We start from the raw sequence: 461,373 nt of genomic DNA, 5'->3' as shown, positions 1-461,373 counted from the left end.
CTCACCGGGGACAAGATCCCGGCCGACGAGGCATACCGGATAGGGCTTGCCAGTGAGGTCTGCTCACCAGGCGACCTCATGCCCAAAGCCCTCACATTGGCCGGCCGATTGGCCAAACAGCCAGTGCGGGCGTTGCAAGACACCAAGCGTGCCATCAACACTCATCTTGAACGCCAACTTGTCGGCGCGCTCGATGTCGCGGCATTCGCTGAGCAGGCAACTCTCGCATCACCTGAATATGCCGAGATTGTCCGGAAATTGGCTGCTCGTGCCGAGGGCACCGGGCAGACTGACCAGAGCACGTCGGTGGCGCGGTAGTGCGGCCGAGCGGGACCGCGCATGCCAGCGAAGAAACAGTCGAATAGTTCTCGTAGCTGCCAAGCATTGGCTTCACAACATCCCGACGACCCAGGCAGGAGCAATTGAGTACAGAAGATCTCTTCGAACCCGAAATCGAGGCGATGCCTCGCCCGGAGCTGGAGAGGCTCCAGGAAGAACGCATCCTCGAGCTGGTTCCCTACGCATACGAGCGGTCCGCTTTCTATCGTGAAGTATGGGATGAAGCGGGCGTCAAGCCTTCTGACATCAAGTCGATCGCTGACTTCAAGGAACGAATCCCGTTCATCAACAAGGACATGGTGCGCGACTTCCGCGAGCGCCACGGCGACTCGTACGGCGGTCTGCTCTGCGTGGACCCAGGAGAGCTGACGGCAATCGGGTCAAGTTCGGGAACCACCGGTGATCCGACATTCTTCAGCGAGAAGTTCGATCAATGGATGCCGTTGATGGTCGGCTGGTTGCGTGCGATGTGGGAGCACGGCCTTCGCCCGGGAGACCATGCCATCACCGGTAGCGCGACGTTCCGAGGTGCATCCGGCCATGAGCATCGACTGCTGGGCGTGATTCCGATCGCGCTGGACAGCTGGTTCGGTGAGTGGAACGCAGTACTCGATGCGATCACGCAGTACGACGTGCGCCAAGTCCACGTACTGGGCCCGCTGCTCTCTGAGCTCGAACGCATCAGCCACCAGCGTGACATGCGGGAAGCGTTGGCGCCGTTGAAGTTCATGACCTTTGCCGGTGAACCGATGGGGTCGCGCATGCAACGCACCATCCGTGAGGATTGGGACACCGAGCTGGTGTTGTGGACGAGCGCCGGTGACACCGGTACTGCGTGGGAGTGTAAGCAGCACGACGGCTATCACTTGTACGAGGACACCGTCTTCGTCGAGGATCTGAACCCGCTGGGCCCAGAACCGGTCGCCGAGGGTGACGTCGGCGAACTGGTGACGACCGACCTGGACAACAACATCGCACCGCTGATCCGTTTCCGGGCGGAAGACCTGGTGCGGGTGAGTCGTCAGGCGTGTGGCTGCGGTCGTACCCATGCCCGGATGTGGCCGCTGGGACGTGCCGGCGACGAGACCATCGTGCAAGGCCGCTCAGTCATGCCGTTGGAAGTATGGGCCGTCATCGAGCAGTTCGACGAGACCCGGTCCGCACTATTCCAGATCGTCCGGCCGCACCGTGAGGTTGACGTCCTTCATCTACGTGTGGGATACGCTTCGGAGCAGACGGCAAGCGCCGACGAACTGCGGGAGCGCTTGTCTGCCGCAGTGTTTGAGGCGATCGAAGTAACACCGACTCTGGAGTTGGTCGAGGAGCGTGAGCTCGCCGCCCGAACGTCATCAGCCGCCAAGATTCCGAGGATCGCAAAGTCATGACCCAGCAGTCCAGCATTGCCCGTGCAGCCAAACTCGAGCGTCCCGGTATCGCCTGGATCGGTCGGTTCCACGTCGACGGCGAAGCCGTGGACTTCACCGTCGGTGAGGCCGACCTGGAGCGAGATTCACAATGGGCCGCCAGTCTGATGCGTCAGTATGGCGTCTGCGCCGGTGAACACATCCTCATCACGTCGAGGCCTTCAGAGTCACCGTGGTTGGACGCATTTCGGGATGGCGCCCGCCTCATCGGTGCGGTGCATTCCAATGGTGAGTCATGGGGTTGGGACGCTCGTCGCAGCGAGATGTACATCCGGCGGCTGAATACCGTCCTCATCATCGGGTTGTCGGCGGAGACCATCGACGGAATCTCGCAGATGACAGATGCCGCGGAACGCCTGAGCTCGGTCAGGAAAATCCTAGCGCGTCAGGAAGCTGTCGGGCCGCTGCAAGAGCTCGGCGTCGAGGCCGACTCCTATCGTCAGATTGGGCCGGTGCTCGCAGTGTCGGCGCCGGGTGGCGGGCTCCGATACAACGAGAGTGAATGGATCGTCGAGTCGATCGATGGTCAGCTCGTGGTGTCCACAGTCGGCCCTCGTGCCACCAAATTCGTCCGCCAGCCCACCGGGATCACCGGAAGCGTCGTGATGTCGGCCGAAGGCGCGCGGATCCTGTTGACCGGCAACGGATAACGGATAGAAACAGCAAAGAGCCCGCCTGGCCGATGGCCAGGCGGGCTCTTTGCTGTACAGGCGCGCCCCTCCTAGTCAGGAACTCTTCTGCCGCGACGTCTGCCGGACGTGCTCGCGAGCCAGTTCCAATCCGTCCTCGATGCTGGACGCTGACGCATACCAGTTTTGACAACAGCACCCGCATGCGTAGCTGCCGTCGCCCAGCGGTACCACCGACTGGGCATCACATCTGCCACCGGATGCCGCGTCGGACAGGAACTCCCGGGGAGAGTCGTGCAGGATGTCACTCATCGGGGTCTACTGGCCGGCGGGCTGGAGAGTCGGCTCCTGCGGGATCGGCGGAACCTGCGGGAAGAGCTCGTAGAACGCGCCGTGCATGACCCGTTCGGCGACCTTCGGATCAGCATCGTCGAACAGCTCGTGCAGCGTCTCCTGGGTATGTCCGAAGGTGCCCTCCATGTGCGGATAGTCGCTGCCCCACAAGACATTGTTGTAGCCGAGGTAGGTAGCGGCAGCAACCGCGCTCTTGTCGTGCTGGAACGAGGCGTATACCTGCGAGTAGACGGTCTCACGGATAGACCGCTTCAGCTTCGGCCGAACCGCCATCGCGTGCTGCCGATAGGCCTCTTCCATCCGGTCCACGACGAATGGCACCCAGGTGGCGCCGCCCTCTGAAACCAGTACCTTCAGGTTCGGGTGACGATCCAACGCACCCGACGACACCATCTTGGTGACGGCCCGCTGGCCCTCGTAGGAGGTCTCGGTGTAGTTCAGAATCGCACCGCCGGGCCCACGGAATTTCATACCCGGGGTACGGGTCTTGTCCGAGAGATCGACCGGTTCGCTGCCGATGTGAAAGGCGACGACGATGTTGGCGGCCTCGCATGCCGCCCAGAAGGGCTCCCAGTCGTCGTAGTTGTAGTCCTTCTGCTGGGGATGGGGAAGCGTGGGCAGGAACACCGCGCGGTACCCCATCTCGGCGATGCGCTCCAATTCGGTGACCGCGTCGTTGATATCGAGCGTGGAGACCTGGCCCGTTGTGACCAGCCGGGGATTTGCCTTCTCCAGCGTCTCGTAGGCCCAGTCATTACTCACCCGCACGGCTTCGCGCAGGACCTCTGGAGTGCGGAACGATGCACACCACATCCCGAGCGACGGATAGACGACCTCCCCCCAGACGCCCTCGTTGTCGAGGTCCTTCAGGCGAGCCTCGACGTTGAATGAACCGGCATGGTCCACGGTCTTGCGCATGAACTCCTGCGCCGCGCCCGTGGGTAGCTTGCGCCGGAACGCCATTCCATCGACGTGGACGGTTTCCCATTCACCGTCAGGGTCTTTGACCGAGCGAGGTACGCGCTCCGCCAAGGCCGGTGGCAGGCTGTCGCGCCAGAGATTCTCCGGTTCGATGAAGTGCGAATCACCTGAATTGGCCCATAGTTTCTGCATTCTGTCCTCCAGTCGTCTCTCATCGGACAAAGACGTGCTTGTCCGCCCACACGCGTCGGTGACCACTACCCGCTAATGGTCGGTATCGGTCAGTGTGCACCCCCCAACTGTACAGTGTCAAGTAAACCGCTCGCGTGGAATTCGTACTCAATGTGTGAGGTCCTAGCTGCGCGCCGTTGCGACCATCTCGGCAATGGAGACGAACTTGAGTCGAGGTCTGGCCGCCTCGGCCCCACGCTCACGTTCGGCCGCATCGATGGTGCCCCAGTCGTGCCATTCAAGGGGTGTCACACCGCGTTCGCCAAGCAGGCGATCGACTTCTCCACGCGCCGGTAAGGGTCCGCTGAGATCGCCGTTGTCGAAGTCTTCCCACATTCGGGCAACTGTCTGCTCGGCGCAGGCACGGTTGGTGCCGATGACTCCGCTGGGTCCGCGCTTGATCCAACCGGTGGTGTAGAGCCCCGCTTGTGGCCGCCCGTCCGCATCGACGACTCGGCCACGATCGTTCGGGATGGTGCCCGATACCTGATCGAAGGACAGGCCGTCCACCGGACTCCCGCGGTAACCGGTCGACCGCAGCACCAATGATGTCGCGATAACGTCATCATCTGGTCCAACGCGAAGGCCTTCGACGCATGACTCGCCGATGATCTCGGCAGGCGGTGCCAGGAACCTGAACACGATCCGCTTGTGCCCCGGAGTCTGAGGCTGTTGCGCGTACTCTCGGGCGATCTCGAGTTTCACGGCGGTCTCCACGTCGTCCCCGGCGTGGGGCTCGAGGTTGCCGTTCTCGATGACCACATCGACACCGGGGAGCGAACCTAGCGCCAGGAACTCGCCAACCGAGAATGCCGCGTTGCGGGCATCGCGGCGCGCGACGATGACCACTTCACGAATAGCGCTCTGCGCCAGGGCGTTCAGGGCGTTCTCGGTGATATCGGTCGTCCGTAGGTTCTCCACGGGGGTGAGCAGAACTCGGGCGATATCCAGGGCGACGTTGCCGTTGCCGATGATCACAGCCCGTTCGCCGGACAGGGTGAACTCTCGCGCGGCATGGTCGGGATGCCCGTTGTACCAGCCGACGAATTCGGCGGCGCTGTGGCACCCGTTGAGCTGCTCGCCGGGGATGCCCAACAGGCGTCCCTGCGATGCACCGATGGCGTATATGACGGCGTGATGATGCGCCGCCAGCTCCTCGTGGCTGAGGTCGCGGCCGATCTCCACGTTGAAGTGACATGTCAGTCTCTTGTTGCGGAATGCCTGGTCGAAGAGTTTGGTGATCGCCTTGGTGTGCTGGTGGTCGGGGGCGACGCCGGCGCGCACCAGACCATACGGAGTTGGCAGGCGTTCATAGACGTCGATGTCCACGCCGGCCACCGCCAACAACTCGGCCGCGGCATAGCAGCCTGCCGGCCCGGCGCCGACGACGGCAACTCGTAGCGTGCTCGGGCTTAGGTCGGTGTGCCTGGGCTGCTCGGGTATCGCGGCGGGTTCCGTTGGCTGCTGCGCGAAGTAGCGGGCGTTGAGGTCGCGGAACGGCTCGAGGTCCGCCGGCAACTCATCCTCGTAGTAGATGGCATCGACCGGACACTCCTCCTGGCAGGCGCCGCAATCAATGCACGCTTCAGGATCGATATAGAGCATCTCGGTGGTGGTGAAACCATCCGGTGGTGTCACCGGACGGATGCAATCCACGGGACAGACCGGTACGCAACTGGCGTCCTTGCAGCAATTCTGGGTGATGACATAGGCCACGGTCAGCTCTCCTCAGCCGATCCTGTCCGCCCGCCCGCGGGGGGAGGCGGAACCTTAGATGGGGTCGATTCGCCGAGGCGTGAACTCGGCTCGGAGGTGCTTGACCCCGTGAACGAAGTTGGTACGCAACAGGTCCGGCTCGCCGACGGAGTGAAGGTCGGGTAGCAGCTGGAACAGCGTCTCGAAGAAGACCGAGATCTCCAGGCGCGCAAGGTTGGCGCCGAGGCAGAAGTGCGCACCCGCACTACCGAAGCCGAGGTGACTGTTCGGCCGTCGGGAGATGTCGAGCTTGGTGCCGTCGGCGTAGTAGTCCTCGTCCTGATTGCCGGAGCGATACCAGAGGACCAGCTTGTCACCCTCGTTGAATTCCTGATCACCGAGTCGGACGCCGTCGCGTGTCACGGTGCGGCGCATGTAGAGCACCGGAGAGGCCCAGCGCACGATCTCTTCCACGGCGCCCTTGGTGTGGACCTCCGGATCTGATCGCCACTTTTCGTGCTGGTCAGGAAAGAGCGTCAGGCCATGGAGACCGTGCGCGATCGCATTGCGGGTGGTCTCGTTGCCCGCGGTGACGAGCAGGATGAAGAACGCTCCGAGTTCCTGGGCGGTGAGATTGTCTTCGTTGTGGGCCGCGACAAGTGCCGAAATGACGTCGTCGCGCGGCGACTTGATCCGGTCGGTGGCGAGATCGGCGAGCAGCTCGACGAGCTCGTTACTTGCCGCGAAGATCGCCGCGCCCACCGCTTTCGGTCGCTGATCGGGCACGTACTCGGGATCGCTCACACCCATGATGACGTTGGTGAGTTCGAAGATGCGGTTCTCGTGGCCTTCCGGCACGCCCAGCATGTGGTTGACGATGCGGATCGGCAGGCGAGCGGCGACCTCGCTGACGAAGTCGCACTCGCCCTTCTCAGCGATCTCGGCGAGGATGTTGTGGCATTGCCGTTCGACATCGCTGCGAACCCGCTCGAGTGCACGAGGAGTGAACCCCCGCGAGATGATCTTCCGCAGCCGGGTGTGTTCAGGGGCATCCGCGGTCATCACCGAACCCCGGTACTCCAGCATCGCCGGCGTCTGATCGAAGATCAGTGCGCCCTTGGCAGAACAGAAGTCCTCTGACCGACGGCTCACTTCCCTGATGTCGTCGTAGCGGGTCAGCGCCCAGAATCCGCCACCTCGTGGTTGCCCGAGGGTGTCCCGCTCGGCCACGAACGGGCGCGGCTCGTTGGCGCGTAGCCATGCGAACGTCGCGTCGCGAGGGCCAACCGGTCCGGTCCACCAGTCCAGGTTGTCGAGCTCGGCCACGTCGTGATCTGTCGTCTTCGCCATTTCGCCTCAGACTCCCGGTGTGATGATGGATTGATAGGACAGGAACTCCGTGATGCCTTCGTGGCCGCCCTCACGGCCATATCCGGAGGAGCGAAAGCCGCCGAACGGAGCTGAAATATCCAGCGGGTTGGCGGAATTCACCGCTACCGAGCCGGCAATGATTTGGCTGGCCAACTGCTCTGCGCGGGACTGATCGGCGGACCACACGGTTCCTGCCAGGCCGTACTCGGTGTCGTTGGCAATGCGGACGGCGTCGGTGTCGGTGTCGTAGGGGATGAGCAGTGCGACCGGCCCGAAAATCTCTTGGCGGGCAATCAGCAGAGCCGGATCGACATCGGCGAACAGGGTGGGTGCCAGATAATGGCCGGTGCTCAGTCCTGCCGGTCGGTGGCCGCCGACCACGAGTTCGGCCTTGCCGCGTGTCTCGTCGATGAGTCCCTCAATCCGGGACAGCGACTGTGCCGAGATGACCGGCCCGATCTCGGTGGCCGGGTCGCGAGGGTCGCCGACGACGAGCCGGGAGAATGCATTACCGATGCGGTCGGCGAACTCGCGCAGGCGCCGTCGAGGGACGAGGATGCGGGAGGTAGCCATGCAGACCTGGCCGCTGCCCGCGATCGCACCGTCGACGAGGTTCTTGACGAGCTTGTCGTCAAGTTCCACATCACCGGTGACGATCGCGGCCGACTTGCCACCGAGTTCGAGGGTGCAGCGTCGCAGATCGCGTCCGCAGACCTCGGCGATCTTGCGTCCGACGGCTGTCGAGCCGGTGAAGCTGACTTTGTCGACCAAGGGGTGTGCCACCAGGTGTGCACTCGCCTCACTGTCAGCGGGTAGGACGTTGAGGACTCCACGGGGAACTCCTGCCTCGGTGGCGGCCTCACCGAGCAGCTGAAGCGTAAGTGGTGCCTCCAGAGAGGATTTCAGGACGACCGAGCAGCCGGCAAGCAGAGCCGGTGCCAGCTTGAGGGCTGCGGTGAACAGCGGAGCATTCCACGGAACGATGGCTGCGACCACGCCGACCGGCATCCGGCGGACCTGTACCGATCCCCCCATGACCGAGGGCCGGACCTCCGTCCACGGATACGTCGCCGCGAGCCTGGCGTTGACTTTCAAAACGGCTATCGCCGAGCCGATCTGAGCGCTAGCGGCCCACGTTGTCGGTGCTCCGGTCTCCTCCGATACCACCGCGGTCAACTCGGCCGCGCGAGATGCGAGGCTGTTGGCCAGGGACTTGACGATGGAGCCACGCTGCTCGGGCGTGGTCGATGCCCAGTCGCCACGGTCCAGAGCAGCTCGAGCGGCACCGACAGCTGCATCGACGTCAGCGGCGGAAGCATCGGGAACGCGGCCGACCACGGTTTCGGTGGCCGGCGAGTACACGTCGATCATCCGATCGCCGCGGGCCTGCTGTTGGGCCCCGTCTATGAAGAACGTCTCGTAATTGCGCACTGCGCTGCCGCTCCGATCCTAGGCCGGAATTGATCACCCGCGATGTGCCCGGGGTCATCATATTCTGACACTCTAGTACACATCCGCGCAACACCGTCTGCGCTGGCTTGATGCAAGAACATCCGGCATATCATGCTGATATGCCGGATGTTCCGTGTTAGGTGCGCAGCGGCGCAGCGCGGGCTGTGCAGCGGATTGCGCTCTGCGTCTGACATTATTGTTTAGTACCGGGAAGGGCGGCGCAGTTCCGGGAAGCCCGGTGGCGGATGCGTCACCGCAACATCGTGCGACCGCCGTCGACCATCAGTGTCGCGCCGGTGACGTAACGGAGATCGGTCGCCAAGGACACGACGACGGGAGCGATATCGACGGCCGAATCGCCGAGGCGGCCCAGTGGAACCTTCTTGACGATGGCCTCATACCACCGAGGATGCTGCTCGACGTACTCGGAAATGTTCTCCGTCAACGCGGCAGGACAAAGGACGTTGACGGTGATGTCGTACTTGCCCCATTCCCGCGCCGCATGTTTGGTCAGGCCGCGGATGGCTTCTTTGTTGGAACCATATGCGGAGAAGCCCGGATCACCGTCGACACCAGTCGACGAAGCCATGTTGACGATGGTGCCGCCGGTCTCCTTCATATAGGGCAGGCACAACTTCATCGCATTGAAGGTGGGGATCAGACCGCCATCGAGGACGCTGTGCAGCATTTCGACGGTGGTGTCCTCCAACGAGACGGGAACGCCACCGCTAGCACCTCCCTGGGCGTTGTTGACCAAAATAGTTGGTGCGCCAAGCTCCTCGGCCGTTCGATCGATCGCGGACTTCAGTTGGTCGAAGTCGGACACATCGCAGGCAATGGGCAAAGCTGTTCCGCCCGCGGAGGTGATCTCTTCGGCCACGCTCTCCACCCGGCTGTAGGTACGGCTCGGCAACGAGACGGCAGCCCCTTCTCTTGCAAGTACCAGCGCGATACCCCGCCCGATGCCTTGTCCAGCTCCGGTGACGATAGCCACCTGGCCCTTCAATCTGTCCATTGCGGAAACCTCTCCAGTCGTCGTGTTCATCGTGTCGTTCTGCTGTCCACTCAGCCGCCCAGACGCAAACCTGTGTTGCGTGAGCCGAACAGCTCGGTGGCAAAGATTCCACCCAACCGTTCTGCTTCCCAACGCTTCTGGTGATTCGACACCGACGCGGCGGCATGCCAGCCCTTGAGCAGCTGGAGATCTTCACCGAGTGCACGGATGATCTGTCCGCTGATGTAGCCGGACTCCTCGCTTGCCAGCCAGGCCACCACCGGTGAACCCAGGGAGGGATCCTTCGGATCGAATTCATCGTCGCCGCGTTCATCCGGCTCGATCGGTGCGGCCGCGCCCGGCATGGATGCCGACATCCGCGTTCGTCCACCCGGGCTGATGGCGTTCACCGTTGCCCCGATGGACGCGAGTTCGAGGCTGAGGGTGAGAGTCAGCCCAACGATGGCAGCCTTGGCGGCGCTGTAGTTCGTCTGGCCGAAATGACCGTGCAATCCGGCACCGGAAGTCGTGTTGATGATCCTGCCGAAAACCTTGGCGTCGGCCGCTTTGGATTCCGCTCTCCATTTTCGGGCGACCGCGCGTGAGGTCAGCCAGCTGCCTCGCACGTGCACGCGCATCACTAGGTCGAAATCATCGGCTGACATATTCCAGATGGCCCGGTCGCGGACGATGCCCGCGTTGTTCACGACGATGTCCAAGCGCCCCAGCTCCGAGTAGGCCCGCTCGACCGCCTGCTCGACCTGAGCCTCGTCACCGACGTCGGTGAAGTCTGAGACTGCCCTTCCGCCACGGCTTTCGATGATCTGCACTACCTCGTCGGCCACCTTGCCCGAACCCTCACCGGACAGGCTGGTGCCCAGGTCGTTGACGATCACCGTGGCCCCGTGCTTGGCCAGTTCGAGCGCGTGGCCTCGGCCGATGCCGTGGCCGGCACCCGTGACCATGGCGACCTTGCCGGTGAGTAGTCCAGTCATGAAATCTCCTTGAGTGGGGTGAATACAGTCAGGTAGGGGCTGTGCGAGTCCGTCTCGTCGACCGGGCGGAAGACAGCATGGACTGGCATGCCGACGTACAGCTCGGCTGCCGGGGTGCCTTCGATCAATGTCATCAGTCGTGGACCCTCGGCGAGTTCGACGATGCCCACCGAATAGGGCAACCGCTCGGCGAATGGCGCGAGATCGTTGGCGTACACCGTCGAGTAGGTGTAGAGGGTGCCGGTTCCGCTGGCGGCGACCGGGCGGATCGCTTCACCCGAGCAGTGCGGACAGAAGGGGCGAGGGTAGTGATGGACAGCGTCGCAGTCACCGCATTGGGCGATCAACAGCTGGCCGTTGCGGGCGCCCTCCCAGTACGGGGCGCTGTCGGCATCGATGACCGGGATGTCAGTACGTTTCATGTTTCAGTGACCCGCAAAATTCGTCGGTCGCTTCTCGACGAAAGCGCGAACACCCTCGCCGGAGTCGTGTGAATAGGACTGGATCTCTTGCGCCATCGCTTCGGTGACGAACGCGCCGTTTCGGTCGGTGTCCAGGGAATCGTTGAGTAGGCGCTTGATGAGCGAGATCGCGCTCGTTGGTGCGCAGGCTAGCTCATCGGCGAAGGTGTGGACGGCTTCGTCGAGTTCGTCGGCGCTCACGACCCTGTTGGCCAAGCCGAGCGTGAGGGCTTCCTGAGCGGACAGCTTCGCGCCGAAGAACATCATCTCCTTGGCCTTTTGCACGCCGATACGTCGCGGCAACAAGTAGCAGCCCCCGCCGTCGACGACCAGCCCGCGTTTGATGAAAGACTCGGCAAAATAAGCGTTGTCGGTAGCGATCACCAGATCGGCGGCATAGGCGAGGTGTGCTCCGATGCCGGTGGCGGCACCCTGGACAACGACGATCACCGGCTTGGAGCAGTCCAGGACACTGGCAACCAGTTGCTGTGCGCCACTCATGATCCTGCGCATCGGGTCGAGAACTCTTTTCTCGACCCGCTGCCGTCGATCTGCCAACGAGGCTACATCGGCGCCCGCACAGAAGTGCTTGCCGTTGGCCCGCAAGACGACGACACGTACTTCATCGTCGTTGTGCGCGGCGGTGAACAATGCGATCAATTCGTCCCGGTCCGCAGGCCGCAGCGCGTTGGCCGCATCGGGACGGTCGAGGGTGATGGTCATGACCCCGCCGCTGACACCGTGCACGACAGCGTTCATCGCACGCCTGCCGTGGAGTCGGCGGCCGGCGGGTAGAGCAGCACTCCGCGAATGTTGGCTCCAGCCCGTAGATCAGCGAAGCCGTCATTGACCTTCTCGAGCGGGTAGGTGCGGGTCACCATGGCGTCGAGGTCGACCTGGCCGGAGCTGGACAGCTCCAGGACCTTGGGAATGTCGGCCCGCGGGTTGCCTGAACCGTACAGCGAACCGACAATCTGCTTCTCGGTGAGGGTCAGATCCATGAGATTCGCCCGGATCTCACGCTCGAGCATCGGATGGATGTTGGTGACGACGAGCCTGCCGCGCTTGGCTGTCATCGCGAGTGCGTCCGCGATGAGCCTGCCCTCTCCAACGCCCATGGCGCAGATGAAGCGATCCGCGCCACGGTCCCAGGTAGCCTCCGCGACAACGGTTTTGGCCTCACTCCAGTCTGCCGCCGTATGGGTGGCGCCCAGCTTGACGGCTGCCGCGCGCTTCTCCTCGGACGGTTCGATGACCGTGATCGTGCGAGCGCCGGCGAGCCGGGCGCCCTGCACGGCAGCCCCCCCGATCCCGCCGAATCCGGCGACGACCACGGTGTGGCCCGGCCGGATGTCGGCGGCGTAAACCGCTGAGCCCCAACCGGTGATGAAACCGCATCCCAGCAGGCAGGCCCGATCCAGCGGATAGGTCTTGTCGATCTTCACGCAGCTGGCTTCGTGTACCACGGTGTGGTGTGCAAACGACCCCACTGAGCAGGCCAGCGATAGGTCGTGGTCGCCGATGTGATGCCGTGACGTGCCGTCAGTGATCTGCATGCCGGCGTAGATCTTCGCTCCGAGGTCGCACAGGCTCTGGTGACCGGTGGAACACGACGGGCAGCGTCCGCATGACGGAACGAAGCTGAACACCACGTGGTCTCCCGGCTGCAGCCACGAGACGTGGTCCCCGACGGCCTTCACCACTCCTGCGCCCTCATGTCCGCCGATGCAGGGCAATCGCATCGGCATGTCGCCGGTGACAACGTGGTCATCGGAGTGGCAGATGCCGGAGGCGTACAACTCGACGAGAACCTCGGGTGGTTTTGGTGCGTCGAGTTCCACTGTCTCGATTGACCAGGGGCTGTTGCGTTCCCACAACACGGCGGCCTGTGTTTGCATTTTGTGCTTCCTCGGTGATGATTCCGACCAGGTGGTGCGGAAGATGTCGACATCGGTCATGGACCGGTTCGCTCACGTGCGTCGTCTGTCGATTCTGGCAGCAGTGTCGACAGAAAACAATGCCTCCTACCTGCGTACTAAGAGGGTGGGTACTTGAATGCCGTCCGATATCTGACATTATTGGTTACATGATGGCAGAAGCTGAGCCGGCGCCTGTCGGCGCCATGGGAGAACCGTGGGAACTGGTGGTCGAGCGGGGCAAGATCGCGGAGTTCGCCGCCGCGGCGCAGTCCGACAACGCGGCGTACGGCGGGCAACAACCCGTCGCACCAGCCACCTTTCTCACCACCGCTGCGCGCTGGGCGCCGCCGGGCGCACGGGTCAACGTCGGGTTCGATCGGAAACGGCTGCTGCATGGCGGCCAGGAGTACATCTTTCACGGCTCGATACCGTCGGCCGGAGATGTGCTCATCGCGCGGGAGCGAATCGCTGAGCGGTATGAGAAGCCGGGTCGTCGGGGCGGGGTGATGCGGTTCGCCGTCGTGGTGACCGAGTATCGCCGGCCAGACGGGGACTTGGCGGCCGAGGCGCGGGCAACCTTCATCGAAACGGCCAAGCCCGCATGACCGGCATGGTGAACCATGTGAAGGTCGGTGACGAGGCCGCCGGGAGGGCATTCGGCCCGATGACGCGGCAGATGTTCGTCCGCTACGCAGGGGCGTCAGGCGATCTCAATCCGATGCACTACGACGACGAACTCGCCAGGTCCGCTGGATATCCGTCGGTCTTCGGGCAGGGCATGCTCAGCGCCGCGCTGTTGTCGACGTTCGCCACTGATTGGCTCGGCGCGGAAAGGCTCCGCCGGTTCAGTGTGCGATTCCGCGAGCAGGTCTGGCCCGACGACGTGCTGAACTGCACAGGGCACGTCGTCTCTGTTCAACAACAAGACGATGGGCAACTGGTGACGGTCGAACTGGTCGGAACACGCCAAACCGGCGGGGTTGCTGTTACCGCGGAGGCAGATTTCCACATCGTCGGCATCGACGCGTCATCGGGGCGGCAGAGCACGACGACGACCGTCTAGCGCTAGGTTGATCTGGTCATGACAGATCCACCCATTACCCGCCGGGCGAGCTACGGGCCGTCCAGTCCGGACGTCGGTGCCCGTGGTGTGCACACACGCCAGCGGATCACCGACGTCTCGCTGAGGCTTTTCGGCGAACTGGGGTACTTCGACACCTCGGTCGATGCGATCGCCAAGGCCGCCGACATCTCGCGGGCGACGCTCTACCAGTATTTCTCTGGCAAGGACGAGATATTCCTCGAGCTGCTCGATGACTGCGGAAACGCGATGATGCGGGTGGTGCGCAGAATCGGTCCTCTCGGTTCTGATGCAGTCGGGGTGGACAATCTCAATTGGTGGCTGGGCGAGTGGCGGTGGGTGTTCGAGAAGTACGAGACGCTCTTCTTCCAGTGGACCGCGATCGCCGCCGCTGACGTCCGAGCCCGGCACCGGTTCCAGGAGCGGTTGCGTAGCTACCACGACCGGATCGCGGAGCGGCTGGTGAGTTCGGGGATCGAGGGCGTGACCCCCCTGGTCGCCGCAGTGGTGATGACCGTGCTGGTGCACCGCCTCAACCTGCTGATGCACAGCCAATTCGCCTACGGACGCGAAGCGACGCCTGCCATCGATGCTCTGACTGTCTTCCTGCAGCTGTTCCTATTTCCGGAGACACCGCACGAGGCGCTGGCGAGTATCGGCATTACTCCGAGTGTTGAGGCGAGCGCCGATTCCCACCGCGCTCCCAAACGCTCGTCGCCCAGTCAGCAGCTGGCCTCGTTCGACGACCGTGTCGAAGGCTTGAGCAAGCGAGCCGTCAAGACCGTCGAAACACTCATCGCCTCGGGCCTCAACCAATTCCGTGCCAGAGGTTACCGGCGTACCAGCGTCGACGACATCATCGAAGCGGCCGGAGTCGCCCGCGGTACCTTCTACAAGTACTTCAGTGACAAGGCGGACTTGTTGGCCGCCGCTACCGCCCAAACGCACCTTGCGGCAAGTCATCTGGCCGAGCAGATTACCGATGTCGACCCCTGCGACTCAAACGCCGAATTGCAGGAATGCCTCTTGCGCTACATCGAGTTCACAGATCTGTACTCGGGATGTATCGACGCCTGGGAGGATGCGACCACTGATAACGAGCCCGTGCTGGCCTATGGCGCGGATTCGCTGGCGCTGATCGACGGTGCCATTTCCGCCATGCTGAGTCGACGGCCACTCCGCTATCCGATCGACCCGACGATTTGTGCGCTGATCGTGCGTGCGCTCGTGACGTATCTGCCCCATGTGGGTCCTGGTTGGGGTGCGCCCGTTCACCGAAAGTGGTTCGCCGAGCTGATCACGGTGTGCATCGAGCGCGGCTTCTACGGGTCCACGATGGCGATGTCCGAACAGAGCGGGCCCGCAGTCGAGTCTACCGATTCGCCATCGGGCAAACTCGACGGCTGATCGGCCCATCGTCGATCTCAGTGTGAGACGGCCACCGCCATGCCGGTGATCCATTCTGGAACAGGTTGGTAGACAACCGGATGCAGTGGATGGCTACCTCCAGCGGCTGCTGCTGCCAGCCAGGTTCGCACTTCATTGGCCCCAGCGCCGGCGGCTGCATGCGCATTGTCTACCAGCTTCAGTAATGCCGGCTGATCGGCATCGGCGAACGCCGCAAGCACCTGCCGATCCCAGTCGGGCCGGATCTTCGTGCGGGCCTCGGCCATTCCCTCCGAAATGAGCCGCGCGCGCACGTCGTCGCTGATCTCGTAGGCGTCCACCTCCAAACTCGGGGGCGAGTGGGACAGCCCCCCCGTTCCGATGACCAGGACTCTCTCATCGAGGGTGTCGAGATACCCGCCGACAGCTGAACCGAATTGGGCGACTCGTGCCGCCGTGGGCAGGGGAGCTGTCGCGCAGTTGACCGCAATGGGGATCACCGGCTTGATGTCGATGCCACCCAGCAGGTCGTACAGCGGCTGGGCGAATGCATGATCCAGTCCGATATCCCGGCAGACCGCAATGTCGAAATCCCGGGCGAGGAGATACTCGGCCAGGGAACGGGACTGGCCACCGGGGACGGTCACGTCGCCGGTGGGGCGAGAGCCGTGTTCGGTGATCGATGCGGACAGAGCCACCCCGAATGTGGGCACGACATGGCGGAATGCGCGACGGTGATCGCCACCGAAAAGAACCACCAGTTCGGGGTCGAACTCCTCGACGATGGCAGCCGCGCTGCGCAATCCTGATCGGAATTCGGTACCGAACTGCTCAGTCACATCTCGTTCCTTGCCCGGGCTGTGACTGGCGCACACCACGAGACGGTTGGGGATTGACGTCATTTCGACTCCGTTGCTAATCGGTTGCGAGTTCTGCGGACAGTCGCCGGCGCAGTTCCTTGCGGTCCGGCTTGAGTAGGGCCGTTCGGGGAATCTCGTCGACAACGACCAGTCGGTCGGGAGCTTTGTAGTCGCTCAGCCGTGCCGATACCCAGGCGCGCAGTTCCGCCAGCGACGGCGGTGTCGCGCCCGCGGCCACGAACGCAACACCGATCTCGCCGATCACCGGAGTTCGGTGGCCGACCACAACGGCGTCGGTGACGCCGGGATGCGCCAACAACACCTGTTCCACCTCGGCGGGTTGGACATTGAACCCACCACGGATGTAGGTGTCGTCGCTGCGGCCGGTGATGACCACGTTGCCGTCGTCGCGGATCCCGCCTATGTCGCCGGTGCGCAGCCACCCGTTCTGCAGGACGGAAGCGGTGAGTTCGGGACGTTGCCAATACCCGCGCATGACGCAGGGCCCACTCACCTCGACGATGCCGTCGCGGACGCGCACCTGCATGCCCGGCGCAGGCCTGCCGACGGTGTGGAATTGCACTTCTGGCGGGTCACCCGGTTCAGTGCCACTGATCGTCGGGCACTCGGTCATGGCATAACGCACCACCAGCGGGACGCCGATCCGGTCGGCCACATTCGCGACGAGTTCCGGTGCAGCCGGCGCACTGGCGACCACTCCGAGGCGCAGATCTTTCAACGCGTTGCGGTCTATCCCGTCGACCTCGAGCAGCTTGGCCCACTGAGTCGGCACCGCGCCGGCGACGGTGATGCGCTCCTCGACGAGGACTTTCGCCATGCCTTCTGCTGACCAGGGGGCAGGCGGGACCACCAGCGTGGTACCCCAGAGCAGTTGGTCCCAAAGCTTGAACATGTAGCCGGCGTGCGCGAACGGTGTGGATGTCAGTCGACGGTCGTAGGGAGCGCTCATCACACCGGCGGCATGTGCGCCGGCGGCCAGATTGTCGGCATCGAAGACCGCACCCTTGGGGACTCCCGTTGTCCCGCTGCTGAACAACACCGCGACCGGGTCAGTGCGGCCGACGTCAACCATGGGCGCCTGGCGCTTGGTCCGATAGAGTTCGTGCAGCGATGACCGGGATACCACTGCGGTATCCCCGGCCGTGATCGCAGCCAGCTGCTCGTCAGCGACTATCAGTGCGGGGTTCGCTTGATCGATGACGGCTTTGATCTCGGTAGGGCCGAGTCGGGGATTGAGACCTGCCGTCACTGCGCCGATCATCGCGGCTCCGGCATAACAGACCGCGTAGTCGATGCCCGACGGAAGCCACAGCAGGACGATGTCACCCTTTTGGACGCCGAGTCGGGCGAACTCGGCTGCAGCTGACTCCGCTCGACTCACCCACTGCACGAACGTCATTCGTGCGTCCGGCTCTACGTAGGCTTCGCGATCACCGTGGTGGTGTGCGGCCGCCTGCAACGCCATCCGGGTGTTGGCGAAGGTATCCGGCAGCACGGTCATTCAGGGCTCCTCTGCTCCGAGGATGACGGTGCCGCTGGAGCAGAACCAGCCGCCGGTTCCGCTCACGCAGGCGATCTTGGCGCCAGGAACCTGGCGAGGGCCGGCTTCACCGCGCAGCTGTCGGCAAGCCTCCACCAACAGGAACAGGCCTCGCTGGCCGGGATGGCATGCCGACAGCCCACCTCCGTCGGTGTTGGTCGGGAGGCGCCCACCGAGGCGCAAGGAGCCCTCCGCCACAAAGGGACCCCCTTCACCCTTCGCGCAGAAGCCCAGATCCTCGAGCGTCACCAGCAGCATGTAGGTGAACGCGTCGTAGATCTCGGCGACGTCGACATCGGCGGGCTGAATCCCGGCTCGCTGGAACGCCAATGGGCCGCTGACCGCGGCGGGGCCCACTGTCATGTCCTCCCACTGTGAAGTCAACATGTGCGAAGTGGCCTCGGCCGAGCCGAGAACCCACACCGGATCGGAGGGAAGATCCTTGGCTCGGTCACCTCGCACCAGTACGACCGCGGCCCCACCGTCGCTGCGAATACAGCAGTGCAGCTTGGTGAACGGGTCGGCGATCATCGGTCCCGAAAGGACGTCGCCGATGGTGATCGGATCCCGGTAGTAGGCCTCCGGGTTGTCGGCAGCATTGAATCGTGCCGACACGGCAACTTCGGCGAGTTGTTCGATCGTCGTGCCGTACTCGTGCATGTGTCGTCGGGCGGCCATCGCGTACTTCGAGATCAGCGTGTGCCCGTAGGGCGCCTCCCATTGCAGTGGACCACGTGCACCCCAGTTGATACCCGCGGACCGGAGGCCCTTGCGAAGGTCCGCCCTTGCGGTCGAGCCGTAGGTGAGCAGGACCACCTCGGCGTGGCCGGCGGCGATCGCGTCGACTGCGTGGGACGCCATCACCTCCCAGGTGGCGCCGCCGACGGCGGTCGAGTCGACCCACTTGGGTCGAATGCCCAGGTATTCCCCGACATCGACCGGCGGCAGGGTGCCTTGGCCGGTTGAGGCTAGCCCGTCGACATCGGCGAAGGTGAGGCCCGCCTGGGCCAGTGCACGCCGGCTCGCCTGCGCGATCAACTGATAGGGGCTCTTGTCGTCGACCTTGCCGACGTCGGAGAGCGCCGCGCCGGCGATTGCGATGGAGGTCATTGGGCTCCCTTGTATTGCGAGACAACTGCTTCGGCGCCGCGAGCCACCAGGGCGACATCCGCACCTACCAGCACGAAGGTCGCACCTGCGGCGAGGTACCGTTCGGCGATTTGCCGGTTGAACGCGTTCACACCTGCCGGCTTGCCCTGCGCGACGATCTCTGCGAGTGCCCCTTCGATGCGGTTCACCACGTCGGCGTGCTCGGGCTGGCCGAGTCGCCCCAACGAGGCGGCGAGGTCGGCGGGGCCGATGAACACTGCGTCCACTCCGTCGACCGACGCGATCTGGCTGAGATTCGCCAGGCCCTCAACGGATTCCACCTGCACTGTTACCGAAAGACCGTCGTCCGCCGTCGCCAGATAGTCGGGAACGCGATTCCAGCGGGATGCCCGCGCCAGCGCGCTACCGACGCCGCGGATACCGCGAGGCGGATAGCGTGTTGCCGCGACCACGTGTGCGGCTTGCTCCGGGGTGTCGACCATCGGGATGATCAGATTCTGCACACCGATGTCGAGCAACTGCTTGATGTACACCGCGTCGCCGGCCGGCGGCCGGACGACCACTTCCACGTCGGGGTAGGCGGCCAGCGTCTGGAGCTGGCTCAAGACACTGCGCACGTCGTTGGGTACGTGTTCCTGGTCCACCAGTAACCAGTCGGCCCCTGAGCCGGCGCAGATTTCGGTGATGTAGCTGCTGCCGGAGGCCGCCCACAGCCCGTACTGCGGCAGTCCGGAGGTGATTCGGCTGACCCAGGTGTTGATCACCGCTCGGGCTCCCGATCGAAGGTCACCGACACGGTTCCCAATGAGCCGTAGTCGGCAACGAAGGTATCGCCCGGCTCGGCGAAAACCGGCTTGGTGAACGACCCGGACAGGATGACCTCACCCTGACTCAGCGTATCGCCATGCGGCGCAAGCCGATTGGCCAGCCATGCCACCCCGTTGGCGGGGTGGTTGAGCACCGCGGCGGCAACACCGGACTCTTCGACCGTCCCGTTTCGCATCAGCAGCGCTGCCACCCAGCGCAGGTCGACGTCCATCGGACGGACCACCCGTCCGCCCAGTACGAGTCCGGCATTCGCGGCGTTGTCAGCAATCGTGTCGACGATCGTGCGCAGGTGCCCCGTCTCGGGATCCGACATCTGCACCCGTGCGTCAAGGATCTCCAGGGCCGGGACGACGTACTCCGTTGCCCGCAACACGTCGAACACGGTCGTATCGGGACCGGTGATCGGCTCGCCCAGGATGAAGGCGAGCTCGACTTCGATCCTCGGGCGGATGAACCGGTCGACGGGAACGTGTCCGCCGGCATCGAAGAACATGTCGTCGAACAGCACGCCGTAATCCGGCTCGTCGATCGATACGGCGCGCTGCATGACTTTTGACGTGAGGCCGATCTTGTGGCCCTTTGCCACCCGGCCGTCGGCGATCTTGAGGGCAACCAGTTCTCGCTGCACCGCATAGGCGTCGTCAACCGTCATCTCAGGGTAGTCCAGCGAGAGTTGCCGGATCGGCGTACGACTCCGCTCCGCGGAATGGAGACGCTGAGCAAGCAGCGCTATGTCGCGACCACGTGGCCGGCTCATCGGTTGAGGAACTCCACGGCAGCGACATTGAATGCCGCCGGATCCTCGAAGTGCGGCCAGTGGCGGACATCGGGCATTTCGAAGGTCTCCGCGTTCGGGATGAGCCCGGCGATGGTGGTGGCTGTGTCTTGGTAGACGCCATGGTCGCGGCCGGAGGTCACCACCATCACCGGGGCTTTGATGCTCGTCCACTGAGACTCGGGAATGAGGTTGCGGTCCCGCGCGTCGGGGTCCTGCAGGATGAGCAGGTGGTCGATGGTTTCCCGGGTGTCGGCGCGCTCGTAGATCGAGCGCCGCAAGCCGATGAGGTCGGGCAGTCGATTGGCTTCGTCGGCGATGAGATGGGCGAAGACCGCATGCAGTGACTCCCAGGTGGGGTCGTTGACAGCCTTGGTGCGCTCTGCGCGGATCCGGGCCATGTTCGCTGCGGCAGCTTCCTTGCCCGCGGGGGACATCAGAATCACCCGGTCAACGCGTTCCGGGTGGTCGGCGGCGATGCGTGCGGTAACCCAGGCGCCGAGGGACATCCCGACGAAGTGGGCCTTCGCCACACCGAAGTGCTCCATCAGGTTCAGGACATGCTCGACGTAGATGGGAATCTCGTAGTCGAAGTCCGGCTTGTCGGAGAATCCGTTGCCGACCATGTCGACCGCCAGACAGCGGAAGGACTTCGAGAGCACCCCGAGGTTGGCGGCGAACGTCTCCCAGTGGCCGCCGGTTCCGTGCAACAGGATGACGGGGGGAGCATCCGGATCTCCGGCGTCGGCGTACCGGGTGCGCACCGACGCGCCGTTGACCGGGAGGTCGACGAATCCCTGCCGGAATGCGACCTCCTTCAGGTACATCCAGATGCTCCGATAGTTCTCGGTATCAATCATCGAGTCGCCTTCCGCTCCGCATCATGCGTGTCGTTTCTAACGAACCTGTCTACTGTAGAAGCCGGTCCAATCCTGCCGGTAAGCGCCCCTTTCAATCAAGGATCACGCGCAAAAGTCGCCTGTCGAGTGAAGTGCAGGGCCGACTGAATGATAGTTGATTCTGACAGTCGTATGCGATAGTAGTGAGTGGAGCCGCTTCATCGGCGAAGCTCGAATACATCGGCGCGACAGAAAGCCACGGTCTCCATGGCAATCCAGGATCACGGGACAGCAGACACCCCGTCGGCCCGGCACGGGCACGGTGGTCAGCGGCGCCTCGCAGACCTGCTGAACGAGTTCGCCTCGGTACGGTTGATCCTCGACCTGGAGGGCAACGGGCCCCGGCTGTTGATCCAGGATCTCGAAAGCGATTCGCACATCTACTTGTGCCCCTTGGAGTTGGTGAGCCTGACCGAGGCGACCCAGGAGGATCGTGACGGCTGGCTCCGGGTGGGCCCCTACCGCTCCGATCATGGGCCGGCCCACTGATGAGAAGCACCGATCTGGTCGGTCTCGGGATGACCGAGATGTCGCTGCGGGGTGGCGACTCCGCGGTGGTTCTCGCCTGCCGTGCCATTGGTGCCGCATTGGCCGATGCGGGCTGCACGCGGTCGGACATCGACGGCCTGCTGGTGGGGTCGTCGCAGGGGGTTCGGCCGGAGCGGCTGGGGGTCGCGCTTGCCGGGCAGGGCGGGTTCGGTGACCTTCGTCTGCTGGAGCACGTCGAGATCAAGGGCACAACCGCAATCGCGATGATTCAGCGCGCGCGGCATGCCATCTCCACCGGTGAGGCCTCGACGGTGATGTGCGTCTTCGCTGACGCACCCCTGGTGGATGGCAAGGGCGCAGGTTCGTTGTATGCCCACAGTGGCGGAAAGTCAGGTCTACGCGGGTTCGAACGGGCTTCTGGTCTGCTGGGGTCGGTACCGACCTATGCCTTGATGGCACAGCGGTGGTTGCACGTGTCGGGTACTGATCCTGAGGCCATCGCAACGGTGGCGATGACCGCACGCCGATGGGCGTCGGGTAATCCGCACGCGGTCGATCGTGAGCCGATGGACCGCGAGAAGTACCTTGCCAGTCCGATGATCGCCGAACCGCTGCGGCGCGTCGACTGTGCGCGACCGGTCAACGGGGCAGTTGCCATTGTCCTGACTGGTGATCCCGGATTGGGCCTGACTCGGCTACGGGTACGCGGCGCGGGTCGCTATCACCCGGTGCGTCGCAGGCGCGCCGGCGCCGAGTCGTGGTTCGGCGGCGGGCGGCGCGCGCTCGACGATGCCCTGCACGAGGCCGGAATCCAGCGGGCCGACCTCGACGTCGTCGAACTCTACGACCCGTTCTCGGTTGTGACGCTGATGCTTCTTGACGAATACCGGCTCACCGACTCGGTGCCAGTTGGTGAGTTCGTCGCCGCCGGCGAGATCGGTCCGGGTGGAGCGCTACCGACCAACACCGGCGGTGGCCAGCTGGCGGGCTTTTATCTGCAGGGCATGACCCCGCTGGCCGAAGCCGTCATTCAGCTCCGTGGGTCCGGTGGCGCACGACAGGTCGAAGATGCGGTAACCGCTCTGGTCGGCGGGGTTGGCGGCCGCCTCGATCACCATGCAGCGCTGATTCTGGAACGTGCAGCGTGACCGATATTCGCAGTATGACCGAGGACTGGTTGCTGAACAGCCAGCTTGCCCCCGGCGGCGATCTCGATCCGCTGCAACCGCTGTATGAGGCGGCCCGGCGTGGTGAGCTGGTGTTGCCATTCTGCAGCCGATGCCGGCTGCCACTTGAACTCGAGCAGACCGTCTGCGACGGCTGTGGCGCCTTCGGGCGCGAATGGACCAGCGTCGAACTCCGGGGTGTTGTGCACTCGTGGACCACCGTCCACCGGCGGGAGCCGGGGCTGGTTCGTGCCGAAATGCCCTACCCCGTCATCGACGTCGAGCTGGACAGCGGACACCGCCTGGTGATGACGACAACGTCATCCTCAGCGTCCGTACCCCCGATCGGCACCAGCGTGCACATCGCCTTCCGCACGCTTGGTGACGCCCACATTCCTGCAGTTCAAAGTTCGGAGGATTAGCGTGACAACTGCTGAGAAGGAAAGCGCCACAGACGGTTTCGATGTATCTGAGCTGGTTCGACCGGACCGGGTGCACGGCTCCGTCTACACCTCGCCGGAGGTCTACCGGCGGGAGATGGACACCATCTTCAAGACCGGCTGGGTATATGTCGGCCACGAGAGTGAGATCAAGCAGCCGGGCGATTACCTGACCCGGATGATCGGTTCGGACCCCGTGGTGGTGGTGCGCAGCAAGGACAACCAGGTTCGGGTGCTGCTCAATCGTTGCACCCACCGTGCTGCCAAGCTGTGCACGGCCGAGATGGGCAACGCGACGTCCTTTCGGTGCCCGTACCACGGTTGGACCTTCTCCAACACCGGTGAGCTTCGTGGCGTGCCGATGCGTGAGGCCTACGGTGAAGCCTTCGACGAGGTCCGCAGTGACCTTGGCATGGCGGCTGCACCACGGGTCGACAGCTACGGCGGATTCATTTTCGCTTCACTTGCCCCCGAGGGCGTTTCGCTGATCCAACACCTTGGCAAGGCCACCGGGGCCATCGACCGTCTGCTGAACCTCTCGCCGACAGGTGAGATCGAATTCGCGTCGACCTGGATGAAGCATCTACACCATGCCAACTGGAAGATGGTGGTCGAGAACAACGTCGACGGCTACCACGCGCTGTTCACCCACATCTCGGTGTACGAATCGATCCGCCCGGCCAAGGTGTCCCACGTGCCCGAGAAGACCAGCGTGCTGGTTCGCGACCTGGGGGATGGCCACTCGGAGATCGACTACAGCGAGGAGTACCGCCGACTCGACGAGGAATTCGTTTGGTACGGCCGCATCCCGAGGGAGAAGCTCGGAGGTTATGCCGAAGCGTTGGAGAATGCCTACGGTCCGGAGAAGACACACGAATCCCTGGTGATCGGACCGCCGCACACCTTGATCTGGCCGAACCTGTTCCTTGCCGAGATGAACGTGATGTTCGTCGAGCCGCAGGCCCCCGACCGGACGGTGGCTTACACCACCGCTGTTCAAATCCCCGGGCAGCCCGAGCTCAACGAGCGCACGCTGCGCCGGTGTGAAGGTGCCATGGGGCCGGCGGGCTTTCTGATTGCCGATGACGGCGAGATCGGGATGCGCAACCAAGCGGGCTTGGCTGCGGAATCTCCGGAGTGGCTGGTCCTGGCCAGAGGAGCCGGCAGCGATATCACCAATGAATCAGGCGTGATCAACAACGACAAGAGCGCTGAGACGCCCCAACGCGGCTTCTACCAGCGTTGGGCGGCGGTTGTGGGAGGACAGGCATGAGTGTGATCAGTGAGGGACAGCAGTTGGCGATCCGTCCGCTACCCGACTCGGACATCTTGGCGTTCCTCTATCTCGAGTCCCGGTTGGCCGACGAGGCCCGCTATTCGGACTGGGAAGCACTGTGGGACGACGACGCCGAGTATCGAGTGCCGATGCACCCCAATGACGACCCACGTTCCACCGTGGCGTACATCAACGACAATCGTCGGCGGATCAAGAGCCGGATCGCGCAGCTCAACAGCGGCAGCCGGCATTCCCAGACGCCTCCGTCGGTGATGCGTCGACTACTGTCCAATAGCGAGGTCGTCGACCAGGGGCTGGACACCGTCACTGTCGAGTCGAATTTCGCACTGTTCGAATATCGTGTCCGCCAGCGCTTCTGGGCTGGCCGGGTAATTCATACCGTCCGCAGGAGCGACGGTGGGTTGCGGTTGGTGCGTAAGGTGGTCCATCTCATCGATGCTGCCGGGCCGGTCGACACATTGGCGTTCCTGATTTGAGCGTCAGGCGATCACACATGCTTCTCGGCGACATTTCGGCCAATAACGCACGGCGGTACCCGAACAAGCGGGCGCTCGTCGACGGTGACCGGGTTCTCTCCTGGGCGCAGGTCGACGAGCGGGCGCGCCGTCTAGCCAATCACCTTGTCGGCAGCGGACTTTCGGTAGGAGATCGGGTACTGGTCATTGCCCGCAACTGCATCGAATGGCCGGAGATCTCCTTCGGTCTGGCGAAGGCAGGTCTGGTCACCGCTCCGGTCAACGTTCGGCTGGCGGCCGACGAAGTCGCTCACCTGCGGGACGACTCGGGTGCCCGCGGTGCCATCATCCACGCCGATCATGTCGAGAAGTTCGGGGACCTGCTGACCGGCCTGGGCCCGGTCCTGGTGATCGGCGGGGCAGCCGGCGCGCTGCAGGGCGCGACAGGCTACGACACAGCGCTGGCCGCAGCTTCGGCGGAGCGTCCGAAATCCGACATTGCGCCGGACGATCTCGCGGTGATCATCTACACGAGCGGGACCACCGGCCGGGCCAAGGGCGTCATGCATTCGCACCGTGCACTATTGCACCAAGCGGTCGACACCAACCTTGTCACCGAGGCGAACCGGTCGGACGTCATGCTCGCGACCACGCCGTTCTTCACCGCTGGTGGCATGGTGCGCACCGCATCCTGGCTGTACCTCGGCCAGACGATGGTGATTCACCAGCGCTTTGATCCTGAAGCGGTGATCGACGAAATCGAACGCAGCGGAATTACCTTCACCACGTTCATCCCCACCATGCTGCACCGGACATTGGCCATTCTCGAGGAGGGACCCCAAAGGGATCTCTCGAGCTTGCGGCGGATCTCCTATGGTTCGGCTCCGGTGCCTCCCGGGCTGGCCCAGCGCGCCATGGACTTGCTGGGTTGCGATCTTCAACAGAGGTACGGCTCGACCGAATGTGGGGGACAGGCCACCATCCTGACCCCGCAGGATCACCGCGACATCGTCGCGGGCCGGACGTCGATCGCAACGTCGTGTGGGCAGGAGACGCCGATGTGTGCCATCCGGATTGTGGACGATTCCGGAAAGGAATTGGGGCACGGGGAGATCGGGGAGATCGTGGTGCAGAGTCCGGCCAACGCCATTGGCTACTGGAACCTGCCCGAACAGAGCACTGAGACATTCCGCCCCGACGGTTTGCGAACCGGAGACCTCGGATTCCTGGACGAAGAGAACTACCTCCACGTCACTGGACGCAAGCGGGACATGATCATCTCCGGTGGCTTCAATGTCTACCCGGCCGAGATCGAGCGGGTGATCGCTCACCACCGTGACGTCGAGCACGTCGCAGTCGTGGGAGTTCCCAACGTGGAGTGGGGTGAGACCCCGGTGGCGGTGGTGATCGCTCGGACATCGGTGTCCGATTTCGATCAACTGACCGCCGAACTTGCGCTGTTGTGCCGCACGGAACTCGCCGGATACAAGCAACCCCATCGGTTCGAGTATCGCGCCGAGTTCCCGCTGGGCCCATCGGGAAAGATTCTCAAGAACAAGATTGCTGACGAATTGATCAACGGGGTATCCGGAGGGTTGAGATGACGACCAGTACGGCCGAGTCGCTCATCGAGTATTCCCTTGTCATCGACGGCCAACGGGTGCCGGCAGAGTCGGGGGCCACCTACGACAGCGTCGATCCATTCACCGGAAAGGCTTGGGCCCGTGTTCCCGACGGAACTGGTGCCGACATCGACCGCGCCGTGGCCGCCGCCCGGGCTGCCCTGCAAGGGGAGTGGGGCCGGTTGACCGCCACAGCACGCGGGAAGCTACTGCACCGGGTCGGCGAATTGATCGAGCGGGATGCTGAGTACCTCGCCGAACTCGAGGTTCGGGACGGCGGAAAGCTGCTGCGCGAGATGGTGGGGCAGATGCGCGCGCTGCCCGAGTACTTCTACTACTTCGCAGGCCTGGCCGACAAACAACAGGGCGAAGTCATCCCCACCGACAAGACGAATTACCTTGTCTACACCCGCAATGAACCGGTAGGCGTGGTCGGGGCGATCACTCCCTGGAATTCGCCGTTGTTGCTGCTCACCTGGAAGCTCGCCGCCGGTTTGGCAGCCGGATGTACCTTCGTCATCAAGCCGAGTGATCACACGCCGACGTCGACGTTGGCGTTCGCCGAATTGTTCGGCGAGGCCGGCTTCCCACCCGGGACGGTCAACGTGGTCACCGGATGGGGACCGGCGACGGGTGCCGCGTTGGCGGCCCACCCGGGTGTCGACCGGATTGCTTTCACCGGATCCACTGCAACCGGCATCACCGTAGGCCGGTCGGCCATGGAGCACCTGACGCGGGTGAGCTTGGAGCTAGGTGGGAAATCAGCTCAGGTCGTCTTCGGCGATGCGGATCTCGAAGCAGCTGCCAACGGCGTCATTGCCGGTGTCTTCGCCGCGACCGGTCAGACCTGCCTTGCGGGATCGCGACTGCTGGTCCACGAGTCGGTGGCGGACGAACTCGTCGAGAAGATCGTCAGCAGGGCCAAGACCATCAAGCTCGGCGATCCCAAGGATGCGGCTACCGAGATGGGACCGGTGTCCAATGAGCCGCAGTATCGAAAGGTCCTCTCTCACTTCGACTCGGCGCGCGCGGAGGGGGCGACCATTGCTTGTGGCGGTGAGCCTGCTGCGGACCTGGGAGGCTTCTTCGTCAAGCCGACAGTGCTGACCGGGGTCAGCCCCCAGATGCGGGCTGTTGCGGAAGAGATCTTCGGACCGGTCCTGGTGGTGCTGACTTTCGGCGATGAAGACGAAGCGATAGCGGCGGCGAACTCCACGGAGTTCGGCCTCGCGGCGTCCGTCTGGACCAAAGACGTTCATCGCGCCCATCGGGTGGCCGCCCAGTTGCGAGCCGGAACGGTCTGGATCAACTGCTACCGGGTGGTGGCACCTCAGGTCCCGTTCGGCGGGACAGGACACAGCGGAATCGGTCGAGAGAACGGCATTCACGCCATCCGCGACTTCACCGAGACCAAGGCCGTGTGGGTGGAACTTTCGGGAGCCACCCGGGATCCATTCACCCTCGGCTAGTTGCGCGGAACCTGATCGAAGAACGAGCGGATGTCGGGCGCGTACCAGATGTGTTCGATGAAGTGCCCCAGCTCTTCACGGTGGTCGGTGTAGAAGTATCGCACCATGCCCTCGCCGCTCGTGCCGTGCATGGCAATCGGTACCCCGGCGGCCTCTGCCGCCGAACGGGCCGCGGCGAGTTGACTTTCGGTTTCCATCAACTGGGCAATGTGATGGAAGCGCACCGCGAAGCCGCTGTCGGGCAGCGGACTTCGGTACACCGTGTCACTTCCACCGCACGGCTGGATGAGTTCGAGTTGCAGGTCACCGACATAGGCGAGTGCGATCCGTAGCCGGGCGCTCTCTTCGTCGCTGATCGCGAAGTCGCCTTCCGGCATATGCAGCCACTCCGACACGTCGTAGCGCTCGGCAAACATTGCCAACGCCCTGTCGTAATCGGTTGTCACATAGGCGACCTGGGACACGTTACGAAAGGGGGCGAACTCTCTCGGGTTGACCACGGGCTTACCACCTTCTCCTCAGTTGTGCGCCAAGCGCGCGCTGTCGTAGCACTTCCGTGCGTTGCTCTGTGGTGATCAACGGCGTGTCGGCGGGCAGGTGGGCACGCACGTCCGCCACCTTGACCCGGCTGACCGTCGGAGTCGGGTGAGAACTGCATCGATACCATCGCCCGATCAGCATCCCCTTGAGCTCACCGCCGGTGTCCAACCAGTTGGGCACGCCGGGATCGGTGGTCGACAACACGGCGCGAAACTTGCCGTCGCTGTCGATATGAGCCTGGAATCCGTTGAGGCTGCTCTGATGGTGGATCAACTCCACCTGATTCCACAGCGCATCGATGACCTGAATATTCCAGTAGACATGGTGCTCGGGCAGGTCGGTCTCCACGATCAACGCTTCATCGGGGGTCAGCTCGAAACGGCACTCGTAATATGCCTGTGGCCAGTCGGCTCCGTTGCCGAGTCCGCTGAAGTCGGTGAGCACCACTTGGTCGCTGCCCTCGCGTTCACGCAGGTTCTTCATGTACCCGGTGGTCACCTTGGAAAGACCAGCCGTGTACTGACCGAACAGCCCGCGAAGCCGGGCGTCGACATCGGTGGCTGTCACCCTGGGACTCGGTGGCGCTTCGTCGAGCCGAACGATACCCAGCGTCGCGTCGAGCTCGTTTCCCCAGTCATAGGAGAACTGACGCACGATGACAAACTGGGTGTCGGGGTTCAGATAGAGCCAATCCCCCTGATAACCGGCCGGACGCTCGGCGGACAGCACCACATCGAAGAATCCGGCCTCGTCGAGGGTGAGTTGATCGGCGTCGTAGTTGTCGAATCCGGGGCCCGGAGAGTCGCTCATCCCAAAAAGATTGCGCCCAGTGGCGAATCCAACGACAGGTACTGTGCCCCGGCGTCCGCGAATGCGATAGACGCCCGTGCCATCGACGGCGGCGTAGTGGTACACCGCGTCGGGGTTCGGCTGGGCAAGAAACGCGGAGTTCTCGAACGGTACCCAGTCGGGCTGTCGAGGATCGGCCGCCGCGAAGTACAGGAAGTAACCCTGTGACAGCGACATCGCAAACTGGCGGTAGAGCGCAGCACGCAGATCCACGTCGTCGGGATCCCATAGGGTCGTCTCGAGGTCCGCAGCGTCCTTGAGAAGGTCGACATACTCCGCCCAGGATGCCAGGCCTTGGTCGTCGTCTATTGCCACGGGTTCACCAGCACCTTGCAATTCGACGATCCCGACCGCATGCTCTCCAGACCGGCAGGCAGGTCCTCCAACGCCCAGGTATCGGTGATCATCGCTCGAGGTTCGACGTGACCGGCATCGAATGAGTCGGCGACGAACTGGAATTCGCCGACGGAGTACACCATCGAGCATTGCAGCTTGATCTGCTTGAACATCGCCTCGGCAGGCACGATGGTGTCCGGCTGCATGCAGTTGCCCAGCACGACCACCGTTCCACGGGGAGCAGCGAGGTGGATGGCCTGTGCAATGGCGCCCGGCACGCCGGCGGCCTCGAAGACCACATCGGGCAAACCGCCGAACTGTTCGGTGACCCGCTCGTCGAGGTCGTCCCCGCCGGGCAGGAAGGCGTCGGCACCGAGCTCGCGGGCGAACTTCTCACCGCGGTGCGAGGGTGCGGTGACCACTACCCGGCCGGCGCCCAGCCGTTTGGCCCAGTAGGCGGCACTGATACCGATCGAGCCGGCGCCGATCACCAAGACCTTGGCACCCGGCCGCAGCGCTGCCAGGGTGACACCGTGCAGGCTGACAGCGAGGGGCTCGACGAGTGCCCCGTCCTCCAGGGACATCGAGGACGGTAGCTTCACCGCCGCCATCGCCGAAGCGAGGGCGTACTGGCCGAAGCCGCCGCCCACCGGCGTGAAGCCGCTCGCACACCAAACAGGCTCACCGGCAAGGCAGCTCGCGCACGCGCCGCACCCGTGCATGGGTAGCGCCGACACGATGTCGCCGACCGAGAATCCGGATGTGTTCGGACCTACCGCCACCACCTCGCCCGCGAACTCGTGCCCGAGGACCGTTCCCGGTTCGAATGTGGCACCCTCGCCGCTGGTCATGTGCAAGTCGGTTCCGCAGATGCCGCACCGGCCGACCTTCAGCACCAGTTGACCGGCTCCCGGTGTGGGGTCGGGCAGGTTCTCGATCGAGAGCGGTTTGCCGACTCCTTCGAAGACAGCTGCATGCATGGGTACGGTCCTTTCTAGAGCTCGTACTTGGCGATGTAGTCGCCGAACTGATCCTGAATGCCCTTGACTGTCAAGCCGTATCGTTCAGGGGGAGCATCTGGTGCCTGGCGTTGCTGCTCGGGTTGTTCGTCGAGCCACCGCCGCATATCGCGTTCAACCTCGTCGGCCAGCTCCAGACCCAGCTGACGGTAGAGACCGCGGACGGTGCCGATCGGGTCCTGTCTCAGGTCACTTTGCTTGACGTCGAAGAATTTGTCCGGATGTCGCCGGCGCGCGATTTCTGTCCGATCGATCGCGCGCCGCCAAAGATCAGCTTCACTCGGTCCGATCTGAGCGGGATCAACGTTGTCTCCGTGGTACATCGAGCGGGGCATCTCGAGCACTCGCGCGACGGAAGGAAGTGTCTTGACCGGATTTCGGTGAGTCTGCACCACCATGGCGTCGGGGAAGACCTCGAAGAGGTGGTCGATGCCCCATACATGACCGGGATTCTTCAGCAGCCAGCGTTTGTCCTGATCGTTGAGTCCGATCAACCGCAGGATGTCCGCGTATCGCCGATAGGACGGCAATTCATCTGCAGTGAGCCACCACTCACGGTAGGCGGGGATGCCGAGCATCGACGCGAAGTAGTTGCTGACGAAGTCCTGCTTGAGCAGTTCGAGACACTCATCGACGCCTTGCGGATCCAATTCGTGGACATCGGTGAATCCCGGCATCGCTGCCAGAAACGCCTGGACCTGTGCCTCACACGCTTTGAATTCCGGCGCTTGTGCCCACGTCTCGCGGGCGGGTCGTGGCATCGGATTCGATGAGAGCCACCGTTCGACGCCCTGGAACTGCGGGTCGCAGGCCAGCAACCGGTGTAATGCCGTCGTGCCCGTGCGGGGAATACCGGTGATAACGACCGGAGCGGTGATCACGACGTCTGCATAGCCCGGGTTTTCCCGCCAGGCGTGTTGGGTGCGCAGCCGCTCGGCGAGTGCAGCAGTCAGGAGGTTCAGCGCCGCGGGGGCGCCTTCGTCGGTGAGTGTGCTCGCGGCGTTCAGGGCATCGAGAATCCGGTTCAATCCCTCCAGGTAGTCCGCGGTACCGAAGTCGTCAAGACCGGTCGCCTGTGTGGCATCGGTATGGATTTTTTCTAGGGCGGCACTGAACTGCATCAAGTCCCCTCGGGGGTGTGACAGTGATCTCTGCGAATGGCACATGTGACGGCCATTACGGACGATAGACGTGGACGCTTTACGTCGTCAAGTGCTGCCCCGATGCGGTCGAGCGACAAGAGGGGAGTCGGCTCGGCCCGGGATTCAGGGTTATGTATTGGCGTGACGCCGCCGGATGTGGGGGTTGCGCGCGCAACGTGACCTAGACTGAGTATCCTTAATTATCAACTTTCGGTTGGTCGCCCCTGTGCGTCGGTCTGGGTTGCACATCGACGGTGCGGGCGGCTAGGTCACAAAGAAGGGCTAAGTGCGATGACCCGAGCGGGATGCCGCTGATGGACCTGTTGTTCTCCGACGAGGAGGTCCAATTCCGTGAACAAGTTCGGACGTGGCTCGCCGAGAACGCCCCGACAGAAGGCCGCCCAGACGCCCCAGAAGCGATTCGGGAGTATGACTTGTGGTGGCAGCGTCGCCAGTGGGACGGTGGCTGGGCTGGCATTGCGTGGCCGGTTGAGTACGGGGGACGTGGATTATCCCTTGTCCAGCAGCTGATTTGGTACGAGGAGTACGCCCGCGCCGGACTGCCCGCCATCGACGCGTGCTTTGTCGGACTGAACCATGCCGGCCCCACTCTGATGGCCTGCGGCACAGCCGAGCAGCAAGCGGCCCATCTCCCCAAAATCCTTCGGGGCGATGTGATTTGGTGCCAGGGGTTCTCCGAACCCTCGGCCGGCTCGGACTTGGCGGCCCTGCGTACCAAGGCCGTCATCGACGGTGACGACTTGGTCGTCACTGGCCAGAAGATCTGGACCAGCTTCGCTTCTATCGCCGATCACCAGGAGCTGCTGGTGAGAACCACCAGCGGCGAGCGAAAGCACCATGGGATCACCTGGGTCATCTGCGACATGAATACACCAGGAATCGAGATCCGGCCGATCGAGACCATCGACCGGGGTGCGGAGTTTTGCGAAGTCTTCTACGACGACGTGCGGATACCGCTCAAGAACGTTGTCGGTGAGGTCGACAACGGCTGGCCGGTGGCATTGTCAACGTTGTCGTTCGAACGAGGGACAGCGTTCACGGGCAGTCAGATGCGGCTCTCGAAGACGGTGGAGAGTCTCGTCGAGCTCGCCCGGGAGCACGTGGGACCCGACGGGCGGCGACCGGCGATCGCGGATGACCACATCGCCACGGCACTGGCCACACTGCGCACCGAGGTGGCCGCGCTGCGGGCGATGACCTATGCCAGCATCAGCCGTAACGCCCGCAGCGATACTCCCGGTCCCGAGGGGTCGATCTCCAAGTTGTACTATTCCGAAATTGCCAAGCGGGCAGCGCATTTGGCCATGGAGATCCTCGGTCAGGATGGTTTGGCATTTGTCTCGAGGTGGCACCGTCCGTTCGGCTGGACCGGACACTACGTCTATTCCTATTCGGTGTCGATATCAGGCGGAACATCGGAAGTCCAACGCAACATCATCGGCGAGCGTGTGCTCGGCCTGCCCCGCTGAGGAAACCAGGAGTTTGTCATGGATATGCTGCCTTCGGCATTTCAACTCGAGCTGGCGGAGGCCACCGCGGATTTCTGTCAGCAACAGGATCCAGTGGCCATCATCCGCACTCGCCGCGGGGACGATTCGCCAATCGAAGCCAAAACGTGGCGTGCGGGTGCTGAACTCGGCTTCATCGGACTGTCGGCATCCGAGAGCCTCGGCGGTCAGGGGCAGGGGATCAGCGATCACGCCTTGGTGTGTCGTGAGCTGGGACGAGCACTGCTACCGGGGCCATGGGTCGCCACGATGATAGCGACACAGGTGGCTGCTGCGGCGGGCCATAACGACCTCGCCCGCGCTTTCATCGCGGGCGACGACCGCGCAGGTTTCGTGCTATCGCGGGGCAACGAGGTGGTCGATGAGAGAGTTCGCGGTGAGCTGACGCTGGTGGACGCCGCTGACGCCGGCTGGATGTTGTTGTGCGACGAGTCCGGAGTGGGTCTGATCCGGACATCGGAACTTGCTTGCTTGAAACCGGTTTCCTGTATCGACCCCGGGTCTAGGTTGCATTCGGCGGTTGCCGATAACATTGAGGTTCATTGCTGGAGTTCGCAGGCAGCCCAGACACTGCATGCTGCGAACTGTCTCGCCGCCGCCCAGCTGGTGGGTATCGCTGAGGCCGCCATGGCCCGCGCAGTCGAATATGCCAGTACGCGAATTCAGTTCGGCAAGCCGATCGGGGTGAATCAGGCGATCAAGCATCGGTGCGCCGATATGGCGGTGGCAACCGAAGCGGCGTTACAGCAGACGCTCTTCGCCTCGGTGTGCGTCGACGAACGGCGGAACGACGTCGAATTCCATTGCCGGGCAGCAAAATTTCTGGCGGGCCGAGCGGCGATCGACAACGCTGGGGCGGGAATCCAGATCCACGGCGGTATGGGTTTCACCTATGAGCATGACATGCATCTGTTCCTCAGCAAGGCGCATGTGCTCGACCTCGTGATGGGTAGAGGCCGCGAGCAGCTTCCGCGGATCTTGGCGCTCCCTGCGGTCGACTAGGACTGCTCGGCCGCTGCGAGATGTTGGGCAACCGGGCCCAGAAGCTCGGTGGTCGAGCCGTGCAGAATCAGCTCGTCGGCACCCTCGGCGAGATACTCCCGCAGTCGGGAGCTGCAGTGCGAGGCCGTGCCGATCGCAGCTCCCGTCAGCGTCCACTCCGTTGGTACACAACGTCGCGCGGTGTCCAGTAACTCGTGCCGGGTGAACCGGTGGTCGGCAGCGCCGGGGAGCCCGGCCAGGACTGGATCTGCTCTCAACTGTGCCAACGGTTCCCGTGACCAACCGTTGATGTCGACCAGATTCTCACCGTAGCCGGGGATCTGGAAGTATGTGACGGCTCGCGCCGCCGCGACGGCCGTCTCCTCCTGGTCCGTCAGATCCGCAGCGACCACCACCGTCGCGTACACCCGAACGGATTGAGGATCTCGCCCGGCCGCCGCTGCGGCCGTTCTGACACGGAGCGCGCAGCGGCCAACGGCAGCTGCCGTGAGAAAGGGGTGCAGCACGACGCCGTCGTAGTGTTGACCTGCAATGTCAAGGCTTTTCGGGCCGATGGCCGCCAGCACCAACGGTGGCGCTGGGAGCTCCGGGAGGTCGGTGAGGCGCATCTTGGGAAAGTTCCCCGCCGGGCCGTCATAGGACACGGTCTCACCCTGACACAACCGGCGAACGATGCTGGCGGTGTCGCGGACGACCTGATTGTTAGGCGTCTGCAGACCGTATGCGCGCGCGGCCGATGGATGCAGGCGCCCGAGACCCAGAATGAATCGACCTTGGGTCATCGCTTGTAGAGACATCGCGGCTGACGCCAGGAGTAGGGGGTGCCGCAGACCGATGTTGGTCACCGCGCTGCCCAGCCGGATCGACGAGGTGGCCTGGGCGACGGCGCCGAGGAGCGGACCGAAGTCTTTCGTGCCGAGGCGCTCACCGATCCAGGCGCTGCCGAGGCCGAGGTGCTCCGCGGTGCGCGCCTCAGCGATGGCGCGCAGAGGGTCCGTGGTCCGCCCCGGCAGTAGGTAGGCGCCCACGCGGCTGAGCGTTGGACCGGACGGCGACCGCGCAACCTGCACCATTATTTCCTTATACTCTATTTCGCAAACCTATGCCATGATGCAATTCATGTGCCGCATGGGAGTTTTCGGACCTCGGAATGATGCGCGATGACCGTAGCCAGCCGCCGAGACGTCGGCGAGGTCCGCGACACCCTGGCTCGTTGGTTCATCGAGCGCGCCGCTGCGGCCGCGGTCGACGTGGTGGACGTACGGGCCTCCAGGAGCGGATTCTCCAACGAGTCCTTCCTGTGCGATGTTCGCTGGACCGACGCGGTGGGGGTCTCGACGAGCCAGTGGCTGGTGCTGCGCATCGAGCCGACCACCCATCAGTTGTTCTCCCAGGCCGACGTCCTGCGGCAGGCCCGCGTAATGACCGCGATCGGTGCTGCGGCTGCCCTTCCTGTGCCGTCCGTCCGCTTCGTCGAGCGTGATCGGGCATGGTTCGGGGCACCGTTCTATCTCATGGATCGAGTTGAGGGGAAGGTTCCCTCCGATGTGCCCAGCTACCATGCCAAAGGCTGGGTTGCCGACTTGGCCGTCTCCGATCGCACCCGGCTCTATGACAATGCACTGACGGCTTTGGTACAGCTACACGAGGTGCCATGGCAACAGAACTTCACGTTCCTCCAGCCTGTTGGTAGCGACCCACTTGCGGCCTACCTGACCGGCGTCGAGGAATGGACCGCGTCAATCGGCAAAGAAGTGCGTGTCGGACGCGAGGTGATCCTGGCCGCCTCCGAGTACCTGCGCCGACACCAGCCCACCGACACCCGAGCGGGATTGGTGTGGGGCGACGCCAGACCGGGCAACATCATCTTTGGTTCCGACCTTTCGGTAGCCGCTGTACTCGACTGGGAGGCCGCGACCATAGGCCCTCCCGAGATCGACCTCGGATGGTGGTTGATGTTCGAGGAGTACATCTGTGAGTCCGACGGCCTGCGACGCCTTGATGGCGTCCCCGGCCGAGAGGAGACCATTGCCCGATACGAGGCGTTGAGTCACCGTGGGGTCGTCGACATTGGCTATTTCGAAGTCCTTGCCGGGCAGGTGTTCTCGCTGATCAACAGCCGCCTCGCAACGCTACTGCGTGGCCTGGGTTACGAGCCCCGAGCCGCGGACTCCTTCGTGGCCCGGTCGACGGAGATGCTCCAGCGCAGCCTGCGGGCGGCCGGCGGCTGGTGATTCAGGGCCGCCAGACATCCGTCAGGGCCTCGAGGTGGCGGCGCATTCGATGCTTGGCCAGAGCGGAGTCGCCGGCCAGGATCGCATCGACGATCGCGCCGTGGATGGCTTCGATCTGGGGTGCGAACGGGCCGCTCTGCGCACCCGGGTCGGCGGGCAACGCGGCACTGTGCCGCACCCACACCTCCATCAACACTCTCAAGAACACGCTCAGGACCGGGTTGGCACTGAGGTCGGCGAGCTCGGTGTGAAAAGTCCGGCTGCGTTCCAGGACCTCGCCCTCCGGGGTCGACGTGTCCACCTCTAGGGAAGCCCGTAGGCGCTCGTAGACCACCTCGTCGTCGATGAGTTTGGCGACATGGTCAACACAGCCGAGTTCAAGCGTCTCGCGCAGTATTCGAAGGTCCTCGACACGGATCCCCTTGTAGTCGAGATAAAGGCCCATCGTCTCGATTGCCGCTTGGGGATCCGGTTCGGCAACCACGAGCCCCCCGCCCGGGCCACGTCGCATCACCGCTATCGAGTGATACTCCAGCAGCCGGACGGCTTCTCGAAAGACCGACCTACTCACGTCGTAGTCGACCTGTAGGTCGCGCTCAGAACCCAGCAGGTCACCGGCGTTGAGGCCTTGCTTGGCGATGTCGCGGCGCACTTGTTCGGCTACCACCTCGGCCAACTTTGCGGTGGGCGCGACACTGCTGTGCTCTGGCTCGTCGGCAGCCGAAAGCTGCTGCGACTGGCCGGTCAACCAGTCGGCGATGGCCTCGATGTGCTTCCGGATGCGATGTTGGGCCACCGAGACATCGCCGGCGATCATGGCCTCGCTGATTGCGACGTGGGCATGCCTCGCCATATCTGCGGAACGTCGATGAGCGGCCGGCGTATGGGTGGATGCCGCCCTGGAGTACCGCTCGGTGAGTGCCGTCAGCATGTTGATGAACAACTCCAACGCCGGATTGTTGGAGAGGCCGCCGATGGCCTGATGTAGGTAGGGCGCCGACATCCCGGACGAGGCTCGGAATTGAGCTTCCTGGTCGAGCGCCTCCCGCAGTTGCCGGATACCTTCCTCGTCGAGTCGGGCGACGGCCAGTTCCACCGCGAGCGACTCCAGCAATAGCCTGGCCGAGACCAGATCGGGCAACGTCGTGCCGACTCGTTCGAGGTAGATGATCAGCGCACGCGTCGCACTGTCGGGATCCGGCGAGCGGACGAACAGACCACCGGACGGCCCGCGCCGCATGGTGGCCACCTGATGGTGTTCGAGTAGACGGACGGCCTCCCGCAGGACGGCTCTGCTCACCCCGAAGCGTTCCCTGAGATCTGCCTCGGAGCCCAGGCACCGGCCAAGGGGCCAGCGTTGTCGAACGATGTCGGTCTCGATCTTGCGGGCAGTTTGCTGTGCGAGCTTTTCCGAGCTGTGGGTACCCCTGGCGACGCCCGCCCGCCGTGCGGTAGACGCCATGAATCTCTCCCCAAAGTCCTCGATACGCAGCCAGCGAAGGCACAAATCATACGATGCGCGGGACACCGAATGCTGGAGTACGCCGCCGCTGAGCTGGTTCGGGCGCTCACCCGGGGGGCCTTAAAAAGGAATAGAGGACACTGTATAGTCGCGTCCAGCAAGTGCTACTTCTCACTCATAGCGGAGCATTCATGCATCACTTGACATTGAGCGATGTCCTCGATGAACACCGGCGTACCTACCCGGACAAGACGGCTGTCGTCTGTGGCGAACACCGCTACACCTACAGTCAGCTCGAGGACAGGGTCTCCCGGTTGAGTCAGGTCCTGCGCGGAGCCGGTATAGAACAGGGGGACCGGGTCCTGTGGATGGGACAGAATTGCCATCGACTGTTCGAACTGATCCTCGCCTGCGCCCGCATCGGGTCGATGGTGTGCCCGATCAACTGGCGTCAGTCGGCCGACGAGTTTGCCTTCGTGGTGGGGGATCTGACGCCCAAGATGATCGTGTGGCAGCAAGAGGCCATCGGTGAGACCGTTCGTGCTGCCCGGACGATGCTGACCTTCGATGCCCTGTGGGTTCAGCACGACGGTGAGGGTGCAGGGGATTATGAAGGCCTCCTGGCTGCTGCCGGTTCGGCCCAGCGCGCAGCGGATGGAGACGTTGATGTCCGCCAACCGTTGGTGCTGCTGTATACCGCCGCGTTCGACGGGCATCCGAATGCCTCGATGCTGACCCAATTGGGCCTGATGACACAGGACGCCAATCTCTTCCTGCTCGGCGGCATCGAACCGGACCATATCTACCTGAACTGCGGACCGCTCTTCCATATCGGTTCGTTGATGTTCACGATCGCGACTTTCCATATCGGGGGCACGAATGTCTTCGCCCGCCAGGCGGATCCGCAAGAGATCATGGAGTTGATCGACCGCGAACGGTGCGTGGATGGATTCGTCTTGCCGCCAACAATTCTGAAGATTCTCGAACTCAATTCCGGCGGCCGCTTCGACCTATCCTGCTTCCGCTCACCGATTCCGATCCCGGGATGGACCGACATGGTGCAGTTTGCGCCATCGAAGTTCTTCACCGGAGGGTACGGCCAGACGGAGGTCACCGGCTTCAACTGTTTTGCCGGCTATGGCGGCCGTGAAGGCGTGTCGACGGCAGGCAGGCCTTCTCCTTGGACCCGGGTGCGGATTCTCGATGAGGCCGGCAATGAGGTTCCGGTAGGCGAGACCGGCGAGATCGAGTTCTCCGGTCCGCTTGTCCACGCGGGCTACTGGAATCGAGAGGCGATCAATGCCGAGCGCACGCGTAGCGGTGGTTGGCGGACGAATGATTTGGGCCGCAGGGAACCCGATGGTGTCATCAGCTTCATCGGACCCAAGACACAACTGATCAAGTCCGGCGTCGAGAACATCTATCCGGCCGAGGTGGAGAAGTGCATCGAGAGCTGTGCGGGAGTCAAAGAGGCTGCCATCATCGGCGTCCCCGACCAGAAGTTCGTCCAGTCGGTCAAAGCCATCGTCGTCCGTGAGGCTGGGACCGAAGTCACGGTGGAGGGGGTCATCGAGCACTGCCGCGCACACATCGCTTCCTACAAGAAGCCGAAGTTCGTCGAGTTCGTCGACGAACTACCGCGAACCTCTGCGGGTGCGAAGGATTACGCACTGCTGGACGCGACCTTTGGTGGCGGCGGCTACCCAGGCGGAACCACCCGTAGCAACTGAGGTGTGTGCCCCGGTCTTGCCCGAGGGGAACGGGCCATGACATCACAATGTGCCGTGCCGGCATCTCGAACTACCCGCTTCTTTACCCTGATTGCGAGGCTTCAGATCATATGAGCGATTTCGACTACGTCATCGTCGGGGCCGGATCGGCCGGCTGTGTGCTGGCGAACCGGCTGTCCGTGGACCCGCGGATCCGCGTTCTGCTCATCGAGGCAGGACCCAGGGACGTCAGTCCGATGATCCGTATTCCCAAGGGTTTTGGAAAGCTTGTGGGACACCCCAAGCTGGCCTGGCACTTCCCGGTGCGCCCGATTGGGCCTTCCGGCAACGTTGAGCATTGGGTGCGTGGACGCACTCTTGGTGGTTCAAGTGCCGTCAACGGAATGATCTACAACCGCGGCAGCGCTGCTGATTTCGACGCGCTGGTCGAGCTGGGAAATCCCGAGTGGGGCTGGGCGGACATCCTTCCCATCTACAAGCAGATCGAAAACCATGCCCTCGGGGCGTCGGTAACTCGCGGGGTTGGGGGACCGCTTGGTGTATCCGTCGATCCCTACTTCCCCGAGTTGTGTCGTCAGTTCGTCGAGTCGGCCGCACGGTTGGGCATGTCAACACCCGCTGACCTCAACAGCAGTGACGAAGAGCGGGTTGGTCCCGCAGTCCGCAACATCTGGAACGGCCGACGTGTCAGCGCCGCCCACGCCTTCCTGCGGCCCATCAGACAACGTCCGAATCTGACCGTGGCAGTCAATACCACGGCCCGTCAGATCTTGTTCGAGGGTGACAAGGCCGTTGGTGTCGAGGCGTCGACCAAATCAGGCCGGACCGAGTTTCGGGCCAACCGCGAGATCATTCTCGCACTAGGTGGGATCTCCACGCCAAAGCTTCTGCAGCTGTCGGGTATTGGTGATTCCGCCACGCTGCGTAAGCTAGGTATCGACGTCCGTGCCGACAGCCCGAATGTCGGGCGGCGGATGCGCGAGCACCGCTGTGTCGCGATCCAGTATCGACTCAAGCGCGAAGGTGGATACAACAAGGCGCTGGCTACACCGATGTCCCAGGCTGTCAGCGGACTCAAGTATTTCGCTACCCACCGAGGGCCGATGTCCACCTCTGCCTACGATTCGGTGGGCTTCTTCAAGACTGACCCCGGATTGGCGCGGCCCGACGCACAGATATTGATGGCACCATTCTCGGCCAAGCCCCTCATGCCAGGTGAAGATGTCGGCGTCGAGCGGTTGCCAGGCATTCAGGCCATCGGCTTCATCCTGCGCCCTGACAGCGAAGGGTCACTGACCATCACCTCGCGAGATCCCAACGCCGATCTTGATATCGATCCCAATTTCTTTGATACCCAGCATGATCGCGACATCATCACGAAGATGTTCCGCAAGATGCGCACCATCTTCGAGCAGTCACCGATCGCAGACGAGATTGTCTGTGAAACACGGCCCGGTGGCGAGGTCGATTCGGACCAGGGCATCATTGATGCTGCATTGGACTACGGCTACTGCGGCTACCACGCGGTGGGCACCTGTGCGATGGGCCCGGCGGACGATGACGTTGTCGACTCTGCGCTGCGTGTTCGTGGAGTGCAGAATCTGCGAGTGATGGACTGCTCCGTCATGCCCACCATGGTGTCCGGCAACCTCAACGCGCCGGCGATGGCAATGGCCTGGCGCGCTGCTGACCTCATCTCGGCGGAGCGCTGATCCCGTTCGGATGTCGACGAGGGTCAGTTATCCGGCCAGAACCGTTGCCAAACAACTGATCTGGCTGATATTTAGGGGACGGATCGCGTTGCGCGACACCGGCCTGATCAAGCTGCGCGAGGTCGTGGCGCACCCAACGACGGTGAGGGTGTGTCGGTCGGCGGGATGACTTGACGGCGCCGCTGCGCTCGTTCGGCATTACGGACGAAATCAGCCGCGGGCCTTTGGCCCGCGGCTGATTTTCCTACAACTCAACGTCTGGTCGATGCCGGTCCGTCAGCTGTCTTCCAGAATCAGTGCCTTCTCCGGGCAAGCGCCGACACCGGCCTCCACTGTCGCAAGATCTTCAGCTTTCACTTCATACGGTTCGACGGTCGAGTATCCCGAATCGTCCAATGGAAACAGTTCCGGATCAACAGCGTTGCACATGGCGTGGCCCACGCACTTTGACCGGTCAAGGCTTAATTTCATCGTCGAGAGACCTTTCGTTATGACCTGGATGGCTGACTACCAGTCCATTGCAACTTACAATGTATAGGAGTATCAGTCAGTTGATTCGACGTTGATTGCAGCCGAATTCGCGTAGCTAGCCGCGGGGGGTCTGCGGCGTAGAGCCACGAGATGGCTTCTTGCGTGCGGAAGCCTTCGCAGGTTCGGCCGACACCGGGCGGTCGGCCAGTCGGGCCTTGAGCCCGGCGATGATGGTGTCGACACCGAACGAAAAGAAGTCGCGGCCGCGCAGCCCGTTCAGAGACGGCAACAGATCTTCGAGGGTGTCTCCCAGATCTGCGGTCTCGGCAGGCGTGAAGTCTTCCTGGATGCTGACCACTTGGTAGCGGCCGAAGAGATAGGTGTGGATCATCGCGTAGCACAGGAACACCTGTGCGCCTTCGAATCCGGCGCTTCTGAGGATATCCATGATCCCGGTCATCAGCCGTTGGTCGGTCCTGGTCATGCGCTCCAGTAGCACGACAGCGACGCTGGGATGGTCGTGCAGGCATGCGTCGATGCCGTTCAGAACCTCGCGAAGACGCTCATCCCAAGGGCCGGAGTCTGGCAGGGGTATCCGAACCTCGGACAGGAGCTTCTTGGCGACCAGTTCGAGTAGTTCCCGCTTGTCGTTCACGTACCAGTACGGCGCCATGGCAGAGCGGTCGAGCTCGCGGGACAGCCGACGCATCGACAGCGACTCCAGTCCCTCCGCGCGAATGATCGACAACGCCGCGGAGACGATCTGGTCCTCGGTAAGCGTCGGCGGCTTGCCGCGCCGACTTCGAGCCGGCTGGCCACCGCGAACGGCATCATCTGCAGTAATCGGTCACCCCGTCGTTGGAAACTGAGGACTCAATGGTATTCGATGACCACTGGTCGGTCGGATCATCCCTGGGATGCGGGTGGTTGGCGCCACTCTGGGCAGGTGGGCGGGATTCCGGGTCCGGATGGGATTCCGGCATTTACAGCCCCTTGTACGCCGTATAGTGTGGTTGGTCGGTGCTGACGTCGTGCAACGCGTCTGTGGCCCCGGGCATCCACTCTGGGGGTCAATGCGCTCGGTTCACCAAGCAGCTGACAGGTCACCGCTGCTCGCCGGCGCGGTATCGGGTTCTATCGACGGTTTCGCAACAGGGAGAGTTCTATGGTCGCCGACACTGATGCATCACCACAGCGGGAAGGGATCAAGGTCGGTGTCTACTTCGATGTGCGTAACCCGCAGCAGTGGCGGCAGGATCCGGCCAGACTTTACGGCTTCGTTCTAGAGGCGTGCGAGGAAGCGGAGCATCTCGGCGCGGACTCGCTGTGGTTTTCCGAGCACCACCTTTTCGAAGACGACTATCTGTCGAATCCGTTGACGCTTGCGGCGGCGGCCGCTGCGCGAACGGTTCGGCCGAGGATCGGAACCGCGATCGTCATCGCACCCATCCATCACCCGGTCGAAATTGCGGAACAGAGCGCTGCCGTCGACCTGATCTCCAATGGTCGACTCGATCTCGGGTTGGGCACCGGCTATCGAATTCCAGAGTTCGAGCTCTACGGGACCACGTTGGAGCGCAAGTACGGCAGAACCGACGACACCACCCGCGAACTGCGAAAGCTGTGGGGCCCGGGCGGTATTCGGCCTGTGCCGGTCCAAGATCCGCTGCCGATCTGGATGGGCTACCAGGGCCCCCAGGGGGCTCGGCGGGCAGGCCTGCTCGGTGAAGGGCTGCTGTCGGCCGATGGTGCCCTGTGGGCGCCGTACGCCGAGGGGCTTTCCGAGGGCGGCCACTCGTTGTCGTCGGCGAGGATGAGTGGGGGGTGTCAAGCGTGGGCCACCGAAGACCCCGAGCGGGACTGGCCGATGGTGTCTGAACACTTGGCTCATCAACTCAACTCGTATCGCAGGCACATGGTGGAGGGCACCGGTCAGCCGGCGCCGCGGCCCGTCGACGTGGACAGGCTCGTGAACGAGCAGCGCAGTGGCCCGCTTGGGGGCTTCACCTACGGAACTCCCGAGACTGTTGCAAAAGCCTTGCTGGACAAGGTTGGTGACGCACCGGTCGGCACCATCTTCTTCTGGGCCTCCATTGGAGGTATGCCGGAAGACGTGGTCATGGCCAACATCAACACCATTTGCACCAAAGTTGCACCGCTGCTCTCGCGAGGCGATTGAGTGCGATCGCGCGGGTCGGCGGTTATCACGCGGCGTAGCGTCAAATCTCCAAGGACGTACTAGGATTCGTTACCTTCACTCCAGTGATCGGGTCGCGCCCAAGCTCGTCCAGTATCTGCGCAGTGTGTTGCCCCAGCGCTGGAACATCGCCCATCCGCGCTTCGGCGCCGAGGTTCATCGGCGGCAGCAGCGCGCGAATCGGTCCGGCCTCCGTGCTGACTTCCCGCCATCTGTCGCGACCCGACAACACGGGGTGCTCCAACAACTCCGCGACGGTGTTCACCCCGGCGTAAGCGACTCGAGCGATGTTCAGACGTGATACCAGCTCAGACGATCGATTCTGACCGAAGATGCTGGTGATGATGGGGTTGAGCAGATCACGGTTGGCAACGCGCAGAGAGTTTGATGCGAAGCGAACATCCCGAGCCAACTCCGGGCGGCCCAGGACGACATCACAGAACCGCTCCCACTCCGGTTCGTTTTGGATGGCGATGAACAGGGTGTGGTCGTCGTCGGCGACGTACGGGCCGTACGGCGCAATCGTGGCGTGCTGAGCTCCGAATCTCCCCGGCTGACGGCCGGCGCCAGCGGTGAAGTGGGCGGGCTGGCCCACCCACTCGGCCAGGGCTTCGAACAGTGAGATTTCAATCGAGGCGCCTTCGCCGGTCACCTCCCGCTGAAACAGAGCAGCCAAGGTCGCACTGAATGCGTACATGCCTGCTGCGATGTCGGCGATGGACACGCCCACCTTAACGACGTCGTCGGGCGTGCCGGTCAATGACAGCAGTCCGGTCTCGCACTGCACCAACAGGTCGTAGGCCTTCCGGTCCTGCCAAGGCCCATCCGATCCCCAGCCGGTGATGTTCACGACGATCTTGCGTGGGTCGCGGGCTCGCAATCGGTCCGCGCCTAGCCCCAACCGATCGGCCGCCCCTGGGCCGAGATTCTGGATCACGACATCGGCGCGATCGGCGAGTTCGTGCAATACCTCGCGGCCCGAGTCGGTTTTGACGTCGAGTTCCACCGACTCCTTGGACCGGTTCAGCCAGACGAAATAGCTTGACAGGCCGTTCACCGCTTCGTCGTAATGCCTGGCGAAGTCGCCGCCACCGGGACGCTCGATCTTGATGACCCGTGCGCCCAGGTCGGCCAGTTGCCGAGAGGCAAAGGGTGCGGCCACGGCATGCTCAAGCGATAGGACGGTGATTCCGTCTAGTGGCAGCATTGATGTTTCCTCGATCGGTCGATGGGTGGCGCTCGGATGTGCAGCGGGCGACCGACCGTGGCGGTGAAGAGTCGCCGGGCGCCGCATCAGAGTCGGACCCTGGACAACGGGATGCGCTGTGCTCGCCAGCCGGCCCGGACTGTCGTGCCACCATCATGCTTGCTGATATATGGAAATGAGAATTAACATTTCTTGATGGGCCCATTGCGACGTCGAATACCTCAGGGTCCGCCGTGGATCTGAAGCAACTCGCGGCAGTCGTGACGGTCGCCGATGCGGGCAGCGTGACAAAGGCAGCCCGGCTACTCCATCTGGTCCAGCCCGCGGTTACCCGCCAGATCCGCACTCTCGAGGACGAACTCGGAGTGACGCTCTTCGAACGTACGCGGCACGGCATGGTGCTCACAGCGGCAGGCGACAAACTGGTCGCCCGCGCCCGTCGCGCCATCAACGAAGTCGAGCGGGCCCGCGCTGAACTCCACCCAGACCCGGGAGGTGTTACGGGGACGGTCACGGTGGGCATCTTGGAGAGCGTCGTCGACATCGTTCTCCAACCTCTCGCCGCTGCGGTGGCGGACCGGTATCCCGGCATCGGATTGAGGGTCTTGTGTGGTTACTCCGGTCATCTGCAGCAGTGGTTGGACGACGGCGACATCGACGTCTCGCTGCTATACGGATTGGCGAGCACCCAGTCCCTCGCGGTCACCCCTATTCTGCGAGAACGACTATGGGCGGTTGGACCGCCGCATGCAGAACTCGACGCCAGCCAACCTGTTTCGTGGGACGAGATGCTGCGTCATCCGCTGGTCTTGCCCATTGCCGGACATGGGCTACGGGAGTTGATAGATCAGGCCGATGTCCTGCCGATGCACCAGAGCGCAGTGGTCGCTGAAACGAATTCGATGGTTGTGCAGAAGCAACTCGTGCAGGCAGGTCGAGGATGGACGGTTCTGCCGGCGGCCGGCGTGGCCGCCGACGTAGCCGCCGGGCGGCTCAGCGGAGCCCCGCTGGGCGCGCCGGAGATCGTCCGAACCGTGGTACTGGGTCTGCAGCGCGGGAGCTGGATGCCGCCACCCGTTCAAGCAGTTGCCGTGCAGCTGACCGGCGTCGTCCGGGCGGCGGTAGTTGCGGGCCGCTGGCCGTCTGCGACATTGCTGACCGACAGCGAATCCGCCTCTCGCTGAGCCGCTGTATGTGCTTGCCGGGTCTTAACTCGGCGCACGAACACCCGTCGTGTGGCTGGGACGTTGTGACACATGGGTTGGGCATACGAGCGGTACCACGAACTCCTCGAGCATGGCGCGCTCGTCGTCCGGATCGCGGCCTGGAAAGATCAGCAGTGAGGTGAGTACCCGTACCAGCCAGCGGGCGCGGCGCTGCACCACATCGGGTTCGTCGGGCCGCAGCGACAGCAGGAACGCCGAACTCAGCGCCTGGATCACCTCGGACTGGTCGGCCATCTCCGCACCGATGGGCGAGCCGGTCGTGGTGAACCACGCTGACAGCGGCGGGCTTTCGCGCACCAGCCGCAGCGAGGCGGTAAGCCCGGCGACCAGACGCTCGCGCGGGTCCTCGATGCCGTCGATGAGTTCACCCATCTGCTGGTACAGCCGGTAGGCCTCGCGATGCACGTAAGCGGCATGCAGCGCTTCGCGGTTCTCGAAGTAGCGGTACAGGGTGGCCCTGGAACAGCCTGCCGCGCGGGCGATCTCGTGCATGCCGACACTGGATACGTCGGTGTCGGTGAACAGCTTGCCTGCGGCGTCGAGTATCCGGTCGGACGCCACCTCGGCACGTCGGGCGCTCAGCCAGTCCTTGCCGGCCATCAGTGCGCCACCCGGAATGGCACCGCCAGCGGTCGGCGAACGTAGCTGCCGCCCGCCCACACCACGCCGGCCGTGTCGATCTCGTAATCCGGGCAGCGCGACAGCAATTCGGTCAGCGCCACCCGCGCTTGCATCCGCGCGGCAGCAGCACCCAGGCAGTGGTGCGCGCCGTGGCTGAAGGTCAGGATGTTGCGCGGACGTCGTAGCACGTCGAGCTCGCCGGCATCGACGCCGTACTGACGTTCGTCGCGGTTGGCCGAGCCGTAGAGCAGCAGCACCTTTCGCCCCGCGGGGATGGTCTTGCCGTGCAACTCGACGTCGCGGGTGACGGTGCGGGCCAAGCCCTGCACCGGTGAGGTGAGCCGCAGGAACTCATCGACGGCGTCGGGGATCAGGTCGGGCCGCTCGACGAGCAGGCGGCGCTGATCGGGGCGCGCATCGAGCAGTTGCACTGCGCCGCCGAGCATTCCGGTGGTGGTGTCGTTGCCGCCGGTGACCATGGTGAAGGTGAAGGCCAGCATCGAGAGTGTCCCGGCGATATCACCGTCGGCGCCGACCCCGGCGGCCACCAGGTGCGAGACGGTGTCGTCGCCCGGTTCGCGGCGGCGCCGCTCGATGAGCTGGGCGAAGTACGCCATCATCGAACCGATGGCGTCTCCGACCGAGCCCAGTGCTCCAAATCCGCTGGCGTTGGCCGCCACGATGGCATCGGTCCAGCCGTCGAACTGGTCGCGGTCTTCGTCGGGCACGCCGAGGTAGTGCGCGACGACCATCGACGGCAACGGCTTGAACAATTCGGTGACGATGTCCCCGCCGCCGGCGTCCCGCAGCCGCTCGATGCGCTCGATCACGAACTCGCGCACCTTCGGTTCGACGGCCTCGACCTGGCGCGGGGTGAAGCCGCGGGCGACCAGCTTGCGGAACTCGGTGTGGACCGGCGGGTCCTGCATGACCATCGGTGGATTGTCTTGCAGCCCAATCAGTTCCAGTTCGCCATAATTGACGGTGAGGCCCGCCGCTGAGGAGAACGTCTGGTGATCGCGCGCTGCGGCCCAGACGTCCTCGTGCCGGGAGAGCACCCAGTAGTCCTGTTCGGGGTGGTGCGGGACGACGTGGTGGACCGGGTCGTAATCGCGCAGGGCACGGTACATCGGCCAGGGGTCGGCCCAGGTATCGGCGCTGGCCAGCTCGAAGTGAGCCTCGGCCTCGTGAGACACAATTGGTGTCATGTTTCATGATTACGACAGTGTGTTGATTTTGTCAATCCACTGATGAATTTGCCCATTAGGAACAACGACCACGACGGAGATCCGAGCCGTCCACATTCTCTCTAAAGTGAGACAGTCCGATGTGTGACGCGGATCCTTCCCGGACGCCGATGTCAGGAAATTCGGTCGATTTCGAGACGGCTGTGCGCCGATGCTGTGGTGGTGGGCATCGTCGAGAAGTGGCCGTCGCTGTGCGACCAGGTTCTGATAGCGGAGCGATTATTCGGGTTGTCTGGGTCGGGCAAGGTCACTAGGTGGCTCGCCGAACAAGCCGGGTTCGTCGGTGACCGCGACTTCGCAAGAACGTTTTCTGATCACGTCGATCTGCCCGGAATTAGCTCTCTGGACTACGCCCATCGACACATTCGCACCGCACGCGGTGATCTGCTCGGGGGAATCAGGTTTTACTCGCGCGACGTGAGACGCCCGTTCGTCGATGTCGTGGCCCACAGCTTCGACGACCTCGACGACCTGGCCGCGTGCGTGTACGCCGAATGGTCACCGTTTAGCGCACGCTACCTGCGCCTGCGGACCCGACCCGGGCGGCTCGCTGATCGACGCGGCGTCGTGCTCGACAAGTCCATCCATGCGGCCCGCTGTTCCGACATGGCCATCAGCGACGGCCGTATCGGGCTGGCACGCTTTGACACCGCCCAACAGGCCATCGACATGGTCAGCGACCGCTACACCCAACTCGCGATGACGGACCCCGTGCTGTCGCGCAACTTGGCTCCGGCGGCACCGGAGGATCTGCGGGACTGGCATGCCCGGCATCAGCTGTGGGCCATCACCCGCGACCCGGACACCGTTGGTGTCCTGGCAGTGGCCCCCGGCGCGATCGGCTGGATCACTGGCCAGGAGATCAACGAAGAAGTCATCAGCGTGGCACACTCCGGGCACCGGTACGCCACCTCGGCGCAGTGCGCCTGGGCGCACGGCGGTTTCACCGAGGCCACCGACCTGCTCATCGGGACCATCGACCGACACAACAACCGCTCCCGCGCCACCGCGGTGCGCGTCGGACGGCCCTGCGTCCTCGACGACGTCTTCATCGCCCTTGATCACGACGCACGTGGGAACCATGGTCCGGCGGCTTAGGTCGAAACGTGATCACACCGGCACGGACGGCTGGGTGCACGTGCGACCGTGGCGGAATGGCGATGGATCGGGCATTGATCGTCTGCTCGATGCCGCCATAGATCCGTTGTGGGAGAAACAATTTCACGCTTTGCACGGTGCTGATGGGGAGGGTCCTTCGTGGCGGAGGTGTCGTGTCGCCACCGACCGCACTGGCGCAGTGATCGGTGCTGCGACCGTCGTCGTCAACCCGCTCCACGCCGGGCGCATGCCGTGCGCGATCGAGGTGGCCCCACCGTGGCGCCGGCAGGGCGTCGGGTCGCTGCTGCTCGAGCAGGGTGCGGCGATGGGCTGCCACCCAGCCGCGGGCAAACTGCACTGACCTGACCGACGTGGACGTTGACACGGTGGTGGCGGCATTTGCCGCGCTCTATATGTGGAGCCACCACGGCTGGTCGCCGGTCACCGACGCCGACGAGTTGATGCGGGTAACGGGTCAAGAAGTCGCAGAGGCCGATCGCGCGCTAAGTGTCGGCGCCTGGGTTGATGGCCAACTAGCCGCCTTGGCACTGGCCTTCCCGGCTCACGACGGCATTGAGGTCGTCGCCGAGACGATCCACCCCACCCCATTCCGAGGCCAGAAGCTCCTCGCCTCCGCGCTTGCGACTTTGTTGGAGACGTTCGCTCAGCGCGGGGGCGGCCGCGTCCATATCGACGGACACATCACCGACCCACACCTGCAGCCAGTGCTCGACGTCATTCCGCGAGCAGACGCCGAGCCCATCGATCTCATCGAAACTAGTTGATTAACTGAGACAAATCGGGGCCGAGCCGCCTCACGTCAGCTCGGGGCGGCGGCACGACCGCTCTGCCAGACGATCCGGCAGCACTGTTCGATAGATTTTGACAGGACGCGGTCCGAGCGGGGTTGCCCGAGTCGCACGCCATGACGTTGTCGACCCGTCAGACCACGACAAGCACCGGCGCCCTGGCTTGCCCCGTCTGAGCAGCCCGGGAGCTATGCCGTCGGAGTCCGTTGTGTGCGAAGATGGGACCGTTATGAGCAATGCAGACCTGAGCCCGGCCTCGCTGCGCCAGGCGTTCGGCCATTTCCCTTCGGGTGTCATCGCTATCGCCGCGGAAGTCGATGGTGTCCGAGTCGGCTTGGCGGCCAGCACGTTCGTGCCGGTCTCCCTGGATCCGCCGCTCGTCTGTTTCTGTGTGCAGAACAATTCAGAGACGTGGCCGAAGCTGAAGGACCTTCCATCCCTGGGGATCAGCCTGCTCGGCGAGTCGCACGATGGCGCCGCCCGCACCTTGGCGGCCAAGACCGGTGACCGGTTCGCCGGACTGGAGACGCACTCCCACGAGAGCGGTGCGGTGTTCGTGCACGGCACCAGCGTGTGGTTGCGGAGCTCAATCGATCAGCTGGTGCCGGCCGGCGACCACACGATTGTTGTGTTGCGGGTCCTGGATATCACCATTCATGACGACGTCGCGCCGATCGTCTTCCATCGCAGCACTTTTCGCCGACTGGGCGCCTGACTCAGTCTGACTCCAGCGCTGTGTTGGTGCCGATGAGCAAAGCCTGTGCCGCCGAGACGAACTCGGCGACAAGCGGGTTCGTCTCGCCGATTCGGGTGGCGACGACGACGCTGCTGGGCGGAAAACCCTCCAGCGGCACGGACGCCAGATCCGGGCGCACCGAGCTGCGGCGGTCGCCGACCGGAACGACCGCAACAGCCTGACCACTTGCGACGAGTTCCAGCCTGTCCTCGAAGCTTTCGACGATGGGTCCCGCCGACATCGGCCCCGGATCGCTCGACTGATAGGAGTCGGCCGGGAAGATCACGCGCGTTCCGCCGTGCGAGCATATGATCGACTCGCCTTTGGCGAAGTCCTCCAGCGAGACTGACGGCCGGTCGGCCAGCCGATGATCGGCCGGCAATACGAGCATGCGTGGCTCGTCGTAGAGCTCGGTCACGCGGACGCCGTCGGTCGGGATGAACAGCGGCGCCCTGGCTACCAGCGCGTCAGCCCGTCCGTCGATCAAGACGTCCTGTTGGTGGCATTCCAGATGGCGGGTCGTGATATCGGCGTCCGGGTGTCGGCGACGCAATTGCCGGACAGCGGGCGTGACGATGAGGTCTTCGACGTAGCCGATGACGATCTTGCCGGCGGGGGCGTAGGCGCGGGCGGTGAGCGCCGCCTGGCGGGCGGCACGCAGCAGCGTCTGCGCCTCGGGAAGAAACGCCTTGCCGGCTTCGGTGAGCAGGGCGCCCTGTGGCGTGCGGTCAAGCAGACGGACCCCGAGGCGGTGCTCCAACCGCTGGATCTGCCTGCTCAGGGAGGGCTGTGCCACTTGGAGCTCGGTGGCAGCGCGGCTGAAGTTCAGATGTTGGGCGACCACGGTGAAGTACCGGACCAGCCGCAGCTCGAGGTCGACTCCGAGATCGTTCACCCCACGTCCAACCCGGCTGGAATCGGGGCTATTCCGTTTCGGGATGACGGGGTACCGGACAGGTCTTGGACAGCCGCCGGCGGCGGCCGAAGACTCGACAGCATGAGCAGATACGACGGCAAGCGCGTGGTGATCACCGGCGGAAGCAGCGGCCTGGGGCTGGCCGCTGCCCGCTATCTGATCCGGCACGGCGCACAGGTCATGGTCACCGGGCGCAATCAGGACACGCTCGACGACGCCGCCCGCCAGCTGGGCGACCGCGGCGTTGCGGTCCGCAGCGACGCGCGTTCACTCGCGGCGATCGACGCACTCGCCGACCGCGTCCGCAGCGACTTCGGTACCGTCGATGCCTTGGTCGTCAACGCAGGTATCGGGAGCTTCGATTCCTTCTTCGCCGTCACCGAGCAGACTTTTGACGACGTCTTCGCGATCAACACCAAAGGCCCCTTCTTCACGGTGCAGAAGTTGGCGCCACTGCTGACCGAGGGCAGCAGCGTGGTGCTGACGACGTCGATCGCGAACCAGACCGGTTGGGATGCGCTCAGCGTGTACTCGGCGAGCAAGGCGGCGCTGCGGTCGATGGCCCGGACGCTCAGTAAAGAGCTGCTGCCCAGGGGAATTCGGGTCAACGCGATCAGCCCGGGCTCGATCGACACCGGCAAGCTGGAGAAGGAGGCACCCGAGAAGGCCGCTGCGCTGAAGGCCGAATTCGAGGCGAGCAGCCCGATGCGGCGGTGGGGACACCCTGATGAGTTCGCGCCTGCCGTGGCATTCCTGGCCTTCGATGCGACCTATGTCGCGGGAATCGAACTCGTGGTCGACGGCGGCGAGTCACAACTGTGAGAGGAGATCTGAAAGTGACAGCAGGCGAGGGGAAATACCGGGGCAAAAGGGTGGTCATCACCGGAGGGACGAGCGGCATCGGTCTAGCCACCGCCACACTTCTGGTCGACGGTGGCGCGCGCGTGGTGGTGACCGGTCGCACGCCGTCGTCGCTGGAGTCGGCGCGAGCGAAGTTGGGTGACGGTGCCATGGTGGTCGACAGCGATGCCGTCTCGGGCATCGACTCGCTCGTCGACCGGGTGGCGGCCGAACTCGGCGGTGTCGACCTGCTGGTGCTCAACGCCGGCGCAACGGATACCGCGACAGTCGCGGACACCGAGGAGGCCAGCTATGACCGGCTTTTCGCCCTCAACGCCAAGGCCCCGTTCTTCACCGTGCAGAAGTTCCTGCCGCTGCTACCCGTGGGCAGCGCCGTCGTGCTCACAACATCGGTGAGCAACACGAAGGGGATTGCGACGACGAGCGTCTATTCGGCGACCAAAGCGGCATTGCGATCCATGACACGGACCTTCGCCCGTGAACTTCTCGAGCGGGGAATCCGGGTGAACGCGGTATCCCCGGGGCCGATCGATACCGGCATCCTCGAACGCACCATGCCGGTCGAGGCCGCCCGCGCATTTCTCGAGCAGATCAAGGCCGACAACCCCATGGGTAGATTCGGCGAGCCCGAGGAAGTGGCGAAAGCGATCCTCTTCCTGGGGTTTGACGCCACCTACACGACCGGCACCGAACTCCTGGTCGACGGTGGTGCGTCAGATCTGTGAGCGCGCAGGTGAGCAAGCCGGCGAGAGGCTAGACCACCGCGCCCGGGTTGAGGATCCCGTCCGGGTCCAGGGCGGCCTTGATCCGGCGGTTCAGCTCCATCGCCTCCGGCCCGAGTTGTCCTGCCAGCCAAGGCTTCTTGAGGCGGCCAACGCCATGCTCGCCGGTGATGGTGCCGCCCAGTGACACAGCGAGGTCCATGATCTCGCCGAAGGCGAGGTGGGCCCGCTCGGCCATCGCGGCATCGTTGGGGTTGTAGACGATCAGCGGATGAGTGTTGCCGTCGCCGGCGTGAGCGATCACCGAGATCATCACATCCCGGTCAGCGGCGATCTTGGCCACCCCGCCGACCAGCTCGGCCAGCGCGGGCAGCGGCACCCCGACATCCTCGAGTAGCAGCGCGCCCTTGGCTTCCACCGCAGGAATCGCGAAGCGGCGGGCCGCGACGAAGGCCTCACCCTCCTCCGGGTCTGACGTCGAAAAGCATTCGGTGGCACCGGCTTCGGTGAACACCCGGGCCATGAAATCGACATCCTCGGCACCGGCGGCGCCGCGGTCGTCGGAGGCTGCCACCAAGATCGCCCCCGCCGAACGGTCCAGGCCCATCTTGAGCTTGTCCTCGACGGCGTTGATGGCCACCGAGTCCATGAACTCCAGCATCGAGGGCCGGATCCGGGCCGTTACCGCGACCACCCCGTTCATGGCGGCCTCCACTGAGTCGAATGTTGCGACCACGGTGCACGGCGAATGCTGCGGCGGTAGCAGCCGCAAGGTCACCTCGGTGACCACTCCCAACGTGCCCTCGCTACCGACGAACAGTTTCGTCAGCGACAGCCCTGCAACGTCTTTCAGTCGAGGGCCGCCCAATCGCACGGCGGTGCCGTCGGCCAGCACCACCTGCAAGCCCAGCACGTAATCGGTTGTCACACCGTACTTCACGCAGCACAGGCCGCCGGCGTTGGTGGCGATGTTGCCGCCGATGCTGCAGATCTCGTAGGACGACGGATCCGGTGGGTACCACAGGCCGTGCTCGGCGACGGCTTTCTTCACCTCGGCGTTGAGTAGTCCCGGCTGGACCACCGCGGTGCGGGTCGTCGGGTCGACGGTGATGTCGCGCATCTTCTCCGTCGAGAGCACGATCCCGCCGTCGACCGCCGTCGCCCCACCGGACAGGCCGGTGCCCGCCCCGCGCGGGATCACCGCGATGCGATGCGCGCTGGCCCAACGTAGGACGGTCTGCACCTCCTCGGTGCGGGTGGGCCGGACGACGGCCAGCGCAGTACCCGCCGACGGGTCGGCGGCCCGGTCGTGGCGGTAGGAGCCCACGATGTCGGGATCGGTGACGACCATGCCGTCGGGGAGTTGCGCGGCCAGATCGGTCAGGGGGCTTGCCATTACGCCATCTTAGGTTCGCCGGACTCGTCGTCGAGGTCCTTCAGGGCCGGTACCCAGGGACACGTCAGGCCGATCATGAGGATCGGCACAGCCAGCACCAGGAAGGTCACCTTCAGGCCGAATGCGTCGACCAGTGGTCCGGCGAGCATGAAGCCGACCGGGCCGGCCGCATAGGCCATCGACGTCATCACCCCGACCACCCGGCCGCGCAGGTACTCCGGTGTCCTGGTCTGCATCACCGAGTTGTAGATCGGCCCGATCGGCCCGTAGACCAGACCCACCAGCGCGGCCGACGACAGGATCACCGGCAGCGGCGGCAGGAACGCGATCACCAGCACGGCCAGGCCGAACGTCAGCACCGCGGTCAGCACCGTGGTGCGCTTGCTGGCGATCCGGGACAGCACCGTCCAACTCAGTGCCCCCACCAGACCACCGATCGACAGCGCCATCAGCACCCAGCCCAGCTGGGCCGGCTCGTTGCGGTCGGTGAAGTACTTGGGGAACAGCACGCTCTCCATCGGCAGGTACATGCCGGTGACCGCCAGGTCGATCAGGCCCAGCGTGCGCAGCACCCGGGTGTGCCAGACGAACTTCAGGCCTTCGACCATCCCCGACACCACGCCGTCGGGACGGGTCTCGCGGGCCGGCCGACCGGCACCCTCGAGCCGCAGCACTGCCATCGCCAGGATCGACAATCCGAAGAACGCCGCGGTGACCCACATCGTGTTCACGCCGCCGAGCGTGGCGATGAACAGACCGCCGACGCCCGGGCCGGTGATATAGGCGAGGTTGAACACCGCTTCGTAGACGCTGTTGGTGTGGTCCAGGGTCCACTGGGCGCGGGCCGCCGCCTCCGGCAGCATCGACTGGCGTGCCGTCATCCCGGCCGGGTCGAACAGCGAGCCCAGCGCGGCCAGCCCGGCCAGCACCACCGTCGTCAGCGACCCGGTACCGGCCGTGATCGCCAGCACCGGGATCGCGGCCACCGATGCCGCGGACAAGGCATCGGAGAGGATGGCGACGCGGCGCCGGCCCAGGAAGTCGACGGCCGTCCCGGCGATCAGGGTGGCCACCAGCAACGGCAGGGTGGCGGCTCCGGCGACGATCGAGGCGTCCACCGCGCTACCGGTGCGTTGCAGCACCAGCCAGGGGAAGGCCACCATCGAGATGCCGTTGGCGCCGGCGGCCAGGAAGGCCGACGCCAGGATCAGCAGCGCGGGAATGCGCCTGGTTCTCACCGGCGAAGCTTAAGCGTGCACAGTGGACTGGTGACTGCACACGCTCATCCGCGCACCGGTGTGCCGTTCGAGTCGCCGGTGCCGCCCGGCACTGGCTGGCCGGGGGACCCGGCGGTGCCCGAGACGCCGGTGGCCACGACACCGCGCCGCGTCGCGACGCTGGCGGCCAAGGTTGGTGACGTCGACGAGCTGGACGCACTGGTCAGTGTGTGCCGGGCTTGCCCGCGGCTGGTGACCTGGCGCGAGGAGGTCGCGGTCACCAAGCGCCGGGCGTTCGCGGTCGAGCCCTACTGGGGACGACCGATCACCGGATGGGGTTCGGCCAGGCCACTGATCCTGGTGCTGGGGCTGGCGCCGGCCGCCCACGGCGGCAACCGCACCGGCCGGGTGTTCACCGGGGACCGGTCCGGTGACCAGCTGTTCGCCGCGCTGTACCGCGCCGGACTGGTGAACTCACCGGTCAGCGTGGATGCAGCAGACGGGTTGAGCACCAACGGGATTCGGATAGCGGCGGCGGTCCGGTGCGCGCCACCGGCCAATGCGCCCACGCCCGGGGAACGTTCGGCGTGTGAGCCGTGGCTGGCTGCCGAGTGGCGGCTGGTCGGCCCGCATGTGCGGGTGGTGGTGGCTCTCGGCGGGTTCGCGTGGCAGGCCGCGCTGGGCCTGCTCGGACCGTTCGCCGGGCCGGCCAAGCCGAAGTTCGGCCACGGCGCGGTGGCCGAATTGCCGTCGGGTGTGGCGCTGATCGGGTGCTATCACCCCAGCCAGCAGAACATGTTCACCGGCCGGCTCACCCCGGCGATGCTCGACGAGGTGTTCACCGACGCCCGCCAGCGCGCAGGTCTGGGCGGCGGGGAAGCTCTGCGCGACGGGAGGCGTTGAGAAGGTCATGCGCCTTTCCGTCCTCGATCTCGTCCCGGTTCGTACCGATCAGAGCACCGGCGATGCGCTGGCGGCAACGGTGCGGCTGGCGCAGACCGCTGACCGGCTCGGTTTCACCCGGTACTGGCTGGCCGAGCACCACAACATGCCCGCCGTCGCGGCCACCAGCCCGCCGGTGCTGATCGCCTATCTGGCCGCCCAGACCACCCAGGTACGCCTGGGTTCGGGTGGGGTGATGCTGCCCAACCACGCGCCGCTGGCCGTTGCCGAGCAGTTCGCGCTGCTGGAGGCCGCCGCCCCGGGCCGCATCGACCTGGGACTGGGCCGGGCGCCGGGCAGCGATCCGGTGACCTCGATCCTGCTGCGGGGTACCCGCGATGACTCCGACGTCGAGAACTTTCCCCAGTACCTCGACGAGGTCGCGGCGATGATGAGCGCCCGCGGGGTGCGGGTGCCGATCCGCGGCCAGGACTACGTCCTCAAGGCCACCCCCGGGGCGGTCAGCGAGCCGCGGCTGTGGCTGCTCGGCTCGTCGATGTACTCGGCGCACCTGGCGGCGGCCAAGGGCTTGCCGTACGTGTTCGCCCACCACTTCGCCGGACAGGGCACCGCCGAGGCGCTGGCGATCTACCGCAGCGAATTCCAGCCCTCGGCGCTGACCGCCGAGCCGGTGACATTCATGACGGTCAATGCCGTGGTGGCGCCCACCGACGAGCAGGCCCACGCGCTGCTGCTGCCGAATCTGCAGATGATGGCGCGGTTGCGCACCGGCCAGCCGCTGAGCCCGCTGGACCTGGTCGAGGACGCGGCGGCACTGTCGATGCATTCCCAGGCCGGCGCCGTCATCGCGGCCGGGCGGGCCATGGCAATCGTTGGCGCGCCGGCCGAGGCCGCTGATCAGGTGCGCGCGCTGGCCGCCGAGTTCGGGGTCGACGAGGTGATGGTCAACCCGGTGGCTTCGGCGTACCGCGGCACCGACCCGGCGACCGCGCCCGCCCGGGAGGCCACCCTGGAACTGCTGGCCAAAGAGCTGTTCTAAGGCAAGTCTGCGCCGAGATTGACGTCACGCAGACGTCCACTCGAACCTTTCCTGCGCAGGTTCAATCTCGCCGAGGCGGGCCGCACTCGAAACATCGCGGACCCCGACCCCACAAGTCGCTCGAAGGTGGGAACCCATGGTGCCCCACCTTCTCCGGTGGCGGATGCGGCTGGTGTGACTAGGGCGTCAGCCGCACCACGGGGATCGGCCGCGTCGTCAGCTTCTGGTAGGCGCTGTAGCGTCCACCGTTCTCGTCGTCGCAGATCTTCCACAGCCGCGCGTAGTCCGGATCGTCGGGCAACACCACGTGTGCGGTGACGGGCACCCGGCGCGGCCCGATGTTGATCTCGACGTGCGGGTCGGCCCGCAGGTTGTGGTACCAGCCCGGGCTGCGTGGGCCACCGCCGTTGGAGGCGACGATCAGATAGTCCACCCCGTCGCGATAGTAGGCCAGTGAATTCGACCGCGCTGCACCGGTTTTCGCCCCGGTGGTATGCAATAGCAGCATGCGCGGGGCGAAGGGCAGCCGGTGGCCGATCCACCCGCCGCTGCGTTTGTAGAGCGTGTCGTGCACGGTCAGGAACCGCATCATGAATTTGTCGAGCGCCGATGTCATCCGATCAACTCCAATGCCTCGCGCAGGATCCGGCCGGTGGCCTCCCGGTCCGGGTCGCGCCGGACCAGCATGCCCTTGGCGAAGGACAGCTTGTCGCCATCGCGACGCGGAATCACGTGCAGGTGAATGTGGAACACCGTCTGCATCGCGGACTTGCCGTCGTTGATGGCGATGTTGTTACCCGTCGCGCCGAGCCCCGAAACCCGGGTGGCCTGGGCAATCCGCTGGCCCACCGCCAGCATCCCGGCCAGCGTCTGCGCCGGGGTGTCGGTCAGGTTCACGCTGTGCCGCTTGGGCACCACCAGGGTATGGCCGCGGGTGAACGGGCGGATGTCGAGGAAGCCCAGATGGTCGTCATCCTCGTAGACCCGGATGGCCGGGGCGGTGCCGGCGACGATCTCGCAGAACACACATGACATGCCGCCACCGTAGCCGGTGCGCGATCACTGCCCGTCAAGGAAGGCCGCGACCAGCCGATCCCGCAACGCCGGGTCCAGATGCTCGCCCCGCAGCCGAGCCACGATCGCCACCGTCGTGCGCAACTGGGCCAGGTAACCGCGGCAGCCCGTGCAGATCAGCAGATGCAGCCGTACCCGCGCCGCGGTCGGCACGTCGAGCGCACCCGTGTCGTAGTCACTCAGCAGCTCCACGAGCGCTGAGCAGCTCATCCGCGGCGGTTTCGGCATTGGTAGGGCAGTGTCGGGCGGGGCCTGTTCCGTTACGGCGATACGCTGCCGGACGTGGACCTCACCGACATCGCGTTCGCCGGCGCTGCGGAGCAGGCCCGCATGCTCGCCGCCGGCACCATCACCGCGCCCGCGCTGCTCGACCTCTACCTGGACCGGATCGCCCGGGTGGACCGGGAGGTCCGCGCCTACCGGGTGGTGCTCACCGAGCGCGCCCGCAAGGAAGCCGCGGCCGCCCAGCAGCGGCTGGAGGCCGGGGAGCGGTTGCCGCTGCTCGGTGTGCCGATCGCCATCAAGGACGACGTCGACGTCGCCGATGAGTTCACCTGCTACGGCAGCAGCGCTCACGGCCTGCCGCCGACGCAGGACGCCGAGGTGGTGCGACGGCTGCGCGAAGCCGGTGCGGTGATCCTGGGCAAGACCGCGGTGCCGGAGATGATGCTGTGGCCATTCACCGAGACGGTCGCTTTCGGCTCCACCCACAATCCGTGGGACCTGGCCCGCGCCCCGGGCGGCAGCAGCGGCGGCAGCGGTGCGGCGGTGGCCGCCGGCCTGGCCCCGATGGCGCTCGGATCCGACGGCGCCGGGTCCATCCGGATACCGTCGACCTGGTGCGGGCTGTTCGGGATCAAGCCGCAGCGCGACCGGGTGCCAATGGACCCGCACACCGACGCCTGGCAGGGGTTGAGCGTCAACGGACCGATCACCCGCACGGTCGAGGACGCCGCCCTGTTCCTCGACGTCACCAACACCGCGCGGGCGCCTCGGGGCGGCTTCGTGGCGGCCGCGGCCCGTAAGCCCAAGAAGTTGCGAATCGCGTTGAGCGCCAAGATTCCTCCCACCGTGGTGGGCCATGTCGGCGGGGCCCAGCAGAAGGCTCTCGACGGAGTCGAGGCGCTGTTGCGCGACCTCGGGCACGAGGTCATCTGGCGCGACCCGGACTATCCGGCCTGGGCCGTCTACGGTCACGTGCTGCCCAGGATGTGGCGTGGCATCTACGACGACGTGCAGCAGCTTCCGCACCGCGAGCGCCTGGAGCCGCGCACCAAGGCGCTGGCGCGACTCGGTGGTCTGATCTCTGATCAGCAGATCGCCAGGATCCGAGCCGCCGAGGCCACCTTGGCTGCCCGCGTGGGGTCGATCTTCGACGACGTCGATGTCCTCATCACGCCGGGCACCGCCACCGGCCCGTCCCGGGTCGGGCAGTACCAGCACCGCGGCGGCCTCGCCACCCTGGCGATGGTCGCGTCCCGGGTTCCGTTCCATGCGATCTTCAACGCGACGGGCCAGCCCGCCGCGGTCGTGCCGTGGGGCCTTGACGGTGAGGGGATTCCGGTGTCGGTGCAACTCGTCGGCCGGCCCTCCGACGAGGCCACCCTGCTGTCGCTGAGCCACCAGATCGAGAAGGCCCGACCGTGGGCCAACCGGCGACCGCCGGTGTCATGAGCCGGCGATCACCCGCCACGCGCTGAGCTTGTCGGCGTAGCGCATGGTCTGCGCCGGGCTCGTCGACGGTAGCCGGAAGTAGTCGACATCGGTTTGGGTGTGTACCAATCTGGCATAGTTGCCCTCGGCGGCTGCACCGTTGAAGAACACCCGACGGATGCCACGGTGAGCGGCGAAGAAGCTGGCGAAATCGTTGGCCACCATGCTGCCCGGTTCGACCGCGGAGTCCAGACTGCCGATCCGGCGGCAGTGTTTGAGGACGTCCCACACCGCGATCCCGTGCCGCCGCAGTTCCTCGGTGCGCTGCGCGTACGGTGCGTCGGCAGTGACGTCGAAAAGCTCGGAAATGATGCGCCAGAACGCATTTCGCGGATTCCCGTAGTACTGGCCCGCCGCTAGCGACATTACGCTGGGCATATTGCCGAGAATGAGCAGCCGGGCCTGCCGGTCGGCGATCGGCGGCAGTCCCTCCAGCAGTGGCGATGAAGACATCACCGGTGACCGTATACGTTGAACCGGTGAGCGACGACGCCGATATCGAAACGTCCGGGCTGCTCGACGGTCTGAGCGGCGAATCCCGTGCAGAGCGGGCCGAACTGATCCCGTGGCTGCTCGCGCAGGGCATCACCATCGAGGAGATCCGGGCGTCCTTCGCTCCGATGCTGCTTCCGGCACGCCGCACGATCGGTGACGACGGAACCTACGTCTCGGCCCGTCAGATCAGCGAGTGGGCCGGCCTCGACCTGGACATGCTCACCCGGTTCCAGCGGGCCAGCGGCCTGCCCTCCGTCGAGGACCCCGACGCCGCGGTGTTCATGCGTCCGGACGGCGACACCGCGGTGCACATCAAGCGGTTCATCGACCGCGGCATTGATCCGGACCTGATGCTCAGCGTGGTTCGGGTTCTGGCCGAAGGACTTTCGAATGCGGCCGAGGTCATGCGCACCACAGCGCTCGCCGCCGTCATGCACCCCGGCGCCAGTGAGCTCGACATCGCCAAGGGCGCGCAGGCACTGGTCTCCGAGATTGCACCGCTGCTGGGCCCGATGATCCAGGACATGCTGATGCTGCAATTGCGCCACTCGATGGAAACCGAGGCGGTCAATGCCAACGAACGCGCGGCTGGTGCGCCATTGCCCGGTGCGCGTCTGGTGGCGGTGGCGTTCGGCGACCTGGTCGGCTTCACCCGGCTCGGCGAGACGGTGCCCCCCGAGGAACTCGAACAGCTGGCCAACAGGCTGGCCGACGCGGCGCGCGAGGTCGCGACGCCGCCGGTGCGGTTCATCAAGACCATCGGCGATGCGGTGATGCTGGTGTCGAGGGACACCACCGCACTGCTTGACGCCATGCTGCGCCTCAGTGCCGCCATCGAGGCCGACGCGGACCTGCCCCAGTTGCGGGTCGGGATGGCCTACGGTCCCGCGGTCACCCGCGCCGGCGACTGGTTCGGCAGCCCGGTGAACCTGGCCAGCCGGGTGACGTCGGCGGCGAGGCCCGGTTCGGTGCTGCTGGCCGAGTCGGCCCGCGAGCAGGTCGCCGACGACACCGCGTTCGCCTGGTCATTCGCCAAGGCCCGCCACCTCAAGGGCATCAAAGACGAGGTCAAGCTGTTTCGCGCTCGCCGGGCCGGCGCATAACTGCGGCATTCTGCGCCGCCGACGTTCGCCCGCAGAGAAACACTGGCCGGCCGGGTGCAACGATGTAATTATGTAATTTATGAAGCATCAACACGCACATCCCCGTTCTGGCCGTCCCGGCCGACCCGGTGGCTGGCAGCAGGCCGACCAGCCCGACGCCGGCGACGCAGGTGAATGGTTCGCCGGCCGGCTGCCCGACACCTGGTTCGACGGAGACCCCTCCGTCATCGTCGACCGTGAAGAGATCACCGTCATCGGCCGGCTGCCCGACCCCGCTGACGGTCCTGAATCCGAGGCCCGCGCTTCGGGCCGGGCGTCCCGATTCCGCGAGGACACCCGTTCCGAGCGGATGCGGATCGCCGACGAGGCGCAGGACAAGTACGGCCGCAAGGTGTCCTGGGGCGTCGAGGTCGGCGGCGAGCGAATCGTGTTCACCCATATCGCGGTACCGGTGATGACCCGGCTCAAGCAGCCCGAACGCCAGGTCCTCGACACCCTCGTCGACGCGGGCGTGGCCCGCTCGCGCTCCGATGCCCTGGCGTGGAGTGTCCGCCTGGTCGGTGAGCACGCCGAGGAGTGGCTGGCCAAGCTGCGCGCCGCGATGGCAGAGGTGGACGAACTGCGCGCCGAAGGCCCCGGTCTCTGAATCGGCTTTAGACCGGGGACGCCCCGGCGTTCTGCAGCGCCCGGATCGCCAACCAGGCCGTCGTGCGGTCATCCGGGTTCGCCATGGACAGTTCGGTGAGTTCCTCGACCCGGCGGATGCGGCTGGCAAGGGTTTGCCGGTGCACCCCCAACCGGGTGGCCGTCGCCCCCCAGACGCCGTGCTCGGCCAGGTAGATCTCGAGCGTGCGCAACAGCTCGCCGTGCCGGCCCTCCTCGTCGCGAAGGGGGTCGAGCACGGCGGCGATGCGCGCCGTGGAGCCGTCGTCCAGGTGGTCGAGCACATAACTCACCGTCGCCAGCGACCGGTACCAGACGACCGGGCGGGCGTCGACGACCGCGACGTCCAGGGCTTTCCTGGCCTCGGCGGCCGAGCGGGCCAGCAGCTGCGTCTTGGCCGACGACCCCAGGCCGAGGCGAAGCGGCATCCTGCCCTCGGAGCTCAGCTGCTCGACGATGTTCGCCAGATCCTGAGCCCGATCGTCGCGGATGAACCCGAGCACCCGGCCGTCCAGCGGAGCCAGCACATGAGCCGCGCCGAGGTCGTCGAGCCAGCGGATGGCCAGCGATTCGGGATCGATCGTCCGGGATCGCGATGCCACCGCGAACGCGGTCAGCGATGTCTCGTGGACGCCCCAGCGCCGCAGCAGCGCCGCGGCCTCCTGTCCGCCGCGCAGCAAGGTCGTCAGCATCACTTCCCGCCCGAGGCGCTCGGTTGCTGGGATGTCGGCGGTTCGCAGCAGCAGATCCAACAGTGCCGCCGCCTGCGACGCCAGGTCACGGCTGCGGCTGGTCGGCCCCCGTGCGCCGATCACCAGGTAGGCGCTGATGTCCTCGCCCTGTCCGACGGGATGGACCTGCAAGCCGGTATGCCGGACCCGGACCGGACGGCGGAGCGCCACCGCGACCGCATCACGCACATGCAGACTTCCGGCGCCCGCGGTGGTGATGAGTTCTCCGCGCGCATCGAGAAGTACTGCCCAGCCGTCGATTCGGTGGGCCATCTCGGCGACGACGGCCACCACACCGCCGCGGCGGGCGACCTGGGTCAGCACCTTGGTCCCGGTCGTCACCCGCCGGTCCTCGGCGGCCTGGTCCGTGGCGATCCGGGCGGCGAGGGTCAGGTGCGCGACCTCGACCGCGTGCGCGCCCGCATGGATGGTGGTGATGCGTTCGGTCGCCAGCCGCGCCGTCAGCCCCGGACTGGCGGGCGCCTCGGCGACCACCGCCACGCAGGTAGCCAGGTGCGCTGACAACGCCTCGTCGGCCAGTGCGTTGGCAAAGGCATCGGGGGAGCCGACGACGGCGCTGGCGAAACCGGGTGCACTGCCCACCACCAACTGCTCGAGCAGGATCGCCTCGTTGACCGGCACACCGGCGTCGACGCCGCCGAGGAACAGCTCGGCGTCCAGTGACGCCGCAACGGCGCGTACGTCATAGGCCATCGGCTGAGTGTACAAAGCGGTGAATCCTGCTCGGGAAACCACATATTTTCACAGTGACGGGACGGGGCCGGGCTCCCTAGCATTCGGTGCGTTCGAGCTACGCCGTCTGCGATGAGGAACCTGCTGTGAAAGCCATCGTCTTCCGAGACCAGAACACCCCCGTCGAGCACACCGACGTCGAACTCGCCGGGCCCAAGGCCGGGGAAGTTCGGGTGCGGATTGCCGCTGCCGGTGTCTGCCACTCCGATCTGCACGTCAAGCGCGGGGAGTGGGACGCACCGGCACCGCTGGTAATGGGCCACGAAGGATCGGGCGTCGTCGTCGAACTCGGGGAGGGCGTCACCTCGCTGGCCGTCGGCGACCACGTGGTGCTGTCCTGGGTGCCGCCGTGCGGCGAGTGCCGCTATTGCCGCTCCGGGCATGAGGCGCGCTGCCAGAAGGCCGCCACCGTTGTCGGGCCCAAAGGTGTTCTCTTCGACGGCACCTCGCGACTGTCCCGCGCCGGCGAGCCCGTCCATCACTACCTCGGCGTCTCGTCGTTCGCCGAAGAAGTCGTCGTTCCGGCCTCCGGTGCGGTCAAAGTTCGCGATGACGCACCGCTGGACGTCATCGCGGTCGTGGGGTGCGCGGTGGCGACCGGGGTCGGTGCGGTGCTGAACACCGCCGCGGTGGAGCCGGGGGCCACCGTGGCGGTGATCGGTTGTGGCGGTGTGGGACTCAACGTGGTCCAAGGTGCCAAGCTCGCCGGCGCCGAACGGATCGTCGCCATCGACGTCATGCCCGACAAGACCCAGCTCGCCATGCAGTTCGGCGCGACCGACCGCATCGACGCCTCCCGCGGGGACGCCGTCGAACAACTGCTCGCCTTGATTCCCGACGGTGTCGATTACGCCTTCGACGCTTTCGGTAACACCTCGACCACCGAGCAAGCCATCCGGATGCTCGGACTGGGCGGCGCCGCGGTGATCGTCGGCCTGCCCCCGACCGGCGCTCGCGCCTCGTTCGAGCCGCTGGTGCTGGCCGAAGCCGACCAACGCATCCTCGGGTCCAACTACGGTTCGGTGCGGCCGTCGATCGACATCCCCGCACTCGTCGACCGCTACATGGACGGTCAGCTCAAACTCGACCCGCTCATCTGGGCCCGGCGTCCGCTGGCCGAGGCGGCCGAGGCCTTCGACGACTTGGAGTCCGGTGAAGCGCTGAGAACCCTGCTGATTCCCTGAAAGCCCTGAACCAGAACATCTTTGGAGAGTCATGTCCAACACCACCGTGACACCGACCGATGCCGGGCTGCGCCGGGGGGGTGATGTCGGGTCCTGAGCTGGCCGCCCAGGCGATCGCGAACATCGCGCCGAGCGCGGTCATCGCCTTCACCGCCGCCGCGATCTACCTCAGCGCCGGCAACGGCACCGTGCTGTCCTTTGCGCTGGCCACGGTGGTGATCTTGGCCGTCGGCTATTGCGTGGTGGTCTTCGCCCGGCGCAACGCCTCGGCAGGATCCTTGTACACCTATGTCGTCAAGGGGCTGGGACCATTCGGCGCCTACCTGGCCGGGGTGTCGCTGTTGATCGGATGCTGGGGGATCGCCGCCGGCTCACTGGGCGGTGCGGTGTCCTATGCCAGTGACTTCCTGACGTTGATCGGGCTGCCGGCTCAGGGTCTCGGTTGGCACATCGCACTGGCGATCGTATTGGGCGGCTTGGCAACGTTGTTCACCATTCGGGGAATCAGGTTGTCCGCGCGCGTCTCCCTGGTGCTGGAGCTGATCTCGGTCACGATCATCACCATCCTGCTGGTGCTCGCCCTGGTGTGGGCCGGTCCGGCGGCGTGGGATCCCGCGCAGTTCTCGCTCACCGGGGTTCCCGTGCAGGGCGTGGCGGTCGGGATGGTGCTGGGCATCCTCGGCTTCGTCGGGTTCTCCTCGGCTGACGCCCTGGGCCGCGAAGCCCGCAACCCGTATACCGCCATTCCCCGCGCCATCATCTGGAGTGCGATCGTCGTCGGCGTGCTCTACGTCTTCGCCGCCTACACCCAGATCGCGCTGCTGCACGACGGGCTGGCTGCCAGCGCAAGTCCGTTGCAGGACATCGCCGTCAAGATCGGCATGCCGGGGTGGTTCACGCCCATCCTGACGTTCGGCGTTGGTGCGTCGTTCTTCGCGGTTGTGGTGGCGCCGTTGAACGTGGTCGGCCGGATCGTCTACGTGATGGGTAAGGAGGGCGTGGTCGCCGAGCGGTTCGGCCGCACCCACGAGAACCACCTGACCCCGCACCGGGTACTGCTCATCGCCGGGCCGCTGGCCATCGCGCTGGACATCGTCCTGCTCGTCGCGGGCGTCGCGCCGATGAACATCGTGGTCTGGGTGGACACCTACGGAACCTACGGCTACATGGTCGCCTACGCCCTGGTCGCCATCGCCTGCGTGGCCTACACCAAGCGTGCGGGCATCCCCAACCGGCTGGTGTGGACGGCAGCGGTCGTGGCGGTGGTGGCGATGGCCTACACCTTCTTCGCCAACGTCTACCCGGTTCCGGCCTTCCCTCTCAACGTGATTCCGTACCTGTTCCTGGCGACGGTGGCTCTCGCTCTGGTGTGGTTCGGTCACGTCAAGCGCACCCGGCCCGAGGTCGTCGGCCGCATCGGCCGAACCGAGACCGACATCCTCGACGGCGTCGGCTAGCGGGGCCGGCTAGACCTGCGTCATCGCGAAGTAGGCGCCCCGCCGGGCCAACAGCTCGGCGTGGGTGCCTTTTTCGACGATCCGGCCGGCCTGCATCACCAGGATGACGTCGGCATCGCGGATCGTCGAGAGGCGATGAGCGATGATGAAACTGGTTCGCTCCCTGCGCAGTTCGGTCATCGCATGCTGCACCAGCAGCTCGGTCCTGGTATCCACCGAACTGGTCGCCTCGTCGAGGATCAGCAGTTGCGGGCGGGCCAGGAATGCCCGAGCTATCGTGATCAACTGCTTCTCGCCCGCGCTGATGTTGGAGCCGTCGTCGCTGACCCGGGTCTGATACCCGTCGGGCAGCGTCCGCACGAAGCGGTCAACATAGGCCGCGCGGGCCGCTGCCAGCACGTCGTCTTCGGAGGCCCCCGGCCTGCCGTAGGCGATGTTCTCGGCGATGGTGCCGGCGAACAACCAGGTGTCCTGCAGCACCATTCCGATCCGCGAGCGCAGCGACTCGCGGCTGATGTTCCGGACATCGACGCCGTCGAGCAGGATCCGCCCGGAGTCCACGTCGTAGAACCGCATCAGCAGGTTCACCAGAGTGGTCTTGCCCGCTCCGGTGGGCCCGACGATCGCCACGGTGCTGCCGGGCTCGGCCACCAGCGAGAGATCCTCGATCACGGGAGTGTCCGCCCGGTAGCCGAACCACACGCTCTCGAACTGGACCCGGCCACCGCCGCTGCGCGGCAACGTCTGCGGCGCGTCCGGTGATTCCTCCGGTTCGTCGAGGAAGTCGAACACCCGCTCGGCGCTGGCCACCCCGGACTGCAGCGTGTTGTACATTCCGGCGACCTGGGTCAGCGGCTGGTTGAACTGGCGCACGTACTGGATGAACGCCTGGATGCTGCCCAGCGTGATCTGCCCGGTGGCCACCTGGTAGCCGCCGACGACGGCGACGGCCACATAGCTGAGGTTGCCGACGAAGGTGGTGGCCGGGGCGACCAGACCGGAGAAGAACTGGGCGCCGAAGCTGGCGTCGTAGACGTCGTCGTTGCAGTCCCGGAACCGCTCCTGCGCCGCGGCCCGATGCCCGAAGGTCTTGACCACCGTGAAACCGCTGTAGGTCTCCTCGATATGGGCGTTGAGCCGGCCGGTGTTGGTCCATTGGGAGATGAACATCTTCTGCGAACGCCGGGCGATCGCCCGGGTCACCCACAGCGACAACGGAACCGTGATGACCGTGATCAGCGTCAGCAGCGGGGAGATCGTCAGCATCATGGCCAGCACGGCGACGACCGTCAGCACCGAGGTGAGCAGCTGACTGATGGTCATCGATACCGAAGACGCGATGTTGTCCACGTCGTTGGTCACCCGACTGAGCAACTCGCCGCGCTGCCGAGAGTCGAAGTAGGACAACGGTAACCGGTGCACCTTGGCTTCGACGTCGGCGCGCAGCGCCCGCACCGTGCGTTGCACGATCACGTTGAGCAGCCGAGCCTGGACCCAGACGAACAGTGCGGCAAGTAGGTACAGCGCGAGGGCCAGCAGCAGGGTGCGGCCGACCGCGTCGAAGTCGACGCCCCGGCCCGGCACCACGTTCATCCCGGATAGCAGGTCGGCGAAGGTGTTGTCACCGCGCGCCCGAGCCGCGGCGATGGCCTGGTTCTTGCTGATGCCGGCGGGCAGTTGGTGGCCGATAACGCCGTTGAACAACAGGTCGGTGGCATGTCCGAGGATGCGGGGGCCGGCGACGCCGAGCCCGATCCCGGCCATCGTCAGCACCAGTACCGCCACCGCGAGCCAGCGCTGCGGGGTCAGCCGCGCCAGCAGGCGCAGCGCCGAACCCCGGAAATCACGGGAGCGGGCCTGGCGGGGATCCTGGTTGAGCATGCGCATACCGCCGCCGCGCATTCCGGCCCCGGTCACCCGATGCCTCCGACTCCGGCACCCAGCGATTGGGAGTCGACGAACTCGGCATACGTCGGGCAGTCCGCCAGCAGGGTGTCGTGGCTGCCCGCCCCGACCACCCGTCCACCGTCGACGACGACGATGTGGTCGGCTTGCATCACCGTCGAGATCCGTTGCGAGACAACGATGATCGTCGAGCCGGCCGACACCTCCCGCAGCGCGGCGCGTACGCGCGCGTCGGTGTGCACGTCGAGAGCGGAGAAGGCGTCGTCGAACAGGTAGATGGCGGGCCGGCGGATCACCGCCCGCGCGATCGCCAGCCGCTGGCGCTGCCCACCGGAGAAGTTGATCCCGCCCTGGGCCACCCGCATCCCGAGACCGTCACGATGGGCGGCCACGAAGTCGTCGGCCGCGGCCACCCGCAGCGCCGCCCACATCTCCTCCTCGGTGGCGTCGGACTTCCCGTACCGCAGGTTCTCGGCGACCGTTCCCGAGAACAGGTAGCCGCGCTGGGGCACCAACCCCAGTGCCGACCACAATTCCTCGGTGTCGTAGTCGCGCACGTCGATCCCGTCGACGTGCACCGCGCCACCGGTCACGTCGTAGAGCCGGCAGATCAGCGAGATCAGCGTCGACTTGCCCGAGCCCGTGCAGCCGACGATCGCCGTGGTCGTCCCGGTTCGTGCAGTCAGCGAAATATCCTCCAGCACAGGGCGTTCGGCGCCGGGATAACTGAACGTCGCGTTCTGCAGGCTCACCTCACCGCGGATGCCGCCGACCGGATGCGCCGGTGCGGCCGGGCTGGTGATGGCGGTGTGGGTGGACAGCACCTCGGTGATCCGCTCGGCGCACACCGAGGCCCGCGGCAGGATCAGCAACAGCAGAGTAGCCATCAGCACGGCCATCAGGATCTGCATGAAGTAGGACAGGAACGCGATCAGGGATCCCACCTGCATCTGCCCGGCGTCGATGCGCAGACCACCGAACCAGATCAGCGCCACACTGGAGATGTTGATGGTCAGCGTGGTCAGCGGAAGCATCAACGCCTGCCAGCGCCCGGCAGCCAGCGCGGTGTCGGAGACCGCGGCATTGGCCACCGCGAACCGCTCGCGCTCGAAGTCCTCGCGGGCGAACGCGCGGATCACCCGGATACCCGAGAGCTGCTCGCGCATCACCCGGTTGATGCCGTCGATCAGCCGCTGCATGCTGCGGAAGATCGGCAGCATGTGCGACACCACCCAGTAGTTCGAGACGGCCAGCACGGGCACGCTCACCAGCAGCAGCCAGGACAACCCCGCGTCCTGGTGAATCGCCATGACGATGCCGCCGACGCACATGATCGGCGCGGTCACCAGCACCGTGGCCGTCATCTGCACCAGAACTTGGATCTGCTGGACGTCGTTGGTGGTCCTGGTCAGCAGCGAGGGTGCACCGAATCGGGAGGTCTCGCGCTCGGAGAAGGTGGTCACGTGGTGGAACATCGCCGAGCGCAGGTCCCGGCCGAACCCCATGCCGGTGCGCGAACCGAAATACACCGCGCCCACGGCGCACACGCCCTGCAGCGCGGTCACCGCCAGCATCAGCAGACCCAGCCGGGTGATCAGGCCGGTGTCGCCCCTGGCGACGCCGTCGTCGATGATCGCGGCGTTGATCGTCGGCAGGTACAGCGAGGCCAGCGTGCTGATGACCTGCAGCACCATCACCGCTGCGACCAGCCACCGGTACGGCCGGACGTACTGTCTCAGCAGCGCCAGGAGCATCCCGTTACTGTCGCATACCGCCACTGCGTGGTCGCTGAACCGTGTCGCGGGGCAACCTGCGGGTCACCTACAAACCGGCTGGTCAAGCGGCATGTCGGTGGTTGGTCGATGGGCTGCCCGCTACAGTGCATGCTGTGACTCGCAGCAGGTGCGCATGACAGCGGCGCGCAAACTGGCCGTGGCGGCACTGGCCGTCGCGGCAGCAGTGGTGAGCGGATGCTCGTCGGACTCCGGTGGGCCGGCCCCGCAATCGTCGGCGGCGCCCAACACGCCGTCGCCGGCCAACGCCAAGCACGGCCCGACGTTCCCCGAGTGTGGCGGCATCAGCGACCAGACGATCGCCGAGCAGACGCGGGTGACAGGTCTGGTGAACACCGCCAAGAACTCGATCGGCTGCCAGTGGCTGGCCGGTGGCGGCATCCTGGGCCCGCACTTCTCCTTCACCTGGTTCCGCGGCAGCCCGATCGGGCGGGAACGCAAGACCGAGGAGCTGTCGCGCACCAGCGTCGAGGACATCAATATCGAAGGCCACAGCGGTTTCATCGCGGTCGGCACTGATCCGACGCTGGGGGACAACCTGTGCGAGATCGGCATCCAGTTCAACGACGACTTCATCGAGTGGTCGGTCAGCTTCGCCGAGAAGCCCTTCCCGCCGGCGTGCGACGTCGCCAAGGAACTGACCCGGCAATCGATCGTGAACGCGAAATGAGCCCGGCGATGTTGCGGCGTCCGCTCGTCGGCGCGGTGGCGGTCCTGTCGGTGTTCGCCGCGGTCACCGGCTGCGCGCGTACCGTCGACGGCACCGCCGCCAAGTCCGGTTCGGGCACGGTGGATCGCAATGACAACTCCGCCCAGCAGTACCCGAACCTGCTCAAGGAATGCGAAGTCCTGACCCAGGACATCATCGCCAAGACCGTCGGGGCCGATCCGCTGGACATCCAGAGCACGTTCGTCGGCGCGGTGTGCCGTTGGCAGGCCGCCAACCCGGCCGGGCTGGTGGACATCACCCGGTTCTGGTTCGAGCAGGGCAGCCTGGACAACGAGAAGAAGATCGCCGACTTCCTCAAGTACCAGGTGGAGAACCGGTCGATCGCCGGGGTGCGGTCCATCGTGATGCGCACCAACGACCCCAACGGCGGTTGCGGCGTGGCCAGCGATGCCGCCGGCGTGGTCGGGTGGTGGATCAACCCGCAGGCCCCCGGTATCGACGCGTGTGGTCAGGCGATCAAGCTGATGGAACTGACGCTGGCCACCAACTCCTAACGGGGATGAGCGCTTGCGCGAAGACCAACTAACGGGGCACGTGAAAGGCGATCAGCCCGGCGCCGCTGAGTTCCAGCGCTGACCAGCTGACCGGTACCCGCAGTACGGCGATGGCCGAGGTGGGGAACTTCATCGAGATCTGTGCCGCGGCATCGTGGTCGGAAGCCTGCGGGTCGGCCAGGCCCAGACTGACCTGGGACACCGTCGGTTCGTGGCCGACGACCAGCAGGGTGGCGACATCGTCGAGCACCTGGTTGATCTCCTCGATCATGGTGCCGGGAGTGGCGCCGTAAAGCCGGTCGGAGAACTCGACCGGGGCGTTGACGCCGGTGCGCTCGAGGGTCTGTCGCGTCCTGGTCGCCGACGAGCACAGCACCTGCTCGATGGGCGGCAGGTTGTCGCGCAGCCAGTCCCCGGCCAGCCCGGCCTCCCGGATGCCGCGGGGCGCCAGCGGGCGCTGATGGTCCGCGACGCCGCTGGGATAGTCCGACTTGGCGTGGCGCATGACGATCAGGCTGCGGGTACTCACGCAGACAGGCTAAAGCGTGGACCGCACATGCCGGTCGAGGTCCCCGGACTTGTCGGCGGACCGCCATACACTGCGGCCCATGCGTTTCCTGCACACCGCCGACTGGCAGCTCGGCATGACGCGGCACTTCCTGGAAGGGGAGGCTCAGCCGCGCTATTCAGCCGCCCGGCGGGAGGCTGTGTCCAGCCTGGGGCCGCTGGCCGGCGGGTGCGGTGCGGAGTTCGTGGTCGTCGCCGGCGACGTCTTCGAACACAACCAGCTCGCCCCGAAGGTGGTCAGCCAGTCGCTGGAGGCCATGCGGGGAATCGGCGTTCCGGTGTACCTGCTGCCTGGCAACCACGACCCGCTGGACGCGTCGTCGGTGTACACCAGCGCACTGTTCACCGCCGAATGCCCCGACAACGTGACGGTCCTGGACCGGGCCGGGGTGTGGGAGGTGCGGCCCGGTGTGGAGCTCGTCGTCGCGCCGTGGCGTTCCAAGTCGCCGACCACCGACCTCGTCGCGGAGGTGCTGGCCGGCCTGCCCGCCGACGGCACCACCCGGATCATCGTCGCACACGGCGGAGTGGACATCCTCGACCCGGATCCCACCCGGGTCTCGCTGATCCGGATGGCCCCGCTGGCCGAGGCCCTCGAGCGCGGCGCGGTGCACTATGTGGCGTTGGGGGACAAGCACTCTCGCACGTGTGTCGGCGACAGTGGCCGGATCTGGTATTCCGGCTCGCCGGAGGTCACCAACTACGACCATGTGGAGGCCGATCCGGGCCATGTCCTGGTGGTCGACATCGACGAGGAACATCCGGCCCACCCGGTCTCGGTCGAGGCGCGCCACGTGGGGCGGTGGCGCTTCCTCACCCTGCACCGGCCGGTCAACGACAGCCGGGACATCGCCGATCTCGACGTCAACCTCGACCTGATGGCGGACAAGGACCGCACTGTCGTACAACTCGGGCTCACCGGCACGCTCACAGTCACCGACCGGGCAGCCTTGGATGCCTGCCTGGACAAGTACGCCCGGCTGTTCGCCTACCTGGGCACCTGGGAACGCCACACCGACATCGCGGTCATGCCGGCCGACGGAGAGTTCGATGACCTCGGGATCGGCGGCTTCGCCGCGACCGCGCTGGAGGAGCTGGTTGCCACCGCCCGCGGGGGTGACGGCGAGGACGCCCAGAACGCCCAGGGTGCGCTCGGCCTGCTGCTGCGACTCGCCGGAGGCAACGCGGCATGAAACTGCACCGACTCGTTCTGACGAACTATCGCGGAATCACCCACCGCGAGATCACCTTTCCCGACCAGGGCGTGGTCGTGGTCTGCGGTGCCAACGAGGTCGGCAAGACCTCGATGATCGAGGCGCTCGATCTGCTGCTGGAGTCCAAGGACCGTTCCACCAAGAAGGATGTCAAGCAGGTCAAGCCCACCCACGCCGACGTCGGATCCGAGGTGACGGCCGAGATCAGCACGGGCCCATACCGATTCGTCTACACCAAGTGCTTCCACAAGAAGCCCAGGACCGAGCTCACCATCGTCGCGCCGCGGCGTGAACAACTGACCGGAGACGAGGCACACGAGCGGGTGCGGGCCATGCTGGCCGAGACGGTGGACACCGACCTGTGGCACGCCCAGCGGGTGCTGCAGACCGGCTCGACGGCGGCGGTGGATCTGTCCGGGTGCGACGCCTTGTCGCGTGCCCTCGATGTGGCCGCCGGGGACACCGCCGACACCCTGGAGGCCTCCGGTGCCGACTCGTTGCTCATCGAGCGCATCGACGCCGAGTACGCCCGCTACTTCACCTCCACCGGCCGGCCGACCGGTGAGTGGTCTTGTGCCATCAGCCAATTGAAGGCTGCCACCGACGAGGTGGCCCGCTGCCGGGCGGCCGTCGCCGAGGTCGACCAGCGGGTGGCCCGGCATGCCGAGCTGGCCGAGAAGCTGTCTGTTCTGACGGCTCAGCGGAGCACCGTCTCGCAGCGCAGCGAGGCCGCTGAACGAGCCGGTGCCGAATTGGCGGCGCTGCGCACCGAACTCGAGAACGCTCGGCTGGTCGCCGCCGCGGCCACCGGAACCGGTGCGGCCTCGGCGGCCTCGCAGGCCGAACGGGCACGGATGTGCGCTGAGGTGCAGGAGCGTGCGGCCCGCATCGCCGAGGCGGACGCCGAGGTGGCCGGGGCCGCCGAGGCAGAGGCGACCGCGCAGGAGGTCGCCACTGTTGCCGCCGCAGCCGCGCAGGAATCTGCGGCCGCATTGGCCGCGGCCGAGGCTCAGTTTGCCGGCGCGCAGCAGGTGGTCAACGACTTAGCTGGACGGGAGCAGGCGCAGCGGCTGGCCGCCCAGCTGGCCCGGATCGACTCTGCGCGTGCCGAATTGGCGACGGTCGAGGCCCAGCTCGCTGGCATCACCATGACCGCTGACGTGATGGCCGATATCGAGTCGGCGGCCGCCTTGGTGGGGCGGTGCGAGGCCCAGCTGGCGGCCACGGTCGCCAGCTTCGAGTTCACCGCGGCAGCTGATCTGCAGCTGACGGTCGACGGTCGGGCCGTGCCGTTGACGGCCGGGCAGTCGTGGTCGCCGCCGGTGTCGGCGGCGACCACCATCGAGCTGCCCGGTGTACTGAGCGTCCGGATCGACCCGGGCGTCACTACCGCCGGGATCCGGGACAAGCTCGGCGCGGCACAGGCTGTTCTGGCCGAGGCGCTGCAGCAGGGCGGTGCCGCCGACGTGGATGGTGCCCGTCAACTCGAGCAGCGGCGGTGCACCCTGGCCGGCAGCCGCGACCAGATCGGCGCGACGCTGGCGGCGCTGGTGGGCGACGACGACGTCGAGGCGCTGCGAGCCCAGGTCGCCGCTGCGCAGGCGGCCGTTGCCTCGCAGCCGGGCGAGGATGTCGACCGGGCGACGGCCGACGATCGGCTCACCGCCGCCCGGGAGGCGCTTGCCACGGTCAAGGCGCAGGCGGGTGTCGATGCGCGAGTGGCCGCTCAGGCTAAGTCGCACGCGGTCGAGAAGTCGACTCAGACAACGGTTCTCACGGCCCAGGCGGCGGCCGCCAGGGCTGAACTGGCCACTCTGCAGGACCGGTTGGCCGCCCTGCGGGCGACTGCCGGAGATGACGAGGTGGCAGCCAGGGCCGCCGCGGATGCTGCGGAGGCCCGGGAGGCCGACGCCGCGGTGGCCGCACTGGCCGAGCGGTATGCGGCCGCTGATCCCGTTGCGGTCGAAGCAGAGCTGGCCGCCGCGCGCGCCGTAGCGAGCACGCTGTCTCGCGACATCGGCGAGATCGAGCACGCACTGAACGATCTGACCGTCGAGCTCGGTGTCATTGGCAGCGAGGGTCGGCAGGGCGACCTGGACGTGGCCGAGACCACGCTGCAGCATGCCCGGGCCGACCATGACCGGGTTGGCCGCCGGGCCCGCTCCGCACATCTGTTGCGCACCGTGATGGCTCGGCACCGGGACAACACCCGGCAGCGCTATGTCGAACCGTTCCGCAGAGAGATCGAACGCCTCGGGCAGCCGGTCTTCGGGCCGACGTTCGAGGTCGAGGTCGATAGCGACTTGAAGATCTGCAACCGCACGCTCGACGGATGCACTGTGCCGTATGAGTCGCTGTCCGGTGGCGCCAAGGAACAACTGGGCATCCTGGCCCGGCTGGCCGGAGCGGCGCTGGTGGCCAAGGAGGACACCGTGCCGGTGATCATCGACGACGCGCTGGGCTTCACCGACCCGGAGCGGCTGACGAAAATGGGCGCGGTGTTCGACTCTGTCGGCAGTCACGGTCAAGTGATCGTGCTGACCTGCACACCGACCCGCTACTTCGGGGTGCGCGACGCTCACATCATCGAGCTGAGTGCCTGAGTGCCTGAGTGCAGCGGGCACGGCCAGACTGCAGCGGGCACGGCCAGACTGCAGCTGAATCATGATTCACTGTTGATCTTGGCATCGGCTGGCCGCTATGTTCGTGATGGCCAGCGAACGCTGGCATGCCCGACGCCAGGAGTTCACCATGATGCCGTCTCGATCGGAGGCCGCCGCCCTGCGGCACGACATCGAGCTTTCCCGGCGCATCCAGGTCTTTTGTGCCTGGTGCGGACCGGCTTTCGTGATCTTGCTGTTCGGCGGATGGGGCCTGTTGGGCGGATTCATCCCACTGATTCCGCCGTCATTCACCGCCGACCAGGTGGCTGCGGCCTACGGTGACGGGGCGAACCTGCACCGTATCGGCGCTCTGCTCGGGCTCATCGGGATCTTCCTGACCATCCCGTTCTTCTTCGCGATCAGCATGCAGATCCGCCGGACCGAGTTGCGGGTTCCGAGCCTGGCGATCCTGCAGTTCGCCTCGGGCATCATCGTGACGGTCGTGCTGATCATCCCGGTGTTGCTGTTCATCGGCGGCCTGTTCCGCCCCGACCGCCCAGCCGAATTGACCAAGCTCGTCAACGATCTGTCCTACGTCATGCTGATACTGCCCTGGCCGCCGATTCTCGGACAGTTGGGCGCGCTCATCGTGGCGATCTTCAGCGATCGCCGACCAGAGCCGGTGTTTCCCCGCTGGCTGGGTTACTTCAACGCCTGGGTCGCGGTGCTGCTACTGCCGGCGAGCATGATCATCTTCTTCAAGACCGGCCCGTTCGCGTGGACCGGGATCATCGGATTCTGGATTCCGGCCGCCGTCTTCGGTATCTGGTACCTCATCATGACGGCTTTCCTGTTGCGCGCCATCACATCTGAGTACCACGAGGATCTTTCTGGCGTCCAGACGCCATAGCGACACGGGCTCCCACTCGATGTGATCGGCCCAGAAGGGTTGACGGTGAGTGCCGACAGTCGGTCCTCACCTCAACGCCTTCAGGGCCGTCACATCGCTGTCTCAGGCATTCACCGGGATGGTGATGAATCGAAGACGGTCACGCTGAGGCGTGCCGCCCAGCTCTTTGCGCATGCTGAGCTAGAGCGGAATCCATATCGGCCCAAGCCAGAATCCCCAGGCGTTCTGCCCACCATCCCAGATCACGGACGCATCGGGTTGCCATGGCGGCGGGGGAGGCGGTGGCGGAGCCCATGGTGGCGGTGGCGCCGGCTGCCACCACGGAGGCGGGGGAGGGACCGGACCGGGCTGCCACCCGGGTGGTGGGGGAGGCGGAGGTGGCCCGCCGGGTGCGCCTGGTCCGCCAGGGTTCCACGGTGGCGGCGGAGGGCCTTGCCATGGCGGCGGAGGTGGGCCGCCCGGTCCGCCCGGCGGGGGACCCTGCCATGGCGGCGGAGGTGGGCCGCCCGGTCCGCCCGGCGGAGGACCCTGCCATGGTGGCGGAGGTGGGCCGCCCGGTCCGCCCGGCGGGGGTCCGCCAGGTCCGCCCGGTACGCCAGGCGGAGGTGGTGGTGGCGCGGCCTGCGCGACCGGGGTGGGCGCCGTGACGATGATCGAGGCCATGGCGACCGCGGCTGCCAATGACGTCCAACGGGGGTTGAGCATCCTGTCTCCTAGGGTTCGTCGAGAAAAGCCCTGCTCGTGGATCTCTTGCTGCCATCGCTGCCGACGGTTGGGATTGCCGGTGCCGTGGCGATGGGATCACCAACATCGCAACTGATACCCGACCCGAAGCTCTAGCAAACGCCGATGATGGTCGGCGAGTCCAGGTCTGACGCGATAATCCCAGTAACAACACAGGTTTTCGCAGTGCTGCCATCGGGCACTGGTCATTCACGGGGCGCTGCAATCTATGTCGAACTCGCTCTACCTCATCCGGCGGCGACACGGAGAGCTCCAGCATTTTCGAATTCCGCAGTTGCGCAGTAGATCTCGATGGCGTAGCCGGCCAGCTATGAACCTGTTGAGTCACTGTGGCATTGGTGTACGTGTCGGCCCCGAGATGGCGCGGCCGCCGGTCTTGGCACCTGGGGTTGTGACGTGAGTCATTGCACCGCGGGGAAGTGGGCGGAATTACAAGAACTCAGGGTATTGTTTACCTAGAACATCTAATAGTCTACCGGAATGGGTCGGGATAGCCTGTGTCGCAGTACCACTGACGAATTGCTGGCGCGCTATGTGTCATCGGACGGAACGATCTCGATTCCGGATGACCTCACGGTGACGTCGTTCCTCGCGAGCCACGCAGCCGTCGAGGACCAGAGCGCCGCCTATCGGTTCGTCGACTACTCCCAGGAGCGCGACGGGCAGATCGAAGAACTCAGCTGGCGGTCATTGGAGATCGCGGTCAACGCCGTCGCAGCACGAGTGCGGCAGGTCATCGCGCCTGGAGATCGGGTTGCAGTACTTGCTCCACACGGATTGCATTATGTGATCGGCTTTTTCGCCGCGATTCACGCCGGGGCGGTTGCGGTGCCGCTTTTCGTTCCCGCGCTGTCCGGGCATGCCGAACGGCTGAGAGCTGTACTGTCCGACTCCGATCCGCGGATCATCTTGACGACCACCAGCGCGGCTGAGTCGGTGCGGGAGATGTTGCGCGCCATTCCGATCAATGCTCGGCCGCGGGTCATCGCGGTTGATGCCGTCCCGGCGGCTCTCGGGGAGATCGCGGTTGCACCGGAACGCACCGCCGACGATGTCGCCTATCTGCAGTACACCTCCGGGTCGACGCGCACCCCCGTCGGCGTGGAGATCACCCACCGCGCTGCGTGCACCAATGTCGCTCAGATGATCCTGGCCGGTGGCCTCGACATGGGGATTCGCAGCGTCAGCTGGCTCCCGCTCTATCACGACATGGGACTGATCATGATCCTGTTCCCGATGCTGTGCGGCGGTCACATCACGCTGATGGATCCCATGGCGTTCGTCCGGCGTCCATACCGTTGGATCCGTCGGCTCGCCAACGAATCCGCCCATGGCAGAACGTTCGCCGCTGCACCGAATTTCGCATTCGCGCTGTGTGCTGAACGGGGTCTTCCACCGGACGGTGAAGCATTGGATCTCAGTAACGTCGTCGGGCTGCTGAACGGGTCAGAGCCCGTCACGATCAGCGCCATCGAGAAGTTCAACACTGCCTTCGCACCGTACGGACTCCCTGCCACGGCCATCAAGCCGTCCTATGGAATGGCAGAGGCGACCTTGTCGGTCGCCAGTATTGCTCCCGAGGCTGAACCCACAGCCGTCTATCTGGACCGTGGTGCACTGGTCCGTGGCCGGGCTGTACGAGTCGACACCGACGCACCGGGCAGCGTGCCGCTGGTGTCCTGCGGTCGACCGATACCCAGCCAGTGGCTGGTCATCGTTGACTCCACTTCCGGCGCCGAGTTGCCAGACGGAACCGTCGGCGAGATCTGGTTGCACGGCAACAACATCGGCCGTGGCTACTGGGGTCGCCCGGAAGAGACCCAACGCGTGTTCGCGAACAAGCTCCAAACGCGTCTGGAGGTGGGCAGCCACGCCGACGGTGTCGCCGACAACGGAACCTGGCTGGCGACCGGCGATCTCGGGGTCTATCTCGACGGGCAGCTCTATATCACCGGCCGCAGCAAGGATCTGATCATCATCGACGGTCGCAACCATTACCCGGCCGACGTGGAAGCCACGGTGAGCCAGTCCGCACCCGCGATCCGCGACGGATACGTCACCGCATTCGCCGTCGACGCCGCGACCGTCGGACGCGGCAGCGCTGGCGCAGGGGAGTGCCTTGTCATCGTTGCCGAGCGCGCCATCGGGTCGAGCCGGATGGAGTCTTCGTTCGTTGCTGAAGCAGTCCGGGGAGCGGTCGCTCGCACCCATCACATCCCGGTCGCCGACTTTCGTCTGGTACCCGCGGGGGCGATTCCGCGCACGACGAGTGGGAAGCTCGCACGAAGCGCCTGCCGAACGGCATACCTGGCAGGGGACTTCGACTAGCTGCCCGCACCGATGTGGTGCGTCAGCGCTTCGAGCGCTGCTCGTCGCGCATGGCGGTCTGTGCTGCCAACTTGCCCGGCAGGGCACACACTCCGCCGACCGGGTGGGTGCCGGCGCCGCTGAGGTAGAGGCCGTCGACCGGGGTCTTGTATGCACCCAGCCCCGGCGCGGGCTTGAGCGGTCCGAATCGGGTGATCAGCGGGTCGACGTGGTAGACGTTGCCCGCCGGTGCGTTGAATCGCTCCTCGATGTCGGGGCCGCCGAGGACGGCACGGTCGATCTCGAGGCTGTCCAGGCCCTCGTAGTAGTTGGCGCAATCCCGCAGCACCGAGTCGCCGACCTTGTCGCGCACGTCTTCCCACGGCTCGTTCGGGGTCACGGGGATGACGCCGGACCACAGGTAGAACGTGCTGCCACCGTCCGGTGCCTGCGAGGGATCGACCGCCGAGGGGATCATCGAGCAACTCACCGGCACCGGGTCCGGCCATTCACCTCGCACCAGAGAGTTCCATCCGGCGTCCTGCTCTTCCAAGGTGTGCCAGGCGGCGAGGTGCTTGCGCAGGTCCAGATCGTTGCCGCGCCACTTCTCGTGCCGCTTCATCGAGACGTGCCCGTCGAGGGCGACGTTGATCTTCAGCGATGTTGCGTGGGTCTTGCGTAGCGGGATGTCCTTGGCGCGGGTCGCCAGCTTTCGGTCCAGCGTGCCCTCGGGCAGCAGCTGGTTGAGCGTGATGTACGGATTGCACGTGGCGATGACGCCCTTTCGGGGGGTGATCACCCGGCCGTCCTCGAGCCGGACACCGGTGAGCCGGTCATTGGACACCACGAACTCGCTGACCCGGGTGTTGAGGTGCACCGAACCGCCGTGCGCGGTGAGATACCGCTCCAGGGCCGCCGGCAGGGAACCGGTGCCGCCTACCGGCATCATGTTCGGAACCTGCTGGACCACACCGAGATAGATCATCGCCCAGGCGGTCATGTCAAGGCGCATCTGGGAGAACGCGGCCATGGCGGCCAATGCTCCCTTGGGAAGTTCGCTTTCGAAGGTCTCTTCCAAGAACTCCGTGTGCGAGGCGGTGGCCAGATGGCGAAGTGACCAGAGCTGTTTGGGATGGCCGGCTGCGCGCAGCACCGCCTTGCCCATCTCTGTGTTCCACGGCCGTAGCGGGTGTGACTTCATGTAGGCGACGACGAGCTTCATCGCGGGGTCCAGTGCGTTGGCCAGATCCAGCCATGCCCGGGCGTCGCTGGGGGAGAACCGCCGCAGTTCGTCGGCGGTCTTGCTGGCGTCCTTCCAGATGGCCAGTGAGCTGCCGTCCGGAGCCAGTTGGACGTGGGCGGGGTCCACGGAGATCATCCGAAGGCCGTACTTGTGTAGCTCCAATTCGTCTGCCACACCAGATAATCCGAAGATCCCAGTGGCCTGGATGGCCCCTTCGTTGAAGAGGTGCTGGGGTGCCTTCGGCAGTATCGCCTTGGTGGTGGTCATGCCGCCGAGGGTGTCCGAGGCGTCGAGGACGGTCACCTGATGGCCCGCGCGAGCCAGGTAGCAACCGGCCGTCAGACCGTTGTGGCCCGCGCCCACGATGACGTAGTCGGTGTCACGTGCCGGTGCATGGGGGAGCGAAGAGGTGGAGGACGTCATGTGTGGATCGTCCATCAGGATGAATCGGAAATCAAGGTCGATCTAATAATCAATTTTGCGCCAGATCGGCATCGGGCACTATTACCTGCGGATATACCGCCGAACGGGTTGGGGAGCGCCCGCGCCGCCGGATGCCGTCGGTTGCTGAATCAACTATCACTCTTGAGTTCTAGTTCATCAGACAGCTAGCCTCGGTCGGTCCGGTTCGCCACGAGCGAGGAGTCGCGTTGTCAGATGACGGCCCAGTGGGTACTGGCGGAGAATCGGACGAGCTGGCCAAAGAACGGGATCTTCGGACTCGGATTCAGATCGTCGCCGCCTGGTGCGGTGTCCTTTTCATTGTGGGGTTCTTCGCGGGGTGGGGGCTGATCGCCGGGTTCATCCCGGCACCGTCACCGAGTAGACCGCGCAACGCGGTGGTCGCCTACTTCGTCGACAACCAGTACCGGATCATCACCGGGTGCATCGTCACGATGGGCGCGGTCATGTTCCTCGCGCCGTTCACCTCGGTCCTGGTTCGACAGATGCGACGGATCGAAGGGCCCTCTCGAATCCTGGCCAATGTCCAGTTGTTCGGCGGCGCGGTGACCGCGGCCGTCGCGACGGTGTCATGTTTGATCTTCTTGGTCGCGGCCTTTCGGCCCGATCGTGATCCGGACATCACGCTGATGCTCAGTGACTTCGGTTTCACGACATTCATCGGTCCGTTCGCTCCAGGGCTCACGCAATGCCTGGCAATGGCGGTGGCCATCTTCTCGGATCGCCGGGCCGACCCGATCTATCCGCGATGGGTCGGGTACGCGAATCTGTGGTGCGCGGTGCTGTTCCTTCCCGGCCCGGTCCTGTTCTACTTCTTCACCGGGCCGTTCGCCTGGAATGGTTTGGCGGCGTTCTGGATTCCGGCCAATGCGTTTGGTGCGTGGTTCCTGATCATGGTCTACGCGACCATCAAAGCTGTGCGCCTCGAGCGTGAACAGCAGCGCAGATTCGGCGGGACCGACACAGTGCAGTCGCGACAGCATGAACCGGAGCGTGTGTGATGACCAGCTCGACGATGAGAGAGTCGGCGCGCGCCGACCGGCCGGTTCGGTATCGGGTCCCGGGTGAGCCGGGCATCTGGTTCGTCATCTTCGGTGACCTGCTGGCCTTCGGGGCGCTGTTCATCACCTACATGTACTACCGGGGGCGGTTCCCCGAGGCGTTCGCCGACGGACTGGCGGCGATGAGCCGCGGTATCGGCGTGGTCAACACGGTCGTGCTCCTGAGCGCCTCGTTGGCCGTCGTTCAGGGTGTTGGTGCCTATCGCGCCGGTGACCGCCGCGCCGCCGACCGGGCCCTGATCGTGGCCTTCGGTTGTGGCGCAGGATTCGTCGTGCTCAAGTCGGTCGAATACGGAATCAAGATCTCCCAATCCCTGGTCCCGAACACCAGTGCATTCTTCGGGCTGTACTACACGTTCACCGGAGTCCATCTGGTGCATGTGGTCATCGGTCTGGCCCTGTTGCTGTACCTGCGCGCCGTCGTCCGGAGACCGACTCCCGATATCCGCGACCGCCAGGTGGTCGAGAGCGGGGCGGTGTTCTGGCACCTGGTCGATCTGCTCTGGGTCGTCCTGTTCGCCTTGTTCTACGCGGTGCACGTATGAGCATCATGGTGGGCGTCAAGTACGTGCCTCGCCGGGGACTGATGGTGTGGGCACTGATGGTCGGGTTGGCAATCCTGACCTGGGGGATCGGCGTGGAGCACAGCCTGCCCCACACTGCTGTGACCGCAACAGTTTTGGCCATCGCGTGTCTGAAGGCCCGGTTCATCGGCTCGGACTTCATGGAGTTGCGGGCGGCGCCGCCACTACTCAGGGCGGCGTTCGATCTCTACTTCGCCGCACTCTACGTCGGGCTGATGGTCTCATACCTGGTGTGGTGAGCGGATATCAGCGCGTCGGCGCGGAGACCGATTCGTCGGTCGTCAGCTCGATGTGGGCAATCCGGTGAGCGGCTTCGGCATCGACGCCGAACGCGCGTAGCATCATCTCTGCGCCCCGGCTTTCGGTTTCCGGTCCGGCCGCTACCACTCCGGCCAGCATGGCCCGGATGACACCAAGTGCGCTGGATGCCACCGTCACCAGAGCTAGCTCGGTGTCCGCGATCGTGAATTGCCCTGCTGCGCAGCCACGTTCGATTGCCTGACGAGCCCACGGGCGAACGGATGTCTCGAATATCGGCTCTGTTCGGTCGAGTTCGACGAGCACCCGGGTCAGGTCGGGCTGTTCGTGGGCGAAACGAAGAAAGCGGCGAAACGAGCTTGCTGCGGCCTCGGCCGGGTCTTCGGAGGTGACGGCGGCGGTGCCGATCGACCGGACGAGCTCGGCAAGGGTCTCGGCGACAACCGCTTCGACCACGGCGTCCTTGGTCTCGAAATAGGTGTAGAAGGTCCCGAACCCGAGATCCGCGCGCTCGGTGATATCGCTGATTCGCAGTCCGGCGACGCCGCTCTCGGCGATCAACTCGCGGGTGGCGTCCATGAGGCGCTGGCGAGCTCTGGCCTTGCGGCGCTCGCGGCGTCCGCCGCCTGCTGCTTCTGCGGTCACCGGCCAATGGTCGCACATGGGGCCGCCGGCTCGGTCGATGGCTTCTCTGCCTGCGGGATTCGCCGCTCGTACACCGGACCGGATCACCGTATGAATACAAATTCATTATTGATCGAAAGATCAGACGGAGGTATGGTGCGGAGCAACGATCACCTCGCAGCTCTCTGCCCGCCCTGCAGCAATGCCAGGGATGCCAATCAAGGAGTCCGTATGACCTTGCACGAGATCTTCTTTGCGGCGCCGCCGATTCCGGCTCACCCGAAAACCCCCATGCCGTTCGTCCCGGAGATGATCTTCACGGTGTTCCTGGGGCTGCCGGTGCTCGTCGGCGTGGTCTTCGCCATTCGGCACCTACTCACCGGTCGTGGCCCACTGTTGGCCTACTGCCTCATCGGTGGCGGAATCGCGTGCCTGTTCGAGCCGATCGTGGACACGCTGGGGCTCTGCTATATCCGGCAGAACGCCACGATCACCACGTTCTCGTCGATGGGGCGGGATTTTCCGCTGTTCATCAACTTCGTCTACATCTGGTACGTCGGCGGATTGGCCTACCTCGCCTACCGGATCTACTCCACCGGTGTGACGCGCAAGGGGCTATTCCAGGTGTATCTGATCGACGTGTTCATCAACATCTTTCTGGAGAGCCCGGGCGTTCTGATGGGCGCCTATGAGTACTACGGCCCTCAGCCGCTGAACTTCTGGGGACTCCCGCTGTGGTGGGTCTGCGTCAACCCAGTGATGCCAATGACCGCCGGAGCGTTGATCTATCGACTTGCGCCCCATCTGCCGGGCTGGCGCCTGGCTCTGGTGATTGCGTTCATTCCGATGTCGGACGGCATCGCCAACGGTGCCACGGCCTGGCCGGTGTGGACCGCGCTGAACCTCAATGCACCGCTGGTGGTCAGTCACGTCGCCTGGTTGGTGACTCTCGGCCTTGCCCTGACCGCGGTGTGGATCCTGTCCTTCGTGGTGTCCCGGCCGGATGACCAGGTGTTCATCAAGACCAAGGCAGGGCTGCTCAAAGCTGCGGTGTTCGGCGTCGGGGAGAACGTGCCGGCTTCCCCGGTAGGCGCGGCCAGGTAGCCGAAGGGTGCGCTGGCGTCCGTCGGGTTGCGCGAGGCTCAGCTGCTGATGGACTGTTTGATGTGGTTGGCGATCACCAGCGCTTCTTCCGGGCGAATTCCCAGTGATGCCAGGATGTGCCGGGCGAAGTCGACTTCGGCGTAGGCGCCGTGCTTTCCGTCGAGGATCTCCCGCATCAGCGCGAACGCGCCGCCGATGACCAAGGTCAGGAGCACCTCGAGATTCGCAACGACGAATCGCCCTGAGGCGACGCCGCGCTCGACGGCGAATCGTGCGTGCGGGTGGATCGCCTCGCTGAACAGTGCTTCAGAGTGAGCGATGTTGACAGTCAGCCGGGCGAGTTCTGGCTCGCTACGGGCGAGTCCGACGACTTTCAGGCAGGCAGTGGCCACCACTTCGGCAGGATCGGTTGCGTTGTCGAGATCGGTCACCGTCGCCTCGGCGACCGCCGAGAGCGTCTCGCTGATGACCGCTTCTACAAGTGCGTCTTTCGAGGCGAAGTAGTTGTAGAACGACCCCAGGGCGATGTCGGCTCGCTCGGTGACGTCCTGGACGCGCAATCCGTTCAGGCCCTTGGCTGCGATCAGCTCTCGACCGGCGTCCATGACCAGCCGCCGGGTGCGTGACTGTTGGCGCTCCGTGCGGGTAAGGGCCGCCTTCGGGGTCTCGGGACTCACTGGTACATCATCGCTTATGAATAGATATTCAGTCTTGATTGACCAGTCGTGAAAAGCTACAGTTGTGCGACCGAATGCATGACCTGGGTCACAGCAGATGCTGTGCGTCGCGCGCATTAGCCAGCGAACCCAGCCTTCGCCAACATCGAAAGAGGCTGTCCACCATGTCGATTCGCACTCATCCGGGAAGCACCGATCTACTCCTGCCACTGCCGCAGGCCGGTGAGACCTGGGATCCGCACATGATCCACACGCACTACTTCGGTTTCTCGATACCCGAGGCGGCCATCGGCGCGTTCATCTACATCCGGTATCAACCCGCCTTCCCGCTTGCGCAGGGTGGCGTCTGTGTTTTTCAAGGCAACGACAACGTCGAACTCACCGACATGGCATACCTCGACTACGAGATCACCATGCCGTGGCCGACTGTCGATGGGGCGCGCATCACCACCGACAACGGACTGAGCATCGAATTCCTGGAGCCGGGTAAGACGGCGCGGCTGACGTATCGGGCCACCGACGCCCGGATGTCCTTCGACGTGCTCGCCGACGCGGTGACCCCGCTTCTTGCCCGCGGCCATGTCATGCCGGGAGAAGACACGCACCACGAGTCGACCGGCAATCCCGGCGGCACCGAGCAATTCATGCGGATGACGGGCGAGCTGCACCTCGACGGTGTACGGCACGCCATCGACTGCTACGCGCCCCGCGACCGCTCCTGGCGCCAGGTCCGGGTGGAAAAGCGTGGTGCCGTTCAGAGCCCGCCGGTCGGCTGGTCGCCGATGTACTTCGGCCCAGATCTGATCTTCAACCAGATCAGTTTCGAGGCCAGCGACACCGACCCGGCGTGGCAGGGCCTCTACGAGGTCGGGGACCGGCCGTCGCATCATTTCGCGTGGATCCAGCGTGGCGACCAGACGCGTGCGGTGACATCGGTGCGCCGAAACGTGCTGGCCTACCACCCCAAGCTCCACATGGCGATGGAGCAGGACATCACCGCCGAGGACGAGACCGGTGAGACCTACCGCTTCCGAGGTCACGCCATCGCGAGCGCCGCCATCCCGGCCTGGCCCAACGTCGCCTTCCGCGACAGCGTCTACCGGTGGGAGGACGAACAGGGGCGCACCTCCTTTTCCACCTACCAGGAGATCTGGTTCGACACCTATCAGCGGGCCATGCACGGCCGCGCCCTGCACAGCGTTACGTCCTGATCGCTCTCACCGAGGAGAATTTCTGTGGCACTGAAGAACACCATCGACACCGACATCATCGAGGCCAGGCTCAACACCTGGCTGGCGGCGAAGCTCGACGATGTCGACAACATCGCGGTCGCCAATCTGGTCATCCCGCAATCCGCGGGAATGTCCAATGAGACAGTCCTGTTCGACGTCGAGATGACCAAGGGTGGAGAGCAGGTCACTGAACGCCTTGTCGCCCGGGTCGCTCCCAGCGGGGAAGGGGTCTTCCCGACCTACGACCTGGGCAAGGAAGCGAAGGTGCTACAGGCGCTGGGGCAGCACACCGCGGTTCCGGTGCCCCGTGTGCTGTTCTTCGAAGACGACCCGGCCGTGTTCGGCTCACCGTTCGTCGTGATGGAGCGGGTGGACGGGGAAGTACCGTCGGACGATCCGCCGTTCACCGCCGGCGGGTGGGTGCTCGATCTGAGCCCCGAAGAGCGATCGTTGATGTGGGACAACAGTATCAAGGCCATCGCTGCGATCCACAACGCCGACTGGCATTCGATCGGGCTCATCGGACTCGATCCCGCGCCCGGTGGCGACCATCTCGGGGCCCAGCTGGACTACTGGCGGAACTTCTTCACCTGGGCCGCCGCGGGCGAGCCCAACCCGACCATCGAATACGCCTTCGGGTGGCTTGCGGACAACAAGCCCACCGAACCCGGCACGGCCGTACTCAACTGGGGTGATGCGCGGGTGGGCAACATCATCTTCGGCGCCGACCACTCGGCGGCAGCCGTGCTCGACTGGGAGATGACGACCATCGCCGCGCCGGAACTCGATCTGGGGTGGTGGTTCTTCCTGGAACGGCACCACACCGAAGGTATCGGGATGCCCATGCCCACCGGCCTTCCGAGCCGGCAGGAGACCGTCGCCCGCTACCAGCAGCTCACCGGGCATACCGTCGAAAATTTGGACTACTACGAGGTTTTCGCAGGGCTGCGGCTCTCGGTCATCATGGTTCGGGCAGCGCACATGATGATCGATGCGGGTTTCCTGCCGCCCGACGCGCCGATGGCGCTGAGCAACCCCGCCAGTCAGCTGCTGGCCAAGCTGCTCGACCAGCCCGCACCAGTGGGGCAGACCACCACCTTCATCGGCAATCGGTAAGGTCGTCGCGACCCCGCCTACCGCTGACCCGCCATCAGGACGACCCGGGCAGCATGTAGGACGGGGGAGTGATGAGCGAATCGGGATTGACCGACATCCAACTCCACGGCAGGAAGTAGGCCAGCGCGGCCCAGACTGCGCAGAAGCCGATGACCGCCAACAGGGTCACCGGGGTACGCCAGCGCGGTGCCCAGCGGTCGATTCCGCGCTCCACGAACGAGATTCCGTTCGGATCGTCGTGTGCTGACATCCGTAGATAGGTGAATCCAGCGGCGTAGACGGCCACGAAAACACTCTCGTAGATGGGGAACTGGAATTCGGAGCCGGCGAACAGTGTCAGCGCTTCCCAGGTCCGCGGGAAGGCATAGATCCTGGTCCGGATGAAGAGCTGCTCAATGAGGATGTCGATGCCGAAGATGCACAGGACGGCCACGCTGAACGAGCGGATGTTCGCGATACCCGGGAAGCGGCGGCGCAGCGCGAGGATGATCCGGCATTCGATCGCCGCGAGCCCGATGCCGAGGTAAAGATACTGCGGCACAAACCAAGCCAGGCCCTCGGCGTAGCGGGTCGGGCCCTGGTGAAGGGGGAAGAACGCGAGCCAGGAGCCCATGTTCAGGGCATGGGCATTCCAGGCGAACGTGTAGTGGAAGTAGTTGATCAGCGGGTCGATGCCTGACGCCAGCAGCGACCCGATCACGATCATGCCGTCCAACGTCAACCGTCGGGTGGTCGCGAGCGGCTTGATCAAGAACACCCAGATGGTGCCAGCCGCGATGAACAGGCTGACGATCTCGATAACCCGAAGGATCAGCAGGGCGGTGCCGTCGAAAGTGTCCGGGCCCGCAATCGGTGCCGGGCGGAACAGGGTGTCCGAGGCGATCCAGCGCAACCACGCCTGCCCCGCGAACGCGATCCACAACGCGCCGAGCACCGCCCAGAGCGACACCGCACCCTTGCGCGCCGGGATGTCCTGAGTGCTGTCCCTGCCGGGTGCGGTCGCGGTGCTGTACATGTCCGTTGAAGCTAGCCGAACGTGAATGCACTATCAATGATGAAAGTAGATTCACTAAGGGTGTTGCGCGTCGCCCGCCAGCGCCAGAATCTCGTCGAACCCCGCCACCAGGCAGTCCACGAACTGGTCGAAGTCCGGGATCGCCCCGGTGTCGACGTCGATGCCCAGGGCGCAGGTGTCGACGTAGGTCAGCAGTGTCACATTGACCGCCGACCCGATGGTCGGGCCGAACGCGTATTGCATCAGTACCTTGGCGCCGCCGAGGAACACCTGCACCGGAACGCCCGGCACGTCGCTGCACAGGAAGTCGACGTGCCGCAGTACCGAACCGATGTACCAGCGCGGCATCAGGTTCAGTGCACCGGCGATCAGCTGGGTGTAGGGCAGTGACTTCTCGGTGCGCACCTTGCCGGTGCGCTCCCGGATCTCGCTGATCCGCTGTGCGGGGTCGGCCACCCCAGCGGGAATATCGAAGCGCATCAACCCGATTCGGTTGCCGCCCATGCTGTCATCGGCGGTGCGCATATTGATCGGCATGGTCAGGTGCAGATCGCCGATGGGTGCGCCGTGCTTCTCGTGGTAGCGGCGTAGGCCGCCGGCCACCCCGGCCACGAACGCGTCGTTCAGGGAACCCCCGCTGCGATGGGCGGCCTCTCGAAGGGCCGCCAGCGGCACCTGGTGCACACCGAGCCGGCGCACCAGGGTGCGTTCGGTCATCAGCGCAGAACCCGGACTGCTCACCGGGCGCACGGTGCGGTAGATCGAGGCGGCGAGCTCACCGGCCGCCGTCGCCGTCTGCAGTGGGCGCCGAATGGTGTTGAACACCAACTTCGGCACTCCTCTGACCGTCTCGGTCACCGCCCGGCCGACCAGACCTGCGTCGTAGCGCACCGCATCGCGGTAGCCGTCGAGCGGTTGCGCGGTGGTCACCAGCGGCTCGTCGGGCACCGCGTCGATGGTCCGTGGTTCCTCGGTGAGGTCGAACAGCGTCATCGCGATCTGCACACCACCCACGCCGTCGGTCAGGGCATGGTGGAACTTGCACAGCACCGCGGCGCCGCCGTCGTCGAGTCCGTCGATCAGGGTGGCTTCCCACATCGGCCGGGCGCGGTCGAAGTCGTCCATCGCGGCCAGCCTCGCCATCTCCAGCACGCCGTCGAGGTTGCCCGGCTGCGGCGCCGAGACGCGGCGCATGTGGAAGTCCAGATCGAAGTCCGGCGCCCACTCCCAGCGTGGTGGCGCCGGCGGCAAGGTCTCGACGACCCGCTGGCGGAACATCGGCAGTTCGCGGCTGACGATGTCGAACCGCTCGCGAATCAGGTCCCAGTCCGGTGAGCGGTCGAGCAGAATCACCGTCACCACGGTCGATCTCAACCGCGGGTCGGATTCCATCGACCAGGTGAAGGCGTCGGTGTTGCGCATGAATTCAGTCATTGTGTGCTCCGCCACAAACGTACGACGGTGGTGACACCGGACAGAAGATCATGCGGCCAACTGGGGACTTTCTCCCCTAACCGAGGTGTCTAAATCACCCCGCGGCGTGGTCCAATCTCGATTTCGGCGCGGTTGACGTCGTTCAGCGACGCCAACCGCGCCGAAATTGCACGAGGGTCAGAAGTAGGCGTTGGCCGGAACGGGCGTGCCGTGCAACAGGTTCTGGCCGATCACCCGCGCCTTGTAGGCCACCGGGTTGTGCAACGTGATGGTGCGCACGTTGCGCCAGTGCCGGTCAAGATTGCGCTGGCGGCTCGCAGCGCTGGCCCCGCCGAGCTCCAGCAACCGGGTGGCCGCCACCGGGGCGACGTCGTCCAGGTGCACCTTGACCTTGGCCACCTTCAGCTGGGCCTCTTCGGCCAGATCGGCATCGGGCACCCCGTCGCGCGCAGAGTCGGTAGCCGCCTCGATCGCCGCTGCCGCATCCAGGACGGCCGCCTTCGCGACGTAGGCGGTGCTGGCCAGCTCGCCGAGTAGGCGCTGGTAGAGCGGATCGTCCACCGGGGCTTCCGACAACGCGTGGCTGAAGCTGCGGGTGCGTGAACGCAGCAGCTCCGCACCGTCGTCGACCACGGTCTGCAGCACCCCGGCGACCACCGCGTGGATGTAGAGCTGCAGCGAGGCGTACTGCACGGTCGGCTGCGGCTCGGCATCATAGGGAGAGTCCGAGAGGATCTCGTCAGCCGAGACGTCGACGCTGGTCAGGATCGTCGTCCCGGTGCCCGTGCGGCGCTGCCCGAAGCCGTCCCAGTCGTCGATCAGGCGCACCCCCTCCCGATCGGCCGGGATGACGACGGTGGCCACCGAGTCGTGATCGGTGGTGGCGGTGACGGTCAGGTAGTCGGCGAACAGGGTGCCGGTGCTGTAGAACTTCTCCCCGGTCAGCCGGTAGCCGCCCGGCACCGGCAGCAACCGGGTGTTGAACACCAGGCTGCCGACCGCATTGGCGCCCTTCTCGCTGAACGCGTTGCCCACAATTTTGCCTTCGGCGACCTTGGCCAGCCACTGCCGCGACCGTGGATCGGTGCCGATTCCCGGGTCGCTTCGCTCCTGCCCTCCGCCGAGAGTCCGCAGCCGCTCCTCGACGAACCAGAAATGGGTTCGGAAGATATGCGCCACAATGGGATCAGCGGCTGCGACGTCGATGATCGTGGAAAACAATCGACGCACAGTAAAATTCGCACCGCCGAGCTCGGTGGGCAGTCGAAGGGTGCCGAATCCGGCCTTCTTCAGTGCATCGACTTGGTCAAAGGGGTTCTCGTCGTTGAGGTCTCGATCCTTGGCCCCAGATCGGATGCGAGCGAGGAGATCGGTGAATTCCGGCGTACCGGGCAGCAGGTGGTTGAGGGGTTCGACTGTGGTCATGTCCCCGTTGTACCGATGGCCGGATCGGGGAGCACTGCTTTGGATCACCCCGAATCCAACCGCGCATTCCATTCCCCCGCGGCGCAGGGCAGAATCGAGGCATGGGAGTTCGGCACCGATGACGTTGAACCAGAAGCGCCGCCGTGCCCACGAGAAGCTCGCCGCCCTGCCCGGGGTACGTCCGGTCCGCCGCCCGGTGACTCCCGGCGGTTCCGGCGAGTTCGACCTCTACTACGTGCGCAGCGGTCGCAAGACCCAGCACCCGGTCGTCATCATCCCTGGTGGGCCGGGGGTGGCCTCGATCGCGCTGTACCGCGGCCTACGCAGGCGGGCTGCCGCCGAGGGGCTCGACGTGATCATGATCGAGCACCGCGGGGTCGGGATGTCCCGCCACGACGATGCCGGTGCCGACCTGCCGCCCGAGGCGCTCACCGTCGACCAGGTCGTCGACGACGTCGCTGCTGTGCTCGACGACGCCCAGGTGCGCAGTGCCGTCATCTACGGCACCTCCTACGGCACCTACGTCGCCGCCGGCGTCGGCGTGCGGCACCCGGACCGGGTGCACGCGATGATCCTGGATTCGCCATTGCTCACCGGTGACGACATCGAGGTCGTCCGCCGTGCGTTGCGTGACGTGCTCTGGCATGGGGAGGACCCCGAGACCAGCGACCTGGCCGACAAGGTGCGCCGGCTGTTCGACGACGGTGTGATGACTCCGGCCGCCGCCCAGCTCGCCGCGGCGGTGTACGGCTTCGGCGGCGCGTCGCTGCTGGACCGCCAACTCGATCTGCTGCTACAGGGCCGGCATCTGCTGTGGACCGGTATGGGTCGGGTCGCAGAGCTCATGGTCGGGCGAAAGGCGCCGTACCGCAACGAGACCGATTTGGTGGGCCGGATCGCCTACCGGGAGCTCAACTATGCGGGCACGCCCGACGGCCTGCCGTTGGACCCAGCGGTCGCGATGCGGGATTTCGCCCCCGGCGACACCGCCTTCGAGGCCGAACCGTTCGATCTGGTGGCCGAGATGCCGAAATTCAGCTGGCCCACCGTCGTCATCTCGGGCGGGCGGGACCTGACCACGCCACCCGAGGTGGCCGACCGGGTTGCCGAGCTGATCCCGCGGTCGGTGCTGGTGCGGCTGGAGACCACCGGGCACAGCGTGCTCGACAGCAAGGAGCGCGCCGCGCTGCGCATCATGTCGACGGTGGCGGCCGGTCGCGCGGTGACCCTGCCGGCCCAAGCCGCGGCCCTGGACGCCATGCCCGCCCCGCCCGCCCTGCGGCTGATGGTCGGGGCGATCGGGACGGCGGCGCGGGTCGAGGCGGCGCTGCCCGAGGTGGTGCCGAAGCTGGTGGGCCGGGTGGCCCGCCCGTCGGCTACTTCATGAAGCCGATGGCGCTGTAGTTCAGGTCGCCGAGGCCGGCCGGCCCGAAGTTGGCCAGAGTGCTGCGCACTGCGACGTTGCCGGGGGCCTGGAACAGCGGCAGGCTGAACACCTCGCCGAAGATCAGCTTGTCCGCCTCGTTAGCCAGCGCGCGGGCCTTGTCCTGATCGAGTTCGTCGAGCGCCTGTTCGATCTTGGCGTCGATCTCCGGGCTACTGATCTTGCCGAAATTGCTCTCGGCCCCGGTGGTGTAGGTCTGATTCAGCGATCCCAGTGCGAATGCGTCAGCACCCCAGGCGAATTGGGCGATGTCGAAGTCGCCGGGGATGACGTAGTTGGTGAAAAATCCGGTGCCCGGTTTGGCATCGATCTGCAGGTTGACGCCGATCTGGGCCAGGCTGTTCTGCGCCACCAGCGCGACCTGGCGGGTGGTTTGGGCGTCATAGAGCACGTCCCGGATGACCAGTTGCTTGCCGTCCTTCTCCCGGAACTTCCCGTTCAGCTTCCAACCCAGGGCGTCGAGCTCGGACTTGGCCTTCTCCGGGTCGTAGGCCACCACGGCGCTGTTGTCCTGATAGCCCTTCTGCCCGGCGACGTAGACGTGGTTGTTCAGTGGGACCGGCTTGTCCACCAACCCGCGCTGGGTGACGTCGGCAATGGCCTGCCGGTCGATGCCCTTGGCGACGGCCAGCCGCAGGGCCTTGTCCGACAGGATCGAACCGGGCGCGCCGTTGAAGGTGAAGTGATACCACTGCAGGCCGGGTGTGCGCCGGATGGAGATGCCCGGCGTGCGCCGGGCGATCGTCAGCTCGTCGAGCGAGCCGAGTCCGGTGGCATCGATGGTGTTGTTCTGCAGCGCAGGGACACGAGCCGCGTCGTCGAGCACCAGGAACGTGATGGAATCCAGCAGTGGCGGGGCACCCCACCACTTGGCGTTGCGAGTCAAGATGATTCGCTGTGCCGTGCGGTCGATTCCGGACATCAGGAACGGCCCGGCGGATGGGCCCGGACCGTTCAGCTGCCCCTTGTTGAACGCTTCGGGGGTGGCGGTCACGGACCGCGGATACAACATGTTGTTGCCGGCGAACATGCCGCGCCAGTCGGTATAGGGCTTGGCGAAGGCGATGATGGCCTGCCGGTCGTCCACGCCGCGGGTGACGGAGGCCACTCGATCGGCGCCGTCGGGCGAGGCGACCACGAATGCCTTGTTCTTGCCACTACGGGCGTTGATCTGAGCGGCAATGTCCTCCCAGGTGATCGGGTTGCCGTCGGACCACACGGCCTTGGGATTGATCGTGTAGGTCACCACCTGCGGGCTGGTGCTCGTCAGCTCGACACTGGTGAAATAGTCGGTATTGACCTTCATCGACCCGTCGGGAGCGATGACGAACGCCCGCGGCATAGTGGGTCGGAGTACGGCGCCGGTGTCGCCGTCGTTGCCGTCGACATTGAGGGTGTTGAAGTTCGCCGGGAATGAGGTCAGCGCCAGGCGAAGATTGCCGCCGTTGCGCAGCGTGGCCGGGTCCTGCGGGTTGATATCGCTGGTGGTGCCCACCTCGGCATTGCCACCCGCCGACGGCGTCGGCTGCTTACCGCCGGAACAGCCGGACACCACCAGTCCCGCCACCACTGCCAGCGCTGCAATTCGGCCGGCGTGCCGGCGGATCGTTCGAGTCACCCAAACGATGCTAGCGGCGCGTCGGATCAGGCTGCGGGATAGCGGCCAGCAGCTTCTGCGTGTACTCGTGCTGCGGATTGCCGAAGATGTCATCGGCGTCGCCGTATTCGACGATCGCGCCCCGATACATCACCGCCACCCGGTGGGCCAGCACCTTGACCACCGACAGGTCGTGGGAGACGAACAGATAGGACAGGTCGAACGTCTGCTGCAGATCCAGCAGCAGGTTGATGATGCCGGCCTGGATCGACACGTCCAGCGCCGACACCGGTTCGTCGAGGGCCAGGATCTTGGGCTGCAACGCCAGTGCACGGGCGATCCCGATCCGCTGCTTCTGCCCACCGGAGAACTCCTGGGCATAACGGCTGGCATCGCCGCGACCCAGCCCGACGATCTCCAGCAACTCGACTACCCGGGCGTCGATACGAGTCTTGTCGAAGCCATTGGCCTGCAACGGTTCTGCGAGCAGATCAAAGACCGGCAGGCGCGGGTCCAGGGAGGCGACCGGATCCTGGAACACCACCTGCAGATCGCGGCGCAGTTCGCGACGGCGGGCGGCGCTCAACTCGGCGACGTTCTCGCCGAGCACCTCGATGGTGCCGGCCTGCGGTGCGCGCAGTTCGAGGATCTCGTGCAGCGTGGTCGACTTCCCGGAACCGGACTCGCCCACGATGCCGACGGTTCGGCCGCGCTGCAGGTCGAAACTGATCCCGTCGACCGCACGCACCTCGCCGATCGACCGACGGAACACCACACCCTTGGTCAGCCGGTAGGTCTTCGACAGGTCCCGGACGCTGACCACGACCTCGGGCTCGGCGTCGTCGTCGGCCACCACCGGTTGGGTCGAGACACCGTAGATCTCGGCAGCGCTGCGCCCGCCCACGAGTTCGGTGCGGATGCACGCCGCGGCATGGCCCTGTGCGACGGGCACCAGCGTCGGCTCGACGGTGCGGCAGTCGTCGACGGCCAGCGGGCAGCGCGGGGCGAACGGGCAGCCCGGCGGCAGGTTCACCAACGACGGGGGAGCGCCGGGTATCGGCACCAGCCGGGAGCCCTGCGGTGAATCCAACCGGGGAACCGATCCCAAAAGTCCTGCGGTATAGGGCATTCGACGATCGCGGTAGAGGTCGTCAACGCTAGCCACCTCGACTGCCTTACCGGCGTACATCACCAGGGCACGGTCGGCGAACTCGGCCACCACCCCCAGATCGTGGGTGATGATCAGCACCCCGGCGCCGGTGACGTCGCGGGCCGTCTTGAGCACGTCCAAGATCTGGGCCTGCACGGTGACGTCGAGTGCGGTGGTGGGCTCGTCGCAGATCAGCAGGTCGGGATCGTTGGCGATCGCAATGGCGATGACCACCCGCTGGCGCTCGCCGCCGGACAGTTCGTGCGGGAAGGCCCGGGCGCGCCGGTCCGGCTGAGCGATGCCCACCAACTCCAGAAGCTCCACCGCACGGGCGCGGGCCGCCTGCTTGGACACATCGCCGTGGTGCACACGGATGGCCTCGGCGATCTGGTCGCCCACGGTGTAGACCGGGGTGAGCGCGGACATCGGGTCCTGGAACACGGTGCCGATCCGCTTGCCACGGATCTTCGACATCTCGGCGTCGTCGAGACCCAGCAGTTCCCGGCCGCCGAGGCGGACCGAGCCGGTCACCTCCGCGTAGTCCGGCAGCAGGCCGATGACGGCCATCGCGGCCGCGGACTTGCCCGACCCGGATTCGCCGACCATCGCCACCACCTCGCGGGGCGCCACCTGATAGCTCAGCCCGCGCACCGCCTGCAGATCGTCGGTGTCGGTGGGGAAGCGGACGGTCAGGTCGGTGACCTCCAGCAGGGGCTCGGTCATCGGCGGCCCTTCTTCCGGCGCCGCAGGTTTGCGCTGCCCGGGTCCAGCGCGTCACGCAGGCCGTCACCGGTCAGGTTGGCGCACACCAGGATCAGCACCAGTACCCCGGCGGGGAACAGGAACACCCAGGGGAACGTCGTCGCCGACGTGGTGCCGTCGGCGATCAGCGTGCCCAGTGAGACGTCGGGTGGCTGGACACCGAAGCCCAGGAAGCTCAACCCGGTTTCGGCCAGGATCGCCACGCCCACATTGAGTGCGGTATCGATGATCAGGATCGAGGCCACGTTGGGCACGATGTGGCGGGTGATGATGCGCCAGCTCGGAACGCCCATATACCGTGCGGCCCGGACGAATTCGCGCTCCCGCAGGCTCATCGTCAGTCCCCGCACCATCCGCGAGCTGACCATCCAGCTGAAGCCGGCCAGCAACACGATCAGCAGGGCGATGTTGGCGGAGTTCTTGGTGCGTGGGGTGATGATCGCGATCAGGATGAAGCTGGGCACCACCAGCAGCAGGTCCACGAACCACATCAGCACCCGGTCGCGCCAGCCGCCGAAGTAGCCGGCGATCGAACCGACCGCGGCCGCGATGGCCGTGGAGATCACCGCCACGCACAAGCCGATCAGCATCGACTTCTGCATACCGCGCAGGATCTGGGCCAGCAGGTCCTGACCCAGGGCGTTGGTGCCGAACCAGTGTTCCGGGCTGGGCGGGGACTGTAGGTTGTAGAAATCGAGGTCGGTGTAGGACCACGGCAGCAGCGGCGGCAGGGCGTAGCAACCGACGAACAGCAGGACCAACACCACCAGCGATCCCGTGGCCAACCGGTTGCGCGCGAACCGGCGCAGCACCAGCGTGCGCCGCGAGGCGAACTCCTCCGGCTTGACCCCGGACTGGGCGGACGTATCGGTCATGTCACCCGCACCCGTGGGTCGAGGATCGCGTAGATCACGTCGGACAACAGGCCCGCCAACAACACCACCGCACCGGAGAACAGGGTGATAGCAGCGACGATGTTGGTGTCCTGGGTGGCGATGCCCTGCACCACCCATTCACCCATGCCATGCCAGCCGAAGATCTTCTCGACGAACACCGCCCCGGTGACCAGACCGGCGACACCGTAGGCGAACAGCGTGGCCATCGGGATCAGCGCGGTGCGTAAGCCGTGCTTGAACAATGCCTGGCGGCGGGTCAGGCCCTTGGCCCGCGCGGTGCGGATGAAGTCCTGGCCGAGTACGTCGAGCATCGCATTGCGTTGGTAGCGGCTGTATCCCGCGATCGCCCCCAGCGCCAGCGTGGTGGTGGGCAGGATCAGGTGCTGCAGCCGGTCGACGAACTGATTCCAGGGTCCGCCGACAGTATCGGGCGATGTCTCGCCGATGTACTCGAAAAGCTGAACTCCCAGAACCGAATTCACGTTCAGCGCGGCCAGGATCAACAAGTTGGCGATCACGAACGTCGGGGTGCTGATCACCAGAAGCGACAGCATGGTGATGACGCGATCGGACAATCGGTACTGCCTGATTGCACCCCACGCGCCGACCACCACGCCGATCACCGTGCCCAGCACCGAACCGATGACCAGCAGCCGCAGACTCACCCCGATGCGCCGCCACAGCTCGTCGGCCACCGGCTGGCCGTTGACGGTGGTGCCGAAGTCGCCGTGTACCGCGCCCGCCACCCAGTGGCCGTACCGCAGCGGGATCGGCTTGTCTAGATCCAGCTCGGCGGCCTTGGCGTCGATGACGGCCTGCGGGGGCCGCGGGTTGCGCTGCAGCAGACTGTTGAGCGGGGTGAACGTCAGCGAGGTCAGGCTGAACGTCAGGAACGACGCCAAAGCCAGCAACACCAGATAGTTGAGCAGGCGGCGCGCCAGAAACCGCGTCATCGGCGCCTGCCTGGCCCTTGGTGCATGCAGCACAGGGTAGGAGATGGCGGCCCGGAACGACGGCAGGAGGGCATCGCGTTTACCGCTGTGGTGCTCGGGTAGGCAGGCGCACGTGAACCACATCACCTCTCGGCGGGCTGCGCGACTGCTGGTCGTCTCCGCGTTGTCCCTGGTCCCGCTGGTGGCCTGCGCCGACAACGGTCAGACCAACACCGACCCGACCACCAGCCCCAGCCCGACCACCACGAACACCTCGCCGCCCGGGGCGCTGATCACGACGACACCGCAGACATCGGCCAATCTCTCCGAAACTCCACTGCCCAGCAGCTCCTTCACCAGTGGCCCCAGCATCACGCCGCGCTCGGCTGCTCCGAGTCCTCGTCCGCCCACCGGGGACGTCGACCCGCCCGGCGGCCCACCCGGACTGCCGGGCGGCGACAACGGACCGAACGGGCGATAAGCCAGGTTTGCAGTCCTCGGCTCGCGGTTAACCGAGCTGTATGAAACCGAAGAAGTCCACCCCGCGTCCGCGGGTCAAGGCCTTGTCGGCGGTCATCGGGGGTAGTGCTGTCGTCGCCATGGGGGTCCTGACCACCGCACTGTCCGAGGAGCCGCGCGGCGCCATCGTGTCCGATCCGGGAACGTTCACCGCGCCGGTGACCTCCGAGATGACGACGGGTCAGACCACCAAGTCGACCTCGGTCGAGCCGACGGTGACCCCGGAGGTGGCGACACCGCCGGTCACCGCGACGATTCCGCCGCCGCCCTGACCCTCAGAGCGACCAGGACTCGGTGAACGCAGTCACCGAGGCAGCCACCCGATTGCGCACCGCGGCCACATCCACCGATGCCGGCGCATCCGCGAACGCGACCACCAGGCCGTCGACGGCACGGTCGGCCAGCGGTTGCCACCTGGCTGCCCACCCGTCGATCACGGCGCGGTTGTTCGGGTTCTGGGCCAGTGCGTAGCGGGCGAGTGCTGTGCTCCAGGCCTGGCTGCGGGTGGTGTCCACCCGCGACTCCTGCAGCAGGGCCGCGGTGAGGGCGTCGCCGTTGGCACTGGCCAGGTCCACGAACGCCTCCTTGAACAGGGCGTCCAGCGTGGGCTTGACCACGAGGTTCAGCGCCGTGAACGCCTCACCCCAGTCATAGGCCAACAACAGTCGTTCCAAGACTTCGCGGGCCGGCTGCCAGGCGTCGTCGAGTTCCCAGATCCGCCGGGTGGCTTCGGTGTTGGCCAGCTGCGTGCCGTGGGTCAGGGACAGTGATTTGGCGCGGTAGGCGATCCACTGCAGAGCCCGCAATTCATCGGCGGCGCCGAAGAACGCCGCGTTGGTGATGTAGGCGCTGGGCCCGAGCTGACCGACATAGAGCGAGGTGATCTGCAAGACGTGGAAGGCGAACCGGGCAGGGAGATATACCCGCTCCAGGACCGAGACCCACTGCGGGTCGAGCTTGGCGTCGTGATCGAGGGCTTCATAGTGGTCGACGACGCCTTCGGCGTACACCTCACGCTCGTGCTGCAACGCGATGTAGCGTCGGTAGTTCAACGCGGCCGGGTCGCGGAAGCCCTCCCAGTCCGGTGCCTGCAATGCGGAACCCTCGCGGTGCTTGAGGTACCACTGGTTGATATCGCTGTTCGGGTCCAGGTCGAACGGTGCCGGCGTGCGGTTGAAGTGGTAATGGAAGTTGCCGGTGACAGCCTCGTATTCAGTGGGCTTACGGCGGGTGTCGCCGATGACGCTCCAGGTCTTGAGCCGGCGGGGTGCGGCGGCGGTCATGTCAGTCCTCTCGTTCCAGGAACCAGTGCAGTTCGTCGTCGCCGACGTAGCGCATCCGGCCGGCGAATCCGGCGATCGCCGGCTCCAGCGATGCCAGCGGAATGGGTTGTCCGGCAGCCTCTTCCAGGCTCGCCCGAGTGACCCGCAGGAACCAGGCGGCGTGGATGCGGACGTAGCCGGCATGGTCGTCGATGGTGATCTCGGCGTCGGGGTTGTCCACCGCGATGGCCTCGGTCAGGGCGTCGACCACGTCGGGGTCGAAACCGCGCACAATCGGCCCGACCAGCTTGGGCTCGATGGTTGTCATGTGTTCTCTCCGTTCAGCAGGACCGCGATCTGGTCGCCGTCGCGGCGCACCGGGTAGCTGCGCAACCGGCAGCCCGGTGGGTTGACCCCGTTGCCGGTGGTCAGGTCGAACTCCCAGCTGTGCGCCGAACAGGTCAGCACGTCGTCGACCACCTCGCCGTCGCCAAGTGGGAAACCGGCATGTGGGCAGGTTCCCTCGTAGGCCCGGATCTCCCCGGTGCGTAAGTGCGCCAACAGGATCGGTTGATCACCGACGTAGAACTCGGCGACCTCACCTTCCCAGAGGTCGTCGACGGTGGCCACCGGGGCCCAGGCCAGCGTCTCACTCATAGAACGCCTCGACGTGGTCCAGCGGGCCAACGCCAGCCGCCCCGATCGGTACCGCGGGATCGAGCACGGAACCGTTGTGCCGCAATCGAATCGGGGCATCCTTGCGGGCTACCCGGCGGCCCACCACATGGTGGGCGATCTGCCGGCTCACCGAGTCGACGGTGTCACCGTCGTCGACCGGGACGAGCAATTCCAGGACGTCACCCTCGAACAGGGCGGTCAGCGGGAGCAGTGCCATGGTGTCTCCTCAGTCTTGTTCCAGGACTTCGCCGAGCCTGTAGTTATCGAGCAAAAGTGCGAGTAATCAGCGCGATAACTACAGTCTCGCGGCGTCACTTCTTTGCCCAGGCGTAGTCGTCGGCGTCGCGGCCCTGTTCATCCGGCGACAGGCCGAAGTACTCCAGCACGGTGCCCAGGTCGGGCGGACTGATCTCGCCGGAGAGCACCCGGTCGATCAGCGACTGATGGCCGGCGAAGCGCTCCGGGCGCTGGGTGAAGATCCACCGGCAGGGCTCCGAGCAGAACAGGTACTGACGACCGTCGTGCACGTGGGTCAGGGGAGCGGCGTCGGTGTGGGCGCCGACGAGCACGCCGGCGGCCCGCACGATCGGCAACTGGCACAGGTTGCAGGTGATGGGCAACGTCTCGGGCAGGGTAGCCGCGATGTCCCCGTTGCGGACGTTCTCGGTGATGACGTCCCAGTGCCTGCCGAAGGTGCGGTTCCAGCCGGGGTACTTCTCCTCGAGCCACAACCGTTCCTCGGCGGACACCCCGGCGTCGGGGTTCCACCAGACCGTCGGTCGGTAGTTCCACACCCCGAGGTGGATGGCGTGGTGATACCAGGTCAGCTCGTCGATGAATTCCTGCCAGTACCAGGGATGGTCGAGGCCGAAGTCGCGGAACTGGTCGGCGAACTGCTTGACCACCCAGTCCTCGATGAACTCCTTGAAGCTCATCCGCCGGCTCTCCAGCGGGGTGTAGTAATCCATCGACAACCCGGTGAGCAGAGCGAAGATTCGCCACGACCGCCAGAACATGTGGTCGATCAGGAACTGGCCCCACTCCTTCTCGCCGTTCTCGATGAGCACCTTGATCGTCGGCTCACCCTGCTGGGCATGGCGGGCCTCGTCGGTCTGGATCGAGGAGATCAGCGCGCCGAACTCGAGGTCGCCCACGTCGATCGCGTCGGCGGCCATCCCGAGGAACTGCAGGTTGGTGAACCCGGTCTCGAGGGTGAACGTCAGTTGCAGCGCGATGGAGGTCGCGTCGTTGGCGACGAACATGTCGTCGAACAGGTAGCGCACGGCCAGCACGATCCAGTCGTTGGTGTGGAAGGCCTTGAGCGCCCAGTCTCCGCGCGGCTCCTTGTCGAGCAGGCCGTAAGGGAAGAAGGCCTGGATCTGTCCGTGCCGGATCTCGTCGAGGGTGCCGAACGTCGCCGTGTTGCGCCACGCCGCGGCGCGGCCGAACCGGCCCATCCGCGCCTCGCCGATGGAGGCGAGATATTCGGGCATGGTGATGGCCCCGTAGTGCGCGACGATCACCGACTTCCAGCCGGGATCGAGGGCGTCGAACAGCTTGGAACGCCCGATCGCGTTCTTCAGCGAATAGGTGGTGGTGTCCTTGGTGACCTGGTTGTGGACGTACTCGCGGTAGCCGATCTTGTAAGGCTCGTCCCACTTCAGCCAGCCCTCCGTCGACACGCGATGTGAGCCGGAGAGTGCCTCGGGGAACGCTTCCTCCTCGGTGACGTAGCGGAACGTCCAGTTGGTGTCGCGAGCGAGGTCGTACCAGTCGCTGCGGGAGAGTTTGGGCATGGGACGTAGGCTGCGCCAGATGCCGAGGAATCCTAACTATTGAAATCGGGGTGATTCTCACTGGTGATCTTGGTGGTTGCCGGAACTTACGATCCACCCGGAATGTTGTGTGCCAACCGAATCAGGAGGATCCAGTGACCGTCACCGACGAGTATCTGGCCAACAACGTCGAGTACGCCAAGACCTTTTCCGGCCCCCTGCCGCTGCCGCCGAGCAAGCACGTCGCCGTGGTTGCGTGCATGGACGCGCGGCTGGACGTCTACCGGATCCTGGGCCTCAATGACGGTGAGGCCCATGTGATCCGCAATGCCGGCGGGGTGGTCACCGATGACGAGATCCGCTCGCTGGCCATCAGCCAGCGGCTGCTGGGCACCAAGGAGATCATCCTCATCCACCACACCGACTGCGGCATGCTGACGTTCACCGACGACGCCTTCAAGCGCGATCTGCAGGACGAGACCGGTATCAAGCCGGAGTGGGCCGCCGAGGCGTTCCCCGACGTGGAAGAGGATGTCCGCCAGTCGCTGCGGCGCATCGAGCTCAGCCCGTTCGTCACCAAGCACGAGTCGCTGCGGGGCTTCGTCTTCGACGTGGCGACCGGCACGCTCAACGAGGTCGTTCTCTGAGGCACGGCGAAGAACGTCACCGGAGCCTCGACTCGAAGATCGTCGGGGCGCTGGACCGCATCGGGGACGCGCTGCACGTGCTGGCCCGGCGGGCGGCCGAGGCCAACGACCTGTCCAGCACCCAACTGCGGGTGCTGAGCTGGTTGTACGTCGGGCCGCCGCCGGCCGCGCGCAGCACCACCCTGGCGCGCGAGCTCAACGTCTCCGACCCCACCGTCAGTGATGCGGTCGGGACGCTGATCCGTAAGGGGCTGATCACCCGGCGGCGCGATCCGTCGGACCGCCGCAGCCACGAGCTCATCCTCACCGCCGCCGGGCGCAAGGTGGCCGCCTCGGTGCACCGGTGGACCGCTCCTGCCGAGATGGCGACGTCGAAGCTGGACCGCGCCGAGAGTGAACAGCTGCTCGACAGCCTGATCGTGGTGATCGGGCAGCTGCACGATGCGGGACTGCTGCCGGTGAGCCGGGCGTGCAGCACGTGCACCCATCTCGGGGTGGAGATGGGGCAGTCGCGAAGCTACCGCTGCCTGTTCTATGACACCCCGATGGCGGTGTCGGATCTGCGGGTGGACTGCGCCGATCACGTTGCGGTGGGCTGAGGGTCGGCGCGTCTGGGACGTGAATCAAACCCTTGACTTCGGGGACCTCGCTGGCTAGATTCCCGACTAGCTTTGTAATTCTGGTCAAATCTACCAACTTTACGAGGAAACTATGGCGAGTCCGGCGGTCGAACGTCCCAAGCCGGGGCAGTACGAGCTGAGCCACCTGCGGTCCCTGGAGGCCGAGGCGATCCACATCATCCGCGAGGTCGCGGCCGAGTTCGAGCGGCCCGTGCTGCTGTTCTCCGGCGGCAAGGACTCCATCGTGATGCTGCACCTGGCCATCAAGGCGTTCGCGCCGGGCCGGCTGCCGTTCCCGGTGATGCACGTCGACACCGGGCACAACTTTGAAGAGGTCATCGCCACCCGCGACGAGCTGGTGCAGCGGCACAACCTGCGGCTGGTGGTGGCCAGTGTGGAAGAGGACATCGCCGCGGGCCGGGTGGTCGACAACGGACCTTCGCGCAATCCGCTGCAGACCGTCACCCTGCTGCGTGGCATCCGGGAGAACAAGTTCGACGCCGCCTTCGGCGGTGCGCGCCGTGACGAGGAGAAGGCGCGCGCCAAGGAGCGGGTGTTCTCGTTCCGCGACGAATTCGGTCAGTGGGATCCCAAGGCCCAGCGCCCCGAACTGTGGAACCTCTACAACGGTCGGCACCGCAAGGGTGAGCACATCCGGGTCTTTCCGCTGTCGAACTGGACCGAGTACGACATCTGGGCCTACATCGGTGCCGAGGAGATCGGCCTGCCGGCGATCTACTACGCCCACACCCGACCGGTGTTCAAGCGCGACGGAATGCTGCTGGCCGTCCACGAATTCATGCAGCCGGGCGCCGACGAGGAGGTGTTCGAGACCTCGGTGCGGTTCCGCACCGTGGGTGACGTGACGTGCACCGGTTGCGTGGAGTCGACGGCATCGACCGTCGAGGACGTGATCGCCGAGACCGCGGTGTCGCGGCTGACCGAACGTGGCGCCACCCGCGCCGACGACCGTATTTCCGAGGCCGGTATGGAAGACCGCAAGCGGGAGGGCTACTTCTGATGAGCACATTGCTGAGGATCGCTACCGCCGGCTCGGTCGACGACGGCAAATCCACCCTGATCGGGCGGTTGCTCTACGACTCGAAGGCCGTCATGGAGGACCAGCTCGCGGCCGTGGAACGGACCTCGCGGGAGCGCGGTAACGACTACACCGACCTCGCGTTGGTGACCGACGGGCTGCGTTCGGAGCGCGAACAGGGCATCACCATCGACGTGGCCTACCGCTACTTCGCCACGGCCAAGCGGAAATTCATCATCGCTGACACGCCTGGCCACATCCAGTACACCCGCAACATGGTGACCGGAACCTCGACCGCCCAGCTGGTGATCGTGCTCGTCGATGCCCGCCACGGTCTGCTCGAGCAGTCCCGCCGGCATGCCTTTCTGGCGTCGCTGCTCGGTGTGCAGCATGTGGTGCTCGCCGTCAACAAGATGGATCTCATCAACTGGGATGAGGAGCGGTTCAACTGGATTCGCGACGAATTCCACGCCTTCGCCGCACGCCTGGACATCCAGGATGTCACGACCATCCCGATGTCGGCGCTCAATGGCGACAACGTGGTGACCAAGTCGGATAAGGCGCCGTGGTACGACGGCCAGCCGCTGCTGAGCCACCTCGAGGACGTCTACGTCGCCGGTGACCGCAACCTGGTCGATGTCCGATTCCCGGTGCAGTACGTGATCCGTCCGCAGACTCTTCAGCACGCCGACCATCGCAGCTACGCCGGTACCGTGGCCGGGGGTGTGCTGCGCCCCGGCGACGAGGTCGTGGTGCTGCCGAGTGGAAAAACCAGTCACATCACCGCGATTGACGGTCCGACCGGTCCCGTGGACGAGGCGTTCCCGCCAATGGCGGTGTCGATCAGCCTGGCCGACGACATCGACATCTCCCGCGGTGACCTGCTGGCCCGTCCACAGAATCAGCCGGTCGTCACCAGTGAGTTCGACGCCACGGTGTGCTGGATGGCCGACGATGCCGCGCTGGAGCCGGGCCGCGACTACATCATCAAGCAGACCACCCGCACCACCAGGGCCCGGGTGGCCGCGCTGGACTATCGCCTCGACGTCAACACTCTGCACCGCGACAAGAGCGCAACGGCATTGAAGCTCAACGAACTCGGCCGCGTCACGCTGCGTACCCAGGTGCCATTGCTGCTTGACGAATACTCACGCAACTCGGCCACCGGTTCATTCATCCTGATCGACCCCGATAACAACGTGACGGTGGCCGCGGGCATGGTCCGCGACACCACGCCCGTCGCCAACCGCGCTGCCACCCCGAACACCGTGCGGCATCAGTCGCTGGTGACCGCAGGTGACCGGCTGACCAAGGGCCGCACGCTGTGGTTCACCGGCCTGTCCGGGTCGGGCAAGTCATCGGTGGCGGTGCTCGTCGAGCAGAAGCTTCTCGAACATGGTTGCCCCGCTTACATTCTCGACGGTGACAACCTGCGCCACGGCCTGAACGCCGACCTCGGCTTCTCGATGGCCGACCGGGCCGAGAACCTGCGCCGGCTGGCGCACGTCGCCACCCTGATGGCCGACGCCGGTCTCACGGTACTGGTGCCGGCGATCAGCCCGCTGGAGGAGCATCGCGAACTGGCCCGCACGGTGCACACCGATCAGGGCGTGGAGTTCTTCGAGATCTTCGTCGACACCCCGCTGGAGGACTGCGAGAAGCGCGACCCGAAGGGCTTGTACGCCAAGGCCCGGGCCGGGGAGATCACCCACTTCACTGGGATCGACAGCCCATATCAGCGGCCCAAGAATCCCGACCTGCGGCTGACACCGGACCACGGCCCGGACGAGTTGGCCGAACAGGTGATCGAGCTGCTGGAAACGGCGCGATGAGCGATCACGAGCTGGCCGCGACGCTGGCCACCGAAGCCGGTGAACTGCTCCTGGGCGTCCGGACCGAGCTGGCCGATGCCACAGCTGCCGAACGAAAAGCGGCCGGCGACAAGCGCTCTCACGATTACCTGATGGAGGCGCTGGCCAAGGCTCGGCCCGCCGATGCGGTGCTCTCCGAAGAGGGCGTGGACAACCCGGTGCGGTTGAGCAGCCCGCGGGTCTGGATCGTCGACCCCCTCGATGGCACCCGGGAGTTCTCCGAGCTCGACCGCGATGACTGGGCGGTGCATGTGGCGCTGTGGCAGGACGGTGAGCTGATCGCCGGGGCGGTGGCACTGCCCGCCCAGGGCGTCACCCTGGCCACGCCGACCGTCGCCGCACCACCGGAAGGGCCGCAGGCCCCGCGGGTGGTGGTATCGCGCACCAGGCCACCTGCGGTCGCCCTGCAGGTGCGCGACGCGCTCGGCGGCACTCTGGTCGAAATGGGTTCGGCCGGAGCGAAGGTCGCCGCGGTGGTGCAGGGCCGGGCCGATGTCTACGTGCACGCCGGTGGGCAGTACGAGTGGGACTCTGCGGCCCCGGTGGCGGTGGCTCGTGCCGCGGGGCTGTACACGTCGCGGATCGACGGTTCGCCGCTGCTGTACAACCGTGCTGATCCGCTGTTACCCGATCTGATCGTGTGCCGGCCGGAGTATGCGGAGGCGGTGCTGGCCGTCACGAAGTAGCGTGACGATATGAGCAACCCCACCACCCTTCGCGCGCTGGCCGATCTGCCCCTGCAACCGGTGAGCCTGGCCGAGTCCACGCTGATCCTGATCGACTGCCAGAACACCTATACCGAGGGTGTGATGGAGCTCGAGGGTGTGCAGGCCGCGCTCGATGAGACGGCGGCGCTGCTGGACCGGGCGCGCTCGGCCGGGATCCCGATCATCCACATCCAGCACGATGACGGGCCTGGCTCGCTCTATGACGTGAGCGGACACAGTGGCGCGATCGTCGAGCGCGTTGCCCCGCGCGGCGGCGAGCCGGTGGTCGTGAAGAACTACCCGAACTCGTTCGTCGAGACCGACCTCGATGCCCGGCTCAAGGCGGTAGGTGCGCAGAACCTGGTGATCGCGGGCTTCATGACGCACATGTGCGTGAACTCGACCGCCAGGGGAGCGTTCAACCTGGGTTATGCCCCGACCGTGGTCGCGGCAGCCACCGCCACCCGGGCCCTGCCGGGTCTCACCGGCGAGCCGGTAGCTGCCCAGGCTCTGCAGGTGGCGAGCCTTGCTGCGCTGGGCGATCTGTTCGCGGTCGTCGTCCCTGACAGCGCCGCCATCCCGAGCTGACGGCGGGGCCGCGACCAGGTGTGAGGCACCTGTGAGAGCGGCTCAGATTGGCCGAGAAACCTGAGAAAACCGACGCTGCGTCGGTTCGCTAGGCCGTGGGACCTTGGTCCTTAAATGTGGTGACGCCGTGTCGAAAGTTAGCTGTGATGCCGATCACTGTGCAGATTACCTGCTCATTTATGGTATTTCACGTTACACATAGTTAACCGGTAATTGGCATCGTGGGAAAATAAATAGAATTTCCCTAAAAAACGTCAATATTGGCTTCCGCTTAGGTTTTTCTCAGGTAGCTTGTCTCCTGACAGTGCAGTCACCAACGGGAGGAAATCATGCAAATCTCACTTCGATCACATCTGATCGCGGGTACTGCCGCGGTCGTGGGGGCGAGCGCCATCGCGATGACCCCCGTCGTTGCGCAGCACGATCTGGCGCTGCCGGCGATCCAGGCTCCGGCCGCCTCGGCCTCGGTTCAGCTGGCCGGTTTCGACAGCCCGATCACCGAGCTGCTCACCAGCATCGGTCTGACCAACCAGCTGCTGTTCCAGAATGTCGGCCCGGTGTTGTCGCCGGCCGTCCCGTGGAGCGGCCTGTCCAAGCTGGGTCTGCTTCCGCAGATCATCACCGACGCGCTTCCGGTGGTCCGCCAGCTCGGCCTCAACGGCTCGGACTACATCTACCAGTCCGTCAAGGGCCTGGGTACCAGCGCCGTCGCGCTGAGTGAAGGTGTGTGGAACGCGGCCGGCCAGCTCGCCTCGCTGAACATCCAAGGCGCGATCAACACGCTGGTGACCGCCGTCCAGTTCGCCGGCCAGAACGCGCTGGCCGCCGGCAATTACGTGCTGCAGGGCGTCATCACCCGGGCCACCGCCGTGGTCAACAACCTGGTGCCGATCCTCAGCGCGCTGCCTGGCGCGGTGATCAACCAGGGTCTGGTCGTCGCCGGTGCCGTGGTTAAGGTCGTCACCAACGCGGTCAACGCGCTGAGCGCGCCGAACCCGATCGAGGGCGTCTGGAACGCGGTGGTCGACGGGCTGCTCGGCCCCACTGGTATCCCGGGCGTTCTCAACGCTCTGACCATCGGCCCCGGTGTCGACGCGTCCGCTACTCCGCCGATCAACGCCTATGTGCCGAGCGTCCGCACGGTCGTCACCAGCGTGGTGAAGGCCGTCCAGACCGGTCTTGCCACGGCCAACCCGGCCCCGCCGCCGGCGACCGCCGTCAGCACGGCTGCACCGTCGGCTTCGTCGCTGCGGGCCGCCGCTGCCGAATCGAGCACCACGTCCACGGTCGAGACAAAGAAGTCCGACGAGGGCACCAGCGGCGGCAGCGCCACCGCGGGTGACAACAAGAGCGGCGGCTCGTCCGCCGGATCGGACAACGGCTCGTCCAACGGTGGCAGCAAGAGCACCGGTGGTTCGGCGCGCGCTCACAAGGCCAAGTCGGCCGACTAGCTCACTGGCCTGACGCCCTGAGCGCAAGGGTGCCCCTCCTTCTCCGGAAGGAGGGGCACCTTTCTGTTCGGCGCTGTTCGAATCAGCGGGACCTAGGTCCTTGTTTACGGTGCCAAATGCCCAAAAGGAATTGACTCAAGGGCGCCACATACTGGTCTCTTCTCAGGCTTATCTCAGGTAACTTCAGGTTCTGACGATGACGTCAAAATCGACGGAGGGACCTCATGGACATCGCACTGCGCTCGCACCTGACCGCGGGAATCGCGCTACTCGGCGCCACCGCTATTGCGGTGACGCCCATCACATCCACCAGTCTGGTGTCGTCGGCCGAGCGTGCCGCGACGCAGGCCTCGTCGGTGACCCTGGCAGCGCTGGCCAACCCGATCAATGCGATCGCCGAGGTCATCGAAGACGTCAACACCAACATCCTCTACAACGGGACGTGGGGCGCGCCGTGGAACACCCTGCCGAGCCTGGGCGACTACGCCTACGCCGGTTACCAGGGCATCCTGCCCGATATCGCATTCTGGCCGCTGCCGCTGGCCCAGACCGTCGTGACCAATGTGTCCGGTTACGGGTGGGCCGCGGTCCGGGGTGTTGGTGACCTCGCGAACAAATCCCTGCAGGCGGCGTGGAACACCCCGTTCGCCCTCGTCGACGCCGCGCAGCTGCTCATCGCCGGTGACCCGACCGCGGCGCTGGCCGTGATCCAGAACCAGATCGTGCTGCCGCTGCAGAAGGGCATCAACTCGGCGCTGAACTCGGCGAACTACATCGTCAGCAACCTCATCGAGAACGTCGGGATTGTGGCAGCCGCCGTCCCGACCCTGGTCACCAACCTCGTCGGCGTGACGGTCGGCGGCACCTCGTACATCGTCAACCAGGCAATCGCCACATTGACGACGGCGTTCGGCCAGCTGACCAGCGGCCAGTTCGCGGCCGCGTGGGACACCGCCGTCAACGGTTTCCTGGGCCGCAACGGCACTCTGGGCTACCTGGAGAAGCTCACCATCGGTCCGGGGGTGGTGACCGGTGATCCCGCCAATCCGGTGATCCCGAGCCTGCGGGCCGTCGTCACGCAGGGCACCCGGCAGCTGGCCGACAGCTTCTACAACGCGCCTTATGATCCGGCGACCGGGCCGTTCCAGCCGGCGGCGGCAGCGAAGCCGGCAACGCCGGCAGCGCCCTCCACGGTGTCGGCGCTGCGGGCGTCCGCACAAGCCACGACGGCGGACTTGGCAACGGACAGCACGCCGGCCACCGGCGAGGGCGCGCCAGATGCCAGCGCCACGCCCGGTGATCACGGCACTGCCGAGTCGGCGTCTTCGGACACCGGGACCACGAAGGCGGCCGCGAAGAGCACCGGTGGCTCCAAGCGGGCTCACCAGGCAGGTACCGCCAAGTCCTCGGACTAGCGAGACCAGCTCCTCGAAGGTGCCCCTCCCGGACGGGAGGGGCCCCTTGCTGTCACGGGGTAGTGATCACCCTTTCGGCAGCAAGAGGTGGGTAGCCGATTAGTTTCTCAGTTTCCTCTCAGGTACCCTCGAGATCTCGAATCGGCAACAAGGCGGTGAGTTCAGTGCGGCGGGGCATCGGTGCGATCGTCATCACCGGCGTGGTACTCGTGGGTGCCACCGTCGTCGTCGCCAACCCCGTGCTGGTGCCCCAATCCGACGTCCGGGTGCCTCCCGTCGAACTGTCCGCCGGCAGCGCTGCACCGGGCAGCATGCTGGACCGGGCGTTCCTCGACGCCATCGCCCAGCAACCGACCGACTCCGCGCCCGTCAGTGTGGTCAAGCGGATGCTGGCCGAACTGGCCGCCAACGCCGCCCTGCTCGGCGGCAAAGCGGTCGAAGAGGTCGTCGATGCCCACACTGCGATAGCCGCCGCTCCGGCGCCGGCAGCCGTTTCGCTGGCCGCCGCGCCCGTCGCGATGGTGCCGCCCGGACTGCTCGACGCGGTCGGGCCGGTCAACCTGCCGAGCATGCCCGCCGCGGTGCCTGACATCGATCCCACACTGCGCCAGGCGCTGACCTCGCTGGTCGCCGACGTGGGATATGTCGGCGGCCAGATCGTGGTCGCCGCGCTGGCGACCGGTGCACTGGTGTCCTCGGAGCCCAGACTGATCGTCGACGCCGTCGCCGCGCTGGCCGCCGGGGATCTGCACACCGCGGCCGTTACCGCCATCACCGCGGTGTCCGCTCCGGTCGTCGCGCCGCTGATCGTTGCCGACGCGGTCAACACCGTGGTCCGCAACCGCTTCGTCGACGTCCCGCCGACCCGGACCCAGGAGCAGGCGTCCGTGCGGCTACGGCCGACAGCCACCGCCAGCGGGGTGCGCCGCCATACCGCGGCGGCCCTCTCGTCTGTCGGCCCGGCGGCTGCCAGCCCGAACGGCGCCACCGACCTGCGCGACGGCAACAAGACCAGCCCGCGGTCGGCGGAGTTGCAGGCCAAGGCCGGCGCGGCCATCCGGTCGGCCCGGCAGTCTGCCGACCGCTTCGGTGACGCCGTGCGTACGGCACTCGGCCCGCGTGCGGCGGCCGACGCGGCCACGTCGACCGACAACTGAGTGCCTGAGGCGGTTGTCACCGGCGCGGTGGCAGAATTCGCGGCATGCGAATGTCGGCGAAAGCGGAGTACGCCGTTCGCGCCATGACCCAGCTCGCCTCGGTGGACGGCGGCGTTCTGGTCAAGACCGAGGACCTGGCCAAGGCCCAGGGCATTCCGGCGCAGTTCCTCGTCGACATCCTGTCCGTGCTCCGCACCGATCGGCTGGTGCGCAGCCACCGCGGCCGCGACGGCGGCTACGAGCTGGGCCGCCCCGCCGCCGAGATCAGCGTCGCCGATGTGTTGCGCTGCATCGACGGCCCGCTGGCCAGCGTGCGTGACATCGGGCTGGGCGATCTGCCCTACACCGGACCCACGAAAGCGCTGACCGATGTCTGGCGTGCCCTGCGCGCCAGCATGCGCTCGGTGCTCGAAGAGACCAGCCTCGCCGATGTGGCCAGCGGGAACCTGCCCGACCACGTCGCCTCGATGGCTCGCGACTACCTCAAGCAGGAGAACCGCCGCGGCCACCACACTGGCTGACGGCGCGTCGCAGCCGTAGAACGCCCTTGTGCCACGCGGGCGAAGGTGCACCCGTAGCCTCTGTCACTTATGGCGACGACGCACTCGCACGAAGTGTTGGGCAACATCGGACCCAATTGGTTCGCCTCGGTGATGGGTACTGGCATCGTGGCGACCGCCGGTGCCACACTGCCGATCCAGTTCCGCGGGCTGCAGGCCTTCACCCAGATCGTGTGGGTGGTCGCGGCAGTATTGCTGGCCGTGCTGCTGGTCGTGGTGGGCGGCCACTGGGTGCGCCATCCCACGACGGCCCGTAGCCACGCCCGCAACCCGCAAATGGCGCATTTCTACGGGGCGGCGCCGATGGCGATGATGACCGTCGGGTCCGGCGCGCTGCTGGTGGGGCAATCGGTGGTGGGCTCGCGGCTGGCCGTCGACCTGGCCTGGGTGCTGTGGACCGCGGGCACCATCAGCGGTCTGTTCACCGCGGTCAGCATTCCCTACCTGATGTTCACTCAGCACCATGTGGAACCCGATGCCGCTTTCGGGGGCTGGCTGATGCCGATCGTCCCGCCGATGGTGTCGGCGGCCACCGGTGCGCTGCTGCTCTCGCACATGGCGCCGGGAACCGGTCGCACCACGATGTTCTACGGGCTGTACGCCATGTTCGGCCTGTCACTGGTGGCCGCACTGATCATCATCTCGATGATCTGGAGCCGGTTGGCGCTCTACGGCACCTCGGGTACCGCGCGGGTGCCGACGCTGTGGATTGTGCTCGGTCCGCTGGGCCAATCCATCACGGCGGCAGGTCTTTTGGGACTCAACGCCCATCTGGCGGTGGCTCCGGCCCTGGCCGAGAACTTCAACGCGCTGGCCGTCCTGTTCGGAGTGCCGGTGTGGGGTTTCGCGGTGTTGTGGATCGCACTGGCGGCCTCGCTGACGGTGCGCACGCTGCGCCGCGGGATGCCCTTCGCCCTGACCTGGTGGAGCCTGACGTTCCCGGTGGGGACATTCGTCACCGGCACCACCCAGCTGGCCGTGCACACGTCGCTGCCGGCGTTCAAGGTCGCCGCCGCGCTGGCCTACGCCGGACTGCTGTGCACCTGGCTGCTGGTGGCGGTGCGCACCATGCGCGGCAGCCTGCGCGGCAATCTGTTCGCCCCGCCGCCGAATGCCGGCCCGGTGCGGGCCAGCAAGGATCCCATCACCTGAGCCCCGGTCGCGGCTGAGCCGGCTGCGCCGAAATCGACACTTCGGCGCGTAACCACGGTGCGGGACACGCCAGAACGTCGACCTCGGCGACGTGCCAGAATCGCGAGCGTGCAGATTGGCATGACGCTGCCGGTCATGGAGCCGGACATCGATGCGGACGTCTTGAAGCGCTGGGCCCGAGCGGTCGACGAGGGCCCGTTCTCCTCGTTGTGCTGGGGCGAGCGCATCGCGTTCGGGAACCCGGACTCGCTGACTCTGCTCGGGGCGCTCTCGGCATGGACCGATCGGGTTCCGCTGGTGACCACCGTCGTCGTGCCGCAGCTGCACGACCCGGTGATGCTGGCCAAGGCACTGGCCACCGGTGACATGCTGTGCGGCGGGCGGCTCGTGGTGGGTATCGGTGTCGGCGGACGACACGAGGACTACCGCGCCGTGGGTGCGGACCCGGCAACCCAGACCATGCGGGAGATGGCCGACCGGGTGGCCGTCATGCAACGCATCTGGTCGGGGGAGAAGATCACCGAATCCGTGCTGCCGGTCGGGCCGCGGCCCGCGCAGCACGGTGGACCCCGGCTCCTGGTCGGTACCATCGGGCCCAAGACGATCCGCAGTGCCGCGCCGTGGGCCGAGGGGCTGGCCGGGATCACCCTCGATCTCGACCTGGACAAGCAGAACGACCTGTTCGACGTGGCCCGCACCGCCTGGAAGCAGGAGGGCAAAGCAGACCCGCACCTGGCGACCTCGTTCTGGTTCGCCCTCGGCGACGGGGACACGGCGCGTACCCAGGTGCACCGGCATCTGCGCCACTACATGAACTGGATTCCCGGCGAGATCGTCGATGCGATGGCCCCCACCACCGGCTGGGCGGGCACCGACGATGAGCTCGTGGCGACACTGCGCGGATTCGCCGAGATCGGCACCAGCGAGGTGCATCTGATCCCCACCAGCACCGACATCGATCAGTTGCGCCGAGTGGCCGACCTGGTCGCCGAGGTCGCCTGAGCACGAGGTACCGCCATGACCCAGCCCTACGGCAACTACCAGATCGAGATCTACTTCCAGGGTCTCACCGGGGTGTTGCCAAGCCTGCCGATGACGTTCACTGAACTGGAATCGCGTGCTGCCCAAGCGCTTTCACCGTCGGTGTGGGCCTATGTCGCAGGCGGTGCCGGCGATGAACGCACCCAGGACATCAACGCCACCGCGTTCAACCAGTGGGGTCTGATCCCGCGGATGCTGGTCGGCGCCACCGAGCGCGACCTGTCGGTCGAGTTGTGGGGCAGGCGCTGGCCGAATCCGCTCTTCATGGCTCCCATCGGCGTCATCGGGCTGTGCACGCCGGACGAGCATGGGGATCTCGCCGCCGCCAGGGCTGCTGCCCGCACCGGGGTACCGCTGTGCGTGTCGACGCTGACGATGGACCCGCTGGAAGATGTGGCGGCCGAATTCGGGGACACGCCAGGGCTTTTCCAGCTCTACACGCCGACCGACCGGGATCTGGCCGAAAGCTTCGTGCGCCGCGCCGAGGCGGCCGGTTACGCCGGCATCGTGGTGACGCTGGACACCTGGATTCCCGGCTGGCGCCCGCGTGACCTGGCAACCGCGAACTTCCCGCAGCTGCGCGGCAAGTGCCTGTCCAACTACATCAGCGACCCGAACTTCCGGGCCAAGGTGGACGCCGACATCGACGCCGACCCGCGCAACGCCGTCATGCAATGGGTAAGCGTGTTCGGAAATTCGTTGACGTGGAACGACTTACCGTGGCTGCGATCGCTGACAAAGCTTCCGCTGATCCTCAAGGGCATCTGCCATCCCGACGACGCGCGGCGCGCCATCGACGCCGGGGTGGACGGCATCTACTGCTCCAACCACGGCGGCCGCCAGGCCAACGGTGGACTGCCGGCCATCGACTGCCTGCCTGAGGTGGTGGCCGCCGCCGGTGACGTACCGGTGCTGTTCGACTCGGGAGTGCGTTCCGGGGCCGACGTCATCAAGGCGCTGGCGCTGGGCGCCAGCGCCGTGGGCATCGGCAGGCCGTATGCCTACGGGGCGGCGCTGGCCGGCACCGACGGGATCATCCATGTGCTGCGCTCGATGTTGGCAGAGGCCGACCTCATCATGGCCATCGACGGCTATCCGACACTGGCCGACCTGACGCCTGCGGCGCTGCGCGCCGTGCGACAGTAGGGGCATGCCGCACCCTTCGACACACGTCAGCCGCCTGGCCGAGAAGCAGAACACTTCCCGCGACCGCCTCGACGAGCTGCTCGATGCCACCCCGTTGGCCACCATTGCGCTGGTCCGCGACGGGCACCCGGTGATCTTCCCGATCGGATGCGCCCGCATCGACGATGAACTGGTGATCCACGGCTCGACGGGGTCGCCCTGGTTGCGCCAGCTCGCGGGCGGTGCCCAAACGGCGGTCTCGGTGACGGCATTGGACGGAGTGCTGGTGGCGCGCAGCGCGTTCGAATCCTCATTCCAGTTCCGCAGCGCCGTGCTGTTCGGCGCCTTCGAGGTGGTGCCCGACGGCGACAAGGTGGCCTACCTGCAGGCGCTGACCGACACCTTCATCCCCGGGCGGGTCGCCGAGTTGCGGCCGAGTAATCGCAAGGAACTCGCCGCCACCCTGGTGCTGCGGATGGCCATCACGGCGGACAACTGGTCGCTGAAGATCGGCGACGGCTGGCCGGAGGACCCCGACGAGGACGTCGCCGCCGGGGCGTGGGCCGGAATCGTCCCTCTGACAACGGTTTACGGGGAGCCGCGCCGTGCTCCGGACTGCGACGCCAGCACTCCGATCCCACCCTCGGTCACTGCGATGACGGGGGAGCTGTCGAACCGGCGGCACCAGCCCAACCCCTAGAACCCGGGCTCAGCGCCGATTCCACGGGGCGAACAGCGTCCGCAGCAGTTTTCGGAAGCCCTCCGGGAACACCACGTCTTCGCCGCGTTCGGCCTCCGCGCGGGCTTTCTCCCGTTCCTCGAAGCTCGCGTGCCTGGCGGCGTCGTCGTCGGTGGCCATGGTCTCCGACGGTATCCGAACTACACCCGCGACGGGGCGACAGTGGCGAAAGCTCAGGCGGGCAGGCGGCCGCTCGGGTGCCGGGCGACCGCCGAGAGCCATTCCGCGGTCACCCGGACATCGTCGAGCTGACGGTCGGTTCCGTCGATACGTTCGGACAGCTCGCGCAGCTGCCTGGCGAGATCGGCACGTTGCATGACAAGCCGCACCCGCATCCGTTCCAACGCGGTCAACAGCATCCGAGCCTCTGAGCGGCTGGGAACTTGCGGTACTGACGCGGCCATGGCGGTACTCCTTAGATCCGAGTACTTCCAGGTTGCGCTCGTCGGCGACGGGAAAGCTCGCCGTTTGGGACACCCCCAGCTGGTTGGCAGGAGCCCGGGAGATTCACCAGATCACGGGAAGTGGCGACAGTCCGTGGGACAGTGAATGGAAGCCTTCGCCCATACTCGACACCTCGCCGAGCAATTGCATCGTCGGAAACCGCGGAATGAGCTGGGAGAAGACAATTTTGAGCTCCAAGCGAGCCAGCGCCGCGCCCAGGCAGTACCGCATGCCGTAGCCGAAACTGACATGGGCGGCCCCGGTGCGGCTGAGGTCGGCCCGGTAGGGGTCGGGGAAGGCGGCGGGGTCGTGATTGGCCGAGCCCGGGTCGAGCAACACCAGATCCCCGGCCCTGATCGTCACCTGCCCGACGTCGATGTCGTCGCGGGCGTAGCGCGGCACGCCGATGCCGCCGGGCATACCCACCCGCAGCAATTCCTCGACGGCGTTGGGGATGAGCTGCGGGGACTCCAGCAGCGCCCGCCACTGGTCGGGATGGGTGAGCAGCAGCAGTGACTGCAACCAGATCTGCATCACCGTCGTCTCGTGTCCGGCGAATAGCAGCTGCATTCCCAGAGTGGCGATTTCGAGGTCGGACAGGTCCGGCTCGTCGCATAACCGGGAGATGACGTCGTCAGCAGGATCGGTGCGCTTGGCGGTGACCAGTTCCATCCCGTAGCCCACCAGAGACATCAAGCCGTCTTCGGACACGCTGTCGTCGGGGGAGAAAGCGGCCTGCTCCACCCACACCCGGAACCGGTCCCGATCGGAGTAGGGCACGCCGAGCAGATCGCAGATCACCGAGACCGGGAAAGGTTGCGCCAGGCTGGTCAGCAGATCGGCAGGCGGCCCCTGCCGTTCCATCTCGTCGAGCAGCGCGCTGCATTGCGCCTCGAGTTTGGGCGCGAGTTCGCGCATGTGCTTGGGAGAGAAGTGCGGTTGCAGCAGCTGACGCATTCTGGCGTGGTCGGCCAGTTCGGTGTCGAAGTCGCCGATCGGTCCGCCGAACAACGCCGAGGTGCGGCTGCGTGGTGCGTTGGCGGGGTCGCGGTGAGTGCGGCCCAGTCGTTCGTCATCCATCAGCCGGCGTACCTCGGCGTAGCCGGTGACCAGCCAGGCCTCGTGGCCGACGGCGGTCAGCACCTTGTGGATCGGGCCGCGGGACTGCAGCGTCTGCAGCTCCTCGGAGGATCGGAGCGGATGGTCCTGGCGAAACGGCAGCTGCACGGACGCGGTCATGGGGCTCCTTCTGCAGGACGTCAGATGGTCCGCCTTCGACGGTAGAACGCGGACCGGGTTTTCGGAACTACCAGTCTTGTTGGGCTGTGAGCGCCACTTCGGCCGGTCGCACCGTTTTGTCCCCGAAAGTTCGCTGTGATGGTTGACTGGCCTGCATCCAGCACGCCGCAAGGTCGATCCCGGGAAGGTCGCGCGTCGATGACATCTGCACAGTGGGTGCGAAGGGCCATCGTCGGCGGGGGCCTGCTGGTGGTGCTTCCACTGGCGTCGGCGGCTGCGGCATCGGCTGATCCGATCACCGATGCGCTTGCTACTACACCCTGTAGCTACGCCCAGGTTTCGGCTGCCCTGAAGGCGCAAGCACCGGCGCTGAGCCTGCAGTTGGCCTACCGGCCCGACATGCAGGCCAACCTGCAGCAGTTCCTGGCGCTGCCGGTGGACCAGCGCCAGGCGCAGATCGCCCAGCAGCAGTCGGCGATGGACCCGCAGACCGAGGCGATGCTCGCTGCTGCAGTGGGTCCTGCGGTCACCAAAGTGGCCAACACCTGCATGAACTACTGAGGGCGTTTCCTGAGAGCCCCGCGCGGCGTAATTCTTACGAATTCACGCCGACATGCGGTTTCAGCAACACATGACTTCGGTTACCGGATAACCTTCTTCACAGGGTTACCGGCTGGTAGGGGGGCCGGGATAAGAACGTGTTCTAAAACGGCCTCACGCACGCGTCAATTCGTTAAAGTGCGTCACCATGCGTGCCTCCTTGGCTAACTCGCGTCCGATGGACGGCGCGTCCGGTTCTTTGCTCGACCGTCACGATGTCAGCGATGCACTGACCGCGATCCGCAGGCCGGTTGCCGTGGTGTCGTCGGCCCAGGGCCCCCGGCCGATCGTGCTCGACGATGCCGGGTTGCTGACGCCGGAGATCCTGGGTCAGGACGTGCTGGCCGTCCTGCCCCCGATCTACCCCGAATGGCTGGGGGAGCGCAGTTTCACCGCCACCCATGGGGTGCGGTTCCCCTATGTCATCGGCGAGATGGCCCGCGGCATCGCGACCCCGCAGATGACCATCGAGGGTGTCCGGGCCGGGGTGATGGCCTTCTATGGCAGTGCGGGACTGGATCTGGCGACCATCGAAGCCGGTGTCCGGGAGATCCAGGCCGCCCTTGGCCCCGATGCCGGGGGCTGGGGCGCGAACCTGATCCACAACATGCACAACGACGCCGTGGAGATGGCCACAGTCGACCTGTTCCACCGGCTCGGTGTTCGCTACGTGTCGGCCTCGGCCTTCATGCGGCTGACGCCAGCCATCGTCTACTACGCGGCCAAGGGTCTGCGCCGCGGTCCGGACGGCCAGATCGTGCGGGCCGGACACGTCTTCGGCAAGGTGTCCCGCGAGGAGGTGGCGCGACAGTTCCTCTCGCCGGCGCCCGAGGCCATGCTCGCCGCGCTGGTCGCCGATGGCCGCATCACCGCCGAGGAGGCGGCGCTGGCGGCGGGCATCCCGGTCGCCGAAGACATCACCGCCGAAGCGGATTCGGGCGGCCACACCGACAATCGTGCGCTGACGGTGCTGTTGCCGGGCCTGATCGCGCTGCGCGACGAGATCGCCGCCGCCCACGGTTATGCGGTGCTGCCACGGGTGGGCGCGGCCGGTGGTCTGGGCACACCGGCATCGGTTGCGGCCGCTTTCGCCGCCGGTGCGGCCTACGTGCTGACCGGGTCGGTGAACCAATCCGCAGTGGAGAGCGGTCTGGCCCCCGACGCGCGCAGCCTGCTGGCGCTGGCCCAGGCGACCGACGTCACGATGGCCCCCGCTTCGGACATGTTCGAGATGGGGGTGACCGTGCAGGTGCTCAAGCGCGGCACCATGTTTGCCCAGCGCGGTCAGCGGCTCTCGGACTTCTACCGCCGCTACAACTCGTTCGAGGAGGCGCCGGCCGAGGAGGTCCGCAACCTCGAGACCACGGTGCTCGGCCGCGCCGTGGACGACATCTGGCAGGAAACCGAAGCCTTCTTCGCCCGAAGCGACCCGCGACAGGCCGAACGTGGGCGAACCGATGCCAAACACCGGATGGCGCTGGTGTTCCGCTGGTATCTGTTCATGGGTTCGCAGTGGGCCCGCGACGGTATCTCAGAACGCCGCGCGGACTATCAGATCTGGTGCGGCCCGGCCATGGGCGGGTTCAACGACTGGGTGCGGGGCAGTTTCCTGGAGCCGGTACCCGCGCGCACCGTTCGCCAGATCGCACTCAACCTCCTCGAAGGCGCGGCCACCGTCACCCGGGCCGGCCAGTTACGTACTGCAGGCGTCGAAATGCCGCCTTCTGCATTCGATTTCCGTCCCCGACCTCTCGGATAGCTCACTTCGCCGGTTCATTCGTCCACCTCCCCCGGATAAAAGGTGTCATGACAGACCACAAGCAGCACCCCCTCGCCACCCCCGTCGCCGTCGTAGGAATGACAGCCATCTATCCGGGCGAGCCGGGACTGGACGGCTTTTGGCGCACCATCACCACCGGCCGTGACGCCATCGGTGACGTGCCGCCCACGCACTGGCTGATCGACGACTACTACGACCCGGACCCCAAGGCCGTCGACCGGACCTATTGCAAGCGCGGCGGATTCATCGAGCCGGTGCCGTTCGACCCGGTGAAGTTCGGCCTGCCGCCCAATGCGCTGCCGTCCACCGACTCCGCACAGCTGCTCGCTCTGATCGCGGCCCGCAAGGTGCTCGACGAGGCCACTCGCTCGGGTGTGCAGGTGGATCTCGACCGTGTCGACATCGTGCTCGGTGTCGCCTCGACCACCGAACTCGTGGTCCAGATGGGATCACGGATGCAGCGCCCGGTGTGGCGTAAAGCGTTGCTGGAGAACGGTTTGTCTGAATCGGAAGCCGACGAGATCTGCAGCGATATCGCCGATTCCTACCCGGCCTGGCAGGAGAGCACCTTCCCCGGTCTGCTCGGTAACGTCGTGGCGGGCCGGGTGGCCAACCGCCTCGATCTGGGCGGCAGCAACTTCGTGGTGGACGCCGCCTGCGCCAGCTCGCTGTCGGCGCTGCAGGCTGCGCTGCACCGGCTGTACCTGCACGAGTCCGATCTTGTGCTCACCGGCGGCGTCGATGCGCTCAACGACGTGATGATGTACATGTGCTTCTCCAAGACGCCGGCCTTCTCGCCGACGGGTGACTGCCGGCCGTTCTCCGACAGCGCCGACGGCACCATCATCGGCGAGGGCGTGGGCATGCTCGCGCTCAAGCGTCTCGAGGATGCCGAGCGCGACGGGGATCAGATCCACGCGGTGATCCGCGGGCTGGGCTCGTCCTCGGATGGCCGCGCCTCCAGCGTGTACGCGCCGCGCTCGGAAGGCCAGGCCAAGGCGTTGCGTCGCGCTTACGAACGCGCCGGCTACGAGCCCGAGACCGTCGAACTCCTCGAAGCCCACGGCACCGCCACCAAGGCCGGCGACGTCGCCGAGTTCGCCGGCCTCAAGCAGGTGTTCACTGATCATGCCGCGCGCATCGCGCTCGGGTCGGTCAAGTCCCAGATCGGCCACACCAAGGCCGCGGCGGGGGCGGCGGGGCTCATCAAAGCCGTTCTGGCGCTCCAGCATTCGACGCTGCCCGGCACGCTCAAGGTGGATCGCCCGAACCCGGCCATGCATCTCGAGGAAACACCCTTCTACGTCAACGCGCAGACCCGCCCGTGGGTGCGGCCCGGTGATCAGCCGCGCAGGGCGGCCGTCAGCTCATTCGGCTTCGGCGGCAGCAACTTCCACGTGACGATCGAGGAGTACACCGGCCCGCACCGCGCCAAGCGGTTGCGTGCGCTGCCCAGCGAGCTGGTGGTGCTCAGCGCCCCGTCCGAGGCGGAGCTGGCCACCCGGGCCGCCGAACTCGCCGCCGCGGCGGCGGCCGGTGACAGCCTGGCCCGGATCGCCTACGACTCGGCGCGCACCTTCGATGCCGGGCACACTGCGCGGGCCGGCCTGGTCGCCACCGATGTGACCGCACTGCAGACGCTGGTCGAGAAGCTGCGCACGGCGCTCGCCGGGGGCACCGTCGCGCAGCTCAAGGACGCCAACATCGCCGTCGGTATCGGGCCTGCCCGCGACGGTAAGACCGCGTTCCTGTTCCCGGGGCAGGGCAGCCAGTACGTCGGAATGGGTGCCGATCTGGCGCTGGCCTTCCCGCAGGCCGTCGCGGTGTGGGATTCGCTCGGCGGTGATCTGGCCGAGCTGCACCGGGTGGTGTTCCCGGAGCCGGCCTTCGACACCGAGACGGCCGACGCCCAGCGCGCGACGTTGACTGCGATGCAGAACGCCCAGCCGGCGATCGCGGCGACCAGCCTGTCCCAGCTCGCGCTGCTCGACGTGCTCGGTGTGCACGCCGACGCCGCCGCCGGGCACAGCTTCGGTGAGGTGTCGGCGCTGGCGGCCGCCGGCGTGCTGCCGTTGCAGCGCCTGGTCGACACCGCGCGTACCCGGGGCGTGCTGATGGCCGAGGCGGGTCAGGGCCGCGATGGAGCGATGCTCGCGGTCACCGCGAGTGCCGCGGACGTCCGTGCGCTACTCGATGCCGAGCCGCAGGCCGCGGCCGCGCTGGTGATCGCCAACGACAATGCCCCGGGGCAGGTGGTGCTGGCCGGACCGGACGCCGACATCGCATGGGCGCAGAGCGCTGCCAAGGCCGCCGGCTGGACGTCGGTTCGGTTGCCGGTGGCCTCGGCGTTCCACTCGCCGATCGTGGCGGCGGCCTCCGAGCCGCTGACGGCCTACCTCAAGACGATGGAATTCGGGCCGGCGCAGTTCCCGGTGTACGCCAACGCCACCGCCCAGACCTACAGCGACGGGGTCGCCGAGCAACTCGGTGACCAGGTGCGCCAGCCGGTGCGGTTCCGCGAGATGGTCGAGGCCATGGCCCGCGACGGCGTCACCCGCTTCATCGAGGTCGGCCCCAGCCGGGTGCTGACCAAGCTGGTCGACCAAATCCTCGACGGCACAGCGCATCTGGCGGTGGCGCTCGACGACCCGAAGGCGGGCGGCCTGCGTGGCTGGCATCGCGGCCTGGCGGCGCTGGCCGCCGACGGGGTGTCGCTGAACTTGGCCGCCCTCTACGACATCTACGAAGAGCCGGCGGCGCACGTACCGGCACCCAAGCATGCGGTACTGGTAGGAGGAGCCAACGTTGGAAAGCCTTACCCGCCGGCGGACGGCAAGGTCACGATCACGCCGAAGCGCACTCGCGTGAGCGCCCCGAGCGCGCCGCAGCCGGCCGCCGTGACCGCTGCGCCTGCCCCGGTAGCGGCACGTAACGGTGCCCCCGCTCCGGCTCCGTCGCCGGTTGCTGCTGCGGTGCAGACGCTTCCGGCTCCCGCCCCGGCCGCGCCACCCGCACCCGCCCCGGTGCTGCCGCGCGTCGGTGCATCTGCTCCGGCGGCCGCGCAGGCACCGCTGTCCACCGATGCCTGGAGCATCATCGACCGCATCCAGAAGGAGACTGCGCAGCAGCACGAGCGCTATCTCGGTGCGGTGGCCGACACCCACAAGGCGTTCCTGGAGATGTCGGCGCAGATGATGGCTGAGATCGTCGGTGAGCACTCCGCCGCACCGCAGGCGCTGACACCCCCGCCCGCTGTGGTCGTAAGCGCCCCCGACGCGGTGGTGCACACCGTGCATACCGTGGCCGAGCCCGCCGCGCCGGCCCTTGCGCAGGTAGCTGCCCCGGCGCCTGCCCCGATAGCTCCCGCGCCCGCTCCGGTAGCGGCCCATGCCCCCGCGCCTGCTGCACCGGTCGCCGATGCCGGTGCGGTGGTGTTGGCGATCGTGTCGGAGAAGACGGGGTATCCGGCGGACATGCTTGGGCTGGATATGGAGATGGAGTCCGAGCTGGGGATCGACTCCATCAAGCAGGTGGAGATTCTGGCGGCGTTGCAGGCGAAGTTCCCTGGTGCGCCGGAGATTCCGGCCTCGGAGTTGTCGAGTATGCGGACGCTGCAGGATGTGGTGGATTCGGTGGCCGATTTCGCCTCGGCGGGTGCTCAGGCTCCTGCTGCTGCGGTCGCGCCTGCCGCTGCTGCGGCTGTACCTGCGGTGGATGCCGGTGCGGTGGTGTTGGCGATCGTGTCGGAGAAGACGGGGTATCCGGCGGACATGCTCGGGCTGGATATGGAGATGGAGTCCGAGCTGGGGATCGATTCGATCAAGCAGGTCGAGATCTTGGCGGCGTTGCAGGCGAAGTTCCCTGGTGCGCCGGAGATTCCGGCCTCGGAGTTGTCGAGTATGCGGACTCTGCAGGATGTGGTGGATTCGGTCGCTGACTTCGCGTCGGCGGGTGCTCCCGCGCCGACCCCCGCCGCGCCCGCGCCTGTTGCTCCTGCGGTGGATGCCGGTGCGGTCGTGTTGGCGATCGTGTCGGAGAAGACGGGTTATCCGGCGGACATGCTCGGGCTGGATATGGAGATGGAGTCCGAGCTGGGGATCGATTCGATCAAGCAGGTGGAGATTCTGGCGGCGTTGCAGGCGAAGTTCCCTGGTGCGCCGGAGATTCCGGCTTCCGAGCTGGCCAACCTGCGTACCCTGCAGGACGTCGTCGACTCCATTGCCGGGTTCGCCTCCGGCAGCGCACCGGCTGCTCCGACTGCTGCGCCGACCCCCGCCGCACCTGCGCCTGCTGCACCGGTCGCCGATGCCGGTGCGGTGGTGTTGGCGATCGTGTCGGAGAAGACGGGGTATCCGGCGGACATGCTTGGGCTGGATATGGAGATGGAGTCCGAGCTGGGGATCGACTCCATCAAGCAGGTGGAGATTCTGGCGGCGTTGCAGGCGAAGTTCCCTGGTGCGCCGGAGATTCCGGCTTCCGAGCTGGCCAACCTGCGTACCCTGCAGGACGTCGTCGACTCGGTGTCGGGCGCCACGTCCGGTGGCGTATCCGAACCGGCCGCACCCGCACCGCAGACCTCGGTGGTCACCGCGCCCTCCGGCGGTCTGGACTGCACCGAGGCGGCAACGCGGGAAGTTCCCCCGAGCGGCTTTGCCATGGCCGGCCTGCGGGACGGCGAAGTGTTGATCACCCGGGAGAACGCGGCGTTCGCCGAAGATCTCGAACGGGTGATGATCAGCCACGGCATCAAGGCCCGCGCGGTCGACGTGGTGCCCCACGAGGCGGCTGCGGTGATCAGCCTGGCCGCGCTCGGCCCGGCGCACTCACCGCAGGACTGTGTCGACATGCACCTGCGGGCCTTCCACGCCGCCCGCAGTGTCGCCAAGAGCGCCTCGCGGTCAAGGCTTTTCGTCACGGTTCAGTCCACCGGCGCCCGCTTTGCCGGAGCCGACATCCCGGTCGGGGTGGCCAGCGTGGCCAAGACCGCCGCCTGGGAGTGGCCCAATGCCTCGGTGCGGGCCATCGACATCGAGAACCTGGATGCCGAACGCCTGACCGCCGAACTGCTCGCCGGCGGCAGCGGGGTGGAGGTCGCCTTGCGCAGCGACGGCTCCCGGCTGGTGGTCGTCGACGACGTCGACGCCGAGCCGACGGGACAGGAAATCAGTGTTCCCTCCGACGGCGTCGTCGTGGTCACCGGCGGCGCCCGCGGAGTGACGGCGCAGTCGGCGCTGGCCCTGGCCCGCCGCCACGGTCTGCGCCTGGCCCTGCTGGGCCGCACCGCATTGCAGGAGGTGACGGCCGACGAACCGACGGGCACCACCGCGACGGAGATCGCCACGGCACTGGCCGCCTCGGCCCGCGCCCGCGGCGAGACGCTGACGCTGCCGCAGGCCCGGGCCCGGGCCGAACGCCTGCTGGCCGAGCGGGAAGTCCGCGCCACCCTGGCGGCTGCCGAGCAGCAAGGCACCCCGGCCCGCTACTTCGCCGCCGACATCAACGACGCACACTCGCTGCGCACCGTCCTCGATGACGTGCGCGCCCACGTCGGGCCTATCGTCGGTGTCGTCCACGGTGCGGGTGTGCTGGCCGACCGGCGTCTGGAAGACCTCGACGACGAACAGTTCGTCCGGGTCTTCGGCACCAAAGTCCTTGGTGCCGAGTCACTCCTGGCGGCGACGTCGTCGGACGATCTGCGGTTCATCTCGTTGTTCTCCTCCATCGCAGCGCGCGCTGGCAACCCTGGACAGTGCGCCTACGCGGCCGCCAACGCGGTGCTGGAGTCCATCGCGGCCCGCGAGGCCGCCCGCCGCGGTGAGAACTGCGTGGTGCGGGCGTTCGGCTGGGGTCCATGGGACGGCGGCATGGTCGATGCCACCCTCAAGAGCCGGTTCCTGGAATCCGGCGTGGGGGTGATCCCGATCGGCGAAGGTGCGCAGTTCTTCGCCGAGCATGCGCTGCGGCGTGACCCGGCCACCGCGATCGTCGTCGCGGCTCCGGCGCAGGGACGGCTGCGGACGGCCCGCCTGGATTGGGATGTGTCCACCGAGAACCTGCCGGTGCTCGCCGACCATCAGGTCCGCGGCCGGGTCGTCGTGCCGGTGGTGATCGTGCTCGATGCCATGCTGCGCGCGGTGCGCGGCTTGGTGCCCGATGCAACTCCGGTCATCCGGGATTTCCAGGTGCTCTCCGGTGTCACCTTCGCCGAGTGCGAACAGCAGGCTCTCACCCTGGACTTCGAGCCGACTGGCTCGGCCTACACCGTGAGCGTTCTGGATCCGGAGGGCCGTAAGCGTTACCGCGCTGTCCTGGAAACCGAAACCCAGCCTGCACCAAGTCTTTCAGTGCCGTCCTTCACCGGCGGGCAGTGGCCGTTCGGGGTGGACGAGATCTACGGCGGGCCGCTGTTCCACGGTCCTCGGTTCGCGGCCATCGAGCAGCTGGAGGCGGTCGGCACCGCCGGCGGCAGCGCCATCCTCAAGGGACTGGCTGAGCTCGGCTGGCCGGACGGTGACTGGGCCATCGACCCGGTCGGCGTCGACGGCGGACTGCAACTGGGCATCCTGTGGGCCAGCGCGCACGGACGGCCACTGGTGTTGCCGGTGCGCATCGGGCGGGCGGCGTTCCACCGGCCGTTCGGGGATGGCGGCAGCCTGAACTGCCGGATCGCCGCCAAGCCGGTCAACGACAAGCGCGTCGATTTCGACATCGTGCTCCAGACCGCCGACGGTGGGCTGGTCGCCGAACTGGAAGGTGTGGAGTTCTACGTGGCCGGCACTGGGGCGGATACGACGGCGTGAGTGGTTTCGAGCCGGTCGCCATCGTCGGGCGCAGCTGCATCCTGCCCGGCGCACCCACTCCGGAGGCACTGTTCGACGCGACGCTCAACGGTCGCTGCCTCCTGACACCCACCCGCCCCGAACACTGGCGGGGCGTCGATCCGGCAGCCCTGCTGGCCAGTGACAAGCAAGGCCTTCGGGTGTCCTCGGCCACCGGCGGATACATCGACACCGCACCCGATCTCGGGGTGCTGGGCTCGGCGATCGCCGATGTCGGCCGGCTCGACCCGATCGCCCACTGGCTGTCCTACTGCGCGCACCACGCGCTCGGCGGCACGGCGGCGCCGCGGACGGGACTCATCGTGGGCAATCTGTCCTACCCGTCGAGCGGTAACACCGAGTTCGTCGAGGGAGTCTGGAACGGGACCGGGCACGCCGACCCACGTAACCGCTTCTGTTCCGGGTTGCCGGTGCATCTGGTGGCCGGGGCGATGGAGATGACCGGACCGGCGTTCGCCCTGGACGCGGCATGCGCATCGTCGCTGTATGCCATCAAGCTGGCGTGCGACGCCCTGCACGACGGCGAGGCCGACGTCATGCTGGCCGGTGGTGCCAACGGCGCCGACGACCTCTTCCTGCACCTGGGTTTCACTGCGCTGCAGGCGCTCAGCCCATCGGGACGGTCGCGGCCGTTCCACACCGACGCCGACGGGCTGGTGCCCGCGGCGGGTGCAGCACTGGTGGCACTCAAGCGCCTCGAGGACGCCGAGCGCGACGGTGACCGGATCCTCGGCGTGATCCTGGGAGTCGGGCTGTCCAACGACGGGCGCCAGAGCGGCTTCCTGGCCCCCGCCGTGGGCGGTCAGACCCGGGCGATGCTGGCCGCGTTGGATCAGGCCGGACTCAACCCCGCCGACATCGACTACCTGGACTGCCACGCCACCGGAACACCGCTGGGCGATGCGACCGAACTGCAGAGCATCCTCGCCGCCTACGGCGAGGTGCCACTGCGGCTCGGCGCGCTCAAGGGCAACCTGGGGCACACCATCACCGTCTCCGGTGCGGCCAGCCTGATCAACGTGCTCTCGGCCATGCAGACCTCGACCATCTCTCCGGCTCTGTGTGAGAAACCCACCGCCGCACTGGGCGACACCTCCTTCACGCTCGCCACCACCCCCACCGCCTGGGACGGCGACGTCAAGCGGGCAGCGGTCAGTAACTTCGGGTTCGGCGGGAACAATGCCCATCTGATCGTCGAGAACTACGTACCCGGCCGCCGGCGCTCGGCGCCGCCGGCCGCGCCCTCCGGCGATGTCGTGCTCTGCGCGCTGGGTGTGGTCACCGGCGACGCACGCGACCTCGAGTCGTTCCGGCGCCGTGCGCTGGGCCCCGAGGCCGCGCCGACGCCACTGGACACCGTCGAACTCGGCCTTGTCCGCCTTGGCTTTCCGCCCAGTGAACTCAAGTCCAGCCTCAGCCAGCAGACCACCATGCTGGCCGCCGCCGGGCAGGCGCTGGATCAGGTGGGCACCGACCCCGAACGCACCGGTGTCATCGTCGGGATGGGGTGCGATGCCACCATCGCCCGGCAGCGGCTACGGGTGCTGCACGCCGACGACGAGGCCTGGCTGACCGCCAACGCCGAGGCTGCCCCCAAGCTGACCGCCGACGGTGTGGTCGGCACCATGCCGAACATCCCGGCCAATCGCATTCACGCGCAACGCGATTTCCGCGGTTGGGGCTTCACCGTATCCAGTGAGGAACTGTCCGCGATCACCGCACTGCGTCTCGCGGTGCGGGCGTTGCGGCGCGGTGAACTCGACGCCGTGGTCGCCGGTGCGGTCGACATGTGTTGCGAGCCTGCCCACGAGCGGGCGGCCGACGCCGTGGGCGCCGGGGGATGGGAACCGCACGGCGACGCTGCGGTGGCGTTCGTGCTCAAGCGGCGGGCCGACGCCGAAGCCGCCGGTGACGACATCATCGCCGTGGTCGACCCCGATGGGACTGTGAGCGCAGCGGATCCGAATGTCGGGGCGCAGCGATTCGGCCGGACCCATGCCGCCAGCGCGGCCATCGAGATCGCCGCGCGCGCAGAGGCGTTGCGTACCCGGGTCCGAGTGGACAGCAACGGCGCCCAGCCCACGCCGGGTGAGACCCGAACCTCGATCTGGCTGGAGTCACTGGGCGGGCGGTCTGATGGTGTGGCCCTGTCGGCGGTGGACCATCGGCCCCGGCCGCTGGCGCTGGGCGCGGTACCGATCATCGAGCGCTACGCCGGTATTTGCCGTGACGAGGTACTGGGCCGGATGAAGCGCCGCGAGCCCGGTGGCGACGGGGGCGTGCGGTGCTCGGTGGTGTCCGACAACGAGACCTCGCTGGAGACGCTGCGCACAGCGGCCATCGAGCGTCTCGAGCGCGGCGAGGTACCGGTGATCCCCGGTGTCGCGTTCGCCGACGGTCCGACCACCGGTGAAGTGGCCTTCATGTTCACCGGCGCGGCGGCGGCCTATCCCGGCGCGGGGCGCGAGCTCTTCCTGGCCTGGCCGGAACTGGGCGACGCGCTGGCCGGCCGGCTGTCCGGCGTGGGTGCCCTGGCGCGCCCGCTCTACGGCGCCGGGATCACCACGTTGGACCCGCGCACCCAGCTGACCGGTTGCGCCCTGGTCTGTCAGGCGCATGCGGAGTTCTCCCGCACCGTGCTCGGACTGGCGCCCACCGCGGCCATCGGGTTGTCCTCCGGTGAGACGAATTCGCTTCTGGCGTTCGGGGTGTGGCGCGATCTGGAGGAGATGCTCGAGGAGATCGAGGCCTCCGGCATGTACGGAGAACAGCTCACCGGCAGCTGCCGGGTCGCGGCCGCCGACTGGGGGCTGGGCGAGCAGGCCGCGCCGTGGGAGTGCTGGCGGGTCACCGCTCCGCGTGCCGAGATCGAGGCCGCCCTGGACCGTGAACCGCACGCCTACATGACGATCGTGCAGGCGCCCGACGACTGCGTGATCGGTGGTGATCCCGCGGCGTGCAAGCGGGTGATCGAGTCGGTCGCGGGTGCGGCGGCGATCCCGCTGGGCCTGGACATGGTGATCCACTGCAGCGCGATGGATCCGTTCGCCGACACGTGGCGGGCCATCCACACCCGACAGGCCCACGTGGCCCCCGGGGTGCGGTTCTACACCAACGCCGGGAACCGGGCCTATGTGCCGACCAGCGAGGCCGCGGCAGCAGCGATCACCCAACAGGCCGTCGAGCCGATCGACTTCCCGGCGACGATCCTGCAGGCCTACGCCGACGGTGTCCGGGTCTTCGTCGAGCACGGACCGCGTGCCATCCTGACCGGTTCGATCCCGAAGATCCTCGGGGATCGCCCCCATGTGGCGGTTGCCCTGGACCCGCAGGAGCGTCGCGGGTTGCGAGCGCTGGCCGAGTCGGTGTCCAAGCTCTGGGTGCACGGCCTGCCGGTGCGCGTGGACGCCGTCGATGCCCGCCTGGACCAACTGCGCCGGCAGTCCGCCCCGGTATCAGCCGACACACCCCGCACGGTGACACTGCCCGCCCACTGGCCCGACGTCGTCTCGGTGTCCCAGCCGCAGTCCGTACACCACGCGTCCGAGAATGGGAGCGCCCCGATGCCGGAGATCGACTACGGAACCGTGCAGACCATGCCGGCGGCACCGGCGTATCCGACGCCGCTGGTGATCCCGCAGAAGGAGGTCGTCGTCACGGCCACCGAGGTGGTGCCCTCGCGTGCCGAGGCTGCGGCCGCCGCCGTCAGCGGCCGTGCCGCAGCTGCGCTGAGCCTGGTCGAGTCGGTGGGGCAGGCCCATGCGGCGTTCGTCGAGCAGCAGGCGGCCGCGCATGAGTCGTTCCTGAAGATGCGGGCCGAGATGCTGTCGATGGCGGCCGGTCGGCGCGCTCCGGTGACACTGGAGTCGTCGCCGTCGCCGGTGGCCCTGACCGCGGCTCCCCCTGCGGCACAGCCGCTGTCGCCCGCACCGCTGCCAGTACCCCCGGCCCGCGTCCAGGTGGCTTCGCCGGTTCAGGCCGCCCCGGTGGCGCCCCCGCTGCCGCCGCCGGCTACCGCACCCCCGCCCCCGGCGGCCCCGGCGCCCAAGGAGGCGCTGTGGTCCCGCGCCCAGCTCGAAGTGCTTGCCGGAGGCAATATTTCGGAGGTTTTCGGCCCGAAGTTCGCCGAGCTCGACCAGTACGACCGGCTGGTGCGGATGCCCGAACCGCCGCTGCTGCTGGCCGATCGGGTGATGCTCATCGAGGGTGAGCCCGGCACCATGGGCACCGGCCGGATCGTCACCGAGACCGATGTCGACCCGGACGCCTGGTACATGCACAACGGGCGGATGTCACCCGGTGTGGTGATCGAGTCCGGACAGGCCGACCTGCTGCTGGCGTCCTGGCTGGGTGCGGACTTCCACAACCGCGGTGAGCGGGTCTACCGGTTGCTCGGGTGCGACCTGACGTTCATGGGCGAGCTGCCCAAGGGCGGCGAGACGCTGCGCTACGACATCCACATCGACGGCCACGCCAAACACGGCGACACCCGGCTGTTCTTCTTCCATTACGACTGCTACATCGGCGATCGGTTGATGATCTCGGTGCGCAATGGGCAGGCCGGCTTCTTCTCCAATGAGGAACTGAGCCACTCCGACGGGGTGCTGTGGGACGCCGCCGATGACGTGCCGCGCCAGGGTGCACGCCGTGACGAGCCGCCGCGGATCACCCAGAAGCGCTCGTTCGACCGCGCCGACGTCGATGCCTTCACCGACGGGCACGCCTTCGCCTGCTTCGGACCCGGCTTCGAGCGCGCCGCCGCGCACACCCGCACGCCCAAGCCGCCGCGCGGCAAGCTGCGGCTGATCGACGAGGTGGCCGAGTTCCAGCCCGACGGCGGGCCCTGGGGCCGCGGCTATCTGCGGGCCACCGCCTCGGTGCCCAGGGACACCTGGTTCTACGACGGGCATTTCAAGAACGACCCCTGCATGCCTGGCACCCTGATGGCGGATGCCGCTACCCAGGCGCTGTCGTTCGCGATGGCCGCCTACGGCTTCACCATCGAACGCGACGGCTGGCGCTTCGAGCCGGTTGCCGAGGAGATGGCCCGGTTCGTCTGCCGCGGTCAGGTCATCCCCGACGCCGACCACCATCTCGATTACGAGGTGTTCATCGAGGAGATCATCGACGGGCCCACCCCGACGATCTACGCCGCCCTGCTGTGCCGCAGCGACGGGTTCAAGGTATTCGGCTGCCGCCGGTTCGGGATGCGGCTCGTGCCGGACTGGCCGATGCCGCCCGGAGCGCCCGGCCCGATCCGGATCCTGGAGGGCACCAAGGACGTTCGCGGTGACTACGGCGCACTGCTGGCCTGCGGGCGGGGGATGCCCTCGGATGCCTTCGGCTCCCTGTACAAGCCGTTCGACGGGACCCGGCGCGCGCCGCGGCTACCGGATGAGCCCTATCACTTCGTCTCCCGCATCGTCAGCGTCGACAGCCCGCCCGGGGTGCCGACCAAGGGCGGCACCGTGGTCGCCGAGTACGACGTGCCGGCGGATGCCTGGTATTTCGAGGACGGCAAGACCACGACCGTCCCGCTGTCGGTGCTCATCGAGATCCTGTTGCAGCCGTGCGGCTGGCTGTCGTCGTACAACGGCTTCGCCGCCAACCGTCCCGACGACGTGGTGTTCCGCAACCTCGACGGCGACGAGGTGGTGCTGGTCAAGCCCGCCGAAGTAGGGACGCTGCGGATCACCTCGACGCTGAGCCGCTACGCCGAGGGCGGCGGGTCGACGATCGTCTTCTTCGACGTCACCTGCACCCAGGGCGATCACGTCGTGATGACGATGAAGACGGCGTTCGGCTTCTTCAGCCCCGACGCGCTGAAGAACCAGGTGGGGCTGAAGGTGGAGCCCGGTCAGCTGGAGTCGCTGTCGGATCCCGCCCCGATCGCCATGCCGTACCAGGCTGACGAGCTGCGCGGTGACCCGTGGCTGGCGCAGGGCAGGCTGCAGGTGATCGACCGGGTCAGCTTCTGGCCCACCGGGGGAGTCGAGGGCCTGGGCCGGCTGGTCGCCGAATACGACGTGCACCCCGAAGCATGGTTCTTCAAGGCGCACTTCTTCCAGGATCCGGTGCAGCCGGGGTCGCTGGGCCTGGAGGCCATGCAGCAGGCCGCCCGGGCGGCCGCCAAGCTGGCCGGCCTGGGCAGCGAGGACAGCCGGTTCGAGATCGTCGCCGTCGGACAGCCGTTCAGCTGGAAGTTCCGCGGCCAGGTGGTACCCACCAATAAGCGGACTCGCAGCGAGATAGATATTCTCTCGGTGACACGAGAAGATCTCGGTGTGCTGGTCGTCTTCCAGGGTTCGTTCTGGGTCGACGATCTGCGCATCTACGAGACACTGGGGATGGGCGTGCGGATCATCGAACGGGCACATGGCTAGTGACATGCGCGGCATCATCCTGGCCGGCGGGTCGGGCACTCGGCTTCACCCGATCACGCAGGGTGTTTCCAAGCAGCTGATCCCGGTCTACGACAAGCCGATGGTGTACTACCCGCTGTCGACGCTGATGCTGGCCGGGATCCGCGACATCCTGGTGATCACCACCCCGCATGACGCGCAGTCCTTTGAGCGGCTGCTCGGCGACGGGTCGCGGTTCGGGGTGTCGATCACCTTCGCCCAGCAGGCCTCACCGGACGGCCTGGCGCAGGCCTTCACCATCGGATCGAATTTCATCGGTTCGGACAAGGTGGCGCTCATCCTGGGTGACAACCTGCTCTACGGCCCCGGCATGGGTACCCAGCTGCGGGCCTTCGCCACCGTCGACGGCGGCGTGATCTTCGCCTACTGGGTGGCCGAGCCGTCGGCGTACGGCGTGGTGGAGTTCGACGCCGCGGGCACGGTGGTGTCGCTGGAGGAGAAGCCGAAAGCTCCGAAGAGCAACTACGCGGTGCCGGGACTCTACTTCTACGACAACGACGTGGTGGAGATCGCGCGTGGTCTGCAGCCCAGCGACCGCGGCGAGTACGAGATCACCGACGTCAACCGCGCCTACCTCGAGCAGGGGCGGCTTCGGGTGAATGTCCTGCCGCGCGGTACCGCCTGGCTGGACACCGGCACGTTCGACCAGATGACCGATGCCGCCGATTTCGTGCGGACCATGGAGCGCCGTACCGGGTTGAAGATCGGGGTTCCCGAGGAAATCGCTTGGCGGCAGGGCTTTCTCAGCGATGATGAGTTGCGCGAGCGCGCCGAGAAACTGGTGAAGTCGGGTTACGGCTCCTATCTTCTCAGTCTGCTGGAAAGGGGCCTCTAGTGGCCCGGCTGCTGGTCACCGGAGGGGCCGGCTTCATCGGGTCGAACTTCGTGCACCACGTCATCGAGCACACCGATCATCACGTCACGGTGCTCGACAAGCTCACCTACGCCGGTAACCGTGCCTCGCTGGCCGGCCTGCCGGAGGGTCGGCTGACGTTCGTCCGTGGTGACGTGGCCGACCCCGACGTGGTCGACGATTTGGTGGCCACCTCCGACGCGGTGGTGCACTACGCGGCGGAGTCGCACAACGACAACTCGCTGTCCGACCCGAAGCCGTTCCTGCAGACCAACCTGATCGGCACTTTTACCCTGCTGGAGGCCGTGCGCAAGTACGGTGTGCGCTTCCACCACATCTCCACCGATGAGGTGTACGGCGATCTGGCCCTCGACGACCCGGCCCGCTTCACCGAAGCCAGCCCGTACAACCCGTCCTCGCCGTACTCGTCGACCAAGGCAGGCAGCGACATGCTGGTACGGGCCTGGATCCGGTCCTATGGCGTGGCCGCGACGATCTCGAACTGCTCCAACAACTACGGGCCCTACCAGCATGTGGAGAAGTTCATCCCGCGCCAGATCACCAACATCCTGCTGGGGATCCGGCCCAAGCTGTACGGCGAGGGCCGCAACGTGCGGGACTGGATCCATGCCGATGACCATTCCTCGGCCGTGCTGCGGATCCTGGAGGCCGGCCGGATCGGCGAGACCTACCTGATCGGTGCCAACGGGGAACGCGACAACAAGACCGTGGTCGAGTTGATCCTGACCATGATGGGACGCGACGCCGACGCCTACGACCACGTCCCGGACCGCAGCGGCCACGACCTGCGGTATGCCATCGACTCGACGAAGCTGCGTACCGAGCTCGGGTGGTCGCCGCGGTACTGCGACTTCGAACACGGGTTGTCGGCGACGATCCAGTGGTATCGCGACCACGAGGACTGGTGGGCACCGGCCAAGGACGCCACCGAGGCGTTCTATGCCCGGCTCGGGCAGTAAGAGGAGCTCAATGACGGAGTACGGCAAGGCTCTTCGGGCGACGGCCACCCCCATTCCGGGTCTGACGATCTGGGAGTTGCCCGTCCACGGCGACAACCGCGGCTGGTTCAAGGAGAACTGGCAGCGCGAGAAGATGATCGCCGCCGGGATGCCGGATTTCGGTCCCGTGCAGCAGAACATCTCGTTCAACGATGCGGCCGGTACCACCCGCGGAATCCATGCTGAGCCGTGGGACAAGTACATCTCGGTGGGCTCCGGACGGATCTTCGGCGCGTGGGTGGATCTGCGCGAGGGCCCGACCTTCGGCGCCGTGTTCAGCGCCGAACTCGATCCGTCCCGCGCGGTGTTCGTCCCGCGGGGAGTGGGCAATTCGTTCCAGACGCTGGAGCCCAACACCGTCTACAGCTATCTGGTCAATGACCACTATCGCGCTGATGTCGCCTACCCGTCGCTGCACCCGGGCGACCCTGCCGTCGGCATCGACTGGCCGATCCCACTGGATCGGGCCGAACTGTCGGCCAAGGACCGCGCCCAGGGCCCACTGTCGGCGGTGACCCCGATTCCGCGGCGCACGATGCTGGTGATCGGTGCCGGCGGCCAGCTCGGCCAGGCGCTGCGGGCGGCCTACGCCGACGCAACCCATGTCGAGTTCGCCCAGCGCGCCGATATCGATCTGGCCGCCGGGTCACTGGCCGATGCCCGCCCCTGGCGGGAGTACGACACGATCGTCAATGCGGCGGCCTACACCGCCGTCGATGCCGCGGAGACGCCGGAGGGCCGGGCCGCGGCGTGGGCCACCAACGTCACCGGCGTCGGCGAACTGGCCAGAGTCGCTGCTGCGCACCGCATCACGCTGGTGCACGTGTCCAGCGACTACGTCTTCGACGGGACCGCCACCCAGCCCTACCGCGAGGACGACGCTATCGCCCCGCTGGGGGTGTATGGGCAGACCAAGGCCGCCGGTGACCAGATCGTGGCCGCGGTGCCCCGGCACTACATCGTGCGAACCTCCTGGGTGATCGGCGAGGGCCGGAATTTCGTGCGCACCATGCTGTCGCTTGCCGAACGCGGTGTCGATCCTTCAGTGGTCGACGACCAATTCGGGCGATTGACGTTTGCCAATGAAATCGCCCGAGCGATAAGGCATCTCATCGATGTGCAGGCGCCGTACGGCGTTTACAACATCAGTGGTGCGGGCGCGGTGGGCTCCTGGGCGGACGTGGCGCGGCGCACCTTCGAACTGGCCGGCCACGATCCGGGTCGGGTCACCGGCGTGAGCACCGCCGCGTACTTCGCCAAGGCCGCGGGGCCGGTGGCGCCCCGGCCGCCGCGCAGTGCGCTGGATCTGACGAAGATCGAGGCCACCGGTTTCGTGCCTGCCGATGCCGACGACATGCTGGCGAAGTATGTGCTTGCGGAGAGCCGCGAAACCAACGGGTCGCCGGTCAGCTGACGGGCCGGGGGAGTTCCGCGGTGACCGCGGCATCCTCGGGGTGAGGTTCGTTGCGCTCCAGCAACTCCCGAACCGACACCCGGGTACCGTACGCACGCAGCATCTGGCTGGCCGGCCGCGGCCGCACGATCTGCGGCCACCAGAACCAGCGGCCCAGCAGGGCCGCGATCGACGGTGTCATGAACGAGCGCACCACCAGGGTGTCGAACAACAATCCCAGCGCGATGGTGGTGCCGACCTGGCCGATGATCTGCAGGTCGCTGGCCAGCATCGCGGCCATGGTAAAGGCGAAGACCAGTCCTGCGTTGGTGACGACCTTGCCGGTACTGCCCATCGCGCGGATGATGCCGGTGTTGATACCGGCGGCGATCTCCTCTTTCATCCGTGCGACCAGCAACAGGTTGTAGTCCGAACCCACGGCCAGCAGCACGATGACCGACATCGGCAGCACCATCCAGTGCAGCTTGATGCCGAAGATGTACTGCCAGATCAGCACTGACAGACCGAACGACGATCCCAATGACAGGGCCACCGTGCCGACGATCACCAGAGCGGCGATCAGGCTGCGGGTGATCACCAGCATGATGATGAAGATCAGGCACAGCGCGCCGACGCCGGCGATCAACAGGTCGTACCTGGAACCGTCGCGGAAATCCTTGAATGTCGAGGCGGTGCCGGCCAGGTAGATCGTGGCGCCCGACAGCGGGGTGGTCTTGAGGGCTTCCTCGGCGGCGGTACGGATCTTGTCGGTGCGGGCTATCCCTTCCGGCGTGGCCGGATCGCCCTTGTGCGAGATGATGAATCGCGCCGATCTACCGTCGGGGGACAGGAACGAGCCCATCGCCTTCTTGAAGTCGGCGTTGTCGAAGACTTCCGGCGGCAGATAGAAGGTGTCGTCGTCCTTTGCGGCGTCGTAGGCCTGGCCCATGGCGTTGGCGTCGTTGTTGGTGTCGTCGATGACGTCGAGGCTGCCGGACATGGTGGCGTGCATCGCCTTCGACATGTCCCGCATCTGCTCCAAGATGGCGATCTGCCGAGGCATCTCGTTGAGCAGCCTGGTCTGCAGTACGTCCAGGTTGCTCAGGGTGGGAAGGAGCTCCTGCAGCTTCTCCGTCGCCTCGTTCACTCCATCGATCGCATCGAAAATGCTTCTGATGGACCAGCACATCGGGATGTTGTAGCAGTGCGGTTCCCAGTACAGATAGTTACGGATGGGCCGGAAGAAGTCGTCGAATTGCGCGACCGCGTCGCGCAACTGAGCCACGACGTCGGCCATCTGCGCCGTCAGCTCGATCGACTTGTGCGTCGTGACCGTGATCTGCTTCTGGAATTCGTACATCCGTTTGAGCAGTGCCACCTGCTTGTCCATCAGCGTGGCCATCTCGCCCATCTGGTCGACCTGGCCCCGCATGAACTTCATGCTCTGCACCTGGGATGCGCTCTGCAAGCTGATCAGGAAGGGGATCGAGGTGTGCTCGATGGGTGTGCCTTCCGGCCTGGTGATGCCCTGGACGCGGGAGATCCCGGGCACCCGGAAGATCGCCTTGGCGAGCTTGTGCAGGATCAGGAAGTCTGCGGGGTTGCGCATGTCCCGGTCCGATTCGATCATCAGGATCTCGGGCATCATGCGGGCCTGGGTGAAATGCCGCTGGGCCGCGGCGTATCCGACGTTGGCCGGAATGTCGTCGGGGATGTACAGGCGGTCGTTGTAACTGGTCTGGTAGCCCGGCAGCGCAATCAGGCCCAACGACGCCACGGCCAGCGTCGCGACGAGAATCGGTGCGGGCCAGCGGACGATCGCGGTGCCGACCCGACGCCAGCGCCGGACTCCCATCTTGCGCTTGGGATCGAACAGGCCGACCCGGCCGCCGACGGTCAGCGTGGCCGGCACCAGGGTGACGGCCACCGCGACCGCAACCACCATGCCGATCGCACAGGGCACACCGATGGTCTGGAAGATCGGTAGCCGGGTGAAGCTGAGGCAGAGCATGGCGCCTGCGATCGTCAAACCCGAACCCAGGACGACGGGGGCGACGCCGCGAAAGGTGCTGTAGTAGGCGGACTCCCGGTCTTCACCGTCCTGGCGGGCCTCCTGGTAGCGCCCGAAGAAGAAGATGCCGTAGTCGGTCCCGGCGGCCATCGCCAGAGCCACCAGGAGATTCACCGCGAAGGTGGACAGCGAGAAGACATCGTGGTCGGCGAGGAAGGCGACGATGCCCCGAGCCGCGAAGAGTTCGGCGCCGACCGTGACGAGCAGGGCGATCACCGTGATGATCGACCGGTACACCATGAGCAGCACCGCGAAGATGATGACGGCGCCGATCAAGGTCATCTTCAGGATCGAGCGGTCACCGGCGTGCTGCATGTCGCTGGACAGCGCCGCGGGACCGGTGACGTAGGCCTTGACGCCCGGTGGCGGTGGCGTCTGGTCGACGATACGTCGCACGGCGGCGATCGAATCCTGGCCGAGGGTTGTGCCCTGGTTTCCGGCCAGGTTCAACTGCACGTAGACGGCCTTGCCGTCAGCGCTCTGCGCCCCGGCGGCGGTGAGCCGGTCACTCCACAGGTCCTGGACGTGTTCGACGTGAGTCGGGTCGTCCTTGAGTTTGCGGATCAGCGTGTCGTAGTAGGTGTGGACGTCGTCGCCGAGGCGCTGTTGCCCTTCGAGGACGAGCATCGCGAAGCTGTCGGACGTGGACTCCTTGAAGTCGGCGCCGATACGTTGCATGGCCTGTACGGCCGGCGCATCCTGCGGCGCCAGCGGAACCGAGTGCTCGCGGCCCACGGTCTCCAGCCACGGACCGAAGAATGTCGCGATCAGCGCGAAGGACACCCAGAACAGGACGATCGGGATCGAGAGCGCCCGAATGGTTCGCGCTACCCGAGGTCGCGGCGGGCGCTCCTGGCCTACCCGGTCGTCGGCGGACTGCACAGTCGGCATCTAGTCTTGCTGGCCCATCAGCAGGGCACGCACCAGCGGGCGGGGACCGGTGGGCCGCAGCATGGTGCTGGCGGGCCGCGGCCGAACCTGCTGCGGCCACCAGAACCAGCGACCGAGTAGTGCCGCAATCGAGGGAGTCATGAACGCGCGCACCACCAAGGTGTCGAACAGCAGCCCCAAGCCGATGGTGGTGCCGACCTGACCGATGCTGGTCAGATCACTCACCAGCATCGACATCATGGTGAAGGCGAACACCAGGCCGGCGTTGGTCACCACCTTGCCGGTGCCGCCCATCGCGCGAATGATGCCGGTGTTGATACCCGCGCCGATCTCCTCTTTCATCCGCGCCACCAGCAACAGGTTGTAGTCCGAACCCACCGCTAACAGGATGATCACCGACATGACCAACACCGCCCAGTGAATTTGGACGCCGAGCACGTACTGCCAGACGAACACCGACAGCCCGAATGATGCGCCGAGTGAGATCAGCACTGTCCCAACGATCACCAGTGCGGCGATCAGGCTTCGGGTCATGATCAGCATGACGATGAAGATCAGACAGATCGCGGCGACCACGGCGATCATCAAGTCGTATTCGGAACCTTCGACGATGTCCTTGGTTCCCGCCGCGGTCCCGGTGAGGAATATCCCGGCGCCCTCCAGCGGGGTGCCCTTGAGGGCCTCCTCGGCTGCGGACTTGATGTCGTCGACGTGCGACATGCCCTCGGGTGTCGACGGGTCGCCCTTCTGCGAGATCAGCATCCGGGCCGCGGTGCCGTCCGACGACAGGAAGATGTCCATCACCCGCTTGAAATCTTCGTTCTTGAAGACCTCCGGCGGGATGTAGAAGGAATCGTCGTTCTGCGCGGAGTCGAAGGCCTTGCCCATCGCGGTGGAATTGGCTGTGCCATCGTCCATTTGACCGAACACACCGCTCATGGTGCTGTGCATCGTCAGCAGCATGGTCCGCATGCTCTTCATGATCGCGAGCATCTCGGGGAACTGGGCCACCAGCTGAGGCATCAGCGCGTCGAGCTTGTCGAGCTCGTTGACCATCTCACCGAGCTTGTCGGTGAGGGCGCTCACCCCGTCGAGGGTGTCGAAGATCGACTTGATCGAGAAGCACAGCGGAATGTCGTAGCAGTGCGGCTCCCAGTAGAAATAGTTGCGAATCGGTCGCCAGAAATCCTCGAAATCCGAGATGTGATCCCGCAGTTCGTTGGTGATCAGCTGCATCTCGTGGGTCTTCTCGACCATGGTGTGGGTGGTGGCCACCAGCTGCTGCATGATGGCGAACATCCGCTCCATGATCGTGATGGTCTCGCCCATCATGTCGGCCTGCTTGAGCAGGTCGCCCATCCGCACCTTCTGGAATTGCATGAACTGCTGCTGACCGGCCTGCTGCATGCTGAGCAGGTAGGGGATCGTGGTGTGCGCGATCGGAGTTCCCTCCGGCCGGGTCACCGACTGCACCTTGGAGATCCCCGGCACCGCGAGCACGGCCTTGGCCAGCTTGTTGAGGATCAGGAAGTCGGCGGGGTTGCGCAGATCATGGTCTGACTGAACCATCAGAATCTCCGGCGACTTCATGGCCGACGGCGGGAAGTGTCGTGCCGCGGCAGCCAGGCCGAGGGTGGCGGGGATGTTCTTGGGCAGGTACTCCTGGTCGTTGTAGCTCGGTTTGAAGCCAGGCAGCGTGAGCAATCCGACGAGTGCGACGGCCAGTGACGCCACCAGGATCGGACCCGGCCAGCGCACGATGGCCGTTCCGATCCGGCGCCACCCACGAACTTTGAGGACTCGTTTGGGGTCGAAGAGCCCGAACCGGCTACCCGCGGCGATCAACGCCGGGAACAGCGTGAGAGCGACCGCGACGGCGACCACGATGCCTACCGCGCAGGGCACACCGAGAACCTTGAAGAACGGCAGCCGGGTGAAACTCAGGCACAGCACCGCCCCGGCGATCGTCAGCCCGGAGGCCAGGACCACCTTGGCCACACCGTGGTAGGTCGTGTAGTAAGCGGTCTCCCGGTCTTCCCCGGCCTGCCGCGCCTCCTGGTATCGGCCGACGAAGAAGATGCCGTAGTCGGTGCCTGCCGCGATGACCAGTGACACCAGCAGGTTCACGGCAAACGTTGTCAGGCCGATGAATTCGTGATGGCCGAGGAAGGCGACGATTCCGCGGGCAACCTGCAATTCGATGCCGACCACGAAGAGCAGGAGAAAGACCGTGACGATGGAGCGGTAGACGAACAGCAGCGTGATGCAGATGACCCCGACACTGACCGCGGTCACCAGCAGGACGGTGCTGTCACCGCTCTTGGCCATGTCTGCGACGATCGCTGCAGGTCCGGTGATGTAGGCCTTGACCCCGGGTGGCGGCGGAGTCTGGGCGACGGTGCGCTGGATGGCGGCGATGGAATCGTTGGCCTGCGCCTCGCCGGGATTACCGGTCACGGTGATCTGGGCGTAAGCGGCTTTGCCGTCGGAACTCTCCGCCGCCGCCCGGGTGAGGTCGTCGCCCCAGAAATTCTGGATGTGCTTGACGTGGGCCGGGTCCTTCTCGAACTGGTCGATCAGGCGGTCGTAGAACCCATGGGCGTCGGCCCCCAGCGGTTGCTCACCTTCGAGAACCAGGAAAGCCATACTGCCGGAATCGTTTTCCTTGAACGCATCTGAGATGCGCTTGGCCGCAATGAATGCCGGTGCGTCCTCGGGGTTCAGGGACACCGAGTGCTCGGCCGAAACCTGTTCCAGCGTGGGAAGCGTCAGACCCATGACGACGACGAAGCCGATCCACGCCAGGATGACCGGAATCGCAAATCGGTGCAGCGTCCGCGCCACGAAGGGCTGCCGGGTGTGCAGCTGGTGGTTGCTCATGCGGCCTTCAGCATGCAGGAAACGAAGGAACTGACCTCGTGATTGGTCACCTTCTCGGTCTTCACCTCATCGCCCACCGTGATGCGGCAACCGATGGTGTCGGTGTCGCCCTGTGCCGCGACACTTCCGATGCCCGCCGCACCGACCATCGGGAAGGAGAACGTCCACGGCAGGCTGACGCCCTGGATGAACTGTGGGTCGCCGTTCTCGTTGAAGTAACTGATCTGGGCCACCGTGCCGGGGGCTCCCCATACCTCGTACTTCAGATACTTCGGATTGATCGGCTTGGCGGTGTCGGTCCGGGTGTCGCCGTAGGCGACGGGCTTCTGGGAGCCGAAGATCCCATGCAGCCGCGACACCGTGAACCCGCCGGCCACCACCACCGCCAGGACGACCAGCGGGATCCAGAGCCGTCGCAGAAGGCCGAAGATCCGCGAGCTGGCCGGGCGGCGCTTCCTGGCCGACGATCCGTCGGTTGCGGGCGGCGTCAAAGACTCGCGCCCACGCCGGCCGAACTTCCGTGACGAGCTAGCCACTTTGCTGGCGTCCGCGGCGCCGGTAGCAGTGATCTCGGAGTGTGGTGGTTCCACGTCAGGCAGTTCGCCCTCGACCACCGCATCCACCGTCTCCACCTTTCCACCGGTATCCGGCGCTGACGCTGCGTCAGCAGGTCCCACATGCGGCAACGCGCTGTGTTGCGCCGCTCACGGTACCGTTAACGTGGCCGGCGTCACACTAGCCGGTCCCGCCCACACAACATCCGTCAACGACTGGAAGAGCCCCGACCAGATTGATACGAGAGTTAACCACGTTGGCGGCCCAATGTGAACGTGTTCACAGGCAACCGAGATGCGGACGCAGGTCTCGTTGGCGAATGGGGACGACGCCCGGCCCCTGATCGCGGTTCGGTGACCTCGCCTCGCTCAATCGATGTCTGCGACCAGGCTGAACTCCGCCAGGGTGCACGCAGCCAGGGCGCGTAACTCGGCTCGGGTGGTCACCGAACCGGGCTGATAACCGCTGACGTAGATGCCGACCCGGTTGATCTCGGCCGACGTTCCGATGAAGAGGTGTAGTTGACTGCCCATCCGGTCGAGCCAGTGCCGGGTGAGATGCTGACTCGCCCCGCGGGCGAAGACGTCATCGCAGCGGGATCCGTCGGGCCGGATGGCGGCCGGGCCGGTATCGCCCAGGTTGGAACACACCGCCGGATATTCGGGGTCACTCAACGCCGACTCGACCATCAACCGCCAGGCCTGCTTCGGTGTGAACGGGGTCAGCGCAGCGAGCTCCGCGGATTCGTCGGGCGAGTCCCGGTGCGTCTGCAGCGCCTGTTTGATGGCTGCTCGTGCGCCGCGAAGGTCGGCGGTCACGCCGGTCGGGTCGAGCCGCGCGCGCACGAAGGACACCGCGATCGCCCGGACGTCGTCCGCAGTGCGGTCATTGACCACCAGAAGTACGGGCACACCGTCACAGTCGCCGTGCCGGCGTCCCATGTGCTGGTCCAGCCGTGCGGTGACGGCCGCCGCAAGGGTGCTGGCCGTCCCGCCGAGTGCCTCCGCACGGGCACTCCACTCGTCGAGGTTGATCCGGATCCACACGCTGGGCATCGTGATCGGGTCGTGCGGGTTGCCGTCCTGCCCGGCGGGGCGTGACGCCTTTGCCCGGGCCACGTCGTCGACACGACCGCGTGCCCCCCTGACCGCGACGGCGAATGCCCGCGCGACGGGCCCGGTGTCGTGCAGGCACGCCGCGGAATCCTGGATCAGCGCGCGCACCCGGCCGCGCGACCGCGGCGGCGGATAGTCAAGGTGGCGCGGCAGGTTCAGGGCGGCCTCGGTCACCGCCAGGGCGCCACCGATGCCGTCGATCACGTAGTGGGACAGCACCAGGCTGATGGCGGTCGAGCCGTCGGTGAGCGGCAGCACGCTCAACCGCCAGCCGGGCCCCCGTTCCGGGTCGACCGGTTCTCGGGTGCATTCGTCGAACCAGTCGCCGAGTTCGGCGCGTGGACGCGCTGCCGCGGCGAGCTCGATCTCGGTGGGTTGGTCATCGACCACCCACCTGTGCCGCCCGAATGGCAACGGGGAACGCTCGATACGACGACCCAGCAGCCCGTGACTCAGGTTGTGGTGAAATCCGTTGAGCTCATCGAGGTCTACGGCATGCCGGTAGAGCCAGCCGACCTGCATGACCTCTTTCTGGCCGGCGGCGCGGTGGCCGTCGAAAAAGGCTTGATCCAGCAAGGCCAGCTGATTGTCCGGCCGTGTGGTGCCGTGAAATTCGTGGCGACTCGGGGATACGCGGATGGGCCGTATCCGTGCTGCCACTGATTGGCCTCCAATGAGAAAGGGTCTGGTCGCGCCGACCGGAGGCTCATGCGATCGGGTGGGGATCGGCGCGGAATGAGACCATTCGAGGCTTCACAGTAGACGACCCGGGCGCTCGTCCGGGGGACTATGAACTTCTGCCCAAGTCAGTCGATCAGGCCGGTGAGTCCGAACTCGTGCAGGGTCCGCTCGACGAGGTCCATCAACTCCGCCTTCGTCGTCACCGACCCCGGGTGGTAGCCGCGAATGTGCAGGCCGACCTTGTTCATCTCCACCGAGGTGCCGAAGTAGAGGTTCAACTGGCTACCGATCCGGTCCAGCCACTGTTGCGTCATGTGCTGGCTCGTCCCGCGCGCGAAGGCCGAGTCACACGGCTCCCCGTCGGGACGGATCACCGCCGGTCCGGTATCGCCGAGATTGGAACAGACCGCCGGCTGGTCGGGATCGTTGAGGGCATGCTCGACCAGCTGGATCCACGCCCGCCTAGGGGTGAACGGTGTCAGCGCGACGAATTGTGTTGACTCGTCGCGGGTTTCCTTCAGCTCTGCCAGACCCTTCTTGACGGCGGTGCGCGCCGCGGTCAGGTCCGAGGTCAAATCGGACGGGTCGATGCTGAGCCGGGCGAACGACACCGCGACCGCCCGCACGTCACCCAGGGTTCGTTCGTTGACCAACAGCAGCACCTTGACGTCGTTGGTGTCGCCGTGGCTGCGCCCCATGAGTTCGTCGAGTTTGGCCGTCAGGGCGACGGCCAGCGTGCTGCCGGATCCGCCGAGTGCTTCGGCGCGCGCATTCCAGACGTCCATGTCCATCCGGACCCAGGCGCTGGGCACTGTCACGGAAGTGTCCGCGGTGCTGGTCAGCGCCGGCGGGGGTGCGGTCGGCTGCTGCCTGGAATCATCGGTGCGCCGACGGCGGGCCTCTTTGGCCGCCGCGACGAGCGATTTCGCGACCGCCGGAATCTCCCGCGCGGTGTCGACGGTGTCTTCCAGGATCGCCTGCAGTGTGCGCCGCGACCGGGGCGGTGGATAACCCTGCCCGCTGGTGTCACCCATGCTGGCCAATGCCACGCCGACCACTGCGCCGATACCGTCCACCACGTAGTGCGAGATCACCAGGGTGGCGGCAGCGGTGCCGTCGGTGAACGACACGACCGACAATCGCCAGCCGGGCCCTCGTTCCGGATCGATCGGCAACTGGGAGCGTTCCTCGAGCCAGTCGGCGAGTTCACTACGGGGGCGGGGTGACTCGGCGACATCGAGCTCGGTGGGCTGCTTGTCCCACACCCATCGGTAGCGGCCGAAGGGCAGCGGGGAGCGTTCGATGCGCCGGCCCAGCAAGCCGTAGGCCAGATCGTGGTGGAACCGCTTGAGCTTGTCCATGTCGATGGGGCGCTCGTAGATCCACGCGACCTGCATGACCTCGTTCTGGCCGGCGGCCTGATGGCCGGCGTAGAAGGCTTGGTCCATCAGAACGAGTCGATTGTCCACCGGCGCTTCACCTTTGGCGTCGCTGTTCTCCGATGATGCTCGTGCGCGACGAATCCCGACTGCCACTGATCAGCCTCCGATGAGACAGGGTTCACCGTCGAACCCGTTTGGTGACGACAGGGTAGCCGACATCCGGGTGTGGTCTGCCGTGGATGCGCTGGTCTGACGCTCAGGCTGATCGCGCGGGTGGCTGACCGGTCGGCAAATCCTGCCCATTCGCAGTCGGTGGCGCGGGCGCCGCGCTACGCTCCGGGGCGGCCGAGCCGCAGGGCGCAGGTGTCCGCCTCGTATCGCAGCAGACGCACCGCAAGTAAAGGAACACAACCGCGCTATGAAAGTTGTGCTGGCGTTCTACGGGACCCGAGGGGACGTCGAGCCCGGGATCGCACTCGGCCGTGAACTGATGCGCCGGGGACACCAGGTGACCATGGCCGTGCCGCCCGATCTGCTGGCCTCCGCCGAATCCGTCGGGCTCACAGCGGTGGCCTACGGCCCGGACACCCAGGCGTGGCTCGAGGACACCCGCGACTTCTGGGCGTACTTCTTCCGCAACTTCTGGCGGGTCCGCGACGTGCAGAAGCACTTCCGGGAATCCCGCGAACCGGGGACGCGCGCCTGGGCGGAGATGAGCGCGATGCTGACTGCACTCACCGGCGATGCCGACCTGATCGTCACCGGGGTGAGCTACGAGGAACTCGCCCTGAACGTCGCTGAGTATCAAGGTATCCCGCTGGCCACGGTGTTGTGGTTCCCGATCCGGGTCAACGGCCACCTGGTCCCGAGTCTGCCGGCGCCGGTCACCCGTGCGGCGATGAAGGCCTACGAGTGGTTGGTGTGGCTGGGCCTGAAGAAGGTCGAGGACACCCAGCGCCGTGAGCTGGCGCTGCCCCCGGTGAAGGGTCCGGTCTCGCGGCGGATCGTCGAGCGCCGCGCCCTGGAGATCCAGGCCTACGACGACGTCTGCTTTCCCGGCTTGGCCGCCGAGTGGGTGAGGTGGAAGGACCAGCGGCCGTTCGTGGGAACGCTCACCCTCGAGCAGGCCACCCGCGCCGATGACGATGTCGCCGCCTGGATCGCGGCCGGGACGCCGCCGATCTGTTTCGGATTCGGCAGCATCCCGGTGCAGTCGCCGGCGGACATGCTGGCCATGATCGCCTCGGTTTGCGACACACTCGGGGAGCGGGCGCTGGTGTGCGCCGGCTGGACCGACTTCGGCAACGTCGCGCAGTTCGACCATGTCAAGGTGGTCGGAGCGGTGAACTACGCGACGATCTTCCCGGCCTGCCGTGCGGTCGTGCACCACGGCGGCGCGGGCACCACCGCGGCCGGCCTTCGGGCCGGTGTGCCGACGCTGATCCTGTGGATGGCCGACGTGCAGGTGATCTGGGGGACAGCGGTCAAACACCTCAAGGTCGGCACCTCCCGCCGGTTCTCCACGGCCACCGAGAAGACACTGCTAGCAGACCTGCGGACCATCCTCGCGCCGGACTATGCCGTTCGTGCTCGCGCCATCGGCGCGCGGATGAACCGGCCGGCCGACAGCGTGGCGGCGGCGGCCGATCACGTCGAACGTTTTGTCGGCGTGACGCCCGCCTGCTGACCGGGTCGTCAAATCTTCGAAAACTCTTAAACAGGCGTCGAGTCGGCTTTACACTCAGCGCCGACACGCTGGCATGCGAGACAGGAACCGTCTTGACCATCACCCAACCCGACGTTCGCTCTCTGTACCTTGACCTGCTTCGACGCAATCTGACCAGGTACGGAATGGCTGAGCGGATTCCCTCGGAGTGGCCGCTTCGTCGTCGCCTGCTGCTCAAGACCGTCAACAACATCCTGCCCCGGCTGTCCGGCTCCGACGCCCGCGGCCGCAACCAGCGTGAGCTGGGCCTGGACTGGCCGGCCGAAGCCGAGACCATGATCGGGATGAAACGCCTGACCAGTCTTCAGGAATCCGTCGAGACGGTCATCAAGGAGGACATCCCGGGCGACCTCATCGAGTGCGGGGTGTGGCGCGGCGGTGCCTGCATCCTCATGCGCGCGGTACTGGCGGCCTACGGTGACCACACCCGGTCGGTGTGGCTCGCCGACTCGTTCCAGGGCGTGCCCCGCTCCGATCCGGATAACTACAAGGCGGACAAGGGAATTCGCGCCGAGTTCGCCGCCGGCATCCTCGGGGTGTCCGAAGCCGAAGTCCGGGCCAACTTCGAGCGGTACGGGTTGCTCGACGACCAGGTCCGTTTCCTGCCCGGGTGGTTCAAGGACACCCTGCAGGATGCGCCGATCGAGAGCATCTCGGTGCTGCGTCTCGACGGTGACCTCTATGAATCCACCATCCAGGCGCTTGACGCGCTCTACCCCCGGTTGTCGCCGGGCGGATTCTGCATTGTCGACGACTACCTGGCTGTCAAGGCATGCGAACAGGCCTGCACCGACTACCGGGCCAAGCACGGGATCACCGCCGAGATCGTCAATATCGACGGGACCGGCGTCCTGTGGCGCAAGTAGCGACCTGTCTACGACGTCCCGCCGGGCACTAGCGAGACTTCATGGTTGATGCGAACGGTCCAGTGCGCATTGGCATCCTGGGCGCGGCACGGATCGCACCGGCAGTCCTCATCAAGCCCGCCAAGGCGAGAGACGATGTCGTGGTTGCGGCCGTGGCCGCCCGCGACGGTGCGCGTGCCCGGGAGTTCGCAACCAAGCACGGCGTATCCCGGGTGCACGACAGTTACCAGGCGCTGATCGACGATCCCGACATCGATGCGGTGTACAACCCACTACCGAATGCGTTGCACGGCAGGTGGACCAAGGCGGCAGTGGCGGCTGGCAAGCACGTGCTGTGTGAAAAGCCGTTCGCAGCCAATGCCGATGAGGCACGCGAGATCGCCGCGTTGGCGGCGGCATCCGATCGGGTGGTCATGGAGGGGCTCTTCTACCGCTACCTGCCGTTCGCGGCGCGGGTGGACGAGATCCTCGCCTCGGGCGAGCTGGGTACTCTGCAACGTGTCGAGGCCGCCAATTGCTTCTGGTTGCCGAAGTTCTCCGATATCCGCTATGACTACTCCCTTGGCGGCGGATCGTTGATGGATCTGGGCTGCTATGTGGTCGACCTGCTGCGGATCTTCACCGGCTCCACCCCGGAGGTGGTGTCCGCCCGCGCCCAGCTCCGTGGTCCGCAGGTGGACCGGGCGATGACCGCCGAGCTGCGGTTTCCCGGCGGTGCCACCGGGCGGGTGCACTGCTCGCTGTGGTCGAAGGATCTGCCGCACTTCAGCGCAACCCTCACCGGGGATCGCGGGGAGTTGGCACTCAATCCGCTGATGCCATTCCAGCGATTCACGGTCCGAAGTGCGAAAGGGAAACGGGTGGAACGCTTCGCGCTGCGCAACCTCTACGCCGACCAACTCAACGCCTTCACGGCCGCGGTGTTGCACGGCGTCCCGGTGAAGACCACACCTGCCGAGTCGGTCGAGACGATGACGGTGATCGACGCGATCTACCGGGCGGCGGGCCTGCCGCCGCGTCAGCCCGGCTGAACGGTCTTGATGAAGGACGGTAGTGGCGTCGACGACAGCCAACTGTCCACCGTGCGCGCGAACATATCCGGATGACGCAGCGGCCAATCGTGGCGCATGCCGGTGGCCAGCCCGTCCACGCCTCGAGGCATCGAACGCGCCAGCACCCCCGCCCATCGACGGATGATCCGGGATTCCTCGGTGCCGGTGATGAACAGAGTTGGGTTCGGTGCGCCGTCCAATGTTCCGGGAAGCGTGAATCCGGCTGAGGCGACGGCGATATGGGCGAGTTGGCGCCCTGAGTTCAGCCGGGCATCGGTCAGGTAGTCATCGGCAGATGCATGGGGGGGCGGTCCATGGTTGTGCCAGTGCCGGTTGATGACGAGCCAGCGAAACCAGGCCGTGCTGGCCAGCGCCCCCACGACTCGGCGGGTCATCGCGACTCCGGTCACCGGGTGAACGAACGTGCCGGACAGCAGGGCCCGGTCGACGAGCTGGGGTTCGGTGGCGAGCAACTGTACGGCGACCTGGGCGCCGAGGGAGAAGCCCACCAGATGTGCGCGCCGTGACGGGATCCGCGACCTGATCAGAGCGGCCACGGACTCGGCCGCGCGGGTGATCTCGAACGGGCCGAGTCCGAAACTCTTGCCGTACTGCGGCAGATCGGGGACCAGACAGCGGTACTGCGGCAACAGTTCCACCACGGGGTTCCATGACCAACCACTCATGATCCCGCCGTGCAGAAAGACCACCGCGGGTACATCGACCTGACCGGACTCGCGTACGAACAGGTCCACGGGCCGATCTTAGCTCCGGCGGGCCACAACGTATCTGTGGATGGGCCGCGAGGCCTGGCGCGGGTGTTAGCATCCGCCGATGGCGGACACAGCGGCCCCGGTGCGGATCGGCATTCTGGGTGCAGCGCGCATCGCCCCCGCGGCGGTGATCAATCCCGCCAAGGACAGCGCAGAAGTCGTCATTGCGGCTGTGGCCGCGCGTGATTCGGCCAGGGCCAGGCAATTCGCGGACCAGCACGGGATCGCGAAGGTACACAGCAGCTACCAGGCGTTGGTCGAGGACCCCGGGATCGATGCGGTCTACAACCCGCTGCCCAATGGCCTGCACGGCAGGTGGACCCGGGCCGCACTCGCTGCCGGAAAGCACGTGCTGTGCGAGAAGCCGTTCGCGGCCAACGCCGACGAGGCCCGCGAGATCGCCGGTCTGGCAGCGGCGTCGGATCGGGTGGTGATGGAGGCCTTTCACTACCGATATCACCCCTTTGTCAGCTACGTGGAGCAGGTCATCGCCTCCGGTGAACTGGGCAATCTGCAGCGGGTCGAGGCGTCGTTCTGCTTCCCGCTGCCCAAGTTCTCCGACATCCGATACGACTACGCCCTGGCCGGTGGTGCCCTCATGGATGCGGGCTGCTATCCGGTCGACATGCTGCGCACGTTCGGCGGTTCGACCCCGGAAGTGCTGTCCGCACAGGCGAAGCTGCGCGATCCCCGGATCGATCGGGCCATCCAGGCAGAGCTGAGGTTCGACGGCGGACACACCGGCCGCCTGCGCTGTTCGATGTGGTCCAGAGATCTGCTGCGCATCAGCGCCACGGTGGTGGGGGACCGTGGCGAGGTCCGGGTGATCAATCCGGTGCTGCCGCAGCTGTTCCACCGCGTCACCGTGTGCACGGCCGAGGGAAAGCGGGTCCAGCGCTTCGGGTCGCGGCCCACCTACTCCTATCAGCTCGATGCGTTCGCCGCCGCGATACTGCGCGGGGAGCCGGTGAAGACGACACCGGCCCAGGCGGTCGAGAACATGACCGTCATCGATGCCATCTACCGCGCGGCGGGGCTGCCGGTCAGGCTGCCTGTGGAATAGCTGAGCCCTGGCGTGCCGCGCCCGTCGGGTCGGGTAAATGCTTTCAGGGACAAGCGCTTTGTGAATCGGGACAGGTCGTGGCATTTTCCGGAGCCCGGCTGGTAGCGTGCCGGGCGTGCCAGACTGTCCGAGCCCTGTCCGAATCGGCATCCTCGGCGCTTCGAGCTACGCGCCGACCACGCTGATCAATCCCGCCAAGGGCAAGGACGACGTGGTGATCGCGGCCGTCGGAGCGCGCGACCAGGCCAGTGCGGACCAGTTCGCCGCCAAGCACGGTATCGCCACCGCGCACGGCAGCTATGCGGCTCTGGTCGACGACCCGACGATCGATGCGGTCTATGTCCTGCTTCCCACCAGCATGCACGGCAGGTGGATGCGGGCCGCGCTTGCCGCAGGCAAACATGTGTTGTGCGAGAAGCCGTTCACCGCAAACTCGGCGGAGGCCCGGGAGATCGCCGAGTTGGCCGCGGCGTCGGATCGGGTGGTGATGGAGGCTGTCCAGGGGCGGTATCACCCGTTGACGTTGCGGGTCGAAGAGATCATCGACTCCGGTGAATTGGGCAAACTGGAGTTCGTCGATGTTGCGCTCTGCGTGATGCTGCCGAAGTTCTCCGGCAACTGCTACAACTACGACCTCGCCGGCGGCGCGATGATGGATGCCGGAAGTTACGTCGTCAACATGTTGCGAACCTTCGGGCGGTCGACGCCGCAGGTGGTATCCGCCAAGGCGAAACTGCGCGACCCGAGGGTGGACAGAGCCATGTCGGCCGAGTTGCGGTACCCCGAGGGACACCGCGGCCGGTTACGGGTCTCGCTGTGGTCGTCCGACTTGTTCCGGGCGACTGCCAAGGTGGTGGGTGATGCCGGGGAGTTACGCTGGCTCAGTCCCGCTGCCCCGCATCTGTTCCCGAAGCTCACCATCAGTTCCGCGCGAGGCAAACGGGTGGAACGCTTTCCCCGCCGCCCGACCTACGACTACCAGCTGGATGCTTTCGTCGCGGCGGTGTCGAAGGGGCATCCGGTGCGGACCACCGCGGAGGGAGCCGTCGAGACCATGACCGTGATCGACGCCATCTACCGAGCCGCCGGGCTGCCGCTGCGCTACCCCAGCTAAGACTGGGTAAACGGCTGTGCCGCACTATTTCTGGGCGCCGTCAGCCGGCGAATTGCTCGCCATTGATGTGCTCGGCCACCCGCAATGCGTTGGCGGCCACCGTGAGACTGGGATTCAATCCGGTGCTGGACGGGAAGAACGAAGCGTCCACCGCGTAGAGGTTGTGCACCTCATGGGCCCGGTTGTGGGAGTTGAGCACGCTGGTTTTCGGGTCGGTGCCGAACCGGACGGTGCCGCACACGTGGCCCAGGGTGGTGTTGCTCTCGCCGGTACGCAGGGTGAGCGTGCGGTAGGGCTTGAGCACGTCGTTGAGCTGGCGCAGGAAGATCTTGCGCCGGGCCGCTTCGTTGGGATGGACCCGGTACTGCAGCCGGAGTCGCTGGCGCCCGTCGGTTCCAGGGCGTAGCGACGGCAGGACGCGATTGTCCAGGTACGGAAGGTCTTCCATGATCGCGGCGAGCACCAGGCCACCGGAGAAGAACCGCTGATAGATCGGCCGCGCGGCCGGGCTGGCAAGGCGTAGGGCCCGCGGCAGCAGGCCGGGGTGGTTGGTCAGCATCTCCATCGGGGCAAGCGACGCCATCGAGCCGGCCGACTGCACGGTGCCGAACTTCTGGCCTTCCCAGAAGTAGAAGTCGTTGAGCCCGATCTCCTTGTTCTCGGCGGTGATTCGGCATCCCGACTCGGGCCACACCTCGATCCAGTCCAGCAGGTGACGCATCAGATTGCGGCCCACGTAATCCGAGCCGTTCGCCAGGCCGTTCGGCCAGTCACCCGAGGTGGAATTCAGCAGGAGCAACGGTGTTGCCAGTGCGCCGGCCGCCAGCACCACGACCTTGCCCTGCAGCGCCACCGTGCCGTCGGGATGCGCGCAGATCACCTTCTGGACGTGCGTGCGATCGGCCTCCAGGTGCAGCACCCGGCATTCGGCGAGCAGTCCGGCGCCATACTCGGTCAGGGCCGGCTGCACACCGTTGCGGCCGCCGTCGTTCTTGCAGGCCTTGTCGCACAGGAACGCCTGGCACGTTCCACATCCCTTGGTGTAGTCGCACGCCATCGGTAGGTGGTAGGGATGCAGGCCGCGGCCGGTCAGATAGTCGACCAGCGGCTGGTTGTCGGGTGAAAAGGGCGGTGCGGCAGGCAATCCGGACGCTGCGGTTTCGGGCCGCAACGGATCGGGTTGACCCCGCACGCCCATCAGTTTCTCGGCGCGGGCGTACCAGGGCGCCAACTCGTCGTAGGTGATCGGCCACGCTTGCGGAACGGTGGATTGACCGGGATCGGCGAAGTGCTGCCGAGGAGTGAAGTCCGCGGCGAAGAATCGCTCACACACCATGCCGTAGAGAGCCGATGACCCGCCGACCCCGGCGCCGATGAACGGGACGAAACGCTTGGCGAAGCGACCGCTGATGTCCTCGATTTCGTCGGTCGACCGCCCCCCTCGGGCCAGCGCCTCGAAGTAGGCGTCCGCGGAACGGTAGGCCCCGGGTTCGGCCAACTCGGGCATCGCCGCACGGATGGTGCCGGGCGTCCCGGGCAGAGTGGACCGGCCCTTCTCGACGAACAGCACCCGGCGGCCCGACCGGGCCAGCGCGTACCCCAGTGTTCCGCCGCCCATTCCGGTACCGACGACGATCACGTCCCACACCACGCGTTCCGCCTCGCGGGCCGCCACTTCGCCGTCAGGCAATATCGAGCTCCTCACCGTGGGGGACCAGTTCTGGTCACGGCTGGACGGGATCGTAACAGTGTGTTGCTGGCGCCCCGATAACGTACAAGTGATTGATTTCCGGTGGTCTTTTCAGTCTCAATTTCGTGCCACTGTGAAGAAACTGAATCGCCCAATTGCCGGAAAATACGGGTGTTATCGTCGACAGGTTGGGCAGCCGGTCCAGCCGCGTCGGGGTTTCGGCCAATCCCGCAGCGCGGTCGAATTCTCCTGGAGATGATTTGCTGAGACGGCAGCGTTCGCCGAATGTGGGCCCGGAATGCGCATGAGTGCTGCCCGGCGTCCTGCCATCGCGGGCTCGGCGCTGCTGGCGGTCGCGGCCGTGGGCTCTGGTCTGATGGGTCCGGCGCTGGTCGCGCCGACGGCCTGGGCTGCCACCTCGGCACTCATCATGGGTGGCACCGGGCACTCGTTAGCCAGCCCGCCCGACACGCTGGGCTACGTCGAGGACTATCTGAGCGCAGCCGTCGACAAAGCCATCGCGCCGGCGTCGGAGATGAATCCCGCCACCGGAATCCCACAGGGTCCCTACAACCGCGTCGCGGTGATCACCCCCGAACAGGCAGCGCCCAGTTACGGCACGCTGACCGTCGACGAGTCGGTCGCCCTGGGCGTGACCGCTCTGCACAGTTGCATCACGTCCACGACATGCGACTACAACCAGCAGGTCGGATCGGTTGCGCCCACGCCGTCGGACACGCTTGTGGTATTCGGCTATTCGCAGAGCGCGGTGATCGCCATGCTCGAGAAGGCCGCACTGGCCGCCGAATACGGGCCAGGACAAGGCCCGAACGTGTCGTTCGTTGTCAGCGGCGACACCAAGCGTCCCAACGGCGGCTTGTACGCCCGTGACCCCAGCGGCGTCTTCGTGCCGTTCGTGAGGGCCGGTGGGTACACCTTCGGCGGGGCCGCACCCACCGACACGCAGTACGCCACCGTCGACATCGCCATCCAATACGACGGACTTGTCGATTTCCCGGTCAATCCGCTGAACCTGCTGGCGGTGGTGAACGCCTATATGGGTATGGCACTGTTGCATTCCACCTACGGGGACCGCAGCCTGAGCGAACCGGGAATCATCGACCAGGGACAGTACGGCGACACCCACTACTACCTGGGCCCCACCCCGGTTCTTCCGCTGCTCATGCCACTGCAGGCGGTGCCGCTGGTCGGAGCGGTTCTGGCCGATGTGCTGGACGCCCCGCTGCGGGTCCTGGTCGAGGCGAGCTATGACCGGAGCACCAGTCCGGGGCAACCGGTTCCGTTCAATCTGCTGTACTTCCCGCATCCACTCAAGACCGCACTCGATGTCCTGGTAGCGATCCCGACCGGGCTGGACAACGGCTTCGAGGACGTGTTCGGCGTCCGCCCGTTCCACACCGAACGTCCGGGGCCCTTCGGAGTCGGCGGTCCGGATGTCGACCTCGCCGGCTCGGCGCCCGCGGCAGTCAGCACGCCGGCCGCTTCGTCGACTTCCCATGCGGCGGCGGGAACTTCGGTCGCCGCGGGACGGTCAGGGCGGCAGATGGTGTCGGCGGACCCAGAACAGTCCCCGTCGGTAGCGGCACCAGGACCGGCCGCCCCGGTGCGGGCCGGTGCCACTCACCGGCGCGCGGCATCGGCGGCCCGGTCCGAAAACCGCCCCGCAGCAGCCTCGTCGGACCATTCGACGGGTCGCACCGGCCGCGGCTGAGGCGGCACGACGTCACCGCAGGCCGAGAATGCTGACCAGTTCACCGTCGTGACGTTCCCGGCGAAAACGTTGTGATGACTGCACCGCCCCGGCGCCAAGCCGGCGTCGTAGGTCCTCGTCGGCTTCGAGCCGGATCAGGTTGGCCGCCAAGGCATCGGCGTCACCGGCGGGGCTGAGGAACCCGTTGAGTCCGGGTTCGATGAGTTCCGGGGTACCGCCGGAGTCCACCCCGCACACCGGTAAACCGGCTCTCATCGCTTCGATGGTGACCCGGCCGAACGCTTCTCGCTGTGAGCACATCAGGCCGACGTGTGCGCGGGCCCAATGGGGGCCGAGATCGCTGGTGGGCCGGTGGATGGTGAGCAGGTCCGCCACCCCACGCCGGCGGGCGAGACGCCGCATGCAACGGTGCCGTCCGCCGCCGACCAAGGTCAGTTCGATGTCCACGCCGGCGGCGCGTGCACGCGCGATCGCCTCGATCGCAAGGCATTGCCCTTTGGTCTTCGAGAGGTAACCCACCAGGATGGCTCGCAGCCGTTCGCCGGGTGCGCGGTGCGGTGGTGTGCGGACGGGGGTGTCAACGCCGGGATAGACGACGGCCGTCTTCATCGTCGGGTCGAGGGTCAGCATCGAACTCTCGACCGCCTGCGAATTGCAGATCACCACTTCCGACAGCGTGCCGATCAAGCGAATCGTCCTGCGGTAGCCGAAGAGGAACCAGAAGCCGTGGTCGTCTCGGCCGAACTCCCGCACCACCCAGTAGTGCGGGATGCCAAGCAGTTTGGCGGCGATCGCGTGGGACGGGATCGTCATGGTGTTGGTGATGACCAGCGCTGGCCGAATCCGGCGGAAGTACACAACCGCCTGCACGATCCCCGGCAGCAGGATCAGCGTGTAGGGCAACCAGCCCAGTACCGCGTGCGGGTCCAGGTGTGTCGTGCGGCCCCATCTGCCGAACGTCCACCATGGCACCCAGGCGATCTTGGTGGCAATGCCGTTGCTTGCGCAGGCATCGGCGACCTTTCCGCGCTGGGGGAGCACGCCCACCACCTCGAGATCCGGTCGCTGCTCTCGAACGGCGAGCAGGATCTCGCGGAAGCCGACCACGCCGCCGCCGCCGAAGCGGCTCGCGTTGGATACCACCACGACGACCTGCCGGGTTGTGGGGAGGTCGGGTGCGGCCTCGCCGGTGGGGCCGTGGGCTTGAGCGCGGCAAAAGCCCTCGGCGGCGACCATGACCCAGAGTTTATGGTGCGCGCGTCAATTTATGCCCATAACGATTGGTTGTAGTGCGACAAGCTCAGCTGCGGGCAAAACCGACCCATCGTCTGCAGGGTTGCCGTTATCCGCAGTCCGAACACCGGGATTCGCGCTCCGGACTGATAGTGATCTGACGTCCGATTCGGCTCCTGTTCGGTAGCCTCGTAGCCGATGACGAACGTCCTTCCGCTGCCTCAGACGGCGATGGTGACCTTGTGGTGCCGGGCCAGCGAGGCCCGTCGGCGCGACGGCATCCTTGACGACCCGATGGCGGTCGGCCTCGTCGACTCGATCGATGTCGACTTCGGCGCATTCAGGTTGTCGGCCGACCGGCAAGACCTGGCATTGCGTGCGCTTGCGTTCGACGGCTGCACTCGGCGTTATCTCGACGCCCATCCCAAGGCCACCGTCGTCGCTCTGGGCGAGGGCATGCAGACCAGTTTCTGGCGCCTCGACGACGGGTCGGTCGGTCACCAGTTCCGCTGGCTGACCGTGGACCTGCCGGCGATCACCGGCCTGCGTGAGCATTTGCTGCCGCCATCACCCCGCATGGACACCTGCGCGCAATCGGTTCTCGACTTCAGCTGGATGGATCGGGTGGACAACCCGGACGACGGGGTGTTCATCACCGCGGAAGGCTTGCTGCCCTATTTCGAGCCCGCTGACGCGCTGCGGGTGATCGGTGAATGCGCGCGGCGCTTTCCGGGTGGGCAGATGATGTTCGACCTTCCGCCGAAATCGCAGGCTCGCTTGGCCCGGCACCGGCTGTGGACAGTGTTGCGCGGTGGCTGGCCGCGGACACCGTTCGGTCTGACCGTCAATGAGCTCGCCGCATTGGGGCACATCGTGCCGGGCATCAGAACCGTGCACGATGTGCCGCTGCCACGCGGCCGCGGGGTGCTGTTCGATTCGCTACTGCAACGAACGCGGGGGCATGCTGTCCATCGCCCGCTTCGCCGGTTCGTCGGCCTCAACTGGCCGACGATCGCCACATTGACACTGCTCGAGTTCGACGCCGGTCAGTGAGTCACATCGAGTGGCTGGCGGCTCAAGAGGATGTCGGCTGACGTGCAATCGTAGAAATCCTCGTACGCGGCCTCGGTGATCTGCGGAGTCTTGCGCTGGTAGATCCAGCGGTAGTCGTTGTGCAGGTCGTAGATGTGAAATCCATGCTGCCGGAACGGTTCCAAGGTGGCTTCGATCTCGCTTCTGACCTCCAGCGCCACCACCAGCCGCGGGTGGGTGAACCCGGTGGCGATATCCGGGGCCAGGGCCGTCTCGGCCCCCTCGACGTCGACCTTGAGGAAGCTGACCCGATCGGCATCAGCGCCCACGAGCGCGGACAGGGTATCGGCCTGCACGGTCACCGGAATCCACTCCAGCCCCTTGCGATGGTCCCAGTCGCCTTTCGCGGGTGGAGTGAGGCGAGAACATCCGTCGACGGTCGGGTGCAGGTAGAACGTCATCTCACCGCGCTGCGGGGCGCATGCCGCCTCGATCACCTCCACAACAGCGTCGACTCCGTTGAGCTGCAGGTTCTTCCGTAGCAGCCGCGCGGTTCCCGGTGCCGCCTCGATGGCGATCACCTTCCCGCCGGGGCCGACGCGCTGTGCCAACAGCGCGGAGAAATAGCCGATATTGGCCCCGGCGTCGACGCAGACGTCACCCTCGCGCAGGTGGCGGAGCAGGAATTCGGAGAGCACGGGTTCGTAGACATCGCGAAAGCGCAGCCAGAACGTGACGATCGAATTGTCCCCGTCCGGAGTGAATTTCGTACCGTACGCCGACTCGATCGGCGTCTGGTCGGAGTCGGTGCCGAGCAACCGGAGCAGTCCACCGCGCGGTTCGACATAGGGTCCCGCGGCCAGCATCACGAAGAGTTGCTTGGCCACCAAAGGGATTCGATCGTTGTCCACCACGGCCCGCATGGATCGCACCAGGGCACGGCGGCCACGCTGGCGGGCGGAGTCGAGCGTCGGCACGGCTGTCTCCTAGTCGGCGAAGTGTTCGGAGTCGACGCACTGTGCCACCCGAAGTGCGTTGGCCGCCACCGTCAGGCTGGGGTTCAGCCCGGCGCTGGACGGGAAGAACGAGGTGTCCACCACGTAGAGGTTGGCCACCTCGTGGGCCCGGTTCTGGGCGTTGAGCACGCTGGTCGCCGGATCGGTGCCGAATCGGCATGTGCCACAGACGTGTCCGAGGTTGGAATTGTCCTTGCCGCTGCCCAGCGGCAACGTCCGGAACGGTGCGAACACCTCTTTGAGCTGGCGCAGGAAGATCTCGCGGCGGCCGATCTCATTGGGATGCAGGCGATAGTGCATGCGCATCCGCTGGCGTCCATCGGTGCCCGGCCGATCGGTGGGCAGGACACGGTTGTCCAGGTAGGGCAGGTCCTCGGTCATCGCGGCCAGGATCAGCCCACCGGTGAAGAACCGCTCGTAGACCAGGCGCACCGCGGGGTTCATCACCCGCATGCCCTTGCCCCGCCAGCCCGGCCGGTTGGCCAGCCACTCCATCGGCGGAATGGCCCCGAACGACTGGACGGTGCCGTACTTCTGGCCTTCCCAGTAGTAGAAGTCGTTGAAGCCGATCTCCTTGTTGGCGCCGGTGATCCTGCTGTGGCGCTGTGGCCAGACCTCGATCGGGTCGAGCAGGTGGCGCATCAGGTTGCGCCCCACGTAATCCGAGCCGTTGGCCAGTCCGGCCGGCCAGTCCCCGGAGCGCGACGTCAGCAACAACATCGGGGTGGCCAGCGCGCCCGCCGCCAACACCACGACCGTGCCCGTCAACGCCACCGTGGCGCCGCGGTGCTCGCAGATCACCCGCTGCACCGTGCGGCGGTCCGCCTCCAGTCGCAGCACCCGGCACTGATCCAGCAGGGCCGCGCCGTACTCGGCGATCGCGGGCGCAACCCCGTTGCGCGCCGAATCGCGCTTGCAGGACTGCGGGCACAGATAGGTCTGGCAGGTGGTGCAGCCCGGGGTGTAGTCACAGGCCATCGGCAGGTGATAGGGGTGCAGCCCGCGGCCCTGCAGATAGTCGACCATCGGTTGGCTGTCGGCGGAAAAAGGCGGTGCGGCAGGCAAACCGACGGTAGCGGCTTCGGGACGCAGCGGGTCGGGCTCACCGCGCACGCCTAGCAGTTGTTCGGCCTGGGCATACCACGGGGCCATCTCGTCATAGCCGACCGGCCAGGCCTCCGGGACGGTCGAGTCGCCCGGCTGCAGGAAGTTCTGCCGCGGGGTGAAGTCGCGGGCGAAGAACCGCTCGCACACCATGCCGTAGAGCGCCGACGACCCGCCGGTTCCGCTGCCGATGAACGGGGTGAACCGCTTGACCGACCGTCCGCTGATGTCCTCGACCTCGTCGGTGCAGCGGCCGCCGCGGGCCAGAGCGTCGAAGTAGGTCTCGGACGATCGCGCCGCGAGGGGTTCGGCGAGTTCGGGCATCGCCGCACGGATGGTGCCCGGAGCCCCGGGCAGGGTGGACCGGCCCTTCTCCACGAACAGCACCCGTCGCCCGGCCCGAGCCAGCGCGTATCCCAGTGTCCCGCCGCCCATTCCGGTGCCCACGACGATGACGTCCCACGAGATGCGCTCGGCGTCGCGGGCGTCGATGTGGCCATCAGCCTGCATTGCGCGTCAATCCTCCTTGCGCCACAGGGCCCCGTCCTGGTCGATCGTCACAATGGGGGCGGTGATGTGGTGCTTGGCCCGGTAATCGGTGACTGCCTGCCGGCAGACCGGGATTCCGCCGTAGTCGTCGATGACGCAGAACCCGCCGGTGGACAGCTTCGGGTACAGCGCGTCCAGCGATTGGATGGTGGACTCGTAGAGGTCGCCGTCGAGGCGCAGGACCGCGATCTGCTCGATCGGAGCGTCCGGCAGGGTGTCCTTGAACCAGCCGGGAAGGAATCGGACCTGCCCGTCCAACAGCCCGTAGCGTGCGAAGTTCGCCCGGACCTGCTGTTCGGACACCTCGAAGATGGACCGGAATCTGTCGAGTCTCAGGTTGCGGTCCATGCCGAAGTTGACGGTGTCGGGAGCGGGGACGCCCTGGAAGGAGTCGGCCAGCCACACCACCCGGTCGTCGCTGCCGTAGATCTCCAACACGGCGCGCATCAGGATCGAGGCGCCGCCCCGCCAGACCCCACACTCCACCAGATCACCGGGAATGTTCTCCTGCAGAACGGTTTCCACGCAATGCTGGAGGCTCTCCAACCGCCGCATCCCGATCATCGTCAGGGCCTCGGCCGGCCAGTCCAACCCCAGCTCCCGCTTGCGGCTACCGAACGGGTTGGCCCCGCGGCGCAACGAGTTGCTGATGTTCATCGAATGCAGCAGCAGCTTCTGATTCCACGGCCAGTCCGACGGCGCTGCTTCGCGAGCCCCGTACCGCGTGAGGTCCCGGCGCAGCAGCTCCAAACACGCGGAACGAAATTCAGAATTCACGCCATCCTCCGGTTCCGATCCGTCCCAGTGCAGCACCCTACGTCAGAGTGGGGCTGCCTCCACCGAAATGACCAGGACTTACCTGGGCCGAACCGGCTTTCGCAACTGCGCCGACCGGTCATAATGGCCGGTGCTCCGGATACCCCTGGGCAGTCCCGACCGAAAGGCCACCGCCGCGATGAAGTTCGTCCTCGCCAGCTACGGGGGCCGCGGTGACGTCGAGCCGGCCGTCGTCGTCGCGCGGGAGTTGCTCCGTCGCGGACATCGGGTGCTGATGGCGGTTCCGCCGAACCTCATCGGCTTCGCCCGGGACGCCGGACTCGAGGCAGTCGCCTACGGCCTGGATTCCGGTCCGATCCTGGAACTGCAGCGCCGGTACTTCACCGTCTACTCGCGCACCCCGTGGAAGCTCAGGGAACTGGGCCAGATGAGCCGCCAGACCGAGGAGTTCGCGTCGCGGTGCTGGCAGGAGATGACAACGGCGCTGGCCGTGGTGGCCGAGGGTGCCGACGCGCTGATGACCGGGTTGATCTTCGAACAACCCGCGGCCAACGTGGCCGAGCGGTTCGAGATCCCGCTGGTGACACTGCATTACTTTCCGGTCCGGGAACACGGGCAGCTGCTGCCGATGGCACCCGGTTTCCTGAGCCGGGCCGGGATGAAGGTCAACGACTGGCTGGCCTGGCGCGGCACCCGGGCGGGGGAGGACGAGCAGCGTCGCGACCTGGGGCTGCCGCCGGCCACCGGACCCGCCCCGCAGCGCATCGCCGACCGCGGTGCACTGGAGATCCAGGCCTACGACGAGGTGTGCTTTCCGGGCCTCGGATCGGAATGGTCCGAGTGGGGCGCGCTGCGGCCCTTTGTGGGAGCGCTGGCCATGCAGTCGCCCACCCCGGCGGACGAGGAAGTCGCGGCCTGGATCGCCGCCGGCTCGGCGCCGATCTTCTTCGGTTTCGGCAGTGTGCCGATCGGGTCGCCCGCCGAGACCGTCGCGATGATCGCTGCCGCCTGCGCGCAACTGGGCGAGCGGGCCCTGATCGGTGCCGGCGGCACCGACTTCGGCGAGCTACCCCGATTCGAGCACGTGAAGGTGGTCGGTCAGGTCAACTACGCGACGATCTTCCCGCTGTGCCGGGCTGTGGTCCACCATGGCGGCGCCGGGACGCTTGCTGCGTGCCTGCGGGCCGGGGTTCCCCAACTGGTCCTGTGGACCCTGCCCGACCAGCCGTTCTTTGCGGCCCAGCTAAGGCGACTGAAGGTGGGCGCCGGGCACCGCTTCGCGACCACCACCGAGAAGTCGTTGGTCAAGGATCTGCGCCGGATCCTGGATCCCCGCTACCGCACCCGGGCGCGCGAATTGGCTCCCCGCATCACCAAGCCGGACGACAGTGCCGCTGCTGCGGCCACCCTGGTCGAGGAGTTCGCGCGATCCCGCAACCTGGGGTGATGGCGACGTTCGTTTTTCGGCTTTAACTGCACCGTCGTGGATTTGGGCAAACTTTCCGATTTCAGATCGGCACCGCGGCGGATCAACTAGGCTGCCGACGGGTTAGTCGGGGATGCGATTCCCCGCGCCTACTTCACCGAACACGCACGGGGGATTGAAGGGGCTCAGGAACGCGATGGCTGAAGGCGTGTTTGGACGGACCGACGCGGAGATCGACCTGTTGGTCCGGGGCATGCGATCGGGCATCGCGGTCGTCGGGTTCGGCTACATCGGCACCGTGATCGGTGCGGTCCTGGCCGACCGGGGCTGGCCGGTAACCGGAATCGACGTCCGCCAGACGGTCGTCGACGAGATCAACCAGGGCAGGTCCCATGTGCCTGAGCCGGGACTCGACGAGCTGGTGTCCAACAGCGTGCGGGTGGGAAAGTTACGTGCCACCACCGACTTCGGCGCCGTCGCCGACAACGACTTCGTCATCGTCACCGTCGGCACCCCGCTCGGCCCGGATTTCGAGCCGATCGTCGACGACATCAAGGCCGCCGCACAGGCCGTCGGTGAGCATGTCCGTGCCGGTCATCTGGTGATCCTGAAGAGCACCGTCCCGCCGGACACCACCGAGAAGCTGGTGCGGCCGATCCTCGAGGAAGCCTCCGGCCTGAAAGCCGGTGTCGATTTCGGACTGGCGTTCTGCCCGGAACGTCTGGCCGAGGGCCAGGCGATCCACGAGCTCACCTCGATCCCCGTGGTGGTCGGCGCCGTCGACGAGCGCAGTGCCCGGGCGTGCTCCACCCTGTGGCGCCACGCCCTGGGTGTCGAATCCGTCGTCGTCGACGACCCGCGGACCGCCGAGATGGTCAAGCTCGCCGACAATCTGTGGGTCGACCTCAACGTCGCGCTGGCCAATGAGTTGGCCAAGGTCTGCGACCGGCTGGGCATGGACGCCCTGCAGGTGATCGAGGCGGCCAACACGATGCCGAAGGGTGGCCGACTGGCCAACATCCTGCGCCCGAGCATGGGCGTGGGCGGCTACTGCCTGACCAAGGACCCGTGGTTCGTCAACCATCTCGGTGAGTCCCTGGGGCTGGAGCTGTCGATCCCGCGGACATCGCGCACGGTCAACGACACCATGCCCGGCTACACCTATGGCCTGCTGACCCAGCTGCTGGCCGAGCAGGACAAGGCGATCGAGAACTCCAAGATCGCGGTGCTGGGCATCGCCTTCAAGAACAACACCGGCGATTGCCGCCTGACACCGACCAAGTACGTCCTGGAATTCCTGGAGAAATCGGGATGCCAGCTCTCCGTGCATGATCCGTGGGTGCCCGACGAGGAGGCGCACTCGGTGACGAAGATCCCGCTGACCCCCGACATCGAATCCGCGGTCAAGGACGCCGATGCACTGGTGGTGCTGGCCGGGCATCGACAGTTCCACCAGGTGCCACTGGTTCGGCTGGCCGATCTGACCGCCCCCGGCTGTGTCTTTCTCGACGGACGCAACAGCTTCGACCCGGCGGCGGTGCGCGCTGCGGGCTTCGCCTACAAGGGAATCGGCCGATAATCGGTCGACGGACGCACGGCAGCCACCGCAACCGGCTATCTGAAACGGGAGAGCAGACATGTCCAATGTCGTCGTGACAGGCGGCTACGGTTTCATCGGGTCCCACCTGGTGTCGGCCTTGCTGGACCGTGGCGACTCGGTCACCGTGTTCGACTTCGCCAAGAACACCCGGGATACCAGCATCGACTTCGACCGGTACCCTAATTTCCGGTTCGTGCAGGGTGACGTGACCGATCCGGCTGCCTTGGCGCAAGCCTTGACCCCGGACGTCGACACCGTGTTCCACCTGGCCGCGGTGGTTGGCGTCAAGAACTACATGGACGATCCGCTGAAGGTCCTCGACGTCAACGTGATCGGCACTCGCAACGTGCTGGAACTCAGTCAGCGCAACGGGATTCACGTCGTCTTCGCCAGCACGTCCGAGGTGTTCGGCAAGAACCCCAACCCGCCGTGGGCCGAGGACGACGACCGGGTACTGGGATCCACCAAGACGGCCCGCTGGAGCTACAGCACCAGCAAGGCCATGGCGGAACATCTGGTGTTCGCCATGCACGCCGCCTACGGGCTGCCGGTGACGGTGGTGCGCTACTTCAATGTCTACGGACCGCGGCAGGCACCGATCTTCGTGGTGTCCCAGAGCGTGCACCGCATCCTCAACGGGCGCCAGCCGCTGCTCTACGATTCCGGTCAGCAGACCCGCTGCTTCACCTATGTCGACGACGCCGTCGCCGGCACACTGCTGGCGGCCGAACACCCGGCCGCGATCGGTGCGGCCTTCAACATCGGCAGCATGACCGAGTCGACGATGCGTGAGGTGGTCGAGCTCGCCATCAAGATCGCCGATGTCGACGGGGTATCGGCCGCCGAGGCGCTGGACACCGGGGAGCGCTACGGCCAACTCTACGAGGACATTCCGCGCCGAATCCCGGACTCGACCAAGGCGCAGCGCGAGTTGGGCTGGCAACTGCAGGTCGATGTCGAGGAGGGCATCCGCCGCACGATCGAATGGGCGCGCGCCAATCCGTGGTATCTCAATGGCCCGGCGGGAGACGGAACAGTCTGAGCGCCGATGAAATTCGTTCTGGCCAACTGGGGCACGCGTGGTGAAGTCGAGCCCTTCGCAGCTGTCGGTCGCGAGCTGGTCCGACGAGGGCACGACGTCCACCTGGTGGTGGCACCGGAGATGGTCGGCTTCGCCGAATCGGCCGGGCCGCACGCCGTCGGTTACGGACCGACGCTGCAATCCATCGACGATCCGCACCACGAATTCTGGACGCTGCTGTTCACCGAGCCCTGGCGGGTCAAGGATCTGAGTCGGCTGCTCGCCGAAGTCGCCGAACCCCTCAATGCGCACCGCGCCGATGTCCGCCATGCGTTGACGTCGGTCACCGACGGCGCCGATGTCCTGCTGACCGGCATGAACTACGAGGACGTCGCCACCAACGTCGCCGAACACTGCGGCACACCACTGGCGACTCTGCAGATCTTTCCGCTGCGGGCCAACGGTCGGCTGGTACCATTCCTCCCCGGCCCGGTAGGCAGTGCCGCGCTGGCTGCCTACGACTGGTATGCGTGGTACGAGAAGAGAGACCAGGAGGATGCCGAGCGCCGGGAGCTGGGCCTGCCGAAGGCGACCAGTCGGTGGACGCGACGGATGACTGACCAGGGGGCGCTGGAGATCCAGGCCTACGACGCGGTGTGTTATCCAGGGCTGGCTGATGATTGGGCTCGGTGGAACAACCAGGATCTCCCGAAGCGGCCGTTCGTCGGCGCGCTGACCATGGAGCTCGCCACCCAGGACGACGAGGACATCGTCTCCTGGATCGCCGACGGCACACCCCCGATCTTCTTCAGCTTCGGCAGCATGCCGGTGGACTCCGCAGCCGACACCCTCGCGATGATCGCCCGCGCATGCGCCCAAATCGGGGAGCGGGCGCTGGTGGGCGCCGGATGGACTGACTTCAGCGCTGGTCCGCACTACGACCATGTCAAGGTGGTGGGTGCGATGAACTACGCGAAGATCTTCCCGACGTGTCGTGCGGTGGTCCACCATGGCGGAGCCGGAACCACCAATGCTGGTCTGCGCGCGGGCCGGCCCACCCTCATCCTGTGGATGCTGCCCGACCAGGGCTGCTGGAGCGCCAGGGTCAAGCGGCTCAAAGTCGGTACCGGACGGCGGTTTTCGGCGACCACCGAGAAGTCACTGGTGGCGGATCTACGCAAGGTCCTGGCCCCGCAGTGCGCTGTCGAGGCCCAACGACTGGCGGAACGGATGACGCCGCCGGCGCAGAGTGTGGCCGCCGCCGCCGACCTGCTGGAGAACTTCGCCCGCTCACGCGGTCGTTAGAGGCTGGCGCCCGACCCCCCGGATTCGGCTGCGGTGCGGTAGCCGCGCACCGCCAGCGGCCCGACGATCGCGGCCAGGCCGATGGTCCACACCACGCCCAGCAGCAGTTGCACCACCGGAAACCCGCCCAGCGCAAGTGTTCTCATCGAGTCGACGATCGGCATCATCGGCTGCAGACGCAGCAGCGGCCACATCCACGATGGCAACGACTCCACGGGCGGCGAACCAGAGCTGGCGAAGACCGCGCTGATCGCCGGCAATCCCAGCAGGATCAGCACCGTTCCGTGCTTGGCCCGGACCGCGATCGCGATCACCGCCATCGCGAAGACGAGCACCACCAGAACGGGCACCAGCAGGAACAGGGCGAGAGCAAGCACGTTGCCGTGGAACCGAAGTCCCAGCATGATTCCCACCGCCGTGATCACCGCCGTGCTCAGCAGCGTCCTGGCCGCCTCGGCCAGCAGCCTGCCGGTCAGGGCACTGGCGCGATGAACGGGCAGGACCCACAGCTGGCTGATCAGCCCGTACTCGCGTTCCATGGGAATGGTGATGCCCACAGCGAGGGCACCGGAGAAGGCACCCGCGATGGCGCAGGTGGGGACCAGCCCGTAGAGGCTCTCGGTTCCGGTGATGCGCATGATGGACTTGCCGACCAACAGGTAGTAGGTCACCAGGAGGAAGGACGGGAACAGCACCGCCTGGATCACCACCATCGGATCTCGGCGCCAGTGGGTGAACATCTGGCCGGCGAACACCAGGCTCTCGTTGAGCAACGAGTGGCGAAGCGGCGCGGTCATACCGTCCGCCTCTGCATGCGTACCGCGATGGCGCCGAAGCCGACCAGCAGACCCAGACACCAGGCGAGGCTGGCCGTCATGCTGGTCGCTGACACGTGCCCGGAGGCGAGCTCGCGCAGGGTCTCGGTCACCTGGGAGACGGGCTGATAGCGGACGAACCCGTGTAACCAGTCGGGGAACGACTCGACGGGCGCCATCCCGGTGGACAACATCACCAGCAGCAGTTGCGGGACCAGGAGCACCTGACTGGACGCTCCGGTCTTGCCGATCGTCGCCCCCGAGATGGCGACCCCGATGGCGTCGGCACCCAGCGAGAGGGCCAGTGTCAGCGTCAGCACCATGATCACGAATGTCGCGAGATAGGCTGGGCCGCCGAACATTCGAAATCCGAACGCATATCCGACGGCGATCGTCACCAGCAGTGCGATCATGCCGCGGATCAGGCAGTACACCATGCGGGCGGCCAACGGCGCGACTGCCGAGATGGGCATGGTGCGCAACCGGACGCCGAGTTCGGACTGATGATCTCGCGCTGCCCGGTCGACGGTGGTCAACGCGCCCAATAGGGTCACCTGCACGATGATGACCGGCAGCAGGTATTGGGGATAGCCGATCCCGCCGGTGTCGATCACGTTGCGCAGGGCCAGGTTGAAGATGACGAAGTTCCCGGCCGGCGCCAGGATCGCGAACGGCAGATCGTCACGCAGAGTGTCGCGGACGATGCGCTCGGTGAGAACGACCAGAGCTGTCACGCGGTGACACTGCCCGTGAGGTGGAAGAACACCTCATCCAAAGACGGCCTGCGAAGCGAGATATCGGCCAATTCGACATCCAGCTGGTCGACCCGGCGGAACACCTCGCTCAGCGTCGCGACACCGTTCGGCGCCAGCACCGAAACCGTGTTGGCATCATGGTCGACCTGGGCGTCCTGGAGGTCGGAGACCACTTCGAAGATCTTGAGCAAGTCGGCCGGATCGACCGGGCTCACGGTGCAGTAGCTGGATCCGACCCGGCGCTTGAGATCGTCGGCGGTACCGCTGGCCACCACCCGGCCATGGTCGATCACGACGATGGAATCGCTGAGAACGTCGGCCTCTTCCAGGTATTGGGTGGTCAGCAGGACCGTCACGCCCTGGCCGGCCAACTCCGAGACGAGGTCCCACACGGCTCGGCGACTGCGTGGATCCAGCCCGGTGGTCGGTTCGTCGAGAAAGAGCACCTTCGGTGGCACCACCAACGCGGCGGCGATGTCGATGCGTCGCCGCATACCGCCGGAATAGGTGAACACCCGGCGGTCGGCCGCATGCGCCATGTCGAACTGATCGATCAACTCGTCGGCGCGCGCCCGGGCGTCCTTGCGGCGCATACCGTGCAGCCGAGCGAACATCACCAGGTTCTCCCGCCCGGTGATCTGCCAGTCCAGGGCGGCCTGTTGTCCCGTCATCCCGATGCTCGCCCGCACCTGAGGTGCCTGCCGCGCAACGTCATAGCCGGCCACCAGGGCCTGGCCGGCGCTGGGCCGGATGAGGGTGGACAGAATCTTGATCGCCGTCGTCTTGCCCGCGCCGTTGTGGCCGAGCAGCGCGCAGACCGACCCCGTCGGAACCGAGAAACTCACGTCCTGCAGCGCGTGGACCTTGCCCCCGTAGGTCTTCGCTACCCCGTCAAGCTCGATCACGAATGCACACCATAGCGTGGGCGCCGCGAGCGCGCGGTGAGTTGCCTCTTCTTCGCGACGGCCGGGCCGGCGGCGTTCACTCGGGGCTCCGTGGCGACTGTTGGCCGATCCAGTCGAGCAGCCCGCGCATACCGTCCTCGAGCGTCCACTTCGGCTGCCAGTCCAGTTCTCGCACTGTCTGTTCCACATCGCACCTGGCCGCCCGGACATCCCCGTCGCGGAACTTGCCGACCACCACGGGTTCGGGAGCGCCGCAGATGCCGGCCAATGCCCGGGCCAGTTCATGGATCGTTGTCGGGACGCCAGAGCCGACGTCGAGATGGCGCACCGGCTTCGCCGGCGTGGCGATGGCGGCGAACAGTGCGTCCACGACGTCGTCGATGTAGACGAAGTCACGCAGGATCCGGCCGTCCTCATACACCTCCAGAGCCTGCTGCTGGCGCGATAGCCGGGCGAACAGGGCCACGATCCCGGTGTAGGAGTTGGTCAGGGACTGGCCGGGGCCGTACACGTTCTGCAGGCGCAGAACACTGAGACTGGTGTCGTGTGCGGCCGCCCAGGCCGCCAGGATGTGCTCCTGAGCGAGCTTGGTGGCGGCATAGATGTTGGTGGGCCGCGGTTCGGTGCGACCGGCGCTGCTGGCCAACGGAATTGCGGGTTGGCCCGTGGGCCCCTGGGGGTCCCAGGTGCCGGCTTGCAGCTGAGCGTGACTGCGTGGCGCCGGATAGAACACCTCGGAGCCCGACTGCCAGGCTCCTTCGCCGTAGACGGCTCGCGACGACGCCAGCACCAGTTGGTCCGGGACATGGCCGGCGCGGCTCAGCGCATCGACCAACTGGGTGGTTCCCACTACGTTGACCGACCCGTGCCGGGTCGCCTCCGACAGCGACTGCGCCGTTCCGGTCTCGGCCGCCAGGTGCACGATCTGGGCCGGCCGGAACAACCGGAGCACGGCGTCGACGTCGGCAGCGTGCGTGACATCGCCGGTGAACAACCGCACCGACGCGGGAAGTGTGATCGCGGCGTGCTCACCGTGCACCTGCGGGTGCAGGATGTCCAGCACGGCGACGTCGTAGCCCGCATCGACAAGTCGGCGGGACAGTGCGGACCCGATGAAACCGGCCCCGCCGGTGATCAGCACGGGAGTGGCCAACGCCTGACCTCCGGTGGTCTCGTGGGCCCTGCGGCCCCGTCCAATGGGTGTTCGATCGGCACCTCAACCACCGGCCATCGCACGGTCGGTCAAGGCCGCCATCACGGGTGCCAGTACCCGCGAGTACTGCAGCGTCAGATGACTGACATCCAGATAGACCAGGGCGTTGCCGACGATCACCGGACAGGTTTGCGCGGTGCAGAAGTAGTCGGTGAGGTCGGCGTACTGGCCGCCATTTGCCTTGGCGGCGTTGGCTTCTGCGGTGATCCCGGCTTGATCGACCGACGTGGTGCGAGACAGCGCGCAGGCCGCCGCATTGTCGAGGTGCCCGGAGATGCAGATCGGCACATTGGCATGGGGTGCCGGGATCGGACCGAGCACCAGCACCTGCGATCCGTTCGCCCGCAGTTCCTTCACCAGCCTGGTCAGGCTGTCGATCCAGGCCGGGTCGAATCCTCGGAAGCCGGTCATCGTCTCGTCGATGCCATACCCGCGCCACACGCTGAGGACCACCAGTTGCGGACGTTCGGCCTTGAGCCGGTCCATCACCCCGGCACGCCAATGCTCGCAATGCTGCAGACGCTCGATCAGGCGGCGGAAGTGGCCCTCGACATGGATGTCGAGGATCGGGCAGGCTTCCTTGGCCATGAGTTCCAGCCGCCAGCCGCGCTGAGTGGCGATCTCGCGAAGCGCCGGGGTCCACATCGCGGCGTGCGAGTCACCGACCAACGCGACCCTGGTCGGGGAGGCGGTATCGCCCATCGCACACGAGGGCTGTCCGTCCTGGTAGGGCGTCAGCACACAACCGCCGTAGGTGTAGTCACCCTGTTCGGCGGCCAGGTTGTCCAGCGGTGGTACGAGATTTGCGGGAACGGGCCTGGGCGCGGTGGCCAGGGTGAGTGCGGCCTGGATCTGGCTGAGGGCTTGCCCGACGACGGTGTCGTAGGCGGCCGGTGGGGCGTTCGGTGGTGGCGGCGTGAGGTTCAGTGCCAGTGGCGCGGCCGGGGCGCCAGGACCGACGGCGGTGGGCGCGGCTTTGAGTAGTCCGAGTCCGGTGCACACCGCCACCGCGGTTGCCGCCGCCCCCAAAGCCAGGCTGCGCCAAGCGGATTGGCGGATCCTCTGACCGAACCGAAGCGGGTTCTCCAGGTAGTGCAGAGTCAGCCAGGCCAGCCCGGCAGACAGTACCGCGGCCAGGATCCGGGCACCCAGCCCCAGCGGATGGCCCACCAGTGCCGGCGCCAGCACCAGGACCGGCCAGTGCCACAGGTACCAGGAGTAGGAGATCCGGCCTATCGAGCGCATCGGCGCGGTACCCAACAGCCGCCCGCAGCCCTGCGCCGGGGCGGCGCAGCCGGCTCCGATGATCAGCGCGGCGCCCGCCGTGGGCAGCAGTGCGGCGGTTCCCGGAAACGGGGTGGTGGGGGTGTACCAGAGGCAGGCCACCACCACCATGGCCAGTCCGGCCCATCCGACGACGGCCGCCGCCCGGGCCGAAAGGCGTTGCCACTGTGGGACCGTCAGCGCCAGCAGGCCACCGGCGGCCAGCTGCCAGGCCCGGGTGGGCAGCGAGAAGAACGCCGCGGCGGGCACCACGTAGGTGATCACCAGGGACAGCGCGAACGATGCCGCCCCGACCAACCCCAGAACCACCAGATAGGGGCGCCGCGACGCCCGAACGGGTGTGGTCTTGTCGCGCCGGAACCGTCGGATCGCCCAGGCGGTGCCCAACACCAACGGTGCCCAGATCAGATAGAACTGCTCCTCGACACTGAGCGACCAGTAGTGCAGGAACGGCGACGGGGTCAACAAGTCGGAGAAGTAGTTGACGTTGTCGATGATGAACCAGTAGTTGCCGACGTAGAGCGCGCTGGCGATACCGTCGTAGAGCACCGTGGGAACTCGCAAGGGCGGCAACAACACCAGTGCGGCGATCATGGTGATGACGCCGACGAAGGCGGACGCCGGTAGCAGCCGGCGCGCCCGTGCGCCGTAGAACGTGCGCAGTGCGACGGTGCCGGTGGAACTGGCCTCGCGCCAGAGCAATCCGGTGATCAGAAAGCCCGAGATGACGAAGAAGACGTCGACGCCGACATAGCCGCCGCCGATCCCCGGAATCGAGGCGTGAAAGAACACCACGCCCAGCACCGCGACCGCGCGCAATCCTTCGATGTCGGGGCGAAACCCGGTCGATGCCGCGCGCCGCTCCTGGACCCCGTGTGCGGAGTCAACGCTGTTGGCCTGGCCCACGCTCACCCGTCTGGTCTTCACCACGTCACCCCACCGCCAGGGAGCGATCGGCCAGGGTCGCGATCACGGGTGCCAGTGCGCGGGAGTACTCCAGTGTCACGTGGTTCTCGTCGAGATACACCAGGGTGTTGCCGACGATCACCGGACAGTGATCCGACGTGCAGAACAGATCGGTGAGGTCGGCGTACTGTCCACCGCCCGCCTCGGTGGCAGCGGTCTCGGCCGCGATCCCCGCGGGGTGCACCGCCGTCGCCCGGGCAGGAGTGCAGGCCGCGACGTCGTCGAGATACCCGGACAGGCAGATCGGCACCACGAAGTGCGGGTCAGGGACGGGGCCGAGGACCAGCACCCGGGAGCCGTTGTCGCGCAGTTCGCGCACCACCCGGGTCAGGCGGTCCAGCCAGACCGGATCGAAAGCGGTGTAGCCCGTCCATGATTCGTCTGCGCCATACCCCCGCCACATACTCAGGACGACCAATGCCGGCCGCTCGGCGCGCAGCCGCGCCAGGATCTGGTTGCGCCACTCCCGGCAATGCTGGAGCCCGTCGGCGAGCTGCCGCAACGGATTGCCGATCGGCACGTCCACCATCGGGCAGGCGCCCTTGCTCAGCAGTTCCAGCCGCCACCTCCGCTGGCCGGCGATCTTCTCGAACGCCGGATTCCACATCGCCGCGTGGGAGTCGCCAACCAGGGCCACGGTGGTGGGCGAATCGACGTCGACACTGGCGCATTCGGGGTGGCCGCTTTCGAACGGGGAACGCATGCAGCCGCCGAACGCCAAGGCCGATCGCTCGGCAGGTGCGTCGGCGAGGGCGGGAATGAGGTTCGACGGAACGGAACGGAGGTTGGCCGACCCGGCCACCGCCGCCTGCACCTGGGCGAACGCCTGGCGCACCGCAGTGTCGTAGGCCGCGGCACCCGAACCCGGCGGCACCCGCATCTCGGTGAAGTTCAGTGCGGTGGCGGGCGCCCCGCGCCCGACCGGGGTGGGGGTGACCGCCAGTAGCCCTAAGCCCGCAACTACCGCGGTCGCGGTGGCCACCGCCCCCAGGCCCAGGCTGCGCCAGGCCGACGTCCGGATCTTCGTGGCGAACCGCAGCGGATTCTCCAGATACCGCAACGTCAGTACGGCAAGCACTCCCGACAACGCGGCGGCCGCCAGACGGGCGGGCAGGCTCAGCGGGTGGCCGACCAACGCCGGCGCGAGCACGAGAACCGGCCAGTGCCACAGGTACCAGGAGTAGGAGATCCGGCCGATCGCGCGCATCGGGGCCAACCCCAGCAACTGGCCGCAGCCGCCGGCCGGCAGCGCGCACCCGGCGCCGATCACCAGCGCCGAGCCCACCGTGGGCAACAGGGCGGCGCTTCCCGGATACAGCGTCGACTCGGTGAGCACGGTGCATGCCACCAGGATCATCGCCAACCCGGACCAGCCCACCACTGCCGCGGCCCGCGGCGACAGCTGGCGCCAGCGGCCCGCCGTCAGGGCGATCATCCCGCCCAGCGCGAGCTGCCAGGCCCGGGTGGGCAGCGAGAAGAACGCGGTGGCCGGGGAGACGTAGGTGGCCACGAATGACATCGCGAACGACAGCACCGCGACCACCGTCAGCACCACGAGATACGGGCGCTGCGATGCGGTTGCTTCAATCCTGTTGCGCCGCCGCAGTTTCCGGATCAGCCAGGCGGTGCCGAGGATGAGCGCCGGCCACACCAGGTAGAACTGCTCCTCGACACCGAGTGACCAGTAGTGCTGGAACGGCGACGGCGGCACGTGTGTCGCGAAGTAGTCCACCCCGCGCACCACGAACCAGCAGTTACTCACATAGAGCGCGCTGGCGATACCGTCACCGATCACGCTGCGCACCAACAGCGGCGGTAGCAACAGGGCGGCCGCGACCATGGTGACGATGCCGACCAGCGCCGAGGCCGGCAACAGCCGCCGCGCCCGGGCGCCGTAGAAGTTGCGCAGCCGAACCGTTCCCGAGCCCTGGGCTTCGCGCCACAGCAGGCCGGTGATCAGGAAGCCGGAGATGACGAAGAAGATGTCGACACCGACGTAGCCGCCACCCAACCCGGGCACCGCGGCATGGAACAGCACTACGGCCAGCACCGCGACCGCGCGCAGTCCCTCGATGTCCGGGCGGAATGTCGACTGTGCCGGGAGCTGGCTATCCAACCCCTCGGCGGGGCTCACACTGTCGGCCTGCGCCACACTCACCCGATCTCATAACTGGAACACGTTCTAAGAGTCGAGGCATTGTGCCACTGCGCACGCCCGGGTGGGGCTCGTTTAGCAGTGTTGGGCGATCCAATCGGTGGTGAACGCCAGAACCGACGGAATGCTGCCGGCCAGACTCGAGCCGATCGTCTTTTCCAGCTGTCCGCCGAGCAGCGGCACCTTGACCTTGACCTTCACCACGGCCCGCAGCTGCGATCCGGTACCTACCGGCGTCAGCAGATTGTCGGCCAGGCTCGAACCCAGACCGCCGGCCGCCGAGACGTCTACCGCTCCGCGCACCGTTCCGTCGCCGCCCGGAGTCCAAGTCTCGCTGTATGAGAGTTGGAGTTCGCCGGGAACGACCTTGGCCATCAGCCCGGTGAGGCCGATGATGCGTTGGGTCAACCGAACCGCGACGGTGCCGTCGCCGTCGACGCGCAGCGACTCCAATGTCGCGTTGCCGTCACCGGCCAGCCTGGCCAGCCAGTAATCCTCGCGGCCGAACGCCTCGTGGATCTGCTCGACGCGGGCAACGGAGTCGGCCACCACGTCCAAGGAGTGCGCCATAGCCGTCCATTCTTATCGCAGCGAAACGGGCCGATCTGAACGCGACCCGCGAATTTACCCCCTTGTCAGCGAACCGGTTGTGTGGGCAGGATCGTCGCCGTGAACTTCAACGACAGGCTCACCATGTTGGTGGATGCCCTGCCCGGCGTGAACCGGATCAAAGCGGTGCAGCGCGCGCTCGACGGGCGGACCAACCCCGTCTATCTGGAGATCGGGGTCTCGAAGGGCCTGGCGTTCCGGCAGATCAGTGCCGACGAGAAGATCGCCGTCGACCCGGCGTTCCGGCTGTCCGACGAGACCCGCGCGCAGGCGGACGCCCGCGGGCGTGCCACCCATTATTTCGAAGTGACCAGCGACGACTTCTTCGCCACCCAGGGCGATTTCCTGGCCCAGCGGCCCATCGACGTGGCGCTGATCGACGGTATGCACACCTATGAACAGGTGGTGCGCGACGTCGAGAACACGCTGCGGTTCCTGCGCGACGATGGCGTGATCTTCCTGCACGATTGCAATCCGCCGTTCGAACTGGCGGGCCGGCGTGCGGAGTCGTGGGACGACTTCATCGCCGGGCAGTCCGGGCCCCTGGTCATCGGTCTGTGGAACGGTGACGTGTGGAAGGCGATCGTCCATCTGCGCAGCACCCGGCCCGATCTGCTGGTCGGTGTGCTCAAGTGCGATCAGGGGGTGGGCTTCGTGCGCAAGGGGGCACCGGAATCCACCCTGCCGTACTCGGTCGAACAGATCGAGGGCCTGACCTACGCCGATCTCAAGGCCGACCGCAAGCGGTTACTCAACCTGAAGTCGCCGCGCTACCTCGACGAGTTCCTCAGCGCGGGCGCCGGTTCTGCCCGAAACTGACGTCCCCACAATGAAATTCGTGCTGGCGACGTGGGGGAGTCGCGGTGATGTCGAGCCCAGCCTCGCCGTCGGCAGGGAACTGGTGCGCCGCGGCCATGAGGTGATCATGGCGGTGCCACCCGATCTGGTGGATTTCACCGCGGCGGCGGGTCCGACCGCAGTGGCGTTCGGGCCCCCATCGCGGGCCATCCTCGATGCCCACCGGGATTTCTGGACCTGCTTCTTCAGTACCCCGTGGAAGATCCGCACGATGGCCGCGGCGCGCGCCGCGATCGCCGGGCCGTTGCTGCAGGGCTGGCAGGAGATGAGCTCGACATTGATGTCGCTGGCCGACGGCGCGGATCTGATCTTCTCCGGCATCAACTTCGAAGACGCCGCCGCCAATGTCGCCGAGCACTACGACATCCCACTGGCCACACTGCACTACTTCCCGTTGCGGCCCAACGCCGAGGTGTTGCCGTTCCTGCCGCCGAGGCTGGGTCGGGCGGTGGTCGAGGCGTTCTGGTGGGTGTCGTGGCGCGGCACCAAGAGGGTCGAAGACACCCAGCGCCGTGAGCTCGGGCTGCCCAAGGCCGCCGGGTCGGCGCCGCGGCGGATCACCGAACACGGCTCGCTGGAAATTCAGGCTTACGACGCAGCCTGCTTCCCCGGCTTGGCCGACGAGTGGTCGGCAGTCGAGGCCCAGCGACCGTTCGTCGGCACCCTGACCCTGGAATTGGCCACCGACACCGACGACGAGGTGGCGTCCTGGATCGCCGCCGGCAGCCCGCCGATCTTCTTCGGCTTCGGCAGCATCCCCGTCGAATCACCGGCCGACACCATCGCGATGATCTCGGCGGCCTGTTCGCGGCTGGGGGAGCGGGCCCTGATCGGGGCGGCCGGCACCGACTTCGGCAGCGTCGCGGTCCCCGACCACGTCAAGGTGGTCGGCGTGCTGAACTACGCGACGGTGTTCCCGGCCTGCCGTGCCGTGGTGCACCACGGCGGGTCGAGCACCACCCCCATCGTCATGCGTGCCGGGGTACCCCAGCTGATCCTGTACTGGGACATGGTGCATGCCATCTACGGCGCCGCCGTGAAACGGTTGAAGGTCGGCACCGCCCGGCGATTCTCCACCGCCACCGAGGAGTCGCTGGTCGCCGACCTGCGGGCGATCCTCGCCCCGGACTGCGTGGCCAGGGCGCGCGAGCTGGCCACCCACATCACCGAACCCGCGACGAGTGCGTCGATGGCGGCCGATGCGCTACAGGATTTCGCTCGTTCCCACAGTGTTCGTTTAACGGACTAAGCATCGTTCCTGTTCAGGATCCATTTTGAAGATGTCTTAAAAAGTGGTGTAATCATTGCTGTGAACGTGATTGGGGTCACATGCAAGTACGTGACAGCTGTCACATCACAACGTATGGTTTAGAACTTGTTCCAGTTATTGACGTAGTGGTCGGGAGACTCGGTGAGCATCAATCCGTTCGACGACGACGGTGGCAGCTTCTTCGTCTTGGTCAACGACGAGGAACAGCACAGCTTGTGGCCGGTTTTTGCCGATCTGCCCGCGGGCTGGCGAGTGGTGTTCGGCGAAGCGGACCGGGCCGCGTGCCTGGAGTACATCGAGACGAACTGGACCGACATTCGGCCCAGGGCTTTACGAGAGAGGTTAGCCGGGGCGCAGGCCGACGGTCGCTGAGTCACTCCGGTGCCGGGGATTTCCATGGAACGTGACGATCGCGTGCTGCCGCTGACGCGCGCACAACTAGACATCTGGCTCGATCAGGAGATGGGCCACTCCGGGACGGAGTGGCAGGTCGGTCTGCTGGTGCACATCGAGGGTGCGGTCGATCTCGACGCCTTGCAGTGGTCGATCACCCGGGTCATGCAGGAGGCGGAGCCGCTGCGCGTGACCTGCTTCGAGGACGACGGCCAGGTGTACCAGCGGCCCGTCGATTACCCCGAGATCGATATCGAATTCCACGACCTCACCGCCGCCGACGATCCGGCCGCCGAGGCCAGGGCGCGGGCGCTGGCGATCCAGCGCACTCCGATGCCGTTCACCGGACCGCTGTTCCGGTATGCCATCTTCCAGACCCGGGCCGCCGAGTACTTCGTCTTCGGCTGCTTCCACCACATCGTGATGGACGCCGCGGGTATCGGTCTGTTCGGCAACCGGGTGGCCTCGGTGTACTCCGCGATCGTGTCCGGCGAGCCCATCCCGCCCGCCTACTTCGGCTCACTGGCCGATCTGGTCGAGTTCGAATCGGCGTACGAGTCCTCCGCCGACTACGCCGCGGACCTCGCGTACTGGACCGAGAACCTGCCCGCCGAAACCGGTTCGGCCAACCCGTCGACGCCAGTGTCCGACGAGCCGGACCCCAACTTCAGCTCCGCACCGGTGGAGCTGGACCCCGCCGTCCTGCGTCGGGTCCAGCAGCTCGCCGACCGGTGGAACATGCCGCGCTCCTCGGTGATCACCGCAGCATCGGCGATCCTGATGCGCCCCTGGTGCGCCGAGGGATCCGAGGTCGTGCTCGACTTCCCGGTCGGTCGCCGGGTGGCTCCGGAAGCCAAGACCATGCCGGGCATGGTCGCCGGTGTGGTGCCGCTGGTGCTGCAGGTCGCCGCCGCATCAACCGTCGCCGAACTGTGCACCCACGTCGACGCCAGGATCCGCGAGGCCTTGGAGCATCAGCGGTTCCCGGTGCAGGCACTGGGCCGTAAGGCACATCTGCGCAATTCCGGGCAGTCCGCCGAACGCGTGGTGGTCGACTTCTTCCCCAATGCGTTCGCGCTCGACTTCGGCGGGATCGACGCGACGGCGACGATGACGAACTCCGGATTCGTCGGTGACTTCGGTCTGATCTTCTCCGGCGTGGGTGACGAACTGTTCCTCGGCACGCTGGGCGCGGGCCGGCTGTTCTGCAAGTTCGACGCCGCCGATCTGGCCCGGCGCCTGGAACGGGTGCTGGTGGCCATGATCGCCGACCCGGGCCGGCGGCTGTCCTCGGTCGACGTGCTCGACGCCGACGAGCATGCCCGCTCCGATGAGGCCGGCAATCGTGCCGCGCTCACCGGTGCACCGGGCGAGCCGGTCTCGATCGCGGCGGCGTTCGCCGCGCAGGCGGCCCGCACTCCCGACGCGGTGGCGCTGAGCGCCGACGGCCAGTCGCTGGCCTATCGGGAGCTGGACGAGGCCTCGAACCGCCTGGCCCATGCGCTGACCAGCCACGGTGTCGGTCCCGGGCAGCGGGTTGCGGTCCTGCTGCCCCGGTCGGCCGGAGCCATCGTCGCGATACTGGCGGCGGTCAAGATCGGCGCGGCTTACATCCCGATCGACCCGTCCGTGCCCGTCACCCGCATGGACTTCGTGCTCGACGACTCGGCACCGGCCGCCATCATCACCAACACCGAACTCTCCGGTCGCCTCGACGGGCGAGACGTGCTCGTCGTCATCGTCGATGATCTGGATCTCGCCGGCCACCCGGCCACCGCAGTGCCCGAGCCGTCGGCCGACGACACCGCCTACATCATCTACACCTCCGGCACCACGGGTAAGCCCAAGGGCGTGGCGATACCGCAGCGCAACGTCACCCAGCTGCTGGCGACCCTCGACGCGGAGATGAACCTGGCCGGGCTGGTCTGGACCCAGTTCCACTCGCTGGCGTTCGACTATTCGGTGTGGGAGATCTGGGGCCCGCTGCTCTACGGCGGTCGCCTGGTGGTGGTGCCGGACGCGGTGGTGCGCTCACCGGAAGAGTTCCTGGCGCTGCTGGTCGACGAAAAGGTCAGCGTGCTCAGCCAGACGCCATCGGCGTTCTACGCGCTGCAGGCCGCTGACGCGCTGGGCCCGGAACTCGGTCAGCGACTGGCGCTGCAGGCCGTGGTGTTCGGTGGGGAAGCCCTTGAGCCGCAACGCCTTCGGGGTTGGCTGGACAACCATCCGCAGGCCCCGCGGCTGATCAACATGTACGGCATCACCGAGACCACGGTGCACGCGTCGTTCCGGGAGATCACCGCCGCGGACGTCGAGACCGCCGTCAGCCCGATCGGTGTGCCCCTGGCGCACCTGGGCTTCTTCGTCCTCGACGCCTGGCTGCAGCCGGTGCCCGCCGGTGTGGTTGGCGAGCTGTACGTGGCCGGCGCCGGATTGGCCGACGGGTACGTGGGCCGGCCCGGGCTGAGCGCGACCCGGTTCGTGGCGTGCCCGTTCGGGGCGCCCGGTGAGCGGATGTACCGCACCGGTGACCTGATGTGGTGGGGCGCCGACGGTCAGCTGCGCTACGTTGGCCGGGCCGACGAGCAGGTCAAGATCCGCGGTTACCGCATCGAACTCGGCGAGGTCCAGGCCGCGCTCAGTGCCGTCGACGGGGTGGGTCACGCCGAGGTGATCGTGCGCGAAGACCGCCCCGGCGACAAGCGACTGGTGGGCTACGCCACCGGTGAGGTCGACCCCGCCGCGGTGCGGACCGCGATGGCCGCGCGTCTGCCGGAGTACATGGTGCCCGCCGCGATCGTGGTGATCGACGCGATGCCGTTGACGGTCAACGGCAAGCTCGACAAGCGCGCGCTGCCCGCACCGGAGTACCAGGACAGCGAGTCCTACCGGCCGCCAGCGGATGCCGTGGAGCAGATCCTGGCCGATATCTACGCCCAGGTGCTCGGCCTGGATCGGGTCGGCGTCGACGAGTCGTTCTTCGAACTCGGCGGCGACAGCATCCTGTCGATGCAGGTGGTCGCCCGGGCCCGGGCCGCCGGTGTGCTGTGCCGCCCGCGCGACATCTTCGTCGAGCAGACCGTGGCCCGGCTGGCCAGGGTCGCCATGGTCAGCGACGGCTCGCCCGATGCGGTCGATGAGGGCACCGGAGCGGTACGCGCCACCCCGATCATCAGCTGGCTCAAGGACATTCCGGGACCGACGGACCAGTTCAACCAGACGGTGCTGCTGCAGGCCCCCGCCGGTGCCGGCGAAGGCGACGTGGTGGCGGTGCTGCAGGCCCTGCTCGATCGGCACGCCATGCTGCGGCTGCGGGTTGGCGACGACTGGTCGCTGACGGTGCCCGACGCCGGAACCATCGACGCCCAGTCCCTGCTGAGCGTCACCGATGTCGTCTCGGATGAATCGGTGGCGGCGGCGCGCTCGCGGCTGAACCCGGTTACCGGTGTCATGCTCAGTGCGTTGTGGGCCACCGCCACTCGTCAACTGGTGCTGATCGTCCACCACCTCGCGGTGGACGGGGTGTCGTGGCGCATCCTGCTCGAGGACGTCAACATCGCCTGGGCGCAGCTGCGCGGCGGGCACGACATCGTCCTGCCGGACCCGGGGACCTCGTTCCAGCGTTGGGCCGCAATCCTTTCCGAGCATGCCCGCGACGACGACGTGGTGGCGCAGGCGCGGACCTGGAAGCAGATCGCGAAGGTGCCGGCCGTCTTGCCGCCGCTGCAGCCCGAGGTGGACACCCTGGACAACGCCGGGACGCTGTCGATGGACCTGGACGTCGAAACCACCCGCACCCTGCTCGGTGAGGTGCCCACCGCGTTCCACGCCGGCATCCACGAAATCCTGTTGATCACCTTCGCCGTCGCGGTCGACGCGATGTTCGGCACCGGCGGCACCCTCGCCATCGACGTGGAGGGCCACGGCCGTGACGAGGAATTGGCCGCTGAGGTCGACCTGTCGCGCACCGTCGGCTGGTTCACCACCAAATATCCGGTGGCACTGACGCTCGACGCGATCGACTGGCCCCAGGTGTCCGCGGGCGGTGCGGCGCTGGGCAACCTGGTCAAGGACGCCAAGGAACAACTGCGCACCCTGCCCGATGGCCTGACCTACGGCGTGCTGCGCTACCTCAACGACGATGTCGATCTGGACGGGGCCGACCCGGCGATCGGCTTCAACTATCTGGGCCGCCTCGGTGGACCCGAGGGCACCGACGGGGTGTGGGAGATGAGTGCGGACGGCTGGTCGGTCACCCGTGCCGCCGCGTCGATCCCGATGCCGTTGGTCCATACCCTGGAACTCAACGCCGGCACCGTCGACACCGACCGGGGACCGCAGCTGCGGGCCGGTTGGACGTGGGCGACGTCGGTGCTGAACGAGAAGCAGGTCGCCCTTCTGAGCACGCGGTGGTTCGAGGTACTCGAAGGTATCTGCGCACACGTCGCAGGCGGTGGCGGTGGGCTGACGCCGTCCGACATTGCAGTGAGCCTGAGCCAGAAGCAAATCGACGAGCTTGCGCGCCAGTATGCGGATCGCTGACGTACTGCCGCTGACACCCCTGCAGCAGGGGTTGCTGTTTCACGCCAGCACGGCGCAGGGCCATGACGACGTGTACGCGGTGCAGTTGCAGATCTCGGTGGCCGGCCTGCTCGATCAGCACCGGTTGCACGACGCGGTGAACGCGGTGGTGGCCCGGCACCCGAACCTGGCCGCCCGGTTCTCCGACAAGTTCGACGTGCCGGTACAGATCATCCCCGGCGATCCCGAAGCCCCTTGGCGCTTCGTCGAATTGACGAGCGGTGATGTCGAGGCCCAGATCGAGCAGGTCTGCGCCCAGGAGCGGGCCGCCGTCGGTGAACTCGCCGACGAGCCCCCTTTCCGGGCCGCACTGGTCCGGATCGCCCCCGATCAGCACCGGCTTGTGCTCACCAACCACCACATCGTGCTCGACGGCTGGTCGCTGCCCATCCTGCTCGGTGAGATCTTCGCCGGGTACTACGGCCAGCGGCTGCCGCCAGCCGTCCCGTACCGCAGGTTCGTGAACTGGCTGTCCGGCCGCGACCTGGATGCCGCCCGCGCCGCCTGGGGCGACGTGCTCTCCGGTTTCGAGACGCCCACCCTGGTGGGGCCGGCCGACCGGATGGAGACCGGCAGCCGCACCGTCGAGTCGTTCGTGGTCCCCGCCGAGATCACCCAGGCTCTTGGCGAGCTGGCCCGCTCCCAGCACACCACCGTCAGCACCGTTCTGCAGGCTGGCTTTTCGCAGTTGCTGATGTCGATGACCGGACAGCATGACGTCGCCTTCGGCACCACGGTGTCGGGCCGGCCCGATGAGCTCTTCGGCGCGGACTCGATGGTCGGCCTGTTCATCAACACCGTCCCCGTGCGGGCCACCGCCACCGCGGCGACCACCACCGCCGACCTGCTCGCCGCACTGCAGGACTCCTACAGCCACACCCTGGACCACCAGCATCTGGCGCTGGCCGAGATTCACCGGATCACCGGTCAGGACCACCTGTTCGACACGTTCTTCGTCTACGAGAACTATCCGCTGGACGCCGCCGGACTCTCCGGTGGCGACGGGCTGGCGATCACCGACATCACCCACCGCGAATACAACCACTATCCGCTTGCGGTTCAGGCACTTCCGGGCACCGAGCTGAGCCTGCGCGTCGAGTTCGACACCGACATCTTCTCGGTGGCCGACGTGCACTCGATCATCGCGCGGTTCACCCGGCTGCTGGCGGCGATGGTCGCCGACCCGAACCAGCCGCTGTCGTCGATCGGTGTGCTCGACGCCGCCGAGCACGCCCGCCTTGATGGCTGGACCAACCGGGCCGTGCTCGACAAGCCCGCTACGACAGTGCAATCCATCCCGGCGCTATTCGCCGCGCAGGTGGCTCGCGTGCCCGACGCGCTCGCGCTGACCTGCGACGGGCAGTCGATGACCTATCGCCAGCTCGACGAGGCGTCCAACCGGGTCGCCCACCTGCTGGCCTCCCGCGGGGTGGGCCCCGGGCAGCGGGTCGCGCTGCTGTTCACCCGGTCGTCCCAGGCGATCGTCGCGATCCTCGGCGTGCTGAAGGCTGGTGCGGCCTACGTGCCGGTCGACCCCGCGGTGCCGCTGACCCGGATGGAGTTCATGCTCGGCGACAGCCTGCCCGTCGCCGCGGTCACCACCACCGGTCTCTCCGATCGGCTGGCCGGTCACGACCTGACGGTGATCGATATCAACGATCCCGTCGTCGCGGCCCAGCCGACCACCGCCCTGCCTGCGCCCGGCCCGGACGATATGGCCTACATCATCTACACCTCGGGCACCACCGGCGTGCCCAAGGGCGTGGCCATCACCCACCGCAACGTGATCGGGCTGCTGGATTCGCTGGACACCGAGTTGGCCCCCGAACAGGTTTGGTCGCAATGGCATTCGCTGGCGTTCGACGTGTCGGTGTGCGAGATCTGGGGTGCGTTGCTCTACGGCGGCCGGCTGGTCGTGGTGCCCGAGTCGATCGCGCGGTCTCCTGAGGAGTTCCACGCGCTGCTGGCCGCCGAGCAGGTGAACGTACTCAGCCAGACCCCCTCGGCGTTCTACGCGCTGCAGTCCGCCGACGTACAGCAACCCGACATCGCCCGCCGGCTCCAACTCTCGGCCGTCATCTTCGCCGGCGAGGCACTCGAGCCGCAGCGGCTGACCCAGTGGGTGCACGACCACCCGGACGCGCCCCGGCTGCTCAACCTTTACGGCACCACCGAGACCACGGTGCACGCCTCGTTCCGGGAGATCTTCGCCGAGGACACGGCGAACCTGGCCAGCCCCATCGGTGTTCCGATGGACCACCTGGCGTTCTTCGTCCTCGACACCTGGCTGCGCCCAGTGGCCCCCGGCGTGGTCGGCGACCTGTACGTGGCCGGTTCCGGTGCGGGGCTGGGGTATTGGCGCCGGCCGGGCCTGACCGCAGCCCGGTTCGTCGCCTGCCCGTTCGGCGGCGAGGGTGCGCGGATGTACCGCACCGGTGACCTGGTGTACTGGGGCACCGACGGGGAGCTGCGCTACGTCGGGCGCGCCGACGAGCAGGTCAAGATCCGCGGCTTCCGCATCGAACTCGGCGAGGTGCGCGCCGCGCTAGCCGCCCTCGACGGTGTCACCCAGGCCGAGGTGACCGCCCGGGAGGACCGCCCCGGCGACAAACGTCTGGTTGGCTATGTGACCGGCGCTGTCGAGCCGGCAGAGCTACGCGCCCGGCTGGGGGAGAAGCTGCCCGCCTACATGGTACCGTCGGCCATCGTTGTGCTGCAGGCACTTCCGCTGACCGTCAACGGCAAGCTGGACAAGCGCGCACTGCCAGCCCCGGAGTACCAGGACGGGGAGAACTACCAGGCGCCCGCCACCGCGGTCGAGGAGATCCTGTCGGGTATCTACGCCCAGGTGCTCGACGTCGAACGGGTGGGCCGTGATCAGTCGTTCTTCGACCTGGGTGGGGACTCGCTGTCGGCGATGCGTCTGGTGGCGGCGGTCAACGCCGCGCTGGATGCCGGGCTGTCGGTGCGCACCCTGTTCGAGTTGCCGACCGTCGCCCAATTGGCACCCCGCATCCGTGGCGGCGAGGGCGAACTGGCGCCGCTGACCGCGGTCGAGCAGCGCCCCGACGTGGTCCCATTGTCGTTCTCCCAGAACCGGTTGTGGTTCCTCGATCAACTGCAGGGCGCCTCACCGGCCTACAACATGGCCGTCGGTCTGCGGTTGCAGGGCCCGGTGAACGTCGACGCGCTGGGTGCCGCGCTCGCCGACGTCGTCGCGCGGCACGAATCCCTGCGGACCGTGTTCACCGCTCCCGGTGGGGTGCCCCGGCAGGTGGTAGTGCCTGCCGAGCGCGCCGACTTCGGTTGGGAGGTGGTCGACGCCAGCGGCTGGACCGACGCCGAGCTTGACGCGGCCATCGACGCGGTGGCCAGTCACGCATTCGACCTGGCCACCGAAATCCCCATGCAGTCACGGCTTTTCCGGATCAGCGACAGCGACCACGTCGTGGTCTCGGTGGCCCACCACATCGCCGCCGACGGCCTGTCGATCTCGCCCCTGGTCCGCGATTTGGGCGTGGCCTACGTCAGCCGCTCCATGGGGCTGCCGCCGTTCTGGTCCGACCTGCCGGTCCAGTACATCGACTACACGCTGTGGCAGCGCCAGCAGTTCGGTGATCTCGACGACGACAACAGCCTGATCGCCGCCCAGCTGGCCTACTGGGAGAAGGCCCTGGCGGGGATGCCCGAGCGGGTGCAGCTGCCCACCGACCGGCCCTACCCGCCGGTGGCCGACCAGCGTGGCGAGAACATCGTCATCGACTGGCCCGCCGACCTGCAGAATCAGATCGCCAAGGTAGCCCGCGACCACAACGCCACGAGCTTCATGGTGATCCAGGCCGCCCTTGCCGTGCTCCTGAGCAAGCTCAGCGGGACATCCGATGTGGCCGTGGGTTTCCCGATCGGCGGACGCCGCGACCCGGCCCTCGACGACCTCGTCGGCTTCTTCGTCAACACCCTGGTGCTGCGCGTCGACGTGACCGGTGACCCCACCGTCGCCGAGCTGCTGGCCCAGGTCCGCGGCCGCAGTCTGGCCGCCTACGAGCACCAGGACGTGCCCTTCGAAGTGGTGGTCGAACGCCTCAACCCCACCCGCTCGCTCACCCATCACCCGCTGGTGCAGGTGATGCTGTCCTGGCGCAACCTGCCCGCCGAGGCCAGCGATGACATCGTGATGGCCCTCGGCGATCTGCAGATCACCCAGATCCCGCTGGAAACCCATACCGCCAAAGTCGATTTGGCGTTCTCACTGGCTGAGCGGTGGACGCGCGCCGGTGAAGCGACCGGCATCGGCGGTGTGGTGGAATTCCGCACCGACGTCTTCGACGCGGCCAGTATCGAGGCGATGGTGGCCCGCCTGCAGCGGGTCCTGGCGTCGATGACCGCCGACCCGAGCCGCCGACTGTCGTCGGTGGATCCGCTGACCGAGACCGAGCACGCCCACCTCGACGAGGTCGGCAACCGCGCGGTGCTCAGCGCGCCCGAACCGCCGGACAAGTCGGTGCCCGAACTTCTCGCTGAACAGGTGGCCCGGGCCCCGCATGCGGTCGCCGTCGTCGCGGGGGAGACCTCGCTGACTTACGCCGAGCTGGACGAGGCCGCAAACCGGCTGGCGCACATCCTGTCTGACCGCGGGGTCGGCGCGGGCGACTGCGTTGGCCTGCTGCTGGAGCGCTCCGCCGAGGCGGTCGTGGTGATGCTGGCCGCGCTCAAGACCGGCGCCGCCTACCTGGCGATCGACCCGGCCTTACCCGAGGGCCGCATCGACTTCATGCTCGCCGATGCCACCCCGGCCATCATCGTCACCACTGCGGCGCTGCGCTCACGCCTCGGCGGCGAGCTGGCTGTCCTCGATATCGCCGACCCAGCCATCGCGGCCGCCCCGGCCACCGCGCCGCCGGCGCCGGACCCGGGCAACGTCGCCTACCTGATCTACACCTCGGGCACCACCGGCACCCCCAAGGGGGTGGCGGTGACCCACCGCAACCTCGCGCACCTGCCGGCCTCCACCCCGGAAACACTTCCCGCCCAACAGGTGTGGACCCAGTGCCACTCGTACGCCTTCGACTTCTCGGTGTGGGAGATCTGGGCTGCGCTGCTGGGCGGTGGCCGCCTGGTGGTGGTCCCCGAGTCGGTCGTCGGTGCGCCCGACGAATTCCACGATCTGCTGATCGCCACCGAGGTCAACGTCCTGACCCAAACCCCGTCGGCGGTCACCGCGCTGTCCCCGCACGGGCTGGAGTCGGTCGCGCTGCTGCTCGGCGGTGAAGCCTGCTCGGCCGACGTCGTCAACCAGTGGGCGCCGGGGCGGGTGGTCATCAACGCCTACGGTCCCACCGAAGCCACCGTCTACGCCTCGATGAGCGCGCCGGTGACCGTGGGTTCCGGCGCTGCGCCAATCGGTTCCCCGGTCTCCACCGCGGCATTGTTCGTCCTCGACGAATGGTTGCGACCGGTACCCACCGGGGTGGTCGGCGAGCTCTACGTGGCCGGCCGCGGCGTGGCCATGGGCTACCTGGGCCGCTGCGGACTGACCGCGGCACGCTTCGTCGCCTCACCGTTCGGCGGCCCCGGCGCCCGGATGTACCGCACCGGCGACCTGGTGCGCTGGCGCGCCGACGGGCAGTTGCAGTACATCGGGCGGGCCGACGAGCAGGTCAAGATCCGCGGCTACCGCATCGAACCCGGCGAGGTGCAGGCCGCGCTTGCCGCCCTCGACGGTGTCGAGCAGGCGGTCGTGATCGCCCGCGAGGACCGGCCCGGCGACAAGCGTCTGGTCGGTTACCTGGTCGGCTCGGCCGAACCGGCCAAGGCCCGGGCAGCATTGGCCGAGCGGCTGCCGGCCTACATGGTGCCGGCCGCGGTGGTGGCGATCGACGCGCTGCCGCTGACCGTCAACGGCAAGCTCGACATCCGCGCACTGCCGGCGCCGGAGTATCGCGACGGCGAGAACTACCGCGCCCCGTCGACGGCCACCGAGGAGATCCTGTCCGGCATCTTCGCCCAGGTGCTCGGTGTCGAGCGGGTCGGTGTCGATGACTCCTTCTTCGACCTCGGTGGTGACTCGCTGTCGGCGATGCGCCTGGTGGCCGCGGTGAACAACGGGCTGGAAGCCGGGCTGTCGGTGCGCACCCTGTTCGAGGCGCCCACCGTGGCGCAGCTCGTGCCCCGGATCGCCGGCGGCCACGAGCAATCCGAGCCGCTCACCGCGGGCGAGCGCCCCGATGCCATCCCGCTGTCGTTCGCCCAGAACCGGTTGTGGGTGATCGACCAGCTGCAGGGACCCTCGCCGATCTACAACATCGCCGTGGCGCTGCGCGTACGCGGCTACCTCGACGCCGACGCACTCGGTGCGGCACTGGCCGATGTGGTCGACCGCCAGCAGAGCCTGCGCACCCTGTTCCCCGCCACCGACGGTGTGCCCCATCAGGTGGTGGTTCCCGCCGCTCAGTCCGACTTCGGCTGGGAGATCGTCGAGGCGCCCGGCTGGGATGAAGCCGAGCTGGACCAGGCCGTCGAGCACGTCGCCGCCCACGCCTTCGACCTGGCCACCGAGATCCCGTTGCGGGCCAAGCTGTTCCGCCTGACCGACGACGAGCATGTGCTGGTGACGGTAGTGCACCACATCGCCGCCGACGGCGCGTCGATCGCGCCACTGGTCGCCGATCTCGGTGTCGCCTACGCCGCCCGCACCGCCGGTGCGGCCCCCGGCTGGACGGACCTGGGCGTGCAGTACGTCGACTACACGCTGTGGCAGCGGGCGCAATTGGGCGATCTGTCCGACGGCGACAGCCGCATCGCCGCCCAGCTGGGCTATTGGGACACCGCGCTGGCTGGGATGGCCGAACATCTGCAGCTGCCCACCGACCGGCCCTACCCGCCGGTCGCCGACTATCGCGGCGCCAGCGTGGCCCTCGACTGGTCCGCCGAGCTCCAGCAGCAGATCGCTCGGCTGGCCCGCGAGCACAACGCCACCAGCTTCATGGTGGTGCAGGCGGCGCTGTCGGTGCTGTTGTCCAAGCTGAGCTCGAGTTCGGATGTGGCCGTGGGCTTCCCGATCGCCGGGCGCGGGGATGCCGCGCTCGACGAGTTGGTCGGCTTCTTCGTCAACACCCTGGTGTTGCGTGTCGACCTCGCTGGGGACCCGACGGCCGAGGATGTACTGGCCCAGGTGCGCCGCCGCAGCCTGGCCGCTTACGAGCACCAGGACGTGCCGTTCGAGGTGCTCGTCGAACGCCTCAACCCCACCCGCAGCCTGACCCACCATCCGCTGGTGCAGGTGCTGCTGTCATGGCAGAACTTCGGCTGGCAGAGCAGCCGGGCCGCCGGCCTGACGCTGGGTGATCTCGACGTGACACCGTTGCCGGTGGACACCCACACCGCCCGGATGGATCTGTCGTTCACCCTCGCCGAGCGCTGGGATGACGCGGGCAAACCGGCCGGTATCGGTGGTGCCGTGGAGTTCCGCACCGACGTGTTCGACGCCGCCACCATCGAGACCCTGATCCAGCGTCTCGAACGGGTGCTGACGGCGATGACGGCCGACCCGGCCGTCCGGCTGTCCTCGATCGACGTTCGTGACGCCGAAGAGCGTGCTCGCCTTGATGATTGGGGCAATCGGCGGGCATTGGCCGCGCCTGCGAAGGCTCCGGTCTCGATCGCCGATCTGTTCGACGCCCAGGTGGCGGCGAGGCCCGAGGCGGTGGCGGTCCGCGGCGACGGTACATCGTTGAGCTACGGCGAACTCGACGCGGCAGCCGCCCGGTTGGCCACCGTGCTGACCCGCCACGGGGTCGGTCCCGGCCAACGGGTCGCGCTGCTGCTGCCGCGCACGGCCCGGGCTGTGATCGCCATGGTGGCGGTGGTCAAGACCGGCGCCACCTACGTGCCGATCGATCCCGCCGTACCGGTGGCGCGGATGAACTTCGTCCTCGACGACTCCGCGCCGATCGCCGCGGTCACGATCACCGATCTCACCGACCGGCTGGCCGGACGCGGTCTGGCGGTGGTCGACCTCAACGACCTCGGCGCCGAATCCGACACCGAAACCGTGGCTGCGGCAACGCTGTCCGGGCCGGCAGCCGATGACATCGCCTACATCATCTACACCTCAGGGACCACTGGGACCCCGAAGGGGGTGGCGATCCCGCACCGCAACGTCACCCGGCTGCTCGACACCCTCGACGCCGACATGGGGTTGGGTGGACATGTGTGGTCGCAATGCCATTCGCTGGCTTTCGACTTCTCGGTCTGGGAGATCTGGGGTGCCTTGCTCTACGGCGGCCGGGTGGTCGTCGTTCCCGATGCGGTGGTCCGCTCGCCGGAGGATCTGCTCGAACTGCTGGCCGGCGAAGAAGTCACCGTACTGAGCCAGACGCCATCGGCGTTCTACGCGCTGCAGGCCGCCGAGGCCGCCGCGCCCGAAGTCGGGCGGCGCCTGGCGCTCAAGGCTGTGGTGTACGGCGGTGAAGCCCTTGAGCCGCAACGGCTGCGGGGCTGGCTGGACAACCATCCCGAGTCGCCGCGGTTGCTCAACCTGTACGGCATCACCGAGACCACCGTGCACGCATCGTTCCGGGAGATCACCGCCGCCGACGTCGACAGCGTGGCCAGCCCCATCGGCGTACCCCTGACCCACCTCGGCTTCTTCGTGCTCGACCGCAATCTGCGGCCGGTTCCGGTGGGCGTGGTGGGGGAACTGTACGTGGCCGGGGCCGGACTGGCCGCCGGTTACGTGGGCCGTCCCGGCTTGAGCGCCACCCGGTTCGTGGCGTGCCCGTTCGGTGAGCCGGGCGAGCGGATGTACCGCACCGGTGACCTGATGTGGTGGGGCGCCGATGGGCAGTTGCGGTACGTGGGCCGAGCCGATGAGCAGGTCAAGATCCGCGGCTATCGCATCGAACTCGGCGAGATCCAGGCCGCGCTGGCGGCACTCGACGGTGTCACCCAGGCCACGGTGATCGTCCGCGAGGACCGGCCCGGCGACAAGCGCCTGGTGGGCTACATCGTCGGTGACGCCGATCCGGCGGCCCTGCGTGCCACGCTGTCCGAGCGGTTGCCGTCCTACATGGTGCCGACCGCCATCGTGGTGCTGACGGCGTTGCCGTTGACCGTCAACGGCAAGCTCGACACCCGAGCGCTGCCGGCGCCGGACTACCAGGACGCCGAGTCCTACCGTGCTCCGGCCGACGCGGTGGAAGAGATCCTGGCCGACATCTACGCCCAGGTGCTCGGACTGGACCGTGTCGGCGTCGACGAGTCGTTCTTCGAACTCGGCGGCGACAGCATCCTGTCCATGCAGGTGGTCGCCCGTGCCCGGGCCGCAGGCCTGGTCTTCCGTCCGCGCGACATCTTCGTCGAACACACGGTGGCCAGGCTGGCCCGGGTGGCCGGCGTCGCGGTCGAGGATGCCGAGGAGATCGACGAAGGCGTGGGACCCGTTGCCGCGACGCCGATCATCTCCTGGCTGGCCGGCGTCGAGGGGCCCGTCGACCAGTTCAACCAGACCCTGGTGGTGCAGGCCCCGATCGGGGTGACCGAGGACGACGTGGTGACCGTGCTCCAGGCGCTGTTGGACCGGCACGCGATGCTGCGCCTGCAGGTGCGTGACGACGGTGCGGGCGGATGGTCGCTGACGGTGCCCGAATCCGGCACGGTCGACGCCCGGGCGTGTGTGCAGCACGTCGATGTGGTCACCGAGGACGCCGTGGTCGCCGCCCGTTCCCGGCTCGCCCCGGCTGCCGGCGCCATGCTCAGCGCACTGTGGGAGCCGTCGACCGGGCATCTGGTCATGATCGTCCACCACCTGGCCGTCGACGGGGTGTCCTGGCGAATCCTGTTGGAGGACATCAACCTTGCCTGGGCACAGATCCACGGCGGCCAGCCGGTCGCCCTGCATCCGGCTCGCACCTCCTTCCAGCGCTGGGCCACTCTGCTCACCGAGCACGCGCATCGCCCCGATGTGGTGGCGCAGCTGGGCACCTGGCAGCAGATCGCGGCCATCCCCGCCGCGCTGCCGCCGGTGCAGCCCGACGTCGACACCTACGCCACCGCGGGCAGCCTGTCGGTGGACCTCGACGTCACGACGACCCGGATGCTGCTCGGCGAGGTACCGACGGCGTTCCACGCCGGTATCCACGAGATCCTGCTCATCGCCTTCGTGCTGGCGGTCGCCGAATTCAGCGGCACCGCAGACGGTCCCGTCGCCATCGACGTCGAAGGACACGGCCGCGACGAGGAACTGGCCCGCGGCGTGGACCTGTCCCGCACGGTCGGCTGGTTCACCACCAAGTATCCGGTGGCGGTGACCGCCGGTGGACTGGACTGGGCTCAGATCACCTCCGGTGCAGCGGCGCTGGGCGCCTATGTCAAGGAAGCCAAGGAGCAGCTGCGTGCGTTGCCCGATGGCCTGACCTACGGTCTGCTGCGCTACCTCAACCACGACGTCGACCTCGGTGGCGCCGACCCCGCGATCGGGTTCAACTACCTGGGCCGGCTCGGCGGAGCCGAGGCATCCGGTGACATCTGGGAGATCCGGCAGGACGGTGGACCGGCCGCCGGTATCGCGGCGGCGATATCGATGCCGCTCATGCACACCGTCGAACTCAACGCCGGAACGGTCGACGTCGGCGCCGGACCGCAGTTGCGTGCCGGATGGACCTGGGCGCCTTCGGTATTGACCGAGGAACAGGTCGGCCGGCTGAGCCGGTTGTGGTTCGACGCGCTGGCCGGGATCTGTGCGCACGTGCGCGCCGGCGGTGGTGGTCTGACGCCGTCGGACATTGCCCCCGCCCGACTGACCCAGACCCAGATCGACGAGCTGTGCTCCACCGAGCAGATCAGCGACATCCTTCCCCTGACGCCGCTGCAGCAGGGCCTGCTGTTCCAGGCCGGAGCCGGCGGCGGCGCCGACGACGTGTATGCCGTGCAGCTGGACGTCACCCTCGACGGCCGGCTCGATCAGCATCGCCTGCGCGACGCCGCGCGTGCGGCCATCGGTCGCCACCCGCACCTCAGTGCCCGGTTCTGTGCGCGGTTCGACCAGCCGGTCCAGGTGATCCCGGCTGATCCCGACGTGACGTGCCGCTACCTCGACATCGACCCGGCGGCAGGCGATGTCGAGGAGCAGATCGCCCGGATCTGTGCCGCCGAACGCGCCGCCGTCTACCACCTCGCCGAACAGCCGGCGCTGCGCATTGCCCTGATCCACGTCGGCGGCGACACCCACCGGTGTGTGCTGACCAATCATCACATCGCGCTCGACGGCTGGTCGCTGCCCATCCTGTTGCAGGAGATTTTCGCCGGCTACTACGGGCAGCGGCTGCCCACCGCGGTGCCGTACCGCCGGTTCGTCGACTGGCTGGACACCCGTGACCGGGACGCGGCCAGGGCGGCCTGGGCCGAGGTGTTCGCCGGTTTCGGCGCCCCCACACTCGTGGGCCGGGCCGACCCGTTGGGCCTCGCCCCGCGGAAGGTGGCCTCGCTCAAGGTATCCGAGCACAGCACCCGTGCGCTCGGGGAGTTGGCGCGCGCGCACCACACCACCGTGAGCACCGTCCTGCAGGCTGCCTTCGCGCAGGTTCTGATGTCGATCACCGGTCACGGCGACATCGCCTTCGGCTCGGTGGTTTCGGGCCGGCCGGCCGAGGTCATCGGTGCCGAGCAGATGGTCGGGTTGCTGATCAACACGGTGCCGGTGCGTGCGACCGTCACCGGCGAGACCACCGCATCGGATCTTCTCGACCAGTTGCGCACCGCGCACAACCACACCTTCGAGCACGAGCATCTGGGGCTGACCGAGATTCACCGTGCCACCGGACATCGGCAGCTGTTCGACACGGTGTTCGTCTATGAGAACTATCCGACCGACACCGCAGCACTGTCCGGCGCCGACGGCCTTGCGATCACCGCTATCAGCGCTCGCGACCACTACCACTACCCGCTGGCTGTCCAGGCGGTGCCGGGCGCCGAACTCGACCTGCGTTTCCAATACAGCACTGCGGTGTTCGGAGCCGACGAGATCGACACGGTGATCGAGCGGTTCCGCCGCATCCTATCGGCCATGACGGCTGACCCCACCGAGCCGTTGACCGTGGAACCGCTAGGCGCAGTGCCGGATTCGCCGGAACCGCCCCATCAGCGCACCGACGGAGGTCGCGGTCCGGCCACCCTCGTCGAGCAGATCCTCGCCGACATCTACATCCAGGTCCTGGGTGTCGATCAGGTGGGTGTTGACGACGGTTTCTTCGACCTCGGCGGCGACTCGTTGTCCGCCATGCGTGCGGTGGCCGCCGTCAACGCCGCGCTCGGCAGCGATCTTGCGGCGACCGTCCTGCTCGAGGCGCCGACGGTGCGGAGCCTCAGTGAGCGGCTGGGGGAGGAGCCCAGTGCGCAGGCCGAGGTATCTGCGAGCGAGAGCTAGGCACGGCTAGGTCGTGCGGAGCTGGTTGCGCGCCGTGGTGTACCACCGTGTGACGTCGTCGCCGGCGCCGTAGCGCGCCAGCCATTCGGCCGCCATGTCGGGCAGCTTCTGCTGGTCGGGATCGTGGCCGGGCAGCTGGCTGCGGACCACGCCGATCATCGCGGCAACCTGTTGGCTCAGCGGTACCTGCGGGTAGGGCTTGCCGAACGGGCCGAACCGGGGTGCGCCGATGCCCGGCAGCCTGCTGACGAACCGGAACCGCTCGGCCAGAACGGTTTTCCACCGATGTCCGCCGAACATCGATGAGGCATCGACCTTGCGGATCTCGGTGGGCACCAGCCGGTTGAACCCTTCGGCAGCTTTGACCATGACGGAGCCGGCATGCGCGAACACCGAAGGCGCGACCCGCATCCGGTACCACGGGCTGTTGACCACGGAGTCGTAGATCAGCAGTGCCGAACTGCGGTGTTCGACCTCTTCGACGAAGTGCCAGACGAACAGCGACGCCACCCGGTCGTCACCGGGGGCGAAGAGGGTGTCGGCGTTGTCGAGCATGAGCTTGAATGACGGGGTGAACGTGGCTTCCAGATCGGCGACGTAGGCCAGCCGGTACTTCAGCGGTTTTCGCGTCGTCAGGCCGTCATACGTCTTCACCATCTCGTCGAGGACATGCTTGAGCGGCGGGTGGGTCTTGATCAGCGCCTTCGCGTGCTGGCGGTGGGCCAGGGTGTGCTGGGCCTCCTGCCGCACGAACGCGCGGGCCTCGTCGACGACGGCCGGGTCGGCGATCAGCGGCAAGGCTTCGTTGACCGCCGCGACGATCATCTTCTCCACGGCGATGAAGAAGAACGACATGGCATTGGTCGCGCTGGAGAACGCCGGATCCGACGGATTCCACAGGTACGGGACTTCGGCGTCGGCGAAGCCGAACCGCAGCTTTCGGGTGGGCAGGTGCGTCATCGTGAACTATCGCCGCGACTCGTCACCACATCCCCGGGACCAGGCGGTAGCGAACGGTCTGGGTGTACTCGAGATAGCCATCCAGCTCTGCGCGCAGCAGTTTCTCCTCGTCGCGGATGCGGACACCGAGCACCAACAGACCCGGGATCACCAGCAGCAGGCCCCAATAGGAGCCGAGTGCCAGCGGGATGCCGGTCATCATGATGATGTTGCCGGTGTACATCGGATGCCGCACCAGCCCGTAGAGCCCGGTGGACGCCAACTTCTGGCCCGCCTCCACGCGCACCGTCGAGGCGGCGTAGTTGTTCTGCATCACCACCAGCATCGGCGTGGCCAAGCCGATGGCGACCAGGATGTTGCCGACCACCGAGACGGCCGGCGGCACGCTGGACCACCCGAACCGGTGATCGAGAGCACTGACGACGAGCATGGTGGCCAGCGACAGCCACAACCCACCCATGACGCGCTTTTGCACCGCCCGGGGCTCGGCGGCCGGTCCACCGGTCATCCGGCGTTGCAGCGCCTCGGGGTTGGCCCGCAGCAGATAGATGCTCGACGTCCAGGTGGTCACGGCGAAGACGACCAGCAGAGCCCAGGCCTGCCAGTAGTCGACCGTGCCCGCGGCCGCGAACACGATCAGGCCGAACACAACAGGCTCGGTGAGCCCGTTCACCAACAGTTTGAGAACGGTGTGCACCGAGCCTCCTCACGGGTCGGGGAACCATCACGGGCGATAACACACGTCATGCGCCGTACAGCGGTCACCGCGACTTACGGTTACGTAGCCGAAAGTCGGCAGCCACAACTGCGGCGCATGTCAAAAAATACCGTTACGCGGCCTTGAATGTGCGCGTATGGCGAATGTGGTACGGCCGGCTAAACAAATACCGCCGCAGCTGGGTGATACGGCGGCGTCAGCGCATCTGCAGGCGCCGCGCCGGACTCTTCGTGCACGGGTTCGCCGCCATCAGCGCCATGATCGCAGCAATCACCTGGCGCCCTACCGACGACTGGTATTCGCGCAGGTACTGGGCGCGAAGCGGATCGTCGTCAGCCAATTGATGGGTGAGCGGGTGCGGGGTATTCCACACGGCGTCCTGCGCCGCCTCGCCCACCGCAACCTGGAAGTCGATCGTGTTCATTGTTGTCCCCCCAACCCCGGGCGGAGAAAGCCCGGTAGCCGCAATTGTGCGACGGGGAACTCATGATTGCAACGTTAGTTGAACTTTCGTAATTTTCTTGTGTTTATGCATGTCAGAACATTCGTGGAGTCGGTATTCGAATATCGAAAGTGACTAATGGCCGCTTTGGCTCATGCGTGATGCGCGGACGAGAGTTTGTCGCACAACAGGTCGGCCAGTCCGCGAACCGTCCCGGCCGCGAGGTCACCGGCGGTGAGTCGGACGCCCGTCTCGGTCTCGATGCGCGTCCGCAATTCCAGGGCGCCCAGCGAGTCGACACCGTATTCGGACAGCGGACGATCCGGGTCGACACTGCGTCGCAGGATCAGGCTGATCTGGTCGGAGATCAGCCGGCGCAACCGGGTGGGCCACTCGTCGGCGGGTAGCTCGCTGAGCTCGGCGCGCAGTTTGGTTGTCCCCGTGGCACTTTCTCCCACCGAGCGGAATGCTTCGGCGAACGGGCTGCGCGCAGCGAAGGCAGTCAACCAGGTGGCTCCGATCACCGGGGCGTAGCCGGTGTAGCCGCGATCGTGGCGCAGCAGCGCCTCGAAGGCGTAGGCACCCTCGTCGGGTGCGATGGCCGCACCCGTGCCCTCGGCGAACTCCGTCGCCCGGCCGATCTGGCCCCAGGCGCCCCAGGCGATCGCGGTGGCAGGCAGTCCGTGGGCGCGGCGCCACCGGGTGAAGGCATCCAGCCAGCTGTTGGCCGCCGAGTACGCGCCCTGCCCAGGAGAGCCGACCAGTGCCGCGGCCGAGGAGAAGGAACAGAACCAGTCGAGCGGCTCACCGGCGGCCTGCAGAGCTGTGTGCAGGTGCCAAGCGCCGTAAACCTTTGGCGCCCAATCTCGTTCGACCAAGTCGTCGGTGACGTTGGCCAGGGTGGCGTCCTCCACCACCGCGGCGGCGTGCAGGACACCGCGCACCCGCAGACCGGTGGCGGTCGCGGTGGCCACCAGCTGCTGTGCGGTGTCGGGATCGGCGATGTCAGCGCACACAACCACGACATCGCTGCCCATCGAGCGGATGAGTTCGATCGTCTCCAGCGCCTTGAGTGAGGGCTGTGAGCGCGACGTGAGCACGATCCGGGCACAGCCGGCGGCTGCCATCTTCTCGGCGAGGAACAGACCGAGGCCACCCAGGCCGCCGGTGATGAGGTAGGCGCCGTCGCGCCGGAACGGCTGGATCTGCGCTGGTGGCACCACGACCTGCCGCTGACCGCCGCGTGGCACCTCCAGCAGCAATTTTCCGGTGTGCTGGGCGGCGCTCATCACCCGGATGGCTGTGGCCGCCTCGGTCATCGGATAGTCGGTGTGCTTGGCCGGCGGCAGTTCACCGGCGGCCGTCCGCGCGTACACCTCGCGCAGCAGCTCGCCGACCCGCTGCGGATGGGTCAGCGACATCAGCGCCAGGTCGACGTAGCAGAACGTGAGGTTGTGCCGGAACGGGAACAGTCCCAGCCGGGTGTTGCCGTAGACGTCGCGCTTGCCGATCTCGACGAACCGCCCCCCGGTGGCCAGCAGTTCCAGCCCGGCCCGCTGGGCCGCACCGGTCAGCGAGTTGAGCACGATGTCCACGCCGTACCCGTCGGTGTCGCGCCGAATCTGCTCGGCGAACGCGGTGCTGCGCGAATCGTAGACATGCTTGATTCCCATGTCGCGCAGCAGTTGTCGACGCTCTTCACTACCCGCGGTGGCGAAGATCTCGGCTCCGGCGGCCCGCGCCACCCCGATGGCGGCCTGCCCGACACCGCCGGTGGCCGAGTGGATCAGCACCTTGTCGCCGGCGCCGATCCGGGCCTGATCGTGCAGGCCGTACCAGGCGGTGGCGGCGGCCGTGGCCACCGCGACGGCCTGATGGTCGGTCATTTCGGGCGGCAGCGTCGCCGCCAGACGGGCATCGCAGGTGACGAAGGTGCCCCAGCAGCCGTGCCGGGAGAATCCGCCGACGCGGTCGCCGACCCGGTGCTCGGTGACGTCGGGCCCCACCCCGGTCACCACCCCGGCGAAGTCCATCCCCAACTCGGGAAGGTTGCCGTCAAGGGCGGGGAACAGGCCCATCGCCACCAGCACGTCGGCGAAGTTGATGCTCGACACGCCGACCGACACCTCGATCTGCCCGGGACCGGGCGCAACCCGTGGGCAGGCAACCCATTCCAGGGTCTCCAGGTCACCGGGGATGCGGATCTGCAACCGCATTCCGTCGCTGTCGTAGGCGCCGTCCCGGCTGTGGCGGTCCTCCGGACGCAGCGGGGACGGGCTCAGCCGCGCGGTGTACCACTGGCCGTTGCGCCACGCGGTCTCGTCCTCGTCGGACCCACTGAGCAGCTGACGGGCCAGGTCGTCGGCCTGGGTGTCGGCGTCGACGTCGATCTGTGCGGTGCTCAGGTGCGGGTGCTCCGCGGCGATCACCCGGATCAGACCGCGCAGGCCACCCTGCTCCAGATTGGCGACATCGCCGTCGAGCACGCTCTGGGCGCCGCGAGTCACCACGACCAGATTCGGTACCTGACCGGAGGTCTGCGCCAGCTCCCGGGTGATGCGGATCAGGTGCTGCACCTGGTCCAGGCCTGTCTGCGGGGACCGGTCGTCGATGGCACCGGATCCCGGTCCGGTCAGCACCACCGCGCCGTTGAACTGCTCCTCGCGCAGTATCTGCGCCAGCTCCTCGGCGCTGGCCTGATGGTCGGCGTGTACTTCCCATGACAGCGTGGTGCACTGCACGCCATGGCTTTTCAGGGCGCCGGCCAGCGCGGTGCCCAGGGTGTCGGCGGCAGCGGTATGGATCAGAAGCCAGCTGCCGGTGGCTGCCTCAGGTGGCTCAGGCAGCTGCCGCTGCTGCCACTCGATGGTCAGCAGCCGATCGGCGAGCATCCGATCCTGCTGCGAGGCTTCGGATGCCCCGGTGCCACAACGCAACCCCTGGACCCGGAGCAGCACCGCGCCGTTCTGGTCGAGCACGTCGATATCGGCTTCGATCCCCGAGGCGTCGACGTTGGTCACCCGGGTGTAGCAGTAGTGGGCGCCCCGGGTCGCGGCGTAGGTCCGCAACCGCCTGGCCCCCAGTGGCAGCGCCAGGGCATTCTCGCCGAGGCCCTGCAGCTGCGGGCTGGCCGCGACTGACTGGAAGCAGGCGTCCAGCAGGGCGGGATGCACGCTGTAGGCGCTCTGCTGTGAGCGGATCTGGCTCGGCAGCGACACTTCGGCCAACACGGTTCCACCGGCCTGGTCACCGGTATGTACGACGGCCAGCCCGGAGAATGCCGGGCCGTAGTGCACGCCGCGCTGGTCCATCCCTGCTCGCACGTCGGTGCCGTCGATCGAATCGGGATGCGCGGCAAGCAGTTCGGCGATGTCGAAGGGGGCAGGCGGGTGATCGTCGTCGTCGGCGTGCAGGACTGCGGTGGCCTGCCGGGCCTGGGTGCCGGCCTGGTCGGACTCCACCACGAACTCCAGGGTGCCGGGAGAGGACACCGTGGTCGAGGCGCCGATCGTGGTGTGCTCGTCGAGCAGCAGAGCCTGCTCGAAGCTGATGTCACGGACTTCGCCCGACTCGCCGAGCACTGTGCGGGCGGCAGCCAGTGCCATTTCGCAGTAGGCCGCTCCGGGGAGTACCGCGACGTTGCGGATCTGGTGCTCGGCCAGCCACGGGTGGGCGGCCGTGCCGACCTCGGCCTGCCACACGTGCCGCTCCGGCTCCTCCTGCAGGCGTACGTGCGGGCCCAGCAGCGGGTGCACCGAGACGGTGAGGCCACCGTGCGATGCGGCCTCCTGGCCGTCGCGGCGCAGCCACAGCCGCCGGTGCGACCAGGTGGGCAGTGGGGCGTCGACCAGGAGTCCGGTGGGGTAGGGCACCGCGAAGTCGATGGCGGCACCGGCGCTGTGCAGATCGCCGAGGAACCCTCGAAGGCCCTGCGGCAGTTCCTGTTCCCGTCGCACCGCTGCCAGCGTGGCCAGCGGGACGTCGAGGCTGTCGGCGGTCTGCTCGACGGCATGGGTGAGTAGGGGATGGGGGGACAGTTCGGCGAAGACCCGGTAGCCGTCTTCCAGTGCGGCGCGGACCGCGGCGGCGAACCGCACGGTGCGGCGCAGATTGTTGACCCAGTACTTGGCGTCGCAGATCGGGTCCTCGCGCGGGTCGAATCCGGTGGCCGAATAGAACGGCACCTGCGGTGTCAGCGGGGTGATATCGGCCAGTGCGGTCACGAGCTCGTCGAGGATCGGGTCGACCTGGGGGGAGTGCGAGGCGACGTCGACGGCGACCTGGCGGGCCATCACGTCACGCTCGTCCCAGACAGCGATCAGCTCCTTGACGGTCTCGGTGGCGCCGCCGATCACCGTCGAGGTGGGGGAGGCCACCACGGCGACCACGACATCCTTGATGCCGCGCATCGTCAGTTCGGAAAGGACTTGCTTGGCAGGCAGTTCCACCGATCCCATGGCACCGGAGCCGGCGATCGTGGCCATCAGCCTGGAGCGCCGGCAGATGACGCGCACGCCGTCCTGCATCGACAGTGCACCACTGACGACGGCCGCGGCCGTCTCGCCCATCGAGTGGCCGATCACCGCGCCCGGGCGCACGCCGTGCGCCGTCATCGCGGCGGCCAGCGCCACCTGCATGGCGAACAGGCTCGGCTGCACCCGGTCGATCCCGGTGACGACCTCCGGCGCACTGATCGCCTCGGTGACCGAGAAGCCGGACTCGGCGGCGATCAGCGGTTCCAGCTGGGCGATGGTGGCGGCGAAAACCGGTTCCTTGGCCAGCAACTCGGCACCCATCCCCGCCCACTGCGAACCCTGCCCGGAGAACACCCACACCGGCCCGCGGTCGTCGCGTCCGACAGCCGGCTGGTACAGCACGTCGTCGGCGGCCACCTGGCGCAGGGCATCGGTGAGCTCGGAGCGGTCGGTGGCGACCACGGCCGTGCGTACTGGGCGGTGTGCCCGGCGGCGGGCCAGCGTGTAGGCCAGATCGGGCAGCGCCACGTCCTGGCGGGTCTGCGCCCAGTCGGCCAATCGTCCTGCGGTGTGCCGCAATTCGTCGGCCGAGTTGGCCGACAGGGTGAACAGCAGTGGTGTCGCAGCGTCATGACGTGTCGGTTGCGGTGTGGCGTCCGGCGCCTGCTCCAGGATCGCGTGCACATTGGTGCCGGAGACCCCGTAGGACGACACCGCTGCCCGCCGCGGATGGCCTTCCGTCGGCCAGTCGGTGTTCTCCTGCGGCACAAACAGATTGGTGTCGATACGCGCCAGGTCGTCAGGTAGCCGGTGGAAGTGCAGGTTGCGGGGCACCACGCCGTGCTGCAGCGCCAGGACGGCTTTCATCAGGCCGAGGATGCCCGAGGCGGACTGCGCGTGGCCGAAGTTGGTCTTGGCCGAGGCCAGTGCGCACGGCCCGCTGATGCCGTATACCTCACTGAGGCTGGTGAATTCGATGGGGTCACCGACCGGCGTGCCGGGGCCGTGGGCCTCGATCATGCCGACGGTGGCGGCGTCGACATCGGCATTGCGCAGCGCCGTTCGGTACAGCTGCGCCTGCGCCGTTGCCGACGGCGTGGAGATGTTGACCGTGTGGCCGTCCTGGTTGGCGGCGGTACCGCGGATGACCGCCAGGATGCGGTCGCCGTCACGCACCGCGTCGGGCAGTCGTTTGAGCAGCACCACGCCGGTGGCTTCACCGCAGACGTAGCCGTCGGCCGCGGCGTCGAACGCCCGGCACCGTCCGGTGGGCGACAGATGGCTCTGCGCGGTCCCCGCGACGTACTTGCGCGGTTCGAGAAGGACGAACGACGCACCGGCCAGCGCCAGGTCGCTCTCGCCGTCGTCGAGGCTGCGGCATCCCATGTGGACGGCGAACAGTCCCGACGAGCAGGCGGTGTCCAGGGTGAGCGCGGGTCCGTGCACACCCAGGGTGTAGGAGATCCGCCCGGAGGCCATGGCCAGCGTGCTTCCCTCGAAGCCGTACGGCCCTTCCATCTCCTCGGAGTCGGCGTTCACCAACTGGTAGTCCAGGTGCGTCAGCCCCATGAACACCCCGGTGAGAGAGTCACGGATGGCCTCCGGTGTCAGGCCGGCGTGCTCCATCGCCTCCCAGGACGTTTCCAGTAGGAGCCGGTGTTGCGGGTCGAGCGCGGTGGCCTCGCGATCGTTGATCCCGAAGAACTCCGAGTCGAAGCTGGCGACGTCGTCGAGGAACGCGCCCCACTTCGAGACCGTGCGGCCGGGCACGCCGGGCTCCGGGTCGTAGAACTCGTCGACGTCCCATCGTTCGCGGGGGATCTCGGTGACCAGGTCGTCGCCCCGCAGCAACGCCTCCCAGAGTTGCTCCGGCGAGGTGATGCCGCCCGGCAACCGGCAGGCCATTCCGATGACAGCAACCGGGGTGTTCGGCTGGCGGGTCATCGGGGGAGGGGGATTCGCGCAAGCCGAGCGGTCTGCCCGATCATCGATCGCACCGAGTGGAACCATCCCATCTGATTGACTCGCTGGCGGCACCCCGGTTGAACAGCCACGATGCCGTGCCCGTGTCGGCGTCTGAGGACGCGTGATGACGTGCCGAGGTGGCAGGGCGAAGTCATTATGCAGCTGACCAACGGGTTGGTACAGCGTTTCGCCGCTTAACCAACTGTGGGTCAGCTACGTCCCGTTCGCATTCTGTACCGGCCGATTGTGATGTCCTACCTTTCGGTAATTGACGACACAGTCTGCGCTAGCCTGTGGTCCGTGACACAGGCGGTTGAAACCTCGTTCCCGGCGTTGCTGCGCGAGCGCGCACTCCTGCAACCGGACGACACGGCACTGACGTTCGTCGACTTCGATCAGGACTGGGCGGGCGTCCCGCTGAGCCTGACCTGGCCGGAGCTGTACCGGCAGGCGCTCAATGTGGCCCGCGAACTCGGTACCTGCTCCACCCCCGGTGACCGCGCCATGATCGTCGCGCCGCAGGGTCTGGAGTACATCGTCGGCTTCCTGGGCTGCCTGCAGGCCGGTCTGATCCCCGCGCCGCTGGCGGTGCCGTTCGGCGGGGTCGCCGACGAGCGCGTCGATTCGGTATTGCGCGACGCCCAGCCCGCCGCGGTTCTGACCACCTCGTCGGTGGTGTCCGACGTGGTCCGCAGCCTCACCCCGCCGCCGGGGCAGCCGGCGCCGGCCGTCATCGAGGTCGATCGCCTGGACCTCAACGCCCCGGTGCGTTCCGATAACGGCGACGGCGACTTTCACGGTTTCGAAGGGCCGGCGTACCTGCAGTACACCTCCGGCTCGACCCGGTCGCCGGCCGGCGTGATGATCTCCTACAAGAACGTGCTGACCAATCTTCAGCAGATCTGCACCGACTTCCTCGCCGACGGCGGCGTGGTCGCCCCGCCGACCATCGTGTCGTGGCTGCCCTTCTATCACGACCTCGGTCTGTTGATGGGCATCTGCACCCCCGTGGTCGCGGGCTTCCCGACGGTGCTCACCAGCCCGGTGTCGTTCCTGCAGCGGCCGGCGCGCTGGATGCACCTGGCCGGCGGCTACGAGCGCGCGTTCACCTCGGCGCCCAACTTCGCCTTCGACGTCGCGGCTCGCAAGATCTCCGACGACGATATGGGCGGTGTCGACCTCAGTGAGATCCTGCTGATCCAGAGCGGTGCCGAGCGGGTGCAGCCCGCCACGGTCAAACGCTTCATGGACCGGTTCACCCGGTTCGGACTGCACGACAACGTGATTCAACCGTCGTACGGTCTGGCTGAGGCCACCCTGTACGTCGCGACCCCGGATCCTGCGAAGGCTCCGACGATCGTGTCGTTCGATTCCGAGAGCCTGGCCGCCGGGCAGGCCAAGCGTGCCGAGACCGGCACTCCGCTGGTCAGCTACGGCGCGCAGCGCTCTGCACTGTCCCCGGTGGTGCGGGTGGTCGATCACGAGACCGGGGTGGAATGTGAAGCCGGCGCGCTCGGGGAGATCTGGGTGCACGGCGACAATGTCGCTGCCGGCTACTGGGAGAAGCCCGAGGAAACGGCGCGCACGTTCGGCGCCACCCTCCTCGGCGCGGCGGGGGACACCCCCGAGACCGGATGGCTTCGCACCGGCGACCGTGGCTTCATGTCCGACGGTGAACTGTTCGTGGTCGGCCGGATCAAGGATCTGCTGATCATCTACGGCCAGAACCATGCCCCGGACGACATCGAGGCGACGGTTCAGGAGATCACCCGCGGCCGGGTTGCAGCGATCGCCGTCACCGACGACGGCGAGGAGAAGGCTGTCGTGGTCATGGAGGTGCGCAAGCGCGGCGACTCCGAGCAGGAGATCGCCGAGAACTTGGCTGCCATCAAACGCGAAGTGACAGCGGCGATCTCGAATTCGCATCGACTGGCCGTCTCGGATCTGGTTCTGGTGGCTGCGGGTTCGATCCCGGTGACCACCAGTGGCAAGGTGAGGCGCTCGCTGTGCGTCGAGCACTACACCCGCAACCAGTTCGCCCGGCTGGATGCTTAGTCCCGGTGCGGACTAGGTAGTGTCTGCCGTCCCGTCGGTTCCGGTCGAACCGCCGGCGCCCAGCCCGTTGCCGGCCGAACCGCCAACCCCGGCAACGGCATTGGCGATCAACGGCGCGAAGGCGCTGCCGCCGATCCCGCCGCCGCCCCCGGTCGAGCCGGTGCCCACCCCGGCGCCACCGGTCCCGCCGTCGCCGCCGAAAGCCACCCCGCCGACCAGGTTGTAGGCGGTGCCGCCCTGGCCGCCGTCACCACCCGCAGTGCCGCCGGAGCCACCGGCGCCGCCGTCACCGGCGATGGCATTGCCGGCGGTGCCGAAGAGGTAGTAGCCCATGATGGCCATACCGCCCGTCCCGCCGTTGCCGCCGGTGACGGTGCCGGCTCCGCCGTTGCCGCCGGTGCCGCCGATGACGTTCCCGTAGCCGATACTGAGGGCCACGCCGCCCGTCCCGCCGTTACCGCCGGTGACACCGCTGCCGCCGTTACCGCCGTTACCGGCGGTCAGGACACTGCCCCCACCGTTGCCGCCATTGCCACCGGTTGCGCCCGTGCTGTTGCCGCCGTTGCCTCCGGCGCCTGCCACCCCAGGCAGGCCCGCACTGCTGCCACCGCCGTTGCCGCCGTTGCCACCGGTTCCGGTGGTGGCGCTTCCGCCCACCCCGCCGACTCCGCCGTTGCCGAGGAGGAATCCACCGATTCCGCCGTTGCCGCCGTTGCCACCGGCCTGCAGGTCGGTGGTGGTCGATCCGCCCGTGCCGCCGGCACCGCCGTTGCCGAACCAGCCGGCCGCGCCACCGTTGCCGCCTGCAGCACCGGCACCGCCGGTACCGCCGGCTCCGCCATCGCCGATCAGGCCGGACCTTCCGCCGTTGCCCCCGGCAACGCCGGGTGTCGTGGAGTTGTAGCCGTTGCCGCCGTTGCCGAACAGCACGCCGCCCGGCTTGCCGTCCGGGCTGCTGGCAGTTCCGTTGGCGCCGTTGCCGATCAAGAGGGTGCCGAACAAGACGACCGAGAATCCGTTGGTGGTGGCACCGGCCATCGAGGTGTTGGAGCCGAACGCCAGCCCGTTGCCGACGTTGTGGGCGATACCGTCCTGGCCGTCGGCTCCTGTGGTGGTGCCGCCGGTGCCGCCTGCCCCGCCCGCGCCGCCGATGGCATTGCCGGGCGCGCCGAAGGGGTAGTAGCCCATGATCGCCATGCCACCCTGGCCGCCATCGCCGCCGGTCACCGTTCCCGCGCCGCCCGAGCCGCCGGCCCCGCCGATCACGTTGCCGTAGCCGATGCTCAGTGCGATGCCGCCGGTGCCGCCCTTGCCGCCGATCACCCCGGCGCCGCCCGTACCGCCGGCCCCGCCGACCTGGTCGTCATTGCCACCGGCGCCGCCCACTCCGCCGGTGCCGCCGACGCTGTCACCGCCGGTCCCGCCGATGCCGGCGTTGCCGAGATAGCCGCTGTTGCCGCCCGCGCCGCCGGCGCCACCGGTGCCGGTGCTGGCCGCGCCGCCGGTCCCGCCTGCTCCGCCGTCGCCGAGAACCAGGCCGCCGAGGCCTCCGGCTCCGCCCGCGCCGCCGGTTGCTCCATCGACGGTGGTCGCCCCGCCTGCGCCGCCGGCGCCGCCGCTGCCGAACCAGACCGCCGCGCCTCCGTTACCGCCTGCCTGGCCGGCGTGACCGGCGCCGCCGTCGCCGCCGTTGCCGATGATTCCGGAGGTGCCGCCGTTGCCGCCGCCCCAGCCGCTGCCGCCGTTGCCGTAGAAGAAACCTGCGTTGCCGCCGTTGCAGCTGCCGGATGCGGCAGTGCAGTCGCCGGCGACGGTGCCGTAGCTGTAGCCGTTGCCGATCAGCAGCCCGGCATTGGGATGGTCGGCGGTGCCATTGCTGACCAGAAGGTTCATGAAGTCGCTGAGCGGCCCCGTCCAGGGGAACAGGGACGGCAGGGTGGGCAGCACAGGGATGGCCGCCGCCGGCACCGTGGTCTTGGCGGCCGCGGCTGCAGGCGCCGGTGTGGCCGTGGCCGCGGCCGGGGAGATGGTCTGGCTGACCGCCGCCGATGGTGTGGCAGTGGTGTCCGCCCTGGCCGTCGACGCCCGGCCGGTTGCCGAGGCTGGTGCGGGAGAACCCTTGGTGGACTTTGGTTTTGAGGCTGCGGAACCGCTATGGGACCGGGCCGAACCGGTGGACTTCGCGGCTGACGTGGCGCCGCCCGACTCGGCGGTGCTGTGGGTGGACTCGTTGCTCGCGGGTGCGGCGTTGGCCACGCCGGTGACGCCGCCCAGGGACGCGCAGAACCCCACGGTGAGCGCGCCGGCTCCGATCCAGGTGGCTAGGTCAGCGTGCTGCTGCGGAGCGCGATGGCGTGGCGCGTGACGGTGCGCCTTGGCCTTCTTGCTCGCCGCACGATGTTTCGCTGCCATTGTTCTTCCCGGACCGTTGTGTTACCTCGGTCACAGATCGTAACAAAGCTTACGGAGGTCCCAGCAAATGCCTGGTCAGCCTAGGTGGCGTCCAGCGCGATTGTGCTGATACCTACCCTCGGTCGGATATCCGACCGTGAGCCAGCTGGGAATTCGTTGTGTGGCGTCGCATTGTTCGCGACGGCCGCCGACCCGCGGTGATTCCGCGTGGGCTACTTTCGGTGCCGCCCGCCGCCGCCGGTGCTCGAGCCCGAGGAGTCCGACGCCTTGGCGTGCTTCGGGCTGCTGTCGGACTTGGCGTGCTTGGGGCCGCTGCTCACGGTGTTGTCGGCCGTCGTGGTGGTCGACGCGGCGCTGGTCGCGGTGCGGTTGTTACCGAGCAAGCCTGCCGGGCGCCCGACGGCGAAGCCGTTGATGTTGAAGCCGGGGCCGCCGGCCTCATTGACGGCACCGGTCTGGCCGATCGAACCCGCCAGGGCGGCGGCGCCGGGGCCCGCGGTGACCTTATTGCCGTTGCCGAGAAAGTTGAAGGCGCTGAGCAGGATCGACGGCGTGGCGGAGTTCCCGGCCGACACCGTGGTGTCGTTGCCGTTGACATTGACCGCGCTGGTCAGGATGCCGGCCGAGGTGACGTTGTTGTTGCCGACGTCGCCGGAGACGTTGACCGCCGCAGACGCCACCCCACCGGCCGCGGTGGTCTGGGTGCCGTTGTTGTTCGGCAGGAATCCGATCGCGATGTTGAGGCCGCCGACCGTCGAGGTGGTGCCGGGGCCGATCTGCAGGGAGTAGTTGAAAAGCCCGGCGGCTCCGGTGGTTTGGGCGCCACCCCCGAACGGGTTGATACCACTGGCGAAATTGAACAGCCCCAGCGTGGAGGTCGTGCCGTTGCCGAGCTGGTAGGAAATGTTCGCGACGCCGATCGCGCCGGCCTCCGCCGTTCCGGTGCCGGTGTTCTGGCTCACCACGAGGTTGAGCGCTCCCCAGGTCGAGGCCGTGCCCGCGCCCAGCTGCAAGGCGGTGGAGAAGAAGGACGTCAGTGATCCGGCCGAGGCGCTGTTGCCGATCGCGGCCGCCCAGGTGAACGCACTGATGGTCGTCGAGGCGCTCGCGCCGTCGCCGATGGCGATGGCGCCGTTCAGGAATCCGCCGGCCGTCGCCGTCGCACCGTTGCCGATGCCGATCGCAAAGGTGGTCAGGTTGCTCGTGCAGCCGTTGCCGTTGCCGATGCCGAAGGCCGAGAAGCAATTGGCGTTGGCGGGCGGGGCAACGCTGAGAGTTCCTGCGCCCAGTGCACCGGAGACCAGGGCCCCGAGTAACACGCCGCCTCTGACTCGAGCCTGATCCATCGGCGTACCTCATCGTTCGTCGGTGTCTTTGCCGGTATGGACGGTACCTCGATGCGGCGCGGGGCAGAATCACTTTGGGACAACTGTTTGCCGCGTTCTCGTCTGGAGCGCACATCACGCCGGTGAGCTGCCACGGAACGCCCAGTATCCAGTTTGCGAAAAGCCCGCAATTCCGGTGTGTGGCTGGTGAGCCTGACGAGACGACGATGGCTGGCTCGGTAGCCGGGAGGTATAGCGGCGAGGGGCCGGATATCACCGAATCCGCACGGATCGCGATGTCGTGCGGCGTCGACGATCTGAGTTAGAGACTCGATGCACGGAGGTGTGGTGGAAAGTGCCCCCGGCAGGATTCGAACCTGCGGCCTTCTGCTCCGGAGGCAGACGCTCTATCCCCTGAGCTACGGGGGCGCGGATCGAAAACGAACAGCGCCGTTGGGCCTGCACAGCCTAACGCATCCGGGTGCCCGCTGACCAAAGCCCCCGGGGAGCTCGCCGTTGCTTTACCGGGTCGCTGCGCTCCTGCCCTCTGTCCCGGGATATGGATGCGGGCTCTGACCACGGCAGACCATAGGATGGACCCCCGTGACCCCCGCCGACCTCGCCGAGCTGCTGAAGACCACCGCTGCCGCGGTGCTGGCCGCCCACGGCCTCGACACCGATGCCCTTCCCGCGACCGTCACCGTCGAGCGCCCGCGCAACCCCGAGCACGGCGACTACGCGACCAACCTGGCCTTGCAGGTCGCCAAGAAGGTCGGCGCCAACCCGCGTGAGCTGGCCGGATGGCTGGCCGAGGCGCTCACCGCCGCCGACGGCATCGCCTCGGCCGAGGTGGCCGGACCCGGCTTCGTGAACCTGCGGATCGAGGCCGCCGCGCAGGGTCTGATCGTGCGCAACGTCCTCGACGCCGGCGCCGCCTACGGCCATTCCGCCTTGCTCGACGGCCAGAAGATCAACCTCGAGTTCGTCTCGGCCAACCCGACCGGACCGATCCACATCGGCGGCACTCGCTGGGCTGCCGTCGGCGATGCGCTGGGACGGCTGCTGTCCACCCAGGGCGGCGACGTGGTGCGGGAGTACTACTTCAACGACCACGGCGCCCAGATCGACCGGTTCACCAACTCGCTGATCGCCGCCGCCAAGGGCGAACCGGCGCCCGAGGACGGCTACGCCGGTGCCTACATCAACGACATCGCCGACCAGATTCTCGCCAAGGCCCCGGGCGCCTTGAGCCGGACCGGCGAGGAGCAGCGCGAGACCTTCCGGTCCATCGGCGTGGACCTGATGTTCGACCACATCAAATCGTCCCTGCACGAGTTCGGTACCGACTTCGACGTCTACACCCACGAAGACTCGATGCACACCAGCGGACGGGTCGACCAGGCGATCGCCAAGCTGCGGGAGAACGGCGCCATCTACGAGAAGGATGGCGCAACCTGGCTTCGCACAACGGAATTCGGCGACGACAAGGATCGCGTTGTCATCAAGAGCGACGGACAGCCGGCCTACATCGCCGGTGACCTCGCCTACTACCTCGACAAGCGCCAGCGCGGATTCGATCTGTGCATCTACATGCTGGGCGCCGACCACCATGGCTACATCGCGCGCCTGAAGGCTGCGGCCGCCGCGCTCGGCGACAATCCCGACACTGTCGAGGTGCTCATCGGGCAGATGGTGAACCTGGTCCGCGACGGCCAACCGGTGCGGATGAGCAAGCGGGCCGGCACCGTGATCACCCTCGACGATCTGGTCGACGCCATCGGGGTGGATGCCGCGCGCTACGCGCTGATCCGCTCCTCGGTGGACACCCCGATCGACATCGACCTCGAGCTGTGGTCGTCGGCGTCGAGCGAAAACCCGGTCTACTACGTGCAATACGCGCATGCCCGGCTCTGTGCGCTGGCCCGCAACGCCGCCGAACTCGGCCTGGCACCGGACACCGCGCACCTCGGCCTGCTCACCCACGACAAGGAAGGCGCGCTGATCCGCAACCTGGGTGAGTTCTCCCGGGTGCTCGAGGCGGCCGCGTCCTTGCGTGAACCGCATCGGGTCTGCCGCTACCTGGAGGATCTGGCGGGCGACTACCACCGCTTCTACGACTCCTGCCGGGTCCTGCCGATGGGCGACGAGGAGCCGACGGATCTGCACCGGGCCCGGTTGGCGCTGTGTGCGGCGACGCGTCAGGTGATCGGCAACGGGCTGGCCATCCTCGGGGTATCCGCACCGGAGCGCATGTGAACGCTCACCCGGCCGGCCCACGGCACGCCGAGGAGATCCACCACGGCGGCACGCCGCCACGCCCCGTGAGCGCCGCAGACGCCATGGCGCTGGCCCCGAAAGTGTGGCCCCGCAACCTTGTTCGCACTCCCGAAGGGGAGGTGACGATCGCCGGCATCGCGGTGACCGATCTGGCCGCCGAGTACGGCACCCCGCTGTTCGTCATCGACGAGGACGACTTCCGCAGCCGGTGCCGTGAGATCGCCACGGCCTTCGGCGGTGGGCGCAACGTGCACTACGCCGCCAAGGCGTTCCTGTGCAGCGAGATCGCGCGCTGGGTCGCCGAGGAAGGGTTGTCGCTGGATGTCGCCAGCGGGGGAGAGTTGGCCGTCGCCCTACACGCCGGGTTCCCGCCGGAGCGAATCGCGTTCCACGGCAACAACAAATCCGTCGACGAGCTGACGGCCGCCGTCAAGGCCGGTGTCGGCCACGTGGTGCTGGACTCGATGACCGAGATCGAACGCCTGGACGCCATTGCCGGGGATGCCGGTGTGGTGCAGGACGTGCTGATCCGGATCACGGTGGGGGTGGAGGCCCACACCCACGAGTTCATCGCCACCGCCCACGAGGACCAGAAATTCGGCCTGTCGCTGGCCAGTGGCGCCGCGATGGCCGCCGTGCGCAGGGTGTTCGCCACCGACCACCTGCGGCTGGTCGGTCTGCACAGCCACATCGGTTCGCAGATCTTCGACGTCGCCGGATTCGAACTCGCCGCCCACCGGGTGATCGGGCTGCTGCGCGACGTGGTCGCCGAGTTCGGTGTCGACAAGACCGCCCAGATCGCGACGGTGGACCTCGGTGGTGGTCTCGGCATTTCCTATCTGGCCCAGGATGATCCGCCGCCGGTCCAGGATCTGGCCGCCAAGCTGGGCGCTATCGTCGCCACCGAGTCCGCAGCTGTCGGTCTGCCCGCCCCGCGACTGGTCGTCGAACCCGGCCGTGCCATCGCCGGCCCCGGCACCGTCACGCTCTATGAAGTGGGCACGGTCAAGGATGTCGCGATCAGCGCCGGTTCGTCGCGCCGCTACATCAGCGTCGACGGCGGGATGAGCGACAACATCCGCACCTCGCTCTACGGCGCCGAATATGACGTACGCCTGGCCTCCCGGGTCAGCGATGCTGCACCGACCCTGTCCCGGGTGGTCGGAAAGCATTGTGAGAGCGGCGATATCGTCGTCCGCGATGCCTGGGTCCCCGGTGACATTCACCCCGGTGACCTACTGGCGGTGGCCGCCACCGGAGCCTATTGCTATTCGATGTCGAGTCGGTACAACCTGATCGGCCGCCCTGCGGTGGTGGCCGTGCGCCAGGGGCGGTCCCGCCTGATCCTGCGCCGGGAGACCGAAGACGACCTGTTGAGTTTGGAAGTGAGGTAGGACAATGGGTAACGAGAAACCAATCGGCGTCGCCGTCCTGGGTCTGGGTAACGTCGGCAGCGAGGTCGTGCGCATCATCGAGGACAGCGCCGTCGATCTCGCGGCCCGCATCGGTGCGCCGCTGGAATTGCGCGGTGTCGCCGTCCGCCGGGTCGCCGACGATCGCGGCGTGCCGGCCGCTTTGCTCACCGACAACGTCGAGGAACTGGTCTCGCGCGACGACGTCGACATCGTCGTCGAGTTGATGGGCCCGGTCGAACCGGCCCGCAAAGCCATCCTGTCGGCACTGGAGCAGGGTAAGTCGGTCGTGACGGCCAACAAAGCTCTGCTGGCCCAGTCCACCGGCGAGCTGGCACAGGCCGCCGAACGTGCCCATGTGGACCTGTACTTCGAAGCCGCGGTGGCCGGTGCCATTCCGGTGATCCGGCCGCTGACCCAGTCACTGGCCGGTGATTCGGTGCTGCGAGTGGCAGGCATCGTCAACGGCACCACCAACTACATCCTGTCCGAAATGGCCTCGACCGGAGCCGATTACAGCTCCGCACTCGCCGACGCCAGCGCGCTCGGCTATGCCGAGGCCGATCCCACCGCCGATGTCGAGGGCTACGACGCCGCGGCCAAGGCGGCGATCCTGGCGTCCATCGCCTTCCACACCCGCGTCACCGCCGACGACGTCTACCGGGAGGGCATCACCAAGGTCACCCCGGCCGACTTCGAGGCCGCCAAGGCGTTGGGCTGCACCATCAAGCTGCTGTCGATCTGTGAACGCATCACCACTGCCGATGGCCAGCAGCGGGTTTCGGCGCGGGTCTACCCGGCGCTGGTACCGCTGACCCATCCGTTGGCCACGGTCAACGGCGCCTTCAACGCGGTTGTCGTCGAAGCCGAGGCCGCCGGCCGGCTGATGTTCTACGGCCAGGGCGCCGGCGGCGCTCCGACTGCCTCGTCGGTCATGGGCGATGTGGTGATGGCCGCCCGGAACCGGGTTCAGGGCGGCCGCGGTCCCCGCGAGTCCAAGTACGCCCAGCTGCCGATCGCGCCGATGGGCGTCATCCCCACCCGCTACTACGTCAGCATGACGGTCAACGACCGCCCCGGCGTACTGGCCTCGGTGGCAGACGAATTCGGCAAGCGTGAGGTCAGCATCGCCGAGGTCCGGCAGGAAGGCATCACCGACGAGGATGGCGTGCCCGCCGGTGCCCGGATCGTGGTGGTGACCCATCGTGCCACCGACGCCGCGCTGTCAGAGACCGTCTCCGCACTCGCCGATCTCGATGCCGTGCAGAGCGTGAACAGCGTGCTGCGACTGGAGGGAACCGCCGAATGAGCACGACCAAAGTCCACACGCCCTGGCCCGGCCTGATCGAGGCCTACCGGCACCGGTTGCCTGCCGCGGCGGATTGGACGCCGGTGACGCTGCTGGAGGGCGGCACGCCGCTGGTGCCCGCGCCGCGACTGTCTGAAAAGACCGGCTGCACAGTCCATTTAAAGGTCGAAGGCCTCAACCCGACCGGCTCCTTCAAGGACCGCGGGATGACCATGGCCGTCACCGACGCCGTCGCCCGCGGGCAGAAGGCGGTGCTGTGCGCCTCGACCGGTAACACCTCCGCCTCGGCCGCGGCCTATGCCGCCCGCGCCGGCATCACCTGTGCGGTGCTGATTCCGCAGGGCAAGATCGCGATGGGCAAGCTCGCGCAGGCGGTCATGCACGGCGCCAAGATCATCCAGATCGACGGCAACTTCGACGACTGCCTGGAGTTGGCCCGCAAGCTGACGGCGGATTACCCGACCATCGCCCTGGTCAACAGTGTGAATCCGGTTCGTATCGAAGGCCAGAAGACAGCGGCGTTCGAGATCGTCGACGCCCTCGGCACGGCACCCGACGTGCACTCGCTGCCGGTGGGCAACGCCGGAAACATCACCGCCTACTGGCGCGGTTACACCGAGTACCACCGCGATGGCGTCAGCGACAAGCTGCCGCGCATGCTCGGCACCCAGGCAGCCGGCGCAGCCCCGTTGGTGCTCGGCAAGCCGGTCACCAACCCCGAGACGATCGCCACCGCGATCCGGATCGGTTCGCCCGCCTCCTGGGACGGCGCCGTGGCCGCACAGCAGGAGTCGGGCGGCCGCTTCCTGGCCGCGACCGACGACGAGATTCTCGCCGCATATCGCCTGGTCGCCGAGGCCGAGGGGGTGTTCGTGGAGCCGGCATCGGCCGCCAGCATCGCCGGGCTGCTCAAGTCGGTCGAGGACGGCTGGGTCAAGCCGGGCTCGACGGTGGTGTGCACCGTGACCGGCAACGGACTCAAGGACCCCGACACCGCGCTGCGCGGTATGCCGACGGTCACCGCGATTCCGGTCGATCCGAGTGCTGTCGTCGCCGAACTCGGCCTGGTCTGAGGACGGATCGCCGGTGACCCTGAGCCTTCCTGCCGGACTGACTGCCAGCGCATCGGTGGCGGCGTCGAGCGCCAACCTCGGCCCCGGTTTCGACAGCCTGGGCGTGGCGCTGGGCCTCTACGACGAGATCCTGGTCGAAACCACCGACGGCGGCCTCGTCATCGAGGTCGAGGGGGAGGGCGCCGGTCAGGTCCCGCACGACCACGATCATCTGGTGGTGCGCGCCATTCATCGGGGCCTGCTGGCCGCGGGTGCCGAGGCGCCCGGGCTGGTGGTGCGCTGCCGCAACAAGATCCCGCACTCGCGTGGCCTCGGTTCCTCGGCCGCTGCCGTGGTGGGAGGGCTTGCCGTCGCGAACGGCCTTGTGGCGCAAGCGGATCTGCAGCCGTTGGACGACATCAGGTTGATCCAGCTGTCCTCGGAGTTCGAAGGACATCCGGACAACGCGTCGGCGGCCGTGCTCGGCGGGGCGGTGGTGTCCTGGACCGATACCAGCACCGTGCCGCCGACGTATGCGGCCGCGCCGGTGCGTCTGCATCCGGACATCCGGCTGTTCTCCGGCATCCCGCAGGTACGGTCGTCCACCGCGGAGACCCGCGTGCTGCTGCCCGAACACGTCAGCCACACCGCGGCGCGCTTCAATCTGAGCCGGGCGGCGTTGCTGGTGGTGGCGCTCACCGAGCGGCCCGACCTGTTGATGGCCGCCACCGAGGACGTCCTGCATCAACCCCAGCGCGCTCCGGCGATGCCGGCCTCGGCGGAATTTCTCCAGGTCCTGCGGCGTTGCGGAGTGGCAGCGGTGCTGTCCGGCGCCGGCCCCTCGGTATTGGCGCTGTCCATCGGCGCCGATCTACCTGCCGAGGCCGTCGAGTTCGGCACCGCCCATGGATTCGCGGTTACCGAACTCGGCATCGGTGATCCAGTTCGCTGGAGCACCGGTGTCGCGGTCCGCGGCTGACTTGGCCACACGCCGGTGCGATTTCTTGCTTTCCTGCCGTAAAGAGGGCTATTCTCGGTCCCGTCCAGGCAATCGCAGCGTCTGCACCTGCGCCGAGACTAGGACGACCACCAATTCTTCCCGTGTTCAAGTCGTTGACTGACGGTTCGCCATGTGGCCGCGAATCCCGCCCGTCACCGTTGGCACTGAGATGACGGTGAGACTTCGCATTCAGCGAATCGGCTGAATGCCAGCACCCCTGACGTGACGCAACGCCGGGGGAAGAAAGGAAATCCGTGACTGATACGGACCTCATCACGGCTGGAGACAGCGCACCTGCAACGGATGCGCCCGCCGTGGATTCACCCGCCTCGTCGGCATCCGAACGGTCCGCCCGCGGCGGCGCCACCGGGTCGCTGTCGGCGATGGTTCTGCCCGAACTTCGTGCGCTGGCCAGCCAGGTCGGCGTCAAGGGCACCTCCGGTATGCGCAAGAGCGAGCTGATCGCCGCCATCCGGGACGCCCAGAACGGCGGCAACGGTAGCTCGCACGGTGCGGCCAACGGTGGCGCTCCGGCGGCCGCCGAGCCGGCATCCGACAACGGAGCCCCCGAACAGCCGCGCCGGGAGCGCCGCACCGCGAACCGCGGCGCCGGTGCGCCGACCAGCGAGAACGCCGCCGCCGGTGCGTCGACCAGCGAGAACGCCGAGCAGCAGAAGCCCGCCGAGCGGCCCGAGAACACCTCGCAGAACGACGCGGAGAACAAGGCCGACAAGCCCGAAACCCGGTCCCAGAACCGGACCGACAACGCCGAACAGCCCCGCAACGAGAACCGGGGCGACAACCGTGACAACCGGCCCAACCGTGAGTCCAACGACTCCGGTGGCGACGGTCAGGGCGGCGGCCAGAACCGCAACAACAACGGCAATAACAACAACAGCACCAACACCGACGACGACGAGCGCGGTGGCCGTCGCGGCCGCCGGTTCCGGGACCGCAGGCGCCGCGGTGAGCGCACCGGCGGCGAAGGCGGCGGCGGTAACGAAGCCGAGCTGCGCGAGGACGACGTCGTCCAGCCGGTGGCCGGCATCCTCGACGTCCTGGACAACTACGCGTTCGTCCGGACCTCCGGCTACCTGGCCGGCCCCAACGACGTCTACGTCTCGATGAACATGGTCCGCAAGAACGGCCTGCGCCGCGGTGACGCGGTGACCGGTGCGGTCCGCGTGGCCAAAGAGGGTGACCAGAGCAACCAGCGGCAGAAGTTCAACCCGCTGGTGCGCCTGGACAGCGTCAACGGCGGACCGGTCGAGGCGGCCAAGAACCGCCCGGAGTTCAGCAAGCTGACCCCGCTGTACCCCAACCAGCGTCTGCGCCTGGAGACCACCACCGAGCGGCTCACCACCCGCGTGATCGACCTCATCATGCCGATCGGCAAGGGTCAGCGCGCTCTGATCGTGTCGCCGCCCAAGGCCGGCAAGACCACGATCATGCAGGACATCGCCAACGCGATCACCAAGAACAACCCCGAGTGCCACCTGATGGTCGTGCTGGTCGACGAGCGACCTGAAGAGGTCACCGACATGCAGCGCTCGGTCAAGGGTGAGGTCATCGCCTCGACCTTCGACCGGCCGCCGTCAGACCACACCCAGGCCGCCGAACTCGCTATCGAGCGGGCCAAGCGCCTGGTGGAGCAGGGCAAGGACGTGGTGGTGCTGCTGGACTCGATCACCCGCCTGGGCCGCGCCTACAACAACGCCTCCCCGGCGTCGGGTCGCATCCTGTCCGGTGGTGTGGACTCCACCGCGCTGTACCCGCCCAAGCGGTTCCTGGGTGCTGCCCGCAACATCGAGCACGGCGGCTCGCTGACGATCATCGCCACGGCCATGGTCGAGACCGGCTCCACCGGCGACACGGTGATCTTCGAAGAGTTCAAGGGCACCGGCAACGCCGAGCTCAAGCTCGACCGCAAGATCGCCGAGCGCCGGGTGTTCCCCGCGGTCGACGTCAATCCGTCGGGCACCCGCAAGGACGAGCTGCTGCTCTCGCCGGACGAGTTCGCGATCGTGCACAAGCTGCGCCGCGTGCTGTCCGGGCTGGACAGCCATCAGGCCATCGATCTGTTGATGAGCCAGCTGCGGAAGACCAAGAACAACTACGAGTTCCTGGTCCAGGTGTCCAAGACGGCGCCGGGCGGCGCCATGGACGTCGACTGACGCAGCCCGCCACCTAAACGGTCGTGAACGGGTCCGCGAACGTGACCCCGGCGCGATCGGCGACCTTGGTGTAGATCGACAGCGTGGGGGAGTTCCCCACCGGCGTGAGGATGCTGAACGAGTTCACGTCGCCGGTCGGCGTCGGAGTGACGGAATCAGCGGTAGCAAAGCCACTGGTGCCGAAATCGACGACGTTGAACTCAGACCCGACCGCGGGAACCTGACCTGCTGACGTCCCGGTGGTCCCCGCGGTGACATCGGTCACCAGAATCGCTTGGCTGCGGATACCGAGCAGGTCCCACTGGCTGTAGACGTCGGCGTCGACGCTTCCGATCCGGGTGCCGGCCGAGTCGTAGACGGCGAACTGTTGGTAGCCCTGAATCTGCACCTCCCTGGGCGGAAGGCCGTTCACCCCAGTGGGCTGCAGCGTGGATACCGGGACGAACGTAGTGCCGTTCGGGCCGGTAAACGGTTGGGTGGCCGGCTGTTCCGAGGCGTCGATCAACGTCAGGTCGCTGGTGGCGACGGCGCCGGAACTCACCTGCGACACCGCGACCGGATCGCCGGATTGCGCCGGCATCGACGAATACAGCACATAGTTCTGGTCGGAACCGCTGTACACGACGTTGTACACCGAGCCGACCGGCGGGACCTGCCCGGGATCGAGACCCACGTTGGTTCCGTCGTTGGCGGTGACCAGGATCGCCTGGGTGTAGGTACCCAAGATGTCCGCAGTGGTGGTGACGACGCCCTCGAAACTGCCCACCGGAACCCCGGCCGGGTTGTCGATGGTGAAGACCTGACGTCCCTGAACTGTCGTGAAGAACGGCAAGATTCCGCTTGTCCCCGTGTAGGTTTCGGGCGTCGAGACAGCGGGAGCGATGCTGTAGCCGTTGGTCAGCTGGACCGGCCTGCTGTCCACGGAGTAGTCAGCGATGCCAGCGGCGGCATCGAAGGGCATCGGCAGTGCGAGGCTTCCCAACGGGGTCACCAGCCGGAAGGAGACCTTGTCCCCGGAGCCTGTCGGTATTGCGGTGTAGGACAGCGTCACCGGGCCGATCCCGAAGGAACTGATCAGTGAGCCGACCGGAGGGAGTTGGCCCGCACCGGTTCCGACGTTGGACCCTTCATCGGACGTGACAAGCAGTTCGGTGTAGTTGTAACCGTTGCCTCGGCTCACAAGGGCATCGAAGCTGCCCGCCGATGTGCCCGTCTTGGGGTCAACGACGGCGAACTGCTGTTCGCCCTGGACCACGCTCGGCGCACCCGGCAGATATGTCCACCGCCCGTAGAACGAGGTGACTTGCTCGGGTGAACTGGCAATCACGGTGTCGCCGTTGAGGTCCAGGGTGGAGCTTACCCTGGTGGGGCTGGGCGCCAGTGCGTTGATCACCGAGACCGTGGCTGCCAGAGCAAGTTCGACTGCGCTGGTCAATGCCAAGCCGGCGACACCGGAGGGGATGGTGGGCAGCGAGATGGATGCCTGCGGGGCGGCGTGGAGGCTTCGCACCACGGACATTGCCGGTGAAGCGACGGCCGGCCTCGCCGGTGCGAGCGCACTGCGGAACTTTCCGACAGAGCCGGTTGCAGTAGTCGAATATGACTGTGGGGCAACGCTTTTAGCTGCCAGTGCGGAAGGCGAGGGTGAACCGGGCGTGCTGGGAGTGCTGGGCGCGGCGGCGACCGAAGCTGCCGCTGGTGCAGCCGTCGTGGAATGTCGGGGGTTGTGCGCATGCACCTCGCCCGCTCGGCTGGCGCCCGCGGTCCTGGCCGGCTGCGAGGGCCCTGGCGAACCGGTGTCCGCCGCAGCGATGCCGCAGGTCGCCCCGATGGCGACACCCACGCCGACGACGACGGCCAGCCCGCCGACACGACCGACGTGGCGTGCGGCGCTCATCGCTGCTCGCCGCGGAGTTGGTGTGGTTTCGTCAGGTCGTAGGCGTCGTAGATGTATGCCAGGTCGGCCCGAATGCGGTCGGGATCCAGGCCGAACTGGTCGGGCGAATGGTGATGGCGGCTGGTGTACCCGCGTTGCCGTTGCGCCTGGGCGCGAACTTCGGCACGGAACTGCGCGGTGGGTTCGATCCCGGTGAAGTCCAGAATCCGCTCGATGGTGGGTTCGAGGTCGTCCAGGAGATCGGAGTAGCGCACCACGCAGAGATTGTCCTCGGGGATCAGGCCGCTGATCTGGGCCTCGTGGAAGCTGCCGAGCATGGCGCACGAGGCGTCATAGAGATTGCTGATCCAGCGCTGCTGATCGGGCTCATCGGTGCGATTCCATGCGTCGTAGCCGTTTTCCAGCACGCTGGCGATCAGTGACAGGCCGGAGGGGATGACTTCGACGGGATCGCGGATGATGTAGACCAGCTTGCAGTCGGGGTAGCGCGCCAGCAGCTCCTCGAGCCGGAAGGTGAGCATGCTGGTCTTGGCCAGGATGCGGTTGCCGCGCTTGTAGGTCAGGTTTCGCCGCCAGCATGCCTCGTAGTAGCGAAAGAAGCGCTGCCGCTCGTGGTCGGAGGATCGGTTGATCCCGAAGCTGCTGCGCGATAGTGCACTGCCCCAAACATCCTGCCAGGCAAGGAAATAGGCCCAGGCAAAGGGTCCGTCGAGGGTTCGGAAGAACCATGCCACGTCGTCGGTCTCGATGCCGCGCAGGCTGGTGTCGTGGACGTCGGAGGGGTGGTAGCGCGCCGGCGAGATCCGGTCCAGGCGGGGCACGATCCGGCCCAGGAGCTTGCGTGCGGTGATCGCCGGGAACAGCATTTCCCAGAGTTCGAAGGCAGTGATCCCGGGGGCGGCTCCCAGGAGCAGCCGGTGCAGGAAGGTCGTGCCGCTGCGGGGGTTGCCGATGATGAAGATGGGCCGGTCGATCGGTTGGGTGCGGTGCTGCGGGTAGAACACGTGGTCCAACCCGAGGGTCGTCGCCGAGATCGCTTGACGCAGCTGCAACAACAGGAATGCTCCGAGGGGCCGAAGTCGGTACCCGAACGTCGTGCTGATGACGCGGTAGAGGCGCAGGTAGTGGCTCACCGGGCTTCCCAAACCGCCGCGGCGCCCACGATGGTGAAACCGGCTGCGGCGCTGGCGAGCACGACCTTGTCGCCGTCCTGCACGGTGCCATTGGTGAGGCGGTAGTCCAGCGCCAGCGCCCAGGCGGTGCTGGCGGTGTTGCCGAACAGCGAGTGGGTGAAGATCCCGGCTTGCGGTTGGGCGCCGAGCTCGCTGAGAACACGCTCGACGACGGCTTCACTGGGCTGGTGCAGGGCGTAGTGGTCGACGTCTTCGGGCGACCATCCGATACCGGCGAGCAGGCGCCGGATCTCGGGCGGTACATGGACGGCCAGCGCGAAGAGTTCTTTGGACTGCGACAGGAAATGCCCGTCGACCGGTGCGCGGCACAGCCCGTAGTGCTCGGCCAGGGTCTTGTGGGTCAGGGCCAGCACCCGGGCTCCGCCTGCCGGTAGTGGCTCGCGGGTGACCAGCAATGCCGCGGCGGCGTTACCCAGGGTCAAGCCTGCCACTTCGAGGGCGACGTCCTGTGGTGTCTGGATGTCGTAGGTGACCCGGTCGCGGGTGATCTCGCCGGCGCAGATCAACGCGGTGCGGATCTCGTCGTGCAGGGCGAAGTAGCCGCTGACGACGTGCAGTGCCTCGATGAGGCCGGCGCACGCGCACGTCACGTCCATCGTATGCACCGGGGTGGCGCCCAGCCGTCCGGCCACCTCGGCCGCGGTCGCCGGCTCGAAAGCATCGCGGGCGATCCCGCCGTACACCAACAGGTCGAGGTCGTCGGCCGCGATACCGTTGCTGCTCAGGCAGGCGCTGGCGGCCCGGGCGGCGAAGTGCCCCGGTGACAGCGTGGGGTCGGCTTCCAGATACCGCATCTTGCTGTTGCACCGGTCGAACACGTAGCGAATGCTCGACTCGATCGGATCCCACTGCGACGCTGTGCCGCGAAACGCGTTGCGTACCCGCGACAGAACCTCCTCGTTGTCGACTACGTCGTCGGGCAGGACCACGGAGGGCCGGGAAAAGTAAAGCTGTGGAAACGTCATCGAGCGAACCCCTCTCTTCTGCCCTGACGCGCTGGATGCTCAACGGGTGGGCCGGTGCATCCGGCCCGGACCCTGTCTCTCGCTGCGAGCCTGATGGCGATGACTCACCCGTGGCGTCGGCGCCGTGGGAACAACCGGGTCAGGTCCGGTTGGCTGTCACGTCCAGCAATACCAGTATTGCCCGACCGTGCTGCGCGGCTCGCGCAAGGGCGCAAGGGTTTTCGTCACTCTGAGCCGATTCCTGGCAGATGCACAGACAACGCCCAGTGAGCGCCAATGTTGGAAGTGCCTGTGGCGGTGTATAACTCGGCTGAGGCTCGTGTTGAAGCGGGATCGGTGATCGTCTCGGTGTATCCGGCGCATTTCCGGAGCGGGAATTCCGTTGGGGGGCAGCTGATCTGGCGGATCCACTGGACACTCGGCCGATGTCGGCAGTCAGTGCGAAGGCGGCAGCTGCAGTCCGGGCAACACGTAGCGGCGCATGTATCGCCGCACTGCCTCGTAGTCATCGGCGTCCAAGGTGTCGCCCGGGATAGTGCCCAGGCTCATCTGGACCCGGGCCACCCACTCGGCGGCCTCGTCGATATCGGTGTCGGCGTGGATCTCACCGCGGTCGCGCGCCGCCTCCAGGTAGGGACGCCAGAACTGGCCGAGGTCGGGCAACAGTCCCTGAACGCCGGCGCCGGCGCAGGCGGCGAACTCTTCGGGCTCGTCGCGACGCAGCTGCATCACCAGCGCTCCGGGGCTTTCGTGGGCGCTGCGGCCCAGCCGCACACCCACGACGAGCCTGTCCTCGAAGGCCGTGAGGGCCGCCAGCGTCCGGTTGGACTCCTCCCAGAACGCCTCGTTGAGCCGGACGAGGGCGGCCCCGAGCAGCGACACCTTGTCCGGATAGTGGCGGTAGAGCCATCCGCGCGACACCCCGGCAGCCTCGGCCACCTCCGAGACCGTGGTGGCCCGGATGCCCTTGGCCCGAAGACAGACCTCGGCGGCGTCGATCAGTCGTTCCCGGACCGTCTTGGCGGCGGTCTGGCTGGCCGCATCGGCGCTCGCGGTCACCCCGGCTTCTCCTTCGACGTCATGGACCATGCCCCGTCATCCTGTCAAACCTGCTCACCTGCCGCTGAGACGGCGGAGTAGACAGATTCATGATCCTGTTTACCCTGAGCTTCTATTGTGACGTGTGTCGCACGCCTCATCGGCGGTAAAACCTCAATCCGACGGGAGTTCGATGGCCGAGACGGTCCAGCAGTTGCTCCGTGAACGCTGTAGCGACACCGGTCCTGCGGTGAAGTTCGGCGATCAGGTATGGAGCTGGCAGGAGCACCTCGACGAGGCGGCCCGCCAGGCTGCAGCCCTGATCGCGCTGTCCGACATCGAGCGGCCCCTGCACGTCGGCGCCCTGCTGGGCAATACCCCGGCGATGCTGACCGCGATGGCGGCCGCCGGCCTCGGTGGCTACGTGCTGTGCGGGGTGAACAACACCCGTCGCGGTGGCGCGCTGGCCCGCGACATCGCCACGGCGCACTGCCAGATCCTGCTGACCGACGCCGCCCACCGCGGTCTGCTCGACGGGCTGGACCTGCCTGGCGTCACGGTGCTCGACGTCGACTCGGCAGACTGGCAGGCCCTGCTGGCCGGGGCGGGGGAGCTGACCCCATACCGCGAGGTCACCGCGACCGACACCTTCATGCTGATCTTCACCTCGGGCACCAGCGGTGAACCCAAGGCCGTCCAGGTCGCCCACATGATGGTGCCGTTCGCAGGGGTAGCGCTCGTCGACCGCTTCCAGATCACCGCCTCCGACGTCTGCTACCTGTCGATGCCGCTGTTCCACTCCAACGCGCTGATGGCCGGCTGGGCGGTAGCGCTGGGAGCGGGAGCGGCGATGGCGCCGGCCAGTTTCTCCGCCTCCGGGCTGCTCGCGGATCTGCGCCGCTACGGCGCCACGTACATGAACTACGTCGGTAAGCCGCTGGCCTATGTGCTGGCCACCCCGGAGCGTCCCGACGACCACGACAACCCGCTGCGTGTCGCGTTCGGTAACGAGGCCGCCGACCGGGACATCGCCGAGTTCGGCAGGCGGTTCGGCTGCACCGTGTGGGACGGCTTCGGCTCCACCGAGGGCGCCGTTGTCATCACCCGCGAGGAGAACTGTCCGCAGGGCTCGGTGGGCCGCGGCTTCCCCGGCGTGGCGATCTACAACTCCGAAACCCGGACGGAATGCGCCACGGCGGTATTCGATGCCAACGGTGCGCTCACCAACCCCGATGAGGCGATCGGTGAGATCGTCAACACCACCGGCGGCGGCATGTTCGGCGGCTATTACAACGACGCGAGCGCCACCGACGAACGATTGCGCCACGGAATGTACTGGTCCGGGGATCTGGGCTACCGCGACGCCGACGGCTGGATCTACCTGGCCGGGCGTACTGCCGACTGGATGCGGGTCGACGGCGAGAACATGGCTGCTGCCCCGATCGAGCGGATCATCCTGCGTCTGCCCGCGGTCAGCCAGGCCGTGGTCTACCCGGTGCCCGACGAGCATGTCGGCGACCAGGTGATGGTCGCGCTCCTGCTGACCGAACAGGCCAAGCTCAGCCCCGAGGCATTCGGGGAGTTCCTGGCCGATCAGCCCGACCTCTCTCCCAAGGCCTGGCCGCGGCATGTCTGGATCGCCGACGAGTTGCCCACGACCGCCACCAACAAGGTGCTCAAACGTGAGCTGGTCACCCGCGGCGCCCACCCGGAGGGCGGTGAACTGTGGACCCGTTCGGGCCGCGAGAAGGTCTACCGTGCGGTCACACCGGAATAGCCCCGGCTCCCGGCGCGTTTGGGCAGGTGACGGTCAACCTGGCATACTGGACCGTCGACCACCTCAGGTACCGGTTCACGCCCGCTGACCAGGGATTTCCCGAGGGCGACCCGGCGACCTACGAATGAAGAGGACACCATGAAGACAGGCATTCACCCTGCCTACGCCGAGACCACCGTGGTCTGCGGCTGTGGCAACACGTTCACCACGCGCAGCACCAAGGAAGGCGGCCACATCGTGGTCGAGGTCTGCTCGCAGTGCCATCCCTTCTACACCGGCAAGCAGAAGATCCTCGACAGCGGCGGCCGCGTGGCCCGCTTCGAGAAGCGCTACGGCAAGCGCAAGACGGCTGCGGAGTCGGCCGACAAGTAGCTGCCTCACCGACGCCCGCTCTGTCGCGATGATCCGCGAGAGGCCGGGCGTCGGTCTGCGTTCGGGCACAGTTGAGGTGAAGGAGGGTTGATGGCGCAACAAGCCGCGATGGCAGTCGACACCGTGCTCGCCGAGCACGCAGACCTCGAGCGTCAGCTCTCCGATCCCGACCTGCACGGCGATGCGGCCAATGCCCGCCGGGTCGGACGGCGCTTCGCCCAGCTCGCACCGATCGTCGCCACCTACCGCAGGCTGGAGACGGCGCGCGGTGATCTGGAGGCCGCCCGCGAACTGGCCGCCGAGGATACGTCGTTCGCCGCCGAGGTCCCCGAGCTCGAGGCCCGGGTGGCCGAACTCGACGCGCACCTCACCGACCTGCTGGCCCCGCGTGACCCGCACGACGCCGACGACATCGTGCTCGAGGTGAAATCCGGTGAGGGCGGCGAGGAGTCGGCCCTGTTCGCCGCCGACCTGGCCAGGATGTACATCCGCTACGCCGAGCGGCACGGCTGGACCGTCACCGTGCTCGACGAAACCACCAGTGACCTCGGCGGCTACAAGGACGCGACGCTGTCCATCCGGAGCAAGGGCGACTCCGCCGACGGCGTGTGGGCCCGGCTGAAGTTCGAAGGCGGCGTGCATCGGGTGCAGCGGGTGCCGGTCACCGAATCGCAGGGCCGGGTGCACACCTCGGCGGCCGGGGTGTTGGTGTACCCCGAGCCCGAAGAGGTCGAGCAGGTGGCGATCGACGAGTCCGATCTGCGTATCGACGTCTACCGGTCTTCCGGCAAGGGTGGTCAGGGCGTGAACACCACCGACTCCGCGGTGCGCATCACCCACCTGCCCACCAACATCGTGGTCACCTGTCAGAACGAACGGTCTCAGCTGCAGAACAAGGCCCGCGCCATGCAGGTGCTGGCTGCGCGACTGCAGGCGCTGGCCGAGGAGCAGGCCCAGGCTGACGCCTCGGCCGACCGTGCCAGTCAGATCCGCACCGTCGACCGCAGCGAGCGGATCCGCACGTACAACTTCCCGGAGAACCGGATCGCCGACCACCGGATCAATTTCAAGGCGCACAACCTCGACCAGGTTCTCGACGGCGATATGGACGCGCTGCTCGACGCGCTGGGCGAGGCCGACAAGCAAGCCCGGCTCGCCCAGGCCTAGGGCCGGACATGACGAACCGAGCCATCGGCCCGAGCCAGCTGCGCCGAGCCATCGACTCCGCCGCCGCGACCCTCGCCCGGGCCGGGATTGATTCGGCGCGAACCGATGCCGAGCTGCTGGCGGCCCATGTGGTGGGTGTCGAACGGGGCCGGCTGGTGACGATCGACCCGCCCGGCCCGGACTTCTATGAGCACTACGACCAGGTGATCGCCCGGCGGTCCCAACGGGTGCCCCTCCAGCACCTGACCGGTACCGCGGCCTTCGGGTCGCTCCAGCTGCGAGTGGGCCCCGGGGTGTTCATCCCGCGGCCCGAGACCGAGGCACTGCTGGAATGGACTCTGGCCCAACCTCTCCCAGCTGGGCCGGTCATCGTGGACCTGTGCACCGGGTCGGGTGCGCTGGCGATCGCGATGGCCGCGGCCCGGCCGGACGCCCGGGTGATCGCCGTCGACGACGATCCCACCGCACTCGAGTACGCCCGGCGCAACGCCGATGCCGCCCCGGTCGAGCTGGTGAGCGCCGACGTCACCGTGCCCGAGCTGCTTGGGGAGCTGGACGGTACGGTCGACCTCGTGGTGTCCAACCCGCCCTACATCCCAGCCGGTGCCGAGCTGGAACCCGAAGTCGCCCAGCATGACCCGGCCCACGCGTTGTTCGGCGGTCCGGACGGCATGGCGGTGATCGGCCCGATCGTCGGCCACGCGGGGCGCTGGCTGCGGCCGGGAGGGTGGCTGGCCATCGAGCACGACGACACAACATCCCAGCAGACGGTTGAAACCATCAGCCGCACTGGACTTTTCACAGCGATCACCGCGCGCCGTGATCTGGCGGGCCGGCCGCGATTTGTGACGGCCCGCAGGACGGGCATGGAGGAGCCAACGTGACCCAGGTATTCGACTGCGCCGACAACACCCGGCGCCAAGAGGCCGTCGCGGCGGCCGCCGCCGCGGTCAAGAGCGGCCGGTTGGTCGTCATGCCCACCGACACCGTCTACGGCCTGGGCGCCGATGCGTTCGACAGCAACGCCGTCGCCAGCCTGCTCGCGGCCAAGGGCCGGGGCCGCGACATGCCGGTCGGCGTGCTGGTCGGGTCCTGGCACACCATCGAAGGCCTGGTCTACACCGTCCCGCACGCGGCCCGCGAACTCATCCGGGCGTTCTGGCCCGGAGCCCTGAGCCTGGTGGTGCGGCAGGCCCCGTCGCTGCAATGGGACCTCGGCGACGCCCGGGGCACCGTTATGCTGCGCATGCCGATGCACCCGGTGGCCATCGAGTTGCTTCGCGAAACCGGGCCGATGGCGGTCTCCAGTGCGAACATCTCCGGGCGCCCGGCGGCCACCACGGCCGAGGAGGCGCAGCGTCAGCTCGGCGATCTGGTGCAGGTCTACCTCGACGCCGGGCCGTCGCAGGAGCAGGCAGCCTCCACCATCGTCGACCTCACCGGTGCGGAGCCCCGGCTGCTGCGTGAGGGGCCGGTCAGCGCCCAGGCCATTGCCGATGTTCTCGGCATCGAGGTCGCGGCACTGACCGCTTGATCGGCGCGGCTGCGGTCACAGCTTGGTGCAGTACGGTTTGTCCAAATGGTCAGCGGATCTGAAGTTGTTCTCGCGCTGTCTGACCGCGGTGCCGGTGTTCCGTTGCGGGAGTTGGCACTCGTCGGCCTGACCGCCGCGATCATCACCTATTTCGCCACCGGCTGGGTCCGGGTGATGGCCACCCGTGCCGGTGCCCTGGCCTACCCCCGTGAGCGTGACGTGCACACCCGCCCGACGCCCCGGATGGGCGGGCTGGCGATGTACCTCGGGGTGGTGGCCGCGGTGTTCCTGGCCTCCCAGCTCCCGGCGCTCACCCGCGGCTTCATCTATTCCTCCGGCATGCCGGCGGTGGTGGTGGCCGGCGGCCTGATCATGGGTATCGGGCTGATCGACGACCGCTGGGGATTGGATGCTCTGACGAAGTTCGCCGGCCAGATCACCGCCGCCAGCGTGCTGGTCACCATGGGCGTGGCGTGGAGCGTGCTCTACATCCCGTTCGGCGGGGTGGGCACCATCGTGCTCGACCAGGTGTCATCGATCCTGCTGACGCTGGCGCTGACGGTGTCGATCGTCAACGCGATGAACTTCGTCGACGGGCTCGACGGCCTGGCCGCCGGGCTTGGCCTGATCACCGCCTCGGCGATCTGTATCTTCTCGGTCGGGCTGCTCCGTGACCATGGCGGCGACGTGCTGTTCTATCCGCCCGCCGTCATCTCCGTCGTGCTGGCCGGCGCCTGCCTGGGATTCCTGCCGCACAACTTCTACCGGGCCAAGATCTTCATGGGGGACTCCGGCTCGATGCTGATCGGGCTGATGCTGGCCGCCGCCTCCACCACCGCGGCGGGGCCGATCTCGCAGAGCGCCTACGGCGCCCGCGACGTGTTCGCGCTGCTGTCACCGTTCCTGCTGGTGGTGGCGGTGATGTTCGTGCCTGCCCTGGACATGCTGCTGGCCATCGTGCGCCGCACCAGGGCGGGGCTCAGCCCGTTCAGCCCCGACAAGATGCACCTGCACCACCGGCTGCTGCAGATCGGCCACTCCCACCGGCGCGTTGTCCTGCTCATCTACTTGTGGGTGGGCATCGTCGCGCTGGGCGCGGCGAGCACGATCTTCTTCGATCCGCGCTACACCGGAGGGGTCATGCTGGCCGCGATCGTGGTCGCCGTGGTGGTCACGCTGATCCCGTTGCTGCGCCGTGGAGACGACGACTACGACGAGATTTACGACGCGGAGTAGTAGACGTATTTAGGGCCGTCTACCATGTGGTACGGTGCTGGCAGAACCCGAAAGAAACCTCGCGGGTTGCCGGCCCCCGGCCCGTCGGATTCACCTCCGGTGAGCCGCTTTATGACCGACAAAGGGAGCTGCCCCTTGGGTGATTCCAGCGCGCCCGTCGCCGTCCGATACGCTCTCGGCGGGCCACGCAAGAATCGCTTCGGCCAGCTCTCGACAACGCAAGATTGAGGTGAACCTGTGACGACGCCAGCGCAAGATGCGCCGTTGGTGTTTCCGTCCGTTGCCTTCCGGCCCGTTCGGCTGCTTGCGATCTGCCTTGCCCTGACCGCCGTCGCCGTGGGCCTGGCAGCCTGGGCCGGCTACATCATGTTCGGCGTGTTCTTCGGCGTCGGTCTGGCGCTGGGCCTGACCAACGCGATCCTCGTCCAGCGCTCGGTCGAGTCGATCACCGCCGAGGACCACCCCCTCAAGCGCAAGATGGCGCTCAACTCCGCCACCCGGCTGCTGGTCATCAGCGCCATCGGCCTGGCGATCGCGTTCGCCTTCCGGCCCAGCGGCCTTGGAGTCCTTTTTGGCCTGGCGTTGTTCCAGGTTTTGCTTGTTTTGAGTACTGCGTTGCCGGTGTGGAAGAAAATTCGCACGGGTGACGACAGTGACGTTGTAGCCGCGGGGTCGGGCACCCCAGACGAAGCACCGAAGGATTGAGCACACCATGAGTGAACGAATCCTCGCCGAGGGCGCGATCGAGGTCGGCCATCACACCGAGGCCACCTGGCTGGGAATGACGGTCAACGTCGACACCGTCCTGGCGACCGCCGTCGCCGCCGTCATCGTCATCGCGCTGGCGTTCGTACTGCGGGCCAAGGTCACCTCGACCGGTGTGCCCAGCGGTGTCCAGCTGTTCTGGGAGGCACTGACCACCCAGATGCGCGGTCAGATCGAGTCGGCGATCGGCATGAAGATCGCCCCGTTCGTGCTGCCGCTGGCTGTCACCCTGTTCGTCTTCATCCTCATCGCGAACTGGATTTCGGTGCTGCCGGTGCAATACAGCACCGCCGACGGCAAGACCGCCGAGCTGCTCAAGCCGCCGGCCGCCGACATCAACTTTGTGCTCGCGCTCGCGCTGTTCGTGTTCCTCTGCTACCACGCCGCCGGTATCTGGCGTCGCGGTCTGCTGGGCCATCCGCTCAAGCTGCTCAAGGGTCACGTCGCGTTCCTGGCGCCGATCAACCTGGTCGAGGAGATCGCCAAGCCGATCTCGCTGTCGCTCCGACTTTTCGGCAACATCTTCGCCGGCGGCATCATGGTCGCGCTGATCGCGCTGTTCCCGCCCTACATCATGTGGGCGCCCAATGCGATCTGGAAGACCTTCGACCTCTTCGTCGGCCTCATCCAGGCGTTCATCTTCGCCTTGCTGACGATCCTGTACTTCAGCCAGTCCATGGAACTGGATGAGGAGCACCACTAAATAGACGTGTTCGACCCCCGAACCACCCACAGCCTGGTAGGAGTCCTACCAGCAATCAAGGAGGAATAGGAATGGCAGACCCCCAAATCGTCATGGGCGCCCTGATCGGCGGCGGCCTCATCCTGGGCGGCGGCGCCATCGGCGCCGGTATCGGCGACGGTATCGCCGGTAACGCCCTGATCTCCGGCATCGCCCGCCAGCCCGAAGCGCAGGGCCGCCTGTTCACCCCGTTCTTCATCACCGTTGGTCTGGTGGAAGCGGCGTACTTCATCAACCTGGCGTTCATGGCGTTGTTCGTCTTCGCCACCCCCGGCGCCTCCTAGCCGGCATGGGGGAGCACAGCGTCACCTTGTTGGCGGCTGAGGAAGGCGGCGGCACGTCGAACTTCCTCATCCCCAACGGCACCTTCTTCTTCGTGCTGGCCATCTTCTTGATCGTGCTGGGCGTGATCGGCAAGTTCGTCGTACCGCCGGTCCAGAAGGTGCTCGGTGAGCGCGAGGCGATGGTCGTCAAGACCACCGAGGACAACCGCAAGGCTGCCGAGCAGGAAGCCGCCGCAGACTCCGACTTCCAGAAGGAGATGCAGGCGGCTCGCACCGAGGCATCGGGAATCCGCGACCAGGCCCGCGCCGAAGGTCGGGCGATCCTCGACGAGATGCGCGGCCGTGCCAACGAAGAGGTGGCGGCCACCCTGCAGCAGGCCTCCGACCAACTCAAGGTGCAAAGCGATGCGATCGCGGCGGATCTGAGTTCGTCGGTCGAGACCCTGTCGGCGACCTTGGCCAGCCGGGTTCTCGGGGTCGAGGTTTCCAGCACGTCGGCGTCAGCGCCGGGACGGTAGGAGAATGTCAACCTTCATCGGACAGCTCATCGGCTTCCTGGTCATCATCTGGATCATCTGGCGGTATGTTGTGCCGCCGGTACGCACCATGATGGCCAACCAGCAGGAGGCCGTGCGCAACCAGTTGGACGAGAGCGCCAAGGCCGCCAAGCGCCTGGCCGATGCCGACAAGCATCACGCCGAGCGGCTCGCGGAGGCCAAGGCCGAGGCCGGCCGGATCGTCGAGGAGGCCCGCACCGACTCGGTGCGGATCGCCGAGCAGCTTCGCGCCCAGGCCGACGTCGAGGTCGAGCGGATCAAGGTTCAGGGCGGCCAGCAGGTTGCGCTTCTGCGCGCCCAGCTGGTCCGTCAGCTCCGCCAGGATCTCGGCGCCGAGTCGGTGCGCCGGGCCGGTGAGATCGTTCGGGCTCACGTCGCCGACCCGCAGGCTCAGGCCGCGACCATCGACCGGTTCCTCGATGAACTCGACTCGATGGCGCCTGCCGCCTTCACTCCGGAGGTCTCCTCGGATCTCCGGTCGGCCAGCCGGGACGCCCAGGCCGCCGTGGTCGCGAAGTTCGACGCCGTTTCGGCCGACCTGTCCGGTGAGGCCTTGTCGACGTTGTCCGACGAGTTGGCTTCGGTCTCGAAACTGCTTGTCGCCGAACCGATCCTGGCCCGCCACCTGGCCGAGGCCACCGGTGAGGTCGAGGCCAAGAAGCAACTCCTGCAGCGACTGCTCGCGGGCAAGGTCTCGGACACCACGCTGGACCTGCTCAACACCGCGGCGTCGGTGCGGTGGTCGCAGACCTCGGATCTGATCGACGGCGTCGAGCACATCGCCCGGCTGAGCCTGGTGGTTCGTGCCGAGCGCGACAACCAGGCCGACGAGGTCGAGGAGCAGCTGTTCCGGTTCAGCCGGATCCTCGATGAGCGGCCGCAATTGACCTCGCTGCTCAGCGATTACGCCAAGCCGACCGAGGGGCGCGCCGGGCTGGTCCGCAGCATCATGAGCCAGCAGAACGGCGGCAACGCCACGGCGATCGCGCTGCTCACGCAGACGGTGGAGCTGCTCCGCGGTGAACGGGCCGACCAGGCCGTGCTGGAGCTGGCACAGCTTGCCGTCGCCCGCCGGGGCGAGATCGTGGCCCACGTGGATGCCGCTACCGATCTCAGCGACGCCCAGCGGACCCGGCTCGCCCAGGTGCTGACCCGCATCTACAACCACCCAGTGTCAGTGCAGCTGAACACCGATCCCACCGTGCTGGGCGGCCTCTCGGTCGCAGTCGGCGACGAGGTGATCGACGGAACGCTGTCCTCCCGGCTGGCCGCAGCAGTCACCAAATTGCCCGACTAGCTGACCGACCAGGCGACGAACCCCCAAGACCCAAAACACAGGCATGAAAGACATAAGCCACCCGATGAGCGCTGGCGCGAAGAGGAGAACACAATGGCAGAGTTGACAATCTCGGCTGACGACATCCAGGGCGCCATCCAGGATTACGTCTCTAGCTTCGAGGCGGACACCGGCCGGGAGGAAATCGGTACCGTGATCGACGCCGGCGACGGCATCGCCCACGTCGAGGGTCTGCCCTCGGTGATGACCCAGGAACTGCTCGAGTTCCCCGGCGGCGTCCTGGGTGTCGCTCTGAACCTCGACGAGCACAGCGTCGGCGCGGTCATCCTCGGTGAATTCGAGAAGATCGAAGAAGGCCAACAGGTCAAGCGCACCGGTGAGGTGCTCTCGGTGCCCGTCGGCGACGCCTTCCTCGGGCGCGTCATCAACCCGCTCGGCCAGCCGATCGACGGCCAGGGCGACATCGCGGCCGAGACCCGTCGCGCACTGGAACTTCAGGCCCCCTCGGTGGTGCAGCGCCAGAGCGTCGGCGAGCCGCTGCAGACCGGTATCAAGGCCATCGACGCCATGACCCCGATCGGCCGCGGTCAGCGCCAGCTCATCATCGGCGACCGCAAGACCGGCAAGACCGCCGTTTGCGTGGACACCATCCTCAACCAGCGGGAAGCCTGGGAGACCGGTGACCCCAAGCAGCAAGTGCGTTGCGTATACGTCGCCGTCGGCCAGAAGGGCTCCACCATCGCCAGCGTGAAGCGGGCGCTGGAGGAGGGCGGCGCGATGGAGTACACCACTATCGTGGCCGCCCCGGCTTCTGATGCCGCCGGCTTCAAATGGCTTGCGCCCTACACCGGTTCGGCCATCGGCCAGCACTGGATGTACAACGGCAAGCACGTCCTGATCGTGTTCGACGACCTGTCCAAGCAGGCCGACGCCTACCGCGCCATCTCGCTGCTGCTGCGCCGTCCGCCGGGCCGCGAGGCGTTCCCCGGTGACGTCTTCTACCTGCACTCCCGCCTGCTGGAGCGTTGCGCCAAGCTGTCCGACGAACTCGGCGGCGGCTCGATGACCGGCCTGCCGATCATCGAGACCAAGGCCAACGACATCTCGGCGTTCATCCCCACCAACGTCATCTCGATCACCGACGGCCAGTGCTTCCTGGAGTCCGATCTGTTCAACCAGGGCGTGCGTCCGGCCATCAACGTCGGTGTGTCGGTCTCCCGCGTCGGTGGTGCCGCGCAGATCAAGGCGATGAAGGAGGTCGCCGGCTCGCTGCGTCTGGACCTCTCGCAGTACCGCGAGCTCGAGGCGTTCGCCGCCTTCGCCTCCGACCTGGACGCCGCGTCCAAGGCCCAGCTGGACCGTGGCGTGCGCCTGGTGGAGCTGCTCAAGCAGCCGCAGTACAGCCCGCTGGCTGTCGAGGATCAGGTGGTCGCGATCTTCCTCGGCACCCAGGGGCATCTGGATTCGGTTCCGGCCGAAGATGTGTCGCGCTTCGAGGCGGAATTCCTCGAGCACGTCAAGGCCAGCCACGCCGACATCCTCACCGGCATCAAGGAGAGCAAGAAGCTCTCCGAAGAAGCCGAGGAGAAGCTGGTCTCGGTCATCGCCGACTTCAAGAAGGGCTTCCTGACCACCGACGGCAGCTCCGTGGTGGTGGGTGACGAGAACGCCGAGGCGCTCGATCCCGAGGACCTGGAGAAGGAATCGGTCAAGGTCCACAAGCCGGCCCCCAAGAAGGCCTAGGTAACCAATGGCAGCCACACTGCGCGAACTACGCGGACGCATCCGTTCCGCCTCGTCGATCAAGAAGATCACGAAGGCTCAGGAGCTGATCGCCACGTCGCGGATCGCGAAGGCGCAGGCCCGGGTCGATGCGGCCCGGCCCTACTCCTCGCAGATCACCAACATGCTCACCGAGCTCGCCGGAGCCAGCGCGCTGGACCATCCGCTGCTCGTCGAGCGGTCGAACCCGAAGCGGGCCGGTGTGCTGGTGGTGTCCTCGGACCGCGGTCTGTGCGGTGGCTACAACGCCAACGTGCTGCGCCGCGCCGAGGAGCTGTTCTCGCTGCTGCGGGAAGAGGGCAAGACCCCGACCCTGTACGTGGTCGGCCGGAAAGCGCTGGGCTACTACAACTTCCGCCAGCGCAATGTCATCGAATCGTGGACCGGCTTCTCCGAGCGGCCCACCTACGAGGACGCCAAGCGGATCGCCGACACCCTGGTGACGGCGTTCATGGCCGGTGCTGATGACGAGGGCGAGGACCCGGGTCCCGACGGCATCCTCGGTGTCGACGAACTGCACATCGTCTCGACCGAGTTCCGGTCGATGCTGTCGCAGACGGCGCAGGCACTGCGGATCGCGCCGATGGTCATCGAGTACCTCGGCGAGCCGGAGGCCGGTCCCCGCACGCTGTACTCGTTCGAGCCGGACGCCGAGACGTTGTTCGATTCGCTGTTGCCCCGCTACATCGCCACCCGCGTGTACGCGGCGCTGCTGGAGGCGGCGGCATCGGAGTCGGCGTCGCGCCGGCGTGCCATGAAGTCGGCCACCGACAACGCCGACGAACTGATCAAGGCCCTCACGCTGGCGGCGAACCGCGAGCGGCAGGCGCAGATCACCCAGGAAATCAGCGAGATCGTCGGTGGCGCCAACGCGCTGGCCGACGCCCGATAGGCCTCATAGGAAAGCGAAGAGAGATATGACTGCTGCTGTAGACACCAAGACCGCAGGTCGCGTTGTCCGCATCACCGGCCCGGTGGTGGACGTCGAGTTCCCCCGTGGTTCGGTGCCCGAACTGTTCAACGCGCTGCATGCCGAGATCTCCTACGGCGCACTGTCGAAGACCCTGACGCTCGAGGTTGCCCAGCACCTCGGCGACAGCCTGGTGCGCACCATTTCGATGCAGCCCACCGACGGCCTGGTCCGCGGCGTCGAGGTCACCGACACCGGTGCATCCATCTCGGTTCCCGTCGGCGACGGCGTCAAGGGACACGTGTTCAACGCCCTCGGTGACTGCCTCGACGAGCCCGGCTACGGCAAGGACTTCGAGCACTGGTCGATCCACCGCAAGCCGCCGGCCTTCGCCGACCTCGAGCCCCGCACCGAGATGCTCGAGACCGGTCTGAAGGTCGTCGACCTGCTCACGCCGTACGTGCGCGGTGGCAAGATCGCCCTGTTCGGCGGTGCCGGCGTGGGCAAGACGGTGCTCATCCAGGAGATGATCAACCGCATCGCCCGCAACTTCGGTGGTACCTCGGTGTTCGCCGGCGTGGGGGAGCGCACCCGCGAGGGTAACGACCTGTGGGTCGAGCTCGCCGACGCCAACGTGCTCAAGGACACCGCGCTGGTGTTCGGTCAGATGGACGAGCCGCCGGGCACCCGTATGCGCGTGGCCCTGTCGGCGCTGACCATGGCCGAGTACTTCCGCGACGAGCAGGGCCAGGACGTGCTGCTGTTCATCGACAACATCTTCCGGTTCACCCAGGCCGGCTCGGAGGTCTCGACCCTGCTGGGCCGCATGCCTTCCGCCGTGGGCTACCAGCCGACCCTGGCCGACGAGATGGGTGAGCTCCAGGAGCGCATCACCTCGACGCGTGGCCGTTCGATCACCTCGATGCAGGCCGTGTACGTGCCCGCCGACGACTACACCGACCCGGCACCGGCCACCACGTTCGCCCACCTCGACGCGACCACTGAGCTCTCGCGTGCGGTGTTCTCCAAGGGCATCTTCCCCGCGGTGGATCCGCTGGCCTCCAGCTCGACGATCCTGCACCCCAGCGTCGTCGGCGACGAGCACTACCGGGTTGCCCAGGAAGTCATCCGAATCCTGCAGCGCTACAAGGACCTCCAGGACATCATCGCGATCCTCGGTATCGACGAGCTGTCCGAAGAGGACAAGGTGCTGGTTTACCGCGCCCGCAAGATCGAGCGCTTCCTCAGCCAGAACATGATGGCGGCCGAGCAGTTCACCGGTCAGCCCGGTTCGACGGTTCCGCTCAAGGAGACCATCGAGGCCTTCGACAAGCTGGCCAAGGGCGAGTTCGACCACCTGCCCGAGCAGGCGTTCTTCCTCATCGGCGGCCTCGACGACCTGGCGAAGAAGGCCGAAAGCCTCGGCACCAAGCTGTGAGTTTCACAACGCGAAAGGTGATGTGAGATGGCCGAATTGGACGTCGACATCGTCGCCGTCGAGCGCAAGATCTGGTCGGGCAAGGCGAAGTTCGTCTTCACCCGCACCACATCCGGCGAGATCGGCATCCTGCCCCGGCACATCCCGCTGGTCGCCCAGCTGGTCGACGATGCGATGGTGCGGGTCGAGCGAGAGGGTGAGGACGATCTGCGGATCGCCGTCGACGGTGGCTACCTGTCGGTGACCGAGGAGGGTGTGACTATCCTCGCCGAGTCTGCAGAGTTCGAATCCGAGATCGACGCGGACGCGGCGAAGTCCGATGCCGCCAGCGACGATCCAGAGATCGCAGCTCGGGGCCGGGCCCGCCTGCGGGCCGTCGGCCAGCTCGACTAGCCCGGGGACAGCGGCCGATGAGCGCGACGACGATGGTCATGGGCGCGCTCATCAGTGTGCTGGCACTCGTCGTCGTGGCGCTGAGCTACCGGTTGTGGAAGCTCCGCCAGGGTGGGACGGCCGCGATCCTGCGGGATATCCCCGCGGTCGGCGGTCACGGCTGGCGCCACGGCGTGGTGCGGTACGCCGGTGACGAGGCCAGGTTCTATCGGTTGTCGAGCCTGCGCTGGTGGCCGGATCGTCGGCTCGGCCGGCGCGGGCTGGACATCGTCTCCCGGCGCGCACCCCGGGGCGACGAGTTCGACATCATGACCGACGAGATCGTCGTACTCGAACTCAACGACACCACCACCGAGCGGCGCCGCGGCTATGAGATCGCCTTGGACCGTGGTGCGCTCACCGCGTTTCTGTCCTGGGTCGAGTCGCGGCCTTCACCGCGGTCGCGGCGACGCACGTCCGACCGCTAGGTCGTGGTCGGCCGGTCGGCCTCGGCTCCGCCCGGCTTCCACATCACATCGCCGTCCGGGTTGGCCACCCGAGACAGGATGAACAACAGGTCCGAGAGCCGGTTCAGGTACCTGGCCGGCAGCGGGCTGACGGTCTCGGGATAGGCCTTGACCGCAATCCACGCCGATCGCTCGGCGCGCCGGGTCACCGTTCGCGCGACGTGCAGCAGCGCCGAGAGCGCCGTTCCGCCGGGAAGAATGAACGAGTTCAGCGCGGGCAGGCCGTCGTTGTAATGGTCACACCACGCTTCGAGCCGTTCGATGTAGGGCCCGGTGATCCGCAGCGGGGGATATTCCGGGTTCTCGACCACCGGCGTCGACAGGTCGGCACCCGCGTCGAACAGGTCGTTCTGAATCTGGACCAGCACCGTGCGCAGCGACTCTTCCGGCTGGCCCACCGCCACCGCTACGCCGAGTGCGGCGTTGGCCTCGTCACAGTCGGCATAGGCGATGAGGCGCGGATCGCTCTTCTCGACCCGTGAGAAATCACTCAGACCCGAAGTCCCGTCGTCGCCGGTCCGGGTATAGATGCGGGTCAGGTGGACTCCCATGGCTAAACCGTACCGGCGACTGCCACGGCCGTCGGTGCTGGCTCCACTAAACTCAACGACCGTGGGCGAGCGTTTTGTGGTGACCGGCGGCAACCGGCTGTCTGGTGAGGTCGCGGTGGGCGGCGCCAAGAACAGCGTCCTGAAGCTGATGGCGGCCAGCCTGCTGGCCGAGGGCACCACGACGATCACCAACTGCCCGGACATCCTCGACGTACCCTTGATGGCTGAGGTGCTGCGGGGTCTGGGCGCCAACGTGGAGCTCGATGGCTCGGTTGTGCGGATCACGTCGCCCGACGAACCGAAGTACGAAGCCGATTTCGCGGCGGTCCGCCAGTTCCGCGCATCGGTGTGTGTGCTCGGCCCGTTGGTCGGTCGGTGTAAGCGGGCCCGTGTTGCGCTACCCGGTGGTGACGCGATCGGCTCGCGCCCGCTCGATATGCACCAGTCAGGGCTGCGCCAGCTCGGGGCGGAGTGCAACATCGAGCACGGCTGCGTGGTGGCCTCGGCCGATCACTTGCGGGGTGCCGAGATTCAGCTGGAGTTCCCGTCGGTCGGTGCTACCGAGAACATCCTGATGGCAGCCGTGGTCGCCGAGGGTGTCACCACGATTCACAACGCCGCCCGGGAACCTGATGTCGTCGACCTGTGCGAGATGCTCAACCAGATGGGCGCCCAGATCGAGGGCGCCGGTACATCGACATTGACCATCACCGGAGTCCCGAAGCTGCATCCGACCGAGCACCGGGTGATCGGTGACCGGATCGTGGCGGCGACGTGGGGGATCGCGGCGGCGATGACGCGCGGCGACATCTCGGTCACCGGTGTGGACCCGGCCCACCTGCAACTGGTGTTGCACAAACTGCATGACGCCGGCGCCACCGTGACGCAGAGCGACGACGGTTTCCGGATCGTCCAGTACGAGCGGCCGAAGGCGTGCAATGTGGCGACGCTGCCGTTCCCCGGATTCCCGACGGATCTGCAGCCGATGGCGATCGCCCTGGCGGCGGTCGCCGAGGGCACGTCGATGATCACCGAGAACGTGTTCGAGGCGCGGTTCCGATTCGTGGAGGAGATGATCCGCCTCGGCGCCGATGCACGGACTGATGGACATCACGCCGTGGTGCGCGGTCTGCCGCAGTTGTCCAGTGCGCCGGTGTGGTGTTCGGACATTCGCGCCGGTGCCGGCCTGGTGCTCGCGGGCCTGGTCGCCGACGGAGAAACCGAAGTTCACGACGTGTTTCACATCGACCGCGGCTACCCGCTGTTCGTCGAGAACCTGGTGCGACTTGGCGGAGAGATCGAACGCGTGTAATGTAGGCGTCCGGCCAGCCGCACCGGACCCAGCGATGGGACGGGAGCGGAGAGCCAAATTCGAGAATCTCTTGACGTTGTTCGAGTGGTTGCTCGCGCTCTCGATCCGGGAACGCTAGCAGCGATTTGACTCGGAGAGATCCTCACAGTAAGTTAGCGGGGTTGCCTGCTGACAGGCGTCAACCAGCCAGAAACTGACGAACCGGAAACGGGCCGGAAGTTGGGGGTTGACACCAGAAGTTCGGTGCAGTAAGCTGGCAGGGTTGCCTAAACGGCGAAAGCCTGCCGGGTGTGTTGTTTGAGAACTCAATAGTGTGTTTGGTGGTTTTTGTTTGTTGTTTTTTGCCGCATTCTGATACCCCCGTGTTGGGGTGTGGCTTTTTTGATGCCAGTTTTGGTGTCTTTTTGTTAGGTCAGATTTTCTCTGATTGTGAATTCGCCATGCTTTTGTGTGGGGTTTTTGTTTGGAGAGTTTGATCCTGGCTCAGGACGAACGCTGGCGGCGTGCTTAACACATGCAAGTCGAACGGTAAGGCCCTTCGGGGTACACGAGTGGCGAACGGGTGAGTAACACGTGGGTGATCTGCCCTGCACTTTGGGATAAGCCTGGGAAACTGGGTCTAATACCGAATATACCCTGCTGGTCGCATGGCCTGGTGGGGGAAAGCTTTTGCGGTGTGGGATGGGCCCGCGGCCTATCAGCTTGTTGGTGGGGTGATGGCCTACCAAGGCGACGACGGGTAGCCGGCCTGAGAGGGTGACCGGCCACACTGGGACTGAGATACGGCCCAGACTCCTACGGGAGGCAGCAGTGGGGAATATTGCACAATGGGCGCAAGCCTGATGCAGCGACGCCGCGTGAGGGATGACGGCCTTCGGGTTGTAAACCCTTTCAGCAGGGACGAAGCGCAAGTGACGGTACCTGTAGAAGAAGGACCGGCCAACTACGTGCCAGCAGCCGCGGTAATACGTAGGGTCCGAGCGTTGTCCGGAATTACTGGGCGTAAAGAGCTCGTAGGTGGTTTGTCGCGTTGTTCGTGAAAACTCACAGCTTAACTGTGGGCGTGCGGGCGATACGGGCAGACTGGAGTACTGCAGGGGAGACTGGAATTCCTGGTGTAGCGGTGGAATGCGCAGATATCAGGAGGAACACCGGTGGCGAAGGCGGGTCTCTGGGCAGTAACTGACGCTGAGGAGCGAAAGCGTGGGGAGCGAACAGGATTAGATACCCTGGTAGTCCACGCCGTAAACGGTGGGTACTAGGTGTGGGTTTCCTTCCTTGGGATCCGTGCCGTAGCTAACGCATTAAGTACCCCGCCTGGGGAGTACGGCCGCAAGGCTAAAACTCAAAGGAATTGACGGGGGCCCGCACAAGCGGCGGAGCATGTGGATTAATTCGATGCAACGCGAAGAACCTTACCTGGGTTTGACATGCACAGGACGCCGGCAGAGATGTCGGTTCCCTTGTGGCCTGTGTGCAGGTGGTGCATGGCTGTCGTCAGCTCGTGTCGTGAGATGTTGGGTTAAGTCCCGCAACGAGCGCAACCCTTGTCTCATGTTGCCAGCACGTTATGGTGGGGACTCGTGAGAGACTGCCGGGGTCAACTCGGAGGAAGGTGGGGATGACGTCAAGTCATCATGCCCCTTATGTCCAGGGCTTCACACATGCTACAATGGCCGGTACAAAGGGCTGCGATGCCGTGAGGTGGAGCGAATCCTTTCAAAGCCGGTCTCAGTTCGGATCGGGTCTGCAACTCGACCCCGTGAAGTCGGAGTCGCTAGTAATCGCAGATCAGCAACGCTGCGGTGAATACGTTCCCGGGCCTTGTACACACCGCCCGTCACGTCATGAAAGTCGGTAACACCCGAAGCCGGTGGCCTAACCCGTAAGGGAGGGAGCCGTCGAAGGTGGGATCGGCGATTGGGACGAAGTCGTAACAAGGTAGCCGTACCGGAAGGTGCGGCTGGATCACCTCCTTTCTAAGGAGCACCACGAGAATCAGGCCCGCCCACATCGTGTGGGGGTTCGGTGTTCTGATCGATTCGTTGGATGGCCCTTTTTCACCTGTAGTGGGTGGGGGTCTGGTGCACGACAAGCAAAGAAACTCAGGACGGGGTGCCCCTTTTGTGGGGGTGTCGCTGGGTGCTGCCAAACACACTGTTGGGCTTTGAGACAACAAGCCTGTGCCCCGGTTGCGGGGTGGCTGTCCTGTTGAGGGTGGTCGGATTGTTGTTGCTCCATCTTTGGTGGTGGGGTGTGGTGTTTGATTTGTGGATAGTGGTTGCGAGCATCTAGCACGCAGGGGTTTGCACCGGTCTTCGGGTTGGTGTGGCTGTTGTGTGTTGATGTGCAATTTTTCCTAATCTCATTTTTTGGTTTTGTGTTTGTAAGTGTTTAAGGGCGCATGGTGGATGCCTTGGCACTGGGAGCCGATGAAGGACGTGGGAGGCTGCGAAATGCCTCGGGGAGCTGTCAACCGAGCGTTGATCCGAGGATGTCCGAATGGGGAAACCCGGCACGAGTGATGTCGTGTCACCCGCATCTGAATACATAGGGTGCGGGGGGGAACGCGGGGAAGTGAAACATCTCAGTACCCGTAGGAAGAGAAAACAATTGTGATTCCGTGAGTAGTGGCGAGCGAAAGCGGAGGATGGCTAAACCGTATGCATGTGATACCCGGCAGGGGTTGTGTGTGCGGTGTTGTGGGACGTTTCGTCTTCGGTCTGCCGGCCGGGGCAGGAGTGATAAACCGTTGTGTTAGGTGAAGTGACCTGGGATGGTCTGCCGTAGTGGGTGAGAGCCCCGTAACCGAAAACATGACGGCTTCTGTGGAATGTTTCCCGAGTAGCAGCGGGCCCGTGAAATCTGCTGTGAATCTGCCGGGACCACCCGGTAAGCCTGAATACTTCCCAGTGACCGATAGCGGATTAGTACCGTGAGGGAATGGTGAAAAGTACCCCGGGAGGGGAGTGAAATAGTACCTGAAACCGTGTGCCTACAATCCGTCAGAGCCCTCCTTCGTGGTGGGGTGATGGCGTGCCTTTTGAAGAATGAGCCTGCGAGTCAGGGACATGTCGCGAGGTTAACCCGGGTGGGGTAGCCGTAGCGAAAGCGAGTCTGAATAGGGCGTATCCACACAACAGTGTGTGGTGTAGTGGTGTGTTCTGGACCCGAAGCGGAGTGATCTACCCATGGCCAGGGTGAAGCGCGGGTAAGACCGCGTGGAGGCCCGAACCCACTTAGGTTGAAGACTGAGGGGATGAGTTGTGGGTAGGGGTGAAAGGCCAATCAAACTCCGTGATAGCTGGTTCTCCCCGAAATGCATTTAGGTGCAGCGTCGCGTGTTTCTTACCGGAGGTAGAGCTACTGGATGGCCGATGGGCCCCACAGGGTTACTGACGTCAGCCAAACTCCGAATGCCGGTAAGTCCAAGAACGCGGCAGTGAGACGGCGGGGGATAAGCTCCGTGCGTCGAGAGGGAAACAGCCCAGATCGCCGGCTAAGGCCCCTAAGCGTGTGCTAAGTGGAAAAGGATGTGCAGTCGCAGAGACAACCAGGAGGTTGGCTTAGAAGCAGCCACCCTTGAAAGAGTGCGTAATAGCTCACTGGTCAAGTGATTGTGCGCCGATAATGTAGCGGGGCTCAAGCACACCGCCGAAGCCGCGGCAACGTATTCATACGTTGGGTAGGGGAGCGTCCTGCACCCAGTGAAGCAGCCTGGTAATGGAGCTGTGGAGGGTGTGGGAGTGAGAATGCAGGCATGAGTAGCGATAAGGCAAGTGAGAACCTTGCCCGCCGAAAGACCAAGGGTTCCTGGGCCAGGCCAGTCCGCCCAGGGTGAGTCGGGACCTAAGGCGAGGCCGACAGGCGTAGTCGATGGACAACGGGTTGATATTCCCGTACCCGTGTGTGAGCGCCCAATGATGAATCAGAGGTACTAACCGCCCAAATGGTGGCCTATCCACTCCTTCGGGAGTGGAAAGTCGCCGGCTGCGCGGGACCTTCTTTGGTAGTAGTCAAGCGATGGGGTGACGCAGGAAGGTAGCCGTACCAGTCAGTGGTAATACTGGGGCAAACCTGTAGGGAGTCAGATAGGCAAATCCGTCTGGCACATATCCTGAGAGGTGATGCATAGCCGAGTGAGGCGAATTCGGTGATCCTCAGCTGCCGAGAAAAGCCTCTAGCGAGCACACACACGGCCCGTACCCCAAACCGACACAGGTGGTCAGGTAGAGAATACCGAGGCGTACGAGTGAACTATGGTTAAGGAACTCGGCAAAATACCCCCGTAACTTCGGGAGAAGGGGGACCTCCTACTGTCATGGCCCTCGCGGCCGGCAGCGGTGGGGGGTGGCACAAACCAGTGAGAAGCGACTGTTTACTAAAAACACAGGTCCGTGCGAAGTCGCAAGACGATGTATACGGACTGACGCCTGCCCGGTGCTGGAAGGTTAAGAGGACCCGTTAACCCTTGGGTGAAGCGGAGAATTTAAGCCCCAGTAAACGGCGGTGGTAACTATAACCATCCTAAGGTAGCGAAATTCCTTGTCGGGTAAGTTCCGACCTGCACGAATGGCGTAACGACTTCTCAACTGTCTCAACCATAGACTCGGCGAAATTGCACTACGAGTAAAGATGCTCGTTACGCGCGGCAGGACGAAAAGACCCGGGACCTTCACTATAGCTTGGTATTGGCGTTCGATACGGTTTGTGTAGGATAGGTGGGAGACTGTGAAACTCACACGCCAGTGTGGGTGGAGTCGTTGTTGAAATACCACTCTGATCGTATTGGACTTCTAACTTCGAACCGTATATCCGGTTCAGGGACAGTGCCTGGTGGGTAGTTTAACTGGGGCGGTTGCCTCCTAAAATGTAACGGAGGCGCCCAAAGGTTCCCTCAACCTGGACGGCAATCAGGTGTTGAGTGCAAGTGCACAAGGGAGCTTGACTGCGAGACGGACATGTCAAGCAGGGACGAAAGTCGGGACTAGTGATCCGGCACCCCCGAGTGGAAGGGGTGTCGCTCAACGGATAAAAGGTACCCCGGGGATAACAGGCTGATCTTCCCAAGAGTCCATATCGACGGGATGGTTTGGCACCTCGATGTCGGCTCGTCGCATCCTGGGGCTGGAGCAGGTCCCAAGGGTTGGGCTGTTCGCCCATTAAAGCGGCACGCGAGCTGGGTTTAGAACGTCGTGAGACAGTTCGGTCTCTATCCGCCGCGCGCGTCAGAAGCTTGAGGAAAGCTGTCCCTAGTACGAGAGGACCGGGACGGACGAACCTCTGGTCCACCAGTTGTCCCACCAGGGGCACCGCTGGATAGCCACGTTCGGACAGGATAACCGCTGAAAGCATCTAAGCGGGAAACCTTCTCCAAGACCAGGCTTCTCACCCATTTAGTGGGATAAGGCCCCCCGCAGACCACGGGATCGATAGACCAGACCTGAAAGCGCAGTAATGCGTGCAGGGAACTGGCACTAACCGGCCGAAAACTTACAACAACCAACAACACCACAAAATGTTGGAAACCTTCCTCGCAACCACACCACACCAGTCAAACAACAAGACTGCACCCCACCACCAAAACACACTCACACAAAGTGAATAGAGTTACGGCGGCCATAGCGGCAGGGAAACGCCCGGACCCATCCCGAACCCGGAAGCTAAGCCTGCCAGCGCCGATGATACTACCCAACCCGGGTGGAAAAGTAGGACACCGCCGAACACAATTTAAGTCCTGGGCCCCCAATTTCGATTGGGGGCCCAGGCATTTGTGTATTCAGCTGTCTTTTTTCACTTCATTATCGGCGCCGTTCGGCGGGTCGTCAGACCCAATTAGACGTCAAAGAATTGCTCAGACCGATTGTCGATCAATTGTCAGAGCGCGCCAGCACCGGAATAAATGAGTGCGCCACCCAAAAGGCCGAATACAACAACGGTCAGGACGCGTTGGCGGCGCTGCATCCAGTCACGGAAAGACGCCAAAAAACGGTCGATTCGATGGGACCAGATGGCGTATCCGAGAATGGGTACCGCCGCGGTGGAGCCGCCGACAAGCGTGAAGAACGTGACGGCGCCCGCCACTCCGGCGCTGCTCAACGGAGCCGAGCCGATCAGGTAGCCGGCTGCCGCACATGCGGCGACGACCTTGACGTTGATGACCGTCAGTGCCACTCCTGTGGCGGCAGCACTGGCCGGTGTGATTCGCTTGATCCGCTCGGCCCAGCGCGGATTGTCCACTTTGACCGTGGACCGTCGCCAATACGCCACGCCTCCGACCAAAGCGGCCGCACCGAGCGCGATGCGCAGCCAGCCCGTCCACGACGGCGCCGGACCCTCAAGTTTGTTCAACAGCTGGGGCACCTGGAGGAACGCCACCGTGATGGCGGCCTTGCCGACCAGCCACCCGGCGATGAACGCCAGGCCGACCGGGCGCGGTCGGTCACTGTGGACCACCAGCGCGACGGCAGGAATGACCGTGAAGGGCGACAGCGCTACCACTGCGGCCAGCGCGGTCAACTCACCGAGAAGAGCCAGCCATCCGTGCCACATCGTTGCTCCACGCCTCCTGGGGAATCGGCGTCAAAGTAGCATCGCCGAAATCGCCACAGCGGCTCACGGAGTGGCCCCTAACGGCTCTCCACTGCGTCGGCGCGGCGTTGACCTGCGGGTTCGGTGTCTTCTCCCGGCGGTGGTGGGATCGGTTCTCGGCGAGTGGAATTCGCTGGACACCGCCCCGAGTCCAGAATCCGCGTTAGTCGAACAGCGTCGCGGTGTCACGCACCCGCTCGAGTGCCAGCAACTGCCGCTTGCGGTCCAAGCCGCCCCCATAGCCGGTGAGCCCACCGCTGGCGCCGATCACCCGATGGCAGGGCACGATGATGCCGATCGGATTTCGGCCGTTGGCCAATCCGACCGCACGCGATGCGCCCGGGGACCCGATCTGATCAGCGATCTCCCCGTAGGACCGCGTCTGGCCGTATGGAATGGTGCACAACGCCGCCCAGACCCTGCGCTGGAACTCGGTACCGACGAGGTCCATATCCACGTCGAATTCGGTGAGCTCGCCGGAGAAGTAGGCGTCCAGCTGTTCGACCGCCTCAGGGAAGGCGTGGTCGTCGACGTCCACCCAATCCGAGCGGTCCGGCTCGTGGGTCTGATCGACCATCCGCAGATGCATCAGGGTGGAGTCCCGCCCCGCCAGCGTCAACGGGCCCACCGGGCTGTCAATGATGCGGTAGCGCAAAGTCGTCATGGCGTCGTCTCCTTGGGTGGCCAGTGATTGACGGAATGGTCGAGGGTGCTCCACAGATGCTGGACCGCATAGGACCGCCACGGTCGCCAGCGCACGCTGTGTGCGGCCAGGGCGCGCGGCTCGCCTGGGATGCCGAGTTGCTCGGCGGCCAGCCGGACACCCAGATCAGTCGCGGGGAACGCATCGGGGTCACCCAGACCCCGCATGGCGACGATCTCGGCAGTCCAGGGGCCGATACCGGGTAAGGCCAGCAGCGCAGCGCGGGCCTGATTCCAGTCGCAACCGGGATCGAGCACCACGTCACCGGCCGCCATCGCGGCGATCAGCGCTGCCAGCGAGCGACGGCGCGCCGACGGTACCGCCAGGTGAGCAGGGTCGATGTCACCCAGCTGGTCGATCCCAGGAAATGTGTGGGTGAGCGCGCCGGTCGGATCGGCTACCGGACTGCCGTAGGCCGATACCAGGCGTGCGGCGTGGGTGCGGGCCGCCTTGGTCGATACCTGCTGACCCAGCACTGCGCGCACTGCCAGCTCCTGCTCGTCGACCGTGCGGGGGATCCGCTGGCCCGGCGCCTTGCTCACGACGTCGCGAAGATCGGCGTCGCCGCTCAGGGCTTCAATCACGGCTTCGGGGTCGGCGTCGAGATCGAGCAGCCGGCGGCAGCGGGCGATCGCCGTGCCCAGATCGCGCACGTTCTCCAGTATCAGCGTGCAGGCGACGTGATCGGGCCCCGGCGTCAGGCTGACGATGCCGTAGCCGGACGGTAGGCGCAGGGTGCGCCGGAATGCACCGTCGCGGACCTCCTCGCAGCCCGGCACCGCGCTGGCCGCCAGGTGCCCGAACACCCCTTCGTAGGCGAACGGCGTGCGTACCGGCAACCGCAGCGTCAGGACCTGGCCACCGGGTACCAGATCGTGACCGCGTCGGCGGGATGCGTTGTCCCGCAATCCGGTTGGTGTCATGTCGCAGGCTGCGCGGACGGTGTCGTTGAACTGCCGGATGCTGGCGAAGCCCGCGGCGAACGCGATGTCGCTGAACGCCAGGTCGGTGGTCTCGATGAGCACCCGCGCCGTCTGCACCCGCTGCGCCCTGGCCATCGCCAACGGTCCGGCGCCCACCTCGGCCTGCAGCATGCGCTCCAGCTGGCGCGGGGTGTAGCCGACGCGGGCGGCCAGCCCGGTCACCCCCTCCCGGTCAACCACCCCGTCGCCGATCAACCGCATGGCCCGGGCGACGGCATCGCCGCGGGCATTCCATTCCGGCGAGCCTGGGGATGCGTCGGGGCGGCACCGTTTGCAGGCCCGGAAGCCGGCCCGCTGGGCCGCGGCCGCGCTCGGGTAGAAGCGCACATTGCGGGCCAGCGGCAGCCGCACCGGGCAGCTGGGCCGGCAGTAGATCCCGGTCGTCAGCACTGCCGTCACGAACCAGCCGTCGAACCGGGAGTCCCTGGATTGGACGGCCCGGTAACAGCGGTCGAAATCGTCGTGCATATCTCGACCCTTACACGCCAGCACAGACAGCACTAGCGGAAAACCGACATCGTGGGGGATGGTGGCGGACAGACAAGGGCACCGGTATACCTCGGTACGATCTGACCGTGTCCGAACTGGTGCAGCGCTACCTCGACGAGGTCGTCGGGGAACTCGCCGGTGTCACCGACGGCGCGTTGGCCGACTACATCCCCGAGCTCGCCGAGGTCGATCCCGCCGGATTCGGGCTGGCGATCTCGTCCTCGGATGGCTATGTCTACGAATCCGGCGACGCGAGAACAGAATTCACCATCCAGTCGATCTCGAAGCCGTTCACCTACGCGCTGGCCCTCGACCAGGTGGGGGAGGACATCGTCGACAGCAAGATCGGCGTGGAACCCTCCGGTGAGGCGTTCAACGAGATCAGCGTCGACGATACGACCAAGACCCCCAAGAACCCGATGATCAACGCGGGCGCGATCGCGGCCGTCGCCTTGGTGCCCGGCGTCAGCCCCGACGAACGGTTCGACACGATCCGCGAGTTCTACTCGGCCTGCGCCGGGCGTCGATTGGACTTCGACGAGGACGTCTACCGCTCCGAAAAGGCCACCGGCAGCCGCAATCGCGCGATCGCCTACATGCTCGACAGCTTCGGGGTGCTCGCCGACGATCCCGATGACGTTCTCGACGTGTATTTCAGGCAGTGCTCACTGCGCGTGACGAGTGTAGACCTGGCCAGGATGGGGGCCACCCTAGCTCGCGGCGGGATCAACCCGCAGACCGGGCGGCGGGTTACCAGCACTCGGGTGGTGCAACGGACGCTGTCGGTGATGGTGACCTGCGGCATGTACAACGCTGCCGGAGATTGGGTCAGCGCAGTCGGGTTGCCGGCCAAGAGCGGGGTGGGCGGCGGAATCGTCGCGGTGCTCCCTGGGCAGCTGGGCATCGGCGTGTACTCACCGTTGCTGGATGCGCGCGGCAACAGTGTGCGTGGAGTCCTGTTGTGCCGCAACCTCTCCGAACGCCTGGGCCTGCACTTCCTGACCGTCAGCCGCGAATCACGCTCGACGGTCCGCGCCATCTACGAGCCCACCCCGGGGATCAGGGTCTACGAGTTGCACGGCGACCTGATGTTCGCCGGCGCCGAGCAGGTGGCCCGCACCGTGCAGCGCAACCTCGATGAGTTCGAGGTGGCCATCGTCGACGTCACCCGCGTCGACGACATCAACGACTCCGCCCGCGACCTGCTCGCCGAGGTGAGCCGGTCATTGCGCGACGCCGGCAAGCAGGGTCTGGTCGTAGACCCCGACCGAGTGGTCATCCGGACTGGCCGCGGCTATCACGACAGCGTGTTCAGCACCGTCGAGGACGCGTTGGTCACCGGGGAAAAAGTGTTGCGCGCCAAGCCGACTCTCTAACCGCGCAAAGCGGGTAGAACCTCGGCGGCGAGCAGTTCGGCGGTGCGGTTGGTGGGATCGCTGTCGCTCGGACCGGCGAAAATGACCGTACGCGCGCCAGCATCGCGGTACTCGAGGAGCCGGCTCACCACTTGGTCAGGGGTGCCGGTGACCAGGTATCGGTTGGCGAGGTCGTCGAAGTCTTGTTGGTATGTCGAGCTGACCGCTGCGATAGCGTTGCGGCGGGCTACTGCCGGGTCGCGGTCGATGGCGCCCCAGCAGAAGATGGCTCCCTCGATGCAGCCCTTGCGGCCGTAGGACTCAGCAAATCCCTCGATCGCAACGAGACTGTCCGCAAGTTGCTCGGGGGTGTACATATAGGGCAGCCAGTGGTCGGCGAAGCGCGCCGCCCGCTGGAAAGCGGCAGTGCGGCGGCCACCCATCCAGATCGGCGGGTGGGGACGCTGTGTGGCGGGAGGCTTAAGTTGTAGCTCCTGGGCGCTGCCCCACCAGCCGGACGCGTTGACGGACCGGCCGTCCAGAAGGGCGGTCATCAACTCGAGGGCGTCGTCGGTGCGCCTGCCGCGTTCGCGCACCGGGACTCCGACGGCAGCGAATTCGGGTGGGTACTCGCCGCCGATTCCGACGCCGAAGTCGAATCGGCCGCCCGAAACATTGTCGAGGGACGCAACCAGCTTGGCTGCCAGAGCTGGCGGATACAGCGGCAGCAGGGTCAGCGTCGACAGCAGTCGAATACGCTGCGTCGCAGCGGCAGCTGCGGCCAATGTCACGAAGACATTCGGGGTAGGGATGTGGAAGAACAGGTGCTCACCGGCGGCGACAAAGTCGAACCCTGCCTCTTCGGCCCGGAGGGCCGTCGCCGCCACGTCCCGGTCCGGACAAGACATCACCACACCGACCCGCATCAGCAGCAGTTCCCTCGCATGCCAGCAGAGTGGCGTAGGACGCCCGGGATCCCTACTGCGGAGCGGGTGAAGTCCGTGCGGAGCGCGATCCAGGGCGCCCTTTCGTTGGGTGTTTTCGAACCCTCTTTCATATCGATAATTATTTTCCTGATTTTACTCCCGAGTCAAGGCTAGGGCAGATCGACTCCAGCCAGAGTCTGCAGCTGGGTGCGCTGTTCGTAGCTGCGCAGCGTTACCGCGTCCGCCAGTATCCGACCGACGGCTGCTCGCCACCAATACCATGGACTGATGGCGCGGCCACCGGAGTTCGACCGAGCGCAAGCATTGGTCAGAGCCCTCCACCTGTTCTGGGAGAAGGGCTACGAGCGTACGACCGTCCGCGACCTGACCGAGGTGATGGGCATCTCCGCGCCCAGCCTGTACAACTCGTTCGGTGGCAAGAAAGAACTCTTCGACGAGGCTGTTGCTCAATACGCCAGCGCGCCTTCGAGAGTGATCCCGCCGGCACTGGAGGAGCGGCGGGCACGCGATGTTTTCGCCAAGATCCTCGACATTGCGGTTCGGGAATACAGCGGCCTCGGGCACCCTGCGGGATGCTTCGTCATCTCCGATCCGGTACTGCGTGAGGAACGCGAGTCGGGGCGGCGCGCCATCCGGGAACGGCTGTGCACAGCCCAGCGGGATGGCGACCTGGCGGCCGACGCCGACGTAGATGCGTTGAGCGACTACATCGATATCGTGCTGCGGGGTATGTCGTCGTTAGCCCGTGACGGTGCGGACACCGCAGCCCTGCGCGCCGCTGCCGACGTGGCGTTGCGGGCCTGGCCGCGGATGCCGGGTAGGACCACCGGCCGTTGACCGGGTGGTCAACGGCCCAGGGTCAGATCCATCTCCCCGGGCGCCGCCCCACTGATCGGTTGCGAGATGAAGCTGTGCGTAGTCAACGGGCCGCCGAACTGCTGCAGGAGGCCACCCTGATCATTGCGGCCGAGATCGATGGGGGCGAAACCCATCTGCGTGATCAATGCCGCGATTGCCGCGTTGGCCGCGGGATGGTTGCCCGATAGGAACATGACCCGCCGGCCATGGGGTCCCTGATCGGGATCGCGGGCCAGGATTTTTGCCCAGGTACTGCCGAATGCCTTGACCACGCGAGCGTTGGTGGCCCATTCTTCGACCAAGCCGGAGGACGGTGTCCCACCCAGGTCGGCCGGCGAAAAGTCTTCGTAATCAATCGCATTGGTTGCGTCGATGATGATCCGGCCGTTCCAGTCATCCACGCTGGAAACCAGTCCGCGTACGGCGTCGAAGGGAACGGCCAGAATTACGGCGTCGGCCCCCAAGGCATCGGTGACGTCGACGGGCTTGATCTGTGGACCGATCTGCTCAGCGAGGGGCTCGACCGCGGATGGGCCCTTGGCGGTCGCGACCATCACCTCGAGACCGCTGCGTGCGAATTGGCCTGCCAAGGCTGATCCGATGTTTCCGGTGCCGATGATCGAGTACGTCACGATTGGCCTTTCGATGGGCAATGTTTGAGAGCTTTCGGGCCTGCTGTGCGTCAGTCTACTAGTTTTGTATACTTCGTTACAAAATAAGACTGGCGGGCGCTCGGCGGTGCTCGGCAAGCAATTACCGGCAAGGGAGAACTGACAGTGGCCCACTCGAACGAGCAACTGATGCACGACAATCTGCTCGCGGTCTTCAATGAGCGCGACAAGGAGAAGCGGCTTGCGGCGATCTCCCGAACGTATGCTCCCGACGTGCGGTGGACCGACGCCGAAGGCGTCGTCTCTGGCCGCGACGCGCTGGAAGCGAAGTGCGCAGGCCTGCTGGCCGGGCTCGCGGAGCTGCAATTCGAACCGGTGGGCCCGGTCCACGAACTACCCGGATTCGCCTACCTGGCATGGCAGCTGGTGGATGCCGTGGATGGTCAGGTGAAGATGACCGGGTTCGACACCGTGCTGATCGACCAGGGGCTCATCACTAATCTGTGGACAGTGTTGATTCCGGTCCAGAGCTGAGCGCACTTGTCAGGGCTGTGATGGCACAGTGCCCGATCCGAAGAGCTCGAGGGCGGCGTCGACGAGAGGTTCGGTTCGAGACGCGCGGGTGTAGGCGGCGATGCGCAGCGTCGATGCGATCCCGTCGATAGCGAGCACGGCTGCGTCGCCGGGCGTGACTCCCTCGGCGAAGGCGGCCGGCGCGATCGCACTGCCCAGACCGTGCATGGCGCAGCGGGTGATGTCGGCGAGCTGGCCGAGTTCGAACATGATCTCTCGGTGCAGGCCGGCATCCCGAAACAGGGAGCACATTCCGGCAACTCCATCTCACGTCGCCGTTCGGCAGCACGGTGGTCCTGGCGACCGACGGACATCTGCCGTATCCCTTCGGTCGCGAGGTCGCTGGATACCAGGTCGGCGACGTCGCGACGACCACGGCGAAGGCTGTCTCGGCGGGAGCCGCGGTCCTGTCGGCTGCCGCCGGGCCCCGGCACAGTGCCATGCTGCAGTTCCCCGGCGGCTACATCGCCGAGTTACACAGCGCGTAGCCACATTCAGCGCGCAACGCGCCATTCATCTAGGCCAGCGTGGCCAGCTGGGTGGGCTGCTCATAGCCGCGCAGGGTCACGGCCTCCGCCAATTCCCAATACCGGCTTTCGTCGTCGTCGGCCGCGGTGACCGTCACCGCTGATGCAAGCACCCGATGCGGACGGGTCTTCGCGAGTTCGGACAGCCGGGCCGCCTCGTTGACCGGCTCACCGATCACGGTGTACTCGAAACGCTCGTTGGCGCCGACGTTTCCGGCCACCACCTGTCCGGCCGCCACCCCGATACCCGCCGGGCACTCCGGGACCTCGTGCTCGAGGCGGGTGACGATCGCCCTGGCCGCCGCCAGCGCGTCGTCCTCCGGGGTGTCCAGGGTGACCGGTGCGCCGAAGATCGCCAGGGTGGCGTCGCCCTCGAACTTGTTGACCAGTCCGTGGTGGCGGTTCACCTCTTCGACGATGACGGCGAAGAACCGGTTGAGCAGGCCGACGACGTCCTTGGGCGGCAGTGTGCTGACGAGCTGGGTTGAGCCGACGATGTCGACGAAAATGACTGCGACATGGCGCTCTTCGCCGCCGAGCGTGGGCTTCTGCTGCTCGGCGGCCGCTGCTACTTCGCGGCCGACGTGCCGGCCGAACAGGTCACGCACCCGCTCACGCTCCCGCAGCCCGTCCACCATGGAGTTGAACCCGCGCTGCAGTTCCCCGAGTTCGGTGCCATCGAACACCACCAGGTTGGCGCTCAGGTCACCGTCCTCGACACGCTTGAGCGCGTTGCGCACCACTCGCACCGGAGTTGCGATGAGCCAGGCCAGGATCCAGGTGAGCAGGAAGCCGAAGATCAGCGTGGCCACCGCGGAGATCAGGATGCCGACCTCCAGCTGGGTCTTGGTGAGGTTCTGCAGCAGCAGCGAGAACAGTGCCACCAGGCCGATACAGATCACCGGGAGACCCGAACTCAACATCCACACGGTCATGGTGCGGCCCATGATGCCCGGCGCCAGCCGGTGCGGTGGTGGGCCGGCAGCCAGCGCCTGCGCGGCCACCGGGCGCAGTGCGAACTCGGTGAACAGATACGTGCTGGTCGCCACGACCACTCCACAGACGCCCACGCCCAGCGACAGCCGGGGAATGAAGTCGGTGTCGTACAGCCCGTACAGGATGGTGAACGCCGTGGTGCCCACCGCCCAGAGCGCCAGTTGGGCGATCGCGATTCGCCACGGTGTGAAGAAGACCCTGCGCTGGTCGGCGCGGGTCGGCGGTCTGCCGCTGATGGCCCACCGCAGGTCCTTGACCGTACGGGTGGTGATCCACCAGCTACCGAACGCCAGTGCCGCCGCGCCGTAGGCCGGGGCGACCCCGAACGTGAGCCAGGCCGGTGCATCGTGGAACACGCTGGGCACCGGGAACGCGACGGTGACCAGCAGTGTGGCCACCGCCACCCCGACGATGTTGACCACGAGCGTGAAGACGGTGATCAGCGTCTGGATCCGCACCCGGCGGCGGGCGGGGCTCTCCGAGACCTTGCCCAGCAGCAACGACCCATAAGCGGGGGTGGTGGCCAACCGGCCGCTCTGGCGGGTGACCCGCTCCAGCACACGGCCCAACCGCTGCGCGACACTCGGGCTGGCACTCATGGTGGCGTCAGCCTAATTCGTCGGCGCCGACACACCCTAAGCTTGAGCCGTGCGCCTCGTGATTGCTCAGTGCACCGTCGACTACGTCGGCCGGCTCACCGCTCATCTGCCATCGGCACGACGACTGCTGCTCGTCAAGGCCGATGGCTCGGTCAGTGTGCATGCCGACGACCGTGCCTACAAGCCGTTGAACTGGATGAGCCCGCCATGCTGGCTGACCGAGGACGCCGACGGCCCGCAGCCCGTCTGGGTGGTGGAGAACAAGGCCGGCGAGCAGTTGCGCATCACACTGGAGTCCATCGAGCACGACTCGAGCCACGAACTGGGCATCGACCCCGGGCTGGTCAAGGACGGCGTCGAAGCACACCTGCAGGAGCTACTGGCCGAGCACATCGAACTGCTCGGTGACGGCTACACCCTGGTGCGCCGGGAATACATGACGGCGATCGGCCCGGTGGACATCCTGGCCCGCGACGAGCAGGGCCGCTCGGTAGCCGTCGAGATCAAACGGCGTGGTGAGATCGACGGCGTGGAGCAGCTGACCCGCTATCTGGAGCTGATGAACCGGGACAGCCTGCTGGCGCCGGTCAGCGGAGTGTTCGCCGCCCAGCAGATCAAGCCGCAGGCGCGCACGCTGGCCACCGACCGCGGAATCCGATGTGTGACACTGGATTACGACAAGATGCGGGGTATGGACAGCGACGAGTTCCGGCTGTTCTGATGCCCCGTCGCAGACCGGACCGTCGTCAGGGCACCGGTCTGCCGCCGCTGCCGATGCAGCGCCGCATCGAGATCGGGGCCGACGGCTACGACTACGAGGTGCGTCCGGTGGCCGCTGCACGTGCCGTCAAGACTTATCGTTGCCCGGGCTGCGATCACGAGATCCGTTCGGGCACAGCCCATGTCGTGGTGTGGCGTGTGTACGAGGGATCAGCGGGCGACGCCGAGCTGGAGGATCGCAGGCATTGGCACACGCCGTGCTGGGCCAACCGCGCCTCGCGCGGGCCCACCCGCAGGTGGTCCTGAGAGCCTAGTGCTCGGCGGCCTTCTCGACGAGCTCCACCAGCACACCACCGGCGTCCTTGGGATGGATGAAGTTGATCCGCGAGTTCGCGGTACCGCGCCGCGGTGCGTCGTAGATCAGCCGAACGCCCTGGCTGCGCAGCTGCTCGGACATGGCGTCCAGATCGCTGACCCGGTAGGCCATCTGCTGGATGCCCGGGCCGCGCTTGTCGATGAACTTGGCGATGGTCGAGTTCTCGTCGAGCGGGGCCATCAGCTGAAGCTGCGCGCAGTCGCTGCCGGCACCCTTCAGCGACAGCATGGCCTCGCGGATGCCCTGGTCTTCGTTGATCTCCTCGTGGACGAGGATCATCCCCAGATGCTCGTGGTACCACTGAATCGCGACGTCCAGATCGGGCACTGCGATGCCGATGTGGTCAACAGCCGTCACGAGAGCGCCGGCCAGAACGGGGCGGGCATCAACTTGTTCAGCGGTCATAACGCAAAGGTAACCTAACGACGTCGGATCCAATACTGCGGGATCTGTGATTAGCCGCATACCTGCGGCTCCAAACGCCTGTGGAGGTAGTTATGACGACGTCTGTGATCGTTGCTGGAGCACGTACACCGATCGGCAAGTTGTCCGGATCGCTGAAGGGCTTTTCCGGCAGTGATCTGGGCGCGATCGCCATCAAGGGAGCCCTGGAGAAGTCCGGGGTGGCCGCCTCCCTGGTCGAGTACGTGATCATGGGCCAGGTCCTCACGGCAGGCGCCGGCCAGATGCCTGCGCGCCAGTCGGCGGTGTCGGCGGGGATCGGCTGGGATGTGCCGGCGCTGACGATCAACAAGATGTGCCTGTCCGGCATCGACTCGATTGCCCTGGCCGACCAGCTGATCCGCGCCGGTGAGTTCGACGTCGTGGTGGCCGGTGGCCAGGAGTCGATGACCCGGGCGCCGCACCTGTTGATGAACAGCCGCGACGGCTACAAGTACGGCGACGTCACACTGCTCGACCACCTGGCTTATGACGGCTTGCATGACGTGTTCACCGACCAGCCGATGGGTGCGCTGACCGAACAGCGCAATGACGAGGACAAGTTCACCCGCCTCGAGCAGGACGAATTCGCCGCCGGTTCGCATCAGAAGGCCGCCGCGGCATGGAAGGACGGGCTGTTCGCCGACGAGGTTGTGCCGGTGTCGATTCCGCAGCGCAAGGGCGACCCGATCGAATTCACCCAGGACGAGGGCATTCGGGCCAACACCACCGCGGAGTCGCTGTCCGGTCTCAAGCCGTCATTCCGCAAGGACGGCACCATCACCGCGGGTTCGGCGTCCCAGATCTCCGATGGCGGCTGCGCGGTCGTGGTGATGAAGAAGTCCAAGGCCCAGGAGCTGGGGCTGAGCTGGTTGTGCGAGATCGGCGCTCACGGTGTGGTCGCCGGCCCGGATTCCACCCTGCAGTCCCAACCCGCCAACGCCATCAAGAAGGCGGCCGCGCGTGAGGGCGTCGGCGTCGACCAGTTCGACGTCCTGGAGATCAACGAGGCGTTCGCGGCGGTCTCGCTGGCCTCCACGCGTGAGCTGGGTGTGGATCCGGAGAAGGTCAACCGCAACGGTGGTGCGATCGCGCTGGGTCATCCGATCGGGATGTCGGGGGCCCGCATCGTCCTGCACGCCGCACACGAGCTCAAGCGGCGGGGCGGCGCCTATGCGGTGGCGGCACTGTGCGGTGCCGGCGGCCAGGGCGACGCGCTGATCCTGCGCGCCGGGTAGTCCCGGTCAACGACGGCGCGTAGTAGCTGGGCCGCCGGTCCGGCACAATGGCGCCATGACGAGCACTCTCGACATTCGCAGCACCGCTGGACGGTTCCGGTTGGTCGCGCTGGCCGAAGCGTTGACGTGGGTCGGGCTGTTGATCGGGATGTACTTCAAGTACCTGGGCAGCCCGCGCACGGAGATCGGCGTGAAGATCTTTGGGATGGCCCACGGACTGGTGTTCATCGCGTTCGTGGTCACCGCGCTACTGGCCGGTATCGCCTATCAGTGGCGTGCCGGAACCTGGTTTCTGGCGTTGCTGGGCAGCATCGTGCCGCTTGGCAGTGTGATCTTCCTCATATGGGCTGACCGGACCGCGAAATTGGGCCCGGAAACCGGTGCTGAGCACCATCGCGACGCATCTGCGGCAGCGGCCAAATCGGCACCGTCGGCGACGTGACAGACTTGTGGGCGTGACACGTCCACGCCCATCGATTCCGGCGGCATTGGCCGGTGCCGTTGACCTCTCGGGTCTCAAGCAGCGGGCCCAGGCCCCGTCCGGCGGTGCGGCTCCCACCGGTGCCGTCGAGATCACCGAGGCGAATTTCGAAGCCGAGGTGTTGGTCCGCTCCGGGCAGATCCCGGTGGTCGTGGTGTTGTGGTCCCCGCGCAGCGAGGTCTGCGTCCAGTTGATCGACGCCTTCGCCGACCTGGCTGCCGCCGACAAGGGCACGTGGTCGCTGGCCACCGTCAACGTCGACGTGGTACCGCGGGTCGCGCAGATGTTCGGCATCGAAGCCGTGCCCACTGTCGTCGCGCTGGCCGGCGGTCAACCGCTGGCCAGTTTCCAGGGCCCCCAGCCGCCCGAGCAGCTGCGGCGCTGGATCGACTCGTTGCTGTCGGCCACGGCCGGAAAGCTCTCGGGTACCGGCGAATCGGAGGCCGAGCAGGCCGACCCCGCGGTGGCCCAGGCCCGTGAGCATCTCGAGGCCGGTGACTTCGCCGCGGCCGCCGCCGCCTACCAGGCGATCCTGGACGCCGACCCGAACCACGCCGAGGCCAAGGGCGCGCTGCGCCAGATCACCTTCCTGGAGCGCGCCACCGCCCAGCGCCCGGACGCCGTGGCCGCAGCCGCCGCCGCACCCGACGATCTCGACGCCGCGTTCGCGGCGGCCGACGTCGAGATCCTCAACCAGGACGTCACCGCGGCCTTCGACCGGCTGATCGCGCTGGTGCGGCGGACCGCCGGTGACGAGCGGACCGCGGTACGTACCCGGCTGATCGAACTCTTCGAACTGTTCGACCCCGCCGACCCCGACGTCATCGCCGGCCGGCGCAACCTCGCCAACGCGCTGTACTAGGCGCCGAGATCGGCTAGGCCGGCTCGAGCCAGATCGCCGAGGTGGGCGGCAGTACCAGCGTCGCCGACGCGGGCCGGCCGTGCCACGGATCCTCGGTAGCGTCCACCGCGCCGAAATTGCCTGCGCCCGCGCCGTTGTAGATCGTCGCGTCGCTGTTGAGCACCTCGCGCCAGGTACCCCCGTGCGGCAGACCCAGCCGGTAGTGGGTGTGCTCTGATCCGGAGAAGTTGAACACACACGCCAGCACCGAGCCATCGCTGCCGTAGCGCAGGAAGCTCAGCACGTTGTTGGCCGAGTCGTTGGCGTCGATCCAGGAGTAACCCTCCGGCTTGGTGTCCTGACTCCACAACGCCGAACGAGTCCGATAGATCTGGTTGACATCGGCGACGAACTTCGCAATGCCGTCGGAGTAGCTGTTCTCGTCGAGCTGGAACCAGTCGATCCCGCGTTCCTCGGACCACTCGGCGCGCTGGCCGAACTCCTGACCCATGAACAGCAGCTGCTTGCCCGGGTGCGCCCACTGATAAGCCAGCAGACTGCGCAGCCCGGCCGCCTTGACATGGTCGTTGCCCGGCATCCGGCCCCACAGCGTGCCCTTGCCGTGCACCACCTCGTCATGGCTGATCGGCAGCACATAGTTCTCGCTGAACGCGTACAGCATCGAGAAGGTCATCTCGTGGTGGTGGTAGGTGCGGTAGATCGGGTCGCGGCTGATGTAGTCCAGGGTGTCGTGCATCCACCCCATATTCCACTTCATCGAAAAGCCAAGGCCGCCAATGTTGGTCGGTCGAGTGACGCCGGGCCAGGAGGTCGACTCCTCGGCGATGGTGACGATGCCGGGGGCCGCCTTGTGGACGGTGGCGTTCATCTCCTGCAGGAACTGTACCGCCTCGAGGTTCTCCCGCCCGCCGTAGATGTTGGGCGTCCACCCGTCGGCCGGTCGCGAGTAGTCCAGGTACAGCATCGAGGCCACCGCATCCACCCGCAGCCCGTCGATGTGGTACTCCTGCAGCCAGTACAGCGCGTTGGCCACCAGGAAGTTGCGCACCTCGGGCCTGCCGAAGTCGAAGACGTAAGTGCCCCAGTCGAGTTGCTCACCACGGCGCGGGTCGGAGTGCTCGTAGAGTGCGGTGCCGTCGAAGCGGCCCAAGGCCCAGCCGTCCTTGGGGAAGTGGGCGGGCACCCAGTCGACGATCACCCCGATGCCGGCCTGGTGCAGTGCGTCGACCAGGAACCGGAAATCGTCGGGCGTGCCGAACCGGGACGTCGGCGCGTAGTACGACGTCACCTGGTAGCCCCACGACCCCCCGAACGGGTGCTCGGCGACCGGCAGGAACTCGACATGGGTGAAGCCCTGGGCCACAACGTAATCGGTGAGTTCCTGGGCCAGCTGGCGATAGCTCAGGCCCGGGCGCCAGGAACCGAGGTGCACCTCGTAGGTGCTCATGGGCTCGAACACCGGATTGCGGCCGGCCCGCTGCGTCATCCAGTCCTCGTCGGCCCAGGTGTAGTGCGAGACATTCACCCGCGACGCGGTCTGCGGCGGCACCTCGGTGGCGAACGCGAACGGGTCGGCCCGGTCGGTGACCGCCCCGTCGACACCGTGCACCCGGAACTTGTAGAGCCCGTCGGTGGGGAAGTCCGGCCAGAACAGCTCCCAGACCCCGGAGGATCCCAGTACGCGCATCGGTGCGTCGTTGCCGTCCCAGTGGTTGAACTCGCCGATCAGGCTGACGCCCTTGGCATTCGGGGCCCACACCGCAAACGACACCCCCTCGACCACGCCGTCGGGTGTGGTGAAGGAACGCGGGTGCGCGCCCAGGATCTCCCACAGCCGCTCGTGGCGGCCCTCGGCGAACAGATGCAGATCCATCTCGCCGAGGGTGGGCAGGAATCGGTAGCCGTCGGCCACGGTGAGGGTGTGTCCGCCGGGGTAGGTGACCTCGAGCCGGTAGTCGGCGAGATTGGTGAACGGCAAGCTCACCGCGAACAGGCCGGCATCGATGTGGCTGAACTCGTAGCGCTGGTCACCGACGATCGCCACCACCTGCTCGGCGTACGGGCGCAGCGCCCTCAGCACGGTGTGGTCGTCGTACTCGTGAGCACCCAGGATGCTGTGCGGGTCGTGGTGCACCCCGGCCACCAGCCGGGCCAGGTCGCCGGGATCCGGCGCCAGATACGGACTGGCGAGCTTCGGTGATCTCGTCATGTGGCCCTAGGCTCCTCTCGTTCCGATCATTCCCGGCGAAGCAGACTCGCTCGCTGGTCGGGCGGGATCAGCGGCATGTTCAGGACGTGCGCGACGGCACGTCCGGGCTCGATGCGTACGTAGTTGGCTTGGCCCCATTGGTATTCCTCCCCGGTGATTTCGTCACGCACCCAGAAACGGTCGTAGGGCTGCATACCCAGTGCGCCCATATCCAGCCATACCGTTCCCTCTTCGGGGCCGAATGCGTTCAACGTCACCACCACCAGCACCGTGTCGCCGGTCACCGGGTCGAACTTGCTGTAGGCCAGCAGCGCCTCGTTGTCGACGTGGTGGAAGGTGATGGTGCGCAATTGGCACAGTGCCGGATGTACCCGGCGGATCTCGTTGAGCCGCTTGAGGAATGGCTCCAGTGATTGCCCACGGGACAGGGCGCCGTCGAAGTCACGCGGACGCAGTTCGTACTTCTCCGAATCCAGGTACTCCTCGCTGCCTTCCCGCACCGGCAGATGCTCGAAGAGTTCGAAACCGGAGTACACCCCCCACGACGTGCCCAGGGTGGCCGCCAGCACCGCGCGGATGGCGAACATGCCCGGGCCGCCCTGCTGCAGGCTCTCGTGCAGGATGTCGGGGGTGTTGACGAAGAGGTTGGGCCGCGCGTAGTCGGCATGCTCGGCGATCTGGCGGCCGAACTCCTCGATCTCCCACTTGGCGGTACGCCAGGTGAAATACGAATACGACTGGGTGAAGCCGAGTTTGGCCAGCCCGTACATCCGCGCCGGGCGGGTGAACGCCTCGGAGAGGAACAGCACGTCGGGGTGGGTGGCCTTCACCTGGCTGATCAACCACGCCCAGAAGTTCGGTGGCTTGGTGTGCGGGTTGTCGACCCGGAAGATCGTGACGCCGTGCTCGATCCAGTGCCGCACCACGCGCAGCACCTCGTCGTAGAGCCCGCCTGGGTCGTTGTCGAAGTTCAGCGGGTAGATGTCCTGGTACTTCTTCGGCGGGTTCTCCGCGTAGGCGATGGTCCCGTCGGGCAACTCGGTGAACCACTGCCGGTGGTCCTTGGCCCACGGGTGATCCGGTGCGCACTGCAGCGCCAAGTCCAGCGCCACCTCCATGCCGTGGTCGCGCACCGCGGCCACGAACCGGTCGAAGTCCTCGATGCTGCCCAGGGCCGGGTGCACGGCGTCGTGGCCGCCCTCGTCGCTGCCGATCGCCCACGGCGAGCCGACATCGCCCGGTTCCGCGGTGACGGTGTTGTTGCGCCCCTTGCGGTGCACCTTGCCGATCGGGTGGATCGGCGGCAGGTAGACCACGTTGAAGCCCATCGCGGCGATCCGGGGCAGCGCCTCGATCGACGTCGCGAAGGTGCCGTGCACGGGGCGGCCCTCAGCGTCCCAGCCGCCGGTCGAGCGCGGAAAGAACTCGTACCAGGCGCTGCACCGGGCCAGCGGCCGGTCGGCCCAGACGCCATAGGTGGTGCCCCTGGTGACCAGTTCACGCAGCGGGAATGCGGCCAGCAGCTCGGTGACCTCGTGCGACAGCGCCAGGGCGGCGCGGGTGACGGGGTCGCCGGACTCGCGCAGTGCGGCGCTGGCGTGCAGCAGCGGGGTGCGCCGGTCCCGCGGCACACCGGTGGCGGCGCGCTCGAGCAGGCGCGCGCCGACCAGTAGATCGTTGTTCAGTTCCGACTCGCCCTGTCCGGCGTCCAGCTTGGCGGTCACCGCGTGCCGCCAGGTGGTGATGGGGTCGCCCCACCCGTCGATGCGGAATGTCCACAGCCCGACCCGGTCGGGGACGAACTGGCCGTGGAACAGATCAGGGGTGCGCCCCAGTGCCATCGGATACAGCTGCGGCTTGACCCGGTTGGCGGCCGCCGGCGTCGCCACCGCTTCGGCGGCCTCCAGCGCCTTGACCCGGCGGGCCGGGCTCTGGCCCAGCTGCGGGTAGGCCGACCCCAGGTAGCGGACCACCAGAGTCGCGGCCACCGCGTCGTGTCCCTCACGCCAGACCGACGCGCAGACCGGGACCACCTCGCCGACGACAGCCTTGGCTGGGTAGGTACCGCAGGACACAACGGGCGCGACGTCATCGATCTCGATACGACCGGGCACCCAACCACTCCCATTTCTGACTTGTACGACGTGGCCCGCGCCGCGCCGGATCCGTGCCTTCTCGGGTAACCGCATCACGCTCAGTTCACACCGTAGTGGGCCGAGTCGATGCGAGTGAAAGAAGCGCACGCACGGCTGGGCGCGTCAGTAAGGTTGGGTCACGTGAAGGCCCTGCGTAGGTTCACGGTCCGTGCCCACCTGCCCGAGCGGCTCTCGGCGCTGGGCCGGTTGTCGACCAACCTGCGCTGGTCCTGGGATACGCCGACGCAGGATCTGTTCGCGTCGATCGATCCGCAGTTGTGGGCGCAGACCGGGCAGGACCCGGTCGCCCTGCTGGGCGCGGTCACACCCCAGCGTCTGGACGAACTCGCCGTGGACAGCGGTTTTCTGGCGGGGCTGGACCAGCTGGCCGGCGATCTCGACGACTACCTCGCCCGCCCGATGTGGTACCAGGAGCAGGATCCGGCGACCATGCCGACCGGCATCGCGTACTTCTCGATGGAGTTCGGTGTCGCCGAGGTGCTGCCGAACTACTCCGGTGGCCTGGGCATCCTGGCCGGCGACCATCTGAAGTCGGCGTCGGACCTCGGTCTGCCGCTGGTCGCCGTCGGCTTGTACTACCGCTCGGGGTACTTCGGGCAGTCCTTGACGGCCGATGGCTGGCAGCGGGAGAACTACCCATCGCTGGACCCGCAGGGCCTGCCGCTGCGCCTGCTCACCGATGCCGCCGGCGCGCCTGTCCTGGTGGAGCTGGCGCTACCGGAGGCCCGGCAGCTGCGCGCCCGGGTATGGGTGGCCCAGGTCGGGCGGATCCCGCTGTTGCTGCTGGACTCCGACATCCCGGAGAACGAGCACGACCTGCGTAACGTCACCGATCGGCTTTACGGCGGTGACCAGGAACACCGGATGAAGCAGGAGCTGTTGGCCGGGATCGGCGGCGTGCGCGCCGTGCGGGCGTTCACCGCCATCGAGGGCCGGCCGGCACCCGACGTCTTCCACATGAACGAGGGCCATGCCGGTTTCCTCGGCGTCGAGCGCATCCGCGAGCTGATGGCGGCCGAGCGGCTGGACTTCGACACCGCGCTGACGGTGGTGCGCTCCAGCACGGTCTTCACCACCCACACCCCGGTGCCCGCCGGGATCGACCGGTTCCCGGTGGAGATGGTGCAGCGCTACTTCGGCGACGACGGCCCGGCGGGGCTGCTGCCCGGTGTCCCGGTGGCCCGCGTGCTGGCCTTCGGTGCCGAGGACGACCCGACGAAGTTCAACATGGCGCACATGGGTCTGCGGCTGGCCCAGCGCGCCAACGGGGTGTCGCTGCTGCACGGCCGGGTCAGCCGGGAGATGTTCGACGAGCTGTGGCCGGGTTTCGACCCGGCCGACGTGCCGATCGGGTCCATCACCAACGGTGTGCACGGCCCCACCTGGGCCGCGCCGCAGTGGCTGCAACTGGGCCGTGAGCTGGCCGGCTCCACCGAGGCGCTGCGTGAGCCCCAGGTCTGGGCCCGCCTGCAGGAGGTCGACCCCGGCCACATCTGGTGGATCCGGTCGCAACTGCGGGCCTACCTGGTCGAGGACGTGCGTCGCAGGCTGCGTAGGTCGTGGCTGGAGCGCGGTGCTTCGGATGCTGAACTTGGTTGGATTGCAACAGCTTTTGACCCCGGCGTCTTGACTATAGGGTTTGCCCGACGGGTTCCCACCTATAAGCGGCTGACCCTGATGCTGCGTGATCCGCAACGGCTGGAGGCGCTGCTGCTCGATCCCGACAAGCCGCTGCAGCTGATCGTCGCGGGCAAGTCGCATCCGGCCGACGACGCCGGCAAGGCGCTGATCCAGCAGGTGGTGAAGTTCGCCGACCGGCCCGAGGTGCGGCATCGCATCGCCTTCCTACCCGATTACGACATGTCGATGGCCCGGTCGCTGTACTGGGGATGCGATGTGTGGCTGAACAATCCGCTGCGGCCGCTGGAGGCGTGCGGCACCTCCGGCATGAAGAGCGCGCTCAACGGCGGGCTGAACCTGTCCATCCGCGACGGGTGGTGGGACGAGTGGTACGACGGCGAAAACGGTTGGGAGATACCGACTGCCGACGGACTTGCTGACGAGGGGCGCCGCGACGACCTGGAGGCCGCGGCACTCTACGACCTACTGGCGCACTCCGTCGGCCCGAAGTTCTACGACCGTGACGAGCGCGGCGTGCCGACCCGCTGGGTCGAGATGGTGCGCCATACCCTGCAGTCGCTGGGGCCCAAGGTGCTGGCCTCGCGGATGGTGCGCGACTACACCGAGAAGTACTACGCGCCGGCTGCGCAGTCGCTGCGCCGCACCGTCGCGCCCGTCGACGGACTGCCGTTCGGGGCGGCCCGCGACCTGAGCGCCTACCGGCTGCGGGCCCGCGAAGCCTGGCCGCAGGTCGCCGTCACCGACGTCGACAGCACCGGCCTGCCCGACACCCCGCTGCTCGGCTCGCAGCTCACCCTCACCGCCGCCGTGCAACTGGCCGGTCTGCGGCCCGAGGAAGTCGTGGTGCAGGCCGTGCTGGGGCGTGTCGACGCCACCGATGTGCTGGTGAACCCGACGTATGTGGAGATGCTGCACACCGGACCGGGCGACGGCGGTACCGAACTGTTCTCGACCACGACACCGCTTCCGGTGGCCGGGTCGGTCGGCTACACGGTGCGGGTGTTGCCGCACCACTCGCTGCTCGCCGCCGACAACGAACTCGGTCTGGTGAGAATGGCGTAACGCTGACGGTTCCGGATCCGGTTAGTACGGCAAGGGTGCCGCATGTAGGTTCCCAACAGGAATGCCGACCGGCACCGCATCGGGGCGGGCTGTCGGGTTTCCGGGAAGGCGTTCGGGGCAGTGGTGGTGCGAGGTGCGGCGGCAGTGGTGCTGCTGGTAGGTGGCTTGTTGTCGGCGGCTCCGGCCTGGGCTGATCCCGACGCCACTGCACCGGACGCCGCGCAGCCGGTGGCGGCTGCGGCCGACCCGCCTGTCGATGACGGCCGGGTGGAGTCCACCGGGCCGGCCACCACCAAGTCTCCGGACGGCTGGACCCTGACCATCTCAGCCAAAGACGAAGTGCAGATGCCGGTCGCTCCGCTGACCACCGCGATCTCGTCGCGTGAGTACGTGGTCGGAGGCGTCTACAACGGCGCGCTCAGCGGCGACGGCTCGTCGCCCAAAGGTGTGTTCGAGGTCGGCTACCAGATCGGCTGCGGCATCGACATGAGCACCTCCAACGGCGTCTCGCTGACCGGAACGGCCGGTATCAACCCGTCGATCGGCTACTTCGGCCTGGACTTCCCTGGTGTGCTGCCCGACGGGCTGAGCCCCGGCCTGGGCGCCAACATCGGTGGCGGCATCACCGTCGGCCTCAAGCCCGGCATCATCAACATCGTCCCGGTGACCAAGAAGGAGTACAAAGGCTCCGCACCGTGGGTGTCGATCAGCAACTTCCACGTCAAGATCGACGGCTGCGTGGGGGAGTCGTTCATCCGGTCCTACGCCACGCTGACCAAGTCCACCGACGAAGGCGACGCCATCCTGTCCTGGTACGGGGTCACGAAAAAAATCTGAGCAGAGGCGCCTTCGACTGTGGGGGTTAGGTACGCCGGAAGGCCGTTTTGCGTACATAGGGCCCACACTCGGCGGTTAGCGATCACGGGAAGCGTTTGATGCAGCGGGCCTGATCGCCGAGCACGCCGATCCGGAACGCGTCGATGCGGGAGAACCCGGCGGGCACCGACTCGCCGTTGACATCGCTGGCCGCCAGCCCGTTGGTCAGCAGCCCCGACACCGCCTCGTCGATATCGCCGGCCGTCAGCGCCACGGTGTTGCCGTCCGGGGTGGTGACCTCCTTGGACAGCTTGGTAGTGGCGACCCCGGTCAGGCAGGCCGTGCGCAAACCGGCCTCGGCGTTGTCGAGCACTAGTCCGCCCTGCTGGTGTTGCAGCGCCAGCATGTAGCGCGACACGAGTGCGGAGTACGCCGTGTTGTCGCCCTGCACCAGGGAGGTTTCGTCACCCTCGTTCGACGTGCCCATCTTCTGCAGGCCCGGCAGGTCCACCGCGATGGTGTTGGTCGCCGGGCAGAACGACACCGGCGGGCTGGGCCGGGCGTCCGGGCACGACGAAGCTTTGGCGGCGTCGAAGCTCAACTGCGGTGGATCCTTCGGCGCGAACAGGATGTTCATCGCGTCGACGATGGACTTCGTCGACTCCTCACTCACCGGCCACTCGCCGGTCTGGTCGGACTGCAGCTCGACCGGCAGATCACCGCGGCGCTGGCCGATCTCCTTGACGTCGATCGCGGCGCACGACGACGCCCCGTCGGTGAAGCCGAACTGGAACGCCGAGATCCGCTCGAACGCCGATCCGTGCTCGTCGCCGGTGTCGTAGTAGTCGTCCTGGCTCAACAGCGGATCGCGGAAGGAGATCATCGCGGCCAGCAGATTGTTCAGACCGTCACCGGTGGACAGGGTGAAGCGCGGCGAGTTGCCCTCGGCCACCCAGCGCATGTACACCCCGGCCAGGCAATCGGCCTGTTGCTCGGCGACCAGGGTGGGGGTCCCCTTCTTGTTCAGCTTGGCCAGCTTCTGGATCGCGTGACCATACTCGTGAGCCAGCACCATCGTGATGGCCATATCGCCGTTGGCCTGGCGCAGCGACGGCATCAGCACACCGCGATCCCAGCCGATGGTGTCGTCGTCCTCGCAAAAGGCGGCGTTGACCAGACCCGCGGTGGACTCGTCGCAGAAGGTGCCGTCATAGTCGTCGGAGTTCCACGAGATGAGTTCCTTCACCGGCGTGAACTCGCCCTTGAAGGTGTCGCCGTAGGAGCTCTGCCAGAACGTCTCCAGATCCGACACGGATTGTGCGGCGATCTCGTCGACCTTGCCGCCGTCACCGCCGGTGACCTTGCGGCCGGGTGGCTCGGGATTGGGGCGCAGCCCGCTGTTGCCGTCGACGGCCTGCAGGCCGGCCACCTTGAACGGGTCGTCGAAGATCGACACGGCTTTGCCCGAGACCGTGGATCCGCACCCGGCCAGGACCACCGCGGTGGCGGCAACGGCGAGCAGACGCCCCAGGTGTCGTGCGCGCATGAGGGTTGCCTCTCCACAGTGCCGGCGGGCTCGCTCGACGTTGCTCTCACTCGGTCGATGTTGCTATCACAATAGTGCTGCGCACCCGACAGGACCGCTGTTCGCTCAGTGTGGGCTGCCGGCCCGTAGCCGTTGAAGTGCTTGTTTGGCCCGCTCGGGATCGGTGGTGGTCCAGAACGGGGGCAGCGACGCTCGCAGGTAGCCACCGTAACGAGCGGTGGCCATCCGCGAGTCCAGCACCGCGACCACGCCGCGGTCGTCGGCGCGGCGCAGCAACCGGCCCGCACCCTGAGCCAGCAGCAGTGCGGCGTGGGCACCCGCGACCGCCATGAACCCGTTGCCGCCACGGGCGGCCACCGCGCGCTGCCGCGCCGTCAACAGCGGATCGTCGGGCCGGGGGAAGGGAATGCGGTCGATGAGGACCAGGGACAGCGACGGGCCGGGCACGTCGACGCCCTGCCAGAGCGACAGGGTGCCGAACAACGAGGTCTCCGGGTCCGCGGTGAACTTTCCGACCAGCGCTGCCGTGCTGTCCTCGCCCTGGCACAGCACCGGGGTGTCCAGTCGGGTGCGCATGGCCTCGGCGGCCGCCTTCGCCGCCCGCATCGACGAGAACAGGCCCAGGGTGCGGCCGCCGGCCGCCGCGATGAGCCCGGCGATCTCGTCGAGCTGCGCATCGGTGCCGGTGCCGTCGCGGCCCGGCGGCGGCAGGTGCGCGGCGATGTAGAGGATTCCCGACTTGGCGTGCTCGAACGGCGAGCCGACGTCCAGGCCCTGCCAGGCCGGGCCGTCGGCCAGACCCCACGCCCGGGACATCGCCTCGAACGATCCGCCGATGGTCAGGGTGGCCGAGGTGAGTACTGCGGTGGCGGTGCCGAACAGCCGGCTGCGCAGCAGGCCCGAGACCGACAACGGCGCCACCCGCAGCACCGGCCGCGGTGTTGATCCCCCGGTCGCTGCGCTCCTGCCCGCCGGTCCGCCTGACGAGCGGACCTCTTCGTGGTCGAGCCACACCACATCGGTGCGGTCGGGGATGGCCGGGACGAACGAGTCCAGCACCCGCGCCGCGGTGTCGCCGATCTCGGTGAGCGCCGCGATCGCCTCGGTGCGGGCGGCCGCCGCCTTCGGGTCCCTGGGAGCCGGGTCGATATCGGCGCGCGCGGCGTTGGCGGCGTCGCGCAGCGCGGTCAGATAGGTGGCCAGCTCGTCGTCGAGAAAATCCATCCGCCCCGGCGTGCCGTCATGGATTGCCGAGGAGAACGTCGCCACCGCGGCCTCCATCCGCTGGGCCAGTTCCGGGCGCACCAACCGCGAGATGCGCCGCGTCGCAACACCCAGTGGCGCCGGGGTCAGCTCGCCGGTGGCCACCGACGTCACCCGGTCCACCAGTTCGTGGGCCTCGTCGACCACCACGTAGTCGTGCTCGGGCAGCACCGAGGCCTCCGCGATCGCATTGATCGCGAGCAGGGCGTGGTTGGTCACCACGATGTCGGCGTTACCGGCCTCGCCGCGCGCCTTCTCCGCGAAGCAGTCCGCGCCGTAGGGGCAGCGCGCCATCCCGAGGCACTCCCGGGCCGACACGCTGACCTGCGACCAGGACCGGTCCGGTACGCCGGGGGTCAGCTCGTCGCGGTCACCGGTCACCGTCTCCGAGGCCCACGCCGTCAAGCGCGCCACGTCGCGCCCCAGCGCGGAGGCGGCCATCGGCTCGAACAGCTCCACCTGGGACTCGTCCGGCTCGCGGTCGTCCGCTCCGTGAATCTTGTTCAGGCACAGGTAGTTTCGCCGCCCCTTGAGGAGTGCGAAGCGGGGCCTTCGGGGCAGCACCCCGGCCAGTGCATCGACCAGACGGGGCAGATCACGGTCGACCAGCTGGCGCTGCAGAGCGATCGTCGCGGTGGACACCACCACCGGGGTCTCGTCGGTGACGGCGCGGGCGATTGCCGGGATCAGGTAGGCCAGCGACTTGCCGGTACCGGTGCCGGCCTGCACGGCCAGGTGCTGGCGCGACGCCAGAGCATGCGCCACCGCCTCGGCCATCTGCACCTGGCCGGGCCGCTGGCTGCCGCCCAGCGCGCCGACGGCGGTGGCCAGCAGATCGGCGACCGGTGGAAGTTCCTCGGCGCTCACCGAGGACGCACCGCCACCTGGCGGGTCGGGATCGCTGGCTCACCCTGCGACAGGGCCAACCCTTCCCACGGCAGGCTGCGCAGCCCGGCCGCCACCAACTCGCGGGCCGCGGCCAGATCCGCAGACGCGACCGGCTGCCCGTCGCGGACCAGCGGCACCGTCAGCCGGCGCGACGGCTCGGTGGTCTGTGGCGGCTCGTCGACGGGGTGGACCACCTCTTCGGTGACCGTTCCGGTCGGCTTGGCCAGCCGGGTCGCCGCCTTGCGGCCGCCGTGGGATTCCTTGTGGCTGCTGCGCTTCTGCACCGGGATGCCGTCGACCTCGACGAGCTTGTAGACCATGCTCGCCGTCGGCGCCCCCGATCCGGTGACCACCGATGTGCCCACGCCGTAGCTGTCGACGGGATCGGCGCGCAGGGCGGCGATCGCGTACTCGTCGAGATCACCGGAGACCACGATCCGGGTGCCGGTCGCGCCGAGGCCGTCGAGTTGGGCGCGCACCTGGCGGGCCAGCACCCCCAGGTCGCCTGAGTCGATGCGCACCGACCCGAGCTCGGGACCGGCCACCGCGATCGCGTTGGCCACCCCGGTGGTCACGTCATAGGTGTCCACCAACAGCGTGGTGTCCAGCCCGAGCGCCTCGACCTGGGCCCGGAACGCGGCGGGCTCATCCGGGCCGTCCGAGGTGGTGTGCAGCATGGTGAACGCGTGCGCGCTGGTGCCCAGCGCGGGCACGCCGAAGCGGCGGTGCGCCTCCAGGTTCGAGGTGCCCGCGAAGCCGGCGACGTAGGCCGCCCGTGCCGAGGCCACCGCGGCCTGCTCGTGGGTGCGTCGCGAGCCCATCTCGATCAGCGGACGGCCCTGCGCGGCGCTGACCATCCGCGCCGCCGCCGAGGCGATCGCGGTGTCGTGGTTGAAGATTGACAGCGCCAGCGTCTCGAGCAGGACGCACTCGGCGAAGGTGCCGCTGACCGACAGGATCGGGGAGCCGGGGAAGTACAGCTCGCCCTCGGCGTAACCGTCGATATCGCCGCGGAACCGGAAGTCGCGCAAAAAGTCCAGGGTCACCGGATCCAGGAACGACGACAACGACTCCAGCGCGACCCGGTCGAAGACGAACTCGCCCAAGGCTTCCAGGAACCGGCCGGTCCCGGCCACCACGCCGTAGCGGCGGCCCTCGGGCAGTCGGCGGGCAAACACCTCGAAGGTGGTCCGGCGGCCGGCCGTCCCGTCCAGCAGGGCAGCGGACAGCATCGTCAGCTCGTATTTGTCCGTCAACAGCGCGGCGGTCACACGGCAACGGTATCGGCTGCCACGGCATTGGGTCGTTATTGAGGTAGCTCGCTATCCTTGGTGCCATGGGCGCGTCAGCGGCACCGACCCGGCCGGGCACCAGCGGGCAGCAGGACACCGATCCCGTTGACGCCGCGGACCGCCCCTGGGTGACCATCGTCTGGGACGATCCGGTCAACCTGATGAACTACGTGACCTACATCTTCCAGAAACTGTTCGGCTACAGCGAACCGCAGGCCACCAAGCTGATGCTCCAGGTGCACAACGAAGGCAAGGCCGTGGTGTCCTCGGGCAGCAGGGAGTCCATGGAGGTCGACGTGACCAAGCTGCACGCGGCCGGGCTGTGGGCCACCATGCAGCAGGACCGCTGAGCCCGGTCGACCACATGCGCAAATGGAAGCGGGTGGAGACCGCTGACGGACCTCGGTTCCGCTCGGCGCTGGCCGCGCACGAGGCGGCGTTGCTCAAGAACATGGTGACCTCGGTGCACGGCATGCTCACCGAACGTGAAGACGCCGCGCCCTCGGATCCGCTGGCCCAGCTGACCGGTATCCGCACCGGCAATGCCCAGCCGCCCGAAGATTCCACCATGCGACGGCTGCTGCCGGATTTCTTCAAGCCCCAGCGCGAGCACCCGGCCGGCTCGGCAGCGGCGGAAAGCCTCAACGGCGCGCTGCGCAGCCTGCATGAACCAGACATCATCGATGCGAAAAAGTCTGCTGCACAACGACTTCTGGATACCTTGCCGGACGACGGCGCGCGGTTCGAGCTCACCGTCGACGACGCGAACGCCTGGATCACCGCGGTCAACGACGTCCGGCTGGCGCTGGGCACGATGCTCGAGATCGGTCCGCACGGACTCGACCGGCTGCCGCCCGAGCATCCGCTGGCCGGACATCTCGAGGTGTATCAGTGGCTGACCGTGCTGCAGGAGTATCTGGTGCTCGGCCTGATGGGCAAGCCGATCCGATGACCGCGGGGTCCATCACCGACGTCGCAGGCATCCTCGTCGGTCAGCACGAGCGGTTGGATCCCGACGCGACGCTGGGTTCGGGCTGGGCGTGCGGCACCACCGTCGTCATCGCGCCGCCGGGCACCGTGGGAGCGGTCGACGTGCGCGGCGGTGCGCCCGGTACCCGGGAGACCGATCTGCTCGACCCGGCCAACAGCGTGCGGCACGTCGACGCCGTGGTGCTCACCGGAGGCAGCGCCTTCGGGCTAGCCGCCGCCGACGGCGTGATGACGTGGCTGGAGGAGCAGGGCCGCGGTGTCGCGATGGACGGCGGCGTGGTGCCGATAGTTCCGGCCGCGGTGATTTTTGATCTTCCGGTCGGCGGCTGGGCATGTAGACCGACCGCCGAATTCGGCTATCGAGCCGCCCACGCGGCGGGCACCGAGGTCGCCGTGGGCACCGTCGGCGCCGGGGTCGGAGCGCGGGCCGGGGTGCTCAAGGGCGGTCTGGGCACCGCTTCGGTCACCCTCGACAACGGGGTGACCGTGGGCGCGATCGTCGCCGTCAACAGCGCTGGCAACGTCGTCGACCCCGCCACCGGGCTGCCCTGGATGGCGCGGCTGATCGACGAGTTCGGGCTGGTCGCGCCGCCTGCCGAGCAGATCGCCGGGTTCGCCGCACGCGATCGCGAGTCCGGACCCCTGAACACCACCATCGCGGTGGTGGCCACCGATGCGGCGCTGTCGCCGATGGCGTGCAACCGGTTCGCCGTCGCCGCCCACGACGGCCTGGCGCACTCGATCCATCCCGCCCACACCCCGCTGGACGGCGACACCGTCTTCGCGCTCGCCACCGGCGCGATCGAGGTGGAACCCGACCCCGATATCCCGGTGGCGATGTCGCCGGAGACCAAGCTGGTCGCATTGTTGGGTGCGGCCGGGGCACACTGTTTGGCGCGCGCGGTGCTGGTCGGCGTGCTGGCCGCCGAGTCGGTGGCAGGAATACCGACCTACCGTGACATGTTGCCCGGTGCGTTCGCCTGAGCCGAACGTCCGCTGAACGACTGATGTAGGAGGAGCCCCGCCGTGCTGGTGATCCGTGCCGACCTGGTCGACGCCATGGTCGCCCACGCCCGCGCCGACCACCCCGACGAGGCGTGCGGCGTGCTGGCCGGGCCGGAGGGTTCGGACCGCCCGGAGCGCCACATCGCGATGCTCAACGCCGAGCGGTCTCCGACGTTCTACCGCTTCGATTCCGGTGAGCAGCTGAGGGTCTGGCGGCAGCTGGAGGACAACGACGAGGTGCCTGTCGTCATCTACCATTCCCACACCGCGACCGAGGCCTACCCGAGCCGCACCGACATCTCGTTCGCGTCCGAACCCGACGCGCACTACGTCCTGGTGTCGACCCGCGACCCGGAGCACCACGAACTGCGCAGCTACCGGATCCTCGACGGTGTCGTCACCGAAGAGCCCGTCACCATCGTCGAGCAGTACTAGCCACCAGAAAGGCGCCTCATGAGTGTCACCGTGTCCATCCCGACGATCCTGCGTACCCACACCGGCGGGGAGAAGCGTGTCAGCGCCTCCGGTGACACCCTGCAGGCCGTGATCGCCGACCTGGAGGCGAACTACTCGGGCATCTCGGATCGGCTGCTGGACTCCGCCAATGGCGGCAAGCTCAACCGCTTCGTCAACATCTACGTCAACGACGAGGACGTCCGGTTCTCCGGCGGGCTGGCCACCGAGATCTCCGACGGCGACTCGGTGACCATCCTGCCTGCCGTCGCCGGTGGCGCGCTGGACATGCGTTGACCCGCTACGAATCCCTGCTACAGGCGGTCGGCAACACTCCGCTGGTCGGGCTGCCGCGGTTGTCTCCCCGCTGGGATGACACCGACGAAGGTCCGCACGTGCGGTTGTGGGCCAAGCTCGAGGACCGCAATCCGACCGGCTCGATCAAGGACCGTCCCGCCCTGCGGATGATCGAGCAGGCCGAGCGCGACGGCCTGGTGAAACCGGGCACCACGATCCTGGAGCCCACCAGCGGCAACACCGGCATCTCACTGGCGATGGCCGCCCGCCTCAAGGGCTACAAGCTGATCTGCGTCATGCCGGAGAACACCTCGATCGAGCGCCGCCAGATCCTGGAGCTCTACGGGGCGGAGATCATCTTCTCCCCGGCCGAAGGTGGCTCCAATACCGCGGTGGCCACCGCCAAGAAGCTGGCCGCCGAGCACCCCGACTGGGTGATGCTCTACCAGTACGGCAATCAGGCCAACGCCGATGCGCACTACTACGGCACCGGTCCGGAGCTGCTCGCCGACCTGCCCGACATCACCCATTTCGTGGCCGGCCTGGGCACCACCGGGACCCTCATGGGCACCGGCCGGTTCCTGCGCGAGCAGGTGCCGGGCGTGCAGATCGTGGCCGCCGAGCCGCGCTACGGCGAGGGCGTCTATGCGCTACGCAACATCGACGAGGGCTTCATCCCTGAGCTCTACGACCCGGACGTGCTGACCACCCGCTTCTCGGTCGGCTCTGCCGACGCCCTGCGTCGCACCCGCCAACTTGTCCAGGTCGAGGGCATTTTCGCCGGCATCTCGACGGGGGCGATCCTGCACGCCGCGCTGGGCATGGCCGCCAAGGCGATCAAGGCCGGCGAGCGCGCGGACATCGCCTTCACGGTGTGTGATGCGGGGTGGAAGTATCTGTCGACCGGTGCCTACGCCGGTAGCCTGGATGAAGCTGAGGACGCCCTGGAGGGCCAGCTCTGGGCATGACATCGGAGGCGTGATGGGATCGGGCAACGGATGAACCAGCCGTTGGGGTATCCGCTCACACCGCCGCCCGAGCCCAAGAAGCCGCCCGCCTGGAAGGTCGGCGGCGCCACGATCCTCACGTTCGTCGCGCTGCTCTACGTCATCGAACTCATCGACCAGCTGTCCGGGCATGCGCTGGATCGCAACGGCATCAGGCCGCTGGAAGCCGACGGCCTGTGGGGCATCCTGTTCGCCCCGCTGCTGCACGGCGGCTGGCCACACCTGATCGCCAACACGGTGCCGGCCCTGGTGCTGGGCTTCCTGGTGACGCTGGCGGGCATGTCCCGATTCGTCTTCGCGACGGCGATCATCTGGGTATTGGGCGGCCTGGGTACCTGGTTGATCGGCAACCTCGGGTGCAACCTCGAGACCAACCACATCGGAGCCTCCGGGCTGATCTTCGGCTGGCTGGCCTTCCTGCTGGTGTTCGGCTGGCTGACCCGGCACCCGTGGCAGATCGTCACCTCGATCGTGGTGCTGTTCGTCTACGGCGGCGTGCTGTGGGGTGCGATCCCCGAGCTGGACCGCTGCGGCGGGGTGTCCTGGCAGGGCCACCTGTGCGGTGCGATCGCCGGGGTGATCGCCGCCTACTGGTTGTCCGGCCCGGAACGCACAGCGCGGCAACGCAAGAAGAGCGGCCAGTTTCCCGGCCTGACCTCATGAGCGACCGGTTCGCCCCGGTCGGCATCTTCGACTCCGGGGTCGGCGGCCTGACGGTGGCCCGCTCGATCATCGACCAGCTGCCCGACGAGGACATCGTCTACGTCGGCGACACCGCCAACGCGCCGTACGGCCCGCTGAGCATCCCCGAGGTCCGGGCGAACGCGCTGGCCGTCGCCGACGATCTGGTGCAGCGCGGGGTCAAGGCGCTGGTCATCGCCTGTAACACGGCGTCCTCGGCGTGCCTGCGTGATGCCCGCGAACGCTATGACGTCCCCGTCGTCGAGGTGATCCTGCCTGCCGTGCGACGGGCGGTGGCCACCACCCGAAGCGGACGCATCGGTGTCATCGGCACCCAGGCCACCATCGCCTCGTCCGCCTATCAGGACGCCTTCGCCGCAGCCCACGACGTCGAGGTGACCGCCGTGGCCTGCCCGCGTTTCGTCGACTTCGTCGAGCGCGGCGTCACCAGCGGCCGGCAGGTACTCAACCTGGCCGAGGGCTACCTCGAACCACTGCAGCACGCCCAGGTGGACACCCTGGTCCTCGGCTGCACGCACTACCCGCTGTTGTCCGGCCTGATCCAGCTGGCGATGGGCGACGAGGTGACGTTGGTGTCCAGCGCCGAGGAGACCGCCAAGGATCTGCTGCGGGTGCTGACCGAACGTGATCTGCTTCGGCCGCACTCCGACGAACCGGGTGTCGCGGGCCGGCATGTCTTCGAGGCCACCGGCGATCCCGAGTCGTTCCTGACGCTGGCATCCCGCTTCCTGGGGCCGGCGATCACGGGCGTGGGGTCTGCAGTGCGTCACGTCGGCGCCGAGAAGTGATTCTCGATATCCAAAGCGGTGATGTTTTCGTCCGTGGCCATCCGGGCATGGCAAGCTTGTGTCTGTGCGAATCACCGTCCTCGGTTGCTCCGGCAGTGTTGTCGGACCTGATTCGCCGGCGTCCGGCTACCTGGTAACCGCGCCGGACACCCCGCCGCTGGTGCTGGATTTCGGCGGTGGTGTGCTGGGCGCGCTGCAGCGCTACGCCGACCCCAACGAGGTGCACGTCCTGCTCTCGCACCTGCATGCCGATCACTGTCTGGATCTGCCCGGCTTGTTCGTGTGGCGGCGCTACCACCCGACGCCGGCCAAGGGCCGCGGCATCATGTACGGCCCCAGTGACACCTGGACGCGGTTGGCGTCGGCGTCGTCCCCGCTGGGCGGGGAACTCGACGACTTCTCCGACATCTTCGAGATCCGGCACTGGGAGGACGGCATCCCGGTCACCATCGGCGCGCTGACCGTGCTGCCGCGACTGGTCACCCATCCCACCGAGTCGTTCGGGATGCGCATCACCGACCCGTCGGGGGCGACGCTGGTCTACAGCGGTGACACCGGGGTCTGCGAATCGCTGATCGAGCTGGCTTCGGGTGCGGATGTGTTCCTGTGTGAGGCATCGTGGACGCATTCCGCCGAGCGCCCGCAGCACCTGCATCTGTCCGGTACCGAGGCCGGACGGGTGGCCAAGCGGGCCGGGGTGGGTGAGCTGCTGCTGACCCACATCCCGCCGTGGACAGCCCGGGAGGACGTCATCAGCGAGGCCAAGGCCGAGTTCGACGGTCCGGTGCACGCGGTGGTGTGCGGCGAGAGCATCGAGGTCACCCGATAGGGTTGCCACGTGTCACGACGACAAGACGGCAGGCTTGACGACGAGCTGCGCCCGGTCACCATCACCCGCGGCTTCACCTCGCATCCGGCGGGCTCGGTGCTCATCACCTTCGGCGAAACCCGGGTCATGTGCACGGCCAGTGTCACCGAAGGCGTGCCGCGCTGGCGCAAGGGCTCGGGGGAGGGCTGGCTGACCGCCGAGTACGCGATGCTTCCCGGCGCCACCCACACCCGCTCGGACCGCGAGTCGGTCAAGGGCCGACTCGGTGGGCGCACCCAGGAGATCAGCCGGCTGATCGGCCGCTCGCTGCGCGCCTGCATCGATCTGAAAGCGTTGGGGGAGAACACCATCGCCATCGACTGCGATGTGTTGCAGGCCGACGGTGGTACCCGCACCGCGGCGATCACCGGGGCGTATGTCGCCCTCTCCGATGCCGTCACCTACCTGGCCGCCGCGGGCAAGCTGTCCGACCCGAAGCCGTTGTCGTGTGCGATCTCGGCGATCAGCGTGGGCGTGGTGGACGGCCGGGTGCGCGTCGACCTGCCGTATGAAGAGGATTCGCGCGCCGAGGTGGACATGAATGTCGTCGCCACCGATACCGGGACCCTGGTGGAGATCCAGGGCACTGGGGAAGGCGCGACGTTCCCGCGCTCGACGCTGGACAAGATGCTCGACGCCGCCCTGGCCGCCTGCGAGACGCTCTTCGCGGTCCAACGTGAGGCCCTCGAGCTGCCCTACCCCGGCGTGCTGCCGGAAGGGCCGGCGCCCAAGAAGGCGTTCGGATCCTGACCACTCGCCTGCTGGTCGCCAGCCGTAACCGCAAGAAGCTGGCCGAACTGCACCGGGTGCTCGACGCCGCCGGGGTCTCGGGTCTGGAAGTGGTCTCGCTCGACGACGTGCCCGCCTTCGACGAAGCCCCCGAAACCGGCGCGACGTTCGAGGAGAACGCACTGGCCAAGGCGCGGGACGCCTTCGCCGCTACCGGCCTGCCGGCGGTTGCCGACGACTCTGGCTTGGAGGTGGCGGCCCTCAACGGGATGCCCGGTGTGCTCTCGGCGCGGTGGGCCGGGCGCCATGGCGAGGACGTCGCGAATTACGAACTGCTGCTGGCCCAGCTGCGCGACGTTCCCGACGAGCGACGGGCGGCGGCATTCGTCTCGGCCTGCGCGCTGGTCTACGGTTCCGGGCCGGACGACCACGCGGTGGTGCGCGGGCAGTGGCCCGGTGTCATCGCGCGCGCACCGCGTGGCGAGGGTGGTTTCGGGTATGACCCGGTGTTCGTCCCGGAGGGCGAATCCCGCAGTGCGGCCCAGCTCAGTCCCACTGAGAAGGACGCGGTCTCCCATCGTGGCCGGGCGCTGACGTTGCTGTTGCCGGCCTTGCGCGCGCTGGCGGGCTGACGTCACCGTTCAGCAATATTGCTAGTGCAGCTAATGTGCCATGATGCTGCCGTGGGTCGTCACTCGGTCCGGGCGACGCACCCCGGTGTTCTGATCGCCGTCCTGGCCGCGGCCGGTATCAGTGTGTCGCTGACCCAGACCCTGATGATCCCGCTCATCCCGGAGCTCCCTGCGCTGCTGAACACGAGCCCCGCCAACGCGTCGTGGACCATCACGGTGACCCTGCTGACCGCCGCGGTGGCCACCCCGGTGTTCGGGCGTCTCGGTGACATGTACGGCCCCAAACCGATGCTGATGATCTGCGCGGGCACCATGGCATTCGGCTCATTCCTGGCCGCGGTCAGCAGTTCGCTGGTGCCGTTCATCATCGGCCGGGGGCTGCAGGGTATGAGCCTGCCGATCATTCCGCTGGCCATCAGCGTGCTGCGTTCTGCGCTGCCCGCCGACCGGGTCGGGCCGGCCATGGGGTTGATCAGCTCGTCGCTGGGGGTCGGTGGCGCTCTCGGATTGCCGCTGTCGGCGGTGATCGCCCAAAAGGCCGACTGGCACATCCTGTTCTGGAGTGCGGCCGTGCTGGGCATCGCGGCGCTGCTGCTCTTCCACTTCCTGGTGCCAGAGATCCCGCCGAGTTCGGCTGACCGGTTCGACCCGCTGGGCACCCTGCTGCTGGCGGTCGCCTTGGTGGCCTTGCTGTTGCCGATCTCCAAGGGCTCGACGTGGGGGTGGACCAGCACGACGACGCTGTCGCTGTTCGCCGTGTCGATGGTGGTGTTCGCGGTGTTCGCCCACTGGCAGTTCCGCACGCCCGCACCGATCGTCGATCTGCGGACCACGCTGCGCCGACCGGTGCTGACCACCAATATCACCGCAGTGCTGGTGTGCTTCTCGATGTTCGCACTATCCCTGGTGGCCCCGCAGGTCCTGGAGCTACCGAACGGCACTGGCTACGGCTTGGGCCAGTCCATGCTGCAGGCCGGGCTGTGGATGGCGCCGGGCGGGTTGGCGATGATGGCCGCGTCTCCGCTGGCGGCCCGGATCGCTGGGCACCGCGGCCCCAAGTTCACGCTGGTGTGTGGTTCGGCGATCATCGGGGTGGCCTACCTCGGGGCGGTGTGGCTGATCGACAGTCCGGCGGCGGTGATGGTGGTCAACATCGTCGTTAGTCTCGGAGTGGGGTTCGCGTACTCGTCGCTGCCCGCGCTCATCAACGCCGCGGTCCCGATGTCGGAGACGGCGGCCGCCAACGGCATCAATGCACTGGCCAGATCGTTGGGCACGTCGGTGTCCAGCGCGGTGATCGGGGCGGTGCTGGCCTCGATGACGATCACCTATGCCGGCCATGCGATGCCGTCACTGGCCGGGCTGCGGACCGCCCTGCTGATCGCCGCCGCGGTGGCCGGGGTGGCCGCCGTCGTCGCGATGACGATCCCCACCGCAACCGAGGCGGACGTCGAGGCTCAGAGGTTGAAGCGGGATTTGATGTCGCGGGTCTGAACCTGCTCGACGATGATCCCGAGCAGCGGCACGGTGCCGGCCAGCAGGACGCCGATGGTCTTGGCGATCGGCCAGCGCACCTTGACCGCCAGGTTGGCCGTGAACAGCAGGTAGATGAAGTACACCCAGCCGTGCACCACGCCGATCCAGGTCGGCGGGTTGTCCACCTTGACGATGTACTTCATCACCATCTCGTAGCAGAGCGCGATCAGCCAGATGCCCGTGGTCCACGCCATCACCTGATAGCCCCGCAGCGCGCTGCGGATCTTGTCGACCGGGACGGCCGGCTGGGTGTGGGGGGCGTCGGGTGCGCTCATGGGGCGGTCCTGTTCTGGTCGGTGGCCTTGTCGGCTTGGGCGAGTGCGGCGAGATAAGCGTTGTATTCCTTCATCACCGGATCGTCGGATTGCGTTGTCGCCGTTGGACGTTCGGGCAGCAGGCCGGCGGGGATCTCGGTGATGGCGTCAGGTGAGGGCTGGGGGGCCGGGGGAGCCTCTTCGTAGCGCACGAACTTGCGGTAGGCGTAGACGCAGAAGCCGGCGAACATCGGCCATTGCAGGGCGTAGCCCAGGTTCTGGAACGAGCCCGAGGTGGACTCGTAGCGGGTCCACTGCCACCAGCCCAGTGCCAGGCAGCCGCAGGCGGCGACGATCACCAAAGCGATCAGCGCAAACCTGCGGCGACGGGTCGTTGACACACCACGACGGTACCGTGCCAGCGGTTATGGGTTCAGCATGCAGTGACGCTCAGCACTTCGGGCCGATGAACTCATCCAGGCGTGCCGTTGCGGACTTGCGGTAGATCGAGATGACGTACTTGGTCGATCGTGTCCAGGGGACACCGAGCTTGTCGAGGGAACCGGTGAACAGCCCGAGGATGTCTTCGGAGTGATTCGTGAAGTGATAGCGGATGCTCTTGACGCCGCGGTCGTTCGCGATGACGCGACAACCGTCGCTATGGATCAAGCCGCGGACGAAGCCCTCGGTCGCCTGGTCGACCAGGTCCTGCTGCCAGGGCTCCAGCTTGATTGGTCTGAGGTGCTTGAAACCTGGTCCGTGTTGCGGGAACAGGCATGGCCAGTGGTTGGAGTAGAGGTAGACGACGGCGCAGCCTTGTTGTTTTCGGTAAACCGCCGCGTGCTGCCCGGGCATCACCGCGTCGATGGCCCTCCGGCAGTTGTCGATGATTCCTGGATACTTCTTGTCTAATGCGACTCTGAGTCGCCAGGCCCGCCCTGTCCGTGAGATGCAGCCGTCTCCTAGGTAGAGGCCGAGCAGGTAGGCGTACTCCTTGGGTGGGAGTTGGCCAAAGTTGTGATTGCCAGTGCACTGTCCCGCTCGTCGTTCGCGGTCCCAGTTGGGCGGTCGCGAGCGCCACACCTGCACTGTGCGTCGTGGAATCCCCGTCTCGCGCGCAATCGCGCAATCGTTGAGCCCCGCAGCGATCAGCTGCTGGACGTGTCGGAACTCCGTGTCGGGGCGCATGATCGTCCTGTCGTATCGTCCTGGCCAACGTAGACCGCACCACCGACAGGAAACGACCAGCACCACCGCTAGACTCGGACCGTTCGCGGACGTGGTGGAATTGGCAGACACCCGGGCTTTAGGTGCCCGTGTTCGAAAGAGCGTGAGGGTTCGAGTCCCTCCGTCCGCACTCACAGAGTGATTACCGCTACCGGTGCGCCCGGTGGTGCACCTATGCAGTTCATCGGCGAGCGCGACTCAATTTCGGACGCCTAATGAAATAATCCTTCTCGCACGGCCAATCTCCGGCGTTTCAGGAATCACCTCAACCCGGGGCAACTCGAGATACCTGCAACGCGGTTCTCTGGGGCCATAATGGAGCTCGATCTTGAGCTGGGTATCAGACTCAACGGTGGGGCGGTGGCGTATGTGGCTCGTGGTCCTCAAGGTTGCTCTGGTGGCGTTCCTTGCAATTGGCGTTGGCATATTGATCTTCGCGTACGCACGCCGTGCGCGAGAGATCAAGTCACAGCGCATCGGACCTGATCCCGATATGGGCCCATCGACGACATGGGGGATCGTTCCGCCGACCCCGCTGCCGGAGTGGGCGTACTGGGATGAAGCACCTAGCGATCTTCCGCCGGACCCGCAGGATGGACGCAGATAGGGTTGCTCAGCCCGGGCAGTATTGGTTGAGGGTAGCGAGATCGTCGTGGAATTGTTGCCCGACGCGGGCATAGTCCTGCACGGAATGTGGTGGCTGCGAGGTCGACGGATCAGCCTGTTCTGCACGGAACTCTTGGACGACCGTGACAGTCCGGTCTGCCAGGCTCGCGAGATTGTTGGCACTCTCGGCGAGACGCTGATTGTGGATTCCGTCAGCGTAGGTATGGAGTTGGCGCGCCCAGCGCTCATAGGAACCGATATCGGCGACTTCCGGGTTGTTGCTTCCAGCCACGGCGCTGAACTGCTTGTTGTAAGCGATCATCGCCCGGACGGTCGCGCAATCATCGGAGCTGTCGTGGTTGAGACGGAAAAGAAGCAGCCCTCCGACAGCAACGACGGTGAACAGGACTGCGCCGAGAATCTGCCACTTACGTTTGGTCATCGAGGAGCCGTCATGATGGGCGGCTGATTGGCAGGTCTGCCGCTCCACCCGCCGACCGGAACGCCGCCCTCGTAGGTGAACTGGCCGCCGCAGCCATCCGGGATGTAGTACTTGACGGCCGAGTTGTTCGCCGAGATTGTGGCAATTTCGTTCGGTGCCATTCGGTGCCATTCGCCGAAATTTTGGATCGGAGGAAGGCCACCTATGTCGCCTTCAGTCCACCCGCCTCGACCCTTTACCGGCACTTCTCCTCCGAACACGACCTTCGTGTTGTGTTGGGCCTCATACACGTTTTGCACCCAGCGCTGCTGGCGCACCCCGCCCTCGTCGTTGATCGTCCGGGTGAACGTTGTCGCCTCCTGTCCGCTGATGCGGAACTTGTACTGCTCTTGATATTGCGCGAGGGGGGCCTGATCGTCTGTCACCCAGTTCTGACCGCGGACATACCACTCCGTCGGGCCTCCGTTTTTGCCGGGTGTATCGGGGCCGAACGGCCGGTATTCGGATCTGAGCGGAGGCGGCTCTTTTCCGGTGTAAGGCGGCACGGTGAAATCTTCCCAATGGCCAAACCGTTCGTCGCCAACGAAGGGGTTCCTGGGATCGGGACGCTCACCCACGTGCGGTGGAGTAGCTGGAACGTCGCCACCAATGTGGTTGTCGACGAGCTGAATCGTCGGATCGGGGTGAGAATCTTCGTCGGCGAATGTGGCCCCGCCGAGGCCTTCGGTCGCGGCGATGATCTTGCCGGCGACCTGTTGGTCAGCGGCAATCAGTTCGCCAACTCTCATCCGAATATCTGCAGCTAGTGTCTGCGCTTGGGCTTGCTTGGCCGCCATTGCTGCGGGGCTTGCCGAACCGCGGTAGGTGACCGAGAAGTCCTCTCCTACAGTGAAACCGGCCTGTTCCGCGTTACGCACTGCGGTGAGGGCGTTTCTTTTCGCTGTGTCGATTTGGTCCACACCGGTTCGGGCGGCGCTGGAAGCGGCATGAAGTTGGTCGGCACACCGAATTACCCGCAAGCGGTCGTTGTAGGCACGTTCTTGCGCAGCTTCAGCGGCCTCTCCAAGCCAAGGGGTTCCGCCGGGATTGTTGACGTTCTGGGAGAGCTGGGTGAAGGTGTCCTCCCATACTTTCGCAGTCTTCGCCCACTGGCTTGCCGCTGTCCTAAGATGGGTGACATCCCACGAACGAACTGCGGATAGCGTGGGTGCGGGTCCGCTACTCGGCATTTCAGATCGTCAGGTTGGATGCGGAGTGCTGCTCGTGTTGGGTGTAGTTCGCGCTCGCGCCCGTGAGGCGAGCACCCGTTGACTCCATCCTCACGCTACATGCGGCCCCGAACGCGCTGGCCTGCGTGTGGACGATCGCGACAGCGGTCACAGACGCCTGGCAAGACGATTCGCCTGCGCCCGGGGACACCGTCGTGCTCAATTCCGCGGACCAGCCTTGGCAGCTGGCCGCGAGCGCTTCTAGCCCCGCCGGGTCTACATCCAACTTCCCCACGGCGACCAGTATACGAACCAGGCCCTTCTCGGCAATACGACCATATTGTCAACCGTCTGTGGGCGGTGCTGCGGTCTCAACTGTCGTGACAGACGCTGGCGATGCGCTGACCGGAGGTCTTCCGCACTCACACCTCGGCTATCAACCCCGGCAGCAGCGGCAGCAATGCCAGTGCCATCGACACCTCGAGCGCATCGTCGTCGACATCTCGGCCCAGGATCGTCTCGGCCTGGTTCACCCGATAGCTGACCGTATTGGGGTGCACCGTGAGGCGTTGCGCGGCGCGCGCGGGGCTGCGGTTCTCCTGCAGGTACACCGCCAGCGTCATCGCCACCCGGTAGGTCGCCTCATCGTCGTCGGCCAGCGGCCCGAGCACCCGGTGCACGAATGCCACCGCCTGGTCGGCGTCCACACTCGCCAGTGCGGCGAGTGCGACATCGCGATAGCGGGTGGCCACTGCGGCCCGGGACCGGCTCAAGGTCGCCACCCGACGGGCATGGCCGGCTTGAATGTAGCTGTCGCGGAAGCCTTTCAGGCCGAACCCGGGATCACTCACCGCGACGCGCGCTCCGGCAGGCAGCCCCGCGGTTCGGGTGAGGGTGCCGGCGTCGAGGAGCGCCGGATCGAATGTCTCTCGCCGGCTCAGCCACACCGACATCGATAGCGGGCCCACTGGCTGGTGCAGGGTGCTCTCCGCGGCCACCGCCCGGCTCAGCGCCGTGCCGGCGCTCGCGAGGACCTGCTGAACGTCCCCGGCGTCGGGCGCGGCCGCCAGCCACACCGCGACGCAGACGTGGTGGCGGTTGAGGTCGTAGCGCAGCTTCTTGGCGGCGCGCTGGGCATCACGCTCACGTTCGCTGAGCACATCGTCGATCGCCGTGGTCCGTGACGCGGCGGCGCTGCGCAGCCAGGCCTCCCGCTCGCCCTCGTAGATCTCCTCGGTGAGCGCCAGTGAGCTGTCGATGTAAGCGAACAGCCAACTGGTGACGAGCTGCAGCGCTGCGGCCTGTTGTGCGGCGTCGGAGGCCGAGCTGGTGATGCGCCCGAACAGCCACTCCCAGACGGTGTCCTGGGCCAGCCGGAAGGACCGGATCAGAAAGGCCAGCGGTACCCGCTGCTGCACCCTGGCCCTGCCCAGCGCGACCGCCTCGGCCGGCAACTCCAGCCCGCGCGGATCGGCACCGTCGGCCACGCTCCGGGCGAACTGGCGAATGCTCGACTCGATGCCGGCCTGCTGGCCCTCGGCGAACTGGGCCTCGGGCATCAGCTGGGGCTGCTCGACCCGAATCCGGTCCAACACGTCCTCGGCAAGCTGTGGCGATTGCTCCACCAGGTCGGCGGCGATCGGCCTGAGGACGCTCTGCCACACCTGCTGAGCTGCGGCGTCGTCCCGAATCGGGGCCCATTCGGGATCCATGACCGACCACGCTAAACGCGTTGTGTCCGCATCACAACGCAATGTCGAAGTTTGGCGCCCAGGCACGAGTGCCGGGGCTGCCCGCGGACCTACTTTTCGTGGCGTGGCAAACAGCCACATCAACCGCGAGTGTCGAGAGGGCGAGCCCAACATGACCACGGTAGTGACAGCCGATCGAGGGGGATACAACTTTCTGGAGCGCGCCCAGCATCGCAGCCCCGGTTCGATCCTGGGGCAGATGCTGACCGTGAAGCAGGCCGCCCAGTATCTGGGCATCACCACCGCCACACTGCACCGGCGGATCAAGAGCGGCAGCGGGCCGACCCACTACAAGTTCGGCAACCGCATGCTGTTCAAGCGCGACGACGTCATGAGCTACAAGTCGGCCGGGTAGACAGCCACACCGGCGCCGCTGCGAAGTCATCCGGAATTCCGCAGCACCGCAACGGAATCCGTGTCAGGAGCTTGGCCTGGGCGGCTGGTGGCTCGAGCAGGGCCTCGGCCATGGTGGCCTTGGTCGAGCCCGGCACCAGCGCGTCCCGGGTATCACCTCTGATCTGAGTTGGAAGGGCAAGTACCAGCTCTACTAGTGCGTCGCCGCGCCACCGCGGGACAAGCCACCAATGAAATCCACGCGATTATTTCGGCGCGTGCGTCAATGCCCGCTAGATCATGTCCTTGGCGGTCAGCCAGCGCATGATCGGCCAGCCCGCGAACACCGGCAGCCAGCAGGTCAGAACCCGGTAGAGCAGCACCGACGGCACGCCCACCGCGGCGGGCACGCCGAAGGCGGCCAGGCCACCGATCAGGGCGGCTTCGACGGCACCGACGCCGCCCGGAGTGGGTGCCGCCGAGGCCAGCGTGCCACCGACCATCGTGACGATCGTCACGGTCACGAAGTTGGTGTCGCCGCCGAAGGCCTCGATGCTGGCCCACAGCACCAGCGCCATCCCCAAAGTTGTTGTCGCGCAGCCCAGGACGATCAGGGCGAGTCGCTTGGGCTCGCGCATCAGGTCGAGCAGTTCGCTGCTGACCTCCTGGAGCCTGGGCCGAATCGCGGTGTCCAGCCAGCGCCGCGCCTTGGGCACGAACAGGAAGGTGCCCAGCACGCCCAGGGCGATACCGCCGATCAGATAGAGCAGTGTGCTACTCGGCACGAAGTGTGACAGGTCGGCGGTGGCGCCGGCGGCGACGCTGAAGAAGATCAGCAGTGTCACATGGGTGATCACCTGAACGGCCTGCTGCAGGGCCACCGCGGCGGTGGCGCGCAGCGCACCGAGCCCGGCCTTCTGCAAAAACCTTGTGCTCAAAGCCAATCCGCCCACCCCGGCGGGGGTGGTGGTGGCGGCGAACGTGTTGGCGAACTGCATGATCACCAGATTGCGGAAGCTGACCACCCCGGATGCGCACGCCCACAACGCCGCTGCCGCGCCGACATAGGTCGACGCTGACACCGCCAGGCCCAGCAGTGCCCACCACCAGTTGGCGTTGCGCAACTCGCTGAAGAAGGTCGGCACCGTGCTGATGAACGGATAGGCGACGTAGACCAGGGCCACCAGCAGCACCAGCTGGATCACCTGCTTGCGGGTGAAGCGGGTGATGGTCTCGGTCTTGATCTCGTCAGCACCGGTCTGGCGCTTGACTTGCTCACGCGCCGCGGCCATCACCGCCTTGGGGTCGGCGACCGTCTTGCGTAGCCGCGCCGGCACCGCTGACTTGGTCAGCCGTCGCGATGCGGTGAGCACGGTGTCCTTGCCCAGCGCCTCGACGGCGGCGTGTACCGCGGTCTCGGCGCCGAACCGGTCGCTGGTGGTGACCAGCAACTGCGCGATATCGGACTGCAGTTGTTCGTCGGAGGCGCCGTACTCAGAGGCGCCGAAGCCGCCGAACAAGGCCTTGCCCGAATCCACGGTGATCTCGCTGAACCGCAGGTCGCCGTGCGAGATCTGATGTCGCTGAAGAACGCCCAGCGATCCCCAGATGGTGGTGGCCAGGCCCTCGTCGGGGGCGTCGGCCACCCGGGTTCCCCGCGGCGGGGTGTGGGCGTACAACGTCCAGCCCCGGTCGAGCGCTGCGACCGCCATGGTGGTGATGTTGGCGACGCCGAGATCGCCGACCGCGATCGTCATCAGCGCGCGGTGTTCGACGGCCCGGCGCATCGAGGTCTGCACCGGTGCGGTCTCCGCGTCGCGCAGGATCAACCACCGCCAGAACTGACGCAACGCTCCGGCGCCGCGCTGGTTGGGGCCGTACATCTCGACGACGGCTTCGGCTCCGGAGTCGGTGCGTGCCGACAGCTCCAGCGGGCCGTGCCCGGCCGGGCGGACCACAGTCAGCGCGTGGACCAGGAAGCCGCGCCGGGATAGGGTGCGCACCGCCCCGTCGAGCGGTACTTCCAGCGCTGGGGTGCCCACCACCCACACCACGAGCGCCCCGACGAACCAGCCCACCGCGAGTCCGAGCAGCGTGCGGGCCGGGACGATCGCGCTGACGACCAGATGGATCGGGACGAACGCCAGCAGCAGTGTCCACCACCATCGCCGCCACCGGGCGGGCAGCCACGGGCCGGACACCGTCAGCATCCCGGCCAGCATGGCGATCCAGCGCGGGTCGTCGAGGAACTGCGACAGGGTGGTCGAAAGCCGTTCGGAGAGGTCGAAGTGCCAGCGCGGGGCGGCGATCCCGTTGCCCGTGATGGACAGCGCCAGGACGGCGAAGAACCCGGCGGCCGCGTACGCGCCGAGCAGCTTCCACTGCCGGGCCACGATCAGCCCCACCAGGATCATGAACGGCAGTGCCACAATCGCGACGCCGTAGGCCAGGTAGACCAGGTTGGACTGGGTGGGAGTGAGGACGCCGACGATCCCCGATACCGACTTCTCTAGCCCGACCCAGTCGTTGCGGGTGATCAGTGAGCTGGTGATGACGATGGCCAGGAACAATGCGGCCAGCGCCAGGCGCATGATGTCGTTGGTTCGGCGGGTCAGCGGTTGCAGCAGCTCACCCGTAACGGTGATGTCCCGCCCATCCACTCGCATCGCTGCTGATTTTCCTACCCTGTTCGGCGCCGCCTCGTCGCGGCTGCGGCCAAACCTATCGGACTTCGCCTCAGACGAAGCCGATGTAGCCCAGCAGCGCGGCGGCGCCTACCACGATCAGCGGGTTGGTGTTGGTGCGCAGGAAGATGAGCGTTGCCACTCCGGTGATGAGGTAGGCGCGCCAGTCATGGTCGGCGGCCTTGCTCATGACCAGCGACGTCGCCAGGATCAACCCGACGGTCAGCGGGGCGAATCCCTTCTCGACCGCGATGCGCCATTTCGACTTCTCGGCCTTCTGCCAGGACAGTGTGATGAGGTACATCAGGGTTGCGGCCGGCACCACCATCGCGATGGTGGCCAGCACCCCGCCGACGATCCCACCCAGCACACCGGCCACCCCGAGTCCGGCGGCATATCCGACCAGCGCCACGATCAGGATGCTCGGCCCGGGCGCGGCTTGCGAGATCGAGAAGATGTCGGCGAACTGGGAGTTGGTCAGCCAGTGATAGCCGCTGACCGCGCGCAGGTGCATCTCCGGCAGCACCGTGTTGCCGCCACCGATCGACAGCAACGACAGCGACCCGAACAGGCCCATTAGCGACAGGTAGGTCTTCATGCCGCTGCCCGCTTGCGCGGCCAGGCCCAGATCAGGCTCAGCGGCGCCAGGATGGCCAGGGTGTCCAGCAGCGGCCAGCGCAGCACCCCATTGAGCACGAACGCGGCCAGGAACAGGGCCACCGGTACCACCGACGTCAGGCACTTCTTGCCGGTCTTGATCACCATGGTCAGGGTGAGCGCGACGGCCGCGGCCGAGGCGCCGTGCAGGGCGCCCTTGACCGCAGGCACTTCCCGGAACGTGAAATACACGAACCCCAGCGCAAGGATGATCGCGACGGGCATCAGGCACAGGCCGATCAACGCGGCCACGGCCCCGGCGATGCCTTTGAGTTTCGTGCCCACGAACACGGCGAGGTTCACCTGGTTGGCACCGGGCACGATGCGGCACATGGTCATCGCGGAGAGGAATTCCTCTTCGCTCATCCATTGTTTCTGCGCCACGACCACTTCGCGAGACCACGCTGACAGCCCGCCGCCGAACGAGGCGAGCGCGATGTGGTTGAACGCCCAGGCGATCTCCAGCAGCGAGGTCTTGTGCAGGGTGGCGCCGGGCTCACTCATGGACCAGATCCTCGTCGTGCGGGAAGTCGTCCTCCGGGTGCGGGGTGCTGTCCAGGGGATCGGGCGGCTCGTAGTGGTGGGACACCTTCCAGTCGCTGCTGAACACCTCGCCGAGACGGCCCACCACGGCCGGGTCGTCGATGATGACGCCGAGTTCACGCCGGAGGTCGAACGCGCTGCGGTCGATGTTCATCGAGCCGACCAGCGCCCGTTGGTCGTCCACGATCAGCAGCTTGGCGTGCACGCGCAGGTTCTTCTGCTTGCGCACCTTGACCCCGAAGCGCCGAAGCGTGCGCAAGGACGCGAAGGTGTCGAGAATGTCCCAATCGCTGATGCCGTGTTTGCCCCCGCACAGGACCTTCACCTTCACCCCCCGGTCGGCGGCGGCGGCGATGTGATCGATGATCACCGCATCGACGTACTTGGGGTGCTGGATGTAGAGGCGCTCCTGGGCGGTGTCGATGAATCGGGCCATGTGGTAGCGGGAATTGGAATTGCTCCACAGCAGGCCCTCGTACCGGGGCGGGGTGAAATCGAGATGCTGCCAGTCGGCGTCGAAGACATCGACGATCTGCGCGACGTGTAGCGGGTCGTGGGTGACGATCCCGTAGTCCCGGGTCATCGTGAAGTACTTGGTCATCAAGTTGTAGGTGGCGACCATCGCCGCGGTCTTGTCGACCACGATCGATTTTTCGTGCGTGACATAGAATTTCGGGTTGGACCACTGCACGTCGACGTCGGCGTCCTTGAGCCGGTCGTAGGTCTCGTCGTTGGCGCGGTCGCCACCCGAGCGTTGCGGGTTGAGCATCACCCGAACATCCACCCCGGCCTTGCGTCGCTCGATCACCGCGTCGAGCAGGTCGGGTTCGGTGAACGTGAATTGCTTTATCAACAAAGAGGTTTGCGCGGTCTCGATGAACTCGCGAACCGGTTCCAGACCGTCGTCGGGTTCGACGATCAAGCGGGGCGGGTTGGCAGGCATAGGTTTCGGATGCTAGCACCAGAACTTTGCTGGTTGATGAACCTTTGACTCCCCGCGCGGCCTCAGCCCGGGGGAGCGGGTACTGCCGGGTCCGGCGAGTTCAGCCCGAGTCCCGGTGGCAGATAGATACCGGGTGCCGGCGCCGTCCCCGGAAGGGGTTGTCCGAGTTGCTCGTCGGGCACCTGGCCCAACAGGGCACCCGCCAGATCACCGTCGGAGTACATGGTGTGCACCCGCCGCAGGAACGCCAGCCGGCCGGTGCTCGGATCCTGCGGTGTCGGGCCGATGCCCTCGGCCTGAACACCGTGACCCGGCGCGGCCGGGGCGACGTTCTGCGGCAGCAGGTAGGCGCTGTCGAAGGCCCGCAGATCCGGGGCCGCGACGGGGACCTGCGCTCCGGGTGCCGAGGGCACTGCGTTCTGGCCCAGCAGCAGCCCCGGCGTGTAGGACGACAGATCAGGCAGGCCCAGTGGTCCGGCCGGTGCGGCATCGCTTTGTGCCAGCACGCTCCCGATGCCCGAGCGGGGCGGGACGTAGGGCGGCGGCGGCCCACCAGCCGGGTCGGTCACGGCCGGATCCGGTGCGGGCTGGTCGGCGAGGGCAGGGGCCGAAAAGAGCAGTGCCGCCACGCCGAGCCCCAGCCCGACGATGACGGCACTTCTCATTGGCCACACGGTAATAGATGGCGCCCGGTGGCGTCGGCTTTCCCGGTCAGCCGACCGGCGGTACCGGCGCTAGCGGGAGTACGGGTGCCGCGGGGGCTGCCGGCGGCGCGACGTCCGGTGCTGGCGGCAGGAACTGTTCGGGTCCGGCCGGCAATGCGGTCCCCGGCGGTGGAGCGGTACCGGGCAATGGCTGGCCCAGTTCGGCGGCCGGCATCCGGCCCAGGGACCCGTGCACCAGAGCATGGGCACCCTTGAAGGCGTCGACGCGGGCGAACGGCCCGGCCGGCGCATCCTGGGTGAGCAGATACGGCGACTCCATGTCCGGTGTCGGCATCCGGTAGTACTGCGGGTAGAGCGTCACCGCGGGAGCCAACGGATCCGCGCCCCCGGCCGACGGAGCCAGATTCATCACCGTCGAGGTCGGTGCCCCGAGCAGATCAGCCATCGCGCTGATCGGATTCTGCCGGGTCTCGGTACTGGCGGGAAACGCCGGATCCGCCGGTGGTGGCGGGGCCGACTCGCCGCCGGGAACCGGAATCGGCAGGGCCGGATCGGGTGGTGGGTCGGCTGCGGCGGTGGCTGTTCCAGCCACCGCCGCCACACCGAGTCCCGCCGCCACCAGGGTGGCGATCAGAGGACGTCGCATCCCGATCAGAACACCTGGGTGATGCCGTAGTACGCGACGATATCGTCGTTGTCGCTGCTGGAGCTGGTCAACACCGCGTAGGACCGCAGCGAGGACGCGCCGACGCAGTTGTCGACCTTGATGTGCACGTCCTTGACGGTGACGCGCGCCGAGGTGCCCTTGAACGACTTCTTGTCGACCACCACGTTGGTGACGGTGCCCGGACGGGGCTCGACCTCGATCTGGCCCTGGATGGGGAACGAGATGCTGCCCGGCAGGCTCAGGCCGGAGCTGCTGAGGCTGCCGTTGCCGAGGGTGGCGCCGATCGAGCCGTTGAGCTTGACCTTGTCCATTTCGACGCCGCAACCGATCTGGTAGCCGACCTCCAGCGAGCCGCCGTTGGTGTCACCGGTGGTGGTGCCGGTGAAGGTCGCGCCCACCAGCCAGTCGCGGGCAGCCAGCGAGGTGGTCAGCGGTGCCACCGGCAGCTGGGTCTCGTCCTTGGCCACGACGGTCAGCGTGCGGCCGTCCGGGGTCTTGGCGATGCCCGGCACCGAGGACGCCACGGCACCGGTGTTGACCGGGGGAGCGGCCGCGGCGGCCGGATCGGCCGGCGGTGCCGCCGGGTCGGGGTCGGCGACGGCCGGGGCGGCGGTGCCGACCGCGACCAGGACGCTTGCCGTCACTGTGGCGAATCGAAGCAACATGTCGTCGTGGCGCCTCTCTCGAGTGGTCCGGGTGGTTTCGTGTCGACTCATCAGACGACCCTCGTCACGCCGAGGTAGGTGACGACGTCATCGGTGTTGTCGGTGGAGCTGGTGAACGTTGCGTAGGACCGGATGAAGGACTGGCCGGCGCAACCGTCGATCTTGATCCGGAATCCGGTGATCGACACCCGGGACTTGGTGCCCTTGAACGACTTCTTGCCCACCGGGACGATGTTGATCGTGCCCGGCTTGAGGTCGATCTTGATCTGCTCGGACGCGGACAGACCGAGGGTGATCGGCAAGAAGCTGCCGTTCACGAACGGAATGCCGACGCCCGGGGTGATACCGGCCGACGAGATGGACTCGATGTCGTCCTGGGTGATGCCGCAACCGATCTGGTAGCCGGCCTCCAGCGTTCCGCCGGAGAGCTTGGTCTTGCCCGATCCGGTGACCGCTCCCTCGAAGGTTCCGTCGACCAGATACTCCCGCGACCACGGTGAGTTGGTCAGCGAGGCAACGGGCTCGAGGGACTCGTTCTTGGCCCCAATGCTGAGCTGCCAGCCGTCGGGGGTGGTCAACGTGCCCGGAGCGCCGGAGGCGATCGGGGCAACGCCGGGGCCGCCGGGCGGCGGCGGGGCCGGTGCGGCGGTGGCCGCGGCCGGTGCCGCGTTCGGGTCGGCCGCAGGATCGGCCAACCCATTGGGCGCCGTTCCGATGGCAGTGACTAGGCAGACGCTGAGCAGCGTGGCGAATCGGTGCAACATGTCGCGATGGGGCCTCTCGATTGAGATCTGATCGTGATCGCTCGCGCGATATGTTTCGGTCCGAAAGTGTCCAGATGGCAAACAGGTAGCGAATACCGGGTTCCCTGTTGCAGTCCAACGTGCTTCATGGCTTTTCCGCTGGTTCTGACGACCATTTTCGGGCGGTATCGTCGGCCCGGTCGGTCGGGCAACCCACTGATTCGAGAGGAACCGATGAAGCAGACACTGCGCTATCCGTTGGCAGTCGGCGCGGCCGCGCTGGCCACCTTCGCCAGCCTCAACCTGGCCCCGTCGGCGGTGGCCGACCCGGCTCCGGCAGACCCGGGCGCCGGTGACGCGGCGCCGCCCGCTCCGGGTTCGGCCCCGGCCCCCGGCCCTGCGCCTGCCCCGGAATTGGTCTCGCAGTCCGAGCCGGTGTCGCCGGATACCGTCGACGCCGTCTCGTCGGCGTGCCGCAAGTTCGGTGCGGCGTTGGACCTCGCCTCGTCGAACTACGAGGAGTTCGCCTACGCCACGGCCGGCGGCGGAAACTCGGTGAACTACCAGGATCCGAGTATCAACCAGTACAACCTCCTGGGCCGGACCGCACTGCGCGAGGCGGCCGGTTCCGCGATGGATGCCGCCGGTACCCCGGGCCTGCCCGCGGCCGTGGGGGATCCCATGCGTACGTGGTCGCTGCACGCGACCAAGCTGATTCTCATCATGGGGCTGCGCGGCGGAGGGGATTCGCTGAACGCCGCGGCCACCGACCTGAACACTGACGCCACCAACGCCCAGATGGCGTGCTCGCTCAACGGCGGACGCGCTTGAGCTAGCGCTGTTACGACATCGGCCCCCCTTCCTGCGGAAGGGGGGCCGATTCGTTGTGCGGATGCCTATTACGGGGCAGAACCGGCAGCGCCGCCGGTGCCACCCTTGCCCGGCTGCGGGCCGAGGCCGGACGTGCCCTGCGTGCCGGCCTTGCCGGTAGCCGAGCCGGTCTTGCCGCCGGTGCCGCCGTTGCCGCCCTTGCCGCCGCCGATCGCGCTGGCTCCGCCATCGGCACCGTCGCCACCCTTGCCGCCGATGCCGGTGCCGTTGCCGCCGTTGCCGCCGGCTCCGCCCGCGCCACCGCTGATCGCGCCGAACCCGCCAGTCGCGCCCTTCCCGCCGGTACCGCCGTTGCCGCCGGTACCGCCGTTGCCGCCGGCACCGCCGGCTCCGCCGTTGTTGCCACCGAGCCCACCGGTGCCGCCCGTCCCGCCGTTACCGGCGTTCGTGGATCCGTTGCCGCCGTTACCGCCGGCACCGCCCGCACCACCGTTGGCGGTCAGGCCGCCGGTACCGCCGCTGCCACCCGTACCACCGGCGCCACCGGCACCGGAAGCTGTGCTGCCGCCGAGGCCGCCGACGCCGCCGGCGCCACCGTTACCCGCCAGGAGCGCGCCCTGGCCGCCGTTGCCGCCATTGCCGCCGGCACCGGCGTCGGCTTGCCCGCCGGTGCCGCCGGCGCCACCCGCGCCGCCGGCGCCGCCGGCGCCGCTGCCCCACAGACCGCCGTTGCCGCCGTTGCCGCCGTTACCGCCGACGGTCGACGCGAAGCCGGCACCACCGGCGCCGCCTGCCCCGCCCGCGCCGCCGCCGAACAGCGGCAGGCTCGCGCCGTTTCCACCGTTGCCGCCTGCGCCGCCTGCGGTCGCGCCATTGGTGCTGGCGCCGCCCGCGCCACCAGCGCCACCGCTGCCGGCGAATGCACCGGCGTTGCCGCCGTTACCGCCGTTGCCGCCGGCGAAGCCTTTGCCGCCGTTGCCGCCGCCGCCGCCGAACAGCGCGCCGGCACTGGAGCTGCCGGCGAACAGGCCGCCGTTGCCGCCGTTGCCGCCGTTGCCGTTGTTGATCGCGGAGCTCAGCGCGTCCGCGCCGTTGCCGCCGTTGCCGTACAGCCCGGCGCTACCGCCGTTGCCGCCGTTGTAGCCGTTGCCGCCGTTGCCGAACAGGAAGCCGCCGCGGCCGCCATTGCAGGCCGAGGAGGCGCACTGGGAATCCGAGGCGCTGTAGCTGTAGCCGTTACCGATCAGCAGACCGGCATCAGGGTGGTCCGCGGTGCCGTTGCTGATGAAGATCGCAATGACGTCCCCGCCGGTGGCGGCGGCCGAAGCCGAGGCCGTCACACCCTTGGAGGTGGCCGAACCCGTCCCGGACACCAGGCCGAGGTCGGTGCAGAACGCCGATCCCAGCGAGCACTGGCTGGTCGTGAGCTCGACGGCGGGCGCGGCCACCGGATGTGCAGTGTCGGTAGTGGCGAGCAGGAAGCTCGCGCCCACCATCGCCGCACCGGCGACGCCGGTGGTGACGAATGCGGGTGCGACCACGCCGCGATCCGACTTCTTACGGTGTTTGGCCAATTTCGTCATCCCCTTCGAGGAAGTACTGCCGTTAGGTGCAGCGAGTGCGCGAAAGAAATCCAAGAAGACCCGGCTTACCCGGGACTTGCTGCTTTGCGGCGCGCGGCCGAACATCGGGCAAACGCAAAGCGAACTCAAGTTTTCAGAAAAGGCGTCGACGGCTACTTGCAGAGGGCGGCGATCTTGGCGTTGGTGGCCTCGGCGTCGTGCAGCCTGGCCGCCTGGGCAGGGTTGTCGTTGGTCACCCCGGCGAGCGCGTTGATCGCGATGTCCTGCAGGCTGCCCGCGAACGACCGGATCGCGTCGGCGAGTTCGGGAGGTGTGCCCGCCCCCGTCTTGGCGAGCAGGTAGGTTCCGCCGCCGGCCATCGCGAGCCGCGCGTTGGCGGCGACCGCCTGGATGGCGGCCGGATCGGTGCCCGCATCGCCGTGGGTCTGCAATGCCACAGCAGCGGTCACAACCTGAAAAGCGCTGCAGGCGTTGGCTTTATCCTCCGCCGAGGGCGCTTCGGCGGCTGGCTTTTCAGGGGCGGGGGCCGGTCGCAGGGCAGCCCAGCCGGCCGTGGCCGCCGCGACCAGTGCGATCACCAGCGCGGCCGGGGCGATCCACCGCGGGGCGGACGGCGCCGAGGCGGGCTGGGTGCGGGCGGCGGGGGAGTCGTCGTCGACGGTCGGCTCTGGCATGGCCGCGATCCTAGCCACCCGGGCAGCGACGGTGCCTGCGCGTACGATTCTGCCCAGGTGACGTGAGATGACGGCGAGGATTCGAGTCCGGAAGCTGGCCGCGCATGCCGTGGCGGCGGTGGTGCTGGCGGGTGGGCTGCTGGCGGCCGCGCCGGGTACCGCCAACGCATGCCCGCCGGGGCACCTGAACAACCAGTACACCGGCCAGTGCTATCTGCAGGGCAGCGCGCCCACCATCAACGGAGTCCCTTGTGTGGCAAGCAATCTCGGGCTGTGCCGGTCGTTCACCCAGAACCAGCAGCCGCCGCGCAAGCCATCGTCGTCGGTGGGCTAGCTGCCGGTCAGCGCCTTGATCATCAGGCGCTGCGTCCAGTTCGGGGACACCTGCGACAGGGCCGCCAGCACCTTGGTCTGCCGTCCCACCGGATAGTGCACTCTCGGCAGCCACCGGCGGCGGCTCTGGGTCACCGCGAACACCGCCTCGGCCACATCCGCGGGTTGAAGGTTAACGCCGAGTGACTTGGTACTGCCGGTCTCCACCCCGTCGGTCATCGCCGTCTGCACGAACAGCGGCCACATGGCGACCACCCGGATGCCGTGCGGACGCCACTCCAGCTCCAACGCCTCGGTGAGCGCCCGCAGCGCGAACTTGGTGGCCGAATAGGTGGCCAGCTCCGGCTGGCCGTACAGCGCTGAGGCCGAGCACATGTTGACGACCTGCGCGTTCGGGGTGTCGCGCAGATAGCGGAACGCCTCGTGCAGGCCGGCCAGCGCGCCGTAGACGTTGATGTCGATCATCCGCCGGTGCGTGGCCAGCGGGATGTCGGCGAAGGCGCCGTTGGCCAGCACACCGGCGTTGTTGACCAGGATGTCGAGCCGGCCCGACGGTGCGGTGAATGCCGCGAGTTGTTCGGACCACTGCGTGGCGTCGGTGACGTCGAGCTTCCCGATCACGACCTCGCCACCGGCGGCGGTGATCTCCGCACGCAGGGACTCCAGGCCGGCCAGGTCGATGTCGTAGGCCCCGACCCGGTAGCCGTTGCCGGCGTAGAGCAGGGCCGTGGCGCGGCCGATCCCGGCTGCGGCGCCGGTGATGAAGACCGACCGGTCGGCCACCTCAGACCACCTTCAGGGTCGGGGTCTGGGTCGGGGGCTCCGGGGCGATCCGGTTGCTGGCCGCGGCCATGGCGGTATCGACACGGGTGGCGGCCGTCTGGCAGGCTGCGCTGGCTCGGCGGCCCAGGCCGTCGGCCTCGTCGGCGGCGGTGCGCAGGTAACCGGTCAGCGCCAGCCGCAACCGGTCGCCGGCGCGGGCCATCCGGTTGCGAACGCGGTCGTCGACCATGACGGTGACGTAGGGCAGTTCTAGTTTGATCACGGTGCACCTCCCAAGCCGGTGCTTCGAATCTAGTCGAATCGTGGGCGCCGGTTCTGCAGAGCCGCCCCGTCCTGGGGTGCTGCCCCTCAGTCGGCGGTCCAGCGGTGGGCCCGGCCCTGCTCGGCGTACCAGTCGATGAGGTCGGGGTTGTCGATCGACCGCGGGTCCAGCGACACGTCGCGGTGCCCGGCCATGATGGCGGTGACGGGTACCTCGAGTTTCTTACCGGTCCGGGTGTGCGGGATACCGGGCGCGGCGATGACGTCGTCGGGGACGTGGCGCGGGGACAAGGAGGTCCTGACCGCCGTGCGGATGGTGCTCACCAGGTCGTCGTCGAGTTCGTGCCCGTCGGCCAGCGTGACGAACAGCGGCATCCAATACGCGCCGTCGGGGCCGTCGATCCCGAGGACGAAGGCTTCGGTGACGGCGTCGATCGCCTCGACCACCTCGTAGATGTCGGCCGACCCCATCCGGATCCCGTGCCGGTTCAGGGTGGCGTCGCTGCGACCGTGGATCACCAGCGAACCGTGATCGGTGACCGTCACCCAGTCGCCGTGACGCCACACGTGCGGATCTGGTCCGTCAGCCCAGTGGTGATCGAAATATGCTGCGCGATAACGTGCTCCATCGTTGTCGTCCCAGAACCCGACGGGCATGGACGGCATCGCCGTGGTGATCACCATCTCGCCGACGTCGCCGATCAGCGGTCGGCGTTCCGGTGACCAGCTGTGCAGGCCGACGCCGAGGTAGCGCACGGTCAGTTCACCAGCGATCACGGGCAGGCCGGCCGTTCCGCCGGCGAACGCGGTCACCACGTCGGTCCCGCCGCTGATCGACGACACCGCGACGTGTTCGCCGACTTCGTCGTGCACCCACTCGAAGAGATCTGCCGGCAGTGGCGACCCGGTGCTCCCGATGGTGTTCAGCCGGCTCAGATCGTGGGCGGCACCGGGATGCAGGCCGGCCTTGCGGCAGGCCAGCAGATGGCCCGGACTGGTACCGAAGTAGGTGACCGCCTCGTCCTGCACGATCTGCCACAGCCGATCGGCGTCGGGGTGGAGCGGATGCCCGCTGTAACAGACCACCGTGGAGCCGCACAGCAGGCCGGCGATACGGAAGTTCCACATCATCCAGCTCAAGGCGGTCTGCCAGAAGAAGACGTCATCGGGTCCCAGATCGGCATGCAGCGCAGCGGCTTTGAGGTGCTCGAGGACCACCCCGCCGTGGCCGTGGACGATGCCTTTGGGTCGCCCGGTGGTTCCGGAACTGAACAGCACCCACAGTGGATGGTCGAACGGCACCGGCGTCACCTCGGGCGTTACCGGCTCGGCGATCAGGTCGCGGTAGGCCTGGCCGTCCAGCAGCACGAGCTGCACACCGTCGAGCAGGTCCACCAATTCGGCTGTGTCCGAACGTTTGTCGATCCACCGATCGTTGAACTGGTACCCATCGGCGCTGAACAGGACTTTCGGCTTCAGTTGAGCCAGCCGGGACGCGGCACCCTGCGGTGCGTAGTCCTGGCCGCACGCCGACCACACCGCGCCGATCGCCGCCGTCGCCAGGAAGGCGATCATCGCCTCCGCGATGTCGGGCAGGTAGCCCGCCACGGTGTCGCCGCTGCCCACACCGAGGCGGCGCAGTTCGGCGGCCACCGCGCCGACCTGACCCGCCAGGTCTGGCCAGGCGATCTCGGTGCGGGCGCCGTCTTGGTCGATCCCGATGATCGCCGCCCCGGTGCGTGCGCAGGTGTGCCGCATGATCTGGTCGACGTAGTTGAGGGTGACGCCGGGAAACCACTGTGCGCCGGGCATGGTCGGATCGGCCAACACTCCGGTTTCACCCGGTGCCGGAGCGACGGACGCCAGGACGTCGAAGTGCTCCCAGACGGCTCGCCAGAACCGGGCCGGATGTTCGACCGACCACTGCCACAATTCGGGGTAGCCGCCGGCGGGCGCGCCATGGCGCGCGGCAGTGGTGGCAGCGAATCGCCGCCACCTCGGCTCGGTATCCGCTGGCCTGTCAGTGCGCGACACGGTGCTCCTCTCCGGCGTGCTGTGAGCCTAACGTGAGCGCATCGATGCATGGACTACGGACGGACGCCGAGATCACCCTCCGTATGGTGAGGTGATGTCGTCTGCCGACCAACCGGCCGCCCCGCTGGCCGGGGTCACCGTCGTGGCCCTCGAACAGGCCGTATCCGCACCGATGTGCACCCGGGTCCTCGCCGACTTCGGTGCCCGGGTGATCAAGGTGGAGAACCCGGCGGGCGGAGATTTCGCCCGGCACTACGACGATGTCGTCAACGGCCCTGGCGGACTGGCCGCGCACTTCGTCTGGGCCAACCGCAACAAGGAATCTGTGGTTCTGGATCTGAAATCAGCTGCCGGACTTGATGTCCTGCACCGGTTGCTGGAGCGCGCCGACGTCCTGGTGTCGAATCTGGCTCCCGGCTCCACCGCCCGGCTCGGTATCTCGGCGCAGCAGCTGCGGCAGCGGCATCCCGACGTGATCGCCGTCGAGATCGACGGCTACGGCGCCGGCGGTCCGCTGTCGTCCAAGCGGGCCTATGACCTGCTCACCCAGGCAGAATCCGGGTCGTGCGCGGTCACCGGGCATCCCGGGATGCCGGCCAAACCGGGGCCGCCGATCGCCGACATCTCCAGTGGCCTGTATTCGGCGCTGTCGATCATGGCGTTGCTCTACTCGCGCCACCAGGGGGGCCGCCGCGGCGGGGCGGTCAGCGTGAGCCTGTTCGACACGATGATGGACCTGATGGGCTATCCCCTGACCTACACCCAGCACTCCGGGATCGACCAACAGCCCCTTGGGATGGGCTCACCGGCGGTCGCGCCCTACGGGGCCTACGAGACGTCCGACGGGCAGACCGTCGTGCTCGGTACCACCAACGATCACGAATGGCAGCGGCTGGCCCGCGAGATCATCGACCGTCCCGACCTGGCCGACGATCCGCGCTTCGCGTCCAACTCGGATCGGGTGGCCAACCGGGACATCCTCGACGATGCCATCCGAACATGGTGTGCCAGATACGATCTCGACCATATCCAGAAGACGGCAGATGCGGCCGGTATCGGCAACGCCCGCTACAACCTGCCCAGTGAGGTCCTCACGCACCCGCAGCTGAGTGCCCGCGACCGTTGGCGCACCGTTGCCACCACGAGCGGCCCCATCGAGGCGATCCTGCCGCCGCCGATCATCGAGGGTTACGAACAACCGATGGGCCCGGTACCCGGTCTCGGTGAGCACACCGATGCGGTGCTCAGCGAGCTGGGGCTGTCGGGCGAGGAGATCGACCGGCTGCGTCAGCAGGGGGCCATCGCGTGAACAGTGAGGAGAGGCCATGCGGGATGCGGTGATCGTCGAGGCGGTACGCACACCGGTCGGCAAGCGCAACGGCGGACTGTCCGGGGTGCACGCCGCCGACCTATCGGCCGTCGTGCTCAACGCCCTGGCGCAGCGGACCGGCCTGGATCCATCGACCGTCGACGATGTGGTGTGGGGGTGTGTTTCCCAGGTGGGTGACCAGTCCAGCAATATCGGCCGGTTCTCGGTGCTGGCGGCGGGCTGGCCGGAGTCCATCCCGGGGACCACCGTGAACCGCGCCTGCGGATCCAGCCAGCAGGCGCTGGATTTCGCGGCCCAGGCCGTGATGAGCGGGCAGCAGGACGTCGTCGTGGCCGGCGGGGTGGAGGTGATGAGCCGCGTTCCGCTCGGCTCGGCGCGTGCCACCGGTATGCCGTACGGGCCCAAAGCGCTTGCCCGGTATGATGATTTCTCCTTCAACCAGGGTATCTCGGCGGAGCTGATCGCCCAGAAGTGGGGCTTGTCGCGCACCGATCTTGACGAGTACTCGGCGCGTTCGCATGAGTTGGCTGCCGCCGCCCAGGACCACGGGGCATTCGACCGTCAGATCGTGGCGGTGCCCACCGATGGCGGCGCCGTCACCGCCGATGAAGGTATCCGGCGGGGAACCACCGCCGAGAAGCTCGCCGCCCTCAAGCCGGCCTTCACCGACGACGGCGTGATCCACGCCGGCAACTCCTCACAGATCTCCGATGGCGCGGCGGCCCTGCTGGTGACCTCGGCCGAACACGCTGCCGCCCAGGGCTGGACGCCGATCGCCCGCTACGTCGCCGGAGCGGTGGCCGGCGCGAACCCGGTGCTGATGCTCACCGGCCCGATCCCGGCAACCGAGAAGGTGCTGGCCAAGACCGGCCTGTCCGTCGGCGACATCGGGGTGTTCGAGGTCAACGAAGCCTTCGCCCCGGTTCCGCTGGCGTGGCTGGCCGATATCGGCGCCGATGCCCAGCGGCTGAACCCACTGGGCGGGGCGATCGCGCTGGGCCACCCGCTCGGCGGTTCCGGTGCGGTGCTGATGACCCGGATGCTGCACCACATGCGCGACAACAACATTCGCTACGGTCTGCAGACGATGTGTGAGGGCGGCGGTACCGCCAACGCCACCGTTGTCGAGTTGCTGGGCTGACGGAGGATCTAGCCGGCGTCGATGCACTGCTGGACGAAGGCCAGCACCCCCGAGTGGTACTGCGCGGCGGCCAATCCGAGGCTGAGGTTGTGGCCGCACCCGGCCTGTTGGTTGATCTCGACGCGCGGTGACGCGCCGAACATCGCGGTGATTTGCGCCAGCGACTCGGGGCTGCAGTCCCAGAACCGCTCGTGTTCGGCCGCGGTGACACGCACCGGCACGTGTACCCGGGCCGCCAGGTCCGGAAGGTCCCGGGCGGCCCAGTTCGCCGACACCTCGGCGTCCTGCGGGGGCGAGCCGGTGACGCCGACGGCATTGACGACGTCGTCGGGATACAGTTCGGAGGGCGCCCAGATCAGTTCGCGCAAACCGGCCGGACGATGCGCCGAGGGGGCTTGCTCGAGGATCGAGCGTGCCGCCGGGTGTCGGCGCACACCGGTTCCGGCCAGCTCCACACCCAGCACCTCGGACGCCCGGTCAGTGACGGCAATCCGCAGCGCAAGCTCGCAGCCATTGGAGTGCGCCATGACGAAGACGCCCGCGCCGCGCGATCGCTGTCTCAATACCACATCGATTGCGGCACAGACCAATTCGACCCGACGGGCCGGATCCCACATCTGGTCGGCGTACGACGCGCTGGTCCCGTAGCCGGGGCGGTCCAGGGCCAGGGCAGTGAAACCCGTTGCGGCAGCCGCCCGCAGCAGCGACAGCTCCGGATGGCCCGGGCAGTCGAAGTAGGCCGCCGACGAGGCACCGCCGTGCAGCGCGACGATCACCGCCTTGGGTTCGGCGGCCTCGGCCAGCAGACCCGACATCGGGATGCCGTCCACCGGCACGACCCGGCGAACCGGGACGGGCGCGGCGGTCACGAGAATTCGATATCCGACATCTTGATCTGGCCGCCGTCGCGCTGCAGGCTGACCACCACCCGCCAGACCCGAGGCTGCTGGTCCTCCTTGGGCGCGTCGGGCCCTTCGCGGTGTGAGGTCGCGGCCACCAGCACTTCGGCGCTCTCGTCGTCCATCTCTTCCACAGCGGCGTCATTGACAGTCACCTTGGTGACCATCTTCGATTCCTGCAGCGCCTTGATCAGGTCCGCGGAGTTCTCCTTGAAGTTGTTCTGGAACTTGCCCACCGAGTCGTCGATGACCCGCTGCACGCTCTCCTTGGCCTGGTTGTAGTCCATCGACATCAGGTTGACCACGCCTTGGCGGGCGGCAGCGGCGTACTCGGCGCTGCGCTGCCGGTGGGCCTCGGCTTTGCCGTGTTCCCACAGCATGTACCCGGTCGCGCCGAGCAGGCCGGCGATGACCAGCACCACCAGGGCGGCCGCGAGCGCCCGACCGGACGGCGGCCGAAGCCGGCGTCTGACCGCGGCATCCGTCGCGGCGGTGGTGTCTTCGACATCTGGCACGTCGGCGTCGTCACCGGCCGCTTCCAGCTTGCGGCGCAGTTCCTCGGCGCGGGCTCGAGCGGCTTCGGCACGCGCGTGAGCCTCGGCCGCGGCTGCCTCGGCAGCGTCGGCGGACACGAGGGTGCCGTCGGCGTCTGGCGTCTCGGGCTCACGCTTGCCGGGCGGCATCGGACCTCCTCGTCCTGCGCGGTCGACTGCGGACCGCGACGTTAGCACTGCCACCTAGCATTTCACAGTCCCATTATCTGGTCAGAGCGGGAAAATTCACGCACCGAATATGCGATGGTGTCGGAGTGCGAAAGACCGTCGTAGCTTTGGCCGCGCCCCTTGTAGCTGGTCTGCTGCTGCCTGCGCCGGCATCCGCAGACCCGGCCGGGGCGCCGATCAATGCCACCGAGTGCAATGACGCGTTCTGCACTCCCGGTATCACGGCGGGGGTGGAGCTCGGTGCGCCGTGCAGCGACACCTCGTACTACGTTTTCGGCGTCGACACCCGCAACAACTGGGGCCGGCTGATTTTCTGTGGGTCGCCGCGGCGCCTGGAGCCGCGCTACTTCCGCTCGCCCCCGATGGTCGGTGTCAAGGAGTTCAACACCAACTGCACCGGCTACGAGGACGACGTCGCCCAGGCCCCCGACGGCTTGTTCCTCACCTGCGCGATTCAGAACAACGAGTCGATCTGGGTCCGCGGCGACGCCTGAGCCGGTGGCGACGGCACCGGCGCGGTGATATCGCGGCGGGTGGCCGTGACCGGGCACCTTGACGCCGACGCAGCTCACCAGTGGCGCAGCGAGCAGAGCGCGCCCTTGACGCCGGAGTTCTCGGCGACCACGACGCCGTCTACCGCCAGCACGCAGTGAAAGTTGGGCGGGTTGGGGGAGCGGCCGCTGGTGGCCGTCACCATGGCCCACTCGTCGGGGTTGGCCAGCTGGACGTTGAGCACCCACTTCTGCGACGGCCCCAGGTCGGCTTCGACATTGGGGCTGAACAGGTAGGGGTCGTGGCTGTAGTCGGCCCAGTTCGGCGGATCGGTGTCGCGGTAATAGATCTCGGCTCCGCGGAACGGGGCTTCGGTGAACACGCTGTAGGTCACCTGATGCATCACCGGGTCATCGGCGTTGGCCGTCGCGGTGGTGCCGGCAACTCCGGAAGCGGCCAGGACGAGCGCCGAACCAACCCGGACAAACCTCATGGCGCAGCCTCGCACACCGCCTCCTTCGCTGATCCAGTAGTCGGATTGTAGGTTCTGGCGGAGCCTCGAAACCGGCAAAGTCCGGATATCGGGACATTTGCACGTCGGTCAGTTTCCGGTCGGTGCGAGCCTCCCGCTGCCCGCGGGTCCCGGCCGGTGTGACGTCCCCGCGGCGCATCGCCGACAATGAGCGGCGGTCGGCAGCCAGTGCCCAGCGGTCGCCCGTACGCTGGCTGGATGTTTGGTCCAGGGAGGAGCGCGGACATGTGTAGGTGGCATGGCATCTGAGGTGAACCGTGAGGGTGCGGCGGCCCCGGTGAATGCCGATTCCGACGACGTGTCCGAGGTGAAGGCGCAGCTGGCCGAAGCCGAGGCCGCCGAGGCACGGGCGCGCGCGGAGGCCGCCGAGGCGAAGGCGACCGCAGAACGCCTGCGCGGGGCGACTGCCGAGACCGCCACCGACACCGATTTCGAGACCGAGCCCGAGCTCGAGACCGACGCCGGCGTCGTGGCCACATCGCGGCGGTCGGCCCGAGGGTGGCAGCCGACGGTGGCGGCCGCTGTTGCCATCCTCGGGATTGTCGCGCTGCTCACGGTCACCGGTCTGATGATCTGGCAGCACCAGCGGGCCGAGGCGCAGCGGGCACACCGCGCCGAGCTGATCAACGCCGCGAAACTCGGTGTGGCAGCGCTGCTGTCGATCGACTACAACCACGCCAAGGCGGACGTACAGCGGGTCATCGACCTCTCGACAGGGGGTTTCAAGGATGACTTCAGCAAGGGTGCACAGGATTTCGTGACGACTGCGGAGCAGTCGAAGGCGGTGACTATCGGCTCGATCAAGGCCGCCGCGCTGGAGAGCGACAACGGTGATTCAGGGGTGGTATTGCTTGCCGCCTCGTCTCAGGTGACCAATGCCAATGGGGCCAAACAGGATCCGCGGGCGTGGCGGATGAGCGTGACCGTGACGCGTGACGGGGACCAGTTGAAGATGTCGAATGTGGAGTTCGTGCCATGAGCAAAGACGAAGACACCCAGGTCGAAGAGACCCCGCTCGAGCAGTCCGAAGAGGCCCTCAAAGACCTCGACGTCGAAGGTGTCGCCGAGACCGAGTCCGACACCGATACCGTGGTCGAGCCTGCGCCCGGAGCGGGGCAACGGGCTCCCGGCGGGCTTCGCCGACACTGGGTGGCCGCCTTGCTGGCCGTGCTGCTGGTGGCTTCGGCGGGTGCCGCCGGTGGCGTCTATTGGTGGCTCTACCGCCCGGACCAGCAGACCGACGCCACGGTTGCGCAGCAGGTCACCGCGGCGGCGAAGGACGGTACCGTCGCGCTGCTGTCGTACGCCCCGGACACCCTGGACAAGGACCTGGCCAACGCCAAGTCGCACCTGACCGGTGAATTCCTCAAGTACTACAGCCAGTTCACCGACCAGATCGTGGCGCCCGCCGCCAAGAAGAAGGGCGTCAAGACCGAGGCCAACGTCGCGCGCGCCGCGGTCTCGCAGCTCGAACCCGGCCGTGCGGTGGTGTTGGTCTTCGTCAACCAGGTCACCACCAGCAAGGACCGCCCCGACCCTGCACTGGCTACCAGCAGTGTGATGGTGACCCTGGTCAAAGACCAGGGCGGGTGGAAGATCTCCGAGTTCAACCCCGTCTAGCTCACCCGCTATCCAGGAGGGCCGGCGCGTCGTGACCGACACAGTGCAGAACCGGGAGCACACCCTTGTTCTGGCCATGGATTTCCGGGTGCCCGACCCGGGCGCGGTGTGGGCCGTCTTGCTGCGCAGCAGGTCCGCCCTGGTCGACCTCGGCGCGCATTACGTCCTGCTCTACGTCTCCACTTGGGATCCCGGCCGCGTCATGGTCACCATCTCGTTGCGCAGCCGTGAGCCCCTGCTGGAGGTGTTGCGCTCGGGGTTGTTCCTGAGCTGGTTCGATTCGGTGGGCCTCGAGGACATCCCGGCCGTTTTCGCCGGCGACACCATCGAGAAGATCGCCGTCAGCCGAGCCGACCAACTTACCGCGCCGGGCGTCATCATGGCGACGATCGCCCGGGTGCAGGATGTGCCCCGCTTGATGTCGCGTATTCATCAGGGGCTGGCGCGGTTCGCACACGCTGGGATCCGCTACATGCGTGTCTTCGGGGCGTTCGACGACGAGCAGGAAGTGCTGATCCTGCAGGAGATCGAGACCGAGCGGGATGCGAGTCGCTGGATGGATCACCCCGACTCGGTGGCCGAATGGATGACCGGTGCCGGTGTCGGCGCTTATCCGCCGATCTTCGTCGGCCGGCTGGAGCACATCATGCGGCTCGACGAGAACGCCTGAGGCGCAACGATGTTCGTCTGCTTGTGTAACGGGGTCACCAGCCAGACGGTGGCCGAGGCCGTGGCGGCGGGCGCCACGACCACCAAGCAGGTGGCCAAGGCCTGTGGTGCCGGGTCGGAATGCGGGCGCTGTAAGCACACGGTCCGCGCCATCATCGAGGCGGCCGGGCCGCCGCAACCCAAGCGCCGCAGAGGTTGGCTGCGCCGAGAGTGACGCGGCCGCCGCCGGGGCCGAAACGCCACGTGGCGGCAGCACAAGTCCCCGCAGCAAAGGACTTACGTCTCTGGCAGCGCCGGTGCGATCTGGGCGACTGTAGTCATAGAGAACGACCAGAGAAGGCGGCGAGACCCATGTGCGCGCACTTTCCCGACCCGCAGACTGTGCGGTCCGCGCTGACCCTCGCGACGCGAGCGCCGTCGGTGCACAACTCCCAGCCCTGGCATTGGCGGATCGGCGCCGACAGCATCCAGCTCTATGCTGATCCCAGCCGGCATCTGCCCAGAACCGACCCGGATCGGCGTGACATGCTGGTCAGCTGCGGCACCACGCTGCATCACTGCACGGTGGCGTTGGCCGCGATGGGATGGCAGGCCAGGATCCATCGGTTCCCCGATCCTTCGGACCCCAACCACGTCGCCTCGCTGGAACTGCATCCGCAGAAGCCGGGGGAGCTCGACGTCACCCTGGCCGCCGCGATCACCCGGCGCCGTACCGACCGCCGCAACTACAGCTCATGGCCGGTGCCCGGTGGGGACATCGCCCTGATGGGGGCCCGTGCGGCCAGGGCCGGGGTCATGCTGCGCCAGATCGACCTGCTGCCGCAGCTGAACGCGATCGTCGCCGAGTCGGTGGCCAGGCACACCAGCGATACCGACTACCTCACCGAACTCAACGCCTGGAGCGGGCGGTATGGGTCGGTCGCCGGGGTACCGGCGCGCAACGCGCCGCCGGCCGATCCCCGCGCGATGATCCCGGCCCGTGTCTTCGCCGGCCCCGCGCTCAAGCAGCCGTCGCTGACACCACCCGGCGAGGACAACGCCGTCATGCTGGCGCTGGGCACCGAGACCGACGACGACCTGGCGCGCGTGCGCGCCGGCGAGGCGACCAGCCTGGTGCTGCTGTCGGCTACTGCGATGGGTCTGGCGACCTGCCCGGTCACCGAGCCGCTCGAGATTCCCGAGACTCGGGACGCGGTCCGCACGGATGTGTTCGGCACCAGCGGATACCCGCAGATGCTGCTGCGGGTCGGCTGGGCGGCGATCAACGCCGACCCGCTGCCCGCCACCCCGCGGCGTCCGCTTCCCGATGTGGCCGACTGGCGGGGCGATGCGTTCGTCGTCGGTGTGGACCCGGTGAGCCAAGCGGGGTAGCGCGCTCGGTATGGACACCTTCATCCCGCGTCCCGGGGGCGGCCGGATCTTGCGACTGTTCGCCCGAAATCCGTTGATACGACGTAGTGATCGCCTCGAGTCGCTGGTGCTGATCCTTGCTGTTACCGTCGTGCTCGCCGCCGCACCGATCGCGGGTGCGATCGGCACCGCGATCCACTCGAGCCGCGCCGCGGTCTACCAGGAGCAGATGGCGACGCGGCACGCCGTGACGGCGACCGTGCTCGAGGACAGCGCGTCCACGGTGCGGCCGTACGCGCTGTTCTTCGATGTGCACGCCCGCTGGTCCGATAGGGGAATCACCCACGAAGACACCTTCGGCTGGGGCCAGCCTGCCAAAGCCGGTGAGCAGCTTACTGTTTGGGTGGACCGGCAGGGAACCTATGCCGGACCACCGACCCCGCCCGGCCGGGCGGTCAGCGATGCGGTGATCGCTGCCGTCGTGCTCTGGCTGTCGGTGCTCACCCTGGTGGTGGCGGTCACGACCCTGGTGCGCTTTCGTATCGAGCGCCGCAGGCACGCCCAGTGGGACCGCGGGCTGCGTGGTCTGGTGGGCGACGACGGTGGCCGCACCAGCAGCGACCACTGAGCCTCACGGGAAGCGCAGGGTCGTACCCGGGGTGAGCGTTTGTACGTGCCCCCGGCATTCGATCTCGATCGCGGGATGGTCGGCGGGGTCGACGCTGATCTCGGCGCTACGACCGTGGATGGTCAGGTGCAGCCGGTAGCCGCGATAGTAGATCGGCAGCCGAAGGGCACCAAGGCTTTCCGGCCACATCGGGCTCAGGATGAGCCGGTCGGCGCGGGTCTCCAGCCCGGTGAAGCAGCGCTGCAGAAGGTCGATGCTGCCGGCCATGGCGGCGATGTGGATGCCTTCGGCGGTGGTGCCGCCCTGGATGTCGGCGACATCCGACATCAGCACCTGCTGGAAGTAGCGCATCGCGCGTTCGCGGTCGCCGCGGGCCAACACCCAGGCGTGCACCACGCCGCTGAGCGTCGACCCGTGCGAGGTGCGATGCAGGTAGTAGTCGACGGTCTTGGGAATCTGTTCCGGGGTGAACCGGTAGCCCATCCGGGCGAATAGTTCCCGCAACTCGTCGGATGACAGCAGGTAGAACAGCATCAGCACGTCGGCCTGCTTGGAGGCGCGGTAGCGGTTGACGCTGTCGTTCTCGGCCTCCAGGATGCGGTCGAGCCGCTGGATGTTGCCGTACCGTTCGCGGTAGGCGTGCCAATCCAGTTCGGCCAGTTGGTCATAGCCCTGGAACTGGCTGATGACGTCCCCCCCGGGCGTAGGCCCGGAATTCGAGGCGGAGTGAAACGGGATGTACATCCGGCGGCTGACCTCGTCCCACCGGTCGAGTTCGCGGCCGTGGATGCCGAGCGTCTCCATCAGGTCCAGTCGGTCGCGCAGCGGCATGGCGTCCAGGGCGTCCAGCGCCCGTACGATCACCCACACCGCCATCACGTTGGTGTAGGCGTTGTTGTCGATGCCGTCGTAGGGCCGGTCGGGATAGCCGGAGTGGAACTCGTCGGGCCCGATCACCCCACGGATCACGTAGCGGCCCCGGCCATTGTCCAAACTCTCGTCGAACTCGGCGCGGCTCACCCAGAATCGGGCGATCTCGGCGAGCATCTCCGCACCGTTCTCGATCAGGTACTCCAGGTCACCGGTGACCTGGTAGTACTGCCAGACGTTGTAGGCCACCGCGATACCGATGTGGTGGGCGCGGGCGCTGGCATCGGGATTCCAGTGCCCGGAGTTCGGGTTGAGGTGCAGCTTCTGGCTCTCCTCGCGACCGTCGCTGCCGGACTGCCAGGGGAACATCGCCCCGGCGTAGCCGGCCTCCGCCGCGGCCCGGCGGGCTTCGGGCAGCCGCCGGTAGCGGTAGCGCAACAGCGATCGGGTGGTCGCGGGGGAGCGCAGGTTGAGCACTGGGAACACAAACAGTTCGTCCCAGAAGACGTGGCCGCGGTAGGCCTCACCGTGCAGGCCCCGGGCGCCGAGCCCGGCATCGAGGTCCTCGGCCCGGTTGGGCACCGTCTGCAGCAGTTGCAGAAGGTGCAGGCGCACCACCCGCATGGCGTCCGGGTTGTCGTCGAAGGCGATGTCGAACCGCTCCCACAGATGGGCCCACTCGCGGACGTGGCCCTCCCGTAGATCGCTGTATCGTCCGAGCTGGCGCAGCAGCCGCTCGGCGGCGTCACCGGGCTCGGCGATGGCGTGGTCGCGGCCGGTGAAGATGGCGGCCATCTTCTCCACGGTGACCGAGTCGCCCGGCGACATCGAGACCACGTAGTCGTGGCCGACCCTGCGGGGTTCGTCGACGAATCTGCTGTCGATCTGCAGCGGCTCCTCACCGCGCCACAGCGTGGTCCGCGCGGCCACCGCGATCGGGATGCGGGATTGCACGGTCTGGCAGACCAGCAACACCGCGTTGGCCGACAGCTCCCGGGTGGTGGTCGCCACCAGGTGGTCGTCGGACAACGCCCGGTAGCGTTCGACGCCGGAGTTGCGCACGTCGCCGTCCACCATGGACAGGAATTCGATGGTGCCCGACCAGTCTTCGGCCCAGATCGTGGTTTCCAGGGCGCAGGCGTGCGGCAGGTGCATGGCCGCGATGCGGCGCTGGGCCACCTTGCAGGTGCGCCCGCCCGGATCGCGGAACCGGAACTCGCGGTACAGCTCGGCCTGCCGAAGATCCATGTTCTGCCGGTAGGACAGCAGTGTCGCGGAGTCGATGTCGAACCAGTCGCCGCCGTCGATGCGGAATTTCAGCGACAGCCAGTTCGGCAGGTTGACCAGGCTCTCGTTCTCGATCCGCACCCCGGCCACCTCGTCGGTGAGCCGGTTGTACAGACCGGCGGCGTAGGTGCCGGGGTAGTGGAACGGTCCGGCGTCGGCCTCCGGTGCGCAGCCCCGGGTGGCGCGGTAGCCGTTGCCGACGGTGCACAGCGCCTCCCGCAGCCGCTCCTGCTCGGGCAGGTAACCACCGAACGTGAACGACCAAGGGCTGGAGAGGATCTGGCGGTCCACGTCGCACTGTTCGACCAGCCGCTCGACGAACTCGCGGACGTGGGCCGGATCGTCCAGCGAGTACCGGGCGGCGGTGCAGCGGTTGCCGTCCTCGGTGTGCCGGACCACGATGCCGATCCCGTCGTGCAACACCGAGTCGAACGCATCCTCGTCGGTCAGGTCGTCACCGAGGTAGATCGGGAGCAGGGGCTCCCGACCGGCCACTCGGTCGACGATCCACTCCAGGGTCTCGCCCTTGTCCCAGTCCATGTTCGGACGCAACTCGACGACCTTGCGGCCGGCGGTGACCTTCAGCCCGTGCCGCACACCGGCCCGGTGCACCGCGGCAGTGACCACGGCCTCGGCGTCGGTCCCGCCGTTGCGGTAGTGCACCGCGACAGCAAATCGCTTGTGCTCCACCATTACTCCGGTGAGATCGGCCAGTTCTTCTTGCAATTCCCCGGCGGCGGCGGCCAGCAGCGGCACTGCGGCCGCGGCGGTCTCGTTCTGATGGTGGACGCCGTCGGGCCCGACCATCTCGAAGCCGTGGCTGCCGGCGTACCACAGGCCCGGGATGGCGATCCGTGCGCGGATGTCGTCGAGGTCGCGCCCGGAGAGCACGGCGACGGGATACAGCGCGGCCAGCGACTGCAACGCCTTGTCGGCACCCGGAAACAGTTGGGCCGCATCGGGATTGTCGACGATCTCCGAAAGCGTGCCGTCGAAGTCGAAGAACAGCGCCGGTCGGCGGGCCCCCACCACACCGGCGATCTGACCGAAGGAACGCAGGGCATCGGGCAGCTCCGTCATCCGCCGGTCGATCGCCCGTACCGTGACGTCGGCCAGATCGCCGATCACCGTGTCGGCTCCGTTCTCGAGCAGGGCATCGGTGGCCGCGCCGGTCCGGTCGACACCGATGACCAGACCGAATCCGCCGGCCCGGCCCGCCGCCACACCGGCCTCGGCATCCTCGACCACCACGCACCGGCCGGGCCGGGCACCCAGCCGGCGGGCTGTCTCCAGCAGCATCGCCGGGTCGGGTTTACCGGGCAGCCCCAGCCGCTCGGCGGTCACCCCGTCGACGCGCACGGCGAAATAGCCGCCGATTCCGGCGGCGTCGAGCACTCGTTCGCAGTTGCGGCTCGCCGAGTAGATGGCCGTGCCCACCCCGAGTTCGTCGAGACGGCGGACCAGCGCGACGGTGGACTCGAAGGTCGGCACGCCGTCGGCGATGCGCTCCAGGTAGAGCTTCTGCTTGCGATTACCCAACCCGCATACGGTGTCGTCACCCTCATCCGACGGCGACCCCCACGGCAGGGTGACCCCCCGAGATGCCAGAAAGTCCCGCACCCCGTCGTAACGGGGTTTACCGTCGATGAAGTGCCGGTAGTCGGCGGGGGTGAAGTCGTAATCGTGAAACAGCTCGGCCCAGGCTGCAGCGTGCAGCGAGGCGGTATCGGTGACCACGCCGTCGAGGTCGAACAGCACCGCATCGTGATAGCGGGGGTCGATGGCCACCGGCAGTCCGATATCGGGCCCGTCACGGTCGACGAGGTCGTGACGAACGCCGAACATGCTCTGGCTGCCCATGGTGCGACCATGCCACACCCGCACCGGTGCGATCAGGGCCTTGTGGCCATCCGGTATGGGACCAAGGCCTCATGATCACGGGGACCGGTAGTCCTAGGGTCGTTAGTAGCGCAGGTTAAGGAGAATGAAATGTCAACTCCCGCAACTCATCGCGGAATCCTCGTCGGTGTCGACGGATCGCCGGAGTCCAAGGTCGCAGTGGACTGGGCCGCCCGCGATGCCGCGATGCGCGGAGCACCGCTGAAGCTGGTCCACGTGCTCAACCCACCGGTGGTGATGACGTTCCCCGAGGTGCCGATGCCGCCGGGATACCTGCAGTGGCAGGAGGAATCGGGTCGCAAGATCCTCGACGCCGCCTGCCGGGCCGCCGCCGAGGCCACCAGGGAGCACCCGGTCGAGGTGACCAGCGAGATGGTCTCCGGTCCGACCGTACCGACCCTGGTGCACTTGACCAAGGAAGCCGGCCTGGTGGTCGTGGGCTGCCGCGGCCGTGGTGCGCTGGCCCGCAGCCTGCTCGGCTCGGTGAGCACCGGTCTGGCCCATCACTCGCACTGTCCGGTGGCCGTCATCCACGACGAGGATCCACTGATGACACATCCGTCGAAGGCACCCGTGGTGGTCGGTATCGACGGCTCGCCGGCCTCCGAGCTGGCCACCTCGATTGCGTTCGAGGAAGCCAGCTTTCGCGGAGTCGACGTGGTGGCCGTGCACGCCTGGAGCGATACCGGGGTATTCGAGTTCCCGGGTGTGGACTGGTCGACCATGCAGGCACTCGGGGAAGAGACCCTCGGTGAGCGCCTGGCCGGCTGGCAGGAGCGCTATCCCGACGTCCCGGTGCGCCGCGTGGTGGTCGCCGACCGGCCGGCCCGTCAGCTCATCGAGCAGTCCGAGTCGGCGCAACTGGTAGTGGTCGGTAGCCACGGCCGCGGCGGCTTCGCCGGCATGCTGCTGGGCTCGGTGGGCACCGCGGTCCTGCACGGTGTCCGGATGCCGGTGATCATCGCGCGCAGTTCCTGATTCAGGGCAGCGGAGCGCTCCAGCGCAGCGTGGTCCCGCCGTCGGGGCCGTCTCCCACGCTGAAGGCACCACCGACATCGGCGGCCCTGCGCCGCAGGTTGGTCAGCCCGCTGGCCGTCACGTCGGCGGGCATGCCCCGACCGTCGTCGACCACCTCGATCTGCAACTCGTCCTCGACCCGCACCGTGACGGCCAGCGTGCGCGCCTCGGCATGGCGCACCGCGTTGCTGACTGCCTCGCGCACCACCGCTTCGGCGTGGTCGGCCAAGGCGGCGTCGACCACCGAGAGCGGTCCGACATACTGCACTGTGGTGCGCAGTCCGGATCCGGCGAACGCGCTGATGGCCTCGTCGAGCCGCTGACGCAACCGGGTGGTGCCCGCCGCGCCGCCATGCAGGTCGAAGATCGCCGTCCGGATCTCCTGGATCACGCCCTGCAACTCGTCGACGGTATCGCTGAGGCGCTGCTGCACCTCGGCCGAGCGGGCGCGGGGGATGGTGCCCTGCAGCGTCAGTCCCAGTGCGAACAGTCGCTGGATCACGTGGTCATGCAGATCGCGGGCGATCCGGTCGCGGTCGGAGAGCACGTCGAGTTCGCGCAGATGCCGCTGTGTGCTGGCCAGTTGCCAGGCCAGGGTGGCCTGGTCGCAGAACGCGGCCATCATGTCGCGCTGCTCGTCGGTGAAGGTCGCCGATCCGCGGCGGCGCAGGATCACCAGGACACCGGCCACGGTCTCGGTGGTACGCAGCGGCAGAACGAGTGCCGGCCCGGCTTCGGGCATCACGTCGAGGGTGTCACCGAGCAGGTCGAGGTGACGCGGGGTGCGCCCGGCGAAGCAGGCGCCGATGACGGTGCCCGGAACCGGGATCGGCTGGGCGTGCCGGGCCGACCCGGCCACCCCAGCGGTCTCGACGATCATCAGTTCGGCGACGTCCGGGGTGGGCAGTTCGCTGTCGGTGGGCACCGCGACCAGGACCGCATCGGCGGCGGTCAGCTCCATGGCCTCGTCGGCGATCAGCCGGAACACCTGGGCCGGATCGGCCCCGCCCAGCAGCTCGGTGCCGATATCGCGGGTGGCTTCGATCCAGGACTGCCGGATCCGGGATTGTTCGTAGAGCCGGGCGTTGTCGATCGCGATGCCCGCGGCGGCGGCCAGTGCCTCGACCAGCACCTCGTCGTCCTCGCTGAACGGTTGGCCGTCGGCCTTCTCGGTCAGGTAGAGATTGCCGAAGACTTCGTCGCGAATCCGCACCGGGACACCCAGGAATGTCCGCATCGGGGGATGGTTGGGCGGAAAGCCGACCGAGGCGGGGTGCTGGATGATGTTGTCGAGGCGGATCGGCTTGGGCTCGTCAATGAGGTGGCCCAGCACGCCGCGGCCCTCGGGCAGCGGGCCGATCAGCTCACGGGTGTCGGAGTCGATGCCCTCGTAGATGAATTCGATCAGTTCGTGGTCGCGGCCCCGCACGCCGAGGGCGCCGTAGCGGGCGTCGACCAGTTCGATCGCGGTGCGCACGATGGTCTTGAGCGTGACGTCGAGTTCTAGGCCGGAGGTGACCACCAGCATGGCTTCGACCAGGCCGTCGAGCCGGTCGCGGCCCTTGACGATCTGCTCCACCCGGTCCTGGACCTCGACGAGCAGCTCACGAAGCCGCAGCTGGGACAAAGTGTCACGCAGCGGCGGTGCCGTTTGGTGCTCCCCCCCTGAGCCGACGTGGTCGGTCACGACACCTATCGTGCCAGATTGTTACTGGCGGGTTCAGTCTTCGGTGTGATGGCCCTGGTCGAGCTTGGAGACGAACACCGCGGCCTGGGTGCGCCGCTCCATGCCGAGCTTGGCGAGCAGCCGGGAGACGTAGTTCTTGACCGTCTTCTCGGCCAGGAACATCCGGGCGGCGATCTGCTTGTTGGTCAGGCCTTCGCCCAGGAGTCCCAGCAGCACCCGTTCCTGCTCGGTCAGTCCGGACAGCGGGTCGGATCGTTCTGCCGCGCCGCGCAATTTGGCCATCAACGCCGCAGCGGCGCGGTTGTCGAGCAGTGACCGTCCGGCCCCGACGTCCTTGATCGCCTTGGCCAGTTCCATGCCCTTGATGTCTTTGACCACGTATCCGCTGGCGCCGGCCAGGATGGCGTCCAGCATCGCCTCGTCGGAGGTGAAGGACGTCAGCATCAGGCACCGCAGGTCGGGCATCTTCGACAGCAGGTCCCGGCACAGTTCGATCCCGTTTCCGTCGGGCAGCCGCACGTCGAGCACCGCGACGTCGGGCTGCAGTGCGGGGATCTGGGCCAGGGCCTGGGCGACGGAACCGGCCTCGCCGATGACGTCGAGCTCAGGGTCGGCGCCGAGCAGGTCGATCAGACCGCGGCGGACCACCTCGTGGTCGTCGACGAGAAACACCTTGACCATGGTGTGCCTTCCGGGTCGGCAACAGGGCACGGCGAAGATCCGCACCCACTATGGCCAACGATATCCGTATACCGTGCCGAAACGTCACAACAGGCGTTGCCGGTCGGCGACCAGAACCGAGCAATCGGTGTTGTGCAGGGCCGCCGATCCGGTCGGGCCCAGCAGTTCCTCGACGCTCTCGGCGTTGCGCGCGCCGACGACCACCAGCTGGATGTCGGCGCCGTGCTTGGCCAGGTAGTTGAGCACGCTGCCGTGCACGGCGACGGGTTTGACGTCGAGATCGGGGTAGCGGTGCTTCCACCGGGAGATCCGCCGGTCGAGCTGGGCGCGCACCATGCGATTGCCGTCGGCGACAGCATGGGTGTCGTGGACGTCGGTGTAGCGCGACTGCCAGGAACCGAGCACTCGTAGCGGGGCGCCGCGCAGGCGGGCTTCCTCGACCCCGCACTGCAGCACCGCCGCGCTGTCCGGCGACTCGTCGAGTTCCACCACGATCCAGCCCGCTCCGGGGGGTGCACTGCGATCGGAGCCGCGGACGATCGCCACCGGGCAGTGCGCGGAGCTGACCAGTGATACCGCCGTCGACCCGATGCGGTTGTGGTCGAAGTGTTTGATGCCGACCGCGGCCACGGCGACCATCGCCGCCGACCGCGAGGCCTCGATCAGGGCGGCCGTGGGTTTGCCCCGGACCAGGTCGATCTCGACCTTGACCGGTCGTTCGGTGGCCTCGACGGCGCTGGCCGCATGCTGCAGCGCCAGTTCGGCGGCGCCCTGTCGGCGGGCGTCTTCGTCGGGGTCGGTGCCGTGCGGGTCGATCGCGGAGACCAGCCGCAGCGGGATATCACGACTGATGGCTTCGTCGATGGCCCAGACCGCGGCCCGCACCGCTGGCCGGGATCCGTCGACGCCGACGACGATCGATGGCGGGGTGAACGATTCGGGCGTGAACGATTCGGGCATTGTGGGACTCCCCCAGGGGTGGCACTCCTATTGTGCCGACGTTATCGCTGCCATGGGGCCACTCTGAGAGCAGAAAGTCCTCATTTCCGGGGCGAACGTAACGCGGGGTCAGCCCGCCACCAGGTTGACGTCCACCGGATGGGTGGTCTGGGCGAACAATCGCTCGGTGTCCTCCCTGGTGCACGGCGCGGTGCCGGGAGTGAGCAGCATGGCCGCCCCGGCGGCGATACCGAGCCGGATCGCCTTGGTCAGCGGCCAGCCCCGGGTCAGTCCGACGGCCACCCCGGCGACCATGGCGTCACCGGCGCCCACGCCGCTGCCCGCGGGCACCTGGACTGGAGCGAACCGGTGCCCGCCGTGCCGGGTGGCCAGCAGGGCGCCCTCGGCGCCGAGGGACACCAGCACATACTCGGCGCACCCGCGGTCGACCAGATCATGCGCCGCCGCCAGCTGCTCTGCCTCGTCGGTGAGGTCGCGTCCGACGCACTCCCGCAGCTCGCGCACACTGGGTTTCAGCAGGAACACCCCGGAGTTGACGTGCTGGAGCCCGCCTCCAGAGGTGTCGAGCAGGAACACCGCTCCGATGTCGGTGCACACGTTGGCCACCTGCTGGTAAAAGTCCGGCGGCACTCCCGGGGGCAGGCTGCCGCTGGCGACCACGATCGCCGCCGAGGCCGCGGCGCGGCGCAACTGCAGCAGGCACTCGGTCTGTTCGGCCAGCGTCAGCTCCGGGCCGGGCAGCACGAACCGGTACTGCTTGTCGGTGCATCGTTCGTTGACGGTGATGCTCTCGCGGGTCGACCCGCCGATGTGGATGCGGTGCACCGACAGTCCTTCGGCCACCAGGAGTTTGTCGACCATCTCGCCGGCCGGCCCACCCGCCGGGAACACCGCGGTGGTCGACGCGCCGAGCACGTCGGCCACGTGGGCGACGTTGATGCCGCCGCCACCGGGGTCGTAGCGAGCTGCCGCACAGCGCAGTTTGTCGGTGGGGCGCACTGCGTCGGTACTGGTGGTGATGTCGAGCGCCGGGTTCATCGTCAGCGTGACGATGCGATGCCCGGTGACGGCAATCTCGTTCAACGACAACCCTTTCGGATCACAGGCCGCTGGGATAGGTTTCGGGTGTCTGCCCGGCGATCCACACGCTGGTCGGCTCCAATGGCTCCAGCGCCCGGGTGTGGTCGATGTGGATGATCGCGTCGAACTGGTCGGACGGCCGCACGTGGAAGTAGTGGCTCTGCCGTTCGGTCTGCGGCAGGTAGATCACCCCGATGGCGCGGGCCAGCCGAACCCCCTCCAGCACCGCCGCTGCCGGCGACCCGTCATGGGTGGGGACGACGAACGAGGGGTTGGCGGTGTCATGCAAGAGTGCTTCGAGGCTGCCGGCCAGTGCCGGCCGCACCGCCTTGCGCTCGGCGATACCGCCCCAGTCGCTGGCGGCGGTGACCGTCCCGCTGTGGGTGGAGAACCCGATCAGGCGGCAGTCCGGGCCGTAGTGTTCGCGGGCCAACTGGCCGACGGTCAACTGCCCATCGGCGCCCACCTCGGTGGCGCGGGCATCACCGACATGAGAATTGTGCGCCCACACCACAATCCGGGCGGGCTCCGCGGTGCGGTGGGCGTCGAGGTGATCCAGCAACGCGTTGAGCGTCTGGCCCATGTGCTTGTCGCGCATGTTCCACGAGGTGACCCGGCCACGGAACATGCCGCGGTAGTAGGCCTCGGCATTGCGTACGGTGGCCGCATTCTGCTGCGCATAGAACAGCTCGTCCTGCGCTGCCGGGCCGTCTGAAGCCAGATAGCGCACCGCGTCTCGCTGCAGCTCGATCAGTTGCTCGACGGCCTGGCGCTCGCAGACCGGGCCGGCGCCGAAGGCCGCCGCGTAGCCGTAGGCCTGCCCGTCGTCACCGGAGGAGTGGTCGAAGCAGGCGTACCGGGCCCTGGCGCGCTCGGCGGCCTTGGGGTCGACGGTCTCGAGGTAGGCGATCACCTCCTGCATGGAGCGGTGCAGGCTGTAGAGATCCAAGCCGTAGAACCCGGTCTGGCGTCTGCCGTCGGCGGCGGCGCGACCGTTGTGCCAGCGCAGCCAGCCGACGAAATCCCGGACCACCGTGTTGCGCCACATCCAGGCCGGGAAGCGCTCGAATCCGCGCAGCGCCTGCTCGGGGCTCTCGTCGTCGCCGAGGCCTCGCACGTACCGGTTCACCCGATAGGCGTCCGGCCAATCAGCCTCGGCGGCAACGGCATTGAAGCCCTTCTCGGTGATGAGCCACTTGGTGATCTCGGCGCGGGCCGCGTAGAACTCGTGGGTGCCGTGCGAGCTCTCGCCGATCAGCACCACCCGCGCGTCACCGATCAGGTCGGTGAGCACGTCGACCGGCGGCACACCGCCGGGTGCGTCGACCGCGGCGCGCGCCAGCAGCTCGGCGGCACGTGGCGCATCCGCCGGCGGCGTGGCCGTTGTGGGGCGGCCCAGCAGGTCGCGGACTTCGTCGTCGCTGACCTGGGTGAAATCCCAGAACGACTCGCCGACGGCCAGAAACGGCGTGGGCATCGACGCACACACCACGTCCTCGACGATCCCGGCGAACTCCCGGCAGGTGGATTCCGGCGCGGCGGGCACCGCGATGACGATCTCGGCGGGCTCGGACTCGCGCAGCGCCTGCACCGCTGCCAGCATGCTCGACCCGGTGGCCAGGCCGTCGTCGACCAGGATCACGGTCTTGCCGGTGACCGCGAGTGGCGGGCGACCCTCGCGGTAGGCGGCTTCGCGGCGAACCAGTTCCCGCGCTTCCTTTTCCGCGATCTCCCGCAGCTGCTCGGGGCTGACCCGCAATCCCCGCAGGACGTCGTCGTTGACCACCACCCGGCCGCCGCTGGCCAGCGCGCCGACCGCGAATTCCTCGTGCCCGGGCGCGCCCAGCTTGCGCACGATGAACGCATCGAGGGGCGCGCCCAGGGACCGCGCCACCTCATAGGCGACCGGGATGCCGCCGCGAGCCAGGCCGAGGACCACCACATCGGGGCGGCCCCGGTAGCTCTCCAGCAGTCCGGCCAGCACCTGGCCGGCCTCATGCCGGTCTTTGAACACCCGCCGCGGTTGGTGGCGGCGGATCCCGGTGGAACGTGTCATGTCGCCCCCTTGCTACCTCTCGATCCGACCACCTGGGGACATGCTCGGGTAGGGACCGAAGTCCTCTGTTGAGGGCAGAAGACCCTACGGATCGTCGCCGAATTCCGACAGACTGACGCCATGTGGAGGGGTGTGGTCGGAACGGGACTCGCCGGAGCCGGCCTGTATGCGGCCCGGCGGTTCTACCGCAACTGGGGTACCACCAAGGAGGAGTGCGAAACTCCGCTTCCCGGAGACGAACTCGTGGGGAGCCCCGCGGTGCAGACCACCGAGGGTGTCTGGATCGACGCCTCAGCCGAAGAGGTGTGGCCGTGGCTGGTGCAGATGGGCCAGGACCGCGGCGGCTTGTACAGCTATGAGGCGCTCGAGAATGCCGTCGGCCTGAAGTTCCGCAATGCCGACCGGATCCACCCGGAGTGGCAGCAGCTCGCGGTGGGCGATGAGGTCCGGCTGGTTCCGCGGGGCTGGCTCGGACTGCGTGACGGGGTGGCGCTGCCGGTGGTCCAGATCGTCGACGGTCAGTCGATCGTCCTGCGGCAGGAGCCGGGTGCGCTGCCATGGGACGGCGTGTGGTCCTTCCACGTCATGCCCCATTGGGAGGACCGCTGCCGGCTGCTGGTGCGCAGCCGCAGCCGGATGCGGTTGCCAGGGGAGGTGTTCGGTGCCGAGCTCGCCGGGCCGGTGGTCTCGCTGATGACGCGCGGCATGCTGCTGGGCATCAAGCGCCGCGCCGAGCAGGCCCACCGCGCCCGCTAACCACGGCTCAGCCGCGGATCTCCAGCACGTCGGCCAAGGGACGGCGCGGGGTGGCCGGCGGCACGGTGGCGATCGACGGCACCAGGCCCACCCGGATCAGCAGCTGTGGGTCGAACCCACCGCCGGTCAGTGCCCGGATGATGTTGCGGCTGGCGTCGAGTTCGGTCAGATGGCTCAGCGTGCAGGTGGCCAGCCCGGCCATGGTGGCTTCCAGCAGCACATCGGAGAGCACCTCGCCGCAGCCCAGCGCGTCACGCCGGGTGTCGCCATAGGTAGACAGCACCAGGATGGTGGACCGATCGTGATCGACCTCCGGCCTGCGGTCGGGATGCTCACCGGCGGGGAAGGCACGGGCGATGTCGACGCGCTCCCGCTCGGACGCCGACACCAGCGTGCTGTAGGGAACGCCGTCGGACACCTCGTACGGTGCTGTCCACCATTGCAATTCGGCGTGATAGGAGCTGTCGTAACGGCGCAGCGACTCGGTGAGCCGGGAGGCCTCGGCCAGTTCACCGCGCACCGTCTCGGGCAGCACGTGCAGCACCGCCTTGTCGGCGTCGATGGTGCTGCGCAGCACCGGCTCGAAGGCCGTCCAGTTCGGTGGCGGTGCGAACGGCAACCGGTCGGTGCGGCGGTCCAGGATCGCATCGGCCCGAGCCCGGTGCGCGTCGGTGACCAGTGCGGCGGTGCTGAACGAGACCGTGGCCAGGTGGTCGAGATCGTTGGGATTGGGGAAGCGGTCGATCACGGCGATGACGCCGGCGGCCGCGGCGGCCACCCGGAGATGGTCCAGCACCGCCCCGCAACTGATGATGGCTTCCCGCCCGGAGATGTCGGTGGCGTGCGGCACCCGGTGTGGTTCGACGAACAACCTCAGCTCGGAGCCCTCGGCCACCCAGTGCCACGGCTGGCTGTTGTGCACCGAGGGCGCGCGGCACGCCAACTCCACGATGTTCGCCAGTACCTGGGGATCGAGCGCCGATGTCGCCACGGCCAACCACCGCCTTCTGTTCTCAGTCTCAACGATAGGTCGCCGACGTCCCCGTGAAAGGGGCACTAAGTCATCGGTTTTGCAGGCCGGGTGGGGAGGGTCTTTCGACTCTGGAAGGACGCGACGCCGGCGGCAAGGATTGTGATCATGGGATCGGTACCGCCGAAGCACACCGCACCTGCACCCTCGTCGGCCTCGCCGCATCCGCAGATCGCCGAGACCCACACCGGTTTGGTGTTCCTCGTCGGGGACAAGGCCTACAAGGTCAAAAAGCCTGTCGTCACCGACTTTCTCGACTTCTCCACCCTGGATCGCCGGGAGATCGCCTGCGCCCGCGAGGTGGCCCTCAACAGCAGGCTGGCGCCCAACAGCTATCTGGGCATTGCTCACTTCGCCGCGCCCGGCGGCGCACCGGAGCCGGTCATCGTCATGCGCCGCCATCCCGACGATCTCCGGCTGGCCACGCTGGTGCGCACCGGCCGGCCGGCGACCGACGAGTTGGCGGCGGTGGCGCTGGTGCTGGCGCGCTTCCACGCCGGTGCCGCTCGCGGTCGCGAGGTCGACGCGGCGGCCCGGGTGGACGCGGTCACCGGCCGCTGGCAGGAGAACCTGGCCGAACTCGACCGGTATGCCGGTGGACTCGTCGCCGGCCTGGACCCGCAGATGGTCGCTGAAACCCGCAGTCTGGCAGTCGACTTCATCGCCGGGCGCTCGGTGCTGTTCGCCGGGCGCATCGCCGCACGACGCATCGTCGACGGGCACGCCGACCTGCTCGCCGATGACATCTTCTGCCTCGACGACGGTCCGGAGTTGTTGGACTGCTTGGAATTCGACGATCAGCTGCGCTTCGTCGACGCCATCGACGACGCCGCGTTCCTGGCGATGGATCTGGAGTTCCTGGGCCATCCGGAACTGGCCGCACACTTCCTGGACACCTACGCCCGGGTGGCCGATGACGACGCCCCGGCCTCGCTGCGCGACTTCTACATCGCCTACCGTGCGGTGGTGCGCGCCAAGGTCGACTGCGTGCGGGACGGCCAGGGAGTGCCCGGTGCGGCCGCGGACGCGCGCCGCCACCTGGAGATCGCCCACCAGCACCTGCGAGCCGGGGCGGTGCGTCTTGTCTTGGTCGGTGGCGGTCCGGGTACCGGTAAGACGACGCTGGCCCGCTCGCTGGCCGAGCGCCTGGGTGCCCAGGTGGTCTCGACCGACGACGTGCGCGCCGAGATGGTCCGCCGTGGGGAACTGGCCGGCGAGCCGGGCGCCCTCGACGCGGGCCTGTACACCCGGGAGAACGTCGACGCGGTCTACGACGGCGTGCTGCGCCGCGCCCACCTGGCCCTCTGCGAGGGCCACACCGTTGTTGTCGACGGCACCTGGCTACAGCCCGCCCACCGCGACCGGGCCCGACAGGTTGCCCGGGAGGCGGCCGCACGGCTCGTCGAAATCGCCTGCACCACAACACTGGAAGAGGCCACTCGCCGGATCAGCGTCCGGGCGGAGGGTACCTCGCAGGTGACGCCGGAGATCGCGACCGCGCTGGCCGAGCGGACCGACGCCGCCTGGCCCGGCGCCCACCTCATCGACACCACCCGGCCGCCGGCCGACGCCCTCGCCGACGCGCAGGACATCTGCCGTCAGGCTGTGTAGAGAAGTCCGAGTCACTGGAGGAACCCGATGCCGAGCCGTTACGTCGAAGACATTGCGGGCCTGAGGATGTCCGATGCCGAGGAGGCGGGTGGCAAGGGCGCGAACATGGGGGAGATGGTGGCCGCTGAGCTGCCGGTGCCACCCGGGTTCGTCGTCCTGCGCGACAGCTACCTGGAGTCCATGGCGGCCGCCGGGGTGTCCGATGACCTGAACACCGCCCACCGCGAGGCGATGCTGCGGGCCGGCGACCCGTCCCGGTTCGACGAGATGTGCCAGCAGATGCAGGCGCTGGTACTCAAGGCGGGTATGCCCGATGCGGTGCGCGAGAAGATCCTGGCGGCCTACCGGACCATGGGACCCGATGTGGTGGTCGCCGTGCGCTCGTCGGCCACCGGTGAGGACGGTGCCGACGCGTCGTTCGCCGGGATGAACGCGACGTTCACCAACATCGCCGGCGAGCATGATCTGATCGACGCCGTGCAGCGGTGCTGGGCGTCGCTGTTCGGTGCCCGGGTGGTCGCCTACCGCGCCAGCCGGGGCTTCACCGCCGACCCGGCGATGGCCGTGGTGGTCCAGCAGATGATTGCCTCGGAACGTTCGGGCGTGGCGTTCACCGCCGATCCCACCACCGACGCCACCGACCGGGTGGTCGTCGAGGGCGCCTTCGGTCAAGGTGAGGTGGTGGTGTCCGGGTCCGTCGAGCCCGACACCTACGTGGTCGCCAAGGAGAATGGCGAAATCCTTTCTCGCCGAATCGGTTACAAGGCGTTCAAGATCGTTCGCGGTGCCGACGGCAGCGACCAGACGGTCGATCTCAGCGAGGCCGAGGCGCAGTCCCAGGTGCTCGACGACGACGAGGTGCGCACGATCGCCGACATCGCCGTGCGCAGCGAGCGCCATGCCGGGTGCCCGCAGGACACCGAGTGGGCTATCGCCGCGGGCAAGACCTGGATCGTGCAGACCCGCCCGATCACCACGCTGCACCGCGCCGGCAAGCCGGTACCCGAAACCCACGAGGTGCTGTTGCAAGGACTGCCGGCCGTCCCGGGCGAGGCGTCCGGTGTGGTTCGCGTCTTGGCCGACGTGGCCGACGGCGCCCGCCTGCGCGACGGTGAGGTGCTGGTGGCCCAGATGACCAACCCGGACTGGCTGCCCACCATGCGGCGGGCCGCCGCGCTGGTCACCGACACCGGCGGAATGACCTGCCACGCCGCCATCGTGGCCCGTGAACTCGGCGTGCCCTGCATCGTCGGTGCGCGCACCGCCACCAAGGATCTCAAGGACGGCACCGTGGTGACCGTCGACGGCACCCACGGCCGGGTGCTGGCCGGCAAGGCGGTCGGCGGTGCCCAGACCGCGCCGGTCGCCCAACAGGCGGTGACGGCCGCCCCCGCGGTGGAGGTGACCGCGACCAAGATCTACCTCAACGTCGCCATGCCCGACAAGGCCGAGCAGGCCGCCGAACTCGATGTCGACGGTGTCGGGCTGTTGCGCGCCGAACTGATCCTGGAAGACGCGTTGCGCAACCGGCATCCCCGCGATCTCATCGAGCACGGTGAGCAGGAGAGCCTGGTCGACTCGCTGGCCACGGCCGTGGGCCGCATCGCGGCGGCCTTCACGCCGCGGCCGGTCATCTACCGCGCATCGGACTTCCGCACCAACGAGTTCCGCAACCTGCAGGGCGGGCGGAACTACGAGCCCGAGGAGCACAACCCGATGATCGGGTACCGGGGCTGCTACCGCTACGTCAGCAATCCCGACCTGTTCGACCTCGAACTCCGGGCGCTGGCCCGGGTTCGGGAGCAGAATCCGAACCTGCACTTAATGATTCCCTTCGTTCGCACCAAGTGGGAGCTCGAGAAGTGCCTCGAGCTCGTCGACGCCAGCCCGCTGGGCCGCCAGCGCGGCCTGCACCGCTGGGTGATGGCCGAGGTGCCCTCGGTGGTGTACTGGCTTCCCGAGTACGTCGGCATGGGCATCGACGGGGTGTCGATCGGCAGTAACGATCTGACCCAGCTGATGCTCGGGGTGGACCGCGATTCCGACCTGTGCGCCCAGTTGTACGACGAGTCCGACGGCGCAGTCCTCGACGCCATCGGCCAGATCATCACCACCGCACGCCGGTTGGGCATCACCGCCTCGCTGTGCGGGCAGGCGCCGTCGAGCCGGCCGGACTTCGCCGAGCACCTGGTCCGGATGGGGATCACCTCCATCTCGGTCACCCCGGACGTGGCGCTGCGCACCCGGCGCAATGTCGCGGCGGCCGAGCGCAGGCTGCTGCTGGAATCGGTGAGGTCGTCCTGACCGCGATCGCGGCGCAATCGGCACCGACCGCCGCCTCGATTGCCGCGTCGCCGGTCGCCGAGGTGCTGGACCGGCTGGCGACGTCCGCCGACGGGTTGTCCAGTGCGCAGGCCGCCGACCGGTTGGCCAGCCATGGGCCGAATTCGCTTCGCACCCATCAGGTCAGCGCCTGGGCTGTGCTGCGCAGACAGCTCAACAACGCGGTCCTGATCCTGCTCGCGGTTTCGGCGGTGGTGTCGTTCTTCCTCGGTGACTCCACCCAGGCCGTCATCATCGGCCTCATCCTCGCCGTCAGCATCGGCCTGGGCTTCCTCAACGAGTACCGTGCCGAGCGGGCCAGTGCCGCCTTGCATTCCCGGGTCCACCACACCGCATTGGTGCGCCGTGACGGGCACTACGTCAAGGTCGACGTCAACGATCTGGTGCCCGGTGACGTCATCGCGCTCACCCTCGGCGAACTCGTTCCGGCTGACGTCCGACTCATCGCCGTCAACGGGCTGGAGTGCAACGAGTCGATCCTGACCGGCGAGTCGACCGCCGCGGAGAAATCCGTCGAGCCGGTGCCTGCGGATGCCGCCTTGGCCGATGCCACCGACCTGGCGTTCATGGGCACCGTCGTCAGTGCCGGCGATGCCACTGCCGTGGTGTACGCCACCGGCGCCGACGCCCAGTTCGGCAAGATCGCCGCGGGGCTGGGGGAGCGTCAGCCCGAGACCGATTTCCAGGCCGGCCTGCGCCGCTTCTCGTATCTGCTGCTGCAGGTGGCGATCACGCTGACCGTGCTGATCCTGGTGACCAACCTGCTGCTGCGGCGTCCGGTGATCGACTCGGTGCTGTTCGCACTGGCGATCGCGGTCGGTATCACCCCGCAACTGCTGCCCGCGGTAGTCAGCACCAGCCTGGCCACCGGTTCGCGGCGGCTGGCCGCCTGCAAGGTTCTGGTCAAGCGGCTGGTCTGCATCGAGGATCTCGGCGATATCGACATCCTCATCACCGACAAGACCGGCACGCTCACCGAGGGCCGGATCACGCTGATCGAGGCCGTCGACGCCGACGGCACACCGGCGCAGGATGTGCTGCGGTACGGCTTGCTGTCCACCGACGTCGACCCGGCCGTCGGCGGCACCAGTGCCAATGCGCTGGACGCCGCGCTGTGGGAATCCGAGGCCGGCCGTCACGTCCTCACCGCGGGCGTACACCGTATCGCCGAGCTTCCGTTCGACCACACCCGGCGGGCCACCTCCGCACTGATCGACGACGCCGGCCGGCGGGTCCTGGTGGTCAAGGGCGCTCCGGAGCAGATTCTGGACCACTGCGTCGCGCTGCCCGCGGCAGCCCAGCGGACCCTGGACCGGCTGTTCGCCGACGGGCGCCGAGTGGTGGCGGTGGCCAGCCGCCCCGCCCCGGGATTGGACGCCATCACCGCCGCCGACGAGACGGAATTGACGCTCGACGGCTTCCTCGTGTTCGCCGACCAACCCAAAGAAGCTGCCCGGGATTCGCTGCAGCGGATGGCCGAACTCGGCATCGAACTCAAGGTCGCCACGGGTGACAACCCCCAGGTAGCCGAAAAGGTCTGTGCCGATCTGGGTTTGATCTCCCGGGGCACCGTCACCGGCGCCCACCTCGATGGTCTCGACGATGCCGAGTTCGAGGCCGCCGCCCAATCGGCCACCGTCTTCGCCCGGATCTCCCCGGAACAGAAGGCCCGGCTGATCACCGTGCTTCGCCGCACCGGCCGGTCGGTGGGTTTCCTGGGCGACGGGGTCAACGACGCACTGGCACTGCACGCCGCCGACGTCGGCATCTCGGTGGACACCGCCACCGATGTCGCCAAGGATGCCGCCGACGTGGTGCTGCTGGAGAAGGATCTCGGCGTGCTGGCCACCGGGGTGGCCGAGGGGCGGCGCATCTTCGCCAACACCATCAAGTACGTCCTGATGGGCACGTCGAGCAACTTCGGCAACATGTTCAGCGCTGCCGCCGCCTCGGCGGTCCTGACGTTCCTGCCGATGCTGCCCAGCCAGATCCTGCTCAACAACCTGCTCTACGACACCTCACAGCTCGCGATCCCCACCGACCGGGTCGACCCCGAACAGTTGCACGCGCCGTCGCACTGGAACATCGCGTTCATCCGGCGGTTCATGCTCACGTTCGGGCCCATCAGTTCACTGTTCGACTTCCTGACCTTCGGTCTGATGCTGGGCGTGCTGCACGCCGGGCCGGTGGAGTTCCGCACCGGTTGGTTCGTCGAGTCGCTGGCCACCCAGACGCTGATCATCTTCGCGATCCGCACCCGCCGAATCCCGTTCCTGCGCAGCAAGCCCAGCGGTTGGCTGGTGGCCACCACGGTGAGCGTGATCGCCGTCGGTGTCGCGTTGACCATCCTGCCGCTGTCCCGCGATCTGGGGTTCACCCCGCTGCCGTGGCAGTTCTTCGGTGCTCTGGCCTTGTTGACCGTCGGTTATCTGGTGCTCGTGGAGATCACCAAGAAGGTGTTCTACGCCGAACCCATGCATACCGCCGGCGAGTCGGTGCGGACCCGGGGCCGGGAACACCGGATCCACCGGCGCGCAGCACGATTCAGCCATGGCGGCCGGCTGCCCGCCCGGTACTAGCCGTTGGACAGTAGCCGCAGGCCGCCCTTGCCCCGGCGCCGGCCGCGGGTGTCGGCCAGCGCACTCAGCCGGGCCACCCCGCGTTCGATGCCGCGGGCCAGTTCGTCGATGTCCGGGGCGGCGTCGAAGTCGACGAGGAGCCCGAATGCCAGTTCGTCGGCGTAGCTGAAAATAGCGATACCGGTGCGGAATCCGGCCGCGATCGGTGGTATCGGCAGCAACCGCACCACCTGGTGTCCCATGATGGTCACCGGTGTGCGAGGGCCAGGCACGTTGGTCACCACCGTGACGACGGAGCGCTGCGGCAGCCGCGACAACAGTCGCACCGTCCACGCCGTCACTGGGAACGGAACCAGGTTGCTGGCCCACACCAGCAGACTGCCGGCCTGGCGCTGACCACCGGACTTGGCGGCACTCAACCTCTCGTGCACGGTCCGCAGCCGCTTGAGCGGGTCGGTGATGTCGACCGGCAGCAACGGCAGCATGAGTGAGACCCGGTTGTCGGAGACGTCCATGGCGTCGGAGCCGCGCACCGACACCGGCACCAGTGTGCGCAGCGAGTCGGCGCGGGGTTGCAGGCCGCGTCGCAGCAGTGCGGTGCGGTAGCTGTCGGCCACCGCGGCCAGTGCCACGTCGTTGATGGTGACGCCGAAGGTGTGGGCGATCCGCTCCACGTCGTGGATGCTGACCGCCGCCGAACCGTAGCGGCGCAGATCACCGACCGGGCCGTTGAACGACGACCGTGACGCCGGCCGCAGCAGGCCTGCCGTCAGCGCCGCTGCACCCCCGGCCGCGCGTAGCGCCACCTTGCCGACACTGCGCCCCAGCGCGATCGAATCGCCGATCCAGTCAACGGGATTGAGACTCGGCAGCGGTGGCGCGGTGCGTCGCGCCGAATGTTGTGCCGCCCCTATGGACGACGCGAAGCTGGCCACTCCGGTGTCGTCACACAGCCCGGTGAGCAGATTGCTCGCCGCGATACCGTCGGCCAGGGCGTGATGCACCTTGATCAGCAGCGCCCAGCGGTCCTGTGCCAGGCCGTCGATCACCCAGCACTCCCACAGCGGGCGGTGCCGGTCGAGGCGACGTTCCATGATCGTGGCGATCTCGGCGTGCAGTGCGGTGTCGTCGCCCGGCGGCGGCAGCGCGGCCCGGCGGACGTGATGGTTGAGATCGAACGTCGGATCGTCGACCCATTCGGGTGCGGCGAGGTCGAACGGACGGGTCCGCAGAACCTGCGTACTGCGCGGGTTGGACAGGCAGCGGGCGCCGATCGTATCCCGCAGGGCCGCGAATTCCGGTGCGGGCCCTGCGAGTATCGCCACCCCACCGATGGCGAGGCTGACGTGTTCGTCGGCGTCCTCCAGTTGCAGGAACCCCGCGTCCAGCGTCGTCAAGTGTTGCGCCATCGCCGACCTTCTCCTCGCCTTGACCTCAGTGTCGCGCCGGGCAGACGCACAGGGCAGGGCCGGAAGTCCCCGTTCGGTGGGCTTATCGGCGGGGCGGGGTGAGGACTTTCATGAACATCCGCATGGCCGGTTCGGGTACCCGGTCGCGCACCGCCAGCGCGGTGTTGGCCACCTTCGTGCGGGCGGGGGTGCCCCGGCCGAACAGCTTGTTGAACGGTCCGCCGCTGGGTTCGAGGTCGACGTGCAGGGGAGGCCCACCGTCGGTGGCGCCGAGCGCGGAGGAGATCACGATCCGCTGAATCTCGCTGGTGCCCTCGAAGATCGTGTATAGCTTGGCGTCGCGGTACCACTTCTCCACCGGATGGTCGCTGATGTAGCCCCAGCCTCCCATGGTCTGGATCGCCTGTTCGGTGGTGCGCACCGCGATCTCGCTGGCGGCCAGCTTGGCCATCGACCCTTCGCCCCGGTCGAAGGGCACCCCGTTGGCGGCCATCCATGATGCCCGCCAGGTGAGCAGGCGAGCGGCGTCGATCCCGGTCGCCAGGTCCGCCAGCGGGAACGCGATGCCCTGGTTGTCGATGATCGGCGCTCCGAACGCTTCTCGGCGGTTGGCGTAGGAGGTCATGTATTCCAGTGCGGCGCGGGCAATTCCGAGGGCTTGCGCGGCTACCATCGGCCGGGTCTGCTCGAACGTCCCGAGGGTGGCCGAGCCGGATCGCCGCCCGCCGGCCACGATCTCACGGGCCCGGGCGAGCTTGTGCTCCAGGCGATCCTGACCGCCGAGCAGGTTGGCGCCGGGCACCCGGACACCGGAGAATTTCAGCTCCGCGGTGTGCGACGCCCGGCAGCCCAGCTTGTCGAGCTTGCGCACCAGTTCCAGACCCGGGGTGCCGCCAGGCACCACGAACAGCGCCTGGCCGCGATGGCCGAGTTCTTCGTCGACGACGGCATTGACGACGTGCACGTTGGCGATGCCGCCGTTGCCGATCCACATCTTGTGTCCGTCGATGATCCAGTCGTCCCCGTCTCGCCGGGCCCGGGTGCGCAGGTTTCGGACGTCACTACCGCCCTCGGGCTCCGAGATCGCCAGCGCGGCGAGTTTGATGTCGCCGGGGGAGCCGAAGCATTCCGGTGCCCAGGTCAGCATCTGCTCGGGCGTGGCGGCCTGACCGATTGCCGCGAGCGCCAGGGCAGGCATGACGATCGCCAAACCGATTCCGGCACAACCCCAGAACAACTCCTCCATGAACATCGGCAGTGAGAGGCCGGTCGGATCGCCGATCAGATCGCGGTAGAACAGCGGACTGTAGAACCCCCGCTCGGCCGCCTCCTCGAGCACCGGCCACGGAAACTCCTGCCTGCGGTCGTAGTCCGCAGCCACCGGGCGGATGCACTGCTCGGCGAATTCATGGGTGCGCCGCGCCAGATCATGCTGCGCGGCCGTCGGCGTGAGGTCCAGGCCCATGTTGAGGTGATACCTCCGGTACCGCCCGATCAAACCCTGGAAAAAGATGAAGCCCGGGCTGCCGAGGAGTCGGTTGCTCGGCAGCACGGGGCTGACGGGGATATCGGCACCTGGGGCTCGGGTGTTACCCGGGCAGCGTTTCGGCTCGTGGCCAGCGGGTAGCCGAAACGACGGAGGTGACAGCATGCCCAAGACAGCCAAGAGCGGTGCCGCCAAGAAGAGCGAACTGCCCAGCACATTGCGCAAGTCCGACGCCAAGGCGCAGCGGACCTTCGCCAAGGCCCACGATGCGGCCGCCAAGGAGTACGGCGAAGGCGAACGTGCCCATCGGGTCGCCTACAGCGCACTCAAGCACAGCTACGAGAAGGTGGGCGACCACTGGGAGCCCAAGGACGAGAAGGGCCCCTCGGATGATCGGGCGCGCAGCGGCGGTCCTCATGCCAAGGGCAAGACCGCCGAGGGCGTCAATGCCAACGCCAGCAAGAAGCACCTGCTCGACGTGGCGCGCCGGCTCGACATCCCGGGCCGATCATCGATGACCAAGGACGACCTGGTGTCGGCGATCGAGAAGGCCAACCGTCGCGAGTCCGCTCGCAACCGCTGATCAGCGGCGGCGGGTGGCCGCGGGTGCGGGGTCGGTGTCGCTGAAGAACTCGAGCAGGTACTTGCTCTCCTCGATGTCACCGATGGTGCGGCGGGCCTTCTTGCGGGTGACCAGGATGCCGACCACGGCCACCGCCCAGACCACGTACTGCACGCACCACGCCAAGCGGAACGACTCGAACGAGTAGCCGCCCGCCGCGCCGATGATCCACCCCATGGTCTGCATCACCAGCAGCGAGGCCAGGAACCCGCCGACATTAACAGCGCCTTGGGCGGTGCCCAGGGTCGGCTGCGGGTTGAAGGTGCGGGCGAAGTCGAAGCCGACCATCGACCCGGGACCGCCGACCGAGATGATCACGATCAGCACCACCAGCAGCCAATGCGGGGTGGGGGAGGGCAGCGCCAGTACTACGGTCCAGATCGCGGCATTGCTGCCGATGATGCCGAGCACGATGCGGGACCGCCGGTGCGGATGCCTGCCGGTGAGAATGCCGATCACCACCCCGGACACGATGGCCGAGACCACCGAGATGGTCAGCAGCGTGCCCGCCGCACTGCGCGAAAGATGTTGCGCAACCGTCAAATAGGGGACACCCCACATGAGCGCGAAGACGGTGACGGAGAACTGGGTGCCCATGTGGGTGAAAAAGCCCAGCCGGGTGCCCGGCCGCAGCCAGACCGTCTTGACGCTCCCCAGGGTCTCGCGCAGCGAGATCTCCTGCCTGCTCACCTGCACCCCCGGTGGGGCGTTGTGGATCAGCAGTAGGGTGAGCACCAGGGAGATCACGCCAAGGGCCGCCACCGACGCGTACGCGGTGGTCCATCCCGGCCCGGCCAGCAGAGCCATGAACGGCACGGCGGACAACACCTGCCCCAGCTGACCTGAGATACCCGTCAGCTGGGTCACCAGGGGGATCTGGCGCGGGCCGAACCAGTAGGGCACCAATCGCAGCACCGAGATGAACGTGAACGCGTCGCCCAGGCCGACGACGGCGCGGGCGGCGATCGCGGTCGGCAGCGACTCGGTGAACGCCAGCGCCAGTTGCCCGATCACCATCAGTGCACCGCCGGTCAGGATCATCACCTTCGACCCGAACCGGTCCAGCAGCAGGCCCGCCGGGATCTGGGCGGCCGCGTAGACGATCACCTGCAGCACCACGAATGTCGAGAGCACGCCGGGGCTGGCCGAGAAGCGGGTGGCGGCATCCAGACCGGAGACCCCCATGGTCGTGCGGTCCAGCACAGCTACGACGTAGGCCAGCAACCCGGTCGACCACACAATCCAGGCCCGCACTGACCCTCGCCTCTCACTGTCCCCACGCACTCGTCACCGTCGGTACACATCATCTCGCGCCGGGGCAAATCGATTCCCGCTTCCTGGGCTGCGGCCCGGGTGCAAAACCCCACGTCTATTGGCTGAAATCGAATCTTCATGACTGATTCACAGCTGTGAGCGTGGCGTTTGCCCAGCTGAAATGGTAGAAATAGCGCTTGATGTTGCCCAATCAACTGGATGCTTTTATTTGCTATCATGACCGAGTATCGAATCGCCGAGCTTGCCCGCGTGTCAGGAGTCACGTCGCGCAACATTCGTGCGTACCGCGAGCGCGGCCTGCTTGACCCGCCGCGACGGCAGGGCCGGGATGCCTTCTACGACGACCGTCACCTGGCTCAGCTGGAGCTGATCAACCAGCTGCTGGCGAAGGGTTTCACCTCCGCGCACATCGCCACGTTCCTCGACGGCATCCGGCAGGGGCAGGACCTCTCGGAGGTGCTGGGCGTGCAGCCCGGGGCGGCTGTCGACGAGATGACGCTCGACGCCGTGAGCGCGGCGGCCCAGCGCGCCGTGCGGCATGGTCTGGGCCGGGTCATCGACGGCAGGGTGGTGATCACCGATCCAGACATCGCCCGCGCGCTGTCTGCGGCCGACGATCCCGAACAGTGCCTGCAGCTGATGACCGAGGTGCTCGACACCACCGGTGAGGTGATCGACGACCTGGCCGTGCGTACCGTCGCCGTGTTGCGCAGCGGTTCCCCGGACGGCATCGAGGACATCACCAAACGCGCTCTGTTGAACCGGCTGCAAATCACGTTCGACCAGCAGATGACCGCGCTGCTCTCGGAGTACGAGGCGTCCTGACCGCTATACCCGGGTGGTGGCCGGGTCGCCGCCAAAGCGTTGGGCCAGCCATACCGGGATCACCGCCAGCAGCGTCAGCGTGGCCGCGACGACGTTGATCACCGGTGCCTGATTGGGCCGGAACAGATTGCCGAAGATCCAGATCGGCAGGGTTTGCACGGTCGGGCCCGCGGTGAACGTCGTCACCACGATCTCGTCGAAGCTCAGCGCGAAAGCCAGGATCGCACCGGCCACCAGTGCGCCGCGCATCATCGGGAACGTCACGTACCGGAATGTCTGCCAGCTCGACGCGCCGAGATCGGACGACGCGTCCTCCAGTCCGGTGCCCAGCCGCCGCAGCCGTGCCTGGGTGTTGTTGAACACGATCACGATGCAGAAGGTGGCGTGGCCGATGATCACCGTCGCCAGCCCCAGGGTGACCCCCAGTGCCGAGGTGAAGGTCGCGTTGAGCGCGATACCGGTGACGATGCCCGGCAGCGTGATCGGAAGGACGACAAGGAAACTGATGGTCTGCCTGCCGAAGAAGCGGTAGCGCTGCACGGCGAAGGCGGCCATCGTTCCCAGCACCAGTGCGATCGCCGTCGCGCACGCCCCGACCACCACCGAGTTGCCCAGCGCGCGCCACATACCTTCGCTGGCCCAGGCGTCGGCCCACCACCTGAGGGTGAAGCCGGTCGGCGGGAAGGCGAAGGTCTTGGAGGCGTTGAAGGCGTTGACCACCACCAGAAGCAGTGGGGCATAGAGGAATACCAGGACCAGCCAGGTCCAGCCCCGGACCATTCGCCGCATGCCCTGTGACAGCATCAGACGTTCTCCAATGCACCGGTACGCCGCATGGCCAGCAGGTACAGCACGATCGCGATCAGCGGGATCAGCGACAGCGCGGCGGCCAGCGGCTGGTTGTTGGCCGTGACGAGTTGTCCGTAGATGATGTTGCCCAGCATCTGGGTTTTGCCACCGACGATCGTGACCGCAATGTAGTCGCCCATCGACAGCGAGAACGTGAAGATCGACCCCGCTGCGATACCCGGAAACACCAACGGCGCCACGACGGTTCGCAGTGTCGTGGTATCCGAGGCGCCCAGATCCGAGCTGGCGTCGATCAACGCGTCGGGCACCCGCTCGAAGGCGGCGAACACCGGAATCACCATATAGGGCAACCACAGATAGGCCAGCGTGAGCGTCGTGGCGATCAGGCCGTAGCCCGGGGTGTAGCCCGCCAGCCAGTGCAGCGGGCCCTCCGGCGACAGCAGCATGCGCCAGGCGTAGGCCTTGACCAGATAGCTCGCCCACAGCGGTGTGGTGACCGCGACCACCAACGCCAGCCGCACCCGAGTCGAGGCCACCTTGGCCATGTAGAGCGCCAGGGGGACGGCGAGCAGGATGCAGATCACCGTGACGGTCAGCGCGATCCCGATGGTGCGCAACGTCGCCGTGTGGAACACCGCGTCGGTGAGTACCCGCACGATGTTGTCACTGGTGTAGTTGCGCACCACCGCGCCGGTGAAGGTGTCGGTGCTCCAGAAGGCTGAAAGGAGCAGTACCGCAAGTGAACCCAGGTACGCGACGATCAGCCACGCCAGCGGCGGGACGAGCAGGAAGGCCAGTCGGACCCGCCGGCCCACCGCCTGGGTCAGCCCTTGATCTGCTGCCACTTGTCGACCCACTCGTTGTAGGCCGTGCAGTTGTCACCGCTGCCGTCCACGCACTGCTTCTGCGGGGTGGTCCAGTAGCTGATCTTCTCCGCGTAGCCCTCGTCGGTGGCGTGGTAGGTGGCGCAGAAGTTCTTGTCGCTGGTGAACTCGCAGGCCTTGGTCTGCGCGGGCGCCTCCCCGAAGTATTCGGCGACCTGGGCGTTGATCTCCGGCGAGGTGATCCAGTCCATCCACTTGTACATGCAGGTCGGGTTCTTGGCCTTCGACGACACCATCCAGGTGTCTGACCAGCCGGTGGAGCCTTCCTTGGGCAGCACGGTGGCGATCTTGACCTTGTTGTCGGATGTGAGCATGTTGGCGATCACCTGCCAGCTGGTGCCGATCACCGAGGTTCCGGACTCGAAGGCCTGCACTTCCTTGGTGTAGTCCGACCAGTACTCACCGATGTTGGCGTGCTGCTCCTTGAGCAGATCCACCGCGGCGTTGAGCTGATCCTCGGTCAGCGAGTACGGATTCTTGATGCCCAGTTCGGGTTTCGTCTTCGACAGGTACAGCGCGGCGTCGGCGATGTAGATCGGGGAGTCGTAGGCGGTGAGCTTGCCCTTGTGGTCGCCGCCCGGGAACACCGCGCCCCACGAGTCCGGGGCGTCCTTGACGACGTCGGTGTTGTACATCAGCAGGTTGGCGCCCCAGCCGTGCGGGATGCCGTACATCTGGCCGCCCACCGAGTTCCAGGGCTTGTCCTTGAGGAACGACGAGATGGTCTCGTAGTTGGGCACCAGCTTGGTGTTGACCGGTGCCACGTCACCGGCGTAGATCAGCCGCAGGGTGGCGTCGCCGGACGCGGACACGCCGTCGTACTGGCCGGTGCGCATCAGCTGCACCATCTCGTCGGAGGTGTTGCCGACCTTGACGTTGACCTTGCAGCCGGACTTCTGCTCGAACGGATGCACCCAGTCGACCTTCGGGTCGTTGGAGCCGTCCTCGGCGTACCCCGGCCAGGCGACCAGGTTGAGCTGGCCCTCGCCATTGCCGAGTGCAGCAAGCGGTTCCATCTTGGGCGGCGCGGTCGAACTACCGCCGCTGGAGTTGGTGGAGCTCGAACAGCCGGCGATCAAAGCGGCGCAGGCGGCCAGGGTGACGCCGATCCGGCGGGTGCTGGTTTTCATGACGAACTCCTTGTTCAGTGCTGATCGGATAGCGAGCGGACGGCGCTGTCGGGCCAGGCCAGGACGACCCGGGCGCCGTGATTGATGTCGGTGGAGGCCTCGGCTGAGAGCAGGGTCGCGGTCAGGCGTGCCCCCGCGGCGTCGGCGGCAACCCGGGTGATCGGACCCGCATAGACCACCTCGGCGACTTCGGCTGGGGCGCTGCGCATTCCGGCCGGAACCGCGTCATCGGGCGCCAGCAGCAGAATGCGTTCGGGTCGGATGGCGTAGGTTCCGGCCCTGCCCAGCAGCGACTCCGCGGTGTCGCCGGTGAACACATTGGAGGTGCCGACGAAGTCGGCGACGAACCGGTTGGCCGGATTCTCGTAGACCTCGCGGGCGGCACCGATCTGCTCGATGCGTCCGTTGTTGAACACCGCCAGCCGGTCGCACAGGGTCAGCGCCTCGTCCTGGTCATGGGTGACGATGACGAACGTGATGCCGACCTCGCGCTGAATGGCCTTGAGTTCCACTTGCATCTGTTCGCGCAGTTTGAGGTCGAGCGCGCCCAGCGGTTCGTCGAGTAGCAGCACCTTGGGCCGGCCGACCAGGGCACGGGCCAGTGCCACCCGCTGACGCTGGCCACCGGAGAGCTGGTGGGGCTTGCGGTCGCCGAAGCCCGACAACCGCACCATCTCCAATGCGGCGCCGGTGCGTTCGCGGCGCTGGGCCTTCTCGACGCCCTTGACCTTCAGGCCGTACTCGACGTTCTGGGCCACCGTCATGTGCGGGAACAGGGCGTAGTCCTGGAAGACGGTGTTGGTGTCGCGCTTGGCCGGCGGCAGCGTGGTGACATCGGCCCCGCCGAGGTGGACGGTGCCGGCGGTGGGCTGCTCGAATCCGGCGATCATCCGCAGCACCGTGGTCTTGCCCGATCCCGAGGGACCCAGGATGGCGAACAGCTCGCCATCGCCGACGCTCAGGTCGGCGCCCTCGACCGCCACGACATCGCCGAATACCTTCCGGACCCCACGCAACTCGATCTGTGGAGAGGCAGATGGCATGCAGGGATAGTACGGATAGCGTTGTTGCGGCGCAGCCCCATTGCTGTTTTCGCCGGTGAGGGCGCTGCTCGACCACCGATATCGCGCGTGATCCGCGACAGGCTGTCGCGGGGTGAGGTGGCCGGTCCCGTGCTGCCCTAGTGTGTCGCTCGTGTCCGTGTCCCGACGCGATGTGCTGAAGCTGGCCGCCGCAACCCCGGCCGCGCTCTCCCTGGGAGCGTGGGCGTCGGCGCGCACCGCTGCGACGGCGTCGGCCGACTCGCTCGGCGTGCTGCTGGACTACGCCGCCGGTGTTCTCAGCGCCCAGGATCTCAAGGCCTCCGGCGCTCTCGGCGCGATCCGGTATGTCTCCGACCGCAGGCCCGGTGGGGACTGGATGCTGGGCAAGCCCATCCAGCTTCCCGAGGCACGTGATCTCTACCAGGCGGGCCTGAAGATCGTCTCGAACTACCAGTACGGCAAGGCCGACACCGCCGACTGGCTCGGCGGCCAGGCGGCCGGCATCAGCCACGCCAAGCGCGGCTGGGAGCTCCACACCGCGGCCGGCGGCCCGATCGGTGCTCCGATCTACGTCTCGATCGACGACGACCCCAGCCTGGACCAGTACAAGAACCAGGTCGTGCCGTATCTGCAGGCCTGGGAGTCGGTGCTCGGGCACCAGCGGGTCGGCATCTACGCCAATTCCAAGGTGATCGACTGGGCCCTGCAGGACGGGATCGGGTCCTGGTTCTGGCAGCACAACTGGGGCTCGCCGCAGGGCTACACGCACCCGGCTGCGCATCTGCACCAGGTCGAGATCGACAAGCGCAAGGTGGCCGGCATCGGGGTCGATGTGAACGAGATCCTGAAACCAGGTTTTGGACAGTGGGACTGAAAAATTCGGCCAAACTTACCGGTCGGTAAGGATTTGCCAGCAAACATCAAAACGCCATTCTGGTGAACGCTCGTGAACTGACGGGCCGAGCAACCGCTTGGGCGACGCGCGGCACGCGCCGCGACTGATAGGAAATTCATACATAACGATTCGATAACAATCGTGCCTTGATCAGGGAAATTGACCCTACTCGACCGTAACCACCTGCTTGCAGGACGTTTGTCCCGGTTCATCGCGGCCGCCGTTGGGCCCTGTGTTACCCGCCATGCGGTTACCCGTGCGTAGAACTCGTCAGTAACCAATATCGGGGTCAAAATGGAACCAGTTCTTATGCCACTCTTAGTACAGCCGGTTTGTCCGCAGACCCCTCCCCGTGCGGGGTTGGGGGAGCACGCCGGGCACCGTGATTCGACGGGGAATCGCCACGACACACCTCCGCAGGCAGCGCAGGTTCCAGACGCCGACCGACCAAGACACCCGAAGACATACGAAACGAAGCGCGACGAACGCGACGACGAGCACCGAGGAGACAAGACAAGGTGACGATCCACGAACACGACAGGCTGTCCATGGGCGACGGATCACGACGCGGTGAGGCCATCCAGACCACCCACGCACTCGTCGACCGGCTCAACGCCGGAGAGCCCTACGCCGTCGCGTTCGGTGGTCAGGGTGCGGCGTGGCTGGAGACCCTCGAAGAACTGGTGACCTCGGCAGGCATCGAATCCGAGCTGGCCACCCTGGCCGGTGAGGCTGAGCTGCTGCTGGAGCCGGTCGCCAAGGAATTGGTGGTTGTCCGTCCGATCGGTTTCGAGCCGCTGCGCTGGGTGCGCGCGCTGGCCGCGCAGGAGACGATCCCGTCGGCCAAGCAGCTCACGTCGGCCGCGGTGTCCGTGCCGGGCGTGCTGCTGACCCAGATCGCCGCCGTGCGCGCGCTGGCTCGCCAGGGACTGGACCTGACCGCCACCCCGCCGGTGGCCGTCGCCGGTCACTCGCAGGGTGTGCTGGCCGTCGAAGCGCTCAAGGCCGCTGGCGCCAAGGACGTCCAACTGCTGGCTCTTGCCCAGCTGATCGGCGCCGCGGGCACCCTGGTGGCCCGTCGCCGCGGCATTTCCATCCTCGGTGACCGCCCGCCGATGGTGTCGGTGACCAACGCCGACCCCGAACGCATCTACGAGCTCCTCGAGGAGTTTGCTCAGGATGTCCGCACCGTGCTGCCTCCGGTGCTGTCGATCCGCAACGGACGGCGCTCCGTCGTCATCACCGGAACCCCCGAACAGCTCTCCCGGTTCGAGCTGTACTGCGAGCAGATCGCCGAGAATGAGGCCGCCGAGCGCAAGAACAAGCTGCGCGGTGGCGCCGTGTTCGCCCCGGTGTTCGATCCGGTCCAGGTCGAGGTCGGCTTCCACACCCCGCGGCTGGCTGACGGTATCGACATCGTGGGCCGCTGGGCCCAGGCCGTGGGCCTGGACGTCGACCTGGCCCGCGCCATGACCGACGCGATCCTGGTTCAGCAGGTGGACTGGGTCGACGAGGTCAGCGCGTTGAACGACGCCGGTGCCCGCTGGATTCTGGACCTGGGTCCCGGCGACATCCTCACCCGGCTCACCGCCCCGGTCATCCGTGGCCTGGGCATCGGGATCGTGCCGGCCGCCACCCGCGGCGGGCAGCGCAACCTGTTCACCGTCGGCGCCGTGCCCGAGGTGGCCCGGCCCTGGTCGAGCTACGCACCCTCGGTGGTCACCCTGCCCGACGGCTCGGTGAAGCTGTCCACCAAGTTCACCCGGCTGACCGGGCGCTCGCCGATCCTGCTGGCGGGCATGACCCCGACCACCGTGGACGCCAAGATCGTGGCCGCGGCCACCAACGGCGGGCACTGGGCCGAACTGGCCGGCGGCGGCCAGGTGACCGAGGCGATCTTCGATCGCCGCATCGCCGAGCTGGAGACGCTGCTCGAGCCGGGCCGTGCCATCCAGTTCAACTCGCTGTTCCTGGATCCCTACCTGTGGAAGCTGCAGCTCGGCGGCAAGCGCCTGGTGCAGAAGGCCCGCCAGTCCGGCGCGCCGATCGACGGTGTGGTGGTCAGCGCCGGCATCCCCGAACTCGAAGAGGCCGTCGACCTGATCGACGAACTGAACTCGGTGGGCATCGCCCACGTCTGCTTCAAGCCCGGCACCGTCGAGCAGATCCGCTCGGTGATCCGGATCGCCGCCGAGGTTCCCACCAAGCCGGTCATCGTCCACATCGAGGGCGGTCGCGCCGGTGGCCACCACTCCTGGGAGGACCTCGACGATCTGCTGCTGAGCACCTACTCGGAGCTGCGCGGCCGCTCGAACATCACCGTCTGCGTCGGCGGTGGCATCGGTACCCCGGAGCGTGCCGCCGAGTACCTGTCGGGACGGTGGTCGGAGGCCTACGGCTACCCGCTGATGCCGGTCGACGGCATCCTGGTCGGCACCGCGGCCATGGCCTGCCTGGAGGCCACCACCTCCCCGGCGGTCAAGCAGCTGCTGGTCGACACCGTCGGCACCGACACCTGGGTCGGCGCCGGAAAAGCCATGAACGGCATGGCATCCGGGCGTAGCCAGCTGGGTGCTGACATTCACGAGATCGACAACGCCGCCTCGCGCTGCGGCCGTCTGCTCGACGATGTGGCCGGTGACGCCGACGCCGTCGCCGAGCGCCGTGACGAGATCATCGCCGCGATGGCGCTGACGGCCAAGCCGTACTTCGGCGACGTCGCCGACATGACCTACCTGCAGTGGCTGGCGCGCTACGTCGAGCTGGCGATCGGTGAGGGCAACTCGACCGCCGACACCAAGACCGACGACTCGCCGTGGCTGGACATCACCTGGCGTGATCGCTTCGCCGACATGCTGCAGCGCGCCGAGGCGCGACTGAATGCCGTTGACAACGGCCCGATTCCGACGCTGTTCGCCGATGAGGCGCTGCTGGAGAACCCGGATGCCGCCATCGCGGCGCTGCTGGCGGCCTACCCGGACGCCGAGACGGTGCTGCTGCACCCGGCCGACGTCCCGTTCTTCGTCCAGCTGTGCAAGGTCCCGGGCAAGCCGGTCAACTTCGTCCCGGTCATCGACAAGGACGTTCGCCGCTGGTGGCGCAGTGACTCGCTGTGGCAGGCCCACGATGCGCGCTACACCGCGGATCAGGTCTGCATCATCCCCGGCACCGAGGCCGTCGCCGGTATCACCCGGGTCGACGAGCCGGTCGCCGAACTGCTCGACCGCTTCGAGAAGGCGGCCGTGGACGAGGCACTGGCCGCCGGCGCCCGCCCTGAGCCGGTGGCCTCGCGCCTGCAGGTCCGTAGCGACGCCGCCGGCCCGCTGGCCATCGTGCTGGATTCGCCCGACGTGCTGTGGGCGGGGCGCACCGCTACCAACCCGGTGCACCGCATCGCCGCGCCGTCCAAGTGGCAGGTGCACGACAACCGTTCCGCGACAAACCATTCCACCGGTGCACGGCTCGAGGTCACCGGTGCGGACCGGGTGGTGCTCAGCGTGCCGCTGTCGGGCACCTGGATCGACATCGCCTTCACGCTGCCGGCCACCGTGGTCGACGGCGGAGCGCCGGTGGTGCGCACCGAGGACGCCGCCGCCGCGATGCGCGCCGTGCTGGCTATCGCGGCCGGGGTCGACGGCCCCGATGCGCTGCCGCCGGTGACCGGTGGCTCGAGCACCGTCACCGTCGAGTGGGATCCCGAACGCGTCGCCGACCACACCGGCGTCACCGCCACGTTCGGATCATCGCTGGCGCCGACACTGTCGATCGTTCCCGATGCGCTGGTCGGCCGCTGCTGGCCCGCGGTGTTCGCCGCGATCGGTGGGGCGGCCACCGGCACCGGATTCCCGGTCGTGGAGGGTCTGCTGAGCCTGGTGCACCTGGACCACGCGGCTCGGCTGCTCAAGCCGCTGCCCAAGGACAAGACCCAATTGACGGTCACCGCAACGGCTTCGGTGGCCACCGACACCGAGGTCGGCCGCGTTGTGCCGGTCACCGTCAACGTCACCGATGCCAACGGCATCATCCTGGCCGTGCTCGAGGAGCGCTTCGCGATCCGTGGGCGCACCGGTGCCGCCGAGTTGACCGACCCGGTGCGGGCCGGGGGAGCGGTCTCGGAGAACGCCACCGACACCCCGCGTCGCCGTCGTCGTGACGTCGTCATCGGCGCGCCGGTCGACATGCGGCCCTTCGCCGTGGTCTCCGGTGACCACAACCCGATTCATACCGATCAGGCCGCCGCGCTGCTGGCCGGCCTGGAATCGCCGATCGTGCACGGCATGTGGCTGTCGGCCGCAGCCCAGCACGTCGTCACCGCCACCGACGGCAAGCCCGTCCCGCCGGCCAAGCTGATCGGTTGGACCGCCCGCTTCCTGGGCATGGTCAAGCCCGGCGATGACATCGACTTCCGGGTCGACCGCGTCGGAATCGATTTGGGCGCAGAGGTTCTCGAGGTCACCGCCAAGGTCGGCACCGACCTGGTGATGAGTGCCACGGCCCGGCTGGCCGCACCGAAGACGGTGTACGCGTTCCCCGGCCAGGGCATCCAGTACAAGGGCATGGGCATGGAGGTCCGCGCCCGCTCCAAGGCGGCCCGCAAGGTGTGGGACAACGCCGACAAGTTCACCCGCGAGACGCTGGGCTTCTCGGTGCTGCACGTGGTCCGGGACAACCCGACCAGCCTGATCGCCTCCGGTGTGCACTACCAGCACCCCGAAGGTGTGCTGTACCTGACGCAGTTCACCCAGGTGGCCATGGCCACCGTCGCGGCCGCCCAGGTCGCCGAGATGCGCGAGCAGGGTGCCTTTGTCGAAGGGGCGATCGCCTGCGGTCACTCCGTCGGTGAGTACACCGCCCTGGCGTGCGTGTCGGGGGTCTACCCGCTGGAAGCGCTGCTGGAGGTGGTGTTCCACCGCGGCAGCAAGATGCACGACATCGTCCCGCGTGACGAGATGGGCCGCTCGGACTACCGGCTGGCCGCCATCCGGCCCTCGCAGATCGACCTCGACGATGCCGACGTGCCCGCCTTTGTGGCCGGGATCGCCGAGAGCACCAACGAATTCCTGCAGATCGTCAACTACAACCTGCGTGGTTCGCAGTACGCGATCGCCGGCACGGTGCGCGGTCTTGAGGCGCTGGAGGCCGAGGTCGAGCGGCGCCGCGAGATCAGTGGCGGAAAGCGCTCGTTCATCCTGGTGCCCGGTATCGACGTGCCTTTCCACTCCAGCGTGCTGCGGGTGGGTGTGGACGACTTCCGGCGCTCGCTGGAGCGCGTCATGCCGCAGGACGCCGATCCGGCCCTACTGGTCGGGCGCTACATCCCTAACCTGGTGCCGCGGCCGTTCACCCTGGACCGCGACTTCGTCCAGGAGATCCGCGATCTGGTACCCGCCGAGCCGCTCGACGAGGTGCTCGCCGACTACGACACCTGGCGTAGCGAGAAGCCGCGCGAACTGTGCCGCAAGATCGTCATCGAGCTGCTGGCCTGGCAGTTCGCCAGCCCGGTGCGCTGGATCGAGACCCAGGACCTGCTCTTCATCGAGGAGGCCGCCGGCGGTCTGGGCGTGGAGCGCTTCGTCGAGGTCGGCGTCAAGTCGGCCCCGACCGTGGCAGGTCTGGCGAGCAACACCCTGAAGTTGCCCGAATATGCCCACAGCACAGTCGAAGTGCTCAACACCGAGCGTGACGCCCAGGTGCTGTTCGCCACCGACACCGACCCCGAGCCGGAGGAGGAGCCGGCGGCCGCGGCCGAGCCCGCTGCTGCCGAACCCGCCGCTGCCGCACCGGCGGCCGCGCCGGCGCCGGCTGCCGCACCGGCCGGCGCTCCGCGACCGGACGACATCACCTTCGATGCCGGTGACGCCACCCTGGCCCTGATCGCGCTGAGTGCCAAGATGCGCATCGATCAGATCGAGCCGCTGGACTCGATCGAGTCGATCACCGACGGCGCGTCCTCGCGACGCAACCAGCTGCTGGTCGACCTCGGCTCCGAGCTCAACCTGGGCGCGATCGACGGTGCCGCCGAGGCGGACCTGAACTCGCTGAAGGGCCAGGTGTCCAAGCTGGCCCGCACCTACAAGCCGTTCGGCCCGGTGCTGTCCGACGCGATCAACGATCAGCTGCGTACCGTGCTCGGCCCGTCGGGCAAGCGGCCGGCGGCCATCGCCGAACGGGTCAAGAAGACCTGGGAGCTCGGCGACGGCTGGGCCAAGCACGTCACCGCGGAATTGGCGCTGGGCACCCGTGAGGGCAGCAGCGTGCGGGGCGGCTCGCTCGGCGGTCTGCACGAGGGGGCACTCGCCGACGCGGCAGCCGTGGACAAGGCCATCGATGCCGCGGTCACCGCGGTGGCGGGCCGCAAGGGCATCGCCGTCTCGCTGCCGTCGGCCGGTGGTGCCGCCGGTGGCGTGGTGGACTCGGCTGCGCTCGGCGAGTTCGCCGAGAAGGTCACCGGCCGTGACGGTGTGCTGGCCTCGGCCGCCCGCTTGGTCCTGGGCCAGCTCGGTCTGGACGCCCCGGTCTCGGTGCCGGCTGCGGCCACCGACGCCGAACTGATCGACCTGGTGACCACCGAACTCGGTTCGGACTGGCCGCGGCTGGTCGCGCCGTCGTTCGACGGCAAGAAGGCGGTGCTGCTCGACGACCGTTGGGCCAGCGCCCGTGAGGATCTGGTCAAGCTGTGGCTGGCCGACGAAGGTGACATCGACGCGGACTGGACGCGTCTGTCGGAGCGGTTCGAGGGTGCCGGTCATGTGGTGGCCACTCAGGCCAGCTGGTGGCAGGGCAAGGCGCTGTCGGCCGGCCGCACCATCCACGCGTCGTTGTTCGGCCGTATCGCTGCGGGCGCGGAAAACCCGGACAAGGGCCGCTACGCCGACGAGATCGCCGTGGTGACCGGTGCGTCGAAGGGCTCGATCGCCGCATCGGTGATCGCGCAGCTGCTCGACGGCGGAGCCACCGTGGTCGCCACCACCTCGAAGCTGGACGACGGCCGGCTGGACTTCTACAAGAAGCTCTACCGTGACAACGCCCGCTACGGTGCCGCGCTGTGGATCGTCCCGGCCAACATGGCGTCCTACGCCGATATCGACGCGCTGGTGTCGTGGGTCGGCAGTGAGCAGTCCGAAAGCCTTGGGCCGCAATCGATTCACCTCAAGGATGCGCAGACCCCGACGCTGCTGTTCCCGTTTGCCGCACCCCGGGTGGCCGGGGACATGTCGGAGGCCGGATCGCGCTCCGAGATGGAGATGAAGGTGCTGCTGTGGGCCGTCGAGCGGCTCATCGGCGGACTGTCGGCCATCGGCGCCGAGCGGGATATCGCGTCGCGTCTGCACGTGGTGCTGCCCGGTTCGCCCAACCGCGGCATGTTCGGCGGTGACGGCGCCTACGGCGAGTCCAAGGCCGCGCTGGACGCGGTGGTCAACCGCTGGAACGCCGAATCGTCCTGGGCCCAGCGCGTCAGCTTCGCCCACGCGCTGATCGGCTGGACCAAGGGCACCGGTCTCATGGGCCACAACGACGCCATCGTCGACGCGGTCGAAGAGGCCGGGGTGACCACCTACACCACCGCGGAGATGGCAGCCATGCTGCTGGACCTGTGCTCGGTGGACGCCAAGGTCGCCGCGGCCAACGCGCCGCTGAAGGTGGACCTGACCGGTGGCCTGGGTGATGTCCAGCTCGACATGGCCGAGCTGGCCGCCAAGGCCCGCGAGGAGATGACGGCCGAAGCCGCCGCGGATGACGACGAACCTGCGCCGGGCACCATCGCCGCGCTGCCGTCGCCGCCGCGCGGACTGACCGCGACCACCCCGCCGGAGTGGGCTGATATCGACGTCGACCCGGCCGATCTGGTGGTCATCGTCGGCGGTGCCGAGCTCGGCCCGTACGGCTCGTCGCGCACCCGCTTCGAGATGGAGGTCGACCATGAACTGTCGGCCGCCGGTGTCCTCGAATTGGCCTGGACCACCGGTCTGATCAAGTGGGAGGACGACCCGAAGCCGGGTTGGTACGACACCGCCTCCGGTGATCTGGTCGACGAGGCCGAGCTGGTCGAGCGCTACCACGACGCGGTCGTGGAACGCTGCGGCATCCGCGAATTCGTCGATGACGGTGCCATCGGCGCGGATCATTCCCCGCCGCTGCTGGTCAGTGTCTTCCTGGACAAGGACTTCAGCTTCGTGGTGGCCAACGAGGCCGAGGCGCGCGCGTTCGAGCAGGCCGATCCCGAGCACACCGTGGTGCTCCCGGTGCCGGATTCCGGTGACTGGCAGGTGATCCGCAAGGCGGGCACCGAGATTCGGGTACCGCGCAAGGCCAAGCTGTCGCGCACCGTGGGTGGTCAGATCCCCACCGGGTTCGACCCGACGGTATGGGGCATCAGCCCGGACATGGTCAGCTCGGCCGATCGGGTCGCGCTGTGGAACATCGTGGCCACCGTCGACGCGTTCCTGTCCTCGGGCTTCACCCCGACCGAACTGATGCGCTGGGTGCACCCCAGCCTGGTGGCCAGCACGCAGGGCACCGGCATCGGCGGCCTGACCAGCATGCAGACCATGTTCCACGGCAACCTGCTGGGCACCGCCAAGCCGAACGACATCCTGCAGGAAGTTCTGCCGAATGTTGTTGCAGCCCATGTGATGCAGTCCTACGTGGGCGGCTACGGCGCGATGGTCCACCCGGTGGGCGCCTGCGCCACCGCGGCGGTGTCGGTCGAAGAGGGTGTCGACAAGATCCGGCTCGGCAAGGCCGAACTGGTGGTCGCCGGCGGCTTCGACGACATGACCTCGGATGCCATCACCGGCTTCGGCGACATGTCGGCCACCGCGGACACGGAGATGATGCGCGCCAAGGGCATCAGCGATTCGAAGATCTCCCGCGCCAACGACCGTCGCCGCCTGGGCTTCCTGGAGGCCCAGGGCGGTGGCACCATCCTGCTGGCCCGTGGTGACCTGGCACTGAAGATGGGTCTGCCGGTGCTGGCCGTGGTCGGGTATGCGCAGAGCTTCGGCGACGGCGTGCACACCTCCATCCCGGCTCCTGGCCTGGGTGCGCTGGGTGCCGGTCGTGGGGGCAAGGACTCGGTGCTGGCCCGCTCGCTGGCCAAGCTCGGGGTCGGCGCCGATGACATCGCGGTGATCTCCAAGCACGACACCTCGACGCTGGCCAACGATCCCAACGAGACCGAGCTGCACGAGCGGCTGGCGGACTCGATGGGCCGTGCGCCGGGTGCGCCGTTGTTCATCGTGTCGCAGAAGTCGCTGACGGGTCACGCCAAGGGTGGCGCCGCGGTCTTCCAGATGATGGGTCTGTGCCAGGTGCTGCGCGAGGGCGTGATCCCGCCGAACCGCAGCCTGGACTGCGTCGACGACGAGCTGGCCACCTCGGGTCACTTCGTGTGGGCCCGGGAAACCCTGCGACTGGGCGACAAGTTCCCGCTGAAGGCGGGTCTGGTCACCAGCCTGGGCTTCGGTCACGTGTCGGGTCTGATCGCCCTGGTGCATCCGCAGGCGTTCCTGGCCTCGCTGACTGCCGAGCAGCGCGCGGACTACACCGCGCGGGCTCAGCAGCGGGTGCTGGCCGGACAGCGCCGACTGGCCTCGGCCATCGCCGGTGGGCGGCCGCTCTACGAGAAGCCTGCTGATCGCCGGTTCGACCACGATCTGCCGGAGAAGCGCCAGGAGGCGGCGATGCTGCTCGACCCGGCGTCACGCCTCGGCGATGACGATATTTACGTGCGGTAGGGTCTGTCGGCGTGGCGATCGTGGGTGTGGGTATCGATGTGGTGTCCATCCCGGATTTCGCCGAGCAGGTCGACCAACCGGGAACGGTGTTCGCCGAGACGTTCACCCCTGGTGAGCGCCGCGACGCGGCCGACAAGAGTTCGGTCGCGGCGCGGCACCTCGCCGCCCGGTGGGCCGCCAAGGAAGCGGTGATCAAGGCCTGGTCGGGGTCCCGGTTCGCGCAGCGGCCGGTGCTCCCGGAGGGCATCCACCGCGATATCGAGGTCATCACCGACATGTGGGGCCGGCCCAAGGTCCGGCTCACCGGGGCGATCGCCGAGCACCTGGCCGAGGTCACCATTCACGTGTCGCTGACGCATGAGGGGGACACCGCCGCCGCGGTGGCCATTCTGGAGACGCTCTAACCCGTCGACCCCTCGGTAGGGTTGGCCCATGAGCGATCTCGTCGAACGTGTGCAGGCCGTATTGCCCTCGGTCCGGGCCGATCTCGAGGACCTGGTGCGCATCCAGTCGGTGTGGGCCGACCCGGACCGCCGCGACGAGGTGCACCGCAGCGCCCAGGCGGTGGCCGACCTGCTGACCGAGGCCGGGTTCGCCACCGTCGAGATCGTCAGCGAGGGTGGGGCACCCGCGGTGATCGCCCGCCACCCGGCGCCGCCCGGCGCCGCCACCGTTCTGCTCTACGCCCACCACGATGTGCAGCCCGAAGGCGAAGCAGCCCAATGGCATTCGCCACCGTTCGAGCCGACGGAGCGCGACGGCCGACTTTACGGCCGCGGTAGCGCCGACGACAAGGCCGGGATCGCCACGCATCTGGCGGCGTTCCGCGCTCACGGCGGTACCCCGCCGGTCGGTGTCACGGTGTTCGTCGAGGGTGAGGAGGAGTCCGGCTCGCCGTCGCTGGGCCGGCTGCTGGCTGCGCACAAGGACAAGCTGGCCGCCGACGTCATCGTGATCGCCGACTCGGACAACTGGACCACCGAGATCCCGGCGTTGACCGTGTCGTTGCGCGGCCTGGCCGACTGTGTGGTGGAGGTGGCCACCCTGGATCATGGCCTGCACTCCGGACTATGGGGCGGGGTGGTGCCCGACGCGCTCACGGTCCTGGTCCGGCTGCTGGCCAGCCTGCACGACGACGACGGCAACGTCGCGGTGGCCGGCCTGTACGAGGGTGCCGCCGCCGACGTCGACCGCGGTGCGCAGTGGGTGCGTGAGGAATCCGGGTTGCTCGACGGTGTCAGTGAAATCGGTTCGGGTCCGGTGGCGCAACGGATGTGGGCCAAGCCCGCGATCACGGTCATCGGTATCGACACCACGCCGATCGCCAAGGCGTCCAACACGCTGATCCCGCGGGCCAGTGCGAAGGTCAGCCTGCGGGTGGCCCCCGGTGGGGACGCCGTCGCCCACCTGGACGCGCTGCGCCGTCATCTCGAGGATCATGCGCCGTGGGGTGCGCACGTCACCGTGACTCCCGGCGACGTCGGACAGCCGTACGCCATCGACGCCAGCGGCCCGGTCTACGACGCCGCGCGGGCCGCCTTCCGTCAAGCCTGGGGCACCGACGTCATCGACATGGGGATGGGCGGGTCGATCCCGTTCATCGCCGAGTTCGCCGCGGCGTTTCCCGACGCCACCATCCTGGTGACCGGCGTCGAAGATCCGGGCACGCAGGCCCACAGCATCAACGAGAGCCTGCATCTGGGCGTTCTGGAGCGTGCCGCCACCACGGAGGCCCTGCTTCTGGAGAAGCTCGGCGAACTGCCCGCCTAGCCCTAGACCGCGATATCGCGGCGCAGCTTGGCGACGTGACCGGTGGCCTTGACGTTGTACTGGGCCACCTCGATCTTGCCCTTCTCGTCGACCACAAACGTCGAGCGGATCACGCCCTGCACGGTCTTGCCGTACATCTTCTTCTCGCCGTAGGCGCCCCACGCGGTGAGCACCGTCTTGTCGGGGTCGCTCAGCAGCGGGAAGGTCAGCTCGTCGCGGTCGCGGAACTTGGCGAGCTTCTCGGGCTTGTCGGGGGAGATGCCCACGACGTCGATGCCGGCGCCGTTGAGCTCGGCGAGGCTGTCGCGGAAGTCGCAGGCCTGTTTGGTGCAGCCCGGCGTCATCGCGGCGGGGTAGAAGTACACGATCACCTTGCGGCCTTTGAAGTCGGAGAGCTTCACGGTCTTGCCGTCGGCGTCGAGCAAGCTGAACGCCGGCGCTGTGTCGCCAACCTCGAGGCGTGCTGTGTCGGTCACTTCGCGTCCTTTCTCCAAACCCTTGCCGGTGCGCCCGGTTCGCGGGGGCTGATCTAGGGTAGTTCGGCAGGGCAGCAGTTTGGAGGACGGAAGTGGCGGATCGGGATCCCGAGGCCATCAAGGCCGATATCGACGCGGCGCGTGACCGGCTGGCGTTGACAGTCGACTCGCTGGCTGAACGCGCCAATCCGCAGCGCCTGGCCGACGACGTCAAGGCTGCGCTGCTGCGCTTCGTCAAGAAGCCCGCAGTCACCGCCACCCTGGCGGGGGTCGGCATCGTCACCGTCGTCCTGGTGGTTCGCCGGGTCCGCAACGGCTAGCCGACCGGATCCAGCAGGAACTCCGTCAGCACCCGCGTCATCGCGGGGATTGCGTCGGCTTTGATCACCTCGTAACCGTGGGTGCTCAGCGTCGGCAGACACAACAGCCCGCCACGCGGGCTGTGGCCCGATGCCAGCGCGTGCGATGCGTCCGACTCGAAGGCGCCCAGTACAGCAGCTTGCGCGGACATGCCCAGATTGTCCGCGATGTCCATCAACCGGTCGGCGACGGACTTGTCGTAGGTGCCCTGCGCGTCGCTGTAGGCGATGATCGGCCCACTATCGACGGTGGTCGAGTACTCCACCTCGGTCGGGCCCACCTCCAGGGCCAGGGTCAGGGTGCCGGGCAGCGTGCGGCTGGCGTAGTTCCCTCCCACACCGCCGATCTCCTCTTTCACCGTGCAGACGAAGTACACGTCACCGCGCGGGCGCCGGTCGGTCTCGCCCAAGAGTTGCACCGCACCCAGCATGGCCGTCAACGGTGCGCGGTCGTCCATGAAGTAGCAGCCGATGTAGTCACCCACCTCGACCAGTGAGCGCTTGCTCCCGTCCACGCAGACGCGCGTCCCGGGCCGCACGCCGGCCTCGGTCAGCTGCTCGATGCTGCGACCGGTGAAGACGTACACATGCGTCCAGTCCAGGGCCTGATCGCCCTTGTCGGGCTTGGTCTCCCAGATCCGCCGGCTTTCCTCGGTGGTGTGCTCGGAGCCGAGCGTCAGCACGCCGGGCACCACCTGCCTGTTGCCCAGGATCACCACCGGCCCGAGACCGAAGTTGCCCGGGTACATGGTGCCCAGCGGGGTCAGGTGCAGAGTGCCATCGGGTTCGACGCGTTTTGACGAGCATGGAGAGTTCGTCCATGTGCACCATCACCCGGATCGGATCGGCGCCGGGCTGGGTGCCGCGAATCAGGGCGACCAGATTCCCGGCCTCGTCGACCCAGACGGTATCGGCGATCGGTTCCAGTTCACGCCGGCAGATATCGCGGACGGCGTCTTCCTGGCCGACCGGGCCGTAGGCCGCGAGCAGTTCTTCCAGGAGTACGCGGTTGAGTTCGCTCACCGCGGTGCTCTACCCGGTAAGCGGGGTGACGAACCTCAGCGCCGGCGCAGCCAGTCGCCCAGGGAGAGCCGGAAGCCCGGCGGATTGGCCTGCATGCCGATGCGGCTGCAGCTGTGCACTGCGACGGGCGCAGCAGCAGGCGAGGCGGCGTCGCGCTCAGGCTGGCGGGCGGGGCCGTCCGTCACCATGGGCAAATTCCTCACTGCGTCCTTGGGGGCTGGGTCCGGGTCGGGTGCCCGGAACGGGCCAGCTAATTAGGACTATAACAGGTTGGACTCCATCGGAGCAGCACAACAGCATGATCTCCAATATCCGGGTATCGGTCGGTTATCGAGATGGTGGCGAAAACTGCTGGTTGTCCGGTGCGGTTTGTCAGTCGACCAGCAACTCATCGACGAGCGCCTGCACACGTTCGGCGATGTCATCGCGAATGCGACGGACCACCTCGATCGGCTGACCGGCGGGGTCGTCGAGTTTCCAGTCCCGGTAGGAGACACCCGGGAAGTAGGGGCAGGTGTCACCGCACCCCATGGTGATGACGACGTCGCTGGTTTCGACGGCGTCGCCGGTGAGCACCTTCGGGACAGCCGCGGCGATGTCGATGCCGATCTCGGCCATCGCCGCCGCGGCGGCGGGGTTGATCTGGTCGGCGGGCTCGGTGCCGGCCGATCGCACCTCGATGCGGTCACCGGCCAGATGGGCCAGCAGGCCGGCGGCCATCTGGGATCGGCCGGCGTTGTGCACGCAGACGAACAGCACGCTGGGGGTCACCGGAATCGGCTCCGCAATGCGAGCGAGACGTAGACCAGGCCGACGAGGACCGGAACTTCGATCAGCGGGCCCACCACGCCGGCCAGTGCCTGGGGCGAGGTCGCGCCGAAGGTGGCGATGGCCACCGCGATCGCCAGTTCGAAGTTGTTGCCCGCCGAGGTGAACGCGAGTGTGGTGGTGCGGGAGTACCCGAGTTTCAGTGCGGCGCCGACGACGAACCCGCCGGTCCACATGATCGCGAAGTATGCCAGCAGTGGCAGCGCGATGCGCACGACGTCCAGCGGTCGCGCGGTGATCTGGTCACCTTGTAGCGCGAACAGGATCACGATGGTGAACAGCAGGCCGTATAGCGCCCACGGGCCGATCCGCGGCAGGAACGTGCTCTCGTACCATGTTCTGCCCCTTGCCTTTTCGCCGTAGCGTCGGGTCAGGTAGCCGGCGACCAGCGGGATGCCGAGGAAAATCAGCACGGACTTGGCGATCTGCCATGTGGACGCAGCGATGGCGGTCTGGTTCATGCCGAGCCAGCCCGGCAGCACCGACAGATAGAACCAGGCGAGTAGGGCGAACACCAGCACCTGGATCACTGAGTTGATCGCCACCAGCACCGCGGCCGCCTCCCGATCTCCACGGGCCAGGTCATTCCAGATGATGACCATCGCGATACACGGGGCCAAGCCGACGATGATGATGCCGGTGCGGTATTCCGGCAGGTCGGCCAAGAACACCCAGGCCAGGGTGAACATCAGCGCCGGGCCGATCACCCACACCAGGAACAGCGCGGCCAGCAGCAGTTTGCGGTCCCGGGCGACGGTGTCGAGCTTGTCGTAGCGCACCTTGGCCAGCACCGGATACATCATCACCAGAAGGCCGATCGCGATCGGCAGCGAGACGCCGTCGACCTGGACGGCGCTGATCGCGCTGCCCAGGCCGGGGATGAACCGCCCGAGCAGCAGGCCCAGGCCCATCGCCGCGCCGATCCACACCGGCAGCAACCGGTCCAGTGTCGACAGCCGTGCGGCGACATGTGCTTCGGTGGTCTCGCGGCTGGTCACGATGCGCAGCACCGGCCTTCGGTCTCGGCCTCCTGCTCGTCGGCGGAGCCGCCGAAGAAGGTCTCGGAGTGGGCCAGCACGGTGTAGACCTCCCAGCGTTCGCCGCCGGGGCCGGTGACCCACACCTTGTCCTGGGTGGCGAAGCAGCAGGTGGAGCCGATCTCTTCTTCGGTGAACAATCCCTCGTCGGCCAGCCGGGCGATCTCGGCGTGAACGGTGTCGCTGGACTCCACTTCGACCCCGAGGTGGTTCAGCGTGCCGCCCTGTCCCGGGTTCTCGAGCAGGACGAGCTTGAGCGGCGGCTCGGCGATCGCGAAGTTGGCGTAGCCGGGCTTGACCTTGGCGGGCTCAGCGTGGAACAGCTTGGAGTAGAACGTGATTGCGGCGTCGAGATCGTCGACATTGAGTGCCAGCTGTAGGCGCGACATGGGAACACCTCCGGGTTCTGCGATATATGTCGAACTACAGGGAGTCTGCCACCTTTTCGATATATGTCAATCCATGGGGCATAATGGCGTCATGCCCAAAGCTCTGCCGGTCATCGACACCACCGAACCGGTGTGCTGTGCTCCGGTCGCCGCCGGCCCGATGAGCGACGACGACGCCCTTCAGATCGCGCTGCGGCTGAAGGCGCTGGCCGATCCGGCTCGGGTCAAGATCGTGTCGTATCTGTTCAGTTCGACTGCGGGAGAGCAGAGTTCGGGTGAACTGGCAGCGGTGCTCAAACTGACCGAGTCCACGATGAGCCACCACCTGACCCAACTGCGCAAGGCGGGCTTGGTGCTCTCGGAGCGGCGCGGCATGAACGTCTTTCACCGGATTCGCCCGGAGGCGTTGCAGGCGCTGTGCGCTGCGCTGGATCCCAACTGCTGCAGCTAGGGCAGCGCAATTAGCCGGTGCCCGCGGCAATCGCCTCGTCGACTTCGTGGACGCGGGCCGCCATCTCGGCGTGCGCCTTGTCCAGCTGCTCGGCCTGGTCCTCGTCGGCCTTCATCAGGCCGTCGATGTCGAAGCCGGCCATATCGTGAACACCCATGTCGCGGAAGGCTTTTTGGACCTTGTCGCCCCACAGGCCGATGTCCTTGACGATCGGCACGATGCGACTGAACAGGTGTGAACGGAACTGGATCATCAGCGGCGAGTTGTCGACCCAGTCGGCGCATTGCTTGACGTCCATGCCGAGGGTCTCCCAGACCTCTTCGCCGCGGAACCTGTCGCGCATCAGGTAGCAGGCGTCGACCACGAACTCTTCGCGTTCGGCCCGCTCGGCATCGGTCAGTGCGGCGTAGTAGTCCTTGAGCGAGATGCGGCCGAAGGCGACGTGGCGTGCTTCGTCCTGCATCACGTAGGCCAGCAGCTGCTTGGCCAGCGAGTCCTGGGCGGCCATATCGCGCATCACTCCGAACGCGGCCAGCGCGAGCCCTTCGATGAGGACCTGCATGCCCAGATATGGCATGTCCCAGCGCGAATCGTGCAGGGTGTCCTCGAGCAGCGCGCTCAGGTGGGTGTTGATGGGGTAGGCCATCTCGACCTTGTCCTGCAGGAACCTGCTGAAGGCCTCGACGTGTCGGGCTTCATCCATGGTCTGGGTTGCCGCGTAGAACTTGGCGTCGAGGTCGGGGACGACTTCGACGATCTTGGCCGCACAGACCATGGCGCCCTGCTCGCCATGCAGGAACTGGGAGATCTGCCAGGCCTGGAAGTGCCGTCGCATCTCGGCTTGGCGTGCCGCGTCGGCCGCCTCCCACATCGGGCTGCCGAACAGCGGATGGAACTCGGTGGGCAGGGCGACCGGGTTGTCGGGGTGGACGTCCTGGGACCAGTCGATGCGGGACTGGGCGTCCCACTGCTTGTCCTTGCCCTTTTGGTAGAGCGACAGCAGGCGGGCGCGGCCCTCGTCATACTCCCAGGTGAACCTGGCGTCGCCGGTACTGGGAACCTCCCATGAATAGGGATCGGGGACCCCGGTATAGATGTCTTTCGTGGTCATGGGCGGCCCCCTTTGGCTGCGGCATCGTCAGGTGACGAACATCACAATCGTGGCAGCGGCCGCCGGTGGGGTCAATGTCTGGTGCCGGGACAGGGGTCGAGTTCGACGTCGTTGCTGCAGTCGGTCGGCGAGTTCGGGGTCGTGCCCTTCGCGAGCAGGAGTTCCGACTGGACCAGGATCTCCGTCCAGCCTGTGGCAACCCCTGGCAGCACCATCAGGTGTAAACCTCCGGGCCTTATTCCTGTCGGCTGATTCGTGGCCGTGGCGACTGTTGATCGCGCCAAGCTCCGCAGTGGGTCAGCACCCCTCGGACTGACCCCCATATTCGTACCATAGGTCTGTATTGTCCGGCTGGTGTGGACGCCAAGAGGGCAGACGCCAGCTCTTGGCGATGCGTATTGCGGATCCTTCGGGCGCGGCGAGCCATCAAAAAAGACCCCGCCGCTGGCGGGGTCTTTCGGTGTTGTGCGCCGTCAGGGTTTCGAACCCCGGACCCGCTGATTAAGAGTCAGCTGCTCTACCAACTGAGCTAACGGCGCGTGAACTGCGACGCCGACTCTAACAGGCGAGCAGCCGTAGAGAGAAATCCGCTCGATGACGGGCCCATGAGCTCCGCATTGGTGCTGACCTGCATCCTCGCCGCGCGGCTCCGGCTGCCCCTAGACTCAATGGCATCGTTCCCAGCAGATTCACAGCCAGCGAGGTACCCCGTATGTGGCAGGTCGGCTTGGCACACCGTCCGCGGCGTCGCATACGGCTGGCGGCGCTGGCCTTAATCCCGGCTCTGCTGTTCGTCCTGAGTGCCTGTGGCAGCGATCCGTCGCCGGTCCCCGTGAAGGTGATCGCCGACAAGGGCACGCCGTACGGGGATCTGCTCATCCCGGAGCTGACGGCGTCGGTCAAGGACGGCGCGGTCGACGTGGCGGTGGACAAGCCGGTGACCATCACGGCCACCGGCGGCGTGCTGGGCTCGGTGACGATGGTCAACGCCGCGGGCACGGCGGTCGCCGGGCAGCTCAGCTCCGACGGCGTGACGTGGAAGACCACCGAGCCGCTGGGCTACAACAAGAGCTATACGTTGAGCGCCCGGTCGTTGGGGCTTGGCGGCGTGACCACCGAGAAGCTCACCTTCGAGACCCAGTCACCGGAAAACCTGACCATGCCCTACCTGTTGCCCGGTGACGGTGAGGTGGTCGGGGTGGGCCAGCCGATCGCGGTGCGGTTCGACGAGAACATCCCCGACCGCGCTGCCGCCGAACGGGCCATCAAGGTGACCACCGATCCGTCGGTCGAGGGTGCGTTCTACTGGCTCAACAACCGCGAAGTGCGTTGGCGGCCAAAGAATTACTGGAAGCCGGGCACCAAGATCGATGTCGCGGTCAACACCTACGGCGTGGACCTGGGCGATGGGCTGTTCGGGCAAGAGAACCTGACCACACACTTCACCATCGGCGACGAGGTGATCGCGACCGCCGACGACAACACCAAGACGCTGACCATCCGCCAGAACGGTGAGGTCATCAAGACCATGCCGATCTCGATGGGCAAGAACAGCACGCCCACCAACAATGGCGTTTACATCATCGGCGACCGGTTGTCCCACATGATCATGGACTCGTCGACGTATGGCGTTCCGTCCAACTCGCCCAACGGCTATCGCACCGAGGTCGACTGGGCCACCCAGATGTCCTACAGCGGCATCTACGTCCACTCCGCGCCGTGGTCGGTGGGCAGTCAGGGCTATTCCAACGTCAGTCACGGCTGCCTCAACGTCAGTCCGAGCAATGCGCAGTGGTTCTACACCAACACCAAGCGCGGTGACATCGTCGAGGTGCGCAACACCGTCGGCTCGCTGCTGCCGGGCACCGACGGCCTCGGGGACTGGAACATCCCCTGGGAGACATGGAAGGCCGGCAACGCCAACGCGTGACTTGCGCGGGAGCGGCCCCAAAACTAGGTTTGCTAGCAACGGTAAAACTGCTGTTGAAGCACATAAAGGGGCTTACTGTGACGGAGTCACTTCGCGTCGATCCGGAGACTCTTGTTGCTTCGGGTGCCGAGGTTGACCAGCATTCGCAGAACATCTTTGCCACCCACAGCTGCGCCGATGAGCGGGTTGATGCGTCGCTGTTCAGCTGGGCGGGACAGTCCCAGGCCGCGATGACCGCCATGGCCGCCAAGTGGGCCTCCCTGACACAGGCGCTCTCCGTGCGTCTCTATGACCATGGCGAGAGTTTGCGAACCGCTGGTGTGACGTTCGCCGACATGGATTCCCGCGACAGGGCCACGCTGGATTCCGTGTATCGGCCGCAGTCCTCACCATGACGCTGAGCGTCGCCGATATCGAACGGTGGGATCCCGAAGCCGTTCGAGAAGTCTTCCACGCCGCAACGGCGCGGGCGACGTCGGCTAGTGAAGCCTCCTCCGCGCTCGCCAATCTGCCGGCGTTCGCCAGCTGGGGAGGTGTCGCCGCCGATGCGGCGCGGGATGCGATCGGCCGAACGCGGGTCGACCTCGATGCCCACGCTGGCGAAGCCGGCGCCGTCGCGCAAGCTGCCGAGCGAGCGGCCCAGGATATCGGCAAGGTCAAAGCCGATCTGCGGCGCCTGACCGACGATGCGCACGCCGCTCGGCTCGACATCGATCCGGCCACCGATCGGGTGGTGGCCGGGCCCGGATATCGGGGAACGGCAGCTACCCTGGCCAACGACATTGCACCCCTGCAGGCAAGGCTTTGTGCCATCGTGGCCGAGGCCAATGGGGTTGATGCCGAGCTTGCCGTGGCGATCCACAGGGCCGACGGTGCGATGGCGGTCTCGGCCGCTGGCAGTCCAGACGCCGGGGCTACTCCGACGCTGCAGGACATGCTCACCGGGAAGGGGCGACCGGGGTTGGATCAACCGGGTGAACCAGTCGCGGGTTCGACCCAGCATGCGTTGACTCCGCAGGAGATCGATCAGTTCAAGAACGTCGCTCGTCAGGCCATGCTGTACGACGGTGTGCCGGCGGACCAGATCGAGCAGCGACTCAATGAGATGGTCGCGCGTGCCCGGCTGCCTCTGCCTGCCTACACGCCGCCCAAGCCGCAAGCGGTACCTCCGCCGGGGTTCGGGGAGGGTTTCGCCGATCGCTGGTTCAGCACCGAAGAGGGCATCAAAAACCTTGTCGGACAGGGAGGCCCCGGTGCTCCCGGTGTTCTGGAATCGTGGGAAGGTCTACTCAAGGGAACTGTTCAGCAGGTGACCAACCCGGCCGGTATGGTCGCCGACGAGGTCAAGAATGCGATCGAATCACCCAGTGCTGCATATTATCTCGGCGGGAAGTCCGCGGACGCAGCCTTCGCGGCACCGGGGTTGATCTTCGGCGGTGAAGGCGCCGCAGTCTCACGTGCACTCGGGGACATCGGGCCCGGTGTTCTGGAACGAGGGCCGGTGGTGTCCCCCCACGCGCCCATCGGTTTGGATGTCCCGGGCTCCTACCCCTCATGGGCGCACGAGGCCGCAGCCGATCTCAATCACGCCTTCACCCAGTCCGGCCCAACGACCGAGCTGGCCAATCAGCTGGCCGACTTGTCGACTCACTACGTGGGGGAGGCGCCTGACCGGGTTGTGCTTGGCAGGTTCGCAGGCCAGGACGGCGGATACATCGGCGACGCGCGCGGAGGCGGCGGAATCTACTTCGACACCGGGAATCCCGTGTGGGACGCGATCACTCACGGCTTGAGCAAGCCCGATGCCGATGCTGTTGCGTGGCAAGTGAATGAGCAGTTCTTGCGGAACCAGATGGAGAGTGGAGTCGGTCGCATCGACTACCTTCTCGACCACAGTGAATACTCTTCGCTGGAGGACATGGCACAGGCGCGCCTAGGGTCATTCTCCTCCATGGAGGTCGATTTCCTCAATGAGAGTGCGGCCGCGTACGGATATCGGCGCGTGGGTGACTCCTGGGTCTATGAAGGTGGATGAAATTATGTCCGACTTTGCGACAGATGTGAAAAGCGTCATTGGCCCCGCTGTCGCGGCTCGCGGCTTTGCGCTCGACGAGATTGATGACAGCCCCGACGAGGGCGGTCGGCGCAGGTGCATCGTCTACTACCGCTCCGCGGACTGCAAGATCCAGGTTTACGAGTCATGGCGGGAAGGCGAAGTAAATGCGATGATCGCGCCAGTAAGCGCGCCGAATGATTTCGGTCTGAATTCGAATCAGTGGCATTTCCTGGACCGATTCACCGAACGTGCGAGTCCGCCAAATGCCGAGTCGCTCAGATTGGCGATCTCGGAGTACCGGTCATACCCTAACCCCCTCGAATGGGTGAGGGATCGCATCATCAAGTACTACGACGATGCCCACCGGGGCATTCTCGCCAAGTACGGCAAGGACTAATCAAGTCCGTTGACATCTGAATTCTCTAGAGATGTTCTGGCGATCATCAGTCCACTGTTGGCGGAGCTGGGCTTCACTCTCGATGAGATTGACGACACTCCGGATGAGGGTGGTAGGCCGCAGTACGTTGTCTACTACCGGTCGGCCGACTGCAAGATTCAGATTTACAACTCTTGGCGAGAGGGTGAAATCAACTGCATGATTGCCCCAGCTGATGCCGTCAATAGGTTCGGTCTGCGGGCAAAAAAGTGGCACTTCTTGGGGAGGTTCTCCGAACAGCCCAATCTGTCGCTGGAACAGTTGTCCGACCTGGCTCAGGCAGAACTCGACGCGTACCCGAATCGCCTTGAATGGGTGAGGGATCGCATCGTCAGGTACTACGACGATGCCCATCGGGGCATTCTCGCGAAGTACGGCGGGGACCAGTCCAGACCGATGGCTTCTGAATTCTCCAGAGATGTTCTTGCGATCATAGGTCCACTGTTGGCGGAGCTGGGCTTCACTCTCGATGAGATCGACGATAGTCCCGATGAAGGCGGACGGACTCAGCATGTCGTCTACTACCGGTCGGCCGACTGCAAGATTCAGATTTACAACTCTTGGCGAGAGGGTGAAATCAACTGCATGATCGCGCCTTTGACCGCGCCAAACGGATTTGGCCTGCGGACCAAGACGTGGCACGTCCTAACGAAGTTTATCGATGTACCGGACCTTCCTCTCCCTGAACTGGCCGCGATAGCGCGAGCGGAGTACGACGCCTATGAAAATCCTCTGGAATGGGTTCGGGATCGAATCGCTCGGTATTACGAAGCCGCGCACAAAGGTATCTTGCGCATGTACGACGGAGCCTCATCGTGAGGGTCTGGACAGCCAGCGCATTGCTGCTAGATGCGCCCTACCCGGCGCGCCTTCGCGCGCCAAGTTGAACAAGGCCGCGGTCAGCGAAGGTAGTGGCCCAGTGCCCAGCTTCGCTTACCCGGCGCCTCCATCACCTCGACACGTTTCCCGTCCTTGAACATCTCGTCCTGGCGGACCACCCCGGCCGCGATCGCCTCGGTCCAGGCGCGGTACGGACCTTCGCCCCAGCTGAGCCACGGTGTCAGGTCGTCCATGACCACAGCCGTCTTCTCACCGCAGAACAACCGCATGTTGGCGATGTCGGCCTGAGCGACCTCGTAGGCGTGGCCGCCGTCGATGAAGACGAGGTCGAACTGGAGGTCGGGATTCTTGCTGTGGTGGGCGGGGACTGTCTTGGTGGAGTCTCCGTTGATCAACGTGTGTCGACCCGGGAACTTCTTGTCGATCAATGCCTTCGCCGTGCGGCTGTAGGCGTGCTCACCCAGATCGAAAGACACAACCTTGATGTCCGGGTGTGCGCTGAGGAAGGCGAAGCTGGAAAAGCCGGCATTGAATCCGATCTCTCCGATCAAACGGGCATCGGTGCGCTGGGCGAGGTTGGCCAAGTACAGCAGTTCCTCGATGGAGGTTGAACCCTCGGTCGGAGGACGACCCCGCAACAACAAGAAGCGAAGGATCTCCCGCCGCATCTTGATGATGTCCGCTTTGGTGAGCAGCGTTGTCGTTCCACTTGTCATGTGAGACCCCCTAGACCGAATTCAGCGTCGCTGCGCTCGGCGGCCGCGACGGCTGCCACCCAGTTCGGTCCCCGAGAGCCTGCGAAATTTACGATACCGCTGCTTGCTGCGCGGGCGAGGAATTTACTTCTGCGGCCTTGGCGCGGCCGCCGAGCCAAACAAAAAAGTCAGGCCCCCTCGAAAGGGGGCCTGACCTGCAGGGTGGCTGACGGGACTCGAACCCGCGACAGCCAGGATCACAACCTGGTGCTCTACCAACTGAACTACAGCCACCATTGCCGGAAAACCGGCGTCGTCGATACTAGCTGCTTTCGCCCTCGACAACCGAATCGGTATCGCCGACGGCGTCGATCGACGCCGCCGCGGCGGCGATCTCGCTGGTAGACGGCCCAGGCTGTGGCACGAACGCCGTCTGCCGGTAGTACTTGAGCTCGCGAATCGACTCCCGGATGTCGGCCAGCGCCCGGTGCGCGAGCCCCTTTTCGGGCTGTCCGTAGTAGATCTTGGGGTACCAGCGGCGGCACAGCTCCTTGATGGAGCTGACGTCGATCATCCGGTAGTGCAGGTACTGGTCCAGCTTCGGCATGTCCCGCGCGATGAAGCCGCGATCGGTGGCAATCGAGTTGCCGGCCAGCGGCGCGGTCTTGGCCGCCTTCACGTGGGTGCGGATGTAGTCGAGAACCAGCTGCTCGGCGGCCGGCACGTCGATCGTCGACGCCCGAACTTCCTCGGTCAGCCCGGACCGGTGGTGCATCTTGGCGACGACCTCCACCATGCCGTCCAGCGCGTCGTCGTCGGCGTGGATCACGACGTCGACGCCCTCACCGAGAACGTTGAGTTCGGCATCGGTCACCAGGGCCGCGATCTCGATGAGACGGTCGGTTCGCAGGTCCAGGCCCGTCATCTCGCAGTCAATCCACACCAATTCTTCACGCACAGCGCTCCACAGTAAGCCCAACCGGCTTGTCGATGCCTGTTCCACCCGTCGGTAGCTGGCATTGGCAAGTAGTGTCGTAGCGGCCATCACGCGAGCAAGACGGAGGATCGGGCCCATGACGAGCGAATCGACAGCGACTCCTGCCCAGCAGATCGCCGCCGGCTACGCCACCACCGGGCAAGCCCTCAACCTCGGCTCCGTCGTCGTCGACGGAACCGTCGATCCTGCCGCCCAGGTCCGCATCCCGCTGGCGATGATGAACCGGCACGGTCTGGTCGCCGGAGCTACCGGCACCGGTAAGACCAAGACGCTGCAGGTGATCGCCGAACAGCTGTCCGCCGCCGGCGTGCCGGTGGTCATGGCCGACATCAAGGGCGATCTCTCGGGTCTGTCCCGGCCCGGTGAAGCCAGCGAGCGCACCCTGCAGCGCGCCAAGGAGACCGGCGACGACAACTGGGCCGGCGCGCCGTTCCCGGTCGAATTCCTGTCGCTGGGCACCGGCGGCGTCGGTGTTCCGGTGCGGGCGACGATCTCCGCCTTCGGCCCGATCCTGTTGTCAAAGGTGTTGGGGCTCAACGCAACTCAGGAGTCGACGCTCGGCCTGATCTTTCACTGGGCCGATCAGCAGGGCCTGCCGCTGCTGGACCTGAAGGACCTGCGCTCGGTGATCACCTACCTCACCAGCGATGAGGGCAAGGAACAGCTCAAGACCATCGGCGGGGTGTCCTCGCAGACCGCGGGCGTCATCCTGCGCGCCCTGGTCAACCTGCAGGCCGACGGCGGCGACACCTTCTTCGGTGAGCCTGCCATCGACCCGGCCGACCTGCTGCGCGTCGACTCCCAGGGCCGCGGCGTCATCACGCTCTTCGAACTCGGCGACCAGGCCGCCCGGCCTGTGATGTTCTCCACCTTCCTGATGTGGGTGCTGGCCGACCTGTTCACCTACCTGCCCGAGGTCGGTGACGTCGACAAGCCCAAGTTGGTGTTCTTCTTCGACGAGGCCCACCTGCTGTTCAACGACGCCTCCAAGGCGTTCCTGTCGCAGGTCGAGCAGACCGTGAAGCTCATCCGCTCCAAGGGCGTCGGCGTGTTCTTCTGCACACAGCTGCCCACCGACGTCCCCAACAACGTGCTGTCCCAATTGGGTGCCCGCATCCAGCACGCGCTGCGCGCCTTCACCCCGGACGATCAGGCTGCGCTGACCAAGACCGTCCGCACCTACCCGAAGACCCAGTTCTATGACCTGGGCACCGACCTGACCGCACTGGGTATCGGCGAGGCGATCGTCACCGTGCTCTCCGAGCGCGGCGCCCCGACGCCGGTGGCGTGGACTCGGCTGCGGCCGCCGCAGTCACTGATGGCCAGCATCGGCCCCGACTACATCAAGGCTGTCGCTCAAGCCAGCCCGCTGTTCCTCAAGTACGGCCAGACCATCGACCGCGAGTCGGCCTACGAGATGCTCGCAGCCAAGCTGGCCCCGCCACCGGAGGAAGCCGGCGGTGCGGACCTGCCGCCGATCCTGCCCACGGGAATCGACCTGCCGCCCATGCCCGAGCCGGTGCAGAAGGCTGAGCCCGGTGTGCTCGATCAGGTGATGAACAGCCCCGCTTTCAAGAGCGCGATGCGCTCGGCGGGCACCGTGATCGGCCGCGAGATCACCCGCAGCATTTTCGGCACGGGCCGCCGGAGGCGCTAGGCCCTAATCGCCGCCGAGCTTCTTGTAGACCGCGCCGACGATCGGCGTGACGATCGCCCGCGGTGCATACCCGGAGGCCACCGACATCGCCTTCGACGTCACACCCGGGACAACCCGCATCTTGTTGTGCTCCAAGCCATCCAGCGACAGCCGCGCGGTGTACTCGGTGTTGATCCAGAGGAAGTCCGGGATCAACCGCTCCACCAGCGACTGCTCTGAGGGGTCGGGCAGTTCGGTGCGCACCGGACCCGGCGCCAGCAGCGTCACGTGCACACCGGCGCTCTTGACCTCACCGCGCAGCGACTCGCTGAACGTGTTGGCGAACGCCTTGGTGGCCGCATAGGTCGCGTTGTTGGGAATGGGGGAGTTGCCCGCCGCGGACCCGGAGATCAGGATGCCGCCGGCCTTGCGCGCCAGCATCCCGGGCAGCACGGCGAGCACCAGGTCATGCACGCCGAGCACGTTGAGCTGAACCTGGGCCTTCTCGCCCTCGGGGTCGAGGCTGGCAACCGGCCCGAATGTCGCCGTGCCCGCATTGGCGCACAGGATCGAGATCTCGCGGGCGGCGAGCTCGTCGGCCAGCGCACCGCGCGCCGCCGGGTCGGCCAGATCCGCGGCCCGGACTTCGACGGTGACGCCGTACCGGTCGGTCAGCCGGGCGGCCAGCTCACTGAGCACCTCGCCGCGACGGGCGGTGACGATCAGGCTGTAGCCGCGAGCGGCGAGTTCGGTGGCCAGTGCCTCACCGATGCCCTGCGAGGCTCCGGTGACGACGGCACGACTGTCTGGTGAGGGCGCGGGGACTGGCATGCGGCCATCGTAGGGCGCTCGCTACGCTGGCCCGAATGAGCAGCCCCGGGCCGGGTGCACCGGCCGCCGGGCGGTCCAAGATCCTGGCGTGGGCGCTGTGGGACTTCGGCGCCGTCGGCCTGATCGCCATCGTCGCGACGTTCGTCTACCCCGTCTATCTGACCAGCACCGTCGGCGCCAACCTGGGCGGCGGAACCTCCGCTGCCAGTTGGCTGGGCCGCACGCTGACCGTCGCGGGCGTCACCGTCGCGTTGCTGGCACCGCTGACCGGTGTGCTGGTGCAGGCGCCCCAGCGGCGCCGGGCCGCGCTGGCCCTGCTCACTGTTCTCGCGGCGCTCGCCACCAGCGCGATGAGCCTGATCCGGGCGGAGCCGGCCTACTTCGCCGCCGGCCTGGTGCTGCTGGCGTGCACCACGGCCTGCACCGACATCGCCAGCGTCCCGTACAACTCGCTGCTCAAACAGCTGACCACGCCACAGAACGCCGGCCGCATCTCCGGCCTGGGCGCCGGGGCCGCTTTCCTCGGCAGCGTCGTCTTCCTGATCATCGTCTACGTCGGCTTCATCGGCGGCACGGGTCCGACCCGCGGCCTGGTCGGCGTGCCCGCCGCGGATGGCCAGAACGTCCGTGCCGCGATGCTGGTGACCGCAGTGTGTTTCGCGATCATGGCCCTGCCATTGCTGCGCACCGCTCACACGCTCACCCCGGTCGGCGTCCCCGACCCGGCGCCGACCAGCGTGCTCGGCGGCTACCGCCAGCTGTGGCGGGACCTGAAGTCGGAGTGGAACAGAGACCACAACCTGGTCTACTACCTCCTCGTCAGCGCGGTCTTCCGCGACGGGCTCGCCGGTATCTTCGCGTTCGGCGCGGTGCTGGGTGTCAGTGTCTACGGCGTCTCGCAGTCCGACGTGCTGATCTTCGGTGTGGTGGCCTCGACGGTCGCCGCGACCGGCGCGGTGATCGGCGGCCTGCTCGACGACCGGATCGGCGGCAAGCGGGTGATCGTCGGCGGACTGACCGCGTTGATCATCGTCGCGCTCGCTCTACTCAGCCTGTCCGGTCCGATCGCGTTCTGGGCGTGCGGCCTGCTGCTGTGTCTGTTCATCGGGCCCGTGCAGTCGGCGGCGCGCACCTTGCTGCTGCGGATGGCCGGCCCGGGCAAGGACGCGGTCGCCTTCGGTCTGTTCACCATGGCCGGGCGCGCGGCGGCCTTCCTGGCGCCGTGGCTGTTCTTCGTCTTCGTCGACGCCTTCGGCGCCGACCGCGCGGGTCTTGGCGGCATCTGCGTGGTGCTGGTTGCCGGCCTGCTCGGGATGCTGGTGGTGCGGGTTCCCCGTTAGACGGCGCCGGTGCAGATCGTCAGGCCGCGGCCGGAGCGCTGCCGCACCTGCACCCCGTTGACGGTCACGCTGCACGTCACGTCGCGGCCGACGTTGACCACCGCCACACTGGCCGAACTGCGGGCCGGCGAGGTCAGGCTGACCTCCTTGCTCCACGGCAGCTGCACGTTGAACTCGGTCTGCATGATGCCGCCGGTGTCGACGTAGGTGATGTTGATGGCGCGACCTTCACCGTCGACGGTGTAGACGACGGTGTCGGTGCCCGTCGGGCTGGTGGTCTCGCCCGGCAGCGGTGCCGTGGGCGCCGCACTCGGTGTCGGCAGGGTGGACTGCGACGTCGTCGGCAGCGGGAACCGGGTGGTGGAGGGCGCGCTGGGGGCCGTGCTGGTTCCGGTCACCGGCGGGATCGGCACGGCGACGGTGGACTCGCGTGAGGAGCTGGTGACGATCACCAGGGCGATCACCAAACCAACCACCAGCAGCACCGCGACGCCGGCCAGGATCCACAGCCAGCGCGGCGACTTCGGCGGCTCCGGGGGAGGCGGCGGGTCGGCGGGCGGATAGCCGGCGCCCGGCTGCCAGTAGGTGGGCAGTTGCTCGGTGGGCTGCGTCGCCGGAGGCACGTACCCCGAGCCGTAGCCGTAATACTGACCCGCATAGGCGGGATCGGGGTTGGGCGGGTACCCGTTGCCGATCTGCTGGGTCGGGTCGGACCACTGCGCTCGGCGCGGATCGTTGCGCGGATCGGTCATCGCCACCTCATGCTTGCAGGCTACCGACTGCCGGCAGCCCATCGTTTCCCCGGAAAGCCCAGCACCGTGTTTACCACCGGCACGCTGTGTGGAACGAAGTACCGGGTAACTGCGTGGTCAACGAAGTGAGGTGACGTGGAACGCGACGTTCGAGCGACGTACGGGGCATCGTTGTCACCGGACGCCACCGCTTTCGCGCATCTGGTGGACGACGGCGGCTACCCGCGCGCGGTCCAGCGGTTCCTGCGCGGTCGGCACGCCAGCGCCTCGCGTGACGTGGACCTGCCGGTCGCCGGTCCGGTGACCAAGGTGATGCATTCGGCCGACGGCCACTGGCTGGCGTGTGAGGTGGCTCCCGAGGGCGGCACTCGCACCCAGATCTGGGTGGTCACCACCGACCCCGACGACCGGATGGCGCGGCGCATCGACCGGATGGACACCGGTACCGCCGAGCTGATCGCCTGGGACGGGTCCCGGGTGTGCGCCATCCTCACCGGTGACGATGGTGTCGGCCAGTCCACTCTGATCGACCCAGCCGATGGTGCGGTCACCGTTCTGGATCGTCGATCCGGCGGCCGGCTGATCGACGCGTGGGCGGGCTCGGCGCTCATCCGGGTTGGTCCGCGTGGCTACCGCGAGCTGATCATGCTGCACGGAACTACCGAAATCGCCTTGCTCCCTTCGGATCCCGGATCCAGCACCGAGCTCGGTGTGATCCTCGACGACCATGCTCCGCGACGGCTGCGGTCGGGTCCTGACGGAGAGCTCACCGCGCTCTACCAACCCGGTGAGTATGTCCGGGCACTGATCCGCAGCGACAACGGTGCCGGGTATGCCCGCCTGCTCGAGGTTACGGTCAGTCCCGACGGGGTGGCCTACCACGTCGTCGCAGAACGCGACGGCCACGATTTGGACGAGTTCGCCGTGAGCGACGATCTGTCGACCGTCGCGCTGCTGTGGAACATCAACGGCTGCAGCGAATTACAGATCCTCGAATATGCCGACTACACTTTGAGCCGGCCGATCCCGCTGCCCAACATGGTGGCCGGAGAACTGTCCATCAGCGCGGGTGGCTCGCTGGTGGCGATGACCGTCGAAGGCCCCGACATGCCGCGCACCGTCGAGGTCGTCGACCCCCGAACTCGCACGTGGGAGCTCATCGACCGCGCGCCAAGCACGGGTCCGGTGTCGGCCGCCCCGGCCCTGCACACGCTGACCGCGCGCGACGGTAGGCAGCTCACAGGCTGGCTGTACCGGCCGCCACCGCACGTCGGGCAGATCGGGGCGCTGATCTATCTGCACGGCGGTCCGGAAGGTCAGGCGCGGCCCGGCTACAGCCAGATCTTCCCCGCACTGCTCGAGGAGGGGGTGGCTGTCTTCGCCCCCAACGTGCGCGGTTCCGGGGGGTTCGGCCGGGAGTTCTCCCACGCCGACGACCGGGAGAAGCGGTTCGCCGCCATCGACGACGTCGCCGACTGCGCGGCCTACCTTGCCGCCGGCGGCCTGGCCGAGGCGGATCGAATCGCCTGTGCCGGTTGGTCCTACGGCGGTTACCTGACCATGGCGGCCCTGGCGTTCCACCCCGACCTGTTCGTCGCCGGCGTCAGCATCTGCGGCATGAGCGATCTGGGCACCTTCTACCGCAACACCGAAGCATGGATCGCGGCCGCGTCCTACGCCAAGTACGGCCATCCGGTGGCCGACCGTGAACTGCTGGAAGCGCTTTCCCCTCTGCGCCGGGTCCAGTCACTGACTGCGCCGTTGCTGGTGGTGCACGGCGCCCGCGACACCAACGTGCCGGTCAGTGAATCCGAACAGATCGTGGCGGCGCTGCGCGCTCTGGGCCGCACAGTGCGATATCTGCTCTTCGCCGACGACGGCCACGAGATCACCCGCAGGGAGAACCACACGGTGCTGGCCGGCGCGGTGGCCGACTGGCTGAAGAGGGCTTTCAATGCCGATGTTTAAAGAACTTTCGGACGGGTAAAACCCTGTCCGCCAAGTGGTGCGGACTATCGAGGGAGGCTCACCATGCGAGGCCGCGGAATCGTTGGAGTGATCGTGGTCGTGTGGCTGCTGATCGGAGTATTCGCTACCTGGCAGCGCGGTTATTTTTCGAACAGCGCAACCAACTGTGCTACTGCAGGGTCCATCGCCTTGACGGTTGTCGCCGGCCCGCTCAACTACGCCGGCGTCAATCCCACTGTGACGGACTGCAATCTGCCGCAACCTAGCCAGTAGTGGGGCGAAAACAGTTCAGCAAGTTACGTTTTGGAGGAAACAATGATCGTGCTCGGAGCAATCCTGCTCATCCTGGGCTTCGTGCTGAAGATCCAGATTCTGTGGACCATCGGCGTCATCCTGCTGGTGATCGGTGCCGTCCTGTGGCTGCTGGGTGCCGTCGGCCGCCCGGTAGCGGGACGTCGCTACTGGTATTGACCGATCGCGCGAGGATGACGGTCGCCGGCCGTGGACAATGCGGCGACCGTCATCGCGCGCAGTACCTCGCGTGAACGCCCCTGTTCGGTCACCGTGGCCGCCAGGGGCTTCATGCTGTGTGGGGTGGAGTTGAGCAGACCGAACACCGCATGGGCCATCAGGCGCGCATCCGTCTCCGCGAGCGCGGGGTCAAGCTCGCGCAGCACCGTCACCCACACCTCGACATAGCTGCGCTGGGCCCGCCGCACCTGCCGTTGCGCCGACGCAGGCAGATTGGCCATGTCCCGATCCTGGATCCGGATCAGATCCGACTCGCCGAGGGCGAAGTCGAGGTGGAACTCGATGAGGCCGTGCAGTGCGTCCGACGGTGCATCGGCCTGCTCCACCACGGCTTGCGCGCCGGCCAGCAGCCGGGTGCTGATGCCCACCAGCAGTTCGACCAGCACCGCCTCTTTGTTGGGGAAGTGCCGGTAGAACGCCGGTCCGCTGACCCCGGCCGCGGCCCCGATGTCCTCGAGGCGGACCGCCAGAAAGCCCTTCTCGGCCATCAGCCGTTCTGCCGCGGACAGCAGAGCGGATCGACGATCCGACTTCTGCCTGCTGCGGCGGGTTGGCGCCTCGGCCATGGCCCCTCCGGAAAGCACATCTAGACGATTCGGTTAATCTTCACTAACCTAACACGAGTTATTCGTCATTAACTCAATTGCGACGGGACCTCGACGATGACTTCACCGGCCGCCAACCGCGAGGCGCACACCCGACTTGTCGAGCAGCTGCGCGCCAAGCTGGCTGTCGCCGCCCTCGGCGGGCCCGAGCGGGCCCGTGAACGCCATGTCGCGCGCGGCAAGCTGCTGCCCCGGCAGCGGGTCGACGGGCTGCTCGATCCGGGCAGCCCACTGCTCGAGATCGCGCCCCTGGCTGCCGACGGCATGTACGACGACGAATGCCCGGCCGCCGGGATCATCACCGGTATCGGCCGGGTCGCCGGACGCGAATGCATGATCGTCGCCAACGACGCCACCGTCAAAGGTGGCACCTACTACCCGATCACGGTCAAGAAGCACCTGCGCGCCCAAGAGATCGCGCTGCAGAACCGGCTGCCCTGCATCTACTTGGTGGACTCCGGCGGCGCCTTCCTGCCCCGCCAGGACGAGGTGTTCCCCGACCGGGACCACTTCGGCCGCATCTTCTTCAACCAGGCCACCATGAGCGCGGCAGGTATCGCACAGATCGCCGCGGTGCTCGGATCCTGCACGGCCGGCGGCGCCTACGTCCCTGCCATGAGCGACGAAGCCGTGATCGTGCGCAACCAGGGCACGATCTTCCTGGGCGGACCGCCATTGGTGAAGGCCGCCACCGGCGAAGTGGTCACCGCCGAGGAACTCGGCGGTGGTGACCTGCACTCCAAGACCTCTGGCGTCACCGATCATCTGGCCCACGACGACAGCGATGCGCTGCGCATCGTCCGGCGCATCATCGATACCCTTGGTCCGCGCGCGCAGCGACCGTGGGAGGTGCGCCCGCCGGTTGAGCCCATTGCCGACCAGCGCGAGCTCTACGACATCGTGCCGGTGGACGCCCGGGTGCCCTACGACGTGCACGAGGTGATCACCCGCATTGTCGACGGTGGTGAATTCAGCGAGTTCAAGGCTGAGTACGGCACCACCCTGGTCACCGGGTTCGCCCACATCCACGGCCACCCGGTCGGCATCGTCGCCAACAACGGTGTTCTGTTCGGCGAATCCGCCCTCAAGGGAGCGCATTTCATCGAGCTGTGCGACAAGCGGATGGTGCCGCTGGTGTTCCTGCAGAACATCACCGGCTTCATGGTCGGCCGCGACTACGAGGCCGGCGGTATCGCCAAACACGGGGCCAAGATGGTGACCGCGGTGGCCTGCGCGCGAGTACCCAAGCTGACCGTCGTCATCGGCGGCTCCTACGGCGCGGGCAACTACTCGATGTGTGGGCGGGCGTATTCGCCCCGGTTCCTGTGGATGTGGCCCAATGCCCGGATCTCGGTGATGGGCGGTGAGCAGGCCGCCTCAGTGCTGGCCACCGTGCGCGGTGAGATGACGGCGGATGAGGAAGAGGCCTTCAAGGCGCCGATCCGGGCCCAGTACGAATACCAAGGCAACCCGTACTACTCGACCGCGCGACTGTGGGACGACGGGGTGATTGATCCTGCCGACACCAGAACAGTTCTGGGGCTGGCACTTTCGGTCACCGCCAACGCGCCGGTCGAGCCGGTCTCCTACGGCGTCTTCAGGATGTGACGATGTTCAACCGAGTTCTCGTCGCCAACCGGGGCGAAATCGCCGTCCGGGTCATCCGCACCCTGCGCGCCATCGGCATCGAGTCCGTCGCGGTCTACAGCGACGCCGATGCCGGCGCACGCCACGTCACCGAAGCCGATATCGCGGTCCGCATCGGCCCGCCACCGGCGCGGCAGAGCTACCTCGACATCGACGCCGTCGTCGGCGCCGCGCTGCGCACCGGCGCCCAGGCCGTGCACCCGGGCTATGGGTTCCTCTCGGAGAACTCCGATTTCGCCGCGGCACTCGAACGCGCCGGGCTGACGTTCATCGGTCCGCCGTCCGCGGCCATCCGCACCATGGGCGACAAGATCGCCGCCAAGGCCGCGGTGTCGGCCTTCGGGGTGCCGGTGGTGCCCGGCATCGCCCGGCCCGGCCTCACCGACGCCGAACTGATCGGCGCCGCAGGCGATATCGGCTTCCCGATCCTGGTCAAGCCGTCCGCGGGCGGCGGCGGCAAGGGGATGCGCCGCGTCGACGACGCCGCAGACCTGCCTGCTGCCCTGGCCGCCGCTCGTCGCGAGTCCGTTTCGGCCTTCGGCGACGACACCCTGTTCCTCGAACGATTTGTGTTGCGGCCCAGGCATATCGAGGTCCAGGTGCTCGCCGATCGCCACGGCGCGGTGCTCCACCTCGGCGAGCGGGAGTGCAGTCTGCAGCGCCGGCACCAGAAGGTCATCGAGGAAGCCCCCTCGCCGCTGCTCGACCCCGCCACCCGTGCCCGCATCGGCGCGGCGGCATGTGACACCGCCCGCAGCGTCGACTACGTCGGCGCGGGCACCGTCGAGTTCATCGTCTCTGCCGACCGTCCCGACGAGTTCTTCTTCATGGAGATGAACACCCGGCTGCAGGTCGAGCATCCGGTGACCGAACTGGTCACCGGCTGGGATCTGGTCGAGTGGCAGGTCCGGATCGCGGCGGGGGAGAAGCTGACCGCCCGCCAGGATGACATCACGATGACCGGCCACGCCATCGAGGCCCGGGTGTACGCCGAAGACCCGGCCGCCGGCTTCCTGCCGACCGGCGGGCCGGTACTGGGGCTGCGGGAGCCGTCCGGCCCGGAGGTCCGGGTGGATTCTGGCCTGTCGGTGGGGATGACGATCGGCAGCGACTACGACCCGATGCTGTCGAAGGTGATCGCCCACGGCACCGACCGCCCGGCCGCGCTGCGCACCCTCGACCGGGCGCTGGCCGAGACCGCCGTGCTGGGCGTCGGCACCAACATCGAGTTCCTGCGGTTCCTGCTCGCCGAGGACGATGTGGCCGCGGGACGCCTGGACACCGGGCTCATCGACCGCACGGTCTACACCCCAGCCCCCGTCGACGACACCGTGCTCATCGCCGCGGCGGCCTACCGCTGTCTGCGGCGCTGGCCGGCGAGGCCGGTGGACCTCTGGGATGTCCCGTCGGGCTGGCGGGTCGGCGCGCCCGCCGCCACTGGAGTGCGGTTGCGTTCGGGTGAGCGGACCGACCACGTCCACATCACCGGAACTCCCGACGCCGCCGTCGTCACGGTCGATGACGGTGAAAACCACACGCTCGCAGCAGAACTGAATGGCGATACCCTGGTGGTCACGGTCGACGGAATTCGCACCGCCTACACCGTCGCCGCCGACGGCCACCAGATCTGGCTGGCCGGGCAGGACCGGACCCTCGTTCTCGACGAGGTGCGCGAGGCGTCGGTACGGGCCGACGACGAGCACAGCGGTGACGCCGAACTCCTCAGCCCCATGCCTGGATCGGTCGTCGCCGTCACTGTGGCCGACGGCGATTCCGTCGGCGCGGGCAGCGTCGTGGTCGTCGTCGAAGCCATGAAGATGGAACACTCGCTGGCGGCTCCGGTCGACGGCGCCGTCGAACTTCTGGTCGCCGTCGGCGATCAGGTCAAGGTGGGTCAGTTGCTGGCCAGGATCACCGCCACCACCCAAGAGAAAGCCACGACCGATGAGTGACTTCCTGTCCACGGGAACGCTTCCCGATGAATACCGGCAACTGGGCGAGACCGTGCGGGACTTCGCCCGCAACGTCGTGGCACCGGTAGCGGCCAAGCACGATGCCGAGCACACCTTCCCCTACGAGGTCGTGGCCGGGATGGCCGACATGGGGCTGTTCGGCCTGCCGTTCCCCGAAGAGTACGGCGGCATGGGCGGCGACTACTTCGCCCTCTGCCTGGCCCTGGAAGAACTGGGCAAGGTCGACCAGAGCGTCGCCATCACGCTGGAAGCGGGAGTGTCGCTGGGCGCCATGCCGGTCTATCGATTCGGCAACGAGGCCCAGAAGCGGGAATGGCTGCCGCAGCTGACCAGCGGCCAGTCCCTGGGCGCATTCGGGCTCACCGAGGCCGGCGGCGGCACCGATGCCGGTGCCACCAAGACCACCGCCCGCCTCGACGACGGGCACTGGGTGATCAACGGTTCCAAGCAGTTCATCACCAACTCGGGCACCGCTATCACCAAGCTCGTCACCGTCACCGCGGTCACCGGAACGGTCGGCGACCGCCGGGAGATCTCCTCGATCCTGGTCCCGGTGCCCACCCAGGGCTTCACCGCCGAACCGGCCTACGACAAGGTCGGCTGGAACGCCTCGGACACCCACCCGCTGACCTTCGACGACGTGCGGGTCCCCGAGGAGAACCTGCTGGGCGAACGCGGCCGCGGCTACGCCAACTTCCTGCGCATCCTCGATGAGGGCCGCATCGCGATCGCGGCGCTGTCCACTGGCGCAGCGCAGGGCTGTGTCGACGAGAGCGTGAAGTACGCCAAGGAACGGGCCGCGTTCGGCCAGCCGATCGGGCGCTACCAGGCCATCGAGTTCAAGCTGGCCCGGATGGAGGCCCGCGCGCACGCGGCCCGCACCGCCTACTACGACGCCGCCGCCCTGATGCTGGCCGGCAAGCCGTTCAAGAAGGAGGCCGCGATCGCCAAACTGGTCGCCAGCGAGGCCGCGATGGACAACGCCCGCGACGCCACTCAGATTCACGGCGGCTACGGGTTCATGAACGAATACCCGGTCGCCCGCCACTACCGGGACAGCAAGATCCTCGAAATCGGTGAGGGGACAACCGAAGTGCAGCTGATGCTGATCGCCCGGGAACTCGGTGTCGCGTGACCGAGGAGAAGGTCGTCGAACAACGTGGCCTGTGGTTCGAGGAGTTCGAACTCGGTGTCCGTTACCTGCACCGCCCCGGCCGCACCATCACCGAGGCCGATAACGTCCTGTTCACCACGCTGACGATGAACACCCAGGCGCTGCACCTGGATGCCGCGTTCTCCGATGCGCTGCCGCCGTTCCACCAGCGACTGGTCAATTCGATGTTCACGCTGTCGACCCTGGTCGGATTGTCGGTGGCACAACTGACCCAGGGCACCATCGTGGGCAACCTCGGCTTCAGCGAGATCGCCTTCCCCAAGCCACTGTTCCACGGTGACACCCTGTACGCCGAGACCGTCATCACCGAGAAGCGGGAGTCCAAGAGCCGACCCGGTGAGGGCATCGTGACGTTCGCACATACCGGACGCAACCAGCACGGTGACATCGTGGCGACGGCGAGTCGCAAGACCTTGGTCCGCAAGAGGCCGGTCTGATGGCGCTGGACAATCCCGGGCCGGCCTGGCTGTTCTGCCCTGCCGACCGCCCTGAACGCTTCGACAAGGCCGCCGCCGCAGCCGATGTCGTCATCCTCGATCTCGAGGACGGGGTGGCCGCCAAGGATCGAGAGGCCGCCCGTGAGGCCCTGGTGAGCTCCCCGCTGGATCCCGGTCGCACGGTGGTGCGGGTCAACCCGTCGACCACCGACGATCATGCCCGCGACCTGGACGCCCTGGCCCGCACGCGTTACACCACGGTGATGCTGGCCAAAACCGAGTCCGCCCAACAGGTCAGCGCGCTGGCCCCGCTGGACGTGGTGGTGCTCGTCGAGACTCCACTCGGGGCGCTCGCCGTTACCGAGACCGCCCGCGTGGCCAACGCGTATGCGGTGATGTGGGGAGCAGAGGATCTGTTCGCGGTACTCGGTGGCACCAGCAACCGCTATCCCGACGGCACCTACCGCGAGGTGGCCCGGCACGTGCGCTCGCAGAGCCTGCTGGCCGCGAAGGCCTACGGCAAGCTCGCGCTGGACTCAGTCTTCCTGGACATCAAGAACCTCGACGGACTGCGCGCCGAGGCCGACGACGCCGTCGCGGTGGGTTTTGACGCCAAAGTCGCGATCCACCCGACTCAGGTTGCCGCGATCAGGGCGGCCTACCACCCCAGCCCCGAGGAAGTCCATTGGGCGCGACACGTATTGGCGGCCGCGCGCGATGAGCGCGGTGTGTTCCAGTACGAGGGCATAATGGTGGATGCCCCGGTGCTGCGGCGAGCAGAGCGCATCGTCCAGCTCTCGCCCGATTCCAGGCGTTAGCTGGCACCCCGCCACAATGGGTTTTGCTCTGACCCGCCTCCGCACTGAGCAGACCTGAGGTCGTGGCGGCCGAACATGCCGTCCTCGTGGCCACAAGGAGGCGGCATGGGTCAGTTGGTGCAACTCATCGCACCGGACGGAACCGCTACGGCGGAATCCGACTACCGGCTGCCGCCAGAAACCTTGAACTGGCTGTACGAACACCTCGTGCTCACCCGCGACCTCGACGCCGAGTTCGTCAACCTGCAGCGGCAAGGTGAACTCGCGCTCTACGCCTCGTGCCGCGGGCAGGAAGCCGCCCAGGTCGGCGCCGCGGCCTGCCTGCGCAAGACCGACTGGCTGTTCCCGCAGTTCCGTGAGCTCGGCGTGTTCCTGGTGCGCGGGATCGCACCGGCCCAGGTCGCCGCGGTGTGGCGGGGCTCCTGGCACGGCGGACTCGATTTCACGGCGAAATGCTGTGCGCCCATCTCGATTCCCATCGCCACTCACGCCCCGCACGCGGTGGGTGCGGCGATGGCCGCCCAGCGTCTGCGCGAGAACAGCGTGACGGTCGCGTTCATCGGAGACGGCGCGACCAGCGAGGGCGACACCCACGAGGCGCTGAACCTGGCCGCCGTGGAGAACGCGCCGTGCGTGTTCTTCGTCCAGAACAACCAGTGGGCCATCTCGGTACCGGCCAGCCGGCAGTACGCCGGGCCGTCGATCGCTGAACGCGCCGGCGGATACGGCATGCCCGGGGTGATCGTCGACGGCAACGATGTCCTGGCCTGCTACCAGGTGATGAGCGAAGCCGCCGAGCGGGCTCGGGGCGGCGGGGGTCCGACGCTGATCGAGGCCATCACCTATCGGATGGGCCCGCACACCACCTCCGACGACGCCGCGCGCTACCGGCCCGCCGAGGAGTTGGCGCTGTGGGCCACCCGCGACCCGATCGCACGATTCCGCACCTATCTGGCCAGCCTCGGCCTACTCGACGATCGGCTGGAGCACCGGGTGGCCGCCCGCTCAGAACGGCTGCGCGGTGAACTCCGTGCTGCTGTGGTCGATGCCCCCGACCCGGACGTGGGGGAGCTGTTTGACGTCGTCTACGCCGAGCCCACGCCACTGCTGGCCGCCCAGCGCGAAGAACTGCTGGCCGAGATGGCGAGGGAGTGCTGAGATGACCCAGATCATCGAGCCGCCGGCCCTGATGAGCAACCTGCCGGAGGTCACCACGCTGACCATGGCGCAGGCGATCAACCGTGCGTTGCACGACGCGATGGCCGCCGACGAGCGCGTGCTGGTCTTCGGCGAGGATGTGGCACAGCTCGGCGGCGTCTTCCGCATCACCGAGGGGTTGACTGAAACCTTCGGCACGCAAAGGTGTTTCGACACCCCGCTCGCTGAGTCAGCCATCATCGGCATGTCGATCGGGTTGGCGATCCGCGGGTTTGTCCCTGTCCCGGAGATCCAGTTCGACGGGTTCTCCTACCCGGCGTTCGATCAGATGGTCAGCCACCTCGCCAAGTACCGGACCCGCACCAGGGGCCAGGTGGACATGCCGGTGACGGTGCGCATCCCGTCCTTCGGCGGTATCGGTGCCGTCGAACACCATTCGGAATCCACCGAGACGTACTGGGCGCACACTGCAGGCCTGAAAGTGGTGGTACCGGCCACGCCGTCGGATGCGTACTGGCTGCTGCGCCACGCCGTCGCCTCCCGCGACCCCGTCATCTACCTGGAGCCCAAACGCCGCTACTGGGGACGGGAAGCCGTTGATCTGGTCGAACCGGCACCGCCGATCGGCCGCGCGACGGTGCGCCGTCCGGGTGCCGACGTCACGGTGCTCACCTACGGCGGTCTGGTCGCCACCGCCCTGGGGGCGGCCGACATCGCCGCCTTCGACCTGGAAGTGATCGACTTGCGGTCGTTGAGCCCACTGGACTTCGACACCGTCGCAGCCTCGGTGACCAAGACCGGGCGGGCGGTGATCATGCACGAAGGGCCCCGGACGCTGGGCTTCGGCGCCGAACTGGCCGCCCGGATCTCCGAGGAACTCTTCTATGACTTGGAGGCGCCGGTGCTGCGCGCCACCGGCTTCGACACCCCGTACCCGCCGGCGCGCATGGAGAAGGTCTGGCTGCCCGGTGTCGACCGGCTACTGGACTGCGTCGAGAAAGCGATGCGACGGCCATGAGCGACTTCCTGGTACCCGACCTCGGCGAGGGTCTGCTGGACGCCACGATCACCTCCTGGGCCGTCTCGGTGGGCGACGTCGTCGAACTCAACCAAACCCTGTGCACGGTGGAGACCAACAAGGCCGAGGTCGAGATCCCGAGCCCCTACTCGGGCCGCATCGTCGCGCTCGGCGGGGCCGAAGGCGAAACCCTGTCAGTGGGAACGCTGTTGGTGCGCATCGACACCGGTGTGCCGGAACCGCGCACACCGGTTCTCGTCGGCTACGGCACCGACCACGGTCTGGACCGCAGCCGGCGGGTGCGGGCCGCGCCGAAGGTGCGCAAGCTGGCGGCTGAGCTGTCCGTCGATCTCGACAGTCTGACGCCGGGATCCGGCACCGACGGCATCGTCACCCGCGACGACGTCGAAGCCGCGGTAAGTACCGACACGATCGCGGTGCAGGGTGTTCGGGCCCGGATGGCCACGCAGATGTCGCTGTCGCGCAGCCGTATCCCCGATGCGCATGCCAGCGTTCAGGTGGACTGCTCGGCGCTGCTGCGGCTACGCGACCGGCTGGGCATCACCCCGTTGGTGCTGACGCTACGGATGCTGCTGATCGCGCTGGGGCGTCATCGGGTGCTGAACTCCACCTGGGTGGAAGGTGAAGGTTTTCAACAGATTCAGCTGCATCCCTCAGTGCGGCTTGGGGTGGCGGTGGCCACCGAGCGCGGCCTGGTGGTGCCGGTGATCGCCGACGCGCAGACCCTGACCACTCGGCAACTGTCCGCTGCCGTCGAGACACTCGTCGACAGGGCCCGCGCCGGGACCTTGGGCCCGCGCGAGCTCGGGAACTCCACGTTCACCGTGTCCAATTTCGGTGCCCTTGGCCTCGACCAGGGCGTGCCCGTCATCAACTATCCCGAAGCGGCCATCCTCGGCATGGGGTCGCTTCGGCCGCGCGCCGTGGTCGTCGATGACGTCGTGGTTGCGCGGCCGACGATGACCCTGACATGCGCCTTCGATCACCGGATCGCCGACGGGGCGCAGGTCGCGGCATTCCTCACCGACTTGAGAAGCCTGATCGAGGCGCCGGAGACCGCACTGCTGGACTGTTAGGCCTGCGGATACGGCGAGTACCTCTTGTTGTATCCGATGTGACGCGCGGCGATCTGGGCCTGACGGTCATAGGGGATTGCGGGCAGACTCAGCGCACTGATGGGCACGACGTAGGAGCTGACGGTCGGGTCGGCGGTGCTGGTGGGGTCGAAGTCCTGGAAGCGGATCGCCATCGTGCCCTGGTTGAGCCCGCCCGTCGAAACCCAGTTGGCGAAGCCGGGATCGGTCGGCGAGACCACGATCGTGTAGGTGCCGTCCGCATTGGCAACGGCCTGGCTCACGTTCATGCTGGTCTGCTGGTCCCAGTAGTTGTTGGTGATGGTCCAGTCGTTGGTGACGGGCACACTGAAGTAGCGCGCTCTGCCCGGGTCGATGGTGAGGACCAGCGCCTGGTCATTGGCAAGCTGGAAGTAGCCGGTGCTCTGCAATTGTGTTGCCAGGAAAGAGGCTTGGCGGGACGGATCGGTGAACACGTTGGCCTGCTTGGGCTGGCCCGTCACCGGATCGGTGGTGGCCAATGACATGTAGGTGTTCTCGCCGCTGATGCCGAGCAGCAGCATGATCGTCGCCGCCTCCACCGATCGCAGGAGGCGGGGCGCCGGGATCGGCGGGATGGCCGACACCAGTGTGGTGAGAACCGGGCTGGATGACACCAGGGGGCCGATGCCGGGGATCGCGAACCCGCCGATCTGGCTGAACAGGCTGTCCGGCGGCCCGCTGACGCGCAGGATAGACAGACTCATCGGCTCTTCAGAGGTCCAGTCCGCCAAGGTGTTTCGCGTGGTGATGAGCGTGGTGCCCGGTGGTAGGTACAGATGATTCGACTGCCCAGGGACGGTAGGGGTGGAATCGGCGGTGATGGTGAATGAGCCATCGGGGTTGAGCGCCAGGTCCCTGCCGTTGATGTTGTCGGCGGTGCTACCGCTCAACCCGGTGAGCACGCTGAAGTTGGTGTCGGCCGGCAGTGCCCCGGCGAACCGTCCGGTGATGACGTACTTCGACGCGGTGTTCACCCCGACGAAGCGGTAGATCGTGTCGGGGTTGTCGTACCAGATCCGTGCGCCGGAGAAGTTCTGTTGATACCAATCGTGCGGGGGATTGACCTGCTGGAGGATCTTCGGGTTGTTCGAGTTCAGCAGCAGCACTTCGATGGCGGCCTGATTGGCGTACTCCGTGACGGCCTGATCGAGCTGAGCCATGTTGGCCGCGTCGGGTCCGCCGACAGCGGCGAAGTTCTTCTTCGCGGCCAGCCACCAGCCGGCCTTGAGCACCACCTTGGCCAGCTGCATGATCGGCGAATTCGCGATCTGGGTGACCAGCTTCTCGGCCTTGAGCTGATCGGCGGTGGCGAGCACGCTGGGCGGAAGCGTGTTGCCCTGATCCTGCAGAACCGTGACCTCCTGAGTGGCAGTGGGGCTCACGGTACCGATCGTCGGCGCCGGCTGCGATGTTCGTTGGATCTCCCGGCGGGCGTAGCCGACGACATCGGACAGCGTGGCCGCCGTCTTCGGAACGACCGGCCGACGGGGGCTGGTGACGGTGGTGGCCGGACGGGCAGTCACCTGCATGACGCGGCTGCGGTGGGGTGCAGTCTGGTTGTCCGACGCCGCGGCTGAGTGGCGGGCCGAGTGGGCGGTGGACGAGCCGGTGTCGGCCGCAGCGATCGCCGGGCCGTTCGCGATCGCGATTCCCACTCCGAGGGCGAAGCCGAGTGCTCCGACGCGGCCGATCGAGCGGGAACATCGACATGTGCTCTGCGTCACATTTTGGACTGTAGGTGAGAGCGTGGCTTGTCTGGTCCAAATCCGTCGGCGGGGTCGTTTAGTGTCGAACACATGTTCGAAGAACTTCTGGAGATTGACACCGTCGCCGACGAATCGGTGCTGGTAGAGCGTATCGCGGCGCTGGAGCGCCTGAAGGCGGCCGCGGCCGCGGGGCAGGCCCGATTGACGGTCGCATTGGACGGTGCCCGCCGCTGCGCGGAGGCTGCCGCGGGGGTTCCGGCGGCACGCCGCGGCAAGGGAGTGGGTGCAGAAGTGGCGCTGGCTCGCCGGGATTCGCCCGCCCGCGGGGGCCGCCATCTGGGGCTGGCGCGCGCGCTGGTCCACGAGATGCCGCACACGCTGGCTGCGTTGGAAGCCGGGGCGCTCTCGGAGTGGCGGGCCACCCTGCTGGTGCGCGAATCGGCGTGCCTGCAGGTGGAGGACCGGCGCCGGTTCGATGCGGAACTGTGCGCCGACCGGTCGCAGCTGGACGGGGTTGGCGACGCTGCTCTGGTGGCCGCGGCCAAGGCCATCGCCTACCGGCTCGACCCCCGCGCGGTGGTGGAGCGCGCCGCCAGGGCTCCGGCCGATCGGTGTGTGACGATCCGACCCGCCCCGGACACCATGACCCATCTGAGTGCGCTCTTGCCGGTGGCCCAGGGCGTGGCGGTGTATGCCGCGCTCAAGCGCCAGGCCGATACCTGCTTCGACGGTCGCTCCCGCGGGCAGATCATGGCCGATGCCCTCGTCGAGCGGGTCACCGGCCGTGCCGCCGATGTGCCGGTGCCGGTGACGGTCAATGTGGTGATCTCCGATCAGGCCCTGCTCGGGGTGCGCCAGGACTCGGCGGTGATCGCCGACTACGGCCCGGTGCCCTCGGCGGTGGCGCAGACGATGATCCGTGACGCGCTCGGCGATAGTCGCTCGCGCGCCGCGCTGCGACGGTTGTATGCACGTCCGGTCAGCGGGGCGCTGGTGGCCATGGACACCCGAGCGCGGCATTTTCCCAAGGGCATGGCGGCCTTCATCGCGCTACGCGATCAGCGGTGCCGCACCCCGTACTGCGATGCACCGATCCGCCACATCGACCACGTGACACCCTGCCACGCCGGCGGGGAGACCAGCGTCGCCAACGGTCAAGGCCTGTGCGAGGCCTGCAATTACACCAAGGAGAACCCCGGCTGGTCGGTGACCACTGTGTCCGACGAAAGTGGCAGGCACGCCACGCAATTCACCACACCTACCGGGGCGCACTATCAGTCGGTAGCGCCACCTGCGCCTGGTGCACCGGCCGGTGACGCCGCGGAGATCGAGGCGGCCGCCTAGCTCACCTCTGCTGAGCAGCAGCCAGCCGGGCCTTGAATTCAGGCGACTCGATCGAGGTTGCCTGCGGCCCCAGTTCGATGTCCTTGGCGGCTGCGTGATGGTCGGTGTCGAGGAAACCGGGGATCGCGGTCGCACGCATCGAGGCCTTGGTCGCCAGAACGACCTCGCGCGGTGCCGAGGCCGGTCCAGCTGCCAGTGCGAGTGCGGCCGCGACGGGGTCGTCGGCGACTTCGAGGGCCAATCCATGGCGGACGGCGGTTTCGGCGTCGAAGCGCATCCCGAACAGCAGCGCGGCGCGCGCCACCTGCGGACCGACCGCGCGTTGCAACATCCAGGTAGCGCCGCCACCGGGATGGATACCGAGCTTCTGGAACCGGGGGTCGAACAGGGCGTGCGGCCCGGCGATGCGGACATCGGCGGCCAGCGCCAGGTTGAGGCCCGCGCCCACGGCCGCGCCGTTCACGGCGGCGATAGTCGGCAGGGTGCATCGCCCGACGGCCATGAAGCCGGCATAGATGCGTTCGAGGCCTTCGCGGGCGGCGGCGCCCAGAGCCGACAGGTCGGCACCGGCGCAGAATGCCTTGCCTGCGCCCGTCACCACCACGGCGTGCGCCTCGGCCTCGGCGGCCTCGACGGCGTCGCGCAACTGCTGGGACATCGCATCGGTAACCGCGTTGCGGTGGTCCGGATCATTGACGGTAATCAGCGCGACACGATCGCGCACCTCATAGAGCACCAAGTCAGACACGAACTCGAGGCTAGCAACGCGCGGTTCAGCTGCGGGGGGACAGGGCCGCGTCCGCGATCATCCCCAGCACCGGGCCCAGTGTGCTGGCGTACGGGACCGTGACGTGATTGTCGTCCCGGAACACCAGGTCGTTGCCGATGACCACCGGACACACGGACTCGGTGCAGAACAACCTCGACACGTCCGCGTATTGGCCGCCGGCCGAGCGGACAGCGGCAGCCTCGGCGGCAATCCCGTTGGCGTTCAAGGCCGCCGGCCGCGCGGGCGTGCAGTCGCGGGTGTCGGCCAGGTGCGCGGATAGGCACACCGGGACCACCGAGTGCGGGTCGGGAACCGGGCCCAGCACCAGAACCCGGGCGCCCGTCGTCGCCCGCACCTGCGTCACCAGGTCCTTGAGGCTGCCCAGCCACGCCCGGTCATAGGCGGTGAAGCCGAAGTCGGCGCCGTAGCGTCGCGACATGTCCAGCACCACCAGCTTCGGCCGTTCGGCACGCAGCCGCGCCAGCACCTGGCCCCGCCAGGTCTGGCATTCGGTGTACTCCCGGCCCAGATACGGGCTGATGATCCCCACGTCCTGCAGGGGGCAGGTGATCTTAGCCATCGTCACCAGCCGCCAATGCTGTTGTTCGGCAACAGGTTCCAGTCCTGGTTGCCACATCGCGGCGTGGGAGTCGCCGACCAGCGCCACCGTCGTCGCACTGTCGGCCGCCCCGGCGACGCAGTCCGGAACCCCGACTTCGCGCCACGACCGCACACACCCGTTGACGAACACCGCCGGTTTGTCGGTGGCAGCCTCGGCCAGCGGGGGAGTGAGATTGGATGGCACGTCGTGCCGATCAGCCGACGCCGTCACCGCGGCCGCGATCCGCGCTATCGCGTCGGTCAGCGGATCGGTGCGGCCCAGCCCGCTCGGCTCCACCATGGCTGCGGGTGCCGGCCTGCCCTGGCCCACCGAGGTGGGTACGAAGCTGGGCAACAGCAGTGCCGCGCTCACGGCCACGGCCGTCACCGCACTGCCCAGCACCAGACTGCGCCCCGCCGAGCGGCGCAGTGGAATCGAGTAGCGCACCGGCCGCTCGACATACCGCAAGGTGAGCACCGCCAGCGCGAAGGACGCCGATACCGCTATGAGCCGCCCCGGCACGCCCAACCCATGGCCCACCAGCAGCGGCACGAATACCAGCACCGGCCAGTGCCACAGGTACCACGAGTAGGACAGCCGGCCCAGCGCGCGCATCCAGGGCACCGACAGCAGACGGCCGACGCCGCGGCCTGGCGTCGCGCACCCCGCCGCGATCACCAACGCGGTGCCCAGCACCGGAAGGAGCGCCGCCGTCCCCGGATAGGGGGTGTGCTCGTCGAACCGCACACACGCCACGATCACCAGACCCAGCCCGCCGAATCCGGCCACCGCGGCCCAACCTGGTGCGAGCCGCCGGGATTGCCGTGCCGATAAGGCGACCAGCCCGCCGACGGCTAGCTCCCACGCTCGCGACGGCAGCGCGAAGAACGCCCACGGCGGGGCGCTGTGTGTCCACAGCAGCGCGAGCCCCAAGGACGCCGCTGCTACCACCGACAGCGCGGCGGCGAACGGCCGCACTGACAGGCGCGCCCGGCGGCGGTGTACCAACCACGCGGTGGCCAGTATCAGCAGGGGCCACACCAGGTAGAACTGCTCTTCCACACCCAGCGACCAGTAGTGCTGGAAGGGTGAGGGCAGGGCGTCGGCCAGATAGTCGGTCCCGTGGATCGCGAACCGGTAGTTACCCACATACAGTGCGCTGGCCACCGCGTCACCCAGCGCCGTCCGAGCCTGCAACGGCGGCAACAGGACGGCTGCGCCCACCGCGGTGATCACCAGCACCGTTCCGGCGGCCGGCAACAGTCGCCGAGCCCGCGCCGCGTAGAACCGGGACAGGCTCAGCTCGCCGGTGTCGGACAACTCCGATATCAGCAGCCGGGTGATCAGGAATCCGGAGATGACGAAGAAGACGTCGACGCCGACGAACCCGCCGGGCAGACCCAGCTGGGCGTGGAAGGCGACCACCGCGAGCACCGCAACCGCCCGCAACCCTTCGATGTCGGGGCGAAAGTCTCTGCGCGACGCACGACGTCGCGTGCGGGTCGAGGCCGGGGGCACGATGCGCCCATTGTTCCCGCCGATCGGCCGGTGGCCACGTAGCCACGCCGCCCCTAATGACGGCAGGCGCAGAGCTGATAGTTGCGATTGAATTGAGCGGCCCAGCTCCGGTGCTTGTCAGAAGGGACTTTTGATGCCCACGATCGACGCAGAACCTTTCCCCCTGGACTTCGACGTGGACAGCACCGCGCTGGTCATCATCGACATGCAACGGGACTTCGTCCTTCCCGGCGGCTTCGGTGAAGCGCTCGGCAACGACACCTCGCTGCTGCTCGCAGCCGTCGAGCCGATCCAGCGGGTGCTGCACCGCGCCCGCGAGATCGGGATGCTGGTGGTGCACACCCGGGAAGGGCACCGCCCCGACCTGTCGGACTGTCCCAGCGCCAAGCTGCACCGCGGCGGCAAGACCTTCATCGGTGAGCCCGGCCCCATGGGCCGGATCCTGGTGCGCGGCGAGCAGGGCCACGACATCATCGACGAGCTCTACCCCATCGAGGGTGAACCCGTGATCGACAAACCCGGCAAGGGAACCTTCCACGCCACCGACTTCGCCCAGATCCTCGCCGACCGCGGCATCAAGACCCTGGTGGTCTGCGGTGTCACCACCGAGGTGTGTGTACACACCACCGTGCGAGAGGCCAATGATCGCGGCTATGAATGTGTGGTGCTCTCCGACGGTGTGGCCTCCTATTTCCCTGAGTTCCAGCGGGTGGCGCTGGAGATGATCAAGGCCCAGGGCGGGATCTTCGGCTGGGTCTCGGACTCCGAGCGCTTCCTGGCCGCGGTGTCCTGACGAATGGCCACCAGTTCACGGTTCTACCCCAACCTCTACAAGGACTCGGTGTCCTTGATGACGGTCTCGGCACAGGTCACCTCGGTGCAAGGGATCACCGCCGCCTCGGTGGTGATGGCCTCGGCCACCAATGTGGTCAACCTCGCCCAGGCGGGTCTCGGGACCTTCGAGGTGCGGCCCAACGACCTCGTCGTCGCCGTCTCGGGCACCGAGGAAGCCTGCGCGGAGGCGCTCGCACTGGCCGACTCGCTGCTGTCGGCCGCATCCGGCGGCGGAGGTGATGAGGCCGTTGCTGCGGCACCGGTCACCAGCATCCAGACCGCCGTGGCCAAGGACCCGGCGCTCAACCTCGCCCTGATCTCGGTCCCCGGCGACTACGCGGCCGCCGAGGCGATGAAGGCGCTGCGGCTGGGTCTGGACGTCATGGTGTTCAGCGACAACGTCAGCCCCGAAGCCGAACTCGCGCTCAAGCAATACGCCCGTGAGGTCGACCTGATGGTGATGGGTCCGGACTGCGGCACCTCGATCGTCAACGGCATTCCGCTCGGTTTCGCGAACGTGGTGCGGCGCGGCCCGATCGGCGTGGTCGGCGCGTCGGGCACCGGCACCCAGGAGGTCACCGTCCGGGTGCACCAGAACGGCTCGGGGATCTCGCAGGCGCTGGGCACCGGCGGACATGATCTGGCCGACGCCATCGGGGGCATCTCCATGCTGCACGGACTGGCCGCGCTCGGCGCCGACCCTGGCACCTCGGTGATCGTGCTGGTGTCCAAACCCCCGTCGCCCGACGTCGCGGCAAAGGTCCTCGCCGCCGCCGAAGCAAGCGACAAGCCCGTCGTCGTCATCTTCCTCGGCGCTGATCCCACCTCGGTCACCCGCAACGGCGTGTACGGCGCGGCCTACCTGGCACAGGCGGCCGATATGGCCGTCGACCTGGCGCGCGGGGACCAGCCGCGCACCGGGGACATCGTGATCTCCAATGACGTGCGCCGCGTCCTGAGCGATCTGGCCCGGTCGATGGCTCCGAGCCAGCGCTACGTGCGCGGCATCTTCTCCGGGGGCACCTTCTGCTACGAAGCACAATTGGTGCACCGGGCCCGCGACATCTCGGCGTACTCCAACACCCCGGTGACGGGCAACGCCGCGCTGACCGACATCCGCACCAGCGTCCAGAACACCATCGTCGACATGGGCGATGACGAATTCACCCAGGGCAGACCACATCCCATGATCGACCCGTCGCAGAAGGATGCCCGCATCCGCGATGAAGTCGCCGACCCAACCACGGCGGTCGTGCTGTTCGACGTGGTGCTCGGGTACGGAAGCGCCGATGACCCGACCGCCGAACTGATCTCGATCATCGGCAGCTCGAAGGCCAAGGCCCGCGCCGAAGGTCGCACCGTCGCCTTCATCGGCTATGTCTGCGGTACCGACCTGGATCCCCAGGACCGCGCCAAGGCCGTCGCCGGTCTCAAGGCGGCCGGTGTACTGGTGGCTTCGAGCAACGCCGAGGCGGCCGTCTGGTCGGCGGCACTGATCGCCGAGCGCCAAGGAGTCACCCCGTGAAGAAGCTGTTCGAAGAAGACCTCAACGTCGTCAACGTCGGCTTGCAGGGCTTCGCCAACAATGTCACCGCCGCCGGCGGCCGGGTCACCAACATCACCTGGGCGCCACCTGCGGGAGCGGATGCGGCACTGGGCTGGACGCTGGCCACGCTGGTCGGTGATCCCCGCATCGAGGAGGCCAACCGCACCGCCTACGACCGCTATCTGGCCGCTCAGCCCCGGCTGGTCGACCTGGTCCGGGCGACCGAGGCGATTCCCGGGCTGGGCCCGGGGGAGCGGCGCATCCTGCACTCCGGGCCGCCGATCGCCTGGCCGGACATGTGTGGACCACAGCAGGGCGCGATCGCCGGAGCGATCCTCTACGAAGGATGGGCCGACGATCTGGCGGCCGCCGAGAAGCTCGCTGCCAGTGGCGCGGTGGCGCTGGAGCCGTGCCACGAACACAGTGCCGTCGGCCCGATGGCCGGCATCATCAGCCCGTCGATGCCGGTGTGGGTGGTGGAGAACACTGCAGCCGGAAACCGGGCCTACTGCAACCTCAACGAAGGTCTCGGCAAGGTGTTGCGGTTTGGCGCCAACTCCGCGGATGTGCTGGACCGGTTGCGATGGCTGGGCACCGACTTCTTCTCGACCATGCAGATCGCGGTGCGCGGCTTGGCCGATCCGGACCTCAAACCTCTGATGGCACAGGCCCTTCACATGGGTGACGAGCTGCACAATCGCAACGCGGCAGCCTCGGCGCTGCTGTTCAAGCGGCTCACGCTGTCGCTGTTGGGCTCCGATGTGCCCTCCGATGCGGTACGCCGGGCACTGGAATTCGTCGCGAGCAACGACCACTTCTTCCTCAACATCTCGATGGCCGCCTGCAAGTCGATGACCGATGCCGCCGCCGGGGTGCCAGGCAGCAGCATGGTGACTGTGATGGCCCGCAACGGGGTGAACTTCGGCATCAAGCTGTCCGGAACCGGCGACCAATGGTTCCAGGCGCCGGCCAATCCCGTTGACGGACTGTATTTTCCGGGATACACGGTCGATGACGCCGCCGCCGACCTCGGTGACTCCGCGATCACCGAGACCAACGGGCTCGGTGGGTTCGCGATGGCCGCCTCGCCGGCGATCGTCCAGTTCGTCGGGGGCACCCCGGCCGATGCGACCGCGAACAGCCGCCGGATGCTGACCATCACGCTGGGGTCCAACCCGGCATTCACGTTGCCGCCGTTGAACTTCGGTGGCACACCCGCCGGAATCGACGCCCGGCTGGTGGTGGACTCCGGTGTGCTGCCGATCATCAACACCGGTATCGCGCACCGGCAGGCCGGTGTCGGCCAGATCGGTGCCGGTATCACCACCGCACCGATGGACTGTTTCAACGATGCACTGGCCGCGCTGGCGGCAGGACTGGAGTGAGTGTGGGAACCGCAATCGTCGCATTCGGTGGCAACGCTCTGGTCACCGATGCCGAGCACGACTCCATCCCGCAGCAGTACGACACTGTCAGCCGTACCGTGCCGCCGCTGATCGACATGGTCGAGCAGGGCTGGAAACTCGTTGTCTCCCATGGCAACGGACCGCAGGTCGGCTTCATCCTGCGTCGTTCGGAGTTGGCGTCCGACGAGGTCGACCCGGTGCCGGTCGACTACGCCGTCGCCGACACCCAGGGTGCCATCGGGTACATGTTCGTCAAGGCGTTGCGCAACGAACTCGCCCGTCGAGGGCTGTCGCGGCCGGTGGTCGCCGTCGTCACGCATTCGGTGGTCAGCCTGGACGACCCGGCCTTCGAGAATCCGACCAAGCCGGTCGGATCGTTCCTGGAGCAGACCAAGGCCACGCAGTTGGCGGCGGCGCTGGGCTGGACGATCGCCGAGGACGCCGGGCGAGGGTGGCGCCGCACCGTGGCCTCGCCCCGGCCGACCGCTATCCTGGAGACCGAGCTGATCCGCAAGCTGCTGGACGACGGCGCGATCGTGGTGGCCGTCGGCGGCGGTGGGATCCCGGTGAGTGTGGCCGCCGACGGCACCGTGACCGGTGTGGAAGCCGTGGTGGACAAGGACATTGCCTCCGGTCTGCTCGCCCATGATCTGGGTGCCGAGCTGTTGATGATCCCGACCGGTGTACCGCGGGTGGCGATCGGTTTCGGCACACCCGAGGAGACGTGGCTCGACACCATCACCGTCGACGAGGCCCGGCAGTACATCGCCTCCGGTCAGTTCGGCAAGGGCTCGATGGAACCCAAGGTCGAGGCCGTCGCCGACTTCGTCGCCGGCACTCCGGGTGCCACCGGTGTCATCGGCGCCGCCGAGGAGATTCCGGCGATCCTGGCCGGCACCTCCGGGACCCGGATCGTCGGCGATGCGGTGCCCGAGCCCGCGCCGGACGTTACCGACGGCGGCGCAGTGTTGTTGGCCGTCAACGGAACTCTGATGCGCGGACTCAAGCTGTCGCCGAACATGGCGGCCGCCGGTGCGACGTTCATCCGGGAGACGACCACCGAACCCGTCTACCGGATCTGGACGATCAACGACGAGCACCCCGCGATGATCAGGGTGACCGACGGCTCGGGGGTGGCGGTCGCGGTCGAGGTGTGGTCGGTGCCGGCCGCCGGGCTGGCGGGAATCCTGCTGAACGAACCACCCGGCCTGTCGATCGGGAAGGTCAATCTCGCCGACGGCGCAACGGTTCTCGGCGTGATCGGTGAGCCGGCGCTGGTCGAGGGACAGCGTGAGATCAGCCAGCACGGCGGCTGGCGTGCGTATACCGCCGCGGAGGGCCTGGGGTAACCTCACCCGATGGGTGAACGGGAGTTCGCCACCTCTACGGCGGTGCTGCGCGACACTGGCTACCTTGGCCCGATCAGGGTCTTCATCGGCGTCGCGTGCATCAGTCTGGGTCTGCTCAGCGCGGTCGAGCAGTTCCACAGCATCCAGCCGCTCGGGCCGCAGGGTGTGCTCGCCCGATTCGTTCACCTCGCGCTGCTGGTCTCCGCAGTTGTCATCGGTGTCGCGTGGCTGGCCAGGCCGTGGCCCGGATACCGGTCGGCGATGTTGTTCGTCGGGTGGGGGGATGTCGCGCTGGCGGCGTCGGCTGCTGTGCTGCGGCACCCGAGGCGCGGTTGTCAGGTGCGGTGTACATGTGCCTGCTCGGGGTGTTCGCGGCGGTGCTGCTGGGCTACCGCGTGCTGCGCCTGCACTGTCTGTTCGGCACCGCGGTGATCGCCGCGTTCACCTGGATGGGCGTGCGCTGGGACGGCGCGACGCTGGCCGAACTCTCGCTGTACTTCCTGCCGGCGATGACCACGGTGGTGGTGATGCCGGTGATCGCGGCGGTGGCCATCCAGGGCACCCGCACGGGCCTACGCGCCACGGCCGACGTGGCCAATCGTGATCCGCTGACCGGGCTGCTGAACCGCCGCGGACTGTACGCGGGCACAGACGCGCTCCTGGACAGAAGTCAGCCCGGCACAGTCCTGGTGGTGGTCGTGATCGACCTCGACGGGTTCAAGCAGTTCAACGACGACCATGGACATCCCAGCGGCGACGCCATGCTGCGCGCGGCCGCCCGCCAGCTGACGCGAGCTGTGCGCGCCGAGGACATCGCCGCCCGTATCGGTGGTGACGAATTCGTGCTCGTCGCCGCGCTCGCGAACGGATCCGACCTCGACGGTTTCGTGGACCGGGTGCGCAGCCTGAATCTTCGTGACGCAGAAGGGTTGCCGTTGCAGTGCAGCATCGGCGTCGCCTGGGAATCGTTGTCCGCGTCGCGCCCCCAACTGGATGCGATCCTGCGTCGGGCGGACGAGGCGATGTACAGCGTCAAGCGGGTCGGCGGCGGTGACACCGTGGTAGCTGGACCGGCCTAACGCTTGAGCGGGCTGTAGAACACGATGCCGTTGCCCTTGTTGTCATAGACGACGGCACGACGCTCATGGGCGTCGTCGTAGGGGCCCTTCACGATCCCGCCGCCGCTCTCCTCGACGGCCTTGGCGGCGGCGTCGACGTCGGCCGTCTTGATGCCGACCACGACTTGACCGGGAATCGGGTGGTCGATCTCGGTGGCCAGGGCCAGGGTGATGGGACCGCCGTCGAGTGCGGCGAAATGGGTGCCGTCGCGGAACTTCACTGCCATGCCCAGGGTGTCGCCGTAGAAGCGGATCGACTCATCGAGGTCGTCGGTCGACAGGATGATCATTTTCACTTCGTGGTCGCTCACTGGTGCCTCCTGAGTAGTTCGTCCAGCGCCCCAGCAGAAACGTAGTCCCTGAGGTTGCGACCGGTGATAGCGGGTATCTGACCACCGCCGCGCCCCCGGCGAACCGGGGCTGGCAAGTCGCTGTGAGCAGTTGGTCCACGCCGTGCCGTCGCGGTAGTTTTCGCAGGGCCGAGCGTCGCACCGAAGCGCGTCGAGACAGCGAAACAAGGGCGTACCCACTTCTCATGAGTTCCCACCTCAGTTACCTCGAAGCCGTCGTCGTCGGCCTCTTCCAAGGCGTCACCGAGCTGTTCCCGGTCTCCAGCCTCGGCCACGCCGTCTTGGTCCCGGCTCTGGTCGGCGGGGGCTGGGCGCGGGATCTCAACGTCTCGGCACCCCAGTCGCCGTATCTGGCGTTCATCGTCGGATTGCATGTCGCGACGGCAGCGGCGCTGCTGGTGTTCTTCTGGCGTGATTGGGTCTCGATCGTCGGCGGGTTCGTCTCCTCGGTGCGTCACCGGCGCATCGCCACCAGCGCCGAACGGCTTGCGTGGCAGATCATTTTGGCGACCATCCCGGTCGGGCTGGTCGGCGTGGCGCTGGACCATCTGTTCCGCACCACCCTGGGAAAGCCGATTCCCGCCGCGGCTTTCCTGATCGCCAATGGCCTGCTGCTCTACGGTGCCGAGCGGCTGCGGCGCGCGGCGACCCCGGCGCCGGCGGTGGGCGGCGACATCGACGAGCGTCTGGCCCGCCAACCGCTGCCCCAGGGTGTGCTCATCGGCAGCGCGCAGATCCTGGCGCTGCTGCCGGGCATCAGCCGCTCCGGTGTCACGATGGCCGCCGGGCTGTGGCGCGGTCTGTCCCACGAGGAGGCCGCCCGCTTCTCATTCCTGCTGGCCACGCCGATCATCCTGGCTGCCGGCGTCTTCAAGATCCCCGACCTGTTCGGCCCGGCGGGCGATGGCATCGGCGGTCAGGTGATCGCCGGGAGCGTGGCGTCCTTCGTCGCCGCCTACCTGGCAGTGCGATTCCTCACCCGGTACTTCGAGACCCGCACCCTGACGCCGTTCGCGATCTACTGCGTCGTCTTCGGCGGACTGAGCCTGGCCTGGCTCACGCTGCACTAGAGATTGGCGGCCCAGCGTTCCTCGATGCGGCCGAATCGCCAGATCGACATGGCGAGCAGCCAGGACACCAGGAACAGCGCGACGATGATGTACCCGACGTAATCGAGGTTGATGGCGGCAATCGCGGCCAGCGGCCCGGATTCGATGTGCAGCCGGTCGGCGATGACGCCCACGAGTTCGATCGTGCCGATGATGAGGGCGACAGCCACCGACAGGCTGGTGATGGTCAGGTTGTAGAAGATCTTGCGGACGGGTTTGGCGAAGGCCCAGCCGTAGGCGTAGTTCATGAAAACGCCGTCGGTGGTGTCCATCACGCACATGCCGGCAGCGAACAGGATCGGCAGCACCAGAATGGCGTAGAAGGGCAAGTTGAAGGCGGCCGCGCCGCCGGCCAGCACCAGCAGCCCCACTTCGGTGGCCGTGTCGAAGCCGAGGCCGAACAGCACGCCGACGGGGTAGATGTGCCACGGCTTGGTCACCGACTTGGTCAGGCCACCCAGGAAGCGGTTCATGAAACCGCGCGAGTCCAGCTGCTTTTCGAGCTCGGCCTCGTCGTAGCGGCCCTGCCGCAGCTCGCGGAAGACCTTGATGATCCCCAGCAGGGCAATGAGATTCAGGATTCCGATGATCCAGAGGAACACCCCGGAGACCGACGGGCCGATCAAGCCGGTGATGGTGTGCAGCGGGGAGTTCTCGTCCTCGACCGGGCCGACGAGCGCCCGCACGCCCACCGAGAGCAGGAAGGCCAGTGTGAACACGATGGTGGAATGGCCCAGGGAGAACCAGAATCCGACCGAGAGGGGTTTGCGGTCCACACTGTTGTGCAGATTGTCGGCGATGAGCTTGCGGGTGGTGTTGTCCACCGCGGCGATGTGGTCGGCGTCGAATGCGTGCCGTAATCCGAACGTATAGGCCAGGATTCCGACGCCGACGCTGAACACCGGATGATCGCCGCCGAGCCGGTAGTGCTCGGGTACCACGAAGGCGAACAGGACCCCGAAGCCGATCAGGTGCAGGGCGATGATGAAGCCGTACATCCCGAACAGTGACCGTCGGTCAGCCCCCGACAGGGAACGCCGAAACTGGGCAAAGCCGCTAGTCGGTGCGGCGGCGATCGGCGAGGAGGGCACGAGTGCCGAGCGTATGGCTCATCTGATCGTCTGTCTACGTGAAAAGATGAACAAGGGCCAGATCGTCAGGATCTTCGCAGGAACCACCACGTTCCACCGCCGAGCAGGGCCAGGGCGGCGGCCAGGAGAAACGGCCAGATGGGAATGGACGTGGACGCGTTGCCGGTCGCTGAGGCCGACGGGCCGGGCTTGCCGGTCCCGGCGACGCTGAGGTGAAAGGGCCACGAGCCCGAGACCACATGCCCGTCGGCGGAGGTCACCCGGTAGTTGACCGTGTAGGTGCCGACCGGGCCGAGCGGCAGGACGCCGAGTGAGATGACGGCGCCCTGCAGCTGGGGCTCTCCGGTCGACCACAGATTTCCGTCCGGCCCGACGACCGTCATGGCCGAGAACGTCGTCTGCAACCGCTCGTTGAACGTGGCGCTGACCTGGGTGGGTCCGGTGGTCAGGACGGCGTCGGCTGCCGGTTCGGTGGCGATGCGCACCGCGTGCGCAGAGGCCACCGGCGCACCCACCAGTGCGATCACGGACAGTGTTGCCAGCGCGGCCGCTGCCGCCGACTTCACGACCGGCGCCGGGTCACCAGCGTGACCACCAGGCTGGCCGCGGCGACGAGGAGCGCAGCCCCGGCCAGCCAGCGTGAGGTGTTGTCAGAGGTCGACATGGGCATGGACATGGCGGCGTCGTCATGGGATTCGGCCTTCAAAGCCAGTGTGGGAGAGGGATGTTCGGGTTCGGCACCGCCGGCCGGGGTGGGCTGATCCCAGTGCACGACGGTGCCGTCGCTGTAGGTCTGGGTGGTGGGGAAGCTGGCGCTGTCACCCTTCGGGAGCATGACGGCGACCCGGAACAGGGCGAACTGATCGGGAGCGATACCGGCGCCGGGTGCCGCTGTCCACGTGACGGCCTTGACCGTGCCGGCCGCGACATTGCGATCCAGGCGCGCGGTCCAGCCGGGGATCTGTTCGGCGCTGACCTCGGTCAGGTCTGGGAGTGCGACGCTCACCTCGGTGGTGGCCGCTCCCTTGTCGGACTCGTTGGGGACGGCGAAGGTCAGAACGGCGTCGTCCCCGGGAGTGGTGTGGTCGGCGTCGACGTGGACGTGCGCCCATGCCGGCGCCGCGGCGAGCATGGCGGCCACGCTCAGAGCCGAGGCGTACCCGATCACCCGTGCTGCCTTGCCGGTAGTGCTGCTGTTCATCATTGCGGTGCGCTGACCTTTCCTCCGGACCGGTGGCAGTGCTGCCACCGGTCCATTAGTCGGCACGGTGGGCGACGTGGTTCCCTGGGGATCTGCTGTGCACCTCGTGCTGGGGGGAACGCATCCGATATGTTGCTGAGGTTCGTCGCGAGCGGGTGCGGAAACCGGTGTCATTCCGGTGCGGTAGCGCCACTGTGTCCGACGGAGCCGTCAGAGTGCGGCGCCGACGGGAGCCAGACCCCGCCGTTCGCGTTCACCCACGACGGGGCGCAGTTCCCTTGAAGGATGTCTCATGCCGAAAGCACGGTTCGTCGCCGCCTGGACCAGACGGGACTGGTTGGAGGTCGGTGTTCTCATTGCGGTGATCGCCGCACTGCACATCATCGGCTTCGCCACATTGCTCATGTTCGTCGCGCCCAACCACTACCAGGTGGGGGCGGAGGTCTTCGGCGTCGGGCTGGGCGTGACGGCGTACACCTTTGGACTGCGGCACGCCTTCGATGCCGACCACATCGCCGCCATCGACAACACCACCCGCAAGCTGATGGCTGACGGCAGCAAGCCGAAGTCGGTCGGATTCTGGTTCGCCATGGGACATTCGGCGATGGTCTTGGTGATGGCCGTGCTGGTGATCGCCGGAACCAAAGCGGTGAGCACCCTTCTCGACGACGATTCGCCGGTGCGCCGAGGGCTGGGCCTGGCCGGGACGTTGGCTTCTGGCGGGTTCCTGTACCTCATCGCTGCGATCAATATCGTTGCGCTGATCGGCATTTGGCGGGTGTTCGTCGCGCTGCGCAACGGCGAGTTCGACGAGCGGGAACTCGAAGGGGCGCTGGACAACCGTGGGCTGCTGGCCCGGATCCTGCGTCCGATCATGAAGCGCATCAAGCGCCCGATCGGAATGTTCCCGGTGGGCCTGCTCTTCGGGCTGGGCTTCGACACCGCTACCGAGGTGGCGCTGCTGGCGCTGGCCGGGTCGGGGGCCGCTGCCGGGCTGCCCTGGTATGCGGTGCTGGTGTTGCCGGTGCTGTTCGCCGCGGGCATGAGCGTGATGGACACCGCCGACGGACTGTTCATGACGGTGGCCTATGACTGGGCGTTCGCCAACCCCATTCGCAAGATCTACTACAACTTCACGATCACCAGCCTGTCGATCGCGGTGGCGCTACTGATCGGGACCATCGAGCTGGTGTCGGTGCTGCACGACGACCTCGATCTCACCGATCCAGTGACCACGTGGATCAGCTCCATCAGCCTCAACAATGCCGGGTTCGTGATCGTCGGACTGTTCGCGGTCACCTGGCTGTGCGCGGTGACCTACTGGAAGCTCGCGCGCGTCGAGAAACGCTGGAGCACTTAGAGTCCGAACGCCCCGCCCTCGATGAGCACGGCCAGGCCGATGCCGATGAGAACGACGGGCAGCAGGATGTGCTCCCAGCGTTCGAGAACCCTGGCGACTGCTGGGTGGGTGGCGATGCGCTGACTCAGGGCGCACCACAGCCCGACCCCGATCAGCATCACGATCACGTAGGCCGGCATGCCGGCTGGCCCGGCGGCGGCGAAGACGGGAACGTAGACGCCGATGTTGTCGCCGCCGTTGGCGATCGTCACGGCGGCCACCGTGGCGATGCCGACGCCGGGTCGGGCATCGGCGTCCCAGTCGTCATCGTCTTCGCCGCGGTGCCGCCAGACGTTCCAGGCGGCCTTGATGCCCAGCAGCAGCGGCAGCAGGCCGAAGTAGGCGACCGCGGTATCCGGCAGGAGTTGGGCGCCCAGGGCGCCGAGTACAGAGATGGCCAGGATCGCGATGAACCCGAGGTACTGCCCGATGACCACGCGGGCGGTCGCAGCTCGGTTGCCCCTGGCCCGGCCGAAGAACACGCCGAGAACGACGAGGTCGTCGATGTTGGTGGCGACGAACATCACCGCCGCTTGGACCGCCGTTGCCGCGTGCACCGGGATAGTTTCGCGTAGTCGGGTGTGGGGGAATCTTGGGGTTATCTGAAGTCAGAAGGTGCGCGCGGCCGTCAGGGGTTTCGGTAGGCGTCTGCCCGGCTGAACACGCCCACGACCGTCACGCGCCGCTGCTCGTCGTCAATCCGATAGATCACGCGATACGTTCCGCGGCGGGCACTGTGACGATCTTCGAGCGGCGGTCGCAATCGCTTGCCGACTCGATGTGGGTTGTCGAGCAGCGGTCCAGTGATGAACTCATATGCTGCGAAGGCCACTGCACCGGTCAGGGTTTCGGCCAGTTGTTTCCTGGCGGTCGGGGCGACGATCAATTCGTAGCGCTGATCGGTCACTTCCCGGCTCGACGGGCCTGCATCGCTGCGGCGAGATCGCCCTCAGTTTCTCCTTCGCCTCGGGCTAGTTCGGCGTCGGCCTCGCTCAATGCGCGCAGCGCGGCAGAGTCGGATAGGACCGCAATGGTCTCTTCGAGCGACTCCAGATCGTCGACAGCGATAAGGACTGCCGCGGGACGCCCGTGGACCGTGACGGTGACCCGTTCGTGTTGCTCGCCGACACGGGCCACCAACTCCGACAGGCGGGCCTTGGTCTCTGCGAGCGAGCTGACTTCCGTCATGGTCATAAGTATGACCATAAGATCGCACTGTGTCGATTGAACCGTAAGCGCCCCCGGCAGGAATCGAACCTGCGACCTAGGGATTAGAAGGCCCTTGCTCTATCCAACTGAGCTACGGAGGCAGCGCGTGGACAGAGTGTAGTCGGCCATGTTTGCCGGGTAGGTATGCCCACGGTTTCGAATCTGGCTGAGGCGAAATCAGTCGGCGGCGAACCGCGAGTAGAGGCTGTCCAGGAACCGCTGGACCTCGGCGCGTTTGGCGCGCAGCCGCAGCACCGGTTCCGGGGTGCGCGCATTGCCCCAGCCGGCGTCCACCCGGTCGGCCCAACGCGCTGCGGCGATGTCGATGAGGTGGTCCAACTCGGCGATCTCCGCCTTCATGAGCTCGGCAAACACCCTGGCTTGGGCTGCGTCGTTGGGGTGCGGCGGCGGCGCGGCGGCGGCGAACCGGCGCCGGGTTGGGGCACTGATGGTCCCGCCGACCGCCATGGGCGGGTTCCAGTCGTTGAGAAGCATCTACAAATCGTCAGTGCGTCTACTCCGCGTTTCCTGTCAATGGTGTCGCTGGATACCGTCCGTCAACCCAGAATTCACTTTGCTGGTGGGACGAGCTACCGCGATCGTGTCGGCGATCCGGGCTTCTGGCCTGCGGCAACGGTGCACGCAGCGAACGGTGGGGGAGAAATGTCGTTGAGGCCACGGGCAATTCGCTATGGTGTGACGGGCGGCACACGCTAACCCTGCGTGACTCCGCTCAAGCCGGGCAAACGCCTTAGATTGCCTAAGTGCCAAGGGAGTCCGATCGCTCATGAGCAGTCCGATCGAGCAGGTAGCCGCGCAGTGCGCGCGGGCCTACCACACTGGATCGCTGCTGCTTCGCGGCTCACCCGCGGCGGCAGGCTGGCTGCTCGGCTGGGTCGCCGCCGAGTTCGCCCCGCACGTCGTCACCGGTCACGCCCTCTCGGCAGTCCCCTCACCACTGGAAAAGGCGGCTGCGGCGCTGGCGGTCCAGCGTGCCGACACTGTCCTGGATGCCGCCCTGCAGCAGACCTTCGGCGACGTCTACGCCGACAGGGTGCACCACCCCCTGGAGCCGTACACCGCGCGCCGCCCTAGCCTTCCCGTGGTCCTCGACGCCATGCGTCACCGGGGCCGCTACGCCCAGAAGACCACCAACATCTCCTACGGCCCGGGCGGGCGCAACCATCTTCTGGACGTCTGGCGCCGTCCCGACCTTCCCGACGGCCACCGGGCTCCGGTCCTCATCCACGTCCCGGGCGGGGGATGGTCCATCAACGACAAGCGCGGCCAGGGCTACCCGTTGATGACCCGGATGACCGAACTCGGCTGGATCTGCGTGTCCATCAACTACAGCCGAAGCCCCCGCAACGCCTGGCCCGCACACATCGTCGACGTCAAGCGGGCCATCGCCTGGGTGCGGGCCCACATCGCCGACTACGGCGGAGACCCCGACTTCATCGCCATCACCGGCGGATCAGCCGGCGGCCACCTGTGCTCGCTGGCGGCCCTGACCGCCGACGATACCCGGCTGCAGCCCGGCTTCGAGGACGCCGACACCAGCGTCCAGGCCGCCGCGCCGTACTACGGCGTCTATGACCTGACCACCGTCGAGAACATGCACGGCCTGATGATGCCGCTGCTCGAACATGTCGTCATGCAGCAGCGGCTGGCCGACGACCCGCAGCTCTTCCGCGACGCCTCACCGATATTCCGCGTCCATCGCGACGCGCCGCCGTTCTTCGTGCTGCACGGCCAGAACGACGCCGTCGTCCCCAGCGCACAGGCCCGGGCCTTCTGCACGTCGCTGCGCGCGGCCGGTGCCGGTTCGGTGTCCTACGCCGAGCTGCCCAACGCCCACCACGCCTTCGACACCATCGCCACGCTGCGCTGCCAGCTCGCGTCCGAAGCGGTAGCCGCCTTCCTCGGCATCGTCTACGGCCGACATGTCAACGCCCGCAGGCGTTCTCGACGGCTCGCGGCCAGCTCGGCGAGCTGATCCCTACCCCGCCCCGTTGTGCGGGTCGAGGAACAGCGGCGCCTGCAGTCGCCCGGTGAAGTCGAACATGGCCGTCAGCGTCCCGGCTCGGGCATCCAGCGAGTCGTCACCGATCCGGCCTGTCGACCAGTTGTCCTCGATGAACCGCAGGATCGACGTCTGATCGGTGACGTTGTGGTCGACGAAGTTCGCCTTGGCATACGGCGAGATCACCAGCAGCGGCAGGCGCGGGCCGTAGCCGCAGCGCCCCTGGTAGACGATCGGGCCCGCGGTCGGGGCGGTGCAGGAACCGGGCCCGGTCAGCGCGTCGGCTTTGCTTTCCGACGCCGACACCACCGGGGAGGCCTTGTGGTCATACCAGCCGTCGGAGTCGTCGTAGGCCAGCACGATCGCGGTGTCCTTCCAGTCCGGAAGGCGCTGCAGACGGTTGAGTGTCTCGACGATGAACTGCTGCTCATCCAGCGGGTCGGAGTACTGCGCGTGACCGTCCTGGTAGCCCGGAGCCTTCAGGAAGCTGACCGCCGGCAAATGGCCGGCGTCGGCCGCGGTCCAGAAATCCGCCAGGTCGTACTGGTGGTTGGCCCGGTCGGTGTGCCCGATACCGTCGGCCGACTCCGGCGGCAGGTGGTGCGGGTTGGCGGTCGACGGGTAGTACTGGAACGGCTCGTGATGCGGGATGTAATCACCCTTGGTGCCAAAGGGTTTCGCGCCGGACGTGCCGGTGCCGCCGACCGCCACCCCGACATTGTGCTGGGCGCCGCACACCGCGGTGCCGTCCGGTTTGGTCGACGTCGGCCGGAAGCCGCCCTGGAAGTAACCCCAGGTGATGTTCTTGGCGTTGAGTAGGTCGCCGATGTTCTTGTTGGTGCTGCTCAGCTGGACCTGGTCGCGGCTGGAGCAGTCGTCGCCGAAGGGCTGTGAATCACCGATGAGGGTGTCCTCGATCACCTGGTCGGCAGGGAACGCCTTGCCGCCCGGCATGAATTGCTTTGTGACACCGTGTGTTTGGCCCGACACCAGGTTGATGTGGCCCGGTGTCGACGGGCCGAACGTGCTGTTGTAGGAGTTGTCGCTCATCGCGAAGTGCTGGGCGTAGTTCCACAGCGCGGTCACGGTGTTGCCGTCGTAGTAGTCCATCACCATGCCCGGCGCCGAGTAGATCGGTGGCTTGCAATCGGCGATCTCGGTGTGCTCGACGAACTTGTCCATCGCGCCGTGGTTGAAGGCCAGTTGTTCAGGGGTGTAGTCGTGGTCCTGATCGCAGGTGACGATCTGGTCCGGGCCACGCAGCCGCAGCGGTTGGTGGCTGTTCGGATTGTGGGTCAGCAAGTCCGGAGTCAGTCCGTCGACGGCCGGGGTGCCCGGCCGGGCGCTGAACCGCTGGCCGTCGGTGTTCGTGGCCTTCGGGTAGGTGCCGAAGTAATGGTCGAAGGAGATGTTCTCGCCGAAGATCACCACCAGGTGGTGGATCGGGGTGGTGGTGCTCGCCGTGCCCACCATGGTCGGCTTGTCAGCGCAGGACGAGGCGGTCAGGGCCAAGACCGACGCCGCGATGACCGCGGTCACGCGGGAAGTGAGCTGCCACATGGGTAGAGCTTGGAGCACCGGGTTGTCCCGTTCGTGAACGGGGGGTATCCGGCGGGCTAGTCCGAGCCCGACTCCACCAGCATGTGGTGGCCGTTGGAGTCGTGGACCGCCGCGCCCGACTGGATCTCCATGGCCTTCTCGGTGTACACCCGGTAGCCGTAGTCGGGCCGGTACCCGTGCACCTCAGGGGTGTCGAGATCGCGGATGAAAGCCAGGATCTGCGGGCTGAACAACTGGCCGGGAACCAGCACCGGGAACCCCGGCGGGTAGGGCGTGACAAACGTCGCCGACACCACCTGCCGGCCCGCGGCCAGCCGTTGGTCGATCTCGGCGTCGGACAGGTACTCACAGTTGGCGTCGTTGTAGGACAGATAGAAGGCCGACCGCACATCACCTTCGGGGGTGGCGTCACCGTCGCGGAACGCGGTGTGGAAGCCGCTGAAGTTCGGCAGCGGGATCGACTGCCGTGTCAGCCGGTGCACCCGGCGTTCGAACCAGCCCCGCTCGCTGAGGCTCATCTCGGAGACCCGCTCGTCGAGCTCGGTGGCGATCTTCACCAGCACCTCGACCAGGAACGCCACCGAGCTGCGCGTCGTACCGATATTGGTCATGAACAGCACGGTGTTGCGCGACGTCTTGTTGATCTGCACGCCGTGCCGGTCCATCAATTGCGCACGTTTGAACTGATCGCCGTCGTACCCGGTGTGGCCGATGGACAACGTGATTCGCGACGGATCGAGCACGAACTCGTCGGCCTCCCAGGCCGACATCATGTTGCGCAGTCCCGAACGCAGCGGTTGCGAGATCCGCGACGGCCGGAATTCCTCGGGGATCAGATCCGAGGTGCGCAGGCACGAGAAGTACCTGCGCAGCAGCGGATGATTGTCGATCGCGTCGCGCAGCTGCATCGCGTTCTCGATCTGGCGGGCCACCAGCTCGACCCCTTCGAGTGCCACCTGGCGGCGGCCCAAATCCAGTGACGCCAGGATCTGGTAGTTCGGCGACGTCGACGTGTGAGCCATGTACGCCTCGTGGAACGACTCGGCGGCCTTCTGCTCGAAGTCCTGATCGAAGACGTGGATCATCGAGCCCTGCCGCAGCGCGGTCAACGTCTTGTGGGTCGACTGAGTGGCGTACACCCGGACCCGCGCCCGGGCCGGATCGGGGCTCAACCGCGTATCGAGCAACTCGTCGTCCGACATGGTCGCCTGGGCTTCGAGCGTCGATTCGTAATGGGTGATGTAGGACGGATCGAGCAGCTTGGTCCGCAGTGCCTTGGCCGCCGCCATCGCAGTGCGCGTGCGATAAACCGGGTGGAACCGCGCGAACGCGAACCACGCTTCGTCCCACAGGAACACGAGGTCGGGCTTGATCGCCAGACACTCCTCCATGACCCGGGTGACGTCATAGACGATGCCGTCGAACGTACAGTTCGTCAGCGAGATCATCTTGACGCGGTCGAGCTTGCCCGCCGCTCGCAACGCCAGCAGTTTGGACTTGATCTCGCGCAGCGGCACCGCACCGTACATCGAGTACTCGGGCAGCGGGTAGGCCTCGAGGTAGACCACCTGCGCGCCGGCCAGCATCATCCCGTAGTGGTGCGACTGATGGCAGTTGCGGTCGAGCAGGACGATGTCGCCCGGGGCGACCAGCGCCTGGGTGACCACCTTGTTGGCGGTCGACGTTCCGTTGGTGACGAAGTAGCTACGACGTGATCCGTAGGTCTGCGAGGCCAGTTCTTGCGCCTCACGCAGCGGGCCGGTGGGGTCGAGCAGCGAATCCAGGCCACCGCAGGTAGCCGACGTCTCCGCCATGAAGACGTCGAGGCCGTAGAAGCCCACCATGTCTTTGATCCAGTGCGAGGTGACGATCGACTTGCCCTGTGAGATCGGCAGGGCATGGAACACCCCGGTCGGCCGGTGGCTGTATTGCTTGAGCGCGCTGAAGAATGGTGTGCGGTAGCGGGACGCGACCCCATGCAGGATTGACAGGTGTAGCTCGAGCATGCCTTCCCTGGCGTGGAACACCCGCCGGAAGTGCTGGCCAAGGCGACCGGCGATGTCCTCGACCTCGATCTCGGTCATCAGATAGAGGTCGAGTTCGGGCCGCAGTTCGCCCAGCGAGGTGGCCAGGATCTGGGCGCGGTCGTCGGGGGACTGGTGATCGGCGAGGTCGTCGGTGAGTTCGGTGTCGACGAACTCGGCCAGGGTGGACAGGTCCCGGGTGGACTGATGGGAAAATCGCCGCCGGATCACAACCGCCTGCAGGTTGACGTTCAGGCGCGCGGCGATCAGCGCTTCGTCGCCGCTGCCCACGACCACCAACTCGTAGATGAACTCGTCGTCGGGACGTCGCCAGCTGCGAACTTCCTTGCGCAGCGCGCGTTCCTGTGCCTCGGTCATCTTCTCCACGACCAGCACTTCGAAGTACGGCTGTTCCCGGCGATTCGCCGGCTGACTTTCCAGCTGGCGCGGATCAGTGGGAAACAGGTCCTGGCCGTCGGCGCTGTGCTCGTGCCCTGACCGGTAGGACTCGGTGGTCAGGGCCCGGTTGATATGGGTGACGACGCTCGCGAACTTGTCGTAGCTGCCGCCGGTGAACAGCCGCTGCACCCGGGCGAACTGTGGCGAGCCGGGGAACGCCCAGTAAGGCTCCAGGGGAGTCAAGTCGGCCAGCAGGTCGCGGCAGATGCCGACGTACTTGTCCTTCAGCGCCCCGGTGGTCGTGGTTCGGGTGAGCCGGTCGGCGGCCTCCTCCAGCCGGCACCAGGCATCTGCCCGCAACTGCCCGACACTGTTGTATGCGCGCGAGATATCCACCATGCCCAGCCCTTTCACGACGGTCGTGGTCAAGGGTGGCAGAGCGGTGGGGCACGGCAATCCAACCGCAGACCAACGATGGCCGTCGATCGGCCGACGTGCGGGTAGCGCGGGCCTGGCCATGTCGTCGGACAATCGGGCCCCGTCGGCGTCGCCCGCCGACTAGCGTGGTGCTGGTGTTGTCGATGAGGAGGGATGGATGAGCCGACCCGTCGATGCAAACGGCATGCCGTCCGAACTAGGTCCCCTCGACATGTTGCTGCACCGGGGCGAAGCCAACCCGAGGACCCGTTCCGGGATCATGGCGCTGGAGATCCTGGACACCACACCCGACTGGGAACGCTTCCGGGCCTGCTTCGAGAACGCCTCCCGCAAGGTGCTGCGGCTACGCCAGCGCGTCGTGGTGCCGACCCTGCCGACGGCCGCAGCCCGCTGGGTCGTCGACCCGGACTTCAACCTGGACTTCCACGTCCGCCGGGTGCGGGTTCCGGAGCCGGGCACCCTGCGCCAGGTTCTCGACCTCGCCGAGGTCAGTCTGCAATCACCCCTGGACATTTCCCGGCCGCTGTGGACGGCCACCCTGGTCGAAGGTCTCGAAGGCGGCAAGGCGGCGACGTTGTTGCACCTGAGCCACGCTGTGACCGACGGTGTCGGTGCCGCCACCATGTTCGCCGAGATCTACGACCTCGAGCGAGAGCCGGCACCGCGTCCCGCGCCGCCCATGCCGGTGCCGCAGGACCTGACCCCCAACGACCTGATGCGCGAAGGCTTCAACCAGCTGCCCGGTGCGGTCGTGGGCGGGGTTCTCGGCGCGGTGGCCGGAGGTCTGTCGGTGATCGGGCGGGTGGTGCGCAACCCCGGCACGGCGGTGTTCGACGCGGTCGATTACGCCCGCTCGGGACGACGGGTGATGGGCCGCGCCGCCGAGCCGTCCCCGCTGTTGCGCCGGCGCAGCCTGTCCTCGCGCAGCGAGGCCATCGAGATGCGGCTGGCCGATCTGCGGGCGGCCGCCCACGCCGCGGGCGGCTCGATCAACGACGCCTACCTGGCCGGCTTGTGCGGCGCCCTGCGGCTCTATCACGAGGCACTCGGTGTGCCGGTGAACAGCCTGCCGATGGCGGTGCCGGTGAGCCTGCGCGCCGAGGCCGACCCGGCCGGGGGCAACCGGTTCGCCGGGGTCAACCTGGCCGCGCCGATCGGCGTCGCCGATGCCGCCCTGCGTATCAAGAAGATCCGCAAGCAGATGACTTCGCGGCGCGAGGAGGCCGCGATCGACCTGATCGGCTCGGTGGCTCCAGTACTCGGTCTGCTGCCCGACGCCGTGCTCGAGGCGGTGAGCGGATCGGTGGTCGCCTCCGACGTCCAGGCCAGCAACGTCCCCGTGTTCGCCGGTGACACCTACATCGCCGGGGCAAAAGTGTTGCGGCAGTTCGGACTCGGCCCGCTTCCCGGCGTCGCGATGATGGTGGTGCTGGTATCGCGCGGCGGCTACGCCACGGTGACCGCGCGCTATGACCGGGCGTCGATCACCGACGAGAAGTTGTTTGCCCGCTGCCTGCGCCTCGGATTCGACGAAGTGCTGGCGCTGGCCGGTGATCCGCCGCCGCGGGTGGTGCCCGCATCGTTCCCGGATCCGGGCGGCGACTCGGTGACTACCCCTGCGAACGGATCGGTGGCGTACTGATGACCGACAAGAACATGCGGCTGCCCGGATCGGTCGCCGAAGTGCTAGCCAGCCCGCCCGGGCCCCAGATCGGCGCGTTCTTCGATCTCGACGGCACCCTGGTGGCCGGATTCACCGCGGTGATCCTGACCCGCGAGCGGTTCCGCAGCCGCGACATGGGGATCGGCGAGCTCATCACGATGATCGCGGCCGGGCTCAACCATCAGCTGGGCCGCCTGGAGTTCGAGGAACTGATCACCAAGGCCTCGCAGGCGCTGCGCGGGCGAGCGCTGTCGGATCTGCACGAGATCGGCGAGCGGCTCTTCGTGCAGAAGATCGAGAAGCGGATCTACCCCGAGATGCGCGAACTGGTGCACGCCCACATGGAGCGCGGACACACGGTGGTGCTGAGTTCCTCGGCGCTGACCCTTCAGGTCGAGCCGGTGGCCCGCTTCCTGGGCATCGAGAACACCTTGACCAACCGGTTCGAGGTCGACGAGGACGACGTGCTCACCGGCGAGGTGGTGCGGCCGATCCTGTGGGGGCCCGGAAAAGCCAACGCGGTGCAGAAGTTCGCCGCCGACAACGACATCGACCTCAAGAAGTCCTACTTCTACGCCGACGGCGACGAGGACGTCGCGCTGATGTACCTGGTGGGCAACCCCCGCCCGACGAACCCCGAAGGCAAGATGGCCGCCGTCGCCCGGCGCCGGGGCTGGCCGATCCTGGAGTTCAGCAGTCGCGGGGGCGGCGGGCTGCTGGGTCAGGTACGCACCCTGCTCGGTGTCGGATCGCTGGTGCCCGCCGCCTACGGTGCGCTCGGCTGGGGTCTGCTGACCCGCAGCAGGCGCCGCGGGGTGAACTTCTTCACCACGGCGTTCCCCAATATGTTGTTGGCAGCCAACGGTGTTCGGCTCAACGTGCTGGGGGAGGAGAATCTCACCAAGCAGCGGCCCGCGGTATTCATCTTCAACCACCGCAACAACTTCGATCCGGTCATCTGCGCGGCGCTGATCAAGGACAACTGGACCGGGGTGGGCAAGAAGGAGCTCGAGAGCGACCCCCTGGTCGGCACCCTGGGCAAGCTGGTCGATACGGTCTTCATCGACCGGGAAGACCCGAAGGCGGCCGTCGAGTCGCTGCAGCACGTCGAGGATCTGGTGAGCAAGGGCTTGTCGATCCTGATCGCCCCCGAAGGCACCCGACTGGACACCCGCACCGTCGGCCCGTTCAAGAAGGGGCCGTTCCGGTTGGCGATGGCCGCCGGGGTCCCGATCGTGCCGATCGTGATCCGCAACGCGGAGGTGATCGCCCCGCGCGATGCCTCCACGATGAGCCCAGGAACTGTAGATGTGGTTGTCCACCAGCCTATTTCGGTGGCGGACTGGACGCTGGAGGAGCTGTCGGACCGCATCGACGAGGTGCGCCAGCTTTACCTGGACACCTTGAAGGACTGGCCGCAGGACTCGGTGCCGGCCCTCTACAGGAGCGCTGCGGCCAAGAAGGCGCCCGCGAAGAAGGCCGCGGCCAAGAAGGCTGCCGCGAAGAAGGCGCCGGCGAAGAAGGCCGTGGCCAAGAAGACGGTGGCGAAGAAGGCCCCGGCGAAGAAAGCGGCGGCGAAGAAGGTCGAGGGCCCGCAATGACCTCCAGCGACCACCTGACCGATTTCAGCACCACCGACGACGCGCTGGTGCTCGCCTCGGTGTCCTCCAAGGCCGAGTTCGACCTGCTGCACGATTGGCTGCGCGCCCAGCGCCAGGCCCATCCCGACACCAAGGTCGAGGTGCTGCAACTGCCCGCCGGGGATCCGCCGCCGGCGGTGGTGGCCCAACTCGTCGAGGAACTCGCCGGCAGCGAGGACCGACTGGTGGTGCCGGTCCGGGTGTTCTGGGTGCCCGGCGGCCTGCCGACCCGGGTGAAGGTCGTCGGTCTCATCTCCGGCCGTGACACCTACCGACCGCCGGAGATGTTGCAGCGCAGCATCCTTCGCAAGGATCCCACCCGGGCACGGATCGTGGCCGGTGAACCGGCGAAGGTGTCCGAGCTGCGCCAACAGTGGCAGGAGAACACTGTCGGCGAGAGTCCGCGGGACTTCGCCCGCTTCGTCCTGCGCCGCGCGCGGCTGGCCATCGAGCGGATGGAACTGCGCCTGCTGGGCCCCGAATACAAGTCGCCGCAACTGATCACCGACGAGCTGATGGCCTCGTCGAGGTTCATGGACGGGCTCGAGAAGATCCCCGGCGCCACCCCGGCCCAGGCCGAGGAGATGCTCAACGAGCTGGCCACCGGTTGGAGTAGATTCTCCGTCGACCTGATCCCGAACCTCGGGCGCGCGATCTTCAGCCGGGGATTCGACCCGCGCATCGACTACGACGCCGCCGAGATCGAGTCGATGCGCCGCTCGCTGGAAGACCATCCGGCGGTGCTGCTGTGGTCGCACCGGTCCTATCTGGACGGCGTGATCGTGCCGGTGGCCATGCAGGAGAACAAACTTCCGCCTGCGCACACCTTCGCCGGGATCAACCTGTCCTTCGGCTTCATGGGTCCGCTCATGCGCCGCTCCGGGGTGATCTTCCTGCGGCGCAAGCTCGACGACCCGGTCTACAAATACGTGCTGCGCCAGTTCGTCGGCTACATCGTGCAGAAGCGCTTCAACCTCAGCTGGTCCATCGAGGGCACTCGCTCACGCACCGGAAAGATGTTGCCGCCCAAGCTCGGTCTGCTGGCCTACGTCGCCGACGCCTACCTGGACGGCCGCAGTGACGACATCCTGCTGCAGCCGGTGTCGATCAGCTTCGACCAACTGCACGAAACCGCCGAATACGCGGCGTACGCGCGCGGTGGCGAGAAGACGCCCGAGGGTGCGGAGTGGCTCTACAAGTTCATCAAGGCCCAGGGCGAGCGCAACTACGGCAAGATCTACGTCCGCTTCCCCGACGCGGTGTCGATGCGCCAGTACCTCGGCGACCCGGGCGGTCCCATCGGCTCGGATCCGGCCGCCAAACGTCTTGCCCTGCAGAAGATGGCCTTCGAGGTGGCCTGGCGGATCTTGCGGGCCACCCCGATCAATGCCACCGGACTGGTCTCCGCGCTCCTGCTGACCACCCGCGGCCGGGCGCTGACCCTGCGCCAGTTGCACCACACCCTGCAGGACTCGCTGGACTACCTCCAGCGCAAGCAGAACCCGATCACCAACTCGGCGTTGCGACTTCGCACCCCCGAAGGGGTGCGTGCCGCGGCCGACGCGCTGTCCAACGGCCACCCGGTCACCCGGGTCGACGGCGGCCACGAGCCGGTCTGGCGGATCGCACCCGAGCACGAGCACGAGGCGGCGTTCTATCGCAACTCGATCATCCACGCGTTCCTGGAGACCTCGATCGCCGAACTGGCGCTGGCCCACGCCGGCCGCGCCCCCGACGGCGACCGGGTCGCGGTGTTCTGGGAGCAGGCGATGCGATTGCGCGACCTGCTCAAGTTCGACTTCTACTTCGCCGACTCCGCGGCCTTCCGTGAGCACCTCGCCGAGGAGATGGCCTGGCAGGACGACTGGGAGATCCAGGTGTCCGCCGGTGGTGACGCGGTGGACAGCCTCCTGCGCGCCAAGCGGCCACTGATGGCGCACGCCATGCTGCGGCCGTTCTTCGAGGCATACGAGATCGTCGCCGACGTGCTGTGCGACGCCCCCGCCGACATCGGCGAGAAGGAACTGTCCACCATCGCACTCGGTGTCGGGGCGCAGTACGCCGCGCAGCGCCGGATCCGCAGCAACGAGTCCGTGTCGGCGCTGCTGTTCGCCACGGCGCGACAGGTGGCCGCCGACCAGAACCTGCTCCAAGCCGCCCCGGACCTCACAGAGCGGCGGCGGGCGTTCCTGCACGAGTTACGTGCGATCCTGGGTGACATGGACCGGATCCACGAACTGTCCATCGCACAGTTCAATGCCCGTGAGCTGTCGGTGCGTGACCAGGACGGCTGACCGTAGCGCGATATGGCCGATGCTGTCGGTGGTGGCCCTGCTCGCCGGCACCGTCGCCGCGGGTATCGGTGCCCTCTCACTCGCCGACGCGCTGACGGCGACCGGGCTGCCCGACCCGGGGCCGGTGACCACGCTGGGCCTGCCGTTCGTGCGGGCGGCCGGCGAGATCGCCGCCGTCATCGCCGTCGGATCCTTTCTGCTGGCGACGTTCTTCGTCCCGCCCCAGGACACCGGGGTTCTCGATGTCGCCGGCTACCGCGCGCTGCGGCTGGGCACCGTCGCGTCCGGAGTGTGGACGGTATGCGCGGCGCTGATGGTGCCGCTGACCATCTCCGACGTGTCCGGGCAGCCGCTGCAGGATCACCTCAATCCAGTCCAGCTCTGGTCGGTCACCAGCCTGGTGGACATCGCGAGTGCCTGGCGCTGGACGGCGTTCCTGGCGCTGCTGGTCACCGTTGCCGGGGCGGCGGTGCTGCGGTGGGGTTGGCTGCCGTTCCTGCTGGCCGGTTCACTGATCACCCTCGTGCCGTTGGGACTTACTGGGCATTCGTCGGCGGGCGGCGCACACGACCTGGGCGTGAACAGCCTGATGATCCACCTGGTCGCCGGTGCACTGTGGGCCGGTGGGCTGCTCGCGCTGCTGGCCCACGCGATGCGGGGCGGGGAACATGCCGATCTCGCGGCGCGGCGTTTCTCGGCGGTGGCGCTGTGGTGTTTCGTGGCGATGGCCGCGTCCGGAATCATCAACGCGTTCATCAGGATCCGGTTCTCCGATCTGTTCACCACCGAATACGGCGCACTGATCGTCACCAAGGTGATCGCGCTGAGCGTTCTGGCGGTGCTGGGCTGGCGGCAGCGACGCTCCGCGGTTGCGGCCCTGCAGGCGGATCCGGATAACCGGCGTCCACTGATCCGCCTGGCGACCATCGAAGCCCTGGTGTTCGGGGCGACGTTCGGTGTCGCGGTCGGCCTCGGACGAACGCCGCCGCCACCGCCGGCCAACGGCAACCCGTCGCCCACCGAGGTCGCCATCGGCTACGACCTGGCCGGCCCGCCGACGGTCGCGCGCATTCTGTTCGACTGGCGTTTCGACCTGATCTTCGGCACCGCGGCGATCGTGCTCGCCGCGGTCTACGTCGCCGGCGTCATCCGTCTGCATCGCCGCGGCGATCCCTGGCCGGCGGGACGATCGGCCGCCTGGCTGCTGGGGTGTGCGCTGCTGCTATTCACCACATCCTCGGGGCTCGGGCGCTACATGCCGGCGATGTTCAGCGTGCACATGACAGCGCACATGCTGCTGTCGATGCTCGTCCCGATCCTGTTGGTGCTTGGTGCCCCGGTGACGTTGGCGCTGCGGGCTCTTCCCGCTGCGGGCAGGGACAACCCGCCGGGTCCCCGGGAGTGGCTGCTGGTCGGGTTGCACAGTCACTGGTCGCGGTTCTTCACCCATCCGGTGGTGGCGACCATCATGTTCGTGGCGGGCTTCTATGCCCTGTACTTCGGTGGCATCTTCGATGCGGCGGTCAGTCATCACGGGGCGCATGTCCTGATGAATCTGCACTTCCTGATGAGCGGCTACCTGTTCTACTGGGTGGTGATCGGCGTAGATCCCGCGCCACGGCAACTGTTGCCGGTGGCCAAGATCGGGATGGTGTTCGCCACCCTGCCGCTGCACGCGTTCTTCGGTGTGGTGCTGATGGGCATGAATCAGGTTCTCGGCGAAAGCTTCTACCGCTCACTGAAGTTGAGTTGGCACACCGACCTGGTGGGCGATCAGCACCTCGGCGGCTCGATCGCGTGGGCCGCAGGCGAGGTTCCGTTGGTAGTGGTCATGATCGCGCTGCTGGTCCAGTGGAGCCGCAGCGATCGGCGTACCGCCAAGCGGATGGACCGTGCCGCCGAACGTGACCACGACGCGGATCTAAGTGCGTACAACGCGATGCTGGCCGAACTGGCCCGGCGCGACACCGACGGCGCCAACCACTGAACTGTCCCCAGTCCTGAGTTCATCCACAACCACACCCGGATGGGCCCGTCGACCGTTCCCGAATGTCGGGGGTTCGCGGCCCACTGGAGGTCCAGTGATCAACCACGAAAGGACCCCAGCCATGTTCGAAACTCATCTCACCGTCGTCGGGCGCATCGTCACCGACCTTCGCCGCAGGATCGTCAACAACCAGGAACTGATCAGTTTCCGGGTGGCCAGCAACGCGCGCCGTCGCACTGGCGACGGCACCTGGGAGCCGGGCAACTCGCTGTTCATCACCGTCAACTGCTGGGGCCGGCTGGTCACCGGGGTGGGGGCCGCCCTCTACAAGGGAGCCCCGGTGATCGTCGTCGGGGATGTCTTCACCAGCGAGTACGAGGACAAGGATGGTCTGAGGCGGTCGTCGTTGGAGATGCGCGCCACCGCGGTGGGCCCGGACCTGTCCCGCGCGATCGTGCGCATCGAGCAGCCCCAGCCCAAGCCCGCCGAGGCGCCGGTCGCGGAGTCCGTCCCCGACGACGTCGAGGAGAGCGGGGAGGAGTTCGGGGAGGCCGTCGAGGAGGACCGCGACGCACCGGAGATGGCGCCGGAGATGGCGTTGTCGGTGTAAACCTGGCCGCGGCCGCGCGGGGAGACCCAGCGCGGCCGTGAGGCCGAGGTCGCCAGCCGCCTAGGATGGTCCGCGAGATATTCGCACATACGGAAGGCGACACCGCGGCAATGGCCGAATACATCTACACGATGCGGAAGGTCCGCAAGGCACACGGCGACAAGGTCATCCTCGATGACGTCACCCTGGCCTTCCTGCCCGGAGCCAAGATCGGCGTCGTCGGCCCCAACGGCGCCGGTAAGTCCAGCGTGCTGAAGATCATGGCCGGCCTGGACCAGGCCAACAACGGTGACGCCCTGCTCGCGCCGGGTGCGTCGGTCGGCATCCTCATGCAGGAGCCGGTGCTCGACGAGACCAAGACCGTCCGCGAGAACGTCGAAGCGGGCGTGGCGATCAAGGCCAAGCTCAACCGGTACAACGAGGTCGCCGAACTGATGGCCACCGACTACACCGATGAGCTCATGGAGGAGATGGGCAAGCTCCAGGAAGAACTGGACGCCGAGGACGCCTGGGACATCGACTCCCAGCTGGAACAGGCGATGGACGCGCTGCGCTGCCCGCCGCCCGACGAGCCGGTGACCCACCTCTCCGGTGGTGAGAAACGCCGCGTGGCGCTGTGCAAGCTGCTGCTGAGCAAGCCCGACCTGCTGCTGCTCGACGAGCCCACCAACCACCTCGACGCCGAGAGCGTGCTGTGGCTCGAACAGCACCTGGCCTCCTACAAGGGCGCCATCCTGGCCGTCACCCACGACCGGTACTTCCTGGACAACGTCGCCGAGTGGATCCTCGAACTCGACCGCGGCCGGGCTTACCCCTACGAGGGCAACTACTCGACCTATCTGGAGAAGAAGGCCGAGCGCCTTGAGGTGCAGGGCAAGAAGGACCAGAAGCTGCAGAAGCGGCTCAAGGAAGAGCTCGCCTGGGTGCGCTCGGGCGCCAAGGCCCGGCAGGCCAAGAACAAGGCCCGCCTGGGCCGCTACGAGGAGATGGTCGCGGAGGCCGAGAAGACCCGCAAGCTCGACTTCGAGGAGATCCAGATCCCGGCCCCGCCGCGACTGGGCAACGTCGTGGTCGAGGTCGAGCACCTCGACAAGGGCTTCGAGGGCCGCACCCTCATCAAGGACCTGTCCTTCACCCTGCCGCGCAACGGCATCGTCGGCGTCATCGGCCCCAACGGCGTCGGCAAGACCACCCTCTTCAAGACCATCGTGGGCCTGGAAGCGCCCGACAGCGGCACCGTGCGGGTCGGCGAGACCGTCAAGCTCAGCTATGTCGACCAGAGCCGGGCCGGGATCGATCCGACCAAGACGGTGTGGCAGGTCGTCTCCGACGGTCTGGACTACATCGAGGTCGGTCACAACGAGATCCCGTCGCGCGCCTACGTCTCGGCGTTCGGGTTCAAGGGCCCGGATCAGCAGAAGCCGGCCGGGGTGCTCTCCGGTGGCGAACGCAACCGGCTCAACCTCGCGCTCACCCTCAAAGAGGGCGGCAACCTGATCCTGCTCGACGAGCCGACCAACGACCTCGACGTCGAGACGCTGTCCTCGCTGGAGAACGCGCTGGAGAACTTCCCCGGCTGCGCCGTGGTGATCTCGCACGACCGCTGGTTCCTGGACCGCACCTGCACGCACATCCTGGCGTGGGAGGGCGACGACAGCAACGAGGCCAAGTGGTTCTGGTTCGAGGGCAACTTCGGGGCCTACGAGGAGAACAAGGTCGAGCGCCTGGGTGCCGACGCGGCCCGTCCGCACCGGGTCACCCACCGCAGGCTCACACGCGACTAATGTGGTCGGCTGCGGACCAGCGTGGGTTCGCAAGCTGATCAGGAGTTCCGGTATGACGGTTGACCCCAGGACCACCAGCCTCGACTTGCCGGTCGAATGGACCCATCTCAGCCAGGCGGCCCTCGACGAGAAGACCTCGGCGATGGGCGCGGCCTACTTGGCGACCTACCGCGGTCCGCACGGCGGCGCCCCGCACAGCGAGGTCGATGCCACCGACACCGGGCCGCTGATCCAGGGCGGCGCCAACCACGTCGTACCGGCGGCGCTGATCGCCGCCCAGGAACGGCTGGCCCATGGCCGCGCCCCGGCCGAGACCCTGGTCGCGGTCTACAGCAACGACGACCCGGGCGGTTTCGGCCCCGCGCTGCAGATCGTCACCGAGCAGGCCAGCATGCTGCTCGACTCCGTCACGGTGCTCCTGCACCGCCTCGGCGTGGCCTACGTGGCGCTGATGAACCCGGTGTTCCAGGTGCGGCGCAGCGCCAGCGGCGAGCTGCTCGACGTGCAGCCGCAGCCCGCCGACCCCGACTTCACCAACGGCTTCCCGGAGTCCTGGATCCACGTCCAGCTGGCACCGACGGTGAACCGCAAGGCGCTGGCCGAGGCGCAGCGGCTGCTCCCGATGGTCGTCGCCGACGCCCGGCAGGTGGCCTTGGATTCGCAGGCACTCGGTGAGGTACTGCAGAACCTGGCCAGGGAGATGGACGGCGACACCGGCGTCCGCTTCCCGAGTGCCGACCGCGGTGATGTCGCCGACCTGCTGCGCTGGCTGGCCGACGGACACTTCGTGCTGCTGGGCTCGCAGCTGTGCGCAGTGGCCGACGGTAAGGCCACGGTCGAGGAGTCCACCCGGCTCGGGGTCGCCCGGCTGCGCACCGAGGTGCTGCCTCAGCTCACCGAGCCGGGTGATCTGGTGGTGCTGGCCCAGGCGACCATGCCCAGCTTCCTGCGCTACGGGGCCTACCCGTACATCGTGGTGATCCGGGAGGAGCGTGGGTCCGGCGGGCAGGAGCGAAGCGACTCGGGGGATGGGTCCGGCGCGGTTGAGCATCGCTTCGTCGGGTTGTTCACGGTGGCGGCCACCAGTGCCAACGTGCTCGACATCCCACTGATCTCGAGCCGGGTGCGTGAGGTCCTGGACATGACGTCCAGTGACCCGAGCCATCCCGGTCAGCTGATGCTCGACATCATCCAGACAATCCCGCGCTCGGAACTGTTCTCGCTGACCGCGCAGCAGATGCTGGCGATGGCCACCGCCGTCGTGGAACTGGGATCGCGCCGGCGCGCCCTGCTGTTCCTGCGCGCCGATCAGCTGGGCCACTTCGTGTCAGGTTTGGTCTACCTCCCGCGTGACCGCTACACCACCGCGGTGCGGCTGTCCATGCAGGACATCCTGGTCCGTGAGTTCGGTGGCGAATCCATCGACTACACCGCCCGCGTCAGCGAATCGCCTTGGGCTGTAGTGCATTTCACGGTGCGGCTGCCCGACATGGATCGTCAGTCGATCGACACCTCCGAAGCCAACCGGACCCGGGTGCAGGCCCTGCTCACCGAGGCGCTGCGCACCTGGGGGGATCGGCTGATCGGAGCCGCCCGCACCGGCTCGATCGACCAGGCGATGGCCGAACACTATGCCGACGCCCTGCCCGAGGAGTTCAAGCAAGTCGTCACCCCGGTCGAGGCGATCACCGACATCGGCTTCATCGAAGGGCTGCAAGAAGATTCGGTCCGGCTGCAGTTCGAGCCGGGTGACGACGGAAACGACGCCTTCCTCACCTGGTACCTCGGCGGCTCGACCGCGACGCTGAGCCGTCTGCTGCCGATGCTGCAGTGCATGGGGGTCGAGGTGCTCGAGGAGCGCCCGTTCACCGTGGTGCGCCCCGACGGTCTCAAGGTGTGGATCTACCAGTTCAAGATCCGCCCGGACGCCTCCATCCCGGACGCGGTCACCACCGAGGAATTCGACGCCAGGGCACAGCGCTTCTCCGATGCGGTCACCGCGATCTGGCAGGGCCGCGCCGAGATCGACCGGTTCAACGAACTGGTCCTGCGCGCCGGGCTCACCTGGCAGCAGGTCGCGGTGTTGCGGGCCTACGCAAAGTACCTGCGGCAGTCGGCTTTTCCCTACAGCCAGGCGCACATCGAGACGGTCCTCAACGACAACGCCGGCACCGCCGCGTCCCTGGTCGCGCTGTTCGAGGCGATGTTCGACCCGGACTCGGCGGCCAAGGGCCTGGACGCCCATGCCGCCGCTGACGCCGTCACCGCCGACATCGACGCGCTGGTGAGCCTGGACACCGACCGGGTGCTGCGTGCCTTCGCCTCGATGATCCAGGCCACCCTGCGGACCAACTACTTCGTCGAGGATCCTGACTCGGCTCGGGCGCAGAATGTGTTGTCGCTCAAGCTCAATCCGCAGCTGATCGACGAACTGCCGCTGCCCAGGCCCAAGTTCGAGATCTTCGTCTACTCACCCCGGGTGGAGGGCGTGCACCTGCGGTTCGGCCACGTCGCCCGTGGCGGCCTGCGCTGGTCGGACCGGCGAGAGGACTTCCGCACCGAAATCCTGGGGCTGGTCAAAGCGCAGGCGGTCAAGAACGCCGTCATCGTGCCGGTCGGCGCCAAGGGCGGCTTCGTCGTCAAGCAACCGACGCCGGCCACCGGCGACGCGGCCGTCGACCGCGACAACTTCCGCAACGACGGCGTGGCCTGCTATCGGCTGTTCATCGCCGGACTGCTCGACGTCACCGACAACGTCGACCGCGCCACCGGCCAGATCGTCGTTCCCTCCGGTGTGGTGCGCCGCGACGGCGATGACGCCTACCTGGTGGTGGCCGCCGACAAGGGCACCGCCACCTTCTCCGACATCGCCAACGACGTGGCCAAGTCCTACGGCTTCTGGCTCGGCGACGCCTTCGCCTCCGGCGGCTCGGTGGGCTATGACCACAAGGCCATGGGCATCACCGCCAAGGGGGCGTGGGAAGCCGTCAAACGGCACTTCCGCGAGATGGGTGTGGACACCCAGAGCGAGGATTTCACCGTCGTCGGCGTCGGCGACATGAGTGGCGACGTCTTCGGCAACGGCATGCTGCTGTCCCACCACATCCGGCTGATCGCGGCCTTCGACCACCGGCACATCTTCGTCGACCCCAACCCGGCGGCGGCCAGGTCCTGGGAGGAGCGCCGCAGGCTCTTCGAGCTGCCGCGCTCCAGCTGGGAGGACTACGACGCCGCTCTGATCAGCGAGGGTGGCGGCGTCTTCAGCCGCCAGCAGAAGTCCATCCCGATCAGCCCGCAGATGCGCGAGGCGCTGGGCATCGACGACGACGTCACCGAGATGACGCCGCCGGCATTGATGAAGACGATCCTGCAGGCGCCCGTCGACCTGTTGTTCAACGGCGGCATCGGCACCTACATCAAGGCCGAGTCGGAGTCCGACGCCGACGTGGGTGATCGCGCCAACGACACCATCCGGGTCAACGGAAACCAGGTGCGCGCCAAGGTCGTCGGCGAAGGCGGCAACCTGGGCGTCACCTCGCTGGGCCGGGTGGAGTTCGACCTGTGCGGCGGTCGCATCAACACCGACGCCATGGACAACTCCGCGGGCGTGGACTGCTCCGACCACGAGGTCAACATCAAGATCCTGGTCGACTCGCTGGTCACCGCGGGCAAGGTCAGTGCGGCCGACCGCACCGAACTGCTCACCTCGATGACCGATGAGGTGGGCCGGCTGGTGCTGACCGACAACATCGACCAGAACGATCTGATGGGCACCAGCCGGGCCAACGCCGCGGCCATGCTCAACGTGCACGCCCGCCAGATCCGCGAGCTCGAGGAGCGTCGCGCGCTCAACCGCGAGCTCGAGGCGCTGCCGTCGACCAAGGAGATCCGCAGGCGCCAGGAAGTCGGCCTCGGGCTGACCTCACCGGAGCTGGCCACCCTGATGGCCCACGTCAAGCTCGCTCTCAAGGACGAGGTGCTGGCCAGCGACCTGCCCGACCAGGATGTGTTCGCCTCGCGGCTGCCGCTGTACTTCCCGGGCCAGCTGCGCGACAATTTCGGCCCGGACATCCGCAACCACCAGCTGCGTCGCGAGATCGTCACCACGATGCTGGTCAACACCGTCGTGGACACCGGCGGTATCACCTACGCCTACCGGGTCACCGAGGACGTGGGCGTCGGATACGTCGACGCCGTGCGGACCTTCGGTGCCACCGACGCCATCTTCGGGATCGGCGAGACGTGGCGGCGGATCCGTGACGCCCGACTGCCGGTCAACGTCTCGGACCGGATGACGCTGGATCTGCGCCGATTGCTCGACCGGGCCTCGCGCTGGCTGCTGAACTACCGCCCGCAGCCGTTGGCGGTCGGAGCCGAGATCAACCGGTTCGCCGCCACGGTGGCCGAGCTGGCACCGCGGATGCCGGAGTGGCTGCGTGGCGACGACAAGGCCATCGTGAACAAGGAGGCCGCGGAGTTCGCCGCGCATGGCGCACCGGCCGATCTGGCCTACACGGTGGCCGCCGGGCTGTACCACTACAGCCTGCTCGACGTCATCGACATCGCCGACATCGTGGAACGTGATCCGGCTGAGGTGGCCGACACCTACTTCGCGCTGATGGATCATCTGGGCACCGACGGGCTGCTGACGGCGGTGTCCGGGCTGCCACGGGATGACCGCTGGCATGCCTTGGCGCGGTTGGCAATTCGTGACGACATCTACGGCTCGCTACGGGCGCTGTGCTTCGACGTGCTCGCCGTGGGCGAGCCCGACGAGACCGGTGAGCAGAAGATCGCCGAGTGGGAGCACACCAACGGTTCGCGGGTCGACCGTGCGCGCCGTACCCTGGCCGAGATCTATGAGGACGACGAACGCGACCTGGCCACACTGTCGGTGGCAGCCCGGCAGATCCGCAGCATGACCAGGACGAGTGGAACAGGAACAAGTGGGTAACGGCTTCACCACCGGGGTGCACGTCCGCTGGTCCGACATCGACATGTACCAGCACATCAACCACGCCACCATGGTGACGATCCTGGAAGAGGCGCGGGTGGACTTTCTGCGCGAGCCCTTCGCCGAGGACATCACCACCATCGGCCTGCTCATCCACGAGGTCCAGGTGCTCTACAAAGGTCAACTGCGGCTGGTGGATTCACCGCTGCAGGTGACCATGTGGACCAAACGGCTGCGGGCGGTGGACTTCACCCTGGGCTACGAAGTGCGCTCGGTCGGTGCCGATCCCGATTCCCGTCCGGCGGTGATCGCCGAAACTCAACTGGCGGCGGTGCATATCGAGGAGCAGCGACTGGTCCGGCTCTCGCCGACGCACCGGGAGTACCTGCAGCGCTACCTGCGATGAGCCTGCTCATTGCCGACCCGGTGCAGCGCAATGACCTGGGTGCCTTCGTCGAACGGGCACTGCGCCTGGACGAGGCGGCGGTGGTGCGGCTGCGGCAGCGTGCCGACGGGCTGGTGGCTGCCTGGGTGGGTACCGGTCTGGACGTGCTGGCGGTGCGGGTGGTCGCCGGTGCGGTGAGTCCCCCCGATATGTCCTGTGCCGCAGATCAATTGGCGCGCGGCCTGCAGCAGGCCGACGCGGCCGGGCAGATCGACACCGGCTTCCCGATGGACTCCGCCTGGCGCGGTGTGCTGCCGCCGGACACCGGCTTCGTCCACCTGGACGACGTGCCGGCCGCGGTGCTGGTCGATCTCGCCCGCCGCGGAGCCGAACTGGCCAGGGATCAGGGCAGTGCCCACGGGCCGCCCGCTTCGCTGCTCGACCAGGACGTGCTGCAGGTCAGTTCCGGCGATGTGCTGGCCGGAGTGCCGATGCGGTGTGTGTTTGCCCTGACCGCAATGGGTTTCGTGCCGGAGTCGCCGTCCGCGGAGGAGATCGTGCGGGTTCGGATGCTACCGGCGTGGCTGCGCATCGACGCCCGGTTCGGGTCGGTGTTCCGCCGTCGCGGCGACCCGGCGCTGGTGCTGCGATGAACACGGGCAGACTGCCCTTCTGGGGCCGCCCGGTGGCCCGAGTCGCGGTCGGGACCGCGGCCGGCGCTGCCGTCACGGCCGTGATGTGGGACCGCGCCGGAGCCTTGTCGCTGCTGGCCGGCTGGAGTGCCCTGGCGCTGACGTTCACCGGCTGGACGTGGAGCCTGCTGTGGCCGATGGACCATCGGCGCACCGCCTCCCATGCCGGCAGCGAGCAGCCCGGGCACGTCGCCGTCATCACCCTGATCCTCGGTGGTGCGCTGGCCAGCCTGGCCGGCGTCGGGGTTCTGCTGCACCGCACCGATGACCTGGCCGCCGGCTGGCTGGCCGTGGGTGCGATCGTGCTGTCCTGGCTGACCATCCACACCCTGTTCGCCCTGATCTACGCCAAGCACTACTTCGACAGCGTGCATCCGGGCGGGATCGACTTCAACGATCCCGACGACCATGACCGGCCCAGCTATTCCGACTTCTTCTACGTCGCGTTCGCGGTCGGCATGAGCTTTGCCATCTCCGACACCAACCTGACCAGCAGGCGAATGCGCAAGACCGCCCTTGCCCACGGCCTGCTGTCCTTCGTCTTCGGGACGATGATCATCGCCTCCGTGGTGAACGTGGTGTCCTCGTCGGGCTAGGCCGGTTGGACCCAGGCCGCCGAATTCGGTTGCAGCCGGCCGTCGTCGGTCGGTGCGCTGGCGGCGATGACGGTCCCGGCGGGCAGTGCCACCGCCGTGTCCGAGGTGTTCAGCACACAGAGCACCCCCCCGGAGAAGAACGCCAGCACATCGGAGCCCAGCTCCAGCCACTCCACGTCGTTCTCGGTGACGTGGAATGCGTTGCGCCGCAATCCGAGGATCGTGCGGAACAGCGCCAGCGTGGAGTCGGGGTCGGCGTCCTGATGTTGTACCGTCAACGTCGCCCAGTCCGTTGGCATCGGCAACCAGGTGTTGGGATTGGACGAAAACCCATACGGGGGAGTGGTTCCCGACCACGGCAGCGGAACCCGGCAACCGTCGCGGCCCCGTTCGGTCTGGCCCGAGCGTTCCCACACCGGGTCCTGCAACACCTCGTCGGGCAGCTCGACGTTCGGTAGCCCCAGCTCCTCACCGTTGTAGAGGAACACCGCTCCGGGCAGCGCCAGCATCACCATGGCCATCGCCTTGGCCCGTGCCAGGCCGACCGCGCCGCCACCGTAGCGGCTCACCTCCCGATCCACGTCGTGGTTGGACAGCGTCCACGTCGGGCTGGCATCCGCTAAAGAGGCTGCCGCCAGGGCATTCTCGATCGCGCCGTGCACGCTGACCGCGTCGAAATCGGCCCGCACCAACCGGAAGTTGAAGCCCATGTGCAACTCATCCGGCCGCAGATACTTGGCGAAGTCCTCGTTGTCGAACACCCAGATCTCGCCGATCGTCACCGCATGCGGATAGTCGTCGAGCACCGAACGGATGCCCCGGTGGATGTCATGCACACCCTCGTGGTTGAACCGGGGATCGTCGTCCTGCGACGTGAGCATCTCGACATTGGGATTGCTCATATCCGGCAGCCCCGGCGGCTTGGACATCCCGTGTGCGACGTCGATGCGGAACCCGTCGACCCCGCGGTCGAGCCAGAACCGCAGCGTCTTCTCCAGATCCTCGAACACCTCGGGGTTGTCCCAGTTGAGATCGGGCTGTTCGGAGTCGAACAGGTGCAGGTACCACTGACCGTCGGGCACCCGGGTCCAGGCCGGCCCACCGAACACCGACACCCAGTTGTTCGGCGGCTCGCCGTCCGAGTCCGAGTCGCGGAAGATGTAGCGCGCCCGCTCCGGGCTTCCCGGCGCAGCCGCCAGCGCGGCCTGAAACCAACTGTGCTGGGAGCTGGTGTGATTGGGCACCAAATCCATGGTCACCCGGATGCCGCGCTCGTGCGCGCCGCTGATCAGGCGCTCCAGTGCGCCCAGCCCGCCGAACAATGGGTCCACATCACGCGGGTCGGCCACGTCATAGCCGTGATCGGCCATCGGGGACACCATCACCGGGTTCAGCCAGATCGCATCGACTCCGAGTGCGCTGAGATGGTCCAGGTGGGCCACCACACCGTCGAGGTCACCCACGCCGTCGCCGTCACTGTCAGCGAACGACCGGGGGTAGACCTGATAGAAGATCGCGTTCGTCCACCAATTCGGTTCAGCGGTCACGCTCTCTCATTGTGCCGTGATCGGCGTATCCGCGTAGGCCTGGTGGGTCCGTGCCACGAAATCGCGGAAGTACGGTAGCGACTCCTGGCGCACGATCGCGCCGAGCAGTACCCGCCAGATTCGGGCCAGCCGAGCCAGGACGTCGTCACCGATGGCGTCGGATAGCAGGTGCGACCCCAGCGTGGTCACCCAGATGGTTTCGCCGACATCCTCGGGGTTGAGGTCGCCGCCGAGGCCGTCGCGGCCGAGGGCCTCGCACACCTGGCCGACGAAGAGCGCGGTCCAGTCCAGGAACGCCTTCGGACCGCGGTCGCTGACCTGGGTCAAGGACTGCGCCAGCATCTTGCCTGCGGCAATGGTGCGATCGGTGCCGGTCAGGTCGGCGACGGCGAACGTCGCTCGGATGATGTTCTCCAACGCCGGCGACGAGGACTCGATGATGGCCGTGGAGACCTCGGCGAACGTGTGGAACGTGCTGTCGATGATCGCGGCCGCAACGGCTTCTTTGGAGTCGAAGTGGTAGTAGAAGGCGCCCTTGGTGACATCAGCGCGCTGCAGGATCTCGGCGAGCCCCGTCTCGCCGTAGCCAAGGTCGATGAACAACTCGACTGCGGTGTCGATGATCTTCTTCCTGGTCGCCTCGGCCCGCGCTTGACGTGCCATGGGCTGACCCCCTTTCCACACCCCCGATCCGACGGTAGCGCGTCGGCGGGCTCAGAACGGGGAGTTGACCATCGAGTTGGCCGCCATATCCAGATACGCCAGCAATTCGCGGCGATGCTCGTCGTCCATGGTCTGCGAATCGATCGAGGCCACCGCGGTGTGCATGCATCGCAGCCAGGCGTCGCGCTCGATGAACCCGATCGTGAACGGCACGTGGCGCATCCGCAGCCGGGGGTGTCCGCGCAGCTCGGAGTAGGTACGCGGCCCTCCCCAATACTGCTCCAGGAACATCCGCAGCCGATCTTCGGCGGCATCGAGTTCATCTTCGGGATACAGCGGCAGCAGCACCTCGTCCTCACGAACCAGCTCGTAGAACCGGGACACGATCGTGCGGAACGTTGCGGCACCACCCACCGCGTCGTAGAACGTCTGCGGGTCTTCGGGCACCCCACCATTGTGACCGTGGCACCCGGCCGGAGCCGACGTCACCCGATGTTCACGGATTCGACCTGCGAACACAGGCCAAATTGCCGTGCGCTCGCGGCCGATCCGTGGTGCACTGGTTCGCGGAGGACGCATGTCGCAGCGCAACCGGAACCGCGGCCACCGAGCCGCGGCGGGGACCGTCGGGTCCCTCGCAGGCTCAGGCCTGCACGCCGACCCTCACATACCCGGCCCGGCTGACGGTTCAGTGTGGGGACGTCGCCGGGTATTGCTGCTGAATTCAACCTACGAACCGTTGACCGCGTTGCCGATGCGCCGCGCGGTCATCATGCTTTTGTGCGGAAAAGCCGACGTCGTGCACGACGATCCGGGTGGACCCGTCATCCATTCGGCGTCGCGGGCGATCGCGGTGCCCTCGGTGATCCGGTTGCGGACCTATGTGCGGGTGCCTTATCGGGCCCGGATCCCCATGACCCGGGCCGCGCTCATGCACCGCGACCGGTTCCGGTGCGCGTACTGCGGATCCAAGGCCGACACCGTCGACCATGTGGTGCCGCGCAGTCGCGGCGGCGAGCACTCGTGGGAGAACTGCGTCGCGGCGTGCGCGGCGTGCAATCACCGCAAGGCCGACAAGCTGCTGACCGAGTTGGGCTGGACGCTGCGCTTGGTGCCGACGCCGCCCAAGGGCCAGCACTGGCGGCTGTTGTGCACGGTCAAGGAGCTGGACCCCGCGTGGGTGCGTTACCTCGACGAGGGCGCTGCGTGACGCTGCTACGGTTTGAACCGTGAGCACTGCAGCCATTCACTCGATGATGGGCGGGATCCCGCTGCTGGTGGTAGCGATACTCGCCGCGCTGATCTTGCCCCGCAAGGGCAATCACCCCGCCACCTATCAGCTTTCCGAGCCCTGGACGCACGAACCGATCCTGTGGGCGGCCGTCGACGAGGTCGTTCCCGGCGGCGGACACCACGGGCATGGTTCGGACGAGACGAGTGTGGGAGGTGGCGCAAGTGGCAAGTGGTGACCATTCCACGGCGGTGGCGCACGTCGACCCGGCGAATCTGCCGGCCGGTTGGGCGGTGACGTCCAGCGGTCGGCTCTCCGGTGTGACGCAACCCGGTGTGCCTTCGGTGACCTACCCGTTCCCGATCAAGGACCTGGTAGCCCTCGACGATGCCCTGAAGTACGGCACCAGGCAGTCCAAGGCTCGCTTCGCGGTATACATCGGTGATCTGGGTGCCGACACCGCGGCCCGGGCCCGGGAACTGCTCGCCGACGTCCCGACGCCCAACAATGCTGTGCTGCTTGCTGTTTCACCCGACCAGCGGGCCATCGAGGTGGTCTACGGCGCCGATGTGCGCGGCCGTGGCGCCGAGTCGGCCGCACCGCTGGGTGTATCGGCTGCCGCCGGTGCGTTCCAGGAGGGCAACCTCATCGACGGCTTGATCAGTGCGGTGCGGGTGTTGTCGGCTGGGATCTCGCGGCCCTGATCGCCACGTAGCGCTCCAGGAACGCCCGTTCGTCGAGCCGCTTGCGGCGCATCCACGCGGTGACCTCGTCATTGCACTTGCTGGCATTGCAGGCCGCGCAGGCGGGCACCACGTTGTCCAGGGTGTAGCGCCCGCCGCGCGATATCGCCATCACGCAGTCACGTTGCAGCGGCGTGCCGGTGGCCCCGCAGTAGGCGCAGCCATTCCAGGCATCTTTGAGCGCCGTCCACTGTTCCTCGGTGAGGTCGTTGACCGCAGCCTTCACCCGGCGCGTACGCCTGCGCGCCGCGCGGGCTCGCCGACTGTTGGGAGCCGCCATGGCCCGATCTTCTCAGCGCGACGTCAGCTCGCGTCGAAGGCGCGCGCGTTCAGCGAGCGTTCGACCCCGGCGCGGCCTTCCAGCACCAGCCGGCGCAGTGCGGCGGGTAGCTCGCCGGCCAGGAACTCGTCGGCCGCCGCCAACGCGTCGGCGCTGATGTCCCACGACGGGTACAGCCCCACCACCACGGTCTGGGCCACCTCGCTGGATCGCCGCTCCCACACCCCGGGGATCGCCGCGAAGTAGCGGGCGGTGAACGGCGCCAGCACCGCCCCCTGCCCGGGCTGGGCGAACCCGCCGATGATGGCGCGCGCGGTGATGTTGGCCAGGGTGTCGTCCTCGACGACCTGCTGCCAGGCCTGCTCCTTGACCTGCGCCTGCGGGCGGGCCGCAGCCGCGGCGGCCGCCTGCCGCTTACCGGCGGCGGTCGGGTCGCGCTGCGCCTCGGCATCGATGAACGGTGTGGCCGCACCGTCGGCGTCGAGATCACCGGATGCGGCCAGCGCGGTCACGATGCGCCAGCGCAGATCGGTGTCGATCACCAGGCCCGGCAGGTTGACCGCGGCCGGCTCGTTGTCCAGCAGCGTTGACAGGACCGCGACATGGTTGCGCGACAACACCGAGGTGCACAGCGCATTGACGAACGCCAGCTGGTGATCGGAGCCCGGGGCAGACTCGCGGGCCAGATCCAGCAGCCGGTCGCCGAAGGCCGGCCAGCCGATCTCCTTGGCCCAGCCCGGCTCGGCATAGGAGTTCAGCGCGGTCTGCGCCTGCAGCAGCAGCCGCTGGGCCACCCCGACCTCGGTCTCGGCCTGCACCCCGCTCATCACCAGCGCCACGAAATCACGGGCCTTGAGCTCGGCGTCGCGGGTCATCTCCCAGGCCGCCGACCACACCAGCGTGCGGGGCAGCGGTTCGGCGATGTCGGCGATCCGGGCAATGGCGACCCGCAACGATTCCGGGTCCAGCCGCATCGAGCAGTAGGTCAGGTCGTCGTCGTTGACCAGAACCAGCTGCCCGCGCGAAACACCCTGCAGCGCTGGAACTTCGGTGATCTCGCCGGAGACATCGAGCTCCTCGCGGTGCACCCGGACCAGCTTGCCGGTGGTCGGGTCGTTGTCGTAGATGCCGACCGCCAGCCGGTGCACCCGGGTCTCGCCGGCGCCGGGCTTGGCGCCACCCTGGGTGATCGCGAAACGGGTGAAGCGCCCGGCGTCGTCGACGTCGAAATCGGCGCGCAGCGTGTTCAGGCCGGTGGTCTTGAGCCACTGGCGGCCCCAGTCGCTCAGGTCGCGGCCGGAGGCCTTCTCGAGCGCACCCAGCAGGTCGTCGAAGGTGGCGTTGCCGAAGGCGTGCGCCTGGAAGTAGTCGCGCAGCCCGGCCAGGAAGTGTTCGAGGCCGACGTAGGCCACCAGCTGCTTGAGCACGCTGGCGCCCTTGGCGTAGGTGATGCCGTCGAAGTTGACCTCCACGGCATGCAGGTCCGGAATGTCGGCGGCCACCGGGTGGGTGGACGGCAGCTGGTCCTGCCGGTAGGCCCACGACTTCTCCACATTCGCGAACGTGGTCCAGGCCTCGGTGTACTCGGTGGCCTCGGCCTGGCACAGCACCGAGGCGAACGTCGCGAACGACTCGTTGAGCCACAGATCGTCCCACCACGTCATGGTGACCAGGTCGCCGAACCACATGTGCGCCATCTCGTGCAGCACCGTCTCGGCGCGGCGCTCGTAGCTGTAGCGGGTCACCTTGGAGCGGAAGACGTAGTCCTCCAAGAACGTCACCGCACCGGCGTTCTCCATGGCGCCGGCGTTGAACTCCGGCACGAACAGCTGGTCGTACTTGCCGAAGGCGTACGGCACCCCGAAGTTGCGGTGGTAGAAGCCGAAGCCCTGTTTGGTCTCGGTGAACAACCGCTCGGCGTCCATGAACTCCGCCAGCGAGGACCGGCAGAACAAGCCGAGCGGGATCTCGCCGTGCTCGTCGGCGTACACGTCGTCCCAGCGGGCGTACGGTCCGGCGATCAGGGCGACCAGGTAGGTGCTCATCCGCGGGGTGGTGGCGAAGGTGTGCTTACCGTCTTCAACGGACACCGTCGCCCCGTTGGAGATCACCTGCCAGTGCGCGGGCGCGGTGACGGTGACGTCGTAGGTGGCCTTGATGTCGGGCTGGTCGAAACAGGCGAACATCCGCTTGGCGTCGGCGGTTTCGAACTGCGAGTACAGGTAGACCTCGTCGTCGACGGGGTCGACGAAACGGTGCAGGCCCTCACCGGTGTTCGAGTAGCGGCAGTCGGCCTCGACCACCAGGGTGTTCTGCTTCGCCAGCCCGCGCAGCGGGATACCGGTGTTCTCGTCGTAACCGGACACGTCGATCGGGTGCCCGTTGAGAGTGGCGCTGTGGACGGCGTCGGCGGCCAGGTCGATGTAGGTGTCCGAGCCGGGCAGCGCCTCGAACGTCACGGTGGTCGTCGACCGGAACGTCTTGTCCGAATCGGTCAGATCCAGGACGATCGCGTAGTTGTCGACGGTGACCAGAGCAGCCCGCTCGATGGCCTCATTGCGAGTGAGATTGGGAAGCACGCGTTCCAACCTATATGGATCGGGAACACTCGACGATGATGATGAGTTGTGCTCGACGTCATACCCCTGACCTGGAGGAGTCTGCATGTCTGAGAAGTCCCGCGCCGATTTCTGGTTCGACCCGCTGTGTCCCTGGTGCTGGATCACCTCCCGCTGGATCCTCGAGGTCGAGAAGGTCCGCGACATCGACGTCAACTTCCACGTCATGAGCCTGGCGGTCCTCAATGAGGGACGTGACCTGCCCGAGCAGTACCAGGAGATGATGAAGAAGGCCTGGGGGCCGGTCCGGGTGGCCATCGCCGCCGAGCAGGCCCACGGCTCCGAAGTGCTCGCCCCGCTGTACACCGCGATGGGCACGCTGATCCACAACGAGGACAACAAGAACTTCGACGAGGTGATCGCCACGTCGCTGGAGCGGGCCGGGTTGCCCGCCGAACTGGCCAAGGCGGCCACCGACTCCAGCTATGACGACGCCCTGCGCAAGAGCCACCACGCCGGCATGGACGCCGTCGGCGACGACGTCGGCACCCCGACCATCCACGTCAACGGGGTCGCATTCTTCGGCCCGGTGCTCTCCCGCATCCCGCGTGGCGAAGAGGCCGGCAAGCTGTGGGACGCCTCGGTGATCTTCGCGTCCTACCCGCACTTCTGGGAGCTCAAGCGATCTCGCACGGAAGCCCCGCAATTCGACTGAAATTCACGCTCCGGTTGCGGGTTGGGCCGCCAGGGACGACCTTTAGTCCATGACAGTGGCTGACTCGGCTGAACCGAGCGTGCAGAGCGACGGCACCTACCGCGACAAGCTGGTCGCCGTCGAGCCCGGTGGCAACGAGTTCATCTCCCACGACGACCGGCATGGGCATCCACGTCAGCTGTTCTGGACATGGACCTCGCCGAACCTCGAGTTCGCGACGATCTTCGTCGGTGTCCTCGCCGTCGCCGTCTACGGGATGACGTTCTGGCAGGCCGTCGCCGGGATCGTGCTCGGTACCGGGCTGGGCGCCATCGCGCACTACTTCCTGTCCGCCCGCGGCCCGCTGCACGGGGTGCCGCAGATGGTGTTGGGCCGCTTGGCCTTCGGCTTCAAGGGCAACGCCTTCCCGGCCGCGCTGATGTCGGTCACCGCCGGGGTGGGCTGGTTCGCCACCAACAGCGTCAGCGGTGCCTTCGCCCTGGCGACGCTGTTCCACATCGGCCCGCTGCCCGCCCTGATCATCGTGGTCCTGGTTCAGACCGGATTCGCCTTCTTCGGGCACAACCTGGTGCAGGCCTTCGAGCGCTGGTCCTTCCCGATCCTGGCGGTGGTCTTCGCGGTGGCCTCGGTGGCCATCCTGACCAAGTCGCACTTCGATGCACCCGCCGTCAGCGGTGGTGTCGGCGGCATGGGTGGCTTCCTGCTGACGGTCGGGACCGCTTTCGGCTACGCCGCGGGCTGGACCCCGTATGCCGCCGACTACACCCGCTACCTGCCTGCCTCGGTGTCCACCGCGCGCACCGGCTTGTTCGCCTCGCTGGGGTTGTTCCTGTCCTGCGCGATCCTCGAGATCGTCGGTGCCGCCTCGGTGACCATCGGCCCGGCGCTGTCCGACAACCCCACCGAGGCATTCACCAGTGAGCTCGCCTCACCGTTGGCCAAGGCGACCCTGCTGGCCATCGCGGTGGGTGCCATCGCCGCCAACTGCATCAACATCTATTCCGGGGCGATGGCCTTCGTGACCATCGGGGTCAAGTTGCCGAACCACGTCGCCCGCGCGCTGGTGACGGTGTTCTTCGGAGTGGCTGGCTTTGCCATCGCGTGGTGGGCGCTGGCCGATGCCGCCGCGTCCTACGAGGCCTTCCTGTTGATCATCGCCTACTGGATCGGGCCGTGGCTCGGCGTGGTGTTCGCCGACCAGTACCTGCGCCGCGGACAGGCGATCGCCGGATTCCTCTACGACCGCAGCTACACCAACTGGGGTGGGTTCGCGTCGTTCGCGGCCGGTCTGGTGATCTCGGTGCTGCTGTTCTCCAACCAGGAGAAGTTCATCGGATTCATCGCACGGGCGGTGCCGCAACTCGGCGACATCACCTTCTTCGTCGGCTTCCTGATCGCCGGTGCGAGTTATCTTGTGCTGTGCCGATCGAAGATCGCCGCGGAACGCACCGCGGTATGACACCGCAGGACATGCTCGACGTCGCCTATGAGGAGGCCCGAAAAGGCTTGGCGGAAGGCGGAATCCCGATCGGCGCCGCGCTTTTCAGTGCCGACGGGACCCTGCTGGGCAGCGGGCACAACATGCGGGTGCAGCTCGACGACCCGTCGATCCACGGCGAGACGGCGGCGTTTCGCAACGCCGGTCGTCAGACCGACTACCGGTCCACGATCATGGCGACCACGCTATCGCCGTGCTGGTACTGCTGCGGTCTGGTGCGCCAGTTCAACATCGGTGCGGTGATCATCGGCGATGCCCGGACCATCGTGTGGGGCCACCCGGAACTGGCCGAACTCGGCGTGAACGTCACCGTGCTCGACGACGACCGCTGCTACGACATCCTCAACGAGTTCATCGTCGCCAAACCCCACCTGTGGAACGAGGACATCGGAGTCGCCGAATGATCGCCACCGTCGACATCTCCCGCTGGAAGGCCGGGGGAGCGCAGGCCGATGCGGTCGCCGCCGAGCTCGACGCCGGACTGCAGCAGGCAGGCTTCATCCTGGTCACCGGCCACGGCATCGATCCGGCGCTGAGCGCGGCGGTGCGGGGGGCGGCCCGCGAGTTCTTCGCACTGCCCGACGAGCTCAAGCGCCGGTACTCGGTGACCGTCGGCGGCCACGGCTGGATCGCCCCCGGCGCGGAGGCCAACGCCTACGCCGAGGGCACCGAAACGCCGCCAGACCTCAAGGAGAGCTACAGCCTTGGGGCGGAGACCGCCGTCGGCGATCCCGAGGTGGACCGGATCTGGTTCGCGCCCAACGTCTGGCCCGACGAGGTTCCTGAACTCGAGGCACTGGTCAGTACCTACACCCAGGCGATGCGCGCCCTCGCCGACGATCTGCTGGCGCTGATGTCGCATGCCCTGCTGCTGCCGGGCAATCCGTTCGCCACCCTGGCCGACCGGCCGACGTGGACGATGAACATCAACCACTACCCTCCGGTCAGCGTGGTGGGCGAGCCCGAGCCGGGGCAGTTCCGGATCGGGCCGCACACCGACTTCGGCACCGTGACGATCCTCGATCGCGAGCCGGGAGCCGGTGGCCTGCAAGTGTTTTCCGAGGCCGAAGGCTGGGCCGATGCGCCGTACGACCCGGCCGCGCTGACCGTCAACATCGGTGATCTGCTGGAGTACTGGAGCGGGTATCGCTGGCCGTCGGGACGTCATCGGGTGCTGCCGCCGCAACCGCACGCGCCGGAAGAGGATCTGGTCTCGCTGATCTACTTCTACGAGGCCAACCACGACGCGCTGGTGACGCCGCTGGAGCCGCCGGTGGGCAAGGTTGCGGGTCTGGCGCCGGTCACCTGCTCAGCGTTCATCAAGGAACGCCTCGACGCCATCACCGTTGGCTGAGACTGGTCAGTAAGGTATCGGCCATGCGTGTCTACCTCGGCGCCGATCATGCCGGATACGAACTGAAACAGACCATCATCGAGCACCTGCGCAAGACCGGCCACGACCCCGTCGACTGCGGCGCCTTCGACTACGACGCCGACGACGACTACCCGGCCTTCTGCATCGCCGCTGCGGTGGCCACGGTGGCCGATCCGGGCAGCCTGGGCATCGTGCTCGGCGGCTCGGGCAACGGCGAGCAGATCGCGGCCAACAAAGTGCCCGGTGCTCGTTGTGCGCTGGCGTGGAGCACCGAGACCGCCTCCCTGGCCCGCGAGCACAACAACGCCCAGCTGATCGGTATCGGCGGCCGGATGCACACCGAGGAGGAAGCGCTGGCCATCGTCGACGCCTTCCTGAACACGGCGTGGTCGCAGGCTCCGCGCCACCAGCGTCGCATCGACATCCTCGCCGAATACGAACGCGACCACGTGCCACCGCCGGTGCCCGGCGCCTAACGGTGCCGGAGGGACATACCCTGCACCGGCTGGCCCGGCTGCACCAGCGCCGGTTCGCCGGCGCGCCGGTGTCGGTGTCCAGCCCGCAGGGCAGGTTCACCGATGCCGCCGTGGTGGACGGCCGGGTGTTCACCCGCGCCTCGGTATGGGGCAAGCACCTGTTCCACCACTACGACGGCGGCCCGATCGTGCACGTCCACCTCGGGCTGTACGGCACGTTCACCGAGGCGACGGTGCCGATGCCGCTGCCCGTGGGGCAGGTGCGGATGCGGATCGTGGGTGCCGAATACGGGACCGACCTGCGCGGCCCGACGGCCTGTGAGCTGGTCGACGAGGCCCAGGTGTCGGCGATCCTGGATCGGCTGGGGCCCGACCCGCTGCGCCGCGACGCTGAACCGGACGTGGCGCTGGCGCGAATTGCGAAGTCTCGCAAGGCGATCGGCGCGCTGTTGATGGACCAGCGGGTGATCGCCGGAGTGGGCAATGTGTACCGCAGCGAACTGTTGTTCCGTCACCACATCGACCCGTACCGTCCCGGCCGCGACGTCGGCGGCGATGAGTTCGCCGAGGCCTGGACCGACCTGGTGGAGCTGATGAAGGTCGGCGTTCGCCGCGGCAAGATCGTGGTGGTGCGTCCCGAGCACGACCATGGGGCACCGTCCTACCGTCCCGACCGTCCGCGCACCTATGTGTACCGCCGCGCCGGCGAGCCGTGCCGGGTGTGCGGCACCCCGATCCGGACCGCCGAACTCGAAGGCCGCAACCTGTTCTGGTGCCCGACCTGCCAGGTATGAGGCCAGCCGAGAGAATGTCCCTATGGAACTGATTCTCGTGGTCGTGGGTGCGATCGTGGTCTCCGCGATGGCCAACCGGCGCGGCCTCGAGCCCGCGCTGATGATCGTCGTCGTCGGTATCGCGGCATCGTTCCTGCCCGGATTCGAAGCGCCCGAACTGGATTCGCACATCCTGCTGACGGTGGTGCTGCCACCGCTGCTGTACTCCGCGGCGTTGGATTTCTCGTTTCCGACCTTCGTCCGCAATATCAGGCCGATCCTGGGACTCGGGGTGGGGCTGGTGGTGGTCTCCGCCTTCACCGTTGCCGCGGTGTCATCGTGGCTCGCCCTGGTGCCGCTGACGTTCGGCACCGCACTGGTGCTGGGCGCCATCGTCGCACCGCCGGACGCGGTCACCGCGGTAGCGGTCGGACGCAAACTCGGTCTGCCGAAACGGGTGATGGCGATCCTCACCGGCGAGAGCCTGATCAACGATGCGGCGGCGCTCACCCTGTTCTCGATCGCCGTCGCCCAGGTGGCCGGCAGCCACACCTTCATCGAGGATCCGTTCCTGCTGTTCGGCTACAGCGCCCTGGTCGGTCCGGTGGTCGGCGCCGTCCTGGGCTATGTGACGCTCTGGATCCGCGGCCGGCTCGACAGCCCGAGTCTGGAGACCATCCAGGGACTGGTGGTGCCGTTCGCGGCTTTCATCGCCGCCGAACGGCTGCATGCCTCGGGCGTGCTGGCCGTGGTCGCCGCGGGATTCGTGGTGGGCAGCGGAACGCTGCGGTCGGGTTACCAGACCCGGGTGCAGGAGCGTTATGTCTGGCACTCGGTCGACGTGCTCCTGGAGGCGTTCGTCTTCGCCTACATCGGGTTGCACCTGCGGTTCGTGCTCGAGGATCTGCGGGAGGCGCACGAGTCGCTGGCCGAGGTCGTCGTCGCCTCGGCCCTGGTGCTGGCCATGGTGCTGGTGATCCGTCCGCTCTCGGTGTTCGTCATGTTCGGCCGCCGCATGCTGTTCCGGCACGTCGACCGCAAGTTGTCGGTGCCGATCCCCGAAGGCGGCGGGCGGGGGGCGCTGGGCGTGCGAAAACGGACCAGACCGGAAGGCAAGTGGCGCTCGATGATCGACCACTCGATGCTGAGCTGGCAGGAGAGCGTCGTGGTGTCCTGGACCGGGATGCGCGGGGTGGTGACGCTGGCCGCCGCCGCGGGTATCCCGCTGACCACGGCAACCGGCGAGCCGTTCCCCGAACGCGCCACCATCCAGGCCATCGCGTTCGTCGTCGCCGTCGGCACGTTGTTGCTGCAGGGCTCGACACTGCCGCCACTGATCCGTCGGCTGCAGCTGTCGTCGCGGGAGGCCGACGACGCCTACGACCGTGAGGAGACGCTCAAGGCCGAGCAGGTGGTGCACCGCGCCGCCGACGAGGTGCTGGCCTGGTTCGAGGCCAATCCGCCCCAGGGCCTCGACCCGTACGTGCTCACCGAGATCCGCAACCGAATCGCCCGGCACTCGCAGGACGCCGATGAGATGCCCGACCCGGAGGCGCACACACTGCGCGCCGAAGTGTTCTCCACCCTGTACCGGGACGTGCTGGCCGCCCAGCGGGCCGCACTGATCGGTGAGCGCGACCAGGGCCAGTTGGACGAGGAGACCGTGCGCACCATGCTGGAGCGCCTTGACCTGCAGGAAGCCAGTGTAACGGCCAGGCTGCAGAGCCGGTTCTAGAAGTCGCCGAACCCGCCGAAGTCGCCGCCGCCGAAGTCGCCGAGACCACCGCCGTCGCCGCCCCAGCCGCCGCCGCTGTCGGCCCAGCCACCGCTGTCACCGCCCCAGCCGCCGCCGTTGTCGCCACCCCAGCCACCGTCCTGGCCGGCGGCCTCGAGCCCCTGGTCGTAACCCTGATCGAAGCCCTGGTCGAAGCCGGAGCCGTAACCGTTCTCGAAACCGGAGGCGTCGTAGCCGACGCCGTGCATCCCGGAGAACAGCGCGTCGAACAAGAGCACCGAGCCCACGCCCCAGGCGCCGGCCACCAGCGCGGTCTTCCACCACGGCTCGGAATACCAGCCGGCCGGCACCGGTCGCCCGGCCACCCGGCCACCGGGGTAGTAGTTCGGGGTCCGCTGCGTGGGCACCGGTGAGGCTTCGATCTCACGGCCGTCGAACTGAACCTTGCGGTCCTCGGTGACCGTGCCCGCCGACTTCTGCCCGGAGATGCTCTCCAGCTCCGGACCCGGATCCATGCCCATTGCGGTGCGCGCCGCGCGCACGTAGTAAAGCCCTTCCAGCGCGCTCTCTTTCGCCAGCTGGGCTTGCTTGGTGGTGGTGGCCTGCTCGATCTGCGAGGAGGCCGCGGTGAACCGCTCCGAAGCGTCGGCCAGCGCCTGGGTGGACGCGTCGTTGCTGCCGTTGAGGTTGAGCACCTGACCGCCGAGGCGTTCGATCACCCGGCGCGCGTCGGCCTTCGCGTCGGCCAGGGTGGCGGCGTTGCGATTGCCCGACGCGCGCGACGAACTCCACACCGCCAGCGCGATCGCGGCGACAACCACCAGGATGAGCACTACGAGCACACCATTCATGGCACCCACAGTACCGAGCCGCCGGCGGTCTGCCCGCGGATGAAAATTTGCCTGTCAGAGAACGCCGATGGCGCGGTAGACCTCGTCGGACAGGGCAGTGCTGCGCGGGTCGGCGTTGCACTTGGAGGCGTCGAAGTAATTCATGACGTAGGCGTAGCCGATCCGGTTCTCCAGGTCGACGAAACCGTAGGAGCCACCCGAGCCGCCGTGCCCGAAACTGAGCCGGTTCGGGCCGGCCACCCCGCGCTGGTTGAGCATGTAACCCAAGCCCCAGCCGTGGTCGGCCACCCGGGGGCCCAGCACCACATCGGTGTCGAAGCCACCCTGCGAGACCCGCGCGAGGCTCAGCTGCTCGTAGCTGAGCAGCTTCTCCTGCGCCAGGCCGTTGTAGAACGTGGCCAGGCCGAGCGCCGAGACATGGCCGTTGGTGCCGGGGAATTCGGCTGTGCGCCAACGTGTCAGCTCGTTGGACCCCAGCTCGTCGTCGGGGACGAAGCCCATGGTGATCGACAGGCCGGCCATCGGGTGCTCGTCGATGGCGGTTGGGTCGCTGGGCGCCTGTCCCTTGGCCAGCACGTCGCGGATATGGGGCTTGTTGATCATGTCCGCGCAGCGGTGATGCTCGGCGGGCGGCAGTCCGATGTGGACATCGATCCCCATCGGCTCGGCGATCTCGGTGCGCAGGTACTGCCCGATGCTGCGGCCGGTGACCCGGCGGACGACCTCGCCGAGAATGAAGCCGAAGCTGACCATGTGGTAGCCCTGCGCGGTGCCCGGCGTCCACCACGGGGTGGCCGCGGCGAGTTCGTCGCACACCCGGGTCCAGTCGGTGGTGTCGTTCCAGTGCAGCCGAGCGCGCGGCGCGATGACGCCGGAGCGGTGGCCGAGCACGGAGGCGATGGTGATGTCCTGCTTGCCGTGGCAGCCGAATTCCGGCCAGTAGGCGGCCACCGGCGCGTCCAGGTCGAGCTCGCCGCGGTCGGCGAGCAGGTGCACGCAGGTGCTGGTCAGACCCTTGGTCCCGGAGAACACGCTGGCCAGGGTGTTCTCCCGCCAGCGCCGGCGGCGGTGCGCATCGGCGTACCCGCCCCACAGGTTGACCGCGAGGTCGCCGTCGACCCAGACCGCCACGGCCGCACCGACCTCATCACGGTCGGTGAAGTTCCGGACGAAGGCATCGCGGACCGCCTCGAATCCCGCGACGCACTCGCCGCCGATGGGAATGGGGTTGCTCACCGCGCCTCCTGGTCGGAAATCCCTGACCGGCGTCGGGAACCGAACCTGAATCTACGGCCGCCGAGGGTAGCCGCCGATCCTGCGAACTGGATTGGAGCCGAACCGACATCGTGTCGTGACCAGCGCGTTCAGTCCTTCACCTGGGAAGGAACCGAAGCCGTGAGGCCACCGACATGAAGATCTGGGTGGCGAGCACGGCCAGGACCGGCACCGGGTCGTCAGCTGCCAGATAGGTCAGCCGGGCTCGGCCCGATCCCGCCAGTGCCGGCCGATCGCGTCGATGCGCCAGCCGGTTGGCCAAGTCCCACGGCTCGATGATGAAGCGTTCGCCGATCACCGGGGAGCCCGGCGGGATCGGCCGCCCGGACAGGTCCAGGTGCATGGCGCGCACGACGTCGACGCCCGCGTCGTTCTCGAACATCCGGAACTGGGCGCCGGGTCGGGGATTGAAATCCAGCAGTGTGTAGGCGCCGGTGCGGACGTCGCGCCGCCAGTCCATATCGAAGATGCCGCGGTAGCCGATGTCCTTGCAGAACGTCGCGGCCATCTCGGCCAGCTCGGTGTTCAGTGCGGTGAAACCAGCCGAGAGAGCACCGCCCCTGGCCGGCCACGAGCGGGCCTTGCATCCGGTGAAGACGGGATTGGCGGTGGCGGCGGCGTCGCAGTACCCGACGGTGAACCAGTCCTCGCCGTGCTCGTCGGGCAGGTACTGCTGCAGGGTCAGGTCGAACGGCTCGGCCAGGGTGCTCAGCAGCTGCCGCAGTGCGGTGCGGTCGGGAACCACCAAGGTGTTCTCTACCCGCCGGTTGGGGCTGCGGGGCCCGGCGCTCTTGACGACGATCGGCTCATCGAGGTCGGCGATCACCTCGTCCAGGTCCGACATCGTCTGTAGGAATGCCGAGCGCGGCACCGGCACGCCGTGCTGCCGGCACAGCCGCTCGAGACCGCGCTTGTCGACCAGCTCAGCGGGCAGCTCGGGAGCGACGTCGGGAAGCACGTAGTAGTCGGCAAGGGCAGCGCGGTTGCGGGCGGCGAATACCGCCATGTCATCGCTGGTGCAGACGATCAGGCATTTCCTGCCCAGCTTGCGCCCGAAGTCCAGCAGGCGGTCCAGCAGTTCGGCCTCGCCGTCACCGCGGTGCGGGCGCCAGACGATGCGGCCCTTGACGTAGCGCGACAACGCGGCCGGAGCCCAGCGGTGCCCGACGACGGCGTAGGCGGGCACGCCGGCGCGACCGAGACTGCGGAAGACGCCCAGACCGCCGTGTTGCAGCGGGTACTGGGAGACCCACAACACCATCACCGGCAGCGAGGTGTCGAGAGTCAGGCCGCCGCGGGAGGTGTCCGGTCGGGGGATGCGGTCGAGCAATCTCGGCGTCGCCGGTGGCCGCGGTGCCGGGGAATTCGAGGGCAGATCTGTCGAGTGCTCGGCCGTCACCCCAGCGCTCCGACCCCGCGTCGACCCGCGTCGCTCCCCCGGAAACAGGTCATCCGTCGGATTGTGCCATGTTGACCTACGTTGCACCCGTACTCGCCAGGGCGGCCGCCGTCCTTCACACTCAACGCCAACACCAAGGTCGGGAGAACAAGTGCGCAATACCGCAGACGTGCACACCGCCGTGGTCTTCGTGCACGGTCTGCTCGAGCGCCGGCCCGCCGACATTCTCGACGCCTTCACCAAGACGGTGCTGACCCCGCGCGACGGCCGCTGGGAGTACCACCCGCAGGCCATCGAGGTCACCGATTCCTATGAGGCTCGCCGCAACTGTGCCCCGTCGGCGGGCATCGACGTCTTCGAGTACGACTGGTCGTTTCTGGCGACGAGCACCCGGTACGCAGGTTTTGCGCCGGCATTGCTGCGGGTGCTGCTGCGCCGGCCGCGCCACGTGCCCGACCAGATCTTCGGCATCTGGCGGGCCGCCTGGCTCACGCTGCTGATCCCCATCACCGTGTTGGTCACCCTGTTCGCCGTCGGCGGGTACCTGCTGCACACCGGAATCCCCGGCTGGATCCTCGGCGTGGTCAGCAGTGTGGTGGTGTTGAGCATCGCAGTGGCGGTGTTCCGCATGCTGCCCCGTGCGCTCACGCGGACCTTTCTGACTACCGGATTCGTCAGCGTGGCAAGGTATTTCGATCCACAGCCGGAATCCCACGCCGCCCGCCGCGCCATCCGCGGGGGACTGGTCGACCTGCTGCACACCCTGCACCAGGGCAGCTATGCGCGGGTGGTCGTGGTGGGGCACGGTGTCGGCGGGTTCATCGGCTATGACGCATTGACCACCCTGTGGTCGGAAATGCATGAGTTGCATGCCGGTTCGGCGCCGGGCCTGCGGGAGCCGGGCCGAGTCCGGGAAGCGGTTGGTGCTGGGATCGACGGGTTGCGGGACGCGCAGTTGCGGCTCTGGCAGGATCTGCGTTCTCAGGGAAATCCCTGGCGGACAACAGATTTCGTAACCATCGGTACGCCCATGGCATTCGCCGACCTCTTCATGGCGCGCCCGCCGATGCTGGCCGGCCTTGGTCGGGCCGACGCCCGCCACGCATTGTTCGACCGGTTGGCCGACAGGGGAGTGGTATTCCGCTGCCCACCGGGTCATGACGAGTCCGCTGCCCCGGCGACCCTGGGTGGACTATCGGCGTTCGCCGTGACCCGCTGGACCAACCTGTGGTTCTCGGTGCGGCGCGGCAGTCTGCGCGGCGACTGGTTCGGCGGGCTGCTGCAACCGTTGTTCGGTGAGGGCGTGCGGGACGTCGCGGTCAGCGGCAACCTTCCCGAGCGGCTGCGACCGGGGGCGGCGCAGACCCAGTACTTCGCCCATCCCGAGCATGACGCCGAAGGTGACCTCGCCTGGCACCTGCGCGAGGTGCTTGCGCTGGACCCGGGTGAGCTGCGGGCGTCACTGGACGCCCCGGGGCCCGACCCCGCGACGGTGCGGCGGGTGGTCTACCGGTCCTGGCAGCGCAGCATGTGAGCTCAGTCGCCGGAGGCCGTCGCGCGCCGCTTGCTGCTGCCGACGCTCGGGCCGCCTGCCGATGGCGCCGTGGACCTCGTGCTGCCCGCCGCCTTGGTGTCCTGAGCGGTGGCGTGGTCGGACGGTGCAGCCGCCCGCGCGGTCGCCGGGGTGCGAAGAGTGTGGACTGAGGTGGTGGCGGTCGCGCCGTTGCGGTTGCTTCGTCCCACACTGGGGCGGGCAGGTTCGACGGCCGTATCGCCGGAGTCGGCGGCCACCGCCACCGCGGCCGGTCGGGCCTGCGCGGCCGCTGCGCCGCCGCAATTCTGGCCGAAGAAGCAGACCGGGATGGTCGGCACTTTCGGGATGTGCAGAAAGTCCAGTGCGGGATTGATCAGACCGGCGAAGCCATTCCACAGGTAGGCGACGGTGCCCAGGGCCACGGCGATCCCGCCGAGGCCGATGGCCAGCACGCCGGGCAACGGGCCCAGGCCGAGACTGTTGAGGTAATCCAGGAACGACGCCGCCAGGGCCAACAGGTCTGGCGGTGTCGTCGATGCGGCCGAGGCCACGGACGTGCGGCTGGCCGCCGCTGACATCCGCGCCGGGGCGACGCCGGTGTCGGTGGTGGTGATGGCGGCCAGCTGCAGCAGGTGACGTTCGGGATGGGGGACCGCAACAAGGCTGGGAACCGGTGGTGCCGTCAGCACGCCGAGGGCGACGATGCCGACGCCGCCGGCAGCTAGCCAGCTGCTGGGGGAGCGACCAGACGTGCACTCGAATGGTCGCGGCATCGCTTACCTCCGGTCGTCGGTCACACGAACGGGATCGATCCTCGCACTGTTCCCGACAAAAAGGCTCTGAACTGCGGGTGCAGTTCAGAGCCTCGATGAGAGCGGGCGACGGGAATCGAACCCGCGTAGCTAGTTTGGAAGACTAGGGCTCTACCATTGAGCTACGCCCGCGTGCTTGCGCGAGCCCAAATGTACCGGCGGTGACCAGATCAAATCCAGTCGGCCCTGTCGAACCCTCCTCGACAAGGTCGATTGAGGCTGGGCGGCGATTGGGCCGTAGGATCGCGGGCGCGATAAATCACCGCACGGGGTGTAGCGCAGCTTGGTAGCGCATCCGCTTTGGGAGCGGAAGGCCGCAGGTTCAAATCCTGTCACCCCGACACGCCCTACAACCACGCGTCAACGAAGAACTACACAAGGAGCACCGCAGTGAAGAGCACCGTCGAGAAGTTGAGCCCGACCCGGGTTCGCATCAACGTGGAGGTGCCCTTCACGGAATTGCAGCCCGACTTCGACCGCGCCTACAAGCAGCTGGCCCAGCAGGTCCGGCTGCCCGGATTCCGGCCGGGTAAGGCCCCCGCGAAGCTGCTCGAGGCCCGTGTCGGCCGCGGCGCGGTGCTCGAGCAGGTCGTCAACGACGCGCTGCCCAGCCGGTACAGCGAGGCCGTCACCACCACCGAGGTGCGTCCGCTGGGTCAGCCGGACATCGAGATCACCAAGATCGAGGACGGCGAGGAGCTGGTCTTCACCGCCGAGGTCGACGTGCGCCCCGACATCGAACTGCCCGATCTCTCGGAGCTGAAGATCGAGGTGGACCCGATCCAGGTCAGCGACGAGGACGTCGACGCCGAACTGCAGTCGCTGCGCGCCCGCTTCGGCACCCTCAAGGGTGTCGAGCGCCCCGCTGCCGAGGGCGACTTCGTCTCCATCGACCTGTCGGCCACCGTCGACGGCGAGGACGTCCCGGAGGCCTCGACCGAGGGGCTGTCCCACGAGGTCGGTTCCGGTCAGCTGATCGACGGCCTCGACGAGGCGATCGTCGGACTGGCCGAGGGCGAGTCCAAGGTGTTCACCACCAAGCTGGTCGCCGGTGAGCACGCCGGCAAGGACGCCGAGGTCACCGTCACCGTCAAGTCCATCAAGGAACGCGAGCTGCCCGAGCCGGACGACGAATTCGCCCAGCTGGCAAGCGAATTCGACACCATCGATGAGCTCAAGGCCAGCCTCACCGAGCAGGTCGAGCGGGTCAAGCGGATCCACCAGGCCGAGCAGATCCGGGACAACGCCCTGGAGCTGTTGCTGGAGAAGGTCGACGTGCCGCTGCCCGAGGCGATCGTGCAGGCCCAGGTCGACGAGACCGTGCACAACGCGATCCATGGCCTGGACCACGACGAGGCCAAGTTCGCCGAGGCGTTGGAGGCCCAGGGCAGCTCGCGCGAGCAGTTCGACGCTGACACCCGCGAGGCCGCGGAGAAGGCCGTCAAGACCCAGCTGCTGATGGACGCCATCGCCGACGACCTGGAGATCCAGGTCGGCCAGAACGACCTCACCGAGCGCCTGGTGCTGATGTCGCGTCAGTACGGCATCGAGCCGGCCCAGCTGCTGCAGATCCTGCAGCAGAACAACCAGCTGCCGGCGATGTTCGCCGACGTGCGCCGCGGCCTGACCGTGGCCGCAGTGGTCGAGGCGGCCACCGTCACCGACACCGACGGCAACGTGGTGGACACCAGCGAGTTCTTCGGCCCGCCGGCCGGTGCCGAAGGCGCTGAGACTGCCGAGGTCGCCGAGGTCGAAGAAGCCGCAGCCGAGGACAAGGCCGACGCGGCCGAATAACGCCGTCAGCGAAAGCGCACTCCTCTGGGAGTGCGCTTCGCCGGCGGTTGGTTAGGGTCGAGTAGAACGTCGAGTAGTTCAAGGTCTGTAGAAAGCAGGTATCAAGTCGTGACTCACATGCGTTCCGGCGGCGCGCCAGGGCTGAACCTCACTGACTCGGTATATGAGCGGTTGCTCGCCGAGCGCATCATCTTCCTCGGCTCGCAGGTCGACGACGACATCGCCAACCGGCTGTGCGCGCAGATCCTGCTGCTCGCCGCAGAGGATCCGACCAAGGACATCTCGCTGTACATCAACTCGCCGGGCGGCTCGATCAGCGCCGGCATGGCGATCTACGACACGATGGTGCTCGCACCGTGTGACGTGGCCACCTACGCGATGGGCATGGCTGCCTCGATGGGCGAGTTCCTGTTGGCCGCAGGCGCCAAGGGCAAGCGCTTCGCCCTGCCGCACGCCCGCATCCTGATGCACCAGCCCCTCGGTGGCATCACCGGTGGCGCCGCGGACATCGCGATCCAGGCCGAGCAGTTCGCGCTGATCAAGAAGGAAATGTTCCGGCTCAACGCCGAGTTCACCGGCCAGCCGATCGAGCGCATCGAGGCCGATTCCGACCGCGACCGGTGGTTCACCGCTCAGGAAGCCCTCGAGTACGGCTTCGTCGACCACATCATCACCCGCGCCCACGTGAACGGACTGTCCAATGCCTGATTACAGCGATCCCCGGTTGGCGCCGCAGGCGCGCTACATCCTGCCGTCCTTCGTCGAGCATTCCAGCTGGGGCGTCAAGGAGTCCAACCCGTACAACAAGCTCTTCGAGGAACGCATCATCTTCCTCGGCGTTCAGGTCGACGACGCCTCGGCCAACGACATCATGGCCCAGCTGCTGGTCCTGGAGTCGCTGGATCCCGACCGCGACATCACCATGTACATCAACTCGCCGGGTGGTTCGTTCACCTCGCTGATGGCGATCTACGACACCATGCAGTACGTCCGCGCCGACATCCAGACCGTGTGCCTGGGCCAGGCCGCCTCGGCTGCCGCGGTGCTGCTCGCCGCGGGAACCCCGGGTAAGCGCCTGGCGCTGCCCAACGCCCGGGTGCTGATCCACCAGCCCTCGCTCGGTGGCGTCATCCAGGGCCAGTTCTCCGACCTCGAGATCCAGGCCGCCGAGATCGAGCGCATGCGGACCCTCATGGAGGAGACGCTGGCGCGCCACACCGGCAAGGACGCGGCAGTCATCCGCAAGGACACCGACCGCGACAAGATCCTCACCGCGGCGGACGCCAAGGAGTACGGGATCATCGACACCGTCCTGGAGTACCGCAAGCTCTCGGCTCAGAACGCCTGAGAGCGATTCCGCGCTCCGCGAACCCTCGGTGAGCACACGCTTCGGTATCGTGGGCAGCGGCGAACATCTCGAGCAACTCGCTGTTCGCCGTTGCCTTTCCGGGTGCGGGCTCTCTCGAATAGGTCACGGCGGCGACACGCCAATAACTCAGGTGCGCGTGCCGGGGCGACGAGAGCCGCGTCAGGGGATATGTTCACCATCACGCACGAATACCACCGACGCTATTCGGCTCTATCTGTCGCACCGCTGCAGAGCGAACGGGTAGCGTCGGGACATACACCACCCAGAGTCGATCTCAACGTTCGAATACCGACGGCTTAGGAAGTAGGACCTCACCACCATGGCGCGCATCGGAGACGGCGGTGACCTGCTGAAGTGCTCGTTCTGCGGGAAGAGTCAGAAACAGGTCAAGAAGCTCATCGCAGGCCCTGGCGTGTACATCTGCGACGAGTGCATCGACCTGTGCAACGAGATCATCGAAGAGGAGTTGGCCGACGCCGACGACGTCAAACTCGATGAGCTTCCCAAGCCGGCCGAGATCCGTGAGTTCCTCGAGAACTACGTCATCGGACAGGACACCGCCAAGCGCACGCTGGCCGTGGCCGTCTACAACCATTACAAGCGCATCCAGGCCGGCGAGAAGCACCGCGACTCGCGCTCGGAGCCCGTCGAGCTGGCCAAGTCCAACATCCTGATGCTCGGCCCCACCGGCTGCGGTAAGACCTATCTGGCGCAGACGCTGGCCAAGATGCTCAACGTGCCGTTCGCCATCGCCGACGCCACTGCGCTGACCGAGGCCGGGTACGTCGGCGAGGATGTCGAGAACATCCTGCTGAAGCTGATCCAGGCTGCCGACTATGACGTCAAGCGCGCCGAGACCGGCATCATCTACATCGACGAGGTCGACAAGATCGCCCGCAAGAGCGAGAACCCGTCGATCACCCGCGACGTCTCCGGTGAGGGTGTGCAGCAGGCCCTGCTGAAGATCCTCGAGGGCACTCAGGCCTCGGTGCCGCCGCAGGGTGGGCGCAAGCACCCGCACCAGGAGTTCATCCAGATCGACACCACCAACGTGCTGTTCATCGTGGCTGGTGCGTTCGCAGGCCTGGAGAAGATCGTCTCCGATCGGGTCGGCAAGCGCGGTCTGGGCTTCGGTGCCGAGGTGAAGTCCAAGGCCGAGATCGACACCCAGGACCACTTCGCCGAAGTCATGCCGGAGGACCTGATCAAGTTCGGGCTCATCCCCGAGTTCATCGGCCGTCTGCCGGTGGTCGCCTCGGTGACCAACCTGGACAAGGAATCGTTGGTCAAGATCCTGTCCGAGCCGAAGAACGCTCTGGTCAAGCAGTACACCAGGCTCTTCGAGATGGACGGCGTCGAGCTGGAGTTCGATGACGACGCGCTCGACGCGATCGCCGATCAGGCGATCCACCGCGGCACCGGTGCCCGCGGCCTGCGCGCCATCATGGAGGAAGTCCTGCTACCGGTGATGTATGACATCCCCAGCCGCGACGATGTCGCCAAGGTCGTGGTGACCAAGGAGACGGTCCAGGACAACGTCCTTCCGACGATCGTGCCGCGCAAGCCGGCCCGGCCCGAGCGCCGGGACAAGTCCGCCTAAGCGGCCACCGGCACCCTGGCGATCGTCGCCAGCGACTCGGCGAAGAAGTGGATCGCCGTGAAGAACTCGAGTACTTCACCGCGCTCGAGGGTGATCCGGCGGTCGGTGATGGTCCGCAGCACGTCGTAGCCGTTGCACAGCGCCTTCCAATCGGCGTAGTCGGCCATCAGGACGTAGGTCGCATCGACCGGTTCTGCGGAGTCCAGCACGCGGCACTCACCAACGAAGTAGCCCGACCAGGCGAGGTACAGATAGCGCTCGCCGCCGCCGAGTTCGATCGGCAGGTTGCGCACGCCGAGCGCCCACGACGCCGTGTACTGCGCCCGGACCACGTCGTAAACATCCCAGTAGTGCGTCAACTTGCCGGCCAGAGCGGCATCGTCAGGCCCGGCGTTCAGCGCGGCCTGGACGTCCTGCGCCCAGGAGTCGCTGAAGAACGCCGAGGCCACGGTCAGACTTGCCCGCTGATCGGTAGCAGCAGCGCCTCGAGCTCGGCGGGCAGGGTGATCCCGAGATCGGTGCATTTGCGTCGCAGGCTGCTCGAGACCAGCAAGCGAATCTCGTCGCCACTCCATCCCAGCGGTTCGTGGAATGCCTGGCGGCTCGACACCGCGCTGACCATCAGGATGGTGCGCAGGGTGGCATAGATGTCGTCGACCACCGCGGGATCCCTGCGCAGCTCCTGCTGCAGGAAGAGCAGCCCACCCCGGACGTGCCGGGCGTGATCGAGATACATCGCCCGGGCCCCGGCGACGAACGCAGGCAACATGCCGCGCCCGGCGGCGAATCCCAACAACACACTCGAGAACGACGCTGCCAGCACACCCTGGATCCACAGGAAACACGTTGTGCCGTAACGAACACGGGCCTGCGGGTCGTGCGGGTTGCGGCGCAGCTCCTCGGCCTGAAAGGCCAGCAGCCCGAAGGGGCCGACAAAGGTCTCCTGTACGAGTGGAAAGGTTCTGTCCAGAATTGTCGCGTCAGCGGTGGGTTCGAGGTCGACCACTTCGCACAAGAACCTGCCGAAGAATGCGGTGTGGCGGGCCTGGGTCTCGATCTGCGCGGCGACATGGAGTTTGTGTTCCTCGGCTGTCCCGGCCATGAACTCGGCCAAGTCGACCTCGAGTTGGCGGCTGCCATGCAGGAAGCTTGCGGCGATCCCCAGGAAGGACTCGCGCTCCTCGGCGGTGAGCGCAAGCGACCAGTCGTGCCGATCCTGGCGAAAGTCCAGATCGAAGACATCCCAGCGGTCCCGCAGGTACTGCCGGTACAGCAGGATGAACGCCGACGACGCGTCGAGGTCGTCGCCGACGGGCCCGTCCCCACGCAGGTCGTCGCGGGTGATGGCAACGTGGTGGCGGCGGAACAACTTGCGCATTCGCTCGTGATACGCCGATACCGGGATGTCGACCTCGACCTCGGTCACAGCCGTCCTCCCCACGTATGTGACACACAATATTCGCTTATTGTCTCATCTGCCCACGCGATCCGCTCGGCTGTAGACGTTCATCGAGTCGCCCCGTAAGAAAGCGATCAGAGTCAGGCCGGACTGGGTGGCGAGATCGACCGCCAGGGACGACGGAGCCGACACCGCGGCGAGCACCGGAATTCCGGCCATCACCGCCTTCTGCGTCAACTCGAACGAGGCGCGGCCGCTGACCAGCAGGATGGTTCCGCTGAGTGGAACGCGATTGCCCTCCAGCGCCCATCCGATGACCTTGTCGACGGCGTTGTGCCTGCCGATGTCCTCGCGTACGACGAGCAGGCTGCCGTCGGCGGTGAACAGCGCGGCGGCATGCAGACCGCCGGTGCTGGCGAATACCTTTTGGGCGGAACGCAATTGCGCGGGGATCGCGGTCAACGTCTCGTTCGACACCGTGACCGGATCATCGCCGGGGGAGTAGCGGCTGGACAGCCGAACCGCCTCCAGCGACGCCTTCCCACAGACGCCGCACGACGAGGTGGTGTAGAAGTTGCGGGTGACATCGGTGTCCGGCGCGGGCACGTCGGGGTGCAACGTCACGTCGAGGACGTTGTAGGTGTTGCTCCCGTCCTCGCCGGCGCCGCGGCAGTACCGCACTGTGAGCAGGTCGTCGCGATGGCCGATCACTCCCTCGGTGAGCAGGAAGCCCTGGGCCAGCTCGACGTCGGAGCCCGGTGTTCGCATGGTGACTGTTACGGGTGCGGAGTTCACCCGGATCTCCAACGGCTCCTCGACTACCAGTGTCTCGGGCCGCTCGATGACGGTCTCGGCGGTCAGATGGCTCGCGCGCCGGCGAGCCGTCACCCGCCCCATGAGGGCTCCAGCCTGATCACAATCGCCTTCGACACCGGTGTATTCGACTTCAGCGCCACGTGATCCAAGGGAACCAGGGGATTGGTCTCCGGGTAGTACGCAGCGGCGTTGCCCTCCGGTGTGGCGTAGGGGACCACCAGGAAGTCCTCGGCCCGGCGTTCCTGAACCTCACCGCGGGCATCAGTGAACTCCGAGACCAGGTCCACCCGATCACCATCGGTCAGCCCCAGCGAGGCGATATCGGCCGGGTTGACGAAGATGACCCGCCGGCCGCCCTTGACGCCGCGGTAGCGATCATCGAGGCCGTAGATCGTGGTGTTGTACTGGTCGTGGCTGCGCAGGGTCTGCAGGATCAGGCGGCCCGCGGGAACCGGCACCCACTGCATCGGGTTGACCGAGAAGTTCGCTTTGCCGGTGATCGTCGGGAACGCCCGGGCGTCGCGCGGCGGATGCGGCAACTGGAAGCCGTCGGGCTGGCGGACCCGGGTGTTGTACTCCGAGCACCCGGGCACCACGGCGGCGATGGCATCGCGGATCCGGTCGTAGTCGGAGACAAACGATTCCCACGGCACCGGGTGACCGGTCCCGAGAACAGTGCGTGCCAGCTGACAGATGATTGCCACTTCGCTGCGCACCTCATCGCTCGGCGGTGTCAGCGAGCCGCGGGAAAGGTGCACCATCGACATCGAATCCTCAACGGAAACAACCTGTTTGCGGCCTCCAACGGTATCCCGGTCGGTGCGTCCCAGGGTGGGCAGGATCAGCGCGGTCCGGCCGTGCACCAGATGGCTGCGGTTGAGTTTCGTGGACACCTGAACCGTGAGCGCACACGAGCTCAACGCCGACTCGGTGACTGCGGTGTCCGGGGTGGCGGAGGCGAAGTTGCCGCCCATCCCGATGAACACCGAGGCGCGGCCGTCGCGCATCGCCCGGATGGCATCGACGGTGTCGAAGCCGTGCTTGCGCGGGCTGGCGATGCCGAACTGACGGTCGAGCGCGGCCAGGAAGCTCTCCGGGACTTTCTCCCAGATACCCATGGTCCGGTCGCCCTGGACGTTGGAGTGCCCGCGCACGGGGCAGACCCCGGCACCCGGCTTGCCGATCATGCCGCGCATGAGCAAGACGTTGGTGATCTCGCCGATGGTGGCGACCGCGTGGGTGTGCTGGGTGATGCCCATGGCCCAGCAGACGATGGTGCGCTGGGAGCGGGCCAGCATGCCGGCGACGCGTTCGAGTTGCGGCCGGTCGATACCGGTGGCCTCGATGACGGTGTCGAGGTCGACGGTGCGGGTTTCGGCCAGGTACTCGTCGAAGCCGTGGCAGTGGGCGTCGACGAAGGCCCGGTCGATCACGCTGCCGGGGGAGCGGTCCTCGGCGTCCACCAGCAGCCGGCCCAGTCCCTTGAACAGTGCCAGGTCGCCGCCGATCCGGATCTGGACGAACTCGTCGGCGATCGGCACTCCGTGGCCGACGACTCCATTGACCTTCTGCGGATCCTTGAACCGGATCAGACCGGCTTCGGGCAGCGGATTGACCGCGATGATCTTGGCGCCGTTGCCTTTCGCCTTCTCCAGCACGGACAGCATCCGGGGGTGGTTGGTGCCGGGGTTCTGCCCGGCGATGACGATGACGTCGGCGTGTTCGATGTCGTCGACGGTCACCGATCCCTTGCCGATCCCGATCGAGTCGATCAGGGCCGTACCCGACGATTCGTGGCACATGTTCGAGCAGTCCGGCAGGTTGTTGGTGCCGAAGCTGCGCACCAGTAGCTGGTAGAGGAATGCCGCCTCGTTGCTGGTGCGCCCGGAGGTGTAGAACACCGCCTCGTCGGGGGAGGCCAGCGCGCCCAGATGCTCGGCGATCAGCGTGTAGGCGTCATCCCAGTCGATCGGCTGGTAGTGCTGGGCGCCGGGCCGCAGCACCATCGGATGGGTCAGACGGCCCTGCTGGGACAGCCAGTACTCCGGCTTGGTCACCAGCTCCGCCACGGTATGCCGGGCGAAGAACTCCGGGGTGACGCGACGTTTGGTGGCTTCCTCGGCGACCGCCTTGGCGCCGTTCTCGCAGAACTCCGCCACCTTGCGTCCGCCGTGCTCCTCGGGCCAGGCGCAGCCCGGGCAGTCGAAGCCGTGGCGCTGGTTGATCCGCGTCAGGGTTTCGGCCGTGCGGACCGGGCCCATCTCGGCCAGCCCGCGCCGCAGCGACACCAGGACCGCCGGAACGCCGGCCGCCTCGAGCTTTCGGTCGCTGACCGTCACCGCGTGCTCGTCGTAGTCGGCATCGAAATCGCGAACGTTGCCCATGGTTCTCAATCTAGCCGCCGAAAGCGCTGCTCCACATGGCCCGGGCCACGTTGGTCTTTGGTATTTGACATGCGGTGATAGCCGGCGTCTATCGTCACCTGCATGGCGGGAGACGTGCTGTTCCAGCACCTGGACTATCTGCTGGCGCTGGCCGCCGAACGCCATTTCGGGCGCGCGGCCCAGCGCTGCCACATCAGCCAGCCGACGCTGTCGGTCGCGGTGCGAAGGCTCGAGCACGACCTGGGCATCGTCATCGTGCAGCGGGGGCGACGTTTCGAGGGCTTCACCGAGGAAGGCCAGCGGGTGGTGGCCTGGGCTCAGCGCATCATCGCCGAACGTGACGAGATGTTCGCCGACCTGGAACGAATGCAGGGGCGGCTGACGGTCACCGCTCGGATCGGCGCGATTCCGACCGCGGTGCCCATCAGCCCGTTCATCACCACCGGCTTCTTGGAGCGCAATCCGGCCGCGTCGGTCCGGGTCGAGGCGCTGTCGTCGCGTGAGATCGCCAGGCAACTGGCCGATTTCGAGATCGACGCGGGACTGACCTACCTCGACGACGAAGTGCTGCCGGGAACGCGGTCGGTCGAGTTGTACCGCGAGCACTACGTCTTGGTAGCGGCCGCCAGCAATCCGCTGATGAGCAAGCGGCTGGTGTCGTGGACCGATGCAGCGGCCCTCGAGTTGTGCGCGCTGACGACCAGGATGCGCAACCGGCGCATCCTGGACGCCAACATGGCTGCCGAGGGCGCCCCGTTTCGCCCCGTGGTGGAGGCGGATTCGGTCGACGCGCTCTACGCCCACCTCACCCATCCGGGCCGGGCGACCATCGCCAGCACCGCCTGGCTACCGCGACTGGGCCTCCCGCCGGGCTTCGCGGCCCGGCCGATGGTCACGCACGCACCGAGTCCGGTCGTCGGACTGGTGGTGCTCGACCGGGCCCCAACCTCCGTTGCGGCGGCGGCGCTGGTCGCGGTGGCCACCGACGGCGATATCGCCAGCCGGGTCAACGACTTCTGGAATCAGCACGTCGACAGCGAGAGCGGTCGATAGCGCCGACGGTCGTCTCAGTCGGCTGAGGTGTGCGCGCCCCGCTTGCCCGACGCACGAGCCGAGCCGGCCGAAGCGCCCGAGGGTGAGGACTTCTCGGCACCGGCGCCTGCAGCCGAATCCGACGCCTTCTTGGATCCGGCCGGGGAAGCGGCTGCGGCTCGCACGGTCCGGGCACTGCCAGCAGCGGCCGGGGCCGACGAATCGCTGGTGTCGTCGGCGGCTTCGGTGTCGCCCTTGGTCGTGCCGGCGTCGCTCTTGGTTGTGCCGGTGGCTTCGGCTTCTGGAGCGTCGGTGCTGGAGTGCTTGTCCGTGACCGGCGTCGACGTCGTGTCCTCGGCGCCGGCCGGGGCAGCGGACCGCGCGAGGGCGGTAGCCGTGGGAGGGGTGACCGGCTGGCCGGTCAGGACGCTCTGGACCGCGGCGGTGATGGTCGAAATGCCCTGCGCAACAGCAGATGTGACGTTCTTGATGCCGGTTGCGATCACGGTGGTCAGATCAGCGGAACCCAGTGCGCCCAGTACGTTGGTGACGGCGGCGGTGACCGCGGTGACCACCGGAGCGACGGCGCTCGGTAGTGCCGCGGCGATGGTCAAAGCTCCGCTGATCAGCTTCGGCGCGAAGGTCAGCAGCTGGCCGACCGCGTTCAGGCCCGCCTGCACGGCCGTGCCGACGTTGCCGCCGATGGCCGTGGCGAGCTGCTGGCCGGCATTGGCCAGTGCCTGTGCGATCGAGGCGCCGCCGGCCAGGCTGGAGACCACGGAGCTCACCGCGGTCTGGATCGCCGTCAGCAGCGCACCGTTATTGGCGGTCAGCTGCCCGACGATCGTCGTCAAAATCCCGCCCAGGTCGAAGCTGAATCCGCCGCCCCACCAATTCTGCGAGCCGCCTTGACCGCCCCAATCTTCCCAATCTCCGAAATCGCCCCACCCGTGGTCGCGGCGGGCAGACGACGGTCCCGAATTACTTTGCGAAAATTGTTCAGTCGCCTGCGTCAGTGCGATGTGCACCGAATCCACTGACGCGAAAGCGGCGGCCTGGCTGTGTTGCAGCACTGGGACAGCGCCTGTGACCAGCGTCGCGACGGCAAAGGGCGCGATGATCCGTGCAGCGTGCATGATGATTCCCCCTCGAGAGTTTCCGACCCAAGAACTCAAGCGGCCTCACCATAACTCCACTTAGCCCGAGTTCGCGCGGCGTTTCGAATAGCTTGTAGAAGGCTTCATATCGGCTGTACAAGTCCGTCGAATTGGTTTCACCGCAACGGCGTTGGTATTCGGCTATGTATCGACGTTGCTAGAAATGCGCGGGGCCGTCGGATACGCCAGCGTGTACCGCATTCTGTCGTTGACGCGGACGTAACAAGTTTGGAACCGGAGCTTCCTACTGTGGGCCGGTCGCATGCCCGCGAAGCAGACGCGGGTGTCTTGGGTGAAGAGGAAATACAGTTGAGCGGAAATACGGTCCGGCTGCAGGCGATCAACAGCGTCGAGGCTTACGAGCCCCCGGCGATCAGCTTCGACCCCACTGAGGAGCCCGGGGAGATCTTCGGATCGAACGTCTTCACCAAGGCCGAGATGCAGTTGCGCCTGCCCAAGTCGATCTACAAGTCTGTCGTCGCCACCATTGAGAAGGGCGAGAAGCTCGACCCGGCCATCGCCGACTCGGTCGCCGCGGCCATGAAGGACTGGGCACTGGAAAAGGGAGCCACCCACTACGCCCACGTCTTCTACCCGATGACCGGATTGACCGCCGAGAAGCACGACAGCTTCCTGGAGCCGGTCTCCGACGGCCAGACGCTGGCTGAGTTCGCGGGCAAGACCCTGATCCAGGGTGAGCCGGACGCATCCAGCTTCCCCTCCGGCGGTCTGCGCAGCACCTTCGAGGCCCGCGGCTACACCGGCTGGGATGTCACCAGCCCGGCCTACATCCTGGAGAACCCGAACGGCAACACACTGTGCATCCCGACGGTCTTCGTCTCGATGACCGGTGAGGCGCTGGACTACAAGACCCCGCTGCTGCGCAGCCAGCAGGCCATGGGCACCCATGCCGAGCGCATCCTGAAGCTGTTCGGCCACAAGGATTTCGACCACATCGTGTCGTTCTGCGGACCGGAGCAGGAGTACTTCCTGGTCGACCGGCACTTCTTCCTGGCCCGCCCGGACCTGATCAACGCCGGGCGCACCCTGTTCGGTGCCAAGCCGCCCAAGGGCCAGGAGTTCGACGACCACTACTTCGGCTCAGTACCCGACCGCGTTCTGGCGTTCATGATGGACACCGAGCGTGAGCTGTTCAAGCTGGGTATCCCGGCCAAGACGCGGCACAACGAGGTCGCGCCCGGGCAGTTCGAGATCGCCCCGATGTTCGAGCGGGCCAACATCGCCGCTGACCACCAGCAGCTGCTGATGACCACGTTCCGCAACATCGCCAAGAAGCACGGCATGGAGTGCCTCTTCCACGAGAAGCCGTTCGCCGGTGTCAACGGGTCGGGCAAGCACGTCAACTTCTCGGTGGGTAACGCCCAGTTCGGCAGCCTGCTCGTGCCGGGTGACACCCCGCACGAGAACGCCCAGTTCCTGGTGTTCTGTGCCGCGGTGATCCGCGCCGTGCACAAGTACGCCGGCCTGCTGCGGGTGTCGGTGGCCTCGGCCACCAACGACCACCGCCTGGGCGCCAACGAGGCCCCGCCGGCGATCATCTCGATCTTCCTCGGCGAGCAGCTGGCCGACGTTTTCGAGCAGATCGCCAAGGGTGCGGCGACCTCGTCCAAGGGCAAGGGCAGCATGATCATCGGTGTCGACACGCTGCCGGAACTGCCGACCGACCCGGGCGACCGCAACCGCACCAGCCCGTTCGCCTTCACGGGCAACCGGTTCGAGTTCCGTGCCCCGGGTTCGGGCCAGACGATCAACGTGCCGATGATCATCCTCAACACGATCATGGCCGACTCGCTGGACTACATGGCCACGGTGCTGGAGAAGGCCGTCGCCGACGGCCAGGAGTTCGATTCCGCGGTCCAGACGCTGCTCACCGAGATCATCACCGAGCACGGTGCGGTGGTGTTCAACGGCGACGGCTACTCCGACAACTGGCAGATCGAGGCGGCCGAGCGGGGTCTTCCCAACCTGAAGACCACCCCGGATGCCATCCCCGAGCTGATCAAGCCCGAGGCGATCGCGCTGTTCGAGAAGTACGGCGTGTTCAACGAGCGCGAGCTGCACAGCCGCTATGAGGTCCGGCTCGAGCAGTACGTGCTGACGATCGCCGTGGAGGCGAAGCTGGTTCTGGAAATGGGGACGACGGTCATCCTGCCGGCCGCCATCCGCTACCAGACCGAGCTCGCGCAGAACGTCGCCACCCTCAAGGCCGCCGGTGTGGACGCCGACACCGCTCTGCTGACCGAGGTTTCGGGTCCGATCTCGGCGCTGACCGCGGGTCTTGCCGACCTCAAGGCCGCGCTGGGCACCCACGTCGAGGGCGCTGACGCGGAGGCGCTGCACTACCGCGATGTCGTGCTGCCGGCCATGACGGCGGTGCGCGAGGCGGCCGACAGCCTCGAAGGCCTGGTGGCCGACGACCTGTGGCCGCTGCCCACCTATCAGGAGATGCTCTACATCCTCTGATTCGATGACTCCCACCTGGTCGCCGGTCTGTCCGTGTGACAGATCGGCGACTGGGAGGGGATCAGACCCGCCAGGGATTAACGGGCACCCCAGAACGCCGGTGCGGCGTTACCCGTCACGGCGAGCCAGTTCCACCGGGACCACGTCACCGCTGTCGAGGGCGCGGACGCCGGCCTCGCACACCGCGGTCGCGGCGTAACCGTCCCATGCGGTCGGTCCGTCGACGTTGACACCGCTTCGAACGGCGTCCACCCAGCGCTGAACCTCGGTGTCGTAGGCCTGTCCGAACCGCTCCCGGAAGCCCGGGGCGATCGTCCCGCCCCACGTGCCGGGCGCCGATGTGCGGACCAGCCCCACGTCCAGGCCGATCATGGCGCTGCCGCGTTCCCCGACCACCTCGGTGCGCACCTCGTAGGCCACCCCGGTCGTCACGAACAGCTCGACGTCGACATGGCGGCCGCTGACGGTCTTCATGATCGCGATCTGCGGATCCTGCAACCCCTGCGGTGCAAGGGGATTCGGACTCGGACGCACGATCTGGATGCTGGCGATCTCCTCGCCGAACAGGAACCGTGTCACGTCAACTTCGTGCACCAGGGAATCCCGGACCACCATCGAACTGTCGAATGACGGTGGCACCGCCGGATTGCGATGCACGCAGTGCATCACCAGGGGCTGGCCGAGCCCGCCGCCGTCGATGTGGGCCTTCAGTGCCGCGTATTCGTGGTCGAAGCGGCGCATGAAACCCACCTGGATCAGGGGAGCGCCGAGCTCGGCCTCACGGCGCACGATCTCCAGTGCCGAGGCGACATCGGTAGTCAGTGGCTTCTCACACAACACCGGCTTGCGGTGCTCCAGGCAGGCGAGCAGTTGCTTGTCGTGGGCCGGACCCGGGGACGCCAGCAGCACTGCGTCGACTTGAACGTCCGCGACTGCCTCGAGCGGGTCGGCGACCGCGCGGCAGCCCGGAATCGAAGCGGCGAGCTGCTGGGCCTTCTCGGTGAGGTAGTCGTTGACCACCGACACCCGGGCCCCCGATATCCGTGCGGTGATGCGGGCGACGTGGTCCGCACCCATCACACCGGCACCGAGCACCGCAATCCTCAAGTCAGACATGACGCAGGCTCCTAGCGCAATTGCACCGACGGGACCCCACACGAAACGAGATATGCGCTGGTGCGGGTGGCGATGGGCAGCGGTGCGTCGGGATCGCACGGGTACATGTCCTGCTCGACGATGGCGAACACATCGATTCCGAGCTTATCGATCTCGGCGAGAAGTGTTGGCATATATGGGATTCCGTGTGGCGGCTCGATCATCGCGCCGAGCTTGACGGCCTCGCCGAACGGCAAGTCCTCGGCCTCGACCCTGGCC

At 67.0% G+C, this 461,373-nt stretch carries 385 protein-coding genes, 7 tRNA genes, 3 rRNA genes and 2 pseudogenes (2 of these 397 running past the window's edge); 217 read left to right on the top strand and 180 right to left on the bottom strand.

Features of this window, described 5'->3' with window-relative positions; genetic code table 11:
* The 3 genes from G6N35_RS12235 to G6N35_RS12225 form a co-directional block, all read left to right on the top strand.
* Window positions 1-318, top strand: the final stretch of a protein-coding gene (locus tag G6N35_RS12235; protein ID WP_163804491.1) for an enoyl-CoA hydratase/isomerase family protein. It extends 498 nt beyond the left edge of the window; 318 of the gene's 816 nt are visible here — the last part of the coding sequence; its start codon lies off the left edge, out of view; its stop codon occupies window positions 316-318.
* A gap of 104 nt (window positions 319-422) precedes the next feature.
* Complete coding sequence (locus G6N35_RS12230) at window positions 423-1,724, top strand: phenylacetate--CoA ligase family protein (protein ID WP_197748422.1); 1,302 nt, start codon at window positions 423-425, stop codon at window positions 1,722-1,724.
* On the top strand, window positions 1,721-2,413 hold the full coding sequence (locus G6N35_RS12225; protein ID WP_163804490.1) for a hypothetical protein: 693 nt from the start codon (window positions 1,721-1,723) through the stop codon (window positions 2,411-2,413). Before G6N35_RS12230 ends, G6N35_RS12225 begins: the two co-directional genes overlap by 4 nt.
* Before the next feature lie 75 nt (window positions 2,414-2,488).
* Here the strand turns inward: G6N35_RS12225 and G6N35_RS12220 are convergent, their stop codons facing one another.
* The 10 genes from G6N35_RS12220 to G6N35_RS12175 all read right to left on the bottom strand — a co-directional run bounded on the left by G6N35_RS12220 (window position 2,489) and on the right by G6N35_RS12175 (window position 12,764).
* Complete coding sequence (locus G6N35_RS12220) at window positions 2,489-2,704, bottom strand: hypothetical protein (RefSeq protein ID WP_163804489.1); 216 nt, start codon at window positions 2,702-2,704, stop codon at window positions 2,489-2,491.
* 6 nt (window positions 2,705-2,710) lie between these two features.
* Window positions 2,711-3,859 carry an amidohydrolase family protein gene (locus G6N35_RS12215; protein ID WP_163807635.1) on the bottom strand — a complete coding sequence of 383 codons (1,149 nt, stop codon included), beginning with the start codon at window positions 3,857-3,859 and terminating at the stop codon, window positions 2,711-2,713.
* A gap of 162 nt (window positions 3,860-4,021) precedes the next feature.
* Complete coding sequence (locus G6N35_RS12210; RefSeq protein WP_163804488.1) at window positions 4,022-5,614, bottom strand: FAD-dependent oxidoreductase; 1,593 nt, start codon at window positions 5,612-5,614, stop codon at window positions 4,022-4,024.
* Between the two features lie 54 nt (window positions 5,615-5,668).
* Entirely contained in the window at window positions 5,669-6,943 is a 1,275-nt protein-coding gene (locus G6N35_RS12205) for a cytochrome P450 (RefSeq protein ID WP_163804487.1), read from the bottom strand.
* Between the two features lie 6 nt (window positions 6,944-6,949).
* Window positions 6,950-8,395, bottom strand: coding sequence for an aldehyde dehydrogenase family protein (locus G6N35_RS12200; RefSeq protein ID WP_246224290.1), 1,446 nt, complete (start codon window positions 8,393-8,395; stop codon window positions 6,950-6,952).
* A 271-nt stretch (window positions 8,396-8,666) separates the two neighbouring features.
* A complete protein-coding gene (locus tag G6N35_RS12195; RefSeq protein WP_163804486.1) occupies window positions 8,667-9,461 on the bottom strand; it encodes an SDR family NAD(P)-dependent oxidoreductase in 795 nt (264 codons plus the stop codon).
* A gap of 20 nt (window positions 9,462-9,481) precedes the next feature.
* Complete coding sequence (locus G6N35_RS12190) at window positions 9,482-10,405, bottom strand: SDR family NAD(P)-dependent oxidoreductase (RefSeq protein ID WP_163804485.1); 924 nt, start codon at window positions 10,403-10,405, stop codon at window positions 9,482-9,484.
* Window positions 10,402-10,827, bottom strand: coding sequence for a Zn-ribbon domain-containing OB-fold protein (locus tag G6N35_RS12185; RefSeq protein WP_163804484.1), 426 nt, complete (start codon window positions 10,825-10,827; stop codon window positions 10,402-10,404). Before G6N35_RS12185 ends, G6N35_RS12190 begins: the two co-directional genes overlap by 4 nt.
* Window positions 10,828-10,830: 3 nt before the next feature.
* The gene (locus G6N35_RS12180) at window positions 10,831-11,625 is read right to left on the bottom strand and encodes an enoyl-CoA hydratase/isomerase family protein (protein ID WP_163804483.1); all 795 of its coding nucleotides are present in this window, start codon (window positions 11,623-11,625) and stop codon (window positions 10,831-10,833) included.
* Entirely contained in the window at window positions 11,622-12,764 is a 1,143-nt protein-coding gene (locus G6N35_RS12175; protein WP_163804482.1) for an NDMA-dependent alcohol dehydrogenase, read from the bottom strand. Before G6N35_RS12175 ends, G6N35_RS12180 begins: the two co-directional genes overlap by 4 nt.
* 188 nt (window positions 12,765-12,952) lie before the next feature.
* On the opposite strand from G6N35_RS12175, the gene G6N35_RS12170 reads away from it, so the two are divergent.
* The 3 genes from G6N35_RS12170 to G6N35_RS12160 are packed head-to-tail and all read left to right on the top strand — an operon-like array spanning window position 12,953 to window position 15,273.
* On the top strand, window positions 12,953-13,390 hold the full coding sequence (locus G6N35_RS12170) for an FAS1-like dehydratase domain-containing protein (RefSeq protein WP_163804481.1): 438 nt from the start codon (window positions 12,953-12,955) through the stop codon (window positions 13,388-13,390).
* Window positions 13,387-13,848, top strand: coding sequence for a MaoC/PaaZ C-terminal domain-containing protein (locus G6N35_RS12165; protein ID WP_163804480.1), 462 nt, complete (start codon window positions 13,387-13,389; stop codon window positions 13,846-13,848). The genes G6N35_RS12170 and G6N35_RS12165 overlap by 4 nt, the downstream gene beginning before the upstream one ends.
* Window positions 13,849-13,866: 18 nt before the next feature.
* On the top strand, window positions 13,867-15,273 hold the full coding sequence (locus tag G6N35_RS12160; protein ID WP_163804479.1) for a TetR/AcrR family transcriptional regulator: 1,407 nt from the start codon (window positions 13,867-13,869) through the stop codon (window positions 15,271-15,273).
* Window positions 15,274-15,290: 17 nt separating this feature from the next.
* Here the strand turns inward: G6N35_RS12160 and G6N35_RS12155 are convergent, their stop codons facing one another.
* Genes G6N35_RS12155 through G6N35_RS12130 form a run of 6 tightly spaced genes read right to left on the bottom strand, consistent with a single transcriptional unit; the run spans window position 15,291 to window position 21,246 of the window.
* Complete coding sequence (locus G6N35_RS12155) at window positions 15,291-16,154, bottom strand: 3-carboxyethylcatechol 2,3-dioxygenase (protein WP_163804478.1); 864 nt, start codon at window positions 16,152-16,154, stop codon at window positions 15,291-15,293.
* Window positions 16,155-16,167: 13 nt separating this feature from the next.
* Window positions 16,168-17,634: a class I adenylate-forming enzyme family protein gene (locus G6N35_RS12150; RefSeq protein WP_163804477.1), complete on the bottom strand. Its 1,467-nt coding sequence runs from the start codon at window positions 17,632-17,634 to the stop codon at window positions 16,168-16,170.
* Window positions 17,635-18,783, bottom strand: coding sequence for an acetyl-CoA acetyltransferase (locus G6N35_RS12145; protein ID WP_163804476.1), 1,149 nt, complete (start codon window positions 18,781-18,783; stop codon window positions 17,635-17,637).
* A complete protein-coding gene (locus tag G6N35_RS12140) occupies window positions 18,780-19,544 on the bottom strand; it encodes an aldolase/citrate lyase family protein (protein WP_163807633.1) in 765 nt (254 codons plus the stop codon). The genes G6N35_RS12145 and G6N35_RS12140 overlap by 4 nt, the downstream gene beginning before the upstream one ends.
* Window positions 19,544-20,368 (bottom strand): 2-oxo-hept-4-ene-1,7-dioate hydratase, encoded by an 825-nt coding sequence (gene hpaH, locus G6N35_RS12135; RefSeq protein ID WP_163804475.1) that lies wholly within the window; start codon window positions 20,366-20,368, stop codon window positions 19,544-19,546. The genes G6N35_RS12140 and hpaH overlap by 1 nt, the downstream gene beginning before the upstream one ends.
* The gene (locus G6N35_RS12130; RefSeq protein ID WP_163804474.1) at window positions 20,365-21,246 is read right to left on the bottom strand and encodes an alpha/beta fold hydrolase; all 882 of its coding nucleotides are present in this window, start codon (window positions 21,244-21,246) and stop codon (window positions 20,365-20,367) included. The genes hpaH and G6N35_RS12130 overlap by 4 nt, the downstream gene beginning before the upstream one ends.
* 246 nt (window positions 21,247-21,492) lie before the next feature.
* Between G6N35_RS12130 and G6N35_RS12125 the strand changes: the two genes are divergently transcribed.
* The 7 genes from G6N35_RS12125 to G6N35_RS12095 are packed head-to-tail and all read left to right on the top strand — an operon-like array spanning window position 21,493 to window position 28,223.
* The gene (locus tag G6N35_RS12125) at window positions 21,493-21,774 is read left to right on the top strand and encodes a hypothetical protein (protein WP_179967349.1); all 282 of its coding nucleotides are present in this window, start codon (window positions 21,493-21,495) and stop codon (window positions 21,772-21,774) included.
* Entirely contained in the window at window positions 21,774-22,922 is a 1,149-nt protein-coding gene (locus G6N35_RS12120) for a thiolase family protein (protein ID WP_163804473.1), read from the top strand. Before G6N35_RS12125 ends, G6N35_RS12120 begins: the two co-directional genes overlap by 1 nt.
* Before the next feature lie 14 nt (window positions 22,923-22,936).
* On the top strand, window positions 22,937-23,362 hold the full coding sequence (locus tag G6N35_RS12115; protein WP_163804472.1) for a Zn-ribbon domain-containing OB-fold protein: 426 nt from the start codon (window positions 22,937-22,939) through the stop codon (window positions 23,360-23,362).
* A gap of 1 nt (window position 23,363) precedes the next feature.
* Window positions 23,364-24,653 carry an aromatic ring-hydroxylating oxygenase subunit alpha gene (locus G6N35_RS12110; RefSeq protein WP_179967348.1) on the top strand — a complete coding sequence of 430 codons (1,290 nt, stop codon included), beginning with the start codon at window positions 23,364-23,366 and terminating at the stop codon, window positions 24,651-24,653.
* Window positions 24,650-25,153: an aromatic-ring-hydroxylating dioxygenase subunit beta gene (locus tag G6N35_RS12105; RefSeq protein WP_163804471.1), complete on the top strand. Its 504-nt coding sequence runs from the start codon at window positions 24,650-24,652 to the stop codon at window positions 25,151-25,153. The genes G6N35_RS12110 and G6N35_RS12105 overlap by 4 nt, the downstream gene beginning before the upstream one ends.
* A gap of 17 nt (window positions 25,154-25,170) precedes the next feature.
* Window positions 25,171-26,736 carry a class I adenylate-forming enzyme family protein gene (locus G6N35_RS12100; protein WP_163804470.1) on the top strand — a complete coding sequence of 522 codons (1,566 nt, stop codon included), beginning with the start codon at window positions 25,171-25,173 and terminating at the stop codon, window positions 26,734-26,736.
* Window positions 26,733-28,223, top strand: coding sequence for an aldehyde dehydrogenase (locus tag G6N35_RS12095; protein ID WP_163804469.1), 1,491 nt, complete (start codon window positions 26,733-26,735; stop codon window positions 28,221-28,223). Before G6N35_RS12100 ends, G6N35_RS12095 begins: the two co-directional genes overlap by 4 nt.
* Here G6N35_RS12095 and G6N35_RS12090 read toward each other — a convergent pair.
* From G6N35_RS12090 to G6N35_RS12075, 4 genes are read right to left on the bottom strand one after another with little or no spacing between them, the layout of a single operon-like run.
* Window positions 28,220-28,723, bottom strand: a complete 504-nt coding sequence (locus G6N35_RS12090) for a VOC family protein (protein WP_163804468.1) — start codon at window positions 28,721-28,723, stop codon at window positions 28,220-28,222. The genes G6N35_RS12095 and G6N35_RS12090 overlap by 4 nt on opposite strands.
* 4 nt (window positions 28,724-28,727) lie before the next feature.
* Window positions 28,728-29,927, bottom strand: coding sequence for a DUF1214 domain-containing protein (locus G6N35_RS12085; RefSeq protein WP_197748421.1), 1,200 nt, complete (start codon window positions 29,925-29,927; stop codon window positions 28,728-28,730).
* Entirely contained in the window at window positions 29,918-30,928 is a 1,011-nt protein-coding gene (locus G6N35_RS12080) for a zinc-dependent alcohol dehydrogenase (protein WP_163804467.1), read from the bottom strand. The genes G6N35_RS12085 and G6N35_RS12080 overlap by 10 nt, the downstream gene beginning before the upstream one ends.
* Before the next feature lie 14 nt (window positions 30,929-30,942).
* Window positions 30,943-32,088: a sulfotransferase family protein gene (locus G6N35_RS12075; protein WP_163804466.1), complete on the bottom strand. Its 1,146-nt coding sequence runs from the start codon at window positions 32,086-32,088 to the stop codon at window positions 30,943-30,945.
* 335 nt (window positions 32,089-32,423) lie between these two features.
* Between G6N35_RS12075 and G6N35_RS12070 the strand changes: the two genes are divergently transcribed.
* Together G6N35_RS12070 and G6N35_RS12065 are read left to right on the top strand one after the other, a co-directional pair.
* On the top strand, window positions 32,424-33,599 hold the full coding sequence (locus G6N35_RS12070) for an acyl-CoA dehydrogenase family protein (protein ID WP_163807629.1): 1,176 nt from the start codon (window positions 32,424-32,426) through the stop codon (window positions 33,597-33,599).
* A gap of 18 nt (window positions 33,600-33,617) precedes the next feature.
* Entirely contained in the window at window positions 33,618-34,640 is a 1,023-nt protein-coding gene (locus G6N35_RS12065) for an acyl-CoA dehydrogenase family protein (RefSeq protein ID WP_163804465.1), read from the top strand.
* Here the strand turns inward: G6N35_RS12065 and G6N35_RS12060 are convergent.
* Complete coding sequence (locus tag G6N35_RS12060; RefSeq protein ID WP_246224289.1) at window positions 34,637-35,668, bottom strand: TIGR03857 family LLM class F420-dependent oxidoreductase; 1,032 nt, start codon at window positions 35,666-35,668, stop codon at window positions 34,637-34,639. The genes G6N35_RS12065 and G6N35_RS12060 overlap by 4 nt on opposite strands.
* A 132-nt stretch (window positions 35,669-35,800) precedes the next feature.
* Between G6N35_RS12060 and G6N35_RS12055 the strand changes: the two genes are divergently transcribed.
* Entirely contained in the window at window positions 35,801-36,874 is a 1,074-nt protein-coding gene (locus G6N35_RS12055) for a phosphotransferase family protein (protein WP_163804463.1), read from the top strand.
* A gap of 1 nt (window position 36,875) precedes the next feature.
* Here the strand turns inward: G6N35_RS12055 and G6N35_RS12050 are convergent, their stop codons facing one another.
* On the bottom strand, window positions 36,876-38,336 hold the full coding sequence (locus G6N35_RS12050) for a FadR/GntR family transcriptional regulator (protein ID WP_163804462.1): 1,461 nt from the start codon (window positions 38,334-38,336) through the stop codon (window positions 36,876-36,878).
* Between the two features lie 191 nt (window positions 38,337-38,527).
* Between G6N35_RS12050 and G6N35_RS12045 the strand changes: the two genes are divergently transcribed.
* Together G6N35_RS12045 and G6N35_RS12040 are read left to right on the top strand one after the other, a co-directional pair.
* Window positions 38,528-40,066 carry an AMP-binding protein gene (locus tag G6N35_RS12045; protein WP_163804461.1) on the top strand — a complete coding sequence of 513 codons (1,539 nt, stop codon included), beginning with the start codon at window positions 38,528-38,530 and terminating at the stop codon, window positions 40,064-40,066.
* 110 nt (window positions 40,067-40,176) lie between these two features.
* Window positions 40,177-41,778, top strand: a complete 1,602-nt coding sequence (locus tag G6N35_RS12040; RefSeq protein ID WP_163804460.1) for a GMC family oxidoreductase — start codon at window positions 40,177-40,179, stop codon at window positions 41,776-41,778.
* Between the two features lie 276 nt (window positions 41,779-42,054).
* Here the strand turns inward: G6N35_RS12040 and G6N35_RS12035 are convergent, their stop codons facing one another.
* Entirely contained in the window at window positions 42,055-42,249 is a 195-nt protein-coding gene (locus tag G6N35_RS12035) for a ferredoxin (protein WP_163804459.1), read from the bottom strand.
* A 115-nt stretch (window positions 42,250-42,364) separates the two neighbouring features.
* Window positions 42,365-42,958, bottom strand: coding sequence for a TetR/AcrR family transcriptional regulator C-terminal domain-containing protein (locus tag G6N35_RS12030; protein ID WP_163804458.1), 594 nt, complete (start codon window positions 42,956-42,958; stop codon window positions 42,365-42,367).
* Window positions 42,959-43,414: 456 nt separating this feature from the next.
* Here G6N35_RS12030 and G6N35_RS12025 point away from each other — a divergent pair, with 456 nt between their 5' ends.
* Window positions 43,415-44,428, top strand: a complete 1,014-nt coding sequence (locus tag G6N35_RS12025) for an LLM class flavin-dependent oxidoreductase (RefSeq protein ID WP_246224288.1) — start codon at window positions 43,415-43,417, stop codon at window positions 44,426-44,428.
* 40 nt (window positions 44,429-44,468) lie between these two features.
* On the opposite strand, the gene G6N35_RS12020 is transcribed toward G6N35_RS12025, so the two are convergent.
* Window positions 44,469-45,653 carry a CaiB/BaiF CoA transferase family protein gene (locus tag G6N35_RS12020; RefSeq protein WP_179967347.1) on the bottom strand — a complete coding sequence of 395 codons (1,185 nt, stop codon included), beginning with the start codon at window positions 45,651-45,653 and terminating at the stop codon, window positions 44,469-44,471.
* A 233-nt stretch (window positions 45,654-45,886) separates the two neighbouring features.
* Here G6N35_RS12020 and G6N35_RS12015 point away from each other — a divergent pair, with 233 nt between their 5' ends.
* Window positions 45,887-46,837, top strand: a complete 951-nt coding sequence (locus G6N35_RS12015) for a LysR family transcriptional regulator (RefSeq protein WP_163804457.1) — start codon at window positions 45,887-45,889, stop codon at window positions 46,835-46,837.
* A 24-nt stretch (window positions 46,838-46,861) separates the two neighbouring features.
* Here the strand turns inward: G6N35_RS12015 and G6N35_RS12010 are convergent, their stop codons facing one another.
* Window positions 46,862-47,479: a TetR/AcrR family transcriptional regulator gene (locus G6N35_RS12010; RefSeq protein WP_163804456.1), complete on the bottom strand. Its 618-nt coding sequence runs from the start codon at window positions 47,477-47,479 to the stop codon at window positions 46,862-46,864.
* On the bottom strand, window positions 47,479-48,708 hold the full coding sequence (locus G6N35_RS12005; RefSeq protein WP_163804455.1) for a cytochrome P450: 1,230 nt from the start codon (window positions 48,706-48,708) through the stop codon (window positions 47,479-47,481). Before G6N35_RS12005 ends, G6N35_RS12010 begins: the two co-directional genes overlap by 1 nt.
* Before the next feature lie 456 nt (window positions 48,709-49,164).
* On the opposite strand from G6N35_RS12005, the gene G6N35_RS12000 reads away from it, so the two are divergent.
* From G6N35_RS12000 to G6N35_RS11985, 4 genes are all read left to right on the top strand, one after another.
* Complete coding sequence (locus G6N35_RS12000) at window positions 49,165-49,845, top strand: hypothetical protein (protein WP_163804454.1); 681 nt, start codon at window positions 49,165-49,167, stop codon at window positions 49,843-49,845.
* Between the two features lie 199 nt (window positions 49,846-50,044).
* A complete protein-coding gene (locus G6N35_RS11995; RefSeq protein WP_163804453.1) occupies window positions 50,045-50,206 on the top strand; it encodes a hypothetical protein in 162 nt (53 codons plus the stop codon).
* Between the two features lie 10 nt (window positions 50,207-50,216).
* Entirely contained in the window at window positions 50,217-50,630 is a 414-nt protein-coding gene (locus G6N35_RS11990) for a hypothetical protein (protein WP_163804452.1), read from the top strand.
* 253 nt (window positions 50,631-50,883) lie between these two features.
* Window positions 50,884-51,369, top strand: a complete 486-nt coding sequence (locus tag G6N35_RS11985; protein ID WP_163804451.1) for a flavin reductase family protein — start codon at window positions 50,884-50,886, stop codon at window positions 51,367-51,369.
* 1 nt (window position 51,370) lies between these two features.
* Here the strand turns inward: G6N35_RS11985 and G6N35_RS11980 are convergent, their stop codons facing one another.
* On the bottom strand, window positions 51,371-52,285 hold the full coding sequence (locus tag G6N35_RS11980; protein WP_163804450.1) for a LysR family transcriptional regulator: 915 nt from the start codon (window positions 52,283-52,285) through the stop codon (window positions 51,371-51,373).
* Between the two features lie 102 nt (window positions 52,286-52,387).
* Between G6N35_RS11980 and G6N35_RS11975 the strand changes: the two genes are divergently transcribed.
* Window positions 52,388-53,128 (top strand): SDR family oxidoreductase, encoded by a 741-nt coding sequence (locus G6N35_RS11975; protein ID WP_163804449.1) that lies wholly within the window; start codon window positions 52,388-52,390, stop codon window positions 53,126-53,128.
* 14 nt (window positions 53,129-53,142) lie between these two features.
* On the top strand, window positions 53,143-53,892 hold the full coding sequence (locus G6N35_RS11970; protein WP_163804448.1) for an SDR family oxidoreductase: 750 nt from the start codon (window positions 53,143-53,145) through the stop codon (window positions 53,890-53,892).
* Window positions 53,893-53,920: 28 nt separating this feature from the next.
* On the opposite strand, the gene G6N35_RS11965 is transcribed toward G6N35_RS11970, so the two are convergent.
* Both G6N35_RS11965 and G6N35_RS11960 read right to left on the bottom strand, forming a co-directional pair.
* A complete protein-coding gene (locus G6N35_RS11965; RefSeq protein ID WP_163804447.1) occupies window positions 53,921-55,285 on the bottom strand; it encodes an FAD-binding oxidoreductase in 1,365 nt (454 codons plus the stop codon).
* On the bottom strand, window positions 55,285-56,523 hold the full coding sequence (locus G6N35_RS11960; protein ID WP_163804446.1) for a multidrug efflux MFS transporter Tap: 1,239 nt from the start codon (window positions 56,521-56,523) through the stop codon (window positions 55,285-55,287). Before G6N35_RS11960 ends, G6N35_RS11965 begins: the two co-directional genes overlap by 1 nt.
* A gap of 30 nt (window positions 56,524-56,553) precedes the next feature.
* Between G6N35_RS11960 and G6N35_RS11955 the strand changes: the two genes are divergently transcribed.
* Together G6N35_RS11955 and G6N35_RS11950 are read left to right on the top strand one after the other, a co-directional pair.
* On the top strand, window positions 56,554-57,405 hold the full coding sequence (locus G6N35_RS11955; protein WP_163804445.1) for a uracil-DNA glycosylase: 852 nt from the start codon (window positions 56,554-56,556) through the stop codon (window positions 57,403-57,405).
* A gap of 7 nt (window positions 57,406-57,412) precedes the next feature.
* A complete protein-coding gene (locus G6N35_RS11950; RefSeq protein ID WP_163804444.1) occupies window positions 57,413-58,444 on the top strand; it encodes an LLM class flavin-dependent oxidoreductase in 1,032 nt (343 codons plus the stop codon).
* A 178-nt stretch (window positions 58,445-58,622) separates the two neighbouring features.
* Here the strand turns inward: G6N35_RS11950 and G6N35_RS11945 are convergent, their stop codons facing one another.
* Genes G6N35_RS11945 through G6N35_RS11935 form a run of 3 tightly spaced genes read right to left on the bottom strand, consistent with a single transcriptional unit; the run spans window position 58,623 to window position 59,746 of the window.
* On the bottom strand, window positions 58,623-59,060 hold the full coding sequence (locus G6N35_RS11945; RefSeq protein WP_163804443.1) for a nitroreductase family deazaflavin-dependent oxidoreductase: 438 nt from the start codon (window positions 59,058-59,060) through the stop codon (window positions 58,623-58,625).
* Window positions 59,057-59,479, bottom strand: a complete 423-nt coding sequence (locus tag G6N35_RS11940; protein ID WP_163804442.1) for an HIT family protein — start codon at window positions 59,477-59,479, stop codon at window positions 59,057-59,059. Before G6N35_RS11940 ends, G6N35_RS11945 begins: the two co-directional genes overlap by 4 nt.
* Window positions 59,480-59,503: 24 nt before the next feature.
* Window positions 59,504-59,746, bottom strand: coding sequence for an anti-sigma factor family protein (locus G6N35_RS11935; RefSeq protein ID WP_246224287.1), 243 nt, complete (start codon window positions 59,744-59,746; stop codon window positions 59,504-59,506).
* A 54-nt stretch (window positions 59,747-59,800) separates the two neighbouring features.
* Here G6N35_RS11935 and G6N35_RS11930 point away from each other — a divergent pair, with 54 nt between their 5' ends.
* On the top strand, window positions 59,801-61,192 hold the full coding sequence (locus tag G6N35_RS11930; protein ID WP_163804441.1) for an amidase: 1,392 nt from the start codon (window positions 59,801-59,803) through the stop codon (window positions 61,190-61,192).
* On the opposite strand, the gene G6N35_RS11925 is transcribed toward G6N35_RS11930, so the two are convergent.
* A complete protein-coding gene (locus G6N35_RS11925; RefSeq protein WP_163804440.1) occupies window positions 61,187-61,684 on the bottom strand; it encodes a DNA-deoxyinosine glycosylase in 498 nt (165 codons plus the stop codon). The two genes, G6N35_RS11930 and G6N35_RS11925, sit on opposite strands and share 6 nt — an antisense overlap.
* Between G6N35_RS11925 and G6N35_RS11920 the strand changes: the two genes are divergently transcribed.
* Together G6N35_RS11920 and G6N35_RS11915 are read left to right on the top strand one after the other, a co-directional pair.
* Entirely contained in the window at window positions 61,675-62,829 is a 1,155-nt protein-coding gene (locus tag G6N35_RS11920) for an adenylate/guanylate cyclase domain-containing protein (RefSeq protein WP_163804439.1), read from the top strand. The genes G6N35_RS11925 and G6N35_RS11920 overlap by 10 nt on opposite strands.
* Before the next feature lie 79 nt (window positions 62,830-62,908).
* Window positions 62,909-63,475, top strand: a complete 567-nt coding sequence (locus G6N35_RS11915) for an ATP-binding transcription factor AbmR (RefSeq protein WP_163804438.1) — start codon at window positions 62,909-62,911, stop codon at window positions 63,473-63,475.
* 7 nt (window positions 63,476-63,482) lie between these two features.
* On the opposite strand, the gene G6N35_RS11910 is transcribed toward G6N35_RS11915, so the two are convergent.
* Window positions 63,483-64,937, bottom strand: a complete 1,455-nt coding sequence (locus tag G6N35_RS11910; protein WP_163804437.1) for a PucR family transcriptional regulator — start codon at window positions 64,935-64,937, stop codon at window positions 63,483-63,485.
* A gap of 125 nt (window positions 64,938-65,062) precedes the next feature.
* Here G6N35_RS11910 and G6N35_RS11905 point away from each other — a divergent pair, with 125 nt between their 5' ends.
* Window positions 65,063-66,160 carry an alcohol dehydrogenase catalytic domain-containing protein gene (locus tag G6N35_RS11905; protein WP_163804436.1) on the top strand — a complete coding sequence of 366 codons (1,098 nt, stop codon included), beginning with the start codon at window positions 65,063-65,065 and terminating at the stop codon, window positions 66,158-66,160.
* A gap of 83 nt (window positions 66,161-66,243) precedes the next feature.
* Window positions 66,244-67,617 carry an APC family permease gene (locus tag G6N35_RS11900; RefSeq protein WP_163804435.1) on the top strand — a complete coding sequence of 458 codons (1,374 nt, stop codon included), beginning with the start codon at window positions 66,244-66,246 and terminating at the stop codon, window positions 67,615-67,617.
* A 9-nt stretch (window positions 67,618-67,626) separates the two neighbouring features.
* Here the strand turns inward: G6N35_RS11900 and G6N35_RS11895 are convergent, their stop codons facing one another.
* Together G6N35_RS11895 and G6N35_RS11890 are read right to left on the bottom strand one after the other, a co-directional pair.
* Window positions 67,627-69,519, bottom strand: a complete 1,893-nt coding sequence (locus tag G6N35_RS11895; RefSeq protein WP_163807625.1) for an ABC transporter ATP-binding protein — start codon at window positions 69,517-69,519, stop codon at window positions 67,627-67,629.
* A gap of 11 nt (window positions 69,520-69,530) precedes the next feature.
* Window positions 69,531-71,276 (bottom strand): ABC transporter ATP-binding protein, encoded by a 1,746-nt coding sequence (locus G6N35_RS11890; RefSeq protein ID WP_163804434.1) that lies wholly within the window; start codon window positions 71,274-71,276, stop codon window positions 69,531-69,533.
* Between the two features lie 154 nt (window positions 71,277-71,430).
* On the opposite strand from G6N35_RS11890, the gene G6N35_RS11885 reads away from it, so the two are divergent.
* Window positions 71,431-71,985, top strand: a complete 555-nt coding sequence (locus G6N35_RS11885; protein WP_163804433.1) for a DUF3558 domain-containing protein — start codon at window positions 71,431-71,433, stop codon at window positions 71,983-71,985.
* Between the two features lie 11 nt (window positions 71,986-71,996).
* Window positions 71,997-72,539 (top strand): DUF3558 domain-containing protein, encoded by a 543-nt coding sequence (locus G6N35_RS11880; protein WP_170313171.1) that lies wholly within the window; start codon window positions 71,997-71,999, stop codon window positions 72,537-72,539.
* 28 nt (window positions 72,540-72,567) lie between these two features.
* Here the strand turns inward: G6N35_RS11880 and G6N35_RS11875 are convergent, their stop codons facing one another.
* Window positions 72,568-73,044 carry a SixA phosphatase family protein gene (locus G6N35_RS11875; protein WP_163807624.1) on the bottom strand — a complete coding sequence of 159 codons (477 nt, stop codon included), beginning with the start codon at window positions 73,042-73,044 and terminating at the stop codon, window positions 72,568-72,570.
* A 103-nt stretch (window positions 73,045-73,147) separates the two neighbouring features.
* On the opposite strand from G6N35_RS11875, the gene G6N35_RS11870 reads away from it, so the two are divergent.
* The 3 genes from G6N35_RS11870 (at window position 73,148) to G6N35_RS11860 (ending at window position 77,833) form a co-directional block, all read left to right on the top strand.
* Window positions 73,148-74,299: a metallophosphoesterase family protein gene (locus G6N35_RS11870; RefSeq protein ID WP_163804431.1), complete on the top strand. Its 1,152-nt coding sequence runs from the start codon at window positions 73,148-73,150 to the stop codon at window positions 74,297-74,299.
* Complete coding sequence (locus G6N35_RS11865) at window positions 74,296-76,923, top strand: AAA family ATPase (RefSeq protein WP_163804430.1); 2,628 nt, start codon at window positions 74,296-74,298, stop codon at window positions 76,921-76,923. The genes G6N35_RS11870 and G6N35_RS11865 overlap by 4 nt, the downstream gene beginning before the upstream one ends.
* A gap of 106 nt (window positions 76,924-77,029) precedes the next feature.
* A complete protein-coding gene (locus G6N35_RS11860) occupies window positions 77,030-77,833 on the top strand; it encodes a hypothetical protein (protein ID WP_163804429.1) in 804 nt (267 codons plus the stop codon).
* A gap of 139 nt (window positions 77,834-77,972) precedes the next feature.
* Here G6N35_RS11860 and G6N35_RS11855 read toward each other — a convergent pair whose 3' ends face one another.
* Window positions 77,973-78,272 (bottom strand): hypothetical protein, encoded by a 300-nt coding sequence (locus G6N35_RS11855; RefSeq protein ID WP_163804428.1) that lies wholly within the window; start codon window positions 78,270-78,272, stop codon window positions 77,973-77,975.
* Window positions 78,273-79,057: 785 nt separating this feature from the next.
* On the opposite strand from G6N35_RS11855, the gene G6N35_RS11850 reads away from it, so the two are divergent.
* The gene (locus G6N35_RS11850; RefSeq protein ID WP_163804427.1) at window positions 79,058-80,905 is read left to right on the top strand and encodes a fatty acyl-AMP ligase; all 1,848 of its coding nucleotides are present in this window, start codon (window positions 79,058-79,060) and stop codon (window positions 80,903-80,905) included.
* A gap of 22 nt (window positions 80,906-80,927) precedes the next feature.
* Here G6N35_RS11850 and G6N35_RS11845 read toward each other — a convergent pair whose 3' ends face one another.
* A complete protein-coding gene (locus tag G6N35_RS11845; RefSeq protein WP_163804426.1) occupies window positions 80,928-82,550 on the bottom strand; it encodes a phytoene desaturase family protein in 1,623 nt (540 codons plus the stop codon).
* A gap of 341 nt (window positions 82,551-82,891) precedes the next feature.
* On the opposite strand from G6N35_RS11845, the gene G6N35_RS11840 reads away from it, so the two are divergent.
* From G6N35_RS11840 to G6N35_RS11830, 3 genes are read left to right on the top strand one after another with little or no spacing between them, the layout of a single operon-like run.
* A complete protein-coding gene (locus tag G6N35_RS11840; protein WP_163804425.1) occupies window positions 82,892-83,590 on the top strand; it encodes a hypothetical protein in 699 nt (232 codons plus the stop codon).
* Window positions 83,590-84,195: a cytochrome c oxidase subunit 3 family protein gene (locus tag G6N35_RS11835; protein WP_163804424.1), complete on the top strand. Its 606-nt coding sequence runs from the start codon at window positions 83,590-83,592 to the stop codon at window positions 84,193-84,195. The genes G6N35_RS11840 and G6N35_RS11835 overlap by 1 nt, the downstream gene beginning before the upstream one ends.
* Window positions 84,192-84,473: a cytochrome C oxidase subunit IV family protein gene (locus G6N35_RS11830; protein ID WP_246224286.1), complete on the top strand. Its 282-nt coding sequence runs from the start codon at window positions 84,192-84,194 to the stop codon at window positions 84,471-84,473. Before G6N35_RS11835 ends, G6N35_RS11830 begins: the two co-directional genes overlap by 4 nt.
* A gap of 7 nt (window positions 84,474-84,480) precedes the next feature.
* Here the strand turns inward: G6N35_RS11830 and G6N35_RS11825 are convergent, their stop codons facing one another.
* On the bottom strand, window positions 84,481-85,137 hold the full coding sequence (locus tag G6N35_RS11825; RefSeq protein WP_246224285.1) for a TetR/AcrR family transcriptional regulator: 657 nt from the start codon (window positions 85,135-85,137) through the stop codon (window positions 84,481-84,483).
* A 210-nt stretch (window positions 85,138-85,347) separates the two neighbouring features.
* On the opposite strand from G6N35_RS11825, the gene G6N35_RS11820 reads away from it, so the two are divergent.
* Window positions 85,348-86,220 (top strand): hypothetical protein, encoded by an 873-nt coding sequence (locus G6N35_RS11820; protein WP_163804423.1) that lies wholly within the window; start codon window positions 85,348-85,350, stop codon window positions 86,218-86,220.
* A gap of 38 nt (window positions 86,221-86,258) precedes the next feature.
* On the opposite strand, the gene G6N35_RS11815 is transcribed toward G6N35_RS11820, so the two are convergent.
* Complete coding sequence (locus G6N35_RS11815) at window positions 86,259-86,825, bottom strand: TetR/AcrR family transcriptional regulator (RefSeq protein ID WP_407664618.1); 567 nt, start codon at window positions 86,823-86,825, stop codon at window positions 86,259-86,261.
* Window positions 86,826-87,061: 236 nt separating this feature from the next.
* Here G6N35_RS11815 and G6N35_RS11810 point away from each other — a divergent pair, with 236 nt between their 5' ends.
* Window positions 87,062-88,108 carry a DUF7064 domain-containing protein gene (locus G6N35_RS11810; protein WP_163804421.1) on the top strand — a complete coding sequence of 349 codons (1,047 nt, stop codon included), beginning with the start codon at window positions 87,062-87,064 and terminating at the stop codon, window positions 88,106-88,108.
* Window positions 88,109-88,132: 24 nt separating this feature from the next.
* A complete protein-coding gene (locus tag G6N35_RS11805) occupies window positions 88,133-89,245 on the top strand; it encodes a phosphotransferase family protein (RefSeq protein ID WP_163804420.1) in 1,113 nt (370 codons plus the stop codon).
* 34 nt (window positions 89,246-89,279) lie between these two features.
* Here G6N35_RS11805 and G6N35_RS11800 read toward each other — a convergent pair whose 3' ends face one another.
* The 3 genes from G6N35_RS11800 to G6N35_RS11790 form a co-directional block, all read right to left on the bottom strand.
* A complete protein-coding gene (locus G6N35_RS11800) occupies window positions 89,280-90,260 on the bottom strand; it encodes a spirocyclase AveC family protein (protein WP_163804419.1) in 981 nt (326 codons plus the stop codon).
* 54 nt (window positions 90,261-90,314) lie between these two features.
* Window positions 90,315-91,694 carry a wax ester/triacylglycerol synthase domain-containing protein gene (locus G6N35_RS11795; protein WP_163804418.1) on the bottom strand — a complete coding sequence of 460 codons (1,380 nt, stop codon included), beginning with the start codon at window positions 91,692-91,694 and terminating at the stop codon, window positions 90,315-90,317.
* Window positions 91,695-91,871: 177 nt separating this feature from the next.
* Entirely contained in the window at window positions 91,872-93,119 is a 1,248-nt protein-coding gene (locus G6N35_RS11790) for an acyl-CoA dehydrogenase family protein (protein ID WP_163804417.1), read from the bottom strand.
* Between the two features lie 118 nt (window positions 93,120-93,237).
* On the opposite strand from G6N35_RS11790, the gene G6N35_RS11785 reads away from it, so the two are divergent.
* Window positions 93,238-94,506 carry an alpha/beta hydrolase gene (locus G6N35_RS11785; protein ID WP_163804416.1) on the top strand — a complete coding sequence of 423 codons (1,269 nt, stop codon included), beginning with the start codon at window positions 93,238-93,240 and terminating at the stop codon, window positions 94,504-94,506.
* On the opposite strand, the gene G6N35_RS11780 is transcribed toward G6N35_RS11785, so the two are convergent.
* The 4 genes from G6N35_RS11780 to G6N35_RS11765 are packed head-to-tail and all read right to left on the bottom strand — an operon-like array spanning window position 94,496 to window position 99,921.
* Window positions 94,496-96,274: an oligopeptide ABC transporter substrate-binding protein OppA gene (locus G6N35_RS11780; RefSeq protein ID WP_163804415.1), complete on the bottom strand. Its 1,779-nt coding sequence runs from the start codon at window positions 96,272-96,274 to the stop codon at window positions 94,496-94,498. The genes G6N35_RS11785 and G6N35_RS11780 overlap by 11 nt on opposite strands.
* Window positions 96,192-98,033, bottom strand: a complete 1,842-nt coding sequence (locus G6N35_RS11775) for an oligopeptide ABC transporter ATP-binding protein OppD (protein WP_163804414.1) — start codon at window positions 98,031-98,033, stop codon at window positions 96,192-96,194. Before G6N35_RS11775 ends, G6N35_RS11780 begins: the two co-directional genes overlap by 83 nt.
* Window positions 98,030-98,947, bottom strand: a complete 918-nt coding sequence (locus tag G6N35_RS11770) for an oligopeptide ABC transporter permease OppC (RefSeq protein ID WP_163804413.1) — start codon at window positions 98,945-98,947, stop codon at window positions 98,030-98,032. The genes G6N35_RS11775 and G6N35_RS11770 overlap by 4 nt, the downstream gene beginning before the upstream one ends.
* Window positions 98,944-99,921, bottom strand: a complete 978-nt coding sequence (locus G6N35_RS11765) for an oligopeptide ABC transporter permease OppB (protein WP_163804412.1) — start codon at window positions 99,919-99,921, stop codon at window positions 98,944-98,946. The genes G6N35_RS11770 and G6N35_RS11765 overlap by 4 nt, the downstream gene beginning before the upstream one ends.
* Before the next feature lie 112 nt (window positions 99,922-100,033).
* Here G6N35_RS11765 and G6N35_RS11760 point away from each other — a divergent pair, with 112 nt between their 5' ends.
* Window positions 100,034-100,381, top strand: a complete 348-nt coding sequence (locus G6N35_RS11760; RefSeq protein WP_163804411.1) for a hypothetical protein — start codon at window positions 100,034-100,036, stop codon at window positions 100,379-100,381.
* A 40-nt stretch (window positions 100,382-100,421) separates the two neighbouring features.
* The gene (locus G6N35_RS11755; RefSeq protein ID WP_163804410.1) at window positions 100,422-100,691 is read left to right on the top strand and encodes a hypothetical protein; all 270 of its coding nucleotides are present in this window, start codon (window positions 100,422-100,424) and stop codon (window positions 100,689-100,691) included.
* Window positions 100,692-100,694: 3 nt separating this feature from the next.
* Here the strand turns inward: G6N35_RS11755 and G6N35_RS11750 are convergent, their stop codons facing one another.
* From G6N35_RS11750 to G6N35_RS11730, 5 genes are all read right to left on the bottom strand, one after another.
* The gene (locus G6N35_RS11750) at window positions 100,695-101,702 is read right to left on the bottom strand and encodes an aromatic/alkene monooxygenase hydroxylase subunit beta (protein ID WP_163804409.1); all 1,008 of its coding nucleotides are present in this window, start codon (window positions 101,700-101,702) and stop codon (window positions 100,695-100,697) included.
* Between the two features lies 1 nt (window position 101,703).
* Window positions 101,704-102,009, bottom strand: a complete 306-nt coding sequence (locus G6N35_RS11745) for an MmoB/DmpM family protein (RefSeq protein ID WP_163804408.1) — start codon at window positions 102,007-102,009, stop codon at window positions 101,704-101,706.
* Window positions 102,006-102,338, bottom strand: coding sequence for a Rieske 2Fe-2S domain-containing protein (locus G6N35_RS11740; RefSeq protein WP_163804407.1), 333 nt, complete (start codon window positions 102,336-102,338; stop codon window positions 102,006-102,008). The genes G6N35_RS11745 and G6N35_RS11740 overlap by 4 nt, the downstream gene beginning before the upstream one ends.
* Window positions 102,331-102,576, bottom strand: coding sequence for a toluene-4-monooxygenase system B family protein (locus G6N35_RS11735; protein WP_163804406.1), 246 nt, complete (start codon window positions 102,574-102,576; stop codon window positions 102,331-102,333). Before G6N35_RS11735 ends, G6N35_RS11740 begins: the two co-directional genes overlap by 8 nt.
* A gap of 94 nt (window positions 102,577-102,670) precedes the next feature.
* Window positions 102,671-104,155, bottom strand: coding sequence for a YHS domain-containing protein (locus tag G6N35_RS11730; protein WP_163804405.1), 1,485 nt, complete (start codon window positions 104,153-104,155; stop codon window positions 102,671-102,673).
* A 134-nt stretch (window positions 104,156-104,289) separates the two neighbouring features.
* Between G6N35_RS11730 and G6N35_RS11725 the strand changes: the two genes are divergently transcribed.
* The 14 genes from G6N35_RS11725 to G6N35_RS11660 all read left to right on the top strand — a co-directional run bounded on the left by G6N35_RS11725 (window position 104,290) and on the right by G6N35_RS11660 (window position 118,207).
* Window positions 104,290-104,781, top strand: a complete 492-nt coding sequence (locus G6N35_RS11725; protein WP_163804404.1) for a beta-class carbonic anhydrase — start codon at window positions 104,290-104,292, stop codon at window positions 104,779-104,781.
* A 77-nt stretch (window positions 104,782-104,858) separates the two neighbouring features.
* Entirely contained in the window at window positions 104,859-105,380 is a 522-nt protein-coding gene (locus G6N35_RS11720) for a MarR family winged helix-turn-helix transcriptional regulator (RefSeq protein WP_163804403.1), read from the top strand.
* Between the two features lie 112 nt (window positions 105,381-105,492).
* Entirely contained in the window at window positions 105,493-106,422 is a 930-nt protein-coding gene (cysD, locus tag G6N35_RS11715; RefSeq protein WP_163804402.1) for a sulfate adenylyltransferase subunit CysD, read from the top strand.
* Window positions 106,422-108,272, top strand: a complete 1,851-nt coding sequence (gene cysC / locus G6N35_RS11710; protein WP_163804401.1) for a sulfate adenylyltransferase subunit CysN — start codon at window positions 106,422-106,424, stop codon at window positions 108,270-108,272. Before cysD ends, cysC begins: the two co-directional genes overlap by 1 nt.
* Window positions 108,269-108,997: a 3'(2'),5'-bisphosphate nucleotidase CysQ gene (locus tag G6N35_RS11705; RefSeq protein WP_163804400.1), complete on the top strand. Its 729-nt coding sequence runs from the start codon at window positions 108,269-108,271 to the stop codon at window positions 108,995-108,997. Before cysC ends, G6N35_RS11705 begins: the two co-directional genes overlap by 4 nt.
* A gap of 9 nt (window positions 108,998-109,006) precedes the next feature.
* Window positions 109,007-109,606 carry a cysteine hydrolase family protein gene (locus tag G6N35_RS11700; RefSeq protein ID WP_163804399.1) on the top strand — a complete coding sequence of 200 codons (600 nt, stop codon included), beginning with the start codon at window positions 109,007-109,009 and terminating at the stop codon, window positions 109,604-109,606.
* Between the two features lie 329 nt (window positions 109,607-109,935).
* Window positions 109,936-111,057 carry a hypothetical protein gene (locus tag G6N35_RS11695; protein ID WP_163804398.1) on the top strand — a complete coding sequence of 374 codons (1,122 nt, stop codon included), beginning with the start codon at window positions 109,936-109,938 and terminating at the stop codon, window positions 111,055-111,057.
* 224 nt (window positions 111,058-111,281) lie between these two features.
* Window positions 111,282-112,472, top strand: coding sequence for a hypothetical protein (locus tag G6N35_RS11690; RefSeq protein WP_163804397.1), 1,191 nt, complete (start codon window positions 111,282-111,284; stop codon window positions 112,470-112,472).
* 155 nt (window positions 112,473-112,627) lie between these two features.
* The gene (locus G6N35_RS11685; protein WP_163804396.1) at window positions 112,628-113,629 is read left to right on the top strand and encodes a hypothetical protein; all 1,002 of its coding nucleotides are present in this window, start codon (window positions 112,628-112,630) and stop codon (window positions 113,627-113,629) included.
* Window positions 113,630-113,673: 44 nt separating this feature from the next.
* Entirely contained in the window at window positions 113,674-114,150 is a 477-nt protein-coding gene (locus G6N35_RS11680) for an Rrf2 family transcriptional regulator (protein ID WP_163804395.1), read from the top strand.
* A 69-nt stretch (window positions 114,151-114,219) separates the two neighbouring features.
* Window positions 114,220-115,341, top strand: a complete 1,122-nt coding sequence (locus G6N35_RS11675; protein WP_163804394.1) for a TDT family transporter — start codon at window positions 114,220-114,222, stop codon at window positions 115,339-115,341.
* Window positions 115,342-115,461: 120 nt separating this feature from the next.
* The gene (locus G6N35_RS11670) at window positions 115,462-116,343 is read left to right on the top strand and encodes an LLM class flavin-dependent oxidoreductase (RefSeq protein WP_163807621.1); all 882 of its coding nucleotides are present in this window, start codon (window positions 115,462-115,464) and stop codon (window positions 116,341-116,343) included.
* A 15-nt stretch (window positions 116,344-116,358) separates the two neighbouring features.
* The gene (locus tag G6N35_RS11665) at window positions 116,359-117,528 is read left to right on the top strand and encodes an alpha-hydroxy-acid oxidizing protein (protein WP_163804393.1); all 1,170 of its coding nucleotides are present in this window, start codon (window positions 116,359-116,361) and stop codon (window positions 117,526-117,528) included.
* 4 nt (window positions 117,529-117,532) lie between these two features.
* Window positions 117,533-118,207 carry a pyridoxamine 5'-phosphate oxidase family protein gene (locus G6N35_RS11660; RefSeq protein WP_163804392.1) on the top strand — a complete coding sequence of 225 codons (675 nt, stop codon included), beginning with the start codon at window positions 117,533-117,535 and terminating at the stop codon, window positions 118,205-118,207.
* A gap of 9 nt (window positions 118,208-118,216) precedes the next feature.
* Here the strand turns inward: G6N35_RS11660 and G6N35_RS11655 are convergent, their stop codons facing one another.
* From G6N35_RS11655 to G6N35_RS11645, 3 genes are all read right to left on the bottom strand, one after another.
* A complete protein-coding gene (locus G6N35_RS11655; protein ID WP_163804391.1) occupies window positions 118,217-118,366 on the bottom strand; it encodes a hypothetical protein in 150 nt (49 codons plus the stop codon).
* A gap of 53 nt (window positions 118,367-118,419) precedes the next feature.
* Window positions 118,420-118,650 (bottom strand): hypothetical protein, encoded by a 231-nt coding sequence (locus tag G6N35_RS11650; RefSeq protein WP_163804390.1) that lies wholly within the window; start codon window positions 118,648-118,650, stop codon window positions 118,420-118,422.
* Window positions 118,651-118,753: 103 nt separating this feature from the next.
* The gene (locus tag G6N35_RS11645; protein ID WP_163804389.1) at window positions 118,754-119,929 is read right to left on the bottom strand and encodes a cytochrome P450; all 1,176 of its coding nucleotides are present in this window, start codon (window positions 119,927-119,929) and stop codon (window positions 118,754-118,756) included.
* A 198-nt stretch (window positions 119,930-120,127) separates the two neighbouring features.
* Between G6N35_RS11645 and G6N35_RS11640 the strand changes: the two genes are divergently transcribed.
* The 7 genes from G6N35_RS11640 to G6N35_RS11610 all read left to right on the top strand — a co-directional run bounded on the left by G6N35_RS11640 (window position 120,128) and on the right by G6N35_RS11610 (window position 138,856).
* A complete protein-coding gene (locus G6N35_RS11640; RefSeq protein WP_163804388.1) occupies window positions 120,128-120,490 on the top strand; it encodes a hemophore-related protein in 363 nt (120 codons plus the stop codon).
* Window positions 120,491-120,677: 187 nt separating this feature from the next.
* Window positions 120,678-122,288 (top strand): PfaD family polyunsaturated fatty acid/polyketide biosynthesis protein, encoded by a 1,611-nt coding sequence (locus tag G6N35_RS11635; protein ID WP_163804387.1) that lies wholly within the window; start codon window positions 120,678-120,680, stop codon window positions 122,286-122,288.
* A 47-nt stretch (window positions 122,289-122,335) separates the two neighbouring features.
* On the top strand, window positions 122,336-129,109 hold the full coding sequence (locus tag G6N35_RS11630) for a type I polyketide synthase (RefSeq protein ID WP_163804386.1): 6,774 nt from the start codon (window positions 122,336-122,338) through the stop codon (window positions 129,107-129,109).
* Window positions 129,106-135,531, top strand: a complete 6,426-nt coding sequence (locus G6N35_RS11625; protein WP_163804385.1) for a beta-ketoacyl synthase N-terminal-like domain-containing protein — start codon at window positions 129,106-129,108, stop codon at window positions 135,529-135,531. The genes G6N35_RS11630 and G6N35_RS11625 overlap by 4 nt, the downstream gene beginning before the upstream one ends.
* A 4-nt stretch (window positions 135,532-135,535) precedes the next feature.
* Window positions 135,536-136,405, top strand: coding sequence for a glucose-1-phosphate thymidylyltransferase RfbA (gene rfbA / locus G6N35_RS11620; protein WP_163807620.1), 870 nt, complete (start codon window positions 135,536-135,538; stop codon window positions 136,403-136,405).
* A complete protein-coding gene (gene rfbB, locus G6N35_RS11615; RefSeq protein WP_163804384.1) occupies window positions 136,405-137,403 on the top strand; it encodes a dTDP-glucose 4,6-dehydratase in 999 nt (332 codons plus the stop codon). Before rfbA ends, rfbB begins: the two co-directional genes overlap by 1 nt.
* A 10-nt stretch (window positions 137,404-137,413) precedes the next feature.
* Window positions 137,414-138,856: a sugar nucleotide-binding protein gene (locus tag G6N35_RS11610; RefSeq protein ID WP_163804383.1), complete on the top strand. Its 1,443-nt coding sequence runs from the start codon at window positions 137,414-137,416 to the stop codon at window positions 138,854-138,856.
* Here G6N35_RS11610 and G6N35_RS11605 read toward each other — a convergent pair.
* From G6N35_RS11605 to G6N35_RS11585, 5 genes are all read right to left on the bottom strand, one after another.
* Complete coding sequence (locus G6N35_RS11605) at window positions 138,849-141,797, bottom strand: MMPL/RND family transporter (RefSeq protein WP_163804382.1); 2,949 nt, start codon at window positions 141,795-141,797, stop codon at window positions 138,849-138,851. The genes G6N35_RS11610 and G6N35_RS11605 overlap by 8 nt on opposite strands.
* A complete protein-coding gene (locus tag G6N35_RS11600; protein ID WP_163804381.1) occupies window positions 141,798-144,677 on the bottom strand; it encodes an MMPL/RND family transporter in 2,880 nt (959 codons plus the stop codon).
* Complete coding sequence (locus tag G6N35_RS11595; protein ID WP_163807619.1) at window positions 144,674-145,096, bottom strand: MmpS family transport accessory protein; 423 nt, start codon at window positions 145,094-145,096, stop codon at window positions 144,674-144,676. Before G6N35_RS11595 ends, G6N35_RS11600 begins: the two co-directional genes overlap by 4 nt.
* A 504-nt stretch (window positions 145,097-145,600) precedes the next feature.
* A complete protein-coding gene (locus G6N35_RS11590) occupies window positions 145,601-146,923 on the bottom strand; it encodes a hypothetical protein (RefSeq protein WP_163804380.1) in 1,323 nt (440 codons plus the stop codon).
* A 230-nt stretch (window positions 146,924-147,153) separates the two neighbouring features.
* Complete coding sequence (locus G6N35_RS11585) at window positions 147,154-148,497, bottom strand: hypothetical protein (RefSeq protein ID WP_163804379.1); 1,344 nt, start codon at window positions 148,495-148,497, stop codon at window positions 147,154-147,156.
* 331 nt (window positions 148,498-148,828) lie between these two features.
* On the opposite strand from G6N35_RS11585, the gene G6N35_RS11580 reads away from it, so the two are divergent.
* The 3 genes from G6N35_RS11580 to G6N35_RS11570 all read left to right on the top strand — a co-directional run bounded on the left by G6N35_RS11580 (window position 148,829) and on the right by G6N35_RS11570 (window position 152,033).
* Complete coding sequence (locus G6N35_RS11580; protein WP_163804378.1) at window positions 148,829-150,097, top strand: glycosyltransferase; 1,269 nt, start codon at window positions 148,829-148,831, stop codon at window positions 150,095-150,097.
* Between the two features lie 98 nt (window positions 150,098-150,195).
* A complete protein-coding gene (locus G6N35_RS11575; protein ID WP_163807618.1) occupies window positions 150,196-151,002 on the top strand; it encodes a TylF/MycF/NovP-related O-methyltransferase in 807 nt (268 codons plus the stop codon).
* Window positions 151,003-151,043: 41 nt separating this feature from the next.
* On the top strand, window positions 151,044-152,033 hold the full coding sequence (locus G6N35_RS11570; RefSeq protein WP_163804377.1) for a Gfo/Idh/MocA family protein: 990 nt from the start codon (window positions 151,044-151,046) through the stop codon (window positions 152,031-152,033).
* On the opposite strand, the gene G6N35_RS11565 is transcribed toward G6N35_RS11570, so the two are convergent.
* Window positions 152,021-152,809 (bottom strand): alpha/beta fold hydrolase, encoded by a 789-nt coding sequence (locus tag G6N35_RS11565; protein ID WP_163804376.1) that lies wholly within the window; start codon window positions 152,807-152,809, stop codon window positions 152,021-152,023. The two genes, G6N35_RS11570 and G6N35_RS11565, sit on opposite strands and share 13 nt — an antisense overlap.
* Window positions 152,810-152,888: 79 nt before the next feature.
* Between G6N35_RS11565 and G6N35_RS11560 the strand changes: the two genes are divergently transcribed.
* The gene (locus G6N35_RS11560; protein ID WP_163804375.1) at window positions 152,889-153,890 is read left to right on the top strand and encodes a Gfo/Idh/MocA family protein; all 1,002 of its coding nucleotides are present in this window, start codon (window positions 152,889-152,891) and stop codon (window positions 153,888-153,890) included.
* Between the two features lie 115 nt (window positions 153,891-154,005).
* The gene (locus G6N35_RS11555; RefSeq protein ID WP_163804374.1) at window positions 154,006-155,004 is read left to right on the top strand and encodes a Gfo/Idh/MocA family protein; all 999 of its coding nucleotides are present in this window, start codon (window positions 154,006-154,008) and stop codon (window positions 155,002-155,004) included.
* A 40-nt stretch (window positions 155,005-155,044) separates the two neighbouring features.
* Here the strand turns inward: G6N35_RS11555 and G6N35_RS11550 are convergent, their stop codons facing one another.
* Window positions 155,045-156,694, bottom strand: a complete 1,650-nt coding sequence (locus G6N35_RS11550; protein WP_246224283.1) for a GMC oxidoreductase — start codon at window positions 156,692-156,694, stop codon at window positions 155,045-155,047.
* A gap of 304 nt (window positions 156,695-156,998) precedes the next feature.
* Between G6N35_RS11550 and G6N35_RS11545 the strand changes: the two genes are divergently transcribed.
* Window positions 156,999-158,426 carry a PE-PPE domain-containing protein gene (locus tag G6N35_RS11545; RefSeq protein ID WP_163804373.1) on the top strand — a complete coding sequence of 476 codons (1,428 nt, stop codon included), beginning with the start codon at window positions 156,999-157,001 and terminating at the stop codon, window positions 158,424-158,426.
* Window positions 158,427-158,438: 12 nt separating this feature from the next.
* Here G6N35_RS11545 and G6N35_RS11540 read toward each other — a convergent pair whose 3' ends face one another.
* Window positions 158,439-159,662: a glycosyltransferase family 4 protein gene (locus G6N35_RS11540; RefSeq protein WP_163804372.1), complete on the bottom strand. Its 1,224-nt coding sequence runs from the start codon at window positions 159,660-159,662 to the stop codon at window positions 158,439-158,441.
* A 195-nt stretch (window positions 159,663-159,857) separates the two neighbouring features.
* On the opposite strand from G6N35_RS11540, the gene G6N35_RS11535 reads away from it, so the two are divergent.
* Window positions 159,858-160,712, top strand: coding sequence for a class I SAM-dependent methyltransferase (locus tag G6N35_RS11535; protein ID WP_163804371.1), 855 nt, complete (start codon window positions 159,858-159,860; stop codon window positions 160,710-160,712).
* Here the strand turns inward: G6N35_RS11535 and G6N35_RS11530 are convergent.
* From G6N35_RS11530 to G6N35_RS11520, 3 genes are read right to left on the bottom strand one after another with little or no spacing between them, the layout of a single operon-like run.
* Window positions 160,706-161,668, bottom strand: coding sequence for an FkbM family methyltransferase (locus G6N35_RS11530; protein ID WP_163804370.1), 963 nt, complete (start codon window positions 161,666-161,668; stop codon window positions 160,706-160,708). The genes G6N35_RS11535 and G6N35_RS11530 overlap by 7 nt on opposite strands.
* 9 nt (window positions 161,669-161,677) lie before the next feature.
* Window positions 161,678-163,321, bottom strand: a complete 1,644-nt coding sequence (locus G6N35_RS11525) for a GMC oxidoreductase (protein ID WP_163804369.1) — start codon at window positions 163,319-163,321, stop codon at window positions 161,678-161,680.
* A 6-nt stretch (window positions 163,322-163,327) separates the two neighbouring features.
* Entirely contained in the window at window positions 163,328-164,137 is an 810-nt protein-coding gene (locus tag G6N35_RS11520; RefSeq protein ID WP_163804368.1) for a TylF/MycF/NovP-related O-methyltransferase, read from the bottom strand.
* Window positions 164,138-164,315: 178 nt separating this feature from the next.
* Here G6N35_RS11520 and G6N35_RS11515 point away from each other — a divergent pair, with 178 nt between their 5' ends.
* From G6N35_RS11515 to G6N35_RS11500, 4 genes are all read left to right on the top strand, one after another.
* The gene (locus tag G6N35_RS11515; RefSeq protein ID WP_163807616.1) at window positions 164,316-165,584 is read left to right on the top strand and encodes a glycosyltransferase; all 1,269 of its coding nucleotides are present in this window, start codon (window positions 164,316-164,318) and stop codon (window positions 165,582-165,584) included.
* A 175-nt stretch (window positions 165,585-165,759) separates the two neighbouring features.
* Complete coding sequence (locus tag G6N35_RS11510) at window positions 165,760-167,142, top strand: nucleotide sugar dehydrogenase (protein WP_163804367.1); 1,383 nt, start codon at window positions 165,760-165,762, stop codon at window positions 167,140-167,142.
* Between the two features lie 58 nt (window positions 167,143-167,200).
* The gene (locus G6N35_RS11505) at window positions 167,201-168,205 is read left to right on the top strand and encodes an NAD-dependent epimerase/dehydratase family protein (protein ID WP_163804366.1); all 1,005 of its coding nucleotides are present in this window, start codon (window positions 167,201-167,203) and stop codon (window positions 168,203-168,205) included.
* A 6-nt stretch (window positions 168,206-168,211) separates the two neighbouring features.
* The gene (locus tag G6N35_RS11500) at window positions 168,212-169,489 is read left to right on the top strand and encodes a glycosyltransferase (protein WP_163804365.1); all 1,278 of its coding nucleotides are present in this window, start codon (window positions 168,212-168,214) and stop codon (window positions 169,487-169,489) included.
* On the opposite strand, the gene G6N35_RS26910 is transcribed toward G6N35_RS11500, so the two are convergent.
* The 7 genes from G6N35_RS26910 to G6N35_RS11470 form a co-directional block, all read right to left on the bottom strand.
* Window positions 169,486-170,286 (bottom strand): ABC transporter permease, encoded by an 801-nt coding sequence (locus G6N35_RS26910; RefSeq protein ID WP_170313128.1) that lies wholly within the window; start codon window positions 170,284-170,286, stop codon window positions 169,486-169,488. The two genes, G6N35_RS11500 and G6N35_RS26910, sit on opposite strands and share 4 nt — an antisense overlap.
* Window positions 170,283-171,038, bottom strand: a complete 756-nt coding sequence (locus tag G6N35_RS26905; RefSeq protein ID WP_197748420.1) for an ABC transporter permease — start codon at window positions 171,036-171,038, stop codon at window positions 170,283-170,285. Before G6N35_RS26905 ends, G6N35_RS26910 begins: the two co-directional genes overlap by 4 nt.
* The gene (locus tag G6N35_RS11490) at window positions 171,035-171,964 is read right to left on the bottom strand and encodes an efflux ABC transporter ATPase subunit, DrrA-related (RefSeq protein WP_163804364.1); all 930 of its coding nucleotides are present in this window, start codon (window positions 171,962-171,964) and stop codon (window positions 171,035-171,037) included. Before G6N35_RS11490 ends, G6N35_RS26905 begins: the two co-directional genes overlap by 4 nt.
* A gap of 76 nt (window positions 171,965-172,040) precedes the next feature.
* The gene (locus G6N35_RS11485; protein WP_163807615.1) at window positions 172,041-173,105 is read right to left on the bottom strand and encodes an NAD-dependent epimerase/dehydratase family protein; all 1,065 of its coding nucleotides are present in this window, start codon (window positions 173,103-173,105) and stop codon (window positions 172,041-172,043) included.
* 75 nt (window positions 173,106-173,180) lie between these two features.
* On the bottom strand, window positions 173,181-175,373 hold the full coding sequence (locus G6N35_RS11480; RefSeq protein WP_407664617.1) for an acyltransferase family protein: 2,193 nt from the start codon (window positions 175,371-175,373) through the stop codon (window positions 173,181-173,183).
* A gap of 19 nt (window positions 175,374-175,392) precedes the next feature.
* Window positions 175,393-177,561, bottom strand: a complete 2,169-nt coding sequence (locus G6N35_RS11475; protein WP_246224584.1) for an acyltransferase family protein — start codon at window positions 177,559-177,561, stop codon at window positions 175,393-175,395.
* Window positions 177,562-177,657: 96 nt separating this feature from the next.
* Window positions 177,658-178,152, bottom strand: coding sequence for a DUF2505 domain-containing protein (locus G6N35_RS11470; RefSeq protein WP_163804363.1), 495 nt, complete (start codon window positions 178,150-178,152; stop codon window positions 177,658-177,660).
* A 99-nt stretch (window positions 178,153-178,251) separates the two neighbouring features.
* Here G6N35_RS11470 and G6N35_RS11465 point away from each other — a divergent pair, with 99 nt between their 5' ends.
* From G6N35_RS11465 to G6N35_RS11450, 5 genes are all read left to right on the top strand, one after another.
* Window positions 178,252-179,010: a class I SAM-dependent methyltransferase gene (locus tag G6N35_RS11465; RefSeq protein ID WP_246224282.1), complete on the top strand. Its 759-nt coding sequence runs from the start codon at window positions 178,252-178,254 to the stop codon at window positions 179,008-179,010.
* Window positions 179,011-179,020: 10 nt separating this feature from the next.
* Complete coding sequence (locus G6N35_RS11460) at window positions 179,021-180,298, top strand: glycosyltransferase (protein ID WP_163804362.1); 1,278 nt, start codon at window positions 179,021-179,023, stop codon at window positions 180,296-180,298.
* A gap of 162 nt (window positions 180,299-180,460) precedes the next feature.
* Complete coding sequence (locus tag G6N35_RS11455) at window positions 180,461-180,691, top strand: MbtH family protein (RefSeq protein ID WP_163804361.1); 231 nt, start codon at window positions 180,461-180,463, stop codon at window positions 180,689-180,691.
* A 24-nt stretch (window positions 180,692-180,715) separates the two neighbouring features.
* Window positions 180,716-185,254, top strand: coding sequence for a non-ribosomal peptide synthetase (locus G6N35_RS27820; RefSeq protein ID WP_170313127.1), 4,539 nt, complete (start codon window positions 180,716-180,718; stop codon window positions 185,252-185,254).
* Entirely contained in the window at window positions 185,241-197,714 is a 12,474-nt protein-coding gene (locus tag G6N35_RS11450) for a non-ribosomal peptide synthetase (RefSeq protein WP_170313126.1), read from the top strand. Before G6N35_RS27820 ends, G6N35_RS11450 begins: the two co-directional genes overlap by 14 nt.
* Before the next feature lie 6 nt (window positions 197,715-197,720).
* On the opposite strand, the gene G6N35_RS11445 is transcribed toward G6N35_RS11450, so the two are convergent.
* From G6N35_RS11445 to pks2, 4 genes are all read right to left on the bottom strand, one after another.
* The gene (locus G6N35_RS11445) at window positions 197,721-198,674 is read right to left on the bottom strand and encodes a metal-dependent hydrolase (RefSeq protein ID WP_163804360.1); all 954 of its coding nucleotides are present in this window, start codon (window positions 198,672-198,674) and stop codon (window positions 197,721-197,723) included.
* A 22-nt stretch (window positions 198,675-198,696) separates the two neighbouring features.
* Window positions 198,697-199,371 carry a methyltransferase family protein gene (locus G6N35_RS11440; protein ID WP_163804359.1) on the bottom strand — a complete coding sequence of 225 codons (675 nt, stop codon included), beginning with the start codon at window positions 199,369-199,371 and terminating at the stop codon, window positions 198,697-198,699.
* 217 nt (window positions 199,372-199,588) lie between these two features.
* A complete protein-coding gene (locus G6N35_RS11435) occupies window positions 199,589-199,816 on the bottom strand; it encodes a hypothetical protein (RefSeq protein WP_163804358.1) in 228 nt (75 codons plus the stop codon).
* 170 nt (window positions 199,817-199,986) lie between these two features.
* Window positions 199,987-206,253, bottom strand: coding sequence for a sulfolipid-1 biosynthesis phthioceranic/hydroxyphthioceranic acid synthase (gene pks2, locus G6N35_RS11430; RefSeq protein WP_246224281.1), 6,267 nt, complete (start codon window positions 206,251-206,253; stop codon window positions 199,987-199,989).
* Window positions 206,254-206,574: 321 nt separating this feature from the next.
* Here pks2 and G6N35_RS11425 point away from each other — a divergent pair, with 321 nt between their 5' ends.
* Complete coding sequence (locus G6N35_RS11425; RefSeq protein ID WP_246224280.1) at window positions 206,575-208,329, top strand: AMP-binding protein; 1,755 nt, start codon at window positions 206,575-206,577, stop codon at window positions 208,327-208,329.
* 12 nt (window positions 208,330-208,341) lie between these two features.
* Here the strand turns inward: G6N35_RS11425 and G6N35_RS27595 are convergent, their stop codons facing one another.
* Entirely contained in the window at window positions 208,342-210,222 is a 1,881-nt protein-coding gene (locus G6N35_RS27595) for a PGRS repeat-containing protein (protein ID WP_220098504.1), read from the bottom strand.
* Window positions 210,223-210,265: 43 nt separating this feature from the next.
* Between G6N35_RS27595 and G6N35_RS11415 the strand changes: the two genes are divergently transcribed.
* Window positions 210,266-210,694: a hypothetical protein gene (locus G6N35_RS11415; RefSeq protein WP_163804355.1), complete on the top strand. Its 429-nt coding sequence runs from the start codon at window positions 210,266-210,268 to the stop codon at window positions 210,692-210,694.
* 259 nt (window positions 210,695-210,953) lie between these two features.
* On the opposite strand, the gene G6N35_RS11410 is transcribed toward G6N35_RS11415, so the two are convergent.
* Window positions 210,954-212,087, bottom strand: a complete 1,134-nt coding sequence (locus tag G6N35_RS11410; RefSeq protein WP_163804354.1) for a hypothetical protein — start codon at window positions 212,085-212,087, stop codon at window positions 210,954-210,956.
* A 335-nt stretch (window positions 212,088-212,422) separates the two neighbouring features.
* Window positions 212,423-212,495: transfer RNA gene (locus G6N35_RS11405), tRNA-Arg, on the bottom strand.
* Between the two features lie 174 nt (window positions 212,496-212,669).
* On the opposite strand from G6N35_RS11405, the gene argS reads away from it, so the two are divergent.
* The 6 genes from argS (at window position 212,670) to rho (ending at window position 221,290) form a co-directional block, all read left to right on the top strand.
* Window positions 212,670-214,322 (top strand): arginine--tRNA ligase, encoded by a 1,653-nt coding sequence (gene argS, locus G6N35_RS11400; protein WP_163804353.1) that lies wholly within the window; start codon window positions 212,670-212,672, stop codon window positions 214,320-214,322.
* Window positions 214,319-215,737 (top strand): diaminopimelate decarboxylase, encoded by a 1,419-nt coding sequence (lysA, locus tag G6N35_RS11395; protein WP_163804352.1) that lies wholly within the window; start codon window positions 214,319-214,321, stop codon window positions 215,735-215,737. Before argS ends, lysA begins: the two co-directional genes overlap by 4 nt.
* 4 nt (window positions 215,738-215,741) lie before the next feature.
* Window positions 215,742-217,064 (top strand): homoserine dehydrogenase, encoded by a 1,323-nt coding sequence (locus G6N35_RS11390; protein WP_163804351.1) that lies wholly within the window; start codon window positions 215,742-215,744, stop codon window positions 217,062-217,064.
* The gene (thrC, locus tag G6N35_RS11385) at window positions 217,061-218,137 is read left to right on the top strand and encodes a threonine synthase (RefSeq protein WP_163804350.1); all 1,077 of its coding nucleotides are present in this window, start codon (window positions 217,061-217,063) and stop codon (window positions 218,135-218,137) included. Before G6N35_RS11390 ends, thrC begins: the two co-directional genes overlap by 4 nt.
* Before the next feature lie 13 nt (window positions 218,138-218,150).
* Window positions 218,151-219,095, top strand: a complete 945-nt coding sequence (thrB, locus tag G6N35_RS11380) for a homoserine kinase (protein WP_163804349.1) — start codon at window positions 218,151-218,153, stop codon at window positions 219,093-219,095.
* Between the two features lie 275 nt (window positions 219,096-219,370).
* Complete coding sequence (gene rho / locus G6N35_RS11375; RefSeq protein WP_179967344.1) at window positions 219,371-221,290, top strand: transcription termination factor Rho; 1,920 nt, start codon at window positions 219,371-219,373, stop codon at window positions 221,288-221,290.
* A 13-nt stretch (window positions 221,291-221,303) separates the two neighbouring features.
* On the opposite strand, the gene G6N35_RS11370 is transcribed toward rho, so the two are convergent.
* The 4 genes from G6N35_RS11370 to G6N35_RS11355 form a co-directional block, all read right to left on the bottom strand.
* Window positions 221,304-222,800 (bottom strand): hypothetical protein, encoded by a 1,497-nt coding sequence (locus tag G6N35_RS11370; protein ID WP_163804348.1) that lies wholly within the window; start codon window positions 222,798-222,800, stop codon window positions 221,304-221,306.
* 383 nt (window positions 222,801-223,183) lie between these two features.
* Window positions 223,184-224,320 (bottom strand): sulfotransferase family protein, encoded by a 1,137-nt coding sequence (locus G6N35_RS11365; protein WP_163804347.1) that lies wholly within the window; start codon window positions 224,318-224,320, stop codon window positions 223,184-223,186.
* Complete coding sequence (locus G6N35_RS11360; protein ID WP_163804346.1) at window positions 224,317-225,345, bottom strand: 3-oxoacyl-ACP synthase III family protein; 1,029 nt, start codon at window positions 225,343-225,345, stop codon at window positions 224,317-224,319. The genes G6N35_RS11365 and G6N35_RS11360 overlap by 4 nt, the downstream gene beginning before the upstream one ends.
* A 435-nt stretch (window positions 225,346-225,780) precedes the next feature.
* A complete protein-coding gene (locus tag G6N35_RS11355) occupies window positions 225,781-226,434 on the bottom strand; it encodes a TetR/AcrR family transcriptional regulator (RefSeq protein ID WP_163804345.1) in 654 nt (217 codons plus the stop codon).
* A 142-nt stretch (window positions 226,435-226,576) separates the two neighbouring features.
* Between G6N35_RS11355 and fadD1 the strand changes: the two genes are divergently transcribed.
* The 16 genes from fadD1 (at window position 226,577) to G6N35_RS11275 (ending at window position 241,104) form a co-directional block, all read left to right on the top strand.
* Window positions 226,577-228,160: a fatty-acid--CoA ligase FadD1 gene (gene fadD1, locus G6N35_RS11350; protein WP_163804344.1), complete on the top strand. Its 1,584-nt coding sequence runs from the start codon at window positions 226,577-226,579 to the stop codon at window positions 228,158-228,160.
* Between the two features lie 138 nt (window positions 228,161-228,298).
* The gene (gene rpmE, locus G6N35_RS11345) at window positions 228,299-228,532 is read left to right on the top strand and encodes a 50S ribosomal protein L31 (RefSeq protein WP_163804343.1); all 234 of its coding nucleotides are present in this window, start codon (window positions 228,299-228,301) and stop codon (window positions 228,530-228,532) included.
* Window positions 228,533-228,622: 90 nt separating this feature from the next.
* Window positions 228,623-229,699, top strand: coding sequence for a peptide chain release factor 1 (prfA, locus tag G6N35_RS11340; protein ID WP_163804342.1), 1,077 nt, complete (start codon window positions 228,623-228,625; stop codon window positions 229,697-229,699).
* 8 nt (window positions 229,700-229,707) lie between these two features.
* Window positions 229,708-230,583 carry a peptide chain release factor N(5)-glutamine methyltransferase gene (gene prmC, locus G6N35_RS11335; RefSeq protein WP_163804341.1) on the top strand — a complete coding sequence of 292 codons (876 nt, stop codon included), beginning with the start codon at window positions 229,708-229,710 and terminating at the stop codon, window positions 230,581-230,583.
* On the top strand, window positions 230,580-231,233 hold the full coding sequence (locus tag G6N35_RS11330) for an L-threonylcarbamoyladenylate synthase (RefSeq protein ID WP_163804340.1): 654 nt from the start codon (window positions 230,580-230,582) through the stop codon (window positions 231,231-231,233). The genes prmC and G6N35_RS11330 overlap by 4 nt, the downstream gene beginning before the upstream one ends.
* 45 nt (window positions 231,234-231,278) lie before the next feature.
* Window positions 231,279-232,469 carry a glycosyltransferase family 4 protein gene (locus G6N35_RS11325; protein ID WP_163804339.1) on the top strand — a complete coding sequence of 397 codons (1,191 nt, stop codon included), beginning with the start codon at window positions 231,279-231,281 and terminating at the stop codon, window positions 232,467-232,469.
* 237 nt (window positions 232,470-232,706) lie between these two features.
* Window positions 232,707-233,174 (top strand): ATP synthase subunit I, encoded by a 468-nt coding sequence (locus G6N35_RS11320; RefSeq protein ID WP_163804338.1) that lies wholly within the window; start codon window positions 232,707-232,709, stop codon window positions 233,172-233,174.
* A 7-nt stretch (window positions 233,175-233,181) separates the two neighbouring features.
* Window positions 233,182-233,937 (top strand): F0F1 ATP synthase subunit A, encoded by a 756-nt coding sequence (atpB, locus tag G6N35_RS11315; RefSeq protein WP_163804337.1) that lies wholly within the window; start codon window positions 233,182-233,184, stop codon window positions 233,935-233,937.
* A 71-nt stretch (window positions 233,938-234,008) separates the two neighbouring features.
* Window positions 234,009-234,260 carry a F0F1 ATP synthase subunit C gene (locus tag G6N35_RS11310; RefSeq protein ID WP_036343982.1) on the top strand — a complete coding sequence of 84 codons (252 nt, stop codon included), beginning with the start codon at window positions 234,009-234,011 and terminating at the stop codon, window positions 234,258-234,260.
* A gap of 5 nt (window positions 234,261-234,265) precedes the next feature.
* On the top strand, window positions 234,266-234,778 hold the full coding sequence (locus tag G6N35_RS11305; RefSeq protein WP_163804336.1) for a F0F1 ATP synthase subunit B: 513 nt from the start codon (window positions 234,266-234,268) through the stop codon (window positions 234,776-234,778).
* 4 nt (window positions 234,779-234,782) lie between these two features.
* Window positions 234,783-236,114 (top strand): F0F1 ATP synthase subunit B/delta, encoded by a 1,332-nt coding sequence (locus G6N35_RS11300; protein WP_163804335.1) that lies wholly within the window; start codon window positions 234,783-234,785, stop codon window positions 236,112-236,114.
* Window positions 236,115-236,207: 93 nt separating this feature from the next.
* On the top strand, window positions 236,208-237,857 hold the full coding sequence (gene atpA, locus G6N35_RS11295; RefSeq protein ID WP_163804334.1) for a F0F1 ATP synthase subunit alpha: 1,650 nt from the start codon (window positions 236,208-236,210) through the stop codon (window positions 237,855-237,857).
* A gap of 7 nt (window positions 237,858-237,864) precedes the next feature.
* Complete coding sequence (locus G6N35_RS11290; protein ID WP_163804333.1) at window positions 237,865-238,788, top strand: F0F1 ATP synthase subunit gamma; 924 nt, start codon at window positions 237,865-237,867, stop codon at window positions 238,786-238,788.
* A gap of 25 nt (window positions 238,789-238,813) precedes the next feature.
* Window positions 238,814-240,244 carry a F0F1 ATP synthase subunit beta gene (atpD, locus tag G6N35_RS11285; protein ID WP_163804332.1) on the top strand — a complete coding sequence of 477 codons (1,431 nt, stop codon included), beginning with the start codon at window positions 238,814-238,816 and terminating at the stop codon, window positions 240,242-240,244.
* A 27-nt stretch (window positions 240,245-240,271) separates the two neighbouring features.
* The gene (locus G6N35_RS11280; RefSeq protein ID WP_163804331.1) at window positions 240,272-240,637 is read left to right on the top strand and encodes a F0F1 ATP synthase subunit epsilon; all 366 of its coding nucleotides are present in this window, start codon (window positions 240,272-240,274) and stop codon (window positions 240,635-240,637) included.
* Between the two features lie 17 nt (window positions 240,638-240,654).
* Window positions 240,655-241,104 (top strand): DUF2550 domain-containing protein, encoded by a 450-nt coding sequence (locus G6N35_RS11275; protein ID WP_163804330.1) that lies wholly within the window; start codon window positions 240,655-240,657, stop codon window positions 241,102-241,104.
* Here G6N35_RS11275 and G6N35_RS11270 read toward each other — a convergent pair.
* The gene (locus G6N35_RS11270) at window positions 241,101-241,694 is read right to left on the bottom strand and encodes a cob(I)yrinic acid a,c-diamide adenosyltransferase (RefSeq protein ID WP_163804329.1); all 594 of its coding nucleotides are present in this window, start codon (window positions 241,692-241,694) and stop codon (window positions 241,101-241,103) included. The genes G6N35_RS11275 and G6N35_RS11270 overlap by 4 nt on opposite strands.
* A 61-nt stretch (window positions 241,695-241,755) precedes the next feature.
* Between G6N35_RS11270 and murA the strand changes: the two genes are divergently transcribed.
* The 4 genes from murA (at window position 241,756) to rrf (ending at window position 248,731) form a co-directional block, all read left to right on the top strand.
* Window positions 241,756-243,006, top strand: coding sequence for a UDP-N-acetylglucosamine 1-carboxyvinyltransferase (gene murA, locus G6N35_RS11265; RefSeq protein WP_163804328.1), 1,251 nt, complete (start codon window positions 241,756-241,758; stop codon window positions 243,004-243,006).
* A 460-nt stretch (window positions 243,007-243,466) separates the two neighbouring features.
* Window positions 243,467-244,985: ribosomal RNA gene (locus G6N35_RS11260) — 16S ribosomal RNA — on the top strand.
* Between the two features lie 405 nt (window positions 244,986-245,390).
* Window positions 245,391-248,507: ribosomal RNA gene (locus G6N35_RS11255) — 23S ribosomal RNA — on the top strand.
* A 110-nt stretch (window positions 248,508-248,617) separates the two neighbouring features.
* Window positions 248,618-248,731 (top strand): 5S ribosomal RNA (rrf, locus tag G6N35_RS11250).
* Together the 16S, 23S and 5S rRNA genes form the textbook arrangement of a ribosomal RNA operon.
* 152 nt (window positions 248,732-248,883) lie before the next feature.
* On the opposite strand, the gene G6N35_RS11245 is transcribed toward rrf, so the two are convergent.
* The 3 genes from G6N35_RS11245 to G6N35_RS11235 form a co-directional block, all read right to left on the bottom strand.
* Window positions 248,884-249,525: a GAP family protein gene (locus G6N35_RS11245; protein WP_163804327.1), complete on the bottom strand. Its 642-nt coding sequence runs from the start codon at window positions 249,523-249,525 to the stop codon at window positions 248,884-248,886.
* A 235-nt stretch (window positions 249,526-249,760) separates the two neighbouring features.
* On the bottom strand, window positions 249,761-250,261 hold the full coding sequence (locus tag G6N35_RS11240; RefSeq protein WP_163804326.1) for a methylated-DNA--[protein]-cysteine S-methyltransferase: 501 nt from the start codon (window positions 250,259-250,261) through the stop codon (window positions 249,761-249,763).
* On the bottom strand, window positions 250,258-251,751 hold the full coding sequence (locus G6N35_RS11235) for a DNA-3-methyladenine glycosylase 2 family protein (protein ID WP_163804325.1): 1,494 nt from the start codon (window positions 251,749-251,751) through the stop codon (window positions 250,258-250,260). The genes G6N35_RS11240 and G6N35_RS11235 overlap by 4 nt, the downstream gene beginning before the upstream one ends.
* A gap of 107 nt (window positions 251,752-251,858) precedes the next feature.
* On the opposite strand from G6N35_RS11235, the gene glsA reads away from it, so the two are divergent.
* Window positions 251,859-253,148, top strand: coding sequence for a glutaminase A (gene glsA, locus G6N35_RS11230; RefSeq protein ID WP_163804324.1), 1,290 nt, complete (start codon window positions 251,859-251,861; stop codon window positions 253,146-253,148).
* Here glsA and G6N35_RS11225 read toward each other — a convergent pair.
* Window positions 253,145-254,035, bottom strand: coding sequence for an LLM class flavin-dependent oxidoreductase (locus tag G6N35_RS11225; RefSeq protein ID WP_163804323.1), 891 nt, complete (start codon window positions 254,033-254,035; stop codon window positions 253,145-253,147). The genes glsA and G6N35_RS11225 overlap by 4 nt on opposite strands.
* 306 nt (window positions 254,036-254,341) lie before the next feature.
* On the opposite strand from G6N35_RS11225, the gene G6N35_RS11220 reads away from it, so the two are divergent.
* A complete protein-coding gene (locus tag G6N35_RS11220; protein ID WP_163804322.1) occupies window positions 254,342-254,911 on the top strand; it encodes a TetR/AcrR family transcriptional regulator in 570 nt (189 codons plus the stop codon).
* 8 nt (window positions 254,912-254,919) lie between these two features.
* Here the strand turns inward: G6N35_RS11220 and G6N35_RS11215 are convergent, their stop codons facing one another.
* Entirely contained in the window at window positions 254,920-255,738 is an 819-nt protein-coding gene (locus G6N35_RS11215; protein WP_246224279.1) for an NADPH-dependent F420 reductase, read from the bottom strand.
* On the opposite strand from G6N35_RS11215, the gene G6N35_RS11210 reads away from it, so the two are divergent.
* Window positions 255,733-256,077: a nuclear transport factor 2 family protein gene (locus tag G6N35_RS11210; protein WP_246224278.1), complete on the top strand. Its 345-nt coding sequence runs from the start codon at window positions 255,733-255,735 to the stop codon at window positions 256,075-256,077. The two genes, G6N35_RS11215 and G6N35_RS11210, sit on opposite strands and share 6 nt — an antisense overlap.
* A gap of 9 nt (window positions 256,078-256,086) precedes the next feature.
* On the opposite strand, the gene G6N35_RS11205 is transcribed toward G6N35_RS11210, so the two are convergent.
* Window positions 256,087-256,368: a LysR substrate-binding domain-containing protein gene (locus G6N35_RS11205; protein WP_163804319.1), complete on the bottom strand. Its 282-nt coding sequence runs from the start codon at window positions 256,366-256,368 to the stop codon at window positions 256,087-256,089.
* Between the two features lie 38 nt (window positions 256,369-256,406).
* Here G6N35_RS11205 and G6N35_RS11200 point away from each other — a divergent pair, with 38 nt between their 5' ends.
* Window positions 256,407-256,604, top strand: a complete 198-nt coding sequence (locus tag G6N35_RS11200) for a hypothetical protein (protein WP_163804318.1) — start codon at window positions 256,407-256,409, stop codon at window positions 256,602-256,604.
* Between the two features lie 29 nt (window positions 256,605-256,633).
* Here the strand turns inward: G6N35_RS11200 and G6N35_RS11195 are convergent, their stop codons facing one another.
* Window positions 256,634-258,238, bottom strand: a complete 1,605-nt coding sequence (locus G6N35_RS11195) for an adenylate/guanylate cyclase domain-containing protein (protein ID WP_163804317.1) — start codon at window positions 258,236-258,238, stop codon at window positions 256,634-256,636.
* A 49-nt stretch (window positions 258,239-258,287) separates the two neighbouring features.
* Here G6N35_RS11195 and nucS point away from each other — a divergent pair, with 49 nt between their 5' ends.
* Together nucS and G6N35_RS11185 are read left to right on the top strand one after the other, a co-directional pair.
* On the top strand, window positions 258,288-258,959 hold the full coding sequence (gene nucS / locus G6N35_RS11190; protein WP_163804316.1) for an endonuclease NucS: 672 nt from the start codon (window positions 258,288-258,290) through the stop codon (window positions 258,957-258,959).
* Window positions 258,959-259,264 carry an Rv1322 family protein gene (locus tag G6N35_RS11185; RefSeq protein ID WP_163804315.1) on the top strand — a complete coding sequence of 102 codons (306 nt, stop codon included), beginning with the start codon at window positions 258,959-258,961 and terminating at the stop codon, window positions 259,262-259,264. The genes nucS and G6N35_RS11185 overlap by 1 nt, the downstream gene beginning before the upstream one ends.
* Before the next feature lie 4 nt (window positions 259,265-259,268).
* Here the strand turns inward: G6N35_RS11185 and mce are convergent, their stop codons facing one another.
* Window positions 259,269-259,739 (bottom strand): methylmalonyl-CoA epimerase, encoded by a 471-nt coding sequence (mce, locus tag G6N35_RS11180; protein ID WP_163804314.1) that lies wholly within the window; start codon window positions 259,737-259,739, stop codon window positions 259,269-259,271.
* Between the two features lie 92 nt (window positions 259,740-259,831).
* On the opposite strand from mce, the gene G6N35_RS11175 reads away from it, so the two are divergent.
* From G6N35_RS11175 to G6N35_RS11165, 3 genes are read left to right on the top strand one after another with little or no spacing between them, the layout of a single operon-like run.
* Entirely contained in the window at window positions 259,832-261,013 is a 1,182-nt protein-coding gene (locus G6N35_RS11175; protein WP_163804313.1) for an acetyl-CoA C-acetyltransferase, read from the top strand.
* 55 nt (window positions 261,014-261,068) lie between these two features.
* Window positions 261,069-261,455 carry a DUF3817 domain-containing protein gene (locus tag G6N35_RS11170; RefSeq protein WP_163804312.1) on the top strand — a complete coding sequence of 129 codons (387 nt, stop codon included), beginning with the start codon at window positions 261,069-261,071 and terminating at the stop codon, window positions 261,453-261,455.
* Between the two features lie 13 nt (window positions 261,456-261,468).
* A complete protein-coding gene (locus G6N35_RS11165; protein ID WP_163804311.1) occupies window positions 261,469-262,356 on the top strand; it encodes a tetratricopeptide repeat protein in 888 nt (295 codons plus the stop codon).
* A gap of 13 nt (window positions 262,357-262,369) precedes the next feature.
* On the opposite strand, the gene glgB is transcribed toward G6N35_RS11165, so the two are convergent.
* Both glgB and G6N35_RS11155 read right to left on the bottom strand, forming a co-directional pair.
* On the bottom strand, window positions 262,370-264,565 hold the full coding sequence (gene glgB, locus G6N35_RS11160) for a 1,4-alpha-glucan branching protein GlgB (RefSeq protein ID WP_163804310.1): 2,196 nt from the start codon (window positions 264,563-264,565) through the stop codon (window positions 262,370-262,372).
* Window positions 264,566-264,591: 26 nt separating this feature from the next.
* A complete protein-coding gene (locus tag G6N35_RS11155) occupies window positions 264,592-266,679 on the bottom strand; it encodes an alpha-1,4-glucan--maltose-1-phosphate maltosyltransferase (RefSeq protein WP_220098503.1) in 2,088 nt (695 codons plus the stop codon).
* 162 nt (window positions 266,680-266,841) lie between these two features.
* Between G6N35_RS11155 and glgP the strand changes: the two genes are divergently transcribed.
* Both glgP and G6N35_RS11145 read left to right on the top strand, forming a co-directional pair.
* A complete protein-coding gene (gene glgP / locus G6N35_RS11150; RefSeq protein WP_163804308.1) occupies window positions 266,842-269,424 on the top strand; it encodes an alpha-glucan family phosphorylase in 2,583 nt (860 codons plus the stop codon).
* 147 nt (window positions 269,425-269,571) lie between these two features.
* Window positions 269,572-270,261, top strand: a complete 690-nt coding sequence (locus G6N35_RS11145) for an MspA family porin (protein WP_407664616.1) — start codon at window positions 269,572-269,574, stop codon at window positions 270,259-270,261.
* 82 nt (window positions 270,262-270,343) lie between these two features.
* On the opposite strand, the gene G6N35_RS11140 is transcribed toward G6N35_RS11145, so the two are convergent.
* The 3 genes from G6N35_RS11140 to G6N35_RS11130 form a co-directional block, all read right to left on the bottom strand.
* On the bottom strand, window positions 270,344-271,786 hold the full coding sequence (locus G6N35_RS11140) for a neutral zinc metallopeptidase (RefSeq protein ID WP_163804306.1): 1,443 nt from the start codon (window positions 271,784-271,786) through the stop codon (window positions 270,344-270,346).
* A 105-nt stretch (window positions 271,787-271,891) separates the two neighbouring features.
* Window positions 271,892-273,916 carry an ATP-dependent DNA helicase gene (locus G6N35_RS11135; protein ID WP_163804305.1) on the bottom strand — a complete coding sequence of 675 codons (2,025 nt, stop codon included), beginning with the start codon at window positions 273,914-273,916 and terminating at the stop codon, window positions 271,892-271,894.
* Window positions 273,913-275,208: a nicotinate phosphoribosyltransferase gene (locus G6N35_RS11130; protein WP_163804304.1), complete on the bottom strand. Its 1,296-nt coding sequence runs from the start codon at window positions 275,206-275,208 to the stop codon at window positions 273,913-273,915. The genes G6N35_RS11135 and G6N35_RS11130 overlap by 4 nt, the downstream gene beginning before the upstream one ends.
* A 65-nt stretch (window positions 275,209-275,273) precedes the next feature.
* Between G6N35_RS11130 and clpS the strand changes: the two genes are divergently transcribed.
* From clpS to G6N35_RS11070, 12 genes are read left to right on the top strand one after another with little or no spacing between them, the layout of a single operon-like run.
* The gene (gene clpS / locus G6N35_RS11125; protein ID WP_163804303.1) at window positions 275,274-275,579 is read left to right on the top strand and encodes an ATP-dependent Clp protease adapter ClpS; all 306 of its coding nucleotides are present in this window, start codon (window positions 275,274-275,276) and stop codon (window positions 275,577-275,579) included.
* Between the two features lie 14 nt (window positions 275,580-275,593).
* Complete coding sequence (aosR, locus tag G6N35_RS11120; RefSeq protein WP_163804302.1) at window positions 275,594-276,181, top strand: oxidative stress transcriptional regulator AosR; 588 nt, start codon at window positions 275,594-275,596, stop codon at window positions 276,179-276,181.
* Window positions 276,178-277,203, top strand: coding sequence for a P1 family peptidase (locus tag G6N35_RS11115; RefSeq protein ID WP_163804301.1), 1,026 nt, complete (start codon window positions 276,178-276,180; stop codon window positions 277,201-277,203). Before aosR ends, G6N35_RS11115 begins: the two co-directional genes overlap by 4 nt.
* A gap of 42 nt (window positions 277,204-277,245) precedes the next feature.
* Window positions 277,246-277,659 carry a M67 family metallopeptidase gene (locus G6N35_RS11110; protein WP_163804300.1) on the top strand — a complete coding sequence of 138 codons (414 nt, stop codon included), beginning with the start codon at window positions 277,246-277,248 and terminating at the stop codon, window positions 277,657-277,659.
* Between the two features lie 18 nt (window positions 277,660-277,677).
* Window positions 277,678-277,974, top strand: a complete 297-nt coding sequence (locus G6N35_RS11105; protein WP_163804299.1) for a MoaD/ThiS family protein — start codon at window positions 277,678-277,680, stop codon at window positions 277,972-277,974.
* Complete coding sequence (locus tag G6N35_RS11100) at window positions 277,971-278,942, top strand: PLP-dependent cysteine synthase family protein (RefSeq protein ID WP_163804298.1); 972 nt, start codon at window positions 277,971-277,973, stop codon at window positions 278,940-278,942. Before G6N35_RS11105 ends, G6N35_RS11100 begins: the two co-directional genes overlap by 4 nt.
* A 30-nt stretch (window positions 278,943-278,972) precedes the next feature.
* Window positions 278,973-279,644 carry a rhomboid family intramembrane serine protease gene (locus tag G6N35_RS11095; protein ID WP_163804297.1) on the top strand — a complete coding sequence of 224 codons (672 nt, stop codon included), beginning with the start codon at window positions 278,973-278,975 and terminating at the stop codon, window positions 279,642-279,644.
* Window positions 279,641-280,471 (top strand): glutamate racemase, encoded by an 831-nt coding sequence (murI, locus tag G6N35_RS11090; RefSeq protein WP_163804296.1) that lies wholly within the window; start codon window positions 279,641-279,643, stop codon window positions 280,469-280,471. Before G6N35_RS11095 ends, murI begins: the two co-directional genes overlap by 4 nt.
* Window positions 280,472-280,529: 58 nt before the next feature.
* Window positions 280,530-281,300, top strand: coding sequence for a cyclic nucleotide-degrading phosphodiesterase (locus tag G6N35_RS11085; protein WP_163804295.1), 771 nt, complete (start codon window positions 280,530-280,532; stop codon window positions 281,298-281,300).
* Window positions 281,301-281,309: 9 nt separating this feature from the next.
* On the top strand, window positions 281,310-282,089 hold the full coding sequence (gene rph / locus G6N35_RS11080; protein ID WP_059017614.1) for a ribonuclease PH: 780 nt from the start codon (window positions 281,310-281,312) through the stop codon (window positions 282,087-282,089).
* Complete coding sequence (gene rdgB, locus G6N35_RS11075; protein WP_163807609.1) at window positions 282,083-282,700, top strand: RdgB/HAM1 family non-canonical purine NTP pyrophosphatase; 618 nt, start codon at window positions 282,083-282,085, stop codon at window positions 282,698-282,700. Before rph ends, rdgB begins: the two co-directional genes overlap by 7 nt.
* A 51-nt stretch (window positions 282,701-282,751) precedes the next feature.
* Window positions 282,752-284,194 (top strand): MFS transporter, encoded by a 1,443-nt coding sequence (locus G6N35_RS11070; protein ID WP_246224276.1) that lies wholly within the window; start codon window positions 282,752-282,754, stop codon window positions 284,192-284,194.
* On the opposite strand, the gene G6N35_RS11065 is transcribed toward G6N35_RS11070, so the two are convergent.
* Genes G6N35_RS11065 through G6N35_RS11055 form a run of 3 tightly spaced genes read right to left on the bottom strand, consistent with a single transcriptional unit; the run spans window position 284,158 to window position 285,678 of the window.
* On the bottom strand, window positions 284,158-284,511 hold the full coding sequence (locus G6N35_RS11065; protein WP_163804293.1) for a DUF3817 domain-containing protein: 354 nt from the start codon (window positions 284,509-284,511) through the stop codon (window positions 284,158-284,160). The genes G6N35_RS11070 and G6N35_RS11065 overlap by 37 nt on opposite strands.
* On the bottom strand, window positions 284,508-284,891 hold the full coding sequence (locus tag G6N35_RS11060) for a hypothetical protein (RefSeq protein WP_163804292.1): 384 nt from the start codon (window positions 284,889-284,891) through the stop codon (window positions 284,508-284,510). Before G6N35_RS11060 ends, G6N35_RS11065 begins: the two co-directional genes overlap by 4 nt.
* A gap of 49 nt (window positions 284,892-284,940) precedes the next feature.
* Window positions 284,941-285,678, bottom strand: a complete 738-nt coding sequence (locus tag G6N35_RS11055; RefSeq protein WP_163804291.1) for a helix-turn-helix domain-containing protein — start codon at window positions 285,676-285,678, stop codon at window positions 284,941-284,943.
* 85 nt (window positions 285,679-285,763) lie between these two features.
* Between G6N35_RS11055 and G6N35_RS11050 the strand changes: the two genes are divergently transcribed.
* A tRNA-Leu gene (locus G6N35_RS11050) sits at window positions 285,764-285,847 on the top strand.
* A gap of 483 nt (window positions 285,848-286,330) precedes the next feature.
* Here G6N35_RS11050 and G6N35_RS11045 read toward each other — a convergent pair.
* The 3 genes from G6N35_RS11045 to G6N35_RS11035 form a co-directional block, all read right to left on the bottom strand.
* On the bottom strand, window positions 286,331-286,765 hold the full coding sequence (locus tag G6N35_RS11045) for a hypothetical protein (protein WP_163804290.1): 435 nt from the start codon (window positions 286,763-286,765) through the stop codon (window positions 286,331-286,333).
* Window positions 286,762-287,994 carry a hypothetical protein gene (locus G6N35_RS11040; protein WP_163804289.1) on the bottom strand — a complete coding sequence of 411 codons (1,233 nt, stop codon included), beginning with the start codon at window positions 287,992-287,994 and terminating at the stop codon, window positions 286,762-286,764. The genes G6N35_RS11045 and G6N35_RS11040 overlap by 4 nt, the downstream gene beginning before the upstream one ends.
* Before the next feature lie 401 nt (window positions 287,995-288,395).
* Window positions 288,396-289,685 carry a PucR family transcriptional regulator gene (locus G6N35_RS11035; protein ID WP_163804288.1) on the bottom strand — a complete coding sequence of 430 codons (1,290 nt, stop codon included), beginning with the start codon at window positions 289,683-289,685 and terminating at the stop codon, window positions 288,396-288,398.
* A 151-nt stretch (window positions 289,686-289,836) separates the two neighbouring features.
* Here G6N35_RS11035 and G6N35_RS11030 point away from each other — a divergent pair, with 151 nt between their 5' ends.
* A complete protein-coding gene (locus tag G6N35_RS11030) occupies window positions 289,837-290,079 on the top strand; it encodes a helix-turn-helix domain-containing protein (RefSeq protein ID WP_163804287.1) in 243 nt (80 codons plus the stop codon).
* A 271-nt stretch (window positions 290,080-290,350) separates the two neighbouring features.
* Here the strand turns inward: G6N35_RS11030 and G6N35_RS11025 are convergent, their stop codons facing one another.
* The 8 genes from G6N35_RS11025 to G6N35_RS10990 form a co-directional block, all read right to left on the bottom strand.
* Window positions 290,351-292,723, bottom strand: coding sequence for a lysylphosphatidylglycerol synthase transmembrane domain-containing protein (locus tag G6N35_RS11025; RefSeq protein ID WP_163804286.1), 2,373 nt, complete (start codon window positions 292,721-292,723; stop codon window positions 290,351-290,353).
* A 70-nt stretch (window positions 292,724-292,793) separates the two neighbouring features.
* Window positions 292,794-293,339, bottom strand: coding sequence for a chromate transporter (locus tag G6N35_RS11020; protein WP_163804285.1), 546 nt, complete (start codon window positions 293,337-293,339; stop codon window positions 292,794-292,796).
* The gene (locus G6N35_RS11015; protein ID WP_163804284.1) at window positions 293,336-293,902 is read right to left on the bottom strand and encodes a chromate transporter; all 567 of its coding nucleotides are present in this window, start codon (window positions 293,900-293,902) and stop codon (window positions 293,336-293,338) included. The genes G6N35_RS11020 and G6N35_RS11015 overlap by 4 nt, the downstream gene beginning before the upstream one ends.
* A complete protein-coding gene (locus G6N35_RS11010) occupies window positions 293,895-294,884 on the bottom strand; it encodes a phospholipase D-like domain-containing protein (RefSeq protein ID WP_163804283.1) in 990 nt (329 codons plus the stop codon). Before G6N35_RS11010 ends, G6N35_RS11015 begins: the two co-directional genes overlap by 8 nt.
* Window positions 294,885-294,946: 62 nt before the next feature.
* The gene (locus G6N35_RS11005) at window positions 294,947-295,549 is read right to left on the bottom strand and encodes a hypothetical protein (protein ID WP_163804282.1); all 603 of its coding nucleotides are present in this window, start codon (window positions 295,547-295,549) and stop codon (window positions 294,947-294,949) included.
* Window positions 295,550-295,595: 46 nt separating this feature from the next.
* Window positions 295,596-296,195 carry a hypothetical protein gene (locus tag G6N35_RS11000; protein WP_163804281.1) on the bottom strand — a complete coding sequence of 200 codons (600 nt, stop codon included), beginning with the start codon at window positions 296,193-296,195 and terminating at the stop codon, window positions 295,596-295,598.
* Between the two features lie 5 nt (window positions 296,196-296,200).
* Window positions 296,201-296,881, bottom strand: a complete 681-nt coding sequence (locus G6N35_RS10995; RefSeq protein WP_163804280.1) for an MspA family porin — start codon at window positions 296,879-296,881, stop codon at window positions 296,201-296,203.
* Window positions 296,882-296,931: 50 nt separating this feature from the next.
* Complete coding sequence (locus tag G6N35_RS10990; protein WP_163804279.1) at window positions 296,932-297,645, bottom strand: MspA family porin; 714 nt, start codon at window positions 297,643-297,645, stop codon at window positions 296,932-296,934.
* Between the two features lie 213 nt (window positions 297,646-297,858).
* Here G6N35_RS10990 and G6N35_RS10985 point away from each other — a divergent pair, with 213 nt between their 5' ends.
* The gene (locus G6N35_RS10985; protein ID WP_163804278.1) at window positions 297,859-298,455 is read left to right on the top strand and encodes an Rv2240c family protein; all 597 of its coding nucleotides are present in this window, start codon (window positions 297,859-297,861) and stop codon (window positions 298,453-298,455) included.
* Between the two features lie 68 nt (window positions 298,456-298,523).
* Here the strand turns inward: G6N35_RS10985 and G6N35_RS10980 are convergent, their stop codons facing one another.
* Both G6N35_RS10980 and G6N35_RS10975 read right to left on the bottom strand, forming a co-directional pair.
* Window positions 298,524-300,029 (bottom strand): hypothetical protein, encoded by a 1,506-nt coding sequence (locus G6N35_RS10980; protein ID WP_163802235.1) that lies wholly within the window; start codon window positions 300,027-300,029, stop codon window positions 298,524-298,526.
* 161 nt (window positions 300,030-300,190) lie between these two features.
* Window positions 300,191-300,712, bottom strand: coding sequence for a hypothetical protein (locus tag G6N35_RS10975; protein ID WP_163804277.1), 522 nt, complete (start codon window positions 300,710-300,712; stop codon window positions 300,191-300,193).
* A 67-nt stretch (window positions 300,713-300,779) separates the two neighbouring features.
* On the opposite strand from G6N35_RS10975, the gene G6N35_RS10970 reads away from it, so the two are divergent.
* On the top strand, window positions 300,780-301,046 hold the full coding sequence (locus G6N35_RS10970; protein ID WP_163804276.1) for a hypothetical protein: 267 nt from the start codon (window positions 300,780-300,782) through the stop codon (window positions 301,044-301,046).
* On the opposite strand, the gene G6N35_RS10965 is transcribed toward G6N35_RS10970, so the two are convergent.
* The 3 genes from G6N35_RS10965 to G6N35_RS10955 form a co-directional block, all read right to left on the bottom strand.
* On the bottom strand, window positions 301,043-301,828 hold the full coding sequence (locus tag G6N35_RS10965) for an SDR family oxidoreductase (protein ID WP_163804275.1): 786 nt from the start codon (window positions 301,826-301,828) through the stop codon (window positions 301,043-301,045). The two genes, G6N35_RS10970 and G6N35_RS10965, sit on opposite strands and share 4 nt — an antisense overlap.
* 1 nt (window position 301,829) lies before the next feature.
* Window positions 301,830-302,090, bottom strand: a complete 261-nt coding sequence (locus tag G6N35_RS10960; RefSeq protein WP_163804274.1) for a hypothetical protein — start codon at window positions 302,088-302,090, stop codon at window positions 301,830-301,832.
* Between the two features lie 86 nt (window positions 302,091-302,176).
* Window positions 302,177-304,123 carry an acetoacetate--CoA ligase gene (locus tag G6N35_RS10955; protein ID WP_163804273.1) on the bottom strand — a complete coding sequence of 649 codons (1,947 nt, stop codon included), beginning with the start codon at window positions 304,121-304,123 and terminating at the stop codon, window positions 302,177-302,179.
* A gap of 94 nt (window positions 304,124-304,217) precedes the next feature.
* On the opposite strand from G6N35_RS10955, the gene G6N35_RS10950 reads away from it, so the two are divergent.
* Window positions 304,218-305,432 carry a CaiB/BaiF CoA transferase family protein gene (locus tag G6N35_RS10950; RefSeq protein WP_163804272.1) on the top strand — a complete coding sequence of 405 codons (1,215 nt, stop codon included), beginning with the start codon at window positions 304,218-304,220 and terminating at the stop codon, window positions 305,430-305,432.
* Between the two features lie 16 nt (window positions 305,433-305,448).
* Window positions 305,449-306,594 (top strand): thiolase family protein, encoded by a 1,146-nt coding sequence (locus tag G6N35_RS10945; protein ID WP_163804271.1) that lies wholly within the window; start codon window positions 305,449-305,451, stop codon window positions 306,592-306,594.
* A gap of 8 nt (window positions 306,595-306,602) precedes the next feature.
* Here the strand turns inward: G6N35_RS10945 and G6N35_RS10940 are convergent, their stop codons facing one another.
* Entirely contained in the window at window positions 306,603-307,463 is an 861-nt protein-coding gene (locus G6N35_RS10940) for an alpha/beta hydrolase (protein ID WP_281356993.1), read from the bottom strand.
* Window positions 307,460-308,176: an Rv1363c family protein gene (locus G6N35_RS10935; RefSeq protein WP_163804270.1), complete on the bottom strand. Its 717-nt coding sequence runs from the start codon at window positions 308,174-308,176 to the stop codon at window positions 307,460-307,462. Before G6N35_RS10935 ends, G6N35_RS10940 begins: the two co-directional genes overlap by 4 nt.
* 125 nt (window positions 308,177-308,301) lie before the next feature.
* Here G6N35_RS10935 and G6N35_RS10930 point away from each other — a divergent pair, with 125 nt between their 5' ends.
* Window positions 308,302-308,709, top strand: coding sequence for a hypothetical protein (locus tag G6N35_RS10930; RefSeq protein WP_163804269.1), 408 nt, complete (start codon window positions 308,302-308,304; stop codon window positions 308,707-308,709).
* A 74-nt stretch (window positions 308,710-308,783) separates the two neighbouring features.
* Here G6N35_RS10930 and G6N35_RS10925 read toward each other — a convergent pair whose 3' ends face one another.
* The gene (locus G6N35_RS10925) at window positions 308,784-309,200 is read right to left on the bottom strand and encodes an Rv2576c family protein (protein ID WP_163804268.1); all 417 of its coding nucleotides are present in this window, start codon (window positions 309,198-309,200) and stop codon (window positions 308,784-308,786) included.
* A gap of 277 nt (window positions 309,201-309,477) precedes the next feature.
* Here G6N35_RS10925 and G6N35_RS10920 point away from each other — a divergent pair, with 277 nt between their 5' ends.
* The 6 genes from G6N35_RS10920 to G6N35_RS10895 all read left to right on the top strand — a co-directional run bounded on the left by G6N35_RS10920 (window position 309,478) and on the right by G6N35_RS10895 (window position 313,506).
* A complete protein-coding gene (locus G6N35_RS10920) occupies window positions 309,478-310,218 on the top strand; it encodes an Rv1363c family protein (protein WP_163804267.1) in 741 nt (246 codons plus the stop codon).
* Window positions 310,215-310,859, top strand: a complete 645-nt coding sequence (locus G6N35_RS10915) for an Rv1363c family protein (RefSeq protein WP_163804266.1) — start codon at window positions 310,215-310,217, stop codon at window positions 310,857-310,859. The genes G6N35_RS10920 and G6N35_RS10915 overlap by 4 nt, the downstream gene beginning before the upstream one ends.
* A 76-nt stretch (window positions 310,860-310,935) precedes the next feature.
* Window positions 310,936-311,529: a fatty-acid--CoA ligase gene (locus G6N35_RS10910; protein ID WP_163807607.1), complete on the top strand. Its 594-nt coding sequence runs from the start codon at window positions 310,936-310,938 to the stop codon at window positions 311,527-311,529.
* A 9-nt stretch (window positions 311,530-311,538) separates the two neighbouring features.
* Window positions 311,539-311,742 carry a (2Fe-2S)-binding protein gene (locus G6N35_RS10905; protein ID WP_163804265.1) on the top strand — a complete coding sequence of 68 codons (204 nt, stop codon included), beginning with the start codon at window positions 311,539-311,541 and terminating at the stop codon, window positions 311,740-311,742.
* Window positions 311,743-311,879: 137 nt separating this feature from the next.
* Window positions 311,880-312,899, top strand: a complete 1,020-nt coding sequence (locus G6N35_RS10900; protein ID WP_163804264.1) for an Acg family FMN-binding oxidoreductase — start codon at window positions 311,880-311,882, stop codon at window positions 312,897-312,899.
* Between the two features lie 10 nt (window positions 312,900-312,909).
* Window positions 312,910-313,506, top strand: coding sequence for an Rv1733c family protein (locus G6N35_RS10895; protein ID WP_163804263.1), 597 nt, complete (start codon window positions 312,910-312,912; stop codon window positions 313,504-313,506).
* A 3-nt stretch (window positions 313,507-313,509) separates the two neighbouring features.
* Here G6N35_RS10895 and otsB read toward each other — a convergent pair whose 3' ends face one another.
* Entirely contained in the window at window positions 313,510-317,508 is a 3,999-nt protein-coding gene (gene otsB / locus G6N35_RS10890) for a trehalose-phosphatase (RefSeq protein ID WP_163807606.1), read from the bottom strand.
* A 144-nt stretch (window positions 317,509-317,652) separates the two neighbouring features.
* On the opposite strand from otsB, the gene G6N35_RS10885 reads away from it, so the two are divergent.
* A complete protein-coding gene (locus G6N35_RS10885; RefSeq protein WP_163804262.1) occupies window positions 317,653-318,540 on the top strand; it encodes a universal stress protein in 888 nt (295 codons plus the stop codon).
* 1 nt (window position 318,541) lies between these two features.
* On the opposite strand, the gene G6N35_RS10880 is transcribed toward G6N35_RS10885, so the two are convergent.
* The 5 genes from G6N35_RS10880 to G6N35_RS10860 all read right to left on the bottom strand — a co-directional run bounded on the left by G6N35_RS10880 (window position 318,542) and on the right by G6N35_RS10860 (window position 325,043).
* Window positions 318,542-320,275: a sensor histidine kinase gene (locus tag G6N35_RS10880; protein WP_407664615.1), complete on the bottom strand. Its 1,734-nt coding sequence runs from the start codon at window positions 320,273-320,275 to the stop codon at window positions 318,542-318,544.
* A gap of 24 nt (window positions 320,276-320,299) precedes the next feature.
* Window positions 320,300-320,947 carry a hypoxia response regulator transcription factor DosR/DevR gene (gene dosR, locus G6N35_RS10875; protein WP_163804260.1) on the bottom strand — a complete coding sequence of 216 codons (648 nt, stop codon included), beginning with the start codon at window positions 320,945-320,947 and terminating at the stop codon, window positions 320,300-320,302.
* Window positions 320,948-321,031: 84 nt separating this feature from the next.
* Entirely contained in the window at window positions 321,032-321,907 is an 876-nt protein-coding gene (locus G6N35_RS10870) for a universal stress protein (RefSeq protein WP_163804259.1), read from the bottom strand.
* 108 nt (window positions 321,908-322,015) lie between these two features.
* Window positions 322,016-322,990 (bottom strand): 1-phosphofructokinase family hexose kinase, encoded by a 975-nt coding sequence (locus tag G6N35_RS10865; protein WP_281356992.1) that lies wholly within the window; start codon window positions 322,988-322,990, stop codon window positions 322,016-322,018.
* Between the two features lie 16 nt (window positions 322,991-323,006).
* Window positions 323,007-325,043, bottom strand: a complete 2,037-nt coding sequence (locus tag G6N35_RS10860; protein ID WP_179967343.1) for an erythromycin esterase family protein — start codon at window positions 325,041-325,043, stop codon at window positions 323,007-323,009.
* 120 nt (window positions 325,044-325,163) lie between these two features.
* On the opposite strand from G6N35_RS10860, the gene G6N35_RS10855 reads away from it, so the two are divergent.
* Entirely contained in the window at window positions 325,164-325,799 is a 636-nt protein-coding gene (locus G6N35_RS10855; RefSeq protein WP_163804258.1) for an SRPBCC family protein, read from the top strand.
* Window positions 325,800-325,806: 7 nt separating this feature from the next.
* On the opposite strand, the gene G6N35_RS10850 is transcribed toward G6N35_RS10855, so the two are convergent.
* A complete protein-coding gene (locus G6N35_RS10850; RefSeq protein ID WP_163804257.1) occupies window positions 325,807-326,790 on the bottom strand; it encodes an Acg family FMN-binding oxidoreductase in 984 nt (327 codons plus the stop codon).
* A 147-nt stretch (window positions 326,791-326,937) separates the two neighbouring features.
* On the opposite strand from G6N35_RS10850, the gene G6N35_RS10845 reads away from it, so the two are divergent.
* Genes G6N35_RS10845 through mgtA form a run of 3 tightly spaced genes read left to right on the top strand, consistent with a single transcriptional unit; the run spans window position 326,938 to window position 333,362 of the window.
* Entirely contained in the window at window positions 326,938-328,440 is a 1,503-nt protein-coding gene (locus tag G6N35_RS10845; RefSeq protein ID WP_163804256.1) for a bifunctional aminoglycoside phosphotransferase/ATP-binding protein, read from the top strand.
* A gap of 27 nt (window positions 328,441-328,467) precedes the next feature.
* On the top strand, window positions 328,468-330,744 hold the full coding sequence (ppsA, locus tag G6N35_RS10840; protein WP_163804255.1) for a phosphoenolpyruvate synthase: 2,277 nt from the start codon (window positions 328,468-328,470) through the stop codon (window positions 330,742-330,744).
* 5 nt (window positions 330,745-330,749) lie between these two features.
* A complete protein-coding gene (gene mgtA / locus G6N35_RS10835; protein WP_170313169.1) occupies window positions 330,750-333,362 on the top strand; it encodes a magnesium-translocating P-type ATPase in 2,613 nt (870 codons plus the stop codon).
* Here the strand turns inward: mgtA and G6N35_RS10830 are convergent.
* The gene (locus tag G6N35_RS10830; RefSeq protein WP_163804254.1) at window positions 333,359-334,771 is read right to left on the bottom strand and encodes a WS/DGAT/MGAT family O-acyltransferase; all 1,413 of its coding nucleotides are present in this window, start codon (window positions 334,769-334,771) and stop codon (window positions 333,359-333,361) included. The two genes, mgtA and G6N35_RS10830, sit on opposite strands and share 4 nt — an antisense overlap.
* 82 nt (window positions 334,772-334,853) lie before the next feature.
* Window positions 334,854-336,236: an acyl-CoA dehydrogenase family protein gene (locus G6N35_RS10825; protein ID WP_163807602.1), complete on the bottom strand. Its 1,383-nt coding sequence runs from the start codon at window positions 336,234-336,236 to the stop codon at window positions 334,854-334,856.
* A 184-nt stretch (window positions 336,237-336,420) separates the two neighbouring features.
* Between G6N35_RS10825 and G6N35_RS10820 the strand changes: the two genes are divergently transcribed.
* Entirely contained in the window at window positions 336,421-336,840 is a 420-nt protein-coding gene (locus G6N35_RS10820) for a ChaB family protein (protein WP_163804253.1), read from the top strand.
* On the opposite strand, the gene G6N35_RS10815 is transcribed toward G6N35_RS10820, so the two are convergent.
* Window positions 336,841-338,133 (bottom strand): MFS transporter, encoded by a 1,293-nt coding sequence (locus G6N35_RS10815; RefSeq protein ID WP_163804252.1) that lies wholly within the window; start codon window positions 338,131-338,133, stop codon window positions 336,841-336,843.
* Window positions 338,134-338,370: 237 nt separating this feature from the next.
* Here G6N35_RS10815 and G6N35_RS10810 point away from each other — a divergent pair, with 237 nt between their 5' ends.
* Window positions 338,371-338,979, top strand: a complete 609-nt coding sequence (locus tag G6N35_RS10810; RefSeq protein WP_163804251.1) for a MerR family transcriptional regulator — start codon at window positions 338,371-338,373, stop codon at window positions 338,977-338,979.
* A 3-nt stretch (window positions 338,980-338,982) separates the two neighbouring features.
* Here the strand turns inward: G6N35_RS10810 and G6N35_RS10805 are convergent, their stop codons facing one another.
* Genes G6N35_RS10805 through G6N35_RS10790 form a run of 4 tightly spaced genes read right to left on the bottom strand, consistent with a single transcriptional unit; the run spans window position 338,983 to window position 342,846 of the window.
* Window positions 338,983-339,783, bottom strand: a complete 801-nt coding sequence (locus tag G6N35_RS10805) for an ABC transporter permease (RefSeq protein ID WP_163804250.1) — start codon at window positions 339,781-339,783, stop codon at window positions 338,983-338,985.
* A complete protein-coding gene (locus G6N35_RS10800; protein WP_163804249.1) occupies window positions 339,783-340,634 on the bottom strand; it encodes an ABC transporter permease in 852 nt (283 codons plus the stop codon). Before G6N35_RS10800 ends, G6N35_RS10805 begins: the two co-directional genes overlap by 1 nt.
* Window positions 340,613-341,803: an ABC transporter substrate-binding protein gene (locus G6N35_RS10795; protein WP_163804248.1), complete on the bottom strand. Its 1,191-nt coding sequence runs from the start codon at window positions 341,801-341,803 to the stop codon at window positions 340,613-340,615. Before G6N35_RS10795 ends, G6N35_RS10800 begins: the two co-directional genes overlap by 22 nt.
* A gap of 14 nt (window positions 341,804-341,817) precedes the next feature.
* On the bottom strand, window positions 341,818-342,846 hold the full coding sequence (locus G6N35_RS10790) for an ABC transporter ATP-binding protein (RefSeq protein ID WP_163804247.1): 1,029 nt from the start codon (window positions 342,844-342,846) through the stop codon (window positions 341,818-341,820).
* Between the two features lie 151 nt (window positions 342,847-342,997).
* Between G6N35_RS10790 and G6N35_RS10785 the strand changes: the two genes are divergently transcribed.
* The 4 genes from G6N35_RS10785 (at window position 342,998) to G6N35_RS10770 (ending at window position 355,248) form a co-directional block, all read left to right on the top strand.
* Window positions 342,998-343,720 carry a DUF1906 domain-containing protein gene (locus G6N35_RS10785; protein ID WP_163804246.1) on the top strand — a complete coding sequence of 241 codons (723 nt, stop codon included), beginning with the start codon at window positions 342,998-343,000 and terminating at the stop codon, window positions 343,718-343,720.
* Window positions 343,721-344,259: 539 nt separating this feature from the next.
* On the top strand, window positions 344,260-353,478 hold the full coding sequence (locus G6N35_RS10780; protein WP_163804245.1) for a type I polyketide synthase: 9,219 nt from the start codon (window positions 344,260-344,262) through the stop codon (window positions 353,476-353,478).
* Window positions 353,479-353,489: 11 nt separating this feature from the next.
* Entirely contained in the window at window positions 353,490-353,882 is a 393-nt protein-coding gene (gene acpS, locus G6N35_RS10775) for a holo-ACP synthase AcpS (RefSeq protein WP_059017865.1), read from the top strand.
* A gap of 28 nt (window positions 353,883-353,910) precedes the next feature.
* Window positions 353,911-355,248, top strand: a complete 1,338-nt coding sequence (locus tag G6N35_RS10770) for a dipeptidase (protein ID WP_163804244.1) — start codon at window positions 353,911-353,913, stop codon at window positions 355,246-355,248.
* Between the two features lie 2 nt (window positions 355,249-355,250).
* Here G6N35_RS10770 and bcp read toward each other — a convergent pair whose 3' ends face one another.
* Window positions 355,251-355,724, bottom strand: a complete 474-nt coding sequence (gene bcp, locus G6N35_RS10765) for a thioredoxin-dependent thiol peroxidase (protein ID WP_163804243.1) — start codon at window positions 355,722-355,724, stop codon at window positions 355,251-355,253.
* A gap of 92 nt (window positions 355,725-355,816) precedes the next feature.
* Here bcp and G6N35_RS10760 point away from each other — a divergent pair, with 92 nt between their 5' ends.
* Window positions 355,817-356,044, top strand: coding sequence for a DUF3618 domain-containing protein (locus G6N35_RS10760; protein ID WP_163804242.1), 228 nt, complete (start codon window positions 355,817-355,819; stop codon window positions 356,042-356,044).
* Here the strand turns inward: G6N35_RS10760 and G6N35_RS10755 are convergent.
* The 4 genes and pseudogenes from G6N35_RS10755 to G6N35_RS10735 all read right to left on the bottom strand — a co-directional run bounded on the left by G6N35_RS10755 (window position 356,041) and on the right by G6N35_RS10735 (window position 359,360).
* Window positions 356,041-357,106: pseudogene (locus tag G6N35_RS10755) on the bottom strand (M42 family metallopeptidase). The gene G6N35_RS10760 and the pseudogene G6N35_RS10755 overlap by 4 nt on opposite strands.
* 35 nt (window positions 357,107-357,141) lie before the next feature.
* The gene (locus G6N35_RS10750) at window positions 357,142-357,309 is read right to left on the bottom strand and encodes a hypothetical protein (RefSeq protein WP_163802234.1); all 168 of its coding nucleotides are present in this window, start codon (window positions 357,307-357,309) and stop codon (window positions 357,142-357,144) included.
* Window positions 357,310-357,478: 169 nt separating this feature from the next.
* Window positions 357,479-358,935 (bottom strand): annotated as a pseudogene (gene arsB / locus G6N35_RS10740) (ACR3 family arsenite efflux transporter).
* Window positions 358,929-359,360: an ArsI/CadI family heavy metal resistance metalloenzyme gene (locus tag G6N35_RS10735; RefSeq protein WP_163804241.1), complete on the bottom strand. Its 432-nt coding sequence runs from the start codon at window positions 359,358-359,360 to the stop codon at window positions 358,929-358,931. The pseudogene arsB and the gene G6N35_RS10735 overlap by 7 nt, the downstream one beginning before the upstream one ends.
* 91 nt (window positions 359,361-359,451) lie before the next feature.
* Between G6N35_RS10735 and G6N35_RS10730 the strand changes: the two genes are divergently transcribed.
* The gene (locus tag G6N35_RS10730) at window positions 359,452-359,811 is read left to right on the top strand and encodes an Rv2640c family ArsR-like transcriptional regulator (protein WP_163804240.1); all 360 of its coding nucleotides are present in this window, start codon (window positions 359,452-359,454) and stop codon (window positions 359,809-359,811) included.
* A 10-nt stretch (window positions 359,812-359,821) separates the two neighbouring features.
* Here the strand turns inward: G6N35_RS10730 and G6N35_RS10725 are convergent, their stop codons facing one another.
* Together G6N35_RS10725 and G6N35_RS10720 are read right to left on the bottom strand one after the other, a co-directional pair.
* A complete protein-coding gene (locus G6N35_RS10725) occupies window positions 359,822-360,922 on the bottom strand; it encodes a ferritin-like domain-containing protein (protein ID WP_163804239.1) in 1,101 nt (366 codons plus the stop codon).
* Between the two features lie 466 nt (window positions 360,923-361,388).
* Window positions 361,389-361,461, bottom strand: a tRNA-Lys gene (locus G6N35_RS10720).
* 173 nt (window positions 361,462-361,634) lie between these two features.
* Between G6N35_RS10720 and G6N35_RS10715 the strand changes: the two genes are divergently transcribed.
* The 5 genes from G6N35_RS10715 (at window position 361,635) to G6N35_RS10695 (ending at window position 366,163) form a co-directional block, all read left to right on the top strand.
* Complete coding sequence (locus G6N35_RS10715; protein ID WP_163804238.1) at window positions 361,635-362,852, top strand: L,D-transpeptidase; 1,218 nt, start codon at window positions 361,635-361,637, stop codon at window positions 362,850-362,852.
* 77 nt (window positions 362,853-362,929) lie between these two features.
* Window positions 362,930-363,247, top strand: a complete 318-nt coding sequence (locus G6N35_RS10710) for a WXG100 family type VII secretion target (protein WP_163804237.1) — start codon at window positions 362,930-362,932, stop codon at window positions 363,245-363,247.
* Entirely contained in the window at window positions 363,244-364,887 is a 1,644-nt protein-coding gene (locus tag G6N35_RS10705; protein WP_163804236.1) for an Rv0964c family protein, read from the top strand. The genes G6N35_RS10710 and G6N35_RS10705 overlap by 4 nt, the downstream gene beginning before the upstream one ends.
* Window positions 364,874-365,305: a hypothetical protein gene (locus G6N35_RS10700; RefSeq protein WP_163804235.1), complete on the top strand. Its 432-nt coding sequence runs from the start codon at window positions 364,874-364,876 to the stop codon at window positions 365,303-365,305. Before G6N35_RS10705 ends, G6N35_RS10700 begins: the two co-directional genes overlap by 14 nt.
* A gap of 9 nt (window positions 365,306-365,314) precedes the next feature.
* Entirely contained in the window at window positions 365,315-366,163 is an 849-nt protein-coding gene (locus G6N35_RS10695; RefSeq protein WP_163804234.1) for a hypothetical protein, read from the top strand.
* A gap of 80 nt (window positions 366,164-366,243) precedes the next feature.
* Here G6N35_RS10695 and G6N35_RS10690 read toward each other — a convergent pair whose 3' ends face one another.
* The 3 genes from G6N35_RS10690 to orn form a co-directional block, all read right to left on the bottom strand.
* A complete protein-coding gene (locus G6N35_RS10690) occupies window positions 366,244-366,900 on the bottom strand; it encodes a class I SAM-dependent methyltransferase (RefSeq protein ID WP_163804233.1) in 657 nt (218 codons plus the stop codon).
* Between the two features lie 200 nt (window positions 366,901-367,100).
* Window positions 367,101-367,173, bottom strand: a tRNA-His gene (locus G6N35_RS10685).
* A 28-nt stretch (window positions 367,174-367,201) separates the two neighbouring features.
* On the bottom strand, window positions 367,202-367,837 hold the full coding sequence (gene orn / locus G6N35_RS10680) for an oligoribonuclease (RefSeq protein WP_163804232.1): 636 nt from the start codon (window positions 367,835-367,837) through the stop codon (window positions 367,202-367,204).
* 115 nt (window positions 367,838-367,952) lie between these two features.
* Here orn and G6N35_RS10675 point away from each other — a divergent pair, with 115 nt between their 5' ends.
* Window positions 367,953-369,533, top strand: coding sequence for a helicase HerA-like domain-containing protein (locus G6N35_RS10675; RefSeq protein ID WP_163804231.1), 1,581 nt, complete (start codon window positions 367,953-367,955; stop codon window positions 369,531-369,533).
* A gap of 3 nt (window positions 369,534-369,536) precedes the next feature.
* Here the strand turns inward: G6N35_RS10675 and cmrA are convergent, their stop codons facing one another.
* Window positions 369,537-370,343, bottom strand: coding sequence for a mycolate reductase (cmrA, locus tag G6N35_RS10670; protein WP_163804230.1), 807 nt, complete (start codon window positions 370,341-370,343; stop codon window positions 369,537-369,539).
* Between the two features lie 35 nt (window positions 370,344-370,378).
* Between cmrA and G6N35_RS10665 the strand changes: the two genes are divergently transcribed.
* Complete coding sequence (locus G6N35_RS10665; RefSeq protein WP_163804229.1) at window positions 370,379-371,683, top strand: MFS transporter; 1,305 nt, start codon at window positions 370,379-370,381, stop codon at window positions 371,681-371,683.
* Here the strand turns inward: G6N35_RS10665 and G6N35_RS10660 are convergent.
* On the bottom strand, window positions 371,680-372,435 hold the full coding sequence (locus G6N35_RS10660) for an MmpS family transport accessory protein (protein ID WP_163804228.1): 756 nt from the start codon (window positions 372,433-372,435) through the stop codon (window positions 371,680-371,682). The two genes, G6N35_RS10665 and G6N35_RS10660, sit on opposite strands and share 4 nt — an antisense overlap.
* A gap of 135 nt (window positions 372,436-372,570) precedes the next feature.
* On the opposite strand from G6N35_RS10660, the gene G6N35_RS10655 reads away from it, so the two are divergent.
* The 3 genes from G6N35_RS10655 to G6N35_RS26895 all read left to right on the top strand — a co-directional run bounded on the left by G6N35_RS10655 (window position 372,571) and on the right by G6N35_RS26895 (window position 374,874).
* Complete coding sequence (locus G6N35_RS10655; RefSeq protein ID WP_163804227.1) at window positions 372,571-374,403, top strand: alpha/beta hydrolase family protein; 1,833 nt, start codon at window positions 372,571-372,573, stop codon at window positions 374,401-374,403.
* Between the two features lie 63 nt (window positions 374,404-374,466).
* A complete protein-coding gene (locus G6N35_RS27300) occupies window positions 374,467-374,676 on the top strand; it encodes a hypothetical protein (protein ID WP_163804226.1) in 210 nt (69 codons plus the stop codon).
* 42 nt (window positions 374,677-374,718) lie between these two features.
* A complete protein-coding gene (locus G6N35_RS26895) occupies window positions 374,719-374,874 on the top strand; it encodes a DUF6131 family protein (protein ID WP_170313125.1) in 156 nt (51 codons plus the stop codon).
* Here the strand turns inward: G6N35_RS26895 and G6N35_RS10645 are convergent.
* Window positions 374,862-375,500, bottom strand: a complete 639-nt coding sequence (locus tag G6N35_RS10645) for an SACE_7040 family transcriptional regulator (protein ID WP_163804225.1) — start codon at window positions 375,498-375,500, stop codon at window positions 374,862-374,864. The two genes, G6N35_RS26895 and G6N35_RS10645, sit on opposite strands and share 13 nt — an antisense overlap.
* 96 nt (window positions 375,501-375,596) lie before the next feature.
* Here G6N35_RS10645 and G6N35_RS10640 point away from each other — a divergent pair, with 96 nt between their 5' ends.
* From G6N35_RS10640 to G6N35_RS10605, 8 genes are all read left to right on the top strand, one after another.
* Entirely contained in the window at window positions 375,597-377,147 is a 1,551-nt protein-coding gene (locus G6N35_RS10640) for a carboxyl transferase domain-containing protein (RefSeq protein WP_163804224.1), read from the top strand.
* A gap of 2 nt (window positions 377,148-377,149) precedes the next feature.
* Complete coding sequence (locus G6N35_RS10635; RefSeq protein ID WP_163804223.1) at window positions 377,150-379,138, top strand: acetyl-CoA carboxylase biotin carboxylase subunit; 1,989 nt, start codon at window positions 377,150-377,152, stop codon at window positions 379,136-379,138.
* Window positions 379,131-380,294, top strand: a complete 1,164-nt coding sequence (locus tag G6N35_RS10630; protein ID WP_163804222.1) for an acyl-CoA dehydrogenase family protein — start codon at window positions 379,131-379,133, stop codon at window positions 380,292-380,294. Before G6N35_RS10635 ends, G6N35_RS10630 begins: the two co-directional genes overlap by 8 nt.
* On the top strand, window positions 380,291-380,770 hold the full coding sequence (locus G6N35_RS10625) for a MaoC family dehydratase (protein ID WP_163804221.1): 480 nt from the start codon (window positions 380,291-380,293) through the stop codon (window positions 380,768-380,770). Before G6N35_RS10630 ends, G6N35_RS10625 begins: the two co-directional genes overlap by 4 nt.
* Entirely contained in the window at window positions 380,770-381,588 is an 819-nt protein-coding gene (locus G6N35_RS10620; protein WP_163804220.1) for an HpcH/HpaI aldolase/citrate lyase family protein, read from the top strand. Before G6N35_RS10625 ends, G6N35_RS10620 begins: the two co-directional genes overlap by 1 nt.
* Window positions 381,589-381,693: 105 nt before the next feature.
* Complete coding sequence (gene pdhA, locus G6N35_RS10615) at window positions 381,694-382,746, top strand: pyruvate dehydrogenase (acetyl-transferring) E1 component subunit alpha (RefSeq protein ID WP_179967342.1); 1,053 nt, start codon at window positions 381,694-381,696, stop codon at window positions 382,744-382,746.
* Between the two features lies 1 nt (window position 382,747).
* Window positions 382,748-383,764, top strand: coding sequence for an alpha-ketoacid dehydrogenase subunit beta (locus G6N35_RS10610; protein ID WP_163804218.1), 1,017 nt, complete (start codon window positions 382,748-382,750; stop codon window positions 383,762-383,764).
* Complete coding sequence (locus tag G6N35_RS10605) at window positions 383,761-384,861, top strand: dihydrolipoamide acetyltransferase family protein (RefSeq protein ID WP_163804217.1); 1,101 nt, start codon at window positions 383,761-383,763, stop codon at window positions 384,859-384,861. Before G6N35_RS10610 ends, G6N35_RS10605 begins: the two co-directional genes overlap by 4 nt.
* Here the strand turns inward: G6N35_RS10605 and G6N35_RS10600 are convergent.
* Window positions 384,858-386,624 (bottom strand): DUF1214 domain-containing protein, encoded by a 1,767-nt coding sequence (locus G6N35_RS10600; protein WP_170313124.1) that lies wholly within the window; start codon window positions 386,622-386,624, stop codon window positions 384,858-384,860. The two genes, G6N35_RS10605 and G6N35_RS10600, sit on opposite strands and share 4 nt — an antisense overlap.
* Before the next feature lie 72 nt (window positions 386,625-386,696).
* Between G6N35_RS10600 and G6N35_RS10595 the strand changes: the two genes are divergently transcribed.
* A complete protein-coding gene (locus G6N35_RS10595; protein WP_163804216.1) occupies window positions 386,697-387,950 on the top strand; it encodes an HNH endonuclease in 1,254 nt (417 codons plus the stop codon).
* Window position 387,951: 1 nt separating this feature from the next.
* Here the strand turns inward: G6N35_RS10595 and G6N35_RS10590 are convergent, their stop codons facing one another.
* Together G6N35_RS10590 and G6N35_RS10585 are read right to left on the bottom strand one after the other, a co-directional pair.
* Entirely contained in the window at window positions 387,952-388,698 is a 747-nt protein-coding gene (locus tag G6N35_RS10590) for an enoyl-CoA hydratase (protein WP_163804215.1), read from the bottom strand.
* A 25-nt stretch (window positions 388,699-388,723) separates the two neighbouring features.
* A complete protein-coding gene (locus G6N35_RS10585; RefSeq protein ID WP_246224273.1) occupies window positions 388,724-390,838 on the bottom strand; it encodes an acyltransferase family protein in 2,115 nt (704 codons plus the stop codon).
* Between the two features lie 133 nt (window positions 390,839-390,971).
* Between G6N35_RS10585 and G6N35_RS10580 the strand changes: the two genes are divergently transcribed.
* The 5 genes from G6N35_RS10580 to G6N35_RS10560 all read left to right on the top strand — a co-directional run bounded on the left by G6N35_RS10580 (window position 390,972) and on the right by G6N35_RS10560 (window position 397,052).
* On the top strand, window positions 390,972-391,631 hold the full coding sequence (locus G6N35_RS10580) for a cysteine hydrolase family protein (RefSeq protein WP_163804214.1): 660 nt from the start codon (window positions 390,972-390,974) through the stop codon (window positions 391,629-391,631).
* Window positions 391,632-391,634: 3 nt separating this feature from the next.
* On the top strand, window positions 391,635-393,197 hold the full coding sequence (gene fdrA / locus G6N35_RS10575) for an acyl-CoA synthetase FdrA (RefSeq protein ID WP_163804213.1): 1,563 nt from the start codon (window positions 391,635-391,637) through the stop codon (window positions 393,195-393,197).
* Complete coding sequence (locus G6N35_RS10570) at window positions 393,194-394,603, top strand: YlbE family protein (RefSeq protein WP_163804212.1); 1,410 nt, start codon at window positions 393,194-393,196, stop codon at window positions 394,601-394,603. The genes fdrA and G6N35_RS10570 overlap by 4 nt, the downstream gene beginning before the upstream one ends.
* Window positions 394,604-394,605: 2 nt before the next feature.
* On the top strand, window positions 394,606-395,973 hold the full coding sequence (locus G6N35_RS10565; protein ID WP_197748419.1) for a carbamate kinase: 1,368 nt from the start codon (window positions 394,606-394,608) through the stop codon (window positions 395,971-395,973).
* 224 nt (window positions 395,974-396,197) lie between these two features.
* Window positions 396,198-397,052: a GGDEF domain-containing protein gene (locus tag G6N35_RS10560; protein ID WP_163804210.1), complete on the top strand. Its 855-nt coding sequence runs from the start codon at window positions 396,198-396,200 to the stop codon at window positions 397,050-397,052.
* Here G6N35_RS10560 and G6N35_RS10555 read toward each other — a convergent pair.
* Window positions 397,049-397,402, bottom strand: coding sequence for a VOC family protein (locus tag G6N35_RS10555; RefSeq protein ID WP_163804209.1), 354 nt, complete (start codon window positions 397,400-397,402; stop codon window positions 397,049-397,051). The two genes, G6N35_RS10560 and G6N35_RS10555, sit on opposite strands and share 4 nt — an antisense overlap.
* Window positions 397,403-397,626: 224 nt before the next feature.
* On the opposite strand from G6N35_RS10555, the gene G6N35_RS10550 reads away from it, so the two are divergent.
* Entirely contained in the window at window positions 397,627-398,511 is an 885-nt protein-coding gene (locus G6N35_RS10550) for an undecaprenyl-diphosphate phosphatase (protein WP_163804208.1), read from the top strand.
* Here the strand turns inward: G6N35_RS10550 and nicT (G6N35_RS10545) are convergent.
* From nicT (G6N35_RS10545) to G6N35_RS10535, 3 genes are all read right to left on the bottom strand, one after another.
* On the bottom strand, window positions 398,508-399,641 hold the full coding sequence (gene nicT / locus G6N35_RS10545; RefSeq protein WP_246224272.1) for a Nickel transporter NicT: 1,134 nt from the start codon (window positions 399,639-399,641) through the stop codon (window positions 398,508-398,510). The genes G6N35_RS10550 and nicT (G6N35_RS10545) overlap by 4 nt on opposite strands.
* 65 nt (window positions 399,642-399,706) lie before the next feature.
* Window positions 399,707-400,207, bottom strand: a complete 501-nt coding sequence (locus G6N35_RS10540) for a copper resistance CopC family protein (protein ID WP_163804207.1) — start codon at window positions 400,205-400,207, stop codon at window positions 399,707-399,709.
* Window positions 400,204-400,845, bottom strand: a complete 642-nt coding sequence (locus G6N35_RS10535) for a YcnI family protein (protein ID WP_163804206.1) — start codon at window positions 400,843-400,845, stop codon at window positions 400,204-400,206. The genes G6N35_RS10540 and G6N35_RS10535 overlap by 4 nt, the downstream gene beginning before the upstream one ends.
* A gap of 289 nt (window positions 400,846-401,134) precedes the next feature.
* Between G6N35_RS10535 and nicT (G6N35_RS10530) the strand changes: the two genes are divergently transcribed.
* Window positions 401,135-402,202 (top strand): Nickel transporter NicT, encoded by a 1,068-nt coding sequence (gene nicT / locus G6N35_RS10530; protein ID WP_163804205.1) that lies wholly within the window; start codon window positions 401,135-401,137, stop codon window positions 402,200-402,202.
* On the opposite strand, the gene G6N35_RS10525 is transcribed toward nicT (G6N35_RS10530), so the two are convergent.
* The 5 genes from G6N35_RS10525 to G6N35_RS10505 form a co-directional block, all read right to left on the bottom strand.
* Window positions 402,199-402,798: a cadmium resistance transporter gene (locus G6N35_RS10525; protein ID WP_197748417.1), complete on the bottom strand. Its 600-nt coding sequence runs from the start codon at window positions 402,796-402,798 to the stop codon at window positions 402,199-402,201. The two genes, nicT (G6N35_RS10530) and G6N35_RS10525, sit on opposite strands and share 4 nt — an antisense overlap.
* Window positions 402,799-402,869: 71 nt before the next feature.
* Complete coding sequence (locus tag G6N35_RS10520; RefSeq protein WP_163804204.1) at window positions 402,870-403,148, bottom strand: type II toxin-antitoxin system RelE family toxin; 279 nt, start codon at window positions 403,146-403,148, stop codon at window positions 402,870-402,872.
* On the bottom strand, window positions 403,145-403,429 hold the full coding sequence (locus G6N35_RS10515) for a type II toxin-antitoxin system Phd/YefM family antitoxin (protein ID WP_246224271.1): 285 nt from the start codon (window positions 403,427-403,429) through the stop codon (window positions 403,145-403,147). The genes G6N35_RS10520 and G6N35_RS10515 overlap by 4 nt, the downstream gene beginning before the upstream one ends.
* A 48-nt stretch (window positions 403,430-403,477) precedes the next feature.
* Window positions 403,478-403,551: transfer RNA gene (locus G6N35_RS10510), tRNA-Arg, on the bottom strand.
* A 76-nt stretch (window positions 403,552-403,627) separates the two neighbouring features.
* The gene (locus G6N35_RS10505) at window positions 403,628-403,945 is read right to left on the bottom strand and encodes a hypothetical protein (RefSeq protein ID WP_163804202.1); all 318 of its coding nucleotides are present in this window, start codon (window positions 403,943-403,945) and stop codon (window positions 403,628-403,630) included.
* Between the two features lie 292 nt (window positions 403,946-404,237).
* Here G6N35_RS10505 and G6N35_RS10500 point away from each other — a divergent pair, with 292 nt between their 5' ends.
* Entirely contained in the window at window positions 404,238-405,446 is a 1,209-nt protein-coding gene (locus G6N35_RS10500; RefSeq protein WP_163804201.1) for an alpha/beta hydrolase, read from the top strand.
* Between the two features lie 3 nt (window positions 405,447-405,449).
* On the opposite strand, the gene G6N35_RS10495 is transcribed toward G6N35_RS10500, so the two are convergent.
* The gene (locus G6N35_RS10495) at window positions 405,450-407,033 is read right to left on the bottom strand and encodes a phospholipase C (RefSeq protein WP_163804200.1); all 1,584 of its coding nucleotides are present in this window, start codon (window positions 407,031-407,033) and stop codon (window positions 405,450-405,452) included.
* 56 nt (window positions 407,034-407,089) lie between these two features.
* Window positions 407,090-409,855 carry an aminotransferase class I/II-fold pyridoxal phosphate-dependent enzyme gene (locus tag G6N35_RS10490; RefSeq protein WP_163807595.1) on the bottom strand — a complete coding sequence of 922 codons (2,766 nt, stop codon included), beginning with the start codon at window positions 409,853-409,855 and terminating at the stop codon, window positions 407,090-407,092.
* A 196-nt stretch (window positions 409,856-410,051) separates the two neighbouring features.
* Between G6N35_RS10490 and G6N35_RS10485 the strand changes: the two genes are divergently transcribed.
* From G6N35_RS10485 to G6N35_RS10440, 10 genes are all read left to right on the top strand, one after another.
* On the top strand, window positions 410,052-411,536 hold the full coding sequence (locus tag G6N35_RS10485; RefSeq protein ID WP_163804199.1) for a wax ester/triacylglycerol synthase family O-acyltransferase: 1,485 nt from the start codon (window positions 410,052-410,054) through the stop codon (window positions 411,534-411,536).
* The gene (locus tag G6N35_RS10480) at window positions 411,536-413,158 is read left to right on the top strand and encodes an HAD-IB family hydrolase/lysophospholipid acyltransferase family protein (RefSeq protein WP_163804198.1); all 1,623 of its coding nucleotides are present in this window, start codon (window positions 411,536-411,538) and stop codon (window positions 413,156-413,158) included. Before G6N35_RS10485 ends, G6N35_RS10480 begins: the two co-directional genes overlap by 1 nt.
* Complete coding sequence (locus G6N35_RS10475) at window positions 413,155-415,491, top strand: glycerol-3-phosphate 1-O-acyltransferase (protein ID WP_163804197.1); 2,337 nt, start codon at window positions 413,155-413,157, stop codon at window positions 415,489-415,491. Before G6N35_RS10480 ends, G6N35_RS10475 begins: the two co-directional genes overlap by 4 nt.
* A 19-nt stretch (window positions 415,492-415,510) precedes the next feature.
* A complete protein-coding gene (locus G6N35_RS10470) occupies window positions 415,511-417,478 on the top strand; it encodes a bifunctional copper resistance protein CopD/cytochrome c oxidase assembly protein (protein ID WP_246224581.1) in 1,968 nt (655 codons plus the stop codon).
* 121 nt (window positions 417,479-417,599) lie between these two features.
* On the top strand, window positions 417,600-418,088 hold the full coding sequence (locus tag G6N35_RS10465) for a single-stranded DNA-binding protein (protein ID WP_163804195.1): 489 nt from the start codon (window positions 417,600-417,602) through the stop codon (window positions 418,086-418,088).
* A gap of 110 nt (window positions 418,089-418,198) precedes the next feature.
* Window positions 418,199-419,872 (top strand): energy-dependent translational throttle protein EttA, encoded by a 1,674-nt coding sequence (ettA, locus tag G6N35_RS10460; protein WP_163804194.1) that lies wholly within the window; start codon window positions 418,199-418,201, stop codon window positions 419,870-419,872.
* 52 nt (window positions 419,873-419,924) lie between these two features.
* Complete coding sequence (locus G6N35_RS10455; protein WP_407664543.1) at window positions 419,925-424,826, top strand: NAD-glutamate dehydrogenase; 4,902 nt, start codon at window positions 419,925-419,927, stop codon at window positions 424,824-424,826.
* Complete coding sequence (locus G6N35_RS10450) at window positions 424,819-425,232, top strand: acyl-CoA thioesterase (protein ID WP_163807593.1); 414 nt, start codon at window positions 424,819-424,821, stop codon at window positions 425,230-425,232. Before G6N35_RS10455 ends, G6N35_RS10450 begins: the two co-directional genes overlap by 8 nt.
* The gene (locus tag G6N35_RS10445) at window positions 425,229-425,864 is read left to right on the top strand and encodes a DUF8010 domain-containing protein (RefSeq protein WP_163804193.1); all 636 of its coding nucleotides are present in this window, start codon (window positions 425,229-425,231) and stop codon (window positions 425,862-425,864) included. Before G6N35_RS10450 ends, G6N35_RS10445 begins: the two co-directional genes overlap by 4 nt.
* Window positions 425,861-426,499: a DUF1345 domain-containing protein gene (locus tag G6N35_RS10440; RefSeq protein WP_170313123.1), complete on the top strand. Its 639-nt coding sequence runs from the start codon at window positions 425,861-425,863 to the stop codon at window positions 426,497-426,499. The genes G6N35_RS10445 and G6N35_RS10440 overlap by 4 nt, the downstream gene beginning before the upstream one ends.
* Here the strand turns inward: G6N35_RS10440 and G6N35_RS10435 are convergent.
* From G6N35_RS10435 to G6N35_RS10425, 3 genes are read right to left on the bottom strand one after another with little or no spacing between them, the layout of a single operon-like run.
* The gene (locus tag G6N35_RS10435; protein WP_163804192.1) at window positions 426,496-428,046 is read right to left on the bottom strand and encodes a glycoside hydrolase family 13 protein; all 1,551 of its coding nucleotides are present in this window, start codon (window positions 428,044-428,046) and stop codon (window positions 426,496-426,498) included. The two genes, G6N35_RS10440 and G6N35_RS10435, sit on opposite strands and share 4 nt — an antisense overlap.
* 6 nt (window positions 428,047-428,052) lie before the next feature.
* Window positions 428,053-428,709 (bottom strand): TetR family transcriptional regulator, encoded by a 657-nt coding sequence (locus tag G6N35_RS10430; protein WP_163804191.1) that lies wholly within the window; start codon window positions 428,707-428,709, stop codon window positions 428,053-428,055.
* A gap of 51 nt (window positions 428,710-428,760) precedes the next feature.
* Entirely contained in the window at window positions 428,761-429,156 is a 396-nt protein-coding gene (locus G6N35_RS10425) for a globin (RefSeq protein ID WP_163804190.1), read from the bottom strand.
* 130 nt (window positions 429,157-429,286) lie between these two features.
* Between G6N35_RS10425 and G6N35_RS10420 the strand changes: the two genes are divergently transcribed.
* From G6N35_RS10420 to G6N35_RS10410, 3 genes are read left to right on the top strand one after another with little or no spacing between them, the layout of a single operon-like run.
* Window positions 429,287-429,919, top strand: a complete 633-nt coding sequence (locus tag G6N35_RS10420) for an HNH endonuclease (protein ID WP_163804189.1) — start codon at window positions 429,287-429,289, stop codon at window positions 429,917-429,919.
* 43 nt (window positions 429,920-429,962) lie between these two features.
* Window positions 429,963-430,178 carry an aa3-type cytochrome oxidase subunit CtaJ gene (ctaJ, locus tag G6N35_RS10415; protein ID WP_163807591.1) on the top strand — a complete coding sequence of 72 codons (216 nt, stop codon included), beginning with the start codon at window positions 429,963-429,965 and terminating at the stop codon, window positions 430,176-430,178.
* On the top strand, window positions 430,165-430,644 hold the full coding sequence (locus tag G6N35_RS10410) for a DUF5130 domain-containing protein (protein WP_163804188.1): 480 nt from the start codon (window positions 430,165-430,167) through the stop codon (window positions 430,642-430,644). The genes ctaJ and G6N35_RS10410 overlap by 14 nt, the downstream gene beginning before the upstream one ends.
* On the opposite strand, the gene G6N35_RS10405 is transcribed toward G6N35_RS10410, so the two are convergent.
* Together G6N35_RS10405 and pepN are read right to left on the bottom strand one after the other, a co-directional pair.
* Window positions 430,601-430,963 carry an HNH endonuclease gene (locus tag G6N35_RS10405; protein WP_163804187.1) on the bottom strand — a complete coding sequence of 121 codons (363 nt, stop codon included), beginning with the start codon at window positions 430,961-430,963 and terminating at the stop codon, window positions 430,601-430,603. The two genes, G6N35_RS10410 and G6N35_RS10405, sit on opposite strands and share 44 nt — an antisense overlap.
* A gap of 23 nt (window positions 430,964-430,986) precedes the next feature.
* Complete coding sequence (gene pepN / locus G6N35_RS10400) at window positions 430,987-433,542, bottom strand: aminopeptidase N (RefSeq protein WP_246224270.1); 2,556 nt, start codon at window positions 433,540-433,542, stop codon at window positions 430,987-430,989.
* A gap of 85 nt (window positions 433,543-433,627) precedes the next feature.
* Between pepN and G6N35_RS10395 the strand changes: the two genes are divergently transcribed.
* From G6N35_RS10395 to G6N35_RS10365, 7 genes are read left to right on the top strand one after another with little or no spacing between them, the layout of a single operon-like run.
* Window positions 433,628-434,236 (top strand): mycothiol-dependent nitroreductase Rv2466c family protein, encoded by a 609-nt coding sequence (locus tag G6N35_RS10395; RefSeq protein ID WP_163804185.1) that lies wholly within the window; start codon window positions 433,628-433,630, stop codon window positions 434,234-434,236.
* A 49-nt stretch (window positions 434,237-434,285) separates the two neighbouring features.
* The gene (locus G6N35_RS10390; protein WP_163804184.1) at window positions 434,286-435,695 is read left to right on the top strand and encodes a purine-cytosine permease family protein; all 1,410 of its coding nucleotides are present in this window, start codon (window positions 434,286-434,288) and stop codon (window positions 435,693-435,695) included.
* Entirely contained in the window at window positions 435,692-436,138 is a 447-nt protein-coding gene (locus G6N35_RS10385) for a nucleoside deaminase (protein WP_163804183.1), read from the top strand. Before G6N35_RS10390 ends, G6N35_RS10385 begins: the two co-directional genes overlap by 4 nt.
* Window positions 436,135-437,088, top strand: a complete 954-nt coding sequence (locus tag G6N35_RS10380; RefSeq protein ID WP_163804182.1) for an isopenicillin N synthase family dioxygenase — start codon at window positions 436,135-436,137, stop codon at window positions 437,086-437,088. The genes G6N35_RS10385 and G6N35_RS10380 overlap by 4 nt, the downstream gene beginning before the upstream one ends.
* 23 nt (window positions 437,089-437,111) lie before the next feature.
* Window positions 437,112-437,585 carry a ribose-5-phosphate isomerase gene (locus G6N35_RS10375; RefSeq protein WP_163804181.1) on the top strand — a complete coding sequence of 158 codons (474 nt, stop codon included), beginning with the start codon at window positions 437,112-437,114 and terminating at the stop codon, window positions 437,583-437,585.
* A 2-nt stretch (window positions 437,586-437,587) separates the two neighbouring features.
* Window positions 437,588-438,379, top strand: a complete 792-nt coding sequence (locus G6N35_RS10370) for an Fpg/Nei family DNA glycosylase (RefSeq protein ID WP_163804180.1) — start codon at window positions 437,588-437,590, stop codon at window positions 438,377-438,379.
* Window positions 438,380-438,401: 22 nt separating this feature from the next.
* Complete coding sequence (locus tag G6N35_RS10365; protein ID WP_163804179.1) at window positions 438,402-440,093, top strand: cation:proton antiporter; 1,692 nt, start codon at window positions 438,402-438,404, stop codon at window positions 440,091-440,093.
* On the opposite strand, the gene G6N35_RS10360 is transcribed toward G6N35_RS10365, so the two are convergent.
* The 3 genes from G6N35_RS10360 to G6N35_RS10350 all read right to left on the bottom strand — a co-directional run bounded on the left by G6N35_RS10360 (window position 440,090) and on the right by G6N35_RS10350 (window position 443,618).
* Complete coding sequence (locus tag G6N35_RS10360; RefSeq protein ID WP_163804178.1) at window positions 440,090-440,944, bottom strand: DUF1542 domain-containing protein; 855 nt, start codon at window positions 440,942-440,944, stop codon at window positions 440,090-440,092. The genes G6N35_RS10365 and G6N35_RS10360 overlap by 4 nt on opposite strands.
* A 54-nt stretch (window positions 440,945-440,998) precedes the next feature.
* Window positions 440,999-442,180, bottom strand: a complete 1,182-nt coding sequence (locus tag G6N35_RS10355; RefSeq protein ID WP_163804177.1) for a serine hydrolase domain-containing protein — start codon at window positions 442,178-442,180, stop codon at window positions 440,999-441,001.
* Between the two features lie 136 nt (window positions 442,181-442,316).
* Window positions 442,317-443,618, bottom strand: a complete 1,302-nt coding sequence (locus G6N35_RS10350; protein WP_163804176.1) for a carboxylate--amine ligase — start codon at window positions 443,616-443,618, stop codon at window positions 442,317-442,319.
* A gap of 151 nt (window positions 443,619-443,769) precedes the next feature.
* Between G6N35_RS10350 and G6N35_RS10345 the strand changes: the two genes are divergently transcribed.
* Window positions 443,770-445,152: a hypothetical protein gene (locus G6N35_RS10345; RefSeq protein ID WP_163804175.1), complete on the top strand. Its 1,383-nt coding sequence runs from the start codon at window positions 443,770-443,772 to the stop codon at window positions 445,150-445,152.
* 2 nt (window positions 445,153-445,154) lie between these two features.
* Here G6N35_RS10345 and G6N35_RS10340 read toward each other — a convergent pair whose 3' ends face one another.
* The gene (locus tag G6N35_RS10340) at window positions 445,155-445,925 is read right to left on the bottom strand and encodes a hypothetical protein (RefSeq protein WP_163804174.1); all 771 of its coding nucleotides are present in this window, start codon (window positions 445,923-445,925) and stop codon (window positions 445,155-445,157) included.
* A gap of 100 nt (window positions 445,926-446,025) precedes the next feature.
* Window positions 446,026-446,096, bottom strand: a tRNA-Gly gene (locus G6N35_RS10335).
* Between the two features lie 135 nt (window positions 446,097-446,231).
* On the opposite strand from G6N35_RS10335, the gene G6N35_RS10330 reads away from it, so the two are divergent.
* From G6N35_RS10330 to clpX, 5 genes are all read left to right on the top strand, one after another.
* Window positions 446,232-446,305, top strand: a tRNA-Pro gene (locus G6N35_RS10330).
* A gap of 49 nt (window positions 446,306-446,354) precedes the next feature.
* Entirely contained in the window at window positions 446,355-447,758 is a 1,404-nt protein-coding gene (gene tig / locus G6N35_RS10325) for a trigger factor (RefSeq protein ID WP_163804173.1), read from the top strand.
* A gap of 117 nt (window positions 447,759-447,875) precedes the next feature.
* Window positions 447,876-448,466, top strand: a complete 591-nt coding sequence (locus G6N35_RS10320; RefSeq protein ID WP_179967456.1) for an ATP-dependent Clp protease proteolytic subunit — start codon at window positions 447,876-447,878, stop codon at window positions 448,464-448,466.
* Window positions 448,459-449,106, top strand: coding sequence for an ATP-dependent Clp protease proteolytic subunit (locus G6N35_RS10315; RefSeq protein ID WP_163804172.1), 648 nt, complete (start codon window positions 448,459-448,461; stop codon window positions 449,104-449,106). Before G6N35_RS10320 ends, G6N35_RS10315 begins: the two co-directional genes overlap by 8 nt.
* A 340-nt stretch (window positions 449,107-449,446) precedes the next feature.
* Window positions 449,447-450,727: an ATP-dependent Clp protease ATP-binding subunit ClpX gene (clpX, locus tag G6N35_RS10310; protein ID WP_163804171.1), complete on the top strand. Its 1,281-nt coding sequence runs from the start codon at window positions 449,447-449,449 to the stop codon at window positions 450,725-450,727.
* Here clpX and G6N35_RS10305 read toward each other — a convergent pair.
* From G6N35_RS10305 to G6N35_RS10290, 4 genes are read right to left on the bottom strand one after another with little or no spacing between them, the layout of a single operon-like run.
* A complete protein-coding gene (locus G6N35_RS10305; RefSeq protein WP_163804170.1) occupies window positions 450,724-451,176 on the bottom strand; it encodes a hypothetical protein in 453 nt (150 codons plus the stop codon). The genes clpX and G6N35_RS10305 overlap by 4 nt on opposite strands.
* A gap of 2 nt (window positions 451,177-451,178) precedes the next feature.
* Window positions 451,179-452,153 carry a ferritin family protein gene (locus G6N35_RS10300; RefSeq protein ID WP_163804169.1) on the bottom strand — a complete coding sequence of 325 codons (975 nt, stop codon included), beginning with the start codon at window positions 452,151-452,153 and terminating at the stop codon, window positions 451,179-451,181.
* A 45-nt stretch (window positions 452,154-452,198) separates the two neighbouring features.
* Window positions 452,199-453,023, bottom strand: a complete 825-nt coding sequence (gene fdhD / locus G6N35_RS10295; RefSeq protein ID WP_163804168.1) for a formate dehydrogenase accessory sulfurtransferase FdhD — start codon at window positions 453,021-453,023, stop codon at window positions 452,199-452,201.
* Window positions 453,011-455,326 carry an FdhF/YdeP family oxidoreductase gene (locus G6N35_RS10290; RefSeq protein WP_163804167.1) on the bottom strand — a complete coding sequence of 772 codons (2,316 nt, stop codon included), beginning with the start codon at window positions 455,324-455,326 and terminating at the stop codon, window positions 453,011-453,013. The genes fdhD and G6N35_RS10290 overlap by 13 nt, the downstream gene beginning before the upstream one ends.
* A 102-nt stretch (window positions 455,327-455,428) precedes the next feature.
* On the opposite strand from G6N35_RS10290, the gene G6N35_RS10285 reads away from it, so the two are divergent.
* Window positions 455,429-456,379 carry a LysR family transcriptional regulator gene (locus G6N35_RS10285; RefSeq protein ID WP_163804166.1) on the top strand — a complete coding sequence of 317 codons (951 nt, stop codon included), beginning with the start codon at window positions 455,429-455,431 and terminating at the stop codon, window positions 456,377-456,379.
* Between the two features lie 14 nt (window positions 456,380-456,393).
* Here G6N35_RS10285 and G6N35_RS10280 read toward each other — a convergent pair whose 3' ends face one another.
* Window positions 456,394-457,494, bottom strand: a complete 1,101-nt coding sequence (locus tag G6N35_RS10280; protein ID WP_163804165.1) for a hypothetical protein — start codon at window positions 457,492-457,494, stop codon at window positions 456,394-456,396.
* 330 nt (window positions 457,495-457,824) lie between these two features.
* On the opposite strand from G6N35_RS10280, the gene G6N35_RS10275 reads away from it, so the two are divergent.
* A complete protein-coding gene (locus G6N35_RS10275; RefSeq protein WP_163804164.1) occupies window positions 457,825-459,999 on the top strand; it encodes a glutamine synthetase III family protein in 2,175 nt (724 codons plus the stop codon).
* A 108-nt stretch (window positions 460,000-460,107) separates the two neighbouring features.
* Here G6N35_RS10275 and G6N35_RS10270 read toward each other — a convergent pair whose 3' ends face one another.
* Window positions 460,108-461,115 (bottom strand): Gfo/Idh/MocA family protein, encoded by a 1,008-nt coding sequence (locus G6N35_RS10270; RefSeq protein ID WP_163804163.1) that lies wholly within the window; start codon window positions 461,113-461,115, stop codon window positions 460,108-460,110.
* An 11-nt stretch (window positions 461,116-461,126) separates the two neighbouring features.
* A protein-coding gene (locus tag G6N35_RS10265; RefSeq protein ID WP_163804162.1) for a sugar phosphate isomerase/epimerase family protein crosses the window boundary here: on the bottom strand, window positions 461,127-461,373 show its 3' portion. The gene runs 659 nt beyond the window's last position; only the last 247 of its 906 coding nucleotides appear in the window; the start codon falls outside the window, past its right edge; the stop codon is at window positions 461,127-461,129.

It is taken from the genome of Mycolicibacterium anyangense (assembly GCF_010731855.1).
GTDB lineage: Bacteria > Actinomycetota > Actinomycetes > Mycobacteriales > Mycobacteriaceae > Mycobacterium > Mycobacterium anyangense.
Note: the sequence above shows the minus strand (reverse complement) of the source record. Positions and strands in the feature narration are given on the sequence as shown.

What these genes read in the sequence shown, in the direction of transcription:
- G6N35_RS12225 (WP_163804490.1), top strand. Translation starts at nt 1,721, where the DNA reads ATGACCCAGCAGTCCAGCATTGCCCGTGCAGCCAAACTCGAGCGTCCC.
- G6N35_RS12220 (WP_163804489.1), bottom strand. Translation starts at nt 2,704, where the DNA reads ATGAGTGACATCCTGCACGACTCTCCCCGGGAGTTCCTGTCCGACGCG.
- G6N35_RS12215 (WP_163807635.1), bottom strand. Translation starts at nt 3,859, where the DNA reads ATGCAGAAACTATGGGCCAATTCAGGTGATTCGCACTTCATCGAACCG.
- G6N35_RS12205 (WP_163804487.1), bottom strand. Translation starts at nt 6,943, where the DNA reads ATGGCGAAGACGACAGATCACGACGTGGCCGAGCTCGACAACCTGGAC.
- G6N35_RS12195 (WP_163804486.1), bottom strand. Translation starts at nt 9,461, where the DNA reads ATGAACACGACGACTGGAGAGGTTTCCGCAATGGACAGATTGAAGGGC.
- G6N35_RS12190 (WP_163804485.1), bottom strand. Translation starts at nt 10,405, where the DNA reads ATGACTGGACTACTCACCGGCAAGGTCGCCATGGTCACGGGTGCCGGC.
- G6N35_RS12185 (WP_163804484.1), bottom strand. Translation starts at nt 10,827, where the DNA reads ATGAAACGTACTGACATCCCGGTCATCGATGCCGACAGCGCCCCGTAC.
- G6N35_RS12180 (WP_163804483.1), bottom strand. Translation starts at nt 11,625, where the DNA reads ATGAACGCTGTCGTGCACGGTGTCAGCGGCGGGGTCATGACCATCACC.
- G6N35_RS12175 (WP_163804482.1), bottom strand. Translation starts at nt 12,764, where the DNA reads ATGCAAACACAGGCCGCCGTGTTGTGGGAACGCAACAGCCCCTGGTCA.
- G6N35_RS12170 (WP_163804481.1), top strand. Translation starts at nt 12,953, where the DNA reads ATGATGGCAGAAGCTGAGCCGGCGCCTGTCGGCGCCATGGGAGAACCG.
- G6N35_RS12165 (WP_163804480.1), top strand. Translation starts at nt 13,387, where the DNA reads ATGACCGGCATGGTGAACCATGTGAAGGTCGGTGACGAGGCCGCCGGG.
- G6N35_RS12160 (WP_163804479.1), top strand. Translation starts at nt 13,867, where the DNA reads ATGACAGATCCACCCATTACCCGCCGGGCGAGCTACGGGCCGTCCAGT.
- G6N35_RS12155 (WP_163804478.1), bottom strand. Translation starts at nt 16,154, where the DNA reads ATGACGTCAATCCCCAACCGTCTCGTGGTGTGCGCCAGTCACAGCCCG.
- G6N35_RS12150 (WP_163804477.1), bottom strand. Translation starts at nt 17,634, where the DNA reads ATGACCGTGCTGCCGGATACCTTCGCCAACACCCGGATGGCGTTGCAG.
- G6N35_RS12145 (WP_163804476.1), bottom strand. Translation starts at nt 18,783, where the DNA reads ATGACCTCCATCGCAATCGCCGGCGCGGCGCTCTCCGACGTCGGCAAG.
- hpaH (WP_163804475.1), bottom strand. Translation starts at nt 20,368, where the DNA reads ATGAGCCGGCCACGTGGTCGCGACATAGCGCTGCTTGCTCAGCGTCTC.
- G6N35_RS12130 (WP_163804474.1), bottom strand. Translation starts at nt 21,246, where the DNA reads ATGATTGATACCGAGAACTATCGGAGCATCTGGATGTACCTGAAGGAG.
- G6N35_RS12125 (WP_179967349.1), top strand. Translation starts at nt 21,493, where the DNA reads ATGGCAATCCAGGATCACGGGACAGCAGACACCCCGTCGGCCCGGCAC.
- G6N35_RS12120 (WP_163804473.1), top strand. Translation starts at nt 21,774, where the DNA reads ATGAGAAGCACCGATCTGGTCGGTCTCGGGATGACCGAGATGTCGCTG.
- G6N35_RS12115 (WP_163804472.1), top strand. Translation starts at nt 22,937, where the DNA reads ATGACCGAGGACTGGTTGCTGAACAGCCAGCTTGCCCCCGGCGGCGAT.
- G6N35_RS12105 (WP_163804471.1), top strand. Translation starts at nt 24,650, where the DNA reads ATGAGTGTGATCAGTGAGGGACAGCAGTTGGCGATCCGTCCGCTACCC.
- G6N35_RS12100 (WP_163804470.1), top strand. Translation starts at nt 25,171, where the DNA reads ATGCTTCTCGGCGACATTTCGGCCAATAACGCACGGCGGTACCCGAAC.
- G6N35_RS12095 (WP_163804469.1), top strand. Translation starts at nt 26,733, where the DNA reads ATGACGACCAGTACGGCCGAGTCGCTCATCGAGTATTCCCTTGTCATC.
- G6N35_RS12080 (WP_163804467.1), bottom strand. Translation starts at nt 30,928, where the DNA reads ATGCATGCAGCTGTCTTCGAAGGAGTCGGCAAACCGCTCTCGATCGAG.
- G6N35_RS12075 (WP_163804466.1), bottom strand. Translation starts at nt 32,088, where the DNA reads ATGCAGTTCAGTGCCGCCCTAGAAAAAATCCATACCGATGCCACACAG.
- G6N35_RS12070 (WP_163807629.1), top strand. Translation starts at nt 32,424, where the DNA reads ATGGACCTGTTGTTCTCCGACGAGGAGGTCCAATTCCGTGAACAAGTT.
- G6N35_RS12065 (WP_163804465.1), top strand. Translation starts at nt 33,618, where the DNA reads ATGGATATGCTGCCTTCGGCATTTCAACTCGAGCTGGCGGAGGCCACC.
- G6N35_RS12055 (WP_163804463.1), top strand. Translation starts at nt 35,801, where the DNA reads ATGACCGTAGCCAGCCGCCGAGACGTCGGCGAGGTCCGCGACACCCTG.
- G6N35_RS12050 (WP_163804462.1), bottom strand. Translation starts at nt 38,336, where the DNA reads ATGGCGTCTACCGCACGGCGGGCGGGCGTCGCCAGGGGTACCCACAGC.
- G6N35_RS12045 (WP_163804461.1), top strand. Translation starts at nt 38,528, where the DNA reads ATGCATCACTTGACATTGAGCGATGTCCTCGATGAACACCGGCGTACC.
- G6N35_RS12040 (WP_163804460.1), top strand. Translation starts at nt 40,177, where the DNA reads ATGAGCGATTTCGACTACGTCATCGTCGGGGCCGGATCGGCCGGCTGT.
- G6N35_RS12035 (WP_163804459.1), bottom strand. Translation starts at nt 42,249, where the DNA reads ATGAAATTAAGCCTTGACCGGTCAAAGTGCGTGGGCCACGCCATGTGC.
- G6N35_RS12030 (WP_163804458.1), bottom strand. Translation starts at nt 42,958, where the DNA reads ATGCGTCGGCTGTCCCGCGAGCTCGACCGCTCTGCCATGGCGCCGTAC.
- G6N35_RS12025 (WP_246224288.1), top strand. Translation starts at nt 43,415, where the DNA reads ATGGTCGCCGACACTGATGCATCACCACAGCGGGAAGGGATCAAGGTC.
- G6N35_RS12020 (WP_179967347.1), bottom strand. Translation starts at nt 45,653, where the DNA reads ATGCTGCCACTAGACGGAATCACCGTCCTATCGCTTGAGCATGCCGTG.
- G6N35_RS12010 (WP_163804456.1), bottom strand. Translation starts at nt 47,479, where the DNA reads ATGGCCGGCAAGGACTGGCTGAGCGCCCGACGTGCCGAGGTGGCGTCC.
- G6N35_RS12005 (WP_163804455.1), bottom strand. Translation starts at nt 48,708, where the DNA reads ATGACACCAATTGTGTCTCACGAGGCCGAGGCTCACTTCGAGCTGGCC.
- G6N35_RS11985 (WP_163804451.1), top strand. Translation starts at nt 50,884, where the DNA reads ATGAGCAATGCAGACCTGAGCCCGGCCTCGCTGCGCCAGGCGTTCGGC.
- G6N35_RS11975 (WP_163804449.1), top strand. Translation starts at nt 52,388, where the DNA reads ATGAGCAGATACGACGGCAAGCGCGTGGTGATCACCGGCGGAAGCAGC.
- G6N35_RS11965 (WP_163804447.1), bottom strand. Translation starts at nt 55,285, where the DNA reads ATGGCAAGCCCCCTGACCGATCTGGCCGCGCAACTCCCCGACGGCATG.
- G6N35_RS11950 (WP_163804444.1), top strand. Translation starts at nt 57,413, where the DNA reads ATGCGCCTTTCCGTCCTCGATCTCGTCCCGGTTCGTACCGATCAGAGC.
- G6N35_RS11945 (WP_163804443.1), bottom strand. Translation starts at nt 59,060, where the DNA reads ATGACATCGGCGCTCGACAAATTCATGATGCGGTTCCTGACCGTGCAC.
- G6N35_RS11940 (WP_163804442.1), bottom strand. Translation starts at nt 59,479, where the DNA reads ATGTCATGTGTGTTCTGCGAGATCGTCGCCGGCACCGCCCCGGCCATC.
- G6N35_RS11935 (WP_246224287.1), bottom strand. Translation starts at nt 59,746, where the DNA reads ATGCCGAAACCGCCGCGGATGAGCTGCTCAGCGCTCGTGGAGCTGCTG.
- G6N35_RS11920 (WP_163804439.1), top strand. Translation starts at nt 61,675, where the DNA reads ATGAAGACATCACCGGTGACCGTATACGTTGAACCGGTGAGCGACGAC.
- G6N35_RS11925 (WP_163804440.1), bottom strand. Translation starts at nt 61,684, where the DNA reads ATGTCTTCATCGCCACTGCTGGAGGGACTGCCGCCGATCGCCGACCGG.
- G6N35_RS11915 (WP_163804438.1), top strand. Translation starts at nt 62,909, where the DNA reads ATGAAGCATCAACACGCACATCCCCGTTCTGGCCGTCCCGGCCGACCC.
- G6N35_RS11910 (WP_163804437.1), bottom strand. Translation starts at nt 64,937, where the DNA reads ATGGCCTATGACGTACGCGCCGTTGCGGCGTCACTGGACGCCGAGCTG.
- G6N35_RS11900 (WP_163804435.1), top strand. Translation starts at nt 66,244, where the DNA reads ATGTCGGGTCCTGAGCTGGCCGCCCAGGCGATCGCGAACATCGCGCCG.
- G6N35_RS11895 (WP_163807625.1), bottom strand. Translation starts at nt 69,519, where the DNA reads ATGCGCGGCGGCGGTATGCGCATGCTCAACCAGGATCCCCGCCAGGCC.
- G6N35_RS11890 (WP_163804434.1), bottom strand. Translation starts at nt 71,276, where the DNA reads ATGCTCCTGGCGCTGCTGAGACAGTACGTCCGGCCGTACCGGTGGCTG.
- G6N35_RS11885 (WP_163804433.1), top strand. Translation starts at nt 71,431, where the DNA reads ATGACAGCGGCGCGCAAACTGGCCGTGGCGGCACTGGCCGTCGCGGCA.
- G6N35_RS11875 (WP_163807624.1), bottom strand. Translation starts at nt 73,044, where the DNA reads ATGCGCCACGCCAAGTCGGACTATCCCAGCGGCGTCGCGGACCATCAG.
- G6N35_RS11870 (WP_163804431.1), top strand. Translation starts at nt 73,148, where the DNA reads ATGCGTTTCCTGCACACCGCCGACTGGCAGCTCGGCATGACGCGGCAC.
- G6N35_RS11865 (WP_163804430.1), top strand. Translation starts at nt 74,296, where the DNA reads ATGAAACTGCACCGACTCGTTCTGACGAACTATCGCGGAATCACCCAC.
- G6N35_RS11860 (WP_163804429.1), top strand. Translation starts at nt 77,030, where the DNA reads ATGGCCAGCGAACGCTGGCATGCCCGACGCCAGGAGTTCACCATGATG.
- G6N35_RS11855 (WP_163804428.1), bottom strand. Translation starts at nt 78,272, where the DNA reads ATGGCAAGGCCCTCCGCCGCCACCGTGGAACCCTGGCGGACCAGGCGC.
- G6N35_RS11850 (WP_163804427.1), top strand. Translation starts at nt 79,058, where the DNA reads ATGGGTCGGGATAGCCTGTGTCGCAGTACCACTGACGAATTGCTGGCG.
- G6N35_RS11845 (WP_163804426.1), bottom strand. Translation starts at nt 82,550, where the DNA reads ATGACGTCCTCCACCTCTTCGCTCCCCCATGCACCGGCACGTGACACC.
- G6N35_RS11835 (WP_163804424.1), top strand. Translation starts at nt 83,590, where the DNA reads ATGACCAGCTCGACGATGAGAGAGTCGGCGCGCGCCGACCGGCCGGTT.
- G6N35_RS11830 (WP_246224286.1), top strand. Translation starts at nt 84,192, where the DNA reads ATGAGCATCATGGTGGGCGTCAAGTACGTGCCTCGCCGGGGACTGATG.
- G6N35_RS11820 (WP_163804423.1), top strand. Translation starts at nt 85,348, where the DNA reads ATGACCTTGCACGAGATCTTCTTTGCGGCGCCGCCGATTCCGGCTCAC.
- G6N35_RS11815 (WP_407664618.1), bottom strand. Translation starts at nt 86,825, where the DNA reads ATGGACGCCGGTCGAGAGCTGATCGCAGCCAAGGGCCTGAACGGATTG.
- G6N35_RS11810 (WP_163804421.1), top strand. Translation starts at nt 87,062, where the DNA reads ATGTCGATTCGCACTCATCCGGGAAGCACCGATCTACTCCTGCCACTG.
- G6N35_RS11800 (WP_163804419.1), bottom strand. Translation starts at nt 90,260, where the DNA reads ATGTACAGCACCGCGACCGCACCCGGCAGGGACAGCACTCAGGACATC.
- G6N35_RS11795 (WP_163804418.1), bottom strand. Translation starts at nt 91,694, where the DNA reads ATGACTGAATTCATGCGCAACACCGACGCCTTCACCTGGTCGATGGAA.
- G6N35_RS11790 (WP_163804417.1), bottom strand. Translation starts at nt 93,119, where the DNA reads ATGACCACAGTCGAACCCCTCAACCACCTGCTGCCCGGTACGCCGGAA.
- G6N35_RS11785 (WP_163804416.1), top strand. Translation starts at nt 93,238, where the DNA reads ATGACGTTGAACCAGAAGCGCCGCCGTGCCCACGAGAAGCTCGCCGCC.
- G6N35_RS11780 (WP_163804415.1), bottom strand. Translation starts at nt 96,274, where the DNA reads ATGACATCTTCGGCAATCCGCAGCACGAGTACACGCAGAAGCTGCTGG.
- G6N35_RS11775 (WP_163804414.1), bottom strand. Translation starts at nt 98,033, where the DNA reads ATGACCGAGCCCCTGCTGGAGGTCACCGACCTGACCGTCCGCTTCCCC.
- G6N35_RS11770 (WP_163804413.1), bottom strand. Translation starts at nt 98,947, where the DNA reads ATGACCGATACGTCCGCCCAGTCCGGGGTCAAGCCGGAGGAGTTCGCC.
- G6N35_RS11765 (WP_163804412.1), bottom strand. Translation starts at nt 99,921, where the DNA reads ATGACGCGGTTTCTGGCGCGCCGCCTGCTCAACTATCTGGTGTTGCTG.
- G6N35_RS11755 (WP_163804410.1), top strand. Translation starts at nt 100,422, where the DNA reads ATGAAACCGAAGAAGTCCACCCCGCGTCCGCGGGTCAAGGCCTTGTCG.
- G6N35_RS11750 (WP_163804409.1), bottom strand. Translation starts at nt 101,702, where the DNA reads ATGACCGCCGCCGCACCCCGCCGGCTCAAGACCTGGAGCGTCATCGGC.
- G6N35_RS11745 (WP_163804408.1), bottom strand. Translation starts at nt 102,009, where the DNA reads ATGACAACCATCGAGCCCAAGCTGGTCGGGCCGATTGTGCGCGGTTTC.
- G6N35_RS11740 (WP_163804407.1), bottom strand. Translation starts at nt 102,338, where the DNA reads ATGAGTGAGACGCTGGCCTGGGCCCCGGTGGCCACCGTCGACGACCTC.
- G6N35_RS11735 (WP_163804406.1), bottom strand. Translation starts at nt 102,576, where the DNA reads ATGGCACTGCTCCCGCTGACCGCCCTGTTCGAGGGTGACGTCCTGGAA.
- G6N35_RS11730 (WP_163804405.1), bottom strand. Translation starts at nt 104,155, where the DNA reads ATGCCCAAACTCTCCCGCAGCGACTGGTACGACCTCGCTCGCGACACC.
- cysD (WP_163804402.1), top strand. Translation starts at nt 105,493, where the DNA reads ATGGCGAGTCCGGCGGTCGAACGTCCCAAGCCGGGGCAGTACGAGCTG.
- cysC (WP_163804401.1), top strand. Translation starts at nt 106,422, where the DNA reads ATGAGCACATTGCTGAGGATCGCTACCGCCGGCTCGGTCGACGACGGC.
- G6N35_RS11705 (WP_163804400.1), top strand. Translation starts at nt 108,269, where the DNA reads ATGAGCGATCACGAGCTGGCCGCGACGCTGGCCACCGAAGCCGGTGAA.
- G6N35_RS11700 (WP_163804399.1), top strand. Translation starts at nt 109,007, where the DNA reads ATGAGCAACCCCACCACCCTTCGCGCGCTGGCCGATCTGCCCCTGCAA.
- G6N35_RS11695 (WP_163804398.1), top strand. Translation starts at nt 109,936, where the DNA reads ATGCAAATCTCACTTCGATCACATCTGATCGCGGGTACTGCCGCGGTC.
- G6N35_RS11690 (WP_163804397.1), top strand. Translation starts at nt 111,282, where the DNA reads ATGGACATCGCACTGCGCTCGCACCTGACCGCGGGAATCGCGCTACTC.
- G6N35_RS11680 (WP_163804395.1), top strand. Translation starts at nt 113,674, where the DNA reads ATGCGAATGTCGGCGAAAGCGGAGTACGCCGTTCGCGCCATGACCCAG.
- G6N35_RS11675 (WP_163804394.1), top strand. Translation starts at nt 114,220, where the DNA reads ATGGCGACGACGCACTCGCACGAAGTGTTGGGCAACATCGGACCCAAT.
- G6N35_RS11670 (WP_163807621.1), top strand. Translation starts at nt 115,462, where the DNA reads ATGACGCTGCCGGTCATGGAGCCGGACATCGATGCGGACGTCTTGAAG.
- G6N35_RS11665 (WP_163804393.1), top strand. Translation starts at nt 116,359, where the DNA reads ATGACCCAGCCCTACGGCAACTACCAGATCGAGATCTACTTCCAGGGT.
- G6N35_RS11660 (WP_163804392.1), top strand. Translation starts at nt 117,533, where the DNA reads ATGCCGCACCCTTCGACACACGTCAGCCGCCTGGCCGAGAAGCAGAAC.
- G6N35_RS11655 (WP_163804391.1), bottom strand. Translation starts at nt 118,366, where the DNA reads ATGGCCACCGACGACGACGCCGCCAGGCACGCGAGCTTCGAGGAACGG.
- G6N35_RS11650 (WP_163804390.1), bottom strand. Translation starts at nt 118,650, where the DNA reads ATGGCCGCGTCAGTACCGCAAGTTCCCAGCCGCTCAGAGGCTCGGATG.
- G6N35_RS11645 (WP_163804389.1), bottom strand. Translation starts at nt 119,929, where the DNA reads ATGACCGCGTCCGTGCAGCTGCCGTTTCGCCAGGACCATCCGCTCCGA.
- G6N35_RS11640 (WP_163804388.1), top strand. Translation starts at nt 120,128, where the DNA reads ATGACATCTGCACAGTGGGTGCGAAGGGCCATCGTCGGCGGGGGCCTG.
- G6N35_RS11635 (WP_163804387.1), top strand. Translation starts at nt 120,678, where the DNA reads ATGCGTGCCTCCTTGGCTAACTCGCGTCCGATGGACGGCGCGTCCGGT.
- G6N35_RS11630 (WP_163804386.1), top strand. Translation starts at nt 122,336, where the DNA reads ATGACAGACCACAAGCAGCACCCCCTCGCCACCCCCGTCGCCGTCGTA.
- rfbA (WP_163807620.1), top strand. Translation starts at nt 135,536, where the DNA reads ATGCGCGGCATCATCCTGGCCGGCGGGTCGGGCACTCGGCTTCACCCG.
- G6N35_RS11610 (WP_163804383.1), top strand. Translation starts at nt 137,414, where the DNA reads ATGACGGAGTACGGCAAGGCTCTTCGGGCGACGGCCACCCCCATTCCG.
- G6N35_RS11605 (WP_163804382.1), bottom strand. Translation starts at nt 141,797, where the DNA reads ATGCCGACTGTGCAGTCCGCCGACGACCGGGTAGGCCAGGAGCGCCCG.
- G6N35_RS11600 (WP_163804381.1), bottom strand. Translation starts at nt 144,677, where the DNA reads ATGAGCAACCACCAGCTGCACACCCGGCAGCCCTTCGTGGCGCGGACG.
- G6N35_RS11580 (WP_163804378.1), top strand. Translation starts at nt 148,829, where the DNA reads ATGAAAGTTGTGCTGGCGTTCTACGGGACCCGAGGGGACGTCGAGCCC.
- G6N35_RS11570 (WP_163804377.1), top strand. Translation starts at nt 151,044, where the DNA reads ATGGTTGATGCGAACGGTCCAGTGCGCATTGGCATCCTGGGCGCGGCA.
- G6N35_RS11560 (WP_163804375.1), top strand. Translation starts at nt 152,889, where the DNA reads ATGGCGGACACAGCGGCCCCGGTGCGGATCGGCATTCTGGGTGCAGCG.
- G6N35_RS11545 (WP_163804373.1), top strand. Translation starts at nt 156,999, where the DNA reads ATGAGTGCTGCCCGGCGTCCTGCCATCGCGGGCTCGGCGCTGCTGGCG.
- G6N35_RS11540 (WP_163804372.1), bottom strand. Translation starts at nt 159,662, where the DNA reads ATGGTCGCCGCCGAGGGCTTTTGCCGCGCTCAAGCCCACGGCCCCACC.
- G6N35_RS11535 (WP_163804371.1), top strand. Translation starts at nt 159,858, where the DNA reads ATGACGAACGTCCTTCCGCTGCCTCAGACGGCGATGGTGACCTTGTGG.
- G6N35_RS11525 (WP_163804369.1), bottom strand. Translation starts at nt 163,321, where the DNA reads ATGCAGGCTGATGGCCACATCGACGCCCGCGACGCCGAGCGCATCTCG.
- G6N35_RS11515 (WP_163807616.1), top strand. Translation starts at nt 164,316, where the DNA reads ATGAAGTTCGTCCTCGCCAGCTACGGGGGCCGCGGTGACGTCGAGCCG.
- G6N35_RS11510 (WP_163804367.1), top strand. Translation starts at nt 165,760, where the DNA reads ATGGCTGAAGGCGTGTTTGGACGGACCGACGCGGAGATCGACCTGTTG.
- G6N35_RS11505 (WP_163804366.1), top strand. Translation starts at nt 167,201, where the DNA reads ATGTCCAATGTCGTCGTGACAGGCGGCTACGGTTTCATCGGGTCCCAC.
- G6N35_RS11500 (WP_163804365.1), top strand. Translation starts at nt 168,212, where the DNA reads ATGAAATTCGTTCTGGCCAACTGGGGCACGCGTGGTGAAGTCGAGCCC.
- G6N35_RS26910 (WP_170313128.1), bottom strand. Translation starts at nt 170,286, where the DNA reads ATGACCGCGCCGCTTCGCCACTCGTTGCTCAACGAGAGCCTGGTGTTC.
- G6N35_RS11470 (WP_163804363.1), bottom strand. Translation starts at nt 178,152, where the DNA reads ATGGCGCACTCCTTGGACGTGGTGGCCGACTCCGTTGCCCGCGTCGAG.
- G6N35_RS11460 (WP_163804362.1), top strand. Translation starts at nt 179,021, where the DNA reads ATGAAATTCGTGCTGGCGACGTGGGGGAGTCGCGGTGATGTCGAGCCC.
- G6N35_RS27820 (WP_170313127.1), top strand. Translation starts at nt 180,716, where the DNA reads ATGGAACGTGACGATCGCGTGCTGCCGCTGACGCGCGCACAACTAGAC.
- G6N35_RS11450 (WP_170313126.1), top strand. Translation starts at nt 185,241, where the DNA reads ATGCGGATCGCTGACGTACTGCCGCTGACACCCCTGCAGCAGGGGTTG.
- G6N35_RS11445 (WP_163804360.1), bottom strand. Translation starts at nt 198,674, where the DNA reads ATGACGCACCTGCCCACCCGAAAGCTGCGGTTCGGCTTCGCCGACGCC.
- G6N35_RS11435 (WP_163804358.1), bottom strand. Translation starts at nt 199,816, where the DNA reads ATGAACACGATCGACTTCCAGGTTGCGGTGGGCGAGGCGGCGCAGGAC.
- pks2 (WP_246224281.1), bottom strand. Translation starts at nt 206,253, where the DNA reads ATGACCCGCCAGCCGAACACCCCGGTTGCTGTCATCGGAATGGCCTGC.
- G6N35_RS27595 (WP_220098504.1), bottom strand. Translation starts at nt 210,222, where the DNA reads ATGAACCTTCTGGTCAGCAATGGCACCGCCGACCATCCCAATGCCGGG.
- G6N35_RS11410 (WP_163804354.1), bottom strand. Translation starts at nt 212,087, where the DNA reads ATGGATCAGGCTCGAGTCAGAGGCGGCGTGTTACTCGGGGCCCTGGTC.
- G6N35_RS11390 (WP_163804351.1), top strand. Translation starts at nt 215,742, where the DNA reads ATGGGTAACGAGAAACCAATCGGCGTCGCCGTCCTGGGTCTGGGTAAC.
- thrC (WP_163804350.1), top strand. Translation starts at nt 217,061, where the DNA reads ATGAGCACGACCAAAGTCCACACGCCCTGGCCCGGCCTGATCGAGGCC.
- G6N35_RS11360 (WP_163804346.1), bottom strand. Translation starts at nt 225,345, where the DNA reads ATGACGTTTCCACAGCTTTACTTTTCCCGGCCCTCCGTGGTCCTGCCC.
- G6N35_RS11355 (WP_163804345.1), bottom strand. Translation starts at nt 226,434, where the DNA reads ATGGTCCATGACGTCGAAGGAGAAGCCGGGGTGACCGCGAGCGCCGAT.
- fadD1 (WP_163804344.1), top strand. Translation starts at nt 226,577, where the DNA reads ATGGCCGAGACGGTCCAGCAGTTGCTCCGTGAACGCTGTAGCGACACC.
- rpmE (WP_163804343.1), top strand. Translation starts at nt 228,299, where the DNA reads ATGAAGACAGGCATTCACCCTGCCTACGCCGAGACCACCGTGGTCTGC.
- prfA (WP_163804342.1), top strand. Translation starts at nt 228,623, where the DNA reads ATGGCGCAACAAGCCGCGATGGCAGTCGACACCGTGCTCGCCGAGCAC.
- prmC (WP_163804341.1), top strand. Translation starts at nt 229,708, where the DNA reads ATGACGAACCGAGCCATCGGCCCGAGCCAGCTGCGCCGAGCCATCGAC.
- G6N35_RS11325 (WP_163804339.1), top strand. Translation starts at nt 231,279, where the DNA reads ATGGTCAGCGGATCTGAAGTTGTTCTCGCGCTGTCTGACCGCGGTGCC.
- atpB (WP_163804337.1), top strand. Translation starts at nt 233,182, where the DNA reads ATGAGTGAACGAATCCTCGCCGAGGGCGCGATCGAGGTCGGCCATCAC.
- G6N35_RS11310 (WP_036343982.1), top strand. Translation starts at nt 234,009, where the DNA reads ATGGCAGACCCCCAAATCGTCATGGGCGCCCTGATCGGCGGCGGCCTC.
- G6N35_RS11305 (WP_163804336.1), top strand. Translation starts at nt 234,266, where the DNA reads ATGGGGGAGCACAGCGTCACCTTGTTGGCGGCTGAGGAAGGCGGCGGC.
- G6N35_RS11300 (WP_163804335.1), top strand. Translation starts at nt 234,783, where the DNA reads ATGTCAACCTTCATCGGACAGCTCATCGGCTTCCTGGTCATCATCTGG.
- atpA (WP_163804334.1), top strand. Translation starts at nt 236,208, where the DNA reads ATGGCAGAGTTGACAATCTCGGCTGACGACATCCAGGGCGCCATCCAG.
- G6N35_RS11290 (WP_163804333.1), top strand. Translation starts at nt 237,865, where the DNA reads ATGGCAGCCACACTGCGCGAACTACGCGGACGCATCCGTTCCGCCTCG.
- atpD (WP_163804332.1), top strand. Translation starts at nt 238,814, where the DNA reads ATGACTGCTGCTGTAGACACCAAGACCGCAGGTCGCGTTGTCCGCATC.
- G6N35_RS11280 (WP_163804331.1), top strand. Translation starts at nt 240,272, where the DNA reads ATGGCCGAATTGGACGTCGACATCGTCGCCGTCGAGCGCAAGATCTGG.
- G6N35_RS11275 (WP_163804330.1), top strand. Translation starts at nt 240,655, where the DNA reads ATGAGCGCGACGACGATGGTCATGGGCGCGCTCATCAGTGTGCTGGCA.
- G6N35_RS11270 (WP_163804329.1), bottom strand. Translation starts at nt 241,694, where the DNA reads ATGGGAGTCCACCTGACCCGCATCTATACCCGGACCGGCGACGACGGG.
- G6N35_RS11240 (WP_163804326.1), bottom strand. Translation starts at nt 250,261, where the DNA reads ATGACGACTTTGCGCTACCGCATCATTGACAGCCCGGTGGGCCCGTTG.
- G6N35_RS11235 (WP_163804325.1), bottom strand. Translation starts at nt 251,751, where the DNA reads ATGCACGACGATTTCGACCGCTGTTACCGGGCCGTCCAATCCAGGGAC.
- G6N35_RS11225 (WP_163804323.1), bottom strand. Translation starts at nt 254,035, where the DNA reads ATGTCTTGTCCGGACCGGGACGTGGCGGCGACGGCCCTCCGGGCCGAA.
- G6N35_RS11220 (WP_163804322.1), top strand. Translation starts at nt 254,342, where the DNA reads ATGGCGCGGCCACCGGAGTTCGACCGAGCGCAAGCATTGGTCAGAGCC.
- G6N35_RS11210 (WP_246224278.1), top strand. Translation starts at nt 255,733, where the DNA reads ATGCACGACAATCTGCTCGCGGTCTTCAATGAGCGCGACAAGGAGAAG.
- G6N35_RS11205 (WP_163804319.1), bottom strand. Translation starts at nt 256,368, where the DNA reads ATGTGCTCCCTGTTTCGGGATGCCGGCCTGCACCGAGAGATCATGTTC.
- G6N35_RS11195 (WP_163804317.1), bottom strand. Translation starts at nt 258,238, where the DNA reads ATGAGTGCCAGCCCGAGTGTCGCGCAGCGGTTGGGCCGTGTGCTGGAG.
- G6N35_RS11185 (WP_163804315.1), top strand. Translation starts at nt 258,959, where the DNA reads ATGCCCCGTCGCAGACCGGACCGTCGTCAGGGCACCGGTCTGCCGCCG.
- mce (WP_163804314.1), bottom strand. Translation starts at nt 259,739, where the DNA reads ATGACCGCTGAACAAGTTGATGCCCGCCCCGTTCTGGCCGGCGCTCTC.
- G6N35_RS11175 (WP_163804313.1), top strand. Translation starts at nt 259,832, where the DNA reads ATGACGACGTCTGTGATCGTTGCTGGAGCACGTACACCGATCGGCAAG.
- G6N35_RS11170 (WP_163804312.1), top strand. Translation starts at nt 261,069, where the DNA reads ATGACGAGCACTCTCGACATTCGCAGCACCGCTGGACGGTTCCGGTTG.
- glgB (WP_163804310.1), bottom strand. Translation starts at nt 264,565, where the DNA reads ATGACGAGATCACCGAAGCTCGCCAGTCCGTATCTGGCGCCGGATCCC.
- G6N35_RS11140 (WP_163804306.1), bottom strand. Translation starts at nt 271,786, where the DNA reads ATGCGCGCACGACACCTGGGGCGTCTGCTCGCCGTTGCCGCCACCGCG.
- clpS (WP_163804303.1), top strand. Translation starts at nt 275,274, where the DNA reads ATGGGCGCGTCAGCGGCACCGACCCGGCCGGGCACCAGCGGGCAGCAG.
- aosR (WP_163804302.1), top strand. Translation starts at nt 275,594, where the DNA reads ATGCGCAAATGGAAGCGGGTGGAGACCGCTGACGGACCTCGGTTCCGC.
- G6N35_RS11115 (WP_163804301.1), top strand. Translation starts at nt 276,178, where the DNA reads ATGACCGCGGGGTCCATCACCGACGTCGCAGGCATCCTCGTCGGTCAG.
- G6N35_RS11105 (WP_163804299.1), top strand. Translation starts at nt 277,678, where the DNA reads ATGAGTGTCACCGTGTCCATCCCGACGATCCTGCGTACCCACACCGGC.
- G6N35_RS11095 (WP_163804297.1), top strand. Translation starts at nt 278,973, where the DNA reads ATGAACCAGCCGTTGGGGTATCCGCTCACACCGCCGCCCGAGCCCAAG.
- murI (WP_163804296.1), top strand. Translation starts at nt 279,641, where the DNA reads ATGAGCGACCGGTTCGCCCCGGTCGGCATCTTCGACTCCGGGGTCGGC.
- G6N35_RS11065 (WP_163804293.1), bottom strand. Translation starts at nt 284,511, where the DNA reads ATGAGCGCACCCGACGCCCCCCACACCCAGCCGGCCGTCCCGGTCGAC.
- G6N35_RS11055 (WP_163804291.1), bottom strand. Translation starts at nt 285,678, where the DNA reads ATGCGCCCCGACACGGAGTTCCGACACGTCCAGCAGCTGATCGCTGCG.
- G6N35_RS11045 (WP_163804290.1), bottom strand. Translation starts at nt 286,765, where the DNA reads ATGACCAAACGTAAGTGGCAGATTCTCGGCGCAGTCCTGTTCACCGTC.
- G6N35_RS11040 (WP_163804289.1), bottom strand. Translation starts at nt 287,994, where the DNA reads ATGCCGAGTAGCGGACCCGCACCCACGCTATCCGCAGTTCGTTCGTGG.
- G6N35_RS11035 (WP_163804288.1), bottom strand. Translation starts at nt 289,685, where the DNA reads ATGGATCCCGAATGGGCCCCGATTCGGGACGACGCCGCAGCTCAGCAG.
- G6N35_RS11030 (WP_163804287.1), top strand. Translation starts at nt 289,837, where the DNA reads ATGACCACGGTAGTGACAGCCGATCGAGGGGGATACAACTTTCTGGAG.
- G6N35_RS11025 (WP_163804286.1), bottom strand. Translation starts at nt 292,723, where the DNA reads ATGCGAGTGGATGGGCGGGACATCACCGTTACGGGTGAGCTGCTGCAA.
- G6N35_RS11020 (WP_163804285.1), bottom strand. Translation starts at nt 293,339, where the DNA reads ATGAAGACCTACCTGTCGCTAATGGGCCTGTTCGGGTCGCTGTCGTTG.
- G6N35_RS11015 (WP_163804284.1), bottom strand. Translation starts at nt 293,902, where the DNA reads ATGAGTGAGCCCGGCGCCACCCTGCACAAGACCTCGCTGCTGGAGATC.
- G6N35_RS11010 (WP_163804283.1), bottom strand. Translation starts at nt 294,884, where the DNA reads ATGCCTGCCAACCCGCCCCGCTTGATCGTCGAACCCGACGACGGTCTG.
- G6N35_RS11005 (WP_163804282.1), bottom strand. Translation starts at nt 295,549, where the DNA reads ATGAGAAGTGCCGTCATCGTCGGGCTGGGGCTCGGCGTGGCGGCACTG.
- G6N35_RS11000 (WP_163804281.1), bottom strand. Translation starts at nt 296,195, where the DNA reads ATGCGACGTCCTCTGATCGCCACCCTGGTGGCGGCGGGACTCGGTGTG.
- G6N35_RS10995 (WP_163804280.1), bottom strand. Translation starts at nt 296,881, where the DNA reads ATGTTGCTTCGATTCGCCACAGTGACGGCAAGCGTCCTGGTCGCGGTC.
- G6N35_RS10990 (WP_163804279.1), bottom strand. Translation starts at nt 297,645, where the DNA reads ATGTTGCACCGATTCGCCACGCTGCTCAGCGTCTGCCTAGTCACTGCC.
- G6N35_RS10985 (WP_163804278.1), top strand. Translation starts at nt 297,859, where the DNA reads ATGAAGCAGACACTGCGCTATCCGTTGGCAGTCGGCGCGGCCGCGCTG.
- G6N35_RS10975 (WP_163804277.1), bottom strand. Translation starts at nt 300,712, where the DNA reads ATGCCAGAGCCGACCGTCGACGACGACTCCCCCGCCGCCCGCACCCAG.
- G6N35_RS10970 (WP_163804276.1), top strand. Translation starts at nt 300,780, where the DNA reads ATGACGGCGAGGATTCGAGTCCGGAAGCTGGCCGCGCATGCCGTGGCG.
- G6N35_RS10950 (WP_163804272.1), top strand. Translation starts at nt 304,218, where the DNA reads ATGTCGTCTGCCGACCAACCGGCCGCCCCGCTGGCCGGGGTCACCGTC.
- G6N35_RS10945 (WP_163804271.1), top strand. Translation starts at nt 305,449, where the DNA reads ATGCGGGATGCGGTGATCGTCGAGGCGGTACGCACACCGGTCGGCAAG.
- G6N35_RS10935 (WP_163804270.1), bottom strand. Translation starts at nt 308,176, where the DNA reads ATGCCGCCCGGCAAGCGTGAGCCCGAGACGCCAGACGCCGACGGCACC.
- G6N35_RS10925 (WP_163804268.1), bottom strand. Translation starts at nt 309,200, where the DNA reads ATGAGGTTTGTCCGGGTTGGTTCGGCGCTCGTCCTGGCCGCTTCCGGA.
- G6N35_RS10920 (WP_163804267.1), top strand. Translation starts at nt 309,478, where the DNA reads ATGGCATCTGAGGTGAACCGTGAGGGTGCGGCGGCCCCGGTGAATGCC.
- G6N35_RS10915 (WP_163804266.1), top strand. Translation starts at nt 310,215, where the DNA reads ATGAGCAAAGACGAAGACACCCAGGTCGAAGAGACCCCGCTCGAGCAG.
- G6N35_RS10910 (WP_163807607.1), top strand. Translation starts at nt 310,936, where the DNA reads ATGGATTTCCGGGTGCCCGACCCGGGCGCGGTGTGGGCCGTCTTGCTG.
- G6N35_RS10905 (WP_163804265.1), top strand. Translation starts at nt 311,539, where the DNA reads ATGTTCGTCTGCTTGTGTAACGGGGTCACCAGCCAGACGGTGGCCGAG.
- G6N35_RS10900 (WP_163804264.1), top strand. Translation starts at nt 311,880, where the DNA reads ATGTGCGCGCACTTTCCCGACCCGCAGACTGTGCGGTCCGCGCTGACC.
- G6N35_RS10895 (WP_163804263.1), top strand. Translation starts at nt 312,910, where the DNA reads ATGGACACCTTCATCCCGCGTCCCGGGGGCGGCCGGATCTTGCGACTG.
- otsB (WP_163807606.1), bottom strand. Translation starts at nt 317,508, where the DNA reads ATGTTCGGCGTTCGTCACGACCTCGTCGACCGTGACGGGCCCGATATC.
- G6N35_RS10885 (WP_163804262.1), top strand. Translation starts at nt 317,653, where the DNA reads ATGTCAACTCCCGCAACTCATCGCGGAATCCTCGTCGGTGTCGACGGA.
- dosR (WP_163804260.1), bottom strand. Translation starts at nt 320,947, where the DNA reads ATGGTCAAGGTGTTTCTCGTCGACGACCACGAGGTGGTCCGCCGCGGT.
- G6N35_RS10870 (WP_163804259.1), bottom strand. Translation starts at nt 321,907, where the DNA reads ATGCCCGAATCGTTCACGCCCGAATCGTTCACCCCGCCATCGATCGTC.
- G6N35_RS10860 (WP_179967343.1), bottom strand. Translation starts at nt 325,043, where the DNA reads ATGACACGTTCCACCGGGATCCGCCGCCACCAACCGCGGCGGGTGTTC.
- G6N35_RS10855 (WP_163804258.1), top strand. Translation starts at nt 325,164, where the DNA reads ATGTGGAGGGGTGTGGTCGGAACGGGACTCGCCGGAGCCGGCCTGTAT.
- G6N35_RS10845 (WP_163804256.1), top strand. Translation starts at nt 326,938, where the DNA reads ATGGGATCGGTACCGCCGAAGCACACCGCACCTGCACCCTCGTCGGCC.
- ppsA (WP_163804255.1), top strand. Translation starts at nt 328,468, where the DNA reads ATGCCGAGCCGTTACGTCGAAGACATTGCGGGCCTGAGGATGTCCGAT.
- G6N35_RS10830 (WP_163804254.1), bottom strand. Translation starts at nt 334,771, where the DNA reads ATGGCGCAACACTTGACGACGCTGGACGCGGGGTTCCTGCAACTGGAG.
- G6N35_RS10825 (WP_163807602.1), bottom strand. Translation starts at nt 336,236, where the DNA reads ATGGGCCTGGACCTCACGCCGACGGCCGCGCAGCATGATCTGGCGCGG.
- G6N35_RS10820 (WP_163804253.1), top strand. Translation starts at nt 336,421, where the DNA reads ATGCCCAAGACAGCCAAGAGCGGTGCCGCCAAGAAGAGCGAACTGCCC.
- G6N35_RS10810 (WP_163804251.1), top strand. Translation starts at nt 338,371, where the DNA reads ATGACCGAGTATCGAATCGCCGAGCTTGCCCGCGTGTCAGGAGTCACG.
- G6N35_RS10805 (WP_163804250.1), bottom strand. Translation starts at nt 339,783, where the DNA reads ATGCTGTCACAGGGCATGCGGCGAATGGTCCGGGGCTGGACCTGGCTG.
- G6N35_RS10795 (WP_163804248.1), bottom strand. Translation starts at nt 341,803, where the DNA reads ATGAAAACCAGCACCCGCCGGATCGGCGTCACCCTGGCCGCCTGCGCC.
- G6N35_RS10790 (WP_163804247.1), bottom strand. Translation starts at nt 342,846, where the DNA reads ATGCCATCTGCCTCTCCACAGATCGAGTTGCGTGGGGTCCGGAAGGTA.
- G6N35_RS10770 (WP_163804244.1), top strand. Translation starts at nt 353,911, where the DNA reads ATGAGCGATCTCGTCGAACGTGTGCAGGCCGTATTGCCCTCGGTCCGG.
- G6N35_RS10735 (WP_163804241.1), bottom strand. Translation starts at nt 359,360, where the DNA reads ATGTCGCGCCTACAGCTGGCACTCAATGTCGACGATCTCGACGCCGCA.
- G6N35_RS10730 (WP_163804240.1), top strand. Translation starts at nt 359,452, where the DNA reads ATGCCCAAAGCTCTGCCGGTCATCGACACCACCGAACCGGTGTGCTGT.
- G6N35_RS10725 (WP_163804239.1), bottom strand. Translation starts at nt 360,922, where the DNA reads ATGACCACGAAAGACATCTATACCGGGGTCCCCGATCCCTATTCATGG.
- G6N35_RS10715 (WP_163804238.1), top strand. Translation starts at nt 361,635, where the DNA reads ATGTGGCAGGTCGGCTTGGCACACCGTCCGCGGCGTCGCATACGGCTG.
- G6N35_RS10705 (WP_163804236.1), top strand. Translation starts at nt 363,244, where the DNA reads ATGACGCTGAGCGTCGCCGATATCGAACGGTGGGATCCCGAAGCCGTT.
- G6N35_RS10700 (WP_163804235.1), top strand. Translation starts at nt 364,874, where the DNA reads ATGAAGGTGGATGAAATTATGTCCGACTTTGCGACAGATGTGAAAAGC.
- G6N35_RS10690 (WP_163804233.1), bottom strand. Translation starts at nt 366,900, where the DNA reads ATGACAAGTGGAACGACAACGCTGCTCACCAAAGCGGACATCATCAAG.
- G6N35_RS10675 (WP_163804231.1), top strand. Translation starts at nt 367,953, where the DNA reads ATGACGAGCGAATCGACAGCGACTCCTGCCCAGCAGATCGCCGCCGGC.
- cmrA (WP_163804230.1), bottom strand. Translation starts at nt 370,343, where the DNA reads ATGCCAGTCCCCGCGCCCTCACCAGACAGTCGTGCCGTCGTCACCGGA.
- G6N35_RS10665 (WP_163804229.1), top strand. Translation starts at nt 370,379, where the DNA reads ATGAGCAGCCCCGGGCCGGGTGCACCGGCCGCCGGGCGGTCCAAGATC.
- G6N35_RS10660 (WP_163804228.1), bottom strand. Translation starts at nt 372,435, where the DNA reads ATGACCGATCCGCGCAACGATCCGCGCCGAGCGCAGTGGTCCGACCCG.
- G6N35_RS27300 (WP_163804226.1), top strand. Translation starts at nt 374,467, where the DNA reads ATGCGAGGCCGCGGAATCGTTGGAGTGATCGTGGTCGTGTGGCTGCTG.
- G6N35_RS26895 (WP_170313125.1), top strand. Translation starts at nt 374,719, where the DNA reads ATGATCGTGCTCGGAGCAATCCTGCTCATCCTGGGCTTCGTGCTGAAG.
- G6N35_RS10645 (WP_163804225.1), bottom strand. Translation starts at nt 375,500, where the DNA reads ATGGCCGAGGCGCCAACCCGCCGCAGCAGGCAGAAGTCGGATCGTCGA.
- G6N35_RS10640 (WP_163804224.1), top strand. Translation starts at nt 375,597, where the DNA reads ATGACTTCACCGGCCGCCAACCGCGAGGCGCACACCCGACTTGTCGAG.
- G6N35_RS10635 (WP_163804223.1), top strand. Translation starts at nt 377,150, where the DNA reads ATGTTCAACCGAGTTCTCGTCGCCAACCGGGGCGAAATCGCCGTCCGG.
- G6N35_RS10630 (WP_163804222.1), top strand. Translation starts at nt 379,131, where the DNA reads ATGAGTGACTTCCTGTCCACGGGAACGCTTCCCGATGAATACCGGCAA.
- G6N35_RS10620 (WP_163804220.1), top strand. Translation starts at nt 380,770, where the DNA reads ATGGCGCTGGACAATCCCGGGCCGGCCTGGCTGTTCTGCCCTGCCGAC.
- pdhA (WP_179967342.1), top strand. Translation starts at nt 381,694, where the DNA reads ATGGGTCAGTTGGTGCAACTCATCGCACCGGACGGAACCGCTACGGCG.
- G6N35_RS10610 (WP_163804218.1), top strand. Translation starts at nt 382,748, where the DNA reads ATGACCCAGATCATCGAGCCGCCGGCCCTGATGAGCAACCTGCCGGAG.
- G6N35_RS10605 (WP_163804217.1), top strand. Translation starts at nt 383,761, where the DNA reads ATGAGCGACTTCCTGGTACCCGACCTCGGCGAGGGTCTGCTGGACGCC.
- G6N35_RS10595 (WP_163804216.1), top strand. Translation starts at nt 386,697, where the DNA reads ATGTTCGAAGAACTTCTGGAGATTGACACCGTCGCCGACGAATCGGTG.
- G6N35_RS10580 (WP_163804214.1), top strand. Translation starts at nt 390,972, where the DNA reads ATGCCCACGATCGACGCAGAACCTTTCCCCCTGGACTTCGACGTGGAC.
- fdrA (WP_163804213.1), top strand. Translation starts at nt 391,635, where the DNA reads ATGGCCACCAGTTCACGGTTCTACCCCAACCTCTACAAGGACTCGGTG.
- G6N35_RS10550 (WP_163804208.1), top strand. Translation starts at nt 397,627, where the DNA reads ATGAGTTCCCACCTCAGTTACCTCGAAGCCGTCGTCGTCGGCCTCTTC.
- G6N35_RS10535 (WP_163804206.1), bottom strand. Translation starts at nt 400,845, where the DNA reads ATGATGAACAGCAGCACTACCGGCAAGGCAGCACGGGTGATCGGGTAC.
- nicT (WP_163804205.1), top strand. Translation starts at nt 401,135, where the DNA reads ATGCCGAAAGCACGGTTCGTCGCCGCCTGGACCAGACGGGACTGGTTG.
- G6N35_RS10515 (WP_246224271.1), bottom strand. Translation starts at nt 403,429, where the DNA reads ATGACGGAAGTCAGCTCGCTCGCAGAGACCAAGGCCCGCCTGTCGGAG.
- G6N35_RS10505 (WP_163804202.1), bottom strand. Translation starts at nt 403,945, where the DNA reads ATGCTTCTCAACGACTGGAACCCGCCCATGGCGGTCGGCGGGACCATC.
- G6N35_RS10500 (WP_163804201.1), top strand. Translation starts at nt 404,238, where the DNA reads ATGAGCAGTCCGATCGAGCAGGTAGCCGCGCAGTGCGCGCGGGCCTAC.
- G6N35_RS10495 (WP_163804200.1), bottom strand. Translation starts at nt 407,033, where the DNA reads ATGTGGCAGCTCACTTCCCGCGTGACCGCGGTCATCGCGGCGTCGGTC.
- G6N35_RS10490 (WP_163807595.1), bottom strand. Translation starts at nt 409,855, where the DNA reads ATGGTGGATATCTCGCGCGCATACAACAGTGTCGGGCAGTTGCGGGCA.
- G6N35_RS10485 (WP_163804199.1), top strand. Translation starts at nt 410,052, where the DNA reads ATGAGCCGACCCGTCGATGCAAACGGCATGCCGTCCGAACTAGGTCCC.
- G6N35_RS10480 (WP_163804198.1), top strand. Translation starts at nt 411,536, where the DNA reads ATGACCGACAAGAACATGCGGCTGCCCGGATCGGTCGCCGAAGTGCTA.
- G6N35_RS10475 (WP_163804197.1), top strand. Translation starts at nt 413,155, where the DNA reads ATGACCTCCAGCGACCACCTGACCGATTTCAGCACCACCGACGACGCG.
- G6N35_RS10470 (WP_246224581.1), top strand. Translation starts at nt 415,511, where the DNA reads ATGCTGTCGGTGGTGGCCCTGCTCGCCGGCACCGTCGCCGCGGGTATC.
- G6N35_RS10465 (WP_163804195.1), top strand. Translation starts at nt 417,600, where the DNA reads ATGTTCGAAACTCATCTCACCGTCGTCGGGCGCATCGTCACCGACCTT.
- ettA (WP_163804194.1), top strand. Translation starts at nt 418,199, where the DNA reads ATGGCCGAATACATCTACACGATGCGGAAGGTCCGCAAGGCACACGGC.
- G6N35_RS10455 (WP_407664543.1), top strand. Translation starts at nt 419,925, where the DNA reads ATGACGGTTGACCCCAGGACCACCAGCCTCGACTTGCCGGTCGAATGG.
- G6N35_RS10445 (WP_163804193.1), top strand. Translation starts at nt 425,229, where the DNA reads ATGAGCCTGCTCATTGCCGACCCGGTGCAGCGCAATGACCTGGGTGCC.
- G6N35_RS10440 (WP_170313123.1), top strand. Translation starts at nt 425,861, where the DNA reads ATGAACACGGGCAGACTGCCCTTCTGGGGCCGCCCGGTGGCCCGAGTC.
- G6N35_RS10430 (WP_163804191.1), bottom strand. Translation starts at nt 428,709, where the DNA reads ATGGCACGTCAAGCGCGGGCCGAGGCGACCAGGAAGAAGATCATCGAC.
- G6N35_RS10420 (WP_163804189.1), top strand. Translation starts at nt 429,287, where the DNA reads ATGTCGCAGCGCAACCGGAACCGCGGCCACCGAGCCGCGGCGGGGACC.
- ctaJ (WP_163807591.1), top strand. Translation starts at nt 429,963, where the DNA reads ATGATGGGCGGGATCCCGCTGCTGGTGGTAGCGATACTCGCCGCGCTG.
- G6N35_RS10405 (WP_163804187.1), bottom strand. Translation starts at nt 430,963, where the DNA reads ATGGCGGCTCCCAACAGTCGGCGAGCCCGCGCGGCGCGCAGGCGTACG.
- G6N35_RS10395 (WP_163804185.1), top strand. Translation starts at nt 433,628, where the DNA reads ATGTCTGAGAAGTCCCGCGCCGATTTCTGGTTCGACCCGCTGTGTCCC.
- G6N35_RS10390 (WP_163804184.1), top strand. Translation starts at nt 434,286, where the DNA reads ATGACAGTGGCTGACTCGGCTGAACCGAGCGTGCAGAGCGACGGCACC.
- G6N35_RS10385 (WP_163804183.1), top strand. Translation starts at nt 435,692, where the DNA reads ATGACACCGCAGGACATGCTCGACGTCGCCTATGAGGAGGCCCGAAAA.
- G6N35_RS10380 (WP_163804182.1), top strand. Translation starts at nt 436,135, where the DNA reads ATGATCGCCACCGTCGACATCTCCCGCTGGAAGGCCGGGGGAGCGCAG.
- G6N35_RS10375 (WP_163804181.1), top strand. Translation starts at nt 437,112, where the DNA reads ATGCGTGTCTACCTCGGCGCCGATCATGCCGGATACGAACTGAAACAG.
- G6N35_RS10365 (WP_163804179.1), top strand. Translation starts at nt 438,402, where the DNA reads ATGGAACTGATTCTCGTGGTCGTGGGTGCGATCGTGGTCTCCGCGATG.
- G6N35_RS10360 (WP_163804178.1), bottom strand. Translation starts at nt 440,944, where the DNA reads ATGAATGGTGTGCTCGTAGTGCTCATCCTGGTGGTTGTCGCCGCGATC.
- G6N35_RS10340 (WP_163804174.1), bottom strand. Translation starts at nt 445,925, where the DNA reads ATGCCGCGACCATTCGAGTGCACGTCTGGTCGCTCCCCCAGCAGCTGG.
- G6N35_RS10320 (WP_179967456.1), top strand. Translation starts at nt 447,876, where the DNA reads ATGCGTTCCGGCGGCGCGCCAGGGCTGAACCTCACTGACTCGGTATAT.
- G6N35_RS10315 (WP_163804172.1), top strand. Translation starts at nt 448,459, where the DNA reads ATGCCTGATTACAGCGATCCCCGGTTGGCGCCGCAGGCGCGCTACATC.
- clpX (WP_163804171.1), top strand. Translation starts at nt 449,447, where the DNA reads ATGGCGCGCATCGGAGACGGCGGTGACCTGCTGAAGTGCTCGTTCTGC.
- fdhD (WP_163804168.1), bottom strand. Translation starts at nt 453,023, where the DNA reads ATGGGGCGGGTGACGGCTCGCCGGCGCGCGAGCCATCTGACCGCCGAG.
- G6N35_RS10290 (WP_163804167.1), bottom strand. Translation starts at nt 455,326, where the DNA reads ATGGGCAACGTTCGCGATTTCGATGCCGACTACGACGAGCACGCGGTG.
- G6N35_RS10285 (WP_163804166.1), top strand. Translation starts at nt 455,429, where the DNA reads ATGGCGGGAGACGTGCTGTTCCAGCACCTGGACTATCTGCTGGCGCTG.
- G6N35_RS10280 (WP_163804165.1), bottom strand. Translation starts at nt 457,494, where the DNA reads ATGCACGCTGCACGGATCATCGCGCCCTTTGCCGTCGCGACGCTGGTC.
- G6N35_RS10270 (WP_163804163.1), bottom strand. Translation starts at nt 461,115, where the DNA reads ATGTCTGACTTGAGGATTGCGGTGCTCGGTGCCGGTGTGATGGGTGCG.